Annotated in this window: 433 protein-coding genes, 2 tRNA genes, 1 other RNA gene, 13 pseudogenes and 2 riboswitches (2 of these 451 running past the window's edge); of the genes and pseudogenes, 341 read left to right on the top strand and 108 right to left on the bottom strand. The window is 37.1% G+C overall.

The window, feature by feature from the left end:
- The 3 genes in view from menH to J0J33_RS09555 are tightly spaced (at most 2 nt apart) and all read right to left on the bottom strand, a layout consistent with a single transcriptional unit that may run on beyond the window.
- Positions 1–572, bottom strand: partial view of a 2-succinyl-6-hydroxy-2,4-cyclohexadiene-1-carboxylate synthase gene (menH, locus tag J0J33_RS09565; RefSeq protein ID WP_206887629.1) — the 5' portion only. It extends 256 nt beyond the left edge of the window; 572 of the gene's 828 nt are visible here — the first part of the coding sequence; the start codon lies at positions 570–572; its stop codon lies beyond the left edge, outside the window.
- Complete coding sequence (gene menD, locus J0J33_RS09560) at positions 562–2,208, bottom strand: 2-succinyl-5-enolpyruvyl-6-hydroxy-3-cyclohexene-1-carboxylic-acid synthase (protein WP_141920861.1); 1,647 nt, start codon at positions 2,206–2,208, stop codon at positions 562–564. The genes menH and menD overlap by 11 nt, the downstream gene beginning before the upstream one ends.
- Positions 2,209–2,210: 2 nt before the next feature.
- On the bottom strand, positions 2,211–3,347 hold the full coding sequence (locus J0J33_RS09555; RefSeq protein ID WP_191672777.1) for an isochorismate synthase: 1,137 nt from the start codon (positions 3,345–3,347) through the stop codon (positions 2,211–2,213).
- Between the two features lie 80 nt (positions 3,348–3,427).
- Here J0J33_RS09555 and J0J33_RS09550 point away from each other — a divergent pair, with 80 nt between their 5' ends.
- From J0J33_RS09550 to J0J33_RS09535, 4 genes are all read left to right on the top strand, one after another.
- Complete coding sequence (locus J0J33_RS09550; RefSeq protein ID WP_206887625.1) at positions 3,428–3,997, top strand: GNAT family N-acetyltransferase; 570 nt, start codon at positions 3,428–3,430, stop codon at positions 3,995–3,997.
- Positions 3,990–5,270 (top strand): DRTGG domain-containing protein, encoded by a 1,281-nt coding sequence (locus J0J33_RS09545; protein ID WP_019293212.1) that lies wholly within the window; start codon positions 3,990–3,992, stop codon positions 5,268–5,270. The genes J0J33_RS09550 and J0J33_RS09545 overlap by 8 nt, the downstream gene beginning before the upstream one ends.
- A gap of 11 nt (positions 5,271–5,281) precedes the next feature.
- A complete protein-coding gene (locus J0J33_RS09540) occupies positions 5,282–6,211 on the top strand; it encodes a bifunctional oligoribonuclease/PAP phosphatase NrnA (protein ID WP_191672779.1) in 930 nt (309 codons plus the stop codon).
- 169 nt (positions 6,212–6,380) lie between these two features.
- A complete protein-coding gene (locus J0J33_RS09535; RefSeq protein ID WP_305067146.1) occupies positions 6,381–7,952 on the top strand; it encodes a zinc ABC transporter substrate-binding protein AdcA in 1,572 nt (523 codons plus the stop codon).
- Between the two features lie 76 nt (positions 7,953–8,028).
- On the opposite strand, the gene J0J33_RS09530 is transcribed toward J0J33_RS09535, so the two are convergent.
- On the bottom strand, positions 8,029–8,994 hold the full coding sequence (locus tag J0J33_RS09530) for an asparaginase (RefSeq protein WP_019293209.1): 966 nt from the start codon (positions 8,992–8,994) through the stop codon (positions 8,029–8,031).
- Between the two features lie 261 nt (positions 8,995–9,255).
- Here J0J33_RS09530 and J0J33_RS09525 point away from each other — a divergent pair, with 261 nt between their 5' ends.
- From J0J33_RS09525 to J0J33_RS09435, 19 genes and pseudogenes are all read left to right on the top strand, one after another.
- A complete protein-coding gene (locus tag J0J33_RS09525) occupies positions 9,256–10,662 on the top strand; it encodes a Cof-type HAD-IIB family hydrolase (protein ID WP_206889251.1) in 1,407 nt (468 codons plus the stop codon).
- Between the two features lie 117 nt (positions 10,663–10,779).
- A complete protein-coding gene (locus J0J33_RS09520) occupies positions 10,780–11,439 on the top strand; it encodes an HAD family phosphatase (protein ID WP_019293207.1) in 660 nt (219 codons plus the stop codon).
- 60 nt (positions 11,440–11,499) lie between these two features.
- Entirely contained in the window at positions 11,500–13,467 is a 1,968-nt protein-coding gene (locus J0J33_RS09515) for a DHH family phosphoesterase (protein ID WP_019293206.1), read from the top strand.
- Positions 13,464–13,916, top strand: a complete 453-nt coding sequence (gene rplI, locus J0J33_RS09510) for a 50S ribosomal protein L9 (protein WP_014024508.1) — start codon at positions 13,464–13,466, stop codon at positions 13,914–13,916. The genes J0J33_RS09515 and rplI overlap by 4 nt, the downstream gene beginning before the upstream one ends.
- Position 13,917: 1 nt before the next feature.
- Positions 13,918–15,294 (top strand): replicative DNA helicase, encoded by a 1,377-nt coding sequence (gene dnaB / locus J0J33_RS09505; protein ID WP_019293205.1) that lies wholly within the window; start codon positions 13,918–13,920, stop codon positions 15,292–15,294.
- A gap of 108 nt (positions 15,295–15,402) precedes the next feature.
- Positions 15,403–15,666 (top strand): Veg family protein, encoded by a 264-nt coding sequence (locus J0J33_RS09500; RefSeq protein ID WP_003134126.1) that lies wholly within the window; start codon positions 15,403–15,405, stop codon positions 15,664–15,666.
- A 164-nt stretch (positions 15,667–15,830) separates the two neighbouring features.
- Positions 15,831–16,604 (top strand): phosphotransferase family protein, encoded by a 774-nt coding sequence (locus J0J33_RS09495; RefSeq protein ID WP_019293204.1) that lies wholly within the window; start codon positions 15,831–15,833, stop codon positions 16,602–16,604.
- Between the two features lie 60 nt (positions 16,605–16,664).
- Positions 16,665–17,318, top strand: coding sequence for a tRNA (guanosine(46)-N7)-methyltransferase TrmB (gene trmB, locus J0J33_RS09490; protein WP_019293203.1), 654 nt, complete (start codon positions 16,665–16,667; stop codon positions 17,316–17,318).
- A gap of 3 nt (positions 17,319–17,321) precedes the next feature.
- Positions 17,322–17,771 carry a transcriptional regulator NrdR gene (gene nrdR / locus J0J33_RS09485; protein WP_003134132.1) on the top strand — a complete coding sequence of 150 codons (450 nt, stop codon included), beginning with the start codon at positions 17,322–17,324 and terminating at the stop codon, positions 17,769–17,771.
- A gap of 33 nt (positions 17,772–17,804) precedes the next feature.
- Entirely contained in the window at positions 17,805–18,968 is a 1,164-nt protein-coding gene (locus J0J33_RS09480; protein WP_019293202.1) for a DnaD domain protein, read from the top strand.
- Positions 18,969–18,970: 2 nt separating this feature from the next.
- Complete coding sequence (dnaI, locus tag J0J33_RS09475; protein WP_019293201.1) at positions 18,971–19,855, top strand: primosomal protein DnaI; 885 nt, start codon at positions 18,971–18,973, stop codon at positions 19,853–19,855.
- Positions 19,848–20,564 (top strand): nitroreductase family protein, encoded by a 717-nt coding sequence (locus J0J33_RS09470; RefSeq protein ID WP_206887621.1) that lies wholly within the window; start codon positions 19,848–19,850, stop codon positions 20,562–20,564. Before dnaI ends, J0J33_RS09470 begins: the two co-directional genes overlap by 8 nt.
- Positions 20,561–21,181 carry a pentapeptide repeat-containing protein gene (locus tag J0J33_RS09465; protein ID WP_019293199.1) on the top strand — a complete coding sequence of 207 codons (621 nt, stop codon included), beginning with the start codon at positions 20,561–20,563 and terminating at the stop codon, positions 21,179–21,181. The genes J0J33_RS09470 and J0J33_RS09465 overlap by 4 nt, the downstream gene beginning before the upstream one ends.
- Before the next feature lie 209 nt (positions 21,182–21,390).
- A complete protein-coding gene (locus J0J33_RS09460) occupies positions 21,391–23,328 on the top strand; it encodes a PTS sugar transporter subunit IIA (protein ID WP_206887618.1) in 1,938 nt (645 codons plus the stop codon).
- A 1-nt stretch (position 23,329) separates the two neighbouring features.
- A complete protein-coding gene (locus tag J0J33_RS09455; protein WP_206887615.1) occupies positions 23,330–23,629 on the top strand; it encodes a PTS sugar transporter subunit IIB in 300 nt (99 codons plus the stop codon).
- A 50-nt stretch (positions 23,630–23,679) separates the two neighbouring features.
- On the top strand, positions 23,680–25,047 hold the full coding sequence (locus J0J33_RS09450) for a PTS ascorbate transporter subunit IIC (protein WP_019293196.1): 1,368 nt from the start codon (positions 23,680–23,682) through the stop codon (positions 25,045–25,047).
- 129 nt (positions 25,048–25,176) lie between these two features.
- Positions 25,177–27,177 carry a transketolase gene (gene tkt / locus J0J33_RS09445; protein WP_206887612.1) on the top strand — a complete coding sequence of 667 codons (2,001 nt, stop codon included), beginning with the start codon at positions 25,177–25,179 and terminating at the stop codon, positions 27,175–27,177.
- Positions 27,178–27,512: 335 nt separating this feature from the next.
- Positions 27,513–27,728, top strand: a complete 216-nt coding sequence (locus tag J0J33_RS09440) for a hypothetical protein (protein WP_019293194.1) — start codon at positions 27,513–27,515, stop codon at positions 27,726–27,728.
- 230 nt (positions 27,729–27,958) lie between these two features.
- Positions 27,959–28,132, top strand: a pseudogene (locus J0J33_RS09435) (FAD-dependent oxidoreductase); the annotation flags it as partial.
- A gap of 83 nt (positions 28,133–28,215) precedes the next feature.
- Here the strand turns inward: J0J33_RS09435 and J0J33_RS09430 are convergent.
- Positions 28,216–29,520: an ISL3 family transposase gene (locus J0J33_RS09430; protein WP_089202021.1), complete on the bottom strand. Its 1,305-nt coding sequence runs from the start codon at positions 29,518–29,520 to the stop codon at positions 28,216–28,218.
- Between the two features lie 140 nt (positions 29,521–29,660).
- Between J0J33_RS09430 and nox the strand changes: the two are divergent.
- The 4 genes and pseudogenes from nox to J0J33_RS09410 all read left to right on the top strand — a co-directional run.
- Positions 29,661–30,830, top strand: a pseudogene (gene nox, locus J0J33_RS09425) (H2O-forming NADH oxidase); the annotation flags it as partial.
- 156 nt (positions 30,831–30,986) lie between these two features.
- Positions 30,987–32,438, top strand: a complete 1,452-nt coding sequence (locus tag J0J33_RS09420) for a helix-turn-helix domain-containing protein (protein ID WP_206887609.1) — start codon at positions 30,987–30,989, stop codon at positions 32,436–32,438.
- A 220-nt stretch (positions 32,439–32,658) separates the two neighbouring features.
- Positions 32,659–33,333, top strand: coding sequence for a WxL domain-containing protein (locus J0J33_RS09415; protein WP_206887607.1), 675 nt, complete (start codon positions 32,659–32,661; stop codon positions 33,331–33,333).
- 21 nt (positions 33,334–33,354) lie between these two features.
- Positions 33,355–33,780, top strand: a complete 426-nt coding sequence (locus tag J0J33_RS09410) for a hypothetical protein (RefSeq protein ID WP_191672791.1) — start codon at positions 33,355–33,357, stop codon at positions 33,778–33,780.
- A gap of 50 nt (positions 33,781–33,830) precedes the next feature.
- Here the strand turns inward: J0J33_RS09410 and J0J33_RS09405 are convergent, their stop codons facing one another.
- Positions 33,831–34,595 carry a class A sortase gene (locus J0J33_RS09405; protein WP_206889247.1) on the bottom strand — a complete coding sequence of 255 codons (765 nt, stop codon included), beginning with the start codon at positions 34,593–34,595 and terminating at the stop codon, positions 33,831–33,833.
- A 302-nt stretch (positions 34,596–34,897) separates the two neighbouring features.
- Between J0J33_RS09405 and J0J33_RS09400 the strand changes: the two genes are divergently transcribed.
- The 17 genes from J0J33_RS09400 (at position 34,898) to der (ending at position 53,449) form a co-directional block, all read left to right on the top strand.
- Positions 34,898–35,233 (top strand): hypothetical protein, encoded by a 336-nt coding sequence (locus J0J33_RS09400; protein WP_019293368.1) that lies wholly within the window; start codon positions 34,898–34,900, stop codon positions 35,231–35,233.
- 25 nt (positions 35,234–35,258) lie between these two features.
- A complete protein-coding gene (locus J0J33_RS09395) occupies positions 35,259–36,080 on the top strand; it encodes a WxL domain-containing protein (protein ID WP_019293367.1) in 822 nt (273 codons plus the stop codon).
- Positions 36,081–36,106: 26 nt separating this feature from the next.
- On the top strand, positions 36,107–36,892 hold the full coding sequence (locus tag J0J33_RS09390) for a WxL domain-containing protein (protein ID WP_206887604.1): 786 nt from the start codon (positions 36,107–36,109) through the stop codon (positions 36,890–36,892).
- Positions 36,893–36,928: 36 nt separating this feature from the next.
- Entirely contained in the window at positions 36,929–37,642 is a 714-nt protein-coding gene (locus J0J33_RS09385) for a WxL domain-containing protein (protein WP_206887602.1), read from the top strand.
- Between the two features lie 189 nt (positions 37,643–37,831).
- On the top strand, positions 37,832–38,962 hold the full coding sequence (locus J0J33_RS09380) for a DUF916 and DUF3324 domain-containing protein (protein ID WP_206921714.1): 1,131 nt from the start codon (positions 37,832–37,834) through the stop codon (positions 38,960–38,962).
- A 63-nt stretch (positions 38,963–39,025) separates the two neighbouring features.
- Complete coding sequence (locus tag J0J33_RS09375) at positions 39,026–40,054, top strand: WxL protein peptidoglycan domain-containing protein (RefSeq protein WP_165716943.1); 1,029 nt, start codon at positions 39,026–39,028, stop codon at positions 40,052–40,054.
- Complete coding sequence (locus tag J0J33_RS09370; RefSeq protein ID WP_165716942.1) at positions 40,051–40,620, top strand: hypothetical protein; 570 nt, start codon at positions 40,051–40,053, stop codon at positions 40,618–40,620. The genes J0J33_RS09375 and J0J33_RS09370 overlap by 4 nt, the downstream gene beginning before the upstream one ends.
- Positions 40,621–40,632: 12 nt before the next feature.
- A complete protein-coding gene (locus J0J33_RS09365; RefSeq protein WP_206887596.1) occupies positions 40,633–42,660 on the top strand; it encodes an RTX toxin in 2,028 nt (675 codons plus the stop codon).
- Positions 42,661–42,693: 33 nt separating this feature from the next.
- Positions 42,694–43,785, top strand: a complete 1,092-nt coding sequence (locus J0J33_RS09360; protein ID WP_019293359.1) for a WxL domain-containing protein — start codon at positions 42,694–42,696, stop codon at positions 43,783–43,785.
- Between the two features lie 87 nt (positions 43,786–43,872).
- Positions 43,873–44,775, top strand: a complete 903-nt coding sequence (locus J0J33_RS09355) for an alpha/beta hydrolase (RefSeq protein WP_240265675.1) — start codon at positions 43,873–43,875, stop codon at positions 44,773–44,775.
- A 24-nt stretch (positions 44,776–44,799) separates the two neighbouring features.
- A complete protein-coding gene (locus J0J33_RS09350; protein ID WP_206921829.1) occupies positions 44,800–45,201 on the top strand; it encodes a hypothetical protein in 402 nt (133 codons plus the stop codon).
- Positions 45,202–45,320: 119 nt separating this feature from the next.
- Positions 45,321–47,057, top strand: a complete 1,737-nt coding sequence (locus tag J0J33_RS09345) for a ribonuclease J (RefSeq protein WP_019293356.1) — start codon at positions 45,321–45,323, stop codon at positions 47,055–47,057.
- Positions 47,058–47,188: 131 nt separating this feature from the next.
- The gene (locus tag J0J33_RS09340; RefSeq protein WP_206887594.1) at positions 47,189–48,511 is read left to right on the top strand and encodes a TrkH family potassium uptake protein; all 1,323 of its coding nucleotides are present in this window, start codon (positions 47,189–47,191) and stop codon (positions 48,509–48,511) included.
- A 1-nt stretch (position 48,512) separates the two neighbouring features.
- Positions 48,513–49,166, top strand: coding sequence for a TrkA family potassium uptake protein (locus J0J33_RS09335; protein ID WP_017369238.1), 654 nt, complete (start codon positions 48,513–48,515; stop codon positions 49,164–49,166).
- Positions 49,167–49,255: 89 nt separating this feature from the next.
- A complete protein-coding gene (gene ffh / locus J0J33_RS09330; protein WP_046400953.1) occupies positions 49,256–50,812 on the top strand; it encodes a signal recognition particle protein in 1,557 nt (518 codons plus the stop codon).
- A 118-nt stretch (positions 50,813–50,930) separates the two neighbouring features.
- Positions 50,931–51,956: an AI-2E family transporter gene (locus J0J33_RS09325; protein WP_019293354.1), complete on the top strand. Its 1,026-nt coding sequence runs from the start codon at positions 50,931–50,933 to the stop codon at positions 51,954–51,956.
- A gap of 182 nt (positions 51,957–52,138) precedes the next feature.
- Positions 52,139–53,449: a ribosome biogenesis GTPase Der gene (gene der / locus J0J33_RS09320; RefSeq protein ID WP_206887592.1), complete on the top strand. Its 1,311-nt coding sequence runs from the start codon at positions 52,139–52,141 to the stop codon at positions 53,447–53,449.
- 65 nt (positions 53,450–53,514) lie between these two features.
- Here der and J0J33_RS09315 read toward each other — a convergent pair whose 3' ends face one another.
- On the bottom strand, positions 53,515–54,213 hold the full coding sequence (locus J0J33_RS09315) for an LrgB family protein (RefSeq protein WP_004256157.1): 699 nt from the start codon (positions 54,211–54,213) through the stop codon (positions 53,515–53,517).
- Positions 54,213–54,608 carry a CidA/LrgA family protein gene (locus J0J33_RS09310; RefSeq protein ID WP_019291799.1) on the bottom strand — a complete coding sequence of 132 codons (396 nt, stop codon included), beginning with the start codon at positions 54,606–54,608 and terminating at the stop codon, positions 54,213–54,215. The genes J0J33_RS09315 and J0J33_RS09310 overlap by 1 nt, the downstream gene beginning before the upstream one ends.
- 231 nt (positions 54,609–54,839) lie before the next feature.
- On the opposite strand from J0J33_RS09310, the gene rimP reads away from it, so the two are divergent.
- The 13 genes from rimP to J0J33_RS09245 all read left to right on the top strand — a co-directional run bounded on the left by rimP (position 54,840) and on the right by J0J33_RS09245 (position 65,485).
- Positions 54,840–55,316 (top strand): ribosome maturation factor RimP, encoded by a 477-nt coding sequence (rimP, locus tag J0J33_RS09305; RefSeq protein ID WP_019293047.1) that lies wholly within the window; start codon positions 54,840–54,842, stop codon positions 55,314–55,316.
- A gap of 91 nt (positions 55,317–55,407) precedes the next feature.
- On the top strand, positions 55,408–56,535 hold the full coding sequence (nusA, locus tag J0J33_RS09300; RefSeq protein WP_004256172.1) for a transcription termination factor NusA: 1,128 nt from the start codon (positions 55,408–55,410) through the stop codon (positions 56,533–56,535).
- A gap of 4 nt (positions 56,536–56,539) precedes the next feature.
- Positions 56,540–56,860, top strand: coding sequence for an RNase P modulator RnpM (rnpM, locus tag J0J33_RS09295; protein ID WP_004256176.1), 321 nt, complete (start codon positions 56,540–56,542; stop codon positions 56,858–56,860).
- 7 nt (positions 56,861–56,867) lie between these two features.
- Complete coding sequence (locus J0J33_RS09290) at positions 56,868–57,173, top strand: YlxQ-related RNA-binding protein (protein WP_004256177.1); 306 nt, start codon at positions 56,868–56,870, stop codon at positions 57,171–57,173.
- An 18-nt stretch (positions 57,174–57,191) separates the two neighbouring features.
- Positions 57,192–59,909, top strand: coding sequence for a translation initiation factor IF-2 (infB, locus tag J0J33_RS09285; RefSeq protein ID WP_019293691.1), 2,718 nt, complete (start codon positions 57,192–57,194; stop codon positions 59,907–59,909).
- A gap of 42 nt (positions 59,910–59,951) precedes the next feature.
- On the top strand, positions 59,952–60,308 hold the full coding sequence (gene rbfA / locus J0J33_RS09280; protein ID WP_003135548.1) for a 30S ribosome-binding factor RbfA: 357 nt from the start codon (positions 59,952–59,954) through the stop codon (positions 60,306–60,308).
- 171 nt (positions 60,309–60,479) lie between these two features.
- Positions 60,480–61,412, top strand: a complete 933-nt coding sequence (locus tag J0J33_RS09275) for a cation diffusion facilitator family transporter (protein WP_117517224.1) — start codon at positions 60,480–60,482, stop codon at positions 61,410–61,412.
- Positions 61,413–61,481: 69 nt separating this feature from the next.
- Entirely contained in the window at positions 61,482–61,655 is a 174-nt protein-coding gene (locus tag J0J33_RS09270; protein WP_153925191.1) for a hypothetical protein, read from the top strand.
- A 172-nt stretch (positions 61,656–61,827) separates the two neighbouring features.
- Positions 61,828–62,784, top strand: coding sequence for a mannose-6-phosphate isomerase, class I (manA, locus tag J0J33_RS09265; protein WP_019335467.1), 957 nt, complete (start codon positions 61,828–61,830; stop codon positions 62,782–62,784).
- A 52-nt stretch (positions 62,785–62,836) separates the two neighbouring features.
- Entirely contained in the window at positions 62,837–63,010 is a 174-nt protein-coding gene (locus tag J0J33_RS09260; protein WP_240265672.1) for a hypothetical protein, read from the top strand.
- Entirely contained in the window at positions 63,003–63,224 is a 222-nt protein-coding gene (locus J0J33_RS09255; protein ID WP_117517228.1) for a hypothetical protein, read from the top strand. Before J0J33_RS09260 ends, J0J33_RS09255 begins: the two co-directional genes overlap by 8 nt.
- Before the next feature lie 184 nt (positions 63,225–63,408).
- Entirely contained in the window at positions 63,409–65,172 is a 1,764-nt protein-coding gene (locus tag J0J33_RS09250; protein ID WP_191672799.1) for an oleate hydratase, read from the top strand.
- 225 nt (positions 65,173–65,397) lie between these two features.
- A tRNA-Ser gene (locus J0J33_RS09245) sits at positions 65,398–65,485 on the top strand.
- A gap of 65 nt (positions 65,486–65,550) precedes the next feature.
- On the opposite strand, the gene J0J33_RS09240 is transcribed toward J0J33_RS09245, so the two are convergent.
- A tRNA-Arg gene (locus tag J0J33_RS09240) sits at positions 65,551–65,623 on the bottom strand.
- A gap of 33 nt (positions 65,624–65,656) precedes the next feature.
- Positions 65,657–66,649, bottom strand: coding sequence for a Gfo/Idh/MocA family protein (locus J0J33_RS09235; RefSeq protein ID WP_198495185.1), 993 nt, complete (start codon positions 66,647–66,649; stop codon positions 65,657–65,659).
- A gap of 249 nt (positions 66,650–66,898) precedes the next feature.
- On the opposite strand from J0J33_RS09235, the gene udk reads away from it, so the two are divergent.
- The 11 genes from udk (at position 66,899) to J0J33_RS09180 (ending at position 81,787) form a co-directional block, all read left to right on the top strand.
- Positions 66,899–67,522: a uridine kinase gene (gene udk / locus J0J33_RS09230; protein WP_003135541.1), complete on the top strand. Its 624-nt coding sequence runs from the start codon at positions 66,899–66,901 to the stop codon at positions 67,520–67,522.
- A gap of 157 nt (positions 67,523–67,679) precedes the next feature.
- Entirely contained in the window at positions 67,680–68,660 is a 981-nt protein-coding gene (pta, locus tag J0J33_RS09225; protein WP_004256194.1) for a phosphate acetyltransferase, read from the top strand.
- 218 nt (positions 68,661–68,878) lie between these two features.
- Positions 68,879–69,268, top strand: coding sequence for a hypothetical protein (locus tag J0J33_RS09220; protein WP_206887590.1), 390 nt, complete (start codon positions 68,879–68,881; stop codon positions 69,266–69,268).
- A 103-nt stretch (positions 69,269–69,371) separates the two neighbouring features.
- Positions 69,372–70,067 (top strand): ribonuclease III, encoded by a 696-nt coding sequence (rnc, locus tag J0J33_RS09215; protein WP_004256199.1) that lies wholly within the window; start codon positions 69,372–69,374, stop codon positions 70,065–70,067.
- The gene (gene smc / locus J0J33_RS09210; RefSeq protein ID WP_206887588.1) at positions 70,057–73,575 is read left to right on the top strand and encodes a chromosome segregation protein SMC; all 3,519 of its coding nucleotides are present in this window, start codon (positions 70,057–70,059) and stop codon (positions 73,573–73,575) included. The genes rnc and smc overlap by 11 nt, the downstream gene beginning before the upstream one ends.
- Before the next feature lie 84 nt (positions 73,576–73,659).
- Entirely contained in the window at positions 73,660–75,897 is a 2,238-nt protein-coding gene (locus J0J33_RS09205; protein ID WP_019293683.1) for an LTA synthase family protein, read from the top strand.
- Between the two features lie 6 nt (positions 75,898–75,903).
- Positions 75,904–76,326 carry an EbsA family protein gene (locus J0J33_RS09200; RefSeq protein WP_004256207.1) on the top strand — a complete coding sequence of 141 codons (423 nt, stop codon included), beginning with the start codon at positions 75,904–75,906 and terminating at the stop codon, positions 76,324–76,326.
- Positions 76,280–77,854 carry a glycosyltransferase family 39 protein gene (locus J0J33_RS09195; protein WP_019293682.1) on the top strand — a complete coding sequence of 525 codons (1,575 nt, stop codon included), beginning with the start codon at positions 76,280–76,282 and terminating at the stop codon, positions 77,852–77,854. Before J0J33_RS09200 ends, J0J33_RS09195 begins: the two co-directional genes overlap by 47 nt.
- Entirely contained in the window at positions 77,838–79,931 is a 2,094-nt protein-coding gene (locus J0J33_RS09190; protein WP_206887584.1) for a hypothetical protein, read from the top strand. Before J0J33_RS09195 ends, J0J33_RS09190 begins: the two co-directional genes overlap by 17 nt.
- Positions 79,924–81,027 (top strand): YibE/F family protein, encoded by a 1,104-nt coding sequence (locus J0J33_RS09185; RefSeq protein WP_004256215.1) that lies wholly within the window; start codon positions 79,924–79,926, stop codon positions 81,025–81,027. The genes J0J33_RS09190 and J0J33_RS09185 overlap by 8 nt, the downstream gene beginning before the upstream one ends.
- A complete protein-coding gene (locus J0J33_RS09180) occupies positions 81,020–81,787 on the top strand; it encodes a YibE/F family protein (protein ID WP_206921713.1) in 768 nt (255 codons plus the stop codon). Before J0J33_RS09185 ends, J0J33_RS09180 begins: the two co-directional genes overlap by 8 nt.
- A gap of 417 nt (positions 81,788–82,204) precedes the next feature.
- On the opposite strand, the gene J0J33_RS09175 is transcribed toward J0J33_RS09180, so the two are convergent.
- Complete coding sequence (locus J0J33_RS09175) at positions 82,205–83,530, bottom strand: hypothetical protein (RefSeq protein ID WP_206921712.1); 1,326 nt, start codon at positions 83,528–83,530, stop codon at positions 82,205–82,207.
- Positions 83,531–83,852: 322 nt separating this feature from the next.
- On the opposite strand from J0J33_RS09175, the gene J0J33_RS09170 reads away from it, so the two are divergent.
- The 6 genes from J0J33_RS09170 (at position 83,853) to J0J33_RS09145 (ending at position 91,368) form a co-directional block, all read left to right on the top strand.
- Positions 83,853–84,662, top strand: a complete 810-nt coding sequence (locus J0J33_RS09170; RefSeq protein ID WP_004256220.1) for a Cof-type HAD-IIB family hydrolase — start codon at positions 83,853–83,855, stop codon at positions 84,660–84,662.
- A gap of 8 nt (positions 84,663–84,670) precedes the next feature.
- Entirely contained in the window at positions 84,671–85,972 is a 1,302-nt protein-coding gene (gene ftsY / locus J0J33_RS09165) for a signal recognition particle-docking protein FtsY (protein ID WP_165706800.1), read from the top strand.
- A gap of 162 nt (positions 85,973–86,134) precedes the next feature.
- On the top strand, positions 86,135–87,106 hold the full coding sequence (locus J0J33_RS09160; protein ID WP_004256224.1) for a ribose-phosphate diphosphokinase: 972 nt from the start codon (positions 86,135–86,137) through the stop codon (positions 87,104–87,106).
- A 34-nt stretch (positions 87,107–87,140) separates the two neighbouring features.
- Entirely contained in the window at positions 87,141–87,818 is a 678-nt protein-coding gene (locus J0J33_RS09155) for a helix-turn-helix domain-containing protein (protein ID WP_019293844.1), read from the top strand.
- 106 nt (positions 87,819–87,924) lie between these two features.
- The gene (leuS, locus tag J0J33_RS09150; RefSeq protein WP_165706802.1) at positions 87,925–90,405 is read left to right on the top strand and encodes a leucine--tRNA ligase; all 2,481 of its coding nucleotides are present in this window, start codon (positions 87,925–87,927) and stop codon (positions 90,403–90,405) included.
- Positions 90,406–90,558: 153 nt separating this feature from the next.
- Positions 90,559–91,368 carry an alpha/beta fold hydrolase gene (locus tag J0J33_RS09145; protein ID WP_206887580.1) on the top strand — a complete coding sequence of 270 codons (810 nt, stop codon included), beginning with the start codon at positions 90,559–90,561 and terminating at the stop codon, positions 91,366–91,368.
- Between the two features lie 13 nt (positions 91,369–91,381).
- Here J0J33_RS09145 and J0J33_RS09140 read toward each other — a convergent pair whose 3' ends face one another.
- Entirely contained in the window at positions 91,382–92,551 is a 1,170-nt protein-coding gene (locus J0J33_RS09140) for an AI-2E family transporter (protein ID WP_195917229.1), read from the bottom strand.
- A 134-nt stretch (positions 92,552–92,685) separates the two neighbouring features.
- Positions 92,686–93,039, bottom strand: a complete 354-nt coding sequence (locus J0J33_RS09135) for an iron-sulfur cluster biosynthesis family protein (RefSeq protein WP_004256237.1) — start codon at positions 93,037–93,039, stop codon at positions 92,686–92,688.
- A 254-nt stretch (positions 93,040–93,293) separates the two neighbouring features.
- Between J0J33_RS09135 and J0J33_RS09130 the strand changes: the two genes are divergently transcribed.
- Both J0J33_RS09130 and menA read left to right on the top strand, forming a co-directional pair.
- Entirely contained in the window at positions 93,294–95,276 is a 1,983-nt protein-coding gene (locus J0J33_RS09130; protein ID WP_206921711.1) for an FAD-dependent oxidoreductase, read from the top strand.
- 198 nt (positions 95,277–95,474) lie between these two features.
- Positions 95,475–96,434, top strand: coding sequence for a 1,4-dihydroxy-2-naphthoate polyprenyltransferase (gene menA, locus J0J33_RS09125; protein WP_206887573.1), 960 nt, complete (start codon positions 95,475–95,477; stop codon positions 96,432–96,434).
- Between the two features lie 49 nt (positions 96,435–96,483).
- On the opposite strand, the gene J0J33_RS09120 is transcribed toward menA, so the two are convergent.
- Entirely contained in the window at positions 96,484–98,016 is a 1,533-nt protein-coding gene (locus J0J33_RS09120; RefSeq protein WP_206887570.1) for a class I adenylate-forming enzyme family protein, read from the bottom strand.
- 278 nt (positions 98,017–98,294) lie between these two features.
- On the opposite strand from J0J33_RS09120, the gene sdaAB reads away from it, so the two are divergent.
- The 11 genes from sdaAB to J0J33_RS09065 all read left to right on the top strand — a co-directional run bounded on the left by sdaAB (position 98,295) and on the right by J0J33_RS09065 (position 109,753).
- A complete protein-coding gene (sdaAB, locus tag J0J33_RS09115) occupies positions 98,295–98,966 on the top strand; it encodes an L-serine ammonia-lyase, iron-sulfur-dependent subunit beta (protein WP_004256246.1) in 672 nt (223 codons plus the stop codon).
- Between the two features lie 9 nt (positions 98,967–98,975).
- Positions 98,976–99,848: an L-serine ammonia-lyase, iron-sulfur-dependent, subunit alpha gene (gene sdaAA, locus J0J33_RS09110; protein ID WP_004256247.1), complete on the top strand. Its 873-nt coding sequence runs from the start codon at positions 98,976–98,978 to the stop codon at positions 99,846–99,848.
- A gap of 143 nt (positions 99,849–99,991) precedes the next feature.
- A complete protein-coding gene (locus J0J33_RS09105) occupies positions 99,992–100,432 on the top strand; it encodes a CopY/TcrY family copper transport repressor (RefSeq protein WP_004256249.1) in 441 nt (146 codons plus the stop codon).
- 15 nt (positions 100,433–100,447) lie between these two features.
- Positions 100,448–100,657, top strand: a complete 210-nt coding sequence (locus J0J33_RS09100) for a heavy-metal-associated domain-containing protein (protein ID WP_004256251.1) — start codon at positions 100,448–100,450, stop codon at positions 100,655–100,657.
- Positions 100,658–100,730: 73 nt separating this feature from the next.
- The gene (locus J0J33_RS09095; protein ID WP_165719811.1) at positions 100,731–102,818 is read left to right on the top strand and encodes a cation-translocating P-type ATPase; all 2,088 of its coding nucleotides are present in this window, start codon (positions 100,731–100,733) and stop codon (positions 102,816–102,818) included.
- 76 nt (positions 102,819–102,894) lie between these two features.
- Positions 102,895–104,673 (top strand): DNA helicase RecQ, encoded by a 1,779-nt coding sequence (recQ, locus tag J0J33_RS09090; RefSeq protein WP_206887568.1) that lies wholly within the window; start codon positions 102,895–102,897, stop codon positions 104,671–104,673.
- 126 nt (positions 104,674–104,799) lie between these two features.
- Entirely contained in the window at positions 104,800–105,750 is a 951-nt protein-coding gene (locus J0J33_RS09085) for a N(4)-(beta-N-acetylglucosaminyl)-L-asparaginase (protein ID WP_206887566.1), read from the top strand.
- A gap of 16 nt (positions 105,751–105,766) precedes the next feature.
- A complete protein-coding gene (locus tag J0J33_RS09080; protein ID WP_061412813.1) occupies positions 105,767–107,137 on the top strand; it encodes a PTS sugar transporter subunit IIC in 1,371 nt (456 codons plus the stop codon).
- A 9-nt stretch (positions 107,138–107,146) separates the two neighbouring features.
- Complete coding sequence (locus J0J33_RS09075; protein WP_206887563.1) at positions 107,147–107,665, top strand: GrdB-related putative oxidoreductase; 519 nt, start codon at positions 107,147–107,149, stop codon at positions 107,663–107,665.
- Positions 107,666–107,693: 28 nt separating this feature from the next.
- A complete protein-coding gene (locus J0J33_RS09070; RefSeq protein ID WP_206887560.1) occupies positions 107,694–108,986 on the top strand; it encodes a Sapep family Mn(2+)-dependent dipeptidase in 1,293 nt (430 codons plus the stop codon).
- Positions 108,987–109,027: 41 nt separating this feature from the next.
- On the top strand, positions 109,028–109,753 hold the full coding sequence (locus J0J33_RS09065; protein ID WP_004256265.1) for a GntR family transcriptional regulator, LSA1692 subfamily: 726 nt from the start codon (positions 109,028–109,030) through the stop codon (positions 109,751–109,753).
- Between the two features lie 23 nt (positions 109,754–109,776).
- On the opposite strand, the gene J0J33_RS09060 is transcribed toward J0J33_RS09065, so the two are convergent.
- Positions 109,777–112,371: a YfhO family protein gene (locus J0J33_RS09060; protein WP_206887555.1), complete on the bottom strand. Its 2,595-nt coding sequence runs from the start codon at positions 112,369–112,371 to the stop codon at positions 109,777–109,779.
- A 45-nt stretch (positions 112,372–112,416) separates the two neighbouring features.
- Positions 112,417–113,196: a DUF4931 domain-containing protein gene (locus tag J0J33_RS09055; protein WP_004256267.1), complete on the bottom strand. Its 780-nt coding sequence runs from the start codon at positions 113,194–113,196 to the stop codon at positions 112,417–112,419.
- 160 nt (positions 113,197–113,356) lie between these two features.
- On the opposite strand from J0J33_RS09055, the gene mnmA reads away from it, so the two are divergent.
- The 6 genes and pseudogenes from mnmA (at position 113,357) to J0J33_RS10850 (ending at position 117,556) form a co-directional block, all read left to right on the top strand.
- Entirely contained in the window at positions 113,357–114,481 is a 1,125-nt protein-coding gene (mnmA, locus tag J0J33_RS09050) for a tRNA 2-thiouridine(34) synthase MnmA (protein ID WP_029345661.1), read from the top strand.
- Between the two features lie 98 nt (positions 114,482–114,579).
- A complete protein-coding gene (locus J0J33_RS09045; protein WP_206887551.1) occupies positions 114,580–115,107 on the top strand; it encodes a DUF6287 domain-containing protein in 528 nt (175 codons plus the stop codon).
- Positions 115,108–115,299: 192 nt separating this feature from the next.
- Positions 115,300–116,523, top strand: coding sequence for a 30S ribosomal protein S1 (gene rpsA, locus J0J33_RS09040; protein WP_004256275.1), 1,224 nt, complete (start codon positions 115,300–115,302; stop codon positions 116,521–116,523).
- Positions 116,524–116,855: 332 nt separating this feature from the next.
- Positions 116,856–117,170, top strand: a complete 315-nt coding sequence (locus J0J33_RS09035; RefSeq protein ID WP_117517275.1) for a hypothetical protein — start codon at positions 116,856–116,858, stop codon at positions 117,168–117,170.
- Positions 117,167–117,394: pseudogene (locus tag J0J33_RS10965) on the top strand (hypothetical protein); the annotation flags it as partial. The gene J0J33_RS09035 and the pseudogene J0J33_RS10965, both read left to right, overlap by 4 nt.
- 33 nt (positions 117,395–117,427) lie before the next feature.
- Positions 117,428–117,556: a cell wall hydrolase gene (locus tag J0J33_RS10850; RefSeq protein WP_242526925.1), complete on the top strand. Its 129-nt coding sequence runs from the start codon at positions 117,428–117,430 to the stop codon at positions 117,554–117,556.
- A gap of 44 nt (positions 117,557–117,600) precedes the next feature.
- Here J0J33_RS10850 and J0J33_RS09025 read toward each other — a convergent pair whose 3' ends face one another.
- On the bottom strand, positions 117,601–118,905 hold the full coding sequence (locus tag J0J33_RS09025; RefSeq protein ID WP_089202021.1) for an ISL3 family transposase: 1,305 nt from the start codon (positions 118,903–118,905) through the stop codon (positions 117,601–117,603).
- A gap of 192 nt (positions 118,906–119,097) precedes the next feature.
- Here J0J33_RS09025 and J0J33_RS09020 point away from each other — a divergent pair, with 192 nt between their 5' ends.
- The 5 genes from J0J33_RS09020 to J0J33_RS09000 all read left to right on the top strand — a co-directional run bounded on the left by J0J33_RS09020 (position 119,098) and on the right by J0J33_RS09000 (position 125,931).
- A complete protein-coding gene (locus tag J0J33_RS09020; protein WP_019335482.1) occupies positions 119,098–120,255 on the top strand; it encodes a YncE family protein in 1,158 nt (385 codons plus the stop codon).
- 112 nt (positions 120,256–120,367) lie between these two features.
- Complete coding sequence (locus J0J33_RS09015; RefSeq protein WP_206887548.1) at positions 120,368–121,996, top strand: alpha-glucosidase; 1,629 nt, start codon at positions 120,368–120,370, stop codon at positions 121,994–121,996.
- 154 nt (positions 121,997–122,150) lie between these two features.
- Positions 122,151–123,056, top strand: a complete 906-nt coding sequence (gnd, locus tag J0J33_RS09010) for a phosphogluconate dehydrogenase (NAD(+)-dependent, decarboxylating) (protein ID WP_004256279.1) — start codon at positions 122,151–122,153, stop codon at positions 123,054–123,056.
- A 9-nt stretch (positions 123,057–123,065) separates the two neighbouring features.
- A complete protein-coding gene (gene gntK / locus J0J33_RS09005; protein WP_206887545.1) occupies positions 123,066–124,562 on the top strand; it encodes a gluconokinase in 1,497 nt (498 codons plus the stop codon).
- 16 nt (positions 124,563–124,578) lie between these two features.
- A complete protein-coding gene (locus J0J33_RS09000; RefSeq protein ID WP_206921710.1) occupies positions 124,579–125,931 on the top strand; it encodes a gluconate:H+ symporter in 1,353 nt (450 codons plus the stop codon).
- 37 nt (positions 125,932–125,968) lie between these two features.
- Here the strand turns inward: J0J33_RS09000 and nhaC are convergent, their stop codons facing one another.
- Entirely contained in the window at positions 125,969–127,384 is a 1,416-nt protein-coding gene (gene nhaC, locus J0J33_RS08995; protein WP_206887540.1) for a Na+/H+ antiporter NhaC, read from the bottom strand.
- Between the two features lie 630 nt (positions 127,385–128,014).
- Between nhaC and pyrR the strand changes: the two genes are divergently transcribed.
- The 6 genes from pyrR (at position 128,015) to J0J33_RS08965 (ending at position 133,208) form a co-directional block, all read left to right on the top strand.
- Positions 128,015–128,539 carry a bifunctional pyr operon transcriptional regulator/uracil phosphoribosyltransferase PyrR gene (gene pyrR, locus J0J33_RS08990; RefSeq protein ID WP_206887520.1) on the top strand — a complete coding sequence of 175 codons (525 nt, stop codon included), beginning with the start codon at positions 128,015–128,017 and terminating at the stop codon, positions 128,537–128,539.
- Between the two features lie 2 nt (positions 128,540–128,541).
- Positions 128,542–129,828, top strand: a complete 1,287-nt coding sequence (locus J0J33_RS08985; RefSeq protein ID WP_017369180.1) for a uracil-xanthine permease family protein — start codon at positions 128,542–128,544, stop codon at positions 129,826–129,828.
- A 99-nt stretch (positions 129,829–129,927) separates the two neighbouring features.
- Complete coding sequence (locus tag J0J33_RS08980) at positions 129,928–130,851, top strand: aspartate carbamoyltransferase catalytic subunit (protein ID WP_206887519.1); 924 nt, start codon at positions 129,928–129,930, stop codon at positions 130,849–130,851.
- Positions 130,852–130,874: 23 nt separating this feature from the next.
- Entirely contained in the window at positions 130,875–131,939 is a 1,065-nt protein-coding gene (locus J0J33_RS08975; protein WP_117517287.1) for a carbamoyl phosphate synthase small subunit, read from the top strand.
- Between the two features lie 111 nt (positions 131,940–132,050).
- Positions 132,051–132,599: a biotin transporter BioY gene (locus J0J33_RS08970; protein ID WP_206887518.1), complete on the top strand. Its 549-nt coding sequence runs from the start codon at positions 132,051–132,053 to the stop codon at positions 132,597–132,599.
- 213 nt (positions 132,600–132,812) lie between these two features.
- Positions 132,813–133,208: an ArsC/Spx/MgsR family protein gene (locus tag J0J33_RS08965; RefSeq protein WP_019293126.1), complete on the top strand. Its 396-nt coding sequence runs from the start codon at positions 132,813–132,815 to the stop codon at positions 133,206–133,208.
- Between the two features lie 163 nt (positions 133,209–133,371).
- Here the strand turns inward: J0J33_RS08965 and J0J33_RS08960 are convergent, their stop codons facing one another.
- The 3 genes from J0J33_RS08960 to J0J33_RS08950 form a co-directional block, all read right to left on the bottom strand.
- Positions 133,372–133,950, bottom strand: a complete 579-nt coding sequence (locus tag J0J33_RS08960) for a hypothetical protein (RefSeq protein ID WP_206887516.1) — start codon at positions 133,948–133,950, stop codon at positions 133,372–133,374.
- Positions 133,951–134,979: a tRNA preQ1(34) S-adenosylmethionine ribosyltransferase-isomerase QueA gene (gene queA / locus J0J33_RS08955; RefSeq protein WP_206887515.1), complete on the bottom strand. Its 1,029-nt coding sequence runs from the start codon at positions 134,977–134,979 to the stop codon at positions 133,951–133,953. It abuts the gene before it with no gap.
- A gap of 285 nt (positions 134,980–135,264) precedes the next feature.
- Complete coding sequence (locus J0J33_RS08950) at positions 135,265–135,618, bottom strand: helix-turn-helix transcriptional regulator (protein WP_019293131.1); 354 nt, start codon at positions 135,616–135,618, stop codon at positions 135,265–135,267.
- 131 nt (positions 135,619–135,749) lie between these two features.
- Here J0J33_RS08950 and J0J33_RS08945 point away from each other — a divergent pair, with 131 nt between their 5' ends.
- The 3 genes and pseudogenes from J0J33_RS08945 (at position 135,750) to J0J33_RS08935 (ending at position 138,273) form a co-directional block, all read left to right on the top strand.
- On the top strand, positions 135,750–135,956 hold the full coding sequence (locus J0J33_RS08945; protein ID WP_019293132.1) for a helix-turn-helix transcriptional regulator: 207 nt from the start codon (positions 135,750–135,752) through the stop codon (positions 135,954–135,956).
- A 93-nt stretch (positions 135,957–136,049) separates the two neighbouring features.
- Positions 136,050–137,464: pseudogene (locus tag J0J33_RS08940) on the top strand (ATP-binding cassette domain-containing protein).
- A complete protein-coding gene (locus tag J0J33_RS08935; RefSeq protein WP_206921709.1) occupies positions 137,464–138,273 on the top strand; it encodes an ABC transporter permease in 810 nt (269 codons plus the stop codon). Before J0J33_RS08940 ends, J0J33_RS08935 begins: the two are co-directional and overlap by 1 nt.
- A gap of 98 nt (positions 138,274–138,371) precedes the next feature.
- On the opposite strand, the pseudogene J0J33_RS08930 reads toward J0J33_RS08935, so the two are convergent.
- Positions 138,372–139,513, bottom strand: a pseudogene (locus J0J33_RS08930) (IS3 family transposase).
- A gap of 134 nt (positions 139,514–139,647) precedes the next feature.
- Between J0J33_RS08930 and J0J33_RS08925 the strand changes: the two are divergent.
- The 10 genes and pseudogenes from J0J33_RS08925 (at position 139,648) to nagB (ending at position 148,657) form a co-directional block, all read left to right on the top strand.
- Positions 139,648–140,376 (top strand): hypothetical protein, encoded by a 729-nt coding sequence (locus tag J0J33_RS08925; RefSeq protein ID WP_206921708.1) that lies wholly within the window; start codon positions 139,648–139,650, stop codon positions 140,374–140,376.
- Between the two features lie 36 nt (positions 140,377–140,412).
- A pseudogene (locus tag J0J33_RS08920) lies at positions 140,413–141,499 on the top strand (IS3 family transposase).
- Positions 141,500–141,591: 92 nt separating this feature from the next.
- Positions 141,592–142,791 carry a CDP-glycerol glycerophosphotransferase family protein gene (locus J0J33_RS08915; RefSeq protein WP_206921707.1) on the top strand — a complete coding sequence of 400 codons (1,200 nt, stop codon included), beginning with the start codon at positions 141,592–141,594 and terminating at the stop codon, positions 142,789–142,791.
- Positions 142,792–142,815: 24 nt separating this feature from the next.
- The gene (gene tagD, locus J0J33_RS08910; RefSeq protein ID WP_019293136.1) at positions 142,816–143,241 is read left to right on the top strand and encodes a glycerol-3-phosphate cytidylyltransferase; all 426 of its coding nucleotides are present in this window, start codon (positions 142,816–142,818) and stop codon (positions 143,239–143,241) included.
- On the top strand, positions 143,242–143,676 hold the full coding sequence (locus J0J33_RS08905) for a hypothetical protein (protein WP_019293137.1): 435 nt from the start codon (positions 143,242–143,244) through the stop codon (positions 143,674–143,676).
- A 16-nt stretch (positions 143,677–143,692) separates the two neighbouring features.
- Positions 143,693–144,877 carry a CDP-glycerol glycerophosphotransferase family protein gene (locus J0J33_RS08900; RefSeq protein WP_240265679.1) on the top strand — a complete coding sequence of 395 codons (1,185 nt, stop codon included), beginning with the start codon at positions 143,693–143,695 and terminating at the stop codon, positions 144,875–144,877.
- Complete coding sequence (locus J0J33_RS08895; RefSeq protein WP_206887512.1) at positions 144,867–146,012, top strand: CDP-glycerol glycerophosphotransferase family protein; 1,146 nt, start codon at positions 144,867–144,869, stop codon at positions 146,010–146,012. Before J0J33_RS08900 ends, J0J33_RS08895 begins: the two co-directional genes overlap by 11 nt.
- Positions 146,009–146,899 carry a phosphodiester glycosidase family protein gene (locus J0J33_RS08890; protein ID WP_206887511.1) on the top strand — a complete coding sequence of 297 codons (891 nt, stop codon included), beginning with the start codon at positions 146,009–146,011 and terminating at the stop codon, positions 146,897–146,899. Before J0J33_RS08895 ends, J0J33_RS08890 begins: the two co-directional genes overlap by 4 nt.
- Positions 146,900–146,909: 10 nt before the next feature.
- Positions 146,910–147,818, top strand: a complete 909-nt coding sequence (locus J0J33_RS08885) for an LCP family protein (RefSeq protein ID WP_206887510.1) — start codon at positions 146,910–146,912, stop codon at positions 147,816–147,818.
- 131 nt (positions 147,819–147,949) lie between these two features.
- On the top strand, positions 147,950–148,657 hold the full coding sequence (gene nagB, locus J0J33_RS08880) for a glucosamine-6-phosphate deaminase (protein WP_004256319.1): 708 nt from the start codon (positions 147,950–147,952) through the stop codon (positions 148,655–148,657).
- A 42-nt stretch (positions 148,658–148,699) separates the two neighbouring features.
- On the opposite strand, the gene glpK is transcribed toward nagB, so the two are convergent.
- Together glpK and J0J33_RS08870 are read right to left on the bottom strand one after the other, a co-directional pair.
- Entirely contained in the window at positions 148,700–150,190 is a 1,491-nt protein-coding gene (gene glpK, locus J0J33_RS08875) for a glycerol kinase GlpK (protein WP_019293832.1), read from the bottom strand.
- A 103-nt stretch (positions 150,191–150,293) separates the two neighbouring features.
- The gene (locus tag J0J33_RS08870) at positions 150,294–150,902 is read right to left on the bottom strand and encodes a TetR/AcrR family transcriptional regulator (protein ID WP_019292736.1); all 609 of its coding nucleotides are present in this window, start codon (positions 150,900–150,902) and stop codon (positions 150,294–150,296) included.
- 254 nt (positions 150,903–151,156) lie between these two features.
- Between J0J33_RS08870 and J0J33_RS08865 the strand changes: the two genes are divergently transcribed.
- The 5 genes from J0J33_RS08865 to J0J33_RS08845 all read left to right on the top strand — a co-directional run bounded on the left by J0J33_RS08865 (position 151,157) and on the right by J0J33_RS08845 (position 159,217).
- Complete coding sequence (locus J0J33_RS08865; RefSeq protein ID WP_206887508.1) at positions 151,157–155,416, top strand: 2-hydroxyacyl-CoA dehydratase; 4,260 nt, start codon at positions 151,157–151,159, stop codon at positions 155,414–155,416.
- A 150-nt stretch (positions 155,417–155,566) separates the two neighbouring features.
- Positions 155,567–156,616 (top strand): oxidoreductase, encoded by a 1,050-nt coding sequence (locus tag J0J33_RS08860; protein ID WP_086582926.1) that lies wholly within the window; start codon positions 155,567–155,569, stop codon positions 156,614–156,616.
- Positions 156,617–156,629: 13 nt separating this feature from the next.
- Positions 156,630–157,484 (top strand): hypothetical protein, encoded by an 855-nt coding sequence (locus tag J0J33_RS08855; RefSeq protein ID WP_019293829.1) that lies wholly within the window; start codon positions 156,630–156,632, stop codon positions 157,482–157,484.
- A 100-nt stretch (positions 157,485–157,584) separates the two neighbouring features.
- Complete coding sequence (locus J0J33_RS08850; RefSeq protein ID WP_206887507.1) at positions 157,585–158,298, top strand: GntR family transcriptional regulator; 714 nt, start codon at positions 157,585–157,587, stop codon at positions 158,296–158,298.
- A gap of 124 nt (positions 158,299–158,422) precedes the next feature.
- Positions 158,423–159,217 carry an SDR family NAD(P)-dependent oxidoreductase gene (locus J0J33_RS08845; RefSeq protein WP_206887506.1) on the top strand — a complete coding sequence of 265 codons (795 nt, stop codon included), beginning with the start codon at positions 158,423–158,425 and terminating at the stop codon, positions 159,215–159,217.
- Between the two features lie 35 nt (positions 159,218–159,252).
- Here J0J33_RS08845 and J0J33_RS08840 read toward each other — a convergent pair whose 3' ends face one another.
- Positions 159,253–160,404, bottom strand: coding sequence for a hydroxymethylglutaryl-CoA synthase (locus J0J33_RS08840; protein WP_019292395.1), 1,152 nt, complete (start codon positions 160,402–160,404; stop codon positions 159,253–159,255).
- 122 nt (positions 160,405–160,526) lie between these two features.
- Here J0J33_RS08840 and J0J33_RS08835 point away from each other — a divergent pair, with 122 nt between their 5' ends.
- The 9 genes from J0J33_RS08835 to J0J33_RS08795 all read left to right on the top strand — a co-directional run bounded on the left by J0J33_RS08835 (position 160,527) and on the right by J0J33_RS08795 (position 168,736).
- Positions 160,527–161,669, top strand: coding sequence for a thiolase family protein (locus J0J33_RS08835; protein ID WP_029343395.1), 1,143 nt, complete (start codon positions 160,527–160,529; stop codon positions 161,667–161,669).
- Between the two features lie 9 nt (positions 161,670–161,678).
- Positions 161,679–162,920, top strand: a complete 1,242-nt coding sequence (locus J0J33_RS08830) for a hydroxymethylglutaryl-CoA reductase, degradative (protein WP_029345761.1) — start codon at positions 161,679–161,681, stop codon at positions 162,918–162,920.
- 158 nt (positions 162,921–163,078) lie between these two features.
- A complete protein-coding gene (rpsP, locus tag J0J33_RS08825) occupies positions 163,079–163,351 on the top strand; it encodes a 30S ribosomal protein S16 (RefSeq protein WP_004256337.1) in 273 nt (90 codons plus the stop codon).
- Between the two features lie 76 nt (positions 163,352–163,427).
- Positions 163,428–163,667 (top strand): KH domain-containing protein, encoded by a 240-nt coding sequence (locus J0J33_RS08820; protein WP_206887504.1) that lies wholly within the window; start codon positions 163,428–163,430, stop codon positions 163,665–163,667.
- Positions 163,668–163,864: 197 nt separating this feature from the next.
- A complete protein-coding gene (locus J0J33_RS08815) occupies positions 163,865–164,263 on the top strand; it encodes a Spx/MgsR family RNA polymerase-binding regulatory protein (protein WP_019292392.1) in 399 nt (132 codons plus the stop codon).
- 118 nt (positions 164,264–164,381) lie between these two features.
- Complete coding sequence (locus J0J33_RS08810; protein WP_117517332.1) at positions 164,382–164,915, top strand: phenolic acid decarboxylase; 534 nt, start codon at positions 164,382–164,384, stop codon at positions 164,913–164,915.
- A gap of 137 nt (positions 164,916–165,052) precedes the next feature.
- The gene (locus J0J33_RS08805; RefSeq protein WP_019293592.1) at positions 165,053–165,610 is read left to right on the top strand and encodes a PadR family transcriptional regulator; all 558 of its coding nucleotides are present in this window, start codon (positions 165,053–165,055) and stop codon (positions 165,608–165,610) included.
- A gap of 143 nt (positions 165,611–165,753) precedes the next feature.
- Positions 165,754–167,058 carry a hemolysin family protein gene (locus J0J33_RS08800; RefSeq protein WP_206921706.1) on the top strand — a complete coding sequence of 435 codons (1,305 nt, stop codon included), beginning with the start codon at positions 165,754–165,756 and terminating at the stop codon, positions 167,056–167,058.
- Between the two features lie 175 nt (positions 167,059–167,233).
- The gene (locus tag J0J33_RS08795; protein WP_086582932.1) at positions 167,234–168,736 is read left to right on the top strand and encodes a flavocytochrome c; all 1,503 of its coding nucleotides are present in this window, start codon (positions 167,234–167,236) and stop codon (positions 168,734–168,736) included.
- Positions 168,737–168,788: 52 nt separating this feature from the next.
- Here J0J33_RS08795 and J0J33_RS08790 read toward each other — a convergent pair whose 3' ends face one another.
- The 5 genes from J0J33_RS08790 to J0J33_RS08770 all read right to left on the bottom strand — a co-directional run bounded on the left by J0J33_RS08790 (position 168,789) and on the right by J0J33_RS08770 (position 171,462).
- Positions 168,789–169,736: a magnesium transporter CorA family protein gene (locus J0J33_RS08790; RefSeq protein ID WP_195917199.1), complete on the bottom strand. Its 948-nt coding sequence runs from the start codon at positions 169,734–169,736 to the stop codon at positions 168,789–168,791.
- 115 nt (positions 169,737–169,851) lie between these two features.
- Positions 169,852–170,409, bottom strand: a complete 558-nt coding sequence (locus tag J0J33_RS08785) for an Asp23/Gls24 family envelope stress response protein (protein WP_019292386.1) — start codon at positions 170,407–170,409, stop codon at positions 169,852–169,854.
- A 21-nt stretch (positions 170,410–170,430) separates the two neighbouring features.
- On the bottom strand, positions 170,431–170,619 hold the full coding sequence (locus J0J33_RS08780; protein ID WP_014024981.1) for a DUF2273 domain-containing protein: 189 nt from the start codon (positions 170,617–170,619) through the stop codon (positions 170,431–170,433).
- 9 nt (positions 170,620–170,628) lie between these two features.
- Positions 170,629–171,189 (bottom strand): alkaline shock response membrane anchor protein AmaP, encoded by a 561-nt coding sequence (amaP, locus tag J0J33_RS08775; RefSeq protein WP_019292385.1) that lies wholly within the window; start codon positions 171,187–171,189, stop codon positions 170,629–170,631.
- A 33-nt stretch (positions 171,190–171,222) separates the two neighbouring features.
- Complete coding sequence (locus J0J33_RS08770; RefSeq protein WP_004256350.1) at positions 171,223–171,462, bottom strand: GlsB/YeaQ/YmgE family stress response membrane protein; 240 nt, start codon at positions 171,460–171,462, stop codon at positions 171,223–171,225.
- A gap of 277 nt (positions 171,463–171,739) precedes the next feature.
- Here J0J33_RS08770 and J0J33_RS08765 point away from each other — a divergent pair, with 277 nt between their 5' ends.
- The 3 genes from J0J33_RS08765 to J0J33_RS08755 all read left to right on the top strand — a co-directional run bounded on the left by J0J33_RS08765 (position 171,740) and on the right by J0J33_RS08755 (position 173,940).
- Complete coding sequence (locus J0J33_RS08765) at positions 171,740–172,678, top strand: N(5)-(carboxyethyl)ornithine synthase (protein WP_206921705.1); 939 nt, start codon at positions 171,740–171,742, stop codon at positions 172,676–172,678.
- Positions 172,679–172,821: 143 nt separating this feature from the next.
- Positions 172,822–173,064: a GlsB/YeaQ/YmgE family stress response membrane protein gene (locus J0J33_RS08760; protein ID WP_014024978.1), complete on the top strand. Its 243-nt coding sequence runs from the start codon at positions 172,822–172,824 to the stop codon at positions 173,062–173,064.
- A gap of 153 nt (positions 173,065–173,217) precedes the next feature.
- A complete protein-coding gene (locus tag J0J33_RS08755) occupies positions 173,218–173,940 on the top strand; it encodes a class I SAM-dependent methyltransferase (protein WP_117517340.1) in 723 nt (240 codons plus the stop codon).
- 192 nt (positions 173,941–174,132) lie between these two features.
- Here J0J33_RS08755 and J0J33_RS08750 read toward each other — a convergent pair whose 3' ends face one another.
- Both J0J33_RS08750 and J0J33_RS08745 read right to left on the bottom strand, forming a co-directional pair.
- Complete coding sequence (locus tag J0J33_RS08750; RefSeq protein WP_019292382.1) at positions 174,133–174,768, bottom strand: DUF421 domain-containing protein; 636 nt, start codon at positions 174,766–174,768, stop codon at positions 174,133–174,135.
- 15 nt (positions 174,769–174,783) lie between these two features.
- The gene (locus tag J0J33_RS08745; RefSeq protein ID WP_019292381.1) at positions 174,784–175,230 is read right to left on the bottom strand and encodes a DUF3290 domain-containing protein; all 447 of its coding nucleotides are present in this window, start codon (positions 175,228–175,230) and stop codon (positions 174,784–174,786) included.
- A gap of 262 nt (positions 175,231–175,492) precedes the next feature.
- On the opposite strand from J0J33_RS08745, the gene J0J33_RS08740 reads away from it, so the two are divergent.
- The 24 genes from J0J33_RS08740 to J0J33_RS08625 all read left to right on the top strand — a co-directional run bounded on the left by J0J33_RS08740 (position 175,493) and on the right by J0J33_RS08625 (position 202,439).
- Positions 175,493–176,890: an APC family permease gene (locus J0J33_RS08740; protein ID WP_019292380.1), complete on the top strand. Its 1,398-nt coding sequence runs from the start codon at positions 175,493–175,495 to the stop codon at positions 176,888–176,890.
- A 145-nt stretch (positions 176,891–177,035) separates the two neighbouring features.
- The gene (rimM, locus tag J0J33_RS08735) at positions 177,036–177,551 is read left to right on the top strand and encodes a ribosome maturation factor RimM (RefSeq protein ID WP_017370130.1); all 516 of its coding nucleotides are present in this window, start codon (positions 177,036–177,038) and stop codon (positions 177,549–177,551) included.
- A gap of 1 nt (position 177,552) precedes the next feature.
- On the top strand, positions 177,553–178,281 hold the full coding sequence (gene trmD, locus J0J33_RS08730; protein WP_019292379.1) for a tRNA (guanosine(37)-N1)-methyltransferase TrmD: 729 nt from the start codon (positions 177,553–177,555) through the stop codon (positions 178,279–178,281).
- Positions 178,281–178,865, top strand: coding sequence for an HAD-IA family hydrolase (locus J0J33_RS08725; RefSeq protein WP_019292378.1), 585 nt, complete (start codon positions 178,281–178,283; stop codon positions 178,863–178,865). Before trmD ends, J0J33_RS08725 begins: the two co-directional genes overlap by 1 nt.
- Positions 178,862–179,260: a DUF1149 family protein gene (locus J0J33_RS08720; protein ID WP_206887502.1), complete on the top strand. Its 399-nt coding sequence runs from the start codon at positions 178,862–178,864 to the stop codon at positions 179,258–179,260. The genes J0J33_RS08725 and J0J33_RS08720 overlap by 4 nt, the downstream gene beginning before the upstream one ends.
- A 23-nt stretch (positions 179,261–179,283) precedes the next feature.
- Complete coding sequence (locus J0J33_RS08715; RefSeq protein ID WP_019292376.1) at positions 179,284–180,126, top strand: DegV family protein; 843 nt, start codon at positions 179,284–179,286, stop codon at positions 180,124–180,126.
- Positions 180,127–180,353: 227 nt separating this feature from the next.
- A complete protein-coding gene (locus J0J33_RS08710; RefSeq protein WP_019293582.1) occupies positions 180,354–181,880 on the top strand; it encodes a YfcC family protein in 1,527 nt (508 codons plus the stop codon).
- A 48-nt stretch (positions 181,881–181,928) separates the two neighbouring features.
- Complete coding sequence (locus J0J33_RS08705; RefSeq protein ID WP_165716897.1) at positions 181,929–183,272, top strand: M20 family metallopeptidase; 1,344 nt, start codon at positions 181,929–181,931, stop codon at positions 183,270–183,272.
- A 189-nt stretch (positions 183,273–183,461) separates the two neighbouring features.
- Positions 183,462–184,658, top strand: coding sequence for a CCA tRNA nucleotidyltransferase (locus J0J33_RS08700; protein WP_117517348.1), 1,197 nt, complete (start codon positions 183,462–183,464; stop codon positions 184,656–184,658).
- On the top strand, positions 184,655–186,049 hold the full coding sequence (locus J0J33_RS08695; RefSeq protein WP_019293579.1) for a C69 family dipeptidase: 1,395 nt from the start codon (positions 184,655–184,657) through the stop codon (positions 186,047–186,049). Before J0J33_RS08700 ends, J0J33_RS08695 begins: the two co-directional genes overlap by 4 nt.
- Before the next feature lie 172 nt (positions 186,050–186,221).
- Positions 186,222–188,066: a glycerophosphoryl diester phosphodiesterase membrane domain-containing protein gene (locus J0J33_RS08690; protein WP_165719784.1), complete on the top strand. Its 1,845-nt coding sequence runs from the start codon at positions 186,222–186,224 to the stop codon at positions 188,064–188,066.
- 102 nt (positions 188,067–188,168) lie between these two features.
- A complete protein-coding gene (locus J0J33_RS08685; protein WP_206887500.1) occupies positions 188,169–190,019 on the top strand; it encodes an ABC-F family ATP-binding cassette domain-containing protein in 1,851 nt (616 codons plus the stop codon).
- 146 nt (positions 190,020–190,165) lie between these two features.
- Positions 190,166–191,005 (top strand): thymidylate synthase, encoded by an 840-nt coding sequence (locus tag J0J33_RS08680; protein ID WP_206887498.1) that lies wholly within the window; start codon positions 190,166–190,168, stop codon positions 191,003–191,005.
- A gap of 1 nt (position 191,006) precedes the next feature.
- Positions 191,007–191,468, top strand: a complete 462-nt coding sequence (locus J0J33_RS08675) for a GNAT family N-acetyltransferase (protein ID WP_206887496.1) — start codon at positions 191,007–191,009, stop codon at positions 191,466–191,468.
- 16 nt (positions 191,469–191,484) lie between these two features.
- A complete protein-coding gene (locus J0J33_RS08670; protein ID WP_019292367.1) occupies positions 191,485–191,910 on the top strand; it encodes an ASCH domain-containing protein in 426 nt (141 codons plus the stop codon).
- 104 nt (positions 191,911–192,014) lie between these two features.
- Positions 192,015–192,731, top strand: coding sequence for a phosphoribosylaminoimidazolesuccinocarboxamide synthase (purC, locus tag J0J33_RS08665; RefSeq protein WP_206887494.1), 717 nt, complete (start codon positions 192,015–192,017; stop codon positions 192,729–192,731).
- 55 nt (positions 192,732–192,786) lie between these two features.
- The gene (purS, locus tag J0J33_RS08660) at positions 192,787–193,029 is read left to right on the top strand and encodes a phosphoribosylformylglycinamidine synthase subunit PurS (RefSeq protein WP_019292365.1); all 243 of its coding nucleotides are present in this window, start codon (positions 192,787–192,789) and stop codon (positions 193,027–193,029) included.
- Positions 193,029–193,709, top strand: coding sequence for a phosphoribosylformylglycinamidine synthase subunit PurQ (gene purQ, locus J0J33_RS08655; RefSeq protein ID WP_019293573.1), 681 nt, complete (start codon positions 193,029–193,031; stop codon positions 193,707–193,709). Before purS ends, purQ begins: the two co-directional genes overlap by 1 nt.
- Positions 193,706–195,922, top strand: a complete 2,217-nt coding sequence (gene purL, locus J0J33_RS08650; RefSeq protein WP_019293572.1) for a phosphoribosylformylglycinamidine synthase subunit PurL — start codon at positions 193,706–193,708, stop codon at positions 195,920–195,922. The genes purQ and purL overlap by 4 nt, the downstream gene beginning before the upstream one ends.
- Positions 195,907–197,322 carry an amidophosphoribosyltransferase gene (gene purF, locus J0J33_RS08645; protein WP_206921704.1) on the top strand — a complete coding sequence of 472 codons (1,416 nt, stop codon included), beginning with the start codon at positions 195,907–195,909 and terminating at the stop codon, positions 197,320–197,322. Before purL ends, purF begins: the two co-directional genes overlap by 16 nt.
- The gene (purM, locus tag J0J33_RS08640; RefSeq protein WP_206887492.1) at positions 197,315–198,328 is read left to right on the top strand and encodes a phosphoribosylformylglycinamidine cyclo-ligase; all 1,014 of its coding nucleotides are present in this window, start codon (positions 197,315–197,317) and stop codon (positions 198,326–198,328) included. Before purF ends, purM begins: the two co-directional genes overlap by 8 nt.
- On the top strand, positions 198,325–198,867 hold the full coding sequence (purN, locus tag J0J33_RS08635) for a phosphoribosylglycinamide formyltransferase (RefSeq protein WP_019293569.1): 543 nt from the start codon (positions 198,325–198,327) through the stop codon (positions 198,865–198,867). The genes purM and purN overlap by 4 nt, the downstream gene beginning before the upstream one ends.
- A 40-nt stretch (positions 198,868–198,907) precedes the next feature.
- On the top strand, positions 198,908–200,458 hold the full coding sequence (gene purH, locus J0J33_RS08630) for a bifunctional phosphoribosylaminoimidazolecarboxamide formyltransferase/IMP cyclohydrolase (RefSeq protein WP_206887491.1): 1,551 nt from the start codon (positions 198,908–198,910) through the stop codon (positions 200,456–200,458).
- Positions 200,459–200,810: 352 nt separating this feature from the next.
- Positions 200,811–202,439: a DUF6273 domain-containing protein gene (locus J0J33_RS08625; protein WP_206921703.1), complete on the top strand. Its 1,629-nt coding sequence runs from the start codon at positions 200,811–200,813 to the stop codon at positions 202,437–202,439.
- Positions 202,440–202,526: 87 nt separating this feature from the next.
- On the opposite strand, the gene treR is transcribed toward J0J33_RS08625, so the two are convergent.
- Complete coding sequence (gene treR, locus J0J33_RS08620; protein ID WP_206887490.1) at positions 202,527–203,243, bottom strand: trehalose operon repressor; 717 nt, start codon at positions 203,241–203,243, stop codon at positions 202,527–202,529.
- A gap of 129 nt (positions 203,244–203,372) precedes the next feature.
- Here treR and J0J33_RS08615 point away from each other — a divergent pair, with 129 nt between their 5' ends.
- The 12 genes from J0J33_RS08615 (at position 203,373) to J0J33_RS08560 (ending at position 214,601) form a co-directional block, all read left to right on the top strand.
- Positions 203,373–203,858 (top strand): PTS glucose transporter subunit IIA, encoded by a 486-nt coding sequence (locus J0J33_RS08615; protein WP_019292356.1) that lies wholly within the window; start codon positions 203,373–203,375, stop codon positions 203,856–203,858.
- A 12-nt stretch (positions 203,859–203,870) separates the two neighbouring features.
- A complete protein-coding gene (locus J0J33_RS08610) occupies positions 203,871–205,415 on the top strand; it encodes a PTS transporter subunit EIIC (protein ID WP_019292355.1) in 1,545 nt (514 codons plus the stop codon).
- Positions 205,416–205,434: 19 nt separating this feature from the next.
- Positions 205,435–207,045: an alpha,alpha-phosphotrehalase gene (gene treC, locus J0J33_RS08605; RefSeq protein ID WP_206887489.1), complete on the top strand. Its 1,611-nt coding sequence runs from the start codon at positions 205,435–205,437 to the stop codon at positions 207,043–207,045.
- An 86-nt stretch (positions 207,046–207,131) separates the two neighbouring features.
- Positions 207,132–207,824: a YjjG family noncanonical pyrimidine nucleotidase gene (locus J0J33_RS08600; protein ID WP_206887488.1), complete on the top strand. Its 693-nt coding sequence runs from the start codon at positions 207,132–207,134 to the stop codon at positions 207,822–207,824.
- 103 nt (positions 207,825–207,927) lie between these two features.
- Positions 207,928–209,160 carry a phosphoribosylamine--glycine ligase gene (purD, locus tag J0J33_RS08595; protein ID WP_019293381.1) on the top strand — a complete coding sequence of 411 codons (1,233 nt, stop codon included), beginning with the start codon at positions 207,928–207,930 and terminating at the stop codon, positions 209,158–209,160.
- A 2-nt stretch (positions 209,161–209,162) separates the two neighbouring features.
- Positions 209,163–209,648: a 5-(carboxyamino)imidazole ribonucleotide mutase gene (gene purE, locus J0J33_RS08590; protein WP_019293380.1), complete on the top strand. Its 486-nt coding sequence runs from the start codon at positions 209,163–209,165 to the stop codon at positions 209,646–209,648.
- Between the two features lie 122 nt (positions 209,649–209,770).
- A complete protein-coding gene (gene purK, locus J0J33_RS08585) occupies positions 209,771–210,889 on the top strand; it encodes a 5-(carboxyamino)imidazole ribonucleotide synthase (RefSeq protein ID WP_019293379.1) in 1,119 nt (372 codons plus the stop codon).
- 42 nt (positions 210,890–210,931) lie between these two features.
- The gene (locus tag J0J33_RS08580; RefSeq protein WP_242526924.1) at positions 210,932–211,714 is read left to right on the top strand and encodes a hypothetical protein; all 783 of its coding nucleotides are present in this window, start codon (positions 210,932–210,934) and stop codon (positions 211,712–211,714) included.
- A 39-nt stretch (positions 211,715–211,753) separates the two neighbouring features.
- A complete protein-coding gene (locus tag J0J33_RS08575) occupies positions 211,754–212,977 on the top strand; it encodes a VOC family protein (RefSeq protein ID WP_195917183.1) in 1,224 nt (407 codons plus the stop codon).
- Positions 212,964–213,557, top strand: a complete 594-nt coding sequence (locus tag J0J33_RS08570) for a flavin reductase family protein (RefSeq protein ID WP_061412995.1) — start codon at positions 212,964–212,966, stop codon at positions 213,555–213,557. Before J0J33_RS08575 ends, J0J33_RS08570 begins: the two co-directional genes overlap by 14 nt.
- A 133-nt stretch (positions 213,558–213,690) precedes the next feature.
- Positions 213,691–214,116 carry a universal stress protein gene (locus J0J33_RS08565; RefSeq protein ID WP_014024946.1) on the top strand — a complete coding sequence of 142 codons (426 nt, stop codon included), beginning with the start codon at positions 213,691–213,693 and terminating at the stop codon, positions 214,114–214,116.
- Between the two features lie 134 nt (positions 214,117–214,250).
- Positions 214,251–214,601, top strand: coding sequence for a YxeA family protein (locus J0J33_RS08560; protein ID WP_206921702.1), 351 nt, complete (start codon positions 214,251–214,253; stop codon positions 214,599–214,601).
- Positions 214,602–214,814: 213 nt separating this feature from the next.
- On the opposite strand, the gene guaA is transcribed toward J0J33_RS08560, so the two are convergent.
- Entirely contained in the window at positions 214,815–216,356 is a 1,542-nt protein-coding gene (gene guaA, locus J0J33_RS08555; RefSeq protein ID WP_017370164.1) for a glutamine-hydrolyzing GMP synthase, read from the bottom strand.
- A 116-nt stretch (positions 216,357–216,472) separates the two neighbouring features.
- Positions 216,473–217,393, bottom strand: a complete 921-nt coding sequence (gene coaA / locus J0J33_RS08550) for a type I pantothenate kinase (RefSeq protein WP_019292344.1) — start codon at positions 217,391–217,393, stop codon at positions 216,473–216,475.
- 233 nt (positions 217,394–217,626) lie between these two features.
- Here coaA and J0J33_RS08545 point away from each other — a divergent pair, with 233 nt between their 5' ends.
- From J0J33_RS08545 to J0J33_RS08515, 7 genes are all read left to right on the top strand, one after another.
- Entirely contained in the window at positions 217,627–218,232 is a 606-nt protein-coding gene (locus J0J33_RS08545; RefSeq protein ID WP_165719773.1) for a class I SAM-dependent methyltransferase, read from the top strand.
- Positions 218,229–219,521: a pyrimidine-nucleoside phosphorylase gene (locus J0J33_RS08540; RefSeq protein ID WP_206921701.1), complete on the top strand. Its 1,293-nt coding sequence runs from the start codon at positions 218,229–218,231 to the stop codon at positions 219,519–219,521. Before J0J33_RS08545 ends, J0J33_RS08540 begins: the two co-directional genes overlap by 4 nt.
- Entirely contained in the window at positions 219,521–219,715 is a 195-nt protein-coding gene (locus tag J0J33_RS08535) for a hypothetical protein (protein WP_019293374.1), read from the top strand. Before J0J33_RS08540 ends, J0J33_RS08535 begins: the two co-directional genes overlap by 1 nt.
- A gap of 71 nt (positions 219,716–219,786) precedes the next feature.
- Positions 219,787–220,449 carry a deoxyribose-phosphate aldolase gene (gene deoC, locus J0J33_RS08530; RefSeq protein ID WP_198494494.1) on the top strand — a complete coding sequence of 221 codons (663 nt, stop codon included), beginning with the start codon at positions 219,787–219,789 and terminating at the stop codon, positions 220,447–220,449.
- The gene (locus tag J0J33_RS08525) at positions 220,436–220,828 is read left to right on the top strand and encodes a cytidine deaminase (RefSeq protein WP_019293372.1); all 393 of its coding nucleotides are present in this window, start codon (positions 220,436–220,438) and stop codon (positions 220,826–220,828) included. Before deoC ends, J0J33_RS08525 begins: the two co-directional genes overlap by 14 nt.
- A gap of 171 nt (positions 220,829–220,999) precedes the next feature.
- Positions 221,000–222,052, top strand: a complete 1,053-nt coding sequence (locus tag J0J33_RS08520) for a BMP family protein (RefSeq protein WP_019293371.1) — start codon at positions 221,000–221,002, stop codon at positions 222,050–222,052.
- A 90-nt stretch (positions 222,053–222,142) separates the two neighbouring features.
- Positions 222,143–222,850: a GntR family transcriptional regulator gene (locus J0J33_RS08515; RefSeq protein ID WP_064305318.1), complete on the top strand. Its 708-nt coding sequence runs from the start codon at positions 222,143–222,145 to the stop codon at positions 222,848–222,850.
- Between the two features lie 38 nt (positions 222,851–222,888).
- On the opposite strand, the gene J0J33_RS08510 is transcribed toward J0J33_RS08515, so the two are convergent.
- Both J0J33_RS08510 and J0J33_RS08505 read right to left on the bottom strand, forming a co-directional pair.
- The gene (locus tag J0J33_RS08510; RefSeq protein ID WP_019294086.1) at positions 222,889–224,469 is read right to left on the bottom strand and encodes a cell wall metabolism sensor histidine kinase WalK; all 1,581 of its coding nucleotides are present in this window, start codon (positions 224,467–224,469) and stop codon (positions 222,889–222,891) included.
- Positions 224,438–225,136, bottom strand: coding sequence for a response regulator transcription factor (locus J0J33_RS08505; RefSeq protein WP_004256833.1), 699 nt, complete (start codon positions 225,134–225,136; stop codon positions 224,438–224,440). The genes J0J33_RS08510 and J0J33_RS08505 overlap by 32 nt, the downstream gene beginning before the upstream one ends.
- 307 nt (positions 225,137–225,443) lie before the next feature.
- Between J0J33_RS08505 and J0J33_RS08500 the strand changes: the two genes are divergently transcribed.
- The 5 genes from J0J33_RS08500 to ssrA all read left to right on the top strand — a co-directional run bounded on the left by J0J33_RS08500 (position 225,444) and on the right by ssrA (position 228,020).
- Complete coding sequence (locus tag J0J33_RS08500; protein ID WP_019294085.1) at positions 225,444–225,779, top strand: putative DNA-binding protein; 336 nt, start codon at positions 225,444–225,446, stop codon at positions 225,777–225,779.
- 24 nt (positions 225,780–225,803) lie between these two features.
- The gene (locus tag J0J33_RS08495; protein WP_019294084.1) at positions 225,804–225,992 is read left to right on the top strand and encodes a PLDc N-terminal domain-containing protein; all 189 of its coding nucleotides are present in this window, start codon (positions 225,804–225,806) and stop codon (positions 225,990–225,992) included.
- Entirely contained in the window at positions 225,985–226,872 is an 888-nt protein-coding gene (locus J0J33_RS08490; protein WP_206887483.1) for an ABC transporter ATP-binding protein, read from the top strand. The genes J0J33_RS08495 and J0J33_RS08490 overlap by 8 nt, the downstream gene beginning before the upstream one ends.
- Positions 226,869–227,618: a hypothetical protein gene (locus tag J0J33_RS08485; RefSeq protein ID WP_206887482.1), complete on the top strand. Its 750-nt coding sequence runs from the start codon at positions 226,869–226,871 to the stop codon at positions 227,616–227,618. The genes J0J33_RS08490 and J0J33_RS08485 overlap by 4 nt, the downstream gene beginning before the upstream one ends.
- Before the next feature lie 45 nt (positions 227,619–227,663).
- Positions 227,664–228,020: a transfer-messenger RNA gene (ssrA, locus tag J0J33_RS08480) on the top strand.
- A gap of 150 nt (positions 228,021–228,170) precedes the next feature.
- On the opposite strand, the pseudogene J0J33_RS08475 reads toward ssrA, so the two are convergent.
- The 4 genes and pseudogenes from J0J33_RS08475 to J0J33_RS08460 form a co-directional block, all read right to left on the bottom strand.
- Positions 228,171–229,227 (bottom strand): annotated as a pseudogene (locus J0J33_RS08475) (tyrosine-type recombinase/integrase).
- 123 nt (positions 229,228–229,350) lie between these two features.
- Complete coding sequence (locus tag J0J33_RS10845; RefSeq protein ID WP_230316002.1) at positions 229,351–229,542, bottom strand: DUF4177 domain-containing protein; 192 nt, start codon at positions 229,540–229,542, stop codon at positions 229,351–229,353.
- 167 nt (positions 229,543–229,709) lie between these two features.
- The gene (locus J0J33_RS08465; protein WP_206921700.1) at positions 229,710–229,910 is read right to left on the bottom strand and encodes a hypothetical protein; all 201 of its coding nucleotides are present in this window, start codon (positions 229,908–229,910) and stop codon (positions 229,710–229,712) included.
- A gap of 13 nt (positions 229,911–229,923) precedes the next feature.
- A complete protein-coding gene (locus tag J0J33_RS08460) occupies positions 229,924–230,751 on the bottom strand; it encodes an XRE family transcriptional regulator (protein ID WP_206921699.1) in 828 nt (275 codons plus the stop codon).
- Positions 230,752–230,921: 170 nt separating this feature from the next.
- Between J0J33_RS08460 and J0J33_RS08455 the strand changes: the two genes are divergently transcribed.
- The 34 genes from J0J33_RS08455 to J0J33_RS08290 all read left to right on the top strand — a co-directional run bounded on the left by J0J33_RS08455 (position 230,922) and on the right by J0J33_RS08290 (position 257,807).
- Complete coding sequence (locus J0J33_RS08455; RefSeq protein WP_206921698.1) at positions 230,922–231,161, top strand: helix-turn-helix transcriptional regulator; 240 nt, start codon at positions 230,922–230,924, stop codon at positions 231,159–231,161.
- 212 nt (positions 231,162–231,373) lie between these two features.
- Positions 231,374–231,700: a DUF771 domain-containing protein gene (locus tag J0J33_RS08450; protein ID WP_242526948.1), complete on the top strand. Its 327-nt coding sequence runs from the start codon at positions 231,374–231,376 to the stop codon at positions 231,698–231,700.
- Positions 231,701–231,717: 17 nt separating this feature from the next.
- The gene (locus J0J33_RS08445; protein WP_206921696.1) at positions 231,718–231,921 is read left to right on the top strand and encodes a hypothetical protein; all 204 of its coding nucleotides are present in this window, start codon (positions 231,718–231,720) and stop codon (positions 231,919–231,921) included.
- Between the two features lie 100 nt (positions 231,922–232,021).
- Positions 232,022–232,855 carry a hypothetical protein gene (locus J0J33_RS08440; RefSeq protein WP_206921695.1) on the top strand — a complete coding sequence of 278 codons (834 nt, stop codon included), beginning with the start codon at positions 232,022–232,024 and terminating at the stop codon, positions 232,853–232,855.
- On the top strand, positions 232,852–233,784 hold the full coding sequence (locus tag J0J33_RS08435; protein WP_206921694.1) for a recombinase RecT: 933 nt from the start codon (positions 232,852–232,854) through the stop codon (positions 233,782–233,784). The genes J0J33_RS08440 and J0J33_RS08435 overlap by 4 nt, the downstream gene beginning before the upstream one ends.
- A gap of 237 nt (positions 233,785–234,021) precedes the next feature.
- Complete coding sequence (locus J0J33_RS08430) at positions 234,022–234,909, top strand: phage replisome organizer N-terminal domain-containing protein (protein ID WP_206921693.1); 888 nt, start codon at positions 234,022–234,024, stop codon at positions 234,907–234,909.
- Positions 234,890–235,189, top strand: a complete 300-nt coding sequence (locus J0J33_RS08425) for a hypothetical protein (RefSeq protein ID WP_206921692.1) — start codon at positions 234,890–234,892, stop codon at positions 235,187–235,189. The genes J0J33_RS08430 and J0J33_RS08425 overlap by 20 nt, the downstream gene beginning before the upstream one ends.
- 19 nt (positions 235,190–235,208) lie before the next feature.
- Positions 235,209–235,508 carry a hypothetical protein gene (locus J0J33_RS08420; RefSeq protein WP_206921691.1) on the top strand — a complete coding sequence of 100 codons (300 nt, stop codon included), beginning with the start codon at positions 235,209–235,211 and terminating at the stop codon, positions 235,506–235,508.
- A 148-nt stretch (positions 235,509–235,656) separates the two neighbouring features.
- Entirely contained in the window at positions 235,657–236,079 is a 423-nt protein-coding gene (locus J0J33_RS08415; protein ID WP_206921690.1) for a hypothetical protein, read from the top strand.
- A 288-nt stretch (positions 236,080–236,367) separates the two neighbouring features.
- Positions 236,368–236,793, top strand: a complete 426-nt coding sequence (locus J0J33_RS08410; RefSeq protein WP_242526923.1) for a transcriptional regulator — start codon at positions 236,368–236,370, stop codon at positions 236,791–236,793.
- A gap of 197 nt (positions 236,794–236,990) precedes the next feature.
- Complete coding sequence (locus J0J33_RS08405) at positions 236,991–237,302, top strand: hypothetical protein (protein WP_206921689.1); 312 nt, start codon at positions 236,991–236,993, stop codon at positions 237,300–237,302.
- A gap of 71 nt (positions 237,303–237,373) precedes the next feature.
- Positions 237,374–238,534: a DNA modification methylase gene (locus J0J33_RS08400; protein ID WP_206921688.1), complete on the top strand. Its 1,161-nt coding sequence runs from the start codon at positions 237,374–237,376 to the stop codon at positions 238,532–238,534.
- Positions 238,535–238,543: 9 nt separating this feature from the next.
- Positions 238,544–239,191 (top strand): hypothetical protein, encoded by a 648-nt coding sequence (locus J0J33_RS08395; RefSeq protein ID WP_195212847.1) that lies wholly within the window; start codon positions 238,544–238,546, stop codon positions 239,189–239,191.
- Complete coding sequence (terL, locus tag J0J33_RS08390) at positions 239,172–240,623, top strand: phage terminase large subunit (RefSeq protein WP_206921687.1); 1,452 nt, start codon at positions 239,172–239,174, stop codon at positions 240,621–240,623. The genes J0J33_RS08395 and terL overlap by 20 nt, the downstream gene beginning before the upstream one ends.
- A gap of 65 nt (positions 240,624–240,688) precedes the next feature.
- On the top strand, positions 240,689–241,765 hold the full coding sequence (locus J0J33_RS08385; RefSeq protein ID WP_206921686.1) for a DUF4062 domain-containing protein: 1,077 nt from the start codon (positions 240,689–240,691) through the stop codon (positions 241,763–241,765).
- Positions 241,766–241,819: 54 nt separating this feature from the next.
- A complete protein-coding gene (locus J0J33_RS08380; protein ID WP_206921685.1) occupies positions 241,820–243,334 on the top strand; it encodes a phage portal protein in 1,515 nt (504 codons plus the stop codon).
- On the top strand, positions 243,324–244,151 hold the full coding sequence (locus J0J33_RS08375) for a phage minor head protein (protein ID WP_206921684.1): 828 nt from the start codon (positions 243,324–243,326) through the stop codon (positions 244,149–244,151). The genes J0J33_RS08380 and J0J33_RS08375 overlap by 11 nt, the downstream gene beginning before the upstream one ends.
- A 10-nt stretch (positions 244,152–244,161) precedes the next feature.
- Positions 244,162–245,241 carry an XkdF-like putative serine protease domain-containing protein gene (locus tag J0J33_RS08370; RefSeq protein ID WP_206921683.1) on the top strand — a complete coding sequence of 360 codons (1,080 nt, stop codon included), beginning with the start codon at positions 244,162–244,164 and terminating at the stop codon, positions 245,239–245,241.
- Between the two features lie 18 nt (positions 245,242–245,259).
- Entirely contained in the window at positions 245,260–246,174 is a 915-nt protein-coding gene (locus J0J33_RS08365) for a phage capsid protein (RefSeq protein ID WP_165719744.1), read from the top strand.
- 28 nt (positions 246,175–246,202) lie between these two features.
- Positions 246,203–246,439, top strand: a complete 237-nt coding sequence (locus J0J33_RS08360) for an Ig-like domain-containing protein (RefSeq protein ID WP_206921682.1) — start codon at positions 246,203–246,205, stop codon at positions 246,437–246,439.
- Between the two features lie 32 nt (positions 246,440–246,471).
- Positions 246,472–246,873, top strand: coding sequence for a hypothetical protein (locus J0J33_RS08355; RefSeq protein ID WP_206921681.1), 402 nt, complete (start codon positions 246,472–246,474; stop codon positions 246,871–246,873).
- Positions 246,860–247,207: a putative minor capsid protein gene (locus J0J33_RS08350; RefSeq protein WP_206921680.1), complete on the top strand. Its 348-nt coding sequence runs from the start codon at positions 246,860–246,862 to the stop codon at positions 247,205–247,207. Before J0J33_RS08355 ends, J0J33_RS08350 begins: the two co-directional genes overlap by 14 nt.
- A complete protein-coding gene (locus J0J33_RS08345) occupies positions 247,204–247,533 on the top strand; it encodes a hypothetical protein (RefSeq protein WP_206921679.1) in 330 nt (109 codons plus the stop codon). The genes J0J33_RS08350 and J0J33_RS08345 overlap by 4 nt, the downstream gene beginning before the upstream one ends.
- Positions 247,533–247,967 (top strand): minor capsid protein, encoded by a 435-nt coding sequence (locus tag J0J33_RS08340; RefSeq protein WP_206921678.1) that lies wholly within the window; start codon positions 247,533–247,535, stop codon positions 247,965–247,967. The genes J0J33_RS08345 and J0J33_RS08340 overlap by 1 nt, the downstream gene beginning before the upstream one ends.
- Positions 247,968–247,977: 10 nt before the next feature.
- A complete protein-coding gene (locus J0J33_RS08335; RefSeq protein ID WP_206921677.1) occupies positions 247,978–248,478 on the top strand; it encodes a phage tail tube protein in 501 nt (166 codons plus the stop codon).
- Positions 248,456–248,818 (top strand): fibronectin type III domain-containing protein, encoded by a 363-nt coding sequence (locus J0J33_RS08330; protein WP_242526922.1) that lies wholly within the window; start codon positions 248,456–248,458, stop codon positions 248,816–248,818. The genes J0J33_RS08335 and J0J33_RS08330 overlap by 23 nt, the downstream gene beginning before the upstream one ends.
- Positions 248,819–248,871: 53 nt before the next feature.
- Positions 248,872–249,279, top strand: coding sequence for a hypothetical protein (locus tag J0J33_RS08325; RefSeq protein WP_206921676.1), 408 nt, complete (start codon positions 248,872–248,874; stop codon positions 249,277–249,279).
- 15 nt (positions 249,280–249,294) lie between these two features.
- On the top strand, positions 249,295–249,939 hold the full coding sequence (locus tag J0J33_RS08320) for a Gp15 family bacteriophage protein (RefSeq protein ID WP_206921675.1): 645 nt from the start codon (positions 249,295–249,297) through the stop codon (positions 249,937–249,939).
- Positions 249,929–252,328: a phage tail tape measure protein gene (locus J0J33_RS08315; protein WP_206921674.1), complete on the top strand. Its 2,400-nt coding sequence runs from the start codon at positions 249,929–249,931 to the stop codon at positions 252,326–252,328. Before J0J33_RS08320 ends, J0J33_RS08315 begins: the two co-directional genes overlap by 11 nt.
- On the top strand, positions 252,325–253,086 hold the full coding sequence (locus J0J33_RS08310; RefSeq protein WP_206921673.1) for a distal tail protein Dit: 762 nt from the start codon (positions 252,325–252,327) through the stop codon (positions 253,084–253,086). Before J0J33_RS08315 ends, J0J33_RS08310 begins: the two co-directional genes overlap by 4 nt.
- On the top strand, positions 253,083–255,212 hold the full coding sequence (locus J0J33_RS08305; RefSeq protein ID WP_206921672.1) for a phage tail spike protein: 2,130 nt from the start codon (positions 253,083–253,085) through the stop codon (positions 255,210–255,212). The genes J0J33_RS08310 and J0J33_RS08305 overlap by 4 nt, the downstream gene beginning before the upstream one ends.
- Positions 255,194–256,375 carry a BppU family phage baseplate upper protein gene (locus J0J33_RS08300; protein ID WP_242526921.1) on the top strand — a complete coding sequence of 394 codons (1,182 nt, stop codon included), beginning with the start codon at positions 255,194–255,196 and terminating at the stop codon, positions 256,373–256,375. The genes J0J33_RS08305 and J0J33_RS08300 overlap by 19 nt, the downstream gene beginning before the upstream one ends.
- Positions 256,376–256,393: 18 nt before the next feature.
- Complete coding sequence (locus J0J33_RS08295; protein ID WP_206921671.1) at positions 256,394–256,756, top strand: holin; 363 nt, start codon at positions 256,394–256,396, stop codon at positions 256,754–256,756.
- On the top strand, positions 256,740–257,807 hold the full coding sequence (locus tag J0J33_RS08290; RefSeq protein WP_206921670.1) for a LysM peptidoglycan-binding domain-containing protein: 1,068 nt from the start codon (positions 256,740–256,742) through the stop codon (positions 257,805–257,807). The genes J0J33_RS08295 and J0J33_RS08290 overlap by 17 nt, the downstream gene beginning before the upstream one ends.
- Before the next feature lie 41 nt (positions 257,808–257,848).
- Here the strand turns inward: J0J33_RS08290 and J0J33_RS08285 are convergent, their stop codons facing one another.
- Positions 257,849–258,190 (bottom strand): MmcQ/YjbR family DNA-binding protein, encoded by a 342-nt coding sequence (locus J0J33_RS08285; protein ID WP_206921669.1) that lies wholly within the window; start codon positions 258,188–258,190, stop codon positions 257,849–257,851.
- Between the two features lie 222 nt (positions 258,191–258,412).
- On the opposite strand from J0J33_RS08285, the gene J0J33_RS08280 reads away from it, so the two are divergent.
- The 3 genes from J0J33_RS08280 to J0J33_RS08270 all read left to right on the top strand — a co-directional run bounded on the left by J0J33_RS08280 (position 258,413) and on the right by J0J33_RS08270 (position 259,730).
- The gene (locus tag J0J33_RS08280) at positions 258,413–258,967 is read left to right on the top strand and encodes a super-infection exclusion protein B (protein WP_206921668.1); all 555 of its coding nucleotides are present in this window, start codon (positions 258,413–258,415) and stop codon (positions 258,965–258,967) included.
- A 155-nt stretch (positions 258,968–259,122) separates the two neighbouring features.
- Positions 259,123–259,311 carry a type II toxin-antitoxin system HicA family toxin gene (locus J0J33_RS08275; protein ID WP_206921827.1) on the top strand — a complete coding sequence of 63 codons (189 nt, stop codon included), beginning with the start codon at positions 259,123–259,125 and terminating at the stop codon, positions 259,309–259,311.
- 38 nt (positions 259,312–259,349) lie between these two features.
- Positions 259,350–259,730 (top strand): type II toxin-antitoxin system HicB family antitoxin, encoded by a 381-nt coding sequence (locus tag J0J33_RS08270; protein WP_019335908.1) that lies wholly within the window; start codon positions 259,350–259,352, stop codon positions 259,728–259,730.
- A gap of 179 nt (positions 259,731–259,909) precedes the next feature.
- Here J0J33_RS08270 and J0J33_RS08265 read toward each other — a convergent pair whose 3' ends face one another.
- The 3 genes from J0J33_RS08265 to J0J33_RS08255 form a co-directional block, all read right to left on the bottom strand.
- Complete coding sequence (locus J0J33_RS08265) at positions 259,910–260,068, bottom strand: hypothetical protein (protein ID WP_165716880.1); 159 nt, start codon at positions 260,066–260,068, stop codon at positions 259,910–259,912.
- A gap of 105 nt (positions 260,069–260,173) precedes the next feature.
- Complete coding sequence (locus tag J0J33_RS08260; protein ID WP_206887476.1) at positions 260,174–260,713, bottom strand: DUF1440 domain-containing protein; 540 nt, start codon at positions 260,711–260,713, stop codon at positions 260,174–260,176.
- A gap of 179 nt (positions 260,714–260,892) precedes the next feature.
- The gene (locus J0J33_RS08255) at positions 260,893–262,446 is read right to left on the bottom strand and encodes a glycosyltransferase family 39 protein (protein ID WP_206887475.1); all 1,554 of its coding nucleotides are present in this window, start codon (positions 262,444–262,446) and stop codon (positions 260,893–260,895) included.
- Between the two features lie 401 nt (positions 262,447–262,847).
- Here J0J33_RS08255 and J0J33_RS08250 point away from each other — a divergent pair, with 401 nt between their 5' ends.
- Together J0J33_RS08250 and J0J33_RS08245 are read left to right on the top strand one after the other, a co-directional pair.
- Positions 262,848–263,195, top strand: coding sequence for a YxeA family protein (locus tag J0J33_RS08250; protein ID WP_165719723.1), 348 nt, complete (start codon positions 262,848–262,850; stop codon positions 263,193–263,195).
- Positions 263,196–263,311: 116 nt separating this feature from the next.
- A complete protein-coding gene (locus J0J33_RS08245; RefSeq protein ID WP_206887474.1) occupies positions 263,312–263,659 on the top strand; it encodes a YxeA family protein in 348 nt (115 codons plus the stop codon).
- Between the two features lie 78 nt (positions 263,660–263,737).
- On the opposite strand, the gene J0J33_RS08240 is transcribed toward J0J33_RS08245, so the two are convergent.
- Positions 263,738–264,481, bottom strand: a complete 744-nt coding sequence (locus J0J33_RS08240; protein WP_206887473.1) for a hypothetical protein — start codon at positions 264,479–264,481, stop codon at positions 263,738–263,740.
- 215 nt (positions 264,482–264,696) lie between these two features.
- Here J0J33_RS08240 and J0J33_RS08235 point away from each other — a divergent pair, with 215 nt between their 5' ends.
- The gene (locus J0J33_RS08235; RefSeq protein WP_086582656.1) at positions 264,697–265,572 is read left to right on the top strand and encodes a cation diffusion facilitator family transporter; all 876 of its coding nucleotides are present in this window, start codon (positions 264,697–264,699) and stop codon (positions 265,570–265,572) included.
- 548 nt (positions 265,573–266,120) lie between these two features.
- Here J0J33_RS08235 and J0J33_RS08230 read toward each other — a convergent pair.
- Both J0J33_RS08230 and J0J33_RS08225 read right to left on the bottom strand, forming a co-directional pair.
- Positions 266,121–266,441, bottom strand: coding sequence for a DUF1398 domain-containing protein (locus J0J33_RS08230; protein WP_242526920.1), 321 nt, complete (start codon positions 266,439–266,441; stop codon positions 266,121–266,123).
- A 185-nt stretch (positions 266,442–266,626) separates the two neighbouring features.
- Positions 266,627–266,782: a hypothetical protein gene (locus tag J0J33_RS08225; protein WP_225210226.1), complete on the bottom strand. Its 156-nt coding sequence runs from the start codon at positions 266,780–266,782 to the stop codon at positions 266,627–266,629.
- Between the two features lie 220 nt (positions 266,783–267,002).
- On the opposite strand from J0J33_RS08225, the gene J0J33_RS08220 reads away from it, so the two are divergent.
- From J0J33_RS08220 to J0J33_RS08210, 3 genes are all read left to right on the top strand, one after another.
- Entirely contained in the window at positions 267,003–267,428 is a 426-nt protein-coding gene (locus J0J33_RS08220; protein ID WP_086582694.1) for a universal stress protein, read from the top strand.
- 245 nt (positions 267,429–267,673) lie between these two features.
- Complete coding sequence (locus J0J33_RS08215; RefSeq protein ID WP_206887470.1) at positions 267,674–268,108, top strand: universal stress protein; 435 nt, start codon at positions 267,674–267,676, stop codon at positions 268,106–268,108.
- Positions 268,109–268,753: 645 nt separating this feature from the next.
- Positions 268,754–270,697, top strand: a complete 1,944-nt coding sequence (locus J0J33_RS08210) for a DEAD/DEAH box helicase (RefSeq protein WP_240265721.1) — start codon at positions 268,754–268,756, stop codon at positions 270,695–270,697.
- Between the two features lie 13 nt (positions 270,698–270,710).
- Here the strand turns inward: J0J33_RS08210 and J0J33_RS08205 are convergent.
- Positions 270,711–271,855 (bottom strand): IS3 family transposase gene (locus J0J33_RS08205; RefSeq protein ID WP_206889150.1). Its coding sequence is split into 2 segments (ribosomal slippage): positions 270,711–271,624 and positions 271,624–271,855, totalling 1,146 coding nucleotides; the frame shifts between segments, so codons are not numbered across the junction.
- Between the two features lie 224 nt (positions 271,856–272,079).
- Here J0J33_RS08205 and J0J33_RS08200 point away from each other — a divergent pair.
- On the top strand, positions 272,080–282,153 hold the full coding sequence (locus J0J33_RS08200; protein WP_206921667.1) for a KxYKxGKxW signal peptide domain-containing protein: 10,074 nt from the start codon (positions 272,080–272,082) through the stop codon (positions 282,151–282,153).
- Positions 282,154–282,333: 180 nt separating this feature from the next.
- The gene (locus J0J33_RS08195; RefSeq protein ID WP_206887463.1) at positions 282,334–282,813 is read left to right on the top strand and encodes a VTT domain-containing protein; all 480 of its coding nucleotides are present in this window, start codon (positions 282,334–282,336) and stop codon (positions 282,811–282,813) included.
- Between the two features lie 80 nt (positions 282,814–282,893).
- On the opposite strand, the gene J0J33_RS08190 is transcribed toward J0J33_RS08195, so the two are convergent.
- The 3 genes from J0J33_RS08190 to J0J33_RS08180 form a co-directional block, all read right to left on the bottom strand.
- A complete protein-coding gene (locus J0J33_RS08190) occupies positions 282,894–283,484 on the bottom strand; it encodes a lipoprotein BA_5634 family protein (RefSeq protein WP_206887462.1) in 591 nt (196 codons plus the stop codon).
- A 114-nt stretch (positions 283,485–283,598) separates the two neighbouring features.
- Complete coding sequence (locus J0J33_RS08185) at positions 283,599–284,402, bottom strand: pyruvate, water dikinase regulatory protein (RefSeq protein ID WP_019294044.1); 804 nt, start codon at positions 284,400–284,402, stop codon at positions 283,599–283,601.
- Positions 284,403–284,411: 9 nt separating this feature from the next.
- Positions 284,412–285,044 carry a helix-turn-helix transcriptional regulator gene (locus J0J33_RS08180; RefSeq protein WP_019294043.1) on the bottom strand — a complete coding sequence of 211 codons (633 nt, stop codon included), beginning with the start codon at positions 285,042–285,044 and terminating at the stop codon, positions 284,412–284,414.
- Positions 285,045–285,244: 200 nt separating this feature from the next.
- On the opposite strand from J0J33_RS08180, the gene ppdK reads away from it, so the two are divergent.
- The gene (gene ppdK, locus J0J33_RS08175; RefSeq protein WP_206921666.1) at positions 285,245–287,863 is read left to right on the top strand and encodes a pyruvate, phosphate dikinase; all 2,619 of its coding nucleotides are present in this window, start codon (positions 285,245–285,247) and stop codon (positions 287,861–287,863) included.
- 40 nt (positions 287,864–287,903) lie between these two features.
- On the opposite strand, the gene J0J33_RS08170 is transcribed toward ppdK, so the two are convergent.
- Complete coding sequence (locus tag J0J33_RS08170; RefSeq protein ID WP_232624577.1) at positions 287,904–288,215, bottom strand: phosphate-starvation-inducible PsiE family protein; 312 nt, start codon at positions 288,213–288,215, stop codon at positions 287,904–287,906.
- 383 nt (positions 288,216–288,598) lie between these two features.
- Here J0J33_RS08170 and J0J33_RS08165 point away from each other — a divergent pair, with 383 nt between their 5' ends.
- Positions 288,599–288,979 carry a VOC family protein gene (locus J0J33_RS08165; RefSeq protein WP_206887461.1) on the top strand — a complete coding sequence of 127 codons (381 nt, stop codon included), beginning with the start codon at positions 288,599–288,601 and terminating at the stop codon, positions 288,977–288,979.
- Between the two features lie 11 nt (positions 288,980–288,990).
- On the opposite strand, the gene J0J33_RS08160 is transcribed toward J0J33_RS08165, so the two are convergent.
- Together J0J33_RS08160 and J0J33_RS08155 are read right to left on the bottom strand one after the other, a co-directional pair.
- On the bottom strand, positions 288,991–289,173 hold the full coding sequence (locus tag J0J33_RS08160) for a hypothetical protein (protein WP_019294040.1): 183 nt from the start codon (positions 289,171–289,173) through the stop codon (positions 288,991–288,993).
- Positions 289,163–290,614, bottom strand: a complete 1,452-nt coding sequence (locus J0J33_RS08155) for a Y-family DNA polymerase (RefSeq protein ID WP_086582644.1) — start codon at positions 290,612–290,614, stop codon at positions 289,163–289,165. The genes J0J33_RS08160 and J0J33_RS08155 overlap by 11 nt, the downstream gene beginning before the upstream one ends.
- A gap of 223 nt (positions 290,615–290,837) precedes the next feature.
- On the opposite strand from J0J33_RS08155, the gene J0J33_RS08150 reads away from it, so the two are divergent.
- The 10 genes from J0J33_RS08150 (at position 290,838) to J0J33_RS08110 (ending at position 298,228) form a co-directional block, all read left to right on the top strand.
- The gene (locus J0J33_RS08150; RefSeq protein WP_019294038.1) at positions 290,838–291,329 is read left to right on the top strand and encodes a hypothetical protein; all 492 of its coding nucleotides are present in this window, start codon (positions 290,838–290,840) and stop codon (positions 291,327–291,329) included.
- Positions 291,330–291,488: 159 nt separating this feature from the next.
- On the top strand, positions 291,489–292,628 hold the full coding sequence (locus J0J33_RS08145; protein WP_086582643.1) for an ArgE/DapE family deacylase: 1,140 nt from the start codon (positions 291,489–291,491) through the stop codon (positions 292,626–292,628).
- 77 nt (positions 292,629–292,705) lie between these two features.
- The gene (locus J0J33_RS10840) at positions 292,706–293,737 is read left to right on the top strand and encodes a hypothetical protein (RefSeq protein ID WP_240265697.1); all 1,032 of its coding nucleotides are present in this window, start codon (positions 292,706–292,708) and stop codon (positions 293,735–293,737) included.
- A gap of 130 nt (positions 293,738–293,867) precedes the next feature.
- Positions 293,868–294,482, top strand: coding sequence for a hypothetical protein (locus J0J33_RS08135; protein WP_206887460.1), 615 nt, complete (start codon positions 293,868–293,870; stop codon positions 294,480–294,482).
- Between the two features lie 190 nt (positions 294,483–294,672).
- Positions 294,673–295,089, top strand: a complete 417-nt coding sequence (locus J0J33_RS08130) for a hypothetical protein (RefSeq protein WP_206921665.1) — start codon at positions 294,673–294,675, stop codon at positions 295,087–295,089.
- 49 nt (positions 295,090–295,138) lie between these two features.
- A complete protein-coding gene (locus J0J33_RS10890) occupies positions 295,139–295,273 on the top strand; it encodes a hypothetical protein (RefSeq protein ID WP_255566313.1) in 135 nt (44 codons plus the stop codon).
- The gene (locus J0J33_RS08125) at positions 295,216–295,545 is read left to right on the top strand and encodes an NUDIX domain-containing protein (protein WP_240265696.1); all 330 of its coding nucleotides are present in this window, start codon (positions 295,216–295,218) and stop codon (positions 295,543–295,545) included. Before J0J33_RS10890 ends, J0J33_RS08125 begins: the two co-directional genes overlap by 58 nt.
- A gap of 167 nt (positions 295,546–295,712) precedes the next feature.
- A complete protein-coding gene (locus J0J33_RS08120) occupies positions 295,713–296,357 on the top strand; it encodes a DNA-3-methyladenine glycosylase (RefSeq protein ID WP_029345843.1) in 645 nt (214 codons plus the stop codon).
- Between the two features lie 265 nt (positions 296,358–296,622).
- Positions 296,623–297,480, top strand: coding sequence for a ribosome biogenesis GTPase YlqF (gene ylqF, locus J0J33_RS08115; RefSeq protein WP_019294031.1), 858 nt, complete (start codon positions 296,623–296,625; stop codon positions 297,478–297,480).
- A complete protein-coding gene (locus J0J33_RS08110) occupies positions 297,467–298,228 on the top strand; it encodes a ribonuclease HII (RefSeq protein WP_206887457.1) in 762 nt (253 codons plus the stop codon). The genes ylqF and J0J33_RS08110 overlap by 14 nt, the downstream gene beginning before the upstream one ends.
- A 19-nt stretch (positions 298,229–298,247) precedes the next feature.
- Here the strand turns inward: J0J33_RS08110 and J0J33_RS08105 are convergent, their stop codons facing one another.
- Positions 298,248–298,994, bottom strand: coding sequence for a mechanosensitive ion channel family protein (locus J0J33_RS08105; RefSeq protein WP_206887455.1), 747 nt, complete (start codon positions 298,992–298,994; stop codon positions 298,248–298,250).
- 137 nt (positions 298,995–299,131) lie between these two features.
- On the opposite strand from J0J33_RS08105, the gene J0J33_RS08100 reads away from it, so the two are divergent.
- From J0J33_RS08100 to J0J33_RS08050, 11 genes are all read left to right on the top strand, one after another.
- The gene (locus J0J33_RS08100) at positions 299,132–300,154 is read left to right on the top strand and encodes a branched-chain amino acid aminotransferase (protein ID WP_019294028.1); all 1,023 of its coding nucleotides are present in this window, start codon (positions 299,132–299,134) and stop codon (positions 300,152–300,154) included.
- A gap of 120 nt (positions 300,155–300,274) precedes the next feature.
- Positions 300,275–300,514, top strand: a complete 240-nt coding sequence (locus J0J33_RS08095) for a YneF family protein (protein ID WP_004257058.1) — start codon at positions 300,275–300,277, stop codon at positions 300,512–300,514.
- Between the two features lie 27 nt (positions 300,515–300,541).
- Complete coding sequence (racE, locus tag J0J33_RS08090) at positions 300,542–301,954, top strand: glutamate racemase (protein WP_019294027.1); 1,413 nt, start codon at positions 300,542–300,544, stop codon at positions 301,952–301,954.
- Between the two features lie 35 nt (positions 301,955–301,989).
- Positions 301,990–302,499 carry a metallophosphoesterase gene (locus J0J33_RS08085; protein WP_064305315.1) on the top strand — a complete coding sequence of 170 codons (510 nt, stop codon included), beginning with the start codon at positions 301,990–301,992 and terminating at the stop codon, positions 302,497–302,499.
- Positions 302,500–302,519: 20 nt separating this feature from the next.
- On the top strand, positions 302,520–302,984 hold the full coding sequence (gene cbpB, locus J0J33_RS08080) for a cyclic-di-AMP-binding protein CbpB (RefSeq protein ID WP_019294026.1): 465 nt from the start codon (positions 302,520–302,522) through the stop codon (positions 302,982–302,984).
- Positions 302,959–303,669 carry a site-specific tyrosine recombinase XerD gene (xerD, locus tag J0J33_RS08075; RefSeq protein WP_029345841.1) on the top strand — a complete coding sequence of 237 codons (711 nt, stop codon included), beginning with the start codon at positions 302,959–302,961 and terminating at the stop codon, positions 303,667–303,669. The genes cbpB and xerD overlap by 26 nt, the downstream gene beginning before the upstream one ends.
- Positions 303,666–304,406, top strand: coding sequence for a segregation/condensation protein A (locus tag J0J33_RS08070; RefSeq protein ID WP_019294024.1), 741 nt, complete (start codon positions 303,666–303,668; stop codon positions 304,404–304,406). Before xerD ends, J0J33_RS08070 begins: the two co-directional genes overlap by 4 nt.
- A complete protein-coding gene (gene scpB, locus J0J33_RS08065) occupies positions 304,399–304,968 on the top strand; it encodes an SMC-Scp complex subunit ScpB (RefSeq protein ID WP_206889235.1) in 570 nt (189 codons plus the stop codon). The genes J0J33_RS08070 and scpB overlap by 8 nt, the downstream gene beginning before the upstream one ends.
- Positions 304,955–305,671 (top strand): pseudouridine synthase, encoded by a 717-nt coding sequence (locus J0J33_RS08060; RefSeq protein WP_206921664.1) that lies wholly within the window; start codon positions 304,955–304,957, stop codon positions 305,669–305,671. The genes scpB and J0J33_RS08060 overlap by 14 nt, the downstream gene beginning before the upstream one ends.
- Before the next feature lie 86 nt (positions 305,672–305,757).
- Positions 305,758–305,855, top strand: a riboswitch (purine riboswitch).
- A gap of 158 nt (positions 305,856–306,013) precedes the next feature.
- Entirely contained in the window at positions 306,014–306,607 is a 594-nt protein-coding gene (locus J0J33_RS08055) for a xanthine phosphoribosyltransferase (RefSeq protein WP_017369896.1), read from the top strand.
- A gap of 17 nt (positions 306,608–306,624) precedes the next feature.
- Entirely contained in the window at positions 306,625–307,935 is a 1,311-nt protein-coding gene (locus tag J0J33_RS08050) for a nucleobase:cation symporter-2 family protein (RefSeq protein ID WP_165711664.1), read from the top strand.
- A gap of 45 nt (positions 307,936–307,980) precedes the next feature.
- Here the strand turns inward: J0J33_RS08050 and J0J33_RS08045 are convergent, their stop codons facing one another.
- Positions 307,981–308,484 (bottom strand): tRNA (cytidine(34)-2'-O)-methyltransferase, encoded by a 504-nt coding sequence (locus J0J33_RS08045; protein WP_165711665.1) that lies wholly within the window; start codon positions 308,482–308,484, stop codon positions 307,981–307,983.
- A gap of 492 nt (positions 308,485–308,976) precedes the next feature.
- Between J0J33_RS08045 and J0J33_RS08040 the strand changes: the two genes are divergently transcribed.
- From J0J33_RS08040 to J0J33_RS07970, 15 genes are all read left to right on the top strand, one after another.
- Positions 308,977–309,492, top strand: coding sequence for a dihydrofolate reductase (locus tag J0J33_RS08040; RefSeq protein ID WP_096368315.1), 516 nt, complete (start codon positions 308,977–308,979; stop codon positions 309,490–309,492).
- Positions 309,489–309,662, top strand: coding sequence for a hypothetical protein (locus tag J0J33_RS08035; protein WP_014024827.1), 174 nt, complete (start codon positions 309,489–309,491; stop codon positions 309,660–309,662). The genes J0J33_RS08040 and J0J33_RS08035 overlap by 4 nt, the downstream gene beginning before the upstream one ends.
- 31 nt (positions 309,663–309,693) lie before the next feature.
- On the top strand, positions 309,694–310,932 hold the full coding sequence (gene clpX, locus J0J33_RS08030) for an ATP-dependent Clp protease ATP-binding subunit ClpX (protein WP_206887450.1): 1,239 nt from the start codon (positions 309,694–309,696) through the stop codon (positions 310,930–310,932).
- Positions 310,933–311,112: 180 nt separating this feature from the next.
- Positions 311,113–311,700, top strand: a complete 588-nt coding sequence (gene yihA / locus J0J33_RS08025; RefSeq protein ID WP_017369891.1) for a ribosome biogenesis GTP-binding protein YihA/YsxC — start codon at positions 311,113–311,115, stop codon at positions 311,698–311,700.
- Positions 311,693–312,040 (top strand): dihydroneopterin aldolase, encoded by a 348-nt coding sequence (gene folB, locus J0J33_RS08020; RefSeq protein WP_206887447.1) that lies wholly within the window; start codon positions 311,693–311,695, stop codon positions 312,038–312,040. Before yihA ends, folB begins: the two co-directional genes overlap by 8 nt.
- Positions 312,041–312,095: 55 nt before the next feature.
- A complete protein-coding gene (folE, locus tag J0J33_RS08015; protein ID WP_206887445.1) occupies positions 312,096–313,145 on the top strand; it encodes a GTP cyclohydrolase I FolE in 1,050 nt (349 codons plus the stop codon).
- A gap of 1 nt (position 313,146) precedes the next feature.
- A complete protein-coding gene (gene folP / locus J0J33_RS08010) occupies positions 313,147–314,220 on the top strand; it encodes a dihydropteroate synthase (RefSeq protein WP_206887443.1) in 1,074 nt (357 codons plus the stop codon).
- Positions 314,220–314,708: an NUDIX domain-containing protein gene (locus J0J33_RS08005; protein WP_165711668.1), complete on the top strand. Its 489-nt coding sequence runs from the start codon at positions 314,220–314,222 to the stop codon at positions 314,706–314,708. The genes folP and J0J33_RS08005 overlap by 1 nt, the downstream gene beginning before the upstream one ends.
- A gap of 2 nt (positions 314,709–314,710) precedes the next feature.
- Complete coding sequence (locus J0J33_RS08000) at positions 314,711–315,997, top strand: folylpolyglutamate synthase/dihydrofolate synthase family protein (RefSeq protein ID WP_206887441.1); 1,287 nt, start codon at positions 314,711–314,713, stop codon at positions 315,995–315,997.
- Between the two features lie 45 nt (positions 315,998–316,042).
- Positions 316,043–316,681, top strand: coding sequence for a deoxynucleoside kinase (locus J0J33_RS07995; RefSeq protein WP_206887439.1), 639 nt, complete (start codon positions 316,043–316,045; stop codon positions 316,679–316,681).
- A gap of 149 nt (positions 316,682–316,830) precedes the next feature.
- Positions 316,831–318,651, top strand: a complete 1,821-nt coding sequence (glmS, locus tag J0J33_RS07990; RefSeq protein WP_206887437.1) for a glutamine--fructose-6-phosphate transaminase (isomerizing) — start codon at positions 316,831–316,833, stop codon at positions 318,649–318,651.
- A 2,054-nt stretch (positions 318,652–320,705) separates the two neighbouring features.
- Positions 320,706–323,558 (top strand): SpaA isopeptide-forming pilin-related protein, encoded by a 2,853-nt coding sequence (locus tag J0J33_RS07985; protein ID WP_206921663.1) that lies wholly within the window; start codon positions 320,706–320,708, stop codon positions 323,556–323,558.
- Between the two features lie 79 nt (positions 323,559–323,637).
- Positions 323,638–325,161 (top strand): SpaH/EbpB family LPXTG-anchored major pilin, encoded by a 1,524-nt coding sequence (locus J0J33_RS07980; RefSeq protein WP_206887435.1) that lies wholly within the window; start codon positions 323,638–323,640, stop codon positions 325,159–325,161.
- An 80-nt stretch (positions 325,162–325,241) separates the two neighbouring features.
- Positions 325,242–326,141 carry a class C sortase gene (locus J0J33_RS07975; RefSeq protein WP_240265694.1) on the top strand — a complete coding sequence of 300 codons (900 nt, stop codon included), beginning with the start codon at positions 325,242–325,244 and terminating at the stop codon, positions 326,139–326,141.
- 491 nt (positions 326,142–326,632) lie between these two features.
- Positions 326,633–326,962, top strand: a complete 330-nt coding sequence (locus tag J0J33_RS07970; RefSeq protein ID WP_206887434.1) for an ArsC/Spx/MgsR family protein — start codon at positions 326,633–326,635, stop codon at positions 326,960–326,962.
- 432 nt (positions 326,963–327,394) lie between these two features.
- Here J0J33_RS07970 and J0J33_RS07965 read toward each other — a convergent pair whose 3' ends face one another.
- A complete protein-coding gene (locus J0J33_RS07965) occupies positions 327,395–328,048 on the bottom strand; it encodes a redox-sensing transcriptional repressor Rex (RefSeq protein ID WP_206887433.1) in 654 nt (217 codons plus the stop codon).
- A gap of 151 nt (positions 328,049–328,199) precedes the next feature.
- Positions 328,200–329,093 (bottom strand): LysR family transcriptional regulator, encoded by an 894-nt coding sequence (locus J0J33_RS07960; RefSeq protein ID WP_206887432.1) that lies wholly within the window; start codon positions 329,091–329,093, stop codon positions 328,200–328,202.
- A 163-nt stretch (positions 329,094–329,256) separates the two neighbouring features.
- On the opposite strand from J0J33_RS07960, the gene J0J33_RS07955 reads away from it, so the two are divergent.
- Complete coding sequence (locus J0J33_RS07955) at positions 329,257–330,879, top strand: malolactic enzyme (RefSeq protein WP_206887431.1); 1,623 nt, start codon at positions 329,257–329,259, stop codon at positions 330,877–330,879.
- Between the two features lie 17 nt (positions 330,880–330,896).
- Complete coding sequence (locus J0J33_RS07950; protein WP_206921662.1) at positions 330,897–332,174, top strand: 2-hydroxycarboxylate transporter family protein; 1,278 nt, start codon at positions 330,897–330,899, stop codon at positions 332,172–332,174.
- A 101-nt stretch (positions 332,175–332,275) separates the two neighbouring features.
- On the opposite strand, the gene J0J33_RS07945 is transcribed toward J0J33_RS07950, so the two are convergent.
- Positions 332,276–333,420 (bottom strand): IS3 family transposase gene (locus tag J0J33_RS07945; protein ID WP_206889150.1). Its coding sequence is split into 2 segments (ribosomal slippage): positions 332,276–333,189 and positions 333,189–333,420, totalling 1,146 coding nucleotides; the frame shifts between segments, so codons are not numbered across the junction.
- A gap of 295 nt (positions 333,421–333,715) precedes the next feature.
- Here J0J33_RS07945 and J0J33_RS10835 point away from each other — a divergent pair.
- From J0J33_RS10835 to J0J33_RS07905, 9 genes are all read left to right on the top strand, one after another.
- Entirely contained in the window at positions 333,716–334,126 is a 411-nt protein-coding gene (locus J0J33_RS10835; RefSeq protein ID WP_240265711.1) for a helix-turn-helix transcriptional regulator, read from the top strand.
- Positions 334,048–334,497 carry a hypothetical protein gene (locus J0J33_RS10830; RefSeq protein WP_240265712.1) on the top strand — a complete coding sequence of 150 codons (450 nt, stop codon included), beginning with the start codon at positions 334,048–334,050 and terminating at the stop codon, positions 334,495–334,497. Before J0J33_RS10835 ends, J0J33_RS10830 begins: the two co-directional genes overlap by 79 nt.
- A gap of 160 nt (positions 334,498–334,657) precedes the next feature.
- Positions 334,658–335,101, top strand: a complete 444-nt coding sequence (gene msrB / locus J0J33_RS07935; protein WP_206889230.1) for a peptide-methionine (R)-S-oxide reductase MsrB — start codon at positions 334,658–334,660, stop codon at positions 335,099–335,101.
- 136 nt (positions 335,102–335,237) lie between these two features.
- Positions 335,238–336,077: an aldo/keto reductase gene (locus J0J33_RS07930; protein WP_206887429.1), complete on the top strand. Its 840-nt coding sequence runs from the start codon at positions 335,238–335,240 to the stop codon at positions 336,075–336,077.
- Positions 336,078–336,259: 182 nt separating this feature from the next.
- Positions 336,260–336,427, top strand: a complete 168-nt coding sequence (locus J0J33_RS07925) for a hypothetical protein (RefSeq protein ID WP_206887427.1) — start codon at positions 336,260–336,262, stop codon at positions 336,425–336,427.
- A gap of 61 nt (positions 336,428–336,488) precedes the next feature.
- Positions 336,489–337,163 (top strand): DnaD domain-containing protein, encoded by a 675-nt coding sequence (locus tag J0J33_RS07920; protein ID WP_206887425.1) that lies wholly within the window; start codon positions 336,489–336,491, stop codon positions 337,161–337,163.
- A 1-nt stretch (position 337,164) separates the two neighbouring features.
- Positions 337,165–337,809 (top strand): endonuclease III, encoded by a 645-nt coding sequence (gene nth / locus J0J33_RS07915; RefSeq protein WP_206889219.1) that lies wholly within the window; start codon positions 337,165–337,167, stop codon positions 337,807–337,809.
- Complete coding sequence (locus J0J33_RS07910) at positions 337,802–338,479, top strand: tRNA (adenine(22)-N(1))-methyltransferase TrmK (RefSeq protein WP_206921661.1); 678 nt, start codon at positions 337,802–337,804, stop codon at positions 338,477–338,479. The genes nth and J0J33_RS07910 overlap by 8 nt, the downstream gene beginning before the upstream one ends.
- Entirely contained in the window at positions 338,476–339,246 is a 771-nt protein-coding gene (locus tag J0J33_RS07905; RefSeq protein ID WP_206921660.1) for a Nif3-like dinuclear metal center hexameric protein, read from the top strand. Before J0J33_RS07910 ends, J0J33_RS07905 begins: the two co-directional genes overlap by 4 nt.
- Before the next feature lie 94 nt (positions 339,247–339,340).
- On the opposite strand, the gene J0J33_RS07900 is transcribed toward J0J33_RS07905, so the two are convergent.
- Entirely contained in the window at positions 339,341–340,513 is a 1,173-nt protein-coding gene (locus J0J33_RS07900) for an AraC family transcriptional regulator (RefSeq protein ID WP_206921826.1), read from the bottom strand.
- Positions 340,514–340,661: 148 nt separating this feature from the next.
- On the opposite strand from J0J33_RS07900, the gene J0J33_RS07895 reads away from it, so the two are divergent.
- From J0J33_RS07895 to rlmD, 9 genes are all read left to right on the top strand, one after another.
- Positions 340,662–341,678 (top strand): alpha/beta hydrolase, encoded by a 1,017-nt coding sequence (locus J0J33_RS07895; protein ID WP_206921659.1) that lies wholly within the window; start codon positions 340,662–340,664, stop codon positions 341,676–341,678.
- A gap of 192 nt (positions 341,679–341,870) precedes the next feature.
- On the top strand, positions 341,871–344,093 hold the full coding sequence (locus tag J0J33_RS07890) for a glycoside hydrolase family 3 N-terminal domain-containing protein (RefSeq protein ID WP_206887419.1): 2,223 nt from the start codon (positions 341,871–341,873) through the stop codon (positions 344,091–344,093).
- 29 nt (positions 344,094–344,122) lie between these two features.
- The gene (locus J0J33_RS07885; protein ID WP_206887418.1) at positions 344,123–345,469 is read left to right on the top strand and encodes a PTS sugar transporter subunit IIC; all 1,347 of its coding nucleotides are present in this window, start codon (positions 344,123–344,125) and stop codon (positions 345,467–345,469) included.
- Positions 345,470–345,481: 12 nt separating this feature from the next.
- Positions 345,482–346,366: an ROK family protein gene (locus tag J0J33_RS07880; RefSeq protein ID WP_206887417.1), complete on the top strand. Its 885-nt coding sequence runs from the start codon at positions 345,482–345,484 to the stop codon at positions 346,364–346,366.
- Between the two features lie 2 nt (positions 346,367–346,368).
- A complete protein-coding gene (locus tag J0J33_RS07875) occupies positions 346,369–347,745 on the top strand; it encodes a glycoside hydrolase family 1 protein (protein ID WP_206887416.1) in 1,377 nt (458 codons plus the stop codon).
- Positions 347,735–348,703, top strand: coding sequence for an alpha/beta hydrolase (locus J0J33_RS07870; RefSeq protein ID WP_206921658.1), 969 nt, complete (start codon positions 347,735–347,737; stop codon positions 348,701–348,703). The genes J0J33_RS07875 and J0J33_RS07870 overlap by 11 nt, the downstream gene beginning before the upstream one ends.
- A gap of 12 nt (positions 348,704–348,715) precedes the next feature.
- A complete protein-coding gene (locus J0J33_RS07865; protein ID WP_206887414.1) occupies positions 348,716–350,422 on the top strand; it encodes a DUF4091 domain-containing protein in 1,707 nt (568 codons plus the stop codon).
- A 37-nt stretch (positions 350,423–350,459) separates the two neighbouring features.
- On the top strand, positions 350,460–351,320 hold the full coding sequence (locus J0J33_RS07860) for an acyltransferase domain-containing protein (protein ID WP_206887413.1): 861 nt from the start codon (positions 350,460–350,462) through the stop codon (positions 351,318–351,320).
- 131 nt (positions 351,321–351,451) lie between these two features.
- The gene (gene rlmD, locus J0J33_RS07855) at positions 351,452–352,810 is read left to right on the top strand and encodes a 23S rRNA (uracil(1939)-C(5))-methyltransferase RlmD (RefSeq protein WP_206887411.1); all 1,359 of its coding nucleotides are present in this window, start codon (positions 351,452–351,454) and stop codon (positions 352,808–352,810) included.
- Between the two features lie 200 nt (positions 352,811–353,010).
- Here the strand turns inward: rlmD and J0J33_RS07850 are convergent.
- Positions 353,011–353,897, bottom strand: a pseudogene (locus J0J33_RS07850) (GIY-YIG nuclease family protein).
- Positions 353,898–354,136: 239 nt separating this feature from the next.
- Between J0J33_RS07850 and J0J33_RS07845 the strand changes: the two are divergent.
- Genes J0J33_RS07845 through J0J33_RS07830 form a run of 4 tightly spaced genes read left to right on the top strand, consistent with a single transcriptional unit; the run spans position 354,137 to position 359,738 of the window.
- Positions 354,137–354,355, top strand: a complete 219-nt coding sequence (locus tag J0J33_RS07845; RefSeq protein ID WP_206889213.1) for a helix-turn-helix transcriptional regulator — start codon at positions 354,137–354,139, stop codon at positions 354,353–354,355.
- Complete coding sequence (gene hsdR, locus J0J33_RS07840; protein ID WP_206887409.1) at positions 354,356–356,725, top strand: EcoAI/FtnUII family type I restriction enzme subunit R; 2,370 nt, start codon at positions 354,356–354,358, stop codon at positions 356,723–356,725.
- Between the two features lie 18 nt (positions 356,726–356,743).
- Complete coding sequence (locus tag J0J33_RS07835) at positions 356,744–358,210, top strand: class I SAM-dependent DNA methyltransferase (protein WP_206887407.1); 1,467 nt, start codon at positions 356,744–356,746, stop codon at positions 358,208–358,210.
- Position 358,211: 1 nt separating this feature from the next.
- Positions 358,212–359,738: a restriction endonuclease subunit S gene (locus J0J33_RS07830; protein ID WP_206921657.1), complete on the top strand. Its 1,527-nt coding sequence runs from the start codon at positions 358,212–358,214 to the stop codon at positions 359,736–359,738.
- Here the strand turns inward: J0J33_RS07830 and J0J33_RS07825 are convergent.
- Positions 359,692–360,270: pseudogene (locus tag J0J33_RS07825) on the bottom strand (restriction endonuclease subunit S); the annotation flags it as partial. The gene J0J33_RS07830 and the pseudogene J0J33_RS07825 sit on opposite strands and share 47 nt — an antisense overlap.
- A gap of 69 nt (positions 360,271–360,339) precedes the next feature.
- A complete protein-coding gene (locus J0J33_RS07820; RefSeq protein ID WP_206887401.1) occupies positions 360,340–361,137 on the bottom strand; it encodes a tyrosine-type recombinase/integrase in 798 nt (265 codons plus the stop codon).
- Between the two features lie 18 nt (positions 361,138–361,155).
- Here J0J33_RS07820 and J0J33_RS07815 point away from each other — a divergent pair, with 18 nt between their 5' ends.
- A complete protein-coding gene (locus tag J0J33_RS07815) occupies positions 361,156–361,788 on the top strand; it encodes a restriction endonuclease subunit S (RefSeq protein WP_242526918.1) in 633 nt (210 codons plus the stop codon).
- Here J0J33_RS07815 and J0J33_RS07810 read toward each other — a convergent pair.
- From J0J33_RS07810 to J0J33_RS07790, 5 genes and pseudogenes are all read right to left on the bottom strand, one after another.
- Positions 361,730–363,055, bottom strand: a complete 1,326-nt coding sequence (locus J0J33_RS07810) for a restriction endonuclease subunit S (RefSeq protein WP_206921656.1) — start codon at positions 363,053–363,055, stop codon at positions 361,730–361,732. The genes J0J33_RS07815 and J0J33_RS07810 overlap by 59 nt on opposite strands.
- Before the next feature lie 79 nt (positions 363,056–363,134).
- Positions 363,135–363,338, bottom strand: coding sequence for a helix-turn-helix transcriptional regulator (locus J0J33_RS07805; RefSeq protein ID WP_206887399.1), 204 nt, complete (start codon positions 363,336–363,338; stop codon positions 363,135–363,137).
- 4 nt (positions 363,339–363,342) lie between these two features.
- The gene (locus J0J33_RS07800) at positions 363,343–365,172 is read right to left on the bottom strand and encodes a hypothetical protein (RefSeq protein ID WP_206921655.1); all 1,830 of its coding nucleotides are present in this window, start codon (positions 365,170–365,172) and stop codon (positions 363,343–363,345) included.
- A gap of 1 nt (position 365,173) precedes the next feature.
- Complete coding sequence (locus J0J33_RS07795; protein WP_206887395.1) at positions 365,174–365,416, bottom strand: ABC-three component system middle component 2; 243 nt, start codon at positions 365,414–365,416, stop codon at positions 365,174–365,176.
- Between the two features lie 20 nt (positions 365,417–365,436).
- Positions 365,437–366,593 (bottom strand): annotated as a pseudogene (locus tag J0J33_RS07790) (IS3 family transposase).
- A gap of 78 nt (positions 366,594–366,671) precedes the next feature.
- Between J0J33_RS07790 and J0J33_RS07785 the strand changes: the two are divergent.
- The 9 genes and pseudogenes from J0J33_RS07785 (at position 366,672) to J0J33_RS10960 (ending at position 375,267) form a co-directional block, all read left to right on the top strand.
- Positions 366,672–366,845, top strand: coding sequence for a heavy-metal-associated domain-containing protein (locus J0J33_RS07785; RefSeq protein ID WP_206889207.1), 174 nt, complete (start codon positions 366,672–366,674; stop codon positions 366,843–366,845).
- 21 nt (positions 366,846–366,866) lie between these two features.
- A complete protein-coding gene (locus J0J33_RS07780) occupies positions 366,867–367,406 on the top strand; it encodes a DNA-binding protein (RefSeq protein ID WP_206887393.1) in 540 nt (179 codons plus the stop codon).
- 393 nt (positions 367,407–367,799) lie between these two features.
- Entirely contained in the window at positions 367,800–368,501 is a 702-nt protein-coding gene (locus tag J0J33_RS07775; protein ID WP_370629135.1) for a Crp/Fnr family transcriptional regulator, read from the top strand.
- 75 nt (positions 368,502–368,576) lie between these two features.
- Positions 368,577–369,203, top strand: a complete 627-nt coding sequence (locus J0J33_RS07770; RefSeq protein ID WP_206887389.1) for a ribonuclease P — start codon at positions 368,577–368,579, stop codon at positions 369,201–369,203.
- Between the two features lie 91 nt (positions 369,204–369,294).
- On the top strand, positions 369,295–369,912 hold the full coding sequence (locus J0J33_RS07765) for a class I SAM-dependent methyltransferase (protein ID WP_206887387.1): 618 nt from the start codon (positions 369,295–369,297) through the stop codon (positions 369,910–369,912).
- Between the two features lie 116 nt (positions 369,913–370,028).
- Positions 370,029–371,210, top strand: a complete 1,182-nt coding sequence (locus J0J33_RS07760; protein WP_019293983.1) for an AI-2E family transporter — start codon at positions 370,029–370,031, stop codon at positions 371,208–371,210.
- Complete coding sequence (locus tag J0J33_RS07755; RefSeq protein ID WP_206887383.1) at positions 371,210–372,451, top strand: tetratricopeptide repeat protein; 1,242 nt, start codon at positions 371,210–371,212, stop codon at positions 372,449–372,451. Before J0J33_RS07760 ends, J0J33_RS07755 begins: the two co-directional genes overlap by 1 nt.
- 198 nt (positions 372,452–372,649) lie before the next feature.
- Entirely contained in the window at positions 372,650–374,317 is a 1,668-nt protein-coding gene (gene alsS / locus J0J33_RS07750) for an acetolactate synthase AlsS (protein WP_206887381.1), read from the top strand.
- Between the two features lie 142 nt (positions 374,318–374,459).
- Positions 374,460–375,267 (top strand): annotated as a pseudogene (locus tag J0J33_RS10960) (PhzF family phenazine biosynthesis protein).
- 59 nt (positions 375,268–375,326) lie between these two features.
- Here the strand turns inward: J0J33_RS10960 and J0J33_RS07740 are convergent.
- Positions 375,327–376,571 (bottom strand): S-layer homology domain-containing protein, encoded by a 1,245-nt coding sequence (locus tag J0J33_RS07740; RefSeq protein ID WP_206921654.1) that lies wholly within the window; start codon positions 376,569–376,571, stop codon positions 375,327–375,329.
- Between the two features lie 310 nt (positions 376,572–376,881).
- Positions 376,882–377,993, bottom strand: a protein-coding gene (locus tag J0J33_RS07735) for an IS3-like element IS981 family transposase (RefSeq protein WP_206887377.1) whose coding sequence is annotated in 2 segments (ribosomal slippage) — positions 376,882–377,777 and positions 377,777–377,993 — 1,113 coding nt in all. Because the reading frame shifts where the segments join, the coding sequence is not laid out codon by codon here.
- 185 nt (positions 377,994–378,178) lie between these two features.
- On the opposite strand from J0J33_RS07735, the gene J0J33_RS07730 reads away from it, so the two are divergent.
- The 5 genes and pseudogenes from J0J33_RS07730 to J0J33_RS10820 all read left to right on the top strand — a co-directional run bounded on the left by J0J33_RS07730 (position 378,179) and on the right by J0J33_RS10820 (position 385,613).
- Positions 378,179–381,250, top strand: coding sequence for a type I restriction endonuclease subunit R (locus J0J33_RS07730; RefSeq protein ID WP_206887376.1), 3,072 nt, complete (start codon positions 378,179–378,181; stop codon positions 381,248–381,250).
- Positions 381,250–382,452, top strand: a pseudogene (locus J0J33_RS07725) (type I restriction-modification system subunit M); the annotation flags it as partial. The gene J0J33_RS07730 and the pseudogene J0J33_RS07725, both read left to right, overlap by 1 nt.
- Before the next feature lie 140 nt (positions 382,453–382,592).
- Positions 382,593–383,897 (top strand): ISL3 family transposase, encoded by a 1,305-nt coding sequence (locus J0J33_RS07720; protein WP_089202021.1) that lies wholly within the window; start codon positions 382,593–382,595, stop codon positions 383,895–383,897.
- 107 nt (positions 383,898–384,004) lie between these two features.
- The gene (locus J0J33_RS07715; RefSeq protein WP_371815431.1) at positions 384,005–384,367 is read left to right on the top strand and encodes an N-6 DNA methylase; all 363 of its coding nucleotides are present in this window, start codon (positions 384,005–384,007) and stop codon (positions 384,365–384,367) included.
- A 4-nt stretch (positions 384,368–384,371) separates the two neighbouring features.
- Positions 384,372–385,613: a restriction endonuclease subunit S gene (locus J0J33_RS10820; protein WP_242526917.1), complete on the top strand. Its 1,242-nt coding sequence runs from the start codon at positions 384,372–384,374 to the stop codon at positions 385,611–385,613.
- A gap of 34 nt (positions 385,614–385,647) precedes the next feature.
- On the opposite strand, the gene J0J33_RS07700 is transcribed toward J0J33_RS10820, so the two are convergent.
- Together J0J33_RS07700 and J0J33_RS07695 are read right to left on the bottom strand one after the other, a co-directional pair.
- Positions 385,648–386,592, bottom strand: a complete 945-nt coding sequence (locus J0J33_RS07700; protein ID WP_370629134.1) for a tyrosine-type recombinase/integrase — start codon at positions 386,590–386,592, stop codon at positions 385,648–385,650.
- Between the two features lie 71 nt (positions 386,593–386,663).
- On the bottom strand, positions 386,664–387,776 hold the full coding sequence (locus J0J33_RS07695) for a restriction endonuclease subunit S (protein ID WP_242526916.1): 1,113 nt from the start codon (positions 387,774–387,776) through the stop codon (positions 386,664–386,666).
- A gap of 99 nt (positions 387,777–387,875) precedes the next feature.
- Here J0J33_RS07695 and J0J33_RS07690 point away from each other — a divergent pair, with 99 nt between their 5' ends.
- Both J0J33_RS07690 and J0J33_RS07685 read left to right on the top strand, forming a co-directional pair.
- Entirely contained in the window at positions 387,876–388,604 is a 729-nt protein-coding gene (locus tag J0J33_RS07690) for an alpha/beta hydrolase (RefSeq protein WP_206887373.1), read from the top strand.
- A 203-nt stretch (positions 388,605–388,807) separates the two neighbouring features.
- Entirely contained in the window at positions 388,808–389,293 is a 486-nt protein-coding gene (locus J0J33_RS07685; RefSeq protein WP_019293975.1) for a TspO/MBR family protein, read from the top strand.
- Between the two features lie 87 nt (positions 389,294–389,380).
- Here the strand turns inward: J0J33_RS07685 and J0J33_RS07680 are convergent, their stop codons facing one another.
- Positions 389,381–390,205 carry an Rgg/GadR/MutR family transcriptional regulator gene (locus J0J33_RS07680; RefSeq protein WP_046401147.1) on the bottom strand — a complete coding sequence of 275 codons (825 nt, stop codon included), beginning with the start codon at positions 390,203–390,205 and terminating at the stop codon, positions 389,381–389,383.
- A 175-nt stretch (positions 390,206–390,380) separates the two neighbouring features.
- On the opposite strand from J0J33_RS07680, the gene J0J33_RS10955 reads away from it, so the two are divergent.
- From J0J33_RS10955 to J0J33_RS07655, 5 genes are all read left to right on the top strand, one after another.
- Positions 390,381–390,773 (top strand): ArsC/Spx/MgsR family protein, encoded by a 393-nt coding sequence (locus J0J33_RS10955; protein ID WP_328288145.1) that lies wholly within the window; start codon positions 390,381–390,383, stop codon positions 390,771–390,773.
- Positions 390,774–390,839: 66 nt separating this feature from the next.
- Positions 390,840–391,547 carry an EAL domain-containing protein gene (locus tag J0J33_RS07670; RefSeq protein ID WP_206887372.1) on the top strand — a complete coding sequence of 236 codons (708 nt, stop codon included), beginning with the start codon at positions 390,840–390,842 and terminating at the stop codon, positions 391,545–391,547.
- Positions 391,548–391,559: 12 nt separating this feature from the next.
- On the top strand, positions 391,560–392,705 hold the full coding sequence (locus J0J33_RS07665; protein WP_086582610.1) for a GGDEF domain-containing protein: 1,146 nt from the start codon (positions 391,560–391,562) through the stop codon (positions 392,703–392,705).
- Between the two features lie 296 nt (positions 392,706–393,001).
- A complete protein-coding gene (gene nagE / locus J0J33_RS07660; RefSeq protein ID WP_206887371.1) occupies positions 393,002–394,969 on the top strand; it encodes an N-acetylglucosamine-specific PTS transporter subunit IIBC in 1,968 nt (655 codons plus the stop codon).
- Between the two features lie 160 nt (positions 394,970–395,129).
- Positions 395,130–397,166 carry a copper-translocating P-type ATPase gene (locus J0J33_RS07655; protein ID WP_046401177.1) on the top strand — a complete coding sequence of 679 codons (2,037 nt, stop codon included), beginning with the start codon at positions 395,130–395,132 and terminating at the stop codon, positions 397,164–397,166.
- 25 nt (positions 397,167–397,191) lie between these two features.
- Here the strand turns inward: J0J33_RS07655 and J0J33_RS07650 are convergent, their stop codons facing one another.
- Positions 397,192–397,641, bottom strand: coding sequence for a GNAT family N-acetyltransferase (locus J0J33_RS07650; RefSeq protein ID WP_206887369.1), 450 nt, complete (start codon positions 397,639–397,641; stop codon positions 397,192–397,194).
- Between the two features lie 160 nt (positions 397,642–397,801).
- Here J0J33_RS07650 and J0J33_RS07645 point away from each other — a divergent pair, with 160 nt between their 5' ends.
- From J0J33_RS07645 to J0J33_RS07630, 4 genes are read left to right on the top strand one after another with little or no spacing between them, the layout of a single operon-like run.
- Positions 397,802–398,128, top strand: coding sequence for a PadR family transcriptional regulator (locus J0J33_RS07645; protein ID WP_046401179.1), 327 nt, complete (start codon positions 397,802–397,804; stop codon positions 398,126–398,128).
- Positions 398,121–398,741 (top strand): DUF1700 domain-containing protein, encoded by a 621-nt coding sequence (locus J0J33_RS07640; RefSeq protein ID WP_086582608.1) that lies wholly within the window; start codon positions 398,121–398,123, stop codon positions 398,739–398,741. Before J0J33_RS07645 ends, J0J33_RS07640 begins: the two co-directional genes overlap by 8 nt.
- Positions 398,738–399,616, top strand: coding sequence for a DUF4097 family beta strand repeat-containing protein (locus tag J0J33_RS07635; RefSeq protein ID WP_046401181.1), 879 nt, complete (start codon positions 398,738–398,740; stop codon positions 399,614–399,616). Before J0J33_RS07640 ends, J0J33_RS07635 begins: the two co-directional genes overlap by 4 nt.
- Before the next feature lie 13 nt (positions 399,617–399,629).
- Positions 399,630–400,469 (top strand): undecaprenyl-diphosphate phosphatase, encoded by an 840-nt coding sequence (locus J0J33_RS07630; protein WP_019293965.1) that lies wholly within the window; start codon positions 399,630–399,632, stop codon positions 400,467–400,469.
- 107 nt (positions 400,470–400,576) lie between these two features.
- Here J0J33_RS07630 and J0J33_RS07625 read toward each other — a convergent pair whose 3' ends face one another.
- On the bottom strand, positions 400,577–401,218 hold the full coding sequence (locus J0J33_RS07625) for a hypothetical protein (RefSeq protein ID WP_019293964.1): 642 nt from the start codon (positions 401,216–401,218) through the stop codon (positions 400,577–400,579).
- A 186-nt stretch (positions 401,219–401,404) separates the two neighbouring features.
- Between J0J33_RS07625 and J0J33_RS07620 the strand changes: the two genes are divergently transcribed.
- The 11 genes from J0J33_RS07620 (at position 401,405) to hpf (ending at position 411,245) form a co-directional block, all read left to right on the top strand.
- Positions 401,405–401,977 (top strand): TetR/AcrR family transcriptional regulator, encoded by a 573-nt coding sequence (locus J0J33_RS07620; RefSeq protein WP_046401182.1) that lies wholly within the window; start codon positions 401,405–401,407, stop codon positions 401,975–401,977.
- Between the two features lie 19 nt (positions 401,978–401,996).
- Positions 401,997–402,356 carry an iron-sulfur cluster biosynthesis family protein gene (locus J0J33_RS07615; RefSeq protein ID WP_019293962.1) on the top strand — a complete coding sequence of 120 codons (360 nt, stop codon included), beginning with the start codon at positions 401,997–401,999 and terminating at the stop codon, positions 402,354–402,356.
- A 1-nt stretch (position 402,357) separates the two neighbouring features.
- Entirely contained in the window at positions 402,358–403,716 is a 1,359-nt protein-coding gene (locus tag J0J33_RS07610; RefSeq protein WP_046401184.1) for an FAD-dependent oxidoreductase, read from the top strand.
- Between the two features lie 127 nt (positions 403,717–403,843).
- A complete protein-coding gene (locus J0J33_RS07605) occupies positions 403,844–404,998 on the top strand; it encodes a cystathionine gamma-synthase (RefSeq protein ID WP_046401185.1) in 1,155 nt (384 codons plus the stop codon).
- Positions 404,999–405,106: 108 nt separating this feature from the next.
- A complete protein-coding gene (locus J0J33_RS07600; RefSeq protein ID WP_046401186.1) occupies positions 405,107–405,655 on the top strand; it encodes a DUF6036 family nucleotidyltransferase in 549 nt (182 codons plus the stop codon).
- Positions 405,656–405,937 carry a hypothetical protein gene (locus J0J33_RS07595; RefSeq protein WP_019293959.1) on the top strand — a complete coding sequence of 94 codons (282 nt, stop codon included), beginning with the start codon at positions 405,656–405,658 and terminating at the stop codon, positions 405,935–405,937.
- 68 nt (positions 405,938–406,005) lie between these two features.
- Positions 406,006–407,379, top strand: coding sequence for a Xaa-Pro peptidase family protein (locus J0J33_RS07590; RefSeq protein WP_206887367.1), 1,374 nt, complete (start codon positions 406,006–406,008; stop codon positions 407,377–407,379).
- Positions 407,380–407,643: 264 nt separating this feature from the next.
- Positions 407,644–408,207, top strand: a complete 564-nt coding sequence (ahpC, locus tag J0J33_RS07585; protein ID WP_017370399.1) for an alkyl hydroperoxide reductase subunit C — start codon at positions 407,644–407,646, stop codon at positions 408,205–408,207.
- A 58-nt stretch (positions 408,208–408,265) separates the two neighbouring features.
- Complete coding sequence (gene ahpF / locus J0J33_RS07580; RefSeq protein WP_206921653.1) at positions 408,266–409,795, top strand: alkyl hydroperoxide reductase subunit F; 1,530 nt, start codon at positions 408,266–408,268, stop codon at positions 409,793–409,795.
- A 164-nt stretch (positions 409,796–409,959) separates the two neighbouring features.
- Positions 409,960–410,577 carry an FMN-dependent NADH-azoreductase gene (locus J0J33_RS07575; protein WP_017370397.1) on the top strand — a complete coding sequence of 206 codons (618 nt, stop codon included), beginning with the start codon at positions 409,960–409,962 and terminating at the stop codon, positions 410,575–410,577.
- Between the two features lie 110 nt (positions 410,578–410,687).
- Positions 410,688–411,245, top strand: coding sequence for a ribosome hibernation-promoting factor, HPF/YfiA family (gene hpf / locus J0J33_RS07570; RefSeq protein WP_019291678.1), 558 nt, complete (start codon positions 410,688–410,690; stop codon positions 411,243–411,245).
- Between the two features lie 51 nt (positions 411,246–411,296).
- On the opposite strand, the gene J0J33_RS07565 is transcribed toward hpf, so the two are convergent.
- Positions 411,297–412,133 carry a DUF368 domain-containing protein gene (locus J0J33_RS07565; protein ID WP_019291677.1) on the bottom strand — a complete coding sequence of 279 codons (837 nt, stop codon included), beginning with the start codon at positions 412,131–412,133 and terminating at the stop codon, positions 411,297–411,299.
- Between the two features lie 224 nt (positions 412,134–412,357).
- On the opposite strand from J0J33_RS07565, the gene J0J33_RS07560 reads away from it, so the two are divergent.
- The 7 genes from J0J33_RS07560 (at position 412,358) to trmFO (ending at position 421,632) form a co-directional block, all read left to right on the top strand.
- A complete protein-coding gene (locus tag J0J33_RS07560; RefSeq protein WP_019291676.1) occupies positions 412,358–412,978 on the top strand; it encodes a GntR family transcriptional regulator in 621 nt (206 codons plus the stop codon).
- Positions 412,979–413,182: 204 nt separating this feature from the next.
- The gene (locus J0J33_RS07555; protein WP_014024780.1) at positions 413,183–414,385 is read left to right on the top strand and encodes a glycine betaine/L-proline ABC transporter ATP-binding protein; all 1,203 of its coding nucleotides are present in this window, start codon (positions 413,183–413,185) and stop codon (positions 414,383–414,385) included.
- Positions 414,378–416,102: an ABC transporter permease/substrate binding protein gene (locus tag J0J33_RS07550; protein ID WP_206887366.1), complete on the top strand. Its 1,725-nt coding sequence runs from the start codon at positions 414,378–414,380 to the stop codon at positions 416,100–416,102. The genes J0J33_RS07555 and J0J33_RS07550 overlap by 8 nt, the downstream gene beginning before the upstream one ends.
- A gap of 144 nt (positions 416,103–416,246) precedes the next feature.
- Positions 416,247–416,945, top strand: coding sequence for an acetolactate decarboxylase (gene budA / locus J0J33_RS07545; RefSeq protein ID WP_046401190.1), 699 nt, complete (start codon positions 416,247–416,249; stop codon positions 416,943–416,945).
- 86 nt (positions 416,946–417,031) lie between these two features.
- Positions 417,032–417,901: a DNA-processing protein DprA gene (gene dprA / locus J0J33_RS07540; protein WP_019293953.1), complete on the top strand. Its 870-nt coding sequence runs from the start codon at positions 417,032–417,034 to the stop codon at positions 417,899–417,901.
- Positions 417,902–418,089: 188 nt separating this feature from the next.
- A complete protein-coding gene (gene topA / locus J0J33_RS07535) occupies positions 418,090–420,240 on the top strand; it encodes a type I DNA topoisomerase (RefSeq protein WP_206887365.1) in 2,151 nt (716 codons plus the stop codon).
- Positions 420,241–420,288: 48 nt separating this feature from the next.
- On the top strand, positions 420,289–421,632 hold the full coding sequence (trmFO, locus tag J0J33_RS07530; RefSeq protein WP_046401193.1) for a methylenetetrahydrofolate--tRNA-(uracil(54)-C(5))-methyltransferase (FADH(2)-oxidizing) TrmFO: 1,344 nt from the start codon (positions 420,289–420,291) through the stop codon (positions 421,630–421,632).
- A 73-nt stretch (positions 421,633–421,705) separates the two neighbouring features.
- Here trmFO and J0J33_RS07525 read toward each other — a convergent pair whose 3' ends face one another.
- The 4 genes from J0J33_RS07525 to J0J33_RS10815 form a co-directional block, all read right to left on the bottom strand.
- Positions 421,706–421,927 (bottom strand): hypothetical protein, encoded by a 222-nt coding sequence (locus J0J33_RS07525; protein ID WP_019292266.1) that lies wholly within the window; start codon positions 421,925–421,927, stop codon positions 421,706–421,708.
- 65 nt (positions 421,928–421,992) lie between these two features.
- Positions 421,993–423,054, bottom strand: coding sequence for a tyrosine recombinase XerS (gene xerS, locus J0J33_RS07520; protein WP_019293950.1), 1,062 nt, complete (start codon positions 423,052–423,054; stop codon positions 421,993–421,995).
- Between the two features lie 780 nt (positions 423,055–423,834).
- Entirely contained in the window at positions 423,835–424,368 is a 534-nt protein-coding gene (locus tag J0J33_RS07515; protein ID WP_240265522.1) for a DUF1003 domain-containing protein, read from the bottom strand.
- A gap of 4 nt (positions 424,369–424,372) precedes the next feature.
- The gene (locus tag J0J33_RS10815; RefSeq protein ID WP_240265521.1) at positions 424,373–424,657 is read right to left on the bottom strand and encodes a hypothetical protein; all 285 of its coding nucleotides are present in this window, start codon (positions 424,655–424,657) and stop codon (positions 424,373–424,375) included.
- A gap of 116 nt (positions 424,658–424,773) precedes the next feature.
- Between J0J33_RS10815 and J0J33_RS07510 the strand changes: the two genes are divergently transcribed.
- Entirely contained in the window at positions 424,774–425,451 is a 678-nt protein-coding gene (locus tag J0J33_RS07510; RefSeq protein WP_019293948.1) for a response regulator transcription factor, read from the top strand.
- Positions 425,452–426,351, top strand: a complete 900-nt coding sequence (locus tag J0J33_RS07505) for a HAMP domain-containing sensor histidine kinase (RefSeq protein WP_206887309.1) — start codon at positions 425,452–425,454, stop codon at positions 426,349–426,351.
- A gap of 45 nt (positions 426,352–426,396) precedes the next feature.
- On the opposite strand, the gene J0J33_RS07500 is transcribed toward J0J33_RS07505, so the two are convergent.
- Both J0J33_RS07500 and J0J33_RS07495 read right to left on the bottom strand, forming a co-directional pair.
- Positions 426,397–427,173 (bottom strand): ABC transporter permease subunit, encoded by a 777-nt coding sequence (locus J0J33_RS07500; RefSeq protein WP_019293946.1) that lies wholly within the window; start codon positions 427,171–427,173, stop codon positions 426,397–426,399.
- Between the two features lies 1 nt (position 427,174).
- Entirely contained in the window at positions 427,175–428,098 is a 924-nt protein-coding gene (locus J0J33_RS07495) for an ABC transporter ATP-binding protein (RefSeq protein ID WP_206921652.1), read from the bottom strand.
- 467 nt (positions 428,099–428,565) lie between these two features.
- Here J0J33_RS07495 and J0J33_RS07490 point away from each other — a divergent pair, with 467 nt between their 5' ends.
- A complete protein-coding gene (locus J0J33_RS07490) occupies positions 428,566–429,585 on the top strand; it encodes an InlB B-repeat-containing protein (protein ID WP_206921651.1) in 1,020 nt (339 codons plus the stop codon).
- Positions 429,586–429,662: 77 nt separating this feature from the next.
- On the opposite strand, the pseudogene xerS (J0J33_RS10810) reads toward J0J33_RS07490, so the two are convergent.
- The 3 genes and pseudogenes from xerS (J0J33_RS10810) to J0J33_RS07475 form a co-directional block, all read right to left on the bottom strand.
- Positions 429,663–429,830 (bottom strand): annotated as a pseudogene (gene xerS, locus J0J33_RS10810) (tyrosine recombinase XerS); the annotation flags it as partial.
- Between the two features lie 315 nt (positions 429,831–430,145).
- The gene (locus J0J33_RS07480; protein ID WP_019293943.1) at positions 430,146–431,198 is read right to left on the bottom strand and encodes a zinc-binding dehydrogenase; all 1,053 of its coding nucleotides are present in this window, start codon (positions 431,196–431,198) and stop codon (positions 430,146–430,148) included.
- Positions 431,199–431,210: 12 nt separating this feature from the next.
- Positions 431,211–431,594 (bottom strand): cupin domain-containing protein, encoded by a 384-nt coding sequence (locus J0J33_RS07475; protein ID WP_019293942.1) that lies wholly within the window; start codon positions 431,592–431,594, stop codon positions 431,211–431,213.
- Between the two features lie 210 nt (positions 431,595–431,804).
- On the opposite strand from J0J33_RS07475, the gene J0J33_RS07470 reads away from it, so the two are divergent.
- Positions 431,805–432,242, top strand: a complete 438-nt coding sequence (locus tag J0J33_RS07470; protein ID WP_019293941.1) for a MerR family transcriptional regulator — start codon at positions 431,805–431,807, stop codon at positions 432,240–432,242.
- A gap of 188 nt (positions 432,243–432,430) precedes the next feature.
- Here J0J33_RS07470 and asnA read toward each other — a convergent pair whose 3' ends face one another.
- Positions 432,431–433,435, bottom strand: coding sequence for an aspartate--ammonia ligase (asnA, locus tag J0J33_RS07465; protein ID WP_019293940.1), 1,005 nt, complete (start codon positions 433,433–433,435; stop codon positions 432,431–432,433).
- Between the two features lie 191 nt (positions 433,436–433,626).
- On the opposite strand from asnA, the gene J0J33_RS07460 reads away from it, so the two are divergent.
- Entirely contained in the window at positions 433,627–434,076 is a 450-nt protein-coding gene (locus J0J33_RS07460; RefSeq protein WP_019293939.1) for a GNAT family N-acetyltransferase, read from the top strand.
- An 80-nt stretch (positions 434,077–434,156) separates the two neighbouring features.
- Here J0J33_RS07460 and J0J33_RS07455 read toward each other — a convergent pair whose 3' ends face one another.
- A complete protein-coding gene (locus J0J33_RS07455; RefSeq protein WP_206921650.1) occupies positions 434,157–436,799 on the bottom strand; it encodes an HAD-IC family P-type ATPase in 2,643 nt (880 codons plus the stop codon).
- Positions 436,800–437,064: 265 nt separating this feature from the next.
- On the opposite strand from J0J33_RS07455, the gene J0J33_RS07450 reads away from it, so the two are divergent.
- Both J0J33_RS07450 and J0J33_RS07445 read left to right on the top strand, forming a co-directional pair.
- The gene (locus tag J0J33_RS07450) at positions 437,065–437,637 is read left to right on the top strand and encodes a TetR/AcrR family transcriptional regulator (RefSeq protein WP_206887305.1); all 573 of its coding nucleotides are present in this window, start codon (positions 437,065–437,067) and stop codon (positions 437,635–437,637) included.
- Between the two features lie 81 nt (positions 437,638–437,718).
- Positions 437,719–438,384, top strand: a complete 666-nt coding sequence (locus tag J0J33_RS07445) for an NAD(P)H-dependent oxidoreductase (protein WP_206887304.1) — start codon at positions 437,719–437,721, stop codon at positions 438,382–438,384.
- Positions 438,385–438,440: 56 nt separating this feature from the next.
- Here J0J33_RS07445 and J0J33_RS07440 read toward each other — a convergent pair whose 3' ends face one another.
- The 16 genes from J0J33_RS07440 to J0J33_RS07375 all read right to left on the bottom strand — a co-directional run bounded on the left by J0J33_RS07440 (position 438,441) and on the right by J0J33_RS07375 (position 456,460).
- Positions 438,441–441,215 (bottom strand): Spy0128 family protein, encoded by a 2,775-nt coding sequence (locus J0J33_RS07440; protein ID WP_206887303.1) that lies wholly within the window; start codon positions 441,213–441,215, stop codon positions 438,441–438,443.
- Positions 441,216–441,568: 353 nt separating this feature from the next.
- Positions 441,569–442,858: a D-alanyl-lipoteichoic acid biosynthesis protein DltD gene (gene dltD / locus J0J33_RS07435; protein WP_206887302.1), complete on the bottom strand. Its 1,290-nt coding sequence runs from the start codon at positions 442,856–442,858 to the stop codon at positions 441,569–441,571.
- A complete protein-coding gene (gene dltC, locus J0J33_RS07430; protein ID WP_004257293.1) occupies positions 442,845–443,087 on the bottom strand; it encodes a D-alanine--poly(phosphoribitol) ligase subunit DltC in 243 nt (80 codons plus the stop codon). Before dltC ends, dltD begins: the two co-directional genes overlap by 14 nt.
- 27 nt (positions 443,088–443,114) lie before the next feature.
- A complete protein-coding gene (gene dltB, locus J0J33_RS07425) occupies positions 443,115–444,329 on the bottom strand; it encodes a D-alanyl-lipoteichoic acid biosynthesis protein DltB (protein ID WP_165716799.1) in 1,215 nt (404 codons plus the stop codon).
- Complete coding sequence (gene dltA, locus J0J33_RS07420; protein WP_206921649.1) at positions 444,329–445,831, bottom strand: D-alanine--poly(phosphoribitol) ligase subunit DltA; 1,503 nt, start codon at positions 445,829–445,831, stop codon at positions 444,329–444,331. The genes dltB and dltA overlap by 1 nt, the downstream gene beginning before the upstream one ends.
- Positions 445,832–445,843: 12 nt before the next feature.
- Positions 445,844–445,978: a teichoic acid D-Ala incorporation-associated protein DltX gene (locus J0J33_RS07415; protein ID WP_080567254.1), complete on the bottom strand. Its 135-nt coding sequence runs from the start codon at positions 445,976–445,978 to the stop codon at positions 445,844–445,846.
- 52 nt (positions 445,979–446,030) lie between these two features.
- Positions 446,031–446,972 (bottom strand): alpha/beta hydrolase, encoded by a 942-nt coding sequence (locus J0J33_RS07410; RefSeq protein ID WP_019293925.1) that lies wholly within the window; start codon positions 446,970–446,972, stop codon positions 446,031–446,033.
- A gap of 161 nt (positions 446,973–447,133) precedes the next feature.
- Entirely contained in the window at positions 447,134–448,390 is a 1,257-nt protein-coding gene (locus tag J0J33_RS07405) for a glutamate-5-semialdehyde dehydrogenase (RefSeq protein ID WP_206889125.1), read from the bottom strand.
- Positions 448,387–449,211 carry a glutamate 5-kinase gene (gene proB / locus J0J33_RS07400; RefSeq protein WP_019335545.1) on the bottom strand — a complete coding sequence of 275 codons (825 nt, stop codon included), beginning with the start codon at positions 449,209–449,211 and terminating at the stop codon, positions 448,387–448,389. Before proB ends, J0J33_RS07405 begins: the two co-directional genes overlap by 4 nt.
- A gap of 109 nt (positions 449,212–449,320) precedes the next feature.
- The gene (locus J0J33_RS07395; RefSeq protein WP_206921823.1) at positions 449,321–452,251 is read right to left on the bottom strand and encodes an LPXTG cell wall anchor domain-containing protein; all 2,931 of its coding nucleotides are present in this window, start codon (positions 452,249–452,251) and stop codon (positions 449,321–449,323) included.
- Positions 452,252–452,285: 34 nt separating this feature from the next.
- The gene (locus J0J33_RS07390) at positions 452,286–452,963 is read right to left on the bottom strand and encodes an LPXTG cell wall anchor domain-containing protein (protein WP_206889121.1); all 678 of its coding nucleotides are present in this window, start codon (positions 452,961–452,963) and stop codon (positions 452,286–452,288) included.
- A gap of 18 nt (positions 452,964–452,981) precedes the next feature.
- Positions 452,982–454,226 carry a class C sortase gene (locus tag J0J33_RS07385; RefSeq protein ID WP_206889117.1) on the bottom strand — a complete coding sequence of 415 codons (1,245 nt, stop codon included), beginning with the start codon at positions 454,224–454,226 and terminating at the stop codon, positions 452,982–452,984.
- A gap of 30 nt (positions 454,227–454,256) precedes the next feature.
- On the bottom strand, positions 454,257–454,625 hold the full coding sequence (locus J0J33_RS10805) for a hypothetical protein (protein ID WP_240265520.1): 369 nt from the start codon (positions 454,623–454,625) through the stop codon (positions 454,257–454,259).
- 72 nt (positions 454,626–454,697) lie between these two features.
- Positions 454,698–455,186, bottom strand: coding sequence for a hypothetical protein (locus J0J33_RS10800; RefSeq protein WP_242526915.1), 489 nt, complete (start codon positions 455,184–455,186; stop codon positions 454,698–454,700).
- A gap of 102 nt (positions 455,187–455,288) precedes the next feature.
- A complete protein-coding gene (locus J0J33_RS10795) occupies positions 455,289–455,978 on the bottom strand; it encodes a hypothetical protein (protein WP_242526914.1) in 690 nt (229 codons plus the stop codon).
- Between the two features lie 140 nt (positions 455,979–456,118).
- Positions 456,119–456,460, bottom strand: coding sequence for a YxeA family protein (locus J0J33_RS07375; RefSeq protein WP_206889114.1), 342 nt, complete (start codon positions 456,458–456,460; stop codon positions 456,119–456,121).
- A gap of 91 nt (positions 456,461–456,551) precedes the next feature.
- On the opposite strand from J0J33_RS07375, the gene J0J33_RS07370 reads away from it, so the two are divergent.
- Positions 456,552–457,696, top strand: a protein-coding gene (locus J0J33_RS07370; RefSeq protein ID WP_206889150.1) for an IS3 family transposase whose coding sequence is annotated in 2 segments (ribosomal slippage) — positions 456,552–456,783 and positions 456,783–457,696 — 1,146 coding nt in all. Because the reading frame shifts where the segments join, the coding sequence is not laid out codon by codon here.
- A 163-nt stretch (positions 457,697–457,859) separates the two neighbouring features.
- On the opposite strand, the gene thiE is transcribed toward J0J33_RS07370, so the two are convergent.
- From thiE to rsgA, 4 genes are all read right to left on the bottom strand, one after another.
- Complete coding sequence (gene thiE, locus J0J33_RS07365; protein WP_206889112.1) at positions 457,860–458,498, bottom strand: thiamine phosphate synthase; 639 nt, start codon at positions 458,496–458,498, stop codon at positions 457,860–457,862.
- Positions 458,491–459,291, bottom strand: a complete 801-nt coding sequence (gene thiD / locus J0J33_RS07360; protein ID WP_019293917.1) for a bifunctional hydroxymethylpyrimidine kinase/phosphomethylpyrimidine kinase — start codon at positions 459,289–459,291, stop codon at positions 458,491–458,493. Before thiD ends, thiE begins: the two co-directional genes overlap by 8 nt.
- Positions 459,288–460,049, bottom strand: a complete 762-nt coding sequence (thiM, locus tag J0J33_RS07355) for a hydroxyethylthiazole kinase (protein WP_019293916.1) — start codon at positions 460,047–460,049, stop codon at positions 459,288–459,290. Before thiM ends, thiD begins: the two co-directional genes overlap by 4 nt.
- A 68-nt stretch (positions 460,050–460,117) precedes the next feature.
- Positions 460,118–460,221, bottom strand: a riboswitch (TPP riboswitch).
- Positions 460,222–460,365: 144 nt separating this feature from the next.
- Positions 460,366–461,373: the 3' portion of a ribosome small subunit-dependent GTPase A gene (gene rsgA, locus J0J33_RS07350; RefSeq protein WP_206921648.1), read on the bottom strand. Its footprint extends 78 nt past the window's final position; the window shows 1,008 of its 1,086 coding nt (coding positions 79–1,086); its start codon lies beyond the right edge, outside the window; its stop codon occupies positions 460,366–460,368.

Genomic DNA, 461,373 nt, shown 5'->3' with positions numbered 1-461,373 from the left:
AGGGCATGAGGTGCATTTAGGGCGCGACTGGACCAAATTTTATATTGCTCTTCCTGAGAAAGATTTTGTTGACTTTTGAAGATGGGAAGTGCGCCCCAATAATTTGCAAACCAGACAGCACCATTTTCCTCGATTTGTTCAGCCAAGTGAAGATCAGCTTGGAGGCGTTTTTCACGTTGATTACTGTCAGCTATGCCAGGGGCAGCTGATTCAATGATAAGTTGTTCAATGGGCTGTTCAGGAGATTTCAGTGCAAATTGCAGTGCAATCCGTCCACCCATGGAATAGCCCAGTAAGCTGTAGCTTTTTTCTTGAAAAAGGTTTTGAATGATTTGTCGGAGCTGCGCACAAATGTTTACCAAACGGTAAGCATCAAGTTGTTCCGGCTTGCTGGACTTTCCATGTCCCACAAGGTCTAAAGCAAAGATTTGGTAGCCTGGTATATCTAAAGCATCCCAAGTCGAAGCAGACTGGCTAAAACCATGTAAGGCTAAAAGGGGCTTACCTTGACCATGTATCCTGACATGAAAGGTAAGGGAATCAATCTGGATATATTTATCTTCAAATAGCATAAGTCGTATATTTTTTGTGCAAGTCTAAGCTCACATCCTTGTCTGTTTTTATTTCCAGAAGATGAATACCTGTTTGAGTAAAGCTTTGACTGAATTGTCTTTCAAAGTCCTGATAATCTCCCACGAGATGATAATCTAGCCCCACCAATTGTGCTAAGCCTCCAAAATCTAAACCGTGTGGCGTTGAGAACAGATAGTCAAAATGTGGTTGCCCCTTTTGCGCCAAATGGTGGAAGATTCCGCCACCGTCATTGTTGAAAAGGACGATAGTCAAGTTGAGCTGATGGGTTTTGCCTACGATTAAGCCATTGATATCGTGAAGCATAGAGAGATCACCGGTTAAGAGGACCGTAGGTTGTCCGCTCGTAGATATACCTAAGGCGGTTGACTCTTGTCCGTCAATACCATTGGTACCTCGGTTTCCTAAAAGACGAACAGTGGCTTGACGACTGCGCCAAAAGTAATCAACATCGCGTATAGCCATCGAGTTAGAAATCAGAAGCTGTGCTTGTTCCGGAAGAAGGTCTTGCAGACTTTGAACATAACGTCCTTCAAAAGGTGCAGTTTCATCTTTAACTGTATCGAGTTTATGGCGCATGGAGTGCTGATAGTCTTGCCACTGCTTGAGTGCCCTTTTACCAGAAGTTGAAGGTTGAACTGCTTCACAAAAAAGTGCTGGTTCAGCCTGAATAATCTGTGTCGTGGTTTGACTTGGATTGCGATAATCAAGTGCCGAATCAACTTGGATATATTCTGCCTCAGGATTGCGAGCAATTAATTGTAAAACGCGTTTTGATACAGGAATTTGACCAAACTGAAGGAAACAGTCCACTTTAAGTGTGCTGAGGATCTCTGGCTGTGTGAGAAAAGCATCATAAGCATCAATAATATTGGGATGACTATAATTACGTAAATTAGACAAAGGATCTGCCAAGATAGGTGCGTGAATCTTTTCTGACAGGTCTAAAAGTGCTTTTTGATAATCCGAGTTACTATCAGGTCCTGCGAGAATAATCACATTGCCACTTAATTCCGGAACAAGCTGCGGCTGAATTTTGCCTTGACTGAGAGAGAAAGGCTTGCGACCTTTTTGGTAATGTTCCGGGTTGAGTTCTGGAATCAAAGGCTCACCGATAGGCACATTGATTTGTACGGCAGCAGCGGGAACATTAGTAGATGCCATATAGGCACGTTGTGCGACCTTACGTGGATAAGTCCAGAAATTATTAGCATTGGGATGACTTAACTCTTCATAATGGTTAACGAATTTGCCAAAGTAATCCGCCTGATTTACAGTTTGTGCAGCGCCCACAAATTGCAAGTCATTGGGCCGATCCGCGCTCAAAATAATCAGAGGTACACGACTGTGTTTCGCTTCAGTAATGGCGGGGAGATAGTGAGCAGCAGCAGAACCAGAAGTACAGATAAGAACTACCGGACGTTGTTGAGCTTTGGCTATACCAAGGGCAAAAAAAGCAGCCGAGCGCTCATCAATATTGACATAAGTGTCATATTTGCCGTACTCTTCAAAAAGCATGGCAAGAGCTGTTGAACGTGAACCCGGGCTAAATACAGCTTCACGTACGCCTAGATTGAAAAATTCATCAACAAGTGGTGCTAAATATTCATTGTTCATTTTTAAAGTGCCTCGAGTATTGTTTTTAATTTTATCTTTGTTTCATCAAATTCAGCTTGACAGTCTGAAGCGGCAACAATGCCGCAACCGGCATAGGCGTAACATGTTTTCCCATCAAATAGTGCTGAACGAATGGCGACGATGAGTGTTCCATCTCCTTGAGCATCGATTAGACCTAAAGGTGCCGCATAAAGTCCGCGTTCATGTTTTTCATTGGCACGGAGGAAGTCAAGCGCCGCTTTACTAGGTTGTCCGCCCAGTGCTGGTGTAGGATGAAGGTGCTTGGCCCAATCAATTAAGGAATTGGACGTATCAACCGTCGATAAGAGTGTTCGAAGATGAAAGACATTCTTCAAAGCCATTATCCCCGTTTTCCCTATCTGAACATGGGGTGACTTCTCTAACATCTTGTCCTTAATCTTTTGGACAACAATTTGGTGTTCATGAAGATTTTTCGGGTCTTGAAGTAAGCGAGTGTCGCCATGAGCGAGGGAACGGGGAACGGTTCCAGCTAAAGCATAGCTCAGAATATGATTACCTTCTTTCTGGACCAAAATTTCAGGTGAAGCACCAAGAAATGTTTTACCAGCTTTATGATAAGCAAAAATAAAAGCTGAAGGGTTATTTTCTATCAACCGCTCAAGAATTGGCTCAATCTTAAAAGTCTGCTCACTCGTAAATTTAATTTGACGAGAAGCTACGATTTTGATTGTTTTGCCCTGCGCAATATTTTCCTGTAACTTTTGGTAAAGACTTTGCCATTCTTGATAATCCGAAGCTTCTTCTGTATAGCTGTTGGACAGTTTACTTCCCTTTTCGTCCGTAATTTCTTGGAGAGAATCACAGGACAAAACATAAGACTCTGTAGGTGTTTGTACAAAGTAATGCTTGAAAGCGACAATCTCGTTTCCGAAATCTTGCCAAAGCTCATCATTTACTTCATCAAAAAAACTCTGGCTGTAAAAAACGTAAGGATAGTTTGCGATATCTTGTTCTTGCACAGCTTGCAAGCGTTGACTGGCAATAATCAAAGTTTGCTTTTGGCTATCGTACCAAAAAAAACGCTCACTAGGGTCAGGGAAAGCAGACCAAAAGGCAAGCGGGTGCTCTAATTTGAGATTTATCCGTCTATAGTTCATAGTAATGAAATTATATCACAGATAGCAGAAGTAACGTGATATAATAGGCTTATTAAAAATAAGAATCTGGAACAGTGAGAATGAATATCAATGTAAAACTTGCGGAACACCAAAAGATTGAAACCAACAGGCTATGGCTTCGTCCTTTTGTCATGTCTGATGCAGCCGATATGTTTGAATATAGCTCTGATGCAAGTAATCTTCAATTTGTCTTTAATCCCCATCCAAATCTTGCACATACCAGCTTTGTCATAGCCAATCATTTCATGAAAGAGCCCTTAGGTAAATGGGCAATCGAACTAAAATCAGAGCAAAAAATGATTGGTTTGATTCAGTTTTCAAAGCTGGTTGAGCAAAAGGGTACAGCAGAATTATCCTATGTACTTCACAAAAAATATTGGAATCAAGGTCTGATGACTGAAGTGCTCGCTTCTGTAACCCAAGTTTGTCTTAAAGAGATTGGACTGAAGCAACTTGTGCTTAATTGTGATCGGGAAAATCTCAGCTCGATACGGGTGGCTCAAAAAGTAGGCTATAAGCGAATTGGCCGTTTTAAAGGTAGCACACAATACAATAAAGGACGCATCTCTGAATTTGAGGAGTTTGATATTAAAAAAGGAAATCAAGTCTTAGGAGTATCTCATGTCTAAACACGAAGAAATTCTTAATTATATAGAAAAACTTGACATTGGTAAGCAAGTCAGTGTCCGTAGTATCGCTAATCGTTTAAAAGTGGCAGATGGCACAGCTTATCGGGCCATTAAAGAAGCAGAAAATCGTGGTTTAGTTGCTGTAAATGACCGCTCAGGTACTGTTCGAGTATCGGTGAAAGGACAAAAACGTAACCATAAGTTGACTTTCGGAAAAATTGCTGAAATTGCCAGTGCTGAAATCTTGGGTGGACATGCTGGACTTGAGGTTGAATTTAGTCGTTTTTCCATCGGTGCCATGCAGCCGGAAAGTGTGAAAAAGTTTTTGATGAAAAACAGTTTGATGATTGTCGGTGACCGTAAAGACATTCAGAGTATGGCTCTGCATGGTCAAAGTGCTGTGCTTGTTACAGGTGGTTTCGATGTTGATCAGGATGTTATTGATTATGCAAATGAGATGGGGATTCCGCTTATGCGCGCGACTTACGACACCTTTACAGTTGCAAATCGTATCAGTCATGCTTTAGCAAATGAATTGATAAAAAAAGATATCATCACAGTAGCTGAAATTTCCCACGATCATCGCCCTGCATTACGTGAAGAAGATACGGTAAAAGACTTTATGGAGTTGATGAAACGGACCAATTTAAGCCGTTTTGTGGTAGTTAATCCTCATCGTGTAGTTGTTGGCGTTGTCAGTATGCGTGATATCGCCCATAAAAGTCTGGACACGCAGATTAACAAACTAATGAACTACCCCGCTGTTGCCAAGCAAAAAATGACGGTGGCGAGCATTTCACAAAAGATGATTCATGAAGGTTATGACATCATGCCGATCGTGAATAAGGATTACACCTATGCTGGTGTGGTGACCAAGTCTGAAGTGCTAGAAAGTCTTCAAAGAAGCCAAGAAGAAAGCCAAGTGACACATACCTTTAGTGAAGACATGTCCAGTAAAATCAGTGAAAAAGGCTCTGCATATACTGTGATGGTTGAACCGCTCATGGTCAATAATGTCGGAAATATTTCAAGTGCTGCTCTGAGTGAGATTGTCGCAATCGTCGTTCAAAGAACGCTTGACAAAAGACGGCGTAGAAATGTTATCCTAGAGTCAATGAATCTCAACGTGATGGGCACGGTCGCGATTGATAATCTCTTGGAAATTTATCCTAAAGTCATCAACGAGACCCGTTTAGGCGCGGTTGTAGATATTGAAATTTATTATGTCAACAATATCATCGCCAAAGCAGTTGTGAATCTACAAATTACATAAGGAAAAAAATAATGAAAGAAATACTTACAAAAATCAAAGAATACGACACGATTCTCATTCATCGTCATAAAAATCCAGATCCAGATGCGCTAGGCTCTCAGTGCGGTTTGCGTGCCATTTTAAGAGCAAATTTCCCCGAAAAGAAAATTTATGCTGTGGGTTATGATGAACCAACACTTACTTATTTGGCTGAGATGGATCAGGTGGAGCTGGAGTCGGGGACAAGATACCTTAGTATCGTCTGTGATACAGCAAATACACCACGGATTGATGATGACAGATGGATGCAAGCAGACTATGTCATTAAAATAGACCACCATCCAAATGATGATGCTTACGGAGATTTACGTCTGGTTGAGCCAGATCGCAGTTCGGCTTCCGAGATTATCACAGATTTTGCATTGAACCATGGGCTAGCTTTGAATGAAGAAGCAGCGCGCCTTCTTTATGGAGGGATTGTTGGTGATACTGGACGTTTCCTATATCCAGCAACCTCAGCTCAAACCCTTTATTTAGCAAGTAAGCTTGCAGAGTTTGACTTTGACCGTCCAGCATTAGGGCGAGAAATGACCTCATTTGATATGAAAGTCGCGCGTTTGCAAGGATATGTTTACGAAAATCTTGAAATTTCCGAAAATGGTGCAGGACGTGTGCTTTTAAGTAAAGAGGTTTTGGAAAAATTCAATTTACGGGATGCCGAAACATCAAGTATCGTTGGCACTCCAGGAAGTATCCGCGATGTACAATCATGGGCGATTTTTGTGGAACAAGCAGACGGACACTATCGTGTACGGATGCGTTCAAAAACCGTACCCATCAACGAAATTGCTAAAAAGCACGATGGAGGTGGACATGCTTTAGCTTCCGGCGCTAACTCATATTCTTTGGAAGAAAATGAGCAAATTTGGCAGGAGTTGCAAGATAATTTGGAGAAGAAATAGTAGAAGTACTTTGTTAAAAAATTTTTATAAAAAAACAGCTGAAGGAAAAGGATTCTTCAGCTGTTTTTTTTAGCACAAAATTTAAAAATTAGTTAACTGGTTGACATAATGAAAAGAATAAGATATACTTAACCGGTAAACTAAAAACAAACTAAAAAGGAGATTTTAGGTGGTAATATTTTATAAGGAAAAGAAAAAAAGAGCGTTTAATCATAAGAAAAAAATAGGAGCTGCTTTATTAGGAGTCGTATCACTCAGCTTGCTCACTGCTTGTCACACAACTCAAAATAAAGCCACAACAAACACAAATGGCGAAAAACTGTCTATTGTTACGAGCTTTTATCCCGTCTATGAATTTACAAAGAATATTGTAGGAGATGAAGGTGAAGTTAAGCTGCTAGTTCCGGCAGGGGCTGAGCCACATGATTATGAACCCTCAGCAAAAGATATGACAACAATTAGCAACTCAGATGTCTTTGTGTACCATAATGAAAATATGGAAACATGGGTCAATAAATCTAAAGCATCATGGAAGAAGGATAACCCCAAAATTATTGAAGGAACTCAAGGACTTCTTTTACTTCCTGGAATGGAAGAAGAGCATGAGCATAACCATGAGGAAGAAGGGCATCATCATGATTATGACCCACATACATGGTTATCTCCTAAAATGGCAATAAAAGAAGTTGAAGTGATTGAGAAGCAGCTGAAAAAACTATACCCACAAAAAGCTAAGACATTTGGAACTAATTCTGCAAAATATCTGAGTAAGTTAAAAAAATTGGATGAAAAATTTAGTTCAGAATTAAAAAATGCAAATCAGAAAAGTTTTGTAACCCAGCACGCAGCTTTTCGTTACTTAGCTCTAGACTATGGGTTAAAACAAATTCCTATATCAGGACTTAATCCTGATCAAGAACCTTCTGCCGCACGTTTAGCAGAATTAAAAAAATATGTAGAGAATAATGGCATAGAATATATTTATTTTGAAAATAATTCAAACAATAAATTCGCAAAAACTTTAGCGAGTGAAGCCAAAGTAAAAATGGCTGTCCTAAATCCATTAGAAAGTCTTACAGCAAAACAAATTAAGGAGGGGGAAAACTATATCTCTGTAATGGAGGAGAATTTGGAATCCCTTAAGAAAACGACCTCTGTTAAAGGTAAAGAAATAAAAGCAGAACACTCTCCTGAAAGTGAAAAAAATGTAGAAAATGGATATTTTTCGGATACTGATGTCAAAGATCGTTCATTGACTGACTACGCAGGAAATTGGCAGTCAGTGTACCCTTTGCTCCAAAATGGCACTTTAGATCAGGTGTTTGATTATAAATCAAAAATTAAGGGAGATAAGTCGCCTTCTGCATATAAGAAGTACTATGCAAAGGGATATGAGAGTGATGTGAGTAATATTTTGATTGATAGCCATACAATGACCTTTACGAAAAATAATGTAAAACATAAATATCACTATGAGTACAAAGGATTTAAAATTTTAAATTACGAAAAAGGTAATCGTGGAGTGAGGTATCTTTTTGAAACCGATGATAATAATGCTGGCGAGTTCAAATATGTACAGTTTAGTGATCATGCGATTTCACCGATGAAGGCAGCACATTTCCATATTTTTTATGGTTCAGATAGTCAGGAAAAAGTACTTGAGGAGCTTGAAAATTGGCCAACATTTTATCCAAGTGATTTATCACCACAAGAAATAGCACAAGAAATGATTGCTCATTAAACTATATATTTTGGAACTTAGATTTTGGAACTTAGATTGAGAAAAAAACAGCCGAGAACTTGTCTCGGCTGTTTTTTTAATTTTCGACAAATTTCTTAAGTGCGTGCCCTTCCAAGCCACCATTCAAGCCAATCAAGAGTTTGATGCGTGCTTTTTGAGAATTTACTTCAGGTGCAAACATCACACCAGCTTCTGCCAGCTTAGAACCACCACCTTCATAGGCATAGACTGGTTCCGCTATACCATTGAAACAACGGGAAACGAGTACCACAGGAATACCAAGCTTGATAATATTCATTAATTTTTGTGCGGCTGTAGGGGGGAGATTACCTGCTCCCAACGCTTCAATAACCAGGCCATCTAAACTACTCAAATCAAATAAGTCAAAGACTTCACCGGTCATTCCGGCATAAGCTTTAACAATCGGGACTTTTCCTTTAACAGAAGAAATATCAAGATGTTGATTTTCGCCATCAGTATGGAAATAGAAGAGTTTGTGCTTTGTGGCTAAGCCAACTGGTCCGTGCGTTGGTGTCTGGAAAGTCGAAACATTGGTCGTATGTGTTTTTGTTACATATCGTGCTGAATGAATTTCATCATTCATCACTACAAGAACACCGCGATCATGAGAAGCATCATCAGCAGCAACACGGAGTGCGCTGAGGAAATTATAGATACCATCTGTTCCTAATTCGTTGCTTGAGCGCATTGCGCCTGTCAATACAATTGGCATACCACGTGGAATTGTTGAATCCAAAAAGAAGGCTGTTTCTTCAAGTGTATCCGTGCCGTGAGTGATGACAACACCGTCAAATTCTTCTTGGTCGAAAGCTCTGTTGATACGTTTTTTGATCAAGAGCATTTCTTTGGGGGTGATGTGCGGACTAGGAAGGTTAAAAATATCTTCAGCGACCATGTGAATCGAATCAAGGTGCATATCTACCGAATTCATAGGGTTAACCGCGTTTGGCGCCACGCGACCACTGGCATCTTCCGCCATAGAAATGGTCCCCCCAGTATGCAACACTAAAATCTTTTTCATTAGTCAATTTCCTTTCAAACGTCAATAAAGTAAATTTATTATAGCATATTATAGGAGGGAATAAACAGCGACGAAGCTAAGTCCTCAACCATTTAGAAAATAATTAAAAAAAGTGGCATTTTAAATTTGGGGAACAGCCATTATTCGTGGAATTTTGAAAAAAAACCTGTATAATTAATAGGATAAGAAAGCTTAACGAAGGGTTAAATTTAGCCGATAAGCAATAGACACATGAAGAATTTATGAGTATAAGGCATGGAAATGGATATAAAAGCAGTATTTTTCGATTTAGACGGCACTCTTTTTACGGGGACAAGATCAGTGGCTCCGAGTACGCGCGTTGCTATCGATGAATTAAAACGTAAAGATATATTAGTCGGGATCGCTACAGGACGAGGCCCTGCTTTTGCTTTGCCTTTGATGGAGGAACTTCATTTAGATTTTGCGGTAACTTATAATGGACAATACATTTTTACACCGAAAGCTGTTTTACATGCAGAAGAGATTGATAAGAGGACCTTACGCAAAATCGTTCGTTTTGCCAAAGATAATCATCGAGATATCTCTTTAGGAGCAGCTCATGGTGTTAACGGCTCTAAACTTTTGAAATTTGGTGAAACACGGATGGCAGGGATTATTTCAGGTATTTTACCATCAGGCACTTCGGATATTGCGCGAAACAGTTTCAAGCATGTCGTACGTCGTGTAGTTCCACAGTCCAATTTTCTGAATATCTTGCGTGAGCCTATTTATCAAGTCATGATGGTCGCAACTCAATCAGAAACGGAAATGCTTGAAAAAGAATTTCCTAATTTGATGATTACACGCAGCAATCCCTACTCTGTGGATATGATTCCATGTGATTCTGGCAAGCTTCGTGGTATCAAGATGATTGGTGAGCGTTATGGTTTCAATGAACATCAAGTCATGGCCTTTGGTGATTCGGAAAACGATTTAGAAATGTTGACACATGTCGAATATGGTATCGCGATGGGTAATGCTTCTGATCTTGTGAAGCAAAAAGCGACACATGTCACGACAAGTAACAATCATGATGGGATTGCTAAGGCACTTGCGCATTATGGTCTGATTGATTTTTCAACCAGTAATAATTTTATTTCACGTGATCAAAACTTTAATAAAGTAAAAGAATTCCATAAAATGATGGACGGTCGAAGTCAGGAAATTCCGCGTGCTTTTCCACCGCTGGAAGCGGGTTATCGTGCCGGATTTAAGGTCGAAGAAATTGTGGAATTTCTCTATGCTTCAGCAAATGGGGATGGTGATAAGTTTGACGAACTGACAGCAAATCTCCATGCAGATGTGGATAAGGCAGTCCGCAAGGTTAAACACAAAGCAAAAGAAGAAGCGCCGCTGATTGGTGAAGTCGATGCATTGATTGATTTACTTTACTTTACTTATGGAAGTTTAGTGCTTGCTGGTGTTGATCCTTATGATATTTTCAACTTTGTCCATGCAGCAAATATGGGTAAAATTTTCCCAGATGGGCAACCGCATTTTGATCCAGAAACACATAAAATTTTGAAACCTGATGATTGGGAAGAAAAATATGCCCCAGAAGGAAAAATAGAGCGTGAGCTTGAAAGACAAAAGAGAATTGCCTTGCGAAAAGCGCGTGTGCGTGAAGAAGACAACAAGAAAAAATAAAAAAGAAATCGCTGTAAGGCGGTTTTTATGCTTTTCACATCAGAGTCACAAACTCCGCCCCAAAATATGTTATAATAAAGCAGATATAAGCAGACAATTAGGGAGTTTTAGGTGAAAATGAATAAGTTTAAAGCGGTAATTTTTGACATGGACGGTGTCCTCGTTGACACGGAACAATTCTATGCTCAAAGACGTGAAGAATTCTTTAGCAATCATAATATTTCAATTCAACATATGAAATACTCTGATTTTATTGGAGGAAACATGCGAGAAATCTGGCCGCAAATCTTAGGTGTAGATTTTGACCAAGACGAAGCAGCCAAGCTACACGCAGCATATTTAAAACTAAAAGACAATAATCCACTTCCTTACAAAGAATTGCTTTTCCCAGATGTTAAGGCCGTTTTAGAAGCCTTAGAAAAAGATAACTATAAAATCGGTTTAGCTTCAAGTTCGGCCATGCAAGATATTGACGAAATGCTTAATGTACATGGTTTACGTCCCTACTTTAAGTCGATTCTTTCTGGTAATGACTTGAAAGCAACCAAACCGCATCCAGAGATTTATCAGCTGAGCATGAAGGCGCTCAATGTAAAGCCTGAGGAAACCTTAATCATTGAGGATTCCGAAAAAGGGATTGCCGCAGGTAAGGCAGCTGGAGCTACAGTCTGGGCTATTGAAGATACGCGTTTTGGAATGAATCAGGCTGCAGCAGATGCATGGTTCCCCAATCTCACGGCTGTTAAAGAAAAGCTAGAAAGTCTTTCAACAAACTAACAGCCTTGCGCATTCAAAAATATAGCCAATGTGTAAATAGACGCATAAAAGGAGAAGGAAATGAAAAGTGTACAGAGATTTTCACCAATAACAATTGTGTTAGTCATGGTTATCGTGCAAGCTCTGGAAAGTTTCTTGCTTATCTTTTCGGGCTCACGAATGATGGCTGTGTTCTATCTGTTTTTGATGAACATCCTTATCACAGTCGGCATCTTACTTCAAGCTCGAAATTATCGTTTAAGAAGAGTGGAATTCATCAGAAAAATAAATGATGAAGCAGAAAACTCACTCAATGCAACCTTGGACAATATGCCTATCGGTGTCATTCGCTACAATAAAGAGACCTATGAACCGGAATGGTTCAATCCCTTTATCGATTTGATTTACCATGGGGATGATCGTGTCCTTGATAAAGAAGAAGTTAAGGCAATTATTCAAAAGTATCATGAAGAAAGAAACCAATTTTTCACGATTGAGAAGAAAAAATATTTTATCACCTTAGATGATGAAAAAAATCTTATTTATTTAGCGGATGCAACTTCCGAGGCTAACAGTCGTGAGAGCTTGCAGGAAAGTCGTGCTGTTATTGGAAGTATTTCGGTTGATAACTATGATGATGTCACCGATTTGATTGCGGACAGTGAACGAACTAAGGTTAATAGTTTGATTGCCAGCAATTTGGAAAGTTTCGCAAGCAAGTACGGTGTTTATTTACGTCGTGTATCAAGCAGCCGTTACTATTTCTTTTGTGATTATGGCATTTTGAACCGAATGATTGAGGATAAGTTTTCTTTACTGAAAGATTTTCGGAAAAATTCAGCTGAAAGCAAGATTCCCCTTACCTTATCTGTGGGGGTATCCTATGGCTGGAATGATTTCCCAAGTATTGGTAAAACCTCCCTCAACAATCTTGAGTTAGCTTTAGTTCGCGGTGGGGACCAAGCAGTCCTTCGGGAGAACACACCGCAAGCCAAAACAATTTATTTCGGTGGTAATTCTGAAAGCCGTACTCAAAAATCAAGAACGCGTGCGCGGGCCATCTCAACAGCTTTGCAAACTATCATTAGTGAAAGTGAAGATGTCTTTATCGTTGGGCATCGCTTCCCAGATATGGATGCCTTAGGGGCGGCAATTACGATGAAAAACTTTGTCAACATGTCAGGAAAAGAAGCTTATGTGGTTTATGATCCGGAGCAATTGATGCCAGAGGTGAGCCGAGCTATTGATCTAGCAAACGAAACTGAAGAAGGCTTCGCACATATTATTAAACTTGAAACAGCTTTTGATATGAAGACTGAAAACTCCTTGCTTATCATGGTTGATCACTCGAAGACGACACAAACACTCAGTCTTGATTTCTATAAGTCCTTTAGTAAACTGGTTGTTATTGACCACCATCGTCGGGATGATGATTTCCCTGAGCATGCCTTGCTTTCTTATATTGAATCAAGTGCAAGTTCAGCCAGTGAGTTAGCAGTCGAGCTTTTACAATTTCATGAATATAACTCGAAAATGACGGTAACTGATGCTAGTATTGCACTGGCTGGGATTGAGTTGGACACGAAACATTTCACCAAAGCAACAACTTCCCGTACTTTTGAAGTGGCTGCTTATCTACGCTCGCAAGGTGCTGACAATAACCTGATTAAAGGAATTTTGGCTACTGAGTTTGAAAAATATAAAAAAATTAATGAAATTATTCTCAACTCAGAATATGTTGCCCCAGGAGTTGTGGTTGCCTTAGGTAAACCCAACCAAAAATATGACAATGTTGCGACAGCTAAAGCTGCAGACACTCTGCTAGATATGGCAGATGTTCAAGCAGCATTCTCTATTACAAATCATCAAAATGGTTATATTTCCATCTCGGCGCGTTCATTTAAAGATTATAACGTTCAAACGATCATGGAAGCCATGGGAGGTGGCGGACACTTTAATGCCGCTGCAACACAAATATACGAACGAAATATCGATGAAGTCAAAAAGGATCTCATCGCATTAATTAAGGAAAGAGAGAACGAACAATGAAAGTAGTATTTTTAGCAGATGTAAAAGGACAAGGAAAAAAAGGCGAAATCAAAGAAGTACCAACAGGTTATGCAAATAACTTCCTCCTTAAGAAAAATTTAGCAAAAGTTGCAACAAGTGCTGCTGTGGCAGAACTTCAAGGTAAAACAAAAGCTAAAGAAAAAGAAGAAGCTGAAGAGCTCGCAGCAGCTAAAGCATTGAAAGAACGTCTTGAACAAGATGATGTAATGGTTGAAATCAAGATGAAGGTTGGAACGACAGGTCACACCTTCGGTGCTGTGGATAAAGCAGATATCGCGAAAGCACTTCAAAGTCAATTGGATGTTAAAGTAGACAAACGTAAAATTCAATTGATTAATAAGATTCAAGCGCTTGGAATTAAAGATGTTCCAATCAAATTGCACCGTGATGTAACAGCTACAGTCAAGGTCAAAGTAAGCGAGAGATAACATGCCTGATATTGATATTATCAAAGCACCACCACAAGATTTAGCCGCCGAACAAGCCGTTTTGGGGGCTATTTTCCTTGATAGTGACCGCTTGATTGAAGTGAAAGAATTTCTTTCTACGGATGACTTTTACAAAAACGCACACAAGATTATTTTCCGAGCCATGGAACACTTGTCGGACAATCGTGAAGCGATTGATGTGTTAACTGTCCGCTCGCTTTTAGAAAATCAAAACGACTTAGAGACTATCGGGGGCATTGCTTACATTGCTGAGCTTGCTACTGCAACACCAACGGCTGCTAATGCCTCCTATTACGCAAAAATTGTTGCTGAAAAATCTTTACTGCGTCAGTTGATTAATAAATTAACACAAAGTGTAGAGAAAGCTTATAGTCAGGAAGATCCAGCCGAGGATGTTCTTGCGGAAGCTGAAAAGTCATTGATTGATGTGCAGCAAGGGCGTAATACATCAAGCTTTCGTCGGATTTCAGACGTCTTGTCGATGAACCTAGACGATCTGGAAGAACGGGCTAAACAAAAATCAACGATTACAGGTATCGCGACAGGTTATCCGGCCTTGGATGCCATGACGACTGGTCTCCATGAGGAGGAACTTATTATTCTTGCTGCACGTCCAGCCGTGGGTAAGACTGCTTTTGCTTTAAATATTGCACAAAATATTGGGACAAAACAAGATAAAACGGTGGCTATCTTTTCATTGGAAATGGGTGCAGAAAGCCTTGTTAACCGGATGCTTGCAGCTGAAGGAACGATTGAATCGCATAACTTACGTACCGGTCAGCTTAATGACGAAGAGTGGAACCAGTATTTTATTGCTATGGGGACACTTTCGAAAGCAAGTATTTACATTGATGATACTCCAGGGATCAAGATTACAGAAATACGGGCACGCTCTCGTAAACTCGCACAGGAAACAGGCAATCTTGGCCTAATCGTTATTGATTATTTGCAGTTGATTTCGGGGACAGGACGAGAAAACCGTCAACAAGAAGTTTCAGAAATTTCACGTCAGTTGAAGATTCTGGCTAAAGAGTTAAAAGTTCCTGTCATTGCTTTGAGTCAGCTTTCACGTGGAGTAGAGCAACGTCAGGATAAGCGTCCTGTCTTATCAGACATTCGTGAATCTGGGTCAATTGAGCAAGATGCTGATATTGTCGCCTTTCTTTATCGGGACGATTATTATGACCGTGCCGGAGCAGATGACGAGGATGATGGCTTTAACGATGTCCCAGAGGTAGACAATAAAGTCGAAGTTATTATTGAAAAAAACCGTTCAGGAAGTCGGGGAACTGTCGAGTTACTCTTCCTGAAAGAATACAACAAATTTGCTAGTATCGATAACAGATATGAAGACTAGCATTTCTAGGGGCATTCATGTTATAATGGATAAGATTTAAAATTTAAAATGGTAAGCTAGGCGGAAAACGCCTGTCTTTGCATTTCTAGAGAAAAATTGGAGAGTAAAATGGATAACCAAAATCAAAGCCAAGAAGTAGGAAAAATCGTAGATATCAGAAAACAAGTTGAAGAACATGTTGGTCAAACCATTGAAATTACATCACAATTTGGACGTAAACGTGAAAATCGTCATAAAGTCAACTTGATTGAGACTTATGCCACACACTTTGTTATTGAAAATATTCCTGCACGTGGTCCAAAAACAACAGAGTCTTATCAATATGCTGACATCTTGACTCAAACAATTTTGATTCACTATCCAAATAAATAATTTGTTTATTTGTGAAGTTTTCTAGTAGTGAGTGCTTATGTAACTAACTGCAACAATATCTAGGGTTTGCTTGGTCTTCTACGGAGCCGTTGCATTCACCAAATAGGGTTACATAAAAAGCTTCTCAAACATAAGAATATAAAAATCCAAAGAAAGGAGTAAATATGACATCTTCAAGCCTATCAATGATGCCTGTCAAAGGTGGTTCAGGAAATGCTTTTGTTGGCGAAAGCGACAATAAGCGTGTTTTTATTAAAAAAAATTGTAGCCCTTTTTTGACAAGTGTGTATCTTGAAGGTATTACGCCACAAGTCTTATGGACGAAGCGTACAGCAGAAGGTGACATGTTAGCTGCTCAACCTTGGATTAATGGCCATACGTTGAAACCATATGAAATGAATGATTCACGTATTGGTGAAATTTTGCGGCATTTGCATCAAAGCGAAAAGCTTATTGAAGCCTGTAAAAAGTTAGATAACGAAGTCATGCTTCCAGCTGATCTTTTGGAACAAGTACTGAGTAAAAGTTCAATCTTTGAAACCAATGGTTTTCTCTCAAATGTCGTTGTGGAACTCTCAGAAAATCTTCCAGAATTAAAGGAAGATGATATCACAGTTGTTCATGGTGATGTGAACCATAAAAACTGGTTAGTTGACGACGAAAGTGATAAAGTTTATCTCGTAGATTGGGATACTGTTCTTTTAAGTAGCCCTTTAGTGGATATAGCACATGTTCTAACACACTATATCAAACCAGAAAACTGGGAAGAGTGGCTCCATCAAGCAGGCTATAAAACAGCTAAAAATATAGAACATGAATTAATCTGGTATGGAAAACTTTCTTTCCTACGTCAGATTTCAGAATATATGGCAAGAGAGCAAATTAAGGAAACAGAGCAAGAAATTGCGCGTTTTCAAAATTTTTGCCGTTTATTTTAAAACTTAGAAAATAAAAATAGGAGGCTTGCCTTCTTATTTTTTCAAAAAATAGGAGAAAAAATGCGCGTAAGAAATCGTAAAGGCGCTGCGGAACACTTAGAAAGTAACGCACATGTTGTTGTAGAAAATCCAGCAGACTTTAAAGGACGTTGGGCAGAGCGTTTTGGAAATGATCATCCCATTCATATTGAAGTTGGATGTGGTAAGGGCGGTTTTATCACAGGCATGGCTGCTCAAAACCCAGAGATTAATTATATTGCGATTGATATGCAACTATCCGTCTTATCTCACGCTTTAGACAAGGCTTTGGAAGCCAACCTACCTAATGTACAAATGATGTTGGTTGATGGCGCAGCATTAACCGAATACTTCGAGGATGCTGAAGTTTCGCGTGTTTATCTGAACTTCAGTGATCCGTGGCCAAAAACACGTCATGAAAAACGCCGTTTGACTTATAAGTCATTTTTAGAAACTTATGAACAAATCCTGCCACCAGAAGGTGAAGTCCACTTTAAAACAGATAACCGTGGTCTATTTGAATATTCATTGGCAAGTATGAGTCAATATGGTATGATTTTAGAAAAAGTCTGGTTAGACTTGCACGCAGATGAAGAATTTGCCAAAGTCAATGTAATGACAGAGTATGAAGCAAAATTCTCAAGCAAGGGGCAAGTGATTTACCGTTTAGAAGCAAAATTCCCAAAGAGAGGTTAAGCTATGAGATGTCCAAAATGCCAATCTGAATCGTCACGAGTAGTAGATTCACGTCAAGCTGATAATATGATTCGTCGTCGACGTGAATGTGAAAATTGTGGAAACCGTTTCACAACTTTTGAGCGGATTGAAGAAATGCCACTTTTGGTCATAAAACGTGACGAAACCCGTGAAGTTTTTAATCGTGATAAAATTATTACTGGAATAGTGCGCAGTGCCCGTAAGCGACCAGTGACAAGTGAATCTATTGAAAAATTGGTTGATCGTGTCGAACAGAGAGTACGCCGCTTAGAGAAAAATGAAGTACGTACCGAAGTTATCGGCGAATTTGTTATGGAAGAATTAATGGATTTGGATGATATTACCTATGTTCGTTTTGCAAGTGTGTACCGTTCCTTCAAAGATGTGAGTGAAATCGAAGATTTACTTAAAAAGATTACGAAAAAAGACTAACGGTTCTATAAAAGAGAAATAAAAGGATGAACTATGAGACCAGGCGATTCATTTTCTATTCTAAATCGAGGAAAAATCAGCTTTGATGCTGATACTTTTTCGCTACTTTACTTGCCCATTATTGGGCGAGATGCTTTTGGGCTTTATCAACTCTTGCGCGTTTTTTCGACGGGCAAGATTTCTCATTTTTTAGAGTATCTTGATTTTGGTCTCAATCCTTTTATTGAAGCTTTAGATAAACTTTCAGGGATTGGGCTCGTGCGGGTATTTGACCAACAACCGGGCTATCTTATGGAGGTAAAAAGTCCTTTAACTTTTGAAGAATTTTTAGCAGACGAATTTTATAAGCAATTATTGATTTCACGTATTGGGGAAAATAAAGTTAAAGCTTTGGCAAAAAAACATGAACCGGATGCTTTGGAAATTACAAAAAAATTTCATGAAGTTTATGCTGTGAAATTTGAACCGACTCAGACAGTCGTTCAAGCAGAAAAATTTGACTTGAACTCTTTTAAGAGCATTATGGAAAACCAACATTTGACTTTTGCAAATGAAAATCAGGATATCTTGACCCTCTATGGTTTGGCGGAAAAATTTGATCTTAACTGGTATGAATTATTTAAAGCAGCTGAGCAAACTGCCAATGCTGATAAGACTTTAAATACAGCTAACTTAACAAGAATGCTTGCTGGGAAATCGGAACCTTTGCCTGCCTTATCGGAATTTCCTAAAGGTTTTCAAGATTTGATTGTTATTAGTAAAGAAGTTTCCCCGCGTGATTTTTTAAACAAGCTTAAACAACAAGCTGGTGGTTTTGCTTCGCAAGAAGAACTGAAGATTTTGAATAATTTAGACAAGCAAAATATTACTGATCAAGTACAAAATATTTTGATACACTATGTCTTGATTCAACAAGGGAATGCGAGTCTCAATGCTCGATTTGTCAATACTCTGGCAAATGATTGGCTGCGCCATAAAGTATACAATGCGGAAACCGCAGTGAAAAGAATACTGGAGCGTCAGCAGCAAGCAGAACAAAAGCAAAAAAGTAATAATAATTATAAAAACTCAGGTAAGCTGGTCAAAAAAGCGCCTCAATGGTCCAATGCCAGCTATGTAAACACGACCAGTGCAGAAGATATTGCCAAGTTCGAGCAATATAAGGCTTCCCGCCGTAAGGATAAGAAGGAGAATTGAGCATGGAATCAATTGGAGAACTTTTGAGTAAGCGCCCAGATGTACGTGGAAATTTTGACAAGCTCGTTGCTGAAGTGATGAAAAATGAACAAGTTCAAGCTTTTATTTCTGAAAATCAAATGACTGAAGATGAAGTACAGCGTAGTTATTCAAAGTTTTATGAATTTGTTAAAGAGCGAAAAAAATTTGAAGAACATGAAAAAAGGGCAGCTGATGGCTATGAACCTGTCTTGATTATGAATCATGGTTACGCAGATGTTTCCTATCAAACCACAGCAGAATTAGCTCATCGTCAAGAAATCAGCAATCAATTGCGTCGTGTTCAAATCATTGGTTTACCTAAAGAGATGAAGCAAATAGATTTTTATGCAGATGTCTTCACAGACAATCAAAATCAATTTGACTTGTTTCGGAAAGTGGAAAACTTTATCGACAACTTTCCCCAAGAAAAAGGGATTTATATTTATGGTGACTTTGGCGTAGGGAAGTCCTTTATTATGGCCGCAATGGCAAATGAGCTCTCGAAAAAAGGCATTTCCACTACTTTATTACACTATCCAACCTTTATTTCTGACCTTGATTTTGACAATGCGAAATATTGGGTCAATGAAATTAAAAAAGTTGAAGTCTTGGTTTTAGATGATATTGGTGCCGAACTCAATAATGCCTGGGTACGCGATAGTATTCTGCAAGTTATTTTACAGCATCGTATGCAAGAAAATCTTCCGACATTTTTCACATCAAATTTAAATATGACAGAGCTTGAGTTACATTTGGCTGAGACTAAAAAAGCAGATGAAATCTGGCCAGCAAAACGTGTCATGGAGCGTGTGAAGTATTTAGCGTCTGAAGTTCGTTTAGAAGGAGTAAATCGCCGACATGAATGAGACAATTGATCTGATGATGCAACATAGTTCAGTACGTAATTTTACGGATGAAAAAATTCCAGAACATGTATTAAAAACGATTGTTGATGCGGGACGTGCAGCACCAAACTGGAAAAACTTTCAATCTTATTCGGTGATTCTTGTGCAATCTCAGGAACAAAAAGATGCTATTTTTGCCCAACAGCCCCAAAAAGCAATTAAAAATTGTGCTGCTTTTTTGGTTTTTGTTGGAGATCTTAATCGAGCTAAAATAGCAGTCGAAATGAACGGTGGTGAGTTTCAACCAGAAGGTGTAGAATCGCTTCTTATTACTTCAGTCGATGCTGCAGTAGCTGGTCAAAATACATTACTTGCTGCTCAGTCTCTTGGTTATGGCGGTGTAATGGTCGGTTTAATTCGTGATCAAGCACGAGTAATTTCTGAGATATTAAACTTGCCTGATTACACTTATCCGATTTTTGCTGTGGCTCTTGGAAAACCTGCACGTGTAAATCCAGTAAAACCTAGATTACCTTATGAAGCTGTTGTATTTCCTGATAAGTATATTCCACAAGATGAAGAAGTACTGCACGCCTATGATAAAGTTCAAGATGATTATGCTGGTTCACGTCGTCTCAATTCCACATGGTCAAGTCGAATGGTTGATCAATGGGGAAAACCAGAGCTAAAAGCTTCAACAGAGAATCTTAAAGAAAAAGGACTTTTATGAAGAAAATTCTTTCACCAAAGCTTCCTACTGAGTTAGAAGTTGTCGATTTTACTGCCCTTGAAGATAATGAAGCCTACCAAGTAGAGTTGAAAAATCAAGAAATCTATTTAGAGGAACGACAACTTTTCAGTGGCTGTCGTCTACAAAATATCAATTTTGAGTTAGATGTGACTGCCGATTTAGAATTTACGGATTGTGTTTTTGAAAAGTGTGATTTTTCTAACCTTATCTTTTCTAAATTTGGCTTTTATCGTTGTATTTTTAAAGATTGTAAATTGCTAGGTACTGAATTTACTAATGCTTTTTTGCAGGATGTCCAATTTCAGGATTGTTTGCTTAATTACGTTAATTTTTCAAGTGCGCGCTTGAAGAATGTGCTCTTTGCAGACAGTATGATGAAAGAAAGTCTTTTTATTGCTAGTCAATTTAAGCAGGTACGCTTTGAAGGGAACGACTTGGAGCTTACGAATTTCTGGGAAACTACTTTATCTGGGATTGATTTTTCAAGTAACACCTTTGAGCGCCTTGACGTGAGTCCTGAACTGGCTAAAAACATTAAAGTTAATCTAAGTCAAGCAGCTTTTTTTGCTGCTTTACATGGAATTGAGATTGTCTAAGTCTTGGAAGATTCAAGACTTTTTATTTTAAAATAGCCTATCAGAATTGACCATTTAATTTAAAAACCGCTTTAGCTCAAAGCGGTTTTTAAATTAAAAAAATTTTTAAAGAAGAGTCCAATTACTAAAGAAAACGTTTTCTTATTTTGGACCCAACAGCTTAATTTCGAAGCAAAAATTAGGCTATAATTTAATTGTGAGGAAAAAAGATGCTTAGTTATAACTTAGATATCCTACTATTTTCAGAAAGACGTTTCTGGAAACTCGATAAAATACTCGAAGTTACTGGACTCAAAAGCCATGAATTTCAGAGACAACTCGTCGAATTAAATCAAATATTGCAAGATAAAAATCAAAGACCGCTAGAATTTACCAATAATGTATTAGCGATACCTGAAAAACTAGAAAGTTTCGAAGAAATCCGCTTTAATATCGAAGAATATGAACTAACATTGAGCGAAGAGAAGCGTCAACTCCTGATTTATTTACTTTGCTTTTCTAAACGTTCAGTATTAGCCATCAGTAATTTTCAGTCCCTTTTAAATGTAAGTCGAAATACTGTCTTATCTGATATTAAAAAGTTGCGTCAGCAGCTAGATAACGAAAACATACGTTTAGAATACTCACGTAAGTTAGGCTTTTACCTCCGAGGGGCATCGAAAGAATTACGTAAAACGACCTGGCGTTTCTTACAAGAACTCCATGAAGAGAGTGATTACTATGTTTTGTCGAAGCATCTCAATCTTAAAAATCCCCTCTTTATACACCAAGTAGGACAGCAGATCAGTCGCTTAATTGCTGAATTAAGTGTACAGGTTATCCATAGTCGATATCTTCCGATGCTGATATACCTTGCTTTACTTCAATCACATCTTGGAGAAACAGATCTATTTCAGGAAGATGTACTGGAAGTAGAAGCATTACTGATTGGCATGAGTGATGGCAACTTTGAAAAGTCTGGTTTTGATTTTCTTTATCGTATTGGCTTTGAGATTATGGAAAATGTAATGAAACTTGCAGCGGTTCAGTTTGAAGATTTTACAAAAACCTTCGCTGCCTTACGTGCCCATCTGGTTCCTGCCTATTTTCGACTGAAATACCACTTCGAAATAGAGAATGTTCTTTTGGACAAAATAAAAACAGATTATTCCTCTCTGTTTGAATTAATGGACCTTGCTTTATCACCATTACACGAGGCTTGTGGAGAAATTTCCGAAGCGGAACGCGCCTACTTTGTCATTCTCTTTGGTGGAGAAATTTATAAAAAAAAGTATACACAAAGTTTTCGTGCTATTGTCTTATGTGTAAACGGTATAAGCTCAAGTTTAATTATGCGTAAACGATTGGAAAATATGTTTCCCAGCATGACTTTTATCCTGAGTACAGCCGTCTCTGATTTGGACAAAATTCCTGCTTTTTCTTATGATATTATCTTTTCGACAGTACCTGTGATGACTGATAAAAAACTCTATGTTATGTCAGCTTTTCCAGACAGTGAAGAAGAGACAAGACTTTATAATCGCTTAGCACAAGATTTTAATTTACCTGGCTTTTATAAACCAAATGCTAGAGCTATCTTACGTGCTATTGAACCTTATGTCGACATTAAAAATAATGCGACCAAGAAGCAACTGGCACGGATTATTGACCGCAAGCTAAACAACAAAAAGACAGAAAGTGAGGCATTAGGTGTAATGCTTTCAGATTTATTAACTAAAGAAAAGATTCATTTTACAGATGAGAAACTTGACTGGAGGAGCGCAATTGAGCTTGCAGCTCAGCCTTTATTGAATCAAGGAGAAATCGAACCCTCTTATATTTCAGCTATTATTAATCGTGTAGAGGAATTTGGCCCTTATATTGATTTAGGTATGGGCATTGCGTTGCCGCATGCGCGTCCTGAAGATGGGGTTAAAAAGCTCGGTATGTCATTTCTTAGATGTGAACAACCAGTATATCTTCAAGATGATCCCAAACATGAAATAAAGATTTTCATTGTACTTGCAGCTATTGATAATGAAACGCATCTTCGCGCCTTATCTACTTTAACCCAAATATTATCAAATAAAGATGAACTCAACAAAATGCTAACTGTAGAAACAGTAGCAGAACTCGAACAAATTTTTGCAGAAAAAGAAGGAGAATAATATGAAAATCGCATGTGTATGTCAATCAGGATTAGGAACAAGTTTTATGGTACAAATGAATCTTCAAGCCCTTTTACAAGAAATGGGCTTAGATCTTAATGACTTTGAACTTGATCATATGGATGTGGGATCAGCTACACCAGATTCTGCGGATTATTTCTTTGTGGAGTCCACATTAACAACAGCTTTGCCTAATATTCCAACAGAAAAGATTGTACCATTGTCTTCAATTATTGATCGAGATGCTGCTCGTGAAGCACTGGTTAAAGTCTTAGATGAAAGAGGGATTGCCCACAACTAAGCAAAAAAGTAATTAAAAAGAATCGAAAATAAACTTAGGAGAACAAAAAAATGAATGGAGTTTTAAACTTTATTGTCTCTGTTGCGACGACGCCCGCCCTACTTGTTGGTTTAATTGCCATGCTTGGACTAATCTTACAAAAGAAACCAGCAACAGCAGTTATTCAAGGGTCAGTGAAGACCTTTGCTGGATTCTTGGTCTTGGTTGGAGGAGCTGGTATCTTGGTGGGTGCGCTTGCACCTTTTGCCGATATGTTCCAACATGCCTTTCATGTGAAAGGTATTGTCCCAACCAATGAAGGTGTGGTTGCCTTAGCACTCGTTGAGTACGGGACACCGACGGCCTTGATTATGCTTGTCGGGATGATTGTGAATATTCTACTTGCTCGCTTTACACGATTTAAATACATCTTCTTGACAGGTCAAGCCATGCTCTATGTTTCTTGTATGGCGGCGGTGATTCTTGTTTCTGCCGGAATGGGCGAAACTTGGATAACCATTCTTCTTGGCGGTATCTTTGAAGGAACGCTTTTAACAGTCACACCTGCTATTTGTCAGCCATTTATGCGTAAAATCACAGGAACTGATAATGTAGCGATGGGACACACAGGTAATATTGGATATGCTCTTGCAGGATGGCTCGGTAAAACTTTTGGTGATCCTGATCCTGAAAAATCAACAGAAAAGTTGAACATTCCTAAATCATTGGGCTTTTTACGAGATTCAACAGTATCCATTTCCTTACTGATGGCTGCAGTCTATATCCTTTTAGCCATAGCCGCAGGTCCATCTTATGTCGAAACAGAGCTTTCTAGCGGTACAAACTTTGTGATTTTCTCTCTTGTTCAAGCAGGAACTTTTGCAGCAGGATTTGTCGTTGTTCTACAAGGGGTGCGTATGATTTTAGCCGAAATCGTACCGGCTTTTCAAGGGATTGCCCAAAAATTGGTTCCCAACTCAAAACCGGCTTTGGATGTACCAATCGTCTTTCCTTATGCACCAAATGCGGTATTGATTGGTTTCTTCGTTTCATTTATCACAGGATGTTTATCGATGGTTGCGATGCTTGTTATGGGGACAACGGTTATCATTCCGGGTGTTGTCGGGCATTTCTTCTGCGGTGCAGCAGCAGCAATATTCGGTAATGCCAATGGCGGACGACGTGGAGCAGTGATTGGAGCAATTGCTAATGGGCTCCTCTTATCTTGGTTACCTCTTTTCATTATTCCATCTTTAGGTGCTTTCGGAGCAGATGCTTCAGCCACATTTGCGGATACAGATTACCTGATTCCAGGTATCATTGTTGGCCGAGTTGGTGAAATGGGATCTGGTGCAATTGCCACTCTGATCCTAGGATTTCTCGCTGTTGTCCTGATTCTTAGTGCAGTCTTAAATGCCAGAGATAAAGCCAAAGCTTAAGTCAATGTCAATGTTTACAAAAATCAGTTTTCGCTCAGGAAATCTGATTTTTTAGTAAGATGAAAATAAAAAACGTTTTCAATTATGTTATAATAAAATGTATTATCAAAAGATTAAATGGAGAAAAATATGTTTGACAACACCGATCAGTTAGCAGTAAATTCAATCCGTACTTTGTCAATGGATGCTATCCAAAAAGCAAATTCTGGACATCCAGGATTGCCAATGGGTGCGGCACCAATGGCTTATGTTCTTTGGAGCAAGTTTTTGAATGTGAACCCACAAACAGGGCGTAAATGGTCTAACCGCGACCGCTTTGTCCTCTCTGCAGGACATGGTTCGGCAATGCTTTACAGTCTTTTACACTTGGCAGGCTATAAAGTATCAATGGATGACTTGAAAAACTTCCGCCAATGGGGCTCAAAAACTCCAGGGCATCCTGAAGTAGACTGGACAGATGGTGTAGAAGCGACTACAGGTCCTTTAGGACAAGGTATCGCCAATGCTGTCGGTATGGCAATGGCCGAAGCTCATTTAGCTGCTACTTACAATAAACCAGATTTTGATATTGTAGATCACTATACTTATGCCTTAAATGGTGACGGTGACCTTATGGAAGGTGTTTCTCAAGAAGCAGCTTCACTCGCTGGTAAATTAAAACTCGGAAAACTTGTGCTTTTCTATGATTCAAATAATATCTCTCTTGATGGTGATTTGGATAAATCATTTATTGATGATATTAAAATGCGTTTTGAAAGCTACGGTTGGCAACATATCTTGGTTAAAGACGGCAACGATTTGACTGAAATTGCAGCAGCTGTAGAGCAAGCAAAAGCCGAAACTGAAAAACCAACAATTATTGAAGTTAAGACTGTTATTGGATTTGGTGCTGAAAAACAAGGCACTTCAGCAGTACACGGTGCTCCTCTTGGTGCAGAAGGCATAGAATTTGCGAAGAAAGCTTACGGCTGGGACTATCCAGAATTCACTGTTCCTGAAGAAGTGACTGAGCGTTTCCGTCAAACATTGAATACACGTGGCGAAGCTATGGAACAAGTATGGAATGATACTTTCAAGGCTTATGCTGAAAAATATCCAGAACTTGCTGAACAATATGTAAAAGCATTTGAAAATGAAACTCCTGAACTTGACTTAAGCAAGCATGAACTTGGTTCAAGTAAAGCTTCACGTGTAACTTCACAAGAAGCTATCCAAGAACTCTCAGCACAAATGCCAAACCTTTGGGGTGGTTCAGCTGACTTATCAGCATCAAACAATACAATGGCTAAAAATGATACAGACTTTATGCCGGATAACTATGCTGGTCGTAACATTTGGTTTGGTGTCCGTGAATTTGCGATGGGTGCAATTATGAACGGTATTGCCCTTCACGGCGGTACACGCGTTTATGGTGGTACATTCTTCGTCTTCAGTAATTACATGCTTCCAGCAGTACGTATGGCTGCACTTCAAGAATTGCCTGTTACCTATGTTTGGACCCATGATTCAATCGCGGTTGGTGAAGATGGTCCAACACACGAGCCTGTTGAACAATTGGCTTCAGTACGTTCTATGCCAAACTTAGATACTATCCGCCCTGCAGATGGTAATGAAGTAGTTGCTGCATGGCGTCGTGCAGCTTCAAGCAAAAAACGTCCAACAGCGCTTGTTTTGACACGTCAAAACTTGCCAGTTCTTGAAGGAACAGCACAATTGGCTGAAGAAGGCCTCAATCGTGGTGCCTACATTCTCTCTAAAGAAGAAGGTGAACTTGAAGGAATTATCATCGCGACAGGTTCAGAAGTAGCACTTGCGCTTGAAGCTAAAAAAGAGTTAGGAAAAGGTGTACGTGTCGTTTCTATGCCTTCAATGAATATCTTTGACGAACAATCTGCAGAGTATAAAGAAGAAATTCTTCCGAAAAATGTCTGCTGCCGTTTGGCTGTCGAAGCAGGAACAAGCTTCGGCTGGGCGAAATATATTGGTTTAGTAGGAGCTACAGTCACAGTGGATAAATGGGGCGCTTCAGCACCTGCCAATATCGTTTTACCAGAATATGGCTTTACAGTAGAAAATGTTGTTAAAACATATAAAGAAATGAAAGACAACTGCCCTAAAGATTGCTGCTAATCGAAAATCATGCGGTAAAAAAGCTTTTGTTGCACTGAGACTTGCAGATTATGCTATAATAAGTTCATGCGATGAGTCGATCTTCTACTTTAGTAGATTATTGAAGCACAGGAGTTCTGGAACATTTGGTTGTTCGTGCAGGAAGCATGAGAACTTGTTAGCGCGTGTGAACCGCTCTGACACAACGAAAGTTGCCTGAAAGATCTCTCTTTTGAGAGGTCTTTTTTTTGTGAAATAAAGCGTGGAAAGACCAGTTGTTTCCTTTGGAATTAATGATATAATAGAGGTGTGTAAATCTATCTATTATATTTTAGGAGAGACTATTGAGCGTAATGATGTACAGCCTTTTTGATGTAGAGGGTAATGCAGAAGCGATAATATCTTATACAGAAAATGCGATGAAAAAAGAAGGAAAAACTTCAGAAGAAATAGAATTGTATAAATCTGAAGTTGAAAACAGTGATTATCCCGGACTTGTCAGTGTATCTGTGAGTATGTTGGATGAGTTGAATGGGATGCACACCCGCCAAGAAGTGAAACATATAGAGTAGGTAAAAAGTAGAGTATTTCAAAAATACTCGCTTTTTTGATAGAAAAATAATAATGTCCTGAAAGAATCTAAAATGTAGGAAAAATAAGGTTTCTAAGCCACTGAATTTGTGAAGTTTGTGAATTCACAAACTTCACAAGCGCTTACAAAAGAAATGCGAAAGAAGTGTGCTAAACTTATATTGTAAAAATATTTACAAGCTTTTACAATAAAAAAAGGAGATTTTCCAACATGAAAATCGTTATTATAGGCACAAATCACGCAGGTATTGCTGCGGCAAATACATTATTAGACAACTATCCTGGTCATGAAATTACCATGATAGACCGTAATAGTAATATGAGTTACTTGGGCTGTGGTACAGCTTTATGGGTGGGTCGTCAAATTGATCAACCGAATGAACTTGGCTCTTTGTCAAATCGGACTGATGAGTCGGATATATAAGATGATAAACTTGAGATTACTCTCAGATTTATCATCTTTTTTAGTTATTTAATTTTAATAAGGCCGTTTATCAAGAAAATTCTTATACGCATATTTGTAAATGAGTTGAATCCATAGGAAACTCTTTTAAGTGTTTTTATATGAGTGTTCTTAGCTTCAATTTTTCCATTGGAAAAATTATATTTAAGAGCGTTTCTAATACCTTCTTCATAGGAAATCAGATTTTCTATTTTATCTCTAAATTGTGTATCCAAGCTATCAGGTAGATTTTTCAATAGTTCGAAAAAGGAACGGTCATCTTTGTTTCTAAAGTGATACATTAATAAATGGAAAATGTCATAAGCTTCTTTTAGTTCAGAAGAAAATGAGAGTAGTCGATCAATCACCATAGATTCCGTTAAAAGATGGTACTTTGGAGAAGGAAAACTTCTCCAAGTTTTGAACTCTGAAATGGAAATATTTGTTTGATTTTTTAGAAGTAATTTCCAGTTTGATTTTAATTTATTTGCTTTTGACTTTTTCTTATTGGTAATTAATCTCTTCATTTCTCGGACTCTAAAATCATTAAAAGCGGTGTTCAAATGCTTCACAATATGGAACCTATCAATGATTAATTTAGCAGTAGGAAAGACATTTTTAGTTAATTGAAAGTAAGCAGCATTCATATCTGTTACTAAAAATTTAACTTTTTCCCTTTCCTCCAACGGAGAGCGATTGAAGTAAGGGATTATTTTATCTAATTTCCTACTAGGTAAAATATCTACTAATTCACCTGTTTCTCCATCAGCACATATGAAGCTCATTTTATCTTCATAACTAGCGTGAGATCTAAACTCATCTACCATTAAAACTTCTGGAAAACTCCGTGGTTTAAGTTGTTGCGGGAGTTGTGATTCAACTGACTTAAGAACTCTTAAAACTGTAGTTAATGAAACGTGGCATTGTTTAGCTATAAATGTCATAGAGATTTTCTCAGTTAATAATTCTAAAATTTTCAAAGTAATAAATTTACTGATATGACAGTTTTTTTCAACAATAGAACACTGTGCCGTCCAATTGTGCGAACAGCTTTTACAATGGAATCGTTGTTTCTTCAGTTTTAAAATAGTGGGCATATTTTGATAAGAATCTAACTGAATAGTTACTTCCTTTTTTCCATTTCTAACAACTACACTTTTCCCTTCATTATCAACAATAGTTGAACCACAGTTCCTACAAGCCGAAGGCATGGGAGAATAGACTCCAAAGATAACTAAAGTGTTCTTCCCTTTAATTTTATATTCCTCCGTATTTGTTAAATCTAAATGTTCATCTGTAATTCGTAGCATTTTTTTGATATGATTATTCAAGACATGTCGTCCTTTCTATCTTAGATTTTTGGTCGTACTTAAATTTTACTAGATAGACGACATGTTTTATATTTAAATAAACTAAAAAAGGACTGATGAATCAAAATTTGATTCATCAGTCCTTTAAATTATAGAGCCATGAACTTTTCTATGCACGACCAGATGATTTTGAAGCAAAAGGTGCGAAGGTGTTGACTGAAACTGAAGTATCGTCTATTGATTTCGAGCATAAAAAAGTGTATTCTACAACAAAATCTGGAGAAGAGCGTGTGGAAGATTATGACAAACTTATTCTTGCGATGGGTTCAAGACCAATCATTCCCAAAATTACAGGTAATGAATTAGAAGGTATTCATTTTCTCAAACTCTTTCAAGAAGGACAAGCAGTAGATGAGGAATTTGCTAAGGAAGAAGTGAAACGTATTGCAGTTATTGGGGCGGGTTACATCGGTACAGAAATAGCTGAAGCAGCAAAACGCCGTGGAAAAGAAGTTTTATTGTTTGATGCGGAAAGCACATCTTTAGCTTCATATTATGACGAGGACTTTGCGAAAGGAATGGACGAGAACCTTTCAAATCATGGAATAGAGCTTCATTTTGGTGAAACTGCTGAAGCTTTTAAAGGTACAAATGGTCGGGTTTCTCAAATTGTGACTAATAAAGAGACTTACGATGTGGATATGGTAATCAACTGTATCGGTTTTACAGCAAACAGCGCTCTTGTGGGAGACAAACTCGACACACTTCGAAATGGAGCAGTGAAGGTAGATAAACATCAACAGACAAGTAATCCCGATGTCTATGCAGTTGGAGATGTAGCTACGATTTATTCAAATGCTCTACAAGATTTTACATATATTGCTCTTGCTTCTAATGCGGTACGCTCAGGGATTGTCGCTGGACACAACATTGGCGGAACAGCCCTAGAATCAGCTGGTGTTCAAGGGTCAAATGGTATCTCAATCTTCGGCTATAATATGACTTCTACAGGTTTCTCTGTTAAGGCCGCTCAAAAATTTGGTTTAGATGTTGCTTATACTGATTTTGAAGATAAGCAAAAAGCTTGGTTCCTGCATGAAAATAATGATAGCGTGAAAATTCGTATTGTTTATGAAAAATCAAGCAGACGCATCGTAGGTGCGCAAATGGCGAGCTATGGGGAGATTATCGCGGGAAATATCAATATGTTCAGCTTGGCTATCCAAGATCAAAAAACAATTGATGAACTTGCGCTTCTCGATTTGTTCTTCTTGCCTCACTTTAACAGTCCTTATAACTATATGACTGTTGCTGCTTTGAAGGCTGAATAACATCAAAATGTAACGTTGACATTAAAGGATATGAGACATAAAAATCACTAAAATATACTTTAGTGATTTTTTGTTAAATTAAGTTACATTTGTGCAATATTGTCTAATGTTATATAATAGAAAAAAATTGACGAGGTAAATGGAGGAGACGGTATTGTGTTAAAATATTTAGACGAAGATGATTTTAAAAAACTTCAAATTTTATATTATTTAGAAAATCATCATCTCTCTACGGTACTTTTTGATGACTTAATTGAAGAATTGCACCTTAATAATTATCAAGTTAAGAAGCTCTTATCTGAGATACAAGCAGAAATTAAATCTTGGAAATTAGAGAATTATTACCTCATTGATCTCCAGACGCAGAAAAGTTTCGTACGTTACGAAAGAAGAACCCAAGGAAACATTATGCTGCTCTTAAACCATTGCGTTAAGAGATCACAGATGCAAGCCTTGATTCGGGCAATCTTTACTGAAGAAGTGAACAAAATTGCTGAACTCGAAGATGTCGTCTTTTTATCAAAGTCAGCCACCTATAAACTGGTCAAAAAATTTACGGATTTAACCAAGGAATATGATGTAACTATTGATAAAAACATGCGCTTTGCTGGTGAAGAATGGAAGATTAGAGAGTTTCTCTATAATTTCTATCATACCTTGTATGGCGATCTTTATAAGAGTTTTTCGGAAGATGTAGCGACGGACCTTGAACAAATGATAAAAGCTTTAGAGGAGATAGAGGGGCTTTTTATCCGGGGCCTAAGTTTAACAGATAGAACAAAATTGTTGTATCGTCTCTTTGTTATCTATACGAGAAATTATTTAGGAAATAAGGCTTCAGCGCAAGATTTCATGAAGATTGACAGTCGGTTTATTGAGCCCATAGCCCAGATTTTACGGCATTATCTCGATGGTTCTAATGAAGACGTCTTGGAAGAGACCTATGAGCTTCTTTATTTTCTTTCAAGTGAGAGCATTACGGAACATTGTGATTTTAAAATTCCAACGAATGTAAGAGAGTTAACACTAGCTTTTACGGAGAGTTTCAATACTAAATTTAAAGAACACCAAAACGAACTAAACCAAGCAGAAGTACAAGTAGAGTTAAACAACATCCATCTTCGCTTATTGGTTTCTCTAAGAGCAAACTTTGATGTATCCAGTTTGAATGATTTTAACTTCATGGGCGAAAATTATGAAGATATTGAGCTCTTTTGTAATAACTTTGCAGACAAAATGTTATTGGATACGCGGTATGCGGCTTTATTTCAAGAAAAACACCAAGCCCTTGTTCGTGAATATATGTTTTTAATTTTGTGTCATACCACTGCTTATCGTACGAGACGTCCAGTAAAGATTTGTGTGGACTTTTCATATGGTATTTCTTATAACAGATATATTCTTGAAAATATCAAGTCACTAGGATTTTTAAATATTGAAGCCAGTGAAGGAAAAAATAAAGAAGATATTGACATCTATCTTTCTAATCTTCCTTCGCGAGAAGTTGAAGCAGAACAAATTATTTGGGCATCACCACCCACATCTTATGACTGGGAATTTTTTGGCAATACAGTAGTTAAAGTAAAAAAAGACAACTTTAATGCCTAGTTGTTTTTTTTTTTTTTTTCAAAATAAAATAAAAAATGACTTCTTTACGCTTAAATGTTAAAATTACCATAACTAAGCAAATGAGAAGAGTAAAAGGATGAAGTAAAGGATAAGAAGTATGGTAGGATTATTATTCGTGTTCCTATATTTTAAACGGCTTCACATTGAAGCACTTCAACACTAAGCAATAGATAAACTTCAAGGAAAGGAGGGAGAAGTAATGAAAACCTTTATTGTTATGCTGTTGCTCTTGTCTTCTGTGCAGTTGACAGAGCTAGGAGAGGCAGAAGAAGCTAAAGTTAACTATGGAAATGATGCAGCCATCCAGTATTCGACGGGTGAATTTTCAATTGACTTTGTCAGCAGTCTGGATTTTGGGACAAATAAAATTTCCAACCAAAATCAAGTTTATTTTGCACAAGCTCAACGTTATTATAAATCGACACTTGTTACGCCTAACTTTATTCAAATAACAGATAATCGTGGCACATTAAAAGGCTGGACACTTAAAGTTTACGAAAAGGAACAATTTAAAGCAGAAGAGTATTCTCAATATCAAGAGTTAAAAGGCGCTGCTCTCTCTTTTCACAAACCTATTTTAGTAACGAATAACAATGCTCAACAGCCTCAAGCTTATGAGGTAAGAAACTTGGTGCCGGGAGTTGAAACGCTAGTGGCTCAAGCCAAAGTTGGGGAAGGTGTGGGCACTTGGATAATTCGTTGGGGAAATAAGGAAGATCTCTTTTCAAGAAGGTTTTCTATAGGTGCTAAAGAAATCCAAAAATATTTTACTTCATCCGTTAGTCTTTATGTTCCAGGCGATACACCAAAAGAGGCTACAACTTATCGTACAAACTTAACATGGATATTAAGTGAACTACCAGATAACCAATAAAATTAAAAAGGAGTAACCCTGATGAAAAAAGCAAATAAACGAGCATCTAAGATTACTTATTTGTTTGTTTGCGGGTTTGTATTGTTATCTTTTAGTTTAGCAGGGCCAAAGGCTCAGACTGTTTCTGAAGCAGCTGAAATTATGAATCCGCTCTCACCTGACGATAAGGTTATACCTCAAGAACCAGAACCCATTACAGTACCGCCGGCTTCAGAAGAGGAAAAAGCTCAAACACCACCTAAAAAGTCTGAAGCACAAGGTGACAGAAAAGAAGAAAGACAGAAAAAGCAAGAAAAAAAGAAGAAAATCTTTTTTGCACCAGACACAACAGTTGCACTTGAACAATCACAAAAAATTAGAATCTTAGATGGAGATACATCTACATCAACGACTACGGGAAAGGTTCTGTCCATTATGTCAGGGCGTTTGCTCTTTGGAAGTAAGTAATAATAATAAATAAAAAAATCACATCAGGTGATTTTTTTATTTATTATTTGTCATAGTCTCCAGATATAAATAAGAAAGACTAGAGCAAGTATTAGAACAACCAAAAGTGGTAGGAGAAATTTCAACCAGTAAATTTTTGTTTGTTTTTTTTGAATAGCGTTTTGCTTCTCGTGGAAGGCAGATTGGGCTTTTTTTACGGGAGACTCAGTTACTTTTTTAGCAGTAACAAGTACACGATAAGGTGTTTCGGTGGAGCTGTTACAAGTGATTAAGTAGAGGTAATTCGGGCCTTTATCTTGCAGTTCTGAAAGATCAGTTTCTCTAATGATACGGTTAGACTCAACTTTATAAGCATAATAATTATCGAAGTAGCGAACATATACATCGGCACCGTTTTCTAGCTCTTGAATGCCTCCGAAAAGAAGACTGGAGTCGTACTGTACATGATGGCCAATAATCGTCAAGCTATGGGATTCAGGGTTACGATCTGGAAAGAGGCTTACAGTTCCCTGAGCCATATTTTCTTGTGTCAGTCCTACAAAGATGGGTTGACTAACGGCTACGCTTGGTGCAACAATTTGTCCGAGAGCACTTTTGTTTTGATTCACTGAAGCTTTAAGTACATCTTTTAAGCGAGGAGCCTGAATTGGCTCAGGATCAGCTACATCTTTTGGCAAATCTGTTCTTATGGTTTCTGTTTTCATAAGTTGAGAATGGGTAGCTATACTAAAATATTTTGAGAAAGGAATAGAAAGTATGCCCAGCATTAGAATTAAGAGCAGAGTAATCAATATTTTTAAATGTTTTTTCTTCATTTTTGTTCCTTTCATATTTTTTTAATCATAGCAAAATGAAAATCTTTTGTAAATATCCTCTTTTATTTTGAATTTGAATGCAGTATTTTTTCAAAAATATAGAAGTTGTAATCCTTTGATTTATAAGGGATTAGAGCATTATTTTTTATTTTTTTTTGTTGAAAAAATATAAAAGAAAAAAGACAGTAAAATAAGATTGACTTAAGAACAAGCCATGTGATTAAATAAGAGTGTGGTTTGAAGTGAGTGACGTCTAACTTCATGACCTCAAATTAAACAAAGCTAAAAGAGTTGGAGGTGAAATGTTAAAGAAAATTTTATGTGTTATTATTCTCCTGACGGTTACAGGTTCTCTGGGGGCTCAAGCTCAAGCAGAAGATGTGACATACAGCAATCGTGACAGTATCGGCTTTGTCGGGGAATATGATTTTAAGGATCAACAGAAAGATAACCAAGATAAAAATAACGGTTTAACTTCATCTGAAAATAGACAAATTGGAAATACAATTCCCAATGCTGGGGATTCAAACTCTTTGCCCTATCTCGTGTTCTCTGCTCTAGGAGGACTGCTCATCATACTTAGTACAAGAAGTATAATCAAAAATAATTACCAACATAACTTAGAAAAAAAGATCTAGAAAGATTTTAGTAGGCGTACACATTATGAACAAAATTATATTGAAATCAACAGCCACATTAGCTACTTTGATGGCTATTGCTCCAATCGCTGCCACATCAGTATTTGCGGCAGATGCAAACTATTCTACTCCAGGAGATGTAGAATTTGTCACAGGCGATACAGGCACAAAACCTGTGGACCCCGAAAATCCAGGAGCAACAGTAGATCCAGAAAACCCAGATCCAAATATTCCAGTATTGCCACCTGTAGAAGTAACAAAAGGTTTGAGCTTGGACTTTGCATCAAGTCTTTCATTTGGACAACAAAAAATTAGTTCAACAGATGAAATTTACTATGCACATGGACAGAAAGTTCTTGATGGAAGCGGTACGGTCAGTGGTATTGTTCCGAACTACGCTCAAGTAACTGATGTACGGGGGACTTTTGCAGGATGGACACTCTCTGTAGCGACAGATGGACAATTCAGAGAAAAAGGTACAGATATGACTGCAACACCTGAAGCGGGCGCTCCTCTTGGAACATACTTGACTGGTGCACAACTTAAGTTCAGTAAAGGTGTATCAAACGGAACAGTTACTGGGGCAAAGCCTTCAAATGTTAATGCTTCAACATTCGCTTTAAGTACTTCAGATCAAGTAATCATGTCAGCTAAGGCTAATGAAGGTATGGGAACTTGGACCTATGCATTAGGAGCTACAGCGGATTACGATGCATCTGCAACAGCAAAAGATGCCGTTGCTACTCAATCACCAATCACACTAACTGTTCCGGGAAGTACAGCTAAAAAAGCTTCAGGCTATACAACAAACCTTATCTGGAAACTTTCGGATACACCAGGAAACTAAAAACTGGTTGATGAAAGGCAGGTAGAATGAAAAAAGAACTCGTATATAGTACAAGCTTGATTCTGGCTGCAATAGTCTGCGCTATTTCTTCAGAAAGTATTATAGCTGAATCTGTAAATTACTCATCGTTTGGTCAAGTTGGTTTTGTTGCTGGAAACGAGATAACGCCTCCTGTCAGTCCAGGACCAGAAGAACCAGGCAAGCCCGTTTCTCCTGTATGGCCTGGAGGAGTTACGCCTCCACCCGGAACACCGGGGCCTCTATCCATAGATTATGCTTCATCGTTTGATTTTGGAATTAATAATATTTCCACTCAAGATAAAATATACTATGCAAAGTCGCAAAAGTATGCAGATTCGACATTGGAAACACCAAATTATATCCAAATTACCGATAATCGCGGAACGACAGCGGGATGGACTTTAAAAGTTCGAGAAGTAGCCCAATTTCACCAAGAAAATACAGCTGCAAAACATCCAGTTTTAGAAGGCGCAATGCTTTCTTTAGTGAATCCCAAAACAGTTTCCTTGAACGAGGATACACCGCCAACTGCACAAGAAGTGCTTGATCTTGTTCCTGAAAAAGAAACAGTAGTGGCAACAGCCGTAAAAGGTGCTGGTGCCGGTACATGGATTATACGATGGGGCAGTGAACTTGTAGTGCAAGATACACTGAACCAAGCGGAACAACGTGTAAAAGAGAACTTTAGTAAGGATGTTCAGCTTTTTGTTCCGGGAAAAACGGTTAAGGATGCGGCTTCTTACACCACACAACTGAATTGGATTCTTTCTGAACTTCCTCAGAATGGTTGAAAATCATACAAAAATAAATAATAAGGAAAAATAAAAATGAAAACTAAAAAGATTATTTCTCTCGCAGCACTTGCTCTAATTGCTTCATCTACTGGAGCATCAACAGTCTTTGCGGCTGACGGCGGAGTGTATAACTCTGACAGTACAATTACTTATACTCCGGCAAGTGGTCCAACTGATCCAGTTGATCCAGGTAACCCAGGAATTACAGTTGATCCTGAAGGACCAAAAAACCCTGGTACCGATGGTCCTCTCTCAATTGATTATGCGTCGAATTTTAATTTTGGTACGCAAGAAATCACTTCTGCTGATAAAACATATTTTGCAGCACCAACAACACTCACGGATAAAACAACACGTCCAAACTGGGTCCAAGTTACAGATAATCGTGGAACACTTGCTGGCTGGTCCCTTTCTCTTCAAGCCTCAGAATTTACAAACGGAAAAACAGGTACAGGTTCTGTATTGAGTGGTGCTACTTTGAAACTTGAAAATGGTCATATTGTTTCAGCTTCCGATGCAGCAGCAGACCAATCGGTAGCTTCTGTAACCTTAACACCTGGAACTTCATCAGGGACAATCCTTGGCGCTACTGCCGGTAAAGGGGCAGGTACAAACTTACTTGTGTGGGGAGATGATACAACTAAGGCTTCTTCTGTTTCATTAGCAGTCCCAGGTAAAACAACAAAATTAGCTGATACTTATAAATCAACCCTAACGTGGACATTGACAGATACTCCAGCAAATTAAGTTTTTTAACTATATGAGCAGCTTTTATGTGAAAGCACAAAGGGAAAATACATATCAAGTAAAAGCGAAACTCACAGCATTGTAAATTTTTCAAAGAATTATATTTCCCTCTCGCAAGAGAGGGAAATAAGGCATTATTTATACAATTATTATTTATCTTCAAAATATCATAATCGAGGTTATACAAAAATGAAAAACTTAAAAAAATGGGTCGCTCTTACAGTTGCACTAACAGGAATGGTTGCCTTTGGGAAACCAGCTTTTGCCAATCAGTTTAACTTTAGCGTAAAAGCAATTCTTCCGGAAAATCAGGCAAGCAAGGCATCGTATTTCGATATTCTTATGGCACCAGGGCAAGAACAGACACTTTCTGTAGAACTGAGCAATTCTACGGACAAAACAGTTACTGTTGAGCAAGGTTTAGCAAGTGCAACTACCAATCTAAACGGGGTCGTAGAATATTCGCCAAATAAAATCAAGCCCGATGCTTCATTAAAATATAATATGAAGGACTATGTCAAACTTGATCAAGAAATTGTCCTAGCTCCCAAAACGACAAAAACTGTAAAAATCAATGCGAAGATGCCCAATTCAGCTTTTAAAGGCTATATGGCTGGCGGATTGACTTATAAGGAAAAGTCAAGTGAGGACAAAACAACAGAGACTAAGGGAATTAGTATTCAAAATGAATATGCTTATGTAGTTGCACTTTTAATGAGTCAATCTCAAGATAAAGTAAAACCAGATTTGAAACTGACAAAAGTTTCTCCTGATCAAGTCAACTATCGTAACGTCATCAATGCTAACTTGCAAAACCCAACAATGGGCTATCTCAATCAAATGCAGTTATCCGCAACTGTTAAGGGACTGGATAATCCGAAGATTGAGTATAAATCAAGCAAAGAAATGATGCAGATGGCGCCAAATTCTAACTTTGACTATCCTATTTCTCTAAATGGTGAGAAATTACAAGCAGGAAAATATCAAATCAAAATGCTGGTACATGGTCAAAAAGACGAGAACGGCAAATATCTTGTTAAAGACGATAAAGGAAATGAAACAAGATATAGATATGAATGGACTTTCACAAAAGATTTCGAAATCGCAGCGGACAAAGCGCGTGAGCTTAATAAAAAAGATGTGACCATAAAAGAAGATAATTCTTGGATGAAATGGTTAATCCTTGCCTTGATTCTCTTACTTTTGATCTTTATTCTTTTCTTTATCCTTTGGAAACGTCGTAAGAAAGAAGAAGACGAAAAAGCGGCTCGTATTGCTGAGCTTGAGCAAAAATTAAATGAAAAAGAAAATAATAACTAAAAAATATTGGCAGTTTTTGATGCTTGATAGTCTAGCTGGGATGTAAGAAGAGAGGTGAAATAAATGCAAAAAAAAATCATCACACATTCACTTTTGTTTTTTGTAACATTTCTGTGCATGATAACAAGTGGAAAAAATGTCCTTGCTCAAGATATTGGTGGTGCAGATTTTTCTGCCCGCCCGATACTTGAAAAACACCAGACAAATGATAAGACAGGCTACTGGTGGCTTGATGTCCAACCTGGCGAAGAAATTAATTTAGAAATTCAGATAAATAATGGCAAGCAGAAAAATACTTTTGACATTACTTCAAATCAAGCTGTTACCAATCCGAACTTCGTGATAGACTATAGTTTAAAAAAAGAGGAAGCTCATAAGTATCTCTCTAGTACGAAACTGTTCGATTTTTATAATAATGTATTCATTGGTGATAGTAAGAAACCTGGCAGTAAAACCATTGTTTTACAAGCGGGAGAATCTAAGAAAATACCAATCAAAATTAAGATCCCTGATTCTTGGAAGAACAATATTTCGATAGGAGGAATCAATGTTACCCGCCGGGCCACAGAGGAAGAGAAAGGGCAAAGTTTAGTGAATATTTATAGCTCAGCTTTTGCGTTGATTCTTCAATCGGGCAGGCAAGACGATTCCTTTTCAGTTTCCTTATCTGCAGCTGATTTGAAAACGGATGAACAGTCTATTCGGCTTCAAAATTACAAAGATACTCTGCAAGAAAAAACAAAACTTCAGGCAACGATAAAAGATCAAAAAGGCATATTATACTCAAGTTTAGATTATAGCTCAGGAACAATTGTTCCCTATGCCAAAATTGACTTACCGCTAAATGTAAAAAAAGAATTAAAAAAAGGTAATGAGTATGAACTGAGTATCAAGGCGACCAAAGAAGATAAAACTTTAAAGGAGACTTACCTTCTCAAAGTTGACGATAAAGGAAAGGTCCAGGTTACATCAGAGCTTACACCGCAAAAAAATAAAAGCTTTCCATTAATAATGCTTAGTCTAGCTGCTTTAGTAATAGGTGGAGCAGGAATAATAATTTATGTAACAAAGAAAAGAAAGGTAAAAAAATGAAAGGGAAAATGAGAATCCTCATCCTAATGTCCTTGATGACTAGTGCTATTTGGCAACAACACAGTACTCAGGCAGATACAGAGATAGATAAGGATAATGGCACTGCAAATACCTATATTACTGTTACTGCACCCACAACTGATAATCTCTACCTTACACAAGCTCCAGACTTTAACTTTGCAAATACGGAAGCTTCTACAAAAGGTTCTATAACGACAGGAGGTACAGTTCCTTATAGTATAGTTAATATCACGGGGAATGCAAACGGATATAATTTGCAACAGAAAATTAGTGATTTCACAGGAACTATTGATGGTCAAGCAACAACGTTACCACTAAAATTCTTTAAAATTACTGTTGCTGACAATGCTTCAGGTACGATAAAAGGGAGTAATGCGGTCAACATTTTGGGACAAGCAGGACGTGTTTTGACGGGGCAAACAAATGCTCAAGGAAACCAAAGCAGTGGAGCTGCAACTGCTGAAATTCAGTTGGATCCAACTCAAACCATAAAACCCGGTGCTTACCAAGCTACGCTTACTAATACACTCGTACAAGGTTTATAAGGAAATAATTTTATGAAAATAAATAAAAAATATATCACTCCACTCTTGATAGCGGGTACGCTTTTGACCTTAACAGTAGTAGGAGAAAAGGCAGACGCGGCAGTATTGACGGGCAATGTGGATACTTCTGGTGCAGTTACAGGGACGGCAGGTGCAACATATTACAGTACGAATAGCTGGAAGGACATGCTGGACACCTATCAGTCTGTCACTCCAACGGCTGCTTCCAATAATACGATTTATTTTGATGTTGTTGGGGATGTAGCAGGTGATACAAGCATTGGCGGTACCGGTTATTCAAGTACAACCAATACAAATAATGGAGTTTCAATTGTTGAAGGTAAAAGTCTATCTATTAATGGTAATGGTCATATGCTCTATTTAGACACTGATACAAATTATACAACAGCGGGCTCAGGATCAGGTGCTGGTGGAGGAACTATTCGCGGCCCATTTCGTGTCCCTAATGCTGGTGTAAGTAGTTCTACAACCTTAGCAGTTAAAAATGCCAGTATAACCAACAATATTACCGGTGGTATATTTCAATCAGTCGGTACAGGAGGATCCGCTCCAACCTTTGTTTATGAAGATGTGACAGTTACAAATGGAGCACCACGCGCAGCAGCTCAACCAATCCGAAATGACAATGGAAAAATACTGTTCTATGGAACCAATACCTTTAATATTCAACAAGATAATAATATGACTTCAGTAGGACTAACGGGAGCTGATAACCAAGGTGAATGGATTCAAGGTGGAAAATGGGTTGAAGTTGTCACGGGAACGACAACCCTAAACCAAAACTGGGGATTTGATCAACCTTATTATACATATTATAATAACTCACATACCATGAAAGTGGATGATAGTGCCCAACTTGTTTGGAATTTAAACGATACTTATTGTATGTATTATGATGACGGGAACAGTGGTCCAATGGTGTGGGACATTGGTAATAATGCTGCTTTCGATATAAAAGGGACAGCTGCTACTGCTGCAAGGTATAGTGGTGGGTGGTTCTACGCTGTTGCTAATAATTCTTGGACGGTAAATATCGGCAATAACGGGAGATTGGCCGTAACAACGGGTGGTGGCCGCATTAATGTTAATGGTTTTACAGGGACCGGTGTTGTCAAATGGAATGTTGGTCAAAATGCAACTTTACTTTTGAACAATTTAAAAACTTCTGGTAGTCTAGTTTATGGAAATCCTGGAACTGGCAGTGGTATAACGTTAGATGATCCTAAAGTAGTGACCCTAAATACCCTAGGAGGATCAGTTTTTGATCCGACTGTGAATTCGAGTAACAATTTTCCTATAACGATAGCAGGAAATGGATTAAGGACTCATACATCAACTACAGCAGCTGTATTTGATGCAAGTCTCCCAGATCTGGTTACACCTAACCAAAATAACCTAAGTACGGGTGATATCTGGTACAGACAAAACACAGGAACAATTACTGGCTTAGGTGCTAATGCCAGTTCTAATTTGGTACCTAATAATTATTCTAGCGCCGATTTAACAGGGATGAAAACTGCCAAATATATATCTTGGTATCAGCCAATAGGCTTCTGGATGGTTGCAGCTAAATCATCCATGGCAAGAAGTTTTAATATCTCTTTAAATCCAAATGATAGCAATGGTACACCAGCTGATAGCTCTTGGTCAAATCTAATCAATGGAAATGAGACACAAACATTGGTAGTAGGGGACGATCGAGGACAAGCGCCAAACTTTAATCTTTCGGTAACAATGATGCAAAATAATTTTGCAGATAATATCGATTATTATTGGAGTAATCCTGCCAATCCAGCTGATAACAAAACTTTAGGTACGGGCTTGGCTGTGTCTATCGCCTCAGTAACTTCAGATACAAGTTTACCTTCTTTTATTTCAATGGCTAATGCAGGGCAAAATTACACATTGACTGCTCCACAAACTTCGGGAATAAAAATTAAAGCTAAAAATACACTACTGACACAAACAGGAACACCATCTGGTATCTTTAAATATACCATCGCAGATGGACCAGCATAGGAGGAGAGGAGAAAAATGAAACGATTTTTTATAATGGGCGCAGTTCTGTCTGTTGCTCTTCCAAGTATGCTTGCAGTTAATAGGGTATCAGCAGCAGTGCCAGTTATTGCACCTAAGGCAACAATAACGATTACTCAAAAGCTTACAGCAGGAAATATTATTCTCTCAGAAAATATGGCAAAAACGCTCACTGAAAGTCAACTTCAATCTTTGATGGAAGTAAAGGGGCAAGACTTAACAGGCCTAAAGCTTGACGGAAATACTTTAGCGACTGCCAATGGCGGGCTAAATGGTAAAGATTATATTGACATTCCAGTTACGTGGTCAACGACAAATGAAACAGCACAAGCGCATCTTGTCGTTGTTTCTGATGATGCAATCATCTCCTCTGATCGTCAGAAAGCGATCAATGCATACCCGGTAACTTTAGGGCAGGATATCGCTAATACGATTGGAGCTAACAGTGATCAGACAACACTTGATTATTATACGCAAGCAAAAGCTTATCATTCTGACGGAACAGTTAGTTCAGCAGCTTTAGAGGATTCTGCTGCATATTTTACGGCCTTGAAGAATGCTCAATCTAATGACAATATTGATGTGACTTACAATTTTTCGAGCTCAGATAAAAGCATTTCCAAAACTATTGCCATATCTATCTTTACAGGGAGTCTAAATTTTACTAGTGCACCATCTACAATGGATTTTGGACAGCTAAAAGTTAAAAATAATAATGTGGTTGATTTTCCTGCCTATGATCAGGATCTTGTAGTTACCGATACAAGACAAAGCAGCAAGAATACAGGATGGACAATGTTTGTAAAAGAAAGTCAGCCCTTAGTTGAAGTTGATGCTACGGGTACACCAATTACTGGTGGTCATTCACTAGCTGGGACTTTATTCTTTAGTGCTGATGGCAGCAACCATACCGTACTTTCATCAAGTAATGCTCAAGTACAAAGTCAGCCAAGTGGCACGAATGGTGGAACCTTTAATCTCAGCCAAAATTGGGGAAGTACAACGAAAAAAGGGCTCTATCTTGATGTACCTGTGACCCAACAATATGCAGCAAAATATCAAGGAGAACTGACATGGACATTGTCTGATGTTCCAGGTAATAAATAGAAGGAAAAAGGAGATTTTAACTCTCTTTTTTTTTTATGGAGAAGAAAACAATTAAAGTTGTTACACAAGTCGTGTTATAATAGGCTCATGTTAACTTTTTTAATACTAGTGTTGGCTCTCATTTTTTTAGTTCTTATTGTTAGCTTTGGTCTGTTTATATTTATTGAAAATAAAAATCGTAGCATTTGGATTCAACAACCCCAAAGCAATGATCCTCTTTATCCCGAATGGTACGCTTTTATGCAAGCCAAAAAAGAAGAATGGTGTTTACAGACACACGATAATTTAACGCTTAAGGCCTGGTATTTACCAGCGACAAAGCCGACAGATAAGACTATCTTGTTGGCTAACGGGTATAAATCTGTTCGAGACAGATATGGTGCTTTTGGTTGGCTCTTTCATGAACTGGGCTACAATGTCCTCATGCCGGATTATCGTGCAGGTGCAAAAAGTCCAGGAAAATTCATTGGTTTTGGTTGGTTAGACCGTAAAGATAACCTAGGCTGGATTAAACAGATTATTGAGAAAAGTCCTAAAAGTGAAATCGCAATGTTTGGTATTTCGATGGGTGCCTCTGCAACAATGATGCTTTCGGGGGAAAACTTACCTGAACATGTTAAGTGTTTTATTGAAGACTGTGGTTATGATACGGTTTGGAACGAGTTGGCTCATAAAGCAAAGCATGATTATCATTTGCCACAATTTCCGCTGATTCACCTCCTTTCTTTTTGGTCTAAACTTTTTGCGGGGTACGATTGGAAGGAAGCCTCGTCAATTACGCAATTAAATAAAAATACGAAGCCGTTCCTCTTTATCCACGGAGATCAGGATACTTTTGTTCCCATGGAAATGGTGCATCGAAACTATGAAGCAACAAAAGGGCCAAAGGAAATCTATATTGCAAAAGGAGGTCGACATGTGCGGTCTTACGAAATAGATAAAGAAAAATATCGCGAAGTAGTAGCAAACTTTTTAAAGACTTATTTTTAATTGAAAGAAAATCAAGGAGGTGCGATGTACATAAGCGCAAAGGAAATAGAGGACTACATATCACAGTCGCCTAATCCACAACTTTTAAGACAAGTTACGCAGTTGGTTAAGACAGTGTTTCCAGATGAAAACTTGCGTTATTTTGATAATGGAAGAACTTTTTCCGCTCTCGCTTTGGGAGCAAATTCTCATCCAAGTCCAGGATACGAAGAAGCTGGTATGCTTAATATTTCTGCTCAAAAAAATTATGTTGCGCTCTATTTTTATGGAAGTAATGTGACTTTACAGGAGCGATTTCCAAAGTCAGTTATAGGACGAGGTTGTTTGCGGATTAAAAATCAAAAGTTTTTCGCAAAATACGAAGAAGATATACGGGAAAGCTTAAAAATGTTAAGTAACGATAAACCGCATGATATGAGGGATTGACGAATATTTGATTGATTTTTTGCTTGCTTTGAGTTATACTTATAGTAAGTATTCTCGGTAGGGATTGGAATGCCAATCCCTTTTATTACGAAATAAGAAAGGTTTTAATTAATAAATAAATGGCAGATATAAAAATTACACCCTTAGGCGGTGTACGCGAATTTGGTAAAAATATGTACTTAGCAGAGGTGAACGAACAAATATTCGTTCTCGATGCTGGTCTGAAATATGCGGACAGTGACATGTTAGGAATTGACTTTGTTATTCCAGACATTGACTATTTAGTTGAAAATGCTGATCGTGTTGCAGGGATTTTCTTGACGCATGGTCATGCCGATTCGATTGGCGCATTACCTTATATCGTTTCTGAATTACGTGTTCCTGTATTTGGGAGTGAGTTGACGATTGAACTTGCGAAGATTAATGTGCGCAATTATGATGGCAGCAAGAAGTTTAAGGATTTCCACGTGGTCAACGAAGAAACAGAAATTGATTTTGGTCAAGCTGTAATTTCCTTCTTTTCAACAACACATACAATTCCAGAATCAATGGGGATTGTCATTGGAACTGACTCCGGAAATATTGTTTATACAGGAGATTTCCGTTTTGATCCAGCAGTTGCGCCTGGCTATCGTACAAACATGCGACGCCTTGCTGAAATTGGAAGCAGTAAAGTCCTTGCTTTACTTTCAAGCTCACCAAATGCTTTGTCAACGGCTCAATCTGCAAGTGAACATGAAATCTACGAAAAAATATTTGACACAATTGATGAAGCACAAGGTCGTGTGATCATTGCTTGTAACGCAGGGAATCTCGGGCGCATCCAACAAGTCGTTGATGCAGCAATCAAGCTCGGACGCCATATCGTCTTTACTGGTCAAGATATGGACCAAATCGTCGAAACAGCAACACGTTTGAAGAAGTTGCAAATTGAAGATAAAAAAGCAATCATTAAACCAAATGAAATCAGTAAATATGCTGATGATGAGCTTGTTATCATTGAAACAGGACGTATGGGTGAACCCTTAAAAGTTCTCGGTGACATGGCGCACAAACGTCACAAATGGGTGAAAATCAAAGAAGGCGATGTAGCATTTGCTGTAACAACCCCTTCAGTAGCTTATGAAACATTAGTGGCACGCATTGAAAATGACGTTTATCGTGCAGGTGGTGTGATGAAGATGTTGGGTGGAGATTTAAAAGTTTCAGGTCATGCCAATGCGCGTGATTTGCAATTTATGATTGATATCTTACGACCTAAAAATCTTATCCCTATTCAAGGTGAATACCGTGAGTTACGTGCACATGCTGAATTAGCCATGGAAATGGGCATGCTTCCAGAGCACATCTTTATCGCGAAAAAAGGGGAATCTGTTTCATTCAACAAAAAAGACGAAATGATTCCTGCAGGTGTTGTACCAGCAGAAAACGTAATGATTGATGGTTCAGGTATTGGGGACATTGGTTCTGTCGTTTTACGAGACCGTAAAGTTTTGTCAGAAGACGGTATTTTCATTGCTGTTATCACTATCAGTAAGAGCGACCGTAAAATTATCAGTCAAACACGTGTACATACGCGTGGCTTTGTCTATGTCAAAACATCACGTGATTTGATGAAAGATGCAGGAAATTTGGTTAATGAAACCGTTGAAAAATATCTTGCAGGAACAACTTTCGATTGGTCAGAACTTAAGGGCGCTATTCGTGATGCTCTTGGTAAATTCCTCTACAACCAAACACGTCGTAAACCAGTTGTTCTTCCTGTCGTGATGGAAGCGCGTGCCCCACAAGAATTAACACGTCGTTACAAGAGCAACAAAAAGAAAGCAAATAAACCCACTGAAAAGTCTGAATAAGACTTCTAGGACAGGGTTTGTTCAAGAACGTTGAAAAATTATCATATAGTAAAGGCCTGTCTTTTGCTATATTTTTTTGATAATGGCAAGTTCCCAGGGCACAGAACTATAGGAGAGTAAGCAAGCGACTTATGCAGAAAAATTTAAAAAAATTAACAGCTTTGCAGATTATTTTTATCGCCTTTTTGACTCTTGTCATTGTGGGCGGGACACTGTTGAGTTTACCGATTTCCTCCAAAACAGGACAATTTACTCATCCTGTCGATGCGCTCTTTACAGCTGTATCAGCAACCTGTGTTACAGGTTTAACCGTTATTGATACAAGCGCTCACTGGTCGCTTTTTGGTCAAGTTATCTTACTTTTATTGATTGAAATTGGTGGATTAGGATTTATGACTTTGGTTGTCAGTATCTTTTTATTGCTCAACCAGAAGATGTCGCTTAAGTCCCGCTTGATTATTCAAGAATCATACAGCCTATCTGATATTAGCTCGGGTGTTCGTGTTGTTATCAATGTTTTAATCATTTCTTTTCTTATTCAATTTTGCGGAGGTGTTCTCTTGTCCTTTGCTTTTGTGCCAAAGTTTGGATTGGTTAAAGGTTTATGGTACAGTGTGTTCCATGCTATTTCGGCTTATTGTAATGCCGGCTTTGATTTGTTTGGTAATTCGCTCATGCTTTATGAACATTCTCATTATGTCTTAATGGTCATCGCCTCGATGATTGTATGCGGCAGTTTAGGTTTTATCGTTATGATGGACCTGCTTAACTACAAAAAGCAAAGAAAATTGTCTTTACATACACGTTTGGCATTGACAACAACAACTTTTCTCATCTTTGGTGGCATGATACTCTTTTTAATCTCTGATTTTGAAAGTGTAAGTAATAACCCAGCAATTTTTACCATGCAGAGTTTATTCTTATCGATTTCTCAGAGAACCGCGGGCTTTTCTATTCAAGAATACACTCTGTTTAGTCAGGCCAGTATCTTTTTGACAATTATGTTGATGATTATCGGTGGTACATCTGGGTCTACAGCAGGCGGTTTGAAGACGACAACAATCGGTGTTCTAGCACTCAATGTTCGTTCAATCATTAAACGTGACAAACATACAAGTTTTAAAAATAGAACTATTCCTCAAAGTGTTGTCAAACAAGCTTATGAGTCTGTTTTTCTTTATTTCTTTATGATGGTTATTGCAACTTTTGCCTTGCTCTTAACCAATCCAAAATTCCGTGTGGATCAGCTCTTGTTCGAAGTTATTTCTGCACTATCGACCGTGGGTTTAAGTATGGGAGTAACTCCAGGACTCAATATCCCAGGTAAGATTATCGTAGGAATTCTTATGTTTATCGGACGCGTTGGTGTCTTTACGATTATTTATTCTCTGAATGCCAAAGACAGTCATGAGTCGCTTTATAAATACCCTGAAGAAAAGGTAATGGTAGGTTAATATGAAATCATTTGTTGTTATAGGTCTGGGACGTTTTGGCTCAGCGGTTGCGAAAACGATCGCCGAAACGGAAGCAGATTTGCTCGTGATTGACCAGAACGAAGATCGTGTCAATCTTTTTAAGGATATGGTTCCTAATGCCATCATTGCCGATGCAAAAGATGAACGTGTCTTGGACGAGATAGGCATTCAAGATTTTGACGTTGCTATTGTAGCAATAGGTGAAGACATCCAGTCTTCTGTGCTAGTTACTATGCTAGCAAAAGATGCTGGAGTGCCTCAAGTAATAACCAAGGCTGTAGATAAAAATCATTATCGTCTTTTGGAAAAAATTGGCGCTGATCGTGTGGTTCTTCCTGAGGTAGAAATGGGACGTAAGATTGCCGAAAGTTTAATCTTTGAGAATATCAGTAATGTCGTGGACATTGCTGAGAATATTGAGTTCGCAGAAGTAAAAGTATGTTCACGTAAAATGAATAATCGGGTTATTTCTGAAATTGATGATTTTAATCATTACGACTTAAACATCAGCTATGTTAAGCATATTAATGGAAAAGTTGAAATAGCCTCAGGAGACACTCGACTCATGATTGGGGATTCACTCTTTGTCATTGGTCGTCCTGAAGATATCCAAAAACTTTCTGAACAAAATTAGAATTTTTCCAACTTCTGGTGGATTTAAGCCTCGACAGAATATGGTATAATAAAACTATCTGAATAAAATAATAGAACTGGAATATAAATATGGCTTTTGAAAATTTAACTGAACGTTTGCAAAATGTCTTTAAAAATTTGCGTGGCAAAAAGAAAATTACAGAACAAGATGTAACAGAAATTACGAAAGAAATACGTGTGGCCCTTCTTGAAGCCGACGTTGCTCTTCCTGTAGTGAAAAAGTTTATCAAAGCAATTCGCGAACGTGCGATTGGGACGGAAGTCTCAGAAGCACTGAATCCTGCGCAACAAATTATTTCGATTGTTAACGAAGAATTAACTGCGATTTTGGGTGGCGGCGAAGCTGAGCTGCTCAAATCACCTAAAATTCCAACAATCATCATGATGGTTGGTTTGCAAGGGGCAGGTAAAACAACCTTTGCTGGTAAACTTGCTAAAAAACTTAAAGAAGAACAAAATGCACGCCCAATGATGATTGCGGCTGACGTTTATCGTCCAGCAGCCATTGATCAATTAAAAACATTAGGTGAACAGCTTGATATTCCTGTCTATGATGAGGGAACAGCCGAAAGTCCGGTAAATATTGTTAAAAATGGTCTTGCTCAAGCACGTGAGGAGCGTAAAGACTATGTCTTGATTGATACGGCAGGTCGTCTCGAAATTGACGATAAGCTCATGAACGAGTTGCAAGAGATTAAAGACCTCGCACAACCAACCGAAATTCTGTTGGTTGTTGATGCCATGACAGGTCAAGTTGCTGCTCAAGTAGCGAAAACTTTTGATGAAAAATTAGATATCAGTGGTGTTATTATTACCAAACTTGATGGTGATACCCGTGGTGGTGCGGCTTTATCTATTCGAGAAATTACAGGAAAACCCATCAAATTTACTGGTACAGGTGAGAAACTGACCGACTTGGAAACTTTCTATCCTGATCGTATGAGCTCTCGTATCCTCGGTATGGGGGACATGTTGACCTTGATTGAAAAGGCTCAAGCACAGTTTGATGAAGAACAATCGATGAAGATGGCTGAAAAGATGGCGGAAAACCGTTTTGATTACAGCGACTTTGTGGAACAGCTTGACCAAGTGACAAACATGGGACCAATGGAAGACATTATGAAGATGATTCCAGGCATGTCACAAATGCCAGGAATTGAAAATGTTAAGGTTGATCCGAAAGACATTGCACGTAAACGTGCTATTGTGCTATCTATGACACCAGCTGAGCGTCAATTGGAAGTCGAACTTTCACCCGCTCGTCGTCGACGTATTGCTGCTGGTTCAGGAAATAGTTTTATCGAGGTTAACAAGTTCATCAAGCAATTCAATCAGTCTAAAGACATGATGCAAGGTATTATGAATGGCGACATGAATTCAATGATGCAGCAAATGATGGGCGGCGCTGGCGGTAAAATGCCAAACATGAAAAATATGCCTGGAGGTATGCCAGATATGTCCTCTCTAGGAGACTTGCAAGGTCTTATGGGAGGAGGAGCATCTTCCGGAACACCTGATATGAGCTCTATGTTCGGTGGTGGGCTCAAAGGTAAAGCTACACAATTTGCCATGAAACAAGCCATGAAACGGGCGCAGAAAAAAATGAAAAAAGGCAAAAAGAAATAAAATATAAAAGATACATCTTAAGATGTATCTTTTTGCATGCTAAACATGATATAATTTAGAAGCTTGAAAATGTGAAAATACAATTTTTTAATCTATAAAAATTGAAGGATGGGAATTAATGGAATACTACCAAAATTTTATAAAAAATGAAAAACTTAGAAGATGGGTCGTTTTGGCGTTTCTCATTGCTGTACTCTATTTTGTACGAAGCATTCTCCCACTGATGCTCTTGACTTTCGTCTTCAGCTACCTCGCCTATCGTTTTGTCAGCTTTATCGAGCGAAAAATTAAACTTCCTGGTAAAATAAGTGGTTTTATCCTATATGGTGTCATTCTTTTTTTAATCTACTTAGGTATTACGGAATATATTCCCGTATTGGTCAATCAGCTCACGCACCTCATCAATGCAGTAAGTAAGTTTTACCAGAACAACAGCAATGGCGAGAGTGCGCTGATGGATTCGATATATAATCTTTTTAAAGAATACAACTTGGCAGATAAACTGCAAAGCAGTTTGGGGACTTTGGTTGATTATGTAACCAGCTTTGGGAAAGGGTTACTCATTGTCGTTTTCGCCTTCTTAATGAGTTTCTTCTTCACTATTGATCGTAAAGAAACCAATAAATTCTCAGCTCTTTTCTTGGAAAGTGACTTTGCTTGGTTCTTTGAAGACGTCTATTATCTGGCAAGCAAATTCTTTACAGGCTTTGGTGTTGTCTTGGAAACGCAATTTATTATTGCTCTCGTTAATACCGCTTTGACACTTATTGCGTTAAGCTTCATGGGCTTTCCAGAGTTATTGAGTTTGGGCGTAATGATTTTCTTACTGAGCCTTGTTCCTGTTGCTGGTGTACTTGTCTCTTGTATTCCTTTATCCATCATCGGTTATTCTATCGGCGGGATTAGGGATGTCATCTTTGTGTTACTGATGGTTGCTTTAATCCATGCTCTTGAGTCTTATGTCCTCAACCCGCATCTGATGGCCCATAAGACAAAACTGCCTATGTTTTACACTTTCGTGATTCTTTTCTTAGGAGAACATTTCTTCGGTGTTTGGGGCCTTATCGTGGGAATTCCAATCTTTAACTTTGCCCTAGATATTCTCGGTGTGAAGGAGATTCCCTTTAAAAAACTTAAAAAATAATCAAAAGTGAGCAAGAATTCCGGGCTCACTTTTAATCTGAAAAGGCAGAGCTATAAAAATAGCCAGTAAAATGTTATAATTACAATGCATACTTTTTCTCTTTTAGATGAAAAGAAGAAGATGAGGAATAAGAGAAGTAAACTTATTACTGATATTACTGATAAGAAAAGGATAAAAAATAAATGACACTACCTACAGTAGCCATTGTCGGCCGACCAAATGTCGGAAAATCGACGATTTTTAACCGTATTGCTGGAGAACGTATCTCGATTGTTGAAGATATTCCTGGAGTAACACGTGACCGTATTTATGCCACAGGCGAATGGTTGAACAAAAAATTCTCGCTTATTGATACCGGAGGGATTGAACTTTCGGATGAGCCCTTCATGACACAGATCCGTGCCCAAGCAGAGATAGCGATGGAAGAAGCGGATGTTATCGTAGCTGTTGTGGATGGAGAAACAGGAATTACTGATGCTGATGAACATGTAGCACAAATTCTCTACCGTACAGATAAACCAGTTATCCTCGTTGTCAATAAAGTAGATAACCCGGAGCGCCGAATGGAAATCTTCGACTTCTATTCACTTGGTCTGGGAGAACCTTATCCTGTATCCGCTGTACACGGCTTAGGGACAGGGGACGTTCTTGATGCAATCATTGAAAACCTGCCAACAGAAACAGAAGAAGAAAATCCAGATGTCATCAAATTTAGTTTGATTGGTCGTCCAAACGTTGGTAAATCAAGTTTGATTAACGCTATTCTCGGAGAAGATCGTGTCATTGCCAGCCCTGTCGCAGGTACGACACGTGATGCGATTGATACAAGCTTTACTGATGCAGAAGGGCAAGAATTCCTCATGATTGATACAGCAGGGATGCGTAAATCTGGGAAAATCTACGAAAATACAGAAAAATATTCTGTAATGCGTGCTATGCGTGCTATTGATCGGAGCGACATTGTGCTTATGGTCATCAATGCAGAAGAGGGAATTCGTGAATACGATATGCGGATTGCTGGCTTCGCTCATGATGCAGGTAAGGGAATTCTTCTCGTAGTAAACAAGTGGGATACACTTGAAAAAGACAATTACACTATGAAAAAATTCGAAGACGATATTCGTTGGAAATTTAAATTCCTTGATTATGCACCGATTGTTTATGTTTCAGCTAAAACAGGTCAACGTCTTCATAAGCTTCCAGATATGATTAAGGAAATTCATCTTTCACAAAACCTTCGTATTTCAAGTTCTGTCTTGAATGATGTTATTATGGATGCAGTAGCAATTAATCCAACACCGACAGATAAAGGAAAACGTTTGAAGATTTTCTATGCAACCCAAGTTGCTGTTAAACCACCAACATTTGTGGTCTTTGTTAATGAAGAGGAGCTTATGCATTTCTCTTATATGCGTTTCTTAGAAAATCAAATCCGTAAAGCCTTTGTCTTTGAAGGTACACCAATTCATTTGATTGCACGTAAACGTAAATAATAAAAAGCTTGAAGTTAATCTTCAAGCTTTTTATTATAACTGGTTAGAATTTCAGACAGTTAGGCTCAATAACCCAGAATAATATGTGCCACTAAAGGTGCAAAAATCACGTACATAATCCCGGTTACACCAATCGCTAAAGCTCCCATGGCGCCTTGAACTTTTCCTAGTTCAATAGCAGTTCCTGTACCAACGGCATGTCCAGTGCCGCCGAGCACCACACCTTGGGCCACAGGGTCTTTAATTTTAAAAAGTTTCATCAATGGCACGCCAAGGACACTGGTCAAGATTCCGGTAGCCACGACCACGACAACCGTAATCGTTGTCACACCTTGCATTTTTTCTGTGATACCAATAGCCATCGCAGTAGTTACAGATTTTGGGAAAAGGGACAATGAAGCTAATTTTGATAAACCGAAAAATTTTAACAATAAGGCCGTAATAACTGTATTAATAAGAGCAGCAGCAGCGATACTGATTAAAATTGATCTTGCATGATGCTTCATGAGCTGGAAGGTTTTATACAAAGGAATACCTAAGGCAACAGTTGAAGGACCAATCAAGTCGTTTAGTATCGCGCCTCCTTTGTAATAATTCTCATAAGGTATTTTAGCTACAACCAAAATCAAAATAATAACGAGGGTTGCAAAAAGTAAGGGATTCGTCCAAGGCTTACGTATATTTTCATTGATACGTACACCAATAATAAATATTAAAATAGTAAGTGTTAAACCAAATAACGGGCTAGAAGTAATGGCATCCATCAGTTTACCTCTCTTTTATTTTTTAACAATTCTGGTTCGAGGTAATCTCCTTCATATTTGACTTTGATAAATTGAACCAAATGACCTAAAACAAAGACATTCACAATAAGAGCAAGAAGAACAATCAAAGCTATTTGCCACCAAAAATCGGAAATCAAGGACCATTTGGCCATGATTCCCACACCAGCAGGTAAAAATAAAATCGTCATGTTATTGATTAAGAAACTCCCAACCTCATCTACATCAGTGAATTTTAAAACTTTAAATTGCAACGCAAGGAATAAAAAAATCATTCCTAAAATACTCCCGGGAACAGGAAGATGCAAACTGTTTGACAGCGTATCTCCCACGAAAGAAAAACCAAAAATAATAAGTAACTGAAAATAAATTTTCATAAACATCTCCTATAAATTACACTCTTTTTATCATAGCCCTTTAATGCTAGATTTTCAAGAATTTTCAAAGAAATTTTATGTGCGAGTTAGGAAGTTTAAACGGTACACCCTGCGTAATCATGCCACTTGACAAACCGCAAAAATGTGCTATAATAGTCTTAAATAAAAAACTACTAGAAAGGAGCGTTCGTGAGGACGCTCCTTCTGTGTTGTTTTCTGAAAGGAGAAGAGATGTCAGAAACACTTGTAAAAACAGTAGAAGATTTCATCTTGCCTCACCTACCAGAAGAGTTTGAATTGATTGATGTTGAGTGGGAAAAACTTGGCGGAGATATGGTTTTGCGACTTTTGGTGGATAAGGCAGATGGCATTACGATTCAAGACACAGCCGATTTAAGTGAAATTCTTTCACCTTTGCTAGACACAATTTCGCCAGATCCATTTCCAACGGAAGGTTATATGCTTGAAGTTGCAAGCCCTGGTGCAGAACGTCCGCTTAAAAAAGCTGAACATTTTCAAAGTGCCATTGGTGAGTACATTCTTGTAAAACTTTATCAAAAAATTGAAGGCGAAAAAGAATTTGTTGGAGATTTGGTGAAGTTTGAGGACAACACCTTAACTGTAGAATATATGGATAAAGCCCGTAAGAAAACAGTTGAAATTCCAGCAGATAAGATTTCAAAAGCAACAACTTTAGTGAAGTTGTAAGAAATTCTAAATGCTCTGAGAGTAAGTCTCTCAACCGAAATAATAAAAAGAAAATATTTTCCAAAAAACTCAAGAAAGAGGAAAAAACAAAATGAGCAAGGAAATGCTTAACGCCTTTACAATGCTAGAAGAAGAAAAAGGCATTAAACAAGAGATTGTTATCGAAGCAATTGAGCAAGCAATCACAGCTGCTTACAAGCGCCAATATGGTCAAGCACAAAATGTGAAAGTTATTTTCGATGAGAAAAAAGGAAACTTCAATGTTTACTCAACACGTGAAATTGTGGATGAAGTCTTTGATAGCCGTCTTGAAATCTCACTTGAAGATGCCCAAGAATTAAACCCGCATTATGAAATTGGCGACAAAATCATGTTTGAAGAAAAACCAAAAGATTTTGCACGTACAGCAGCGGGAGCAGCTAAACAAGTTATCATGCAAAAAATGCGTGAAGAAGAACGTACAATCATTTACAATGAATACAGCCGTTATAAAGATGAAATCATCATGGGTACCGTTGAAAAAGTTGATGCGCGTGCAGTTTACGTTAACTTGGGCCGTGTGGATGCACTTTTGACAGCCAAAGACCGTATCAGTCAAGAAAATTATCACGTTGGTGACAAAGTGAAAGTTTATGTGACTGACGTACTTTTGACACCAAAAGGGACACGTGTCTTCATCAGCCGTACAGCGCCAGATATGCTTAAACGTATGTTTGAAAAAGAAATCCCTGAAGTTTACGATGGAACAGTAGAAATCAAATCTGTTGCGCGTGATGCAGGTGATCGTGCGAAAGTCATTGTCGAAAGTCATGATGAAAACGTCGATGCTATCGGTACAATGGTTGGTGCAAAAGGTGCACGTATTCAAGGTATTATCCGTGAGCTTGCTGGTGAAAAGATGGATATCATCGAATATAATGCCGACAAAGCAACCTTGATTGCCAACGCACTTAAACCAGCTCGTATCGAGCAAGTGGCTATCCGTGAAGACGGTTCAGCAATTGCAGTTGTTGCTCAAGATCAATTATCCTTAGCAATCGGTAAACGTGGACAAAATGTACGTCTTGCTGCACACGTTACAAACTGTAAGATTGATATCAAGTCCGAAGAAGATTTCCAAAAGGAAATGGCGGAGCTTGATGCACTTGTTGAAGAAGTAGATGAAATTGTAGAAGAAGTTGCTGAAACTGTTTCAGAAGAAGCAACAACTGAAGAATAGGCCTATGAAACAAAAAAAGACTCCCATGAGAAAGTCTGTAGTTTCTGGTGAGCAAATCGCTAAACGTGATCTTTTACGTATTGCTTTTAACAAAGAGGGGCAAATCTCCATTGACCCGACAGGTAAGGCACATGGCCGTGGTGCTTATATTGCCTTATCAAATGAAGAAGCACAGCTCGCTAAGAAGAGACATGTCTTTGATCGTACTTTCAGTACAAAAATCTCAGACGAATTTTATGACGAACTGATCAGTTATGTTGAACACCAAGTTGCACGCCGTGAATTAGCAGAAGCTACTTATTCGGCAGACTTGGCACCGGACTAAGACTAATATGAATAATACAAAAAAAGTATTGAATTTACTCGGTCTTGCTAAACGTGCAGGAAAAGTCATCACAGGGGAAGAACTTGTGGTTAAAGCCATTCAAAATGGCAAAGCCAGTTTAGTTTTTGTTGCCCATGATGCGTCAGAGAATTTGATCAAAAAAATCACCGATAAATCGAGTTACTATGAGGTAAGCGTCTTACAAACGTTCTCAGTAAATGAACTTTCAGTAGCAATTGGTGCTAATCGAAAAGTGTTAGCCATTGCTGATGATGGATTTGCAAAGAAAATGGAGAGCCTTATGACTAACTAAAAAATAAGGAGGACAACATTGTCTGATAAAAAACGAATTAATCAAATCGCAAAAGAAACAGGATTGAAAAATGCTGATCTTGTGTCAGCTGCACAAGAATTGGGCTTGGCTGTTAAAGCTCACTCAAGTTCAGTCACAGATGCTGAAGCAGAAAAAATCATTGCACGTGTGAAATCAGGAACTACTGCAACAGAAAAAACAGCTACTCCAGCAAAAGATACCCAGTCAAAAGCGAAAACATCAAAGAAAAAAGATGACGCGCCACGTACCTTTGCAGGAAAAGCAGTGGTTGAAGATCCTGCCATCTTGGCACGTATTAAAGCTAAAGAAGAAGCAGAAAAAGCCGCAAAGGTTGAAGCTGAAGTAAAGGCTGAACCAAAAGTGGAAGAAGTTAAAACAGTAAAACAAGAAAAAACAGCGCCAAAAGTAGAGAAGAAATCAGAAGCTCCAGCTCCAGCAGCGAAAAAGCAAGAAGAAAAAACTACTGAGCCAGTGAAAGAAGAACCTAAAAAAGCATTGGATAAAAAACCAAGGATTCAAATCAAAGTCGTAAAACGCGCAGAAGATATCAAAAAAGAAGCAGCGAAAAAAGATGCTGCTCGTCAAGAACGTCGTCAAAATGATCGCCGTAACAATGACAATCGTCGCGGTGGACAAGGTCGCAATCAAAATGACAATCGTCGCAATAATGATAACCAAAATCGTGGCGGCAATAAATTTGAGAGTAAACCCTCAACAGAAGTATTTACAGCACCTGCTACTTCCGGTAAAAACAATAACCGCCGTGATCGTGACCGCAAGAAAAACGAACACGACAAATCTTCAGATGGTCGTCGCCCAGGCGGACCATTGCGTGTAAATGATAACCGTAATCAAGTACGTAATGCACGTAACTCAAACTGGAATCAAAAAGGTCGCCGTGGAGGTAAAAACCAACAATCTGCCGCACCAGTATCTACTCGTAAATATCATGAATTACCAGAATCAGTGGAATATGCTGAAGGAATGAACGTTCAAGATATTGCAAAAGCAATCAAACGTGAACCAGCTGAGATCATCAAAAAACTTTTCATGATGGGAACAATGGTTAATCAAAACCAATCTCTTGATGAAGATACTTTGGAATTAATCCTTATGGATTATGGTATTACTCCAGTTAAAAAAGTGGAAGAAGACCAATCTGATATTGAACGTCTTTTCGTTGAAGAAGGTTACCTTAACGAAGAAAACATGGTAGAACGTCCAGCTGTTGTTACAATCATGGGTCACGTTGACCATGGTAAAACAACCTTGCTTGACCGTTTCCGTGAATCTCGTGTCACTGAAGGTGAAGCTGGTGGTATCACACAACATATCGGTGCTTATCAAATCAAAACAGGAGATAAGAAAATCACTTTCTTGGACACACCAGGGCACGAAGCATTCACAAGCATGCGTGCACGTGGTGCCTCAGTAACCGATATTACAATCTTGGTTGTTGCTGCTGATGATGGTGTTATGCCACAAACGATTGAAGCTATCAATCACTCAAAAGCTGCTGGTGTACCAATCATCGTTGCCATTAACAAAATTGATAAACCAGGTGCAAACCCACAGCGTGTAATTCAAGAATTAGCTGAACACGGTGTTATGTCACAAGCTTGGGGCGGTGAATCTGAATTTGTTGAAATCTCAGCTAAATTCAATCAAAATCTTGATGCTCTTTTGGAAACTGTTTTGCTTGTTGCTGAAATGCAAGAACTTAAAGCAGACCCAACTGTCCGTGCTATTGGTACAGTTGTTGAAGCACGTCTTGACCAAGGACGTGGTGCTATTGCCACACTCTTGGTACAACAAGGTACACTTCACGTTCAAGACCCAATCGTTGTTGGTAACACATACGGTCGTGTACGTACGATGACAAATGACTTGGGTCGTCGTATTAAAGAAGCTTTGCCATCAACACCAGTCGAATTGACAGGTCTCTCTGATGTGCCTCAAGCTGGTGATCATTTCGCCGTCTTTGAAGATGAAAAATCTGCACGTGCAGCTGGTGAAGAACGTGCCAAACGTGCCCAATTGATTAAACGTCAAAGCACTCGCCGTGTAAGTCTTGATAACCTCTTTGATACACTTAAAGAAGGTCAAGTTAAAACAGTTAACATCATCATCAAGGCTGATGTACAAGGTACAGCTGAAGCGATGGCTGCTTCCTTACAAAAAATTGATGTTGAAGGTGTAAAAGTTGATATCGTTCACGCGGCAGTTGGTGCGATTAGTGAATCAGACGTTTCATTAGCAGCAGCTTCAAATGCGATTATCATCGGTTTCAATGTTCGTCCAACGGGACTTGCACGTGAGCAAGCGGAGCATGAAGATGTAGATATTCGTCTTCACAGCATCATCTATAAAGTTATCGAAGAAATCGAAACAGCCATGCGTGGTATGCTGGATCCAGAATACAAAGAAGAAATTATCGGTGAAGCGATTGTCCGTGAAACATTCAACGTTTCTAAAGTTGGTACAATTGCCGGATTTATGGTTATCCGTGGTAAAGTTCAACGTGATGCCAGCGTTCGAGTTATTCGTGACGGTGTAGTTATCCATGATGGAGCTATTGCTAGCTTGAAACATTACAAAGATGATGTTAAAGAAGTCGGTAATGCACAAGAAGGTGGTTTGATGGTAGAAAACTACAACGACATTCTTGTTGACGATACATTTGAAGTTTATAAAATGGTTGAAATCAAGCGTTAAAATTTAAAATGTTTGAGGAAAAAATAAAAAAGGAGAATGATTATGGGCACTTCCTTCCGCAGTGACCGTGTGGCTGTCGAAATCCAACGTGAAATCAATGATATTTTGCGTCATAAGATTCGAGATCCCCGCGTTCAAGATGTGAATATTACAGATGTTCAAGTGACAGGTGATTTGAGTCAAGCAACAGTTTATTACAGCTTGCTGTCTAACCTTGCCAGTGACAATGAAAAAGCTAAAAAAGGTCTGGAAAAAGCTACAGGTCTTGTTAAACGTGAGTTAGCACAACGTATGACCATGTATCGTATCCCGGATTTGAAGTTTGCCAAAGATGAATCTGTCGAATATGGATCAAAAATCGATGAACTTCTCCGTAATTTGGATAAACCAGAATATTAATAAAAAAAATAAGCACTCATCATTGAGGCTTATTTTTTTTTATATATAGTCTGCAAAAATGAGGGGACTGTGCTATAATACTCATGGCAAAATGCTAAAAGTCACACTTGTATGTGCAAAGCAGGTTATTGTGTTAAAATCAAATTAAAAAGTATAATGAGGAAAAATATTATGGCAGAAAAAGAACATACTGGCATGGGATCCGTGATTGCAGCCCTTGGTGCCAATGTACTAGTGGCAATAAGTAAGTTTGTAGGTTATGCCTTAAGTGGTAGTGCGGCAATGCTCAACGAAAGCATACATAGTTTAGTTGACTGTGGAAATCAAGTTTTGTTGCTTTTTGGTGATAAGCGTGCCAAAAGAGCACAAAGCCAGGTCCATCCTTTTGGAGAAGCGCGTGCAAAATACTTTTTTAGCATGTTGGTCGCTACTTTCCTGTTTTTTGGTGGTGGCGTTATTGGTGTAATGGAGGCTTATGACAAGCTAGTCCACCCTGCTCATGAGGTCAATAATCCTTTGCTTCTGATTGCTATCTTACTCTTTGGCATGATTATAGAGGGCAGTTCACTTCGCGTTGCTTTTAAAGAAATTAAAGAGCTCAATACCGAAAAATTACCCTTGTTTAGATTTTTGCATGAGAGCCGACACAGTGAGATTTTAGTTATCTTTGCGGAGGATTTCTGTGCCATTATTGGTTTAATGTTAGCACTTGGAGGAACAGTTCTCACTTTTCTTACAGGAAACCCCATGTATGATGCTCTGTCCGGAATCTTGATTGGTTTATTGCTTATGGCAGCAGCAGTTTTTTTGGTGCGAGAGTTCTATAGTTTAATTGTTGGTGAAAGTGTCACTGCTTCAGATTTAGAAAAAATAACACGTAGCTTTATTCGTGAAACAGTTAAACAGTTGATTGATATCAAGACAATCCACATCGGTCCAACCGAAATTCTAATTGCGGCAAAGATTGATATTCCAGCAGAGTATGAAGCACACAGCTATGAAATTATTAATGCAATCGAAAAAGATATTCGAAAAGCACTGCCGGACAAAAAGTCTTACATATATATCGAAGTCGATGAATTTGATAATAATTATCAGCATTAAAGCGAGTAATTATCAATAAATTGGAGACTAACGATTGCGTTTTTATAATTTATCTGATATATTATGTTTATGAAACAACACTGGATGGACAAAATTGCAGATAAATTATATATTGACGGTGTTCATCCATTGGTTATCTTGATGGTGTGGGAAATTGCCTTGATTGCAATTTTATTTGTGATTATTGCATTATTTGTTGCTGAAATACCGAATGTTTTATCTCATATAAATTTTAAATACTGACTGACACTAAAAAGCGATTTTTTGAAATGAAGATTGATACAAGATAAAAGAGCGAATCCTTAGAGGAAGCTTTTTTATTTTATAAAAATACAAAAAGATTGCTTGTACAGGAAAAATAAACCGCTTTTGTGCTATAATGAACGAAGTATTATTAAACAAATGAGGAGAAAAAATGTCAATAGAACCATTATTTTTAGATTCCGTATTGCAAGAAAAACTCTGGGGTGGTGATCACCTTAAATCTTTTGGCTATGAATTACCATCTGATAAAATCGGTGAATACTGGGCAATTTCAGCTCATCCACATGGTGTTTCAACAATTAAAAATGGAAAATTCGCTGGACAAAAATTAGACAAGGTATTTGACCAACACCGTGAGCTTTTCGGCAATACGAAAGAAGAAGTATTTCCTCTCTTAACAAAAATCTTGGACGCCAATGACTGGCTTTCAGTGCAAGTTCATCCAAATGATGAATATGGTATGAAGCATGAAGGCGAGCTTGGTAAAACAGAATGTTGGTATATCATTTCAGCAGAAGAAGGTTCTGAGATTATTTATGGACATAATGCAAAATCACGTGAAGAACTTGCAGAAATGATTAATTCGGGAGACTGGGATCACTTACTACGCAAAGTTAAAGTCAAAGCAGGTGATTTTTTCCATGTACCTGCAGGAACAATGCATGCAATTGGTGCGGGCATTGTTATTCTGGAAACGCAACAATCAAGCGACACAACTTACCGTGTATATGATTTCGATCGTAAGGATGACCAAGGCAATCTTCGTGAATTACACATACAACAATCAATTGATGTGCTTCACATTCCAGGGGATCAAACACCAGAAAACAAAGTTCAAGTCGTTAAAGAAGAAAATGCAGACTTAACAACTTTGGTAAAATCAGAGTTCTTTGACGTTTATAAATGGTCAATTCACGGTACACAAGACTTTGAAGCTACAGCAGACTATATGCTCGTGTCTATTCTTGAAGGAAAAGGACAACTTACGGTGGCTGATAAAACGTATGCATTATCGAAAGGCGACCACTTCATCCTCCCTACAGGGATTGAGCAATGGCAACTTTCAGGTAATATGGAAATTATTGCTAGCAATCCAGTAGCACATTAAGCATAAAAAAAGCACCTCCTTAGGGTGTTTTTTTGTTTTAAAATGTATTAGTTTGATCTTCAAATCAGGTTTAACTTTATTATCAGCATCAATGCCATCAGCCGTTGGTATGGTTCAAGCGAGTAATGTGAATGTAGAGCAAGAACCAGATTCAGAAGCGTTGGAGTTCACCTTCCACGAGTATCTCTTTCTCGAACAGTACCTATCCCATAGAGCTTATGAATAAAAATAAAGAGCGTGCTTATTACGTCTTTATATTTGTGGTGAATTTCTCTGTCTTGCTCTTATTTTCTGAACGGATAACACTTAGAGAGATTTTTCTTCTCTTCTTTGTCTCTATTCTCATACATGCTTTGGCAATCTATCATGCTAAAAAGAGACAAAAACTTAGAGCATTACATTGTGCAAAAAATAAAAAGAAAACACAGAAAAGCTTTTAGTAAAAAGGTAATATACAGGGTGAAATGAAGCAAGTGATATCAAGATAAGGAGCTGGTTTTTGTTTGAGCTTCTTTTTTACTCAAAAAATATAGACTTGTCCAAAAGAGCCAGAAGAAATTTGAAATCGCTCTCTTTTAAGAATATAATCAAATTATAAGAACAATTAGAAAAGAGGGATTGAATATGCGTTATACAAACGGAAATTATGAAGCTTTTGTTCGACCAAGAAAACCACAAGAGGCTGACAAGAAGTCTGCCTATATTGTCGGGGCAGGTCTTGCAGGACTGGCTGCGGCTGTCTTTCTGATCAGAGATGGTCAAGTCCCAGGGAGTCGTATTCATATTTTAGAAGAACTTTCTCTTTCAGGCGGCTCTTTAGACGGTTCGTTTATTCCACATGATGGCTTTGTGATTCGTGGAGGACGTGAAATGGAAAACCATTTTGAGTGTCTTTGGGATCTTTTTCATTCTATTCCAAGTCTGGAAGTAGAAAATGCTTCAGTTTTAGATGAATTTTACTATTTAGATAAGGATGATCCTAACTCTTCTAATTGTCGCATTATTGCGAATCGTGGTGAACGTGTTGCTGATGATGGACAATTTACCTTAAGTCGACAAGCTCAAGATGAAATCGTGAAGCTTTTCATGGCACAAGAAGAAAGTTTGGTAGGCAAAAAAATTGAAGATGTTTTCAGTGAAGAATTTTTTGAATCAAACTTTTGGCTTTACTGGTGCTCAATGTTTGCTTTTGAAAAATGGCACTCAGCGATTGAAATGCGCCGCTACATTATGCGATTTATTCATCATATCAAGGGACTACCAGACTTCACAGCACTAAAATTTACAAAGTATAATCAATACGAATCTTTAGTAAAACCCTTGCTTGCCTTTTTGAAAGACCATGGTGTAATCTTCCAATATGAAGCACAAGTTGAAAATATTGAAGTAGATTTTTCGAACAACAAAAAAGTAGCTAAGAAAATTATATTTGCAGATGGAAAAGTACAAGACTTGACGGAAGATGACCTTGTTTTTGTGACGAATGGTTCAATTACTGAAAGTTCAACACAAGGAAGTCCAACAGAAGCAGCTCCAATTACAAAAGATTTAGGTGGCTCTTGGAAACTTTGGAAAAATCTGGCTGCGCAGTCTCCAGAATTTGGGAAACCAGAAGTCTTTTATGACAACTTGCCTGATGAAAGTTGGTTTGTATCGGCGACCGTGACTTGGAAAAATCTCAAAATTCAACCTTATTTTGAAAAACTAACCCATCGTGAATTACGTTCAGGTAAAGTTGTGACAGGCGGAATTATCACTATTAAGGATTCAAACTGGCTGATGAGTTTCACTACCCATCGTCAACCTCATTTTAAGGAACAAAAAGATGGTGAAACTGTGACATGGGTTTATGGTCTCTTGTCTAATACACCAGGGAACTATATTAAAAAACCAATTGAGAAATGTACCGGTGAGGAAATAACACAAGAGCTCCTTTATCATTTGGGTATGCCTGAAGCAGAAATAGAGGAATTTGTTAAAGAAAATACTAATACGATTCCAGTTTATATGCCCTTTATTACCTCTTACTTTATGTTACGTGAGCCAGGGGATCGTCCTCAAGTGATTCCGGAAAATTCTGTGAATCTTGCCTTTATTGGGAATTTTGCTGAGACAGAGAGAGATACGGTCTTCACAACCGAGTATTCGGTACGTACCGCGATGGAAGCTGTTTATCAATTTCTAAATGTAGAGCGTGGTGTCCCTGAAGTTTTTGCTTCGGCTTACGACTTGCGCACACTAGCTCGCTCGGTTTATTATCTTTCAGACAAAAAGAAATTGATGGAAATGGATTTGCCTCTTTTGAAAAAAGAATCTTTGAAATTTGGTTTGAAGAAGATAAAAGGTACCTATCTTGAAGATATCCTTAAAGATGCAGGACTACTTTAAAAGAAGTAAAAGTATATTTCTGTTTCAGTTTATTTTGACTTGAGCTCCTTTTAAGGAGCAAACAGTATAATACATTTATTCCAATAAAATTTTTTCATAAAACTCCTGCTCTTCCATGTCATGTGGAAGAGTTTTTTAATTATTGTTATCACAAACTACACATAAATTGGCATTTATGGCAGAGGATATGGTATAATATATTTTGAAAATTGATAATTAACATTTGGAGAATTACTCAAGAGGCTGAAGAGGTACGCTTGGAAAGTGTATAGGTGGGTAAAACCGCGCATGGGTTCGAATCCCATATTCTCCTTTATAGGTTTTATGCCTCAATTGAATAAGTATAAAAAAAGCTTCCTTAAGGAAGCTTTTTTTTAATGATCCCTGCCAGGTTCGAACTGGCGATTCAGACTTAGGAGGTCCGGGTTATATCCAATTTAACTAAGGGATCAGAAGACTCCGATATGGAGTCAATGATTAAATCTTATTTTTTATCAGCTTCAAAGACGATTCCTGCACTTTGGCGCATCATATAACTTGTTTCAGAAACATCTTGTGCCAACTGGTGCAAGTCTTTGTAGAGTGAACGAGCAGCAGGAGTTGAAATAGTTTCAATGATTTCAGCAAAGTGGAGAGCTTCATCAAGGAGAGAATGTTTTGGCGGTGTAACCTTGATAACTTCCTTGCTTCCATCAAAACGAATAAATTTTGCAGAGGTTATAGCATTTACACCATCTAAAATCAGGGTACCTTGATCTGTGTAAATTTCACTTGAGAGATAGCTTGTGAGGTTTCCTGCGCATTTGATTGCAACTTTGAAATCACCATAATCCAAGCTTCCAATACCAGAAATATCCACACCACTTGGCAGAAGGACAGCATCGTAGCAAGCAGACTGTGGTTTGTCAAACCAATAAACGGCTGCATAGAGGAGATAAACACCTAAATCAGCGAGCAAGCCGCCAGAAAATTTGCTGTTGAATTTATTGGGAAGTTTTCCAGCTAATAGTGCAGGCATTTTTGAAGAGTATTTTGAATAGGTAAAATCAGCCCCAACAACTTTTTTATCTGCTAAGAATAAATTGATGGTCTCAAAGGCTTGTTCATGGATGTTTCGGGCAGCCTCGAAAAAGAGAACGTCATTTTCATCCGCTAACTTGATAATTTCAGCTAATTCTTGTGGATTTGAAAATGCTGGTTTTTCAACGATGATATTGTTACCTGCTAAAATAGCAGCCTTCGCTTGTTCAAAATGAATAGCATTTGGGCTGGCAATATAGATGATATCCAAATCATGCTTGAAAAAATCATCTAAATCATCGTAAAGTTCGATATCGTCAAAGTCTTCTGTAAAAGATACTGCACTCTCAAGATTACGTGAGAAAACAGCCTCAAGACTATATTTTTTGGTGAGATGGGCAGCTTCGACAAAAGATCCACTAATCCACCCAGTACCGATAATTCCAAGTTTAAGCATCATACACCCCTTTTCTTATCAAAAATTTATTAAAACCATTATAGCAAATTTTTTGGTAAAACTCATTTAAAACTAATGCATGAGCTATGAAAATAGTAGTCACTAAATTTTTTAAGTGTTAAAAAAGATTGGTTTGAAATAGTTTTTAGAGCTGAAGCTGGTTCAGTTTTATGATAAAATAGGGAGAATAACATAATATCCCTAAGAAATTGAAGTTATAGTGGATACATAAAATATGGAGAAGTAATTTTGAAAAAACCATTGATTATCGGTGTAACAGGTGGCTCAGCAAGTGGGAAAACCAGCGTGTCTCAAGCAATTTTATCTATGTTTAAAGATGAAAATATTGCTATGATTGAACATGACAGTTACTATAAAGATCAATCACAATTGACATTTGAAGAACGTACAAAGACAAACTACGACCATCCATTGGCTTTTGATACAGACTACCTGATTGCCCAATTAAAAGAGTTGCAAAATGGTCGTGCTGTTGATATCCCAACCTATGATTATGCCAACCATACACGAAGTGAAAAAACTTACCGACAAGAACCTGTAGATGTCTTGATTGTAGAAGGAATCTTAGTTTTAGAAAACGAAAAGCTGCGTAACTTAATGGATATTAAGGTGTTCGTGGATACAGATGATGATGTACGCATTTTACGTCGTATTCGTCGTGATATTGAAGAACGTGGGCGTACTTTAGATTCTGTTATTACACAATATATGGATGCTGTAAAACCGATGTATCATCAATTTATTGAACCAACGAAACGATATGCGGATGTCATTATTCCAGAAGGCGTTTCAAATACTGTTGGGGTAGATATCTTAACTACAAAAATCGCCAGTATTTTGCATGGAGAGTAAGAAGCAATCGCAAGATTGTTTTTTTATTCGAAAAAAGAATGTACAGAAGAAACTCTTCTATCCATAATATTAAAAAAACGTTTACATAAGTGGGCATTTTTTGTGACATTGTGATATAATCATTATTGAAATTCTAAAAATAGTAAAAGGAAGTATTATGGAACTCTTTGAATCGCTCAAACAAAAAATTTCTGGCAAAGGCCTACAAATTGTCTTTCCTGAAGGAACAGATGCGCGTGTATTAGGCGCAGCTAACCGTCTGTACGCAGATAAATTGATTACCCCAGTATTTATTGGGAATATCTCTGAAGTAACAGGTACTTTAATCTCACGTGGGATTAATCCAGATGGTTTTCAAATCTACGATCCATTGAACTGTGAACGTTTTGAGAAAATGGTCGAAATTTTTGTTGAACGTCGTAAAGGTAAAGTAACAGAAGAGCAAGCGCGTGAAATCCTTAAAGATTCAAACTATTTTGGAACAATGCTTGTACATATGGGTATCGCTGATGGTATGGTTTCAGGTGCAGTTCATTCAACTGCGGACACTGTCCGTCCTGCCCTACAAATCATTAAAACTAAACCAGGTGTGAAATCCGTATCAGGTGCATTCATTATGGTTCGTGGCCGTGACGACAATGAAAAGTATATCTTTGCCGATTGTGCGATTAACATTGATCCAGATGCAAATACCTTGGCAGATATCGCCGTGGCTTCAGCGGAAACAGCAAAACTCTTTGATATTGATCCAAAAGTTGCAATGCTATCTTTCTCAACTAAGGGTTCAGGTAAATCAGATGATGTGACTAAAGTCGTTGAAGCAACAGCATTGGTCAAAGAAGAACATCCAGAGCTTGATATCGATGGCGAACTTCAATTTGATGCAGCGTTCTCTCCAGCAGTTGCCCGTCAAAAATCACCAGATAGCCCAGTGGCAGGACGTTCAAATGTATTTATCTTCCCAGATATCCAATCTGGTAATATTGGCTACAAAATTGCTCAACGTCTAGGAAACTTTGAAGCAATTGGTCCAATCTTGCAAGGACTGAACGCACCAATCTCTGATCTTTCTCGTGGAAGTAACGAAGAAGATGTTTATAAACTTGCTATTATTACAGCTGCTCAAGCACTTAAATAATATAGGAGTTTAAAAAATCATGACAAAATGTTATGGTTTTTTATTATCTTTGATTGTTTTTAATGTGCAGCGTTCATTCTACCTACAGTCAGATTGGAATGATGGACGAAAAACTTAAAAATTTTTTTGAGAGCTTTCCTTTTTGAATATCTGCACTACTTTAGTGTTAATTTAAGCTTATAGTTATAAAATACAGTCATCAAACCAACGGAGAAAAGATGAAACGAGCGAAAATTTGTGCCTTGATTGGGAGTATTTTTACAACCCTTATTGCTGTATTAATGATGTTTGCCTTTATTCGATTCATAATTAACTGGGAAGGAAAAGATCTGGAAATGACTCTGACCATTGCAGGGCATAGTGGCCTTTTTCTATTGAAACTTTTTGCTTTAGTGTTTGTCATTGTTATGTCAATCATGATTGTAAATTGGGTCTCCTTTATTCGAATGGATCGACCAACAGGTGGAATATGGCAACTTTATCAGTTAGTTATTGGAAGTTTCTATATTTTAATTTCAATGCTAAATTTATACGTGATGGTAGTGGCTCTACCATTAGGGCTCTGTTTCGTTCTAGCCTTTATATTAGCGCGTATGGATAGTGTGTAAAAGAGTTTGCCTGTGCAAGCTCTTTTCTTTGTAGTCTACACCAAAAAGGCACAAAAATTTGATATAATAACTAAGTTAATAATAAAATTTAGGAGGAATTTTTATGTTTGAGCTTCAAAATAAGCTTAAAAATGAATTTGGTATAAAATTTGCTGATGAAGAATTGTTAAAAATAGCTTTTACTCACTCGAGCTACACGAATGAAGAACGCCTCCCAAAGGTTGCAAACAATGAACGTTTGGAGTTTTTGGGAGACGTCGCTCTGTCTTTAATCATCTCAGAATATCTTTATCGTACTTATCCAGATAAACTTGAAGGTGAATTATCGAAGATGCGTTCTAGCATTGTCCGCACAGAATCTTTGGCTAATTTTTCGCGTCAGTGTGAGTTTGGACGTTTTCTACGTTTAGGTAATGGTGAGGAAAAAACAGGCGGACGTAATCGTGATACCAACCTAGAAAATCTCTTTGAAGCTTTTCTAGGTGCTCTTTTCTTAGATGCAGGTATGGAAGAAGTTCGTCGATTTATAAATCGAGTGGTTATTCCGCATGTAAAAGCTGACGATTATTTTAAAGTCATTGATTATAAAACAAACCTGCAAGAGGTTCTGCAAGTTGATGGTGAGACGATCATCGAATATAAAATTTTAGAAGAAACAGGCCCAGCACACGCGCGTGAATTCGTCGCTGCAGTTTATAATAATGGAAAAGAGCTTGGACGTGGGCGAGGTAAATCAAAGAAAGTTGCTGAACAAAAAGCAGCGGAAAATGCAATAAAAGGTCAGATTCATGTATCTTAAAAAAATGGAAATTGTCGGCTTTAAGTCTTTTGCTGACCGCACGAAAATTGAATTTGACCAAGGCGTTACAGCTGTTGTTGGACCCAATGGTTCCGGTAAGTCAAATATAGTTGAAGCACTACGCTGGGCTTTAGGAGAGCAATCAGCTAAGTCACTTCGTGGCGGGAAAATGCCGGATGTTATTTTTTCAGGTACAGCAAAGCGTAAGGCACTAAACTATACTGAAGTTATTGTAACTTTTGATAATGCAGACCAGTATCTTACAGGTTATGAAGAAGACGTGGAAGTAACTATTACACGTCGCCTATATCGCAATGGTGATTCGGAATTTTTGATTAATGGGCGTAAGTGCCGCTTGAAAGATATTCATGAACTTTTCACAGATACAGGATTGGGGCGTGATTCTCTTTCGATTATTTCCCAAGGGCGTATCGAATCAGTCTTTAATTCGAAAGCAGAAGAACGTCGAGCAATTTTTGAAGAAGCAGCTGGTGTTTTGAAGTACAAGACGCGGCGTGCTGAAACAGAGAGCAAACTACAGACCACACAAGATAATCTCGATCGTCTCGAAGATATTATCTTTGAGCTTAATGGTCAATTAACACCATTGCGTGCCCAACGTGATGTTGCTTTGCGTTTTCAAGATTTAGAGGCACAACGCTCTGAGCTTGCTCTTTCTGTTTTGGTGGCTCAACTTCTTGAGGAGAAGGAAAAGTATGAACAAGCGAAAGATGACTTAAATGTAGTAGAAACTGAGCTTAGTACTTTAAAAAGTCAACAAGAAAGCTACGAAGAGCAGCTAACTAATCTTAAAAAAGCGCGTTTGAAAGTAGAACAAGAGCAAGAGAAAGTCCAACAAGACAGCTTGTCCTTAACAGAACTTAAGTCTGATTTACAACATAAAATAGAAGTTTTCGATCTGCAAAAGTCCTCTTCTCAAAAATCAGCTGCAGAACGTCAAGAGCGTATTGAAGAACTTGATGTTAAATTACAGGAAGTTTCGCAACAGAAAGAAACTTCAGAAAAGAAAAAAGCGGAACTCAAAGATAAAGAGAAGGCAGCCCAAGAACAACTTGAGCAGTTAGAAAAAGAATTGGAACGTTTTGCTGAAAGTCCAGAAACTTTAGCAGAGCGACTTCGCGAAGACTATTTGCAATTGGTGCAACAAGAGGCAGAGTTTTCTAATCAATTAACTAAAAATAAGGCTGAATATGAAAATATTTCACGTCGCCTAGTGGAATCTGATGAAAACGCAAAAGAAAACACAGAAAAGTTTCAAACGATTTCTGCTGATCTTACAAAAGCAAAAACTGCTTTAGGCGCGCTCACTCAAACTGCTCAAAAACTTGAAAAGGAACTACAAGAAAAGAGCGCGATAGAAGCAAAATATGTTGAAGCAGAGCGTCAAGGTCAAAATGTGATGTACGATCAGATGCAACAGCTTAGCAAGTACAAGGCCAATCTTGCAAGCATGGAAAATATTCGGGACAGTCACAGTAACCTGTATCAGGGTGTACGGGCTGTTATGACACAAAGTGCTGCACTTGGTGGTGTTATTGGCGTTGTTGCCGATCTTTTAACTTTTGATAAAAAATACACCACAGCTATTGATATTGCTTTAGGTGGTGGCAGTCAAAATATTGTGGTAGAAGATGAAAACTCAGCCAAAAAAGCTATCGCTTATTTAAGAGAAAAACGCTTGGGTCGTGCAACATTTCTCCCGCTCACAACAATAAAGCCTCGGGAGTTTCGAAATTACGAACGTCTAGTGACAATGGAGGGGTTCATTGATACTGCTTTAAATTTGGTTAATTTTGAACCACGATTGCAAAGAGCAATGTCAAGTTTGTTAGCAACTACCGCCATTGTTGATACAGCTGAACATGCAAGTCAAATAGCACGTACAATGAACTACACTATTCGTATCGTTACCTTGGATGGTACGCAGATTAATCCGGGAGGTTCTTACTCTGGTGGTGCAGCAAAACGTAACAATACAACTTTTACCAGCACAGAAATTGATCATCTGACTGAAGTTATCGCTTTAGCAGAAAGTAAGCTAAAAGCAGTCGAAGACAAATTACAAAAGCAGCAGCTTTCACGTCAAACTTTGAGTGGTCAACTTGAAGCTTTACGTTCCAATATTCAAGAAAAACGCCTTGCGGAACAAAGCTTACAGTTGCAGATTAAGCAATTATCAGAGCAAAAAGCAAATCTGCAAGATTTGGTTGCGGATACCGAAAATACGGAAGCGCACCAAGCACTGCAAGAATTATCAAAGAATAACGAAATGCTGATACAGCAGCTGTCTAAAATTGCTGAGGACAAACAATCCTTAGATAATCAACTTGAAGAAGTTAAATCTAACAGTCAAAGTTTCAATGCTCTTAAAGAACAAAAAAATAGTGCTTATCATGAAACGAAATTACTCCTGTCCAGTCTAAAAAATGAATTACGTTTTGCTCAAACCGAGCAAGAGCGCTTAAGGCAAGAATATGAAGCTTTAGGTACTGAAAAAGCTAAGTTGCAAGCAATTGGGGAAGCTCAGATCGATGAAGAAAGTCGTAATCTTTATGCTTACCAATTGAAAGAGGCTGAGGCTAAACTTCAAGAAGCTAATGTGAAGTTAGTGAGCTTACGCTTTGAGAGGGACGATCTTCAAGCTCAAGCAGAAGAATTTGAAGAGCAAAATCGGGACCTATTGGAACAAAATCAAGTACTAAATAATCAAAAAGCGCGTTTGGAAGTAAGGATTGAACAATCAGAAAAGCTCTTGAAAAATCGTCAAACCACACTCTTTACTGAGTATGAAATGAGTTTCGATGAAGCTAAAATGAAGGCTAAAACCCTTGAAAATCTTTCTGAATCAGAGCAGCAGCTCAGTCTTTTAGAACGCCAAATCCGTGCGCTCGGTCCGATTAATTTGGATGCTATCACTCAGTATGAGGAAGTATATCAACGTCACGAATTTTTGAGTGGCCAACGGGATGACCTCTTGGAAGCTAAAAATATGCTACTCGAAACGATTCAAGAGATGAATGAAGAGGTAGAAATCCGCTTTAAGACAACATTTGAACAAATTAGAGAAAGTTTCCAACTAACCTTTTCACAAATGTTTGCCGGAGGAGAAGCTAATCTTGAGTTAACCAGCACTAATCTATTGGAAGCTGGCGTCGAAATCAAAGTACAACCTCCAGGTAAAAAATTAGCCAGCTTGAATCTCATGTCTGGAGGAGAAAAAGCCTTAACTGCTCTGGCATTAATTTTTGCTATTTTACGAGTTAGAACGGTTCCATTTGTGGTCTTGGATGAGGTAGAAGCAGCATTAGATGAAGCGAATGTTAAACGTTTCGGAGATTACATGAATCACTTTGATAACTCCAACCAATTTATTGTTGTCACACATCGTCGTGGGACAATGGCAGCAGCAGGTACCATGTATGGTGTCACAATGGCTGATGCAGGGGTTTCTAAGGTCATTTCTGTACGATTAGAGGATGAAGTTTAAACAGGTCAGCCATATAAAGCTTAAGCTTAGCTCAAGGCTCATTTGTTAGAATTATTCCCAATGTAAAAAAAGGAATTTAATCTTGTGCAAATAAAAAATAAATTGAGGTTTACCTTGAAAAAATTACTTAATAGTTTTAATACACGACTAGGTTTAGTATGCTGGTCGACCTTCTTTATTTGGGTCAAAACCATGATTGCTTACTTTTCTGTCTTTAAGGGTTTGAACTCTTCTAATCTTGCAGATTATCTATTGGTTATTGTGAATCCCATAGGCTTTACAGCAATCTTCTTTAGCTTAATACTGTTTATTAAAAGAAAGCAGCTTTTCTATCTAGGTATGCTATTAATGAACTTGATTGGAAACTTGTTAGTCTACGGAAATATCCTTTACTATCGTGAGTTTTCAGACTTTCTTACGCTTAACACCTTAACGGGGGGAGCAGGGATGGTCGGAAAAGGTTTCGACTTAGGTTCAATCGCTATTTCTTGGGTGGACATCGTGTTCTGGATTGACATTATTGTTATTCTTGTGCTTTTTCTTACCAAGAAGATTAGAATGGATGAGCGTCGTCCTACGAATATTTTTGCCTTTAAGGTTTTCAGTGCCTCTGTCATGATTTTTGGCTTAAACTTTTGGATGGCGGATCTCACTGAGCATCGTTTAGTTTCACGACAAGCACAATACGATGCCACTTATGTTGTCCGTTATTTGGGCTTAGGCCCATGGTTAGCGACCAATAGCTGGTATACTCATGTGTCCAACGAAACTCGAGCTATGGCTTCTAAAACAGACTTTACAAAAGTTCAAAAATACATTCAAGAAGATCGCTATCTTGCGCCAAATGCCAAGATGTTTGGGATTGCGAAAAACCGTAACGTTATTGTGATTCACCTTGAATCACTGCAACAAGATGTCATTAATATGAAGGTAAACGGTGAAGAAGTTACTCCCTTCTTGAATTCACTTTATAACAATAATCCTTCTGTTTATTCTTTCTCAAATTTCTTTAACCAAGTTGGGCAAGGAAAAACTTCTGATGCAGAAACCATGCTTGAAACTTCAACGTTTGGTTTATCATCTGGTTCACTCTTCTCAAGTCTAGGAAGTACACAAACTTTCCAAGCTATGCCAGCCATTCTGCAACAAAAAGAAGGCTATTCAAGTGCGGTTTTTCATGGGAATGTTGGCTCATTTTATAGTCGTAATAACGTTTATCGTAATATGGGTTATCAAAACTTCTTTGACCAATCTTTCTATGATCTCACGCCAACGAACTCTACTGCTTGGGGCGTTAAAGATAAATATTTCTTTAACGATTCAATTCCATATCTTGAGCAGTTACAGCAACCTTTTTATGCGAAATATTTGACGGTTACAAATCATACGCCTTATACAGGTCTTGAAGATTATGAGATGAACCCAAAACTTTTAGAAGGTGGTTCAGGGAACTCAGTCGTTGACAATTATTTTGTTACCGCTAATTATCTGGATTCATCGGTTAAAGATTTCTTTGATTACTTGAAAAAATCTGGACTTTATGAAAAATCCGTTATTGTTCTTTACGGTGATCACTACGGAATTTCTGGTTCAGATACAAAATACTATGCCCCATTCATTGGTAAAAGTGCAGATAACTGGACAGAGTATGATAATACAATGATGCAACGTACACCGTTCATGATTGATATTCCTGGTCAAACATCTGGACACATCAGTGATGAATTTATTGGTGAAATCGATGTTATGCCAACCTTGGAGCACTTGCTTGGTATTTCAACAAAAGATTATATCCAGTTTGGACAAGATGTCTTTGCACCAAAACGTGAACAATTCGTTGCACTTCGAAATCGTGGTTTCGTCACACCAACAATCACCAAATCAAGTGCGACAAGTTCGGTTTACCATGACACAAAGACCGGAGAAGTTCTGAAGTTAACGGAAAGTCAACAGAAGTATGTGGATAGCATCCAAGAAAAAGTTAATAAAATGTTAGACATGTCAGATACCTTCAATACGGAAGATCTCCTTCGTTTCTACACTCCGCCTGGGTTTAAGCCGGTACAGCCGGGTAACTATAGTTACAATGTCACTTCAACAAGGAATCGTTTGAAAGAAGAACAAGATGTCTTGAAAGCACGTTCTACATCTCTTCTTTCCGAAAACCAAGGAGTATCTACAGTTGATCTCTTTAACGATCCGGTCTTGGCAGCGAAAAAAGCTCAAGAAGAAGCTGAAGCAGCAGCAAAAGCAAAAGATAAAGAAAAAGAAGATGCAAAAAATGCACCTTCCACCAGCAAAAAAGATGAGAAAGGAAAGTAATATTTTATGAAATCAGGATATTTTCAGCCTTTAAGTAATATTTATAAAATAGCCTGGATGTGGTGGGTTATTCTCCTTTCTTTCCAACAAGTTCTTTTCTATGAAAACAATCTTCGAATGAATTGGTTTCAAATAACTATTCTTGTTTTTCTGGTTCTCGCTTTCTATTTCTTAGTGAGACAACGTCGCTTTTTTGCAGCAGAAAATGCACTGCATTTTTCTCGTGATTTTCGTTTAGGTATGCTTGAAATTGACTTCAATTATATGAGCTCAGTAAAACTTACGCCAAGAACGCTTCGTTTTATCTATATAGGAAAAGAATATCATTTTGTTGTATTGGGAAAATCCAATCAACTACTACAAAACGTTTTAAAGGAAAATAATGTTGAATACACTACATCAACACTTAAAAGATCCGCGAAAGTGTAAGATCTTTTGGTCACTTATCTTTGGCCTCATCTGGCTTGGAACAAATATCTATGTAATCATGGAAACACCTGTTTGGAATGAAAAGTACATCACAGCTTTTATCCTCGGGAATATCTGTATGTTTATCGCAGCAGCTTACATGGTTTTCGTTTATCGATCAGTTAAGAAAATCGACACACTTACAGAAAGTAAAATCCAACATTACTATAAAATGTCAATGTGGATTTTAGGGCTTGCAGTATTGCTTGTGCCTTTTTTCTTTATTATTCATGTGCCTGACACAGCACATGACTGGGATTTCTTTGTAATATTTAGAGATACCATGCAGCTTGGTGGTCGTTCATTTACACATCTTCCAATGACTGAAGATGAACTTCTCTATTTTTTACGTTATCCCAATAATCAGTTTTTCGGTATTGTCTATAACACTCTTTTTGCTCCTTTCACAACCAACTTATCGAGAATCATTGCGACAACTGTAGTAGCAGCAATTCTGACAAGTCTTTCTGTTCTAGGTGGTTCATTAATCATTAAAAAGATTTCTAATCTTAAAATGGCTTTGATTTACAATTTAGTTGCTTTTGGTTTTATACCCTTCTATCTTTATGGAGCACAGCTCTACACAGATACAGCAACCTTACCTTTTGTCATCTTTGGCTTACTCTTTATGATTTATGCACTTCAGTCAGAGAAGACCAGCAAGATGATTATCTGGTGGATAGCAGCATGCCTTGTTGTATTCTTTGGCTATAGTATTAAACCTACTGTTTTCATCCCAATGATTGCTGTCTTTTGTTTCCTTGTACTTAACCGTAAATGGAAAAAACTGCTCATTATGGTTCCTGTAGCAGCATTACTTTTTGTGGGTGTGCATCAAGGTGTTAAGGCAGTTATCGCAAATGAACCAGCTTTCTCAGAACAAGCTAATGACCGTTACAATTTGCCGATGATTCATTGGGTAACAATGTCTTTTGATCCTATCAATAAGTATGGAGGCTTCAATCCTGATGTCTTAGCCTACTCTCAATCATTTACAGATGTAGCATCAAAGAAAGAAGGTATAAAGCATCGTTTTATTGAAAATCTCAAGGAAATGGGTGTTCCAGGTGTTCTGGTTCAATTGTGGCGTAAAATCATGTATACGTGGTTTAACGGTGATTTGAGTAATTTCTTCTATACATATCGTCATTCTAATCCCTTTATATTCCGTTATTTTGACTGGACCAGCTTTGCGCCAGAAGAAGGGAATATTACGGGCTGGTTGTTGATTAAAGCAGCACAAACACTCTATTGGTTAGCCATCGTCCCCTTGATGTGGTATGAAATCTTCCTAGGTATTTTCAAGAAGCATAAAACAGAATGGTTCATTGTCGGACTTTCAATGGCCGGTTTGACAGGCTTCTTATTACTTTGGGAAGCTAATTCACGTTACCTTTATAACTTTGCACCAATAATGCTTATTCTAGCAACCATGGGCTTGGTAGACTTTATTCAACGCAGTAGGAGGAAAAATGGAATTTCTGAATAAAAGCATGTATCGTATTCTGCTTTGGCTCTTTATTGCAGCCCTAGCTATTATGGCTGTGCAACCTTTTACGGATGCTGGTTTTGTCGAACCTATTTCGGTTGTGTTGTGTGCTGGTTTGCTCTTTTTCATCCTCCGTTTTGCCTATAGAAAATTTCAAAATATGAATAAAAAAGGCTTGAAAATATTTATTTTCGCCTTTTTTGCAGTTTTTCTTCTCTTACAGATTTTATCTGTGACTCAAATTCATACGATGGTTTTCGGAGACCCCTGGCATATTCAAGCACAGGCCACACGAATTATGCAAGGAGATATGGTTTGGGATGTTTGGATTAGGCAATATCCTAACCTCGTGCCTCTGGTAGCTTTGAATGTTGGATTTATGAAGCTTGCAGAAGTACTCCATATCTCTTACTACTTCGTCTTTTATGCTTTTAATATCCTTATCAATACAAGTATTTGGGCATTGCTGGTTCGCTTCCTATGGAAAAAAAGACCAGATTTAGCAACCTTTGTGGCCCTTCTGATGCTTATGCTTCCAATGAATTATGACTTCTTATTGAGGGTAGGATATTCAGATGGATTTGCGATTTTAGTTTTATTGATTGTTGCACTGCGTTTTGATAAGGCTCAACGTACAAGTTCATTCGGTATTTGGCAATTTGTCAGTACGGCAATCTTATTTACTCTTGGATTCCTTGCGCGCCCCAATGTGATCATCATTCTGATTGCTTTAGCAATTTTGGGCTTAGTGGCCTTTAGTCAACGAAAAAAATATAAAAAATTATGGCTTTCAATAGTTAAGCTCATTTTAGCTTCTTTTGTTGGTATTGTTTTGGCAATGGGAGTAACTCGTGGTTTAGCAAGTGCTATGCAATATGACTTAAAAGGACCAGATGTTTTTCCAACAGTAAACTGGATTTATGAGGGCCTAAATACAGAATCAATGGGCGAATGGACACCTGTTGATCGTGACTATACACTAAACCACTTTGGTTTTGAAACGGCCAAAGAAGCTAATATTGCTGGAATCAAAGAGCGTTTAGTACATTTAGGAAAAAATCCATGGATGATTCCAATACTCTTATTGGCGAAGTTTGGTCAACTTTGGTCTTGTGGGACTTTTGCAACGGCTACTGATTATCAGCTTTTTTCTGGGTATTACAATTGGACGAAAGCTCCAGGTTGGGTCATTGATAATATTGGTGCTATTAATATCTTTATCTCAACTTATGCTAAAGCGCTGATGACCGTATTTCTCTTTGCCATTGTTTACCGCCTTTGGAAGACAAAAAAAGAGGAGATATCAGTTTTTTCTCTAGCAATTTTAACAACGATGGGAATTACACTCTTTCATACTTTACTTTGGGAAGTTAAACCTCGTTACCAATTCATGACCTTTGCTTTAATCATTCTTGCGGCTGCACTTAGCTTTGATAAAATTTTTTCGGAAAAAACTGTCTTTAGACCTGAAAAAGGGCGAAGCAAGCTCTTGAAGATAGCTTATCCAATTATGGCTTTGTTGTCTTTAGGGCTGATGCTAACATTGTTGCAAAAACAACCAAAACAAGCAATTGTCGTGAACGCGCAGCAACATTCGGTCAATCACTTTGGTTATAGCAAAGGCAGTATCGACTTAGGGGCAGGGAAAAGTATTTCTCAAGCATTTGATTTAACTACATCAGCCAATCGTATTGATTTCAACTCTTATGCGAATATGGAAATGAAATTGATTCTTGAGAAAAAAGAAGCTGACCAATGGAAAGAAGTTGGTGAAACCCCAATTCTGGCAGAAGATGCGATGACTGTTTTGAAGACGGAAATGCCAGTTGGTCATTATCGTCTGCGAGTAGAAAATATTCAAAAAGTTCCTGTTACGTTGGCCTTAATGACCAATACAGAAAATCTAGACTATCCGCATCTGATTGAGCTGCCCAACAGCAAGTACGCTTCTTTTGGTTTCTCTATTTCACAAAATGAGCCAAAAACAAAATTCTCCTTAGGACTGATTCTCACCTTTGCGGTTATTTATATCTTAGGATATTTTGTAATTTTGACTGTGGTAAAAAATAATGATTAAATTCTTTCTGAAAAAAATTATTCTGCCCTGCTTGGTTGCAGTGGCAGCTTTTGTTATCGTCGATCATAATGCACGATTTTATCATGAACCTTTGGGGATTATTGAAGACGTAAAAACCGTGGAAAAGACAGCTTTAAGTGATAACTTCAATAATAAAGATACAGAAGTGCAGCAAAATCTTAAAGTTAGGCTGCTCAATACTAGGCAAAAAAATCAGGTTTTAAATCTAAAAAATATCTCTAATCAGTCCCAACTTACTGGACAGCTTTATCGTAAAAATCAAAAGATTTTATTGCGTGAAAGTGCGGGAACGATGCAGATCGTTGGCCAGAAACGAGATGCATTGATTGTGAGTTTAGCTGTTCTTTTTATCGGACTAACCTTAAGCTTTATTCGATGGCGTGCAACACTCTTCCTTACATTGTCCTTGCTACTTAACCTTTTATACTTTGTTTTAGCACTTGCTTTTGATATTCAGTTTACTTCTGTAAATGCGCTTATCACTTTTTCTTGCTTAGCATTGGTCTTTGCGATCAGCTCACTAGGTTTTGTTTTAGGATTTACACGGCAAATGTTATTTACGCTATTCACCACAGTTCTCACTAGCCTTTTGACATTTCTGCTGACCTTTTCTGTTTTAAAACTTACAGGTAATTCAGGTATTCATTTTGAAATGATGAATTATGTGACTCAAAACCCGATTTTATTCTTTTTCGTAGGTGCAATCATCAGTGTCTTAGGTGCAATTATGGATGGTACTGGAGATATCGTTGCTGGTTTATTTGGACTTTATCGTCAAAATCAGCTTAATGAAATAAACATGTCTCAAAAAGACTATATTAAGTCCGGCATGGAAATTGGAAAAGAGATTATTGGGACTTTAACAAATGTGCTCTTTATGATTTTTATGGCAGAAACGATTCCCATGACTTTGCTCTTGCTAAGAAATGGGAACACATGGAATTATATTGCAGGAACTGCCCTTAATCTTGGACTTTTACAAACCATTATCTCTGCGATCGGTATCGTACTTGCAGTTCCGATTACGGCTGTAGTGACAAGTTTTGGACTAAGAAAGGAAGCAAGAAATGAATAGTTTAATTGTTCTCTTTATTATTTTGACTGGCTTACTGATTTTAGTTTCGGGTGTTGAAGGTATAAGAAATCTCATCGGACTAGGGCTTAATTTCATTTTGATTTTTGCAATGATAACCTTGCTTTCTTTGGGAATGAACACATTTGTTCTCTTAAGTGTTGTTTCAGTACTCATTTTGGCAATTGCCATATATATGTCTTCTGATGATAATATGGTAACAAACATTTCTTTTAAAACAAGTCTCATTGTTGTATTTTCTCTTCTCATTTTGGCTGTGCTTGTACAGTATGTCGGTAACCTACAAGGTTTTGCAATCGAAGATACAGAGGAGTTAGAGGAATTATCCCTTGCAATAGGGTTAAATTTTTCTAACGTTGCAATTGTGGTCATGGTTATTTCAATGTTGGGTGCAGTTGCAGAAGCAGCTATGGCTTTGGTTGCTAGTTTATCTGAAGTTGTAGAACAAGATGAGCAGATGACATTGCTGCAGTTTAAGGAACAACGCTTTATAATTTCACAGCAAATTCTAGGAACTGCTGTAAATACACTCTTTTTTGGTTTGTTAGGATCATCTCTAAGCCTTATTCTTTGGTTTGTTCGGCTACATTATAGCTTTGCTGAGATAATAAACTCTAAATTACTTATGGCAGATATGGCATCAATGCTTTTAGGAATGCTTGGAATTCTCTTTGCTATTTGGCTCTCGGGATATTTTGTTGAAAAAGAATTTGAAAAAATGGGAAGCGAAGTAAAACAATAACTTTTTAGTTATTGTTTTTGGGGAAGTGAATTTTAAATTAATCTTTTTGTAATTTAAAAGAAAACAAAGAAATTATGTTGCAAACTATTAAACTTTTTGATATATTATACATATGAATAAAAATATATTAGATGGGATTGCGGATCGTTTACACATTAAAGGTCTGAACCCGTTACTTTCACTAATGGTTTGGGAGTTACTTTTATTATTAGTTTTGCTTCTTGTCATTCTACTCGTCATCTCAATGAATTAAAAACAATGGATCAAGCGATTGTTTGCTTTTTAATATACTTTTATTTATATAATTTTTTGAGAAAACAGGTGTCACGTCTGACCAAGGGGCTGAAATTATTATTTTTATTTTAATCACGACAGTATAAAACCATATTCATAAGTGAATATGGTTTATTTTTTATATTACTTTTCTAATGCGGCGATCTTTGCCTCAAGAGCTTTGATTTCCTTTTCTAATGCCTCTTTTTGCTGGGGATCTGAGGCAGCATGAAGCTCTTTCTTCATTTCTTCTAAAGATTGTTTATGATATGTGACGAGCTCTTTTTTCTTATCTGTTATTTTTTCTAAAAGCTTGTTTTTATCTTCTTCATTAAGTGGGGTGTAAGCTGGAAGTTTTTCATTTTGGAAATAATCAGCTAATAAACTCATTGGTGTAGTGTCTTTATCTTTCATGAGTTTCATTTTCCATGATGAATCATAATTATCCAATAATAAACCTGCGAAAGCACCAATATCATATGATTCTTCTACATTTCCAGTAGAACTGCCGTATCCTTTAGTTTGCTTCCCTAAGGTTTGGATTGCATGAGTGATATCCTTATCGGTGCTAAGTTGATCTGGGAAGTAGGTATATAAAGCCGTCATAATTTCCATATATTGTGCAGAACCTTCAGTACGATCCCAATAGTGTGCATTATCAAAGTCAGTTTTATGCTTTGTTTTATATTCATTATATGTTGCGATGGCTTGCAAAACTAAGGTCTTATCCTTTGGATGAGTAACAGCCTTCATCAAGTTTTGAATTAATTGGTAACGTAGAATACGTGCTTCGGTTTGTCCTAGATGTTGGTCTTTTTCTGAACCTATCTTAGCAATCTCTGTTTCTGATAGTTTATTCCATTTTGTTTGTTCAAATATATGGAAATTCTCATGTAAGACAAAGACCAAAGCGTCGTATGATCCTAAGTGTGGATAGCGATTCCACATCTCTTTATTTTTGAGTGCAGCGCTATCTAGTGAAAAATACATTCCACCACCTTCAAGAGTTTTTCCATCAAGGCTATATTGAGCATCTACACCAAACTTATCAAACTGCTTGCCATAATACCCCCAAGTCCCCGGTGCTTCAGAGCGTTCAACATTCAGCTCCTTAGCTTCTTTTTCGGAAAAATCACTGATTTGTCCATCTGGATTTATTTTCCACATTTTTTTACTTTCTGTATCTTCTAAAACTACAGGGATGCCCGTCACGGCATTTTTGGGCCAAATTTTTTCAGCGACTTGATTATATTTTTTTAATTGCTGAGCAAATAGCGGTAAAAAATCTTTCACTGTTTCAGGTTGATTTTTATTGGAGATAAAATTAAAAGAGGAAATGTTTTCTTTAGATCGATTTGTTTTTTCTTTTGAAGTATCTGTCGTCTTGCTATCCCCACTTGCACAGCCCACGAGAACTGTACCCATTGTGAGGGATAAAATGGAAGTAAGAACAAAGAGTTTTTTTGTCATAGTTGTTTCCTTTACTAAAACTGAGGTGGCTTTTGCCACAGTCTAATTACTTGGTTAACTCTCTTTAGAGAGTTCTTGATGGAAAATGGTTTAATGTTACTGTTTTTCTAGAGTTTTATGACTTTTCCTCCTCTCTTCTGAAGTACCTAGAGAGCTAAAATCTCAAGGAAAAGACTTCAAAAATTTTCCTGTTAAAGCTCATAAAACCTTCCTTATTTCTTATACGTAAAAAGAATATGCCTTTCACTCTTTTAATTTCTGGTCTAAAAAAATGCATCTTAGGGAGCAATTATCGTAGGGCAGAGTATGTTATAATATAAACATGACAAATGATGTAAAATTGATCGCTTTAGATCTTGATGGAACACTGCTGAACAGTGCAAAAGAGATTTCTGCTCCAAATATTGAAGCAATCCAAAAAGCACGTCAGAACGGTGTAGAAGTAGTTTTAACAACTGGCCGCCCTCTTGCAGCAATTCAACCTTTTTTGAAAACATTGAAGATGCTAGATTTCAATGACTTTAGTATTACCTTTAATGGTGGGTTAGTGCAACGTAATACAGGGGAAATTCTTTCAAAGAAAGTATTGACTTATGATGATGTTCGCCTCATCAAGCAGGAAACTCAAGCTTTGGAAATTCCATGTGATGTTTTAAGTGATGACATTGTCTATGTCACGGAGAGTGCACGACAATCTCAATATGGCTTTATCAACAGCCTTTTGGAATTTCACCCCGTAAAATTTGAAGAGCTTGCTCCTGATGCAATTTATAATAAGATTGTTTCTTGTACAGATGCGGCTTTTCTGGATGCACAGATTCCTAAATTTCCCAAAACATTATTTGACCAGTTTGAAATTTTTAAAACACGTGATATTTTGTTAGAATTCATGCCTAAAGGAATAAATAAGGCCTTTGGTTTATCAAAACTGATTGAACAATTGGATATCACACCTGAAAATGTTATGGCGATGGGTGATGAAGAAAATGATTTAAGCATGATTTCATGGGCTGGTTATGGTGTTGCAATGGGAAATGCTGTACCGACTGTGAAGAAGGAAGCCAATATTATTTCAAACTTTACGAATGACCAACATGCAGTTGCAGAAGTCATTCAAGAATATGTTTTGTAGGAGGAAATATGGGATTATTTGATCGTTTATTTGGTAAGAAAAAGGAAATCGAAGATGTTCCTGAAGAAGTTGTTGAAGTAAAAGAACAGCCAGAGGTTGAAGCAGGGGAAGTCGTAGATGAAGAAGTAGAAACTGAAGAACTCGTTCAGAGTGAGCCAGATGAAGAAGTTTTAACAGAAACGATGCCTGAAGTTGTAGCTGAATTTGCAGATGAGCCTTCAGCTGCAGAAGCCGAAGAAAAAGAAGAATTCCAAGAAGAATCTGATATTCTAGAAGATGAAATTGAAGAGCTTGAAGCAGCTGAAGTCGAAGCAATTGCCTCAAAGGAAGAAGTCTTAGAAGAGAATAAAGTTTCAGTAGATTCACCAACTCAAGAGGAAGAAACTACCAATATTGAAGAAAAATACGACAAGTCTTTAGAAAAAACACGTAAGACTTTTGGTCAACGTTTCAATGCCTTTTTAGCTAATTTCCGTTCTGTGGACGAAGAATTCTTTGAAGAGCTTGAAGAAACACTTATTATGTCAGACGTTGGTGTTGACTTAGCTTTAGAGGTTACAGAAGAGTTGCGAAACGAAGCTAAATTGGCAAATGCAAAATCACAAGAAGCATTACGGCAATTAATTGTTGAAAAAATTGTAGATAAATTTGATGATGAAAAAGTACCGTCTGAGTTAAATATCCAAGATGAACTCACTGTTTTCCTTTTTGTTGGTGTAAATGGTGTAGGTAAGACAACAACAATTGGTAAACTTGCTCATCGTTATAAAAATGAAGGTAAAAAAGTCCTTCTTGCAGCTGCTGATACTTTCCGTGCTGGTGCGATTGATCAACTTGTGGAGTGGGGCAAACGCTCAGAGGTTCCTGTTGTCACGAAACCAGCAGGTTCAGATCCAGCCAGTGTAGTATTTGATGCTGTCGTAAAAGCAAAAGAAGAAAACTATGATATTCTTTTGATTGATACAGCTGGTCGTCTTCAAAACAAAGATAACTTGATGAAAGAACTGGAAAAAATAGGAAAAATTATCAAGCGTGAGTTGCCTGCTGCACCACATGAAGTGATTCTTGCTTTGGATGCAACAACAGGTCAAAATGCTATTCAACAAGCTAAAGAATTTAGCGCAGTAACACCGATTACGGGGATTGCTTTGACCAAGTTAGATGGTTCTGCAAAAGGGGGAATTGTTTTATCTATCGTTCAGAGCTTGAAAATTCCGGTAAAACTTGTCGGACTGGGCGAAGGGATTAATGATCTTACAGACTTTGATGAAGAATTCTTTGTACGTGGTTTATTTAAGGAGCTCATCTAGTAAAAAAAATGTCTATCTGTAAAAGATAGGCATTTTTTCAATTTTAGGATGAAAATGGTAAAGCCTCGCTTTAGGATAGTTTATCGGGACTTGAAAAAAAACACAATTCACGATAAAATGGAAAGGTCTAATTAGAGAACTGTTTTATATAGAAAGGCTATCATGTCGTATTCAAATTTGAAGTTATTTGCACTTTCATCTAACCAAAAGTTGGCTCATAAAGTTGCAAAAGAAATTGGTATCCAAGTTGGAAAATCACGCGTGCTCACTTATAATGATGGTGAAGTCGAAGTCAAAATCGATGAAAGTATCCGTGGAGAACACGTCTTTATCCTCCAATCAACAAGTGCCCCTGTTAATGAAAACTTAATGGAACTGTTGATTATGATGGATGCCTTAAAACGTGCCAGTGCTGCCTCAATCAATGTGGTAATGCCTTACTATGGTTATGCCCGTCAAGACCGTAAAGCACGTGCACGCGAACCAATCACATCAAAATTGGTCGCAAACATGCTTCAAATTGCTGGTGCAGACCGCTTGATTACCTTTGATTTGCATGCTGCTCAGATTCAAGGTTTCTTCAATATTCCTGTGGATCACCTTATGGGCTCACCATTGATTGCTGATTACTTCCGTCGTCACGGCTTTGCCAATGGCGATGACTTAGTAATCGTTTCTCCTGACCACGGTGGTGTGGGCCGCGCACGCAAGTTAGCGGCTTTCTTGAAAGCACCAATCGCAATCATTGATAAACGTCGTCCACGCGCCAACGTTGCTGAAATTATGAATATTATCGGTGATGTTAAAGGGAAGAAGTGTATCTTGATTGATGATATGATTGATACAGCTGGTACAATTACTTTGGCCGCAAATGCCTTGAAAGAGCTTGGTGCTACTGAAGTTTATGCTTCATGTACACATGCTGTTTTATCAGGTCCAGCTATTGAACGTATCGAAAGTTCAGGAATTAATAAGTTGGTAGTTTTGGATACTATTGAAATACCAGATGAACGTCGCAGTGATAAGATTGTTGAGATTTCAATCGCACCATTGCTTGCCGATGCCATCATCCGTATTCACGAGAAGCGTCCCTTGTCACCACTTTTCGAATTACACATCCCTACGGAAAATTAAGAGTAGAGTGACCTTTAGGTCACTTTTTTGAAAAATGGAAATAGAAAAGATAAAAAAACTTTACCGCAACGTGGAAGAAGCAGAGCTTAATCAACGAGAGCGTACTTTAATAGCCTTACTTTCAGAGCAGACTACTGACTTTTCGTCTTTACCTCTAGGACGTTTTCGTATCTTGCAATTTGCTGTTGCGGATTTTTCAGAACTTGTAGAAAATATAAAATTTATCTTACCTGATGTAATACGAGAAAATGCTGAAAAACAATTCGTTATTGAAGAATATACTGGGAATAATCTGAGTAAATCAGAGCTTACAGATAGTCTAAAAGTCTTGTCTCAAGATATGGGTGAGAAACTTCAATATTACCTCGGAAGCTTTGTGTCCAACGAAGAGCTCGAGCAAGTCTATCAAGAAGAAACACAGTTTTTTCAGCAAAAAGCCAGCTTTAGTGAGTCTATTCTGGCTCAGGGTCTCATGCATGTCGAAAGTTTATTATTGAATGACGTCAGACAAGAGCTTCTGCAAAGTCCGGAAGATAAGGAACTAGTGCGTGCCCTTTATACTACATATGGTAATCAAGCAGCTGCAGCAAAGCTGCTCTATGTTCATCGGAACACCTTACTCAATAAAGTAAAAAAATATGAACAGAAATATGGCTTACAACTTGTAGGCAGTGATTTAGTTTTAGCATTTAGTCTAATTGGTCATGAATAATTTTCTGCTCCAGATAAAAAGCAGCGATCTGCTTTTTTGATTTTTTTGATATAATAGAATTTGAGATTTGTAAATATAATTTATAAAAAACTTTAAGGAATGAAATATGGAATACAAACACACTGACATTGAAGCCAAGTGGCAAAAATACTGGGCCGACAATAACACTTTCCGTACAGGAACAGACAAAAACAAACCGAAATTTTATGCACTAGACATGTTTCCTTATCCATCAGGAGCAGGTCTTCACGTGGGGCATCCTGAAGGTTATACAGCAACAGATATTCTGAGCCGTTATAAACGTGCCCAAGGTTATAATGTCCTTCATCCAATGGGTTGGGATGCTTTTGGTTTGCCTGCCGAGCAGTATGCGATTGATACAGGTAATGATCCTGTCGAATTTACAGCTAAAAATATCGCTACTTTTAAACGTCAAATCAATAGTCTTGGTTTCAGCTATGACTGGGAACGTGAAGTAAATACAACAGATCCAGAATTTTATAAATGGACACAGTGGATTTTTACGAAGTTGTATGAAAAAGGTTTGGCCTATGAAGCTGAAGTAGCTGTCAACTGGGTTGAAGAATTAGGAACAGCTATCGCCAATGAAGAAGTCCTCCCTGATGGCACTTCGGAGCGTGGCGGCTATCCCGTTGTTCGCAAGCCGATGCGTCAATGGATGCTTAAGATTACAGCCTATGCGGAGCGTTTGCTTAATGATTTGGAAGAGCTCGACTGGCCAGAATCTATCAAAGAAATGCAACGCAATTGGATTGGTAAATCTGTCGGTGCAGACATTAACTTTAAAGTTGAGGGCACTGATGAAGAATTTACGGTTTTCACAACGCGTCCAGAAACACTTTTTGGCTCAACATTTGCTGTTCTTGCACCAGAGCACCCATTAGTAGAAAAAATTACTACTGCTGAACAAGCTGATGCTGTAGAAGACTATAAACACCAAGCCAGCCTTAAGTCAGATTTGGCTCGTACAGACTTGGCAAAGGATAAGACTGGCGTTTGGACAGGTGCATACGCAATTAATCCAGTAAGTGGCAAAAAAATGCCTATCTGGATTGCTGATTACGTTCTTGCAAGCTACGGACATGGTGCCGTTATGGCAGTACCTGGGCATGATGAACGAGATTGGGAATTTGCTAAGGTCTATGACTTAGAAATCGTTCCTGTTTTTGATGGTGGAAATGTTCAAGAAGTCTGCCATACAGAAGGTGGAAAAATTATAAATTCTGATTTCTTGAATGGTATGGAAAAGGAAGAAGCGATTGAAAAAATGGTCGCTTATCTGGAAGAAAAAGGTATCGGCTCTCGTAAAGTGACTTATCGTCTACGTGACTGGCTCTTTAGTCGTCAACGTTATTGGGGCGAGCCAATCCCAATTATTCATTGGGAAGATGGCACAACTACTGCTGTTCCAGAAGAAGAACTGCCATTAGTTTTACCAAAAACTTCAAATATTAAACCGTCAGGTACTGGCGAATCACCTTTGGCGAATTTAACAGATTGGCTGACTGTGACACGCGAAGATGGTGTAAAAGGTCGTCGTGAAACAAATACAATGCCACAATGGGCCGGTTCGTCATGGTATTACTTGCGCTACATTGATCCTAAAAATAGCCAAGCTATTGCTGATCCAGAGCTGATTAAAGAATGGCTTCCTGTTGATATTTATGTCGGCGGAGCCGAACATGCGGTTCTTCACCTTCTCTATGCACGATTTTGGCATAAAGTTCTCTTTGACTTGGGTGTTGTTCCAACAAATGAACCCTTCCAAAAACTTTTCAATCAAGGGATGATTTTGGGAACTTCTTATCGCGATAGTCGCGGTGCTTTGGTTGCTACAGATAAGGTTGAAAAACGTGATGGCTCTTATTACAATGTTGAGACTGGCGAAGAGCTTGAGCAAGCTCCAGCTAAAATGTCTAAATCATTGAAAAATGTGGTTAATCCCGATGATGTCGTTAAACGTTACGGAGCCGATACTTTACGCGTTTATGAAATGTTCATGGGACCTTTAGATGCAAGTATTCCTTGGTCAGAAGAAGGACTGGAAGGCGCGCGTAAATTCTTGGATCGTGTGGTCCGTTTGCTCAGCAATAGTACAATCACTGAAGAAAATGATGGTAGCCTAGATAAAGTTTATAATGAAACAGTTAAAAACGTTACCGAGCGCTTGGATCACATGTTGTTTAATACAGCAATTTCTCAATTGATGATCTTTGTAAATGCAGCCAATAAGGCTAAAACATTACCGCTTGAATATGCAAAAGGCTTTGTTCAACTTTTAGCTCCGTTTGCACCTCACCTTTCAGAAGAACTTTGGGTTGAACTCGGTAATGAAGCAGGTATTTCGTATGTTGCATGGCCATCATTTGATGAAAGCAAACTTGTTGAAGATGAAATAGAAATTGTCGTTCAAATCAACGGTAAGTTAAAAGCTAAAGTCATGATTGAAAAAGATTTACCAAAAGACCAACTTGAAAAAGTAGCTTTAGAAGCAGTCGAAGTGGAAGGAAATATCGTTAAAGTTATTGCGATTCCGAATAAATTGGTAAATATTGTTGTTAAATAATCTAAAAAGAGCGAGCAAATTTCGCTCTTTTTCTATTCCTCACCAAACATTAAAGCAAAAAATCAGGATTTCCTCGTCTTTTTTGCTACAATATGAATAGTTTTTGCTGTCAGAAATGTACAGTAAAAGATTGAGCAATAGAAAGAAGAAACAATGCCTTTTTATACAACAAATGATGGAGTTCAGATCAATTATCATAGCTATGGAGCAACAGAAAATCAAGCAATCGTTTTTATTAACGGCTATTCGGCGAGCGAAGTTACTTGGGCTTTTCAAGTCGATTATTTTGTTGCTGCAGGTTATCGTGTAGTCACTTATGATCACCGGAGTCATGGACAAAGCCAAGAAGTAGATTATGGGATGACCTTACATCGTTTGGCGACTGATTTAGAAGAGTTGATGAATGCTCTGCAACTTTCTCGACCTATATTGGTTGGACACTCGATGGGAGCAGCGACCATTATGGCATATGAAGAGCTTTTTACAGACGGAAAGTTAACAGCAATCGTAACAGAGGATCAAGCACCTACATTTATGAGAGCGCCAGACTGGTTAGATGGACAAACAGGTAAAACTCTTGGTGAATTATCTGATTTTATTAAAGATTTTCCGCGCACAAAATTAACTCATCGTCAATTGACAGATCAAGTAAAACGTGTGTTAGGTAAAGGGATGTTGCCCTTTAATTTTCAAAAGCACCAAGCCTTGCTTCAAAATGTGATTACTCAAGATTGGTGTCAGAATCTTACGCGCGAAACGGTTCCCCATTTGTTCTTTGCTGGTGGGTGTTCGCCTATTTTTCCTCCAGAACATGCTCAGGCAGCACGGAACCTACAACATAACGCACAATCAGAGGTAAGTATTTTTGCAGATTGTGGTCATATTCTTCATGTGGAAAATATTGAGGCTTTTAACCAAAAACTCCTTAATTTTATTCAAAAAGTCCAAGAAAAAAAGAGTTAGAAATAACTCTTTTTTATTTTTCGTGAGGAGTGAGAGAAAGTTTACTTTCCTTAGCCTCTAAATACTCCATAAAAATAATTTTAAGTAAGGCTGCGACAGGTACAGCGACGAACATGCCTAATATACCAAAATAAGCGCCGCCAATCGAGATAGAGATAATAACGATAATGGGGTTAACATTCAAAGCACCACTCATTAGTTTTGGTCCGATGATATTTCCATCAATTTGCTGAAGGATGATGAGCATAATAATCGTAACAAGCCCTGCTTCCCAACCGCCGGTAAAAAAAGCGATAATCATTGCGACAATCGAAGCAAAGATTGAACCAAAATAAGGAATCATGTTGCAAATACCAATAAGCAAACCTAAGGCCACTGAGAAGGGATTATGAGCAACGCCCGTTATGTGGAGGATAAATAGTAAGAACGTGGATGAAATCCACATGATGCATGCATCAATGAATTGTGTGGAAATAAATTTATAGAAGATAATATCTGTTTGGCGAAGATAATATTTTATTGCTTGGAGATGCTCCTGCTTAGCAGAAATCTTCCCAAAGCGGGAGAGAATCTGTAAGATACTTTCTTTATATAACAAAAGATAAATTGAAATGATAATGCCAACAACAATACGGAAAAGCTGTGAAGCAAGTGTGAAAGTAAAGGTACTCAGAGATTCAATGCCGCTGGTAATGTAGCGTGCGGCGTCCTGTGCACTAAACGCATTGACAAAAGAGCGAATAGAGTCTTCGATTTGTAAAAAATTATCTAACTCTTGAAATTGATTACTGCTGAGCCATTGATAAATGTTTTGGTAAATCGTAGGTAATAAGCGTAGAAACTCGAGTAAGTTACGAACCACAATGGGAAAGAGATAATAAATAACAAAAAAGAGGAGAAGTAAGAAAATCATATAAGTGACAAAAATACTAAATTTTCTTGCATGATGTTGGATAAATTTTACATTCAAACGTCTAAAAAGCAAGCTAAGTTTATGAATAGGTTTATCTAAAAAGTATGCAACGATTGCTCCGAGAAACAGAGGAGAGAGAATTTGTAAAAAATTGCCAATGCTTTTTGTAATCGGGGTAATGTTTGAAATGACATTAAAAAGTAAGAAAAGCACAACGAAAAAAAGTAGTCCGTTAAGCCAAAGGTTCCAGTTGATTTTTATTTTTCCCATGGGCGAGATGTCCTTTCGGGTAACTTGATATAAAGTAGTTCCTTTTATTGTAATATCATTAGAAAACTCTGTCAATTATTTTAAGAAAAAACCACAGAAAATTTCTGTAGTTTGGACAAAAATAGGATAACTATTTATTGGTGACGATAGTCAACAATTTCAATATGTGGGGCTATCTTTTCGCCATCGCCCATAATCTCAATCAAATGATTGGCCGTAACACGGACACGCATATTTTCATCAAAATACATCATCCCCCAAGCCTTGCAGTAAAAATCACCTAAAGGTGAGCTGATTTTCCCATCAAAAACTTTAGGAACTTCTCCTTTATTAACGGCAACAATACGATAACGTGTAATGCCACAACAGCTGCTTGGGAGTGTCTCATTACTTAAAGTATGATCAAAGTCTAAGACAAAGTCAGCAGGATCATCTTCAATAAGCGCTAATAGGCGCTTGGTGATAGTATCATCAAATGTAAGCTTCATAAAATAATTGTACTACATAGCTAGGGGGATATGCAGCAATTCAGCTTGAAAAAAAGAAGCTAGGTACTCTTATAAAATTTTTAATTTTGACTTTAAAAAGAGGATAGGGTATGTATAAATTCGTCAACTAACTTTTATTTGTCCGCTTACTTAGTAGAAGCACAATGTCGGACTTTACAAAGCAGCATGAAAGCGATATAATGTTAGATGGAAATTTTTTCATTATTATATTACTAGTAGGAGACCGATTTTAAATGACTAAGAAAAAAATCGTAGTCATCGGTGGTGGTGTTGCTGGGGTTCATGCAACACGTGAGCTTTCGAAAAAGCTTAAAGCGAATGCTGACATCACTTTGATTGACAAACACAGTTATCATACATCTATGACGCAACTTCATGAAGTTGCAGCAGGACGTGTGCCATTCACAACAGTTCAATATGACTTCCAAAAACTTTTGGGAAAACGTAAAAATGTGAGCCTTGTAACTGATGCTGTTGTCAGTCTTGATAAAGATAACAAAAAGGTTATCACTGAACAAGGAAGCTACGACTATGACTATGTTGTAGTTGCTCTTGGTGGTGAACCTAACGACTTTGGGGTACCTGGTGTTAAAGAACACGGTTTTACTCTTTGGTCACTCGAAGATGCTATGCGTATCAAACGTCAACTTGAAACTGTTGTTCAATATGGTTCAACAGAAGTTGACGATGAAAAACGCCGTGCACTTTTGACTATCTCTGTTGCAGGCTCAGGTTTCACAGGGATTGAAATGGCTGGTGAATTGATTGACTGGCGTAAGAAGGTTTCAACAGATTGGAAAATTCCTGAGGAAGAAATCACAATCAACGTTGTTGAAATGATGCCAACAATCTTGAACACATTGGACCGCAAGCAAGCAGACCGTGCACACGCATATCTTGAAAAGAAAAATGTCAATGTATTGACAAATCACGGTATCGTTGAAGTTGCAGAAGATCACATCAAAGTAAATGTTGGTGGACGAGACGAAGAAAAAGTTTCAAAAGAAATCCCAACACACACATTGATTTGGACTACAGGTGTTCAAGGGAATACAGCAGCACAGACTAATCTTAACGAAACAGAACGTGGACATCGTCTCCAAGCCAATGAATTTATGGAAGCAGTTGGATTTGAAGATAAAGGTATCTATGTAGCCGGAGACGTTTCAGGTTATATCGAACCTGATACAGGTCGTCCAACACCACAAATCGTTGAAGCGGCAGAGCAAACAGCGCACACAGCAGCTTCAAATATCATCGCAGATATTAACGGTGGAAGCAAACATAAACACGAAAGCAAATACCAAGGAACAATGGTTTCTATCGGTTCAACTTGGGGTGTTGCTAAAGTCGGAAGCATGCGTTTGACAGGTTTCTGGGCAATGTTGATGAAAAACATTGTTTACTTTATCTACACATTGCAAATCCGTTCCGCTCATTATTTCTGGCGTTATGCTTTGGATGAAGTTTTCCGTACAAAAGATGATCGTAACTTCATGCGTGGTCACACTTCACGTTTAGGTAACGTACTCTGGGCTGTGCCACTTCGTATCTTCTATGGTCTTGTTTGGTTGACAGAAGCAATGAAGAAAATTGTTGGTGAAGGTCAATTCTTTAATCCTACAACTTGGTTTGGTAAAGGTTCTTGGTTCACAGACGATCTTAAATTCCCATTTGCTTGGTTGCAAGAAGTACCTAAACATGCAGATGCTGCTGCTGGCGCAACCGGTGAAGCTGCAACTAAAGCTGCAGATGCTGCTGCTGGTGCAACTGGCGCTGCTGCTAGTGGTGGAGCAGAAGCTGCACACAAAGCGACAGAATGGGGTCTCTCATATGCTTATGGTACAGAGCCAATGCCAGTACTTGAAAAAGTACCACATTGGATGGAACCTATCTTTAAGTTCATGATTCCAAATCGTGATGTTGCATTGTTCATGCAAAAATTCATGTCTATCGTTGAAGTTTTACTTGCTCTTGCTATTATCTTTGGTCTCTTTACTTGGATTGCATCAGCTGTAACTGCAGCATTGACAGTGATGTTCGCACTATCTGGTATGTTCTTCTGGGTAAACATCTGGTTTGTTCCAGTAGCAATTGCCTTAATGAACGGTTCAGGCCGCGCATTTGGTTTAGATAAATGGGTTCAACCTTGGATTCAAAAAATACTTACCCAAGTATGGTATGGTAAATCTCGTTCAATTTATAAAGGACGTTAATTAAAAAATAGCTCATTAGAGCTATTTTTTATTTCTGAGAAATTCCTTCGGAAATTGATTCTGGAGCATTTATCAGCTATAATATAGAGTGTTCATGCTGTCTGGAAAAGATGAGCATCCTAAGAAGAATTAAACATCTAGGAAGTTTGATTGTTTGAAAACCAAAGAAAATATAGTGAAGGATATCCCAAACGCTTTATGACATTTAAAACATTTTTAGAACTTGTTGAAATTAAAACCAAAATTGCCAGTATATTTCCTTATATTATTGGCTTACTTTTCAGTCTGAGTTATTTTAAAACATTTAACGCTGGCCTATCGTTTCTTTTTTTATTGGCTATGCTTATTTTTGATATGACGGTAACAGCGATTAACAATTATCAAGATTTTCAAAAAGCTAAAGATGAAATTTATCAAAAACAAGAAAATATTATTGGTAAAGCTAATCTGTCACCACATTTTGTTAGAAATTTGATAGTATTCATGGTTCTTGTCAGCCTGGGTTTGGGTTTCCTTTTGGCTTATTTTACGGGCTGGCTCTTTTTGGTGCTGGGAGGCATCGTCTTCTTTATCGGCGTTTTTTATACTTATGGTCCGATACCTCTTTCTCGTATGCCATTGGGTGAAATCTTTTCCGGTGGAACAATGGGATTTGGAATCTTTGCAATGGTGATTCTCATCAATAGTGCAGAAAATCCTATTTTTAAACTTGATCTCAACTTTGCGGCAAACTCTTTTGCGCTTTCTGGAGATATAGTTGGTGCTATAGCAATGGTAATTGCGAGTTTACCGTTAGTCTTTACGATTGCAAATATTATGCTGGCTAACAACTTGCGTGATTTGGATACAGATATTAAAAACCATCGTTATACTTTAGTTTATTATATTGGACGTAAACAAGGTATTCAGCTTTTTCAACTGCTTGTGTACAGTGCATATTTCTTCATTATTTTAGGTTTTTTCATTGGAATTTTTGAATGGCCAACATTATTGACTGTTCTTTCCTTTCCGATAATTCAGAAGAACTTGAAACACCATGCAGCAGAAGTTCCTGCGCCTCATAGCTTTGTTTATTCTTTAAAAAATATGGTTTTATTTAATAGCTCTTATGCTTTCTCTCTCCTTTTATCGCTTCTGTGGCAAGCAGTAGCAAAATAATTTAAAAAAGGTAGTTTCCTCTTGGGAACTACCTTTTTGTATATGATATTTATTTTTTAGCTGCTGCAAGTTCACGCTCAAGAGCTAATCTTTGAACTTTCATTGTGGCTGTACGAGGTATCGCATCATAGTCCATGAGAAGCGGCTCATTTAGGAATGGCATGTCAATGATAGAAGACCACCAAGCTTTCCAGTCCATTTCTTTACCTTCGGCAAGCGCCAAAATAGGTTGAGGATGTCCAGAAGCATCGCGGATAATTATTACTTCGTCAAGAAAGTCGTGTTGATCGAGGAGGAGATCTTCAATGGCTAAGTTTGACTCCACCTTGTCAATGAGATCAACTTGACGATCATAGAGGAAGAGCACACCGTCTTCATCCATAATCCCCCAGTCGCCTGTATCCCACCAGTCGCCATAAACTTCTTCAGCAAAACGACTATCCTCTTTATAATAAGTAAGAGCACGCCCTTTAGAGAGGAAATGAATATGACCAGGTGTACCAGCAGGAACAACATTTCCGTCAGCATCTGTTACGCGCGCTTGGGAAAGTCCAGGCATGCCGATGCCCATTTCACGAGCATTTGTACTTGGTAAGGTACTAAGGCGGTGTTTTTTCCAAATCATTGGACCGCATTCAGACTGACCGTAGATTTGCAAGAAAACAGGATTTTCCTCTTTAGAAGCCGCAAGGAAAGTATGCATCGTATCTTTGTTAATCGCATCAAAAGTAGAGTGGAGATAGCGAATAGAAGCAAAGGCCTCGGGTGTTTCTTTTACAACATTTGCTAGGCGAACAAAATGGTTTGGGTGTGTTTCGAAAGCTGTAGGGCGATATTTTTCAAACATGCTAAGCACAGTATTTTTTTCTAAATTAGAAAGTGGCATAAGATCAAAGCCGAAGGTCATGGCTGATGATATACCAATGTTAAAGCGGGAATGAACAGGTGAAATATGGAATGCCAACAGTGAAGATTTGTCTGGCATCCAATCCATTACTGTACGTTGCAAGACCCAACGCCAGCCCATAGATTGAGCTGAGTGTGCAATCAGTTTCGGAATTCCAGTAGTACCTGAGGTATGTGTGAGATAAGCAATCTCATCCGTAGCTAATTGTTGATTGCTTACTACAGGACTATTAGTGATTGAAGCAAAGTCAGAAACAAAGAGTTTGTGATCTTCGTTTACATTTTTTAATTCCTGAACGACAGCATCTGTATCTTCATCAAAAATGAGCCAAGGAGTTTCAAGGCGTGCAGCAAGAGTATCCATTACTGGTGTAGAAAAGTGATGGGAAATCATTGCAGGCACAGCACCCAGATAGGACACAGCAACGGCCAGAAGATAAGTGTCAAAAGCACTTGATTTAAAAATAATGACCTTGTCTTCTTTTTTTATTCCCAAGGCTGACAAATTATAAGCTTTTTGCAAGACTGCTTCGTGAACGCTTTGATAATTTGTTTCAAGATCTAATTCCGGGAAAGCGTTTAACTTTTTATCGAAAATAAAACGACTTTTGGGGAACTTTTCAGCAGATTCTTTGAAATTTACATAAAGATTCAGAGGTTTGTGATTGAATTTCATTGAAATCTCTCTTTCTATTTTTCTAAAGTTTATTATATCACAAACTATCGGCGAGAATTGAGAAAAAAATGTCCTTTTTGCATTTTTAATCATTAAAGAATAGTCTGAAAAGTCCACGTAAAATGGGAAAATTAGCAAACTTATCTTTTTGCTACAGCCCCAGTTTTATATAGATATGAAAACGTATTAGTGTTATAATGATTTTAAGAATAAATTGTTTCGTTGGAATATAAAAAATTCGAACGAAAAGCTTTGCTGAGCAAAGTTGCGGAGGAAATATGGAAAATTTACGTTACAAAAGTGTATTTGACATTATTGGTCCTGTAATGGTTGGTCCCAGTAGTTCTCACACTGCCGGTGCTGCCCGTATAGGAAAGATTATTCGTTCAATTTTTGGCGAATTGCCCGAGAAGGTTGAGATTCATTTGTATGAGAGTTTTGCCAAAACTTATCGTGGACATGGAACAGATGTTGCTTTGGTTGCTGGTGTTTTAGGTATGGATCCTGATGATCCTCGCTTACGAGATGCACCGCGCATTGCTCACGAAGAAGGGATGGAAGTGACATATGTGCCTCATCCAGAAGATAAGGCAGACCATCCTAACACAGCGCGTCTGATTTTGAAAAAAGGGGACCGTGACATGAGCGTCACAGGGATTTCTATTGGCGGGGGCTTGATTCAAGTGACCGAACTCAATGGTTTCGATATTTCTATTTCAGCAGGGATGCCAACTTTTGTTATTGTCCATCAAGATGCACCAGGTATTTTGGCGCGTCTCGGAGCTATTTTTGAAAAGCATGATATTAACGTGGCACAAATGAATTTGACACGTGAAGCTAAAGGTGAAAAAGCAATCATGATTATGGAAGTAGACAGTTTCGATGTCGAAGAAGCTTTTGAGGAAATGAAACACATTCCGAAACTTTCTGCTGTAAATTTCTTTAAATAAGGGGTAATTATGTTTTCAAATGTACAAGAACTGCTTGAAGATGCAAAAGCATATCCATCAATTGCTGAATTGATGATTGCAGAAGAAATAGAACAAACCGGTGCGAGCCGTGAACAAATCATTGAGATGATGGAACATAACTTGGCAACAATGATGTCATCAATTGAGGAAGGACTACTTGGAAATAAGTCAACAACAGGACTTACAGGTGGCGATGCCAAGAAGATGGATGAATACATTAAATCAGGAAAAGCGATATCAGGTGATGTTATTTTAGGAGCAGCGCGTGATGGCGTAGCTGTAAATGAAGTCAATGCTCAGATGGGACTCATCTGTGCGACACCGACAGCGGGGTCAGCTGGATGTCTACCTGGTGTGCTCTCTGCAGCAACGAAGAAGTTAGGGCTTACACATGAGCAGCAGGTAGAATTTATCTTTACAGCTGGTGCTTTTGGTTTAGCAATCGCAAACAATGCAACGATTGCAGGTGCTGAAGGAGGATGTCAAGCAGAAGTTGGGTCGGCATCGGCCATGTCCGCAGCCGCTTTGGTTATCATGGCTGGAGGTACGGGCGAGCAAGCCGGAATAGCCTTAGCTTTGACACTCCAAAATATGTTGGGCCTGATTTGTGACCCTGTCGCAGGTTTAGTAGAAATTCCTTGTGTCCATCGTAACGCTATGGGGGCTTCTCAGGCGATGATTTCCGCCGATATGGCTTTAGCTGGTGTTAAAACAGTTATACCTGTTGATGAAGTGATCACATGTATGTACAATGTAGGACGCTCACTGCCCTCTGCTCACCGTGAAACTGGTGAAGGTGGGCTTGCTGCAACGCCAACAGGACGTGAAATTATGGAGCGCATCTTTGGTGACGGAAAATAATAATATTGAAAATAAACGACCCTTTTTGAAAGTCTATACTTGCCTTAAAGGGTTTTTTTATTTATAATACAGAGTTGTGACTTGACATTTATAGTTTACAGTTGTAAACTGTAGTTGTAGTAAAAATAAAGTAAGGAGCGCCAATGAACGAAACAGAATTTAATATATCAAATGCAGAATTGATTGTTATGCGTGTTATATGGTCGCTCGGCGAAGCACGAGTTGATGAGATTTCTTGTCAAATTTCGCCCGATTTGGATTGGTCTCTAGCAACAGTTAAAACTTTGCTGGGGCGCCTCGTGAAAAAGGGAATGCTAAGTACTGAAAAAGAAGGTCGTAAGTTTGTTTATCGCCCTTTAATGGCAGAATGTACAGCTATTCAAATGATGGGACAGTCTTTACTTGAAAAAGTTTGTGAAACAAAACAAGTGAAGCTCTTAGCCGATATGATCGCCTTGTCAAACTTGACTTCAGAAGATGTAGCAAGTTTGCAAGAAGCGCTAAAAAATAAAGAAACAGTTCAAGAAACAACTTGTACTTGTTTAGAAAATTTTAATTCTTGCAGCTGCCAACACGTCAGCTAATATGGAGGAGAGATAATGGAAAAAGAAAAATTCGTAATCAAAGGTATGACTTGTGATCACTGTGCAATGCATGTGACTTCAGCACTCGAAGGGCTTACTGGTGTAAAATCCGCAAAAGTCTCTTTAAAAAAGAATGAAGCACTTGTGAAATTCGATGCAGCGACAACACCCGTAGAAGATTTAGCAATGGCTGTTAAAGAAGCTGGCTACGAATTAGTAAAATAAGAAGGCTGTCCTTAGGGGCAGTTTTCTCTGGAACACAATGTTTACATTTGTAAATTTAATGAAGGAGTAGAAAATGAGAAGTCAAAACTTTGTCATCACGGGTATGACCTGTGCAAACTGTGTGAATACCGTATCCAAAGCATTGAATAACTCGAATAAAATCCAAGAAGCAACAGTTAACTTGGCAACCGAAAAAGCAAAAGTCATTTTTGATGATAGCATTAGTGATCAAGATGTGATCAATATAGTTGAAAAGGTGGGCTATGGTGCTATTGTAAACGATAAAGCACATCAAGAAAAAATTGCAGCTCAAGCGCGTAGAAGGAATCGTAATTTACGATTGTCATTGATCGTGTCAGTAATTTTGACTCTGCCTTTAGTACTTGCTATGTTTGAAGGAGTATTGGGCACACACTATTTGATGTTTCTACACAATCCTGTTTTACAACTTATTCTCGCAACACCTGTTCAGTTTATTATCGGTTGGCGCTTTTACGTCGGCGCTTATCATGCATTGAAAAATGGAAATGCAAATATGGATGTTCTAGTAGCACTTGGAACTAGCGTTGCATATTTTTCGAGTTTAATTTTAGCGGTATTTTTAGGACAAGACAATGCTTTGAATTTTGAATCAGCTATGGTTATTATTACCTTGGTTGTTTTAGGAAAAGTACTTGAGCACAATGCTAAAGAAAAAACAAGTCAGGCAATCACGAGCTTGATGAGTAGTAGGGTTAAAATGGTTCACACAGAAGAAGGTGAGCGCCCGCTTGAAGAAGTCCAAATCGGGGATGTTATTCAAATTTATCCGGGAGAGAAGGTACCTTTGGATGCAATGATCCTTAAAGGTAAAGCATCTTTTGACGAAAGTCACTTGACTGGCGAATCTTTACCTGTTGTCAAAGCAGACGATGATACACTATTTGAAGGGGCTGTGAATTTAGACGGTTCCATTAAAGCTGTTGTTGTTCGAGATGTTAACGATTCGACTATTTCTCGGATGGTTGAAATGATGGAAGAAGCGCAAGCCTCAAAACCTGATATTCAAAAATTCGCGGATAAAATCTCAAATGTCTTTGTTCCAATTGTTTTGGTCATTTCACTTGTGACTTTTGTAGCAACATGGGCTATTACTGGGACATTATTGACTGCCATTATGCATGCTGTGGCAACATTGGTTATTGCTTGCCCATGTGCGCTTGGTTTAGCGACACCAACCGCAATTATTTCAGGAACAGGACTTGCTGCTAAGAATGGCTTGCTGTTGAAAAATGCCAATGCTTTAGAACTGACAAATAGCGTGACAACAGTTTTCTTTGATAAGACAGGGACGATTACGACAGGTGAATTTGAGTTGTCTCAATTTGAGGGCAACGATGAATCATTTAAAATTTTAGCAAGTTTAGAAAGTCATTCGCACCATCCGTTAGCTCAAGCCGTAAAAACTGAGGAAATCTACCCCGTAGAAAACCTTAAAGAAATTGCTGGTCGTGGACTTTCAGGAGAAATAAATGGCCGTCAATATTATGCAGGAAATGCAAAACTTATGGAAGAGCACGGGTACGATGTCACATCAAGCACAGATACTGTTATTTATCTTGCGGATGATGTAAGCCATATAGCTACAGCAACCTTTAAATCTTCAATTAAGCAAGAAAGTGTGCAGACCGTAGCTGCACTGAAAAAAGCCGGCATTAAAACTGTGATGTTGACAGGGGACAATGAAGATTCTGCTAAAAAAATCCAAGAAATTGTCAATTTGGATGAAGTAAAAAGTAATCTATCACCTGAAGACAAAGCTAAAATTGTCCAAGAAACTTCACATTCCATTATGGTAGGGGACGGAATAAACGATGCTATTGCATTAGCAAGTAGTACTGTGGGTGTTGCCATGGCAACAGGCTCAGATATTGCGATGGAAGCAGGAGATGTGACCATTATGGGTGGTAAAATCCATAAATTACTCGATCTCTTTAAGATATCTCGAAAAACCTTAAGTAAAATCAAACAAAATTATTTTTGGGCCTTCATTTACAATATTATTGGTATCCCGCTGGCAGCTTTTGGATTACTCAATCCAATGATTGCTGCAGCGGCAATGAGCTTGTCTAGCGTTTCCGTAATTTTGAATTCCTTACTTTTGACTAAAACAAAAATTTGAGGTACTCTAAAAATAAAAGAAAAAAATTCACTTTTGTTCGTGAATTTTTTTAGTATTAAACGTATAATAGGAAAAGATGAATTTAGAAGCAAAACTCAAGGAAATATTTGGCTACGAAAGTTTCCGTCAAGGTCAAAAACAAATAATAGAGCAAGTTCTACAGGGAAAAGATACTCTGGGGATATTGCCGACAGGTGCAGGGAAATCCATTTGCTATCAATTACCTGCCCTTTTACAAGAAGGTGTTACTCTTGTGGTCTCGCCTTTAATTTCCCTGATGAAGGATCAGGTGGATCAGCTAAATATTGCAAATATACCAGCAACATTTATTAATTCGACAGTAGATGAGCAAGAAGCTTATTTCCGAATGCAACAGATCGAAAATGGCGAGGTTAAAATCTTGTTTGTTGCTCCTGAACGGTTTGAATTAGAATCTTTTAACTATTTTTTGCAACACCTTCCTATTGATTTGGTTGCAATTGATGAAGCACACTGTATCTCTCAATGGGGACATGATTTTAGACCTTCTTATGTTACTTTTGCGAAACGATTGGCTGATTTGCCTACTTCACCAACAATCTTAGCACTAACAGCTACAGCCACACCTCGGGTATCTGCAGATATTCAAGACTTATTACAAATCTCTGAATACAACACTGTTAAAACAGGTTTTTTACGCGAAAACTTACGCTTTGAAGTTGTTAAAGGAAAAGATAAACGTGACTTTTTAAAGTCCTACTTAAAAGAACATACTGACGAATCAGGCATTATCTATGCCAACACACGTAAAGAAGTAGAAGAAGTTACGGAATGGTTAAACCGAAATAATTTTCCTGCTAAACGTTATCATGCCGGTTTAGCTGAGGGAGAGCGCCAAAAAAACCAAGAAGATTTCCTTTATGATGAAGTTCCTATTATGGTGGCAACCAATGCTTTTGGAATGGGGATAAATAAGAGCAATGTTCGTTTTGTAATTCATTATGGGATGCCTGCTACTATTGAAGCCTACTATCAAGAAGCAGGTCGTGCAGGACGAGATGGACTTGATTCGGATGCTATCTTATTATTTTCGCCCAATGATGTTCGTCTCAGAAACTTCTTGATCGAGCAAGGCGAAGGGAGTGAGCAACATAAGGAGCAAGAATACGAAAAACTAAGGCAGATGCAAGCTTATACAAGCTCAGAAACTTGCTTGCAGGGTTATATTTTACAGTATTTTGGTGATGCGGGAGAGGACTGTCATAAGTGCTCAAACTGTTTAGACGACCGGGAGCGTACAGATGTTACGCTTGATGCACAAAAAGTTATGTCTTGTGTTATTCGGATGGAACAACGTTTCGGAAAAACAGCAGTCGCACAAGTTTTAGTAGGCTCTAAAAATAAAAACTTAGCACGTTGGAATTTTGAAAAACTCTCAACTTTTGGCATAATGAAGGGATATTCGCAAAAAGCAGTTGGAGAACTGATTGATTTTTTAGCGGGGGAAGGTTACTTAGCTGTCTCCGCAGGCAAATTCCCCTTACTTGGGGTTTCTGATCGTGGGATAGCTGTTCTACAAGGTAGAGAGCAAGTCTGGCGACGTACAGCTTTAAGCACTACTAAGCAACAGTCTGTAGCTAATGGTACATTTAATTTGGAGTTATTTGAAGAATTACGGACGTTACGTCTCGATATTGCCAAGTCAGAAGGCGTTCCTCCTTTCATGATATTTTCCGATGCTTCATTGAAAGACATGACAAGAATTATGCCTTTAGACGAAGAGACATTTTTAGAAGTTTCCGGTGTAGGTCAAGTGAAGTTGAAAAAGTATGGTCATGTGTTCCTAGAGGCATTAAACATCTATAATCAAGAATAGTATAAAAATAGAGAAGCATGAGTCTTTCTCTATTTTTATTTGTGCCTTGACAAATGTAAGCGTTTAATTTATAATGTATACAAATAGTATATACTAGATTGTATATAAAATAAAAAAGGAGTATTTATGTGGGGAATTATTGCAACGTGGCGAATGGCTCATGATGGGGTTTGTAAAGCTGAAGAGCTTTTGAGCAAAGGAGGAGAGGCTGGAGAAGCACTAGAACAAGCTATAAAAGAGGTTGAAGATTATCCTTATTATAAGTCTGTCGGATATGGTGGACTACCAAATGAAGCAGGAATTTTAGAAATGGATGCTGCATATATGGATGGAGATAGTTTTAAAATTGGTGCAGTGGCAGGCATTACTGATATTGCTAATCCAATAGCAGTAGCAAAAGCCTTATCTGAGGAAAAATTTAATAGTATGCGAGTCGGTCCAGGCGCAAGACAATATGCTATTGAAGCAGGCTTTAAGCAGAAAAAAATGTTAACAGAGCGCGCCAAAAAAATATGGGAGAGACGTTTAGAAGAAATGAAACGTACAGGTCTTTCGGCTTATGATGGACATGATACGGTGGGTATGGTTGCCTTAGACAGTAGTAGAAAAATGGTGGCAGGAACTTCAAGTTCTGGTCTCTTCATGAAAAAATCTGGCCGGGTTGGTGATTCACCACTCTCAGGTTCCGGCTTTTATGTGGATAGTCAGGTTGGAGGGGCTACAGCAACAGGACTTGGTGAAGATTTGATGAAAGGAATTTTATCCTATGAAATCGTTCGTCTCATGTCTGAAGGCCATACGCCCCAAGAGGCTTGTGATCAGGCGGTGTATTCTTTTGAAGATAAATTGAAAGAAAGATACGGTAAAGCAGGAGCTTTTTCACTTGTCGCACTGGATAAAGCAGGAAACTGGGGTGTCGCAACAAATGTGGAATTTACCTTTAGTGTAGCCACGCAAAAGCAAGAACCAAGTATCTTTATCGCCCACCCAGAAGCAAATCACAAGACAAAAATCGAGCCCATTAGCCAAGAATGGTTAGATGCTTATGAAGCAAGAATTAAAGCACCTATCGAATAGGTAGAAGGAGAAATTGATGTTTTCAAAGCTTGAAAAAATTATGTTGCCCCTGGCTGAAAAAATAGGACGTAACAAGTATCTTATTGCAATAAGAAATGGTTTTCTCGTTTCAACACCACTATTGATTGCGGGATCTTTCTTTTTACTTTTAGCAAATTTCCCTATTCCTCAATGGATTAATTTTTTGGAAACGACGGTTATTAACAGTAAGACCGGGACGACCTTAGCTGAAATGATTACTAAGCCTGCAGATGCGACCTTTACGATCATGGCCGTGTTTGCAGTTGTGGGGATAGGTTATTCTTTTGCGAAAGAAATTAAGGCTAACCCCATTTTTGGAGCGGCAGTTACTTTAATGTCTTGGTTTCTTCTGATGCCCTACTCTGTGACTGGAGAGGTAACAGTTGAGGGGATGGCAAATCCGGTATCAGCTACCTTAACAGCTCTCCCACTTTCTTGGGTCGGAGCAAAAGGGATTTTTATCGGGATTATTTGCGCCTTTGTTTCTGTTAATCTTTATCAATTTGCTGTCAACAGAAAATGGGTAATCAAAATGCCTGAAGGTGTACCACCCATGGTTGAAGATTCCTTCGCTGCTTTGATTCCAGGTGCTTTTGTCATGCTAATATTTTTTGCACTGAACTTGGTATTGAACATTTTTGGCACAAATGCTTTTGACTTAGTTTTTAACTTTTTACAAATACCGCTGCTCCATCTCGGAGATACAGTATGGGCAATGATTATTGCTTATATCTTTCTTCATGTTTTCTGGTTTTTCGGCGTCAACGGAAGTTCAGTCGTGGGTGCGGTTTTTAATCCTATCCTGCTGACGCTCTCTCTTGAAAATGTAGAGTATTTTAAAAATGGAACCGGAGCACCTCATATTGTAAATGCTCAATTTCAAGACTTATTTGCAACCTTTGGAGGTGCTGGATCAACACTTTCTTTATTAATTGCAATGCTAATTGTTTGTCGTTCAAAACGAATTAAGGAGTTAGGTAAGCTTGCTTTGGTTCCAGGCATATTTGGGATAAATGAGCCGATTATTTTTGGTCTTCCTATTGTACTTAATCCTCTCATTTTTATTCCTTTTGTCTTAGTACCAACCTTTAATATTATTGTTTCTTATATTATGATGAACCTTCATCTTGTGCCAATCACCAACGGTGTTTTGATTCCGTGGACTACGCCCATTATTATTTCAGGTTTCTTAGCAACAAACTGGGCCGGAGCACTTTTGCAACTCGTTTTGCTTATCATTGGTGTATTTATCTACATTCCTTTTATCAAAATTATGGATGTACAATACATGAATGAAGAACGACAAGCTGCTGATGCAGAATTAGAAGCTATTACAGAGGAAATGTTGAGCTTTGATAATCTATAGGAGGATAGAATGAGACTTGTAATGATTTTAAATCAAATTCAAGCGGGAATGGGAACAAAGGATGATGTAAAAGTTCCACTTACTGCTACAAAAGAAGTGATTGGACCAGGAGTGACTTTGAAACCCTTACTTGCTGAGCATGAACAAAATTTGCTGGTTACGATTTATATGGGAGAACAAACCTACAGGGAAGCACCAGATGTTGTTCAAAGAAAGATAAAAGGGATGTTGCAACGGCTTAATATTGAGGGCGTGATTTGCGGACCTTCCTTTAACTACCCTGAGTTTTCCAAAATGTCATTGGAGCTTGCTCAAGATATACAAAAAAATACATCTCTCAAAGTAGTTTGTGCCATGTCTGAAGAAAACCAGGCTTTAATTTCTGCTTACAAAGAAGTAATTGATATTGTAAAAATGCCAAAAAAAGGTGGTGTCGGACTTAATGAATCTTATAAGGCAATTTGTAAAGTTTTACAGGCAAAGGAAAATAATAAGTCACGAGAAGCATATAAACTGTTCGTTTTTTAAACAGCAAAGCATTCTAAAGAGGTAAAAAATGTATAGGACAGAAATTGAACAAAATTGGGAGGACTATGTATCCCTTTTGGAAGGAGCAATTGCGATTCCCAGTGTCAAAGGCGAAGCCGAAGCTGGTGCCCCTTTTGGAGCAGAGCCACGTCAAGTTTTAGCTTATGTCATGGAAAAAGCACAATCTTATGGTCTGGAAATACAAATCGTCAAAGATGCAATGGGTTATGCTCAATTAGGGGAAGGTGAGGATTATATTGGAGTAGTTGGACATCTTGATGTGGTTGCTGCGGAGGGCCCAGGCTGGTTATCGCCTCCCTTTAAGCTTGAGGAGCGTGAAGGCTATTTCTATGGGCGAGGTGTGTTAGACAATAAGGGACCAATTCTGTCCTGTCTATTTGCTTTGAAGTTATTAAAGGAAAGAAAATTCAAACCTCTTCTACCAATACGCATTATTTTTGGAACTGATGAAGAAAGTGGATCAGCAGATGTGCCTCTTTATTTGTCAGAAGAAAAGGCACCGTTTTTTGGTTTTACACCAGATTGTAAATTTCCAGTAGTTTACGGGGAGCGAGGTGTTGTTGCTCTTGAGTTGACGACAAGATTTGCTCACGGTGTATTGGATTCATTGGGCGATTTTCATGGTGCAATGGCTAAAGACTTTGTTCCTGATGACATTCAACTTTCTGGTGGACGTCAAACTTATAGTGCCAAAGGATTGCGGACGCCAAGCAATGCGCCAGAATTAGGGAAAAATGCAATTACAGCCTTGGCAGCCTTACTTCAAAATAATTTAGAAAATAATGAGCTGAGGCACTATTTCTCATGGCTCACCCATAGTTTTCATGAAAAACATTTTGGTCAAGGAGTAGGTATTGCTTTTGCGGACCAAGAAAGTGGGCGTTTAATACTTACGCCATACAAAATCAAAAGAGAAAATAATCTTATTCATCTGTCACTTAGTATTCGTTATCCGGTAACTGTGACAGAGGAGCAAGTCATTAATGCTTTAAGCGAAAATCTTTACCCAGACACAAGTTTCAAAATTATTCGCAGTCTGCCCGGAACCTACGTTGACAAGATGAAGCAAGAAATACAAGATTTATCAAATATTTATGAAGAAGTGACAGGATTAAATGGTCAACCCGTCACAACTACAGGAGCGACTTATGCGCGGTCAATGCCAAATATTGTAGCTTTTGGGCCATCTTTTCCGGGGGAAAAAGGAATTGCCCATAAGGAAAATGAATATATAAAGATTGAACATTTAAAACAAATGATAGAAATTTATATGAAAAGTATTGAAAGACTTGGTCAATAAGAAACTTTTAAAAAGAAGATAAGCGTGATAAAATAAAGGTAATGAATACTGAACGAAAAGAAAGCAAAGCAAAGTTTTTAGTTGTTTCTCAAGAAATAGAAAAAAGAATTGAGCAGGGCACTTATGTATCTGCTCAAAAACTTCCATCCGAATACGATTTGGCATTGGAGTTTGGCGTGAGTCGCTTAACCGTACGTAAAGCCATGGAAGATTTGATGACAAAACAAATTGTAATCAAGAAAAAAGGAAAAGGCGCCTATGTGATTGAACAACCCAAGATTCAAAGTGGAGGTATGGGTTTGAAGTCCTTTACCGAAGCAGCAGAGGCTATGGGAAAAGTTGGGCAAACACGTTTACTAAATTTTAAAAAATTGAAGAAAGTGCCAGAGGAAGTTGTAAAAGCACTGAACACCACAGCAGAACTGGTGGAATTACAGCGATTGCGTTTACTTGATAATGAACCCATGACTTTAGAAAAACTCTATTTTGCAGAACAATTAATCACGGGAGCAACTGAGAAAGAATTGACTGGATCCTTGTTTTCCATTATTGAGGAAAAAATAGAAATTGGCTATTCGCACCAAGAAATTGAAGCGATTCTGGCTACAGAGGAACTTGCTCAGTTACTGGAAGTGAAAGTGAACAGTCCAGTTTTCCGCGTACACTCCACGGCTTTTGCTTTAGACGCTCGACCTATCTTATACGATATTTCTTATTATCGTGCGGATAAATATTCTTTCAAGAATACTTTGATTCGCCAGCATTAAAGTTAAATAGAAAAAAACAGCACTTAAAGCTGTTTTTTTCTATTTAAGAAATCATAAAGAGCAAAGAGAGCGATTCCACCTATAAAACATGCTATCCCTGCTTTTAAGCCTTGAGGGAAGAAAGTAAGTTCGACAACATGTTCACCTCTAGGGGCAGTAACTTTCATGAAACCTTCTTGTGCTTTATCTAAGGTTACGGAATGTCCATCCAGTTTGGCTGACCAACCTTTATCATAAGGTAATGTGAGGAAAAGATCACCAGAGGTATTGCTATTATAAGTCAAACGAAGTCCGTTTTTTACTTGTTCGGTTTTCACCTGTGTTTGCTTTAGAGTATCCATAGCTGCTTGGTATTTGGTGTTATCCAAAGCCCAAAATCTTGTTATGCCAAAGGAAACTTGTGAGTTTTCTGGGAAGGAAACACTCACTGTTAGTTTTGTTTCCTTTTCAGAAGTTCCTAAATTATAAAAGTTACCAACATCTTTACTATTGACATTATAAGAATGAAGAACTTTTTTTCCTGAATGAATCGTAATCGTAGTCATTTTTGAATTATCATTAATGTAGCTTACATTAGGTAACTCAAGATAGGCTTGACTATGTGCGGGTACGGTAAGCTCATAGGTCACTGAAACGCCGCCGTCTTCTTCGACTTTACGTATCAGTGTAACTTGTTCTTTACCACCGGTTATCGTACTGTTACTGTTTTCTGAGTCTGGGTAAATCTGCGTGAAATATTTTTCTTTACTGTGCGTCAATTGATGGAGAAAGGCTTCTTGATTACTGATTGTTGCTCTTTCTGAACTGCTCAGAGCTGCATCTTGGTACCCATCTTTTACAAATATTCCAACCGATTGTGCATTGTGATTCTCAAATAAAGAAGGTTTTATTTGCTTAAAACCGTATTTCTCAGGTTGAAATTGATTGATATTATAATTAATGGAAAGAAGCGAATCCATGAGTAACGTGTTTTCAGGGTAGCGGAGATTAAGGAAGGTGCTGTCTGTATGAAACCCTAAAAGTCCTAAGACCCGGCTTGAATTACTATTACGGACAGAAGAAAACTGCGATAAGGCATTATAATTATATTTCATACCATCATTTGCCGTATCGGGGACCGTGTTTTCTGTACGCACAAAGGTATCTCCAGAACGTTCGACTACATTTTGGACGAGAGGTTGAATGAGTTTTGTTTGGGTATTGTAGTAAGCTCGGCTTGCAAAATTCCATTCTTTCTTAACTCCTGCAAGCTGGTAGTATCCATTTAAACCTGCTTCTGCACACATGAACAAAGCAAGGATGGCAACTAAAACTTTCCAAGGGAGCCATTTTTTAAAGAAGGTAAGAAGAACCAAGAAATAAGCCAAGGCAAAGAGCAGAGTCAGAGCAAGCTGTAGCGTATCGAGATAAGCATAATCCCCGAGTAAAGCAGCAGCAATAAAACCAAGGGAAAGCAGCACAAAGGGTACTATAGTCATCCAGAGTTTTAAAGACTTGAAGCGCGTGAGAACTTCACAGGCCATAAGTAAAATGAGAAGAGAGAAAAGGAAAGCGTAACGATGTAAAAACATGTTTGGAGAATGCATCCCTTGCCACACCAAATCTAAAACTTGTAGATAAAAAGAGGCAGTCAGAAATGCAAGTAGGACACCAAAAGCTATTTTGGTCTGCCATTTCACTTGAGGAAGGAAGAAGAAAGTAAGTGCAAGAAGGAAGGGGATGAGCCCTAAATAAATCATTGGGACAGCATTATACTGTGTTGTATCATAGGCTCCCACAAAGTTTTTAGAAAAAAGATCAAAAACGGCAGAATTTTGTGTCCAAAAATCATTAATCTGGGAAACAGCTTGAGTATTATTTGCTTTCAAATCAAGATACATTGGAAGAAGCATAACTAAACTTGTTACAGCAGACAATATAGAAGTAATCGCAAAATCAAAAAACTTTTTCCATGACCACTTGGTAAATGTTGAACGTGCTATAAAATATAACACTAAGAAAATTGCAACCATAAAGCCAAAATAGTAATTTTGGATGAATAGAAGGCTTAAGCTGATGTAATACAGTTTACGCTTGCCGAAATCTTGAAGTCCGTGCAAGCCCCACATGATGAGAGGAAGCCAGATGAAAACATCGAGCCACATGATAATTTCAACTTGACTCGTTAAGAAGCTCATCAGGGTGAAAGATGTGGATAATGCCATCGTGATAAGAGAGGGGATGGATTTATACATGTTTTTCAATGCAACAAAACTTGAGAGACCAATCGTTCCAAACTTTAAAAGTGTAATCAGATAAAGTGCATCTGGCATAGTATGAACATTGAAAAAATAAGTAAGGGGCATGAAGAAACTTCCCATGTAGTAAGCAGAGAAAGCATAAAGGTTAAGCCCCAAACCATTCGTGAAAGTATAGAGAAAGCCTAAGTTACTATTATGAAGAATATCCCGATAAAGCGTGTGAATAGCAACATATTGATGATATGCATCACCAGCGAGGATAGAAGTGTCACTTCCCCAATAAATACCGAGGAAGGCAAAAGCTACCGCAAGTAGTCCAGCAGGGAGGATAAAACTTCCGAGCATTAGCCAAATATTTTTCTTGATAAAATCAAACATACACTTATTATAACCTAATTTCTTATTTATAAAAGAAAAACTGGACTAGTCCAGCTTTGTTTTTAACTCTTTTGCGATTTCTTCTAAGCGATTGTCTTTGTTGACCTGAGGTATTTTATAGCCGATGTAGTAAGGAGAAGTGATAAACCGTGGTACAATCTTACAAATATAACGCTGGCTGTCCGGCATTTTGTAGAAAAAAAGATTGTAAGAATCACAGCGTCCGTTCATATAGTCATTCAGTAAATACTGTGTAATAAGCTGAACCTTATCCGCCAAATGATCGATATATTCAAGTTGGGAAATGATAACATTAAATTCTACAAATCCCATAATCGGACGAGTAGAGATTGTAATATCGACACTATTTTCTTTAAGTGTTACACCTTCAAAATTTTCAGGAGAGATATGTTCATAACCATCGGCCTCTTCCAAACCAACAATCTGCATGTGTGGATGACGTAATGTTCCGCCAGAATGGGGGCCAAAGTTTTTAAACATAAGTACTGATTTATATTGGGGATTATCCAATAGCTTCTGCCAACATTCAAAAGCAAACCGAAAGACTTCTCTATTTTCTTGAACAGAGTAGGTAGAGACATCTCCGAGGTGTTTATCTGACTCAATAATCACAGTCATCAAAGAATTTTCGACAGTGGGAAATTTGTTTTTAAGCCAAATTTTGTGCCCTTGTCTGTCCAAAATATCTTTGAGATTGGGTGTATCGCAAAAAGGACAAACTCGCTTTGTTTCAGCAAGGTTTGCGTATTTATTTTTATTGATTTCCATGTTAAAAATTAAAGGATTATCTGTGTGTTCAATCATATTTCTATTATAGCATTTCACAGTCTATTTATTTCTGGAAAAAACTGGTATAATAAATCGTTACCTATTATTTACTTCAGCCTTCAACTGAATGTAAGCTTTTTTGTTTTTCTAAAGAAAAATAGGAAATCTAATAAAAATAGAAAGAGATGGTGAACAAATAATGGATAATTCAAAAACAAGAGTCGTTGTCGGTATGTCTGGTGGCGTCGATAGTTCAGTTACAGCTTTAATGCTGAAAGAACAAGGTTACGATGTCGTTGGTGTTTTCATGAAAAACTGGGATGATACTGACGAAAATGGTGTATGTACTGCTACAGAAGACTACAAAGATGTAGCAGCAGTAGCGGATCAAATCGGTATTCCTTACTATTCTGTCAACTTTGAAAAAGAATATTGGGACCGTGTATTCGAGTATTTCTTGGCGGAATATCGTGCAGGTCGGACACCTAACCCCGATGTTATGTGTAATAAAGAAATTAAGTTTAAAGCATTTCTTGATTACGCAATGGAACTCGGGGCTGATTACGTAGCAACAGGCCACTATGCGCGTGTAACAACAGACGAAGATGGCACAGTTCATATGCTTCGTGGCGTGGATAATAATAAAGACCAAACTTATTTCCTAAGCCAATTGTCACAAGACCAATTGAAGAAAACAATGTTTCCACTTGGTCATTTGGAAAAACCGGAAGTACGCGCCATTGCCGAACGTGCTGGACTTGCAACAGCGAAGAAGAAAGACTCAACAGGAATCTGTTTCATCGGTGAAAAGAATTTTAAAGAATTTTTAACAAACTATCTTCCAGCCACTTCAGGTAAAATGATGACACTAGATGGTGTAGAAATGGGTACGCATGCCGGTCTCATGTATTATACCATTGGTCAACGTGGTGGTTTGGGAATTGGTGGACAACATGGTCAAACTACAAGTGATCCGTGGTTTGTAGTAGGGAAAGATCTTAGTACAAATACACTCTATGTTGGACAAGGTTTCCATCATGAACATTTGTATTCTGATAATTTAACTGCCAGTGAATTGAGCTTTACTCGTCCAATGCCAGAAGAATTTGAAATGCATTGTACAGCCAAGTTCCGCTATCGTCAAGAAGATACAGGAGTAACAATCTCTGTTAAGGGAGATAAAGTTGCTGTCAAATTTGATGAACCTGTACGTGCTATCACTCCAGGACAAGCTGTTGTTTTTTATGACGGTGAAGAGTGTCTCGGCGGGGCCTTGATTGACTTTGCTTATAAAAACGGCCAAATTATGCAATACCAATAAAATAAGAGAAACGTGGGGAAACCCACGTTTTATTTTTTATTAAATTTTAAATTTGTTATAATTTATTTATAATCAAAAACTTATTTAATGGTGGGGATATGAAAAAAATTGGAAAAGGAAATCTTGTTTTACTTGCTTTAGTATTGTTAACGAGTCTCGCATTTATTTGGAGTACAAATTACAAAGAACAAAGCAAACTATTAGCTGACAATATCACACTTTCATGGTTGAGACCAAGTTTTGATCAAGAAGGAACCACAAATCAACTCGTTGCGCAGATAGCTCAAGGAGATTACTCAAGTATACAAGGTAAATGGGAAAGTGAGCGTGGTGTGAATTACGAAATCGATGGGTCACGATTTCTTTTTGGTAAGCGTGAATATTATATGATAAAAGGTGGTTATGATGACTACGGAATTCCTTATATTATGACGGACAATAGGCATTCTGCAAAACTATATTTTTATCCAGCAGGAAAACCGATTCCTACGCTTCAAGAAGATGGCACGGTTGTCGTTTCAGATATAGCAGATCCGAGTGATACAAGTAAAAATCGTCTCTTATTTGCGCAAACAGTACTCCCTTCAGAGCAAATAAAAGAAAACGTTTTCTATCACGAAAATTAAGCTGTAATGGCTTAATTTTTTTAGCGATAAATACTGTAAAGACAAGTCGAAATAAACTTTTAGACTATTTAAAGGTATTCTTTATAAAAAAGAAGAAAAAAAGTATTAAAAAGCTTTCATTTCTCTCATAGTTGTGATATACTAAGTCATAAGACTGTAGACAGTCAAATTGTTGGAGGAATTTTTTTACAAATGAATGAATTTGAAACATTGTTAAACAGCGTTGAGGACGTTAAAGTACGTGACGTCGTAAAGGGTGAAATCCTTACTATCGAAAACGGGCAAGCAACAGTTGCTATCGTTGGTACAGGTGTTGAAGGTGTCCTTACACTTCGCGAAATCACAAACGACCGTGATGCTGATATCAATACATTCGTAAAACCTGGTGATATTCTTGATTTGCTTGTTATTAAACAAATCGTTGGTAAAGATGCTGAAGGTGCAAATGTATACCTTCTTTCATTGAAACGTCTTGAAGCTCGTAAAGCTTGGACTGAACTTGAAGGTAAAGAAGGCGAAATCCTTACAGTTAAAGTTACTAAAGACGTTAAAGGCGGACTTTCAGTAGACTATAACGGTGTTCGTGGATTTATCCCAGCGTCTATGATTGATACATACTTCGTTAAAGATACTAAGAAATTTGTTGGTCAAGAAATTGAAGCTAAAATTATCGAAATCAACGCTTCTGAAAACCGCTTCATCCTTAGCCGTCGTGCTGTAGTTGAAGCTGAAACTATCGAAATGCGTAAAGAAGCTTTTGCTCAATTGAACGAAGGCGATATCGTTGAAGGTACTGTTTCACGTGTTACTAACTTCGGTGCATTCGTTGACCTTGGTGGTATTGACGGACTTGTTCACGTTTCAGAACTTAGCCACAACCGTGTTAAACGTCCATCAGACGTTGTAAAACCTGGTGATAAAGTTGAAGTTAAAATCTTGAAACTTGATGAAGAAGCTGGTCGTCTTTCACTTTCTCTTAAAGCTACACAAGCTGGCCCATGGGAACAAGTTGAAGAAAAAGCACCAGTTGGCTCAACTGTTGAAGGAACTGTTAAACGTCTCACTGACTTTGGTGCATTCGTTGAACTCTTCCCAGGCGTTGAAGGACTTGTTCACGTTTCACAAATCTCTTGGGAACGTGTTGAAAATCCAAAAGACGTACTTAAAGTTGGTCAAGTTGTGAACGTAAAAGTTCTCGACGTGAAACCTGAAGAAGAACGTATCTCACTTTCAATCAAAGCATTGGAAGAAGCTCCAGCTCGCCCAGCTCGTAATAACGAAGATGGCGAAAAACGTGACCGTAAACCACGTGCTCCACGTAAAGCAGCTAAACCAAGCTACGATCTTCCAGAAACTCAAGAAGGTTTCTCACTCGCAGACTTCCTTGGTGAAGACTTCGACATCAACGATTTGTAAGAAAATCTCCAGAAAAGTCGCTTAAGCGACTTTTTTTGATCTTAGATAAAAATTTCTTTTGGCAATTTGAAATTGACTTCTGAACTTAATAGTTCAGGAGTTTTTCTATTTTATTGAGATTTCTTTGTGTTGATTGCGAAAGCTTAAAGCATTTCGAGAGCTTTCTATTTATTTCTTTGATTTAATTTTTCTTTATAAAACAGAAAGATTATAGGTGTTAAATCTATGTTAAGATGAAAGAAAAAATTATTGGAAAAGAGGAAATTTATGATGAAAAATAAAAAACAAGTATCAGTCGGACTGATGAGTTTTGTTTTATTAACCTTAGGGGAGTGGGCCAAGTCCAAGCCGAATCCTTGGAAGACTTGAAAGCAAGGATGGCAGAACATGTCAAAAAATTAGAAAGGAGTAGCCGCTCATCAGATTCCGAAGAAACAAGAAAAATGGAAAAAGAACTGGAAGAAATGTATCTCAAGATGGTTGATCAAGAAATGAAGGAAAATAAGATCATGGAAAAGATCGATAACTTACCAGTAGTTCCGGATAAGACAGGGCGAACACGTGCGCGACATGGCAGATGGACCTGGCGTGATGGCGTTATCGCTGTGACAAACAATGGAATTTCTGGAGCTGGCATGCGGGAATAGTAGCGCCACAAAAATCATGGGTTACTGCAGAATCTTCCCCAAAAACAGGGGTTAAGCTTCAATATAACTTTGAGGGTCGTGGAAAAGTAGGAAAATATAATGTCTGGCAAACAGGTGTAAAGTCAACGACTGTCTCACAAGATTGGCATGCGGGTCATTGGGCGGGGAGACAGGTAGGCAAGCCTTATAATTATAACTTCTACAGAACCAATAATAGGAACAGTTTTTACTGTTCGCAGCTGGTTTGGGCAGCCTATATGGATGTTGCCAAGGTTAATCTCAATACCTCCGCTTACGATATCCCAGGTGCACGTGCTATCCATCCTTCCGAGTTGCTTTATAATAATGGCTCTTTGTCAAATCGGACTGATGAGTCGGATATATAAGATGATAAACTTGAGATTACTCTCAGATTTATCATCTTTTTTAGTTATTTAATTTTAATAAGGCCGTTTATCAAGAAAATTCTTATACGCATATTTGTAAATGAGTTGAATCCATAGGAAACTCTTTTAAGTGTTTTTATATGAGTGTTCTTAGCTTCAATTTTTCCATTGGAAAAATTATATTTAAGAGCGTTTCTAATACCTTCTTCATAGGAAATCAGATTTTCTATTTTATCTCTAAATTGTGTATCCAAGCTATCAGGTAGATTTTTCAATAGTTCGAAAAAGGAACGGTCATCTTTGTTTCTAAAGTGATACATTAATAAATGGAAAATGTCATAAGCTTCTTTTAGTTCAGAAGAAAATGAGAGTAGTCGATCAATCACCATAGATTCCGTTAAAAGATGGTACTTTGGAGAAGGAAAACTTCTCCAAGTTTTGAACTCTGAAATGGAAATATTTGTTTGATTTTTTAGAAGTAATTTCCAGTTTGATTTTAATTTATTTGCTTTTGACTTTTTCTTATTGGTAATTAATCTCTTCATTTCTCGGACTCTAAAATCATTAAAAGCGGTGTTCAAATGCTTCACAATATGGAACCTATCAATGATTAATTTAGCAGTAGGAAAGACATTTTTAGTTAATTGAAAGTAAGCAGCATTCATATCTGTTACTAAAAATTTAACTTTTTCCCTTTCCTCCAACGGAGAGCGATTGAAGTAAGGGATTATTTTATCTAATTTCCTACTAGGTAAAATATCTACTAATTCACCTGTTTCTCCATCAGCACATATGAAGCTCATTTTATCTTCATAACTAGCGTGAGATCTAAACTCATCTACCATTAAAACTTCTGGAAAACTCCGTGGTTTAAGTTGTTGCGGGAGTTGTGATTCAACTGACTTAAGAACTCTTAAAACTGTAGTTAATGAAACGTGGCATTGTTTAGCTATAAATGTCATAGAGATTTTCTCAGTTAATAATTCTAAAATTTTCAAAGTAATAAATTTACTGATATGACAGTTTTTTTCAACAATAGAACACTGTGCCGTCCAATTGTGCGAACAGCTTTTACAATGGAATCGTTGTTTCTTCAGTTTTAAAATAGTGGGCATATTTTGATAAGAATCTAACTGAATAGTTACTTCCTTTTTTCCATTTCTAACAACTACACTTTTCCCTTCATTATCAACAATAGTTGAACCACAGTTCCTACAAGCCGAAGGCATGGGAGAATAGACTCCAAAGATAACTAAAGTGTTCTTCCCTTTAATTTTATATTCCTCCGTATTTGTTAAATCTAAATGTTCATCTGTAATTCGTAGCATTTTTTTGATATGATTATTCAAGACATGTCGTCCTTTCTATCTTAGATTTTTGGTCGTACTTAAATTTTACTAGATAGACGACATGTTTTATATTTAAATAAACTAAAAAAGGACTGATGAATCAAAATTTGATTCATCAGTCCTTTAAATTATAGAGCCATAATAATAAAGTCCAGTTGATTTATCGCGCAAAATAAGGATGTCTATCGGATAATGAAAAAAATAATACTACGAGTCCTAGCTACTGTTTTACTCTCGCTCGGTGCCGTCTTTTTAGTCTATAGAAGCTTCCCTAAAGGAGAACAGACCTTTAAAACGAGTAAAAAAACTGACTTTTATATCATGTCGTATAAAAAGATTGTAGGTTTTGAGCGGACAGATAAAGGGGCAAAGAAACGCTCAGAAGACAAAGTAAAGCTAGGAGAGCAGACCGCAACCCATAATCTCCAACCAGATTCTAAAAATAATCATTTCTTTGTTTTTGAAGATTTCACACCAGGACCTTTTCCAAGAGGTCCACAAACAGTCGTTAGCTTAGATATTGAAAAAGGCAGCTTATCGAAAGCAGAATACCCAGAAGGACCAATCACGGGAGCGGGATTTGATGGCAAGTTTTACTACCCTATGACCAGTCAACCAGAGGGAGGTTCGGTTCATAAATATGATAAGTCGAAAACACTAAAAAAGCAATTTAAATTCCCAGATACGGCTGATAATGTGATGTCTGCAGCAGCAACGGATGAGAAAAATCTCTATGTTTTGAATAATGTGATGAATGTGGGCGATAAGTACACACACAATAATCTTGTGACTTTTGATAAAAAGACTTTAAAGAAGGTAGATGAAAGATTAATCACTAATGCAAGTGCTGCTGTAGCAAACTCAGAAGGTTTTTTGGATATGAAATTAATAGGAAATAAATTTTACCTGACAAATACAGGGAATCGCTTGAAAAGTAATCCTTATGAACCCACTCCACAAGATAAATTGGTTATCCTTGATAAAGACAGTTTGGCACGCAAGGAAGTTAGCTTGGGGCAAGATGAACCTCACAAAATAGCAGTATCCAATGATGAAAAAACTTTAGCCATTAGTCATGCGAATGACAGTTTTGATACCTCAATGATAATAAGTTTCTACGACATAGATAGCCAAAAAATCAGTCGTTTAGCACTTGATGAATCACTCATGGAGAACTATTCTACAGAAGATATGCTAATTAATGTCGACTTTGATAAAGGCGGCAAAGTTTGGATTTTAACTTGGAAAAATCTTCTTGTCTATGATTTAGAAAAGCAAGAAAAAATTTTCGGACTTGATTTAGTAAAATATGATTTAGAATACGCACATTTATTAGCTTTGAAGAAATGATACCTCACGTGATAAAAAATATTCTTTACCTTTTTGTTGCTCATTTTGTTTAAAAATGCTATCATATTTTTAAGCAACCGCTTGCGTAAAATGAAAAAAGGGGAAATAAATAATGAATCAACAAAATTGGTGGCAAGAAATTGTGATGTATCAGATTTATCCGAGAAGTTTTCAAGACAGTAATGGAGATGGTATAGGCGATATTAAAGGTATTATTTCGCGTTTAGATTATCTTGCTGAGCTAGGTATTGGTGGTATTTGGCTTAGTCCTGTTTATCAGTCTCCCAATGATGATAATGGTTATGATATTTCAGATTATGAGTCTATTATGGACGAATTTGGCACAATGAGAGACATGGAAATACTTATTTCTGAAGCAGATAAACGTGGTATCAAAATTATTATGGATCTAGTTGTTAATCATACCAGCGATGAGCATCCATGGTTTATTGAAGCAAGAAAATCTAAAGAAAATAACTACCACGACTATTATATCTGGAGAGATGCACCATCTGATGGCAGTTTGCCTAATGATTTGAAGTCAATCTTCGGAGGCCCTGCTTGGCGATGGGATGAAGTTGTAGAGCAATACTATTTGCATTTGTTCAGCAAGAAGCAACCGGATCTCAATTGGGAAAATGAAAAACTCCGCCAAGCCATTTATGAGATGATGAATTTTTGGATAGATAAAGGTATCGGAGGTTTCCGTATGGATGTCATCGATTTGATTGGGAAGCAACCAAATCAAGGTATTACAGGAAATGGACCAAAATTACACGATTATTTGAAGGAAATGAATCAGGCGACTTTTGGGGATAAAAATCTGCTGACTGTAGGAGAAACTTGGGGCGCAACACCTGAAATTGCGAAACAATATTCTAACCCAGCCAATAAAGAGCTCTCGATGGTATTCCAATTTGAACATATCGGTTTAGATGAAGCTGAAGGAAAAACCAAGTGGGATTTGATGCCACTAGAGATTCCAAAATTAAAGGAGGTCTTTAGTAAATGGCAAACAGAATTAGGAAATGAAGGCTGGAATTCACTCTTTTGGAATAACCATGATCTGCCAAGGATTGTCTCACGTTGGGGTAATGATAAAGAATACCGTGTAGAATCGGCTAAAATGCTAGCTATTCTCCTACATATGATGAAAGGAACTCCGTACATTTATCAAGGAGAAGAAATTGGCATGACCAATAAACCTGTAAATGATATTGAACAAATTGATGATATTGAAAGTCGAAATATGTATTTTGAGAGATTGGAGGAAGGTTACAGTAAGGAGGATATTCTTCATTCAATCAACGCAAAGGGACGTGACAATGCACGTACACCGATGCAATGGAGCAATGAAAAATCAGCTGGATTTAGTGCAGGCCATCCTTGGTTAGCCATTAACCCTAACTATGAAAAAATTAATGTAGAGGCAGCCTTAGAGGATGAAAATTCCATCTTTTACACTTATCAAAAGTTGATTGCTTTACGTAAAGAAAACCCAATCATCGTCTGGGGCAAGTTCGAGCTACTTAAAGATACAGCGGAAGAAGTTTTTGCTTATATTCGATCTTACAAAGGTGAAAACTGGTTAATTGTGGCTAATTTCAGTACTAAGAAAAATCAATTTTCTTCCTCATATGAAGTAAAAGAGGAAGTAATTCATAACTATCCTGAGGCTATCGATAATGTGGAAGAAATTGTCCTCAAACCTTATGAAGCCTTTGTTGCTAAACTTAAATAAATTACAAACCACCTTACTCAGAGTAAGGTTTTTTTGTGCATCTTTTAACAGAAAAACATTTACATTTAAATTGTTGACAAATGAAAAAGAATTACTTATAATAAAAGAAAGCGTTATCAAAATATTGACAGATAATTTAAGGAGAGTAGATATAATGAAATTTGGAATAATCGGTCTTGGAAAAATGGGCTACAACTTAGTACAAAATGCTGTGGATCATGGTATCGAAGTGGTGGCTTTTGATCAAAATGAAGCGATTGCGCATGAAGCAGAAAAATATTCTGAAAAAATAACCGCAGCTCATAGCTTGGAAAATCTTTTAAGTAAACTTCCAAGTCCTAAAATAGTATGGGTAATGTTGCCAGCCGGAGAAGCGACAAATTCAACAATTGAACAGCTTTCTGAACAACTCTCTGCGGGTGACATTCTTATTGATGGCGGAAATTCTAATTATAAAGACAACTTGAAGCAAAATGAAGAACTTAAAAAGAAAGGAATTCACTTTTTCGATGTTGGAACTTCGGGAGGGATGGCTGGTGCACGCTCTGGCGGGAACTTTATGATTGGTGGAGATGACGAAGCATCTTGGAAAGTTCTTGAACCACTATTTAAAGCCTTGGCGCAAGAGAACGGTTATCTCTATACTGGAAAATTAGGGAGCGGTCATTATCTCAAAATGATTCACAATGGGATTGAATATGGCATGATGCAGGCTATTGCTGAAGGTTTTGAAATTTTAGAAGCCTCACCTTATGATTATGATTACGAGGCGGTAGCAAAACTATGGAATCATGGATCGGTTATTCGTAGCTGGTTGATGGAGTTGGCTGAAGCACAGTTTGCTCAAGACCCAAAATTAGAAGATATTGCAGGAAAAGTTGCAGCTTCGGGTGAAGGAAAATGGACAGTGGAAGAAAGTCTAGATTTAGAAGTCCCTGCCCCAATCATTGCTCTCTCACTCATGATGCGAAATCGTAGTTTGCAAGAAGATACAATGACAGGAAAAGTTGTTGCTGCCTTGCGCAATGGTTTTGGTGGACATGCAGTAGTAGAAAAGTAAGGAGAAAAAATGGAATATTTGATTGGTCTTGACCTAGGGACGACTGCAACTAAGGCAGTTCTCTTTAAGAAAGACGGAGAAATCGTGGCTAGTAGCAGTCATGGCTATAAACTTCATCGAGATTCGACAGGAATGGCAGAAGAATCCCTGGAAGACATTTTCGAAGCTGTTTTGATTACTATTCGTGAGGTTTCAATTCATCTAGAAGAGGAAGATGAGCTCTTAGCTGTATCTTTCAGTACACAACTGCACTCGCTTATTGCTTTTGACCAAGAGTGGCAACCTTTGACAAGAGTGATTACGTGGGCAGATACACGAGCAGTTGCTTTTACAGATGAACTGAAGTCTTCAGGACAAGGTTTTGAAATTTATCAACGAACAGGAACACCGATTCATCCGATGGCGCCACTCTCAAAACTTTTATGGCTAGCAAGTGAACGCCCAGAAGTTTTTGAAAATGCAGCGCACTATCTTGATTTGAAAGGCTATATTTTCTATCGTCTCTTTAAAACGAACAAGATGGACTTGTCGGTCGCAACTGGAACAGGAATTTTTAATATTCATGAGTTGAACTGGGACAAGGAAGTTCTAAAACTAGTGAAAGTTTCCCAACAGCACCTTCCACAAGTCGTTGAACCTTATGAGATTGAAGAGGGAATGCCTTCAGAATTTGCCAAGAAGATGGGCATTCCTGAGACAACTAAGTTTGTCTGGGGCGCAGGAGATGGTCCACTTTCTAATCTTGGTGTTAATGCCATTAAACCAGGAGTAGCTGCAATTACTATTGGGACTTCAGGCGCGATTCGGGTGGTAACAGACAAGCCACGTGTCGATGCTAAAGCACGGACATTTACCTATGCTTTGGACAAAGAACATTGGGTAGTTGGAGGTCCAGTTAACTCTGGTGGCGATGTTTTCCGTTGGGTAAGGGATCAAATTTTCGATGAGGAATTAAACTTTGACGAAATTACTGAGATTGCCGCGCAGATAGAAGCGGGAGCAGAAGGACTGCTTTTCCATCCTTATTTGGGTGGTGAACGTGCCCCTCTTTGGGATGCTAATGCCAGAGGCTCCTTCTTTGGCTTAAACCATGGACATAATCGAGATCATATGGCCCGCGCAGTTTTAGAGGGTGTAATGTTCAATCTTTACATGGTGGCTCTAAGTTTGATTGAGGTGACAGGAGATTTAAAGCAAATCCAAGCAACAGGCGGATTTGTCAGTTCAGAGTTATGGACACAAATTTTAGCTGATATTTTTGAACAACCAATTAATGTGCCAGAAAGCAAGGAAGCAGGCTGTTTAGCAGCTGTGGTAATGGCAGAAAAATCCTTAGGATTGATTGATGATTTGGATGTTGTTGAGCAAATGATTGGATCTAATGCAACCTACAAGCCTAACAGCAAGAATTTTAAAGCTTATAGAGAATTATCAATTATTTTTGTACAATTGGCCCGTAGTTTTGAAGAAAGTTATAAGGCTATAGCTGACTATCAGCGTAAATAAAAGTTAGGAGATTTTTATGGATTTACTTATCGTTTTGGTCGGAGTATTGATCTTGCTTTTCTTGATTGGGAAAGCTAAGTTGAATACTTTTGTCTCTCTGGTTATCGTTTCCTTTATTGTTGCGATGCTTCTTGGGATTGATTTAGCAAAGATTCCAACTTCTATCGAAACAGGGATTGGCGGGCAGCTCGGTCATTTAGGAATTATCTTTGGGTTTGGAGCCATGCTTGGCCGCTTGGTCTCAGATGCCGGCGGTGCCTATCGTATTGCGCACACGCTGATTGACAAATTTGGGAATAAAAGGATTCAGCTTGCTGTTGTTTTAGCTTCCTTTATCATTGGAATCGCACTTTTCTTTGAAGTCGGCATGGTTCTTTTAATTCCAATTATCTTTGCGATTGCTGCAGAACTCGCTATTCCAATTCTCTATTTGGGTATTCCGATGGTTGCAGCTCTGTCTGTGGCCCATGGATTCCTCCCCCCTCACCCTGGACCTACAGCCATTGCAGGTGTTTACGGGGCAAATATGGGCTTAGTCCTTCTTTACGGTTTTATTATTGCCGTACCTACAGTTCTCATCGCAGGACCTCTCTTTACAAAATTTGCGAAAAAGATGGTGCCAGATGCCTTTTCAAGAAAAGGCAATCTGTCAACAGTTGGAGAATATAAAGAGTTCAGACTTGAAGAAACACCCTCTTTCTTGTCAGCAACGCTTACTTCACTTATGCCAGTTCTTTTAATGGCCATTTCTACTTTATACGTGATGGTGGCACATGGAGGCAAAACACCAAAAAATCCAAGTGCGCTAGATAATATAGTTGCTTTTATTGGTAGCCCAGATGTAGCAATGCTACTTTCACTACTTATCGCTATCTTTACCATGGGTATTTTCCGTAAGATTCCAATGAAGCGTTTAATGGCATCAGCAGAAGCTTCTATTAAACAGATTGCCATGATGCTCCTAATTATTGGAGGTGGTGGTGCCTTTAAACAAGTCCTTATTGATGGTGGTGTGGGTGACTCAGTTGCTCAAATCTTCCAAGGTAGTCGTCTGTCACCCTTGATTTTAGCTTGGTTAATTGCTGTTGTCCTACGTTTAGCTTTGGGTTCTGCCACAGTTGCAGCCTTAACTGCAGCTGGACTCGTTTTACCTTTAATGGCAGCCACAGGTACAAATCCGGCTTTGTTAGTTATCGCTACAGGAGCAGGCTCACTTTTCTTTAGTCATGTCAATGACGCAGGCTTCTGGATGTTTAAAGAATATTTGAATCTTACAGTCAAAGAAACGCTGTTAACATGGTCGCTTTTAGAAACTTTAATTGCCATTGTTGGGTTAGTTGGTGCACTTATCTTAAATGTGTTTGTATAAGAAAAAAAGCCATTAGAAGTTCTCTAATGGCTTTTTATTACAAACTTTGCGTTGTAGAAACAACATCTTTAGTTTTCATACTGGAAATCTTTTTAACACCAAGGCCGGTAAAAGCGCTGATAAGAGAAAAGACAGGAGAGAATAAACTAAAGAAGACGAAGGGCAAGTAAGTCATTGTTGGGACTCCAAAAGTACTAGCAACAAAGCTCCCCGCAATCCCCCAAGGGATGAGGTAGTTGATTACCGTTCCACCATCTTCCAGTGTTCGTCCTAAGACAACAGGGTCAAGATTGGCCTTTTTGTAGACCTCTTTAAAAGCATTTCCAGGAAGAATTACCGAAAGGAATTGCTCACCAATAAAGATATTTACACCGATACTAGTAAACAAGGTCGTTGTGATCAAACTCTTTGGTGAGGCAAGCTTATGTGCAACCCGGTCCATGACTGTCGAAACAAGTCCTGTTTTCATGAGGAGACCGCCAAGAGATAAGGTAAGAATGATGAGTGATACTGTTGGCATCATGCTTTCAATTCCACCACGTGAAAGTAGGAGGTCAATTTCTTGATTTCCTGTTGCTGATTTAAAACCAGAATCAATCAATAAACCGAGGTCAGTAACTTTTGTATGAGGATTCTGAATAAATATCATTACTAAAGCGATGCCAATATTCAAAAGAATAGTAAGGATAGCGGGGATTTTTTTCCAAGCACAAATAAACATGAGGAGGATAGGAATGAAGGCCCAGCCCGAAATTGAAAAATTAGCATGTAGAACTTTTGTGACTTCAGCAATCTTATCTAAACTAGTTGCTTGATTGCTGACACCTAAAATAGCAAATAAGACTAAAGAAACCACAAATGCTGGAAGTGTCGACCACATAAGATTTTTGATGTGCTTAAATAAATCCGCATCAACAACGGCAGCAGTAAGGTTTGTTGATTCTGAAAGTGGAGACATTTTATCTCCGAAAACAGCACCAGAGACAATCGCCCCTACGATGAGAGCAGGATTGAGTCCGAGCGTTGCACCGATACCAAAGAAAGCAATACCGATAGTTGACATCACGGTAAAGGCACTTCCGACGGCACTCCCTACAATCGCACAGACAATGAAGACTGAAGGTACGAACCATTTGACACTGATAATATTAAAACCAAGAACCATCAGAGTTGGTATGATTCCAGCTTGAATCCATACAGCGATTAAGGAGCCCACCAAAATAAAGATAAATATTGGAATGATGCCGGGTTTTATTCCGGAGATTATGCCATCATGAATTGCATCAAAGGGCATACGTTTCGCAGACATGTAAATCATGACAATACCGATAGCAAACAAAATGGCAATATTTGGTGCAATCTTAAAGCCAATTACGGAAATGGCAATTGTTGCGATGACTAAAGTAAGCATGAGACAGGCTTCCATCATGCTGGGTTGTTTTATTTTTTTCATATATTTTTCCTTGTAGATTAACTTGTGTTTTGTAATTGTTTATGAACTTTTGTTAAACAATATCGGATAATTCCTCCACAGGATAAATAACTTATGCTCTGTGAGCTCATATCTTTCCTCCTTTTGAAATAAAAAAATCACCCTCAGCTTAAGAAGCTAAGGGCGAATTTCTCCACGGTACCACCTTATTTTTAAAACAGCGAGTGTTTTTCTTTATAATTTCAATTATTATTTTTTCTCAGCTCATTTTAGTGTAATTCAACAAATAGTTCTGATCGGTTCGCAGCAACCACCGACTTTCTGAACAAGAAAACTATTTCCTACTGGGTTAAAATGTTTTTTAGCTTATGTACAAGAATATATTAAAGTCTTTAATTTGTCAAAAATATTTACTCTAAGTATGGAAATATTCTGTATATTGATAATAATTTTATTTTTTAAAGGGGGTACTGTCGTAAATTCTTGCAAAAAAATCAAGGATTTGCTATAATCACTATAACCTTTAAGTGTGTCCAGAGAGGCAGGCAAGGTCAGAATCTTGAATGAACTTAATTAAAGTATATTATAGAGTATTTTCTGATACCTTCCCTAGCCCTTGGACTAGGGAATTTTTCTATATTGGAGTGTTTTATGGCAAAAAAAGAAATCATTGATGAAATCACAATGAAACGTGCGATTACACGTATTACTTATGAAATTATTGAACGAAACAAAGAATTGGATAAACTTGTTCTTATCGGAATTAAGACACGCGGTGTGTACTTGGCTCAACGAATCCAAGAGCGCTTGGCCCAGTTGGAAAATATCAATATGCCTTTAGGCGAACTTGATACACGTCCATTCCGTGATGATAAGAAAGCGACAGAAGATACAACAGAAATTAACGTTGATATTACAGGGAAAGACATTGTCTTAGTAGACGACGTGCTCTATACTGGTCGTACGATTCGTGCAGCGATTGATGGGCTAGTTGACCGTGGACGCCCTGCGCGTGTACAGTTAGCAGTCTTAGTTGATCGTGGCCATCGTGAATTGCCGATTCGTGCGGACTATGTTGGAAAAAATATTCCCACGTCCCAAGGTGAAGAAATTATCGTCAACATGTCAGAAGTTGATGGTGAAGATAGCATCTTAATTAAGAAAGAAGAGGCTTAATTGTGTCCAGTAATACAGATATTCTTTTAAAAGTTGACGAAAAACCAAAAGGCGGTCAATGGTTTGGCCTTTCTTTCCAACATCTTTTTGCCATGTTTGGCTCAACGGTTTTAGTTCCAATACTCGTAGGTATCGACCCTGCAATTGCCCTGCTTAGTTCTGGTTTAGGAACTTTAGCACATATGTCGGTGACACGGTTTAAAGTCCCAGCTTACATGGGTTCAAGTTTTGCTTACATTGGGGCAATGCAACTTCTGATGAAGCAAGGTGGAATGCCAGCAATTGCTCAAGGGGCTTTAACGGGTGGTTTAGTTTACTTACTTGTTGCCATTATTGTTCGTTTTGCTGGGCAAGGCTGGATTGACCGAGTTTTACCACCTATCGTTGTGGGTCCAATCGTTATGGTCATCGGTCTTTCCTTGGCGCCTGTAGCTATCAATGACTCCATGTATACTAATCCAGGAGCGATGACAGGATATAGTTTACCTTTCTTAGCTATTTCTATGATTACTGTCATGGCAATCGTTATTTTCAGTATCTATGGTAAAGGCTTCCTATCTGTAGTTCCGATTTTGCTCGGTATTGTCACCGGATATATCGCAGCCATCATCATTGGGAAAGTAACTGGTCAAAGCATTGTGGACTTTTCAAATGTTTCCCAGGCAAGTTGGCTCTCGCTTCCTACAATGGAAATACCATTCCTAAGTTATAAATGGGCCTTTTATCCGTCTGCAATCTTGACAATGGCACCTATCGCCTTTGTCACAATGACAGAGCACTTTGGACATATTATGGTTTTGAATTCCTTGACAGGCAAGGATTATTTTAAAGAACCAGGACTTGACCGTACTTTAGCAGGTGATGGGGTAGCACAAGTTATTGCTTCATTTATTGGTGCGCCACCAGTAACTTCATATGGTGAAAACATCGGTGTTATGGCTATTACGAAGATACATTCGATTTATGTTATCGCCGGTGCCGCTGTTCTTGCGGTAGTAGTCAGCTTTATTGGGAAATTGACAGCCTTGCTAACTTCTATCCCAAGTCCAGTTATCGGTGGAGCTTCCATCGCCCTCTTCGGGGTTATCGCTGCAAGTGGTTTGAAAATTATTGTTGAAAATAAAATCAACTTTGACATCAAACGTAACTTGTTAATTTCAAGTGTCGTACTGGTTATTGGTATCGGAGGTATGGTTCTTGATATCACGCAAAATCTACAAATTTCATCTGTAGCTATTGCAACAATTATTGGTATTGTGCTTAATCTGGTTTTACCGGAGGAAGCTTAATATAGGGGTTTGTTCTTAATAGACAAATCACAGTCGTTCATCAACATTTAAAAAAATCATGCTACAGAGAGAGCATGATTAGGGTAAAGGAGACCTATAATGTCAGTAACAAATGGTTTAGTTAGCTTGCCACATTTAACAAGCATGGAAGTTTTGTCAACAGAAGAAGTTATGGCTTTGATCAAACGTGCTTCAGAGTTTAAGAAGGGAACAGCAAAATTTGAAAATAATCGTCAAATTTTCACTTCTAATCTGTTCTTTGAAAACAGCACACGAACACATAACTCTTTCCATATCGCTGAACGTAAATTAGGCTTAGATGTGCTTGAATTTGATGTTGGAACAAGTGCGTTGAGCAAAGGTGAGACACTGTACGATACAATTTTAACTTTAGACGCACTTGGCGTTGAAGTTTGTGTGATTCGCTCTTCTGAGGAACATTACTACGATCAGTTGATCAATTCAGATAATATCCATTGTGCCATTGTAAATGGTGGTGATGGAAGTGGACAACATCCAAGCCAATGTTTGCTGGATTTGATGACGATTTACGAAGAATTTGGGAAATTTGAAGGTTTAAAAATTGCCATCTCTGGTGATTTAACTCATTCTCGTGTTGCCAAATCAAATATGATGATGCTTCAGAAATTAGGGGCTCAAATCTATTTCACTGGACCTGAAAAATGGTACAAGGAAGAAGAATTCGGTGCTTATGGTAGTTATGCGCATCTAGATGATATCCTCCCAGAACTTGATGTGCATATGTTACTCCGTGTTCAATACGAACGCCATACAGCTGGAGATATTATTTCCAAAGAAGATTATCATGAACGCTATGGTTTAACCGTAGATCGTGCCGAAAAACTGCGTGATACAGCTATTATTATGCACCCTGCGCCAGTAAATCGTGATGTTGAAATTGCGGATAGCTTAGTAGAATGTGCGAAAAGCCGTATCGTCCAACAAATGACCAACGGTGTTTACACTCGTATGGCTATTTTAGAAGCAGTATTACGCGACTAAGCGAAGAATTATTGGAGGAATCTATGAAGCGACTGTTAATATTAGAAGATGGAACCATTTTTGAAGGGCAAGCAATTGGTGCCAATACAGATATCACTGGAGAACTTGTTTTTAGTACTGGAATGACCGGTTATCAAGAATCCATCACTGACCAATCTTATAATGGACAAATCTTGACCTTTACTTATCCATTGGTTGGAAATTATGGAGTTAATCGAGACGACTACGAATCAATTCATCCAAGCTGTAAAGCAGTCGTGGTGAGTGAAGCAGCACGCCGTCCATCAAACTGGCGTATGCAGATGTCACTGGATGAATTCTTAGAAGCTAAAAATATCCCAGGTATTTCAGGTATTGATACACGAGCTCTTACGAAAATTATACGTCAACATGGCACTATGAAGGCAGCTTTGGTTAATGCTAAAGATGAAATAGAGCACCAAATGAGTCAACTTAAAGCAACGGTTTTACCTAATAATCAAGTGGAAAAAAGCAGCACTTTAACAGCATACTCTTCCCCAAATACGGGAAGAAAAGTAGTCGTTGTTGACTTTGGTCTTAAACATTCAATTTTACGTGAATTATCAAAAAGACATTGCGACATTACTGTCGTACCCCATAGTACGACTGCAGAAGAAATTTTAGAGATGAATCCAGATGGCGTCATGCTCACTAATGGACCTGGGGATCCAACAGATGTACCACAAGCTGTCACAATGATTCAACAGATTCAAGGTAAAGTTCCGATTTTTGGAATTTGTTTGGGGCACCAACTCTTCAGTCTAGCAAATGGCGCAACAACTTACAAGATGAAATTTGGGCATCGTGGCTTTAACCATGCTGTCAGAGAAATTGCAACAGGTCGAATTGACTTTACTAGCCAAAACCATGGTTATGCTGTGTCCGCAGATGATCTACCAGAAGATCTTTTGGTTACACATGTAGAAATAAACGATGCATCCATTGAAGGAGTACGCCACAAACGCTATCCAGCCTTTTCGGTACAATTTCACCCAGATGCGGCGCCCGGCCCACATGATGCAAGTTATTTATTTGATGACTTTATGGATATGATGGATAAATATTAAAATTAAAAAACAGCTGAAAAGGCTGTTTTTTTAATAAATCATAAAGTTTAAGATTGTATTCTTTTATAAAAGTTGATATAATTTTATCTATAAAACAAAAAGGACATTTTTATGAAAATTTCTAAAACATATTCTATTACTCTGATCGCTTTAGGAGCCGCGATTATTGCAGTACTTTCTCCTTTGGCTATACCTGTGGGGATTGTACCCATAACACTTCAAACTTTAGCTATTGGGCTTATTGCAACGCTGCTACAGCCTCGTGAGAGCTTTTCTGCATTACTGATTTACCTCGTTTTAGGAGCAGTTGGTTTGCCCGTTTATGCAGGAGGAGCATCAGGGCTTGGCGCTTTATTTGGTCCAACAGGCGGATTTTTATTCTCCTTTGTACTCGTAGCACCTCTACTTTCGTACTTTCTACAGAAGACTGAACGCAAATTTTTCTCTATTTTATTGACAAATCTTCTAGCTCAGTTTTTGATTCTTGTACTTGGTACCGTATGGCTGAAATTCTTTATTGGTGCACCTTGGGGAACAGCCTTTGGTATTGGTTTTGCTCCTTTTATTTTAGGAGCAATTATTAAGGCGATGATTGTAGCAGCAGTTAGTGTTGCACTTCTCGATGTTCTTTTTAAAACCAATCCTTATTTTTCCAAATAATAATTTATAAAAAGCTTTCCAAATTATTGGAAAGTTTTTTTTAGATAAAGAAAGGTGCTTTGTATTTGCCAAGCTTTATCTTATTTTCTCATGGAATTAATATATAATTTTTATTATGAGAAATAAAATAACTCAAAAATATCGGAAGAGTTTCATTGTACAGAAGAATAAGTCACTTCCTATTTTCTTATTTAAAGAATACAGGAGGAAAGTATGATTAAATTTTACTATAGACAAGGCTGCGGTTCTAGCCAAAAAGCAAAGTCGTGGTTTGAAAAGTATAAAATAAATGTAGATATGAAAAGAATTGGTGAAATTTCTAAGCAAGACTTGCAAAAAATTTTGTCTTATATGGATGGAGGAATTGAGACGATTACTAAACGGTCGAGCATGAGTAATCCACAGACACAGAATAGTTTAGAAATGCTTTTAGAAATGAATCTGGACGAAGGTCTAGAATACTTATCTCGGAATGCGTACCTACTTCGTTCACCGATAGTTTTAGATGAGAATAAAGTCCAAGTTGGTTATAACATGGATGATTTACGTCAATTCTTCCCAAGAGAGTACCGACGGTTAGAACTAGCTACAGACCAGGGATTTATCTAGAAGTAAATAGAGAATTGGAACGAACAAATGAAAAAGTTTTGGAAAAAAGTAGAAGAAGGTATGGAATATTTTGTTTATATCTTGTTTATTATTATGTTCTCAATCTTATTGGGATTTATTTGGCATATTATCCCTTGGATATGGGTAAAATAAAAAAAGAGACTCAGCTATAAGTCTCTTTTTTTATTACTTCTTGGAAGACTGTTTTATTGACAGTATTTGAGTTTTCTGCAATCCGGTAAAGGGCGTTACGCTGCAACAACTGTATCTTAGGTAGGAGAGATTGCCCATCTTTTAGATAAGTGCTAACCAGCTTATTAGGGTCAAAGTCAATATCATCAGGAGGAAAGGAAATTAAACTTGAACCAAGATAGTCCTTCGTTGAAAGTATTCCTTCTTCAATATGATAGGTTCTTGCTTGTGGCTGTCCATCACTAAAGAAGGCAATTACAGCATTGTAAGCTACTTTTTTAGTTAAACCGTAGCGTTTGTCCTTATAGCGGAGCAATGCGCTGAGAAGAAATTCCTGAGCTTCTAAGGGCATGAGTTGCGGTTGATAATGGAGTTGTACCAGAATTTCTTCACTTATCTTATGAAAACCTGTAATCCCGACTAAAAAGCCATTGGGACTCACATAAAATTTTTTAAAATGCGTACGAATAGCTTGATCATTTTCGGTAATTTGCCCATCTGAAAGCACAGAAATAAAATCCTTAGTGAGTGCTAAATTAAGAAAACTCATTTATTTTACGAACATCGCATCGCCAAAGCTGAAGAAGCGATAGTGCTCATCAATTGCATGTTGGTAAGCTTCAAGGATAAAATCTTGCCCCGCAAAAGCAGCAACCAGCATAACAAGTGTTGATTTTGGCAAGTGGAAGTTAGTATTGAAAGCATCAACGACTTTCCATTGATAGCCAGGTTTGATAAAGATATCTGTCCATCCAGAATCTGCTTGAATATCTCCATCAAATTTTGTTCCAATCGTTTCTAATGTACGGATAGAGGTTGTACCACAAGCAATTACCCGATGACCAGAGGCTTTAACAGCACGAAGTGTTGCCGCAGCTTCTTCAGACAATTGATAGAACTCACTATGCATATGATGTTCTTCAATATTATCAACGCTCACTGGTCGGAAAGTACCCAAACCTACATGCAAAGTAACTTCCACAATATGAACACCTTTAGCACGAATCTTGTCTAATAGCTCAGGTGTGTAGTGTAAGCCGGCAGTTGGTGCTGCAGCTGATCCGTTTTCTTTTGCAAAGACGGTTTGATAACGTTCTTGATCTTCTAGTTTTTCATGAATATAAGGCGGAAGTGGCATTTCGCCTAAGCTTTCTAAAACTTCCAGGAAGATACCATCGTAACTAAATTCAACGATACGTCCGCCGTGTTCCAATTCTTCAACCACGGTTGCTTTTAAACGTCCATCACCAAAAGAAAGTTCTTGACCAATACGCATCCGTTTTGCTGGCTTAGCTAAAGTTTCCCACCGATCACCTTCAGTGTTCTTAAGAAGGAGAAGTTCAACATGTCCTTGAGTTTCTGGCTTAACGCCATAGAGACGTGCAGGAAGGACACGTGTATTATTGAGAACAAGAGCATCGCCAGGATTAAGCTCATCCACAATATCATAGAAGTGTTTATCTTCCATTGAATGGTTTTCTTTATCCAAGACTAAAAGGCGTGACTCAGAACGCTTTTCAAGAGGTGTTTGGGCGATAAGTTCTTCTGGTAAGTTAAAATCAAAATCATTAATATTCAAAATATATTTTCTACTACTTTCTACAATTTTTAATTTGTCTATATTGAGGGAAAATGAAAATATAAAGCTTTTCAAAGAAAAAAACTCTACTCTTAAGTACTAACCCTTAATATAAAAATTTCTACTTTCTTTCTATCGAGAAGTAGAGAACAGATAACTACAATATTATATCACAAATGGAAAGCTTAGATTAATCCTGTTTCTTTTTAGAAGAATCTATCAATTAGTACAATTATTACGCATAAAAAAACTACCTTGTTGAGATAGTTTTTGTGCTTTCCCAGCTTAATGCTTATTTTTACATTGAAAATAAGCATCAAGTGTTCGTTTTAAAAATTCACGATCTTTCTCTTCAATTACTTCTTTTTTATAGAAAAGAGCCTCATCAATTAGTCTGTCAAGATTGAGAGAGAGTTTGTTTTTATAGGTAGTATCAATATCAGACTTTTCAACTCCCAAAATATCTGCCATTTTTTGAATTACACCTTGTGAAGGTGTGATTCGCATATTAAGGTAATCTGACAAAGTAGAAGGAACAATCCCGATTTTAGAAGCAAAATCTTTCTGCTTTATACCACTCATCTGAAGATACTTTTTAATATTAGCTGCAATAATAGCACGATGTTCTTGAGTATCCATATATTTATTATAGCGTTAAACTCAAACGCAATCAAGAAAAATAGTTCGGTTTTGTCTTGATTATTCATTTATAACGTACTATAATTAAAATAATTGTGTTAATTTATGATCAAATTAAGAAAGAGGTTTTTATGCAACAGAATTCCTTAAGAGGTTGGAGAGAAAAAGAAGGATTGTCAAAGGAGTTGTTGGCAGATAAATTGAACTTGACAGTCAATGAACTAGACGGTTTAGAAGAAGATTCTTCTCAAATATCAAAAAAAACATTGGAAAGAATTCTGGCTTTATTTAACATTACTTATGATGAAATAATATTAGGTAAGGCAGAAAATCACTGAATTTATTTAACACCAAAATACGTTTAGAACGTATTTTGGTGTTAAATAATGTCTTGAAATTGTAAAGAAACGACTAAGGAGAACGGTGCACAAGTGATGGTTAGTAAAATAAATGCCAAAAATTTGTCTAAAAAGTTTGAAATGTTGCCGGTAAAAAACTCACGTAACAAGGCAAAATCTTTAATAGGAGCAAATGAAAAAGTCAGAAAGATTTTTGGGCTTTACGTAATGTAAGCTTTGAAATACATGAAGGAGAATGTGTCGGAGTCATTGGGCTGAATGGTGCAGGAAAATCAACACTTTCTAATATCATTAGCGGTCAAATTGCGCAAACTACAGGACAAGTTGAAATTAATGGTGACGTTTCGATTATTGCAGCTAATGCAGGCATGCAAAACAATCTTTCTGGACGTGAAAATATCCGTCTGAAGGGCTTGATGGTCGGTATGAAAAATAAGGAAATAAAAGCCAAAATGCAGGATATTATTGATTTTTCTGAAATTGGACCTTTTATTGACCAACCCGTTAAAATGTATTCCTCAGGTATGAAGGCAAAACTGGGTTTTTCTATCATGGTACATCAAGATCCTGACATTATGATTATTGATGAAGGACTTTCTGTTGGTGATAAAACCTTTGTGGACAAATCGAAAAAGAAAATGTTTGAATTTCGGGACCAAGGGAAAACAATCTTGATGGTTTCACATGATATGCGCACGGTTAAAGAGTGGAGTGATCGCGTTATTTGGTTGAATTACGGAGAAGTCAAGGCATATGGAACACCAGAGGAAGTTATACCAGAGTATGAAAAGTTTGTCCGTTGGTTTAAATCCTTATCAAAAAAAGAACAAGAAGCTTATAAACAAGAACAACGTCAAGCCCAATTTGATTACTCTGTTGAGGAGTTAAAAAAAGAAATTATTAGTCAAAGTTCTTCGAAAAGTCGTCGTGTTAATCGTGAAGTGACCCAAAGTTTGCAAAAGAAGAAAGACAATCACAAACTATCTTTCTTCTCAAAAATAGTAGTGGCACTTTGTATGCTGGTTTTTCTCTGGATTACTCTCGTCTCTTTGAGTAACACGACATTGAAAAAATCAGTCCAACACCCCGTAAAATTTTTCTCACAAAACATTTTTAAACCGAAGGATGTATCTAGTAAAAATAAACAAAGGAATAAAACAACAGTGAGTTCTATAGATGTTTCTTCAAGCTCAGAAAATGAAGATGCTACTTCTCAATCTACTCCGGAATTAAGCACAAGTGAAACTGTTGCAAGTACAAGCGAGGCAGACACAGCGACAAGTTCATCAGAGGAAACAACATATATGATTCAAGCGGGGGAATCGCTAGGAAGTATCGCTGAAAGTAAAGGCTTAACTGTGGATGCAATTCAAGCGCTTAATCCAGGAATTGATTTTAATATTATCCAACCAGGTCAAACTATAAATTTACCAACAACAGCAGCCGATGCAACCACAGAGCAACCAGATGAAGGGGTAATTCAATAATGAAAGATGCAATTCTTTACCTTAGAGAGCAGACTAAATATTTTCCTATAGCTATCAATTTATCAAAATACAGTACCAAAAGCACGTCGATGCAAAATAAGTTTGGACGCATATGGGAAATCTTGGATCCTCTAGTACAACTTGCTATCAACTATATTATTTTTGGTGTATTGATGAACCGCTCAGCTCCAGATGGTCTTCCCCCACTGCCTTGGATGTTTATTGGTATGGGCGTGTACTCTTTTATGCAGCATGTTATTGTAACTGGAGCAAAGAGTGTTTCTACACAATTTAAAACGACTGCGAAAATGAAATTCCCTGTAAGTATTATGCCTACAGCATCAATGTTTGGCTTTTTAACAGAATTATACATCATGGTGGGAATGGGATTAATTATTGCAATGTTTTCAGGCTACTATCCATCCATGTATTGGTTGCAATTATTATATTACTTCCCCATGTTGATTATTTTTTCCTTAGCAATGTCACTTTTATGTTCTTCAATCGAAGTTGTATTTCCTGATTTTAAATTCTTTTTGAATTATATCTTTAGATTTTTAATGTATGGATCAGGTGTCATTTTTTCATTGGATCATTTTAAAATTATTCCTCAATTTTTGATTCAATCGCAATTGATTAATCCTTTTTATTATCTAATAGAAGGGTTTAGAGATATAGCATTTGGAAGAGCATGGTTTTGGGAAAAAGGAATGTACAATGTGAGCTTTATATTGTTGCTCGTAATTTTACTTATAATAGGAGCCAATATGCATATGAAGATTCGAGATAGAATTTCAGATTATTTGTAAGATGGAATTTAATAAGAAAGAAAAGATTGTAAGAATGCAAAAAGATATTTATTTGAAAAGTATTGGACTAATGTCAAATTTGTAGACAGAAAAAAGTGTTAATTGATTGAATTAAAGTAATTTTCTTCTTTCTGATTAGGAGTGAGTCCAAGATTAGCCGAATGTGGGTTGTAATTGTTATAAAAATTCTCAATATATTCAAAGCAATCTAATTGAACCTGTTTCATATTTTGATAATTTTTCGGTTGATTTGTCTATGCTTCAAATACTTGAAAAATGCTTCAGTAACGGCATTATCATAAGGATATCCAGGCTTAGAAAAAGAATGCATGATATTATTGTCATCAATTATTTTTCTAAATTCAATGGCCTTAAATTGTGAACCTTGGTCAGAATGGAAGAGAAGTGTTCCTTCAATCTTTCTTTTATTAAGTGCTAATTCTAGAGTGTCACATGCTAACTTTGCATCGATACGATGACTGAGTTTCCAAGCAATACATTTTCTAGAGTAGAGATCAAGTATAGCGCAGAGATAGACATGTTTCTTATATCCGATAGAAATATAGGTGAAGTCTGTTGTCCATACTTGATTTGGTTGGTCAGGATTAAATTCTTGCTTGAGTAAGTTCTGAGGGTACGTTTTTGAACTTCTTTAAGTGAGCGTTTTGGCTTAACGGTTGCCATTTTAGGGAGCGCCATATTCTTCATGAGACGGTAAATTCTTCCTTCAGAGATTTTTGTATCATAGTCTCTTTGAAGAATGACCTTGATAGACTTCACACCAAGTCTTTTGTTTGCTTTGGTATAAATTTGAAGTATTTGTTTTCTATAAATTTGATTATCCAGTTCTCTTTTTGAGGGCTTATGTTTTAAAAATTTATAGTAAGTAGAACGATTGACATGTAAAACACGACACAAGGTTGTTGTGGCGTGTTCAAAGCGTAACCGATAGACAGCGAGGAGTCTTACTTTAAGTTTTGCATGAATATGGCACTTGCTTTTTTAAGATGAGGTTCTCCTCTTCAAGCTGTGCATTACGTTTTTGTAGGTCTTGTATTTGTTTGGCAGTAAGTACAGAATTATCTTCGAGTTTAACTTGAGAATACTGTTTGATCCATTTAGAAAGTGCTGTTTGAGATACACCATAGTCTTTACAGAGTTCAGACTGAGTTTTTCCAGTTTGATAAAGATTGACAAGGGATTGTTTGAATTCTTCATCGTAGCGTTTAGATTTTGACATAGGATGTCCTTTCGTTTTCATGTCTTTTAAAACAGATTATAACACATAAAGTTCTGTCTACTTTTATAGTATACATCCATATTTACTTTAGGAAAACATATTTTGAAATAGTAGTAGCTAATGACATACAACCTATGGATTTAATTATATATGATAATAAGAAAGTAATAAGGAGAATAAAAGGGTATAAAAAGTTTGAAGAAATAAGATATCGTGTCTTTTTTTCTGCATTTATGAGCGAAATTATCAAAAACACTAAAATCTTTGATTTCAGTTTAGAAAGTAAAAAGGGTATTTTTAAACTAAAATATAAGAATCAGCATCAAGAAATAAATCACTTTAGTAACAAAAAAGAATTGTATCAGTATTGGAACGTTTTTGGTATAGACTATCTTAGATTAAAAATCAAGCCGGCAAAAATTATTCGAAATATTAGTGAAGTAGACGTTGAAGGAAAAATAGTAAAATTAACATGTGATGCAGGTATAACTTATAATGAGCAAACAGATTTTTCCATCTTGCTTATAGAAAGATGTACTGGTAAAAGAATATATCTTCCAACAAAGCATACGAAAGCGAAGAGTCCGTTTACTGTTTTATATTCTAATAAAACAACAAAATACAGAAATACCGAAAGAAAAATAGAGCTAGATTTTTCAAAATATGCTTTAAAAAATGGATTATATGACTTCTTTGTAGAAGCAAAAAAAAATAAAGGATATGTTTATAGAAAATTAGGTTTTGTGGACTATATTTATAAAAAAGATAGAGTAATTGCAACTATAAATGATAAATCAAAAACTTATTACTTAACCTTAACTCCTCGAGGTAATCTCAAGATTGATGTTATCCTTAAATCTTAGAGTCACTATTGTATAATTTAGACAAAGGACAAAAACATGAAAAAACGCTACTCAAAAGAATTTAAAGAAACCCTTATCGCCTTCTATCATTCTGGTCAATCCGTCACCCAGCTGTCTAAAGAATACGACGTGGGATAGACCTCTACTCTAAATCTAATGAAAGCTCCGTCTCTAAAGCTGATTTTCTAGAATTAAAAAGACAACTGGCTAAAGTTAAGGAAGAACGAGACATCTTAAAAAAAGTATTGACCATATTCGCCGAGAAAAAGAAGTGAGTGCTGCGGATATGGCTCAAACCATACAAACTTTAGCACTCAATGTCAGACTAAGCTGTCAACTCCTTGATGTTCCTGAATCAAGTTATTATGAACGGATTAACCGATATCCATCTAAAACTCAATTAAGGAGACAATACCTGTCACTCAAAATTTCTCAACTCTTCAATGCTAACCGAGGAATCTATGGTGCTCCTAAAATTCATCATCTTCTACTTAAACAAGGGAAAAAGTCGGGTTAAAACTGGTACAGAAGCTAATGAAGCAACTTCAACTCAAGTCTGTAGTCATTAAGAAATTTAAGCCTGGATACTCACTAAGTGATCACATCAATCGAAAAATCTCATACAGACTGAACCTACAAAGAAAAATAAGGTTTGGTCAACCGACATTACTTATATTCCTACTCAACAAGGATGGGCTTATCTCTCAACCATTATGGATCGTTATACTAAAAAGTCATTGCTTGGGATTTGGGCAAGCGAATGACTGTAGAATTAGTGCAAAGAACTTTAAATAAGGCCATTAAATCACAAGACTATCCAGAAGCTGTTATTCTTCATTCTGACCAAGGAAGCCAGTATACGAGTCTAGAGTATGAAGAGTGGCTTAAGTATTATGAGATGACTCACTCTTTCAGTCGAAGGGGATACCCTTATCATAATGCCAGTCTTGAATCTTGGCATGGACATTTAAAAAGAGAGTGGGTGTATCAATTTAAATATAAGAACTTTGAAGAAGCCTATCAGAGTATTTTCTGGTACATCGAAGCCTTTTATAATTCAAAACGAATTCATCAAAGTTTAGGGTATCTTACACCTAATCAATTTGAAAAGGTAAGTGCTTAAAATAAATAGATTAAAATTCTACGTTTGTGACTCTAAAAAATTGACTTAACGTCAAGATTGAAGTAAATACTCCACTTAAAGAGAATCATAGAATGAATACTAAAGCAATGAATGCATTGCCTGTATGGCTTATTGGAGAAAGACCGGATACTGCTCAAGATACGGGGTTTGCATTTTTTGAATTTCTCATGAAAAACAAATTAGATGAGGTTAATCCTTTTTATGTGATTGAAAGAGGAGTAGAAGATGAGAAAAATTTAGCAAGTTATAATGAAAATTATGTATATAAAAATTCTGAAGAACATTATGAGTTAGCATTGAAAGCTTCTGCATTTTTAGGTAGTCACGATTTGGACTATATCTTACCTTTTAAAATTAACAAAAATTTATCTGCTGCACGTTTTTTCTTACAACACGGGGTGATGGGGCGAAAACCGGCAGAATACCATAAAAAATTCTATGATTATCCTTTTCATGGTGTTACGGTATCTTCATATGAAGAAAAAAATCTTCTCGAGAAAACTTTTGGATATGATAATAAAGAAGTATTTGTAACAGGATTATCTAGATTTGATAAGTTGCCATTGCACCAAGAAATAAAGCAAAAGAAAATTCTAGTCATGCCAACATGGAGAGAATGGATTAATCCTTTAACTAAATTTGAAAATACTGATTACTTTATAAGATGGACTTCTCTGTTAAACAACGATGATTTTATATCAAAGTGTAGAAAAAATAATGTTGAAATATTATTTTATCCTCATTACAGGATGCAGCCTTACTTAGATATATTTAAAAAGAATATTAATCCTTATATAGAAGTAGTTGAACTAGGTCAGATTAATGTCCAACAGCTACTCATTGATTCATCTTTGTGTGTGACAGATTATTCCACTGTTACACATGATATGACTTTCATGTCTAAACCGAATATTTTTTACCACTTTGATTTTGATTTGTTTTTTAAAGATGGGATTCTACGTAAAAAAGAAGATACCTTTTTAGGAGATATTGCTTATTCTGAAACTTTAATCATTAATTTAATATCAAAATATATTGAACAAGATTTTAAAGAATCAAATTTTGTAAGAGCAAATAAAAAGTTGATACTAGAATATATAGATCATGATAATTCAGAAAGAATATATAATATTGTCGCAAAATTAAATAGTAGACAGTTTAAGGATAAAAATATTCATTTGCCGAAAGAAATTAATATCAAGTTACGTCGAAAGTTGAGAAAATCGATAATATTTTCATATATTTTTAACTTAAGAAAATATATGCTGTAAGAACGGAAGATTTATAGGAAATAAATGAACAAAGAAAAAAGAATCCTTGTCGCAGGTACCTTCGACATTCTCCACGAAAGCCATGTAGATATGTTACGCAATGCCAAAAATCTTGGTGACAAGCTGATCGTCATGCTTTCCACAGATGAATTCAATGCCCAAAAAGGGAAAATAGCATATCAGGAATATATGACACGCAAGTATATATTGGAGTCTGTTCGTTATGTAGATCTTGTGGTACCAGAGCAGTCCTGGGATGATAAAACTCTTTACATTGAAATGTTTGATATTGATATTTTTGCCATGGGCGATGATTGGAAAGGAAAGTTTGACTTTTTGAAAGAACAGTTTCCTGATTTGAAAATCATGTATTTTCCGCGTGGTAAAACTTCATCGTCAAGTATCAAACAAGATTTAGGAAAAATGTATATTTCTAATATTAAAGAATAAATGAACGATATAAAAAAAATTCTAACAAAATTAGGCTTGGTCATTAATCCGCTTAAATTAATTAAACTATTGAAGCAAGTCGATTATTTATTCAAGCAAAACCAAAATAATTACCCTAATGATCGAAAGACAACCGACTTATATTTGAAAATTGATAGTAGTATGTATGTTTTTCAAGGAAATAAGTTTTCTAAAGTAGAAAAACTACCTGAGGTATGTAGTTTAATAACTTTAAGTGAAAGGTCTATAACTAAAAGCTTAGCAATTTTAGGAGAAACCGAACAAAAAGATATTTATGTTTTACTAAAAGCTTTAAGTAAAGTAAAAAATGCAGATACATATCAAAAAATATTTGATGAAATTTCAGAAGAGTTTTCTACAAATTTATCAATGAACCAGTTAATTAAAAGTATCAGTAAAGTAGTTTTAAAGTGAAAAAAAGGGAGAAATATTGATTTTACTAGCCAAAATAAGACTATTAATCATTAGAATAATAATGTATCCGTTCCTTTGTGTTTTAGGTGTTACATTAAAAACAGATTCTAAAATAATATTATTCTCGTCTTTTAAGGGAAAATCTTATTCTGGTAATCCCAGATATCTTTTTGAATATATTAAAAATTCAGGTGAATTTTCAGATTATCAATTAGTATGGGCCTTCAAGGATGTGAAATCAATCGCAGGAGCAAAGACTGTTAAGTTTAACTCATTTCAATATTTTTACTATCTTTCTAAAGCCAAATATTGGATTTTTAACTCCAAAATGGCACCTTATTATTATAAAAAATCGGACCAAGTCTACTTACAAACTTGGCATGGTGTTCCTCTGAAGCGTTTAGGCCACGATATTATTGATAATGGTTCCACTTATTATAGAAGTAAACAAAGCTACAAACAGATGGTGAAATCCTATGATAAGGACAGCAGGCATTGGGACTATCTTATTGCTTCTAGTCCTTTTTCCGCTCATGTATTTGAAACAGCATTTGCTTTTCCACAGCAAAAAATGCTCAATGTCGGCTATCCACGGGTTGATTGTTTGGTGCAGCCAGATCCTGCTCGGATTTCGGAATTAAAGAAGAAGTATCATTTGCCTATAAATAAAAAAATAATTCTTTATGCTCCAACATGGCGAGATAATTCTTATAACAATGCGGGATATACTTTTGAATTAAAGGTTAACTTCTATAGTTGGAAAAGAGTGCTTGGAGAAGAGTATATTGTTTTATTTAAACCGCATTACTTGATTTGTAGTACTTATCATATACCTCAAGATTTAAGCGATTTTGTGTTTTTAATGGACCCAAATCAGGACATTAGTGATGCTTACTTAGTGAGCGATGCTCTGATTACAGATTATTCAAGTGTATTTTTTGACTATGCGCAACTGGAAAGACCTATTTATTTTTATATGTATGATCTAGGACATTATGCTAAAGAATTACGAGGTTTTTATCTTAAAGTTCCTGATGATTTACCTAATAATTTTGTAAAAACAGAAGAAGAACTCCTAAAAATGATTAAAGATGATTATTTTGACTACCAAAGGCTGCGAGCTTTTAACGAGAGATTTAATCCGTGGAATGATGGCAGTGCTTGTGAAAAAATTGTAAGTGAGGTTTTTTATGAAACTTAAATCCATCGTGTTAACCTTCATTTTGGCACTCTTCTATCCCTTCACTTTTCTCTGTCGTGTGCATCAAAACCGTGTCACTTTCATTTCACTTGAGCATGAAAATCTGTCCAAGGATTTCAAAATTTTGCATGATAAGTTAAGCGCAAAGCAAGAGTACGAGATAAAAACTTTGCTTTTCAAGTTCCAGCCCACTTTTCTAGGACAACTCCAGTATGCACTGGCTTGTATACAGCAACTTTTCGTCCTTCAAAGTTCGAAACTGGTGATCATTGACTATAACAACTTCGTCATTTCTAAATTTCCCCATCGTAAAGAAGTCAAAGTTCTAGAGATTTGGCACGCCACAGCAGCTCTAAAAAACTTTGGCAACTGTGTACAAAGGGATTATGAAATTAAAAATTATGATTATGCTATTGCTAACTCAGATTTTTATAAAAGAGTGTATGCACAAGCTTTTCAACTCCCAGAGTCTCACGTCATAGTTACAGGCATTCCTAATAATGATAAAATTTTCGATGAACATTTTGTAAAGGCAACTAAAGAGCAGCTTCTTAAAAAGTACCCTGCTTTAGTAGGAAAAAAAGTCATAACCTATGCGCCAACATTTCGTGGGCGGATCAGTACTTACTTTAAAGAAGTTAAAATTGATTTAGCTCGTGTACATCAAGCTTTGGGTGAAGACTATATCCTCATCTACAAGGCGCACCCACTGATTTCGGGTTCGGCTTATGAGAATAATCCTCATGTGCTTTTTATTGAAGAAGAGTCCATCTCCTCGATTTTTTGTGTTACGGATGTTTTAATTACCGACTATTCGGCTATTGCAGTGGATTGGATGGTCTTTGATAAACCTATCATCGCTTATGTGCCCGACTATAAAAGTTATTCTAAAAAACCAGGTTTAACGATCGATTATCTGCAAGAATTTCCCGGAGAGGTTACTTTTAATGAAAGTGAGCTCATCCAAGCGCTCCAAGCAACAGATAGAGCTTCCTACCAAAAAGAAAAAGCCACCTTTTTTCAGAAAACCTACAACTATCGAGATGGGAAAGCAACAGAACGTGTGCTTAGGTTGATTGAAGATCTTATGGCTGAAAAAGCAGTAGAGGAGAATATGGAGAGAGTTGAAATATGAAAATTAAGAAAAAAAGAAATAAGCTAGGTTGGTTTATTGCCTTTGTCCTTTTATTGATTGTAGGATGGGTTTCATTTATGTTTATTGTTCCTAAAAAGCAAGAAAATTCACAAGATCAAGCTCAAAGTGTACAACGTACAGATCAAGAGGAAGGATACATTACATCTAATAGTTCGAAAGAAGCAGTTACGTCTTCTGAAAATATTGTCAAAGATACAGGGGAAGCTAGCGCGATAAAACTAAACTCGAAAGAGGGAGGCGACAAGTTTACTGACCTTTCATCCGGAAGATTTAAAATCTTCAAAGCCAACAATGTTGAAGTATTAAAAACAGCAACTTCGATTGATGCTCCGGCTTTTACTTTGCAAGAAGTGATGCAACAATATCCTGAGACTTTAATCATGAATGCTTCTGGTTTTAATATGAGCACTATGCACATCACAGGGTTTCAGATGAACAATGGAAAACTTTTTAAGGATTGGGGTTCAGATAAGAGAGCTAACACTGCCTTTGTTATCAATAACGACGGTAGTAGTCAAATCTATGACTCTTCTGTACCCGCCTCAACAATCATTGAAAATGGTGGGCAAATGAGTTTCAGTTTTGGTTCGGTATTAATCCGTGATGGTGAAATTCAAAAAAATGATGGTTCAGTGAATTGGATGATTCACTCTTTCATAGCCAATGATGCTCACAATAATCTTTACCTTATTATTTCGGATACAAGTACAGGATACGATCAAATTATGGATAAGTTTAAAGAATTGGATTTAAAAAACGCAGTTGTTATGGATGGCGGCGGATCAAGTCAAATGGCCTTTAAAGGTGAAGTAGTATACCCGAGTCAGGATCAACGCTCAGTTAATGATTTTATCATTCTTAAATAAGGAGAGAGTTATGGGAGAAGAAACTTATAGACGGTCAAGGGGAAAAATAACTACTAAAAAAAAGAGTAAGTTTCCTAAAGTTATCGGTATTACTTTACTTGTCTTGATATTTATTTTTACTGGTTTAGGAGTATTCTTCTATCAAAGTTCAAAAACAGCTATCAATAAGGCTAATACTTTGCATCTTGCAGAAGCGTGTCCGGTAAACTTAAAGAAAGGAGAAACATTTACGACTTTAATTCTTGGAACAGCTCATGTAGATAATGAGAAAGTGCTTATGACTTCCAGCCTTACTTCTACAAATGCGAAGCTCAAAAAAACAAGTCTGATCAATGTCCAACCTCTTTTAGTTTTTCCAGATCAAACAACGTTCTATCAAAGTTATACTCAGGGTGGAGCAGAAGCAGTCAGTAAGAAGTTTAATGAGACCTTTGGTACAGAAACTAATAAAGTAGTGGAAATCAACTTTGATAACATGGGAAAACTGGTCGAGGCTAGTGGGGGAATCGTTGTGCAGAATACAGCAGCTTTTGTATCCAAAGGCTTCAAATTTGAGCAAGGTTCTGTCCAGTTAAAAACAGCAGATGAAGTTTCAGCTTATCTCAGCTTGCTTAACTCTAACGATCAGAAGGGCTATACAGATAGACTACAAGATGTAGCTATTTCTACATTTGAGAATTTGAAAAAGCCTTCCGTCCTTGCGCGACACTCTTTAGCGATTCTGAAAAGTTTTCCTGAGGTTGTCAATACTAACATCAGCTTTCCAGATTTTATGAATATTGTTAAACACTATAAAAAGGCGCTTAAGGTAAGTAAAATAAACGTCCATGCGACTAAAATCCCAGAAAACAAGACCCAACTTGTTACCCAAGAAACGCTAGACAAGGTCAAAAATAAATTTGAAAATACTTTAAAATAAAGACGACATCAAGTCGTTTTTATTTATACTTTCATAAATAAAAAATTGGTAAAAATTGAACTTTCCTATTGACAAGGAAATAAATTAGAGTTATAATGTGTATATACCAATTTGAAAAAGGAGACTCTCTCATGAAAGTTATCACAGTAAAAAACCAACTTGAAGGCGCAAAAATCGGCTTTGACTTACTCAAAGAAGCAATGGATAATGGAGCAAAAACACTTGGACTTGCTACAGGTTCAACTCCAGTAGAATTCTATAACCAAATCGTTAAATCAGATCTTGATTTTTCAGATATGACTTCAGTAAACTTGGACGAGTATGTTGGACTTGATGGTTCAGATGAACAATCTTACCGTTACTTTATGAGCAAACACCTTTTCAATGAAAAACCGTTCAAAGAAAACTTCTTGCCAAATGGTAAAGCAGCAGATTTGGAAGCAGAAACAAAAGCTTATGACCAAATCATTGCTGAACACCCGATTGATTTCCAAATTCTTGGAATTGGTCAAAACGGACACATTGGTTTCAACGAACCTGGAACTTCATTTGAAGAAACAACACACGTTGTCGATCTCCAAGAAAGTACAATTAAAGCAAATGCACGTTTCTTTGAAAACGAAGAAGATGTGCCACGTCAAGCGATTTCTATGGGTATCGCTTCAATCATGGCAGCTAAATCAATCGTATTGATGGCTTATGGCGAATCAAAAGCAGAAGCAATTAAAGGAATGGTTGAAGGTGAAATCACTGAAGATATGCCAGCATCTATCTTGCAAAAACATGCTGATGTTGTTGTTATTGCAGATGAAGCAGCAGCGGCCTTGTTGAGCAAATAATATAATAAATAAAAAAAGGTCCAGAATTCTGGATCTTTTTTTTTATTTAAAAACACGTGTTGCTTCGACAGCTTTTTTCCAACCCTGATGAAGTGTTTGTCGTCGTTTTTCATCCATTTGAGGTTGGAAGCTTTGCCCTTCTGAATAAGAGCTTTTTATTTCCTTCATGTCTTTCCAAAAACCAACTGCTAAACCAGCCAAGAAAGCTGCACCAAGAGCTGTCGTTTCAAGATCCTTGGCTTTTTGCACGGGAATATTTAGAATATCCGCTTGGAACTGCATTAAATAGCTATTATTAGCTGCACCTCCGTCAACTTTCAGTAATGGAATATCAATTCCTGAATCTTCTTGCATCGCATCAATAATGTCCTTGACTTGATAAGCAATGCCTTGTAAGGTAGCTTTGATAATGTCGTTATTGCTGGTTCCTCGGGTAATGCCAAAGATAGCCCCACGAGCATCCTGATCCCAATACGGAGCACCTAAACCCACAAAAGCAGGTACAACATAGACTTCATCATTATTGTTAGAAGCCAAAGCCGCTGCTTCAGATTCTTTACTGTTATCAATCATTTTCAGACTATCACGGAGCCATTGGACAGAAGAGCCAGCAACAAAAACGGACCCTTCAAGAGCGTAGGTAACTTGACCATTAATACTGTAACCAATCGTGGTTAAAAGATCATTGGATAGTTGTGCCTCTTGACCTGTGTTCATGACGATGAAGGCACCAGTACCATAAGTACTTTTAATCATTCCCGGTTCAAAAGCCATTTGGCCAAATAAAGCCGCTTGTTGATCTCCAGCCATCCCTGCAATAGCTATTTCTGAGCCAAAGAAATGATAGGGCTTGGTCATACCGTAGCATTCAGAATTAGAAACGGGGCGAGGAAGCATAGCTGCCGGAATATTCAAGAGGTCGAGGATATCCTGGTCCCATTGGAGATTATGGATGTTAAAAAGCATGGTCCGGCTTGCATTAGAATAGTCTGTTACATGCGTTTCACCATCGGTTAATTTCCAGACTAACCAACTGTCAATAGTACCAAAGAGCAATTCACCACGTTCAGCACGTTCCTGCGCGCCGTCAACCTTATCTAAAATCCAACGTATTTTAGTGGCTGAAAAGTAAGAGTCAATAACAAGACCAGTTTTTTGGTGGATAAGTTCAGAATGGCCGTTTTTTTTCAAAGTATCAGCTATGGCTGCCGATTGTCTAGATTGCCAGACGATTGCATTATAAATGGGCATGCCTGTTTTTTTATCCCATACAACGGTAGTTTCACGTTGATTGGTAATACCAATCGCTCCGACTTCTGCAGGTTTGATGCCTGATTGGATAAGTGCTTCGGAGACAACAGATTGTACCGAATTCCAAATCTCATTGGCATCATGTTCAACCCATCCAGCTTGAGGAAAATGCTGCTGTAACTCTTTTTGTGAACTGCCGACGTGCTGTCCTTGCTTGTTAAAGATTATCGCGCGAGAACTTGTTGTCCCTTGGTCAATTGACATAATGTATTTTGCTTGCATGTAGAGCTCCTTGTATACTTCTCATTATCTTAATTATATCAGAAGTAGCAGAAGGGAGAAAACTATATCTGCACTATAAAACAAAAATACTTACAGCCGAATATTATGATTTTATATTTACACCTAAAACTGTCAAGTGACCATTTGAAATTAATTTAACGATAAGATGTGCAAAATCACTCGGTTTCATGGTACTTGGTGAAGAAACCCACCATTTAAGTGTGCCTGCTAAGATAGAAGTAATATAGCTGATGACAAAATCACTTGGGACTAATACATCGTGTTCTCGAATTTCCAGCTTATCAAAAAGTTCGGTATAACGTTCGGTTAATATCTCGATAAAACGATTAATAATCGTTTGGTCCTGTGATTTATCTATCACAATTTGTGCTACTTCTGGATTTTGACGTACAAAGTCGTAGAAGCGCGCCAACATCTCTTCAATATCATTGACATAGACATCAGTTCCATCTACAGGATTTTGTTCATCTAAAATTTTGATAAAATCCATGATAAAAGTATCAATTAAACTGTCATAAAGATCTTGCTTGTCGGCATAATGTGCATAAAAAGTTGCACGATTTATCATTGCAGCATCTGCAATTTCTTGAATGGAAATTTTTTCAAATTTTTTATTTCTTAACAAAGAAAAGAAAGCTTGTGTAATCATTTTTCGTGTTCTTAAGACACGTAAATCATTTATTTTAGCCATATTAATACATTTCCCCTTTACTTGTAGGTTAAACAACATAATAGTAGTATCTGTTGTTTATTATAGTCCTTTATGATAAATTCTACCGATTTAAGCTATGTAAAATATTTTTGACATAAACGACACGCAACTTTTAAATGTTGTTTAAATGACATTAACTTGTAACTTGACGGTTGAAAAATGAGGAATAAATGATAAAATAGACAATGAATAAGATAAGCAACAGCCTGTCAAATAGAGAAGGAAAAAATACTATGAAAAGTTATAAGGCTGGGATTGATGTCGGCTCTACTACAGTAAAACTCGTTGTTTTTGATGAGGAATATCAGCTCCTTTTTAGCCGATATGAACGTCATTTTTCAGATGTAAAAACGGCAACGATAAAAGTATTAAAAGAATTGTTGGAAGAGAGAGGCGAGTGTTCACTTACCTTAGCAATCACAGGCTCTGGGGGAATGGGACTTGCAGATGTAATTGATGTCCCTTTTATCCAAGAAGTTATTGCTAGCTCGATTACTATCGAGAAATTTATTCCTGAAACAGATGTCATGATTGAACTTGGGGGTGAAGATGCCAAGATGACCTTTTTTGACGCAGGTACCCAAGAACTACGTATGAATGGGACTTGTGCTGGTGGGACAGGAGCTTTTATTGACCAGATGGCGGCTTTACTCAAAGTAGATGCTGCGGGTGTCAATACATTAGCTAAAGACTATGAGAAAATATACCCCATTGCTAGCCGTTGTGGAGTTTTTGCCAAAACAGATGTTCAGCCCCTTCTCAATGAAGGAGTACGCAAAGAAGATATAGCTGCTTCAATCTTCCAAGCCGTGGTGAATCAAACGATTGCTGGGTTAGCTTCCGGTCGTAAGATTACGGGAAAAATCGCTTTTCTCGGTGGACCGCTCTATTTTATGAGCGAATTGCGCAAACGTTTTATTGAAACTTTGGACATTGCAGAAGAGGATGTTATTTTTCCGGAAAATCCTCAACTTTTTGTGGCGATGGGTGCTGCTCTTGCTGAGGAAACAAGAACAAGTACGATTCGTACTTTAATTGATAATCTAGAAAGTGACAATAGCGACAGCTTGATTCCACAGGATACGTTGGATCGTCTTTTTGAAAATGAACAAGAGTTAGCAGATTTTCGAGCACGACATGCTAAGGCAAAAGCAAGCTATAAAAAGCTCTCTGAACATCAAGGAGCAACTTTTTTAGGGATTGATGCTGGATCAACCACAACAAAAATTGTGCTCATTGATGGTGAGGGTCATATTCTTTTTGATCATTATGGTTCAAATAATGGTGAACCTTTAGAGTCAGTCATTGACGTCTTAAAAGAAGTCTATCGTTTACTGCCAAAAGATGTTTATATTGCCAAATCTACTGTGACCGGCTATGGTGAACACCTGATTAAAGCTGCACTCCGAGTCGATTACGGGGAAGTTGAAACGATGGCGCACTATAAGGCAGCGGACTATTTTAATCCCGGTGTAGACTTTATTTTAGATATTGGTGGGCAAGACATGAAAGCCATGCGGATCACCGATGGTGCTTTAAGTTCAATATCTTTAAACGAAGCTTGTTCTTCTGGTTGTGGTTCTTTCATTGAAACTTTCGCTCATTCTTTGAAATACGATGTGCGTGACTTTGCTGAAATTGCACTATTAGCAAAACATCCTGTCAATCTGGGCTCACGTTGCACAGTCTTTATGAATTCGAAAGTGAAACAAGTCCAAAAAGAAGGTGCGACTGTAGGAGATATCTCTGCTGGTTTAAGTTACTCTGTCATCAAAAATGCCCTCTATAAAGTAATTAAAGTTAAACGTCCTGAAGAATTAGGAACAAAGATTGTCGTTCAAGGTGGGACTTTCTATAATGAAGCTGTACTTCGTGCTTTCGAAAAAATCTCCGAACGTGAAGTTGTCCGTCCCTCTATAGCAGGACTTATGGGCGCTTATGGCTGTGCTTTAATTTCGCTAGAAAAGGAGGAGTATGGGCAAAAATCAAGAATTCTGAACTTGCACGATTTGGAAGCTTTCAGCACACAAAAAGAATTTATGGTTTGTGGCCTTTGCGAAAATCAGTGTAAAATGACGTTGACCGTCTTTAATGACGGCAGTAAGTTTGTTACAGGAAACCGCTGTGAGCGAGGCGCAGAAAAAGCAACACAAGTAAAAGTTGACAAACGTGATAAAAAGGTTAATCTTGTCGACTATAAATACAAGAAACTTTTCAAATACCGGAGCTTAACCAAGAAAAAACAGACCCGTGGAGAAATAGGGATTCCGCGTGTCCTAAATATGTATGAAAATTATCCGCTCTGGCATACCATGTTAACGGATTTAGGTTTCCGAGTAATATTATCCCCTAAGTCTGATAAAGAACTTTTTGAAAAAGGAATTGAAACAATTCCTTCTGATACAGTTTGTTATCCTGCCAAGCTATCACATGGACACATTATGTCCTTGATTCAAAAGGATGTTCCGGCTATCTTTTATCCTTCAGTGCTTTATGAACAAAAAGAACAGGCTCAAGCAGAAAATAATTATAACTGTCCGATTGTTCAGTCTTATCCCGAAGTGATTCGTAACAATATTGATGAAATTCGAGAAGGTAAAGTTAAATACCTTCATCCATTTATTAATCTAGCTGATCAGGAAGGTGTAGCTGTCAATGTCCATAAAGCTTTGCTTGGGCAGGGTTTCAAAGTGGATTTATCTGAAGTGAAGGCTGCAGTTTTCCACGGTTTTGAAGAGATGGAGAACTTCAAGCAAGACATTCGGGATAAGGCAGAAGAGTTGCTCATGCAGATTAACCTTAACAAGGAAAAAGCTATAGTTCTCTCAGGTCGTCCTTATCATTTGGATCCAGAGATTAATCATGGCATTGCTGACATTATTACGCAAGAAGGTTTCCACGTCCTTACAGAGGACAGCATTGCACATCTTGAAGAAGTTGCTGGGCTGCGCGTTGTTAATCAATGGGTTTACCACTCACGCCTTTATGCTGCAGCGCAAGTAGTGTGTAAAAATAAAAATTTGGAATTAGTACAATTGAATTCATTTGGTTGTGGTTTGGATGCAGTGACAACAGACCAAGTCGAAGAAATTATGCGCAACCATAATAAACTCTATACAGTCCTTAAGATTGATGAAGGCTCAAATATGGGAGCAGTGCGTATTCGTTTACGTTCTCTCAAGGCAGCAGTTTCAGAACGTAGTCGACATGGTGTTGAAGAAAATATTCAAATCAAAGAAATTGTTGAAACACATCCGGTTTTTACAAAAGAAATGGCTAAAAAACACACGCTTCTCATGCCAATGTTGTCGCCAATTCACCAAGAAGGCTTGCTTGAGAACGCTTTTGCAGCTTCAGGTTACAATGTAGTTGTTTTGCCAGAAACCCAAAGCTCGGTGAACAACGGACTAAAATTTGTGAATAATGATTCTTGCTACCCTGCAATCATAACGATTGGTCAACTCATCGAAGCTCTCCAATCTGGCGAATACGATGTAAACAATACATCCGTCATGATGACCCAAACAGGTGGTGGATGTCGCGCAACAAACTATATTCCTTTACTTCGTAAGGCACTTGTCGATGCAGGTTTCCCCCAAGTTCCAGTGGTAAGCTTATCCATGGGCAACCAAGGGACAGAAAAAGGCTTTAAGTTTACTGTGCCACTTTTGACTCGTTTTATGATTGCTGTGCTTTATGGAGATTTGTTTGAGCGCGTGGTTTATCGGACGCGGCCTTATGAAGCTGAAAAAGGTTCAGTCAATGCACTTCATGCGAAATGGTTAGAAAAAGCACAACATAATGTTAAATCTGCTTCTATTTTTGAATTCAACAAGAACATGAAACAGATAATCAAGGACTTTGATAATATCGAACTCCTTGATATTCAAAAACCTCGTGTGGGTGTTGTCGGTGAAATTCTGGTTAAATACAGCAAAACTGCCAATAATGATATTGTGAGCATTATCGAAGAAGAAGGCGCTGAAGCAGTAGTTCTCGATTTGATTGGTTTTATGAACTATTCTTTATACAACCAAATTTGGAAAACAGATGAGATTGGTTTTGCTAAGAAAAATAAATTGATGGCAAAAACACTACTCTCTATTATTAATATGTTGGAAAAACCGATGGATAAAGCTTTACGTGCTTCTGACCGTTTTGACGGTATTGAGTCTATTTATGAAATAGCGGCTAATACAGAAGGAATCGTTTCAGTAGGTAATCACACAGGTGAAGGCTGGTTCTTGACAGGAGAAATGATTGAGCTGTTGCAAAAAGGCGTTCAAAACATCGTCTGTCTCCAACCATTTGGCTGCCTTCCCAACCATATTGTCGGTAAAGGAATGCTGAAAGAGTTACGTCGGCAATATCCGGGTGCAAATATTAGCCCAATTGATTATGATCCAGGTGTTTCTGCGGTCAACCAGCTCAATCGGATTCGTTTGATGATGGCAACAGCTAAAAAAGCAATGAAGGAAGAAGTAACAGTTTAAAATAAAAAAAGCATTTTTGTAAATGCTTTTTTTTACTTAATTTTAGTTGGGAATTTATATTCTTGACAATTCTATTTTTTAAAAGTATAATTCAATTTATATAAAAGTATAGTCTTTTATAAAGAAACATATATATTTAAAGAGAATCTTATGCTTACAATGGGATTTATCGGTTTTGGGAAATCAGCAAATCGCTATCACCTTCCTTATGTTATTCTGCGTGAAAACATCAAGGTTAAAACAATTTTTGATTTACACATTAATGAAGAACTTGCAGCACCATATTTGGAAAAGGGCGTGCATTTCACAACTGATTTAGAAGAAATGCTGAAGGATGATGACATACAACTTATCACAATTTGTACACCAGCCCACACGCATTATGAGCTGGCTAAGAAAGTAATTGAGGCTGGAAAATCAGTAATCGTAGAGAAACCTTTTGTTGACACATTGGAACATGCCAAAGAGTTGCTCGCCTTAGGGAAAGAAAAAGGTGTTATGGTGGCTCCTTACCAAAACAGACGTTTTGATGGGGATTATTTGGCAGTAAAGCAGGTTATTGAGCGTGGCTTACTTGGAGACATTCTTGAAGTGGAAGCGCACATTGATTATTATCGTCCAGGATCAATAACAGAAGAAGGTCCAAAAGAAGCAGGTGCGTTTTATGGTTTAGGTATTCACTCTATTGATAGACTCGTGGCACTTTTTGGGCGTCCTGAAGCAGTAACTTATGATATTAGAAACAATGAAGTTGCAGAAGCAGTAGATAATTATTTTGACGTTGATTTGCACTATGGAAACCAATTAAAAGTTAAAGTAAAAACAAATCATCTGGTGGCACAAGATTATCCAAGATTTATTGTTCATGGAACAAAAGGATCCTTTATTAAGTACGGTGAGGATCAACAAGAAAATGATTTGAAAGCTGGAATTATGCCTGAAGTATCAGAATTTGGGGAAGATAGTCCGATGAATTATGGTCTTGTTAAATATCAAAATGCAAATGGCGACTGGATTGAAAAGCAAATAAAAACACCTGTTGGCGATTATGGTCGCTATTACGATGCTGCCTATGAAACTATTATTAATGGTGTTGAAAAATTAGTGAAAGATGAAGAAGTTATCACCAATATTGAGATTTTGGAAAATGGCTTTAACCAAGTTTCACCTTCGGTTTACCGTTTAAGCATGTTGGACTAGGAGATATAGCACTATGAAAAGAATTTTAGGATATGAAGCTTCTGATTTTACACGAGAGAGTACATCAAAAGAATTCAAAGAAGCTATTTTAAAAGCAGAAGGACGCACAATACTCGTGGATCTAGCTGCAGAAAATGCACCACTCTATCCAGAGGTTACAAATGGTGAAATGGCGGCAGCTTTTGGTGCAGATTTATTACTTTTGAAAGATATTGATGTGCAAAAGATGGTCATTCCTGGATTAGGGGAGGTTAATGACCTCTCAGAGTTACGGAAGTTAACAGGAACCGCTGTTGGTGTCAATTTAATTATCAAAGATACCGGACCTGAATATAAGAGAGTGACAGAAGCATCGATAAAGGAAGTTCTTCGCAAAGGAATAAATTTCTTATCATTAACAGCATATGTTACGCCTGAAGCAAGCCCAGAGCGTATCGTAGAGGATATTAAGCTGGTACGTCGTTTCTATAATGGCTTTTTAATGCTGAATCCCGTTGTCTCACATGGCTCAGATTTGGTTTGGGAAAACTTAAAAGCCTATATTGATGCTGGAATTGATATGCTTGACTTACCTGCTCCGGGGGCTGTACCAGGTACCACAGAAGAACAAATCGCACGATTAGCCTTTGCGACTAGAAAAACAGGTACATTGGTGGACTGTGTGGTTGGAACTTCGCAAGAAGGTGCAGATAAAAGTACGATTCAAAGTTTAGCTTTGGCGGCCAAACGTGCAGGTGCAGATGTCTTTGAGCTGGGAGATGCAGGCGTAGCTGGAATGCCAGCTCCCGAAAATATTTTTCATGCTTCAATGAGTATTCGAGGAAAACGTCACACTTATGTGAGAATGGCGCGCTCAGCCAATCGCTAATAAAGTAAAAATCATAAGTGATAGTAACTTATGATTTTTACTTTATTTTCCTACGATATTGTGTAATAATAATGAGAATGTCAGTTTATGAGGTCGGTATATGAAAAAGAAACAGCCAAAATATTTAGTAATTTATGAAGATGTTAAGGAAAAAATTTTGTCTGGTCACTATCCTATCAACTCCAGGATTGCAGATGGTAACGCCTTAGTACAAGAGTATGATGCAAGTTTAATGACCGTGAAAAAAGCATTGGATATTCTTGTGTCAGAGGGTTTTTTGATCCGGCGAAGAGGTTATGGAACGATAGTAAAAGATTGGACCAAAGGCAAAAAAGCGCATCTCTATGCTGTAGAGGGCTCTTCCAAGCGTCATTCAGGACAAATGGAATCTAAAGTTTTAACTTTTGAAGTCGAGCATCCAAATGCGGATATTGCTCATAAATTATCCATAGATGTAGGGGATTTCATATATCGTATTGAACGGGTAAGGTATGTCAAAAAGGTGCCAACGATTATTGAGTACACTTATATGCCCATTTCCATTATTCCACAATTGAAATATTCCCATCTAACGGGTTCCATTTATAAATATATCTTGGAAGAACTTGGTCTTGTTATTCAGAGTTCATTTCTTAATGTTAAAGGTGTACGTCCCAACGCATTAGAAAAACAGACTATGCATCTTACAGATACGGATTTTCTGATGCAAGTCGAGCAAGTTGCTAACCTTGATGATGGACGTATTTTTGAATATTCGATAGCCCGTCATTTACCTGAGTCATTTAACTTTGAGACAGTGATCTTTAACAACTAAACACAGGGCAAAACTTACTTTTAGGTTCCTAAGTTACTCAAAAGTAGGTACTATACAAGTAGGATAATCTGCTATATAATGATTAGAGTACAGAAGTGAAGCTAATGACGAAAGGACCAAATAAATGGATTTAAAATTAACAAATAAACTTGCTTTAGTTACCGGATCAACCAAAGGTATTGGACGTGCGATTGCTGAAAGTCTTGCGGCCGAAGGTACCGATGTTATTATTAATGGCAGAACTTCGGATGTTGTGGATAAAGTAATTGAAGAACTTAATAAAAAATATCCAAACCAAACTTTTTATCCAGCAGCCTATGATTTATCAATAGAAAATGAACGACAAGCTCTTTTTCAAGCTTTTCCAGAAGTTGATATTTTAGTCAATAATATGGCAATATTTAACGATGCAAAGTTTGAAGACATCGAATTAGATGAATGGCGCCGTTACTTTGAGGTTAATTCAATATCAGGGATTGCTTTAGCTCAATTTTATCTTTCTAAAATGAAGACAAAAAATGCTAATGGGCGTGTCATTTTTATCGCATCAGAAGCAGCAATTATGCCAAGTCCAGAAATGCCGCATTATTCTATGACCAAAACGATGAATCTGTCTTTAGCGAAATCCTTAAGCCGTGAAACAGTAGGTACTACGGTAACAATAAATACAGTAATGCCAGGATCAACATTAACTGAAGGTGTTGAGAATTTATTGGCTTCACTTTATCCAGATATAGAGTCTGTTGAAGAGAGAAGTCGCGCCTTCATGTTGAACAATCGTCCAACATCAACGATTCAACGTTTGATTCATCCTGAAGAAATTGGTAATTTTGTCGCTTATGTCGCTAGTCCTCTTGCAGGTGCTTTTTCTGGTGAAGCTCTTCGTATGGATGGCGGGCTTGTTCCGACAATTTTTTAAATAAACAAAAAAACATTGGCCGTAACCAATGTTTTTTATTTACGATAAAGTCGTGTTGAATTTTTTAATTCAGCAAGGCTATAGGGCATAGGATCAGAGAATTTTTGATCAACATGTGCATCCAGACTTTCTGAGAACATTTCTTCATATTCTGGAATAGAAAGTTTTTTACGATTGTCTAAAAGAGCTTGGTGCTCTGATTTACGGAGATGTTTCTCAAAGCCATCAACTAATTGACCAGAGAAAAATTCGGCAACTGTTCCAGAACCATAGCTGAAGAGCCCAATCTTATCATCTGCTTTTAAATTTTCAGCATTTTCTAGCAAGGAAATCAAACTGAGATAAAGCGAACCTGTATAAAGATTTCCTACACGACGATTATAGACAATTCCTTTCTCATACTGCGCCAGAAGATGTTCTTGAACTTCAGAACTTTCATTTTCAAGTTGAGGAAGAAGTGCTTTTTTTCCCATCTTAGTATAAGGAGTATGGAAAGCTAAGGCAGCAAAATCAGAGAAACTAAGGCCAGTACGACGTGCATACTCTTGCCAAACTTTAGCAAAAGCCTCGATATAAGTAGCATTTGAAAACTGACCATCAACAGTTGGATAAGTATCACCAAAAGGACGCCAGAAGTCATAAATATCTTGTGTCAAGCTGACAGAGTCATCATTGAGTGCTAAGATATTAGGGTTAGCTGCAATTAACATGGCTACAGCACCAGCGCCTTGTGTGGGTTCGCCACCTGTGTTCAAGCCATATTTGGCAATATCAGTTGCGATAACGAGAACTTTGCGCTCTGGGTGACGATAAACATGGTCTTTAGCCATTTGCAAGCCCGCAGTTGTTGCATAACAGGCTTCTTTAAGTTCAATAGAACGCGCAAAAGGTTGAATATCAAGTAAACCATGAACAACAACAGCAGAGGCTTTTGACTCATCAACAGAAGACTCGGTCCCAACAATGACCATGTCAATTGCTTGCTTATCTTCTTCAGTCAGAATTTCAGCAGCTGCGTTGGTCGCAAAGGTGATGAGATCTTGGCTGATCGGATTGACTGCCATTTGGTCTTGTCCAATACCGATATGAAATTTAGCAGGATCAATGTTACGCGCCAGCGCTAAATCAGTCATATCTACATAAGTTTCAGGAACAAAAAAGGCAAGTTTGTCAATACCAATATTCATATATATCCTCCAGTTTATATGCTTTATTAATTTGTATGTTTAAGCTCCAATTTTAACATAAAAGATTAAAAATTGGAAAAAACTTTTAACTATTTGGGGCAGAAATGTGCTATACTTGGCTTATGAAAGAAATAGTAATTATCGATGCGCTTCGTACGCCTGTCGGAAAATATGATGGTGCTCTGTCAGATAAGACAGCTGCAGAACTGGGTGTTCATGTAGTTAAAAATCTACTTGAGCGCCATGAAGATATTAAAGATGACGTCAAACAAGTGATTTTTGGCAATGTACTACAGGCTGGTACAGGGCAAAATATTGCACGTCAGATCTCAATCAATAGTGGTTTATCTCACCATGTTCCGGCTTCAACGATTAATGAAGTCTGTGGTTCAGGTATGAAGGCAGTGATTCTCGCTAAACAACTTTTACAACTTGAGGAAGCGGATGTCGTGATTGCTGGGGGAACAGAATCCATGTCTCAATCCCCAATCATTCGTCACCGTAAATCTGGCGAAGAAGTTCTTACAATGATGTCTGAGGGCTTGGTAGATGCCTTTAATGGCGAGTCTATGGGTTTGATCGGTGAAACAATCGCCGAGCAATTTGAAATTAGTCGTGAAGAACAAGATCGCTTTGCTCAACGTTCGCAAGAAAAAGCTCTAGCTGCACGTACAGCGGGTGCATTTGAAAAAGAAATTGTACCATTTTCAGATTTAGCAGAAGATGAGACAATTCGTGCAAACTCGTCATTAGAAAAGCTTTCTTCACTACGTACGGCCTTCAGTGAAAACGGAAGTGTAACGGCAGGTAACTCATCGCCAGTAAATGATGGTGCATCTGCTTTGATTTTAGCAAACGATGATTATGCCGAAGCCAAAGAGCTTCCAGTCTTGGCAAAATTATTAGCTAGTGAAGAAGTTGGAATTGATCCTGAAATTATGGGTGTTTCCCCGATTAAAGCCATTCGCCAATTGCTTGATCGTACAGATTTGGATATTGAAGATATCGACTTATTCGAAATCAATGAAGCTTTTGCGGCTTCCAGTGTTGCTGTAAATCAAGAACTCAATATTCCAGAAGAAAAAGTGAATATTTATGGTGGAGCTATTGCTTTAGGGCATGCTATTGGTTCATCAGGAGCACGTGTCTTGACTACTTTAGCTTATGCACTTCAACGCGAAAATAAGCGCTATGGTATTGCTAGCCTTTGTATTGGTGGCGGTCTCGGTTTGGCTGTCCTCTTGGAAAACCCTAATTTAGTGTAAGCAATGAATATGAAGAAAAAATTTTACCAAATGAGTCCAGCAGAGCGTCTGGATTTTCTTGACTTAAAGTCAGAAACACGACAAATTCTAGAAGAAACAGTACTTGATGCGGCTTTAGCAGATAATCTCATCGAAAACCAAATCAGTGAATTCGAGCTACCCATGGGCTTGGCGCAAAACTTTGTCATTAATGGCAAAAAATTCCTTGTTCCAATGGTAACCGAAGAACCTTCCGTGATTGCAGCTGCAAGTAATGGCGCAAAAATAGCTGGAAATTTTCAAACGGTGCTTTCGGAACGATTAATGCGAGGGCAGATTGTTTTTTATGATGTTGATCAGGCAGACCACTTAATGCAGACTATCGAAGAAAATCAAGCAGGTATTTTTCGTGCTGCCAAAGAAGCTTATCCTTCCATTATTAAACGTGGTGGTGGTTTACGACAGGTGAGCAGTAGAGCTTTCGGAGCAGAAGGCTTTGTATCCGTTGATTTTAAAGTGGACGTGAAGGACGCAATGGGAGCGAATATTGTTAATGCCATTTTGGAAGGCGTTGCTAATCTTTTTCGCACATGGTTTCCAGAGCAAAAAATATTATTCAGTATCTTGAGCAATTATGCTACGGAATCTTTGGTTAAAGTTAGTTGTGAAATTCCCGTTGAACGACTGAGTAAAGGTAATAATGGGCAAGAAGTTGCGGAAAAAATTCAGGCGGCTTCACGTTTTTCTAAAATTGATCCTTATCGTGCTGCCACACATAATAAAGGCATTATGAATGGCATCAACGCTGTTGTCCTTGCCACAGGAAATGACACGCGTGCTGTGGCTTCTGGAATTCATGCTTATGCAAGCAAGGAAGGAAGCTACCAAGGTCTAGCGAAATGGGATGTCAAGGATGGCTTACTTTTGGGAAGTCTTGAGCTACCATTACCGGTGGCGACGGTTGGCGGGGCAGTGAAAGTTTTGCCAAAAGCTCAAGCTGCTTTAGAACTCTTAGAAATTACAGAAGCCAAAGAATTAGCACAGGTCATGGCTGCAGTTGGTTTGGCACAAAATTTGGCTGCTTTGCGTGCTCTAGTTTCTGAGGGAATACAGCAAGGACATATGAGTTTACAAGTTCGGGCCTTAGCAATGACAGTTGGCGCGAAAGACGAAGAAATCACTATTTTGAGTGAAAAACTTCGCCGAGAAAAAGTAATGAATCAAGCGATAGCTGAAAAACTTTTGCTAGAGATTCGTCAGAACAACAAATAATCAAGGCTCACAACTCGCTTTGCTCCCTACGTATTGCCATTCTAATCTGCTAAAGCAGAAAGAATGGTAATAAAAATGCTGTCAAGTTTTTTTCTTGACAGGGAAAAATTTTATGCTATAATAGTTAAGTAATAAAAAATAGAAATAGGAAATATAACATGTCTGTAAAAATTCGTTTAACTCGCATGGGTTCAAAGAAAAAACCTTACTACCGTATCAACGTTGCTGATTCACGTTCACCACGTGATGGTCGTTTCATCGAAACAGTTGGAACTTACAACCCACTTGTAGCTGAAAACCAAGTAACTTTGAAAGAAGAACGCGTTATGGAATGGCTTAACAATGGTGCACAACCATCTGATACAGTTCGTAACATCCTTTCAAAAGCTGGCGTTATGAAAAAATTTCACGAACAAAAATTCAGCAAATAATATTAAAAGCGGCTTAAGCCGCTTTTTGTCAATTTCACAATAATTTGGACGATTTTAGTCAGAGTAGAGGTAAGAAATGCAAAAAGATGTGAAAGAACTTGTAATGACAATTGTAAAACCTTTGGTCACAGAACCCAATGCTGTTTCATTGGAAATTATCGAAGGTGAAGAATTTATGGAGTACCATTTGGAAGTAGCGGAAGCTGATATTGGTCGTATCATTGGCCGTCAAGGACGTATCATTCAAGCAATTCGTACAGTCGTTTACTTTGTGCCCGTTGAGGGTAAAAAAGTTCGCCTTTTGGTGGATCAATAAGATATTAAATAAAAGAGCGCAGGTCATAAATCTGTGCTTTTTTATTTAATATCTTGGATTTGTGGCAAAAAACTAGACAATTTTAAATTTGGTTTAAGGAACAGTTAACTCACAAATAAGAAAAGAATAGTATATTAAAGATACGACTTTGAAAAATTGCTAAAAGGTTCTGAAAATGGGAATAAGAGGGATAAACTATGATTAAGCTATATACGGCGGCGGCCAACTCATCATCACAAAAGGTAAGAAAATGGCTTATGGATCATCACTTAGAGTTCCAAGAAATCAATCTCACCAAAGATACACTTACAAAAGAAGAAGTTCTTGCAATCTTTTCTTTAACGGAAGAAGGGTCTGATGATATTATTACACGTAGAGGAAAAGCCATCCAAAATTTAAAAGATGATTTTTATTCTTTAACGATTCAAGAACTGATTCAAGCAATCGTTGATAACCCCCTACTACTTCGTCAGCCATTAATCATAGACAATAGCCATTTGCAAGTCGGCTACCACGAAGAAGATATCCGAAAATTTTTGCCTCGAGAAGTACGGAAAGTTATGATTGAAGACTTTGCTAAAAAAAGAAAATTATAAATAAAAATGCTGATTTAAAGATCGGCATTTTTTTATTTGACAATTTTTAAATAAAGGAGTAATCTATATATGTAAATAAAACATGTTTAATTTACATATATAGAAAGAAGGACTAAAAATGAAAAAATACTCTACATTAAAAGACTTTATCGGCTCACATATGATTTATACCTATGACAATGGTTGGGAATACGAAATTTATATTAAAAATGAGAAAACAATCGATTACCGTATTCATGGCGGAATGGTTGCTGGTCGTTGGGTAAAAGAACAAGAAGTTGACATCGTGATGCTTACAGAAGGTATTTATAAAGTTGCTTGGACCGAACCAACAGGAACAGATGTTGCTTTAGACTTCATGCCAAATGAAGAAAAAATGCACGGTATGATTTTCTTCCCAAAATGGGTACACGAACATCCAGAAATTACGGTATGTTTCCAAAATGACTTTATCGATGTGATGCATGAATCACGTGAAAAATACGAAACTTATCCAAAATACCTAGTCCCAGAATTTGCTACAATCTCGTATATTGCTAATGCTGGAACAGACAACGAAGATGTCATTGCCCAAGCACCATATGAAGGTTTACCAAATGATATTCGTGATGGTAAGTATTTTGATGAAAACTACCAAAAAGTAAACAAATAAGAAATAGAAAGATGAGTTCATTCATCTTTTTTTCATTTATAGCCTGAGAGTGTTTATTTCAATATTATTCCGTTATAATAGAGTTTACATTTACAATTTTCAAAAATTGGGTTATTATGGAATAAGGGAGAAATAAAATGGCCAGTGAAGATAAATTGTCTTATATTATTTTGGGTTTGTTGAAGCATGAACCATTAACAGGATATGATTTAAAGAAAAATTTCGAAAGCGAAGTGGGCGAATTTTGGCAAGCAAATACGGGACAAATTTATCCGACCTTAAGAAAACTTTTTGAGGCTGAAGCAGTCGATTTTGATGTCGAAATTGTTGGTGCCAAATTAAAGAAAAAAAAGTACTACATCACAGATAAGGGGCGTGAAATGTTTGACCAATGGATTCAAGCGCCTGCTGAACTCTATGCTGTTCAAAAGGACGAATTTATGTTAAGGTTGTACTTTTTGAAGAATGACGACGATGTCCGAATTATTGACTTAATTAATGAAGAAATAGAAGTACATAAGAAAAAACTGAATTATCTTCTGCAACGTCAAGCACATATCTTTGGAGGAGATGATCCTAAAGAAAAAGATGGACATTTTTTAGTTTTAGATTTTGCCATCCAAAGAGAAAACTTTCGACTTGATTGGCTACAAAAGGTGAAAAGTAGTCAAGTTAAGTCTGAGAGTCAGAGATAATACGAGCGTATAATAAAAAGCATCTAGAATTCTAGTGCTTTTTTATTAAACAAGCAGTGTCGCAATGAGGACCGGTAAAGTTTTTGCTATAATAGAGAAGAGAGAATTTTTAAGAATGATTAAAAAATAAAGGGGATAATCTATTGACGGTAAATCTTATAATAATAGTATTAATGATTGCTTTTACAGCTTTCTTTGTTGCATCTGAGTTTTCTTTGGTGAAAATACGTAAAAGTCGTTTAGAAACACTGGCAGCTGAGGGCAACAAACAAGCAAAATTAGCTATTGTTGTTGTGGAGCATTTGGATTCATACTTGAGCGCCTGTCAGCTAGGGATTACATTGACTTCTTTGGCTATTGGTTGGGTTGGAGAAAGCACAATTCACGCCTTACTTGCGCCTGTGATTCATTATTTTCCACTGCCTAATACGATTGCAGAAAGCTTTTCAATTGTTTTAGCTTTCTTGCTGATTACTTTTGTTCACGTCGTAATTGGTGAATTGATTCCGAAATCACTCAGTATTTCGAAGACAGAAGCTGTTGTTTTAGCAGTCGTAAGACCTTTGCACTATTTTTACAAGCTTACATATCCCTTTGTCTGGCTGTTGAATGTTTCCGCAAGCTCTATTGGGAAACTCTTTAATCTTAGTCTGGCATCAGAAGGAGAAGAAACACATTCGGAAGAAGAACTCCTTTTGATAGCCAACCAAAGCTTTGCTAAAGGTGAAATTAACGAAAAAGAATACGAGTATCTCAACAAAGTTTTTGAATTTGATGATTTATTAGCCAAAGAAATTATGGTCCCTCGTCTCGATGTGGAAACAATTGCTTCAGATAAAACAATTAAAGAAGCGCTAGAGTTTGCAATTGAAAAAGGACACACGCGTTTCCCAGTCATTGGCAAATCTAAGGACAATATCTTAGGATATGTGACTCTCCAAGCTCTTATTAAGGAGTATCTTGTGTCGCCAATGCAAAAAGTGCGTACGATTGCTCAGGAACCCATTGTCTTTATCGATACTATCCCAGTCAAAATCTTGCTTTCACAAATGCAAAGTGAACACAAACATTTCGCAATTTTGTCTGATGAATATGGTGGAACCAGCGGTTTAGTAACGATTGAAGATATTCTGGAAGAACTTGTGGGTGATATTCAAGACGAGCAAGATCATGAAGAAGAAAATATTGTCGAAGTTGAACCAGGAATTTATCATGTCAAAGGGAAAACTCCTTTATCTGAAATTGAAGATAAGTTTGATACTGATTTCGATAATCCTTCGGCAAGCAATACTATCAGTGGTTATATTATTAATGCTTATCTGGAAAATAGAGAAGAATTTGACGTAGGGAGTATTAAAGTTTTGAATAATTTACAGATAAGGATTCTTGAAATGGACAGGGTGACTCCAAGTGAGTTAGAGATAACTAAAGTAGAAAAAATCATCTAGATTTTGATGATTTGTAGATATTCAAAAGTTCACATAAAAATGTGAACTTTTTTTGATAAATATTTTAAAAAGACATTTCTTATATTTTGTACACTTTTTAATATAAACTTGACAAACCAGATAGGACATGGTAGAATTCTATTTGTTCATGTGAATACAAACACAAGGAGAGATTATGAAAATTTGGACAAAATTAGGATTGCTTGCCATTGTTGGCCTTTCATTAACGGCATGTGGAGGAAATGCTCAAAATAAAAGTACGTCTTCTAGTTCATCAGAAAAGACTGATGCTAAAACAGGCGCCAGCAAAACTATGACTTATGCAGAACCGTCAAGCTTGAAAAAAAGCTATGATGTCATCATCGTTGGTTCTGGTGGTGCAGGGATGACAGCAGCTATCGAGGCGAAGGATGCGGGAATGAATCCTGTTATTCTTGAGAAAATGCCGATGGCTGGCGGAAACACTTCCAAAGCATCTGCTGGATTGAACGCTTCGGAAACATCTGTCGAAAAAGCACAAGGTGTTACAGACTCAAATGATAAATTTTATGAAGAAACACTTAAAGGTGGTGGAGGAACAAATGATAAAGAACTCCTTCGTTACTTTGTCGATCATTCTGCAGCAGCAGTAGATTGGTTAGCACAGAATGATATAGTCCTTGATAATTTAACGACTACAGGTGGGATGAGTGTTTCTAGAACACACCGTCCACATGATGGTTCAGCTGTCGGAGCTTATCTTGTTAAAGGATTAGAAGAAAATATATCTAAACGTGATATTCCAGTTTTTGTTAATAGTGATGTGACAAAAATAAATGAAAAAGACGGAAAAGTCTCAGGTGTCGAAGTTAAAATCGAAGGTGAAACAAAACAAGTTGACTCAAAAGCTGTCGTTGTAACAACAGGTGGATTTGGGGCTAATCAGAAAATGATTGCTAAATATCGTCCTGACTTGAAAGACTATGTCACAACTAATGCAGCTGGTTCTACTGGGGATGGGATTGAAATGATTTCCGCTCTTGGAGGTGCTTTGGTTGATATGGATAAAATTCAAATTCACCCTACTGTTTTCCAAAAAACAGGATATCTTGTATCTGAGTCAATTCGTGGTGAGGGAGCTATTCTCGTAAACAAAGAAGGTAATCGTTTCTTTAATGAAATGGATACACGTGATAAAGTTTCCGCAGCGGAGCTCAAACAAGATGGCAAATATGCCTATGCCATTTTTGGTGAAGGAACAAAGGATAAAGTTAAAGCTGTAGATCAATATATTTCTAAAAATATGGTTGTTGAGGCAGATAATGTTGAGGAACTTGCGAAAAAACTTGATATAAAACCAGAAGAACTTAAAGCAACAGTGACTAAATGGAACAAAGCAGTGGCCGATAAAAAGGATTCAGAATTTGGACGTACAACAGGGATGACCAATGATATTTCTGGAAAGGTTTATGCTATTAAAGTTGCACCAGGAATTCATCACACTATGGCTGGTGTCAAAATTAATACACAAACACAAGTTCTAAAAGAAGATGGTCAACCAATAAAAGGTTTATATGCCGCTGGTGAAGTTACAGGTGGTTTGCACGGTGGTAATCGTATCGGAGGAAATGCAGTCGCTGATATCATTATCTTTGGACGTCAAGCTGGCCAAGAATCTGCAAAATATGCAAAAGCTTAATAAATATTTTCACTTGAAATAAAAAACATCCTAAAGTTGGATGTTTTTCTTTTTATAAAAGTTTTATTTTTCTCAACCAATACCAGACACCACCACTAAGGGCGAGCGAAATCGCCAAAACCAATAGGAAACCAAAGGAGAATTCTTCAAAGGGAAGTTTAAGATTTATGCCCCAAAAGCCATAAATCATGGTTGGTATAGTCAAAACGATAGAAATTTCGGTGAGAGTTTTCATTATGGTATTGAGACGGAAGGAACTTAGATTGTTGACCATTGTATCTAAGCTAGCAAGATATTTATTATAGGCTTGAGTAAGCTTTTTTAAACTGTCTAAATTTTCCTCAAGTTTTATAATGCCGCTATGTCCATTTTCGTCTAAATTCAAAGTATTTTTTTCACGCTTAAAAAATTCTATTATTTTGTCATCACTATCATAGGTTAGGGATAAACTGATTAAATATTTTTTGAGTTGAAGTAATTGACTGAAGAGTGAGCGTGTAGGACCATTATCATTAATCGAGGTCTCTAGTTTTATAATTTCATCCCTAATTTTTTGCGCATCTGCGGTCATTTTAGCAAGAGCTGCATTAATCAAGTCAACCAAAATTTCTTCGGTTTTTAATTCCTTCTGGCAGTCTTTAAGGAATTCTAAGATGAAGTCTTCTTTATCTTCAGTAATAATCATTACTGAATGTTCAAGCTTTAAAATAAGTAGAGAGTCAACCATATGCTCAAATTCAGCTTCCTCCCTCTCTCTTGGATAGAGAAGAAGTAAAGTGATATATCCATTTCCATTCTCTCCCTTATTAAAGAAATAGTTAGCCTCTTTTTTATCATAAAACAAAGAAGAGAGATCCTGTTGATATTGATTATTTAGATGTTTGAAAAATTGACGGTCAGGTTGATAAAAGTAAAATAAGGTATTATCCTCTTCACTTTCAAGGGGAGCTATTTTAGAAGCAGCAACTTCTAAAGCTTTAAGGATTTTATATTTAAACATTGACTTTCCTCCAAAAAGGGTCACTTCCAAAAGTAAAACAAGATATGATAGCCAAAAGGCCCCTATCATAGAGGCCAACTTAGAAGTTAGATTTTTAAGAAAGAAGCGGAAATGCTTACTCTACTCTCCCATTTTCAGGCGTCATGTCGTCAACTTTATCTTTTACTTTATCGACTTGTTTTGAGGTAAATTTTCCTGTCGTTTGCGCTGCGTCAACCACACGATCTTGGACAGTTACTTCGTCATCTTTTTGTTGTTCTTTTGTCTTAATGTCTGTAACTGTTACATTAACTTCTACAACATCTAGGTCTGTCATGTTTGCAACTTCTTTACGGATAACATCCTTGATGCGGTTATAAATTTCTGGAACATTTTTACGGTATTCTGTGATAACTTTCAAATCTACTGCAACTTGTGTTTTGCCCACTTCAACATCAACTCCAGAAGTTACGTCATCCGTATTTACAAGTTTTCCAGTTAAGTTAGAGAAGAAGCCACCTTCAACAGCCAGTAAGCCATCCACGGTTTCTAAAGCTAATCCTACAATTTTTTGGACTACTTTGTCTTCGTAAGTTAATTCTCCTTTGATATCCTGAGTATTTTCGTGATTCTTAGAAGCAGTATGCTCAGTTTCGGCCATTGTTCCAAAGGGTTTCATGTTTTCTTGTACCATTTAATTCTCCTTATTTTTAAGTTATTTCCGATTTTTTAAGTGTTCAATGATTCCAGTCTTTTGTAGAAATAAGCCCGCTATTACACCAAAGCCAATTAATATCAACAGTAGAACCATTTTCCAAAAACCAATAGTGAAGATGGCAATGGCAGCTATACCACCGATAATGCCACCAATAATTGGATATCGATATCTTTCCAGATAATCCATTGACACCTCCTATACAACGCGAGAGCGTTTATTGTTTGTTTCTTTATTTAATGCATTTACTTCAACTTTTATTTTTACAGGTTGATCTACACCAAAGAAAAGTTTTAAGCTATCAATAATCTCTTGTTCGAGCAATCGTGATTTTTCAGCAATTTCGACCCGAGGAATGATTTCCCCCTTCACATCAATGTTTATTTTCTTTTTATAGAGTGTAACATTAATGCGCGGAGATTTGAGAAAGTCATTTTCGAGAACTTTCTCACGGACAAGTCCTTCAATAGCTGAACGTTTTAAAGTGAGTTTTCCACCATGAGTAGGTAGTTCAATATCAATATAGGTACGAGGATAAAATGCAATGATGAGTAAGGCAATTATTAAAATAACAGCCAAGATAGCATTTCCCCAGAATAGATAGACAGGTATGAATTCACCGATATAGACGACTTGACTTGAAGCACTTGTCATATCGCCATACTCCACTAAATTGTAGTAATCCCAAGCTGAAGGAACTACAAGAGAAAGTAGGAGGAGATCAAATACGATGAGAATAAATTTCTTTCCAGATGACACAAGGCCTCCTTTCTAGATGCTTTAACGAAAAAATTAATGACTCATTTTTGATAAAACAAAGGATACAACGGCTACCACAATAACGGCACCAATGATTGAGGGAATCAAAGCCATACCGGCCAATGAAGGCCCCCAGCTTCCGAGGAGGGCTTGACCCACAGCAGAACCGACTAAACCGGCTAAGATGTTGGCAATCCAGCCCATGGAGCCTCCTTTAGTGATGACTCCTGCAATTAAGCCAATGATGGCTCCGACAATAAGTGACCAAATCATAAAATACCTCTTTTCTAGTATGTGCTGACATACATTTCTATTCTTAAACTAACACATCTGGAAAGCGGATTCAAATGATTGGTTTATTATTTTTTCATTATTCCAAAAAAATAAGAGCTTAGATTGCACATATATCTGACTTATGGAGTAATATTCCGAAAATTCAGAAAGATATTGATAGGATTTAAAAAATAAAGGTGATAGAATAATGAAAGGGGATACAAAATTGGTAAATAATACAATTTGTATCTCAAAAAATAGAAAGAAGGAGAAAATTATGATTTTAGGTTTTATTAAGGCAAATTTCCCAGGAGAACGTCGTGTTCCACTATTACCACAAGACATTACAGATTTTGATAATCAATTGCTGATTGAAACTGGATTTGGAGAGTTTTTAGATATTGAAGATGTTGAATATGAAAAAGCAGGGTGTAAAATCCTTTCAAGAGAAGAAGTCTTCAAACAGTCTGAAGCGATTTTTTCATTGAAACTTATCCAGCCAAGTGACTATGACTATATTAAAAAGGGACAAACCATCATCGGTTGGACCCATCCTTATGGCTCTGGTAAGTCTTTTATGAAAGAACAAGCCATTCCTAAAGAGCTTATTGTTGTTGATTTAGATAATAATTTCCCTGCTATTTATTATAAGGATAAAGTCATCGAAACACAGATACCATCAGGTATTATGGAACGTAATAGTTTTTTTGCTGGTTATGCTGGTACTTTAGATGCTCTGCTGAAGTTTGGCATTTTACCAGATGAAAGCACTAGAATAGCAGTTCTTGGCTCAGGAAATGTCTCACAAGGCGCCTTTCATGCAGTTTCAAAATTTTCTTCAAATGTAAAAATGTTCTACCGACGGACACTTCCGGTTTTTAAGGAAACTTTTTGCGCTTACGATATTATCATCAATGGTATCGAAGTTGGAGCGGGTAATGCCCCCATTTTATCCTTAGAGGATCAAAAACAACTGAAGAGAGGAAGTTTCATCATAGATACGGCAGCTGATGCGGGGAATACTATTGAAGGGAACCATTTCACAACAATGAAGGACTCAATCTATAAAGAAAAAGGCATTTATTACTATTGTGTGCCTAATACACCATCTATGGCTTATCGTAATGTTAGTCCAATGCTAAGTAAACAATTGAGTAAATACATTTTTAAAGAAAATGTTGAAATCTTTAAAGAAGCACTGAAACAGAGTAAATAATTAGTGACATAATATAACAATGTAACCTCTAGCTTAAGCTTACCTAAAAATAATAAACAAGTTGTTTGCTTGAATATTATGATTTTGTTAGAATGAAATTGTTATGAAATTATAATATTATTTTAAAGGAAAGAGGTATTTTTATGATTTGGTCACTTATTGTTGGTGCAATTATTGGGGTGATAGCAGGAGCAATCACAAGTAAAGGTAAATCTATGGGATGGATTGCTAATATCTTAGCCGGTTTAGTTGGTTCTGCTGTGGGTCAAGCCCTTCTCGGAAGCTGGGGTCCTTCATTAGCCGGTATGGCTTTGATTCCCTCAATCATCGGTGCCGTTATTGTGGTAGCCGTTGTATCATTCTTCTTGGGTAAAACAAAAGATTAATACAATTCTTATAAAAAATCACTCTTTGGGTGGTTTTTTTCTATGATTAAACAGGCAGATATAGTACAATAATTCTAAAATGTTTTAGAATTAACAAGAAAATCAAGAACAACTTGTATAAGCAAGAAATGCATATCAGGAGGAAAAAGGAAAGTGACTGAAGAAGAACAAGAGCTCGTCTATTTTTGGGATGGTTTTGCTGAAGAATATGAAGAAATACAACAGGAATCGCCTTTCCCGATTGCTCAAGAGTTAGGAAAGTTCCTTGTACAAGAGAAAATTCTACCTTGTCAAACACTTTTAGATATTGCAGGAGGAAGCGGGCGTTACTTGTCCGTATTTCAGGACCAAGTTAAGAAATATACTTTAGCAGATATTTCACCAAAGATGTTAGAACTGGCAAGAGAGAAAAGAAAATCAGGGCATGTCGATTTCCTTAGGATTAGCCAAGAGGCGATGATTAAAACAAATAAAAAATTTCAAGTTGTTTTTTCCGCAATGAATCCTGCTTTGAATCGTCCTGAAAAGCTAAAAGAATTGTGGCAACTCAGTCAAAAGTGGTGCCTTATCTTCCGATTGGTTAAGGATGAAGATAGCTTATTTTCTCCTTATAATCAGGAAGTGAACCCAGAGTTAAAATGGATGGCAGACTACAAAAACTTTCTTCAAAAAGAGAAGCAAGAATTTTTTGTGCAACAATTTACTTTTGAAAAAACAGAAATGATTTCAAAAGCCTTTTTCCACGCGTATTTTGAGGATGAATGCAGTAAACGGGAGTTGGAACGCCGTATAAACGAGCATTTTGGAGTGCAAGAATTATGCAAAAATTACCACAAAGTTGTTTACGAACTGATTTACATTCCATGTGACAAATAGTGACGATAAAGCATAATGCCTTGTACTATATTCATGATTTATGCCTAAGTCGAAAGAAAAACTAAACGCGATTCAAAAAAAGTATAAGTAAAAGCCCAAGAAAATTATTATTTTCTTGGGCTTTTGTTTTACATTACTGGAAAAGAAAAATAAATAAATTTATTCATTATCCTTTTTTAATATGAGTGGAGTTTAATCATGATAGCCGTAGAGTTTTAATTCGCCCGAAATATATTCTCCTAGATAGACTTCAGTAATTTTATGAAAGCCGTTTTCAACGATTTTAGTTTCGAGCCACTCTTCGTTTTTATTTATAATATCTAAAACATCATAGTTGGCTTGTCCGTCTACAATGATCGGGTATTTAATGTTTTCTCCTCCAAATTCGATAATTGTTAATTGACCATTTTGCTCTAAAATTGCGCGCTTTACATTTTGAACTTCATAAATTCCATTAGAGCGTAGCTTAAACATAAGTTCATTTGCAGAAATCCCATTTTTCAAACACTCCGTAACTTTTATTTTTCCATCTTGAATTAAAGTAAGTGGCTTTCCGTCTACGATGACTTTAATATAACGATTATGTTCTTTAGCAAATTTTAGGAGAAGTACAAGAAGAGTCCAGATGATTAAGACAAGGACAAATTGCAAGACGGTTATAGAATCATTATAAATGACACCTCCAATTATCCCACCTAGGACATAATTTTGAACTTGATCCATTGCTGATGAAGGTGCAAGATTACCTTTTCCCATGATGTTAATTTGGATAATTAAACAAACAATTCCGAGGGCAAATTTGATTATTATTGGACTGTATAATTGCATAGCTAACCTTTCTTATTATTTAGAAATAATATTGATTTTATTATTGAGCAGATGGGTTTCGGTGATAGTATAGGATTGCTGATCGGCATTGAGATTGACCGTGTAAAAATCATCTTTTACTTTTACAATGATTCCATCAGTAAGTTGAGTTGAACTTACCAGAATGTCTTTTTGCTCAACCTTCATATTATCTGCAAATTGCTCAACAAAATTGACCATTTGAGAGGATTGAGAATGCCGTGACTGATTAACCTGATAATTTGAATACTGTATTCCAAGAGAAAGGATGAGGAACAAGAAAAAAATGAGACTAAGATCTCGATATTTCGTCTTGATTCGATGCTTCAAATATAACGAAAAAACAACGATAAGTAGTATGAGTGAACCAAAAATGAAAATATACCATAGGTAATCTGTTAATCCCGCTTGTGTTTTCAAGAAACCAATATCATAAAAATTCATAAAACCTCCAATAAACTATCTGCAATTGTCTCTTAATAACCAATATATTATTAAAAAATTCCACAATTATATACTATCATAAACAAACTAATATATATATAAAATATTTTTCATTCATCAACTTAAAATAAAAAACACAATAATTATTTGTATAATTTTAAATAAAATGGTACAATTTTACCTAATTAAAATTTTTAATATTTTAAATTATAGCTTATATCCATGGAAAAATAAGCTATAAGAAGAAGGGAGAAAAAGAAATTTGGGATTTTCGACAAAAGCAAAATTTGAAACCTACAGTAAAAAGGACAGTAGATTAGAAAAAACATTGGGGGTTAAAGACTTCTTGGCTTTAGGAGTGGGAACGATTATTTCTACTTCAATCTTTACTTTACCAGGAATTGTTGCTGCACAATTTGCAGGACCAGCTGTTGTATTTTCATTTTTGATTGCTGCAGTTGTTGCTGGTATGGTCGCATTGGCCTATGCTGAAATGGCCAGTGTTATGCCCTTTGCTGGCTCAGCCTACTCATGGATTTCAGTGCTCTTTGGTGAGGGATTTGGCTGGATTGCGGGTTGGGCCTTACTTGCAGAATACTTTATTGCCGTAGCCTTTGTAGGCTCGGGCTTCTCGGCTACATTCCAGCATATTCTAGCAACCTCTAATATACATTTACCTGCGGCTTTAGCTAATCCACTTGGCACTAATGGTGGTATCGTTGATATTATTTCTTTAATTGTTATTTTAATTGCCGCTCTTCTTGTATGGCGGGGCTCTAATGATGCTGGAATAATTGCGCAAATCTTAGTTGTGTTAAAAATTATTGCCATTATCACATTTATTGTTGTAGGTTTAACAGTGATTAAACCCCAAAATTATACACCGTTTATACCTAAGCACAATCCTACTACAGGCTTTGGAGGTTTATCGGGAATTTTATCGGGTGTTTCAATGATTTTCCTTGCTTATATTGGCTTTGATTCGATTGCGGCTAATTCAGCTGAAGCTAAAAACCCCAAACGTACAATGCCTTTAGGTATTGTAGGCTCGCTCATCATTGCCGTGGTTCTGTTTTCAGCAGTCACGCTTGTTCTTGTCGGCATGCATCCTTATACTGAGTATGCAAATAATGCAGCTCCTGTATCTTGGGCTTTATCAGAAGCAGGTTTTCCTTTGGTTTCACAAGTGATTTCAATAGTTGCTGATGCCGGAATGTTTATTGCTTTACTGGGAATGATTTTAGCGGGGTCTCGACTGATTTATGCTTTTGGTCGTGACGGAATGCTTCCAAAAGTATTGGGAGATGTAGACAAGCGTGAGAATCCAACCAATGCTTTGGTTGTTTTAACTACGGTTGCAATAATTATTGGGGCTTTTTTCCCATTTACCTTCCTGGCACAATTGATTTCCGCAGGTACGTTGATTGCTTTTGTCTTTGTTTCGATCGGGATGTTTGCTTTACGTCCGCGTGAGGGCAAAGACTTACCACAAGCAAGTTACAAAATGCCATTTTACCCGATTTTACCAGCTCTGGGCGCAATAGGCTCGATTATTGTATTTGAAAATCTTGATTCACTTGCGAAACTATACTGTTTTATCTGGATTTTGTTAGGTATTGTGATCTATTCTTTGTATGGTGCGAAGCGTGAAAAAAATTAAAAATTTTATACCGATTTGAGGATTTATCAAATCGGTTTTTACTTTAATTAAAAGTTAATTACCTCAAAACTAACTTTTTTTAAAGGAAGAAACACTTACAGAAGCATATAGGGAAATAATACGTGAATTATGGTAAAATATCTGTATGACAAAATTTTACAATGTAGGCACAATAGTGAACACACAAGGGCTTCAAGGAGAAGTTCGTGTGATTTCAGTTACCGATTTTGCTGAAGAACGTTTTGCAAAAAACACAATTTTGGCTCTTTTTGACAAAAAAGGAAATTATGTCCAAGATTTGAAAGTTAAATCATCTAGAAAACAAAAGAATTTTTATATCGTCAAATTTGATGGCTTTTATCATATTAATGATGTTGAAGGCTTTAAGGAATTCACTTTAAAAATAGCTGAGGACAAGTTGAAGGATTTGGACGAAGGCGAATTTTATTATCATGAAATTATTGGTTTAGATGTATATGAAAATGATCAATTAATTGGACAGGTTAGCGAAATTCTTCAACCAGGTGCAAATGATGTGTGGGTCGTCAAACGTAAAGGCAAGCGTGACTTGCTTCTTCCTTATATTCCACCTGTTGTATTGAATGTTGATCTTCAAGCTAAAAGGGTGGATGTAGAAATTATGGAAGGTTTGGACGATTAGGATGAAAGTTGATATTTTAACCATTTTTCCAAATATGTTCGACTCACTCAACCAATCGATAGTTGGGAAAGCACAAGAAAAGGGACTGCTTGAACTTCATACCCACGATTTTCGCGAAAATGCGAGCAACAAGCAAAGACATGTGGATGATATGCCTTATGGCGGAGGTCAAGGCATGTTGCTGATGCCGCAACCTATCTATGATACAATGGATAAGATTCCGCATGAAAAGGCTCGTGTGATTCTCCTTGATCCTGCAGGCAAACGCTACAATCAAAAAATGGCTGAAGAGCTTGCCCAAGAAGAGCATCTAATTTTTATTTGTGGACATTATGAAGGTTATGATGAACGAATTAAAGATCTAGTGACGGATGAGATTTCGCTTGGCGACTTTGTCTTAACAGGCGGAGAAGTAGCAGCTACTGTTATTGTTGATTCTGTAGTACGCTTGCTGCCTGGAGCTTTAGGTAAAGCAGCCAGTCATGAGGATGATTCTTTTTCTTCAGGATTACTTGAGTATCCGCAATATACACGTCCAGAAGAGTTTCGTGGGAAGAAGGTCCCAAGCGTTCTGATGTCCGGTCATCACGAAAATATTCGTAAATGGCGCTTGACGGAGAGCTTGAAAAAAACTTTAGCACGACGTCCGGATTTGTTGGAGCAGTACGAGACAAATGCAGAAGAAGAGGAGATTTTGAAACAGCTAAAGATGGAAAGAGAAAAATCTTGATGGCTTGGAAAAATTATATTTGGGATTTTGATGGAACACTCTTCAATACCTATCCTGTAATGTTAGAGGCCTTGCGTGAAGCAATGAAGCAATCTTCAGTAGAATTTCCGGGCGATTTAGAAGCTTATATCAAACGCTTCTCTATTCGTAAATTCGCTTTTGAGTTTGCAGACGATGACTTTCTTGATTTGTATCATAAAATAGAAGCAGAGATGCAAGTCAATCCTCAGGTTTACCCTGAAATCCCACAAATTTTGTCAGAAATTGTAGAAAATGGCGGACAAAATTTTGTCCTCAGTCATCGTGATGATGCTACCTTTGAATATCTGGGTGAACTAAAAAAATACTTTACGGAAGTCATTACCAGTCAGCAAAATTTTGCACGGAAACCAAGTCCAGAAGCTTTGGAATATTTGATTCACAAATATAAGTTGGTGCCAGAAGAAACAGTCATGATTGGTGATCGTCCTCTTGATATTGAAGCAGGTATAAACGCAGGTGTAGCCACTTTGCTTTTAGATGAGAAAGCATATTTTGGAGATATCTCCGACAAGAAAATAAAAAATTGGAGTGAATGGAAATGACATTAACATTAGAACGTGATAAAGAATTTGTAAATCAATTTCACTATGATGCACGTAATTACGAATGGGAAAAAGAAAACGGAACACCTGAAACAAATATCAATGTACAATTTCAGTTAGTGCCTCACGATCAAGTACCTGACGGAAAAGTTGCTGCAGAAGATACAGCAATTTATACTATCTTGACATATATGATTCCTTTGGAGAATATTGTCTTATCAGGTATGCTCAGCCAACTTAACTACATTCGTGGTCGCCAAGTGAAAGAGCAATCTGAATTAGAACAAGAAGAAATGGCTCAAATTGCTGACCCACTTTTTGATCTTTTGAAGCGCTTGGTGTACGAAACAACAGAGGTTGCCCTTGACCAACCGGGCATCAACCTCCAATTTTAAGGATTTTTTCAAGATTATTTATTATGAAATTAGCTATTATTACAGATACTTCGGCAGATTTTGCCGAACAATATAAAAATCGTGACGATTTATTTGTCTTGGAAATTCCCATATCTATTGAGGGAAAAGAATATAAACCAAGTGAAATGACACACCAAGAGTGGTATAAGTTGATGGCCGCAACTTCAGAGGCGCCTAAAACATCACAACCAAGCATTCTTGAATTAGAAGAATTACTGCGAACACTAAGACAAGAGGGCTATACTCATGTTTTAGGTGCTTTTTTGAGTTCAGGAATTTCAGGTTTTTATCAAAATGCATTTTATCTACAAAGTGAATTTGAAGATATGGTAGTCAAGTTTCCTGAAACCTTTATCACCTCTAGTCCACTTGGCTATATGATTGAGACAGCACTTGATGCGGCGGATGCCGGAAAGTCATTTGACGAAATTATTGCTCAGTTTGAGTATCAAAGAGAAAATGACAATGCCTTCATGCTTGTAGATGACCTTCATTGGTTAGCTAAAGGGGGGCGCCTGTCGAGAGGTGGAGAACTTTTAGGAACACTCCTCAATATCAAACCTATTTTACAGTTTTCAGAAGATGGTAAAGTTGTTGTATATGATAAGGTGCGTACAAGCAAGAAAGCTGTGTCAGAGCTAAAGAAACTGATGCTTGCGAATAGTGATCCAAAGTCGCACAAGGTCTACGTTCTCCATGCTGATGCGGAAGATCGTGCGAAAGACCTTTATGATTTTGCCAAAGCTCATGGCTACGATGATGTCGAAATCGTAACATTTGGACCTGTTATTGCAACTCACCTAGGCTTGGGTGCGATTGCTTACGGGTTCTCACCTAAGAAATAATTTATTGTATAAAAATTAATTGTAAAAAGAGAAGGAAACATTTTAGTCATTCCTTCTCTTTTTTTTGGCGTTTTATAAAATAGTTGTTTTTAAGGAAGTGTAAACGCAATCATATAAACGTTGAGAAATAATTGTCTATTTATTTCAAGTTTTGTTTGACTTTAAGTTAAAAAAATATTAAACTAAAGTTGTTATTATACGCATAAATATACATTAGGAGGTATATAATGGAAGCAAAAACTGAAAAGAAAAAATTCCAAATGCCATCGGCATACACGATTCTTTTCATCATCATTGTCCTTATTGCAATCCTGACCTGGTTTATTCCAGCAGGACATTACAAAGTAGATGATGCTGGCAATATTATTGCTGGATCATTTACACAGGTAGCTTCAAACCCTCAAGGGATTTGGGACATGCTTATGGCTCCCGTTAATGGGATGTTAGGTATTGAAGCAAATGGAAATGTACCTGCTACGCCAGCCGCAATTCCTATCTCATTCTTTATTTTAATGGTAGGTGGCTTTTTAGGTGTAGTAAATAAAACCGGTGCACTTGAAGCAGGTATTGCCTCAATCGTTAAGCGTTTTAAAGGTAAGGAGAAGATGCTGATTCCGGTCTTAATGATTCTCTTTGCACTTGGGGGATCAACGTATGGGATGGCGGAAGAAACATTGGCTTTCTATGCTTTGATTATCCCTGTCATGATTGCGGTTGGTTTCGATACGGTCGTGGCAGTTGCCATCGTTTTAGTTGGCTCTCAAGTTGGTTGTTTGGCTTCTACAGTGAATCCATTTGCTACAGGTGTAGCTTCTCAAGCAGTTGGTATTTCCATGGGACAAGGTATGGGACTTCGCTTCTTCATGCTAGTCGTACTTACAGGGATTTCAATTCTCTATGTTTATCGTTATGCTTCAAAGATTGAAAAAGATCCTACAAAGTCTTTAGTTTATAAAAATCGCGAAGCAGATATCCAACATTTCGACATTGCTTCTATTGAAAAACAGGAAAATATTACGCAACGTCAAAAATGGGTCAATGTTGTTTTCTTCGGAAGTTTTGTCATTATGATCATGTCACTTGTACCCTGGGATATGTTGAATGAACACTTTACTTTCTTTAATGACTTTACTACTTGGCTAACATCAATTCCAGGCTTAGGTGTTGTTCTTGGTAAGAGCATGGTGCCGTTTGGTGCATGGTACTTCCCAGAAATTACAATGCTATTCATCGTCATGGCCGTTGTGGTTGCTTTCGTTTACCGTATGAAAGAATCTGAATTTATCTCTGCCTTTCTCGAAGGTGCATCAGACATGATCGGTGTTGCTATCGTCGTAGCTGTGGCACGTGGGATTCAGGTTGTGATGAACAACGGGATGATTACAGATACAATCTTGCATTGGGGTGAACAAGGACTTCAAGGACTTTCATCAAGTCTATTTATTATCTTAACGTTTATCTTCTATTTGCCAATGAGTTTCTTGATTCCATCAACGTCAGGTTTAGCAGCTGCTACCATGGGTATCATGGGTCCAATGGGCGAATTCGCCAATGTTTCAAAAGATTTGGTCATTACTGCTTATCAATCTGCATCAGGTATTTTGAACCTTATCACACCAACATCCGCTGTTGTTATGGGTGCACTTGCTATTGCCCGCTTTAATATCGGAACATGGTGGAAATTTATGGCCAAGTTGATTGTGATTCAGTTGGTTGTAATCATGATTATCCTTGGAGTTGCCGCAGTATTATAAAAAATGAATAAAAAGCTTTCCATCGGGGGAGCTTTTGTTGGAGGTCACATGAAAACTTTTATTACAGATGAATATCAAACAGCAGCTGTGCAATCACTAGGACGTTTAGTCAAACATGCCTCTGTATTAGACGAGAGTGATTCTGGCCCAGGGCATCCTTTTGGGAAAAAAGTTTTAGGTGCTTTAGAAGAAGTCTTGGAACTTTGTCAAGAATTAGGTTTTAAGACTTTTCAAGATCCTGAAGGTTATTATGGTTACGCTGAGACGGGCGAGGGCGAAAAACTTTTTGGCTTACTTTGTCATATGGATGTCGTACCTGCAGCAGACCAAGCAGGCTGGGAAACTAATCCTTTTGAAATGGTCGAGCGTGATGGTCTTTTAATTGGGCGGGGTACCCAGGACGATAAAGGACCAAGTATGGCTGCACTCTACGCAGTGAAGGCTTTAATGGATGCTGGTGTGACATTTGACGGGCGAATCCGTTTTATCTTTGGTACAGATGAAGAAACACTTTGGCGTTGTTTGGATAAATATAATGAAAAAGAAGAGGCAATCACCATGGGCTTTGCACCTGATTCTCATTTTCCGCTCAACTATGCTGAAAAAGGGTTGCTTCAAGCCTATCTTACTGGGCCTGGCACAAACGAATTCACATTACATGCGCCCGGCGCTTTAAATGTCGTCCCCGATCGTGCGGCTTACACTTCAGAAAAATTAGCAGAAGTAAAAGCAGCCTTGGCAGCGCATGGTTTTTCTTATGAAGAAACCGAAAAAGGAATTTCCGTACAGGGCAAAAGCGTACATGCTATGGCTGCACCAGAAGGGATAAATGCCACTTTACGTTTGGCTATTGCCTTAGCAGAAGTATTTGACTTCAAGCCACTTGATTTCTTGGGTAAACTTGTTCAGGAAAATGCCACAGGTGAAAATGTTGTGGGCAAAGTTATGGATGAACAATCTGGTGAATTAACCATGAATTTCACAGATGTTGAGATCACTCCTGAACATACAAAAATCGGTGTGGATATGCGTATCCCTGTAACTATTGATAAAGATGAACTGGCTGGAAAGCTTGCTGCTCAAGCAGCGGATTATCAACTTGAATATAAGCAATATGATTGGTTAAATCCTCTCTATGTGCCGGTAGAAAGTGAACTTATCCAAACGCTTCTTGCTACTTATCGTGAAATTACAGGAGATATGACGGAGCCAATGGTTTCTGGAGGGGCTACCTTTGCTCGGACGATGCAAAATTGTGTAGCCTTTGGAGCCATGTTCCCTGAAACACCCGACTATATGCACCAAGCTAATGAACAATGGGCAATTACTGACATGCGTAAAACGATGGAAATATATGCTGAAGCTATATATCGCTTATGTGCAGTGAAGTAAGCATGCCCCATAAAAAATGATTCTCCTTAGAATCATTTTTTATTATAAAATAAGAAGAAAGTTGAATAACAATAACTTTTTCTTCTAAAATATCCGTATTCTCATTACTCTTTGGCAGTAAAAGTTTTTATATTTAAAAAAGATTTGCTCAGTAACTCTTTTTCAGATGAAAAGTGCTAAAATAGTAGTATGAAACTAGAGAATTTGCCGTCAGAATTTGTACAAGCTTTGCCGGTTTTGGAAAAAATACAGGCACATGGTTTTGAGGCTTATTTTGTAGGAGGAAGCGTACGGGATGCGCTTTTGCAAAGGCCAATCCATGATGTGGATATTGCAACCAGTGCATATCCGGCTGAAACCAAAGCCATATTTCCGCATACCATTGATGTGGGAATTGATCACGGTACCGTGTTAGTCTTAGCTGGTCAATCTGAAGCTGAACACTATGAAATTACTACTTTTCGTACAGAAAGCACTTATACAGATTATCGCCGCCCAGATTCTGTAGATTTTGTCCGAGAACTTTCGGAAGATTTAAAACGCCGCGATTTCACGATTAATGCCTTTGCTATGGATACTGAGGGACAGATTATTGATTTGTTCAATGGTCTTTCTGATTTATCTGCGTCACGCTTGCGTGCTGTTGGAATTGCAACGGAGCGTTTCAATGAAGATGCGCTTCGGATTATGCGGGCAATGCGTTTTGCTGCAACTTTAAATTTCGATGTTGAAAAAGAAACCTTTAAAGCTATGCAATCGCGTGCTCATCTTTTAAGCAAAATCTCTATTGAACGTATTTTCATTGAGCTCGACAAGTTGCTTTTGGCTAAAAATTGGAAAAAAGGCTTAGAAATATTGTTAACTTCGCAAGCTTATACTTTTTTGCCGGACTTGCAAGAAAAAGCTATACAAGCTTTACTTCAAACTCTAGAGACGCACTTTACTTTTGTCAATTCAGAGCAAGCTTGGGCTGCGCTCTTAGTGCATAGTGATCAGATAAATGTTAAAGCTTTCTTGAAAAAATGGAAGGTGTCGAATGACTTTATCAAATATGTGTATGATTTGACAGAAGCCTATAAGCTTGAAAGTTGGAGTTTAGAGAGCATTTATCGCTATGGGTTAGAAAAAGCTCTGCTGGTTGATAAGCTAAAAGTTGCCGCAGGGCAAGATGTTGATTGTGATCAGGCTTATATCTATGATGCAAAGCTCCAGATACATAGCAAGTCAGAGCTTGCAGTAACTGGAAATGACATTATTCAAACATTTAATATCAAGCCAGGTCCGATTTTAGGGAAGCTGCTACATCAGATTGAAGAACAAGTCGTTAACAACCAATTAAAAAATGATAGAAACAAAATTTTAATATATATTAAGGAGATTCTATGATTACTCGTAAACAAGGTTCATGTACTACTATTTTGGTGGGGAAAAAAGCCTCAATTGATGGATCGACACTTATCGCTCGTAATGACGATGGACATGAAGCACTGGATCCACAACGCTTTGTTGTGGTTCAACCAGATCAACAACCGCGTCATTATAAAGCTGTGTTAAGTGCTTTGGAACTGGACCTTCCAGAAAACCCAATGCGTTATACTGCTACACCAAATGCTGTTTTAACAAGCGGAACTTGGGCTGCTGCAGGGATTAATGCTGCAAATGTTGCAATGTCAGCTACAGAAACAATTACAACAAACCCACGTATCTTAGGACTTGACCCTTACAATGAAGAAAGCGGCATGGGAGAAGAAGACTATGTTACTCTTGTCTTGCCTTACATCCACAGTGCGCGTGAAGGTGTTGAACGCTTAGGTGCCCTTCTTGATCAATATGGAACATATGAACCTAACGGTATTGCTTTTGCTGATAAGGAAGAGGTTTGGTGGTTGGAAACAATTGGTGGCCATCATTGGGCAGCAGTACGTATTCCAGATGATTCTTATGTGGTTGCGCCTAACCGCATGAACATTGATCATTTTGATTTTGAAAGTGAAGATACACTTTGTTCAAAAGATTTGAAAGCACTGATTGATGAAAACCATCTTAACCCAGATTTTGAAGGTTATAATTTACGTCATATCTTTGGTTCCAGCTCAGTTAAAGATAGTGTATATAACAATCCACGTACTTGGTATGGTCAAAACGCTTTGGGAACGCCAAGTGACGATCCTCAAAATCCAGAATTGCCATTCATCTGTAAAGCCACACGTAAAATTTCAGTAGAAGACATGAAATTTGTGCTCTCAAGCCACTTTGAAAATACTGAATTTGATACTTACGGTACAACAAATACGCCGGAACAAGCACAACTTTTCCGTCCAATTGGGATCAACCGTAACCACAGTGTACACATTTTACAAATCCGTAATCATGTTGATGAAAAACTTGCAGGTATTCAATGGTTGGCATTTGGGGCAAATACCTTCAACCATGTCGTACCTTTCTACACAAATGTTGATGATACACCAGCTTGCTATCGTGATGCAACAGCGACATTTGACTTGAATAATATGTACTGGCTCAGTTGTACAGCAGCACTTCTTGGTGATACAGATTACAGCAAGTACGTTGATTTACGTGATACCTATGAATTGGCAACTGTAGGTAAATTCCGTGAAATCCAAAATAAAACGGATAAAGCGGGAGCTGCAGCAGACCTACAAGCAGCAAATGAAGAATTAGCAGCGTTTGCATTAAAAGCAATGACTGAAATGCTAGGACGTATGGTAATTTCAGGTTCAAATCGCATGAAACTCCGTTATGATTTCAACGATTAATTCTGATAAAAAGCACTTATGTGCTTTTTTTTGTGCCCTATACAAAATACTAAAAACCGTCTATCCTCTAAACGAGCGTAAAGTAGGTTCTTAGTTTTCAAAACATATTGTGCTAAAATAAAAAGAAGAAATTTATCTTACATTTTAATTTATTAAAAAGAAAGCAAGGAAAATGCGTAAAACATTCCAATCAACAAAAGACTTTTTTAAAAATACGTTTCATTATTTTGGTCCCGTCATCTTTTTTCACCTCTTACTTTTACTCGTTGTAGTTCCGACATTAACAGCGACCACTAATTTTTTACTTCACCGTAAGGAGATTGATTATCTGGCTTATGATAATGTAATCTCGATTTTCAGTCAACATCCACTCACAGCGTTTGCTCTAGTAGGTATTTTGGTCCTGATTGTAGTTTCGGTATTCTTAGAATTTACTTTTCTAACGATACTGGTTCACTTTGTGAAGCAAAAAGAAAAAGTTACAATTCCTGAGTTACTTTATGCAACATTTTCACGGTTGCGACATCTCAGACCTTCTCTTATCTTATTTTTCTTGTTTTATTTTATGTTAGTTTTGCCTTTAAGTGGTTTTGCCAGCGGTATAGACATTATTTCCGCTATTCAAGTGCCTAATTTCATCTTGGAGTTTATTGCAACTAACAATTGGTGGCTTTTGACAGCCTACATTTTACTGACTTTATTATCCATGTTTATTGGATACCGTCTAATTTTTGTTCTGCCGCTCATGATTTTGCAGCAGAAAAAACTTAGGACCTCATTGAGTGTCAGCTGGCAGATGAGCAAAGGAAAATTTAAAGTTTTCTTTTTCCGCTTTATAGCAATTTTCATCAGTTTACTGGCTTCTTTCTGGGTAATCAGTCAACTCTTGATTTTGTTGCAATCCGCAATTGATCATCACATGCCTCAAATAGCGTTAGCATCTGCGACGATGATTATGTTTATTATCCAAGTTTCAGCTTTACTACACATGCTTTTGTCACTAATTTTGATTTTCTATGTGGTCATTAATTTGTTAGAGGAATTAACACCAGAAGAAATCTATGTTGAGCTAAAAGCTTTTCAACTATTGCCTAAAGGTTGGCGTTGGGTGAGCCGAAGTTTATTGGGGTTTTTTACAGTCCTGTTTATTGCGCTCATTGGTGTTTTTAACGTTTATTACCTCAGCCAGGATACCTTATCAAATCCACTTATTATTTCACATCGTGGTGTGTCCGAGAAAAATGGTGTTCAAAATACAATTCCCGCCTTGATTGAAACTAGCCAAACCTATCATCCAGATTATGTTGAGATGGATGTACGTGAAACAAAGGACAAGCAATTTGTTGTCATGCATGATGAAAATTTACGTCACTTAGCTGGAGTGAACAAGAAAGTAAATGAATTGACTTTAGCTGAACTCACCAAACTCACTGTCCGAGAAAATGGTAAATCTGCCCCTTTACCAAGCTTTGATGAATACTTGAAAGAAGCAGATAGGCTTGATCAAAAATTACTGATTGAAATTAAAATCCCGCTTAAGGAAGATGTCAATGCAGTAAGTAGAAATTTCTTGCAACGTTATAAAAAAGATATTGAAGCAAGAAAACATCAAGTACAATCTTTAAGCTTTGATTTGTCACGGAGCCTAAAAAATCATGATTCATCTACTTTTGTATCTTACATTATGACCTACAACCTTATCGGAGTACCGAAAAGTAATGTTGATGCATTTTCAGTTGAAATATCGACATTGGATTCGGAATTTGTGGAAAAAGCGCACGATTATGGTAAAAAAGTTTATGCTTGGGATGTTAATGATGCCAATACAGTACAACGTATGCGTCTATACGATGTTGATGGCTTAATCACAGATGATATACCGGTAGTCAAGAAAACTATCGAAAATACGCAAAGCGGTATGAGCTTTGCCCAGAAAATTCGCATTTACTTATTAGATTTAGGAAATGCAGATTTAACAGATCTGAGCTCAGATAGTTTTTCTAGTTTTAATGTGTAGTATTTAATGTTGAAAGGCAAAGGGTCAAGGCTCTTTGCCTTTCTTAACTTGTGCTATAATAAATAAGAGTATTCAGAGAAAAAGATAGGATTTAGATAGAACATGGCAGATTTTTTAGTATCAGATTTAACAAAAAGCGTAGGAGATAAAACACTTTTTGATAAAATTTCATTTATTATACATAACCTCGATCGCATAGGGCTATTGGGCACAAATGGTACAGGTAAAACAACCTTGCTTAATACGATTGCGGGCATTCAAGGTTTTGATGGAGATGTTTCTCCATTTACTCACCCCCAAGATTATAAAATTACCTATTTGACTCAAGAGCCAGATTTTGATGATGAAGCAAGTATCATGGATACTGTTCTGGATGATTCACTCCCCCAAATGAAGGCCATAAAAAGTTATGAAGCTGCACTTTTAAATATTGAAGATTTAAGCAAATTTGAACGTGCCCAATCTGATATGGATGCTTTAAACGCTTGGCAAGTAGAAGCAGATGTGAAAACAGTTTTAACAAAACTCAAATTGCCAGATTTTTCTTCAAAGATAGGCTCGCTTTCAGGAGGACAAAAGCGCCGTGTGCAATTAGCCCAAGCGCTCGTCAATCCGTCTGATTTACTTTTGCTTGATGAACCTACCAACCACCTTGATGTGGATACTATCGCATGGCTGCAAAACTATCTCAAAAACAGTAAGAGAACAGTGCTTTTTGTGACACATGATCGTTATTTTTTGGACAATGTGGCGACGCGTATATTTGAGCTAGACAAGTCAAAACTCAAAGAATACCAAGGGAATTATCAAGATTATTTGGCGCAACGTGCTGAAGCAGAGGAACGTGAAGCTGCAAGCTTGCATAAAAACCAACAGCTTTACAAATCAGAATTAGCTTGGATACGCAAGTCTCCGCAAGCACGAGCAACTAAACAACAGGCACGTATTGACCGTTTTGAAAGCTTAAAAGAAGATGTACGTACAGATAAAGACTTGGGTGATGTAGACATCAGCTTGGCGACGACACGTTTAGGAAAAAAAGTCATTAATTTTGAAAATGCAGCTTTTGCATTTCCTGATCGTCCAATCTTTTCTGACTTGAACTGGATTGTACAGAATAAAAGTCGTGTTGGTATCGTTGGTGATAATGGTGTAGGTAAATCAACCTTGCTCAATATTATCGCCGGAGAACTTGAGTTGACGTCAGGAACGATGGATATCGGTGAGACTGTTAAGATTGGATACTTCAGTCAAGAAATACGTGGACTTGAAGAGGATAAACGCATCATTAATTTCTTGGAAGAAGTAGCTTCCGCTAGCCAAAATACAAGCGGTGAGACAATTTCGATTGTTAATCTTTTGGAACAATTCCTCTTTCCAAGAAGCACACATGGGACTTTGATTCGTAAACTTTCTGGTGGTGAGAAGAAGCGCCTTTACCTCTTAAAAATATTATTAACACAACCTAATGTTCTGCTCTTGGACGAGCCAACCAATGATTTGGATATTGCAACTTTGACAGTTTTAGAAGATTTTCTTGCAAAATTCCCTGGCGCTGTAATTACCGTAAGTCACGACCGGTATTTCCAAGACAAGGTTTCCAATGAGCTTTTGGCTTTTGAGGATGGAAAAATTAACCATCTTTTTGGTGCTTATAGTGACTACTTGGCGACAAAAGTGGCAGCTCCTGTGGAAGTAGCTACTCCGAAAGTTGATACACGCGTACGCGAAGATGCAAAACCAAAGATGACTTGGGCCGAGAAGCAAGAATGGGCAACCATCGAAGAAGATATTGCAAAATTAGAAGAACGAATAGAAGAAATTGATTCTGAAATGAACGAAAATGGTTCAGATGCCGGTATGCTTTCTACTCTTCAAAAAGAATTAGATCAAGTAACGACAGAACTTGAGACAAAATATGAGCGCTGGGAAATGCTCAGTGAAAAAATATAAAAAGCAAGCGAGTTCTTGCTTTTTTTGTTTCTTTTTCTATTTTGATTGTCATAATTACTTTAAGAGAATGGAACTAACTTCTAAAAGTTTGTTTATTTATATGGTATAATGTTAGTCATAATAAAGCGAAAGTAAGAGAGGGAAATATGACCTACGCAGACCAAATCTTCAAAGAAAATATCAGTAATATCCTCGAAAATGGCGTGTTTTCAGAAAATGCGCGTCCAAAATATAAAAATGGCCAAACAGCCAACAGTAAATATATTACAGGATCTTTCGTCACTTATGATCTTGAAAAAGGGCAATTTCCTATCACAACTCTTCGTCGTATTCCTATCAAGACGGCAATCAAAGAACTCATGTGGATTTACCAAGATCAGACCAGCGCACTTGACGTTCTAGAAGAAAAATATGGTGTGAAATATTGGGCTGAATGGGGTATCGGTGATGGTACCATTGGACAACGTTATGGAGCAACCGTTAAAAAATATAACATTATCGGCAAGCTTCTCGAAGGTTTGGAAAAAAATCCATGGAACCGTCGGAATATCATTAATCTTTGGCAATATGAAGATTTTGAAGAAACCGAAGGACTTTTGCCTTGTGCATTTCAAACGATGTTTGACGTAAGACGTGAAGCAGATGGACAAATTTATCTGGATGCAACCTTGATTCAACGTTCAAACGACATGCTTGTGGCGCATCATATTAATGCGATGCAGTATGTAGCTTTGCAAATGATGTTGGCTAAACACTTCAGCTGGAAAGTCGGCAAGTTTTTCTACTTTGTCAACAACTTGCATATTTACGATAATCAATTTGAACAAGCGAATGAGTTACTGTCACGCATGGGTTCAGAAAAAGAGCCACGCTTGATTTTAAATGTACCAGATGGAACGAATTTCTTTGATATTAAACCAGAAGATTTTGAATTGGTGGACTATGAACCTGTGACGCCACAACTCAAATTTGATTTGGCGATTTAAGATGAACTGTCGACATTACTGCTCAAACGATTATGCTGAGATTGCTGATTTGTTTTATACAACAGTACATACAATCAATGCTGCGGATTATTCTGCAGAAGAGTTAGAAGCATGGGCGCCATCTGATAAGTCTGATTTTTTTCCGGAAAAACTGCTGGCTGAGAGCTATTGTATAATTGTAGAAGAAAGTGGAAAAATTTTAGGCTTTGCTAATGCGACAAGCGAAGACAAATTTGATTGCCTGTATGTTGATAAGGTTTCTCAGAAACGAGGTGTAGGAAATCTCCTTGCCAATCAGATTGAACAATATTGTAAGGGGCAGGGGGTAGAAAGAATAAATGTTGATGTTTCCTTAACTGCGCGGCCTTTTTTTGAAAAACGTGGCTATGAGATTTTAGAGCAACAAATCGTCCTACGACGCAACCAAAATTTAAAAAATTACAAAATGCAATTAAAGTTATAAAAGACGGGAAGGAAAAATGTACGAAAAATTTATCGCAGAGGCTAATCTAAATCCAGATAACTTCAGTGATGCTTGGGCCTTTGGTAACACTCCTCAAATGGCTGATGAGCTATTAGAACTTGTACTTGAGGGGAAAAAAAGAGCTACAGCAAGCGCATTGTCCCTGTATGGACCAGACGATTTTTTACCTGCTGTGGATGGAAGATATGAGATTTTACTCGATGGCAAAGGAAATCCACGAGCCGCGATTCAAACAAGCAAGGTCTATATTACTAAGTTTAATAAGGTAACAGAGGATCATGCCTTTAACGAAGGTGAAGGAGACAGGAGCTTGGCTTATTGGCGGCAAGTTCATGAAGCTTTTTTCCGAGATTTAGATTGTTATGCACCAGATATGGATATTGTCTGTGAAGAATTTGAAGTTTTATATAAATGTTCGTAAAAAGCGAATGATATTCAAAAAAGATATTACTTTCACAAGTAATATCTTTTTTTGTACTCTAAATAAGGTTAGAATTAAATTATAAAATAAAGAGGAGGCATATCGTGAGAAAGGGACGCTTACTTTATGAAGGTAAAGCAAAGAAGCTTTATGAAACAGAGGATGAACAGCTGGTTTGGGTGGAGTATTGTGATAACGCAACAGCTCTAAATGGTAAAAGAAAAGAAGAAATTAAAGGCAAAGGGGCATTGAACAATCAAATTACATCCCTGATTTTTCAAAAATTGAATGCCGAACAAATCAAAACATCTTTTATCACAAAACTATCTAAAACCGAACAATTAGATCGGAAAGTTGAGATTATACCTCTAGAAGTGGTCTTAAGAAATCGTGTTGCTGGCTCTTTTGCAAAGCGATTTGCTTTGGAAGAAGGTGACATTCTTCCTCGACCTATTATTGAATTTTATTACAAGTCTGATGCACTCGATGATCCTTTTATCAATGATGAACATGTCTATTTTCTTGAACTTGCTCAACCAGAAGAACTGGAATTCATCAAGTCAGAAACACTGAAAATCAATACCCTTCTCCAAAAAATATGGGGGGAAATCGGCTTGAGTCTGGTTGATTTCAAACTCGAATTTGGTCGTACAGCAGATGGCGAAATTATCTTGGCAGACGAAATTTCACCAGATACCTGTCGCCTTTGGGATGCGGAGGGGAACCATTTAGATAAAGATGTTTTCCGTCGTAATATTGGCGACTTGATTGAAGTATACAGTCGTGTACTCACAGCCCTTCAAGAAGAAAAAGAACTTTAAGACTTAATGCCGTAATGGCAGAGACAAATAAAAGAAAGTGAACGAGAAAGAGAAAATGAGCAAAGTAGAAGTTTACGTAACCTATAAAAAATCAATTTTGGATCCTCAAGGACAAGCAATCAAGGCAGCAACTCAAAAGCTAGGCTACTCTGAAATTCAAGATATTCGCGTTGGTAAATATTTTGAAATCGAAGTTGAGGGAGATTCTCAATTGGCCGTGAAGAAAGTGGAAGAGATAGCTGAAAAATTATTAGCAAATCCAAACATGGAAACTTACAAGGTTGAGGTGGTAGATTGATGAAATTTGCAGTTATTCAATTTCCAGGATCAAATTGTGATTTCGATCTCCTCTGGGCTATTCGTGATGTGATGCAAGCTGAAGCCGAATTTGTCTGGCATGAGGAAAAATCTCTTGCAGGCTTTGATGGTGTGTTGATTCCTGGGGGTTTCAGTTACGGGGATTACTTACGTTGCGGAGCCATTGCTTCTTTTTCGAATGTTATGCCTGAAATTAAACGTTTGGCTGCAGAAGGGAAACCTGTCTTTGGTACCTGCAATGGGTTTCAAATTCTTATCGAAGCAGGACTTTTACCAGGCGCTTTGATTCAAAATGACAGCTTAAAGTTTGTTTCAAAGTGGCAAAACTTAAAAGTAAATAATAATTCAAAATTTACAACTGTCTTTTCTAAAGATGAAGTGATTAGCTTGCCTATTGCTCACGGGGAAGGCAAGTATATTGCTGATGAACAAACCTTGGCAGATTTAAAAAATAACGGACAAATTGTTTTCACTTATGCAAATGGAAACCCCAATGGTTCTGCTTTAGACATTGCTGGGATTTGTAATCAAGAAGGGAATGTTTTGGGGATGATGCCCCATCCAGAACGCGCCGTAGAATCCTTACTTGGTGGAAATGATGGTAAAAAAATGTTTGCCAGTATCTTGAAAAATTTTGTAGAAGAAGGAGCGTCACAATGAGCGGTGAAATGAGTCCAGAACAAATCCAAACGTCAAAAATTTATCGTGAATGGGGCTTGACTGATGAAGAATACTCTAAAATTAAAAATGAGATTCTTGGTGGTCGCCTGCCTAACTTTACAGAAACTGGCATGTATGCCGTGATGTGGTCAGAGCATTGTTGTTATAAAAATTCAAAACCTGTCTTGAAAAAATTTCCAACAGAAGGTCCACAAGTACTTATGGGACCAGGTGAAGGTGCTGGAGTCGTTGATATTGGTGATGACTGGGCAGTTGTTTTCAAGGCAGAGTCACACAATCACCCAAGCTATGTCGAACCCTATGAAGGTGCAGCAACAGGATCGGGCGGGATTATTCGTGATATCTTTTCGATGGGAGCGCGACCAGTTGCTCTTTTGGATAGTCTTCGCTTTGGTCAGATTGACAATGCTAAAACACGTCACATTGTTGACCGTGTGACAGCTGGAATAGCAGGATATGGTAACTGTATCGGTATTCCTACAATAGGTGGAGAAGTAGCTTTTGATGAATCTTATGCGGGAAATCCTTTAGTGAACGTGATGTGTGTGGGCTTGATTGAGCATAAGCACATCCAAAAAGGACAAGCCAAAGGTGTAGGCAACACAATCATGTATGTCGGCGCGAAAACAGGACGTGACGGCATTCATGGTGCTTCGTTTGCCTCTCAGGAGTTTGGTTCAGGTTCTGAAACACAACGTTCTGCCGTTCAAGTGGGCGATCCTTTTATGGAAAAACTTTTGTTAGAGGCTTGTCTTGAAGTGATCCATAATCATTCTGATATCCTTGTTGGTATTCAAGATATGGGGGCTGCTGGATTAGTTTCTTCAACTTCGGAAATGGCTTCAAAGGCTGGCTCAGGTTTGAAACTTAATTTAGATTTAGTGCCACAACGTGAGACAAATATGACACCATACGAAATGATGCTTTCAGAGTCGCAAGAGCGGATGGTACTTTGCATTAAAAAAGGACATGAAGATGAAATCGTTGAGCTCTTCAAAAAATACGAACTTGATGCGGTAAATATTGGTGAAGTCACTGACGATGGGATGTACACATTGTTCCATCAAGGTAAAAAGGTTGCCGAAATTCCAGTAGACTCTTTAGCTGAGGATGCACCGGTTTATTATCGTGAAATGAAAGAACCTGCACGGATTGCTGAATTTGAAAAAGCTGAAAAATTTATCCCGGAAATCGTAAATGCAACAGAGGTTCTCAAAGATCTCCTTAATCAACCAACAATTGCGAGCAAGCGCAGTATTTATGAAACCTACGATAGTCGAGTAATGACAAATACAGTCGTTGCACCAGGATCTGATGCAGCAGTTATTCGCCTCCGTCATTCCAATAAAGCTTTAGCAATGACAACAGACTGTAATGCGCGCTATCTCTACCTTAATCCCGAGATTGGTGGACAAATAGCTGTCGCAGAAGCAGCACGAAATATCATTGCTTCAGGTGGGAAACCTTTAGCAATTACGGACTGCCTTAACTTTGGTAATCCAGAAAAGCCAGAACAATTTTACGAGTTAAGCAAGGCATGTGATGGTATTTCGGAATCTTGCCGTGTGTTATCTACTCCGGTCATCTCAGGTAATGTTTCCCTTTATAACGAAACGAACGGTCAAGCTATTTTACCGACACCAATGATTGGGATGGTTGGCTTGATTGAAGATGTGGCACATATTACGACACAAGATTTTAAAGAAACAGGTGACTTAATTTATATTATTGGGGATACTGCCGATGATTTCTCTGGCTCTGAAATTCAAAAAATGATGACAGGCGAGGTTTCAGGTACGCTGAACTTTGATCTGCAAGCTGAAAAAGAAAATCAGGAACGCGTACTAAAAGCAATCCAAGCCGGTCTCATTCAGTCCGCGCATGATTTATCTGAAGGTGGCTTAGCTGTTGCTCTTGTCGAGTCGGCTTTTGCTAATAATAAAGGAATTTCGGTTCATTTTGATGGCAAAGTATCACAACTTTTCTCTGAAAGTCAAGGTCGCTTTATTCTCTCAGTTCGCCCAGAAGATGAAAAGAATTTTGAAGAACTGATGGCAGGGAAAGCAAGCAAGTTAGGGCATGTTACAGACAAGTCAGAAATTAAAATTTCAGCAAAAGATGGTGAAATTTCCCTATCTACTGAAGAAGCGAAAGCGATTTATGAAGGAGCGATTCCATGCCTTATGAAGTAAAGTCCTTGAACGAAGAATGTGGCGTTTTTGGCATCTGGGGACATCCTGAAGCTGCACAACTGACTTATTTTGGACTTCATGCCTTGCAACACAGAGGACAAGAAGGTGCCGGTATTCTGTCAAATAATGATGGGCAACTTCAGCGGCATCGTGATTTAGGCTTGGTAACAGAAGTTTTTCGTCACGAAAAAGATTTACAAAAATTATCAGGGAAAGCAGCCATGGGCCATGTACGCTACGCCACAGCAGGTTCAGCAGAATTAAACAATATTCAGCCTTTTCATTTTAAATTTCAAGACACACAGCTTGGTCTAGCCCATAACGGTAACTTGACCAATGCCGTATCGCTACGACGTGAGTTAGAAGCACAAGGTGCTATCTTTTCTTCAAGTTCAGACACCGAAATTTTGGCGCATCTGATTCGCCGCAGCCATCATCCTGAATTTATGGGAAAAGTAAAGGAAGCCTTGAATACTGTTAAAGGTGGCTTTGCTTATCTCTTGATGACAGAAGATTCAATGATTGCAGCTCTTGATCCTAATGGCTTCCGTCCTTTATCTATTGGGAAAATGGCTAACGGTGCGCTCGTTGTAGCCAGTGAAACTTGTGCTTTTGATGTTATCGGTGCAGAGTTTGTTCAAGAAGTCAAACCCGGGCAGATTATCCAAATTAATGATCAAGGCTTGCATGTTGAGCAGTTTACAGATAGGACCAATACACAAATTTGTTCAATGGAGTATATTTACTTTGCACGTCCGGACAGTGTTATTGCAGGTGTCAATGTTCATACCGCACGTAAACAATCAGGGCGTATCTTAGCACGTGAGGCACAGGTAGATGCAGATATTGTTATTGGTGTGCCAAATTCGTCACTCTCAGCAGCATCCGGATATGCAGAAGAATCTGGATTACCTTACGAAATGGGCTTGATTAAAAATCAATATGTGGCGCGTACATTTATTCAGCCTACGCAAGAATTAAGAGAACAAGGTGTACGGATGAAGCTCTCGGCTGTTTCCAGTGTAGTCGAAGGTAAAAAGGTTATCATGGTGGACGATTCTATTGTACGTGGAACGACAAGCAGACGAATTGTGCGTTTACTTAAAGATGCCGGCGCTGCTGAAGTTCACGTTGTAATTGCGAGCCCACCGCTTGCTTATCCATGCTTTTACGGTATCGATATTCAAAAGCGAGAAGAGTTGATTGCAGCGAAACACTCAATCGATGAAATCTGCCAAATCATTGGAGCAGATAGTCTTACTTTTTTAAGCCAAGAAGGATTAGTTGAGGCTATCGGACATGATAATCTGTGTCTGTCTTACTTTGACGGTATATATCCGACGCCACTTTACGATTACGAAGAAAATTACCTGAAATCTTTAGGAGGAAAAAATGTCTAAAAATGCTTATGCAAAGGCAGGAGTTGATGTTGAAGCGGGTTACCAAGTGGTTGATCGCATAAAAAAACACGCCGAAAAAACGAAAAGGCTGGGAGTTCTTGGAGGGCTTGGAGGATTTGGAGCGGCATTTGATCTTTCAAAACTTGATGTTAAGGAACCAGTGCTTATTTCTGGAACAGACGGAGTGGGCACAAAGCTGATGCTGGCTATTGAAGCAGACAAACATGATACGATTGGCATTGATTGTGTGGCCATGTGTGTTAATGATATCGTTGCAGCTGGAGCAGAACCCCTCTACTTTCTTGACTATATCGCTACCGGTAAAAACCTTCCGGAAAAGCTCGAAAAAGTGGTCGCAGGTGTTGCCCAAGGATGTTTGCTATCAGGGGCAGCCTTGATTGGTGGTGAAACAGCAGAAATGCCAGATATGTATGATACAGATGACTATGACCTTGCAGGTTTTGCTGTCGGTATTGCCGAAAAGTCAGCCCTAATCGATGGCTCTAAGAATGTTGAGGCAGGTGATATCTTATTAGGGCTTCCTTCCTCTGGTATTCATTCGAACGGTTACTCGCTCGTCCGGAAAATCTTTAAAGATTTTGATAAACAAGAAATTCTTCCTGAGCTGGAACGCCCCCTTGGAGAAGAGTTACTTGAACCCACTCATATCTACGTCCAAGAGCTCTTACCGCTCATAAAGGACAATATGATTAAAGGAATATCGCACATTACAGGAGGCGGTTTTTATGAAAATCTTCCGCGAATGTTTAGTGATCAATTAGCAGCTGAAATTAAAGAAGACAGCTGGGAGATTTTGCCTATTTTCAAAGCTTTGGAGAAATACGGTCAAGTTCCTCATGACGAAATGTTCCAGATTTTCAATATGGGAATTGGTATGGTCCTTGCGGTGGCCCCAGAAAAGGCTGAGGAAGTGAAGCAAAGAGTAAAATGCTACGAAATCGGAAAAATTACTCCACGTGTGAAACAAGCGGTAATTATAAAATGAGGATTGCCGTTTTCGCCTCTGGCTCAGGATCCAACTTTGAAGCTCTTGCTCAAGCTTTTCCCGCTGAAGTTCAGCTCTTATTCTCGGATAAGATTGAGGCTTATGCTCTACAAAGAGCACAGCAGCTCAAGATAGCTGCTGTCAGCTTTACCTTAAAATCTTTTGCTGATAAGCAAAGTTATGAAGAAGCCTTAGTTGCTTTGCTCCGTGAACATCAGATTGATTTGATTTGTCTTGCAGGTTATATGAAAATTGTTGGTCCTACTCTTTTGCAAGCTTATGAAGGTCGGATCATTAATATTCATCCATCATATCTGCCAGCTTTTGCGGGTTCAGCTCATGCTTTAGAGGAATCCTGGCAAGCTCAAGAAGGCTTGGGAATCACAGTGCATTGGGTGGATTCTGGAGTCGATACAGGAGAAATTTTAGCCCAGCAGCAGCTTGATTATTACCCAGAACTCGCCGAATATGAAAAAAAGCTCCATCAAATAGAGCATGAATTGTATATAAAAGTAGTAGAAGAGCTTATCAAAAAATAGTAAAAGCTATTATAAACTTAAAAATAGAAAAGGAATAAAAATGACTAAACGTGCGCTTATCAGTGTGTCGGATAAAAATGGAATTGTTGAATTGGCTGAGTCTTTAAGTAAACTCGGTTTTGAAATTATCTCAACTGGCGGAACTAAAAAAGCTTTGGATGAAGCAGGAATTGCAACCTTAGCGATTGAAGAAGTGACGCAGTTTCCGGAAATGATGGATGGACGTGTGAAAACATTACATCCAATGATTCATGGTGGACTTTTGGCACGACGTGATTTGGACAGGCATCTAGCTGCCTTAGAAGAGCACAATATTACACCCATTGACTTGGTTGTTGTCAATCTTTATCCTTTCAAAGAGACACTCTTGTCAGGAGCTGATCATCAAACAATTGTCGAGAATATTGATATTGGTGGTCCTTCAATGTTACGTTCTGCAGCAAAAAATCATGCAGACGTTACTGTTCTTGTTGATCCCACAGACTATGCTGCAGTTCTCCAAGAATTTAAAAAAGCTGGGGAAACCAGCTTAGAGCTTCGTCAACGTTTGGCTGCCAAAGTTTTTCGACATACTGCTGCTTATGATGCACTCATTGCACAATATTTAACAGAAAAGTTTTCTGATCATGAGGAAAAACCTGAAAAGTTGACACTGACCTATGATTTAAAACAAGGGATGCGTTATGGTGAAAATCCACAACAAGATGCAGATTTTTATGAAAATGCCCTTCCAACTGCTTATTCGATTGGGCAAAGTGTGCAATTACACGGTAAAGAATTATCTTACAACAATGTGCGTGATGCAGATGCAGCCTTGCAAATTGCGCGTGATTTTACGGAGCAACCAACTGTTGTAGCGCTTAAGCACATGAATCCTTGCGGCATTGGTCAAGGGGAGACGATTGAGAAAGCTTGGGATTACGCTTATGAAGCAGACCCTGTTTCAATCTTCGGAGGTATTGTCGTTTTAAATCGTCCAGTTGACCCAAAAACAGCTGAGAAAATGAGCAAAATCTTTTTAGAAATCATTATTGCACCAGCATTTTCTGATGAAGCTCTGGCAATTTTAACGAAAAAGAAAAATATTCGTTTGCTTTCGCTTGATTTTGAACAAATTGGTGCATCAGAAAGAGAACCGATGATTACAGGCGTGCTTGGCGGTGTTTTAGTACAAGAACAAGATGTTGTTACAGAACACCCAGAAAGTTGGACAGTAGTAACGCAAGTCCAACCAGATATGGAACAATGGGAAGCGCTAAAATTTGCATGGAAAGCGGTCAAGTATGTGAAGTCTAACGGTATCATTGTTACAAATGAACATCAAACACTTGGGGTTGGACCTGGTCAAACCAACCGTGTAGCTTCAGTGAAAATAGCAATCGAAGCCGCTCAAGAAAAAGGTCTAGATAATGCTGTGCTTGCCTCTGACGCCTTCTTCCCCTTTGCAGATAATATTGATGAGATTGCCAAATCTGGCATCAAAGCAATTGTACAACCGGGTGGTTCCGTTCGTGATCAAGAAGTCATTGAAGCCTGTGACAAGTATGGCATCACGATGATCTTTACAGGTGTGAGACATTTCCGTCATTGATAAAAGAAGTTCTGCTAGTAAGTAGGACTTTTTTTGCTGAAAAGATGAAGATCTTGTACAAGAATTTTATAATAACTTATCCCTCATTTTATTTTAATATTACTGTTCGATATATTACAATATAATTATATTAGTATTACTCTAAAACAACAAAATACTTGACGAGGAATTGTGATGAACTATAATCTATCAGCACAGCACAGCACAGCACAGCACAGCACAGCACAGCACAGCACAGCACAGTAGATCTGCGAGCTCTTTTTTACTATACCATTCAAATAATGTCCGTGAAATACAGGGCGTTTTTGCCTTTCTCTAAGGCAATGGATAAAAAGCTAGGAGGAAACTAGGCATGAAACATCAACAAAACCGTAAATTCAGAAAAATAGTTTTTTTATTTTTATTGCTTTTATTAGGTGGAACCTTTGCTTGGACTGCTTTTCATCAGCAGGTCATTAATGACCATACAAATCAAATTCGAACTTATATACCTGGTCGGGTCCATGATTACTATAACCGTGACACAGGCAATAAAGATGTCTTTGTCGAAAACTATGGTCTTGACGCGAGGGCTAATGCTATCATGGTACGCATTCGACTGTCGGAGTACATGGAAATCCAAAGACTAGGTGAAGATAATCCTACATCTCTAGTTGATAGTGCTGAGCGCGGAAATACCAGTACTTGGACAACTTATCTTCCAGAAGAAAACAACATTAATCGACGTAGAGGGGAAGAATCCTCACGATTTAACCGCTATTCTAACTTGGTCTTTGGTCGAACAGGAACAGCGCCTTGGTATATGCCAACCTTTAATCATGACTTCGAAGACTTGAGGTCAGCTGCTGCAGGTCATGCCCGCGACTTTATCCAAGGCAATGGTGCAACAGATGCAGAATCAGATGGCAGAACACATCCGGGAGATGGAACAGAAAATTATTGGACTGAAAGTGGTGAAAGGAGCTATTTTGATAATGGTTCAGGCAGTTGGCCAGGCGAAACCATTCGGAAAGAAACTAAACAACACTTGCAAGAGGAGCGCCCACCAATGACGATTCTACAATGGGAGCAATTAAGCCCCAACGACAGATTTGGCTATTTTTGGGTCATTGATCCCAACACCGGTTGGGCTTACTGGGCAGAGTTATTGGAACCGTCTCAGGCCACTTCTTACCTACTTGATGCAGCGAACATGACTAATGAAGTTGTGAACTCGGTTGTCAATGGTTCATATTACTACGCTATTCATGTAGATAGCCAAGTTATCTCACCTTTGGAGATGGAAAGATTTTTAGAGCCGGAAGAGCAAGGTGAACCAATTGATACACGCTTAGAGGCTTTCCTAGAAGGGGTCAAAGGCGATGGCAATCCGCGGTGGAATAGAGATTCAGAGCCGAGCGACTTTAACTTTGATGTCATGCGGCCGGGGCGTATTTTTACTATGGCGGGGCAGCAGTTCCGTTATTTGGAAGACATGGGAAGTGGGAACCATATGATTATCCTTAACCATCCTATCGCTCGAAATATTAATTGGAATAACCAAGAAACCGAACTCACCAGATGGTACACTGAAGATTTTCTCCCAAATGATCCAGGGCTTCGCGCGCAGTGGGAAGCATATATTGCCCCAGTATCCGAAACATTTAATGTCGGAAGCTTGCCTTTTTATGATACTACCCGTGCGCCTAATGGGGTTATCACTAATCTAAATATTTTTGACGTGCCTTACGCAGATAGAACAAGGGTTGTTTCAGACGGTGTACGTCGTGCTTTTGCTCTTTCCGTAGCCGATGTAAATCATTTGACGCGTACAGGTAGCTTCTTTAGAATTTCTGACCGTGGTGCAAATATACGTTGGTGGTTGCGTACGCCTGAGAGTGACGGAAATTCTTGGCTAGTGGACTCCACTGGCATATGGCATTTCACTTATCACAGCCATAGATATAAGGGTGTTCGTCCAGCTCTCATAATCCACCAGTAATCAAGTAAATATAAAAGTCAAGAAATACATTTTCTCGACTTTTTTGTTTGTACTATAGGTACTTTAATGCAATGCAATAACTTTACCTCAATGCTTCTGTCTTCTCGAAAATTCAGTAAAGCGAAACTTATCCACTTGATGCCGGCTTTCCGTGTACTGGAAAACATTATTATTGGCGAGATAAACATGACTGCGCACACTCACGACATGGCGGTCCTTAGGGTTCAAATCCAAATAAGTTTTATCTTCATCATTGACAAAATCAATTGTGATTTCTTTTTGAGCATATGAAATATCAAGGTGAACATAATCTTCAAGGTAAGCATATAGAGAAGACTTTACTTTTTCTCTGGTCATATCAGGTGCTGCAGAAGCTAAAATATAGTCGCGGTCTAGGATAACGAACTGCTCATCAATATTTCGTCGGCGGAGGATATGAAAAGCTTGAGAGCCTTCTTCAAAAAAAGAAAGTTCTGAGAGGTCTTTATCTACAGTTATTTTTTCAAAAATTAATATTTCAGTGGTTGAGCTGAAGTTTAAAGAATCTTTGAGCTCTTTGAAAGAAGTTAACCCTGAAATGGGGAACATCAATCTCTCTCTTGGAATAACAATGGAGCCAAAGCCGTGACGGCGTTGAATAATACCGTTTTCTTCCAAGATTTTGAGCGCTTGTCGTACCGTTGCACGGCTTGTTTGATAGAGCACTGTAAGCTGGTTTTCACTGGGCAAGAGCTCATTTTCGGGATATCTTCCTTCATGAATTTTTTTCTCCAAATCCCGAAGAATAATTTCGTACTTTTTCATAACCTAAGTGTAACAAAAAAGCACTTTAAGTTAAAGTAAAAATATAACCGCTTGCAAAACCGCTTTCATTTTGCTATTATAAACTTGTACGTACAAGTTGCAGTTTATTTTTATTAAAGGAGAATAAAAATGTTTGGTTTTGGAAAGAAAAAAAGTGTAAGTGAGGACAAGAACCTTTATACACCTTTAGCGGGTACAGTTATTGATTTGGAAAAGGTTTCCGACCCTGTATTTGCCAAAAAAGTTATGGGAGATGGTTATGCTATTGAACCCACAAGTAATGACATTGTCAGTCCAGTAGCAGGAGAAGTCAGTCTAGTACAAGGACATGCTATCGGCTTCACGCGCGCAGATGGTTTAGAAGTGTTGCTTCATCTAGGAATTGATACAGTAAGTTTAAATGGACAACCTTTTCAGATTAAGGTTAAAGTGGGCGATATAGTCGACGGCGGCGATGCTCTGGGACAGGTCAATTGGAAAGAAGTGGAAGCAGCGGGTTTACCACTTACGAGTATGGTTTTAATTACAAATACAAATGAAAAGCTCGATAGTCTTACTGTTAAAAAAGGAATTGCTCAAGCAGGTGATCTGTTGGGTCAAGCAACTGCAAAATAAAAAGGAGAAATCATGGCAGATTACAAAAAATTAGCAACAGAAATTATTGCTGCTGTTGGTGGTGAGGAAAATATCACAAAGGTGATTCACTGTATCACACGCTTACGTTTCTATTTAGTCGACAAAGAAAAAGCAGACGATAAAAAACTTGAAGCAATGGATGGTGTAGCGGGGGTTGTCTACAATGCAAATTTGGGGCAGTACCAAGTCGTTATCGGTCAAGCTGTTGAGGATGTCTATGACGAAATTGTGGCCCAGCTGGGCAGTCGTGTCGTGGATGGCGAAAGTAGTGAAGAAGTCGAGGAAACAAAAGTTTCTAAAAATCCAATCATTCGTGCTTTTCAAGTTGTAGTTGGAACAATTACGGGATCAATGATGCCGATTATTGGTTTATTAGCTGCTGGTGGTATGATTAACGGGATTCTTAACATGTTTGTTAAAGGAAACCATATTTTTGAACTTATTAGTCCGACAGATCCAACCTATATTATTATTTCAACAATGGCGATGGCACCATTCTACTTCCTTCCTGTCTTGGTCGGCTATGCTGCTGCTAAACAGTTAGGTTCAGACCCATTTGTCGTGGCTGCAGTTGGTGGATTTATGATTCACCCTGCTTTACAAGGCTTAGTTGCAGCACCAAATGTTATTGAGAAAGGAGAGATTGTAGCTGGAAAAGCACCAGTCGTCATGGAATTATTTGGCGTAACTTTTAATACAAGTTATTTTAATATTCCTGTTAGCTTGCCAAATTATGCTTATACTATTTTCCCGATTATTGTAGCAGCTTGGATGGCTAAACCAATCGGTGCTTGGCTTAAGAAACACATGCCTTTAGCACTTCGTTCGATCTTTGTACCGATGATTACTTTCTTTGTTGTGGCTTCATTAGTACTCTTGTTGGTAGGACCCGTAATTAGTATTGTTTCCTCTGCGCTTGCTTCAGTCATTACAGGCTTGATTAATCTTAATCTCACTATAGCAGGAGCAATTATTGGTGGACTTTACCAAGTTCTAGTTATCTTTGGTCTCCATTGGTTGGTTATTCCTATCTTGACGCAACAAATCGTAACAACAGGAGAATCAAACATTAATATGATTGTTTCCTTTACAATGTTGGCACAAGGTGCTGGTGCTCTAGCTGTCTTTCTCAAAACACGCCAACAAAGTCTCAAAGGGTTAGCTTTACCAGCAGCGATTTCGGCTTTTTGTGGGGTAACTGAGCCAGCCATGTATGGGATTAACTTGAAATATATTCGTGTTTTCATTATGAGTTCGATTGGTGCAGCTGCAGGCGCTGCGGTTGCTGGCTTATTTGATCTGCATATGTACGGCTTCTCAGGCTCACTTATTGGTTTCCCTAACTTTGCTGCAACGACAAATCCTTTGACTCATGCTGCAGGTAACCCTAACAACTTTATCTACTTTTGGATTGCGACAGCTGTTTGTATTGTTGTATCCATGACTTTGGTTTGGTTCTTTGGCTTTAAAGATTCAGATACAATGGGAACAGGACTTGAAAAGAAAAACGTCTTTAAATCAGCCGTAAATAAATAAGAAACAAAAGGAAAAAACTATGACATTGAGTGAAAAAGTCATCTATCAAATTTACCCTAAATCATTTTTAGACACTACAGGAAATGGTATTGGTGATCTCAGAGGAGTAACGGAAAAATTACCTTATTTGGCGGAATTAGGAATCGATATGATTTGGCTTAATCCTTTTTATCCCAGCCCGCAAAGAGATAATGGTTATGATATTTCTGACTATACTAATATAGATCCAGTATTTGGTGATTTTAAAGATTTTGACCAAATGGTGGCACGTGGTAAAGAGTTAGGTATTGAATTTATGTTGGATATGGTTTTGAATCATGTTTCAACAGAACATGAATGGTTTAAAAAAGCACTTGCCGGTGATAAATATTACCAAGATTTCTTCATTCTTAGAGATGAACCTACGGATTGGGTGTCGAAATTTGGTGGCAATGCTTGGGCGCCATTTGGCGATACTGGTAAATATTATCTTCATCTTTATGATATTTCTCAAGCCGACTTAAATTGGCGTAATCCCAATGTTCGCAAAGAACTGTTTGAAGTTGTTAATTTTTGGCGTGGTAAAGGTATATCAGGCTTTCGCTTTGACGTGATTAACGTTATTGGAAAAGACGAAATACTTAAAAACAATCCAGAATTTGATGGGAAATTTGAGTATACTGATAGACCAATCACGCATGAATATTTGAAAATGCTCAATGCTGCTACTTTTGGCCAAGATGAACATGCCATAACTGTGGGAGAAATGAGCTCAACCTCAATTGAAAACAGTATTCTCTATACACAACCGGAGCGAAGAGAACTCAGTATGGTTTTTAATTTCCATCATCTAAAAACAGATTACAAAGATGGTGATAAATGGACCAAAGTTCCCTTTGATTTTCAAGCGCTCAAAGAGCTTTTCCATGAATGGGGCGAAAAAATGTCACAAGGTGGCGGCTGGAATGCTACTTTTTGGAATAATCATGATCAACCTCGAGCGCTCAATCGTTTTGTGGATGTGAAAAATTTCCGTATAAAAGGAGCAACAATGCTAGCAGCCGCGATTCACCTCAGCCGTGGCACACCTTTTATCTATATGGGTGAAGAAATTGGTATGATTGACCCTGATTATGATTCTGTTGCCGATTACCAAGACTTAGAAGCTTTGAATGCTTACGAAAGACTTTTGAAACAAGGAAATACAGAATCCGAAGCGTTTGAAATAATCAGCAGTAAATCACGTGACAATTCAAGAACACCGATGCAATGGGACGATAGCGCAAATGCGGGCTTTAGCAAAGGAGAGCCATGGCTGAAGTTGGGCAAACATACCGACATTAATCTGAAAAGAGATAAAAACGGAGAAATCTATAATTTCTATAAAGAAATGATTCGTTTACGAAAAACGGAAAAAATTATTTCTGAGGGAGATTATAAAGCTGCACTTAAAGATTCAGAGCACATTTATGCTTTTGTACGTGAATATAAAGGCCAACTTTTACTTGTACTGAATAACTTTGCCAATCACAGCGTGAACTTTACTTTGCCACAGGGTTTTGAAGATGCAGAAGTCTTCGTTAATAACTATGATTCATATAAGTCTGAAACACTGGCACCTTATCAGTCGGTTGCTTTATTAGCCAGATAGTGACCGTTATAAAAGTCTCTTTTGTTGAAAAAATACGATGAAATCGTTAAACTAGAGCTATCATAAATTTTTAGAAAGAGATGAAAATGACTGTATTACTTTTTGACATAGACAACACACTTCTTGATTTTGATAAGGCAGAGTACATGGCTTTAGGCAAAATCTTTGAGCAATACCATATTGAAGATACAAAAGAAAACAGAGCCATTTACTCACGTGAAAATAAAGCACTTTGGCGAAGTCATGAAGCAGGAGAAATCAGTCGTGAAGAGCTTCTTTCTACACGTTTTGCTAATGCTTTTAGAGCTTTGGGAGTTAAAGAAACTTACGATGCTTCGGCTGTTGATGCAGCTTACCAACTTCACTTGGCTCAAGGTCATGAATTGATGGACCACGCTATGGAACTTTTGGATTGCCTGGCGCAAGAAGCAACAGAAATGTACATTGTTAGTAATGGTACATCAAAAGTTTCTCGTCCACGAATTTTAGAGTCTGGCATTGCCGAATATTTCAAAGAAATATTTATCAGTGAAGAAATTGGAAAACACAAGCCATCAAAAGAATTCTTTGATTATGTATTTGAACATATCGATCATGCTGCGGATAAAGATTTTGCGATTGTTGGTGATACCTTAGCTACGGATATCCTAGGCGGAAAAAATGCAGGTATTAAAACAATTTGGTATAATCCTAAACACTTAGAGGCGCAAAAAGATTTAATACCAGATTGTGTTATCGAAGATTTATTAGAAATACCTTCTCTACCTGTCCTCGCTTGATAATTCCGAACAATGGAATAAGAATATATTTAGAAAAGCCCCCTGGGGCTTTTTCTTTTTCTCTAAATATCTTAAGATAGAAGTGAGAAGAAAGTGAGGAAATATGAGGGTTTTAGTTGTTGGCTCAGGTGGGCGTGAACATGCACTTGCACGAAAATTTGCAAAAAGTGAAAAAGTAGAGAAAGTTTTTATTTGCCCAGGAAATGTGGGTATGGCGGAGGAAAAGCTGGAAAATGTAGCTATTTCCGAACTTGAAAATCATCTATTGGTAGACTTTGCGAAGAAGAAAAAAGTAGACTTGACTTTTGTTGGTCCAGAAACAGCATTGATGAACGGCATTGTGGATGCTTTCTTAGACGAAGGGTTGCTTATATTTGGACCGAGAGCTGAAGCTGCTCAAATCGAAGGCAGTAAAACTTTTGCTAAGTCAATAATGAAAAAATACGGCGTACCCACAGCAGACTACGAGAGTTTTACGGATCTCGGAAAGGCTCTAAATTACGTTGAGACAAAAGGTGCACCTATTGTTATCAAGGCAGATGGCTTAGCTGCAGGAAAAGGCGTCACAGTTGCCATGGATTTAGAAGCAGCAAAAGCTGCTTTAGAAGATATTTTCCAGACAAAAGCAGCAAAAGTTGTGGTAGAAGAATATCTTGATGGCGAAGAGTTTTCACTTTTTAGCTTAGTACATGATGGAAAGATATACCCGTTACCTATTGCGCAAGATCATAAACGTGCCTTTGATGGCGATCGAGGGCCAAATACAGGGGGGATGGGTGCTTATGCACCTGTACCTCATATTCCAAAAGCTGTAGTACAAGAAGCCATAGAAAAAATTGTTCAGCCAACTGTGGCTGGGTTAGAGGCGGAGAATAAGCCTTTTACTGGTATTCTTTATGCCGGATTAATATTGACATCCGAAGGTGTCAAAACGATTGAATTTAATGCTCGCTTTGGTGACCCAGAAACGCAAGTGGTTTTAGAAACAATTACCAGTGATTTTTTTGAAAATATAATGGATATCTTACAAGGACGTGAGCCAAACTTGATCTGTAATACCGAAGAAGTTACCTTAGGAGTAGTTGTAGCAAATCAGGGCTATCCCGATGCTTCAACAAAGAGTGTTGTTCTACCAGAGCTACAGGATTTGAACTGTTATTATGCTGGTGTTATAAGAAAAGATGGTCAGCTTCTTTCAAAAGGGGGACGCATATACATGGTTACCGAAACCGGCAAAGAGATAAAAAGTATTCAAAAATCACTTTACGAGAAATTAGATAAGTTAGACAATACAGGGATGTTTTATCGTAAAGACATTGGAAATAAAGGAGTATAAAAATGGCAGATGTTGCAGTAATTATGGGATCACTTTCAGATTGGGAGACAATGAAACAAGCGACTCATATTTTGGAAGAGTTCGGTATCGATGTTGATAAAAAGGTCATTTCCGCTCACCGGACACCAGAAATTATGATGAATTTTGCGAAAAATGCGGAGCAACAAGGCTATAAGCTCATAATTGCTGGCGCAGGAGGTGCGGCACATTTACCTGGAATGGTTGCTGCAATGACACTTCTTCCTGTTATTGGTGTGCCTATTCAGTCACGTGCCTTATCTGGCTTAGATAGCCTCTACTCCATCGTCCAGATGCCAGGTGGAGTTCCTGTTGCTAGTATGGCTATAGGCACTTCAGGAGCCAAAAATGCAGCTCTCTATGCTATTCAGATTTTGGCACTTGCTGATAAAAGCTTAGTAGAAAAATTGAAAAAATATAGAAAAGAAGCAGCCGATATATCAGTCTCTTCAACTAAAGAATTGTTGTAAACTTTTAATTTAAAAACGAGCGTAATATTTGTAAAAATATTTTGATTTTAGTAAACAAAAATCCGGATAATATGCGGATTTATTTTTAAACTATCCGAAAAGAATAGGGAGAACAAAGAAAAATGGCCTATAATAAGAATATGCAACATAAGAAAAAAACAATTGGAATTATTGGTGGTGGGCAGTTGGGCCAAATGATGGCTATTTCTGCACAATATATGGGCCATAAAGTGATTACACTCGATCCAAATCCGAACTGTTCCGCAGCAAAGTGTTCGGATGAGTTGATTATTGCGGAATATGATGATGTTGATGCGCTTCTTAAGCTAGCTTATGCTTGTGATCTGATAACCTATGAGTTTGAAAATGTATCGGCTAGCGCTTTACATCAGCTTGATGCCTGTGTCGCTATTCCGCAAGGCATTCGATTATTAGAAATTACGCAAAATCGTCGGTTAGAAAAAGAGTTTTTAGAACAATGTGGCGTGAAAATAGCCCCGTGGAAACTCGTAGAAAATGCTCAAGATCTTCCAGAGCAAGTAACAAAAAAACAAGTATTAAAAACAACAATGGGCGGCTATGATGGACACGGTCAAGTTGTTTTGAAATCTGATGAGGATTTGAAAGAGGCCATGAAGTTAGCAGAGAGTGCAGAATGTGTACTGGAGGAATTTGTTGATTTTGATTGTGAGATTTCTTTAATTATTAGTGGGAATGGTAAGGATTTTGTGACCTTCCCCCTTTGTCAAAATGAACATATTAATAATATTCTACACCGTACCATTGCTCCTGCTCCCGTACCTCTTGAGGTCAGCGAAAAGGCTAAAGTTTTGGCGCTGGCGATAGCTAAAGAGCTCCAGCTTTCAGGGACACTTTGTGTAGAAATGTTTCTGACAGCAGCGGGCGAGATTTATGTAAATGAGCTTGCCCCACGTCCTCATAACTCTGGACACTATACAATAGAGGCGTGTGATTTTTCACAATTTGACTTACATATCAAGGGAATTCTCGGCGAGGAATTGCCGCAACCTCGCCTATTGAAAAAAGCCATTATGCTCAATATTCTGGGACAAGATGTTCCCCAAATGGAGCAATTGGCTCATAAAAGGCCTGAATGGCATATTCATGATTATGGAAAGCTAGAAGCGAAGATTGACAGAAAAATGGGTCATGTGACGATACTGACAGATGATTTTACAGAAAGTCTGAAAGAAATATCCCGTTTAAAAATATGGGAATGATTTACAGGAAGGAAGAAGAGGATGCACACAATCAGGCTGTCGATGGAAAGTCGAAAAACAATTTTTCGAATCGAAACGCTGAGTGAAGAAATAAATCCCGAATGGACACTTATTTTTCGCAGGACATTCAAAAATAGACTGGTAAGTTATTTAGAAGAGCAAGAGAAAATGAAGCGTGGTCTTTTGTTTCAAGGAGAGACAACTTTCTGGCTACAACATTCCGCTATGCAGGCAACTTTATTTGTACCGCTGGCTTCACATGATGAAAAAATTAGGGATATTATCGTCCACTTATTAAAGCTACATTTTGAGTTTATCAATGAAAATTATTCTTCTTTAAAAACAAAGTGCAATCCTTTAAGTTGCTCGGAAATTTATCAGTTAGCGTATACATTACAGATGGCTTATATCTTTTATTTACGGACAGAGGAAATTTGTCAGTTTAGTCTGCTCTTCACTTCAGCTGCAGCACGAGTTTTAAACGTTTGGGAACAAGGGATAATACGTTCAAACTTAAATGGAGTGATGGGAAAGAATCTATGTATCGAGGCAGCCACTCACTTAGAAGAAATCTTTAGCAATGTTACGCGACACACCGACTTAAGAAACCAGACCTCTAGGGTTGTTACTCTTTTAGAAAAAAGGAAAAGTATCCCTATATCTGAAGAGCAGGAGCTTTTTCAAAAAGGAATCGATACAATATCTTCTTATAAAAAAGAAGAAGTGCTCAACGAGCTTCTTAAAAAGATAAAGCAAGAACAAGTGGTAGGAAGATTAACAGAACTGTACTTTTGCCATCTCCTATTAAATTATTTTAAAATATAGAAAATGTGTCTCAGAAGAGAGGCATTTTTTTAATGCAAGTTGCTTGAAAATTATGTAAGACATGATATAATGAAGATAAGATTTACAAGTGTAAACACTAACTCAAGGAAAATAATTATGACAAAACTAAATTCGGAATTTGCACTGGGAGGGATACACCATGTTACGGCGATTACTTCAAGTGCCCAAAAGACCTATGATTTTTTTACAAATATTTTAGGACTGCGACTGGCAAAACTTACCGTTAATCAGGATGACTACGACACCTATCACCTTTATTTTACTGATGAAGAGGGCAATCCTGGAACGGATATGACATTTTTTGATTTCCCTGGAATAGGTGCAGGTAGCCACGGTATCAATAGCATTGACCGTATTTCTTTTCGTGTTGCTCAAGATATATCTTTAGAATACTGGCATCAAAGATTTGAAGCGGCAGCTGTGCCACATAGTTTGGTGGCAGAACGCTTTGGTAAAAAATATCTTGAGTTTGAGGATTTTGATGGTCAGCGGTACCAATTGATTTCCGACGAAAAAAATCAAGGTGTCCTTGCTCCAGGTAAACCTTGGCAACTTTCAAATGTAGAAGTTGAGCATGCTATTGTAGGCTTAGGACCTGTTTTCATTAAGCTCTCAGAAGTAAATATTATTCATCAATTGCTCGCAGAAGTTTTTGGATTTCGCAAGAGTGCGACTGAAAATAATTTCACTCTTTTTGAGGTAGCGAAGGGGGGCAATGGTGCTTCTATTATCATTGATCAGGATAAAGAATCACAGAGAGCATATCAAGGCTATGGCACGGTTCATCATGTCGCTTTTCGTACAGCTAATCCTGATACCCTTAGATATTGGATTGAGCGTGTCAAATCTTATATGATGCCTCACTCGGGATTCGTAGAACGTTTTTATTTTTCCAGTGAATATGTAAATGTTGCACCCGGTGTGCTTTTCGAAATCGCTACAGATACTCCGGGTATTGCTGCCTTAGATATGGTACGATCCGGGCAAGCCAAGGTTGATAGTTACGAAGAAGCGCTCGTAACCTCAGGCTTTTGGATAGATGAGACTTCAGACGAGGCAGGTCTCTCACTAAGTTTGCCTCCGCATCTCTTTCCAGGAGCAGAAGCTGAAAAGGCACGAACTGCAGCTGCTTTACGACGTTTGGATACGTCAGATGCATTTCGAGATAGAAAATTAGAACCACTGTGGACCATGGAAAAAATTAAAGAACGTCGTATAGGGAGAAAGAATGAAAGTATTTAAACCAGAAGATATGAGCAGTACTGATGCTTACAAATTAATTTCAGGACTCGTTATTCCAAGACCGATTGCATGGCTGACAACCCAAAATTCTACAGGGCTTGTCAACGCAGCGCCCTTTAGCTTTTTTAACGTCGTATCAAAAGATCCAGTCATTGTATCCATTGCTATGACAGAGATGAAAGATTCTGTTAGAAACCTTTTGGAAACAAAGGAAGGTGTCATCCATCTGGTCAATATGGATAATGTTGAAGCTATGAATCAAACATCAGCACCTCTCACTGCTACAGAAAGTGAAATTGAAAAATTCGACATTAAAATTACAGCATCAGAAGAAGTAAAAGTACCTGCTATAGAAAATGCTAAAGCCCGTTTAGAGGTTGTGCTCCATCAGCATATTCCAGTAGGAAAAACAAGCCAATTAATGCTCTTAGAAGTAAAAAATATTCTTATGGATGATTCTGTCATTGATGAGGAAAGACTCTATATTAAAGCAAAAGAACTGGATCCCGTTGCGCGCTTGTCAGGGAGAGCCTATACGAGCTTAGGTCATACATTTGAAATTACACGACCAACAAAGTAAGTGCTTCTAATTAAAGTAGAAACTAAATTTTTCTTTAATTTTCCAACCATATTATTATCTTTTTCTCTCTTTTTAATTTAAAATATAATTATAGAGAAATTAAATTGATAATTTTAGAAAAGGGAGGCTTTTTATGAGAGAAAAATACAAAAACATTTTGGTAGCTGTTGATGGTTCAGAACAATCTGACAAAGCAGTACGTGAAGCTGTAAAAATTGCAGCACGCAATGAAACATCGCTATTTGTTTTGAATGTCAAAGACGATGTGCGACTTTATGGTTCAGCTTATGGTGTACCACTTATCTTGGAAAATTTAGAAGAGCAATCACGGGCAATCATTGAAAGAGCTTCTGAAATTATCAAGAAACAGGTAGAGTTTAAGGCATATCGAGTGGAAGGTTCCCCCAAAAAAGAAATCGTTGATTTTGCTCAAGCAAATGATATTGATTTGATCGTTATTGGTGTTACTGGTAAAGGCGCCTTTGACCGTTTATTAGTTGGTTCTACAACAGCATATGTTATTGATCATGCGCGTTGTAACGTTATGGTTGTCAAATAAGCAAAAAAGCCCTCCTTGGGAGGGCTTTTTTGCTTATAAAATTTTTTTCTTAATTCTGAGTCGTTTTCCTTAAAAAAAAGGGCGAAGCATTATATAATAGTTTTTACAGGAAAAATAAGTAAAAGGATTTTATAATGAAAAGAGTTGTATTTGGCCTGGTTGCAATTATAGTTTTAATAGTTGGAAATTCTGTATGGCACAATTCAGAGCATGGTGGCAAGAATTTATTCGTGAAAATTCAAGAAGATGAAAAAATTGAAATGAAAAAATCGGATAATGGTCATGTTACAAAATATAAATATTCCGTCATTGGATTTGATGAAAAAGGAAAATCGCAAGAAATAAGGCTTACGGCACAATATAGTTTAAAACATTATGACTATTTGAAAGTCGTAACCAATAAGAAAAAAGGCGTTTTGAGTTGGAAAGAAGTTAAAAAGCAAGAAATTCCTAAAAACCCCCTGTTCGAACTTGAAAAAGCTTAAGTTAACTTGCATTAATTCTTTGATAAAATAAATTATTTAACACTTGCGATAACGCTTTCTTGATGTTATAATAGCAGTGTAAAAAATAATAAACTCTATCCCTCAGCAATAAGGTTGGGGGATTATTTTGTGCCAAATTTAATGATTCAGACAAAAGAAAAACCGCTCTGTTGAGCGATTTTTTATTTCTATTTTAGCTATTTTACCTAGGAATTATTCCCACTCAACAGTTGCAGGTGGTTTAGAGGTAATATCGTAGACGACGCGGTTGATATGATCCACTTCATTAACGATACGTACTGAAATTTTTTGTAAAACATCCCATGGAAGTTTGGCGAACTCTGCTGTCATACCATCGATAGAAGTGATGGCACGGATAGCGAGTGTATAGTCATAAGTACGAATATCGCCCATTACACCGACTGAACGAACGCCAGTATTAACAGTGAAATATTGCCATACATCACGGTCTAATCCAGCAGCAGCGATTTCTTCACGAAGAATAGCATCTGAATCACGGACGACCGCGATTTTCTCAGGTGTCAAGTCACCCATAACACGAATGGCAAGACCAGGTCCTGGGAATGGTTGACGCCATACAATCTCATCAGGCATACCAAGTTCTGTACCAAGGGCACGAACTTCGTCTTTGAAGAGAGTATTTAAAGGTTCAATCAATTCGAACTGCATATCTTCTGGCAAGCCACCAACATTGTGATGTGATTTGATTGTTTGAGCAGTATCTGTTCCTGACTCAATGACATCTGTATAAAGTGTACCTTGAGCGAGGAATTTAACATCTTTAAGTTTAGAAGCTTCATCATCAAAGACGTAAACAAATTCGTTACCGATGATTTTACGTTTTTTCTCTGGGTCAGACACACCAGCTAACTTATTCATGAAACGTTCTTCAGCATTAACACGGATAATATTTAAGCCGAATTTGTCTCCCAACATGTTCATCACTTGATCACCCTCGCCTTTACGAAGGAAACCATGGTCCACAAAGATTGAAGTCAATTGGTCACCGATAGCACGTTGTAAGAGCACACCAACTACAGATGAGTCTACACCACCAGAGAGACCAAGCAAGACTTTTTTGTCTCCCACTTGTTCGCGGATTTTTTCAATTTGCATGTCAATGAAGCTCTCCATTGACCAATCACCCTTAGCGCCACAAATATTTAAAGCAAAGTTGCGAAGCATATCTGTTCCGTATACAGAGTGACGTACTTCAGGGTGGAATTGAATACCGTAAATGTTACGTTCTGTATTTTCAACCGCTGCAAATGGGCTGTTTGGAGAAGTAGCAACCACATGGAAGCCTTCAGGGATTTCAACAACACGGTCACCGTGGCTCATGAGAACATCTTGTGTTTCAGGAGTATGAGCGAAAAGTTCAGATTTTGCTTTAAGTTCGATAGGTGCAACACCATATTCGCTTTCAGAAGCACTCTCAACTTTACCACCTAATTTGTGACTAATCAGTTGCATACCATAGCAGATACCTAAAATAGGTAATCCAAGTTCGAAAATTTCAGGATCAATATCAAATGAACCCTCGTCGTAAACAGAGTTAGGACCCCCAGAAAGTACAATCCCCAAAGGGTTTATTTCACGGATTTCTTGAGCTGTGACTTTGTGACTCATCAGCTCTGAGAAAACACCGATTTCACGAATGCGACGCGCAATCAATTGATTATATTGACTACCATAGTCAAGAACGATAATTTTTTCAAGTTGTTTATCAGACAAGTGGGCCTCCTAAAAATTAATATTAAAATATTTTATCATAAAAGAACGGATTATAAAAACGTTTGATACAAAAATACAGCATTTTTAATTAAAGAGTAAATTAATGTTATGTTTTTTCAAAACTTTTTCAAATAAATTTTATCAATGTAATGATTCTCTGTTTTGTGTAAGATGACTTCTGCACGATTGCGAGTGGGCTCAATGTAGTCACGCAAATTAGGCAAATTTGTATTGGCCCAAGTCTGACGCGCTAGCTGCATCACTTCATCGTAAGGCATTTTTGTAAATTGGTGATAATAATTATTTGGATCATTTTCGGCAAGTTTGAGTAGACTGTCAAAACGCTCCAAATACCATCTTTCAATCACAGCTTCATCCGCATCGACATAAATAGAAAAATCATAAAAATCACTAACATACAGATGCTCGCTCTGTGGATTTTGGAGAACATTTATCCCTTCGACAATTAAGATATCAGGTTGATCAATTGTTTGAGTTTGATCTTTGAGTATATCGTAATTTTCGTGCGAATAAATCGGAATCTCACAAGTTTCGCCGTTCTTTACGCGGTAAAGAAAGTTTAAGAGGTGCTCCATGTCATAACTTTCAGGGAATCCTTTACGGTCTAACATGTTTCGCTCTTCTAAAACGGCTGTAGGATAAAGAAAGCCATCGGTTGTCACAAGCTCTACGCTTAATTTTTTAAATTCACGGGACAAAAGAAGTTGAACAAGGCGTGCTGCAGTCGATTTTCCAACTGCAACAGAACCGGAGATTCCGATAATTAATGGCGGCGTTTTAACAATTTTTTGTAAAAATAAGCCTTTTGAAAAGCTTAAATCTTCAATATTTTTCTTATAGAGGCGGACCAGATAAATTAAAGGCAAGTATACATCGATAACGTCTTGGAGTGAAATTTCATCATTGAGTGAACGAATGGCATCGAGCTCCTTATTTGTCAAAGGCACGATTGAAGAAAGGTAGAGATTTTGCCAAGTTTCTCGCGAAATTTCATCATAATTGATGAATTTATTCATAAGGATATTTTAGCATATTTTGCTTGTAGGCTGTGTTTAGAGACTTGTTTTAACAGCAAGATTAACTTTATAAAATTATCAATAAAGCCCTAAACCTAAGCAGTATCTAAGGTAGGAAGCTCCGACTTGCTTGAAAAAACAAGATTATAATGTAAGGGTTTTCTAATCCTTCCTCTCTATCTGTAAAGGTTTTCCCAGAAAAAATGAAATATTTTGTGATAAAATAAACTGTAATGGTAAAAACAAATATGTATTATGAAGACAATCGAGATTTAGCACATGACGTGCAGGAACTATCGGTTGAACTTTTAGGGCTTCCCCTCCACTTTCTGACAGATGCAGGTGTATTTTCTAAAAACGCTATTGATTACGGTTCACGTGTTTTACTGGATAATTTTCAACCCGAAGGAGCTAAGACTCTGCTTGATGTAGGTTGTGGTTATGGCACATTGGCTTTAACTTTAGCAAAGAAATTCGACTTGAAAGTCACACTTGTAGATGTAAATAGCCGCGCCCTTGATTTAGCTAAGAAAAATGCTGATAAAAATAATATAGAAGTTAATGATATTTTTTTATCAAACATATATGATCAGGTTGAAGGAAAGTTTGATGCTATTATTTCTAATCCCCCGATTCGTGCGGGGAAAGAAGTGGTACACACTATTTTATCCGACGCCTATGAGCATTTAAATGACGGTGGGCATTTAACAATCGTCATTCAGAAAAAACAGGGAGCGCCCAGTGCGCAAAAGAAAATGAAGGATGTCTTTGACAATTGTGAGATTGTCGCCAAAGATAAAGGATATTACATTTTAAAAAGTTATAAGGAGAAACTATGACCTACAGAATGGTAGACCTGATTCAAAAAAAACGTGATGGCGGCCACTTTGAGAAAGCAGAAATCAATTGGCTTATCTCTGGTTATGCAACGGGTGAAGTTCCGGATTACCAAATGGCAGCACTTGCTATGGCGATTTATTTTGAAGGTATGACGACAGAAGAAACAGCCAACTTAACCATGGCTATGGTTGCTTCAGGTAAGGAATTTGACTTATCAGCTATTCCTGGGGTTAAGGTAGACAAACATTCGACGGGGGGTGTAGGTGATAAAGTAACAATTATTTTAGCACCTTTAGTGGCAAGTTTTGATGTCCCTGTCGCTAAAATGTCAGGCCGTGGTTTAGGACATACTGGTGGAACATTAGATAAGTTAGAATCCATTCCCGGATTTGAAATTGAAAAAACAGAAGAAGACTTTATCACCCAAGTGAAGAATTCCGGAATCGCGGTGATTGGTCAGTCTGATGAGTTGGTTAAAGCAGACAAGCTTCTCTATGCCCTTCGGGATGTGACAGCCACAGTCGATATTATTCCATTGATTGCAAGCTCGATCATGTCTAAGAAAATTGCTTCGGGGTCAAATGCCATTTTGCTTGATGTGACTGTCGGCGATGGTGCTTTCATGAAGAATATCGAAGATGCGCGCATCTTGGCTCGCACGATGGTAGACTTAGGAAAAGCTGTTGGCCGTGAAACGGTAGCAGTTTTGACCAATATGAACCAGCCTTTAGGCTATGCTATTGGTAATCGTAATGAAATTACGGAAGCCGTAAATACGCTAAATGGCAAAGGTACACCAGAATTCCGTCACTTTATTGCGGAACTGGCTCAAATTATGCTTGGACTAGCAGGTGTAGAAAAAACCATTCCAGAAATCATCGAAAATCTTGATAATGGTAAAGCTTATGGTAAATTCCTTGCTATGTGTGAAGCGCAACACGGGGATGCAACAGCATTTAACCATTTGACTGCAGAGTTAAATGTGGCACATACTGTTGAGATTTATGCTGAGCGTGATGGTTTTATCTCACAAGAAAAAGCAATGGGAGTCGGTATTGTTGCGATGAAGCTAGGAGCTGGAAGAGCAACCAAGACAGATACAATCGATTTTGAAGTAGGTATTAATCTTGTGAAAAAAGTAGGCGATTCAGTCCAAAAAGGCGATCTTATTGCTACACTTTATAGCAATCGTGCAATTTCTTCCGATTTGATTGCGGAGTTTAAAGACAATATCGAAATTTCTGACCAGCAAATCCATGCACCTGAAATTTTGGAAGTTATTCGCTGATGAAAAATGAACTTCCCCCTATTCCTAACGGAATAAAAGCTCTCCAAAGTGTAACAGCTGCTGTACTTGGCGCAATTGGAATGAATCTTTGGGCACATAATACGCTGCTTAAAGTTACACTTTTTATCCTCATCTTTATCTCGGTTTATACGATTATTGGTATGCTTTACCTTAAAAATCGCAAGCCCAAATAAATTTTAATGTTCACAACTAAAGCGTACTTGAAAGTCCGCATAATAAATAATAACTAGGAGAAGACCTAAAAATGAAAATCAATCAATACATTGACCACACAATCCTCAAAGCAGATGCAACACAAGAAAAAGTCCAAGCTATCATTGATGAAGCAAAAAAATACGAGTTTGCAAGTGTTTGTATCAATCCAACATGGGTAGCATTTGCTGCTGAACAACTTAAAGATGAAGTTTCAAAAGTATGTACAGTTATCGGTTTCCCTCTCGGGGCAAACACTTCAGAAGTCAAAGCCTTTGAAGCTGTAGATGCAATCAAAAAAGGTGCAGACGAAGTGGATATGGTGATTAATATTGGTGCAGCTAAAGACGGTAAATGGGACTTAGTGGAAAGTGATATTGCAGCAGTTAATGCTGTTAAAGATGGCCGTATCCTTAAAGTTATTATCGAAACAAGTCTTTTGACAGATGAAGAAAAAGTCAAAGCTTGTCAAGCAGCACAACGTGCAGGCGCAGATTTTGTTAAAACATCAACAGGATTTTCAACATCTGGTGCCAAAGTTGAAGATGTAAAATTGATGCGTGAAACTGTTGGACCTGACATGGGAGTCAAAGCTTCAGGTGGTATCCGCAATCTTGAAGATGCTAAAGCTATGATTGCAGCTGGCGCAAACCGTCTGGGCTGTTCATCAGGTGTCGCAATCATGGAAGGTGAAACTGCCAATGCCAGCTACTAAAGAACTTATTGAAGCAGCACGTGAAGCGAGCAGTCATGCTTATGTCCCTTATTCCAACTTTCCTGTAGGTGCAGCGCTTGTAACTACGGACGGTAAAGTATACCAAGGGTGTAATATTGAGAATGCGAGCTTTGGCTTGAGCAATTGCGCGGAGAGAACAGCTATTTTTAAGGCTGTATCCGAAGATCATTTGGAATTTTCAAGTCTGTATATTTATGGAGAAACTGCCGCTCCAATCAGTCCTTGTGGTGCATGTCGCCAAGTCGTTTCTGAATTTTGTGAAGCTGATATGCCAGTGTACCTTCTCTCAAAAACGGGAGAAGTCAAAGAGACATCAGTGGGTCAATTGTTGCCTTATTCCTTTAAAGAACTGGAATAAAATTCTAAAATTGACAGAAAAAAAGCTATTTCCGAACAAAGATGTGGATAAATCCCACATCTTTCTTTTTGGCTTGAATTAATATACAAAATATCTTAAAATAAACTTATACATAAAAACTCTTACTTGCGAGAGTTTTAAAAATTTTTAAATTTGGAGGAAAACGTTTCCATGAATAAACGTATTTTCGCAGTTGGTGCTCTTGCACTTGCATCAGTAGCAGTTCTGGCAGGTTGCCGTGGACGTGACGCAGCTTCAGGTGGTGAAGCCAAAACAGATCTCAATGTAGCGATGATTACCGATACTGGTGGTGTTGATGACCGTTCATTCAACCAATCAGCTTGGGAAGGTTTGCAAGCATGGGGTAAAGAGAACAACCTTTCAAGAGGTAAAGGTATCAACTATTTCCAATCTAATTCAGCTTCTGACTACACAGCTAACTTCAACTCAGCTGTATCTGGTGGATATGACTTAGTCTTTGGTATTGGATTCGGCCTCCAAGAAGCAACTTCACAAGCTGCTAAAAACAATCCAGATACTAAATTTGCAATTATTGACTCTGTGATTGAAAATCAAGAAAACGTTGTTTCAGCAACATTTGCTGACCAAGAATCAGCTTATCTTGCCGGTGTTGCAGCAGCAAAAACAACCAAAACTGACCATGTTGGCTTCATCGGAGGGATTGCGTCAGATATCATCACAGCCTTCCAAGTTGGTTTCCAAGAAGGTGTTAAATCTGTCAATCCAAACATCAAAGTAGATGTTCAATATGCAGGTTCATTTAGCGATGCAGGTAAAGGTAAAACTATCGCTTCAGCAATGTATTCTGGTGGCGCAGATATTATCTATCAAGCAGCCGGCGGTGTAGGTACAGGTGTGTTCACAGAAGCACGTGTTCTTAACGAAACAAAGAACGAAGCAGATAAAGTTTGGGTTATCGGTGTTGACCGTGACCAAGAAGACGAAGGTAAATTTAAATCTAAAGATGGTAAAGAATCTAACTTCGTATTAGCTTCTACACTTAAAGAAGTAGGTAATGTTGTCAAAGACGTTTCAAACAAAACTAAAGACGACAAATTCCCTGGTGGTGAAATTCTTAAGTACGACTTGAAAAACTCAGGAGTAGCTCTCGCTCGTAACAATACTTCAGATGAAGCATGGAAAGCTGTTGAAACTGCTAAAGAAAAAATCATCAATGGTGAAATCACAGTCCCTGCAAAATAATTATACCAATTATGTAAATCAGCTATTATAGCTGGTTTTTTATTTGAAATTGGTATATAATAATAAAAAAACAAGGCAGAGGGAGACACCATGCAAAGAAGCAATGTTCCAAATTATATAAGAATTCATGACGCGATAAAAGAAGAAGTTGAAAAAACAGTTTGGAAGATTGGTGAGCGGCTGCCGAGTGAACGAGATTTGGCTGAGCGCTTTGGTGTAAGTCGAATGACTGCGCGACAAGCAGTAACGTCACTTGTAGAGGAAGGGATCCTAGAGCGCCGTGTGGGGAGTGGGACGTATGTTGCCAGCCGCCGAGTGCGCGAAAAGATGCGGGGCACAACATCCTTCACAGAAATTATTACTGCTCAGGGAAAAACACCGTCAACTGAAGTTTTAAGTTACCTCAAAACTTTGCCTAACGAAGTCGAGTGCGAGAAGCTGGAAATTTCGAAAGAACAAATGATTATCCGGATGGAACGTGTGCGTTATGCAGATCAAGTACCCATCTGTTATGAAGTTGCAAGCATTCCGTATGATTTGGTAAAATCTTTCGAGAAGAAAAATATTACCTCTAACTTTTTTAATACACTGACACAAGCAGGTTATGAAATTGATCGCAGTCAACAGATTATTTCTGCCAAAAAAGTCAGCACCGAAGTTGCTGAATACCTTAAGATTAAGTCGGGCGATGCTATTTTAGGATTGACGCAAATTTCTTATTTGTCCGATGGTCGCGCATTTGAGTATGTCCTCTCTCAGTATGTTGGGGAGCGTTTTGAGTTTTATTTGGAACGCTAAAAGAAAAAAGACTCTCTTTAGAGAAGTCTTTTTTCTTTTCATAAAGTAACAGTAAATGTCGTTCCTTTACCAGGCACGCTGATTACCTCAATATGTCCTTGAAGTTCTCTGACGTTTTTATCCACGATAGACAATCCTAGACCAGTTCCTGTGACTTGGGCACGGCTTTCATCTACGCGGTAGAAGCGTTCAAAGATACGTGATTTTTCAATTTCTGTTAAACCAGGACCGTTATCTGTGACTGTGAAAACAACTTTTTTCTTGTTTTGATGGAGACCAACGTAGATTTTTCCATGGTCATCTGTATATTTGATGGCGTTTTCAATCAAATTTTCAAAAATACTATGCACCATCTGACGGTTGGTAACTTGAGAGATAGGAGCAATGTCTGTCTGAAGTGACAGGTGCTTTTCATCAAGCAAGGGTTGTGAAGTGTTTAAGATCTCTTCGACAAGGGCGGAGAGATTGATTTTTTTCTTGTCAATATGAATGTTTTGCTTGGTTAGGAGTAACGTGTCTTGAACCAAAGCAATCAAGCGTGAACTTTCTTTGCTGATAATATGAGAAAACTCGTGACGGTCTGCTTCCGAAAGTGTGTCGTCTTTTAGTAACTCAGCGAATCCTTTAATTGAAGTTAGAGGTGTCTTCAGTTCGTGACTAACATTAGCAATCAGTTCGTTGTGGGCATTTAGTGTTCGTTTAAACGCAGTTATATCAAGTAAAGTGACTAAAAAACGATTGTCCAAGTCTGGCAGAGGAGAAATACGTACCTGATAATAAGCGTTGATGTTTTCAAAGTAAAAGTTCTTTTCTTGTGTTGTCGGATTGAGCATCTTATCCACTAAGAAACTTAAAAAGTCAGCATAAGGACTGAAAATATCAAGGTTATGTGTATCCGCAAATTCATTTTTGAAAGCAGCATTTGTTTTACGAATTTTTCCTTTAGCATTGTAAATGAAAATAGGAAATTGAAACAGTTCAATGAATTCGTAAATGTTCTCTTTCTTTTCACTGTGCGATAAAATCTGATTTTGGATGTATTCGCCTAGAGAGTTTAGCGCCAGAGTTACTTTATCATCGTTTTCGCTCATCAAGTAACTCTGCGTGAGCGGGCTACGTTCGATATTTTTAATTTTAGCAACAATATCTTGAGTGAAAAGATAATTACGTCTGGCATGAACAAAGACGTAAGAAGCACAAGCAAGATAAACAATTAAAGCAAAACCACCGACCATTAAGTTGGTAAACCAAGGCGAAGTTCGACTGTCTTCAGCATGAAGATAACCTGTTATCACACCGTCAACACGGATAGGGCTTGTAATTTCAATAGTATGACGGCTGACAGACTGTGCATAGTCTGCACCCTCTTCAATTTTTGCGGTCTCCTGGTTGTGTGTACCTGCTGGAAGATACTGAAACTTGTTAGGAAGCGCAGAATTTGGATTTTCTGCGAGGAGTGTTTTTGTAGTGTCGATAGTGTGCAAGACACGATTGGTGTCGGTTTTTAGAATCTGTATGTTGAGAAAAACAAGCAGAATCACAGTCGCAACAAGATAAATGATTGTCGAGATGACAATATTTTTTAGCTTAATCTTTTTCATCAGAGAAGTAGTACCCAAATCCTCGTTTTGTTTTTATAAATTGATTGTCTAACTTTTTACGAATTTTGCTGATTAAAACGTCAATGGTTCGCGTTTCGGCAGCGGAAGAAATGCCCCAAAAGTGCTGCAACAATTCTTCACGCGAAATCACATCGCCTGAGCGTTCAATTAAAAGCTCTAAAATTTCAAATTCACGTTTCGTTAGCTCTAAAGGTTGTCCATCAAAGATACAAACTTTTTTAGTGAAATCAAGCTCCAATCGGTCAAATTTAATACCAGATTTTTCCGCGGATTTTTCGTTTTCAATCGTTTTATTATAGTGCTGGTGGCGTCGAATGAGTGCATTTACTCGGACAATAATCTCCTTCATAGGAGTTGCTTTATCCAAGTATTCATCAGAACCTGAATTAAGACCAGTCAGTTTCATCTCTTCGTCATCACGCGCTGTAAGTATCAAAATTGGCGTGAAGTTTTGCTTTTTTCGCAAAATTTCTGTCACTTCAATACCAGAGAGTTCGGGCATCATTAAATCCAGCAAAATTAAATCGTAATGATTTCTCTTAGCTTTATCCAGAGCTTGTTTGCCATCACTGACTGTGGTCACTTCAAAATCACTCTGCCTAAAATTATAAGAAAGTAAGGTTAAAATCGAACGATCATCATCCGCAATTAAAATCTTTTTCATTCCTCCATTATAACATATTGATAACAAGACAAAGAGAGTTTTCGACTGAGGGAAGCAAAACTATTTTTGAGAGAGGATGAAGTTGCGTGACTTGCATAAATTTATGTTGAGATTTTCTGATCTATTAGGGACATTGAGGTTCATGACAAGTTTCTATCTCAAAACAAAGCTACAAATCTGGGAAGATGTCCTTATGATTACGGCGATAATTATGATAAAATTATAAAAGATAACGGACAATTAAGTTATAAATAAGGATGAAAACAGCGATTAAAAATCAGGTGTTTTCTTAGAATATTAGGAAATTATGGAAATCGAAAAAACAAATCGTATGAACACGCTATTTGAGTTCTACGCGACTCTTTTGACGGACAAGCAGATGAATTATATTGAACTTTATTATGCAGATAATTATAGCTTAGCTGAGATTGCTGAGGAATTCAATGTCAGTCGTCAAGCTGTATATGATAATATTAAGCGAACAGAAAAAGTATTGGAAGGTTATGAGGAGAAGTTGCATCTTTTTTCTAATTATGTGGTGCGCAATCAGTTGATTGATGAGCTTTTAGCAGAGTACGCATCGGATCAACACCTAACAACAATATTGCGTGAAATTCAAAAAATCGATGAAGATGAGTTTTAAAAGACAAAGAATGGAGTGTACAAAATGGATACACGTATAATTGTTCCTTTAATTTTGCTAGTTTGTCTCTACTTAGGGGCTTGTTTTTACAATATTTTTAAAAGTGCACATGTTAAGTACCTGCCAAGATGGGCTTGGGCACTTGTCTGTATCATTTCGATTCCTTTAGGCGGAATTCTTTATTTTATTGTAGGAAGGGACACATATGAATAAAATCATTGAAATAGAAGATTTAACGGTTTCTTTCGGTAATTTTGACGCTTTAAAAAACGTGACATGCTCAATTAGTGCAGAACCAGGAATTATTGGGTTAATTGGTCCTAATGGTGCCGGAAAAACAACTTTAATTCATGCGATTTTAGGTCAACATAAAGCTATTCAGGGAGAAATTAAACTTGCGAATCAAGCTTTGGCTTATTGTCCGGACACACCTGAATTTCCTGCCCACCTTACCGCAACAGAGGTGTTGCAACAAAGTTGCGCCTTGAACGAAAAAGCAGAAGACCTTCAACAAATTGAGTCGACACTCGAAAAAGTCGGTTTATCAGAGTATCCCAATAAGAAAGTGGGTGGCTATTCGCGGGGGATGAAGCAACGTCTGGGAATAGCTGTGGCACTCTTACTTGATCCCGTTTTGATATTTCTAGACGAACCAACAAGTGCTCTAGATCCTATTGGACGAATTGAGATTTTGCAACTGATTACTAAAGTATCACAGGAAAAAACAGTGGTTGTTTCCAGTCACCTTCTTGCAGATATTGAAAATATTGCTGATCGTCTCCTTGTTTTAAATCATGGGGAACTTATTTTTCAAGGCACACTTTATCAGTTCATTGAAAATAGTCAGATGGACGAGTTTGCAGAACTAGAGATTAAAAGTGAGCAAGTCAAACAAGAAGTCATGGATATTCTTCAGGTAAATGATATTGAATTCTATCCTGAAATTACGGGAAAATTGATGATTAAAAGTGAGTACACAGAGAAACTGCTACAAATTTTCCCGGATATTGGGCAAAAAATAAGTACTTATCGTGCTACGAGCAACAGTCTTGAGATGGCTTTTGAGCGTGCGATTACAGGAGGAGAAAAGTGAGAAGATTAATTCTTTTGGAAACGAAAATGTGGTGGCGCAATAGCCGGCTCCTCATTCTTTTCTTTTTATTTGCTTTTTTTGGTATTACCTCACCTGTCTTGATTTATTATATGAAGGAATTTCTGGCGACTTTTGGTGGGACAGAAGGGACGATTATTCTCATGCCCGATCCCAACTGGAAAGCTTTGATGGAGTCGTATTTTAGTAATATTTCTCAGATCGGCCTTTTTGTTTTGGTTTACTTTACTGCTGATACTTTTAAGCTGAAAAAGGAGAGCTCTCTCGGACTCTACTACTCAACAGTAGCTCGTAATTCGTTTATTCTATGGATGCCTAAGCTTATCCTCGCCTTTTTAGTAACCCTAGTGAGCAATTTGGTAGGTGTGTTAAGTGCCACATATGTAACTTGGGTTTTCTTTCCTGAAATTGAGTTGGGCAGAGTGCTCTCAGCGAGTTTGCTCCAAAGTCTAGCTCTACTTACCTTGGTCATATTTGGCAGTGCTGTTGCTGTCTGGACACGGAAGGCATTTCTAGCAGTTGTTTCCGCAATAGTACTGATGGTAGTGAGTTCGATTATTCAGACACTGAGTGATATTTCCGACTGGTTGCCTCTAAGTTTGCTTTCTCCAATTAATGTGTTAAATGCGCCAGGGCAAGTTAATTTTGGTACTGTCAGCATTTGCGTTGGCATTATAGTACTCTCAATTATTGCTATCTTGGTTCGACCATTGCGCGTGAAATATTAAATGACTTGTGCTATAATTAATGTCTGGAAGTTATTCCACCGTAACGGGGGCGTTACGGATTCGACAGGCATTGTCGCGCATGAACTGCAACTGGTGGTGATGTCACCTAAATCCATCGCAGATAAATATAACTGCTAAAAATAACACTTCTTACGCATTCGCTGCCTAAACACCAGCTTGCGTAGCTGATGATCGTTCGCCGATGGCGGCCTGAAGCTCTAAACCTCAGTCGGATACGTTTTTATGGTGGCTTTACATAAAAAAAGAGATTTTAAAGCACCGCAAATTTCTGCTGTTTGAGACTGGCTTTGGAAATTTGTTAAACTAGAGAAAGTCCTATGGTTGTAGACGTTGATGTAGCAAGGTGTCTGGACAGGGGTTCAACTCCCCTCGCCTCCATTGTATATATAACTACTTTATTGTAGTTTAAGAAAACCGCTCTATTAAGCGGTTTTTATTTTTTATTTTAATTTGTTTTTATATACTTTACCAAATAGTGATAACTAAATTGATAACTAAAAAAACAAAAAAACTAGCTGAAGAAGAGCTAGTTTAAAAATCAATATACTCGGAAAATTTATCCCCGATATTATCTTTGGCATATTCAGTTATATGAGTATAGACATTCATATCGATACTGAACTTGTTTTAAACTCATACCTGAATCAAATAGTAGACTTGCATGAGTATGTCTAAAACCGTGGATTCTAATCGGTTCAAGTTTTTTATTTTTAAGAATATCATGAAGCCATTTTCGAGGTTTTGAAGGTGATAATATCCCTCCGTTTTCGGATTCAAATATACGTATTGTTTTTGGATAAGTTTTATGAAGTTGATCTAAGATATTACAGGTTTTATCATCAAGGCTTATAAGACGTACGCTTGCTTTAGTTTTAGTAGCAGCAACCTCTAATCCAAGAGGAGAGTTAGAAACAGCTTTATTTATATCTAAAGTCTTTTTACGGTAATCGGTCCATTCAAGAGCGAGTAATTCTCCTTTGCGGATTCCAGTAAAAGCTAATAATCTAAAAAGTGCTATTTTTTTGATGTTTTCTGTTTGCTCAACAAACTTCATGAACTTTTTCAATTCATCTGGATTGTAGAAATCTTTTTTACTTTCTTGTACTCGTTTAACTTTAGGAGAGGTTACAGGGAGCGCAGGATTTGCTAGTATGTATCCATGCAGCGCAGCATGATTAAATACTTTGCGAACCATACCAAAGAGCTTACGAGCGAATTTGAGCTTATCTGAGAGGTCATTATGGAACTCTTGTAATTTCATTGGAGTAAAATCTTTAAGACGTATTTCCCCTAATTCTGGAATGACGTGTTTCTCAAAGGCTCTTGTAGTTTTATAATAAGTACTATTTTGAACTTCTTTTTCATAGATTGGAAGCCACTCATCGTACAGTTCTTTAAAAGACATTTCGTTTTTTTCTTTTGGATTGTCTTTTTCATACTGGAGTTGCATATATGCTGCGCGAGCATCAGCTTTTGTTTTGAATCCACTGCGTCGAGCGTACTTTCTTTTCCCGTTTTCAAAGCCAAGATATGCAACGAATTTATAAGCTTTTTGTCCGTTCTTTTTGGTATATGATTTTATTTCCATGTTTGATTTTAACCTTGATTTACTCTATAATGAGTTACAGAATTATACTCTAATAGTGTTTTTCTATACTTATTGTTTAAAACCGTCCTAAACTTTGGAGAGTCACAGGACGGTTTTTTGTTTTTAACAGTTTCGTTCAAAAGTCAGAGTGGCTTGGATACGGTCTCCTCCACCAAGTCCTTTTGTTCCAGAACTTGTTGTTGAAATAGTATGTAATCTCCAACCAGATGCTGCTTGTTTGTTCAAGACATTTTCTAGTTCAGAAAGATTTTTTGAACCTGAACCAAACAAAGCTTCTTTGAGTACTATTTGCATTACTTTGTATTCCAAATGTTGAGTAGGCTGTTTTACATAAGTATCTGATGCATCAACTACTGAAGGATCAATCCGCTCATTAAGAGCTGCAGCACGCTTTGAAACATTATCCAATAATCCCATATTTTTCTCCTTACCCTTTTAACGTGGTTAGCGCACGTAATTTTTTATTTAAACAAATCCCAGAAAGAGAATGTTGTTTTCCGATAAACTTTATTATACGTTGACCTTTTTGGATTTTTTATAAATCCCATGCCCTTTTTCCCATATCCTGGAATTAGGGCTTTTTTTATTTTTCTTTTAGCTTTTCCAGTTGTACGAGCTTTAAAACTCCTTTTTATACTGGGTTTCCTCATTCCAAATTTCATATATGCTCCGCAATTAATAATCTTGTTCCACTTTAACTAGTCGACCTGCAATTTCAGCTGGATTAGATTCATCTGCATATTGGATTGGATATTTTGGATTTAACGGTTCAAGTCTAATGCGTTTAACGTACCCTGCATCATCATATTCGTAATGAACACATTTTAGAGTAGCTGAATTATCATCTGTAAATCTTACAGCGCCTATTGCTCCATCATCAATATCAGGGGATAATAATATTAAAGCAAAAGAACCGTCGTGTATTTCACTTTCCATACTATCACCTTTTACATGAAGCCAAAATACGTCGTCCCGTCCAGCGTACTTACCATAAACAGGTCTCATACCTTCAAAGTTTTGTTCAGAAAATATAGGAGTGCCTGCAGCAATTTCTCCTATAACAGGAGCGAAACCTTCTTGGTCATGATCATAAGGCACAAGATTGTTTATCTTATCTAATTGCATTTTCTTAAAAGGTAGCATTTGCTTCTCGCGTTTAATTGCTTTTTGTTCCTTCAGTTGAGAAGTAGCAGTTTCAAGAACTACTTGTTGACGTGGTTCATCAAGCTTTTTCATCGTTTCAACAGTTTTTTCTATCGCAGGAGAAACATTTTCTAATTTATTGCTATCGTCTTCAGATATTCCAAGAAGGTAGTCTGTTGATATTCCAAGAACCCTTGCGAAATCGTCTGCTCTGTTTAACGGAAATTCTCGTGTATAGTTGAAATATCTAGAAATAGCAGATTTAGCCATATCAACTCTTCTAGCTAATTCAGAAATAGACAAACCTTGTCTATCCTTTTCTTCTATAAGTATTCTTACTATCTCTTCGTTAGTTCTCATGTTTTTCCTCTATCCTGTTTATAAGAAACATTATAACATTGTTCCCAAAGAAGTACAAGAAGTATTTAAAAAAATAAAAAATGAATTTAATTTATGTTTTTGTGTTGACATACGAGAACGGTTGTGTTATTATTTAAGTGTTCCCGAAAAAGAACGAAAGGAGAAAAACAATGACAATCAATTTGAATCGAATCAAAGCAGAACGTATTGCCAGTGATTTAACGCAAGATGAAGTTGCAAAAAAGATGGGATGGAAGACAAGAACCCCCTATGCCAAGAGAGAAAATGGTATTGTTGCGATAGGGGCAAATGAACTAATCAAACTAGCTTCTATTTTTGGATATGGTAAAGATGATTTAGGGATTTTTTTTAAATCGGATGTTCCCGAAAAAGAACAGAAAGCAAGCTAATAGAAAAAAGCCCACTGCGGACACAGTGAGCTAGATAAATTTAGATAAGGATATTATAACATGCAAATAATCGCATACCAAATAGTAGTCATAGAGACAGGCGAGATAGTATATGAATTCTTTGCAGGAAGATTTGCTAATATCTGTCCCCTAAATATAATTGCTGATCGTTTAGATGCAATTATTCATAGAAAGGAGAGGAATTGGAACTAATGGTTGAAGGAGTTCCATTAGATGTTTACATTAGACAACTTGTTGCTGAAGAAGTAGCAAAAAAATCTATTGAACCACAAATATCTGATGGCTTTGTAAAAGGAAAGGAAGCTTGGAACTGGCTAGCAGAATATACAGGAATGGGAAGAGATTCATTGATGAGGAAAATAATCAAAAATTCATCTTTCCGGACCAGCATTGATATTTCAAAAAGTCCAGAGACTGGATGGGTAGTTTTCCCAAAAAGTCATACTGGAGGAAGTTCTGGATATAAATTTAATAGGAAAAAGGCTGTTGAATGGCTGAATAGAAAAGGATTTGCTTAATTCTTTAGGAGGAAAATATGACATATATTAATGACCAATCTGCATGGATAAAAAAACAACGAATGGAAATCCAAACGTTGATTATGGAAAATCGGAAGTTACGAGATGAAAATCGTTATCTCAAATCAAAACTGTCTTCACAGGAGGTATTAGCTGAAGAAGGACGACTAAGCTCTCGATTTCATGGTTTCACGTCAATCGTTCAAGAAACGAGAGCATGATGGCAAAAGAAAATAAAAAAGTCCCTGGTTGCAGCCAAGGACGAGTAGAAACTTTGGAAAGATTCTACTCTGATTATAACAAAATTCGGAGGAATAAAAAATGGGAATGCCAGTAGAATTTGAAGATGGACTTCTTCAAAATGATGATGTCTTTGATTATTTACAGAAAGTCAAAGCAAAAGTGCCAGAAATGGTACAAGATAAGGCGACAAAAACAGCTCTTATTGAATTAAAAAAAGAACTGAATGCCAAAGTTAATGAAATTGATTTGGCCGAGAAAAAGCAAATTAATGAGTTGATTGATGTATTTCGAACTAAGAATTTTAAAGTTTGGGAAGTTCGAAGTGAATTAGCAGGACTTGTTAAAAAAATTGGAGAGGTCAATACAGCATTTGATGATCGCCGCAGACGTGAATCATTTGAGGCGATAGAACTATTTGTCAATCAGACAAATAATATTTATCAATTAACAGGCACTCGTTGGGTGCTCACCCCTGGAAGGTTTTCAAGTGTTGATGCATTAACAGTCCAAGGGGATCTAAAGAAAACTATCAAAGATAAAATCACTAATGCAGCTTTACAAGCTCAGGCAGATTTGGAGCAAGAAGAATTACTTGAAGCAGCTCGAAAAGATAAGCTTGAAAAAGAAAAACAACTTGAAGAAAAAGAAAAAGAGCTGAAGCAGCGAGAATCCGACATAGCTAGACGTGAAACATCAGATGTTCAAGGAATGCAGAAGCAAATTGAACAGGAACGGGCGAGAGCCCAAGCAAAAGCTCAATCTCTTAAAAATGTTCAAGCTAGTTATGAAAATAAAGAAGCGGAACTAATAGGTAGATTGACTGCACTTGAAAATACTATTGATATTGAAAAAACATATTCAGGTCTTTCAGTTTTGAATATGGTTAAAAAAATTAAGGAGTTCTTAAAATGACACAACAACACGAAGTAGCATTAACAAAAAGTGAAACATTCTTGAAATCAGCAATGAATGCTCTTGAACGTCAAGTTTCTCTCGGAATTTCACCGGCAAAGAATTTTGATGCCAAAGGTGCATTAGGATATACAGCTCTTAAAATAATGGAAAGTCCTCACCAAATTGGTAAAGAAGTAATTATTGACACAATGATTCGAATAGCCCAAAAAGGTTTGGATCCTCGAAAAGACCAGATTTATATTTTGCCTAATAAAAAGGGACAAATTATGCTTATGGAGTCCTATTTCGGATATGAGAAATTAGCATATGATATTGAAGGAGTAAAAAAAGGAAGTATTCACTCAGATGTTGTTCGCAAGGGAGAGACAGTAATTTTTGAGGGACGAACCTTGAAACATGAAAAAACACTGGATACCCTTGATAACGATATTATCGGAGCCTATTCAAAAGTAACCATAGACGGGGAGGAAATTGCCCAATATATGACCGCTTATCAAATTAGTCTTTCTTGGTCCAAGACAAACAGTGTAGAGTTTAACGCAGTAGAAGAGACACGCAAAGGTCAATACGGGAACTACACAGTAAAAACAGCAGATGTAAGTAAAATTGAAAAAGGTAAATTGACAGCATTTAATAAAAATCAACGAGATTTTCCAATTGATATGTGCAAACGTACGGTGATTAAAAACTTACTGAAACCATTTATTAAATCACATGCGGAGCCAACTCTTGCTGGTGCTTATAGCATGGAAGAAAATGATGCTGAAGTAATCAAAGAAGCAGAGGTTATTGAGGATTGGTCACTTGAAGAAGTATCAGGAACTAAAGAGATTCCAGAAACAGTAAAAGAAACCGATGTACCTCAGGAAGAAGAGGACCAAGCACAGCAAACCGAAGAAGTAGAAGATCTTAAATTCGATATTTAGAAATAATGTGCTCGGAACCACACTAAAAGCAACGTGGATTCATTTGTTCAGTAATAGACGGTAATAACAGAAAATCGTATTTTGTCATTGAAACACGTTAGAAAGTCATAATTTTATCTGAATATTAAATGGATCAGCATCACACAATAGGCTTTGTGCAGGAAGGACATGTAAGTACCTAACGCTATGTGCTAACGGAGACCCAGCGTTAACCTATTTTATTAAAGGAAATAATAAATGGCAGAGAAACGATATTATTGGTTCAAACTTGAAGAAAAATGGTTTGATCGTAAAGAAATTAAAAAGCTTCGTAGGAATGCCGGAGGAGATACTTATACAATTATCTATCTCAAGATGTTATTAAAAAGTCTCCAAGACGGCGGAAAGTTATATTTTGAAGATTTTGGGGAATCATTTGCTGAAGAAATTGCTCTTGAAATTGACGAAGAAACTGAAAATGTAAAAATGACTCTTATCTATCTTGAATCACATGGATTGATTGTTTGCAACACCCCAGAAGAATATGAACTTACTAGTGTAAAACAACTAGTTGGGGCTGAAACAGCAAGTGCAGAGCGTCAAAGACGTAGGCGTGAAGCGTTGAAACGTGACAATGTCACGCTGAACCGTGACCAAGTCACAACGATGTCACGGTTAGGTCACACAGATAAAGATATAGAGATAGATAAAGAATTAGATAAAGATGTAGACGTAGTAAATACGAAAAACCACAACGGCGACAATTCATCTTTTTTTGATAATCTTCAAAAATATTTGGGGCGAGGTTTAACTTTTCCAGAATCTGAACAAGCTAGAGCTTGGAGAGAAGAACAAAGTGAACAAATGATTCTCAAAGCAGTTAGCATAGCTGCTTTGAATAGAACCACAAGCTTTGCGTATATCGACAAGATAATTAGGAATTGGAACAATAAAGGGATTACAACTTTAGCAGAACTTGAGAAACACGAAGAAAACAGGGAGCGATCAAAGGGGAAACAGCCTGCATATTCAAAAAAAGTTGTTAAACCAGCTCCTGAATGGTCTGATCCTAATCCAAAAGTTGAAATGGCAAATCCTGATGAAGTGAAGGAGATATTTGATAAATATGGAATTGGAAATACCTAAATTTGCTTTATCTGAGGAAAATGCAGATTACTGCGTTACTTTAGCAAGCAGAGTCTGTTCAGGAGTTACAAAAGCACATTACTATGAGTATATAAATTGGGCCTATAAGTCCAATGATGGAAAATGGAGTTCAGCAAATTTTGTAAAAAGATTATGTCGAAGAACATCGGAGAGCACATCTAGGCGAATGTTTGCATGGCACATGGAAATTAAAAATGGAAAAAAGGTGCGAGTTGACGATCACTTTGATCTGATTCCAGCAGCACCACTTAAAAATTAAAAAAGAAAAGGTAAACAAAATGAAAGCAAATAAAAAAATCACAGGCGAATTTACATTATCTGAACTTGGAGCAGTTCAACCTTTCCAAGGTTGGCTAAATGAAATGAATTTTGATTATGCCAAAAAAGGTATGACATACAAAATCGCAAATCTTACAGATGAACTTTTTGACAACATCTTGATTCAAGCTTCCGAATTTGATGCACAAGCAAATGATCAGATGGATTTGTTTGAGCAGGCAGAGCGAAAGGATGTAACAGAAGAAAAAGAAGAGTTACCAGTCCCAAATACAATTGATGGAGATTTTGAGGAAGTATAATCATGAAATTTATCTTTAATTTATATCGAGCAACCAGCAAATCTAAAGTTGTTTCCAAACAAGATAAACTAATTTTGAATTCAAATGATCGCATGCATTTTCATCAGAAAGCAAAAATAGTTGAACAATTGAAGTTGAGAGCACAAAATTGGTTGAAGTCTTATATAAATCAACACTAAAACATTTTCCAGGTATTCCTATTCCTGATGAAGAATTGGCGAAAGAACTTTTGAGAGTTGGAGTCAAAGCTAGATTCGGTGCAGAAGAACTAACAACTTTAAAGGAGCACCTTGAACCCTATAGTGATAAAGACATAGTAAAAATTCATGAAGAAAAAATGCAGCTTGTCACTGCTACAGAGTTCAAAGCTGTGCATAGACAAATGTTAGAGCAGACTAGCGACCTTGAAAAGAAACTTGCCACTGCTGTTAAAGCTTTGGAAGATATAAATGATTGTACTTGGCACTCAAAAAATAGAGGCTTAGTAGTTGATACATCAGACAATGGAACAGTAAATTTATTCGATTTTACTGAAAAAGCACTCGCAGAAATTGGAGGTAAAGATGATTAGCTGCTGTTTATGCGGTAGAGAAATAAAGGAAGCTGAAGTAATACCAGGACAAGAAAAACAAGTCTGTGATATATGCGAGGCTAGATTGGAGTTTGAATGAAGAAGTTTATTGAAAATACAGTCACAGTCATTCTACTAAGTGGATTTATTGTTCTATTCATTGCAGTGATATATCGTACTGTTAGATGGATTCTGGGATTTTAGAAAACAAAAAAGGCGCCATGGCGGGCGCTCTTTACAAATAGAACATTTCTAACTCTATTATATCAAATGAAAAGGAGTTAGGACGTGAGTAGAAGATACACATTATCACAGAATGATTTAAAGATGATTGAAAACAAATTGTTCATGTATAAAAGAATTGATAATGCTATTGCTGTGAGAAAACAAGAACTAAAAATTAAAGAAAACCGAGATGAGAATTTTGGCGGTGGGCGTTCTAACAAAATTTCAAAGCCAGTTGAAGAGTTGGTTATGAAATGGGATGCTGATCCACAAATACAAAATTTTAACAATTTCAGAAATTTAGTTGATGAGATGTTGACTGAACTTGATGATTTGAATCGTCTTATTTTCCATTATCGATGGATTGACTCCAATAGATACACGTGGGAAGAGATTGCCGATAAATGTAAGTTGACCGAGAGACAAATTTATCGCAAAAGAAGGGCCATTTTGGAACTTTACGACGATAAAACGGGAGGTTTTTGGTAAAAAATGCTCAAATGTCATGTTTAGGGTATAGAACCTGACATCAAAAAAGTGTTTTAATAGTATCATCAAGAAATTGAGAAAAATAAAAAGCTGATGAAAATAGTCGGCTTTTTTATTGTTAAAATAAAGAGGTGAATCGTTGCTTTAATGCTGTTTAAGAGGTATCATGTACACACGATAAAAAACGGAGAAAAGACATGATTACGCAAGAGAATAGAGCAAAAAAATTAAAAGTATGTAGAAATTCTAAAGTATTACTTGTTAAGGATAAAAAACAACTTCCAACAAAAAATAAAATAAATAAGTTGGAAAAGTTATTTACAGCTGAATATGAAGAAATTATTGCGAAAAGAAATGAAAGAAAAAACCAGATATTTAAGAATACAAAAGGCGGACTAAACTTAGTGCTTAAAAATATTGAAGATGATAACTTAATCAATGCTTTGAACGAACAAGAAGCACAACTTGAAAATAAGTATTCATTGCTTAAGATATATTACACTATTTAAAAATGTTCAAAAAAGAATAAAAGGACTTGTACATCATGTACAAGTTTTTTTGAGTGAAAAAAGAGGTAGATATGCAAATTGAAAATAAAAATATCGAAGATCTTATTCCGTATATAAATAATCCACGAAACAATGATGAAGCAGTTGATGCGGTCGCAAGCTCAATAAAAAACTTTGGGTTTAAAGTCCCAATTGTTATTGATTCGAACGGAGAGATTATTAATGGCCATACACGACTAAAAGCAGCTAAAAAATTAGGTCTTGAAAAAGTCCCTGTTATTATAGCTGATGATTTAACACCAGAACAAGTAAAAGCATTCCGGATTGCAGATAATAAGGTTGCTGAAATTGCAACGTGGAACGAAGAACTTTTAAATATTGAGCTAGGAGAGTTAGCTGAACTTGATTTCAACATGGAAGAGTTTGGATTTGGAGACCTGAACGAAATAAAAGAGGTTGAAGAAGATATTGATTTTGATACAACTCCTCCCGAGGATCCGACTTCACAGGAAGGTGAGATTTACCAACTGGGCCGTCATAGATTGATGGTTGGCGATTCTACAAGTATTGAACATGTCGCAGCCCTTATGGACGGACAACAGGCAGATTTACTATTGACTGACCCGCCCTATAATGTGGCATACCAAGGTGCGACAAAGGATGCACTAACAATAAAAAATGATGATAAAACAAATACGGAATTCCACCTGTTTTTAGTAAAGGCATTTGAAGCAGCGAGAAGCGCAATGAAAAAAGGTGCAGCTTTTTATTGTTGGTATGCATCATCAGAAGTTGTAAATTTCCATACCTCAATTGAGGAAGCGGGTTTCATGGTAAAACAAGAGCTTATTTGGAATAAAAACCAAATGGTTCTTGGCAGACAAGATTATCAGTGGAAGCATGAACCATGTTTGTATGGTTGGCTAGAAGGGGCTTCTCATTCCTGGTATTCTGGTCGGAATCAGACAACGATTCTTAATTTTGATAAACCGCAAAGAAATGGTGATCATCCAACCATGAAACCTGTTGCACTATTTGATTATCAAATGAAAAATTCAACTAAAGAAGGCGACATAGTACTAGACCTTTTTGGAGGTTCGGGTACAACTTTAATTGCTGCAGAACAAAACGGAAGAAATGCTTATCTCATGGAATTAGACCCACGCTATGCCGACGTAATTATTAGGCGCTGGGAGGAACTCACAGGAGAAAACGCAGTAAAAGTTAAATAGGAGGGTATTATGACTGCAAAAGGTAAATTAACCGAAAAGCAAGAAGGTTTTGCGTTTGCGGTCGGTTATGAAAGTAAGAGCTATTCACAGGCCTACAGAGAAAACTATAAGGTAAAGCCTGAAACCCTTGATACGACTATCTGGTCGAAGGCTTCTAAAATTGCAAATGAGTACAAGGTTAGTACAAGGATAGATTACTGGAAATCAAAGAAAATTGAAGAATCAAAACGCGCCTTTTCTTGGGATTTAAAAGAGGCAGAAAAAGAGCTACGTGCGATTATCAAGAAAAATAAAAACGACTTGCTTCGAGCAGAACAGCTTGGAGAAAATGCCAACCCAGCAATTATCAATACTTCGATTAGTGCTATTAAGGTACTAAATGAAACGTTCGATAAGATTACAAAAGAATACAATGACCTGCAGAAAAGAAGAGAGGTTTCTGACATGACAAGGGAAGAAAGAATAATTCTTTTATCTGAAATTGCGACAAAATCTGGGAAGGAATCCGATATGATTAAGGCGATTGATACACTTAACAAGATGGAAGGTGATTATACAAGCAAAGTAGAACTATCAGGAGAAGTGAAGACAAATCCTTATGCTGATTTAACAACCGAGGAATTAAGGAGGCTTGCAAATGTCCCAGAAGATGGTTGACAAAGCGAATCTTCGTGAAGAAGCCTTAAAAGAATTAGCACGTCGAAATTACCTCGATTATTTCTATTACGCTAATAACTGTACTTTTCTACCCTTGCGACATCAAAAGTATATTGCTCCTTATCTGCAAAGAATCTCGGAAGGCGAGCGGCTTTTTATGATTGTAGAATTGCCTCCACAGCATGGTAAATCAACATTTATCACAGAAGCTTTCCCTTCTTATTACTTGATGAAAAACCCCGATAAGTTGGCAATGGTTGTTTCATATTCCGAAGAGCTTTATAAAAAGTTTGGTAGGAAGAATCGGGAAAAGTTTAGAAGTTTTAGCAAGGAACTGTTCAACTTAGAAATAAGTCCCGACACTGCGAGTGTATCTGAATGGGGAGTGGATAAACATCTTGGTCAACTTTACAGTACTTCTATTTTAGGGGGAGCTACTGGTCGAGGATCTAACCTACTTATTATTGACGACCCGATAAAAAACCGCGCAGAAGCTGAATCTAAAACGATAAGAGACAAAATCTATAATGAGTGGCAAGACACTTTTTATTCTCGTTTATCTGCAGATGGTTCAGTAATTGTCATAATGACCAGATGGCATGAGGATGATTTGGCCGGAAGGCTCTTGAAAGAAAAGAAGCTTCCATGGATTGAAATAAAAATACCTGCCATTGCTGAAGAAGGCGATTTACTTGGTCGCAAGATTGGTGAATCTTTGGCACCAGAAATCGGAAAAGACGAAGCTTGGGCTGAACAGACAAAAGAAGTTACCGGCTCACGTGGTTGGGCTGCTCTTTACCAACAAAGGCCGACACCAGCAGGAGGGGATATATTTAAACGTTCCTGGGCTAGGTTTTATGTCCCAACTATTGAATTGAAACTCAAGCTAGGACTAGGGGATGATGTGAAAGTTTTACCCACGCGCTTTGATATACAGGTCCAGTCATGGGACTGTACGTTCAAAGATAAAAATACATCTGACTTTGTATCAGGGCAGGTCTGGGCGCGTGAAGGTGTCGACAGATATCTTTTAGACCGACATCACGAGCGTATGGGAATAGTTGATACTATGAAAGCTATTGAAGTTATGACAGCAAAACATCCTGCAGCAATCGGTAAGCTAATAGAGGATAAAGCGAATGGATCTGCAGTAATTGAAATGCTGCAGAAGAAAATCCAAGGAATTATTCCAGTTAATCCTCAAGGAGGTAAGGAAGTACGTGCTCAAGCAGTGGCACCTCTTTGGGAAGCTGGTAATGTATATTTACCTCATCCGCTTTGGAAGTCTTGGTCAGATGAAATATTAGACGAAATGACGGCTTTTCCAAATGGTGCTCATGATGATGATGTGGATAGTATGACACAGGCTTTAGTGAAGATGGATGCCAAACCAAGACGAACACGTCGAGAAAATAGAAAGACAGCTTTTTAGTGAACGGTTATTACTTACATATTTTGATATAATGTTTTCAAAAGAAAAATTTAAGGATTTGAAAAATGGAAAATTTAGAAAAAAAGTATCAAGTATTCATCTCATCAACATACAAAGATTTAATTGAAGAAAGACAAATTGTTGTTGAAGGTATCTTGAATGCGGGTCATATTCCAGCAGGAATGGAATTATTTCATGCAGGAGATGAAACTCAAAAGGAATTAATAAGTGAGTGGATTGAGGACTCAGATATTTATGTTCTTATTTTAGGAGGCCGATATGGTTCCTTAGATGATAATGGCATGGGTTATACGCATTGGGAATATGAAAAAGCAAAAGAACTTGGTAAACCTATTTTTTCATTAGTTCTAACTGAAAATTATCTGAATACTAAAGTGATAGCTGGAAAAATAAAAGCTACCGATCTGACTTATCATGATGACAAGCTTGTTAACTTTAGAAATGAGGTTATGTCTAAAATTGTTTCTAATATTGATAACATTGCACAAATCGAAGCAGAAGTTATAAAATCTATTAATAGAATCATAAAAAAACGTGGAAATGATTTAGAGGGGTGGATTAAAGGGAGCAGCTTAAAAGAATTAGAAGCATTGCGCAAAGAAAATAAAAAATTATCTTCAGACTTGGTAAGTCGGCAAGGCGAAGTAATTGTAATGCAAGAAAAGCTTAATGAAGTTAAGGATGATTTTATTGGTTCATTTAGATTTTCGGCAGTAAAAGAAATTCTTAGTAAAGATTTCCCTGCAACCGAGGCAAGTAATAAGATTAAAAGAGCGAAAGAAGAAATCCAAAGACAAATAAAACTGCGTAGTCGCACTTCAACATATAATACACGTGACTATGAATCTGAATTAGATTTTGTAGAAAAAATAGAAGAACTGAAAGCATCTTCTTTAGAAGTGTTAATGAACACAAAGTCCCAACTCACCATTTCAGGCTTGAGTGAAACAACTTTGCCGGGACAGAGTTTATTTTTCGAACTCTATGTATCAAAATGGATGGAATTATCCTTGGTTGAGTTGAAAAAAGGAACAAGTAAAAGAAGAGATGTATATGTTTTAAGTGCTAATGGTAAAAAGTTTGTTTCAATGATTGAGATAGAAAAGTTGAAATCAAAATAGAAATTAAAAGTCTAGAGTTCCTGGGCTTTTTTATTATGAAAAGGTGGTGATAAATTGACCTCAAAAATTATTAGCGGAAAAGCTGAAGAAATAAAAGAAGGCTTGAAAAAAAGCGAAGTAAAAATTACCAAAGAAAAAGAATTGATAATCAAAGAAGATGGAAAAGCAGACCAAGCGCGTGACTTAACGCAATTATCACCGCCATATAACCTTGCAGAATTAAGGGCCATTACTGATATTTCAGATATTCTAAACCAGTGTATTGAAGCTTATGCGACAAACGTTGCTGGATTTGGCTTTGGTGTTCGTTATCTTATTGATGATGTCGAAGAAACAGAAGAAATGAAAGCGGAGTGGAGTACTCTTGACTCTCTTTTGAAGGACTTGTCTTATGAGCGCCCAGCAAAGGAAGTGATTCAGGAAGCTATCCGGCACGTCGAAGAATGTGGCAATGGTTTTATTGAGGTAATTAGAAACTTACGAGGTGAGGTCGTTGGTATTGATTCTATTAAGCCAGAGTATATGACAGTAACAAAACTCAATAAGGTTATTAATAATCAAGGACAAGAAATCAAAGTCCGATATTTTGTTTTCTCTGACTCCACTAATGATTCCGAAGTAGAAAACGGAACGTGGTATAAGAGTTTTGGAGATCCAACTTTATTGGATACTAATGGCACAATTGGTGCAGGAACTGCAACGGAAGTTATTCATTTAAAAAATGGAGATTTTCAAGACCCTTATGGTATTCCTCGTTGGATTGGTCCTCTGATTAAGATAATTGGTAATCGTAAAGCTGATGAGCTGAATTATCGTTACTTCACACAAGGACGTCACGTTCCACTTGCAATAGTTTTGGAAAATGCTGAATTAACTCCTGAATCAGAAGCATCACTACAAAATTATGCGAACTCAGTCGGTGGAGAAGCTAATCAGCATAAGTTTTTACTGTTAGAAGCTGAAAAAGTTAGTCCAGTAGATCAAATGATAGATGACGACAAAACTAAAGCATCTGTACGGATTGAAAAGCTTACAGATATCTTGCAGCAAGATGCTCTTTTCCTTGAGTATGATGAGAATGTGTCTCAGGCAGTGCTTGGAGCTTTCAGGCTTCCACCAATCTATGTGGCCAAAACCACGGAATATAATCGGGCGACTGCTGAAACAGCAAAGGAACTGACAGAAGAACAAGTCTTTCAACCATTGCGCGAGTCTTATGCATGGCGACTCAATGATTTATTCAAAGAGTATGGGTTCAAATATGTTGAAGCTTACTTTAAATCTCCTAACCTTTCTAATATGGATGATATTAAAGCTATCTTATCTCCAGCTATCCAAGCGCGTGCTGTAGCTCCTAACGATTTACGTGACCTACTTTCTAAGGTTCTCAATAAGCCGTTAGAGGACTTTGAGGGAGAGGAGTATAATTTACCCAACAGTACTCAAACAGTACGACAGGGACAAGATTTGGGGGTGCTGGATATATCCAAAGCTTATGGAGATTCAGAAAGTAGCGAAATCGCTGCGAGCATTCGAAGATTAATTAAGGAGGCTAAAAATGACGGATGAAGAATTAATTCAAAAGGCACTAGCACTAAAAAAAGAAGAAGATAAAGAGCTTGCTAAGTTATTGAAATTAGCGGGTTTTTTATTTGTTGATGAATTAGTCAAACAGATTTTAGAAATCGAGGACTCTTTGGATGAAATCTTACAGAATGACTATGAACAATCAGCCGAGCTTGCTGAAGAACTCGCTAGTAAAGATAAAAAACCTCTAAAAACTGTAATCATTTTGGCCTTAAGCGCTCGAATTTTCAAAAGTGAAATGGCAAAGAAAGTTAATCCTAAACTAAAACTATCTTTCTTAACGCTTTATGAAAAATTTAACGGTAAATACAAAGGGGATGAGCCTCATAATCCCAAGTCAAGACACTTTAAAGAAATTGAAAGATGGCTTAAGAATTTACCTAAGCTTATGGATCTAACAACCAAAAATAATCTTGTTAATTTAATTCAAAAATCCTATGAAGATGGGAAAGGAGTTAAATGGTTGGAGCGAGAACTCGTTAAACTATCGGAATTTAGCCGAAGTCGTGCCAGGACAACTTCAATTACTGAAGTGTTGCGTATGTATTCAGGGTCACAATATGAGTCCATGATGAACAATCCCAACATAGTAGGTAAGGAGTGGAGACATACCAGCGGAATAAAAGAACCACGTGAAGCGCATGGAAAAGCGGACGGGGAAATTATTTCTAAAGATGATTATTTCATTATTGATGGCGAAAGATGTAGATATCCAAGAGACCCTAAACTGTCTCCAGGTAACTCTATTCAGTGCCATTGTTTTATGAATCCTGTCTTGGCTGACAAATATACAAAATGAAGGAGGAAAAATGCGAAAGCTAGAAAATGTAAAAGTTACTCATGTTTCATACGTCGATAAAGCAGCAAATAAAAAGAAATTTTTTCTGACAAAATCTGCTGCAGAACCAACATTTGAAACGGAAGTTAAACTTTTGACAAAAGCGGAAGATCCGCAGAAGTTGGTTTATGGTGTTGTATATGAACCAGATGCTGAAGATGCTCATGGAGATTTTATGGATGCTGAAACAATCGAAAAAGCAGCTCATGACTTTATGGAAAACTATCAGCAAATTGACAAGCAGCATGATTTTACTACTCAAGCTGGAAAAGTTGTTGAGAGCTATATTGCTCCAACAGAGATGAAGATTGGAAAGTCTATAATTTCTCAAGGTACTTGGGTACTCGTTACCAAAGCCACTGACGAAATGTGGGAAGACATCCAGAAAGGAGAATTTACAGGATATTCATTAGCTGGAAGTGCTGAGGTTGAAGAAATTGAAAAAGCTACAAAAGAGCGCTATATCGAGAAAGAACCAAAGCGAAATTTAGTCGCTGCTGTGGATGCCTTTTGGCAGACTGCAGGAAGTATAATTTGGGACAGCAACCAAGGCTATCCTGAAATATACGATAATGTGATAGCCGAGGCAGAAGAATTAATTGATGTGATTAATCAATTAAAAAATGCTAATGGCATTGTTAAATCTAAAACTGTTACAAAACAAGGCTTTGTCAATATGGTAAAGTCTATTTTTAATACAAAGAAAGAAGAGGAAATTGATATGACCCCTACAGAATTGAAAAAAGCTCTTGAAGACGCATTGCAACCAGTGAATGACCGATTGGATGCAATTGAAAAAGGCGAAAATCCTGCCAAAGATGATGAAAAGGATCCTGAAAAGAAAAAAGACCCTAAAAAAGAAGATGAAAAAGCAATTGATGCTAAAGAAGTAGCTAAAGCCGTTGCTGAAGCAGTCGCTCCACTCAATGAAAAAATTGAACAGCTGGAAAAAGCGCGTGTAAGTAACAACCGTGAAACTTCATACCAAGCAAATGTTGCTAAATCAGAAGCAGTTCCAAGCTACGTTGATGCTGCTTTCCCATTGGACTAATAGAAAGAGGACTAAAATATGAAAAACGAAGATTTACTCAAACAAATGGCTGCAATTACTAAAGCAGGAAACAATGTAACGTTACGTGACGATAATGCACGCGCTTTTGTGATGGACATGACAGGCGGACAAGCAACGCTTAAAAAACTTCCTGTATATTTCGCTAAATCAGGCACAGGTTCAATCGACAAACTCGGTGTAAAACGTCGTAATTTGAAAAAACATCAAGGTGTAAATACTAAACCTGATGGCACAGACATCAAAGAAGAAGCATCAGTCAACTTCTCTCTTACTGCTCTTTATCTTGATACTTGGATTGAAAATTCAAATACATTCTACACTGCGCGTACTCGTGGCCAAGATGTTCGTCAAGCTTTGCTTTCTCTTATGCAAGGACAATTCGGTGCAGATTTACAAGATCTTGCATTTAATGGTGATGAAGAAAGTACTGATGAATTCCTTAAATTGAATAATGGATTCATTAAGATGGCTAAAGCTAATGCGGCTGTTAAATTGGATGGAGCTAAACTTCCAACTATTCAAGAACTTACAACTGGTGTTGTAGGTAAAGTTGAATCTAAATATTTGAACAGCACATTCAAATGGTTCATGTCTCCAGCAACAGCCTCACACTATGTGGCAGAAATCCAAAATCGTGAAACTGTTTTGGGTGACTCAGCAATTGTGAATGGTGCTCTTACTAATATTGCTGGTTACGGTGTCGAAATTGTTGACTCAATGGAAAATGATATTGTAATCTTTACGCCATACGAAAATTTGACACCAGTTATTGGATTGGATGTAACTTTAACAACTGCTGCGCAGGACTCAACTGCGGTTGCCAAACAAGCTACATATCATTTCATGTTGACAGATATCGACTTTGTTATCCGTGAAGATAAGATGGTTGGTATCGTTACAGTTACACCCTGATGCCCCCCAAGAACCAACTGGGGTCACGTTGGATAATGAAACACTTAATTTAGTTGTTGGTGGAACTCAAAAATTAACAGCAACTGTAGCACCTGATGATGCTGATGATAAATCAGTTCAGTTTTCATCAAGTGACGCTGCTATTGCAACAGTAACTCCTGTTCAAGGAACAGTTACAGCAGTTGCTGCAGGCACTGCTACAATTACCGCCACAACTGTAAATGGAAAAACGGCTACTTGTGTGGTGACAGTAACAGCTGAGTAGTTTGCAAAGAATATTCTTAGAAAGGAGAAGCAATGAAACCGTATGTTGATGAAGAATTTTACAATGATGAGTTCATGGGAGTACACGTGGAAAGCAAAGATTTCTCTCGGTTTTCTAAGCGTGCATCTGATGTAATTGATGTCTTAACAGGATGGCAAATTCTAAAAATCGGTTTAGATAAATTTACAGAAGATGTTCAGATTTTGATAAAAAAAGCTTGCTGCGCTCAGATTGAGTATTATCAACTTGAAGGCATTGAACTAGATGCAACAGGAAATACAGAATCCTCGGGTAGTGTTTCTATCTCTGGTTTTAGCTATTCAGGACGGAGTTCTGAAGGCAAACAAAGCAGTCGAGCAGCGCCAAGCTGTTTGACTTATCTAGAAGGTACGGGCCTACTTCGTAAAAAGGGGGTGCGAATTGGTATCATTTAAACCTATACCGAAAAAACTTTTGATTCATGAAGTTAGCTATATCCCACCTGAAAAAGAAAGGGATGGCTCTATTGGCGGTAATACTGATCAAGAACCAAAAATTATTAAGCGCGTGAGGTTTAATCCAAATCACAAGCTTATTAAAAAACCGGGTAACGTTGAAAGCTTTACTACTGGTGTACTTTTTATTGATGCAGTAAACTCAACTCCGTTCATAAGCCCTGCAGAAGGCGGGACGATTTTATTTAAAGGGCGTAAGCTTAAGGTACTTGAGTGTAAAGAAACCTATACTGATCAAGCAGAAGTTCATCATTTGGAGGTGATGTTGCAATGAGTATCAAGTTTAGTGGTAATTTTAATCGTACTAATCGTGCTATTAAAAAGGCTTTGAATCCTATAAGTGTTGAGGTTGCGAAACAATCAAATAAGTATGTCAAAAAAGATACGGGGGCAACAGAAGCTAGCGTATGGTCGGACAGTAATTTTGATATAGGGCAATTAATCTGGGGAACTGATTATGCAGCACATGCTTATTACACGGGGACTCCTTCAAAAGAGCATAATTCGGAAGCTCAAATGAGATGGGCAGAAGTTGCAAAAGCTAGGGATATGGAAGCAATTCTAAAAGTTGCTCAAAACGCGGTAAAGGAGAATCTCTGATGGATTTATATGCAAGAGTTGCGGATCACTTGAGAACGTTAGGGCTATCTACTCCCAGATTAACTAGTGAAAGCCGTCAAATTATTCAAGAGGACAATCCTCCACAGGATAATGAACGAGATATTGCAATACAAGGTATTGCGACTGGTCAAGCACAACAGGATTTGGCGCGTAATAGATCAATGTCCCCGTTAATTCAGGTTACAGTAAAAAATACTAACCAAGCTCAAGCTATGGATGATGCCTGGAGGATTGCGGATAGCTTTGATAAATTACCAAGAAAAGAAAAGGATGATTGGGTCACACTTAAATCAAGTGATGGCTCTTTTGTTTTTGAAAATAGTGAGGTCTATACACAACCTCGAAATTTAGGAAAACAAGAGCATGATGCATACTTGTATGTCCTAACAATTAGATTAAATATTACAAAATAAGGAGAAAAGCATGGGTATTTTAAAACTCAATTTACAACATTTTGCCGTAACTGGATTCGCTCCTAACTGGATGAATAAATACGAAATTGGTGAAGCTGGCGTCAAGGGATCAGATGGAAAGACTACGCCACCTACCGAACTTTTTGAGCTTGCTGCTGGTATTCAAACTGTGGATCCATCTAATGATGAGGATACAGAAGATTATAGCTACTACGGTGATCGAGGGGGGAAACAAACAGAAGTAACTGGCCTATCGTCTGCGTATGCTTTTACAGGCCACCGTCTTTATGCAGATGATCCCGCTCAAGAATTTGTTCGAGACCGTCTGACTAAAACTGGCCAAGATCGTGTTATTTATTTCAAACATACGGAGCCAGATGGGCGCGTGCGTGCGGGTAATGCCACATTATCAGGTATTGTACACACTGGGGGAGATGCTAATACTCGTGGGAACTTTGAAGCGACAGTAACATTTATTGGGCTTCCAAGTGACGAAAAGCCTGCACCCTAATGCGCCCCAGAATGTAACTGGGGCAATTAATAGTGATGGATCAATCAAGTTAGATTGGGATAGTGTAGATGAAGCACAATCGTATCTTACACACTACAGTGAAGCGAATCATGCTGATCCAAAAGATGCGAAGTTCATGGGTTACTCAGAAACGAATTCTTGGACACTACAAGCTGCAAATGTTCCTGTACTTGAAACTGGAGATGAAATATATCTTTATGTTCAAGCTTACAAAGAAAAAGGAGTGGGAGCTGATGATGTAGAAAAAGCGGCTTATCTTCATGATGGAGAATTTATAGGATCTGCTTGGAGTGCAGTGGTCACTCTAACTAAGGAATAAATACAATAAAAGGCTAGGTCTAATCCTAGCCTTTATTTTTTAAGGAGAAAATCATGGCAAAAAAACAAAATATTATAGACATTAAACTCACAAAGAATGTTCAACCTGTTCGAATTTTTGGATTTGACTTTGAAATTAGTCTGAACTTAAAGAAGCGCACGAAGCAAGCTGAAAATCTAAAGAAAACATTGGCTGAAATTGAATCAGAACAGAAAAAAATTGATGTTCTAGTTAAAAATAATGACTTGGCTGGTCTCTACCAAATTACTGAAGTCTTTGAAAGTAAAATTAAAGATATTACAGATGAGATATTTGGATCAGGGGCATTCGACAAACTTTATGAAGCAGCTGATGAAGATGTCTCAGTTGTTACAGCCGCTATGACTTCTTTTAGCGAGCAATTCGCACAAATTAATACCAAACAAAAGATGCAGTCATATATCGACGGTAAGAAACGATAGAAAGGAGGTGCTAATATGGCACTTTCTCTTTCGTGGGGGATTAATAATTCAATAGATGTGGAAGGAGTAGAGTATAAACTTGATTTAGAATTCTCTAAGGTATTGCGATTCTTTGAATTATGGAAAGATGATGACCTATCAAATATTGATAAGGCGTATATATCTATTAATATGCTCTTAGTTGATGACGATGTAAAAATTGATATGGAGTTACTGCCCGCCTTACTCGCTGCTATTACGAAACGCATAGTAGGGGATAAGCTACAACATAATTCCACAAAGCGTGACCTTAAAGGGAATGTGTTAGAAGAAGAGAAAAAATATTATGATCTCGAAGAAGATGCGGATTATATTTATTCTTCATTCATTATGGATTATGGCATAGATCTTATCGACCAAAAAGAAAAAGGCACTCTTCACTGGGATAAATTCAATGCATTGATTATTGGATTATCAGATAATACTAAGTTTAAGCGCGTGATTGAAATACGGCAAATGGAAATTCCAGAAAAAGCTACACCCGAAGAGAAGGAAAAAATTCAGAAAGCTAAACAGGAAGTTGCCCTTAAGTCGAATCGTGAAATGATCGAGTTTGAAATGATGGACTTGAAACAAAAAAGAGAATACATGATGAGAAAGGAGGAAACAAATGGCGAGTGATGGTTCAGTAATAATTGATGTCACCTTAGATGGTGCCAAAGCACTAGCTCAATATAATCAGTTAGGAAGTAAATTTTCTAGTGCAACAGGAGCTGTTGGAAGTGCTGCAAGTAAAATGGGTAGCATTATTAAGGGGGCTGGTATTGCAGCTGCTGCTGGTGCCGCTGCTGCAGGAGCTGGAGCATTAGCTCTTGGGAAGTCAGTTGTTTCTTCTTATGCTGATTATGAACAATTAGTCGGTGGTGTAGATACTCTTTTTAAAGATGCAAGTGGAACAGTACAAAAATTTGCGGATAATGCTTTCAAGACTGCAGGAATGTCCGCGAATGAATATATGGAAACTGTAACAGGTTTCTCTGCCAGCTTGATTCAGTCGCTCGGTGGAGACACCAAAAAAGCTGCTCAAGTTGGTAACATGGCAGTTACTGATATGTCTGATAACGCGAATAAAATGGGAACATCTATGGGGATGATTCAAAATGCTTATCAAGGATTTGCCAAGGGTAACTATACAATGCTCGATAACCTTAAGCTTGGTTATGGAGGCACACAAGAAGAAATGAAGAGACTTCTTGCTGATGCTGAAAAATTATCTGGTGTTAAATATGATATCTCAAAATTTTCTGATGTTGCAGAAGCGATTCACGTTATCCAGACTGAAATGGATATAACAGGTACAACAGCAAAAGAAGCAGCAAAAACAATTGAGGGATCTATTAACTCCACTAAAGCTGCTTATCAAAACTTACTGACAGGGCTAGGTAATCCTAATGCAAATATTGACAAACTTGTAAATGACCTTGTCGAATCATTTGGTAATGTGATAACCAATATTACTCCAGTAGTTCAAAATTTAGTTAAGGTACTTCCCGATGCATTAGGCAAAATGTTTGGAGAGGTAGGGAAATTACTTCCACAAGTTTTACAGCTGATTTCAGGGCTATTTAGTCAAATACTAGCATTGATAATTCAATTAGCACCGACGTTAGGACCAGCTTTAATAAATGCATTCACCTCGATGGTTAGATCGTTGCTGTCAATGCTTCCTCAGCTTATTAGTACTGGTTTTCAATTAATTACTAATCTTGTCAATGGAATACAAGAGGCATTGCCTCTGCTTATACCTATGGCAAATACGGCTATTTCTATGTTAGTTACTGGTTTAATAACAAATGCTCCTATGATTATTCAATCAGCTGTCCAGATAATATCTACGTTGGTAACTGGAATCGGTCAGCAACTACCATTGATAATTTCTGCAGCTTTACTGATTATTGTTTCACTGCTTAACTCGATTGTCGCTGCGTTGCCTCAATTGATTCCAGCTGCTATTGGGATCATAAACCAAGTGATACAAACAATAATACAATATCTTCCATTACTAATTACAGCAGCAATTCAAATAATCGTTGCAATTGTAACGGGACTAGCTCAAGCAATTCCACAATTGATACCAGCAATAGTGCAAGCTGTGATGGTAATGGTACAAACGATAATTCAGAACTTACCTTTACTGCTGAATGCAGCAATCCAGATAATTTTAGCGATTATCAAGGGTCTTGTTAATGCACTCCCACAATTGATTGGACAAATGGATGAAATTATTACAATGGTTGTTAACGTTATACTTGATAATTTACCAATGTTAATAAGAGCAGCAATTCAAATTGTTGCAGCATTAATTTCTGGATTACTTCAAGCACTCCCTCAGCTCCTAACAACAATGGGGCTTTTAATTTATAGACTGATTGGCAGTATTGCAAGCCGAATAGGTGAGTTTGCTACTAAAGGTATAGAAATTATTGGTAATTTCATTAAAGGGATACTAAGCGGGGAAAAACCAGCAGATGCTTTTAGGAACTTGATAAATGATGTTATTAATTTGTTTGGCTTGGATACACTGTTTGATGCTGGTAGAGCTATCATAGACGGTTTCTTGAATGGATTAAAATCATCATTTGAGAATGTAAAAGACTTTGTGGGTGGAATTGGTGATTGGATTAAAGACCATAAAGGACCACTGCCTTACGACCGTAAGTTACTCATTCCTGCTGGTAATTATATTATGGATGGCTTGGATGAAGGACTTCAAGAAAACTTCAAAAATGTACAAAAAAATGTATCAAGTATGGCTGATAAATTATTGAATAACTTCAATCCTGAACTTCCTGATTTTAGTAGAAAAATCGGAATAGGGAATGACTTATCAGGACTCGGAGAAGCTTCAATGCAAGGAAAAGCAAAAGATACACAATCTACACAGGGAGATTTTAACGTATCAATTGTGATGGAGAATGTTCATCTTGCAAATGATGCGGATATTGAGGAAACAAGCACTAAGCTTGCAAAGGATACTGAAAGAAAGATAAGAGGAAGGTTAGAAGGATGAATTTTTTAAATGATCCATACTTTATGTTTATGGGAAGAAAGTCTAACGAATTTAACATGCGCGTGTTGAATGATGTAGAATTTGTTCTTCCAGAAGCAACTTTTGATTTTCAGTCTGTTGATGGGAGAAGTTCGGACATTATTTTTGATTTAAATAAATTCGAAGATATTGAAAAAACATTCCCAATGAGAGTTTTTAGAAAAGAAAATACGAATTTGCCTACTCAACTAAGAAATATTGCTACATGGCTTCACTCTTCAAAAAAATATTCATCTCTTGTCTTTAGTGAATATCCTGATTATTACTACAAAGCTATATATCATACGGGAGTGAATGCCCCTGATAAATACAAAAATAGTCTAATAATAGACATTACTTTCAAATGTCAACCATTTATGTTTCGTTTAGACGGTGAGGATATAAGAGAAATTGAAAACGGTGCGGCTCTTACCAATCCGGAAGAATTTCTAAGTCTCCCCTTGGTAAGTTTTAATAAGACAACTGCTACGGCAGACAGCACGCTTTATATTAATGGAGAACAGTACACCATTGCTAAAGAAGCGGGTACTGGGATGATTACGATTGATAGCGAAACAGGAATTGCTTATAAAGAGGGTGGTGTAAATGTTTCAAAATATTGTCTCATTAACGGTGCTGGCTATCATCCTATTACGCTCCAACCTGGGCGAAATGAAATATCTTACAACAATATGAGTCAAGTTAAAATTAAACCAAGGTGGAGGAATTTAGCAATATGAGCATTATGATTTTACATGATAAGACAAATAATAACTGGAACTCACAAGGTCTAGGTCCACTTCACGAAGCTATGAATCCTAAAGTTACACGGGAAAGGAATGGTATCTATGATCTTACGTTTTCTTATCCTGTTAAAGGAATATTATTCAAAGAACTTGTAGTCGGACGATGGATTGTGGCGGATGCAGGACCTAGTCAAACTGCAAAAGCCCAAAGATTTGAGATTGCAGAAATTACGAAGCCTAAGAATGGTATTGTGACAGTTTATTGTGAACACTACCGGTATCAATTTCTAAGAGCAATTGTAAAATTGGGTTCAAAATTTGAAAATGTCACAGCCCAAACAGCATTAAATCAGTTGCGAAATCAAATGGAGCCAAAAGGCGACTTTACTTTTTATAGTGATATTGCAACGACTTCTTCCATCGACTTTACAGATCCTTCAAGATTTAAAAATGTTCAAGAAGCTCTCGGAGGAGTGCAAGGATCGATGCTTGATAACTTTGGGGGCGAGTATCTTTTCAATAATAATCAAGTACGATTGTTGGCCAAAGCTGGTATTGAAAGAAATGTAATCATTGCTTATGGTAAAAACTTAACGGATATATCCCAAGAAGAGAGTATTGAAAATACGTTTACTTCGGTATATGGTTGGGCAAAATTAGACGGTGAAGATGGGCAAATTATTACATTGCCCGAAACCTATCTTGATAGCGAGTATGTCAATAACTACACACAACGTCGCATTCAAATGGTCGACTTTTCGGATAAAAAGCCTGAAAATGTGAGTGCTTTAAGAGAAATGGTTAAAAGTTACATCAAAACTAATAAAGTTGGAGTTCCTAAAGTCAACATAAAAACAAGTTATGTCGATTTAGCCAGCTCTGTTATGGATGAACAACTTAAAAATTTAGAAGAACTGGATTTGTGCGATTGGGTAACGGTCCTCTTTAATGAGCTTGGTATCAATACAAGCGCTCAGATTATTAAAACGGTTTGGAATGTTACCCTTGATAAGTTTGACAGTTTGGAGCTTGGAGAAGCAGCAACCAACATGTCAAAAGTCCTTAATGATAACCAACCAGACACTGATAAGATTATTGACAAAATAGGTTGGTTAGAAGATGCTCAGAAAGAAGCATCGGACATTCTTAATAATCCAGGAAAAGGCCATGTAGTTATTTATCCGAGTCTATCTGATCCACAACAAATTCTTATTATGGATACTGAAGATATTAACACAGCTAAAAATGTGTGGAAATGGAATTCCGGAGGGCTTGGTTTTAGTTCTACCGGTTACTATGGTGCATATGGTCTTGCTATGACTAATAATGGAGCTATTGTTGCAGATAGAATGACAACAGGTACGCTCCGAGCTATTGATATTATAGGTGTGTCAATATCTGCAAGTGACATAACAGGCGCAAATATCTTTGGTGGGTTAATCAAAGGTGCTCAATTTGTTCAATCAGATAACGGTGGATCCGCAGTCTTAGGCATGAGATATGGAGCTTTGGGTTTCTTCAGTTCGGAGAGTGCAGCGATTGAAGGTAACAACAAATTTGCTAGTGTATATGGAGATTCTAGTAGTGGAGGAACCATGATTATGCATGCTGGTGGGACAATATTTAGAATATATGGTAACTCCACTTCTAACTTTGGAGGTCCACTCGAGATATTCGGAAAAATTACTGGTAATAAAGGTGCTGATCTTTATGGCACTTTAAACATGAATGGTCACTCCATTATTAATCAGTCAGATATTCGACTTAAAGAAAATATTACTGTTCCTACAATAAGTGGTATTACTGAAACGAAACGTATCCAAATGGCAGAATTTGAATATAGACAATTCTACGATAAGCAGGACCCAGAAAAGCAACGTCCAAAAGAAAGACAGTTTGGTGTTATTGCTCAGAGTACACCATTCTTAAGTAAGATACAAAATGAAAAAGAGAATCATTATTTAAGTGTTGATTTAAATAAACAAATTAATCTGAATACCTTAACCAATCAAGAACTGATTGAAAAAGTTGAATGTTTGGAAAATCGTTTAATTATCAAGCAAAAAGGAAGCCGAAAAACTCATACTAGAAAGGGGAGAAGATGGCGTACAAAACATTAAATCTTGACTTAGCGAAGTCGCCTATACTGAAATCTATTGTTTATGGTCGTATTGGTGATAGTGATATGCAGACTGTGACAGTCAATGTCACAAGCCGTGATGTACCAGTTGACTTAACAGGCTTTATAATCACCTTTGAAGGAATAACTAATGGTGAAAAGACGAAGGTATTCGATGTTGACGGAATCAGTAGCACAGACGAAGGGTTGAAAAAAGGAACGTTTGATTATACGTTTCCGAACATGGCATTTGCGGTTGGTGGTAGTTATGAGATTGCTTATTTCTCTATTGTAAAAGGGGACAAGCGAGATACGACAGGCGAGTTTGACATTATTGTTGGCAGTAATGCGGATATTGATGCAGCAGAAGCAGAAACCATCATCACGGAGTATAACAAACTTGTAAAAGAACTCCATGCGATTACTGATAAGTACATTTCAGATTCTGATGCTAAGTTTTCGGATATTAATGCAAAAATTGTAGATTTGCAAGCTAAGATAACTCAGTATCAAACTACAGTTAAAAATACTGCAGATAGCGCAGTTTCAACTATCAACACAACAAAGGACAGTGCAATTAATGCAGTGAATACAAGCTCTAATGCTGCAATTAAATCCGTGGAGGATGCACTGAAACAATTTGAAGCAGGGGATTTCTATACTAAATCAGAATCCGATGCTCAATTTGCACCAATAAAAACAGCTCAGGATTTAGCCAAACTGTCTCAAACAGTAGTTACTAAAGCTAATGATTCAGAAGTAGTGCACCTTACAGGGGATGAAACTATTGCCGGTAAGAAGACTTTTTCGGACGATACCATTTTTAAAGGAGATGTGGCTTGGACTGATATTGACTTATCGAGTCAATTTACAGGTGGGCAACCACAAGTTATGATTGATAGGGGAAAGTGGCTAGTTGTTTATTTAAATAATATAAAAACTGCAACAAACTTAGCTGCAAACACTCCTGTAAATATCATTCAACTACCAGTGAATATGCGAACGGACAGGCAACAAGAAAAAACAGTAAATATCCGCATTGCGAGCGAGTTCGTATCTTGCCGTTTATTGCTAATGAGTACAGGATATATTGCTGTTGTTCCACCTAAGTCAATTCCCTCAGGTTCGGGATTCGGAATTACAGAGACATTTATATTAATTTAAAAAAGGAGGAAGAAAAAATTGGAATATAACTTGCTGGGAATCTCAGCATTAATCTTAATCATTCTGGGTCTTACATGGCTTAAGGATGGAGAAAAAATGGACCCCCCATTGAAAAAAAGGATTGTCATTGATTTAGTGACAATTGTATTATTCTGGGGAGTATTTGAGTTTTATAACTTTTCTGGAGTAAAAGAATACAACAATGAAATAGCATTAGTGATCAATGGGTCGCTAATGTTTTTCTTTGCACGGATGATTCAGCTAATTTGTCAAATTAATCCATTGTTTCAAGAACTCTTTGCCTATTTAAAGTCTAAAGGGGTAAAGATTGAAAACATTGATGAGAAGAAAGTAGGAGATGAAAATGAAAAAAATTATTAAAGCCACGACAATTGCAATTCTAGCTCTGACGAGTTTTGGAGCAACAAGCCAAGCCTTTGCGGCAGTAGGCGACCAAGGTGTGGACTGGTCAAAATATAACGGCTACCAAGGAAACTTTGGTTATGCCAGTGATGAATTCTCTATTGCACAAATTGGGGGAACCTATGGCGGGTATTACGTGGACCAGTTGACTTATAATAGTCAAGTTCAAAATACTCTGGCACAAGGGAAACGTGCGCACACTTATATTTGGTATCAAGTGGGTGGCTCCATTGAACTTTCAAAAGGCGTGCTTGATCGATATTTGCCACAAATTGCTACACCTAAAGGCTCTATTGTCGCTCTTGATTATGAGAGCGGGGCGAGTGGAAATAAGCAGGCGAACACAGATGCTATTCTTTACGGAATGCGACGTGTGAAAGAAGCAGGATACACACCAATGTATTACAGCTACAAGCCTTACACAATTGCAAATGTGGACTACAAACGCATTATTAAAGAGTTTCCTGGATCACTTTGGATTGCGGAATATCCAAACTATGAAGTAACTCCAACACCAAACTGGAATTTCTTCCCAAGCATGGATGATATTGGTATTTTCCAATTTACCTCAACTTATGTTGCCGGGGGATTAGATGGTAATATCGATCTTACAGGTATCACGGATAATGGATATGATGGAAAAATACCAGATCCAGCACCAACACCAAATCCAACTCCAGACCCTACTCCAACACCAAGTCCAAGCAATAAAACTCACATTGTACAATATGGCGACACATTGAGCAGCATTGCTTACAATTGGGGTACAAGCTGGCAAGAATTGGCACGTCAGAACGCTTTGAGTAATCCTAACCTTATTTATGCAGGTCAAGCAATCAGCTACTCAGGTGGCTCAAATTCGGCAACAGGCGGAACTTATACTGTACTATACGGAGACAATCTCTCAGTTATTGCACAACGTTTAGGCACAACTGTGCAGCATCTTGTTTCAAGTAATGGCATTCAAAACCCTAACTTGATTTATACAGGTCAAACTTTAAATTATTAATACAAAATTACCCCTAGCCATAACGGTTAGGGGTGTTTTTGTTATTTTTGAGTAAGAGTGTCACTTTCTTTAATCATCTGAATAAGTCCCTCTGGTGTAAGGTCGGTATTGTTTATACTTACAGTATTCCAGTGTGTTTTGTTCATATGATAACCTGGGAATACACCACGGATTTGTCGAGCTTCTTCACCATGCTCTGGAGTAAGTTTTAAATCAATTAATAGTTCATTGTCTTTTTCAAAAATTAAGGCAATAATTTTTTTATTCGATTTTTGTCTGATTGTTGTCCATAGGATTTTTTCTCGGCTATTATTGTTAAATGGGTAATCCTCAAATGAAGTTGTTTGTTTTAAAACTAAATTAATTAATTCTTCTCGTGTCATCTGATTTCCTTTCTATTAAAGGTTATTGTATCACAAAGTTAAGTGAGAGGATTAAGTCCATTGACCGGGCTTTTTGCTTTGTCTAGAGATTGAATAGTGATATAATACAAGTACCAAAAGAAGAAGCTTGCTTCTAATTTTGTTTTTCTTAGCTCCCGGTCTTATGGCTGGGAGTTTTTTGTTATAATAAAAATATAAAATTTATTTTTATAAGGAGTATTGATGAAAGAAACTATTATTGGCATTATTGACAAGCTGAATATCCAGATAATACTTTTAGCAATTTGGTTTGTTTCAATATTGGGCGTATTTATTCCTAAGGAATTTATTGAATACTTGGGGCTATTGCGGATAAAAAATCAATATCAGTGGATAACTTCACTAACTTTTTTAATTTTATGTGCTTACTACCTTGCCTTACTGTTATGGATGGCAAAAGCGAAGTTATTTACTAGGATGGAAAATAGAAGGTTAAAAAAATATTTTCCTAAAGTATTAAAAGAGTTAAGTGTTGCTGAGCAGAGGGTATTACTTTATTTTTATGAAAAAAACGAACAAAAGTTTGGATTAGAAGCAAAACTTAATATTCAAAGTGCTGCAGTCAATGTTCTCTCTTCTAAGATGATTATCAGCAGAGGTGCATCTATGGGGAGCTTATATGAAGGAGTCAGCTATTATATACAACCTGGTGCACTTGATGAACTGAATAGAATGTTAGTTAACGGAGAAATAAAAATAGACGGCGAAAGCTACGAATGGGTTACATACGAGAAATAAGTTAAAACTGTGTATAATATATGCTATAATTAATATCTGTTCTTAATAGGTAAGCCCCCATTTATTGGGGGGTTTTTATTTTTCTACACTTAATACTTGATATATACACACTTTTTGTGTATAATGTAAATATAGTTAAGAAAGGAGATGAAGTATTGCCAATGACACCTAGAGAAATGGTTAAATTTCTCAAAAAGAATGGCTTTATTGAAAAAGGTCAACGTGGAAGTCACAAAAAAATGTTTAATCCAAATACTAAGAAAATAACAATTGTGCCAATGCATAATAAAGACTTAGGAAATGGTTTAGAGGCAAGTATTAAAAAGCAAGCTGGTCTGAAATGACCAGTAGGGCTTTTGCTTTATCTCAGAAAGGAGAAAAAATGTTACTATATCCAGCAGTATTTAAAACAGATGGAGATTATATCTCAGTACACTTCCCAGATGTACCAGAAGCAATGACTCAAGGGAAAGACCTTGATGAAGCTTATAAAATGGCTGAAGAAGTGCTAGGGTTTGCTTTAGAAGATTATACAGAAATGCCTAAAGCAAGCTCGATTGAAGAAGTAAAAAAAGCGGAACCAGATGCAACTATCGCACTGATTGCAATTGATATGGTTGCTTATATGCGTAAGTATCATTCTAAAGTAGTTCGAAAAAATGTCAGCATTCCTGAGTATCTTGCAATCTTAGCAAAAGAACAAGGTATAAATGCGAGTCAAGTTTTAACGGAAGCATTGGAAGAAAAAGTGAATTTTGGTTAAAAATAGAAATTGATTATAAAAATGATAATCAAAACCTGTAAACACCTTATATATCTATATTTATAATACTCCCCTCGCCTCCATTGACCAGTTTATATAGATTCTTATAGACTAGAAAATCGCTCTATTGAGCGGTTTTTTTCATACAAAACAGCGCCTAATCAAATAGGCGCTGTTAGTTATGCTATCGCTTCTAAATTATACACGGCTTCTTCAATGGTGTTGCCGAGACTACTTAATGAAGTAGTCGCATCTACCATAGAAGCTTTAAATAAATTCGTTGAAGTATCTAGAGATACTGTGTATTTGAAGTTTTTAGTGTTATTAGTGAATGTCATATGCATTCCCCTTTCTTGTTTCTCTTCGAAAGGACACTATAACGAATATAACGAAATTCTATCCTTATTGTAGCACAATAAACTTAAAACACAAACTTCATTTACTTAAATGTTTGTTAAAATTCCACTGCTATCCTTTGATATTAAATAATATAGACAGGCAGCGATGGACCATGCCCAAACGATATGTCCAAAAAACTCTGAGAAATGTTCTGCGAAAGGTTGTTTCCAAGGAGCAGGGATGGTTTTCATCACAGGCAATAAAACGATATGCCAAACGAACCAGATGATGATTCCATAAGCAGCACCTTGCCAAAGGGCAATGCAAGGCCAATATTGTGCAATGAAAATAAATAATGTAGCAAAGACTATGGAAAAACTAAAATGCAAAATTAAAGAAAACCAATACACTTTTTGATCACGCGAATACAAAACATAAGCATGAGTAAGTGAAGAAGGCACTCCAAATTGCTCCAGCATACGTTGGGGTGGATTAGTGGCATTCCTTTCAGAGGTTCTAGGTGGAAGGATTGCTTCCCAACCAATCTTAACCATTCCAGAAATCATACCTGAAATAAAGCCATACCAGATACTTTGAAAAATTATTTCCTGAAGAGAAGCGCTAGGGATAGTAAATGAAAACATAGAATGACTCCTTTTAATATAATTTATATTTTAACAAAAAAACTTTGTAAAATTGTGTACTAAAGCTTCATAAATAAAACCCCTATACAGTAGGAGTTTATCTATTTATGAAGTTGTGAGTTGTATAAGGAGTAAGCAGAGTCAGAATAGTTTTTGAATGTTAGATTTTTATTTCCTTATTAATCCTTTTTTAAATCTTGAGTGCTAAATTTTGAATGATATCCATAAGCTGCTAAGATAACAAATACAGGCAAGGCTTGAATAAGATAGCGACTTCTCCCACCTTCAAAGAGAAGCAAGAAGAGCATAAGTCCAATCATAGATAAAAGTAACCACATAACTTTAAAATCATATCTTGATTTTAGAGTTGAAAGTAAAATCCCAAAAATCATAACGATATAGATAATTTGTGCAAAGAACCTGTAGAAAAAAGTATTTTTTCCATTGGCATAACCTCTACCATTGCTATCAGTATAAATAAAGCTTCTTAAAAACTTTCCGAAATTTGAATGAATAAAAGGTGAGAGTTTTTTGCTTGGATTGAGATTCTGTGTGACAAGGAAACCAGTTTTACCTCCACCGTCTGCGCCCCAAGCATAGGCACCATCACGGACAGTTTTACAATACTTTCCATATAGGAATTTGACATATCCTAGAGTTCCTAATTGTTTCAGTCTTTGCTTGAAGACGTCAATATTCACCTCTTTCTTTTCCTTAGCAGTTTTGGCTGATCTGGTAAGTCTCACGTCAGGTACATTATACATACCATTTTTAGAGATGCCTAACATCAAAAAATGAGTCATAGGAAACGCTTTATTTTTATCAAATTGAACATAGTTTTGATTGTTTTTATAAAGTGTAAAAGGCATTGCAAACACTAAAGCACCAATAATAAAGACTAAGAAGGAGATAAAGAAAGGTTTGAGTTTTCTTAGCTTAAGTATTGAAATTAAAAAGTATGCTATCACAAAAATAATTGCAGAGGGCTTTAGATAGTAAGCTATGGAGCTGAAAAAACCAGCAGAGAGTAAAGATATAAGTCTATAGTGAGCCGAAATATTGTCTTGGTTCCATCGAGTCAAAAAGAACATCCCTAAGCTCACAAAAGGCAACACAAAGGTGTCACTGTATGTGTTTAAAAACCAAGGACTAAAACCGAGGGTTGCTATAAAAATTAAGATACTGTATCGAGCGGTTTGTTTATCGAAAAGATGCTTTGCTGTAAAATATGACATTGCTATAGAAAAATCTATTGCTATGATATTTAAAAGTTGTAAAAGAGTTAGACTATGAACGACTCTCATGAATAAGAAAAGTAAAAAATTATTAGGATAGTTCTGGAGATAGGTCCATTTTTGAGAATTTATATCGCCCATAGCAGCATGATATACTCCATAAACATCATATCCTGAGAGGCCTGAAGCAAATAAAAGAGTAACTATTTGAAAGAGAACCATAATCCCAAATACTGCGACAATATTATTACCTAAAAATCTTATAACAGAGGATACCCAATGTTTTAAATTATTGCGATTCAGATAAGATACGATCAATGCTATTAAGCTAAGTATGAAGATATAAGCTCCATTTTTTGAGTAAATTTGCTCTAAAGAAAAATTTTCTGAACGAATAGCACTGAAAAGCCAAAAAGAACTCAAGAGAAAAGCTGCTACAAATAGTGCCTCATATAGAAAAAATTTTTTAGTGATTATTTTTTTTGAATTCTTTATCAAGAATGATTACTCCCATAAGTATAGTGGTCCCATATTTAAACTGAACAGAAAATTCCCTTGGAGATAAAATGAGTTATATTTTCTGTCTATTTAATATTGGGCTTTTATACCTGTATTATAGATAAAAAATACCGATTATGCAATTTTTTATACGACTAAAGTTGCATATTTTTGATAATTTTTTTAAAAATATTTTCTAAAATAAAGACACAAAAAAGAGACATTTATATAGAAGAAATAATTATAGAATCATAAATAAAATCAAGAGTTTGTGTGGGCGAATTCGCCCAGAGTTAAGGGGTCTCAAATTTGATTATTACAATAATGTAAGTCTATTTTAGACAAATTTGGAGTAAAATAATGCTAGCAACTTAATGTTGTGAGTTGAATGGAAAAATAAAATGAAAAAAATATTGTTTGGTTTTTTAGGTGTACTCTTAATTTTAGACATTGGCTTTTTTTGGGAAAATATTAGCTATACACAAACGATTTACTTTGCACATGTTCAAGGGAAGGTAAGTGCGAAAACACTTAAAAATTCGGATGGTACCTTAGGTCACTATAATTATACGGTAAAGGGAGTGAGCTCTAGAGGAGCTCTTAGGGAGATTCATCTTGAAACGGATCATCAAATCCACGCTGGGGCTTATCTAGAAATTCACGCGGACAACAAAAAGGACGCAACCAGCTGGAAAATCAGGAAAGAGTATGAAATCCCTAGAACGGCATTAGATAAACTTGATGAATAGTGGGTTCTTCAAATTTAATAAAAAATGAATATTACTTTCTTAAGAAAATGTAAGTTGTAACTGCAAAAATAAAGGTAAAATAATTTTATAGAAGAAAAATAAATGAGGTATGAAATATGAAAAAAGTATTAGTAGGAATCATGGCACTTGTATTAATTGTTGTCGGCGGAGGTTATGCTTGGTATCACACAGCATATGGTGGCGACAGTTACTACGTTCATATTCAAAAAGATGGTATTGCTAAAAAAGAAAAAGATGATTCGGGGCAAGAATTTACGAGGTACTATTATACGTTGACCGGTTATAATGAAAAGGGTGAAGCCAAAGAAATGGAATTCACTGGAAGTCATAATCTCAGACATGATGCTTATTTAAGACTAGTATATAACGATAAGAAAGGCGTAACCAGCTGGGAGGAAGTTCAGAAGCAAGATATTCCTCAAAAAGTACGGAATAAAATTTAGAAAAATTTACTTATAAAAAAATCTACGGTCTAAGACCGTAGATTTTTTATTTATTATTTATAATTTAGGAATAATTGGTTATTCGGCTTTGGGGTATGTATTTGTTGCTACATCATAAGTTACAAGATAAATAGTGCCATCAGGTAAAATCTTGTATAAACCAACGGTTCCGCTCCCACCATTTGCTCGCATTTCTTTTGAAAAAACTTGAATTACAAAAGAATCTTGCGTATTCACAGTATCAAAATAATAATCATCTGGATTAGAAAGATAGCTCTTAAAATAATTAAGTACAGTATCCTTAGTAAAATTATTGCTGTCAAGTTGGGCAGCTAAAGTAAAATCAGCAGTAGTACCAGCATTATCTGTAATCTGAATTGTTTCAATCTTATCTGCTGTTGCATTAAAGTTGATCTCTATCTGGCCTTGATTAAAAAGATAAACTTGGTTAAAGGGTTGATTTTCGGTCTTAGATTTAAAAGTACTTTCGTTGATAATGACAGAGCCAATATCTTTTCCGGTATGAGAATAATATTCAATGTGGTCTTTGGTGATGATTAGAAAGTCATTGTTGCTGTTTTTATAGAGCCCATGAAAGTTTGAATAGTCTCCTTTAGCAAACTGTTCTAAAGCTTCAGGATAATTATTTTGCTGCTCACTTGATGCGACAGTATCCTGAGAAGAATTAGGAGCAGATGTAGAGGAGGAACTGTGAGCACTTGACTGTTTATCTTGAGCAAAATTGGCAGTATCCTCTTTTTTATCCGCTCCACAACCAACAAGTAAAAGTAGTGGAATAAGTACTAATATAATTTTTTTCATAAATTAATCTCCTGGTTACAGTATATCATAGATAGAAAGAGTACGCTTTCTTTTACTGTAAAAGAGTAATTTTATAGAATAAAAGGAAAAAAGATGTGAGAAACCTAAAAATAATGCTCTAAACTTTCTTGATTAAATTAAAACAACATTTCATTTTGTTTTTACAATAGTCGATGATACAATAGAAAGGTTACTTTTTTCAGAAGGAGAAGGATATGGAAAACAAGAGATATAAAGAACTGAAAATCGCTGAGAAGGGCGCGTGGATTAGTATTTCAGCATATATCATTTTAGCTTTTACAAAGATATTTATGGGGATATTTGCAAATTCGGAAGCGTTGCGTGCGGATGGTTTGAATAATTTTACAGATGTGATTGCTTCAGTTTCCGTACTCATAGGCTTGAAACTTGCCCGCAAACCAAAGGATAATGATCATCGTTATGGACATTGGAAATTTGAGAATATTGCGAGTATGATTACTTCCTTTATCATGCTGATGGTTGGACTTGAAGTTTTATATTCTTCTTTTGAAAAGATTGTCAATAATTCTTTCACACCACCAAATCCTTTATCTGCATTAGTCGGTATTGGTTCTGCTTTAATCATGGTGGCTGTGTACATTTATAATAGTAGATTAGCAAAAAAAGTTAATTCGCAAGCCTTGATGGCAGCAGCAAAGGATAACTTAAGTGATGCTTATACATCAATTGGTGCGGCTGTAGCAATTGCGGCTTCTTATCTTCACTTTTATATTTTAGATACAGTAGCGGCTTTTATTATTGGTATTATCATTATCAAAACGGCCGTTGAAATTTTCAGAGAGAGTAGTTTTACTTTATCTGATGGTTTTCCTGAGGAAGATTTGGAAAAATATAAGAAGGATATTTTAAAAATTCCTGGTGTGAAAGGAGTACCTTTTCTTAGAGGAAGAACTTATGGTGCCAATATTTTTCTAGATATCGTTATCTATGTGGATGCTCAACTTTCAGTTGCGGAAAGCCACATGATTACCGAGGAAATTGAAAAACAACTGTCCGAAAAGTTTGAAGTTTTTGATATTGATGTACACGTAGAACCTTTTCCTGAATAAAAAAGTACCGGTAATTTACCGGTACTTTTTTGCTTACATGATAGGTAAGAATGAAGGTAACATCATCATTCCAAAAGAAATAATGATGAAAAGAGCAATCGCTACTTTAATAATTGAGGTAAATAAAATTTTAACCATTCCTTAATTCTATCAAAAGAAAGAAGATAAGCAAAAGAAGCTTAAAATTTTTTAAGCAATGAAGGCCAGCATTTTTGTGCCTACATAAATAAGAAGAAAGAGGCAAACTGCTAAAATAAGCAGTGCTTGAATTAATGCCTTAAAATAAATTTTTATCATAGATGAATTTTAACAAAAATGGCAACGAGAAGCAAAACTTCTGTGATAATGGTTTATCTTATGAAGATGAAAAAACATCACACTCTGCATAGTCGGTAATAAAAAAAGACCTTGACATTTCAAGAGCTTTTTAATTAGGGGAGAAAAGATTCGGTAGATGAAGTCTCGATTTCAACAGTGGGATAGTTTTCTTGATAGACTTGGTCAAATGCGCCAAAATAACTCATCTGTCGTGTAGTGAAATCAATCTCTTATCGGATTACGCCCGCTTTCCAAAGTGAAACCAAGAATTCAGGGAAGGAAATTTTACCAGCTTGGTTTGCACGAATATTTTTGATAAGAGCAATTTGATCAAAATCTGGGCAAGGCCCAACACGTCCAATTAAAGGGTTCCCCGGATTTACAAGTGAGCCAGCTTGCGAAAAGTAGAAGCTGTCTCCAGAAGGGAGGTGCCATATATTTTTTACAATTCCTTCCTGTCTTAAACATTCGGCTAGATAGGGAAATCCCTTAGATTCAGCGCCGATATGGTTTGCTTTGAGCATTGCTCTTTGAATATTTTTTGAAATCATGTGTACAATCTCTTTTCTATTCAGATGTCTATGATGCCATTAAACCATAATTTAGGTAAGAAGTAAATTTTTGAGGATATATTTAGGGGAAGAGAATTAGATTTTTGAGTACAAAAAAAGGCATCTACTTAAACGTGTGAAGTAGATACCATCACGAGGAATATTCATCCATTGCTATGAGCTCCTTATGCTAATTCTTCCAAGTTTTGCATTGCTTCTTCGATGGTACGACCAAGCCCAAAAACAGCTGGATCATTAGCCAAAAATACTTTAAAAATATCTTTTGAAGTATCCAAAGATACAGTATACTTGAAATTTTTGTTTTTGTTAGTGAATGTCATAATGCATTCTCCTTTCTCTATATTATATCGACGAAAGGACACTATAACGTACATAACGAAATTCCATAATTATTGTAACACATTCTTTTAAAAAGTACAAAAAAGCTACTTTTAAAAGTAAACCGGAACATTTGCTCTAATTTTTCACTGAAATATTTGAATTGTTACGAGGAAAGAGCGATAATAGACTTAAGGAAAGAATGAAGCGGAGGTACTAATGATGGAAAAACAATATCACAATATTTTAGTTGCACTAGATGGTTCAGATCAATCTTATAATGCAGTGCACGAAGCAATTACTTTAGCAAAGAGAAACAACGCAAAACTTCATGTTTTGACTGTTAAGGATATGGAGCATCATTATGGCATGACAGGCTTTGGTGTCGTCGAAAATCCTGAAATTGATATGATGGCGCAAGATATCCTGAAGAAAGCAGCAGAGATTATTGGCGAAGAAGTACCTTATGAGAGTTATGAGATTGTTGGTGCACCTAAGCATATGATTGTCCAATTTTCCGAAGATAAGAAGATGGATTTGATTGTTATTGGCGCAACTGGAGCAGGTATGATTAATAAACTTATGTTAGGTTCAACCACCCAGTTTGTTGTAAATCATGCACCATGTAATGTCTTGGTCGTTAAATAGATCCAAAAAGTAGCTTGTCATCGACTTATTTAAAAGCATTAATTTTTAGTGTTACTTAAGAAAGTGGCGATATAATACAAGTATTCCAGTAAGATGTTTATCTTATCACTTCAATGCGCTCACTTTGTGGGCGTATTTCTTTTATGCCTTTTTCGGTCGAGCATTGCTTTCAAGGAAATGATTTCGTTTTTAGGGGAAGAAAATGTACAATAGAAGTAGAGAAAGATATAAAAGGAGGAATGTTTATGAATGACTATTATAAAAATATTTTGGTTCCTGTGGACGGATCTGAACAATCTTACAAAGCAGTAGATGAAGCGATTCGCATTGCCCGTCTCAATCATGCAAAACTACATGTTCTGACTGTAAAAGATATCAATAAATATTATGGTGCTGTGCATAAAGGTATTGTAGAAACACCAGGATTGGATCAACTTGCGCAAGATATTTTGGCAAACTGTAAAGATATTATCCGCGAACAAGTTGAATATGAAACTTACGAAATTGCAGGTAAGCCAAAACTAAGAATTGTTAATTTTGCAGAAGAAGAAGATAAAAATATTGACTTAATCGTCATTGGTGCAACCGGAACAGATATGTTTGACCGCCTTTTAGTAGGCTCAACAACAAATTACGTCATTAATCACGCACCTTGCAATGTTATTGTGGTTAAAAAATAGTATCCTTTGTTTGATTTAAGAAAGAAAGGTTATACTTTACTTGTTCCAAAATTTTTCATAAAACTCCCAAGTCCTCGTATTGCGAGGGCTTTTTTAATTTTTAAATAACAGTCTCGAAGAACCTTCCTTCCATTTGACATACAACCTATAAGCCAGGAACGTAAAAGCAAATTTTGTTGTATTTTTGATCCTGTTAAAGTGCAAAAAATATTTGGATAAGAAAAGGACTTTCGTATTTTTGTTTTTTGGAAAGATTTGCTTATTGTGTTCATTTTAAATATATGATATTATGTAAGTGTGAGATAAATGAGAAGTTTTTTGTGAAATAATATTTCGCTACAAAATTTTCTTATGAACATCTGTAAAAAAACCTTAATTTTATTGAAAGAAGCTCCTGTTTTCAGGGGCTTTTTTCAATATTTTTTTATTTTTTAGCCCATTTTTTATTGAATTATATGATTTTCTCTTTCAAAATAACTTTTCTATTATTATTTGAGAAAAATATCGTGAATAGATATACAAAAAAGTGAATTTTATTTCATTTTTTCTGTATATTTTTTTGTTTATACAGGTTAATTGGCAATAAAATTAAGGTTTGTCTAAAAAATGCGAGTGAATAAATAGTTAAAGAAGGAAGAGTAGAGAGTGTACAAGAAACTGCTAAAAAAAATAAATAATTTATCAGAAATTGTAATGAAATTTAGTGACAAAGAACTCAGGAATAAAACCGGTGAATTAAAAAAACGTATTTTAAATAATGAGAAAGAAATTGATATTATTGCCGAGGCTTTTGCAGTAGTTCGCGAAGCAGATCGAAGGGTGCTAGGTTTATATCCTACAGATGAACAAGTGCTCGGTGCTTTAGCCCTTTATGAGGGGCAAATTGCTGAGATGAAGACTGGTGAAGGAAAGAGTTTAGTGGCTACCTTACCCCTTTATTTAAAAGCTTTGTATCTGGATACAGTCTTTCTAGTGACAACGAATGATTACTTGGCCAGTAGGGACTTTGAACGTATAGGTACTGTTTATCAATGGTTAGGGTTAGAAGTCGCAAATGGTACGAGTGATCCTGAGGAAGAAGAATTTGATGTAAAAAAAAGACAAGCAGTTTATGCTGCAAATATTATTTATATTTCAAATGGAACTTTGGCTTTTGATTTTTTAATCGATGGTTTGGCTGAAAAAAGAGAAGAGAAGTTTATGTCGACATTGACTTATGCTCTTTTAGATGAGGTAGATGAGATCCTTCTAGATAGTGCGCAGATGCCCTTGATTATTTCAGGTGCGCCAAAAGTTCAATCCAATTATTTTGAGAACACGAATGCCTTCATTACGATACTCCAAAAAGAAGCTGATTTTAAATTGGATGAAGAACAGAAAAATGTTTGGTTGACAGAAAAAGGCATTACAAAAGCGAAGAAATATTTTTCGATTTCAAATCTTCTTGATCAACAGTTCTTTACACTCTACCAACATATAATATTGGCCTTAAAAGCACATCATACATTAAAACGAGATCGAGATTATCTTGTGGAAGAGGGTGAAGTTAAACTGCTTGACCGCAAAGATGGGCGAATTTTAGAAGGCTCGAATCTACAAAATGGCTTACATCAAGCTATTGAAGCAAAAGAATTTGTTGAATTAAGTAATGAAACACAAACGATTTCATCTATAACTTATCAAAATTTATTCCGTCAGTTTCGACAGTTGGCTGGTATGTCAGGCACAGCAAAAGTTGCGGAAAATGAATTTATCAATACCTATAATCTCCCAGTAAAAATGATAAAAACTCATAAAAAAAGTATCCGAGTTGATCACAAACCGAAAAGTTACACAAATTTTGCGGCTAAATTAGAAGCAAGCCTTGAAAAAATAACTTCTTTACATGCTGAAGGACGTCCTGTTCTCGTCATTACAGGGTCTGTTGATGCTTCAGAACTTTATTCTTTGAATTTACTTAATATAGGAATTCCTCATAATATTCTTAATGCAAAGAGCAGCTCTAAAGAAGCGCAAATTATCTCTGAAGCAGGACAGGTCGGAGCGGTGACTATTTCTACCTCTATGGCTGGTCGAGGTACGGATATTAAAATCTCGGAAGAAGCTAGTGAAAAAGGAGGGCTTGCAGTTGTTATAACTGAGCGGATGTTAAATAGACGTATTGAATTACAAGCCAAAGGTCGAGCAGGTAGACAGGGAGAACCTGGGGATACTTATACCTTTGAATCTTTAGAAGATGATGTTATTAAAAATTTCGTCCAAGAAAGCATACAAACTTATTATGAAAAATATAAAGAAGTTACAAAACCGATTCGTAATTATAAGGTAAAGCGTGCTTTTAGGAAAGCTCAAAAAATTTCAGAACAAAATGGTTATGATGAGCGAATAAAGGCTCTCCAATTTGATGAAGTTTTACGCCTGCAGAAAGAGCAAGTAAATAAGAAGCGTCAAGAAATTATGGAACTTAGAAGTGTGTCTGAAGCTTTATTAATCGTAAATCAGAGTGCAGAAATTGTCGTTAATGATTATTTTTCAACTAAAGAGAGACAGACATCACATACTATACATGGACTAATGTCAAATTTGTAGACAGAAAAAAGTGTTAATTGATTGAATTAAAGTAATTTTCTTCTTTCTGATTAGGAGTGAGTCCAAGATTAGCCGAATGTGGGTTGTAATTGTTATAAAAATTCTCAATATATTCAAAGCAATCTAATTGAACCTGTTTCATATTTTGATAATTTTTTCGGTTGATTTGTCTATGCTTCAAATACTTGAAAAATGCTTCAGTAACGGCATTATCATAAGGATATCCAGGCTTAGAAAAAGAATGCATGATATTATTGTCATCAATTATTTTTCTAAATTCAATGGCCTTAAATTGTGAACCTTGGTCAGAATGGAAGAGAAGTGTTCCTTCAATCTTTCTTTTATTAAGTGCTAATTCTAGAGTGTCACATGCTAACTTTGCATCGATACGATGACTGAGTTTCCAAGCAATACATTTTCTAGAGTAGAGATCAAGTATAGCGCAGAGATAGACATGTTTCTTATATCCGATAGAAATATAGGTGAAGTCTGTTGTCCATACTTGATTTGGTTGGTCAGGATTAAATTCTTGCTTGAGTAAGTTCTGAGGGTACGTTTTTTGAACTTCTTTAAGTGAGCGTTTTGGCTTAACGGTTGCCATTTTAGGGAGCGCCATATTCTTCATGAGACGGTAAATTCTTCCTTCAGAGATTTTTGTATCATAGTCTCTTTGAAGAATGACCTTGATAGACTTCACACCAAGTCTTTTGTTTGCTTTGGTATAAATTTGAAGTATTTGTTTTCTATAAATTTGATTATCCAGTTCTCTTTTTGAGGGCTTATGTTTTAAAAATTTATAGTAAGTAGAACGATTGACATGTAAAACACGACACAAGGTTGTTGTGGCGTGTTCAAAGCGTAACCGATAGACAGCGAGGAGTCTTACTTTAAGTTTTGCATGAATATGGCACTTGCTTTTTTTAAGATGAGGTTCTCCTCTTCAAGCTGTGCATTACGTTTTTGTAGGTCTTGTATTTGTTTGGCAGTAAGTACAGAATTATCTTCGAGTTTAACTTGAGAATACTGTTTGATCCATTTAGAAAGTGCTGTTTGAGATACACCATAGTCTTTACAGAGTTCAGACTGAGTTTTTCCAGTTTGATAAAGATTGACAAGGGATTGTTTGAATTCTTCATCGTAGCGTTTAGATTTTGACATAGGATGTCCTTTCGTTTTCATGTCTTTTAAAACAGATTATAACACATAAAGTTCTGTCTACTTTTATAGTATACATCCACCAATGGGTGCATATTTTTACTCTATTTCTCTTATTAATATGGGGATGCGTGAGCTTTTATTTAAAAAAATAAAGATAATTCATGCAAGTAAAGGTACAGAAACAGTATAAAAGTATTGACAAATTAAAAGAAAGAAAAAGGTTAATGAATAAGAAAAAGGGACTTATAAAACAAGTAACACGTTTTAAAATGCATAAGTCGGGAAAATTTTGGGTAATCTCCAGTTTAACGCACTTTAGCTGGTTAAATTTATCCAAAAAATCCGCACAGCAAGTTAAAGCAGAAATTAAAGAAACTTCTTACCAACTATTATACGGTGAAGAAGATGAATCAACATATAAAACAAGATTTGGTTCGGGACTAAAAGCTTTAACTGGACTTGTAGCAGGTCTTGGATTAGGTGCCGGGATTTCACAAGGGCAAACCTATGCTGAAACGACACAACCATCAGTGGAGAAGCAGAGCGGAAAAGAAACATTAGCTCAAAAAGATAGTGTCGCAATTAAGTTAGAAACGAGTGAATCTGAAACGAATACTAACTCTGTATCAGAGTCACAATCACAATCACTTTCTACATCTGAATCAAATTCTGAACTTGCATCAGAAGCTCAAGTACTGCAAGGTCCAGTTCGAAGAGCTGCTTATGATGACGGACAAGTCACTGAAAACCAGATCTATGACGTTAATTATAAAGGTTATTACTATCAGTCCAGTAAAGGGACGGATCCTTCAAAATATGACGGTTTGATGAAGGTTCAGATGAATAAAGATAATGTAACCGTTCAATTTGATCCAAGCAAACCGCTCCCAAGAAGTGTTGCGGTTAAATTAAAATCTGAAGCTGATCCTTCTGTTCCACAACAAAATGTATTGAATTTAACTCTCGGAAAAACGGTGACAGATTATACAACCCAAATTTCTTATGATGGAGATTTGAGCACTTATTGGACGAACTATATTAAGAAACATCCAGAATGGGCGGATACAAATCCAGCCATTCAAATTGTGGTAAATGATGGACACTGGATTGCGAATGAAAATGGATGGACAACAGTTAGCCGTTATGAAATTCCTGTAATTAGTGATTCATCCTCTACATCAGAAAGTGTGAGTGGGTCTGAATCTATTTCACAATCAGAAATTGTAAGTGACTCAGACTCGAAAAGTGATTCAAAAAGCTTATCCGATTCTAGCTTTGAATCACAATCTGATTCGGATTCAATTTCAAAGTCGGAATCTGTATCTGAATCATTGTCAGAGACCCTTTCTGAGTCAAGCTCAGAATCAATATCTGACTCCCAGTCGATTTCTAGCTCCGAATCTACTTCAGAAACCCTTTCTGAATCAAGCTCAGAATCAATATCTGACTCCCAGTCGATTTCTAGTTCTGAATCTTTATCAGAAACCCTTTCTGAGTCAAGCTCAGAATCAATATCTGATTCACAATCAATTTCTGGTTCTGAATCTACTTCTGAATCAGAAGTTATAAGTGAATCTGAGAGTGTTTCAAACTCTGTGAGTGATTCTCTTTCAGTATCTATGAGTGAGTCAGAAAGTGTCTCAAATTCATTAAGCGGCTCTCAATCTGTATCCATAAGTGAGTCTAATCGAAATTCAAATAGCGAATCTGTTTCGGTATCTTTAAGTGGCTCAGTGGAAGATTCAGAGAGTGATTCTGCCAGTCATTCACTATCAGTAAGTGAATCTAATCGAAATTCCAGCAGTGATTCTGCAAGTGTTTCGAATTCTACAAGCGACTCAAACCGCGCTTCTAATTCGGAATCTTCTTCACTTTCAACTTCCATGAGTGATTCACAATCAGAATCAACATCAATTTCCGATTCTCAAAGTGTTTCGCTATCTGATTCAATCCGCGATTCAAATTCAAATTCAAGCAGTAGTTCAGAATCTCTCTCAGACTCGATTCGAGATTCTTTATCAGAGTCTGTCTCAACTTCAGGATCAATAAGTGACTCAGCTTCAGTCTCAACTTCTATATCTACATCGCAAAGCACGTCACTTTCAGACTCAAAACGTGAGTCAGTTTCGGAATCTGCATCAGAGTCATTGGCATCAAATTCAGAGACGAATTCAGCCAGTGAGTCAGCATCAGAGTCTGGTTCAACTTCAGTTTCTCAGTCGATTTCCGATTCTATTTCTTCATCAGAGTCGGGCAAAGGCTCAATTTCTGATTCGATTTCAGAGAGTCTTTCTGTAAGCGGATCTATTTCAACATCAGATTCAGATCATGCTTCTGTAAGTGAGTCAGTATCAGATTCTCACTCACTTTCAGTTTCAGAATCGATATCTGATTCTGTATCTTCCTCGGAATCAGGACAAGGTTCAATATCTGATTCAGCTTCAGAAAGTACATCGGTGAGTGAATCACTCTCAAATTCTGAGTCAGAACGTCAGTCTTCATCAGATTCAAGTTCTGAATCAAACTCGACATCCGTGTCCAACTCAGTAAGTGATTCAGAATCGATTTCAAGCTCTCTTTCACATTCAGAACCTATTGTGTCTGGATCAGAATCTGATTCTTCAAGCCAGTCAACTTCAAGCTCAGAATCGACTCGCGATTCACAGAGCGAATCTTCAAGTCTTTCTGACTCAATCAGTGCATCGTTATCAGACTCAATTAGTGATTCTGCTTCGAATTCATCCTCACATTCAGAATCAACGCAAGACTCAAACTCCGATTCAGTGAGCGGATCTGTCTCTACGTCTGATTCGAATCGTGAGTCAGCAAGTGAGTCAAGCTCAGAATCAGGCTCTATTAGCCTATCAATTTCAGAATCAATTTCAGAGTCTACTTCAATAAGTAGCTCAACTTCCGAATCAACGCGTGAGTCTGAATCCGATTCCTCAAGCACGTCACATTCACTTTCAGTTTCAGAGCAGGAATCAAGTTCAGATTCAGCAAGTGAATCAAGTAAAAATTCAAGTAGCGATTCATCTTCTGATAGTAGCTCGCTCTCAGAGTCAAGTCGTGAGTCAAGTTCAGAATCCAGCAGTCTCTCAACTTCGCTTTCAGATTCAAATCGGGAGTCACTCTCCGATTCAGTATCTGATTCTCGTTCGCTTAGTGAGTCGACTTCCGTCTCAGACTCAGCATCTAATTCTCATAAAGATTCGCAATCAGATTCGAATCGTGAATCAACATCTGACTCAAACAGTCATTCGGCCTCAGTTTCAGATTCAAATCGAGAATCAAGCTCAGAGTCAAGCTCAGACTCACAGTCACAAAGTGAAGAAGTATCACAGTCAGAATCATTGTCAGCTTCAGTTAGCGAATCACTTTCTGACTCAAACCGTAATTCTATATCGGACTCAATAAGCGAATCGACTTCAATTTCGACTTCGGAACGTCCATCAATTTCTGAGTCTGTATCAGAATCGCTTTCGACAAGTACCTCAACAAGTGATTCAATTTCAACTTCGGTATCAGTATCAAGCTCAGAAAGTACATCACTTTCCGAGTCAAGTCGTGATTCCTCTTCAGATTCAGCCTCAGAATCACTTAATTCTAATTCGAATACAAATTCGGCATCAGAATCAAGCTCAGAATCAGCTTCAATTTCGACTTCGAACTCAGTCTCTGATTCTGTTTCGTCTTCAGAATCTGGACGAAATTCAAGTTCCGACTCAAGCTCAGAGAGCAGCTCAGTTTCAGATTCTGCCTCAATATCTGATTCAGAGAGAAATTCACAAAGTGATTCTGAGTCAGTTTCAAGTTCTACCTCTGACTCTGTTTCAGCTTCAATTTCTGACTCAAGCTCAGATTCTGGACGAAATTCAAACTCCGAGTCAAGCTCCGAAAGCAGTTCAGTCTCAGAATCAATTTCTCAATCTGATTCAGAACGTGTTTCGACAAGCGATTCTAGCTCTGACTCAAGCTCCAACTCGACTTCAGTTTCAGCTTCTGAGTCACTCTCGGCTTCTGAATCGGGACGTGAGTCAAGCTCGACTTCAGCTTCAGAAAGCACTTCATCAAGCGACTCATCATCACTTTCAGAATCAGGCAACAATTCATCTTCTGAATCTAACTCTGTATCTGGATCAACTTCAACGTCACAATCAGTAAGTGAATCTGCATCTGCCTCAAGTTCAAACTCTCATTCTGACTCTTTAGAATCAGGTTCTGAGTCGGACTCTCTAAGCGTTTCAAGTTCATTGTCTGATTCAAACCGTGAGTCTAATAGTGAATCTGCATCACATTCGTCCTCAATAAGCGAATCTAATTCGGTCTCAGTCAGTGAGTCGCTAAGTGATTCCATTTCTAATTCAGGATCAATAGAAGAATCAGTTTCTGACTCTACATCAGATTCTCTTTCCCTTTCAGGTTCGGAAAGAGAATCAACAAGTGATTCAGCAAGTCTTTCAACATCTACAAGCGAGTCTATATCACAATCAATAAGTGAATCAAGTTCGATTTCATCTTCATTATCAGAGTCGAGTCGTGATTCTCGTTCAGAAAGCCAATCTGCCTCTGATTCACAATCAGTATCAAGTCGTGAATCAACAAGCGATTCAAGCAGTGACTCTCTTTTAACAAGTGATTCCCTTTCAACCTCAGTAAGCACATCTGTTTCGGAATCAATTTCGCATTCAACTTCAAGTCGAGAATCAAGTTCAGAATCAGCAAGTCTTTCAACTTCACTGTCAGCTTCGGAACGTGACTCTTCAAGTGATTCAGCGAGTGAGTCAAGCAAAGCCTCAAGTTCAGAATCAGCTTCAGAAAGTCTTTCACTGTCAGAATCTGGACGTCAGTCAAACTCAGAATCAGCTTCAGTTTCTAGTTCTATGAGTGACTCTGCTTCACTGTCTGGTTCAGTTTCCGTTTCAATCAGTGCTTCAACGTCAAACTCAAGTAGAGAATCAAATAGTGACTCCGCCTCAGCTTCCGTTTCATCATCAGAGTCAAGTCGTGAATCACTTTCAGATTCGAACTCGTCTTCAACATCTGTAAGCAATTCTCTCTCTGATTCATTGTCAGTTTCTGGTTCAGCTTCAGATTCTCTTTCAACTTCTGAGTGGGCTTCTATGAGTGATTCAAACTCCGTTTCTGGATCTTTGTCGGAATCAAGTCGTGAATCACTTTCAGAATCAAGTTCTCTCTCAACTTCAATAAGTGACTCTATATCTGAGTCAAGTAAAAACTCAGCTTCAGAAAGTACTTCACGTTCAGAATCAACAAGAGATTCATTATCAGATTCTGCATCAAACTCACTTGAGTCTAATTCTGATCAAAACTCAGCGAGCGAGTCAAGTTCCGCTTCAGGTTCTCTTTCAGCTTCCGTTTCAAGCTCAGAGTCAAGCTCAAGTTCAGAATCAAGTAAAGCTTCAAATTCAGACTCCGCTTCAGAAAGTCTTTCAAATAGTGTTTCAGAATCACTTTCAAACTCAGCACAAGAGTCAAGCAGCGAATCAGTGTCAGGGTCACTTTCGGTTTCTGAATCAATTTCAGGTTCTATTTCTAACTCTGTTTCAAATTCAAACCTTAATTCTGATTCAGAGTCGGTTTCAAACAGTACTTCATTGAGTGAATCAGGCTCAAGCTCAGAGTCAGAGCTGGTTTCTACCAGTGATTCAGCTTCAGCATCAACTTCTGTATCAGAATCGCAGTCTGTTTCAAACTCAAGCTCAAGTTCAGAATCAAGTAAAGCTTCAAGTTCAGACTCCGCTTCAGAAAGTAACTCTGTCAGCAACTCACTTTCTGTTTCAGATTCAGAACGTAATTCTGACTCAGAGTCAATTTCCGCTTCCGTTTCAAACTCTATATCTCAATCTGAGAGCCAATCTGTTTCTGTTTCAACTTCAGATTCAAACTCTGAGCCTGTCGAATCTGGTTCAGACTCCGATTCGCTTAGCGCTTCAAGCTCGCTTTCAGAATCAAGTCGCGTTTCATCAAGTGAATCTTCAAGTCTTTCAGCATCGTTGAGTACATCACTTTCGACATCAGGAAGTCTTTCAGATTCAAACTCTGCCTCAAGCTCAGATTCGAGTCGTGAGTCATTGTCAGATTCTTCAAGTCTTTCTGCCTCGACTTCAGAATCAAGTCGTAATTCAGAAAGTAACTCAGCATCGCTATCTACTTCAACAAGTAGTTCACTTTCGACATCAATGAGTGATTCAAGCTCGCTCTCCGATTCGTTGTCAGCTTCGATAAGTCTATCTCTATCAGTATCTGACTCTTCAAGTCACTCAATCTCAGACTCTCTGTCAGATTCTGCACGTGATTCAATAAGCGAGTCGGTGAGTGATTCAAGCTCAGCAAGTGATTCAACTTCGAATTCTCTTAGTGAATCGATTTCGGACTCTGTTTCAGTTTCTAACTCAAGTCGTGATTCTATCTCAGATTCTGCCAGTCTTTCGACATCTGTTTCAGACTCTGCTCGTACCTCTCTGAGTGAGTCGGCAAGTGATTCAAGCAAGCATTCAAGTAGCGAATCAGCTTCTGAGAGTACTTCGCTTTCTGTTTCAGGCCGTGATTCGATGTCAGAATCTATTTCTGAAAGTAGCTCTCTTTCAGAATCAAGTCGTGATTCTCAATCTCTATCAAATTCAACATCAAGCTCGATGAGTGTTTCACAATCCGAGTCAAGAAGTAGTTCTAGCTCTGAGAGCAGTTCTCTTTCAGAATCAAGTCGTGATTCGCTCAGTGATTCTGTATCAGCTTCACAATCGGTGTCTGACTCAGCACGTGAATCTCATTCTGAAAGCATTTCAGTATCAAGCTCAATTAGTGAATCGCTTTCTGATTCGCGTAATGATTCAAGCTCAGAAAGCACTTCAAACTCTGACTCAACACGTGATTCAATTTCTGACTCAAGTTCAGATTCTCTGACTTCTAATTCTGATACAAACTCTATGAGTGAATCCAGCTCAACATCGGGGTCTCACTCAACTTCAATTTCAAGCTCAGAGTCTAGCTCAAGCTCAGAGTCTGGAAAAGCTTCAAGTTCAGAATCTGTATCTGAAAGCAGTTCAAATAGTCACTCAGACTCCCAGTCTGTATCTAGTCGTGATTCAGAAAGTGAGTCAAGCTCGGTTTCTGCATCTAACTCAGATTCCCAGTCTGTTTCTGAGTCAATCTCAATTTCGGACTCAGGACGCATTTCAAGTTCAGAATCTGTGTCTGAAAGTGTTTCAAATAGTTTATCTGGATCACAGTCAGATTCATCACGTCAATCCGATTCCGACTCATCATCTGAATCCAGCTCAACCTCACTTTCTCAGTTTGTGAGTGAGTCAACTTCGGTATCACAATCATTGTCTCATTCTGAACCTCTTGAGTCAGGATCAGAATCTGATTCGTTGAGCATTTCAACGTCTATGTCAGATTCGAACCGAACTTCAAATAGTGAATCAAGTAGTACGTCAGCCTCAGTAAGTCATTCACAATCACAGTCTAATAGCATTTCAGCCTCAGAGTCTGTTTCGACATCAAACTCTTCTCGTGAATCTGTTTCTGACTCAGTGAGTGCTTCAAGCTCGTTGTCAGCCTCAGAACGAGATTCAAATAGTGCTTCAACGAGTGCATCTGTTTCTGTAAGTGAATCTGTGTCAGAATCAATAAGTGATTCGACATCAGTTTCAACATCAGTTTCAGCTTCGAGTCGCGACTCTCTCTCTGATTCAGCAAGTGCTTCAACATCAACGTCAGCCTCAGAACGTGATTCAGGTAGCCTTTCCGCAAGTGAATCAAGCAAACTTTCAAGCAGCGAATCAGCTTCTGAAAGTACTTCACTTTCTATTTCCAGTCGTGAATCAGCTTCAGATTCAAGTTCAGAGAGTAGCTCAAGCTCAGATTCTAGCCGTCAATCAGCTTCCGAGTCTGCTTCGCTTTCCACATCAATGAGTCTATCGACATCAAGTTCAGTCTCTGAGTCAAGTTCAGAAAGTCGTTCACTTTCAGATTCAGCGCGTGAGTCTGTGAGTGCATCAGAATCAATTTCTGAATCGCTCTCTTATTCAAGTCGTGAATCAACTTCTGAAAGTCTCTCAACATCAAGTTCCGTAAGTGAATCTCTTTCAGGCTCTAGTAATGCTTCCAGCTCAGAAAGTACTTCAGCTTCAACTTCAACACTTGAATCAAGCAGTGAGTCAGTATCACATTCAACCTCTGGTTCACAGTCAGATTCAGTATCTACCTCACTTTCAGCTTCAGAATCTATAAGTGGTTCACAATCACTTTCAGGTTCACAAAGTGAATCTAGCAGTCAATCAGGCTCTGTATCTGAGTCCGTAAATAATTCTCAAAGTGATTCAATATCTGTTTCCTTATCAACATCGAGCTCAGAGCAAGAATCTCTTTCTGATTCGGTATCAACATCAGTATCAATCAGTGATTCACTTTCGACATCTTTATCCTTGTCAAGTTCAGAGAGCCTATCTGCATCAAATTCGAACCGTAACTCTACTTCGGAGTCAGCTTCAGAATCATTAGCTTCAAATTCTAATACTAACTCTGCAAGTAATTCGGCTTCAGGTTCTGCCTCACACTCAGTATCTACATCAGCCTCAGAATCACTATCTATTTCGGGTTCAGAGCAAGCTTCAAGCTCGGACTCAGTATCTGAAAGTGTATCTGTGAGTGGATCTGTATCCTCCTCAGCATCGGAAAGAGACTCTTTAAGTGAATCTGTCTCAGAATCCCTATCAGGCTCAAGTTCAGCTTCAATATCAGAATCAGTATCCTCGTCGGATTCAAGTAGAACTTCAAGTTCAGAATCAGCTTCAGATAGTTTGTCAATAAGTGAATCAATCGTTCACTCAACTTCAGAACGGGATTCGTTGAGTGAGTCAATCTCAACTTCAGTGTCAACCTCAGCTTCCTTATCTGTCTCAGATTCGGCATCAGCTTCAGAATCAGGGAAGGTATCAAGTTCAGAGTCTTCATCTGAAAGTAGCTCAAATAGTATGTCGGGCTCAATTTCTGATTCACAACGTGAATCACAGAGTGATTCAATTTCAGATTCTATCTCTATGTCTGGTTCGACATCAGTTTCAGAATCAATCTCAGCATCTCTTTCAGGAGAGCTCTCAAGTTCAGAGTCTTCATCTGAAAGCAGTTCAAATAGTCTATCTGTATCTCAGTCAGATTCTGACCGTGGATCAGAGTCAACATCGAGCTCAACTTCAACATCAAGTTCAGCTTCTCAATCCGTGAGCGAGTCAACTTCAGTATCACATTCACTTTCGCAGTCTGAACCAGTAGAGTCAGGTTCAGCTTCAGATTCGTTAAGTGATTCGACATCAGTCTCTGATTCAAACCGAAGCTCGCTCAGTGAGTCTGTGAGTCATTCCGTTTCAGCAAGTGATTCCGCATCATCTTCATTGAGTGATTCAGTCTCTGTTTCAGATTCACTCTCTGCTTCAGGACGTGAGTCAATGTCTGAGTCTGCCAGCCTTTCGACATCTATTTCAGCATCAGAGCGAGATTCTCTCAGCGATTCAGTGAGTGAGTCTGGTTCAACAAGTGCTTCGCTGTCGGTATCCACAAGTGATTCAGTCTCTGTTTCAGATTCCATCTCTGCTTCAGTACGTGATTCAGTGTCTGAGTCTGCCAGCCTTTCGACATCTATTTCAGCATCAGAGCGAGATTCTCTCAGCGATTCAGTGAGTGAGTCTGGTTCAACAAGTGCTTCGTTGTCGGTATCTACAAGTGATTCAGTCTCACTTTCATCATCAAGCTCTGAATCAAGTCGCGATTCCGTCAGTGAGTCTGCCAGTCTTTCAACATCTGTTTCAGCATCAGAGCGAGATTCTCTCAGCGATTCAGTGAGTGAGTCCGGTTCAGCAAGTGCTTCGTTGTCGGTATCCACAAGTGATTCAGTCTCACTTTCATCATCAAGTTCGGAGTCAAGTCGTGATTCCATAAGTGATTCAGCAAGTGATTCAACTTCGATATCAACTTCAAATAGAGAGTCTGTTTCAGAATCAGCATCAGAAAGTGGCTCAACATCGCTATCACTAAGTGATTCAGTCTCACTTTCAACCTCATCATCAATGTCTGAATCAGCATCTGTATCAACAAGTGAATCAATTTCCGCATCACTAAGTGCTTCTGAATCAACATCATTAGCATCTAGAAATTCAGAACACATGAGCACTTTGCCACATACTGGTGATAAGGACTCTATTGGCTTAGGTGTTTTAGGCTTAGGATTAATAGGTGCCGCAGCTCTAGGTAAGAAGAAAAAGAAAAAAGCTTAAGAACAAATAACAAAAATATTTAGAAAGGAATAAAATAAAGTAAAAAAGCAAGTACTAAGGTATTTGCTTTTTAGTTTATATTTGATGTAAAACAAAAGAATTTGACTTTTTAATATATTATGTTTCAATAGTAGAGAGCTTTATAATTTAGCTTATGTAAAATAAGAGGAGTAAAAACAGATGGTTGAAAAGATGCTAAATTGGGTGGCAAGTTTGCCACTCTGGCAAGCCACCTTGTTCTTGTTTATTGTTGTTTTCTTTAGGGCACAGATGACATTTGGTCTAGGAAAACTCATTCATATGGGACTATTGAAGACAAAATGGGGGAAAAAGGCAAAGAAATCCGAAGAAAATCGAGCAGGAATGCTTGCTCTTCAAAAATATGGATGGCCCGTTATACCTTTGAGTTTCTTGACAGTTGGTTTTCAAACTGTGGTGCAGCTTGCTGCTGGTATGTTAGATTGGAAATGGAGCAAGTACACACTGGTCGCTCTTCCAGGCTATTTAGCGTGGGGCTTTGTCTACGCTGCAGGAGGACTAACCTTATTCCGCTCGATTGCTAATGGCTCAATTGGCTTATTGATTCTTTTTGTTATTATCGTATTGTTACTTTGGAGTGTTGGGACATTTTTAGTGAAAAAACTTAAGCCTAATACATAACACAAGGGACTTGTTCATATTTCATTTTTTCTTTAAATATGGATTCAATATAAAAAACACAACCTTAGTTGTGTTTATTTTTATTTAAAATTAAAAATTTGTGCTTTATCGGCTTTATATTCTGTTAAAGCATGTGCAGCATCTCGTTTTTCTTCAATCATGCTGACATATTTGGCAGGAGCTTGAAACTTGCTGAAGTCTTCTTTGTCAAGAACGAGTGTTTTTTTCGTCATACTTGATTCACCTAAGACAACATATTCCGTTGTAGCAGCAGTAAAACTTTGTCCTTTTTCATCTTCGATATTTTTTACTTGTGTATCAGCGGTCCATAAAGCAGGAGTTTTCGAAAGCGAGGTAATATGTTTGAATTTGAATTCGTCCCCTTTTTTGCTGACTGCGTTGACAGCTTTTGCCTGAATCAATTTTTCAGCAGATGTCGCATCTAATACCAAAGTATCTGTTTCAGCGACATATTTTCCTTCAACAGTGATGTTATTTTTTATGTAAGATTGGTTGTCTTTTAAGCTTTGATCAAGTTCTTTTTTGTCTGAACTATAAAGAATGATGCCATGAACAGGCTGGTGGAATAAAGAGATAACTTTACTAACGGCAAAGTAGCCTCCTGCGATAAACAAGATGAGTGCTGGAATAATCCAAAGTTTCTTTGTCAATGTAGTGTTGTCCTTTTCTAAAGTTTTTTTATTTCTTTATTTATTTTATCAAGGAATTATGACTCAAAAACTTACTCTTCTGTAAGATAAAAAATAAAAGCACTTGTGTGCTTTTTATTTTTGGATAAGATTCTCAATAAGCATTGAGCTTTCTTCAATCGAACGTTTACTGACATCAATTGTCTCTATGCCTAACTGCTCAAAGAGTGTATCGGCATATGCCAACTCTTCAAGAATACGTTTTTCATCAGAATACATGGATTTTGTTTTAAGTCCGAGCGTTTGCTCCCGGTAGCTTCGTATATTACTTAAGCTTTCAGAAGTACTGGTTAAGCCAATAATCTTATGCGGATTCACTTTATAAAGTTCTTTAGCCACTTCGACCTCCGGAATAATCGGGAGATTTGCTACCTTGTAACCTTTGTTGGCCAAGTACATACTCAGTGGGGTTTTCGAAGTTCGAGAGACACCAAGAAGCACAATATCAGCATTTAAAAAACCTTTAGGATCTTTCCCATCGTCATATTTCACCGCAAATTCGATAGCAGCGACCCGATTAAAATAGGCTTGATTTAACCGATGCACACTGCCGGACTCTTGTGTAGGTTGCTCACCTGAACGTTTTTCAATAAGTTGCATGAGCGGCGACATAAAGTCCACATAGGCCAAATCATGTGTATCTGAAAATTTTTGGACACACTCCACTAAAGACTTATCAACGAGAGTGATAGCGACAAGGGCATTTTCTTTTTTGGCATCATTCAAAATTTCTAATAGTGAATCTTTATCATTGGTAAAAGGATAAAGCTGAACATCTGATAAATCAACAGTTGGAAATTGTGCCACAACAGCAGAAATAATTTTTTTTGCTGTTTCACCGACAGAGTCAGTAATGAGATAAATTTTTATATTTTGCATTTTGTCCCCTTAATCTTCGCTTTGCATTTCGTTTCCTGTTTGGATGAAAGCTTTCATGATGTGTTTAATGGATATTTTACCGATTATTTTTTTCGAGTCTGCTTTTTCAAGCACAGGTAAACTATCTACTTCGTATCGAGAAAGAATATTCCCAGCTTCTAGTAAAGTCTTATCGGCGGTTATAGTATGGATATTAGGCATACGTGTCATTATTACAGCAACAGGAGTTTTTTCTAGATTATTGCCACTTATAGCGAACCGAAGAAGGTCTTTACGAGAAAGAAGTCCAGCTAAATCGCCATTTTCATTTTTGACATAGATACTGCCAATATCATAGAGAAAAAGACTTGTCGCAGCATCGTAAACAGACATATCTTGTGCAACAATCAGGGGTGAAGTCATAAAGTCAGACACTTTTTTTGAGTAGCAACTTTCAATATAAAGAGGCTGCATTTTTTGCCCAGTATAGAAATAGCCAACCTTTGGCTTTGCATCAAGTAACCCTGTCATGGTAAGAATAGACAGATCGTTCCTTAAAGTTGCACGGCTTAAACCTAAAGTTTGTGCAATTTTTTCACCACTGATGGGCTGTTCCGCTTTTACGATATTAATTATTTCAGTTTGTCGAGTTGTTAATTTCAAGTGTCACTCCTTAATAAATAGGACATACTATATATTATATGTGTTTTATCTTTTTAAATCAACTAATAAAAGGGATGGTTGCCACATGTAATGTTAACAAGCTAAAAAGAATGCGATTACAAAAAACTTGACAACGAATATGACATACTATATAATGTGTTTATTCACTAAATAGTATGTCACATATAAAGGAGACGCGAATGTCACAAGCAAAAAAACGTGTTTATAACTTTACAGAAGGTTCAAAAGAACAAAAGGATCTCTTAGGAGGAAAAGGAGCAAATCTTGCAGAGATGACTGGGATTGGTTTACCAGTACCCAAAGGATTTACCATTACTACAGAAGCTTGCTTAGAGTATCTGGACTCGAAAAAATTATTGCCTGAGTTGGTTAAGGAAATAGAAGAACATATTGCTAGGCTAGAAAACGAAACTGGAAAGAAATTTGCAGATGAGGAAAATCCGCTATTAGTTTCGGTCAGAAGTGGCTCAAAATTTTCAATGCCGGGTATGATGGATACTATTTTGAATTTAGGCTTGAATCATCAAAGCGTTGAAATCTTTGCCCACAAGACTGAAAATCCTGTGTTTGCTTATGATTGCTATCGTCGTTTAATCCAAATGTTTGGCGATGTGGTTAAAGGGGTTGATAAAAATATTTTTGAAGAAGCACTAACGCTATATAAAGCGACCCAAGGTTACAGTTCTGATATTGAGATGAAAGCGGAAGATTGGAAGGAGATTATTCAACAATTTACCACAATCTATCTGAAAGAAGTTGGTGAAAACTTCCCTCAAGATCCCTCCAAACAACTTTATGCGGCTGTAGAAGCGGTGTTTACTTCTTGGAATAATCCGCGTGCTGTAACTTACCGTCGGATCCATGAAATCTCTGATAAACTTGTAACAGCCGTTAATATCCAAGAAATGGTTTTTGGAAATACTGGAGGGAATAGCGGTACAGGTGTTGCCTTTACACGCAATCCTGCAACAGGGGAAGCTGGTGTTTTTGGCGAATTTTTGTTGAATGCGCAAGGAGAAGATGTTGTTGCAGGGATTCGGACACCACGTCCAATACAAGAGTTGAAACAAGAACAGCCCACGATTTATATGCAATTTGAGAAAATATGCCATCAGTTGGAAGCTCATTATCAAGATATGCAAGATATCGAGTTCACCATAGAAGAGGGAAAACTTTTCATTCTTCAAACACGTAATGGCAAACGAACAGCAAAGGCTGCCTTTAAAATTGCAACGCAAATGGCAGAAGATGGCGTAATAAGTAAGGAGGAGAGTCTGAAACGCTTAACACCTTCAATGATTACCCAGCTGCTTCATCCTGTGTTTGATGAACAAATGTTGGCGGAGAGTAAATCTGTGGCAAAGGGTTTACCTGCAAGTCCTGGTGCAGCATCTGGCAGAGTCTATTTCCATGCGCAAGATGCGCAAAAAGCGCATGTAGCTGGGCAAAAAGTTATCCTTCTTAGAACAGAAACTTCACCAGAAGATATTGAAGGTATGGTTGTGAGTGAGGCTATTGTCACTTCTCGTGGAGGAATGACCTCTCATGCTGCTGTCGTAGCACGAGGAATGGGGGTGTGCTGCGTGGTTGGATGCGAACAATTAACGATTAATGAAAAGCTCAAACAAGCATACGACGGTACACACACTATAAACGAAGGTGATTTACTCTCAGTAGATGGAACAACAGGAAAAATCTACCGCGGGGAAATTAAACTCGATAAGGTACAAGATCTAGATCTTTTAGTAAAAGTACTTCAGTGGGCCTCTCACATCGGAAATATGCAAGTCAGAGCAAATGCTGAGACAGTTGAAGATATTAGAGCTGCACTGGATTTTGGTGCAAGCGGCATTGGGTTGGCACGTACAGAACATATGTTCTTTGGGAAAGAACGAATTTTGGAAATGCGTAAAATGTTTCTCTCAGAAGATCAACTGCAGCGTAAGCAATCCCTTGAAACACTCAAAGAATTCCAGAAAAAGGATTTTGCTGAAATTTTGAGTCTGACGGAAGGAATGCCATGTACGATTCGCCTTTTAGATCCGCCACTTCACGAATTTATGCCCAAAACTAAGGAAGAATATGAGCAAGTGGCTGAAGCGTGTGGACAAACGGTTGACTTTATTATGCACAGAGGTAAAGATCTTGAAGAGTTCAATCCGATGCTGGGGCATCGTGGTTGTCGTTTAGCCATCACCTATCCCGAAATATATGAAATGCAGGTTGAAGCAATAATGGAAGCTGCTTTGGAACTCGCTAAAACAGGAAAGCAAGTCAAACCAGAGATTATGATTCCTTTAGTTGCTGAAGAAAAAGAATTGTCTTATCTTAAAAAGATGTTAGAAGACAAAATCCAAGATGTCTTTGAAAAACACCAGCTGAAAATTGCCTATAAAATCGGCGCAATGCTTGAAATTCCAAGAGCTTGTTTGACGGCAGATCAGCTTGCGACATCAGCACAGTTCTTTAGCTTTGGTACCAATGACCTGACACAGCTGACCTATGGCTTTTCTCGGGATGATTCGGTCAAATTTTTGCCCGATTATGTTGAAAAAGGTATTTTAGAAGATGATCCCTTTCAACATTTGGATCAGAAAGGAGTGGGCAGTTTGATGAAAACGGCAATAGAGCTTGTCAAACCACAACATAAAGATATCAGTTTTGGGGTATGTGGCGAAGTAGGAGGTGATCCAGACTCTGTTGCTTTCCTTCAAAAAATCGGTTTGGATTATGTATCATGTTCGCCATATCGAGTTCCAGCAGTTCTTCTTACTGTTGCACAGATGAGTATTAAGTAAGAGAATGTAAAAAACCTTCGACGATAAGCGAAGGTTTTTATTATTTTAAATCTCCCCAAAGGTTGAGCATCACGGTTCCAATGATAAGGACTAAAATGGCTGAACATTGGAGGAACAGGCTGAGTTGAGAAGTTTCGTGATTTGAAATTAAAAGCCGAACGATAGAAGCAACCGCGATATAGATATATTTCTTGATTGTTGGGTGATCATTATCGGAGAGATAGTGAATAATGAGTTCTAAGAATTCCAAAAAGAGGAAAAAGGTTAAGATACGGTCAATAATATCGTAGAAACTGTAATCAATAAATCCTGTAGTAAATGAGGAGAGAAGAACCCAAATCTCTTTAAACATAAGAAAGGCAATGACCAGCCCGAGTAAACTTAAACAGACTTTTATAATGACATTAAAAGTTTTTGATAAAAAATTAAATTGAATCAAATGAGAACCTCCCTGATTAGTCGTGTAATTTTATAATTCTAGTATAGCACAGAAACATCAGCTTTGAGGAGAGATTAGACTTGAAAAAATGAATTGAATATTTGAAAATAAGAAAAGTCTTATTAAAAAGATACGTTTTCTTATCACATTATCTCAATGTATAAATTATCCCTATCGGAATTCCAGCGTTTCTAAATTGTTTTTTACCTTAGACTGTGGGATAATCAATATAAAAGAAGAAGGTGCGTTTTAGAGCAAGTCACCATCTGTTTACTTTATAGAAAAGAGAAAATACTATGATTAATCTTTGTAATATGCTTTATGTTTCGGATGTCCCAACGCACGCAGAATTTTGGGCGAAAGTTGGCTTGAAAGAACTTCGTCGCCAAGGTTCAGGCTCGCAAGAAACGGTGATTTTCGCAGTGGATGCGGATGCTCCAAGCGCACGTATTCAATTATGGAATCTTGACTTTATTCGTCAAAATTCACCAGAAGTAGCAGATATGAAAGGCTCAATGCTTTTTACTGTGGATGACTTAGAGGAATGGCGTACGCGTGTCTCTAAAGCAACGAACACAGCAAGCGCAATCAATGATTTCCAAGGTATGGTGAACTTTAATTTCCAAGATCCTGATGGAAATTATTATGCATTTGCGCAGACTGAATTACCAGAATGATGTGCAAAATCTTAATCGTCTGATTTTGAAGTTGCTTTCTTTGATGATATTTCACTTTCTAATTCCTCTTTCTCTCGCAGTTTTCGTTGTGCCTCAGAGAGCTCTCCTGTGGCGAAAGCGCCCCATTTCATCATGCCTCTGTCATGATAGTTACGGATAGATTCATAAGGGCTATATGAGCGATCAACTGTCATTTTTTTCTCCTCCTGCGGCTGCATGGCCGCCAATCATTTTGCTTCTTTCTAAAACTCTAGAGCCAGTTGTCAAAACGCTAGCTTTTTGAATGGCTGTAAAATCAAATTTATCACGTATTTCATCAATGGCATTTTGTAGAGCTTCCTGTTTTTGATGAGTGATGACCTTAGATTCATTAGGGAGCATTGTTTCAAAAAGATTAAGTTGCTTGATATTTTCGCTAGATAAATCAAAACCGCCGATACCGATTTCTCTTACAATTTCACCATGATATTTTTCTCTAAAGAGGCGCAAAAACTCGCTTTGAATATCCGTTGTACTTTGAGTGGGCTCAATTTTACTGGCTATTTTTATCGAAGAAGAGTGTTCTTTGTAGGAAGGTTTGACATAAAGTGAGAGACCACCCGCGAGCTTTTTACCTTTTCGAAGTCGGATAGCAAGATGCTCAGCCATTTCCTTAATCACTAGCTCAATTTCATCTTGCTTTACGTAGTCGCGTGGCAAAATCTGACTGTTGCTGTAGCTTTCTGATTTTTTGTGGTGCTTCTCGCGGACATTGGTTTCATCAATACCATGTACATGAAAAAATTGTTGTAGACCAACGATTCCCATTTTTCGTTTAATTCTATCAGGGTTCGCATGAGCCAGATCCTTGATAGAATAAATTCCTAACTTATTGAATCTTTTCTCTGTCCGTCTCCCAATCCCCCAAAAATCAGTCATCTTTGGAAGTGTCCAAATCTTCTCGGGGACGTCCTCATAACGAATGAGCGCCCGCATAGTTGCGCTGTGCTTGGCATAATTATCCATCGCTAACTTGGCCAGTAAAGGGTTATCCCCCATTCCAACAGTCACAAATAGGCCCATTTGCTTAAGGACTTTTTGCTGTAAATCCTGAGCTAACAAATCCATTTGTTCATATTTATTTTTGATTTCAGGGTAGAAAAGGTTCAGAGATTCTGTAACATCAAGGAAGGACTCATCAATAGAATACGAGTGAATTTCTTCAGAAGAAGTATAGTTGGTCAAAAGTTGCTGCATCTCGATATTCTTATCGATATAAAGAGCCATCTGTGGAGGGACGATATGTGTACGTTTAGCCCAGCTTTCAATAAAAGCGACATGTTGCATAGAGGGTTCTGTGCGTTGCCCGTAAATGTCAGTATGTTTGGCATACCAACGCCGATAGTTAAATTTCCTATTTTCCAGTAAAAAAGGTAAATCTGCCGCACGACTGACGTTAGATTTTCCAAAAACCTCTTTAAATTTCGGACTTGAAGCTAAAATAAGGCCATAGGAGTGATCTGAGCGACTCATGACACATAGAGAAGTATCTAAAGGATGAAGCCCTCTCTCTACACACTCGATTGAGGCATAGTTCGATTTTACATCCTCAAAAAAAATTGCGCGCCGTGGTTCATACGTATAGTCAATAAACATATTATACCTCTTAACAAATATTGATTTATTCAATATTATATACCTAAAAAAGAAAGAAAACAAAGAAAAATAATTATAAACTCAATATTTATTCTTTGCGTAACCTAAATGATGTTTTATAAAAAAATGTAACACAAAAAACATGGCTCTCTCAAATTATTAGTAAAAACAGAAAAGGGAATGCTATAATATAAGTAACGAAATTGTAATATAAGGAGGAGCTATGAAAATTTTAATCAATCAAAAAAAGCCCTTATACTGGAGTAAGGTAAAGAAAGCTTCAGTGGTTGGTTTGACCACTTTACTGGTCGTCGCCAAAGGAACAGCGCCTGCCGTTGCAAATACTGTGCGCACTCGTTTCTGTGGTACAGATTTTACTATTGGGCAAATACATGAAGTACCAGAACAAGGTGTATTGATGGATCACTTTGTCGGGCAGGAAGACGGAACGCAAACTCCAATGACTTCTGAGGATAAACAAAATAAGATTGTAACAGAAGCAGGTTATGTTCCGATTATGCCATTAGCTGAAACTCAGGAAGAAGCACCGGCACGCCTCAAAGGTCCGCGACAAAATCCTGCTTACTATATGAAAGAAACAGTTGAACATCTTACAGAAAGACCTTGGAATATTGTGACAAAGACAACACTTGCTACAGGTGTATTGTTGGCAGTAACCAGTGGAATTGTCTTGAAAAACATTTTGAAGAAATAATAAAGAAGAATTACTTCTAAAGTGGTTCTTTTTTTGTATGAATAAAGTTTTCCCAAAAATAAAAAGTATAATTATTGGCAAGACGAAATGACATAGAGTACAATTATTAGTAGAGGTTAAATTAATAATGCAAATGAATTAAAAATTAGGAGGGATTTCATGGAAAAAGAAGAAAAAGTTAAAATTTTACAAGATTTGATAAAAATTAAATCAATTAACGGAAATGAAGAAGAAGTCGCTGTTTATTTACAAAACTTATTGAAAAATCATGGAATTGACTCCAAATTAATTCAATATGCCGAAGGGCGCAGCAGTTTAGTAGCTGAAATTAAGAGTGGCTCAAGCAGCCGAGTTTTGGGGCTGACAGGTCATATGGACGTTGTTGATATTGGTAACGAATCCCTTTGGACTTACCCGCCATTTTCTGCAACTATTGACGGTGATAAATTATATGGGCGTGGTTCAACGGACATGAAATCTGGGCTTGCAGCCATCACGATTGCAATGATTGAATTAAAAGAAGCTGAGACAAAATTTGATGGAATCATCCGTTTATTGGCTACGGTAGGTGAGGAAGTTGGCGAACTTGGTGGACGTCAGCTTACAGAACTCGGTTACGCGGATGATTTATCCGGCTTAATTATTGCTGAGCCGACCAATTATAACTTGGTCTACACGCATATGGGATCGATTAACTACTCTGTATTTTCAGCAGGTAAAGCAGCACATAGCTCACAACCTCAGGAAGGCTTTAATGCCATCAATCACTTGAACGAATTTATTACTGCTGTTAATGTTGAAATGGATAAAATTGCTGAAGAATACCCTGATGCAGAACTGGGAACGACTATACATAATGTGACTGTTATCCGAGGGGGTGACCAGGTGAATGCAATTCCGGGAGAAGCCAGTCTTGAAGGAAATATCCGAAGTGTACCAACCTATGGTAACGATAAGATTAAGGCCAAACTTCAAGAAGTAGTTGATAAAGTGAATGAAAATCATGATTATAAGTTGACATTAACGATTGACGAGGATAAAGTGGCAGTGCAGTCGGATAAAAACTCAATCTTAATCCAAACTATTCAAAGTGAGTTTGATACGCCTTTACCAGTTATTGGCATCGCAGGAACTACTGATGCTGCCGAATTTGTGAAATCCAAAAATAAATTTGACTTTGTCGTCTTTGGCCCAGGAGTAAGTAATCTCCCTCACCAAGTTAATGAGTATGTTGAAATTTCAAATTACTTAGATATGATTGATACATACCAGAATATTGCGAAAAAATATTTAGATTAGAATATAAAAAACCAAGTTTTTGCTTGTTTTTTTATATTCTAATCTGCGTTTATATTACTTTATGTTACAATTTAAATATGAAAAAAATATTTATTGGTGGTCTATTGGGAGTAGTTCTTGTCAGCGCAGCTCTCCTTACTTATCTCTTTTTAGGCCCAGCCACAACAGATGTTCGGGGGAAGTGGGTCAGCTTTGGGGAAAATAAACTCCGTGTTTCTGCCGGCTCATTACGAGGAGATTTGGTGCAAGCCAGTCCTTTTACCAAACAGGAAATGGTGATTCGTTCAGATAAAAATGTGAAGATTAATCCTATTACGCACACGATTACAGAAAAAGCGGGTGATTTCTCAGTCACACGCAAGTTTCGTATGGAAAATAATAACGAGGTCTTAAAAATCCGTACCAAACTTGGTGAGAAGGAAATCTGGAAAACGTATTACTGGCCAGGAAGCAAAGCTTACCAACAAAAAGAAGAATCTTTGGTTAAAGAAAGAGCAGAAAACGTCAAAAACAGTACAAAAATTAACGAAGCATGGAAGAAGCGGGTAGAGGTGCTAAATAATGAATTATTTTCGGCTCTTGATGATACAACATGGCAAGGCTATGATATGACCAATGCCATTCATATGAAGCTTAATGCAGAAGTCACTGTTCATATTCAGACCGAACCTTCGAAAGAGACAGAACATGGGCATTTTGAAGCTCAGGCTACGGTGGATTTTCAAATGATTGGTTTTGAAACTGAGGAAATCTATGAACCTGTCGTGAAGGGTCAAGGTTTTGGGGCTTACGATATGCTAAGTGAAGGGGCATTGAAGACACTTTTTACAGATAACCCTTTAAAAAATATTAATACAGAAAAAGTCTTAAAGCGTATTCCTCAAATTACTTGGAAGGATATTTTTGCAAAACAAAACGCGATTAAGTTCCGCTATGGTATTTCCAACACGCTCACTACCCAACAGCTGGTCATTAAGAAAGAGAATATTGATTTTAGTCAAGATAAGCTGCAGATTAATGCCATACGTATGGAAACATATCTGAATGATGTAGATGGAGACGCATCAAGTAAACAGGATATGATTGCGGATCCTTTGGATAGAATATAAAAAAGGCATGAATGCATGTCTTTTTAAAAATGATACAATATACTTAAATAGTGATATCATCAAGGAGAAAATAATTGATTAAGGCATATCAATTTTTTCTCTTTACGTAAAAATTAAAGGTCAGGTTAAAATGATAGAGGCAATTATCTGTAAAAATTGTGGAGGATCAAGTTTTATAAGAAAGCAAGGGAGACTTATTTGTTCCTATTGCGCTACGCAGTACAAGGAGGAGGATGCTCCCAGAAGAAGTCGGAAAAATATTTGGCTTGCTATCGGAGCATTAGTTTTTACAACTTTTGTGATTGTCTGGTTTTTAGTTTCTTATGGAATAAACAATTCGGGAAGGAAATCAACAACTTCTCAAAATCAAAAACTATTCCAAAGTGACTCCTCTTTAAAGAAAAACAGGAACCAATACGCGCGTGAAAATATTGATAAAATAAAGGGCTGGTCTTTAGAAAAATACAACAATATCCAACGAGCCGAACAGATTGTCTCAGCGGAAAGTAAATATCCAATTTACCAAAATGGTATGCACTTTTCGGACCTTGAGCGAAGTATTGGTTATTCTCCAGATAGCTTAAAAGAAAGTCGCGTTCCGGGAAACAAAATTGAAGGTATAGCAACTTGGTCCACAGGGTCTTCTTTAAAAGACGGAGAAGTAACAATCTCAATCAGTTATGATAAAGAAACAGGACAAATTTTAAGAAAAGACTTGATGGGCAACATTTATGACAAAGAATGAAACAGTGAAATGTAAAAATTGTGGCGCTAATGAATTTGTTCAAGAAGCAGGAACAACAAGATGTCTTTACTGCCAGACTGAGTATATAAGCTATCCCATACACAAAAGTAGAAAAATGATTTGGCTGTCTCTTTTCATTTTGACCCTCAGTCTACTGATAATAATGGTTTTTATCTTAAAAAACACGAATTTGAAAACATATAAAGTTGAAGAAAAAGCCACGGCTGTAAATATGTCAACGAAAGAAGTTAAGCTTTCAAAGGAAAAAGAATATGCTGAGAAAAATGCATCAACAATTGAAGGTCTGAGCTTAGAAAAGTACGATAATATACAAATTGCTGCGCTGCATCGTTCCCCAGATAAGAAAGAGCAGTACTACGCACATGGTACACTCATGAAAGAACTAATAAAAGAACTTGGCCCCCCTGAGGAGCTAGTTGAATATACGCAATACTATCCGGGAGGGGCCGCAGTTGAGGGTAAAGCAAACTGGTCCAGTGGAGAAACACTCTCTGATGGATTAGTTGGTCTGTATGTTATCTATGATAAGGATTCAGATCAAATTCTACATAAAAATCTATCTGCTTCTATGTATGGGTTAGAGTAACAAAGAAGTTAAAATGGAATAGGATATTCGGAAGGAAGGAGACTAGGTAATGAAAAAAGAATTTTCTAGAGTTTTTTTGAAAGATGCAAGTGGAGATGTTTTAGTTATAAGAGATCGAAAGGCAGTTTGGAACATTCCAGGAGGAAAAAAGAACAAGGAGAATCCTCAATTGCTTGTGCAATAAGGGAAGTTGAAGAAGAAATTTCTTTAACTATTTCTGATTTGGAAGAAGTGTATTCTGATGATTTTGTTTTTGGAGATATAGAGTGGAGAGGACATTTCTATTTTGCAAATACTGCCAAAGGACTTCCCACACTAAATGAACCTAATAAAATAAAAGGAATACAATTTATTGAAACACTGGACATGGTAAACTTTTCTTACGTTTTAAATCCATTACTGTCTTATTTAGATAAACATAATATTCTTGATGCTAAAACAACGAAGTGGGTTTGAACTTTTTGTTGGGACTTAGTAAATATATGATGGTAATTATTTTTTCTAAGCCACCCTCCTCCAATGTTAAAGATATATTAGCAATCATGGATTGTCTAGATTCCAATTAAGTAAAGGTAAAACCGGCACCCAAAAAGTACTTTGCTATGTGAAAGATCAGGTAATTTATGAAAGATAAAAATTTTTTAGATATTATAAATAAGAGCACAATTGAGACGGCCAAAAGCCTTCTTGGTATGAAACTTGTCATGGAAACAGACGGAGAGTCGCAAATACTTGGTAATATTGTAGAAACTGAAGCTTATCTTGGTACACTGGATAGTGCGTGCCATAGCTTCATGGGAAAACGTACACCTCGTAATGAATCCATGTATCTCTCCGCTGGTCACTGGTATGTATATCAAATTCATGGTCATTTTATGTTAAATCTAGTAACTATGGACGAAGATATCCCAGAGGCTGTTTTAATTCGTGCCGTTCAAGCAGATGCTCCAGAACATGATGGCAGTGGTCCTGGAAAGCTCACGAAATCCTTTGGTATAACGAAAGAGATAGACGGAGAGTATTTTCCTGACTCACGTTTGACATTAGAAGTAGACAAAACACCCAAAGAGATTGCTAGCCGAAAAAGAATTGGAATAACATGTATGGATGAATGGCGAGATGAACCTTTAGGATTTTATGTAAAAGGAAATTCGCAAGTTTCCCGTATTCGGAAAAAAGAAATATTAGATGATGATGAGTTGACTTGGGAAAAACCACCTTTTCAGAAAAATAAAAACTATCTAAAAGAAACGATACCAAAGGCATGACTTGCTGTTTTTATATGAGAAAGAACTCCAGAACAATAAAATAGACCACAAACTCAAACAGCTACATATTAGCGCAGAATCCCAAAAAATGATAGAATAGCCTAGTATGATATGCTCTACAAGGCTTTTTTATGTAAGAAAAAACACACAGAGCAGATTCAAGTAAAATAGAGATACGGACATCTCTAGATGTATTTAATACTTATTTTCATCACTAAAAAATAAAAATGAAAGGCTATGACATCAGTCATAGCAGGGTTTAAAAATGGGTGTAGCAATTCAGTGGTTCCCAGGACACATGTCCAAAGCGCGTCGTCAAGTGCAAGAAAATTTAAAATATGTTGATTTTGTGATTGAGTTGGTAGATGCACGTTTACCAATCAGTTCACGTAACCCAATGTTGGATAAAATTATTGGGGATAAACCACGTCTTATCGCTTTAAACAAGGCTGATTTAGCTGACAGAAACGCTGTGAAATCGTGGGTGGAGTTTTTCGAAAAGCAAGGCATAATCGCTCTAGCCATCAATTCGAAAGAAGCACATACTGCCAAACGTTTGACTGTTGCAGCGAAAACTTTGATGGCTGATAAGCTTGCGCGTAATGCTGAACGAGGCATCCAAAATAGTTCTTTACGTACGATGATTGTAGGTATTCCTAATGCGGGTAAGTCAACACTGATGAACCGTCTTGCAGGAAAAAAAGTAGCTGTTACAGGAAATAAGCCTGGTGTAACTAAGGGGCAGCAATGGTTGCGTACCAATAAAGAGTTGGAAATTCTTGACACACCAGGGATACTTTGGCCAAAATTCGAAGATGACCAAGTTGGTCTAAAACTTGCTTTAACAGGCGCTATTAAGGATCAGCTTTTGCCGATGGATGATGTGACTATTTTTGGTTTGCAGTATTTCCTTGAAAATTACCAAGAAGCTACTATGAAACGTTTGCGCATGAAAGAAGCAGATCTGGAGTTAGAAATTCCCGATCTCATCATGGAATTGACCAAACGTTTTGGCTTCCGTGATGATTATGACCGTTTTTATCAAATGTTTGTTAAGGATGTACGTGATGGCAGAATGGGCGAATATTGCTTGGATAAAGTGAGTGACTATGTCAACGATTAAAGAAATAAAAGAGCAACTGAACGGCTTAAATACACTACTCGAAGTGGACGCTTTTTTGGAAGATACTCGTGCAGGAGTTCAAACAGCGATTAAACGTCGTAAAAAAGAGATTTTAGCAGAACAAGCAGAAGACGAACGTTTAGAAATGATGCTGAACTTTGAGCGACAAGCATATGCGCAAGGGATGGACTTGATTGCGGGTATAGATGAGGTTGGACGTGGCCCCTTAGCTGGTCCTGTTGTGACTGCAGCCGTGATTTTACCAAAAAATTGTAAGATTAAAGGTCTCAACGACAGTAAGAAGATTCCAAAATCTAAACATGAAGCTATTTTTGAAGAAGTCCAAGAAAAAGCACTTGCTGTCAGTGTTGGTTTAGTTGATAACGAAACGATTGACCAAGTAAACATATATCAGGCGACTAAAATCGCAATGCTACAAGCTGTAGAAAAATTAGAAATACAGCCAGAATGCCTCTTAATCGATGCGATGAAGTTAGACATTAATATTCCTCAAGTCAGTATTATCAAAGGTGATGCCAAGTCGTCAAGCATTGCGGCAGCAAGTATTGTTGCGAAGGTGACACGAGATCGAATGATGGCGGAGTATGCACAAAAATACCCACATTACGACTTTGAACATAATGCAGGTTATGGCACGGCCAAGCATTTGGAAGGCCTAAAGAACTACGGTGTTACAGCGATTCACCGTAAATCTTATGAACCCATCAAATCAATGGTAGAAAAATAAGCAGATCATCATGATCTGCTTATTTTGTATAATATTTGTTCATAATTTCCATCCGTAAGCCATTTATTTCGCTGAGATTCGCCGTGAGTAAACTCCGTATAAAAATGCTTTCGTCTCGTGTAATAATACCGTTGTAAACGACTTGAGGATATTCAGCGTTCACACGGAGAACTTGGTCTTTCATCGCTTCTAAATTTTCGGCTGTAACTGGGATGTCTAAGTTCATCGTCCGATCTTTGTAAGAGAAATTTTTCAAGGATTCAATATTACGGTTAGGAATGAAAGCTGTGGCACCATCGTCTGAAATCAAAGTGATTGAGCGGATACCTACAGCAGTGACCTCCCCTTCGATACCGAGATTTTCAAAACGAATCCAATCGCCCACGTTAATCTGATGTTCGACAATAATAAAGAAACCATTGATGATATCTGCGACAAGGTCACGGCCTGCGAAACCAAGAGCAACACCAAGAATACCAGCACCTGCAAGTACACTTCCTACAGGAACACCAAGAATAGAGAGAACGGTATAAATCCAGAGAAAGGCTGTCAGATAAGTTAAACCACTTTTTGTTAGGCGGGCTAAGGTCATTATCCGAGAAGCATCTGCCCAAGAACGATTGCTGTAGTTTTTGAAAAGAGTTTCTACGATGCGTGCACTGATCCGGTATAAAATAAAAAACAAAAAACTGACTAAAAAGACGTAGATTAATTTATCCAACAAGAGTTGGCCGAGTTCTTGAAAATTTATTCTAAGAATATTCATTTTATTTCCATTTCTATAATTTTCTGAATTTATGTTGAAATCACATTCAAAATAGCTTATAATAATTAATTATAACAAATACCATGAAGTTTGGCTTTATGGAAAAAGAATGTCAATAAAATGGGGGATGAAAAAGAATGACAGTTGAATTAGATTGGGAAAATTTAGGTTTTGAATACAGAGAGTTGCCTTATCGCTATATTTCACATTTTAAAGATGGGAAATGGGATGATGGAAAACTTACAGGCGATGCGACCTTGCACCTTTCGGAAGGCTCGCCAGCGCTTCATTATGGACAACAAGGATTTGAAGGACTCAAAGCCTACCGTACAAAATCTGGAAAAATAAATCTTTTTCGTCCTGACCGTAACGCTGAGCGTTTACAAGCTACAGCGCGCCGCTTGCGTATGGCAGAAGTACCAACAGACAAGTTTATCGATGCCGTAAAACAAGTCGTTAAAGCAAATGAAGACTTTGTCCCTCCTTACGGAACTGGAGCTACGCTTTACCTCCGTCCATTATTAATAGGTGTTGGCGGCCTTGTTGGGGTAAAACCAGCTGATGAATACATCTTTACAATTTTTGCGGTCCCAGTAGGTTCTTATTTTAAAGGTGGTTTAGCACCAACAAACTTCCTCGTATCCCGTGATTATGACCGTGCGGCGCCACATGGTACAGGTGCGGCAAAAGTTGGAGGGAATTATGCCGCTTCGATTGAGCCAGGACAAAAAGCACATGAAGCTGGCTATTCTGATGTGATTTATCTTGATCCTGCAACACACACTAAGATTGAAGAAGTGGGTGCAGCAAACTTCTTTGGGATTACCAAGAATAATGAGTTCATCACGCCTTTAAGTCCTTCAATTTTACCTTCTATCACAAAATATTCTTTATTGCAATTGGCGGAAGAACGTTTAGGAATGAAAGCTATTGAAGGAGATGTTTTTGTTGATCAACTAGATGATTTTGTCGAAGCAGGCGCTTGTGGAACTGCTGCAGTCATTTCACCAATTGGTGCTATTGATGATCAGGATAAACACCATGTTTTTTATTCAGAAACAGAAGTTGGCCCAGTGACTCAACGCTTATACAATGAACTTGTTGGTATTCAATTTGGCGATAAGGAAGCCCCAGAAGGTTGGATTTATACTGTTGAATAATAAATAAAAGTCTCAAAAAATAAAGAGAAAATCTGCAGCTGACAAATGTGTCTAAATTTGATATAATAAGGAGTAAAAATTACGAAAGCGATTTTATAGCTTTCTTGTAGGAGAGTATTAATGAATTTATTTGTTGCAATTTTACTTATGATTGTCTTTGCCATTGCTGGCTTTGCTGGGGGCGCTTGGTTTACACAAAAACAAACTAAAAAGCTCTTGATGGATAACCCACCATTGAATGAAGATGCAGTACGTATGATGATGGGTTCAATGGGACGCAAACCATCTGAAGCACAAGTACAACAAGTACTTCGTCAAATTCGTAGTGCAGCTAAACAAGCAGACACTAAGAAAAAATAAGATAAAAAGTAAATTTTGGAGGTATTTATGGACAACAGACCTATTGGCTTACTAGATTCAGGAGTTGGAGGCTTGACCGTTGTTCGCGAGATTCTCCGTCAATTACCAAACGAAGAAATTGTCTATATCGGTGATACGCAACGTGCGCCTTACGGGCCACGCTCAAATGAGCAGATTACTGCTTTCACTTGGGATATGGTCAATTTTTTGCTTTCTAAAAATGTAAAAATGATTGTTTTCGCTTGCAATACAGCAACAGCAGTTGCAATTGAAGAAGTAAGAGCAGCTCTTGATATTCCTGTCATAGGTGTGATTTTACCAGGTGCTTCAAGTGCGATTCAAAAAACAATTAACAAGAAAGTCGGCGTAATTGCGACACAAGCAACGGTTAATTCTGATCAATATCGTAAAGTTATTCAACTCAAATCATCAAGTGTTGATGTACGTAGTTTGGCTTGCCCAGAGTTTGTACCATTGGTTGAATCCAACGGTGCAGATTCGGAAGAGGCTCAAGAAATAGTAGCGAAGGCTTTAAAACCAATGGTTGGCAAAGTTGACACCTTGATTTTAGGCTGCACACATTATCCTCTTTTGCGCAAACTCATCCAAAAAGAAATGGGACCGGATGTTCAGCTTATTGACAGTGGTTCTGAAACTGTACGTGATATTACCGTTTTGCTAAATTATTTTGATCTCAACGGTGAAGAGCGTCAAAATCTCCATCACCGTTTTTATACAACAGGTAAGGCAGAAGATTTTCAAGCTATTGCGGACAGATGGCTTGGTTCGGCAAAAATCACTGCACAGCACACAGAATTATCTGCTAAAAAAACGATACTCATCGCCACACGTAACGATGGGAAAACAGCAGAATTCAAACGTCTATTTGAAGAATTTGGCTACAAAATTAAAAATCTTAAAGATTATCCTGAGTTACCAGATATTGCTGAAACTGGCATGACTTTTGAAGAAAATGCACGTCTCAAAGCAGAACAAATTGCCGAAATTACTGGTGAAGTTGTCATCGGTGATGATTCTGGCTTATGTGTGGATGTTTTAGGGGGTTTGCCTGGTGTTTGGAGCCATCGTTTTGCTGGGCCTGATCCAACAGATGAGGAAAATATTGCAAAACTTCTCCATGAGTTAGCTTCAACAGCAATAACACCTGAGCGTCGGACGGCGCATTTCCATACGACATTAGTTGCTGCTTATCCAGGCCATGACAGTTTGGTTGTTGAAGCAGACTGGCAAGGACGTATTGGCCTTACGCCGCAAGGCGAAAATGGTTTTGGCTATGATCCTATCTTTTTAGTGGGAACGTCAGACCGAACTGCTGCTCAGCTTAGTGCTGAAGAAAAAAATACAGCTTCACATCGTGGTCAAGCTTTACAAAAATTAATGACAGAACTCCCAGAATGGCTGGAGCACATTAAAAAATAAAAAGCGGCATGAGTGTTAGCTAAAAGGAGTCTTCAATGTTTATTGTAATGAGTGATTCACATACTGATCGTGACGTAATTAAAAAAATCAAAAAAAAATATGAAGGCACAGCATCAGCTTTGTTTCATTGTGGCGATTCTGAATTGCCAAGTAATGATGATATATGGCAAGGTATCACCGTAGTTGCGGGAAATTGCGACTACGATGAAGGCTATTCTGAGATAAAAATGGTGGATGTCGAAGGGAAGAAAGTTCTTATTGCTCATGGCCACCAGTTTTACGTTGGCTTAGGTCTTGATCGTTATTCTTACTTTGCAGAAGAAAAAGAAGCGGACATTGCACTTTTTGGTCATATCCATCAGCCTGTCGCACAGATGATAGGAAATACCTTGTATATTAATCCGGGTTCAGTAAGTCAGCCTAGAGGAAGTATCAATATCAAAATGTATGCTGTCGTCACAATTTTAGAAGATGGCTATAAGGTTTCTTATCATGATTTAGAGCACCAGGAAATTCCAGGTCTACAGTTTACTTTTGAGCTTTAGAAAAAAGAGGTAGAGTAAAAATGATTGATAAAGCTATTGAAAAATATTTCTTAGAACAAAGCGAAACTTTTATAAAAGATGCTGACGACGTAGCTATTTTATGTGACGAACATAATATTTCTCATGCAAAATTATTGCTCAGTCAGTATAAATATTCTAGAGTTCCTGTTCTCACTAAAGATAAAGAGTTTGTCGGCGTTTTAGGGCTTGCAGATATTGTCGAATTTGAGATGGGTGAAGATTTCTTTTATGAAAAATCGATGAATACACCTATATCAGAGATTGTGGACACTGAGATAGAAACAGTCTCCCCCTCAGCACCCTTGGAAGAAATCTTACATAAGTTGGTTAAAGAGCCTTTCTTGCCGGTAGTAAAAAGAACCGAGTTTGTGGGGATTATTGCACGTCAAGAAATTCTTAAAGCCATTAACGCTTTTGCCCATGAATTTAGTAAAAAATATGATATTATCGAACGAAATTCCTAATTTTTTAGAGAGTAAAAATTTCTCAGAAAATACCAAATCAAATTATCTTTATGATTTACGAAATTTTGCCGAGTTTTTTGAGAAAAGAACAATTTCTCGTGAGTCGCTCATGCTTTATCGTCAGTCTTTGAAAAAATTGGCTGTGGCAGCACAACGCCGCAAGATATCAAGTGCAAATCAGTTTCTTCTCTATCTTTACGATAAAAATTTATTGAAAGAATACCATAAAATTCAGCAAGTAAATGCACCAAAGAAAGAACTAAAGAAAAAGTTAGAAATCAAGAACATGTCATCCGTTTACAAACCGGTGACTTCTCCTGGTCATTTTTTAGCATTTTTAATTCTTGAGTTTGGATTAACTTTTTCAGAAATACAGCACTTAAGGTGGGAAAATTTCAACTGGAAATTCCGAATTCTTACTGTTGAGAAGTCCGGCTTAAAGCGTGTTTTACCAATACGTGATAAGTTTGCACTTTATACCCAAAGAATAAACAATGCTGATGAATTGTTTACCAAATCACGTCAATTTCTTTATTTAGAACTAAAAAAATATACGGATTTAACAGCAAAAGAATTACGCGAACAATATATCTTACAACAAGTGCGGCTGGGTAAAACCGTATACGAATTAGCAGAAGCTCTAGGGCTATCTACAACAACTACTTTAGAGAAATACTATAAATGAGTGAAGAAATAAAGATAAAAATCAATGATTTTGAAGGTCCTTTAGATTTACTTTTGCACTTGGTTGGGCAATATAAAGTTGATATTTTTGAGGTGCCTTTGGTTCCGATTATTGAACAATATTTGAACTTTTTGAAGGCCATGAAAACATTAGAGTTGGAAATTGCCAGTGAATATATGGTCATGGCGAGTCAGTTAATGCTGATAAAGTCCCGTCGCCTTTTGCCTACAGTGGCCGAGGAATTCATCGAAGATACTGAACAGTTGGAACAAGATTTGCTGGCACAAATCGATGAGTATCGAAAATATAAAGCACTATCCGAAGATATTGCCCAGATGCATGAAGCTCGTAGTCAGTATTATTCCAAAGCCAAAACGGAAATTATTGGAGAAGATGCAGTACTTTTACAAGATCATAACAGTCTGGATTTATTTTTGGCTTTCAGTAATGTTTTAGCCTTACAAAAACAGTCTTTCACAGATGAGAATACAACAATAGAGGCAGAGAAATTCTCAATTTCCGATAAAATAGTGGAGTTATCCCGTTACTTTTTAAAGAAAAAGACGTGTAAGTTTAGTTCTCTGTTTTCGAAGAAGACATCGAAAGAAGAACTTTTGACCACTTTCATGGCTTTACTAGAGCTCATAAAAACACAACAAGTAACGTTTAAGCAGGAAGAAGTTTTTGGTGAAATTCTATTAGAAAGAGGACAAACGAAAGATGAACAATCTGAATAAAACAGCTACTTTGGAGCTGTTACTCTTTGTTACGGGTGAAGAAGGACTGGAGTTAAATCAATTATCGGAACTCTCTGGCATGAGTAAGTTTGCTTGTGAGCAACAAATTGAGCGACTTATCGAAAAATATCAAACAGATGAAGAATCTGCCCTTACAATTATTGAAACTGCTGGAAAGTATAAATTAGCAACAAAAGAAAGTTTTGCAGAACTTCTCAAAAATTATGCGAAGACGCCGCTAAATCAGAGTCTCTCACGTTCTGCCTTAGAAGTACTTTCAATCGTTGCTTACAAACAGCCGATTACGCGCTTGGAAATTGATCAATTGCGTGGGGTCAATTCCAGTGGTACGTTGTCAACACTACGTGCTTATGATTTGGTAGAAAAGACTGGCACACTCGAAGTTGTTGGCCGTCCAGGACTTTATGGAACGACAGAATTCTTTTTAGATTATATTGGTATCAATGACTTGTCAGAGTTACCTGAAATAGATGAAAGCCAATTTATTGGCGAAAAACAAGTATTATTTAACGAAAATGAGGAAATAAATGAGAATCAATAAATTTTTGGCGCATGCAGGTGTAGCCAGTCGACGTAAGGCAGAAGAGCTTATTCTATCAGGAAAAGTTTCTGTCAACAACGTTACAATGACAAATCTGGGCTATCAGGTAGAGTCAGGAGATATTGTCGAGGTCAACGGTGTAGCTGTTTATAACGAAGAACCTGTTTATTATATGCTGAATAAGCCACGTGGATATATCTCAAGCTCAAGCGATGATAAGGGCCGTCAAACCGTTATGGACTTACTTCCTACAGGAAAAGAGCGTATTTATCCTGTCGGACGTTTGGACTGGGATACAAGTGGTCTTTTGTTGCTTACTAATGATGGAGAGTTTACAAACTTAATGACACACCCACGACATGGTGTTGAAAAAGTTTATATCGCTAAGGTTGATGGGCAAGCCAATAAGGAAAACTTGCGTCCTTTGACTTTAGGTATGACCATTGATGGAAAAAAAGTGAGCCCAGCACGTTATGAGATTATGAAACAGGACAAAGCGAAAAACAGCTCGCTTGTTAGCTTGACAATCCATGAAGGACAAAATCATCAAGTTAAGAAAATGTTTGCTGCAGTTGGTTTGCCTGTCCAAAAACTTAGCCGTGTTCAATATGGACCATTAAGTTTAGATGGTTTAGTCCCTGGTCGCTACCGTCGCCTGACCAAAAAAGAAGTTTCACAATTGGTAAATGAAGCAAAAAAATAAGTAAATTCCGAACAATTCTGATGAATATTTGAAAAAATTTTATTTATTACGATATTTTCTTGCTAAAAATAATAAAATGCGATATACTGTATCAATATTAAAAATCTTATTTATGCTTAGGATATGGCTAAGTGTTTCTACCCTGCACCGTAAAGGCAGGACAATAAGAGGATTCTATTTGTACAGTCCTATCTTTAAATCGAAATTTTCATCGTTTACATTTAAAGGTCGTAAATAATATCTTCTTTTTGTCGTCTAGAAATACTCTACCTTATCGGGTAGAGTTTTTGTGCGTATTAGAGCCAAAGCCAGTCTTGAGTGATAAATGTTATAGGAGAAGTTATGAAGTTATTGGAAAATCGTATCGCAACTGATGGACAAGTTTTGGGAGACCAAGTATTAAAAGTGGACAGCTTCCTTACGCATCAGGTCGATTATGAGTTGATGAAAGCGATTGGTGCGCGCTTTGCTGAAGTTTACAAAGATAAAAATATTACTAAAGTTGTAACGATTGAAGCAAGCGGTATTGCACCAGCACTTTATGCAGCAGAAGCACTCGATGTACCAATGGTTTTTGCTAAAAAATCTAAGAATATCACAATGAACGAAGAATTATTGACAACAGAAGTTTTTTCTTTTACAAAGCAAATTACTTCAACAGTCTCAATTTCTCGTAAATTCATCTCTTCTGAAGACACTGTTTTGCTGGTCGATGACTTTTTAGCAAATGGTCAAGCTGCGCTTGGACTCGAAGAACTGATTAAACAAGCTGGTGCACAAGTTGCTGGTATTGGTATCGTCATTGAAAAGAGCTTCCAAACAGGCCGTGAATTACTGATGGATAAGGGTCTTACTGTGACCTCTCTAGCCCGTATCGAGAAGTTTGATTCAGGTCAAGTTGTCTTTGCACCAGCAGACGATGCTGCTTGGGATTAAGAAGGAGAAGGGAAGAAATGTTTAATACAAAAAGACAAGCCAACGGTCAAGCTGCAGTTTTAGGTTTGCAGCATTTACTTGCCATGTATTCAGGGTCGATCTTAGTGCCCATCATGATTGCATCAGCTTTAAATTACAGTGCTTTGCAATTAACCTACTTAATTTCAGCCGATATTTTTATGTGCGGTTTGGCGACCCTGCTGCAATTAAAGATGACTAAAAACTTTGGTATTGGTCTTCCAGTGGTTTTAGGTGTTGCTTTTCAATCTGTCGCCCCACTTATTATTATTGGACAAAAGCACGGTGATGGTGCGATGTTTGGTGCTTTGATTGCCTCAGGTGTCTTCGTTATCGCTTTTGCAGGTGTCTTCTCTAAAATTCGCAAGTTCTTCCCTCCGCTAGTGACTGGTTCAGTCATTACAACTATTGGTTTAACATTGATTCCTGTTGCCGTAGGAAATATGGGAAATAACGAAGCAACACCTACAGCTAACAGTCTCTTGCTTGCTGGGTTTACTATTTTAGTCATCATTTTAGTGAATATTTTTGCCACAGGCTTCATTCGTTCCATTGCCATCTTGATTGGCTTAGTTGCTGGAACAATCCTAGCAGCTAGCTTACATATGGTCGATTTTTCAGCTATTAACCAAGCACCATGGGCTCACTTACCGATTCCTTTCCGTATGGCAATGCCGCGTTTTTATCTGGTAGACTGCTTAATGATGATTATTATCGCGATTGTTTCAATGGTTGAATCGACAGGAGTTTACTTGGCCTTGTCTGATTTGACTGGTGAGGAATTATCTGAAAAACGTTTGCGTAATGGCTATCGTTCAGAAGGACTCGCTGTATTGCTTGGAGGGATTTTCAATACTTTCCCTTATACAGGTTTCTCACAAAACGTTGGTTTAGTACAGTTGTCAGGTATTAAATCACGCAAGCCTATTTATTTCACAGCAGGTTTCTTGATTGTTTTGGGTTTGATTCCTAAATTTGCGGCAATTGCTCAGCTTATTCCTGTTCCCGTACTTGGTGGAGCAATGATCATCATGTTTGGGATGGTGGCAATGCAAGGTGTGAACATGCTGGGAACAGTAGATTATAAGGATAATCAAAACTTACTTATCGTAGCTGTTTCAGTTGGGATGGGTGTTGGATTTAATTCAAGCAACCTTTTTGTTAGTCTACCAAGCTGGGCGCAAATCTTCCTCTCTAATGGAATTGTTGTAAGTACTGTTTCGGCTATTTTACTTAACTTGCTTTTAAATACGAAAAGTAAAACTACAACAGTTGTAAACGCTCAAGAAGCAGAAACACAAATGAATTAAAAAAGTCACGCGATTTTTATCGTGTGACTTTTTACGTTCTTACTTTTATTTTAATTTATCTTTTTCATAGGTGTGTGTTAATTCTAAGCCAGAAAAGTTCTGTTGACGAAGTGCTTCGTAGACAATCATACAGGCAGTATTAGAAAGGTTAAGACTGCGTACATGTTCGTCATTCATGGGGATGCGAATACACTTTTCAGCATTTTCTCGCATAAAATCTTCAGGTAAACCAGTGTCTTCTCGGCCAAAAAGGAAGTAATAATCCTCTGTAGTTTCAGTATAATCAACATCGGAATAAACCTGATCCGCAAATTTACTGACTAAGAAAAGTTTGCCATCTACGTGATCGATAAAATCATCTAGATTTTTGTGATAAACAATGTTGACCTGATCCCAATAGTCCAAACCTGCTCTTTTGAGATTTTTATCGGTAATTTCAAAGCCGAAAGGTTCAATTAAATGTAAAGTAGTATTTGTAGCTGCGCAAGTCCGTGCAATATTTCCAGTGTTAAAATGGATACGTGGTTCGAAAAGTGCAATATGATTCATAATTTTCTCCATTCCGTTTTTGTAAGGGTTTTACATTTTTACAAAAATAAAAACTAGGTAGCTCGGAGTATGGTCTCAGCGAGCAGCCTAGTTGGGGGACTAATTTGCTTTAATCATAACAGGGTTGATTGAAACAAATTAATTGATAGGAATATCTTAACACATCTTTAAGAAAAAGTAAAGGAAATAATGCAAAATTTTTACATTTTTTTCTGAATAAGAAAAATTAAAGTAAAAAAAGGTGTTTTTTGATATAATAGGAAAGGTAATTCTATCCCTCAAGGCACACAAACTGCTTTTGAGAGAACAACGAGAGATTAACTGTTGAAGCAGTTAATAAATAAGGTCTTAAGTGAATTCTTTTTCCATTTTATAACCTATTTGTGTATCAAATAGTTGACCTTAAAATCCCAAAAGAAAGGAACATCTTTGTTTTAAAAGGATGATTGTCTTTTCAAAGTAAACAAAGAAAAGCAACGTAGGTGAAATAAAATGATTTACGCAATTTGGGCAGAAGACGAAAAGAAGGTGATTGGCATTGAAGGTCATTTACCTTGGCGCTTACCTGCTGAACTGGAACATTTTAAAAAGACAACTTACCATCAAGTAATTTTGATGGGGCGTAAAACCTTTGAAGGTATGAATAAACGTGTTCTCCCTGGACGTATCACCATCGTTCTTACACGGGATGAAACTTATCCCAAGGAAGATAATGAACGTGTTCTAATCATGCATAGTGTATCCGAAGTTGTAGAATGGTATAATAATCAAGAGCGTGATTTATATATCATTGGCGGATCAGAGATGTTCCTTCTTTTCGAAAAGGAGTTGTCAGCACTTTATAAGACGGTTGTTCATGGAGAGTTTGCAGGGGATACATATTTCCCTGATACGTTTGATTTTTCGAAGTATGTGAGAGTTTCAGCGGATTATCATAAAAAAGACGAACAAAATCCTTATGACTTTACTGTAGAAAAATATGAGCGGAAGGAGAAACAAAAGCCGTGACAAAATCTATTTTTGGCTTATTTACAGCTGTTTTATGTGCAATTTGTGTAATACTTGCACTGCAATGCTTCCGCAAGAAGCGCTGGGGCTTAGGAACTATTTTTCTTCTTAATGCCTTTACGAATATTGTCAATTCCATTCATGCTTTTTTTGGAACTTTATTTTCCTAAAAATGTTTAAAATCTAGAAAAAGAGAAACAAATGTCTAACGATACAAAAGAAAACGAAAATATATATTGTTCATTCTGTGGCAAGAGCCAACCAGAAGTAAAGAAACTTATCGCCGGTGTCGGTGTTTATATTTGTGACGAATGTGTTGAACTGTCGAGTCATCTGATTGAAGAAGAGATGCGTGAGGAAATGGCTCAAGAATTTGAAACCACTCCCGTAATGACACCAAGAGAGATGTTAGATCATCTAAATGGTTACGTTATTGGACAAGAGCGAGCAAAACGTGCGCTTGCTGTTGCTGTTTATAATCACTACAAGCGTATCAATTTTACGGGCAATGATGATGAAGAAGTTGAACTCCAAAAATCTAATATTTTATTGATTGGTCCAACAGGTTCGGGGAAAACATTTTTGGCGCAGACTTTAGCTAAATCGCTTAATGTTCCTTTTGCTATTGCTGATGCCACGAGCTTGACGGAAGCTGGTTATGTGGGTGAAGATGTTGAAAATATCTTACTAAAATTGCTTCAAGCTAGTGATTTCAATATTGAACGTGCTGAACGTGGTATCATCTATATTGACGAGATTGATAAAATTGCTAAAAAATCAGAAAATGTTTCTATTACCCGTGATGTTTCTGGTGAAGGTGTACAACAAGCTCTCCTAAAAATTATCGAAGGAACAGTTGCGAGTGTGCCGCCGCAAGGTGGACGTAAACATCCTAACCAAGAGATGATTCAAATTGATACAAAAAATATTCTTTTCATTGTGGGTGGTGCCTTTGATGGTATTGAAGAAATTGTCAAACAACGCTTGGGTGAGAAGATCATCGGTTTCGGAACCAACAACAAAGCCTTAGCTGACAATGAATCTTACATGCAGGAAATCATTGCTGAAGATATCCAAACTTTCGGATTGATTCCTGAATTTATTGGACGTTTACCTGTTGTGGCTGCGCTTGAACGTTTGACAGAAACCGATCTTATCAGTATCTTGACAGAGCCTAAAAATGCCCTTATCAAGCAATACAAACAGTTATTAAGCTATGACAACGTAGAACTGGAGTTTGAAGATGCAGCTTTGCATGCCATTGCTGAAAAAGCTATCGAGCGTAAAACAGGTGCACGTGGTTTACGTTCAATTATTGAAGAAGTGATGATGGATATCATGTTTGAAATACCAAGTCATGATAATATTGAAAAAGTGATTATTACGGAAGCAGCTGTACGTGATAAAGCAGAGGCAGAAATCATTTATATTCAAGAATAAAAAACAGAAAATCATGAGTGGTCATGGTTTTCTTGTTATTATCATTGATTTGCTTTAGCAGATTAGAGTGATTATACGGAGGGAAGGGAACGATTTATGACCCTTCTCTCAAAAAAAACTTTAAATAAACCTTGCGCAATTATCTAAGGATAAGATGACAAACAAGGAAAGAGAGAAAAAATGAAAATAAACCCTAATAATTTACAACTGACCATTTCAGCTGCCTCTGCCAAGCAGTATCCAGATACAGATATGCCAGAAATTGCTCTTGCTGGCCGTTCGAACGTTGGAAAATCAAGTTTTATCAATACCTTATTAAACCGTAAGAACTTTGCGCGAACTTCAAGTTCGCCAGGTAAAACACAACTTCTTAATTTTTACAATGTAGATGATACGGTTCATTTAGTTGACGTTCCAGGATACGGCTATGCACGTGTTTCGAAAAAAGAGCGCGAAAAGTTCGGTAAAATGATTGAAGAATATCTCACTACAGCGCCAAATCTTAAAGCGGTTGTCGCTCTCGTTGATTTACGCCATGAACCATCTGAAGACGATAAATTGATGTACACTTTTTTGAAGTTCTATGATATTCCTGTAATTTTAGTTGCAACTAAGGCTGACAAAATCCCACGTGGTAAATGGAATAAACACGTATCCGTGATCAAAAAAGCATTGCAGTTTGACAGCACAGATGATTTTGTTATTTTTTCAAGCTTTGATAAAACAGGAATTAATGAGGCATGGGAAGCCATTGAACAATATGTATAAGATTAAGATTAACAATATGAAGTTCTTTTCGCATATCGGAGTTTTACCTGAGGAAAAGATTCTAGGGCAAAATTTAGAAATTGACTTGATTGTTACCACGAATTTTTCCTATTCTGGTTTAGATGAGCTTGATGAAACCTTGAGCTATGTTGCTTTTTATGAAAAAATCTCAGAAATAATTGAAGTTTCACGAGCGGATTTGATTGAAAAGCTGGCTTTTGATATTATTCAAGCCATTAAAGAAAACAGTAAAGTAAAATCAGTAGAGGTACATATCCGAAAACTAGCGGTTCCTATTGTAGGAATCTTTGACAATGTCGAAATTGAAATGGTTGGTTAAAATATTTAACTTTTAAAGAATATTTACGGCTTTCTAAGGGGGGAGCAAGAAAGTGATGCATACGGTTTATTTGAGTTTAGGGAGTAATATTGGAGACAAGCAAGCTTACTTGCAAGACGCAGTAAGTTTATTGGGGCAAAATCCGGCAATTTTGATAGATAAAAAATCAAAGTTTTATCAAACTTCACCTGTTGGTGGAGTGGAACAAGATGATTTTGTCAATATGGCTTTGAAGATTTCAACGACACTTGAACCGACTAACTTGCTCGAGTTTATTCATGAAATTGAAGCTCAATTAAACCGTGTACGCAAGATTCATTGGGGCCCACGTACAATAGACATTGATATTTTATTTTACGGAAACGAACAGATTTTTGAGAATGATTTGATTGTTCCACATAAAGAAGTCTTTAATCGTCTTTTTGTTCTCGTGCCGCTTTTGGAAGTTTTAGAGCAGGATTTCCCATATGAGCAGCAAGTTAAGCAAGCGATTGAAAAGCTTAAAGACACAGAGCAAGAAGTAGTGGAGATTCCTGCGCAAAAACCTGCGAGAAAGCGTATTGAGCATGCCGTACGAGAAATTCTCTCAGCTGTGGGTGAAAATCCTGAGCGAGAAGGCCTCTTAGAAACACCTGAACGTGTGGCAAAGATGTATGAGGAAATACTCTCTTCACAAAAATTAACGCAATTTGAGGAATATAAACTCTTTAAGATTGAAAAAACAGCACAGGATCAAACAATCTTAATCAAGGATATCCCATTTTACTCGATGTGTGAACATCATATGTTGCCTTTCTTTGGCAAGGCAAACGTAGCCTATATCCCTAAAGATGGTAATATTATTGGCTTAAGCAAGATTCCGCGCTTAGTCAACTATGTTTCGCATAAACTATCCGTGCAAGAAAATATTACGCGAGATATTGCAGAAATTTTAAATGATATTTTAGAACCAAAAGGTGTTGCAGTAGTTGTTGAAGCGCGTCATATGTGTGTGGAAATGCGCGGTGTTAAAAAAGGAAATTCTCAAACAAAGACCTCTTTCTTCATGGGAGAATTTGAAGAAAGTAGAGAAACACGTCTTGAACTTTTAGAAAGCTTGAACTAAAATGAAAATCATTGAAAAAAATACAGAGATTTTTTCTCTGAAACAAATCTCTATCTGTTTTACTGAAATGAGCAGTCAAGAACAAGCTAAACTAGACAATCTTTTATACCGTGTAAGATCAAAAACTATCCTAGATAACCATGATGTACTGGCTTTTTTAACGATTTATGAATTGGAAGATTTGATTAAGGCTTGGCCGACTTCTCAGGAAAAATTGGATTTGGAGCGTATTTTTAAACGTCATCAGATCATTTGGTCAGGTCAGAATTTTTCTTTTGATTTGACTTTGGATCCGATTGTTTATTCTATTGTCAATGTTACACCAGATTCATTTTACGATGGTGCAAAACAAAATCTTAACTTGGATTTTATCCTGCAGCGTGTAGAACAGGATTTACAAGAGGGAGCACAAGTCATTGAGCTTGGTGGAAAGTCATCTCGTCCAGGATACGCAGATATTTCGCCAGAAGAAGAATGGCAACGTCTCGCTCAGCCCTTACAGAGTATCCGTAAGGCGTTTCCAGAAGCAGTTATCGCTATAGATACTGATGAAGCCTATGTTATGCGGCGTGTATTGGATGCAGGTGCAGATATTATTAATGACATTGATGGTTTCGATACACCTGAAAAACTACATCTGATGCAAGAATACCAGCCGGCTTTGGTTGCCATGAATAATGGTCGTGCAGGGATGAATTACGCAGATAACGTTTATCAAGAGATACCAGCATACTTTGCAGAGAAACAAAAAGAATTAAACCAATTTGATATTGCTGATGCACAAATCTGTGTAGATCCAGGAGTCGGTTTTTCAGGGGGGCCAACAGGGGTCGACTCTTTACAGCGTGTAAAAACGACTGAACTATTGACCAGCCTAGGTTTGCCTGTGATGATTGCAATCTCTCGTAAATCTTTCATGACCAATCTTCTAAATATGGAAGTAGATGAACGTCTGTTATCCACATTAATTCTTGAAAATCAAATGATGATGGATGGAGGACGTGTCCTCCGTGTACATGATGTCGCAGCAACGCACCGTTTAATTGAGAATTTTAAAATATACCAAAAATATTAATGTATAATGATTTGATACGTGAACTTTCAGTTTTAGAAAGTTCTAAAAAAAAAGAACAGGCAATTGATTTTTTAAGCAGCAGAAGAGGACTTAAAGGAAAGCAAAATCCTGATTTGCAATTATCAGCATCTGCTGTCGTTTTTAAAGGGAAGAAGATGTACTTTATCGAACATCCTTATCAAAAAGAACTTTTGCTTCCTGCTGGGCATGTTGAAGTGGGAGAAAAACCAAGTATGACAGCCGAGCGTGAGTTTCATGAAGAGACAGGCCTGACAGCTGTTGCACCGCGTCTTATAGACGTGAATCTTATTGATATTCCTTATAATGTGGTTAAAGATGAAAAAGCGCATCAGCATATCGATTTTCGTTATCTTCTTAAGCTTAAGGATGAGCCATCTGAGCTGGCAGAGTTGCCTGTTTTTTTGCTTTCAAAATCTGAGGCACCAGAGGAATTTAAAAAGTATTTTTTAGAAGGGAAGCAATCCTAAATATGACTATTGAAACAGCACTAGAGTGGATTCATTCTCGCCTTAAATTTAATATCCGCCCAGGATTGACTCGGATTGAAGCCTTACTTGAATTGCTTGGAAATCCTGAAAAAGAGTTGTCGATGCTCCACATTGCTGGGACAAATGGCAAGGGTTCAACAGTTGCTTTTACCAGAGGTATTCTGGAACAGTTAGGTTTGAATGTGGCTACCTTTACTAGTCCATTTATTTCATCTTTTGGTGAACGGATGTCGATTAATGGTCATCCAATACCAGATGAAAAACTCATCATGTATGTCGAGCAACTGAAACCGTTGGTAGAAGCAATGGATAAGAAAGAAAAGCTTGCTGGTATTACGGAATTTGAAATTATTACCGCGCTTGCTTTTCGTTACTTTGCAGATGAAAAAGTTGATGTTGCTTTGATTGAGGTTGGTTTAGGTGGACTTTTAGATAGTACAAATGTCATTCAACCTGTAGCTACAGCAATTACAACGATTGGCATGGATCATATGGATATCTTAGGGGATACCCTAGAGAAGATAGCTGCCCAAAAGGCAGGAATCATTAAGCCGAATACACCCTTGGTGACAGGGAAAATAGCAGACGAAGCTCTAGCTGTTATTGCGCAAACAGCTCAAAAAAATCAAGCACAGCATTACCAATATAGTATCGATTATCAGGTAGATATCCTTGAAAATGAGAGATTTAATTACAAGGATGATGAAATTCACTTGCTCAACTTAGAAAAATCCTTGCTTGGTCTTCATCAAATAGACAACGCAGCGCTTGCTGTTAAACTTACTATGATTTATGCGCATGAAGTAGGACTATCACTTTCAGAAGCAGCAATCAGAGAGGGCTTAAGAAAAACTTTCTGGCCAGCGCGCATGGAAGAAATCAGTCAGGAACCTCTAACAATACTTGATGGGGCTCATAATGTACATGCCATACAACGGCTCTTGGAAAACTTAAAAAATGAATTTTCAGGGCGTAAAATAACGATTCTTTTTTCAGCACTTATTACAAAAGATATTACCGAGATGATTAAAATGCTACAGACCGTTGATAACTCCAAGCTTATCTTAACAACTTTTGATTATCCCAAAGCTTTAAAATTAGAAGATTTTGCGCACTTAGAGAAAGAAAATGTGATGCTAGCAGAGGACTGGAAAAGTACGTATACAGCATTAAAAGAAAACTTAAAAGAAGAGGATGTGCTTTTAATGACAGGATCTTTATATTTCATGTCTCAAATTAGAGCATACATCTTAGAATTAGAGCAATAAGAATAAAAAATAAAGTCCATGATGGACTTCAGGAGGAAGAAAACTGTGATTGTTTTAGCAGGAACAATAGGAGCTGGGAAATCAAGCTTAGCCAAGGCTTTAGGTGAGCATCTTGGCACGGAAGTATTTTATGAGGCGGTAGATAATAATCCTGTGCTTGATTTGTATTATCAAGACCCTAAAAAATATGCTTTCTTGTTACAAATCTATTTTTTAAACAAGCGTTTTGAATCGATTAAAATGGCCTATGCTCAAGAAAATAATGTCCTTGACCGCTCTATTTTTGAAGACGAGCTTTTCTTAACTCTAAACTATAAAAATGGTAATGTCACTAAAACAGAATTAGAAATCTATCAGAGCCTACTCAGTAATATGCTTGAAGAGATGGAAGGAATGCCTAAAAAACGGCCTGATTTACTTGTCTATATTGACGTAAGTTTTGAAACAATGCTTTCCCGAATTGCTCAACGTGGTCGTAGTTTCGAACAGATTGACGATCAGCCTGAATTAAAAGCATATTACCATCAAGTCCATGAAGAATACCCAACTTGGTATGAAAATTATGAGGTGTCGCCTAAAATACGTATTAACGGAGATACGCTTGACTTCGTTAATAATGCAGAAGACCTTGAAAAGGTACTTACTGAGATCGATAAAGCACTCTTCAAACTACAAAAAAAGTAAATCGTAAGATTTACTTTTTTTGAGCATTCAACTATACCAATTAAAGATTTATTATTCTTGACAAATACAAAACATTGTATTATCATATTCTTATTGACGAAAAATAAAGAAAAAGCTAACTATACCAATTAGCTTATGGAGAATTTAATATGTGTGGTATCGTAGGAGTTGTCGGAAATCGTAATGCAACAGACATTCTAATGCAAGGTCTTGAAAAACTTGAATACCGTGGTTATGATTCAGCAGGAATCTTCGTTGCTGATGATAGTGCCGGACAAGCGAATCTTGTAAAATCTGTAGGTCGCATTGCAGATTTAGAGGCAAAAACAGGTGATAACGTCACAGGATCAACAGGGATTGGTCATACACGTTGGGCGACCCATGGTAAACCAACTGAAGATAACGCGCATCCTCATACTTCTACTTCAGGACGTTTCGTTTTAGTACATAATGGTGTAATTGAAAACTTCTCAGAAATCAGAGAAGAATATCTCGCTAAAGATACATTTAAAGGGCAAACAGATACAGAAGTTGCTGTACATCTCATCGCTAAGTTTGCAGAAGAAGAAGGACTTTCTGTACTTGAAGCATTTAAAAAAGCACTCTCTATTATTGAAGGTTCTTATGCGTTTGCTCTTATGGATGCTGAAGCTGCTGATGTAGTCTATGTTGCGAAAAACAAATCTCCTTTACTTATCGGCTTGGGAGATGGATACAATATGGTGTGTTCTGATGCCATGGCGATGATTCGTGAAACATCTGAATTTATGGAAATTCATGACAAAGAACTGGTTGTCTTAACTAAAGATAAGGCAGAAGTCATGGATTATGAAGGAAATAAGATTGAGCGCCAAAGCTACACAGCAGAACTTGATCTTTCTGACATTGGTAAAGGAACATATCCTTACTACATGCTCAAAGAAATTGATGAACAACCAACTGTAATGCGTAAATTGGTTTCAACTTATACGGACCAAGATGGTCAATTAACTGTTGATGCGGATATTGTTAAAGCAGTCCAAGCAGCAGATCGTATTTACATCATCGCGGCGGGGACATCACTTCATGCAGGTTATGCTTCAAAACAAATCCTTGAAGAGCTAACAAATACACCAGTTGAGCTTGGCGTGGCTTCTGAGTGGGGCTATGGTATGCCATTATTGAGTAAAAACCCTTTGTTTATCTTCCTTTCACAATCTGGGGAAACAGCAGACAGCCGTCAGGTATTGGTAAAAGTAAATGAACTTGATCATCCAAGTTTAACGGTTACAAATGTTCCTGGCTCTACATTGTCACGTGAAGCAACATACACAATGTTAATCGGTGCTGGACCTGAAATTTCGGTTGCTTCTACAAAAGCTTACACTGGACAAATCGCAACGCTCGCCTTCTTAGCAAAAGCTGTAGGTGATGCAGACCAAAATCCTAAGTCACTTGCTTTTGACTTGGTTAAAGAAATTTCACTCGTAGCTCAATCTATCGAATCTACATTATCAGAAAAAGACGTGATTTCAGATGTTGTAGCCAAGCTTTTACCAGAAGCACGAAATGCCTTCTATATCGGTCGTAAACAAGATTATTTTGTTTCTATGGAAGCCAGCTTGAAATTAAAAGAGATTTCATATATCCAATGTGAAGGCTTTGCTGCTGGAGAACTCAAACACGGAACAATTTCCTTGATTGAAAATGGTACCCCTGTTATTGCCCTGATTTCAAATAACGAAGAAGTCGCAGCACATACACGTGGGAACGTTATGGAAACAGTGGCACGAGGGGCATCAGCAATTACAATTGTTGAAGAAGCTGTAGCGCGTGAAGATGATGACATCGTTATTAATAACGTTCACCCATATCTCTCAGCAATCTCAATGGTGGTACCAACACAGCTTATCGCTTACTACGCAACTGTTCAGCGTGGGTTGGATGTCGATAAACCACGTAATCTTGCTAAAGCCGTAACTGTTGAATGAAAATACATTAGATTATAGTTGAGTATTACTGGTGGACACATTTTGAAAGTAACTAGTGAGATATAATATTCATCTTAGTCTAATTAAGGAATAGTGTAGTAATATATTTCTTTTTATAGACATTACTATTAGGATAATTAAAAGATACTAAAAAAATGATCTACTTCTTTCTAATGCGACCTCAAAAGTTAGATGGTAAATTTAAAACTCCTTATGATTTGGAATTATAATCCAAATCATAAGGAGTTTTCTTATGTTGAATGTTTTTTTACTATGACAATGCTGGACTAGTGTAAAATTAACTATGTCACACTGTAAGTGAAAAGCCACTGAATATATAGGATATATATCTAAATAATGTATTCTATAATTTTTACGGCCATTATAATCATTCGTTTATTCGTTAATTTAACATCTTGTAAGTAATCAACCTGTTGAGGATGAGGATATCCATTGTAATCCGGATTGGTTTCTTTTTATGACGCATATTAATCAGTTAGAAAATCAGACTTTTCTATACCACTGTTTGCTATAAAGAATAAATTATTATTAAAACGTAAGGCATGTACTCCAAAACATTGTCTTTATTCATTTTTAGATAAAATTGAAAATACAAATCATTTACTCGCTTAATATAGGGCAGATAAGCATGTTTTAAATGCTTCGCCTGAAGACCTGACTCGTCTTCAAGTTTACTCTGAGTATAAATTATAAAGCAAGTCAATTAAGAAAATAGTTGTATGCTCGTCTAAGTATGCAGGAAGGATATTTTGGGATTTAAGAGTTTAAAATCTTCTAGATGAATTAAGACTTAGTAGTAAGGTGTCCTAACTTATGACTTCTTATAATAAGTCATAAGTTAGAAAATTTTCAACCACATAATCTTCTAGCTCGGTCTCATCAGCATGACTAAGAAGAGCCGATTTTAAAATTTTTCTATAAGTTCTAATGACGATGGTTATAAGGATTGTCTTTGAGTAAATGATTGGAGAGGAGTGTTCATCTTTCTTATAAATTTTTGGAGTAAGAAGGAAGTACAACGTAATCAAAAGATTTGATACTTGCTTACTCCTCATTACAAGCTGCAAGATGGGGAGAGCCACGGCACGAGAATTTTCATTATGGTGAGACTTTTATTAAGAGTTGAACGAGACATTCAATTTTTCCAAAATTATCAAACTCTTAATCGTTCCGTTTCTCGTACTAAAGGCTTCCGCGCGACCTTTAATTTGCGCGGGCCTAAATGGATAATAATTGGTATAAAAGTTACCATACTTTAGTATGTTACCTGAAACTTCCACTAAATACATCTTTCCTAAACCGACTTTTTGAGTGATTTATGACAATTTTATATGTCAATCTAAATTTCATTAAGTACTCCTCAAGTTCAAAAAAAGTATTATTTAAACATTGAAAAGGGTGGGATACATCCTGTCTATTGTAAGATGAATATATTTCATGCGTGAGTATCTCTGAATATATAAGGAAATACTTACTTTCTTTGAAAATGTCACCAATTCGAGTGATTAGCTTAAGATTTTCTTTCTAATCGATTTGGTAGGATAAAGAAGAAAAAGTTTCTATTCGAACTGCTGTTTTCTTTAGGTGATTGTTTCGCCGTTGTTTAACGAAACGATTAACGGTATCATAGCAGCATTAATAGTTCTTTTAAATACAAATTTATACACTTGAAGTTTATGATTTAATTTCGATTATTAAATATAAGAGATTGATTTTTTCCATTTTATGAAGAGTATATATGAAGTTTAACAAAAACGAGAGACTAGTATACAATAAAAATTGTTATTGTATACTAAAGCATGTGCTATTAAAAAGATAAATACGCTTTTTATGATATTCTTCAATTGTGTGTTACAAAAACAGTACACTTAGGTTGTTGTTAAATGACTAAAAATGTGAATGCCTTTTTCTGCTTTAATAATTGTTATATTATGATATAATATAATTAGAAAAAGTAACAAAAATGACTCGCATCAATAGGTATCATCATGTATTTCTTCTATGATGGTGCTACTAATTAGAAGGAGAATATTATGAGAAGAAAACTGTCAATTTATTTAAGTATACTTGTTCTGCTTATAAACTTTGTTCCAAATATAATTCAGGGCTTTAAAGTATTTGCAGATAGCTCCCCCACTACTTCAATAATTAATACAGATAATTTAGATATTTCCTATAATGTAAAAGAAGCGCAGAAAAACTATTATTGGGAAATAAATTATCAAATTAAAGAAAATCAAAAAGATGAAGAGCTCAAGTTAAAATTTCAATTTAATCATGACAAAGAAATTAATATTACTCCAGAAGAAGGATGGGCTAATATTAGTGATGACTATATCACCTCAGATTTTAAGAAAAGTGGTAAGGGAATCATTAGAGTTTCTTCAACCAAAGATATTACAAAGTTATCTATAAAAATACAAGCTGACTCTAGAAGTTTAATAGATAAAAAAATTACAGAAAATATACTTACTGAAGATGATAGTATCTCTCATGATCTCATCATTCCAAGTACAGAAGAAAGTTCAACAGAGTCAAGTACAGAAGAAAGTTCAACAGAGCCAAGTACAGAAGAAAGTTCAACAGAGTCAAGTACAGAAGAAAGTTCAACAGAGCCAAGTACAGAAGAAAGTTCAACAGAGTCAAGTACAGAAGAAAGTTCAACTGCATCGACTATTTATCCTTCAAATTTTGGATCAAAAGCAACGTTAGCTTCCAATTTAAGAAACTATTCTAACATTGTTCCTGATTATACTACTGATGATAAGGGAACGTTTCCGACATACTCTTGGATTCCTACTGACAATACCACAGTAATTAATCATCAAGGGAAGGGTGCCAGTTCAAATCAATGGGATGGAGTTAAAAGTTGGAATGGCGATCCTGATAACAATACAGATTCATATATTGAATATGCTGGCGAAAAGAATCTTGTAGACTTTGCAATAAGAAAATATGCAAAAGAAACAACCACCCCCGGATTATATGACGTTTATCTGAATGTCAAAGGCAATGAACAAAACCCAATAAAACCAATTGATATTGTTTTAGTGATAGATATGTCAGGCTCTATGAAAGGGGAAAAGGCATTAGCTGTTCAAAAAGGTGTTAGCGATTTTTTAACTAACATACAGAAAACGGCCTACTCTAAATATGTCAATGTTGGAGTTGTAGGTTATTCAAGCCCGGCTAATTCAGGATATGAGACTACCAATTTTACTATTAATATTGATAACCTATCATCTTCTAACCATGTAAATTCTATCAACGAAGCCTTATCTCAACCTTATCAGGGAGGAACCTTTACACAACTTGGTATTCGTAAAGGCACTGATATGTTGGAAGAAGATACTAATGATCATCAAAAAATGATGATTGTACTGACTGATGGGGTTCCAACATTTAGTTATAAGGTAAATTCAGCTTCTAAAATCAATAATGTAATATATGGGGAAACATTTGCAAGTTCTCGAAACGAACCAGGTAACACTTCAAAGATTCTGCCGTCGTATTCTGTTACTGATATTAATGGGGGAGAGCTTCAAATTAAAGATACTTGGGCAGCTACCTTGGGAGAAGCAAAAAAATCTAAGAGTAAGGGTAATGAAATTCATACGCTCGGTATACAATTAGATAAAGATAATGAGTATCTTACTAAAGAAGAGGTAAGAAGTAGAACAAGTTTAATAGCTTCAGATGGATTATATCAAGATGCAGACAATGCTTCAGAGATTACAGAATATTTAGTTAGTCAAGCGGATGATATATTGAACAGATTTAATACTATTAACAATGGATCTATTGAAGATCCTCTTGGCTCTCAATTTACATACCAAGGAACGACTGCTGATGTAAGAAGTGTCGGATCCAGCCAGATTTCTGAAGATTATTTGCCAAAAGTAGAGATAGGAAATAGAGAATTAAATGCTTCAAATCTCAATATTGGTAAAAATCAAGAAATTCAAATACATTATCAAGTTCATTTGAATACCGAAAAAAATGATTTTGTACCTAACAGATGGTACCCTCTTAATGGGAAGACAACGTTAACTCCAAATGAAAATATTCCTGATAATAAAGTAGAATTTGGTGTACCATCGGCTAAAGGAGAAGGAATAAATTTAACCTTCAATAAAGAATGGGAAGAGTATAATGGAGATACATCTAGTCGCCCATCAAGTGTTACCTACGAAGTGACTAGGAGTCAACTAACTAGTCCAGATGCCTGGAAAACAGGATATATTAATGTTGAAGGAACAAAAGAGCAAGACACGTGGTCAAAAGATACTAATCAGTTAGCAATTCAAAAAGATGGTCAGCCTGAGTTATGGCTTCCAAAATATAATGCACAGGGTGAAAAATTTAAATATACAATTTCAAATGAAATTTCTGTTCCAGGATACAATAGCGAAAAAGTTGATGATACTACGTATAAAAATGTTAAACAATTTCAACCCCTTTCTCTTGAAGTAACTAAAGAAGATGGAAATGGGAAAAAGTTATCAGGTGCAGAATTTGAACTTAAAGATATTAATGACAACATCATTCCCGTTTTAAAAAATCCTAATGGTAGTATATTTACTTTTGATAATTTAAGTATCGGGAAATATACTCTTGAAGAAATTAAAGCTCCCGAAGGCTATGTTGTGCTTAAGCAAAAAATAGTAGTTGAAATTAAAGATGATGGTTCCGTATTTGTGGATAATCGTCAAGTTAGTGTAGAGGGTAATTTAATTAAACTGATTGTAAATAACCAACAAAAAGGAATGCTACCATCCACTGGTGGGAAAGGTCCGATAATGTATTGGATAGTAAGTGGTATCTTATTTATTCTATTACTCATTATAGGAAGTATCTATTTGTTAAAAAGGAGGGCTAATCGATAAAAGAATTTTATAGAAAAGATGAACGATTTGGATTTGTGACTAAATACGGTATTACACGTAATTTAATGAGGAGAAAATTATGAAAAAAAATACGAACATGCTGGTACAACTATTTATTACATTTTTAGCTGTATTATCCATAATAGCTATACCTACTATTAAATCAGTATTTGCTGAAGATATGACTAACTTTGACAAGAAAGAAAAAGTTAGCGTGACTATAAATAAAAGAATTTGGACTGATGAAACTCCTGATGAAGTCCAGAATACTGGTGAAGAAATGCCAGACTTTGGTGGAGAGCCATTAAATGGAGCTGAATTTACAGTTTATGATGTGACAGATAAATATTACGAATTATCTGAAGAAGAGGGGAGTGATCAAAAAAAGGTAGTAGAAGCAATTCAAGCTGATGCAGCTCAAAGCGCACCTTCTTATGCAACAAAAATTGATTCCAAAGTAACAACTGGTCAAGGACAAGCAACTTTTACTAATTTAGATATTAAAAATGCGTCGAATAGATACCATGTCTACTTATTCTTAGAAACTAAAACACCTAATAATGTAACTGTTACAAAGAAATCAACACCGATTGTTTTGGCCATGCCTATTTACAAAGTGGATGCAAAACAAGAATTTACAGACGAACTCAATACAAATATTCAACTTTATCCTAAAAATGAAACAGCTACAGATACAAAAGAATTTACCAATGTTGATTCATTCGAAGAAGTTACAGTAGGAGATCAAACTTTTGCAAATGTAACGATTGGAGATATTCTAAGCTATAAACTAACAATCAATATTCCTGCTAATATAGGGGACAGTAATGCAGTTACAAGCTTCAAAATTCATGATAAACCGTCTGTCGGTTTAGCTCTTAAGGACGAAACAGTCGAAGTCGGAGATCTTCAAAAAGATGATGATTATACGATTGACTTTGCAGATGGTGGCTTTACAATTGCCTTGAATTTGGAAAGTGATAAGGTAAAAGCACTAGCAGGTCAAAAATTGGAACTCAATTATGATATGCAATTGACTGCAGAAGTAAATCCTGATGAGCTTCAAAACAATAAAGCAAGTGTTCAAATTAATGATGAACCTGAACAAGAAATTACTCCTCCAATGCCAGTCGGTACAGGTGGCTATAAATTTGTTAAAAAGGATTCTCGAACAGGGAAAGAGCTATCAGGAGCTGAATTTGTGGTAGCTAATGCAGATCAAACAAAATTTGCTAAATTCGCAGCTCAAAAGAACTTAAAAGGTGAGTACGTGTTTGAAAGCTGGGTAGATAGCAAAGCTGCTGCAAGTCGAGTAATTTCAGACGATAAAGGCTCTTTGAAGGTTATTGGATTGGTCAATGGCGAATATATTTTAAATGAAGTTAAAGCTCCATCTTCAGATTATGTGTTACTGAAAGATGGTACAATTACTTTCACAGTTGAACATGGACAATATGGCACTTCTGAATTAGAAGTAATGAACACTCCTAAAGGCTTACTTCCTTCTACGGGTGGTGTCGGAACATATACATTCTTAATTGTTGGAGTAATCATGATGGCCACAGCAGCCTTGCTAGTTAAGAAAAATAAAAAACAATTATAATTATATAATATTGAATAAGGTTGGGACTCCAGCCTTATTTAACTTTAAAGATTTATGTACTATAAAAATAGGAAATTTAAATGAAAAAAAGAAATTTAACAAAGGAGAAAAAAGAAAAAAATAATCTTTTTTTTAAGCTTGTTATGCTAATCCTTTTCATATCAGGACTGATAACTTTCTTATACCCATTTTTATCAGATGCCATGAATAACTTTCACGATCAGAGTATTATTGAAAGGTATCAGAAGGAGTATTCTTCCTTAAATAAGCAGCAACAAAAAGCTCGTCAAAAAGAATTACAATTAAAAAATGAGCAACTTTTAAAAAATAATAAATTGACAAATATTCCCGGTATGGGACTAGTTAAAGATCCTTTTGAGGAGGCGACAAAGGATGCTCGTGATCCAGGACAAGAATATTTTAAGAACCATATGCTTGGTGCAATATTTATTCCAAAAATTAAAGTAAGCTTACCAATATTTGACGAGACTAATGATCTATTACTTGATAAAGGCGCTACAGTACTTCAGGGAACATCTTTTCCTATAGGTGGTAAAGGAACTCATTCTGTAATCACAGGTCATAGCGGGTTACCAGAGAAAAAATTATTTACTGATTTAGAAAAATTGAAAAAAGGAGATGTATTTTATATTACAGTTGCTGGTAGTAAGCTTGCCTATCGTATTAGTAATTTTAAAAAAGTTCTACCAACCGATTTAGACAGTTTAAAAATAACAGAAAATATGGATCAAGTCACTTTAGTAACGTGTACTCCGTATATGGTTAATACTCATCGTCTGCTGGTGACAGGGCTCCGTATTCCTTATAATGAAGAAGATTTAGAAAAGCAAATAAATTCAACAAAAAAATATAATATATTAAAATTGGTAATAATTTTAATTTTAATTTTAATTTTTTTGTTAATAGTTATTTATAAAATATGGAAAATGGTAAAATCGTATTTAAACAATAAGGATTAAATTATTGAAAACAAATAATAAGTTATCTTGAAAAATTGGACCTTTGTTAGAAAGTACAAAAATTAGGGAGAGGTAATTGCATACTATTAACCTATATTGTTTATAATATCAATATAAACAAAAATTTCGTCACTATTTTTAGTCAAACCAGCAACCTTGCTAAGAGTGATAAAATTTATGTGACTGTGTTTCATAATTTCTATGAGTATCAAATGGTCAAAAATAAAGCTGTTAAGGGTGCATAGGTAGAAGTAGCTAATAGTGAAGTTAAGGGAGCACTAAGGCGTATGAGGGAAGTGTGAGCACAGTATATCGCCGTTTGATCAAAACAAGTCTTTTAAATGATAGTAGTAAGACAATGAATTTAAGTATGACCTAGAATGTACGCATAGATAATTTGATATCCAATTGGTAAATGTAATGGTAAAGAGGTGTAACACATATTAAAAATTTATTATAGAAAAAAGTGTAAATCCAGTCAAAAAGCTTTCATGTGGTTTGAACGTTATGGCATAGACTTTGAGAAGCGAGATATAAGTCAAATAACTGTGGATGATTTGCTAAAATTATTAACGCTAACGACAGAAGGGGTAAATGAATTAGTAAAAAATCCAGAAAGAATCAATCATAAAAATGAAGAAGAATTAGTAAAAGCATCAGATATGAATTTAAAAAATGCGCTGTACTACCTAAAAATGAATTCATTACTTTTTAAGACGCCAATTATTCTGGATGAAAATAACTACATAATTGGCTATAATTCTGATGAAATACGACGTTTTTTTCCGAGAGAGTATCGTAAATTTTTATCTGATTTATGATATTATGAAAAGATTGAGCAACTAATTAAAAAAAGCATGATTCAAAATCATGCTTTTTTCTGCACCTTGTCAAATATGATGTGTATGTAGATTTAATTTATTAAGAAACAGATAAACAGATGACTTTTTCGAATTCATAGAAAGCGTGCCTGAAAGTTTATCTGAGGATTTCAAAAGGAGCTGTTGTTATCTATTTAAATACAAGTAGTGTAGTCTTGTTTCGCTATATTGGCCCCTCTCTAGGATAAGAAAAACCTTTGCAAACTCATCAAGTGTGTTCCTTCTGGCTTTGGTTGTTTTTACCACCTCAGAAAAAGATTTTACTCCAACAGATACTTGTTAAACGCAACTAAAAAACCGTCTTAGGACAATTTTTTACACACTAATGTAACTCTTTTTTTACAATTACCACTACATAGTTGGTAGAACTCTTTATTTTACGTCATTATTTGACATAAAGAATAATAAGGTTTGAAGTTCTTTCGTTAAGTCAATTGACTGAACAACGATATCTTCTGGAACTTGTAAGCGCAAAGGTGAAAAATTAAGGATACCCCGGATACCTGACTTAACTAGTATATCTGCAACTTCTTGAGCGTTCTCTTTATTTACAGAAATAATTGCTGTTTTAATTTTTGAATCTTTAATATTTTTAGAGAAGTCAGCGATGTCGTAGATAGGAACACCTGTAGAAGTCGTTGTACCAACGAGTGGATTTTCTGGAACATCGTAAGCTTGGGTAACGCGCATTTTATTACGGTTTTGGAATTCATAATTGATAAGAGCACGTCCAAGGTTACCGACTCCTACGAGTGCGATATGTGTTTCCTGATCTTGTCCGAGCAATTCTCCAAAGAAATCACGCAAAACACGGGTTTCATAACCATAACCTCGACGTCCTAGCTCACCAAAGAGTGAAAAATCGCGACGAATCGTCGCCGCATCCACACCAATTTTTTCCGAAATAAGTTGTGAGTTGGTGCGTGTTACTTGTTCATCAACTAAAAGTTTGAACAAGCGATAATATTGAGGCAAACGTTTTGCAGTTGCCTTGGGCAGTTGTTTATTAACTTGGGAGCCAGCCATGTTATCTCCTTTACATAGTCTTTGTGAATATTTTACCTTTTTTAAGGGGAGGTTGTCAAACAATTCTTTCTGGAATTATGCGGTTGAAGAAAGTTTGTGAAAAAATCGAATAAAATTTAACAAAGAAAAAGAGAGCAGCTCTCTTTTCACTTCAATTTATTTTTTCATTTAGTCCATCGAGTAAGCGAATCAATTCTTTCAAATCTGAATTGAGCAGTGTACTTCTTAAATAGGCATATTGAACATGAAAAATTTGCTTATCTTCAGGTATTAGTGGTATCTTTATAAGACTATTCATATCAGCAAATGGAAGAAAATCAGTCATTAAAGTTATACCAACATTTGAGTTGACAAGTTGCCCAATAGTATGGATATCCGAAAAATTAAAGAGAACGTTTGCTTTTTTCTTGTATTTTTCATTCAAATTTTGGAAAGCTTCCATATGGACAAAACTTTCATCAAGCAGGATAAACGGATAATCCAAAGCTTCTTTAAATGAAATTTCTGGCCGTGAGGCAAGCGGGCTATCTTTAGAGACAAAGATATAAAATTCACGTTTATAAAGTAGTTTCACAAAAAGGTTGGAATGCATCAGAGGAGCAATGCTGCCTATAAGGCTAAAATCGATTGTACCAGAGATGAGTTTGGCTAGAAGTTCTTCCGAACCGCCAGATACTAAGTCAAACTTAGATAAGAAACTAATTGCATCCTTATCATTTAAAAGCTGGGCTAGGATTTTTGCTCGAATTATAGGAGGGAAACCAATATGATTTTGATGATTTTTAGAATGCTCGATGGCTCTTTGCGTTAGTGCCAACTCTTCTAAAATACTTTCGATATGAATCTTCAATATTTTTCCTTCATCTGTCAGGATAACTGTCCGGTGGGAAGGATCTTTATATATTAAGTTACAGTTATAATATTGTTCCAATCTCTTTACGGCATAGGTAATTGTCGGCTGACTTACCCCAAATTGATTGGAAACAGCGGTAAAAGACAATAAGTATCCTAAGGCATTAAAATACTCGAAATCATGCAAGTTCATTAGTCTAAACGCTCCTTTGACCCTTATATTCTATCACAAGTTTAGTAATTTGTTATAAATAATATTTATCGTAACCCAAAGGTTTGACTATAATTTTTTATAAGTATTAAAATACATCTTGTAAGAATTTCTTATAGGAATAATAAATTTGGAGGACGTACGAATGCGTGCACATGAAATCTTAAACAACCCTTTTTTAAATAAAGGAACAGCATTTACTATGGAAGAACGTAAGGAACTTGGCTTAATCGGTCTTTTGCCACCTTATATTCAAACACTTGAAGAACAAGCAGAACAAACTTACCAACATTACTTGGAAAAACCATCTGATTTGGAAAAACGTCATTTCTTGATGGAAATCTTCAATACAAACCGTACTTTGTTCTACTATTTGTTTAACCAACATATCGTAGAGTTTAACCCTATCGTATATGATCCAGTTATTGCTGAAACTATCGAAAACTACAGCCGTCTATTTGTAGATCCCCAATATGCTGCATATCTTGATATTAATCATCCAGAAAATATTCAAGAAACATTGAAAAACGCAGCGGGTAATCGCAATATCCGTCTGATTGTTGTGACAGATGCTGAAGGTATTCTCGGTATTGGCGACTGGGGTACACAAGGCGTGGATATTTCTGTAGGTAAATTAATGGTTTATACTGCAGCAGCAGGTATTGATCCAGCATCAGTTCTGCCAATCGTTATTGATGCAGGTACTAACCGTAAAGAACTCTTGGAAGACTCAATGTACCTTGGAAATCGTCACGCACGTGTTTATGGTGACCAATATTACGACTTTGTTGACCAGTTTGTGGAAACTGCTGAAGCAATGTTCCCTAAACTCTACTTACACTGGGAAGACTTTGGACGTTCAAATGCTGCAAATATCTTGAACAAATACAAAAAAGAAATTCCAACTTTCAATGATGATATTCAAGGAACTGGTATTGTTGTTTTAGGTGGTATCTTTGGTTCACTTGATATCACAGGTGAAAAATTAACGGATCAAGTTTACCTCTGCTACGGTGGTGGCTCTGCTGGTGCAGGAATTGCTGCCCGTGTTCATGCGGAGATGGTAAGCGAAGGACTTTCAGAAGAAGAAGCTTACAACCATTTCTTCATAATGGACAAACAAGGTTTGCTCTTTGATGATATGGAAGACTTGACCCCAGCACAAAAACCATTTGCTAAAAAACGTGCAGATTTTACAAATGCTGGTGATATGACTGACTTAGCTAGTGCTATCAAAACAGTTAAAGCTACTATCTTGGTTGGTACTTCAACTGATGCTGGTGCGTTTACCAAAGAAGTTGTTGAAGCAATGTGTGCCAACACTGAACGTCCAGTAATTTTCCCAATCTCAAACCCTACTAAAAAATTGGAAGCAACTGCTGAGCAAGTAATTACATGGTCTGAAGGTAAAGCCTTTGTTGCAACAGGTATACCTTCAGGAACTGTGTCTTATAAAGGCGTTGACTACCAAATCGGTCAAGCAAATAATGCTTTGATTTATCCTGGTTTGGGTCTTGGTATGTTGGCTTCAGAAGCATCACTTCTTACTGACGAAATGATTGGTGCTGCTGCGCACTCATTGAGCGGACTTGTTGATCCAGGTGCTGCTGGTGCTCCTGTACTTCCTCCATTTGAATATGTCGCTGATGTTTCAATCAAAGTTGCAGAAGCAGTAGCCAAAAAAGCTCAAGAGCAAGGCTTAGCACAAGCTCAAGAAAAAGATATGGTGAAAGCCGTTCGCGAGATGAAATGGTATCCTAAATACTAAGAGGTTAATGGATTAAAATGAAAAAATTAAAAGAAATAAAAATTTCAGGAATAAGTCTTCCTCTCTATGCCTTTTTTATGATTGTACTGGCAGTGACGATAGGTTTAGGGAAATTGCCACTTAACATGGTGGGTATTACTCTCCTATTAGTACTATTAGGGCACTTACTTTACTTTATCGGTGAAAAATTACCCATTATGAATTCATATTTGGGTGGTGGATCAGTTTTTACTTTGTTAGGTGCAACTCTCTTATCCTATTTCCATATTATTCCCGCAAATGTGATTGATGCAGTAGGTAAATTTATGGGTAGTCAGTTTGGTTTCCTTGATTTCTATATTGCGGCCTTGATTTGTGGGTCGATCTTGGGAATGAACAGAAGTTTGCTTGTCAAAGCTTCAGCTAAATTTATCCCTGTTGCTTTGGTGACAATGGTTGTTGGTTTCTTCGCTGTTGGAGGTATGGGTGTCTTGCTTGGCAAAGGTTTTGCAGACTCTGTCATGTATATTTCAATGCCTATGATGTCTGGTGGTATGGGAGCCGGAATTACACCATTATCACAAATTTATGCTGATGGTTTAGCCAATGGGAACCAAACCGCAATTTTCTCTCAACTTGCTCCCGCAGTAACCTTTGGGAATATTATCGCCATCATTGGGGCACTTTCTATTTCTAAAATCTTTGCGAAATCAAAATACAATGGTCACGGAACCTTAGTTTCTGCGACAAAAGAAGAACTCGCAAAACCTAAAATTGAAATTGATGCAACCAAGATTGGTGTCGGTATGCTTTATGCCTTTACTCTACTCATGGTGGGTGTGATTTTAAACAAATTCTTCCCAAATATCCATGAATACGCCTTTATGATTATCATCGTCTTTGTTCTCAAAGCCTTTGATGCTGTACCAAAAGAGTTGGAAAAATCAGTGGTGATGTTTAACCAAATCATCATGACCAATCTTACACATGCGGTATTGGCAGGTATTGGTTTGGCATTGATTGATTTGACCACATTAGGTTCTGCTTTGACATGGCAATTTATTGTGCTTTGTCTGACAAGTGTTATCGCTATGGGCTTAACAAGCTGGTTCTTAGGCCTTGCCTTAGGTATGTACCCTGTCGAAACAGCTATCGGTGCTGGTATGATTAACAACTCTATGGGTGGAACAGGTAATATCGCTGTTCTCTCTGCCTCTGATCGTATGGAAATGATTGCCTTTGCACAAATGGCCAACCGTTTGTGTGGTGCCATTGTCCTCATCATGGGTGGTATACTCATACGCTTCTTTTACTAATTGATCCTCCAATCAAAGTAATATAATAACAAAATAATAATGAACTAAAACGAGGATCTGTAAAACTGGACTAATGTCAAATTTGTAGACAGAAAAAAGTGTTAATTGATTGAATTAAAGTAATTTTCTTCTTTCTGATTAGGAGTGAGTCCAAGATTAGCCGAATGTGGGTTGTAATTGTTATAAAAATTCTCAATATATTCAAAGCAATCTAATTGAACCTGTTTCATATTTTGATAATTTTTTCGGTTGATTTGTCTATGCTTCAAATACTTGAAAAATGCTTCAGTAACGGCATTATCATAAGGATATCCAGGCTTAGAAAAAGAATGCATGATATTATTGTCATCAATTATTTTTCTAAATTCAATGGCCTTAAATTGTGAACCTTGGTCAGAATGGAAGAGAAGTGTTCCTTCAATCTTTCTTTTATTAAGTGCTAATTCTAGAGTGTCACATGCTAACTTTGCATCGATACGATGACTGAGTTTCCAAGCAATACATTTTCTAGAGTAGAGATCAAGTATAGCGCAGAGATAGACATGTTTCTTATATCCGATAGAAATATAGGTGAAGTCTGTTGTCCATACTTGATTTGGTTGGTCAGGATTAAATTCTTGCTTGAGTAAGTTCTGAGGGTACGTTTTTTGAACTTCTTTAAGTGAGCGTTTTGGCTTAACGGTTGCCATTTTAGGGAGCGCCATATTCTTCATGAGACGGTAAATTCTTCCTTCAGAGATTTTTGTATCATAGTCTCTTTGAAGAATGACCTTGATAGACTTCACACCAAGTCTTTTGTTTGCTTTGGTATAAATTTGAAGTATTTGTTTTCTATAAATTTGATTATCCAGTTCTCTTTTTGAGGGCTTATGTTTTAAAAATTTATAGTAAGTAGAACGATTGACATGTAAAACACGACACAAGGTTGTTGTGGCGTGTTCAAAGCGTAACCGATAGACAGCGAGGAGTCTTACTTTAAGTTTTGCATGAATATGGCACTTGCTTTTTTTAAGATGAGGTTCTCCTCTTCAAGCTGTGCATTACGTTTTTGTAGGTCTTGTATTTGTTTGGCAGTAAGTACAGAATTATCTTCGAGTTTAACTTGAGAATACTGTTTGATCCATTTAGAAAGTGCTGTTTGAGATACACCATAGTCTTTACAGAGTTCAGACTGAGTTTTTCCAGTTTGATAAAGATTGACAAGGGATTGTTTGAATTCTTCATCGTAGCGTTTAGATTTTGACATAGGATGTCCTTTCGTTTTCATGTCTTTTAAAACAGATTATAACACATAAAGTTCTGTCTACTTTTATAGTATACATCCAAGATAAGCATATGATGTTTAGCATTCTAAACATATCTCGTTTGGTATATACTCTTACTCACAAAAAAGATATAATTTTATCTTGGAAAGTGAGAGCTGGCAAAGTATATAACAAAAGAGGTTTGTGTGTATTTTAATTGCTCGAAAATAGGGTTGGTGTAAAATGATTTATAGTAAGTATGGAAAAATATTTCGCAACTTAAGGTTACAAAAAAATATGAGCCTATCAGAGTTGAATACACTAAGCGGGGTTTCTAAAGCAACGATTTCACAGTTTGAAAACGGCAAATCTTTAGTGTCCTTTGACAAGCTCGAATCTCTTCTAGAGTGTATGAATCCCACTATTTTAGATTATTCTTTGCTTGTAAATAACGGCTTGCCAGAATATTTTATTACACAGTTTCAAAATATTGAGGATGCATACTATAATCAAGACGAGGCAGAACTCCACCATCTGTATGAAAAAAAACTAGAGTATGAGAATGATTCGACCTACATGATTGCGTTGAGTGCCAAAGCAACTTATATACTCAGCTATCAGGAAAAGAAATTCAAGATGTTGAATCTCTTTTATCGGAGGGACCGCTTTGGGGGCTTTACGAATTGTACATCCTTATTCACACTTTAGAGCAACTCAATCTGAACTTGGTCTGGAATATTATCGAAACATTTTTTAAAAATAAAAATGTTTTTAAATATTTAAAAGTACTTCATGAATACCGTGCATTACTTATCAATATTTTGATTAAGGCTGAATTGGTATTTATTGAAGCAGATTGTGATGCAAAGGCGGGAATTATATTGTCAAGGTTAAATAGTCTCGCTGTGGAATCAGACTTGACAAGTAAAGCAATTGCTCGTGTTTTAAAAGGATGTTATACTTACGCTTTCGAGAGTCGAAATAATGGTGAAAAAATGATAGCAAATTGCCTCGAGAATATGGAGAATATGGGTGCGGTAAAATTAAAAAATGTCATCGTGCGACTATTGCATTGCTAAAAACTAGAGTTCAAAGATGAAGAAATACCACTTTAGATAAGTGGTTTTTTTATGGTGGTAGAACAAGGAGCTTCATGTAGAAATTACAGACAGAAGCAAATACTTTTTATTGAGAGAGTGCTATAATAAAGGGAGAAAATTAGATAAGGTGGTGATTATGATGGAAAAACCCTCAAAAGAAGAACTCAAGCAAAAATTGTCTGATATAGAGTATGCAGTGACACAAGAAAATGCAACTGAACGTCCTTTTACAGGAAAATACGATGACTTTTATCAAGATGGGATTTATGTTGATGTTGTCAGTGGTGAACCACTCTTCAGCTCAACGGATAAATATGATGCAGGTTGTGGTTGGCCGTCGTTTACCCATCCTATAGAAAAACGTGGTGTCAAAGAAAAAGCTGATTTTTCATTAGGCATGCATCGTGTGGAAGTGCGAAGTAAGGAGGCTGATTCCCATTTAGGACATGTTTTTACCGATGGGCCACAAGACCAAGGAGGATTGCGTTACTGTATAAATGCTGCGGCTTTAAGATTTATCCCGGTTGAAAAGTTAGAAGAAGATGGCTACGGCGAATACAAATCCTTGTTTGGCAAAGAGTAGTTGGAAAAATAAAACCTTGTCGTTCCAAAATTAATAAACAGGTATTTTTTCTTCAACTCTGTCCTATGTTAGAATGAAAATATAGAGAATATGTGTTTATTTTCTGTGGAAATTCAACTATAAGGAGGATTTACTAATGAAAACACCTTTAATAACGATGAATGATGGTCATTTGATACCGTCTGTAGGTTTAGGAACATACCAGATAAGGGGCGGGGAAGGTCTTGATCAGGTTTTGACAGCTATCCAGAGTGGTTACCGTCTTTTGGATACATCAACCAACTATGACAGTGAGGGGATAGTTGGTGAAGCCATTCGTCGCTCAGGTCTTCCGCGGTCAGAATTTTTCGTGACGACGAAGTTACCGGGAAAATATCATCATTATGAAGATGCTTTGGCCATGATTCAAGAATCACTCTATCGGATGGGCTTGGAGTATTTTGATTTATATCTGATTCACTGGCCTTTGCCAAAACGTGGACTATATGTGGAAGCCTGGAAGGCTTTAATTCAAGCTCAAAAAATGGGCTTAATACGCTCTATCGGTGTTTCAAATTTTGAACCCGAGCATTTAGACAAAATTATTACTGAAACAGGCGTTACTCCAGCCGTTAACCAAATCGAAATTCACTCCTATTGGGTGCAAGAGCGTATGGTGAAAGCCAACGCTGAGCGTGGTATCATCACGGAAGCCTGGAGTCCATTAGGGCGAGGAAATGATGCCCTTGAAGAGCCCATTATCACAAGTATGGCTGAAAAGTATGGGAAGACAGCAGGTCAAGTTGTATTGCGTTGGCATGTAGAACGTGGCATTGTTCCCATTCCAAAATCGAGAAATTTAATCCATCAACGAAAAAATCTAGCAATTTTTGATTTTGAATTAACAGAAGAGGAAGTTGCACAGATTAATACACTGGAAAAATCAGACGGACGTATTGATGGACAAGATCCGAATGAATATGAAGAATTTGATTGAAATTGGCATCAAATAAACAAAGAAACTCTTCGTAATGAGGGTTTCTTTTTTTTATTCCATATCATATTTTGTAAATAGGCTAACCTTCAATAAATAGGTCTCGAGATGTAGTATTTTATAGGATTGTTTGTGCTAAAATAACATGTGTAATTATTAAAAATAAAGAATTATAAGAGGTTTTTATGAAAAACATTGTAGCTATCGCCATATTAATCGCACTTGAAATTGTTGTTATTGCACTTCTAAAAGTATTAGGAATCGTCGATTCTCATAGTACGCTGGCAGTAATTATCGTTATTGTTTTTGCATTTGTTGAGCGCCTTGTTTATGTCAAAAAATTTAAAAATTAAAAGTGTATCATAATAAAGATGTATCTATGGTTGATTGAAGCATTTATGATAAAATAGAATTATGACCTACTATGAAAATTACATGACTGGACACATCGTACTTCCTCATGCTATGCTGGAGCATTTTGCTCAAGTGTTTCCTTCGGCAGAGGATTTTTTGGTTTGGCTCTATTTATATGAAAATCGTGATGTAGCGCCAAGTGAAATTGCAACTAAAACAGGAAAAACACTTGCAGATGTGAACCGTAGTATTGATAAGCTTCAAGATTTTGGTTCTTTAAAAGTAACTTTACTCGGAATTGCTGGAGATATGGAAACTATTTTTGATGTCACACCAGCTTTAAAAAAATTAGACCAATTGGATGGCTTAGCTAAAGAAGAACAAATAGAAACAACTGCTCCAACACAACAAAACAAGAACCAGCTGCAAGAGTTGGTCAATATTTTCGAAGCGGAAATGGGAATGATTACTCCGATGCAAAGCGAAGAACTTCGTATTCTCTTATTTGAAGAGAAGTACGACTTTGAGCTCATTAAACTTGCCCTACGTGAGGCAGTAGTGAATCGCAAGGTTTCACTCAACTACATTAAAGCCATTTTACGCAATTGGCGCAATGATGGCTTGATGAGCACGCAAGCTGTGGAACAGCGTAAGGAAGAGCGTACCGAAGCAATGCAAAACCATAAAACTACTGATTTCTATATCCCGATGGATGGGCCCTGGAACGGAAAATAATATGCTGAGTAAGAAACGATTTTTAGAAGCTTTAGATATCATTGTCGCTATGTTTCCCGAAGCACATGGTGAACTAGAATGGGAAACACCTTTTCAACTTTTAATTGCCACGATTTTATCCGCACAAGCTACAGATAAGGGTGTGAACAAGGCAACACCAGGACTTTTTGCTAAATACCCTAATCCGGAAAGCTTGGCACAGGCAGATATCGCAGATGTTGAACAATGTATCCGAACGATTGGACTGTACAAAACAAAAGCGAAAAATATTGTCAAAACTTCGCAAATGTTGGTAGAAAATTTTAATAGTGAACTGCCAAGAGATAAGAAGTTATTGCAAACCTTACCGGGTGTAGGACGGAAAACAGCAAATGTTGTTCTGGGAGAAACCTACGGTATTCCCGGAATTGCTGTTGATACGCATGTTGAACGGATTTCAAAACGTTTGGATATTGTGCCACAAAAAGCCTCCGTCTTGGAGGTTGAAGAGAAGTTGATGAGGCTGATTCCTGAAGAACGTTGGGTGGAAAGTCATCATCATCTCATCTTTTTTGGCCGTTATCATTGTACAGCGCGTGCACCAAAGTGTGAGGAATGTCCTGTGCTCGAATACTGTAAATTTGGAAAGAAAAACTTAAATGAATGAAATAAAACTCTCGAAACGCCTACAAGCTGTCGCAGATCTCGTGAAGCCAAACAGCCGTCTTCTGGACGTGGGCAGTGATCATGCTTATTTACCTACCTATTTGGTTCAGCAAGAAAAGATTGACTTTGCCATCGCAGGCGAAGTGGTCAATGGGCCTTATCAAATTGCCCGAAATCACGTGGCTGAGCAGAACTTGCAAGAGAAGATTGAAGTCAGATTAGCCGATGGTTTGGCTGCCTTTGAAGAAAATGATGCCATCACAAGCGTCGTGATTGCTGGTATGGGCGGTATTTTAATCTCCGAAATCCTCGAAGCAGGAAAAGATAAATTGAGCCAAGTGGAGCAGCTTATCTTACAACCCAATAATCATGAAGAAAGCCTTCGTTCTTGGCTTATGGACCATGATTTTGTAATTACTTCCGAAAAGATACTTCTTGAAGCAGGGAAAATCTACGAAATTATTGTGGCAGAACACGGCACAGCCGAGCTGAATGAAACAGAACTTGAATTTGGACCATATTTGTCCCAAGAAAAATCAGAGGTCTTCCGTCAAAAGTGGAATAAAGAGCTCAATACTTTAAATAAAATACTTGAGCGACTTCCTGAAAACCATGAAAAACGTACCACAGTTCAAGCAGAAAAAGAAAAAATAGAAGGAGTTCTCCTATGAAAATCAGAGATTTCATGGCCTTGTACGAAGAATTTTGTCCCAAAGATTTAGCAGTAGAAGGCGATCCTGTTGGCTTACAGATAGGCTCGCTTGATGCTCCAGTAAAAAAGGTCTTGGTTACTTTAGATATTCGTGAGCAAACAGTTTCAGAAGCTATTGAAAAAGATGTGGATTTGATTTTAGCGAAACATCCAGTTATTTTTCGGCCTTTAGCAAACCTGACAGATGCGGACAGTCAGGAAAAAATCATCCTTGATTTGATAAAAGCGGGTATCGCAGTTTATACAAGCCATACCAATATTGATGTTGTGGATGGTGGGCTTAACGATTGGTTCTGTGATCTTTTAGAAATTAAAGATACGGAAATCTTATCAGCAGAAGGTTTAGGTCGTATCGGAAATATTATGCCGATGAGCTTGGCTGATTTTTCGGAAAAAATGAAACAAACTTTTGCTTTAGATCATCTGCGTTTGGTAACCTATGATCGCTCTTTGAGCCAGACTATTCAACGTGTGGCAATCTGTGGTGGTAGCGGCGGAAAATTTTGGCCAGAAGCTCACGCCAAAGGTGCAGATCTCTATATTACGGGTGATATATATTATCACGTCGGTCATGACCAGCTTTCGCAGGGGCTTATCGGACTTGATCCTGGTCATTACTTGGAACATCTCTTTATCCCAAAAGTCGCTGAAAAACTAGCTAGCTTTGGTACAGGTATTGAAATTATTGAAAGTAAAGAAAATACTAATCCTTTCTTTGATATTTAGCTGGTAGTTTTCTTTCTGTATTTTCACAATAAAAAACCTTGATGCTGAATCAAGGTTTTTTATAATAATTGTGACTGTTTTGAATGATGCACATTCATATAATTGATGAAAAATACTTATTTCTAAACTCTAAAGGTGTCATGTCTTCGAGACGCTTAAAGCTTTGAATGAAATGACTTTGACTGGAAAAGCTGAGCAGCATAGCAATTTCCTTATAGCTTTGGGATGTAAACAACAAGAGATGTTTTGCCTCAGCAATTTTTTTCTGAATAATGTATTTATGTATCGTATGTCCCACGGCTTTTTTGAATTCCGTAGATAAATGTGTCACATTTTTTTGAGTATAATCAGATAAATGTTTCAGGGTAATTTGCTCGTAGAGATGATCATCGATATAGTATAAGACTTGTTTGACAAGATGGCTTTTCTCGGAGTAGGGGAAAGCATGTATGAGTTCCATAAAGAGGAAAGAACCTTCTTTTATATGGGTCAGGCATTCATGAGTAAAGTTAATACGTTGTAGTTTTTGAATCAGCGAGTCAGAAAGGCTATAAGCTTGAAGTATTGGCACACCATTACTAATACTCACTCGAGTGAGAATAGCAATTAATGAGGCACATTTATACTTTAATGTTTCTAGTTTACTTGTTGAAAGTTCAGCATCATAGGTACTGCTCATTTTCTTGAAAATCCACTCTAATTTTTCAGGTTCATTTCGTTTAATGGCCTCGATATATCTTTTTTCAAACTCATAGGAGTCAAATGAGGAACCGTCGTAACGTCGGAGGGACAAGTTTTTTTCTAAAATAACATCGGTATGTGTCTCACTGAGGTGTTGACGTACAATCCATTTATAATTAGTGCTGTCAGCTAGTTTTCCATTGAGCAAAGCATAAAAGAGCTCTACAAAATCAATAAAGGTCTTTCGACTCTCTTTGGAATAATGCACACCTGCTAAATAATTGTGATTATTAAACTTATAAGAATCTGTTGCTGTACCGAGTATGCCACAGGGACCAATTAAGACTCTACAATTTTTATATTCCATTAAGTCGCAGTAGAAACTGCTGAAAAAATAGTCCTTGTTTTCAAAAAATAAAATCTGTCCTTTCTCTGCCTGTTTGAGATAAGGACTTTTGAGGTAGCTTTCTAAATAATCAACTTTTTTAGGAATAATTATTTCATCTGTATTATTAATAATCACGAAAGGAACCAAGTATTTATAATAGAGTTGTTTTGTAACTAATTGTAGAGCCTCATAATCCATCAATGTTACTTCTTTCCAAAACTTTTTTCATGATATATTTTAACATAAAATAAATCTTAATCAAAAAAATTTTCTAATTTATAGTTGTATTTAATATGTTTTTCATGTATACTTAATCCACAAAAAAGAGAGGATTTATTAAAAAATTATGTATAAAAATGTACTGTTAAAAGGCCTGTTATGGTTTTTGGGTATTGTAGTAGGATTGTTTTTATTAGTGGTGCTTGCGTTCAATATTTCACCTAAACCAGGTGTTTGGATTATTCGTCATATGTTTAACTCTGAAGTGCAAATTACTGCATCGGAACCTTACCGGAAAGCTCAGGAAAAAATTACGACAGTGCAAGATGAACGCTATGCGTCACACTTTAAAGGTAATTCCTACGATATATATTATCCTAAGCAGAGTCAAAAAGCGCTTCCTGTTTTGATTTGGGTGCACGGAGGAGGTTTTGTTGGTGGCGATAAAAAAGGAACTCAGGAATTTGCTACTCGATTAGCTGCGGATGCACATATTGCCGTTTTATCTATGAATTATGAGACGGCACCAGAGTCTGCCTATCCCAATCAAGTCATGCAGCTCAGTGAGCTAATTCAGAGCTTGAAAAAAGAGAAATTCAAATTTTTAGATTTGTCTAAAATTATGCTTGGTGGCGACAGTGCCGGCTCACAGATTGCTCTTCAGTATGCTGCAACACAGACAAATGCAAGCTATGGAAAAAGTGTAGGCGTTCCACAAGATTTAGATAAAAATGTACTTAAGGGTGCAATATCTTACTGTGGACCTGTGAATCTCACGCAAATGACCAATGTTCGCTCAAGTAGTCAATTCATGAAATTTTTTGTAACCACTGTCGCTTGGGCTGAAATTGGAACTAAAAACTGGCAGGACAGCCCAAAACTGGATGAGATAAGTATTGTAAATCACTTAACCTCAGATTTTCCAGCAACTTATATTACGGATGGGAATGCCTACTCTTTTCAAGATCAAGGTATCGCCTTTGAGAAGAAGTTGAGGGAATTAAACGTTCCTGTACGTGGCTTGTTTTATAAAGATTTAGAAAAAGAAATCACGCACGAGTATCAGTTTGACTACTCACTCAAAGAATCCCAAGAATGTTACCGACAAACCTTGGAGTTTGTGAAAGAGTATAAAGATAAATAGAATAACTTATAAAAGAGAGGGAATCAACTCATCGCTCTCTTTTTGTATTGCATAACTGTAAAAAAAATAATTTATGTAACCCTCTACATGTTTTTTGATATAAATACGAAAAATATTATATAAAAATAAATCAAAAGAAACTATAATTAATTTAAAGAAAGCGCTTTTTTAAATAAAAAAGGAGAAATATAAATGGAAAAAAATAAGCTAAAAGAAATATTAAACACTTTGAGCTTAAAGGAAAAAATTGCACAGACTGTTCAGTTAAATGGAGATTTGTTCACCGATAGTGGTGTTATGCCTACCGGTCCCCTCAAGGATTTAGGTCTTCCTGACAATTTTGATATTCACCAAGTAGGATCGATTTATAATGTGAACGATCCTGAAAAGTTAAGGATGATTCAAGAACAGGCAATTAACAAGAGTTCCCATGGTATTCCTCTGCTCTTCATGTCCGATATTATTTATGGCTTTCGCACGATATTTCCCTTACCCCTTGCTCAAGCAGGGTCTTATGATTTTGACCTTATTCAAAAAGCAGCTGAAATCACGGCTAAAGAGAGTTATTTGAGTGGAATTCATTGTGTATTTTCTCCTATGTTGGATGTAGTCAGAGATCCGAGATGGGGGCGCGTGATGGAATCACCAGGTGAGGATGTTTATACTGGAAAAGAATTTGCGAAAAGCGTTGTGGCAGGCTATCAAGGTCAGGTCAAAGATTATGTCTCGGAGAACCATGTTGCAGCTTGTATAAAGCACTTTGCGGCATATGGCGCACCTGAAGCTGGGCGTGAGTACAGCACAGTAGATATGTCCAATCAACGTCTCTTTAATGAATATCTTCCAACCTACCAAGCAGCAATTGAAGCACATGCGTTGCTTGTGATGACTGCATTTAATGTGTTAAATGGAATACCTTCTACAGGGAATAAGTGGCTAAATCGAGATATTCTAAGAGAAAAATTTAACTTCTCAGGACTTTTGGTTTCAGATCATTCAGCTACCGAGGAATTACAAGCACATGGCTTCACAGCAAATCAAGAAGAATCTGCCAAAGCATCAATTGAGGCGGGTGTAGATTTTGATATGATGACTTCGGTTTATGCAAATGGTTTAGAGCCTCTTATTTTATCAGGAAAAGTAGATGAAGCCCTTCTAGATGAAGCGGTATGGCGTATTCTAAAACTCAAAAACAAGCTTGGACTCTTTGAAAATCCTTTTCGAGGACTCGATCAAGAAAATACAGGTGAGTTTCTTACAGCGGAAGCTAAAGAAACAGCTGTTGAGCTCGTTGAAAAAAGTTGTGTCTTGTTGAAAAATAAGGAGAACGCTCTTCCTTTGAGTGCTCAGCAAAAAATAGCTGTCATTGGGCCATATGGAAAAAGCAAGTTTACTCTCGGTTTCTGGGCCTCGGTCAGTGGGAAAGCGCAAGATACTGTTACATTAAAAGAGGGCCTCGAAAATAACTTTGCGAAGAAAAATCTTACATTTGCTACAGGTTATAACTTGTTTGATTCCTATGAGAGTTTTGGCCCGCTCAAGACGGGGATTGAGCATTTAAACGGCCCGATTGGAGACGAGAAAGAGCTGATTGAAGAGGCAGTAGAAGTTGCTGAAAATTCCGATGTTATTCTTCTGACGATTGGGGAGCAATTTTTAGAGAGTGGCGAAGGTGCATCTAAGGCAAAGCTTTCCTTGCCAGATAAGCAAATTCGTCTCATTAAGGCACTCGCACAATTAGATAAACCAATCATCGGACTCCTCTATACAGGACGCCCACTGGTATTGACAGAAATAGAACCTTATTTCTCAAGTTTACTTTTAGTATGGTATCCAGGGACAATGGGTGGTGCTGGTATCGCAAACTTACTTAGTGGACAAGCAAGTCCAAGCGCTAAACTTACGATGACATTTCCAAGAAGTGAAGGTCAAATTCCTATTTATTATGCGCAAAATACTACAGGACGACCTTTGAATGAAGAAAACAAAAATACACGTTTTGTTTCCAAGTACAGTGATGAGTCTAATGAACCCCTGTATGCATTTGGAACAGGTCTTACTTACAATCAAGTTGATGTAAAATGGCTGGAAAATATGGAAAACCTCACCTTTACAGAGAGTAACCAGATAAAGTTAGCTTATCAACTCGAAAATCTGTCGAATGAGACAAGCCATGCAGTGGTTCATCTTTATATGAGAGATATGGCTGCATCGATCGTTCAACCTTTCCGAAAATTAGTTGCGAGTCAATTTATAAAAATAGAGCCAAGTACAAAAGAAGAATTGGCTGTTACTCTTACAAAGGAAGATCTTTCATTTTCTGATAATCAAGGCGAATGGCACTTTGAGTCAGGGAAATTTGGTTTCTATCTTGTTGCATATGGGCAGAAAGAAGAATTAATTATATCGTTATAACTATTAGAAATAAATATTAGGAGTATAAAATGAGCAAATTAGAAGTTTTTCTAAATGACAAATTGATGCCGGTAGCTTCACGCTTACAGCAAAATAAAGTTTTAGCCGCACTTATGGAAGGCTTTATTCGTACCAGTCCAATTACATTGGGTATAGCCTTTATTACAATCATCGGTAATTTCCCGATTCCTGCATGGATTGAATTTTTAACTAAGATAGGAATTTATCCCCATGTAGAGGCAATCACAAATGGTGCTACTGGAGTGTTCTCACTCTATGTGGTCTATAGTTTAGCTTACTCTTATGCGAAACAACTGGGAGCAAATGAACGAAATTCTGCCCTTATTTCTTTAGCAAGTTTCATTATGCTAATGCCTCAAACAATCTCAACTACTGTGATACAAGATGGTCAGGAAGTAACTCAAGCTATCGGAGCTTTGAAACTTGACTTCTTGGGTGGTCAAGGTCTCTTTATTGGGATGTTAACAGCACTTTTAGTGACACGTCTCTACGCCTTTCTTTCTAAGAAGAAAATAATGCTTAAGCTTCCTGAAAGTGTTCCTCCGATGGTTACACAATCTTTAGCACCAGTCTTTGTAGTTACACTTATCTTTACTTTGGTCTTTGCTTTACGTGTGGCCTTTGGATTTACAGCTTCAGGTTCAATCTTCCAATTCTTCATCGATGTCGTCAGTGCACCACTAAACTCATTGGCAGCAAGTCCTTTGTCAATTATCCTTATTATGGAAATATTAGCTATCCTTTGGTTCTTTGGTATCCATAATGCCGTTTTACAAGGTCCTTTAGGCATGATTACAATGACAATGATTGTCACAAATATTGGCGCCTTTCAAAAAGGTGAAGACCTTCCTTTCCTTATCCCATCAGTTATCTACATGGGTATGTACGCAGCTGGATTTATGGGCTTTGTCACTTTCTTCATGATTCGTAGCAAATCAGCCAAAATGAAACAGTTGGGTAAACTCTCTTTCATTCCTTCTTTGTTTAATATTACAGAACCGATTATGTTTGGTATGCCAATCATTTTGAATCCTATTTTCTTTATTCCGCAAGTGTTCACACAGTTAATTGCTGGTTTTGTGACTTGGGGGTTAACAACTACCATTTTACCAATCAATCTTAATCCCACAATGAGTCTGTTGCCATGGACTACTCCTGTCTTTGTCAAAATGCCTCTCTCAGGTGGATTAAATTATACAATCTTGATGGTTATTAGTATGTTGATTGGTATTGTTATGTGGTATCCATTTATTAAAATTGCGGATAAAAAAGAATATGAACTTGAAATGGCAGCAGAACAACTAAGCCGTCATGAAACCAAAGAACAAAGCTTACAAGAAAGTATGCAAGCATAAAAAGGGGAATTGATGATTTTAGGAATTGATATTGGTGGAACACACATCAAAGTAGGATTTGTTGAGAATGAAAAAGTTACCACTAAAGATAAACTGCCTACTGCAAAAAATTTAGAGGAATTTTGTCAACAAATAAAAAAAATAATTAATGACTATATAAAAATCAATTCTTTCACAAAAATAGCTTTTTCAGTCCCTGGTTCAGTTGATGAATCGGGTACTGTTTTCTATGGAGGAGCAGTTTCATACCTGAATGGTATAAATTTGAAAACATTAATTGCTGAGAATGAAGGAATGGAAAATTTTGAAGTCGTTGTTGAAAATGACGCCAAGGCTGCAACCCTAGGAGAAATGAGCTTTGGAAGTCTTAGAGGCATCAAAAATGGTGCAGCCATTATTTTAGGTACAGGTGTCGGAACAGGAATTTGTATCAATGAGCAACTCTATAAAGGCAGCCATGATCAGGCGGGAGAAGTAAGCTTTTGGATCCGAGAAAGAGCGGTTCACGGAGCAGACTCCTTTGTAGGTATGGGACTTTCTGCTGTAAAGCTCATAAGTTCATTAGCAAACCAGCTTCAAGTAGAGAATGATGGGCCACTCGTTTTTAGCGCTTTAAAAAGTTCAAAAGATAAAGAAGCAGTACAACTTTTTTCAAGTTACTGTGAAGGAGTCGCAATACTGTGCTTCAATCTTCAACTTATTTTAGACCTTGAAAAGATTGTGATTGGCGGAGGCATTAGTCAACAACCTCTTCTTATCGAGAAGGTCGAAGAAGCTTATCAAAAACTGTTTACAACAGCTCCAATTATTAAGAAAACACTACAACCAATAGTGGTAGAAGCAGCTAAATTTAAAGCTGATGCTAATCTTATTGGAGCAGCAAGAAAGGGAATTTGAGAATGATGAAATTTAAACAAGATTTTTTATGGGGGGCATCAACAAGTGCTTATCAAGTGGAGGGAGCTTGGAATGAAGAGGGAAAAGGTCCTTCTGTTCAAGACGTAAAAAAGATACCTGAAGGTACGACAGATTTTAAAGTAGCCTCTGACCACTATCATCACTATAAAGCAGATGTAGAGCTCTTTAAGGAACTTGGACTCAAAGCTTATAGATTTTCTATTTCTTGGAGTCGTGTCATGCCAGACGGGAAAGTTAATCCAGAGGGCATCCAATTTTATAAGAACCTCATAAATCTGCTCAATGAAAATGAAATACAACCGGTTGTTACTGTTTTCCATTTTGATTTACCCCTTTATATTGCAGAAAAAGGGGGCTGGGAAAATCGTGAGACCATCGAAGAATTCACACGCTACTGCCAAGTTCTCTTTGATTATTTTGCAGATGATGTCCCTTTATGGCAAACTATTAACGAGCAAAATGTGATGGCTCTCGCAGGTTCAGTGATAGGCACGAGTCAAAAAAGTATGAAGGAAAAATTTCAAGAAAATCATCATATGTTAGTGGCTCAAGCGAAAGTCACAAAAATGTTCCATGAAGGAAATTATCAAGGAAAAATAGGGCCTGCGCCAAATATTGCAAGTGTTTATCCAGCTTCTGACCGGCCAGAAGATCAGTTGGCTGCATTAAATATGAGTGCTTTAAGAAACTGGCTTTTCTTAGATGTTGCTGTTTTTGGTAGATATAATCACAATGCTTGGCATATCTTAGAGAGCATCGGAGCGGCTCCAATCGTGACGAAAGAAGATCAAGAAATTTTATCTCAAGGAACTTGTGACTATATTGCCTTTAACTACTATAATACAATGACAGTTGCAAGCTATTTTGAAAAAGACAATAACATTGATCAGCAGTCTGGATTTGGAATCCCTGGTTTTTTCCAATCCGTTGAAAATACACATCTCCAGATGACTGAGTTCGGCTGGCCCATTGATCCAAAAGGTTTCCGATTTACTCTGAATGAAATTTATTCAAGATACCATTTGCCACTTTTAATTACGGAGAATGGTATTGGGGTAAATGATATCTTGACAGATGATGGCGCTGTACATGATCAATATCGAATTGATTACTTGAAGGAGCATATTGAGCAAATGGCTCTAGCGATGGCTGATGGTGTTGAGGTGATTGGATATTGCCCATGGAGTGCGATTGATTTGGTAAGCACTCATGAAGGAATGAGAAAACGCTATGGCTTTATCTATGTTAACCGGACGGATGAAGACCTCCTAGATTTAGCGAGATACAAAAAAGATAGCTTTTACTGGTATCAAGAGCTTATTTCTAAAAATGAAATAGAGGAAAGTGATGATAACTAAAACTTTTAACTTTGATGATGAAGCAAGTTTAACAGTTTATCTACATGAAGATAAAGAAGAGTTTTCACGTGTAGGAAATCGACCTTTTGTTTTAGTAATTCCAGGGGGCGGCTATTCTTTTTGTAGTGAACGAGAAGGAGAACCAATCGCCTTGAATTTTCTTGCTCAGGGTTATCATACAGGTGTACTTCGCTATCACGTCGGAGATAAAAGAAGTTTTGAGAAGTCCCTCGAAGATGCACAAAAAGCCTTACTAAAAATTCAAGATTTAGCGACAATATGGAAGATTGATGAAAATAAAATCGCAGTCATCGGTTTTTCGGCAGGAGGACATTTAGCTGCTGCTCTTTCTAATCTGTCACCAGTTAAGCCAAACCTCTGTATTTTAGGCTACCCAGCTATTTTGAAATCTTTTGCCCAAGTGATGCAGATTGAAGCACCTTCCTTAGAAACTTGTGTAACGAGAGAAACACCTCCCACTTTCCTCTTTTCAACATTTGAGGACAATGTGGTACCTATAGAGAATTCCTTATTATATCTTCGCGCTCTGGAAGAAAATGATATTCCTTTTGAGGCACATATCTTCCAAAAAGGCCTTCACGGTTTATCGTTAGCTACGAAAATGTTTGGTGCTCAAGAAAAAATGATAGATAAGCGATTCACCCGTTGGTTTTCGGAAGTTGTCGAATGGATGGAAATAAACTTGGAAACCACAAGGGGTAAGCGTGTGCCAGAGTGCTTAGCAGATTATTCTATTGGGGATTTACTTGAAGACAGCAATAATAAAGACGTTCTATTGCAAGCTTTCCCCTACTGGAAAGAAGATAGAAGCAAGTTAAAGATAGTAAAGAAGTTGACACTCTCCCAGCTCTCAGAGTTAATTCCTGAAAAATTTGGTGAGATACAGTGCAAGAAAATTTTAGAAAGACTAACCAAACCAAGTCAATATATTACTTAGAAAGAGGAAAAAATGAAGGCTTATATAGTTCATGAAAGTTATAAGGCATCGACGAGCATGTTCTCTGGGACACCTGATGAGCTTGAGTCATTACCCATTTATAAAAATAGTTTTGGGGCATGCCATTTATTATTACACGATGGCTGTGAAAATCATTTTGTGTTGGGAAAAGAATTTTCCATTCCTGATCAAATTGAAATTCCAATCTATCGCATAGAGGTCAAATCCGAGCTGCCCGTGACGCTACAATTTGAAGAATATTACATGGGAAATGAAAATATTGAATACACGGACAAACTATTAGAACAGACAGCCAAAACTTATTCTGGTGATCGTTTTGTTCCTATCTATCTAGAATTTTCGACGTCTTCCGAGATACAGGCAGGTACCTATTCAGTCGAAATTACACTTTATCGTTCAAACTTAACATCTCAGGATGAGAAAATACTTTCTAAGACTCTAAAAGTAAAGGTAGGAGACTATAGTTTTCCTGAAGATACAGGACACAACTTTAATCTTGATATCTGGCAACAACCTTCGAACCTTGCACGAACTTACCAAGTACCTTTGTGGAGCGATGAACATTTTCGCTTGATTGGTGAAATGGCGGAGAGCTTGGCAACCCTTAATCAAAAAGTTATCACAGTAATTGCGGGGGAAATTCCGTGGAAAGGCTGGTTTAATTATATCGTCAAAGACTATCCAGCCAATCTTTATGAATACTCAATGATTAGCGTTAAGAAAAATGAAGCAGGGGAAATCCAGTGTGATTTTTCGGTACTAGACCGTTATTTAGAATGTATGTTCGCCGCAGGCATAGATCAAGAAATCAATGTTTTTGGTTTATTAGGTGTTTGGCAACCACCATTTTTCCCCTTGATAAAAGAAGTTGACCATCCAGAAAAGCTGGTCATCCGCTACTATGACGAAGTCACAGAAACCATTGACTTTATCCAAGATAAAAAAGACCTAGAGCACTATATCAAACAGCTTTTTGAACATTTTAAGGCATTAGGAGTTTGGGAGAAAGTGCGCATCGTCTCTGATGAGCCCAAAGTACATGAAATTGATACATTCAGACGTTCTTTAGATATTCTTAAGTCAATAGAGCCTACATTGAAAGTAAAAGGGGTTTTTGATAAAGAAGCAGTACTTGAAGCCTTGCTGCCGGTTATCGACTATCCAGTGACTTCCTACTATTGTACATGTAATAACTACAAAGAACTTAGCCAAAGTCATTCAGGAAAAACTCAGTACTATATCTGTAATTATCCAGACAAGCCAAACACTTTTCTTCACAGTCCCTTATTAGAAACACGTGTACAAGGACTCTTAGCACATTACTTTAAAACAGATGGTCTTCTTCGCTGGGCTTACAACTGTTGGCCAGATAACGTACGTCAAGATATCCGATATAATACAGCAGCTTTACCTATCGGTGATCTCTGTTTAATCTATCCTTCATATTCGGGACATATCCTCTTATCTTTACGTTATAAAGAGTTACAAAGGGGCATAGAAGACTTTAGTCTCATTAAAAATGCAGAGAAGGTAAATGAAGAAGCCGTTTCAAAAATTATAAAGGATTTTCTTAAAATAGAAGAACCAGCTGAATGGATGCTTGATAGTCATAATAGTAACCCTCTTGTGTTTAAACAGGATTATAAAGCTTATGACAAATTGCGAGAAGATTTAATACAAGTTATCAACTCAAAATAAAAGCAGCTTTTATCTTAGTCGATTTTGGGAGGAAGAGATGGAAGCAATACTAATACCGATGAAAAAATTTATGGCTGATATTGAGATTCCTGATTTGGTACAGAGCGCTGTATTAAAAAATTTCTCCATAATTAGTGACAAAATTTTGAGGATGAGCGCACAAAAGTTACTCGATGTTAGAGTTGCTGGCCAAGAGGCAGAGCGACTAGGAGAGCTGTACAGTAATGATACGCTGATGGAGCTGACTTATCACTTATATGCTGCCTTTTTATGCTGGGGCAAAATATACGTACCACAAGGTATATCTTATGAAATTTATATCAACACAATGAAGTGCTTCACGAGATTTTTAGAAGAAACCAGAAAGATAATCTCAACTTATAAATTTAATAGAGGATTTTGGACTTGGTGTTATACGAGTGGCTTGATATACAGGATTAAAGAATTAGAGTTTGAAAGGGTTGCTCTGCCACATAAAGATAAAGCGGCACGATTGGTAGGGAAGAAATATATTTCTGTTCATATTCCATCTGATGCTAACTTGTCTCACGAGATTATTTCAAAAAATTATCTTGAAGCGAAGTGTTTTTTGAAGAAATATTTCCCAAGCTATGACCAAACACCATTTGCGAGCAGCACATGGCTACTTTCCCCTAAGTTAAAAGATTGGTTGAAAGAGAAATCAAATCTGAGATTATTTGCAGATGATTATGATGTGGTAAATACAAATCCTAATAGTGATGAGGGAGTGCCTTGGGTTTTTAATAGTATTTCTGCTGATATCTTGAATTACCCTGAAGAAACAAGTCTGCAAAAAGCGGCCAAAAAGTGGATGGTGGCAGGGGGGCATATTGGCTCGGCCTTGGGAATTTTAAAAAAAGACATAGAACTAACATAAGCAAATACAAAAAAATACAGATAAGTGGTGAATTATCTGTATTTTTTGAGACGTAAAAAGGTTGTGTGTGATTTTCCGAGTAGAACATAAAGTAATTAGACTTTCTCTCTCGAGTATGCTATCATAAAAACATGAAAAAATTCCAGAAAAATGAAGTGATTCAAGGAACAGTCCTTGACTTAACACATGAAGGGCAAGGAGTTATCAAAGTAGATAACTTCCCTTTTTTTGTTGAAAATGCCTTACCCGGTGAAGAAATCAAAATGAAAGTTCTAAAAGTCGGAAAGAATTTCGGCTTCGGCAAGGTTGAAGAATGGCTCAGCCAATCACCAGATCGTGTGCAAGATGTCAATATGACCTATCTCCGCACAGGAATTGCTGACTTTGGGCACATGACTTATCCAGCCCAGCTTCACTTTAAACATCAACAAGTGGTTGATGTGCTGCGTAAAAACGCACATAAGCCAGACTTTCCGGTTCTTGACACTTTAGGTGCAGAGCAAGAAAGCCAATATCGTAATAAAGCACAAGTACCTGTCCGTAGTGTGAAAGGACAGACAGAAACGGGCTTCTTCCGAAAAAACTCACACGATTTAGTGCCAATCCGTGATTTTTATATCCAAAATACTGTAATTGATGACTTGGTTAATCAGGTGCGTGAGAGTTTAATTAAGCTCAATATTCCGCCTTATGATGAGCAAACGAAACGAGGTATTGTACGCAATATCGTGATTCGTCGCGGTCATCATAGCGGACAAATGATGCTGATTTTGGTTGTGACTAAAGAGAAATTCGCAGGTCTTTCAGAACTTGTCGCTGAATACAGCAATAAAGTGGACTCTTTCCAAATCAGCATTAATACATCAACAGGAAATGCAATCTTTGGCTCTAAGTTCAAACTGCTCTCAGGTAAAGATTATATTACGGACAGCATGTTAGGTAAAGATTTCCAAATCTCTGCTCGTGCTTTCTATCAAGTCAACACAGCACAGGCTGAAAAGCTTTATCAATTAGCTTATGATTTTGCAGATTTGAAAGCCAAAGATGTCGTGATTGATGCTTATTCTGGTATCGGTACTATTGGACTTGGAATGGCAGATAAGGTCGCACAGGTGTATGGTATGGAAATCATACCAGAAGCGGTTGAAAACGCTAAGACAAATGCAGCGCTGAATGATATTAAAAATGCGCAGTACGAAGTTGGACCAGCAGAAGAAGTAATGCCACAATGGGTACAAGACGGTATCCAACCTGATGTTATATTCGTTGATCCACCACGTAAGGGTCTAGACGAAAGCTTTATCAAAGCCGCCACAGCAACCCAAGCACGTGCCGTGGTCTATATCTCATGCAATCCGGCAACATTTGCGCGGGATGTCCTCCGCTTTGAAGAAGAAGGCTATCTTTTGGAAAAAGTACAACCTGTTGATCTTTTCCCGCAGACGAAGCACATCGAGCTTGTAGCCTTGATAACAAAAGTTGATAAATAAAGGCTAGAAATGCCGTTAACTAGCGGTCTTTGACATATTTTAGAGAGTTGGAACTTTCGAGTTTTGGCTCTCTTTTTTGGTCTTGGGGAAGAGGTCAACTGGGGATTTAGGGTACGTTTAGTAGGTAATTCGGATAACTGTAGGGTTGGGTAGGTGATTAGGATGTAGAAAAAGCAGAAGCGAATGCCTCTGCTTGATGCTTATTCAGATTTTTCGATTTCGTTGAGGGTGCGTCCTTTTTCATCTTTCCAAGCGTCCTTGCCGTTGATAGAATAGCCCGTGACGAAAGAGGCGGCTGATGAAGGACTGTTAAAGAGGGTGTCCTCTAGTAAAACGAAGTTATCATCCAGATTTGCTCGCTCACGGTCTTTCAGAGTTTTTGCCGGAACAGACTTAACAGTGACTGGTTTAATGTTGCTCCCTTTGAAGATGACAAAGCCTTCACTGGTCTGTTTTCCATGAGCAATGATGGTTTCTTTTTTGCCTTGGTTCAAAGCAAGGTAAGGGTAAGTTCAGTTGGCAGCGGGGGGGCAGGTGTTGTTTCCTCTGCCGTCTCGATTATTGGCTCAAAAATGCGATACCCTAAAGCACCAATGACGATTTTTGCATAATCGATAAATTCCTCTAATTCAGCTTCCTTCTCTTCGGTGACATGACCTTGGCTTGGCTCGTTACCGTTTTTTACGATATAGCGCTTGCTTTCAATGGCCAGCTTGGTGAACTGATTTTCAAGATAGCTGATTTCAGTTGGCCCGAAAGTGTTGTTCGTTGTGGTAAAAGCGACTGCCTCAGTCCAATAGTCTTTATCAGGATTTCGCTTATGCTCTTGTAGTCGATTTAGGATGCCTTCGCCATTCTTACGAGTGCCAGCCTGTCCAATGTAGACGATATTTTCTTGCGTTTCATCGGACGTACTAAACAAAAAGTAAACGCCACTCTGTTTCAAATAGTCAATTGATTTAGCCTTCTCAAGTTCAGTACGTGGGATTTTGTAAGCAATCCCGGTCCAGTTAGCAAGCGTGCATTTGATGCGGCCCTTTGGCACGCCATCCATCAGATATAGTTGTATTGTCTTTCCTCTTGCCATCGCAAAACCCTCCCAAACAATGTTCTTAATCCCATTATATCAGTGATGGATACTTGGAGAACAGTGGGGACAGTAAAGTTCTATGATTGTTTGGTGAAAAGTACAATTATGGTCACAATCCTATCACATATCAAGCTGTTCTTGAAGAAGGCGAGATTATCTTGACAAATCGTGATATAATAGATACAACTGATTATCTTCCAGGTAATAAAAACTATCAGAAGTTGCGAGGTGATAACATGCCTATTACATACAACAAATTATGGAAATTACTCATTGATTTGAATATGACTAAGACGGAGCTGAAAGATGCGGCGAAAGTTAGTAGCAACGTCATAGCTAAGATGGGGAAGAATGAGCCTGTTTCCATTGATTCACTGGTGAAAATTTGTCTCACCTTAAATGTTGACATAGGAGATGTGATTTCGATTGATTATGAGGGAAGGAGAGCAAGCTAAATGAGTGGACACTTGATACCAAAGCACCAAATGTCAGAAGAGGACATAAAAGCAAACTTCATAACTCCAGCACTTGAAGCTAGTGGCTGGAAAAATGGTAAGGATATTCTTTATGAATATTCTTTTACCGACGGCCGAATTGAAGTTCATGGAGAACGGGCTACTCGAAACAAAAAGAAATTCACGGACTACCTTTTGTACTATAAACAGGATTTTCCTATTGCCGTTGTTGAAGCAAAGGATAATAAACATTCAGTTGGTGCTGGGATGCAACAGGCGATCAACTATGCAGAAATCTTAGACGTCCCTTTTGCATATGCTTCAAATGGGGATGGCTTTGTTGAGCATGATAGAATCACAGGAAAAGAGAAAAATATTTCCATTGATGAGTTTCCGACCAAAGAAGAACTTTGGGAAAAACTAACAAAACAAGAAAATCTTTCAGAGGAGCAACAGCTCATCATCAATGAACCATATTATTATGAGATGGGTGCGAAACAACCGCGTTATTATCAGCGTATCGCCATAAATCGGACGGTTGATGCTGTAGCAAAAGGGAATAACCGCATCATGTTTGTTATGGCGACAGGAACTGGGAAAACCTTTACTGCTTTTCAAATTATCCATCGCCTGATGAAGTCTGGCCTAAAGAAACGGGTGCTTTTCCTTGCTGACCGCAATATCTTGGTAGACCAAACCCTAATTAATGATTTTAGACCCTTTGGTAACAAGATGACCAAAGTGGACCAAAAATTACTGAACTCTCCCGAGGCACTGAATTCTTATGAAATTTATCTCGGACTTTACCAACAATTAGCAGGTGAAGATGGAACAGAAACTCATTATGAGAAGTTTGGAAAAGACTTCTTTGACTTAATTGTGATTGATGAAGCACACCGAGGTTCAGCTAAAGAAGAAAGCAACTGGCGAAAAATTTTAGAATTCTTTGGTTCAGCTACTCAGATTGGTATGACTGCGACACCAAAAGAGGACGGTGTAACATCTAATGCGAAATATTTTGGGACCCCTGTCTATACCTATTCTTTAAAGCAAGGGATTGAAGACGGCTTCTTGGCTCCTTATCGAGTGATTCGAGTAAACTTGGACGTGGACATTGATGGTTACCGCCCAGAACGAGGGAAGGTTGATTCTAAGGGGGAATTAATCATTGATCGTATCTATAACCGCAAGGACTTCGATAAGAATATGGTTATTGAAGATAGAACGTTGAAAGTGGCAAAATATGTTTCGGACTACCTCAAAGAGCGGAATTCAAGATTTGAGAAATCCATTTTCTTCTGTATTGATATTGACCATGCCGAAAGGATGCGACAAGCCCTAGTTAATGAGAACTCCGATTTGACTAGTGTTGATTCTCGTTATGTGATGCGTATCACAGGCGATAATGCGGAAGGGAAGGCTCAGCTTGATAATTTTATTGACCCAGAATCAAAATACCCAACGCTAGTCACGACATCCAAATTGCTTACCACTGGTGTCGATGCAAAAACTTGTAAAGTGATTGTGCTAGATGCCAATATTGGATCAATGACAGAGTTTAAGCAAATCATAGGTCGTGGAACTCGATTGGATCCGGCTCTTGGCAAAGAATTCTTTACAATTATTGATTTCCGCGGGGTAACAAACCTCTTTGCGGATCCTGACTTTGACGGTGAACCGGTGGATGTGATTGATGGAAATGGCGATGAAGATAAACCTGATAATGGCGGAGGAATTGATTATCCACAACCAGGTGACGATGAATCCGGCGATGATGGTGATGTAGTTCGCGAACCAGTTGTAAAATACTACGTTAACGATAAGGAAGTTAAGATTGTCAATGACCAAGTTCAAGTGATAGATGCTGACGGTAAACTTGTGACTGAGAGCCTGACCGATTATACGAAGAAGAATATTCTGGGACAATATGGCACTTTGGATGAGTTCATCCAAGCTTGGTCCACCTCAGAGAGGAAACAGGCAATTCTTGATGAGCTTGAGAAGAAAGGTGTCTTTCTTGATGAAATCCGAAAGAAAGAACATATTTCGACTTCAGAAATAGATGACTTTGATTTACTATTGCAACTGGCTTATGGCCAAAAGCCACTGACTAAGGCTGAGCGCGTGAACAATGTCAAGAAACGCGGATATCTTTACAAGTATTCTGATGAAGCTAGAGAGGTGTTGGAAGTGCTTCTTGACAAGTACATGAACTCCGGGATAAAAGATGTTGAGGACGTGTCAGTTCTCAAATTGCCAGAGTTTGAAAAGTTTGGTGGCATGTTTTATATCATCAAAAAATTTGGTAACAAGAAAAAATACACAGAGGCAGTACGTGAATTAGAAAATGAATTATTTACTGCTGCTTAATAGGGAGAAAAGAGACTAATGGCGACAAATTCATTCGTTAAACGAATCCAAGATATTACACGAAAAGATGCGGGAGTGAATGGTGATGCTCAGCGTATCGAACAGATGTCTTGGCTGTTATTTTTGAAAATTTATGATAGCCGAGAAGAAGTATGGGAAATTGAGGATGATGACTATGAGTCAATCATCCCGAAAGAACTGAAGTGGAGAAACTGGGCTCATGCCGATAAAGGCGAGCAAGTTATGACCGGAGACGACCTTCTCGACTTTGTAAATAATGAGTTGTTTAAGGAACTGAAAGAAATCGAAATTTCACCAGATATGCCAATCCGAAAACAAATTGTAAAAGCGGCGTTTGAAGATGCCAATAACTACATGAAGGATGGAGTATTATTACGTCAGGTCATCAATGTTGTAGACGAAGTTGACTTCAATAGCCCTGAAGATCGTCATCTTTTCAATGACATTTATGAATCTATTTTGAAGGATATTCAGTCGGCTGGTAACGCTGGTGAGTTTTATACGCCTCGTGCAGCAACGGATTTCATTGCCGAGATTCTTCAACCAAAACTCGGTGAAAGAATGGCAGACTTTGCTTGTGGTACTGGGGGATTCTTGACGTCAACGTTAAATATTCTTGCCAAGCAACGTGAAACGGTAGAAGATACCGAGAAATATAATCATGCAGTGTTCGGTATTGAAAAGAAAGCATTCCCTCACTTGCTCGCTGTTACTAACCTTTTCTTGCATGAAATTGATGACCCTGAAATCATTCACGGTAATACACTTGAAAAGAATGTCCGTGATTATACCGAGGCGGACAAGTTCGATATCATCATGATGAACCCTCCATTTGGCGGAAGTGAACTTGATGCAATTAAAAACAACTTCCCAACTGACCTAAGATCGTCAGAAACTGCAGACTTGTTTATGGCGGTCATCATGTATCGTTTGAAACAAGACGGTCGTGTGGGTGTAATCTTACCAGATGGTTTCCTCTTTGGTAATGGTGTGAAAAATACGCTGAAGAAAAAACTTCTTGAAGAGTTCAATCTTCACACTATTATTCGCTTGCCGCATAGCGTATTTGCTCCTTATACGAGCATCCATACAAATATTCTGTTCTTCGATAAGACAAAGAAAACGGATGATACATGGTTTTACCGCTTAGATATGCCAGATGGGTATAAGAACTTCTCGAAAACGAAGCCGATGAAATCTGAACATTTTAATCCTGTTAGTGAGTGGTGGATTAATCGCGAAGAAATTATGGAGGGGAATTTCCCTAAAGCTAAAAAATTCACTCCTACTGAGTTAGCTGAGTTGGATTACAACTTTGACCAGTGTGGTTTCCCACAAGAGGAAGAAGAAATCCTTGAACCTATGGAACTAATCACCAAATACAATACAGAGCGTAAGGAGCTGAACGACAAGATTGATTCAGTGTTAGCAGAAATTATGCAGATGTTGGAAGGCGGTGAGTAGTATGACCCCAGAACAACTAAAAGCTTCCATCCTTCAACGGGCAATGGAAGGGAAACTTGTACCACAAGACCCTCACGATGAGCCAGCAAGTGAGCTACTGAAGCGAATCAAATCTGAAAAAGAGAAACTCATTAAAGAGGGTAAAATCAAGCGCGATAAGAACGAAACCGAGATTTTCCGAGGTGATGATGGTTTACATTATGAGAAGTTCGCCGATGGGACGGTTAAAGAGGTTGAGGTGCCGTTTGATATTCCTGATAGTTGGTCTTGGACAAGATTTAATTCTGCGGTAATTAATCGTGATGGAGAGCGGAAACCAATTTCTAAAGCATTACGAGAACATCGACAGGGCCAGTATGATTACTATGGTGCTTCAGGGGTGATTGATTCTATTGATGATTATCTATTTGATAAACCATTAATGTTAGTTGGAGAAGATGGGGCAAACCTATTAACCCGAAGAACACCGATTGCTTTCATAGCTCGAGGAAAATATTGGGTAAATAATCACGCTCATGTTCTTGATGGAATTTCGGAATCGTTCCTAGAATTTATTTCACAATTCATTAATAGTATTTCGCTAGCTCCCTACGTCACTGGAACAGCGCAACCCAAAATGAATCAAGCAAAAATGAATTCAATAATGGTTGCCATTGCACCAGAGAATGAGCAGATTAGAATTCTAGAAAAGATTAACCATCTTTTTAGCAAAGTTGACACATACAAGTCACATTATCAGAACCTTGATAAGCTCAACAAAGAGTTCCCTGAAAAACTTCGAAAGTCCATCCTTCAGTACGCCATGCAAGGGAAGCTAGTGCCACAAGATCCGAATGATGAACCAGTTGAAGTTTTACTAGAAAAAATCAGGCAAGAAAAGCAGAAATTGTTCGAAGAAGGCAAGCTCAGAAAGAAGGATTTACAGGAATCTATCATCTACAAAGGTGACGATAACTCATATTATGAGAAGTCTGGGAAATCTGAGGTGAAACTTGAAGATGTTCCAGATTTGCCAGAAACCTGGAGGTACGCGAGGTTCAAAGATATTGTACATTATTACATGGGGAAAACCCCACCACGCTCTGCTACTGAATATTGGGGAGCCGATATTCCATGGGTATCAATCGCTGATATGCCAGCAAATGGAGTAATTACAGATACGAAGGAGAAACTATCACCTCAGGCTACAAAACTGTTCAAAGATAAAATTTCTCCAATCGGGACATTGTTGATGAGTTTCAAACTTACAGTAGGTAGGGTATCTCTGCTAGGTATTGAGGCTGCTCATAATGAGGCAATTATTTCGATATTCCCATATGCAGATTCAGATAAATCTATAAAAATGTACTTGTTCAAATTCTTACCTCAGATTGCGAATAACGGAGATTCAAAAGACGCTATCAAAGGGACTACTTTAAATTCGCAAAGTATTAATGAACTGTTAATTCCACTGCCCCCGCTTCAAGAACAACTTCGGATTATTCATGCAGTTGAGAAATTTGATAATTTAATTCCTCGACTTGGTTAACAATTCTTGTTTGTTCCATCAATGGCGGGACAGGGACGAGTAACGAAGCGACTTTATCACTATTTAAATTTTTGACTACTGCACCCGAAATTAATCCTAAGAATTGGCTATAAGCAAGATTTGATGAAAGTACCAAATACAAAAAATCCCTTGAGAAGACTTTTTCATAGTTTGAGATTGCTAACCATCCATCGTGTATAGCTCCATCTACATTGAGTATATAAGGTCTTCCGAAGCTCATAGAATTTGTCAATAAAAATGTACCTTGAGTAACAAATCTTGTCTTGTTAAGACCACTTGGTTTGATTTTTTCTTTTGTGGAATTGATAAATTTACCACCTTTATCAGTATCGCCAATTTTAATCCAATTAATCCCGTCATTCGCTTCGGTGATAAATTCTTTAATTGGTCTTGGAGAACCGCCTCTGACAATACTAGAGACTGCTGAAAATCGAACCCACTTCCAAGAAGTAGGAACATTAAAAGGAACTTCTATTTCCTTTACTGTTCCATCATCAACCTTCTCATAATATGAGATTACAGAACAAATTCAGCCAAAAAGGCGAGAGCAAAATCAAATTGCTCCCGCCTTTTTGACGCTTTACCAAGTCACAACCTTGTCGACAATACTTTTCTGTTCACTCGCAGATCGCCGGAGATAAATCCGTGTTGTTTCAATACTTTCGTGCCCCATCAAATCAGCCAGTAACGCGATATCGTTATATTTGTTCAAGAAATTTTTTGCAAACAAATGTCGAAATGAGTGGGGGTAGACCACGTTGGTATCAAGTCCATACTTATCAGCATAATTCTTCAGTTGCTGCGCGATTCCTCTTGTCGTTATGGCTGAGTCAAATTTATTAAGGAATAAGTATCCAGTGCAACGGTTTTCAGACTGTAGCCATTTTAATGACTCGTCTCGAAGTTTCTTTGGAATATACAATCGTCGAATTTTGCCACCCTTGGAATAGATGTCAAAATATCCAACTTCAACGTGCTCAACTTTTAACTTCACTAGCTCACTCACACGAGCCCCAGTTGCCCCAAGGAACCATACCACAAAATACCATTTTAGATTGTCGTCTTTTTTTAGGCTCCTCTTTAAGAATAAATAGTCAGCATGACTGATTACGTCCTCGAGAAATGATTTCTGCTGAATCTTAACAAAACTCAATTTCAAATTTGATTGCCCTTGAAAATCAAGATATTTGTTTACGCCTTGGATTCGAAGATTTACCGTTTTCGGCTTATACTTTTCGAGAAGGTACCCCTTATATTCCAATAGCCCTTCGAGGTTCATGTCATAATTCTTCAAAAAGAATTCTGTCCCAAATAAATAGGACCTTACTGTGTTCTCCGATAACCCTTGTTGTCGAAGATGCATTTCAAAATTGTTCATCGATGTTCTCCTATCAAGTTGATAGAAACTCCACCGCACGATTACTATATTTTACAACGGATAGGCAATCAAAATAAGCACAAGAGATGCCATTCTAAAGACATTTCTTGTGCTCATTGCTCATATTATGAGAATATCCCGGATGCATGGATTTCAACAACTTTAGGAAATATCGGAGTATGGGGTGCTGGAGCGACCCCCTCACGTAGCAACCCTAAATATTATGGTGGTGATATTCCCTGGTTAAAGACCGGAGATTTAACCGATGGATTAGTAACTGATATCCCTGAACATATAACAGAATTGGCCCTTGAAAAGACTTCAGTAAAATTGAATCCAACCAACTCCGTTCTTATTGCCATGTATGGAGCAACTATTGGTAAGCTTGGTATATTGACGTTCCCTGCAACTACTAATCAGGCTTGCTGTGCTTGCCAGCCTATTCCGGCAGTAAATAATTGGTTTTTGTTTTATTACCTAATGTCGATTAGAAAGCAATTTATTGATAGTGCTGAAGGTGGGGCGCAACCAAATATTTCAAGAATTAAGATTGTTAATACTCCGTTTCCTATGCCAAGTTATGCTGAACAAGTTAGGATAGTCGGTCGAATTGAGAAATCATTTGATTTAGTGAGTCAACTTTTACAGTAATACGCTGTTGTTCTTCTAGTGGTGGCAAAGAAACGTAAGTTTCCGAGAATTTTGTAGCCGATACCTCAAGAAATGTGGTTCCGCTTGCTTCCTTTATAATATTCGGTGTTTCGTTTTTGATAGTATGATACAGCCACTCCACATTCACCTGATAAGGTGTTACCGACTTACATCCTTGATTAGTGGTGTATGGAGATTTTACAATATTGATGTGACCTATAGGAGCACGAGAAGAATAAACAATCGAGTTTCCTTCTATGCGTTGGGCTGACGAGCTATTCAATCCAAGTATTGAAATATGTTTAACTGAATCGCCAAAACAAATTGAATCTTGTTGTTTCCCCATATCAGCAGGGGTTATCCATATTATGTCACCGTCATAAAATTTAGGTTCAGTGCTCCTTGGCGTTCCGCCTGAAGTTATTTTCCCAATTGTACCTAGAGAGACAATTTTCCAGCTTTCAGGGATCTTCTCATAATATGAGTTATCATCACCTTTGTAGATGGTAGATTCCTGCAAATCTTTCTTCTTAAGCTTGCCTTCTTCAAACAATTTCTGCTTTTCTTGTCTGATTTTTTCTAGTAATACTTCAACTGGTTCGTCATTCGGATCTTGTGGCACAAGTTTTCCTTGCATAGCATATTGAAGGATGGACTTCCTCAATTTTTCTGGGAATTCTTTATTCAGTTTCGCAAGCTCAGCATATGAAATCTCATATTTAGGAAGCACCTCAAATACACCTTCAAGTCTCTCAAGTATTCTTTTTTGCTCAGTACTTGGCGGCAATGGTATCAATGTCGAGTTTGTACTCCTAATTGATAATTTTGGTTGTGCAACCTGGTTAAATAATTCTAGAAATTGGTTTTGAATTGCTGGGGAATTAATCGCCCTCAGGAGAAACATCTTATTAACTAAAGGGTAGATTATGAGCTTAAGAGCATTCTCTGTTAACAAGGCACCGTCAAATTGGGTGGGGATTGTTCCTGCGTTACCGATTGTGCCAGCAATTGTGATGTATAAATCGTCTGAAGAAATTGTGTAATTCTTTATTACCTCTCTGACCTGGGGCGGAGCATACTGAATTTTAGTATCGAGAATGGTCTCGTTCTTCATATCTGTTACTCGTAGATAAGGGTAGTCGTTTTCTTCCTCTTGCAGCTTCATTCCTTTTGGTACACGTTTTCCTCCTTTAGCAAGTGCTAGCTGGTCGATTCTACACCATTGCCAAGAATCAGGAATGTCAAACGGAACTTCAATTTCTTTCACAGTCCCATCAGCGAACTTCTCATAATGTAAACTATCGACAGAAAATCCCCGCCACAACAAGTGACAGGGAGCCTATTTTCTATTTTTCCACTAATTCCATAATTTCAGTGATATCACAGTGTAAGGCGATGCAAATTCTCAGCAAAATATCAGTTGTGATATTTTCACCTTTACCCATTTTAGCAATAGAGGCGGAACTAATTCCAGTCATTTTGCGAAGGTCAGAACGTGTCAAATTCCTGTCGATAAGAAGTTTCCACAGGGGGTTATAACTAAATTTCATCGAATCACCTACTTTCAATATCTAGCAAGAATCCATAGCGCCCCTTGTTTTCATCGTGGGTAAATATTATTTCATTTACGCCACGATCAGCATAGTCAAGCTTAGGTAATTCATTGGTGTTTTCTACAATAATTAACTGCCCCTCGCTTTGGTTTTCCATGAAATATTGGAAAAGTGACTGCTGCATACTATCAAAGTTTCCAGCATTTTCCCCTTCATCTAATCCGAGGAGAGGGGTATCAATGACAAAAACTCCGGGATTAAATTTCGCATAGTCAGCCAGCACCTTTCTGTATGCCAATACAACCAGAGTGCTTAAGAAGGAACGGTATCCCTTACCGTGATTAACTTCCTTAGGGTCGCCATTAATGTTCAAATCAAATGTTTTCTTGGAGAAATATGCGTCATGCAATGGGCGATAGTTGCACCTCTCAAGTAATTCTTTGAGTATTTCAGACATTTCACGCCAGAAGATAGCATCAAAATGGTCCAGAGGTTTATACGGGTTGCTTGCTGGTGGCGCCTCCACCTCGAGTTTCTTTAAGTCTAGTGAAAACTTATGTTGCATTGATTCCATTGCGATGAGCTCATGCTTTAGATTTGAGTATCTATGATACTCATCAATTGTTTTTTCTAACTCTGTTGCACGTGGTTGTAGTTCAGTGTCCAGAAGTGAATCGATATTTTGTTTCTGAGAGGACAGTGAATTAATTTTGGATACTAACGCATCAATATCTTCTTCGGTTTCTTGGCTAGCTTCTGAAAGGTCGTCTAATTGAGACATAATGGTGTTGAATTCTGCACGAGCGGCTTCAATATAAGATTCACGTTCTTGCTCAGGCAATTCACCATTGCAGAAAGGGCAGGTGCTTTCAGTCAAATGCTCTAAATGTTCATCAATTAGACGTTCACCATCAACAATCAATGTTAAACGCTCTAAATCGGATTTGTACTGGGTACGAAGCCTTGAGTAGCGATTAACCAATAGATAATCTTCATCGAGTTTTTCTTGATATTGACTAATCTCTTGAGTGATTTTGCGGTTTTCGTTTGCCGCCTCCACAATGCGGGCTTCCACATGTATCAAATCATTTATTAGCTTATCAACCTCAACTTCAATATCGGTAACACCAAGCTCATCAAATCTTTTCTTAGCCGAATCATATTCTTGGTACATGGACATTAAATTGTCATTGATGTATCGAGCTATAGATGCTTTACGCACTTTTCTATGATCGGCAGATTCAATCTCCTCATAGCTAGTTGAATCATTCCCACTAATCAAGAAAATCAGTGCAGATAGATAGGCTGTTTTAAGTGTAGTAACCTCTGGAATAAGAATCGGTTTAGTAGTTCCAATTAATCGTTCACTAACGAGTAGGCTGTGTGAGAAGGTTCGCCAAGTAAGGGTTTGAGCCTTGTAATTTGAGTTTTTTATGATTTGATGTTCTTCATCAATCCCAATTAATTCTAGCCAAAACTTGCTTATGGAATCACTTGGATTTTTCCCTGGCTTGGCTTTGAGCGATTTGCTACCAATGATAGTACCCTCTGAATTGACTTCGCTAACAATAATCTCTTTATCGTCAAAACCGCGGGAAAGTAGGAAGTCTCCTCTCTTTGAAGCGACTCTCAGCAATACCGTGTCATATCCAGTCTGCTTTGAAAACGGTGGAGTGTCATCACCGTACATAAAGTCTATTGCTTGAACAATGCTTGTCTTACCCGTATTTGAAGGCCCAGAAACGATGTTTAGACCTTCAGTGAAAGATACGGAAGAGTCTCGTTTGCCAAGGCCGGTTATTATGATTTCTTTGATATAAAATTTTGGCATGTTATTCTCCCTTCTGTGAGTAGTCTTGCTCAGTTATGAGCAGCAAAGTTTCTTTGTCGGTCTTATCTTGTAGGAATTGCTTCGTTATTTTTGCTACTTCAAGATATTTCTCTGCATAGATTGAAACGAACTTGGGAATCAGTAGCTTTCCCTCATCTGATAATGAATACCCAAAACCTTGCTCGTTTTGTGATGGCTGCACTAGCCGTTGCAGAACGAGCTTTTTGATTGCTGTGTTAACCAAGGTGGACTAATGTCAAATATTTAGACACAAAATGAGCTATGTTTTTTTAAAATAGTTTTCTTCTTTCTGATTTGGAGTTAATCCATTGTTAGCAGAATGAGGGTTATAGTTGTTATAGAATTGTTCAATGTATTCGAAGCAAGAGAGTTGTACTTCTTGAATGGAGTGATAAGTTCTTCGATTAATTTCCCGCTGTTTCAGGTACTTGAAAAAGACCTCAGTCACGGCATTATCATAAGGATATCCAGGTTTGGAGTAAGAAGCCAGCAACTGATGTTCATCTAATATTTTTCTAAAGGAAGCTGATTTAAATTGGCTGCCTTGATCAGAATGGAAAATGATTGGTTCTTTAGGTTTTTTTTCTTTAGAGCGATCTCTAAGGTATCACATGCGAGCTTAGAATCAATTCTATCACTTACTTTCCAAGCGATGCATTTCCTAGAGTAGAGGTCAAGAATAGCGCAGAGATAAACGTGTCGTTTAGATCCTATAGAAATATAAGTGAAGTCGGTTGTCCACACTTGATTCGGGGACTTCGGGTTAAATTCTTGTTTGAGTAGATTATCAGATGAAAATGCAGGAGAGTGGTTTGATTTAAAGCGAGGTTTAATCGTTGACATTTTAGGGAGTGTCATAGACTTGAGAAGTCGTAAGATACGTCCTTCAGAAATATTAACGCCATAATCACGCAGAAGAATGATTTTAAAAGCTCTGGTTCCAATTCTTTTCTTGGCTTTCATATAAATCTCAAGGAGTAATTTTCTCAAGCATTGATTTTCTATTTCACGCTTTGAGGGCTTCTTGTTAATGAAATTATAGTAAGTGGAACGATTGACATGCAAAACACGACAGAGCATGACTGTCGTGTGTTCAAATCGGAGTCTATAGACTGCTTTTAATCTCACTTGGAGTTTTGCATGAATATGGCACTCGCTTTTTTTAAGATCAGATTTTCCTCTTCTAATTGAGCATTACGCTTTTGTAATTCTTGAATTTGTTTGGCAGTCAATACTGTATTATCTTCAAGACGAACTTGAGAATACTGCTTGATCCATTTTGCAAGTGCAGAAGGGGAGACTCCATAGTCTTTACAGAGTTCGGATTGAGTTTTACCTGTTTGATAGAGGTTGACTAAGGATTGTTTGAAATCTTCGTCGTAACGTTTAAAGCCTGACATAAAAGTCCTTTCATTTTGTGTCTTATGAGACAGATTATAACACACATATTTGTGTCTACTTTTATAGTATAGCTCCAAATTGAAGGTGCAATGATGAAGACTGTTGGAGTAAAATCAGCTAAAGTTCTTTTTAACGCTTCAAAAGTAAAAGCAGAGTTCGATGAGAATGTTGTAAATGCCAATCAGTTGCTATCTAAAATTGAAAAATTAGGCTATCCTGTTCAAAGTTCAAAAATTATTGCTTCAAAATAAAATTACAGGAGGAGCACAGAAATGGAAAAATTAACAATTGAGGAAAAATATGATATAGAACTTAAAAAAGCAGAAATAGATCACCGAAAGCCCACAGCAGGTGCAATGCTTGGGCATGTCTTAGCCAACTTATTTATAGAGAAGGTACGTTTGACGCAAGCAGGGATTTATGCTAAAAATCCTAATAATCGTAATTTATTTCGAGGCATTGCTGTACAAGAAGATGGATGGTTCTATAAAATAGCAGATTTATTGTTAGATGAAGGAGAGTTAGTTCCATCAACCATTAAGGAATTTTTGCACTATCATAAATTTATTACGGATGATCCCAAGGCAAAATACTGGATTGATACCGATCTGGTTCAAAGTTTCATCATGGATTTTAATAATCAAAATATATTTATCACAAGAGCCATCAAGCTTGCGCAAAAGGAAGAGAAGTACGCCTTAGAAGAAAGTGTTAAGATGCTTTATGGGTATAATTTAAAAATTATAAGGGATTTAGCTGGTATTGTGGGCAAAGTTCCAAAAGATTTTATATCTGAAGATGATGAGGAATAAAATAGTAGCATTATCTGGAACATGCACAGGTGATGCTTTTTTATTAAAGAAAGATTTACTGTTATAAAATATTACGCATATAAAACTCAACATTCAACAATATACGACTCCTAACAGAGTAATATAATTAGAATCCATTATTTATATAGAATTTAGGTTTATTTCCTTGTAATATGATAAAATCAGAGCAAAGTGTTTTGTAAATTCTATTACAATTAATTGAAGTGATGACTTAAGTTAAAGGATTATCTGAAAAATGATGAAATTAAAATTAGTGCTGTTTAATACTTCTTTATCATTTAGAAAAACACGGAAATCAAGCATTTTTTACTCTTTGCCAAAATTTTTTTAATAGGCAAGCAATCCTAAAAAGTTAACAACATAATAAAAAGGATGAAAATGAATAAATCAGAATACTCAGAAGAACAATTAAGCAATCACCACTGTGTAAAATCAGTTCCCCTGTTTGCCTCTCTTAGCTCAAGTGACCTTGCTCAGGTTGAAAAAATAGTACATCATAAAGTTTTTAAAAAGGGAGAAGTGGTGATTAACCCGATGAGTCGAGATCCTAAATTGGTAATTATTGCTAAAGGAGAAATAAAAATGTATCAACTTTCTTCGACGGGCAAGGAGCAACTTTTACGGGTAGTCGAACCAGGAGGATATGAAGGAGAAAAAGAGATTTTTGGTGTGGTAAACGATAGTCTTTATGGCGAGGCATTGAGGGACTCAACAATCTGTTTTTTGAACAAATCAGAGTTCACGATCCTCTTACTCACTCATCCTCAACTTTCTTTGAGCTTATTGCAGATTAATGCTGAAAAAGAGAGAAAAATAGAATACCAAACTAGATTTTTGATGATGGAAGATGTAAGTAGACGCTTAGTAAACTACTTAATGGATTTGTCGAAGTCATATAAAAGTAATTTAATTAAACTTCCTATGAAGTCTAAAGATTTAGCAACATTTATTGGAACAACTCCTGAGACACTTAGCCGGAAGATGAAACTACTGGAAAGTAAAGGTCTTATCGAGCGTGAGAATAAAAAAATTAAAATATTAGACTACGAACGTTTGGAAGATGAGTATTCTTAATCTCATAATCCTAAAATAAGCAATACCAAATATACATGGTCAAAATAATAATCATAAAAGAAAGAGAGAGTAAAAATGCTTGAAAATGTAAATCAATATTTTTTGTATCAGGAAAAGAAATATATCAAACCTGAAAAGGCAGGTGTTTTGTCTCAATCTATGCTTGATTTAAGAGAACTAGCACAGTCTGCGAGAAAAGAATTTATAGTAATAAGTCAGCTTCTAGCTGAGAAGGTAAAACCATTTGAAGCAGAGCGAGTTAGTCAATGGATGAATCAGGCACAAATATGTCGGCCACATTTTTGGTGCTACTATCGTTTTCCATCTGATGATATCGATGAAGTTACTCTGGCAATTCGCCTATATGGTAATTACAATGACTTTGGTGTCTCTGTAGAAGTTAGCTTTATTGAAAGAAAAAAATCAGAAAAAAGTTTAATTCAGCAAAGGAAGGTCCTAAACTGTCCCATAACCGCACCTTCTTATTACCTTGCCCAGAATAGTGGCATAAGCTATAAAATTGAAGGAAATGAAGAAAATAGAATGATGCTGATGAAAAAGGTAGAACAAGGTGAGTTTCGGAAGGTCTTGATCAAACAAGATGTTCCATATGTTAAAAATCAAACGGTTGAAGAATTAATTGATAGAATAGCGAAAGTGTTTGATGGACTCATGCCTTATTATGAAGAAACTAAAAAATAAATACAGAAATGAAGCATATTGTAGAAGTCTCATACCCCAGCTAATTCTAAATATTAATCATAGTTTTATTCTAGATAAGAAGGACCCAAAAATGCCACACAAAAACCATAACTACGAAAAAGAATCCGAAAAATTCTATGACAATATCGCCCAGCGCTTTGACCGTTCTTTTGACGGCTTGCTTGCTTCATTTTTCAAAATGTTTATTGTCAAACATTTGGAAGTGCCCAAAGATGCCAGTATCCTTGATATTGGTTGTGCCAATGGTACACTTCTGTCCATGCTTAGCAAGCAGACCAAGATTTTCGGGGCAGGTTTAGACATTTCTTCTGAAATGATTAAGATTGCCAGCCAACGTTATCCGCAGTTTGAGTTTAATCAAGGCAGCGCGGAAGCTGTTCCGTTTCCGAAGGATAATTTCGATATTATCACTTGTTCGGCTAGTTTTCATCACTTTCCTCATCCCGATCGATTTTTAGAAGAAGCCGCTCGTTTGTTAAAACAGGACGGTAGACTGGTGATTGCAGAAATCCATATCCCTGTAGTGACAAAGCTTTACAATTGGCGTCTGAATCGCTTTTCAATTGAAGGGGATGTCAAAGTTTATCAACCTCAAGAGCTGGTAAATCTCTTTCAAGAAAAGGGCTGGAAAATTGTGAAACGTAAAATTTTTCTGCAAATTCAATATTATGAACTGCAAAAGCTGTGAATACAGTTTTTTTATATAAATAAAATTATGTAAACGAAAACCCGTCAATGTCAATATTACAGGGATTATGTTATAATTTAAACAGTATTTTACACATTAGAAGGGGGAAAAATCCTATGGAAAAACAAAATTTTAGAGCCTCTGTTTTTTTCAAATGGTTTGTAAATAATAAAGTCGTGACGGCACTCTTGGTTGTCTTGCTTTTATTACTTAATATTCTATTACTCAGCAAAGTCAACTTTATCTTTGCACCAATTGCAGATTTTCTGACCATTGTTTCATTACCTGTCGTTTTAGCAGCTGTGTTTTATTACCTGCTTAATCCGATTGTTGATTATCTCGAAAAGAAACGTGTGCCGCGTATTGCCAGTATTATTGTGCTTTTTATTCTAATTGCTGGATTGTTGGTTTGGGGCTTGGCTTACGCCATTCCTTCTATCTCCAATAGTGTGGCGAGTTTCTCTAAGCACGTGCCTAACTATGTCGAACAAGCACAAGAAGAAGTAAATAAACTCTTGACCAATCGTCACTTTGAGCAATTCCGCCCACAAATGGATGATTTCATGGATTCCCTTGGGAATAATATCGTGGACTGGTCGAAAAACTTTTCAACTGCTGCCTTTAGCTCAATCACTGATGTGATTACGCGTACAGCAAGTGTCTTTATTTCACTGGTTATCTTCCCGTTCGTGCTTTTCTATCTTTTACGTGACGGAAAAAATTTGAACGGCTATATCACACATCTTTTACCAGTCAACTGGCGCAAAGATACTTCAAAAATCTTGACTGAGATGAATTCACAACTTGCAAACTACGTACGTGGTCAAGTTATTGTTGCGATTGCGGTTGCTTTGATGCTTGCGATTGGTTTACCAATCATTGGTTTGCGTTACGGGATTACCCTTGCTATCTTATCTGGACTCTTTAACTTGATTCCATTCCTTGGATTCTACTTAGCCATCATTCCCGCTATGATTATCGGTTTAGCAACAGGTGGGCCAATCATGTTGCTGAAAGTCTTGATTGTCTATATCATTGAACAAACACTTGAAGGACGTTTTGTTTCGCCTTTAGTTTTAGGTAAACAGTTGAGCATTCACCCGATCACAGTTCTCTTTGTGCTCTTAACGGCCGGCAAAGTCTTTGGCTTATGGGGCGTTCTACTGGGAATTCCGTTCTATGCTGCAGCCAAAGTAATTATCACACATATCTATGATTGGTACCGTGAAATTTCAGAACTTTATCAACCTGTTGATTTAGGCAATACAAGTGAACTTGAAAAAATAGAGGAGAGCTAATGTCTTATTCAGAAGATACCATTGATTTTCTACATAAAGGTGATTTGATTGGGATGCATAATGCTTTGAGCAATGCGCTCAAGCATGATAATGAAGAAATGCTTGCGGATTTGGCAGAATATTTACAAATGATGGGTTTTATCGATGAGAGCCATCAAGTCTATGATAAGATTCTGGGTGACAATCCTGAAAGTACCGACTACTTGATTAATCTGGCAGAGATTGCAGAGGATGATGGACAGATTGATGATGCTTTAAACTATCTCTATCAAATTCCTGCTGGAGACGAAAACTATGTTGCTGCTTTGATTCAAATTGCGGATTTATACCAGTTTGAAGGCGACTTTGAGACGGCCATTAGCAAGCTTGAAGAAGCACGTGAACTTTCCGACTCTCCCCTGATTACGTTTGCACTTGCGGAAAGTTATTACGAGCAGGGCGCCTATCAGGAAGCTATTCAAAACTACGCCAAGCTTTCTGTACGTGAAATTCTACAGCAAACTAAAATATCTACATATCAGCGTATCGGTGAATCCTACGCACATCTAGGGAATTTTGAAAATGCGATTTCCTTTTTAGAAAAGTCTTTAGAGTTCGATAAAACTGCTGATACGATTTACAAAATTGCTTTGCTTTATAGCGAGTTGGACAATCAAGCACGGGCGATTAGCTATTTCAAACAGCTAGAAGATTATAATACAGATTTACTGAATTATGAATTAGCTTATGCTCAAACTCTGGAAGCAGACCGTCAGTTTGATGAAGCTGCCCGTGTGGCTCAAGAAGGCTTACTGAAAAACCCTAATTCGGCTTTACTATTGCATTTTCTCTCGAAGCTGGCTTATAGTCAGAAAGATCAAGCAGCTGCAGAACGTTACTTGATGGATGCGCTAAATGTTGCTGAGCTCCATGACGAAACACTATTCCTTCTGGCAAACCTTTATTTCAACGAGTCAGACTTTGAAGCTGTGATTCGCTTGGAAGATTTGTTAGAAGAAGAACATCTCTTGGCGCAGTGGTTATTTGCCCAAGCCCATAAAGAGCTGGAAAATGATGCACAAGCAGAAGCGCTCTATACAGAGCTCTTGTCGACTGCCTTGACTGATAATCCAGATTTCTTGAAGGATTATGCTGACTTCCTTTTGCAAATCGGACAAAATGAGAAGGCACAAACTTATATAAAACAATATCTGGAACTCGTGCCAGAAGATGAAGAAATGAGAGGACTGTTGTTCGAGTAATCGGGCAATGGTTTTTTTATTGAACTAAGATGACAAAGTCTGTAATATTTCATAGAAAGATATGTAAGCGTTTTAAACAGGATGATCTTGTGAAAGCAGACTATATATACATTCTTCAAGCTCGATTTTTGTAAATTAAAATGTTTTCTGCTAAAATTGATTGTGAAGATTGTGAATCTTAATTGAAATGGAGAAGAAATGACTGATAAAAAATTCGGCTCAGACTTAGTTGTAGATAGTTTAATTAACCATAATGTAAAATATGTTTTTGGTATTCCCGGTGCCAAAATTGACCGCGTATTCGACCGCCTGGAGCATGATCCAAAAGCGCCAGAATTAATCATTACTCACCATGAGCAGGGTGCTGCTTTTATGGCCCAAGCTGTGGGACGTATCACTGGTGAACCCGGTGTTGTTTTGGTTACTTCTGGACCTGGTGTTTCAAACTTGGCAACGCCACTTTTGACAGCAACATCTGAAGGAGATGCGATCCTTGCTATTGGTGGACAAGTAAAACGTGCTGATCGTTTGAAACGTGCACACCAATCTATGGATAATGCTCAAATGATGGCGCCAGCTTCAAAATATTCGCAAGAAATCTTGGATCCATCAACAATTTCTGAAACAGTAGCCAATGCTTACCGTATCGCTAAAGGTGGTCGTGCAGGTTCAAGTTTCTTATCTATCCCACAAGACGTGACGGATTCAGAAGTTTCAGTGAATGCCATCAAACCTTTGTCAGATCCTAAGATGGGTAATGCCTCAATTGATGACATCAACTATTTAGCGCAAGCGATTAAAAATGCTGTATTGCCTGTTATCCTTGTTGGTGCAGGTGGTTCAGATGAAAAAGTGGCCAAGGCTTTGCGTAACTTACTTTCACACGTCTCTATTCCGGTCGTTGAAACTTTCCAAGGTGCAGGTGTGATTTCGCGTGACCTTGAACATACATTCTTCGGTCGTATCGGTCTTTTCCGTAACCAACCGGGAGATATGTTGCTCAAACGTTCAGACTTAGTTATCGCTGTTGGTTATGACCCAATCGAGTATGAAGCACGCAACTGGAATGCTGAAATTGACAGCCGCATCGTTGTTATTGACAACGCCATTGCTGAAATTGATACTTATTACCAACCAGAACGTGAATTGATTGGTGATATCGCTCAAACATTGGAAAATCTTTTGCCAGCAGTCCGTGGTTACAATTTGCCAGAAGGTTCAGTTGAATACCTTAAAGGTCTGCGTGACGTGATTAATCAACACGAATTTGATGTTGAAGCAGCTGAAGAAGGACGTTTGCACCCACTCGACTTGGTAAGTACTTTCCAAGAAGTCGTTAAGGATGATGAAACTGTGAGTGTTGACGTTGGCTCACTCTATATCTGGATGGCACGCTACTTCCGTTCTTATGAACCACGTCACTTGCTCTTCTCAAATGGTATGCAAACACTCGGTGTAGCTTTGCCTTGGGGAATTACAGCCAGCTTGCTCCGCCCAGGACACAAGGTTTATTCTCACTCTGGTGATGGTGGTTTCCTCTTCACAGGCCAAGAACTTGAAGTTGCTGTTCGTCTTAACTTGCCATTGATTCACATCATATGGAATGATGGACACTATGATATGGTTAAATTCCAAGAAGAGAAAAAATACGGCCGTGCGTCAGGTGTAAACTTCGGCAGTGTTGACTATGTGAAATATGCAGATGCTATGGGTGCTAAAGGCTATCGTGTCCACAGCGCAGAAGAACTCAAAGAACTCTTGGAATCAATCCCTGACAGCACAGGACCAGTCGTTATTGATGTTCCTATCGATTACTCAGACAATATTAAATTAGCGGATACGCTTTTGCCTGAGGAATTTTATTGATAACTTCAAATAAAGAATAAAATAAGTAAAAAACTTGATAATGACGTCATTATCAAGTTTTTTACTTTCAAATAGCTTCCTATTGTAATTTATAGTATATAATAAATGTACATATTAAAACGAGTGCGATAAGGAGTAATTCATGCACTACGACATCCTCAACGCTTTCACCGGCAAGGAGAGTTTAGGAATTTAGGAAATCCTGCGGCAGTCTGTATCTTAACTAAACGACTCCCAAAAGAGCAGCTCCAACAGATTGCTTCTGAAATTGCCTTGTCTGAAACCTCCTTTATCTATAAAAATGTAGAAAATCAATGGGAAATCCAGTGGTTTAGCCCTAAAAGGGAAGTTTTATTGTGCGGACATGGTATAATTGCGGCGGCTTCTTTCATCAAGCAGAAGTTAGAAAACGACTGTGAATTTTTAAGCTTTAAATCAAAATCTGGAAAATTAACTGTCGCCATGTATAATGATCAATTTATCTTAAACTTTCCACGTCAACATCTTTTCCAAAGGAAATCACTGAAAAAATGAAAACAGCTTTCCCAAGAGCAATCATTCAAGAAGTTTATACTACTCAGGAAAATGATCACCTTGTACTTGTGTTAGATTCAGAAACAGCAGTAAAGGATGCAAAACCACAGATTGCTATCATTAAATCATTAGCCCCTCATGCAGTTACCATTACAGCAAAGAGTACGGATGTTGGTTTTGTATTGAGGTACTTTGCGCCTAATGGAGGTGTAGATGAGGCCCCGGTGACAGGTTCGTCACATACACGCTTGACACCATTATGGGGAGAAAAGTTAGAGAAAACAAAACTCATCGCCAAACAACTCTCTAATCGTGGTGGCTTGATTGCTTGCGGAATTGAGGGGGAAAGAGTTAAAATCTCTGGTCAGACCGTTCTCGAAAAAGAAAATATCGTCATTCACAACTATGATATATAAGAATAGAAAAAGTGCTTGGAACACTTGTCCAGCACTTTTTAGTATAGTTTTCTTGAATTTTAAGGACGAATAAATTTAACACCGGCTGTTGAACAGTCACGTTCAGTGCCCCAGCCTCCGTTATAGTTTCCTTCACTTACTCTCATTTTAGAGCCAGAAACCGAAATAACAACTGCGACGTGGCCAAAATCTCCTGCGCCTTGATTTCCTGGAGGAAAGACAGCAATTGTCCCGACAGTAGGCTTGCTGTTAGCGTATTTGTCCCAGTCTTTTGCATTGCCGACATAGAGAGGAATATTTCCGTTGAAATAGTCCCAAACATAAGCTGTACATTGGCCTGCAGGATAGGGATTTTGTTTATTTGTCTGGGAAGTGACATTATAGAAGCGTTGGAGGAAAGCTGCCATCTCACCACGTGTCACATATGCATCAGGTCTAAAAGTTGTTGGTGTATAACCCGTAGTGATACCTTTGGAACTCAACCAGCCAATGTCATTGGCAAACATATGATTTTTAGCATCTACGAACTTCGTGTTATATTTTCCTGAGGTAGGAGCATTTCCTGAAACTTTTGCCATTCTATGGAGAAAGGCAGCCATTTGCCCTCGCGTCACGTTACCGTTTGGATTGTAGTGGGGTGCAGTGCCGTTGGATACAGTTGTCGCTGTCAGCCAGAGAATCTGGTTTTTATACTGATTGACATCTGTATAGACATTGAAGGGTGCTTTATAACTTGGAGCTCCTGCGAGACGATGAAGAAAGACAGCCATTTCACCACGCGTCACGTAACCATCTGGATTATAAGTCGTTGGTGTATAACCTGTGGTAATTCCTCGACTATAGATCCAGCTAATGTAATTTTTGTATAAAGATTGTGAAACGTCTTTAAAAGGATTGCCTGAATGCTTGATAGGTAATTTTTCTAAGCTTACCGGCACCTTTGGTAGTGTACCACTATTAAGAGGTTGCTGATAAGTTACAGCACTTCGAGCTTGTACTACAGGACGCTCGGTCGTACTTGCTACTTTCGCCGTTTCAGCACTTGTATCTTGTTCCTTTATCGTTACTTCAGTACTTGAGCTTGAGCTGCTTTTATCTACTACACTATTTTCAGTGCTTTTGTTTTCAGTTGAAGTTTCAGAAGTACTTGCAGAAGTTGAAGTGCTACTTTCCTCGATGCTTGAAGCTATTGGCTCATTTTCTTCCTTGTTTACGGCTGTGAGTTCACTCGCACTTACCATTATTCCTTGCGTCGACGACAGAAAAACTGCGCTCAGCATTAAAACCCTTTGATATTTTTTCACTATAAAATATCTCCTCCTTATTTACCATGTCTCTTATAATCATTATTTGTTTGCTTTTTTAGCATATTATAATCATAACATATGATTTAGTTTTTTTTAAGGAATTTTGAATTAAAATAAATATTGTAAGCAGAATTAAAGCATTCTCTTCATAAGAATGATAGAATAAGAATGGAATTGATAGTAAAGTAAATAAACAGAAATCGAGAGTCATGAGGCATCTGCCTTCACTTACAATAATGGCTTTTGATAAACTTGACGTTAAGTCAATTTTTTAGAGTCACAAACGTAGAATTTTAATCTATTTATTTTAAGCACTTACCTTTTCAAATTGATTAGGTGTAAGATACCCTAAACTTTGATGAATTCGTTTTGAATTATAAAAGGCTTCGATGTACCAGAAAATACTCTGATAGGCTTCTTCAAAGTTCTTATATTTAAATTGATACACCCACTCTCTTTTTAAATGTCCATGCCAAGATTCAAGACTGGCATTATGATAAGGGTATCCCCTTCGACTGAAAGAGTGAGTCATCTCATAATACTTAAGCCACTCTTCATACTCTAGACTCGTATACTGGCTTCCTTGGTCAGAATGAAGAATAACAGCTTCTGGATAGTCTTGTGATTTAATGGCCTTATTTAAAGTTCTTTGCACTAATTCTACAGTCATTCGCTTGCCCAAATCCCAAGCAATGACTTTTTTAGTATAACGATCCATAATGGTTGAGAGATAAGCCCATCCTTGTTGAGTAGGAATATAAGTAATGTCGGTTGACCAAACCTTATTTTTCTTTGTAGGTTCAGTCTGTATGAGATTTTTTCGATTGATGTGATCACTTAGTGAGTATCCAGGCTTAAATTTCTTAATGACTACAGACTTGAGTTGAAGTTGCTTCATTAGCTTCTGTACCAGTTTTAACCCGACTTTTTCCCCTTGTTTAAGTAGAAGATGATGAATTTTAGGAGCACCATAGATTCCTCGGTTAGCATTGAAGAGTTGAGAAATTTTGAGTGACAGGTATTGTCTCCTTAATTGAGTTTTAGATGGATATCGGTTAATCCGTTCATAATAACTTGATTCAGGAACATCAAGGAGTTGACAGCTTAGTCTGACATTGAGTGCTAAAGTTTGTATGGTTTGAGCCATATCCGCAGCACTCACTTCTTTTTCTCGGCGAATATGGTCAATACTTTTTTTAAGATGTCTCGTTCTTCCTTAACTTTAGCCAGTTGTCTTTTTAATTCTAGAAAATCAGCTTTAGAGACGGAGCTTTCATTAGATTTAGAGTAGAGGTCTATCCATTTATAAATTGTTGCAGGGGCCACGTCGTATTCTTTAGACAGCTGGGTGACGGATTGACCAGAATGATAGAAGGCGATAAGGGTTTCTTTAAATTCTTTTGAGTAGCGTTTTTTCATGTTTTTGTCCTTTGTCTAAATTATACAATAGTGACTCTAAGATTTAAGGATAACATCAACTATATATTTTAATTTATTTTTTCCTCAATGCAATTTTAAATAATGTTTAGAAGTCCTTTCTTTGAGGGCTTTTATTTGTGCTTTTTGTTATAATTAAGGAAGTGATAAACAAGTAGGAGTAACTTATGACTGCAGAAAAAGAAATTGAAAATCAGTTTATACATATTTTGAGTGAGGCAGAAAATCAGTGGCGATATCGTGAAGATATTCGTACAGAATCTGCATTATGGCAAAATCTTAGAAAGCATCTCAATCGTATAAATCAGGCACAACTTGCTGGTACTCCATTAACGGATGTGGAGTTTGAACGGATAAAAGTAGAATTTGGCCGTTTAACTGCAACACCTTTTCAAGCTTCACAATGGTTACGAGGAGAAAATGGTGTTGCTCAAATTTCTTTAGAGCGTGAAGATACCTCTAAAATTGTTATAGAATTTTTTAGAAATAAAGATGTAGCTGGAGGTATTTCTTCTTACGAGGTTGTAAATCAAATTGTCCCAGCGACAGATAAAGTAACTCGAGGAGATGTTACTTTGTTAATCAATGGCTTGCCAATTATTCATGTTGAGCTAAAAAATGAGTCTGCAAAAGATGGCTATATGCAAGCTTATCGTCAAATAGAACGCTATGCCTTAGATGGCTTTTTTGATGGTATCTATGCGACAACACAGATTTTTATTGTTTCAAATAAGGTACAAACAAAGTATTTTGCTCGACCAAGTGAAAATACAGTCCAAGCATACAGACGTATGGAAAAATTTCTGTTTAACTGGAGGACGGCAGAGAATGTGGCAGTAGATAATCTTTTTGATTTTACGCGTCAAGTACTAAGAATACCTGCTGCCCATGAACTTATTAGCCAGTATACTGTTTTGGTTGATGACCAAAAGAGTCAGAAATTTTTGATGGTTTTACGACCTTACCAAATTCATGCGATAAAAGAAATCCGAAAAAAAGCAGCTGAACATAAAGGAGGCTTTATTTGGCATGCGACTGGTTCGGGGAAAACCATAACAAGTTTTGTAGCAACTAAACTATTGGCACAGAATGCAACAGGTGTAGATCGTACGATTATGGTGGTTGACCGGACAGATCTGGATGCACAGACACAAGATGAATTCACAAAATTTGCTTCTGAATTCCATACAGGGCAGACAAGTGGAACAGCAAAGTCTAATACTTTAATTGTCGGGATTAAAAATCAGCATCAGCTTACCAGAAGTCTGTTATCGAAGAAAAATAACAATACCATTCTTGTTACGACCATACAAAAACTCTCTGCAGCTATGCGTGCAGCAAAATATGAAACAGAAAAGAAAGGTACAGAGCGTTTTGCTAAATTAAGAAGTGAACACATAGTCTTCATTGTTGACGAAGCACATCGAGCAGTCAGTGATGAAGAAATGAAAAAGATAAAAAAACTTTTTCCAAATTCTACTTGGTTTGGGCTTACAGGTACGCCAATTTTTGAAGATAACAAGAAACAGGAAAATGGGACCTTTGCTCGAACCACAGCACAGCAATATGGTGATCTATTGCATGCTTATACAACAAAAAATGCAATGGACGATCGGGCTGTACTGAATTTTCAAGTTGAATATCATTCCTTGTTAAACCAGGATGAACAAGAAGCTCTTCTCGCAAAAATGACAGAGGAAGTCCCTTGCGAGCGTATTGATCAAGAAAAACTTATTAAAAGCGATATCTATGAAGGCCCAAAACACATAGAAGCCATGCTTCATAAGATTTTCACTCGCCGCAGCTTGGTAAAAAAGTTTAACGTCCAAAATGGCTATCCTACAATGTCCGCAATTCTAACAACTCACTCAATAGCGCAAGCTAAGAGAATATATCATAAATTGCAGGAGATGAAACGAGAAGGGACATTATTTTATGGTAAAGATTTTGATGATAAGCGAAGACTTATCGATCAGGATTTTCCACGTGTAGCTATTACTTTCTCTACAAACCCTGATCAACTTGAGAAAAATCAACAGGACGACGAGTTGCTTGAGATCATGAAAGAGTACAGTAAAATGTATGATCAAGCAGCTTATACAGATGAAAAGCTTTACAACCAAAATATTAATAAACGTTTAGCCAGAAAAGAAGCACAATATCAAAAAGATGGGCAATGGCTTGACTTAGTTATTGTGGTAGACCGTCTATTAACCGGTTTTGATGCGCCAACTATCCAAACACTTTACGTTGATAGGGAAATGAACTATCAAAAGCTGCTACAGGCCTTTTCTCGAACAAATAGACTTTATCCAGGTAAAGATAATGGGATGATTGTTACTTTTAGAAAGCCTGCTACCATGAAAAAAAATGTAGAAGAAACATTTAGACTCTTTTCAAATGAAAAACAAAATTGGCAAGAACTCATTCCACCAGAATATCAAACAGTAAAAGCTAATTTTGAAGAAGTACGTAAAGCTTATCAAACTACAAAAAATCAATTGGAAGAAAATCCAAATGATTTGAAGAGGAAAATCGCTAAACTTAAAGCTTTTCAAAAAATGGAAAAAGTTTATAAGGCATTAAAGAGTTATGACGAATATGAAGATGAAATAGAACAATTTACAAGTTTTGATAAAAAAATGGACGATTATCGTGGTAATGCAGAAAATTTACGTGGAGAGATCAAGCATGAATTAGAAGATTCGGATGGAGATAAACCAGATATTGATGAATTACTACAAGATATCGAATTTTCTTCACAATTAAATGCTACACACGAAGACAAAGTTGACAGCTTCTATATCAACCAATTGTTAAAAAACCTTCAAGAAGATATGGAAGGTGCCGAGGAAAAATTTGATGAAGAAATTAAATTAAAAGATCCTATGGTACAGCCTATCTACCATAAAATCAAACATCAGATAAAAAGCTCTCCTGAAGAAGTAGATATTAAAGAAATTAAGTATAAGATGTTTAATGAAGAAATAAACAATCAGCTTCAGGAGGAATCAATTAACTATGCTCTTCCGGAAGAATCTGTGAAATCAGCTTTTAATGAATTTCAACCTGAAAAAACAGAAATTCCATATCTTGCAAGTATTGTTGATAATATGACATTATCAAAAGGTATATTTGAAGAAAAAACAGGAAAAAAATACCGTAGTCGGACAAAAGTTATGGAGAACGTTCTTAAAGACGTATTTACACGTTTACAAAAATTGAAAGAAGAAATTTAATGTCAACAACACTAAATAACCAACTTTGGGCATCAGCGGATATCCTTCGAGGAAAAATGGATGCCAGCGAATACAAAAACTATCTCTTAGGATTAATTTTTTATAAATACCTATCAGATGTAGAATTACGTGAAGTTTATGAGCAGGAAAATGGTCAAACAACTAACTTTCCACCACGTAGTGAACAATATAAAATTTTAGAAGAATGGTATAAGGAAGATAAAGAAGATCTTGAAGAAATTATGCGTCTACAACGTGGCTATTTCATAGCACCAGATCAACTATTTTATCATTTTCGTCAAACAGCGGATGCCTATGATTTTCGCTTAACAGATTTGCAAGCCGGGTTTAATGACTTAGAACGTCAAGGAGAGCAATTTAGTGGACTTTTTGCAGATATTGATTTAAGTTCTACTAAGCTAGGTTCTAATGATCAGCAACGCAATGTGACAATAACAGAAGTGATTCGTGCACTCGACGAAATCGATCTTTTTGAACACAATGGCGATGTGATTGGAGACGCCTATGAATATTTAATTGGGCAATTTGCTGCTGGAGCAGGAAAAAAAGCCGGAGAATTTTACACCCCTCAGTCTGTATCACGTATTATTTCAGAAATTACTTCCATTGGTCAAGAAATTCGAGCGCCATTTCATATCTATGACCCGACTATGGGATCAGGATCATTGATGCTCAACATACGTAACTTTGTGCACGATAAAGAAAAGATACATTATCACGGTCAAGAGTTGAATACAACAACATTCAACTTAGCACGAATGAATCTTATTTTGCATGGTATCGACAAAGGAAGAATGCGCCTTAAAAATGGAGATACTCTAGATAGTGACTGGCCAACAGAAGAGCCACACCAGTTCGATGCAGTTGTCATGAACCCGCCTTATTCTGCAAAATGGTCAGCTGCTGAAAAATTTTTATCTGATGCACGTTTCGAGCGTTACGGGAAGTTAGCTCCAAAATCAAAAGCAGACTTTGCTTTCCTTCTCCATGGGTTTTACCATTTGAAAGATACCGGAACAATGGGAATTGTTCTACCACATGGTGTATTATTCCGCGGAGCAGCGGAAGGAGTCATTCGTAAAGCTCTTCTTGAGATGGGGGCAATTGATGCTGTTATTGGCTTGCCTGCTAATATTTTTTATGGTACAAGTATTCCAACCACGGTGATTATCCTCAAGAAAAAGGCTCTATAATTTAAAGGACTGATGAATCAAATTTTGATTCATCAGTCCTTTTTTAGTTTATTTAAATATAAAACATGTCGTCTATCTAGTAAAATTTAAGTACGACCAAAAATCTAAGATAGAAAGGACGACATGTCTTGAATAATCATATCAAAAAAATGCTACGAATTACAGATGAACATTTAGATTTAACAAATACGGAGGAATATAAAATTAAAGGGAAGAACACTTTAGTTATCTTTGGAGTCTATTCTCCCATGCCTTCGGCTTGTAGGAACTGTGGTTCAACTATTGTTGATAATGAAGGGAAAAGTGTAGTTGTTAGAAATGGAAAAAAGGAAGTAACTATTCAGTTAGATTCTTATCAAAATATGCCCACTATTTTAAAACTGAAGAAACAACGATTCCATTGTAAAAGCTGTTCGCACAATTGGACGGCACAGTGTTCTATTGTTGAAAAAAACTGTCATATCAGTAAATTTATTACTTTGAAAATTTTAGAATTATTAACTGAGAAAATCTCTATGACATTTATAGCTAAACAATGCCACGTTTCATTAACTACAGTTTTAAGAGTTCTTAAGTCAGTTGAATCACAACTCCCGCAACAACTTAAACCACGGAGTTTTCCAGAAGTTTTAATGGTAGATGAGTTTAGATCTCACGCTAGTTATGAAGATAAAATGAGCTTCATATGTGCTGATGGAGAAACAGGTGAATTAGTAGATATTTTACCTAGTAGGAAATTAGATAAAATAATCCCTTACTTCAATCGCTCTCCGTTGGAGGAAAGGGAAAAAGTTAAATTTTTAGTAACAGATATGAATGCTGCTTACTTTCAATTAACTAAAAATGTCTTTCCTACTGCTAAATTAATCATTGATAGGTTCCATATTGTGAAGCATTTGAACACCGCTTTTAATGATTTTAGAGTCCGAGAAATGAAGAGATTAATTACCAATAAGAAAAAGTCAAAAGCAAATAAATTAAAATCAAACTGGAAATTACTTCTAAAAAATCAAACAAATATTTCCATTTCAGAGTTCAAAACTTGGAGAAGTTTTCCTTCTCCAAAGTACCATCTTTTAACGGAATCTATGGTGATTGATCGACTACTCTCATTTTCTTCTGAACTAAAAGAAGCTTATGACATTTTCCATTTATTAATGTATCACTTTAGAAACAAAGATGACCGTTCCTTTTTCGAACTATTGAAAAATCTACCTGATAGCTTGGATACACAATTTAGAGATAAAATAGAAAATCTGATTTCCTATGAAGAAGGTATTAGAAACGCTCTTAAATATAATTTTTCCAATGGAAAAATTGAAGCTAAGAACACTCATATAAAAACACTTAAAAGAGTTTCCTATGGATTCAACTCATTTACAAATATGCGTATAAGAATTTTCTTGATAAACGGCCTTATTAAAATTAAATAACTAAAAAAGATGATAAATCTGAGAGTAATCTCAAGTTTATCATCTTATATATCCGACTCATCAGTCCGATTTGACAAAGAGCCAAGAAAAACCGTCAAAATCGAGATGTGTTTTTCATTGATGCTTCCAATGATTTTGAAAAGCAGAAGAATCAAAATATGCTTCGTGAAAGTGATATTGAAAAAATTATTGAAACATATAAAGCGCGTGAAGATGTTGAAAAATATGCACATTTAGCAAGTTTTGAAGAAATTGAATCAAATGATTTTAACCTTAATATTCCACGCTATGTTGATACTTTTGAAGAGGAAGAGCCTATCGACATTATTGAGTTAAGTAGAGAAATCGTAGAGATCAACCAAGAAATTAGTAAAACCGAACAAGAATTTCTTGCCATGCTGGATCAACTCGCGGTGACAGATGATAGCCGTGATATTATTGAAGCTACAAAGCGTATTTTTGGAGAGTGATATAATGAATGATAAAAATTTAGACTCACAAAAAAGCAAGCTGAAAGAAATGAAAAAGGCTCCAGAACTTCGGTTTAAAGGTTTTTCTGACGATTGGGAACAGCGTAAGTTTAAAGATTTTAGTAAGAAGACTGGAAAAAAGAACTCGAAAGATCTAGACCTCCCTGCTTATTCGGTAAGTAATAAATCAGGTTTAATTTCTCAAACAGAACAGTTTGATGGGAGTAGGTTGGATAGTTTAGAAAAAACGTCTTATAAATTTGTTGAACCAAATGAATTCGCCTATAATCCAGCAAGAATAAACGTAGGATCAATTGCATTTAACAATCTTGGTATGGCGGTCATTGTTAGTTCTCTTTATGTAGTTGTGAAAATGAGCGAGGACTTAGATAATGGGTTCATACTTCAGTTTATCAAGTCACCAACATTTATTAAAGAGGTCAAACGTAACACGGAAGGAAGCGTACGAGAATACTTATTCTATGAGAATTTTGCTAATATCAAGTTCCCTTTTGCTAAGAATAAAGAGGAACAACAAAAAATCGGCATCTTCTTCCAACAACTAGACGAGACTATCGTTCTTCATCAACGTAAGTTAGAGAAGCTTAAACAGTTGAAACTGGCCTATTTGCAGCAGTTATTTCCGAAAAATGGTGAGAATACACCTAGAATCAGATTTGCTTATTTTGAGGAGAATTGGGAGCAGCGTAAAGCCAAAGAAATATTTATTGCGAAAGTAAAGAAGGGGAAACCAAATCTTCCAGTTCTTTCAGTTACGCAGGATTTTGGTGTTGTTTACCGAAATGAAGTTGGAATAGATATTAAGTACGATAATTCAACATTGTCAAATTATAAAATCATTGAACCAGGAGATTTTGTAATTAGTCTTCGTTCATTTCAAGGAGGTTTTGAATTATCGGACAAGCTTGGAATTACAAGTCCTGCTTATACTATTTTTATTCCTAAAAATCTGGATCATCATAATCAGCTGTATTGGAAAGCTCAATTTAAAACAAAAAAATTTATTGATTCACTAAAAATAGTTACTTTTGGGATTCGTGATGGTAAATCTATCAGCTTCTCAGAATTTGGTGATTTGAAAATTATGTATCCAATAGATGTGGATGAGCAAAGACATATAGGGATATTATTACAAAAACTTAATCAAACTCTCGCTCTTCATCAGTCTAAAATTGATAAGTTAAAATCTATAAAACAATCTCTTTTACAAAAAATGTTTATTTAATTATAAAAAGGCGCATTATATCGCCTTTTTATAATTAACCTATAGTTGACAAATGCCTCATAATCTTATCATTATCTTGATTTTCAAGTTCTTGGATAATATGAAGATAAGTTTCTTGTGTTGTTGACATGCTTGAGTGCCCTAATCTCCTTGCTACAGTAGCAATCGATACATCAGCAAAAAGTAAGAGAGAGGCATGTGTATGTCTTAGACCGTGGATAGAAATACTTGGTATTTCTGCTTTCTTACATAAAAATTGAAGTCTATTATTTACTGTTGAATTAAAGATACGACCTTTAACAAAAATAGGTTGATTTTCAGGATAGACTTTTACTAATTGTGAAAATTGCATAGCTGTTTGCCAGTCGAGCTGTACCTTTCTTTTAGAAGACTTATTTTTTGTCGGCTGAAACGTGCCCTTTGAAGATTTGTAGTCCCAGGTTTTATCAATCGTTAATTTTTGCGAAGAAAAATCAAAATCATTTGGAGTAACAGCTAGAGCTTCAGAAAAACGAAGACCTGTTTTTAATATTAAGAGAATAAACCAATCCCAATTAATCTCAGTTGTCAAATTCATCTGCTTAATTAGTGCTTGTACTTCATGTTGATTTAAAAATTTTGGTCTTTTTTTGCGAGGATTTTTACCTTTTATTATAATTTTTCGAGTGGGATTTTGAGCAATTAGTCCGTCGTCAACTGCGTCTAAAATTGCTCCTTTTAAATGATGGTGAAAGTCCATCGTCGTCTGTTTTTCATGAGATATTGCATAATCGTTCAGTAATTTTTGATAATTTCGACGTGTAATATCGCATACTTTCAAATCTGGAACAAGCTTTTCAATATGTTGTTGGCTAATATAGTATTTTTTCAATGTTATTGGCCGTACCGCTCCAACCTTATACAGTTCAACCCACTCTTCAAAGTACTCAGAAAACAATTGTTTTGTTCTTCTATTTTTTGACAAAATAAAAACCTCCATGATTAATATTAGTTTCGAAATTAAAATTTCTGTATTTATTTTAGCAGGGAGGTGTATGTTAAATAAAGTGTTTAGTTAAATATTTTTTGAAGTAGAGCTTTTTTGCAGGTTTTGAGTTGATTTAATTTTTCTTGATGAAGAGCGATAGTCTTATCTAAATTACTAAATAACTCTACAATTTTTTCTTGTTCTTTCACGCTTGGAAAAAAAATATTCATATCAGCAATCATTTCCATTCGAACAGAGTCTACAGAAGTTTTAGCAGTCATAGACATTACTCTTTTATAGAAATTTTTTGAGAAATAGTAATAAAAATATTTAGCAGAAACTTCTTTAAAATTATACATTCTATAGACTCTTTGGTGCAAATTGTATTTCCCATTTACATAATGGAAGACTTTTCCTGTCCCTACACCATCTCCAACAGTCAAAACAGCTTCTTGATCATATAAATATTCATCACTTTTTTCAATTGTTGCCGAACGAACATAAAAAGGATAAGTTCCATCATCAACTCTGTCTTGAGTATTTCCTTTCCCAGTTGAAATTGTACATAGTTCTTTTGACTTACGCTGTTCCCATACATCCTCAAAATAAGCAAACCTAATTTTTGAAATATTCCCCCCGGACTTAGGAAATAACTGCTGCAAATAGGCCAGTTTCAACTGTTTAAGCTTCTCTAACTTACGTTGATGAAGGGTAATGGTTTCATCAAGCTGTTTGAAGAAAGAACCGATTCTTTGTTGCTCTTCTATCCTTTTCGGTATTACTAATTCAGTTTTAAAAAAATCAGTCGCTGCAATATTTAATAGTCCATGATTTCTTGCACCTTCAGCAGCATGTTTTGAGACCTCCTTATGCCAATAAGCGGTATCATAATATTTCTCTAAAAAATCAGAATCTATATTCGTAGGTTTAAATACAATATACAAAGTAGATAGTACTCCCATGTTATAACGATTCAACCGTTTCACAGCTCCCCATGGGAAGCCTTTTGAATAAGATTTGTTATAAGCAAATTCCCCATTTCTAACAAGATAATATCCGCTAACATCACGACTAGCAACTGTTTTATTAAAAAATTCATTTTGATCTATCAAACCCTCTTGAGCAGAAATAGTTAGAGGCAATGTGGTATCTAAGTCTTTATTTTTACGTATAACTCTTTTTGTTATATCCCCCAACTTACGCTGTTGCCAATCATAAAAAATAAAAGTTATTTGAACAAAACACTATAATTCATTAAAATAAAAAAGAAAAACATTTTAAAAAGGAAAAACTCAATGAAAAAATTCAAAAAAATAGTTCTATGGGTTGTAAGTATTTTACTCGCCCTTCTGGCCGCAGGATTTATCTACATCAAGTCCAGCACTTATCATCCAACTCCTCAAGCATCAAACATTGGAAGACAAGCCGAAAAGGCAGATAATGCTTTGGTCTTTAAAGGCTATCCAGATAAACCCAGTGTTGTCTTTTATCAAGGTGCTTTGGTGGACAATGCAAGCTATAGTATTTGGGCCAGTAAAGTGGCAGAAGCTGGATATTCTGTTTATCTTCTTAAAGAACCATTGAATCTTGCCATTTTTAATCCTAACCTAGCTGAGAAAGTGATCAATTCTGAACATCTCTCACAATATATCGTTGGGGGGCATTCTTTAGGCGGAGTTATGGCAAGTCGCTTTGCAGCAGTTCATCAAGATAATTCAGCCTTAGAAGGTGTCTTTTTCCTTGCAAGTTATCCTGATCAAAAAGGGAGCTTGAAAGATTTTAATGGAAAAGTTTTATCTATCGTAGGCTCGAAAGATGGTGTACTTAACCAGTCTGCATATGAAAAGTCAAAAACCTATCTGCCACAACAAACCTTAAGTGTAACATTGGAGGGCGGTAATCATGCCGGATTTGGTAGCTATGGTGCCCAACAAGGCGACAACCAAGCCGGCATCTCAAATGAAAAACAACAAGAAGAAATCGCCACAGAACTCATCAAGTGGCTCAAAACTTCTGAAAAATAAAAGAGGGCTCTTATTTAAAGAGTTCTTTTTATTTGATTATTAAGGATAAAGTCAAAAAATGATGTAATAGCTAACTATACTCACACTTACAAGATAAGTAATAGAAAAAGACTGGATCAATAAGGCGATTTAAAACAGGTGTTATGTTAAAATTAAGAAAATACTAAAGAAAACGGATAACTTAGAAAAAGAGGAGGAGCATTATGAAACATTCTAGTAAACTAAAACCGATATTACTTGTTGGGTTGTTTATCATTGTGGTAGAAGCAATTGGGAGTTTATCAGGAATATTAGCTGGTGATATCAAATCGATTTATAACAACTTACAACTTCCGCCATTGGCGCCACCAGATTATCTGTTTGGTATTGTTTGGCCTATTCTCTATGCCTTGATTGCTGTAGCAGGTTTTATAGTTTTTCAAAATTTAAAATTAAGAAAGAGTGAAGCCCAGCCCGCTCTCTTGCTTTATGTCATCCAGTTATTCCTCAACTTTATCTGGAGCATTATCTTTTTCAAGGGTTATTTCTGGTTTGGAGTACTTGTTATCCTTGTTCTTGATATTGTGGTCTATCTTTGTATTAAGAAATTTTTCAAAATCAACCAATGGTCAGCAATCCTACTCTTGCCATACTTTGTCTGGATACTCTTTGCGACTTATTTGAGCTTGGCTGTCGCTGTTTTGAATTAGATAGCGATAAAATAAAAAAAAGAAACGGGATTTGATACTCGTTTCTTTTTATTTGAAATTCATATACAGAGTAGAAAATTCTATTCTTCATAGGTCAACTAACATTTTAAATTTTTCTTGGTGAAATTGAGCGACCTCAGGCTGAGCAGCAAGCAACAGTATTTCCATCGCTTTTTTTATCTGTTCTTTTCCTTTAAGTTTGTTTTCAAAATTATATACCCACAACCCTTTTACCGCCTTAAATAAATTTCTTAAGAGCATAGATTGAGCTAGATTGAGTTCTTCAACTCTTTTTATAAAATAGTGAGCTTCGTCTTTAAGTCCGTAATTTGAAAGGACAGTGATAACTTCTAGTATCACGTGAGACAGATGACGGTGATAAATTTCAGAATTAGACATCCCTTTTCCATATTGTTTTAACCTCTTCATAATGTTTAAAATATCTTGAGGGGCCAGTTGGTGCATGATGATGTAAAAAATAGAAAGTTCTTTTATACCAAATGCCTTGGTTTCGTATAAGAAATTGACGATTTCATTTTTTTCTTCTAAAGTTCCCTTTTTCAGTAGGAATTTTATGGTTAGGCAAAGATTTCTTTGCTTTGTTTGTTTACAAGTCATGTAAAGGTCTTTCAATTTTGGGGAATCATTGAATAGGATTGCTCTTTCTAATTCTTGCAATATATATATGGGATCAGTAGGAGAGTAGAAATTTAAATGGCTATCAAAATCAGATAAACTACAGCCCATGAGTTGTAAGGCTAAATCAATTTTTTCCAAACTAATCATGGTCAAACCACGTTCGAAATCAGACAAGGTCGAACTTGCTAAACCTACTTCGGAAAAATCAGATAAAGTAAATTTATTTTGTTTTCTCATATTTTTAAAAGTTATCCCATATTTTTGATAGACCAAATAAATTACTCCTACTAAAATTTAATATCAAACTTTATTATAATATAAAATTAGAAAATATGTATTTATTAATCCGAAATACCGGATATAAAAAATTTGAACGTCATTTATCGTTATAATCTATTAGTGATTTAAATCACTTCTAACAAAACAAATAGAATAAAAATTCTTAAAGATAAAATTAGAGGATAAAGACATCATACAAGTATATTATAAAAGGGGCTGTAATTCTTCGCGTCAAACACTTAAGTGGTTTAAAGATCACAGCATAACAATAAGCAAAGCTCCTATTGCCAAAATTTCAAAAGAAGATATAGTAAAGACATTATCAATGACAGATAAAGGTTTAGAAGATATTGTTAAACACCCAACGCGAAGTAAATCTGAGACAAGAAAAGGTATACTTCATTTATATGAATTGTCATTTAATGAAGGACTTGAGTATTTAAAACATAATACAAACCTCCTTCAAACACCGATTGTTTTAGATGATAATAAGCTTTTAGTTGGATATAACAGTGAAGAAATCAGGAAATATCTTCCGCAAAAGTACAGAAGGTATCATTAAGAAAAGTGTCAGTAAACCTGAGAATGTATCAGCCACTTTAAGATAAAATTGGAATAATAAAAGAAAATGACAAATAATAAGGCAAGAAAAAGTATCAATAACTTATGCTTTTTTAGACAAAAAATATGTAATATGAATGATTCGATCCAAGAAGAATACGAGCTGCTATTGAGGGAAGAAGTTTCAGGGAAATATGTGTTTCCAGAACAACTCTTTGATGAATTAATGTCAGATCGAGAATTACATAAGCTCTATATAGAAAAAATCAGTAAAATTTTGAATGATTTATTGAAAAAAGAGAAGACTATCTACTCTTTAAATATTGACTATCAAGAATTGTATTATTCTGAAACGATTGCATTTCTTGAAAGTTTCAATTATAAAGAAAAGCTGAAAATAGAGCTGACAGAACGGATTCCTCTTTATAGAAATAACCACTATTCAGAAATTGTTCCACGTGAGATAATAAAATCAATCAAGCAGATGGGCTATGATATTGCCTTAGATGACTTTTTATTGGGTGTTAATTCATTTAGGAGCTTAATTGACTTGCATCCCTACATATCACGAATAAAATTATCAACCTTGGAGTTTAAAAATATTCTTGAATCAGAACAACTCTCCAACTATTTATTAGCAATAGAGTCGATTATCACATCATTTGATAAAGAAATAGTTATTGAAGGCGTGGAAGAAGAAGCGCTTCTGAAAACTTTTCCTCAAGAGTGGAAACAGCAAAGTTACTATTACAGTATTCCACATCAGTTTTATTGAGAGGACTAGTTTATGATTTATGTCAATGATATTCAAGATATATTTGGAAGTAATTTTATTGTAAAAATGTTTTTAATTCCTGGCATTTTAGGAATGATTTATATTTTTAAATATTTAATTCGCCACTATAAATTAAATAAGAATAGTTTTTTTACCTATATTTTATATTCCACGAATTTCACATTTCTAATCATTGTTTTAAAATTATTATTTACCCAAATTGATAAAAACTCACCAGAAGGCGGACTATTAAGTGATACTTCATTAATTTTTGTTGTTGTGGCTATCGATTACTTTGTTGTATCCTACTATAAATACGTAGAATATGCAGTCATACCGTTATTTTTACTCTTTTATGCCTTGTATACTTACACTTATGGATTTGACATACGCTCAACTATGCTTGTCTTATTGGCACTCTTTTTATTTTGGACGAGTTTATACATCATTTCCAAGTACCGATTGCTTGTAACAAAAAAACGTTACTTCTATTTATTCGCGAGCTTTCCTATCACTCTATCTGTCATGCTCATATCTAGTTCCAGATTTCAATTTAGTTTAGGTTATTCTGTAGGTATATTTTTAAAAATATGCATTATGCTATTTATTGCTGAAAAAGTATTAGCGATTTTAAAGTTGATCGTTCAAGAATATTCTGAATTGAGGAAGTACTCCTACATGGATCCTCTTACGAATACTTATAATAGGAGAAAATTTGAGGAAACTTTACAAGAAATCATTGAAAGTCAGTATATGTCAGTTTTTACTGTCGTCCTTTTTGATGTGGATGCCTTTAAGCATATAAATGATACTTATGGTCATGCTGCTGGTGATTATGCATTAAAAGAGGTTTGTGAGCTTGTTAGGATTAAGTTAAAAAAAGAAAATACATCTGGTCAGTTATTTCGTTATGGAGGAGATGAGTTTTTCATCATATTTAGAAATAATCTAGAAGAAGAAGTCAAGGAGATTATGGAAGACATTGTTAATATGGTCTCAACTTATGATTTCGAGTATGAAAAAAGTAGCTTCAAGGCTTCGATATCGGTAGGAGCAGTTGAAGTAGTTGGCGCACAAGAGCAGCAAGAAATTATCAATGATGTTGATAAGAAACTTTATATTGCAAAGTCTAAAGGTAAAAATCAGGTCGTATATTGACAAGTAATACATCCTCTACACCTATACTCACCAAAATCACCAAGAAGATGTTAAAATAATATTGTACAAATAAATTTAATCATATTAAGTGAAAAATATCATAAATTTTAACTGGTCGAAGATTTAACGAAACAAGGCGATTGTGTAAGCATTGGCAATGGCCTTTTTATATGTCAACCAAAGTTAAATCTTACTTTTTGTGAAATAAGAAGTATTGATATTGGTGCTTAAAAGTAGAGGTTTGTGTACGTGCCATTTTTGGTAAATTATTTAATTTTTCTATTCTTGGAGGATTTATGAAAGAATACATGCAGAAGATGGGCCGATCGCTCATGCTTCCGGTTGCAACTTTACCTGTTGCAGCTTTATTTACGGGGATTGGATATTGGATTGATCCTACAGGCTGGGGCGCCAATAATGTATTGGCAGCCTTTATGATTCAAGCCGGGCAAACAATTCTGAATAACTTAGGATTACTCTTTGCTGTTGGACTGGCCTTTGGAATGTCCAAGGACAAAGATGGCTCCGCAGCACTGGCTGGCGTAGTATCTTTCCTTGTGCCAATGACTTTACTCAATCCTGATTCTGTGGCACTCTTGCAAAGAATTGATGTTGAAAGAGTAAATACTGCATTCACTAAGATTAACAATGGGAATGTTTTTATAGGGATTTTAGCTGGTCTAATCGCAGCAGCAGTCTATAATAAGTTCAGCAACACAAAACTGCCAATGGCCTTGTCTTTCTTTAGTGGCCGGCGTTTAGTGCCAATACTTACTGCAGTTATTATGGCTGCGATTTCAGCTGTTTTACTTTTCCTTTGGCCAGCCGTTTTCGGAGGTCTAACAACTTTTGGTAAAGCTATCGTTAACCTTGGTCCTTTAGGTGCTGGAATTTATGGATTCTCGAACCGCTTGTTAATCCCAACAGGAATGCATCACGCACTCAATAACGTTTTCTGGTTTGATGCTGCGGGTATTAATGATATTGGGAATTTCTGGAAAAACATCGGAACTCAAGGGATTACGGGCCGTTATCAAGCAGGCTTCTTCCCTATCATGATGTTTGGCTTGCCTGCAGGTGCATATGCTATTTATCGCAATGCACGTCCCGAAAAGAAAAAAGCAACAGCTTCACTTATGCTTGCTGCTGGTTTTGCTTCATTTTTCACTGGTGTAACCGAACCTTTGGAATTCTCATTCATGTTTGTTGCTTGGCCACTTTATGTGGTGCATGCGGCATTAACAGGAATTTCGATGTTTATTGCTGCGCTATTCCATTGGACCGCAGGTTTTAATTTCTCTGCAGGTCTCATCGACTTTATGTTGAGCTTACGCGTACCTATTGCGAACCAACCTTATATGCTTCTTGTGCTTGGTTTGGTTATGGCGGTCGTTTATTACTTTACTTTTGACTTTGTCATTAGGAAATTTAACATGATGACTCCTGGCCGTGAAGAAGGTGGCGAAGGTGAGGAAGATCCGGATTTATCTTCTGCAGATGAAAAATTTGCTTATCTTGCTGGCCGTATTTATCAAGGTCTTGGCAATGATAATCTTAAAACGGTTGATAATTGTACGACACGATTACGTTTGACTGTCGAAAATTCTGACTTAGTGGATCAAGCTGCAATCAAAGCAATTGGTGTACCTGGAGTGCGTGTTTTGGATAAAAAGAATGTCCAAGTCATCGTAGGTACAGAAGTGCAATTTGTAGCGGATGAATTGAAAAAAATTCAACAAACTGGAGAAGTTCCGAACCATATTGTAGCAACAACAGAAGAAGTTGTTCAACCAGATACTGAAGCAATCACGCAAGAAGTATTTGCTGTTGCTACAGGTAAAGTTATGCCAATCACGGAAGTTCCGGATCAAGTTTTCTCAGCTCAAATGATGGGAGATGGCTTTGCGATATTACCGACAAAAGAAGAAGTATTTGCACCAATTTCAGGTAAAATAACAAATATTTTCCCAACCAAACATGCAATGGGCATCCAAACAGAATCAGGCTTAGAAGTTCTTTTACATATGGGCTTAGATACGGTTGAGCTTAAAGGTGAGCCGTTTAAGTTAACTGTTTCTGAAGGCCAAGTTCTTAAAAAAGGCGATAAGATTGCTGATATGGATCTGCAAAAAATTAAAGCTGCAGGAAAAGGAACAGAAATTATTGTGGCTTTTACAAATACGGAGCGTGTAGAAAGTATCAATCTTACAAAAACGGGTAATGTCATTGCCAACCTCGTGATTGGCCAAGTTATAAGTAAATAAAGATAGAAGTGGAGTTAACTCCACTTTTTATTTGGCGCAAAACAGCATAAGGGAGTTTTCTCTTTCTAATTTTTTAAGTTTTTACTTGACTTTATAAGTTTACAAATGTAAACTATAGATATAGAGTTATTAAAAGAATAGAAAATTTAAGGAGGTTGAGATGGAAGAAGAACATAAAGAGCACATGCATCACGAGATGAACGATATGGCAGAAATGGACCATCATGATGGACATGATATGATGAACCATGGAGGGCATATGATGCACATGGGTAATATGGGTAAGAAGCTGAAAGTCAGCATTGCGCTCATGGTTCCTTTGCTTGCTATTTCAAGTATTGCTGGTTTTCAGCTGATAAGCTTTCAAGGCGATTCGATTGTCAGACTTATTTTAGGGTCCATTATTTTCTTCTATGGTGGCACACCTTTCTTTAGTGGCGCGCGTGGAGAATTTCAATCTCGAAAACCGGCGATGATGATGCTCATTACGATGGGAATTGTCGTGGCTTATGCTTACTCGGTTTATGCTACGGTTTTATTATGGACAGGTGGCGAGGCAATGGACTTTTGGTTTGAGCTCTCGACCTTGATTGTTATCATGCTGGCAGGTCACATTATCGAGATGCGCGCAGTTAGTCGTGCAGGTGATGCACTAAAAGACCTCGCATCCCTCATTCCTAAAAAAGCACATCTGAAAGACGGAAAAGATGTGGCCATTTCTGAGCTCCAAGTGGACGATATTCTTCTCGTAAAAGAAAACGAACGTATTCCAGCTGATGGTATTGTGACAACAGAAACGGCTCATTTGTCTATCGATGAATCGATGATTACAGGTGAAGCGCGTTTGGTCTCAAAAGAAGCAGGAGATACAGTTTACGGCGGTTCTCTAAACCAGAACCTCCCTTTTGAAATGAAAGTAACTTCTCTAGGAAAAGATTCTCTTCTGGCGCAAATTGCGCAATTAGTAGAGAAGGCGCAAAAGCAAAAGTCTGCCAGTGAAAACTTAGCAGATCGTGTAGCAGGTTGGCTTTTCTGGGCGGCATTGATTGTGGGGGTTGGTTCCTTTATTATTTGGATGATGACTTCTTCATTGAGCTTTGCACTTATGACTGCTGTTTCTGTCTTTGTCATCGCATGTCCTCACGCCTTAGGATTGGCTGTACCTTTAGTCGTGGCACGCCTAACTAATCTTTCGGCTAAAAATGGTTTGCTGATTCAAAACCGTACATCTCTTGAATCTATTAGTAAAATAAAATATGCCCTTATGGATAAAACCGGGACACTCACAGACGGAAAATTTAGTGTACGTCAAGTAGTCGATTTGGCTAAGGATGATAAGGTAGATATTCTACAAGTTATGGCCGCATTAGAAAGTGGTTCAACACACCCTATTGCGCTGTCAATTGTCAATGCTGTTGACGATTTGAAATTAGAAGCAGAAAATCTGGAAAATATTCCTGGTGTAGGCTTGAAAGGTACTGTTCAAGGAAAAAATTACAGTATCGTCTCTTACGCTTACCTCAAAGAAAATGGAATTACGGTTGATGAGGCAGAAGTTCAAAAGGTCTTTGACCAAGGTCTGACTGTTTCCTTCCTCATTTCGGATAAAACACTTTACGGTTTTGTCGCTTTAGGTGATTCCCCAAAAGAAGATGCGAAATTCTTTATCGAAGAATTGAAAAAACGTGATATCATACCTGTAATGTTGACTGGAGATAATGAAGCTACCGCAGAAAAAATTGCAAAAAATCTTGGTATTGCGGAATATCGTGCTGAATTAAAACCAGAAGATAAAGCAAAGATTGTCCAAGATTACCAAGAAAAAGGTGGTGTTCTCTTTATTGGTGACGGTGTCAATGACTCACCTGCGCTTGCTACAAGTGATCTCGGCATTGCGATTGGAGGCGGAACATCTGTCGCTATCAATACAGCAGATGTTGTCCTGGTCAACTCACATCCGAGTGATGTTTTAGCACTGATTGAGATAGCTAAACGCTCTAATCGTAAGATGAAACAAAACCTTTGGTTTGGAGCGGGTTATAATATCATTGCTATTCCTGTTGCTGCCGGCATTCTTTACCCAACCTTTGGTATCTCTATTGATCCATTGGCTGCTGCAGTATTGATGAGTATCTCAACAGTAATTGTCTCAATCAATGCGATGGGACTAAAATATGAAAGACCACAAGAAAAATAAAAAAAACTCCTATTTAGGAGTTTTTTTAGATTTGGTAAGAATACATCCGTAACATCTCGTCTTCATCTTCCGCTTGAACAAAGCCAATAAATTCCCAACCGTAGCGTTCATAAAGATGAGTATGGTCAGTGACAAGATAGAGCCTATGAACCCCTTGCATCTTCATATCATCGCAAGCTTCTTGGAGTAACTTTTCCGCAATCCCTTGACTACGGAATTCTTTTTCCACATACAAAGCACAAATATTAGGCGATAAATCTTTACGATTATGAAAATCATTTTCAATAATTCCAAGGCCACCAATAATTTCTGATTCATGGATCATCATATACCATTGCGGAATGGTTTCTGAACCTTGGAGGCAAGCCTCCATGCTTTCTTGATAGGCAGAAAGTGGAATTTCCCATTTCTGGTGAAACCAGTTTGCAGCTTGTTCAAGCTTTTTCTTATGTTCCCGGAGTTTTATGATTTGCATGCAGTTCTTTACCCTTCAGTTTAACTTTAACTTATTTTATCATATCTTTTGAAATTATTGCCTCATACTTGTCAGCAGATGTTTTATATGTTATTATATGTCGTATAGTATCATATTATACAACATATAATATGCTATGAAGGAAAAGGAAAGGACAATTATGGATATTCAAATTCCAACCTTACTTCTAGACGGGACAGTGCTTTCTTTGTTGAATAAGAAAGATATGTATGGCTATGCGTTGACAAAAACAGTACAAGCCCAACTTCCGATTAGTGAATCAACCATGTATCCTGTCTTACGTCGTTTAAAAAAGCATGAGCTTTTAGAAAATTATGACGAGCCTTATGAAGGTCGCATGAGACGTTATTATCGGATAACAGAGAATGGACGCCAAGAGCTTCAAAAAATAACTGCTGACTGGCAGCAATTCCGTAATGCCATGGATAAACTTTTAGTAGAAGGAGAACTCGAAAACGATGAATAGTTATTTAGAGGCTGTGCAGGCCCATCTGACAGATCTACCTCAAGAAGAAAGTAGAGACTTAATCGCTTATTATCAAGAATACTTTATTGAGTCAGGAATGACACTTGAGGATATAACAGCACAGTATGGAACACCAAAACAATTTGCTACCAAGCTCAAACTCAGTTATTTCTTAGACCAAGATGATCACGCGCAAGAAGAAGAAAAAAGTATACCCGCTAAATCACGCTTTCAGCTGGTCTGGCTCATTATACTTGGTCTTTTTGCTTCACCGCTTTTGGTACCCTTGGCACTTGCCATTCTTTTACTTATTCTAGCCTTGTTAATGATGCTATTAGCTCTCCTCTTTAGCCTGTACATGCTTGATGTTTCACTCGTGTTTGGTGGATTATTCTCCTTCATTTCTGGACTTGGTGTCATCTTCAGTAGTCCAATGACAACACTTGTCTTTAGTGGACTTGGTCTTTTGCTTTTTGGGTTGGGAATCCTTATCAGTCCTTTTATTCTTTTCCTCACAAAATGGCTGTGCCTTCGTTTTCTTGGAATGATTAAATGGTTGGGGCGTAAATTAACTCAAAGAACCAAACGCGATCAGAAAGGAGGAGTCTTGTGAAAAATAAAAGAACAATAGTTGCCGCACTGACTATGATTATTTCTGGCATTATTCTTTTAGGTATTGGCTTAGCTGCTGGAGGTAAAACGAGTCTTGTCTGGAAAGAAGGCCGTCCTCAAATTTCTCATCTTATTTCTACAGAACAGACTTTTGCTACAGATAAAGTAAAAAATCTGATTATCAACAGTAAAGATGCGGATTTAGAAATTATCTCTGGCTCAAGTCTGAAAGTTGAGAGCCACTTGCTTGATCAGAAGCCTGAGATTAACCTTCAAGGTAAAACTTTGAGTTTTGAGGCGAGAAAAAGCACCTTTGACTTCAATTTAGGGCTTAATTTTGGTAAAATGGGTCAGGAAAAAATAATTGTCACTGTACCAGAAAATATGAATTTTGAGAAAATCATTATCGACGGTACATCCGGACAAAAAACCTTGCGAGATTTGAAAGCAGATAGTCTCAAAATTAATCTTCGAGATGGTGGCCTTTCCTTAGAAAGGATTAAAGGAAACCAACTCACGTTGAATATTAGTGATGCTGCGTGGCAATTGCGTGATTTGACTTTGTCGGGACATTTTAAAGTAACTTCTAATGATGGGGCATCTGTTTTAGAACGTGTGACAGCAGAAAGTATGGATTTTGCTTCAAATGATGGTGCAACTATTTTTGAAAATCTTCATCTGAAAGAACGTAGCAAAATTGTTAAAAAAGACGGCCAATTGAAAATAATAAACAGTCAATTGCCGGGGATAAATGTAGAGGCAGAAGAACTTTATGTAAATCATGTCAAAAAAGAATTTCCTTATCAAACGGGAAATCAAGAGACAGCTTTGACAGTCAAAGTTACAGATGGCAGTTTCTACCTCATTAATGAATAGGACATAAGGAAAAATGGATTTAAATTTTATTGAACTTTTGAAAATTATTTTTCTCGGCATCGTCGAGGGAATTACAGAATGGCTTCCCGTATCAAGCACAGGGCATATGCTTTTAGTGGATGCCTTCATTCACACCAACATGACACAAGCTTTCAAAGATATGTTCTTTGTAGTCATCCAATTAGGTGCAATTATTGCAGTTATTGTGGAATTCTGGTCACAGATGAATCCTTTTGTTAATGTTGAAGGAAAAGGTGTACGGATCAAACGCTCTGTCTTTAACATGTGGGTTAAGGTTGTAGTGGCTTTCCTTCCGTCAGCTGTATTTGGCTTATTCTTAAATGATTTCTTAGAAGAAAATTTTGGGACACCATTGACAATTGCCATTATGCTGATTGTTTATGGTATCGCCTTTATCGTGATTGAACGTTGGAATAAAACACGTGTACCAAAAATCAATACAATGAAAGAAATTACCTATCAAACTGCACTAATCATCGGGATGTTCCAAGTCCTCTCAATGATTCCAGGGACATCACGATCAGGCGCAACAATTGTGGGTGCTTTGCTTATTGGAGTTTCACGTGTCGTTGCTGCCGAGTTTACTTTCTTCCTCGCAGTACCCACTATGCTTGGCGCCTCTGCCTTTAAACTCTTGAAATTCGGCCTTCACTTTAGTCTCTCAGAAGTGATTGCCCTTATCGTTGGAATGGTTGTCGCTTATGTTGTATCTATCTTCGTTATTAAATTCTTGATGAGCTACATCAAACGCCGTGACTTCCAAATCTTTGGTTGGTACCGTATTGCGCTGGGGATTATCGTTATCCTCTTCATCCTTGTGGGTGTAATTTAAAACACAGATCAGAAAAACCTACCCTGCTTAAGGCCATGTAACTTAAGTAGGGTAGGTTTTTATTTTGGATTTTTTTAAAGCCTAAATACAAACAAAAAGATCAATTTTTACTTCACTTGTATTTTGGAAATGATTTGAGCAGCTTCGTAATCAAATGAAATAGGTATTTCTATTGTCTGCATGCTGTCTAGTAATTTTTGCGATTCCTCCTTAACCCATGAAGGATTTTTAAGGTATCTTTCATCTTGATAATGATTTGGATCTTTATAAAAATTTATTGAACCGTCATGATTAGAACTATAGGTAATAATAGTTGTTCCGGCCATCGTATTATCTTTGCTAAAGGATAAAGTAACAGTTTCTTGAGGAAGAACTACAGAGCCTTCAAAAGGAAAAATCTGATGATTTTGTCCATTTTTAGTAACATCGATAGATACAGGTTGATAATCCCCTTTATAATAATGAATTATTGCTTCTGTTACGCGCGCATATTCAATTTGTTCAGCGCTATAACCTTCAAATAAAGATGAAGAAGTTTGTTCAGTTTCCTTTTCTTCAGATGTAGGAGTTGATGTAGGGATACTTTCCAAAGCACTTGATGCTTGGGTTTCTGTTGTCTTTACGGTGCTCTTATTAGTACTTGAAACTGGAACATTTTTTGTTTCAGTATTTTCTTTTTTGACATCTTTACATCCACTAAGTACAAAAACTCCTATTAATGCTATCGATAATAGTATGGTCTTCTTCATAATTCCTCCAATATAGTTTTTACATCCGTTATATTTTAGTGTAACAAAATATTATAATTTTTAATATCATAAACCTTTCAAAAAATTAAGAAAAGAAAATCTCAGTTCAATTATTTGGTCAAGGCATCATAATTTGGTATATTAGTATTGTACCAAGCGGTAGGTAAAATGATTGGAGCGTGTAAAGTGTCAGAAGCAAAAGAAAAAATCATTGACAGCAGTAAAAAGCTTTTTTGTCAAAAAGGTTATGCCTCAACTTCTATCCGAGATATTCTCGAGGACTCGGGTACTGGAAAAGGACAACTCTATCATTATTTTTTATCAAAAAAAGAAATCTGTTTAGAAGTGATTCGTTCTCATAGTAATGACTGGGAAACACAATGTTTTGATCCCTTATTGCGCCAGATGGAGGACCCCAAGCAAGCCTTGCTAGCAATGCTAAACTGGGAAATTCAGGTGCATGTGGATGAAACACAACATTATGGTTGTGCTGTAGGAAACCTAGTCGTTGAACTTGGTGCGAGTGAAGATAAAGATTTTCGTGAGTTGTTAGGACAGCTTATGGAGACTTGGACAGCATTGATTCAAGCTAGGATTGTGGAAATCACAGGTTGGACTCAAGCGCGTTCTAAAACGCAAGCTCAGCATATCATCTCAACGATACAAGGAAGTCTCCTGCTACTGAAGCTTACACAAGACTGGTCAGTTTTTGAAAACGGCTTGGATCAATTAGGAAAAGAAATTAAGGCACTTGCTTAAACAATAGGAGGAAAAAAGCATGAAAATTATATTTGACAAAACAGTAAGCGAAAAATTAGCGAAATTTGATAATGCAGATTTTGTATTGGATTTTGACCACGAGTTGAGTGAAAAGAACGAGGCTATTGACGCATGTGCGGGCGGTATCTCACGTTACCGTATCCTTGCTATTGACAAAGGCAAGTTGCCAGAGGCTTTTGATGCACATATGGATTCAGAATTTGGCCCTGTTTACTTCAAAAAATGGGGGGAAATGTTCTGGAGCGCCCAAGATTTACAAGCTAAAGTGGAAGGCAGTTACAACCTCATTGCTTTGAAGACAGACGGAGAATATTTGAGCCATAATCTTCTCATCGTTGACTATAGAGGCAAGCTTTAATATGGAGAGAAGGACATTTAAGAATTTAATTATTGGTTTTGGGAAGGCAGGGAAAACCCTTGCTAAATCATTGGCCAATAAAGGGGAAACAGTAGCAATCGTAGAACAATCTACGCGGATGTATGGGGGAACTTGTATTAATATTGGCTGTATTCCGTCTAAGTCGTTAATTGTAAATGGCCAAAAAGGTGAAGCTTTCACCGAGGCAGTCCTTCAAAAATTCAGCCTGGTCGAAAAGCTGAATAAAAAGAATTACCATATGATTGTGGATGAACAAAATGCAACTGTTATTGATGGGAAGGCAAGATTTCTTTCAGACCATGAGGTCGAAATTTCCGAAGAAGGAAAGCCGATAATGCTTGTTCAAGCTGAACGTATTTTTATCAATACGGGTGCGCGTGCTATCCTTCCTTCGATCCTTGGCATGTCGGAGAGTAAAAATCTTGTGACATCGACAGGATTGATGGACTTACAAGAAAAGCCTGAGCATCTTCTGATTGTGGGGTCTGGCTATATCGGACTCGAATTTGCAGCCATGTTTCTGTCTTATGGATCAAAGGTAACGATTATTGACTCACACGATATATTTTTGCCGCGTCAAGATAGAGATGTTGCGAAGCGCGTGAAGCAAGATTTAGAAGACGCTGGTGCTGTCTTCAAGCTCGGCTATGAAATAAATGGTGTTTTTGATCGTGATGAAGCAAGTATCCTCAATATTACAAAAGATGGTCAAGCAGAAGAAGTACAGGGAAACAAGATTCTTCTTGCTACAGGTCGTAAGCCCAATACTTCTGGATTAGGTTTAGAAAATACTTCAATCAAAGTTGGCGAGGCAGGACATATCTTAGTGAATGAAAAGCTTGAAACCTCTGCTCCAAATATTTGGGCTTTGGGTGATGTACATGGTGGACCACAATTTACTTATACGTCATTGGATGATTTTCGTATCATTGAAAGTCAACTTTATGGCGACAAATCTCGGACATTAAGTAATCGAGGTGAGTTAGCAAGTAGTGTTTTTATCACACCAACTCTGTCTAATATAGGCTTAACAGAAACAATAGCTCAAGCTCAAGGTACCAAATATCGATTGTTCCGTTTAGAAGCTACATCTATTCCAAAATCTGCAGTACTTGGACAAAGTAAAGGGCTACTTAAAGCATTAGTAGACCCAGAAACACAAGAAATATTAGGTGCAACTCTTTATGCTGAAGAATCACATGAAGTGATAAATATTTTATCGCTTGCGATGAAAGCAAAAATACCTTACACCATGTTACGAGATCATATCTACACTCATCCAACCATGAGTGAAGCTTTAAATGATCTTTTTGCTCCGGCAAATGAAGTGAAACTATAAGAAAAAAGCCCTTGTTTAAGGGTTTTTCTCTTAACATAAAAAAAATAAAAGTCGGATATAGGATTACCCAAAGTCAACAAAAGATAATCTGCATTATAATAAATAAACAATTAAAAAGAGGTGAAGTATGAGTGAGATGAAATTAAAAACAAAGATGATTCACGGAGGTATCAGTGAAGATGCTACCACAGGGGCTGTTTCTGTTCCGATCTATCAAGTGTCGACCTATAAGCAAGATGGTCTCGGGCAGCCCAAAGCTTATGAATACTCGAGATCGGGGAACCCAACACGTCATGCCTTAGAGACACTTATTGCCGACTTAGAGGGTGGTGTCCAAGGCTTTGCTTTTGGTTCAGGTTTGGCTGGCATTCATGCCGTTCTTTCTATTTTTAAATCAGGGGACCACTTGATTCTAGGTAATGATGTTTATGGGGGAACTTTCCGCCTCATGGATAAAGTCATGTCTAATTTTGGTTTGGAATATGACTTGGTAGATTTAACAGATATTGATGCTTTAAAAGATAAGATTAAAGCATCAACTAAGGCAATTTATTTTGAAACACCTTCTAACCCCTTGATGACTGTCTTAGATATCCAAAAACTTGCAGATATTGCTAAGGAAAATAATCTACTGACCATCGTTGATAATACTTTTGCGACACCTTACTTCCAACGTCCTTTAAGTTTAGGTGCGGATATTGTTTTGCATTCCGGTACGAAGTACCTGGGTGGACATTCCGATGTTGTTTCCGGTCTTGTCACCACAGATAAAGAAGAATTAGCTGAGCGTATCGCCTTCATGCAAAATTCAATTGGTGGTGTTTTAGGTCCTCAAGACAGTTGGCTAGTTCAAAGAGGGATCAAAACTTTAGCACTTCGTATGGAAGCTCATGCCAAAAATGCTCAAAAAATTGCAGAGTTCCTTGATGCATCAGAGGAAGTAAGCAAAGTATATTACCCAGGTCTCCCGCAAGATCCAGGACATGAGATTGCTTCTCAACAAATGTCTGGCTTTGGAGGAATGCTTTCTTTCGAACTTAAGGATGAACATAAAGTAAAAGACTTTGTCGAAGCTCTAGAATACTTTACTTTAGCTGAATCACTCGGAGGTGTGGAAAGTCTGATTGAGGTACCTGCAGTGATGACACATGCTTCAATACCGAAAAAGATTCGTGAAGAAGCTGGCATTAAGGATGGACTGATTCGCCTATCTGCCGGTATCGAAGATATCCAAGATTTATTGGAAGACTTGAATCAAGCCTTTGCGAAAATTAACTCTTAAAGCACCACTAGGTGTTTTTTATTATGTAAAAAGAGGAAAAACTCTTTTTTTATAAGACACGGTATGCTATAATCAAGAAGAGAGTTTTCAAGAGAAAGTATATAATTTATGAATTATAATAAGTTGTTTACGCGTTTGAATGAAAAATTAGCAGAAAATGATATCCACCTAAGCTTACAATGCGTAGGCGGTTTTGTCTTGGAGTATCATGGTCTAAAAGCTACAGAGGATATCGATGCCTTTTATGAATCAACTGCGAAAGTTGAGGAAATTATTGCTGAGATTGGGCAAGAATTTCATGTCGGAACGGCTAATGAACCTTGGTTAAGCCATTCTATCGGTCGCATCATGTCACTTTCTGATGAAGATAAAGTTTTAATCTTCAAGGCAAGTCATCTCGAAGTCTATTTGTCTTCCTTGCAGTCAGTTTTGATTGACAAAATTCAAGTGGGCAGAGCCAAGGATATTCCTGATATTGCCCAGATTATGAAGAAGTTAAACATTGAGCGTCCAGATACGCTCCTTGATTTACTCAACAATTATTCAGAAGGAACTTCAGATCCTGCGGTTGTTTTAGAAGCTTACGGTCTCGCTTATGGCCAAGAAGCGTTAAAAAATTATTTAAAAGAAAATCCCGAACTTTTGAGGCTATTATAAATGAATTGGAAAGAATATTTTGAAGCTGCGGCTCAAAAATCAAGAGGAAATGCGCGGCTCTGGCTCCGCTATTTGAATAAAGCAATCCAGCGTGAACAAACTTTTTTGACACAAGACGATATTGATTATCTTCGGCAGTCAGAGCACTTGTCGTATTTTCAGCGCTTTTTCTTGACTTTAGCAGTTGAGGAAGGGAGCAAAGCTTGGGAAATGACGGTTTCTTTATCCGAACCTGCTCAATTTTCACGCTTGAAAGCCGTCGCCCAAGAGTTAAAAAATTAAAAGAATATAAAGTAAGAAATAAGAATTGCTGAAGCGGCAGTTCTTATTTTGACAAAAAGGAGCAAGAGATGATTCAACTCACGAAATTTACCCCCCCAACGCTTGAAGAAAACTTAAGACCAGTTGGACTGACAGATGATACAATGGCGCAGAGAAGGCAGGAATTACTTGATAAAATGACCCAAGATAATTTTGATTGCTTAATTATCTATGCGGACCTAGAACATGGAAGTAACTTTGAGTATCTTACAGGTTTTCTCCCGCGTTTTGAAGAAGCCCTGCTTGTCCTTCATAAGGATGGTAAAGCTTATCTTGTTTTAGGTAATGAAAACCTAAATAAAGCAGATAAGGCAAGGTTAAAAGCAGAAGCTGTACATATGCCACATCTTTCTCTACCTAATCAGCCTATGAATACTCAAGAAACAGTTGAAGAAATCTTAAGTCAATGTGACCTAGAGCATACTCAAAAGATTGGTTTAGTGGGGTGGAAAAACTTTACCAGCACAAAAGAGGATAATTATCAGCTTTTCGATTTACCTCATTTCTTAGTTCACGCTGTCCAAAGTTTATGTCCAAAAGCCATACTAGAAAATGCTACACGTCTTTTTATCGGGGAAAATGGTGTTCGCACAACAAATAATGCAAACGAATTTGCCCATTATGAATTTGGTGCTGCTTTGGCAGGACGATGCATGTTAAACGCGATGAATCAGATAGAGCTTGGAAAAAGTGAAATGGAAGTTGCAAGAGAATTATCAGACCTTGGACAAGCACATAATGTCGTTACAATAATGGCAACAGGCGAACGTTTTGTAAAGGCCAATATCTATCCAAACGATAAAGTCATTAAAAAGGGAGACAAACTTTCCCTAACGACAGGGTATAAAGGAGGCCTCCAAAGCCGAGGAGGCTATGCAGTAAGTCAAGTTTCTGATCTTCCAGATGAAGAGAAAGATTATCTTTCGGCTGTTGCAAAACCTTATTTTAATGCCGTTAAAACGTGGTTGGAAGCAATCAAGATAGGTATGCAAGGCCAAGAGCTGTATAACAAAATAGAAGAAGTTTTGCCACAAGAAAAATACGGTTGGACTTTAAATCCTGGTCATCTCTCCGCTGATGAAGAATGGATGAGCTCACCAGTCTACCCGCAGTCAACAGAAAGTATCGAGAGTGGCATGCTGTTCCAGATTGATATTATTCCATCTGTTTCTGGATACGGTGGTGTAAGTTGTGAAAGTGGCATTTTCTTGGCGGATGCACAGTTAAGACAGGAGATAAAAGAAGCGTATCCTGACATTTGGGGGCGCGTGCAAGAGAGAAGAGCTTATATTCAAAATGAATTAGGCATCACACTTCGCGACGAGATACTTCCAACAAGTAGTGCAACAGCTTATTTACGTCCTTTTATGTTGGATAAGACGTTAGCTTTTACTGTAAAATAAAGAAGCCCACCTGGGCTTTTTTTGTTTTTAATAGATAATTTTTAAAAGCGAGTGATTTGTTATTTGATAAACATTTTCGTGATGGGTGTTTCGTATATCTAAACAATAGTATATAGAATCATCACTCAAAATGTAATAATTCAGAAGTGTTAAGCGCTTTATTTTCTCTAAAAACTTGAACATATCTTTTGACTAACCTTATTCATTTTGTGATAATTATTTAAGAAGTACAAAAAAATATTAGAAAAATTGGAGATAATAATCATGTCATTAATCGGAAAAGAAGTTGCACCTTTCGTCACTGAAGCTTATCAAAATGGCAAGTTCTTGACAGTAAACTCAGATGATCTTAAAGGAAAATGGAATGTCATCGTATTTTACCCTGCAGACTTCTCTTTTGTTTGTCCAACAGAATTGGAAGATTTACAAGAACAATATAGTATTCTTAAAGATTTGGGCGTAGAAGTTTATTCATGTTCTACAGATACACATTTTGTTCATGCAGCTTGGCACGAGCACAGTGAAGCTATTGGTAAAGTAGAATATCCAATGCTTGCTGATCCATCACAAAAGATTTCTCGTATTTTTGATGTATTGGATGAAGAATCTGGTTTATCACAACGTGGTTCATTTATCATCGACCCAGATGGTGTTGTGCAAGCTGTCGAAATCACTGCAGACGGTATCGGCCGTGATGCAAGCCAATTAGTAGATAAAGTGCGCGCAGCACAATACATTCGTAAGAATCCAGGTGAAGTCTGCCCTGCCAAATGGAAAGAAGATGCAGAAACTTTGACACCAGGTTTGGACTTAGTCGGTAAAATTTAATTTAATAAGGCGAAGTAGATTACTCGCCTTTTTAAGCTAAAAAGAATGGAAAGATAAAATGTTAGAAGAGAATCTTAAAGCGCAACTCAAACAATATTTAGAACTTTTAGAAAATGATATCGCATTACGTGTCAAAGCAGATCCTGAAGATGTCAATGGTAAAAAAGTTCGCAAATTTGTCAATGAAATTGCTGAAATGTCACCACGTATAAGTGTTGAAGAAGCTAAGTTAGTCAAAGCTCCTGGCTTTTCTGTCGTTCGCAAGGGAGAAATGAGGGGTATTGCTTTTGCTGGTATTCCTTTAGGTCATGAATTTAACTCGCTTGTTTTGGCTCTTTTACAAGTAAGTGGTCGCGCACCAAAGATTGAAGATGACCTCAAAAAACGTATTCAAGCCATTGATAAACCTTATCATTTTGAAACTTATGTAAGTTTGACTTGTCATAACTGTCCAGATGTTGTCCAAGCCTTGAATATCATGAGTGTTCTTAACGAAAATATTACGCATACGATGATTGAAGGCGGCATGTTCCAAGACGAAGTCAAATCTCGTGGTGTGATGGCTGTGCCAACAGTTTTTGTTAACGGTGAGGAATTTTCAAGTGGGCGCATGAGTCTTGAAGAAATATTAAATAAACTCGTTGGTCAAGCTGGAAGTGAAGAATTTGATGATAAAGATCCTTATGATGTTCTTGTTGTTGGCGGTGGTCCAGCAGGTGCAAGTGCGGCTATTTATGCAGCACGCAAAGGGATACGCACAGGTATTTTAGCAGAAAAATTCGGTGGTCAGCCATTAGAAACTCTAGGCATTGAAAACTTGATTGGGACGACTTATACTGAAGGACCAAAGTTAGCTGCTCAACTGGAAGAACATGTCAAAGCCTATCCAGCTGATATTATGAAAACACAAAAAGCAGTGAAATTAGAGAAAAACGACCTGCTTGAAGTGACTCTGGAAAATGGAGCTGTCCTACAGTCTAAAACGGTTGTATTATCAACAGGAGCACGTTGGCGTTCACTTGGTATTCCAGGTGAGGAAGAATTCAAAAATAAAGGAATTGCTTATTGTCCGCATTGTGATGGACCGATCTTTGCAGGTCAAAAAATTGCCGTAGTTGGGGGAGGAAACTCGGGGATTGAAGCAGCCATCGATTTAGCTGGTGTAGTTGAACATGTGACTGTTTTAGAATTTTTACCAGAGCTTAAAGCAGATAAAGTTTTACAAGAAAAACTCTATTCACTGGATAATGTTACGGTTCTGACCAATGTAGAAACGAAGGCTATTCATGGTACAGATAAAGTTGAAAGTCTAGATTATGTCGAGCGTGATACTCAAAAAGAAGTAAACCTCGAATTATCAGGTGTCTTTATTCTTATCGGTCTTGTGCCTAACACAGAGTGGCTTGAGGGAGTAGTAGAGCGTAACTCACGAGGCGAAATTATCGTTGACAAGCAAGGGGCTACTAATGTACCTGGTGTATTTGCTGCAGGGGATTGTACAGATTCAGCTTATAAACAAATTGTGATTGCTATGGGAAGTGGTGCAACAGCTTCTCTGGGTGCTTTTGACTATCTCATTCGTCATTAAAAATAAAACCATCTTGAAACATTTCGAGGTGGTTTTATTATCTTTTAAGTTTGTGCTAAGTTTCACGTACTAAAATTGTAGCATTCGTAAAATGTTTTTGCTATAATATTAAAGTAAAAATTGTTTACAAATGTAAATTAAACAAAATCTTGGAGGATTTATTAATGACTAAATTACTTGTTGTAAAAGGACATCCTTTGACAGCTGAAGACAGCTTCTCAATTAAAGGCTTGGATACTTTCGTATCAGCCTATAAGACTGCAAATGCAGATGATGAAGTAGAAGTACTCGATGTTTTCTCTGCCGACATTCCTGAAATTGATCAAGACATGGCTTCTGCTTTTATTGCAATGCAAAATGGTGTAGACTTCACTGCCTTGTCTGAATCACAACAAGATAAAGTTGCACGTTTTGGTGCCTTTACAGAACAGTTCCTTTCAGCAGATAAGGTAGTCATTGCGAGTCCATTGTGGAACCTTATGATTCCTGCTAGCCTTAAAAAATGGATTGATACAGTCAATGTTGCTGGTAAAACTTTCCGTTACACAGCAGAAGGACCAAAAGGTTTGGCAACAGATAAGAAAGTTATGCACTTGCAAGCAAGCGGTGGTATGTACAATGGTCAAGATACAGGTAGCCAATACATGAAGACTATCTTTGAATTTATTGGTACAGACTTCTCTTCACTTAGTGTTGAAGGTCATGCTTACCAACCTGAAAAAGCTGAAGAATTTTTGGCTGAATTCCTTGGTAAAGTAGAAACTGCAGCACAAGAGTTTTAATTCTGGTAAATCTCGGATATTAGTTGACCCATATTTGTTTTTATATTAAAATTAAATAAGAAATAAATAAAAGAAAGAGCATTTTTTTGAAATGCCATGGGAACAACCTTATGATTAAATTTAGTATTCGTGCAGAAAATGTGGAAATTACAGATGCAATTCGTTCATATATCGAAGATAAAATCGGTAAATTAAATAAATACTTTAATGATGGACATGAAGTCACAGCCTACGTGAATATTAAGTCTTATTCCGATAAGCGTAATAAGGTTGAAGTAACTGTGCCAGCTAAAAATGTAACTTTAAGAGCAGAAAATACTGCTCTAGATGTACTTGCAGCTATTGATTTAGTGGAAGAAAAGTTAGAACGACAAATTCGCAAATATAAAACGCGTGTAAACCGCAAATCAAAAATAAATGTCCCAACTGGCTTAGCCTTTGGTGACGAATTTGCTCCTTTAGATGCCATTGATGAGATTGAAGAAGATACTGTGAAAATCGTCCGCACGAAACGTGTTGATCTTAAACCGATGGATGCGGAAGAGGCAGTGCTTCAGATGGATATGCTTGGCCATGATTTTTATGTTTTCTTGGATGCCTATACTAATCGTACGAGTGTTGTTTACCGACGTGCCGATAAAAATATTGGTTTAATTGAAACAGACTAAGATAAAAAAGACTGGATTGATATCCAGTCTTTTTTATTATGATATTAATCTTTATTTATATTTTTCTTCTAACTTACTCATCCAGAGACCTAATACAAGTCCAATTACAAAGAGTAGAGCACTCATAAAGAAGGTTGAGAGAGTTGCACCTGCATAATTGATGGCTTCGGCACTTTGTGTAGGTACTACAATCAGCAATGTACTTGAGAGTACTAAACCAATGATAAAGTTGTAAACTTTAGAATGGAAATTAATAAGAAGTTTCTCCATTAATTTTGAAAAACTTACTAGAGCAAATAATCCACCAATGGCAATAGGAAGAAACACACCGAAAATATCACGGTTTTTAAAACCTTCGAGCATCGGAGAGAAAAGTCCAAGAATCAAAAGAAGATTTGATGGACTAAGTCCAGGTACCAAAACACCTAAGGCAATTAAAATACCTGCAAGGAAGAAACCAAAGAAGTTTGCCGGAACCGTCCCTGCAATGGCAGGTAACATATATAAAATAAGTGTTGACAAAACAAATGTGAGGATTAAAGTAAAGGTATCACTTTTATCACGAGCCTTCTGACGTGTGCTTTCTTTAAAGAGAGAAGGGAGTGTTCCTAAAATTGCACCTGCAAACCCCCATAATACAATTATCTGATAATGCGCTAACACCCACTCAAGAGGTCGACTAAGGAGAACTAAGCCTAAAATCCCACCAATACCAACAGGAAGGAAGAAAAGAAAATTCTTCTTGAAATCCTGACGAATATGAGCCAAGAAATGGAGCATACGTTCATAAATCCCTAAAATGGCTGCAAGAACCCCGCCAGAAACACCAGGAAGAATGAAGCCAAGAGCAATAATCATTCCTTTAATCAATCGAAAAATCCAGTTCATATTATCACTTTCTATTTTTAAACTTTTGCGACTATTATATCATAGATTACTTATACGAAACATATTTATCATACAAGTCGATAAAATACAAACTAGGATATATTCGAAATTTTACACTTTAAAAATAATTTTACTATCTTTTTTTGTATTTTTACATTAAAATAGAAGGCATAATGCATTTTTATATGATGATAGTATACGAATAAATAAAAAAGGAGGAAAAAGTGAAAGAGGTTAGACAACCGAAATATCAGCAAATTGCTATATTAATTGCGGAAAATATTGTACGCAACGAATTAAAAATCGGTCAAAAAATTTATGCAAGATCGACCTTAGCAACAACTTTTGGTGTTTCTCCCGAAACAGCACGAAAAGCAGTAAGCATTCTTAGTGATTTAGGGATTGTGGATTCGATTCATGGAAGTGGCGTTGTTATTGCTTCACGTCAAAAAGCTCAAGAGTTTTTGACTCAACATCAAGAAGTTAAGTCAATTCAGGATTTACAAGCTGATATTTTGAAAAGTGTCGCTCGCCAACAAAAGGAACTTGCCAATTTTTCATCGACTTTAGATAAACTCGTTGGACAAACAGCACACTTTCAAAAATCCAATCCAATGACTCCGATTGAACTTGAGCTTAATGAACCTTCCGAAAACTTAGGTAAAACTATCGGAGAAATGAACTTATGGCAAAATACAGGTGCAACCGTTATTGCCATCTTACAGAATGACGAATTAATTATTTCGCCAGGCCCATATGCGACATTGAACCAATATGATACCTTGTATTTTGTTGGTGGAGCAGATTCTTTACAAATTATTCAAAATTTCTTTTATAAAAATTAGTTTTGACATTGAGAAATATCTTTCTATAGAGACAGGCAATAGGAACTGTCACTATAGAAAGATTTTTTCATATTTAGGCAATTTAAGATATTTGTAAGTTTACTTATTTGACAAAGTGACAATACCTTGTTATTATGGAATGGTCACTTTGATGAACATTAAATAATGAAATGTATTTAATTATTAAGAGTAAAGGAGAATATTTTGCCAGTAAAAATTAAAATTGAGCACTTAACCAAAATATTTGGTAAACGTGTAAAAACTGCTTTGGCAATGGTCGAGCAGGGTGATTCGAAAAACGAAATTTTAAGAAAAACAGGTGCGAGTGTCGGTGTTTATGATGCCAACTTTGAAGTAAATGAAGGCGAAATTTTCGTTATTATGGGACTTTCTGGTTCAGGGAAGTCCACACTATTACGTTTACTTAATCGTTTGATTGAGCCAACAAGCGGTAAGATTTTCATTGACGGTGAAGATGTTGCTACGTTAAATAAAGAAGATTTGCTGAAAGTGCGTCGCAAAACGATGAGTATGGTTTTCCAAAATTTTGGTCTCTTCCCTCATAGAACGATTCTTGAGAATACAGAATATGGTTTGGAAGTACAAAACGTACCAAAAGAAGAGCGGCGCAAGCGTGCTGAAAAAGCTTTAGACAATGCTAACCTGCTTGATTTTAAAAATCAATATCCAAATCAACTTTCAGGAGGGATGCAACAACGTGTCGGCTTAGCGCGTGCTTTAGCCAATGATCCAGAAATTCTTCTGATGGATGAAGCTTTCTCAGCTTTGGACCCATTGATTCGTCGTGAAATGCAAGATGAACTTTTGGAACTTCAAGCAAAATTCCAAAAAACAATTATTTTCATTTCGCATGACTTGAATGAAGCATTACGTATCGGTGACCGTATTGCCATTATGAAGGATGGTAAAATCATGCAGATTGGTACAGGTGAAGAAATTCTTACTAATCCTGCTAATGATTACGTTAAAACCTTCGTGGAGGATGTCGATCGTGCAAAAGTTATCACAGCGGAGAACATTATGATTCCTGCCTTAACAACTAACATTGACATTGATGGTCCAAGTGTAGCGCTTAAAAAGATGAAGACAGAAGAAGTAAGTTCTTTAATGGCTGTCGATAAAAAACGTCAATTTTATGGTGTTATTACCAGTGAAGCAGCTGTTCAAGCAAAACAAGCGAATAAATCTCTTCGCGAAGTTCTCATGACAGATGTTGGACAAGTTGGTAAAGAAACATTAGTAAGTGATATCTTACCTATCATATATGACTCTCCAACGCCTGTTGCCGTGGTAGATGACGAAGGATTCCTCAAAGGTATTCTTATTCGCGGACGAGTACTTGAAGCTTTAGCAGATGTAGACGATGAGGAGGTAAATAATGATTGAGTTAGCAATAGGTAAGATACCCTTAGCAGATTGGGTTTCGACTGCAACAGATTGGATTACAAGCAATCTAAGTGCTGGTTTTGATATTATTCAAAAAGCTGGTACAGCAATTATGGATACAGTAACTGCGGGACTTACAGCTGTACCATTTTGGTTAATGATTATTGTTGTTACTTTCTTGGCAGTTTTAGTTTCTGGACGTAAAATTGCCTTCCCTATCTTTACATTCTTAGGTTTAGTTCTTATTGCCAATCAAGGTTTATGGACAGACTTGATGAATACAGTAACATTGGTCTTGCTTTCTAGTTTAGTTTCTATTATTATCGGTATTCCTTTAGGTATATGGATGGCTAAGTCCGAACTTGTTGCTAAGATTGTGCAGCCCATTTTGGACTTCATGCAAACCATGCCCGGTTTCGTTTACTTGATTCCGGCCGTTGCTTTCTTTGGTATCGGTGTGGTCCCTGGTGTATTTGCCTCAGTTATCTTTGCTTTGCCACCAACAGTTCGTATGACAAACTTGGGTATTCGTCAAGTTTCTACTGAATTGGTCGAAGCAGCAGATTCTTTTGGGTCAACACCAAGACAAAAGCTCTTTAAGTTAGAGTTTCCGTTAGCAAAAGGAACAATTTTAGCAGGTGTTAACCAAACTATTATGTTGGCACTTTCAATGGTCGTTATTGCTTCAATGATCGGTGCACCTGGTCTTGGACGTGGCGTCTTAGCGGCTGTTCAATCTGCGGATATCGGTAAAGGTTTTGTAAACGGTATTGCTTTAGTTATTTTAGCTATTATCATTGACCGTTTCACTCAAAAACTTAATGTTGCCCCAACTGAAAAACAAGGCAATCTGCAACTTAAGAAATGGAAAAAAAGAGGAGCGTTAGTAGCCCTTATCGTTCTTATCATTGGTGGTATTTCTGGTGTTACACTTACGAAAACAGCAGCAGATAAAAATGTTGAGCTTGTATATATGAACTGGGACTCAGAAGTTGCATCTATTAACGTATTAAGTCAAGCTATGGAGCAACATGGATTTGACGTTAAGAAGACAGCTTTAGATAATACAGTTGCTTGGCAAACTGTAGCAAATGGTCAAGCTGACGGTATGGTTTCTGCTTGGCTCCCAAACACTCATGAAACACAATGGAAAAAGTTCAGCAAGTCCGTTGAATTACTTGGCCCTAACCTTAAAGGAGCTAAAGTTGGTCTTGTCGTACCAAGCTACATGAAAGCAAATTCTATCGAAGACCTGAAGGATCAAACAGATAAATCAATTATCGGTATTGAACCTGGTGCTGGTGTTATGGCCGCAACAGAGAAGGCTCTGAAAGATTATGATAACTTGAAAGATTGGAACTTAGTACCATCGTCTTCAGGTGCGATGACTGTTGCCCTTGGTGAAGCTATCAAGCAACATAAAGATATCGTAATCACTGGCTGGTCACCTCACTGGATGTTTAATAAGTATGATTTGAAATATTTAGAAGATCCTAAAAACTCAATGGGTAAAGCTGAAGACATCAATACTATTGTACGTAAAGGACTTAAAGAAGATAATCCTGAAGCTTATAAAGTATTAGACAAGTTTAACTGGTCTCAAAAAGATATGGAATCTGTAATGCTTGATGTTCAAAATGGTAAAACACCAGAACAAGCAGCAGCAACATGGATTAAATCTCATAAAGAACAAGTTGATAAATGGTTTGAAGACTAATACATAATTAATCAAAAACTAAGCAATATTGCTTAGTTTTTTTTTAGAAAATGCCTTAAAAAAACAATCCGTATTTTTATCATGACAGTAATAATATGGTAAAATTAGAGTATTGAAAATTACAAAATTTGAAAGGAAAGAAAAATGAAATTATTTCAACACAACACCCTTGCAGCTTTGATGTCAGGACTTTATGAAGGAACCTTAACGATTGGAGAGCTTTTGAAAAAAGGCAACTTTGGTATTGGAACCTTGTCAGGTATCAATGGTGAGTTGATTGTCTTGGATGGCAAAGCTTATATTGCAACAGGAGACAAAAAAGTACGTCAAGTAGAAGACAATGAAACTGTCCCATACGCTGCAGTATCTCATCATGAAGCAACACTTTCTTTCCAACAAGAAGAAAAAATCGCCAGCGAAGAACTCTTCAAAAAAATTGAAAATGAGTTTAATAGCGAAAATACCTTTTATACAATTAAAATGACTGGTGATTTTGATATGATGCATGTGCGCATGGCTCCAGGCGCAGCAGAAGGCGAACCTTTTGCTAAAGTAGCAGAAAATCAACCCGAATATAAAGAGGAGAACGTCAAGGGAACTATCGTCGGTTTTTGGACTCCAGAAATGTTTCATGGTGTAAGTGTCGCTGGATACCATCTGCATTTTCTTGCTGATTCATGCAATTTTGGTGGCCATATTTTAGGATTTACTGGCTTTTCCGGTAAAGTAGAAATAGGCCAAGTGGATGCCTTAGAGCAAAACTTCCCAACAAAATCTCAAAACTTCCTCCAAGCCAAATTTAATCTTGATCAACTCAAAAAAGATATTGAACAAGCGGAATAAAAAAACTGCAGAAATGCAGTTTTTTATGTGAACAGCTTCTATTTTTTGCGTATTAATTAATGAATAACACCAAAAATGGAGGCTGCATGATTAAAAACTTTGAAATATTACGTTTAAAAAAAGCAGGAATGTCTAATTTAGGGATTTTGAAACTGATTGATTATCAGAGGAGGCATGAAGCAAAACTCACTCTACGCCAGTTAGCGCGGATTGCAGAGGTCAAAACTGTCCCTAATTTTATTGAGAGTTATAAGAGTCAAGATGTGAAACGACTTCGTGAGCAATACAAAATTTTCCCCTCCTTTTCCATTTTAGATGACATTTATCCCGAATGGCTGAGAGAAACATATAATCCGCCTGCCCTCCTTTTTTACCGAGGAGATCTTAAATTGCTTAGTCTTCCTAAACTTGGGTTTGTAGGTAGTCGTGAAATGTCTAAGGAAGCACCAAGAATAATCCATAAGCTTATTGAGGAATTAAAGCAAAACTTTGTTATTGTGAGCGGATTAGCACGCGGTGTTGACACCTCAAGCCATGTAGCAGCTGTAAAACAAAAAACTCCAACCATTGCTGTCATTGGTAATGGGTTAGATATTAGTTATCCAAAAGAAAATCGTAAATTACAAGAATACTTAGCAGCACATGAATTAGTTTTATCAGAATACCTTGTAGGAGAGCAACCCCTCAAGTTTCATTTCCCAGAGAGAAATAGAATCATTGCTGGTCTTTCCCGTGGTGTTGTTGTTGTGGAAGCAAAACAACGTAGTGGTAGCCTTATCACAAGTCGTTATGCTTTAGAGGGTAATAGAGAAGTTTTTGCTGTACCTGGAGATATTTTGAATAGAAATGCTTCTGGCTGTAATCAATTAATCCAACAAGGTGCAGCCAAGCTTGTCACTCATGGACAAGATATTTTAGATGAATTTTATTTATATGAAGGGAATTTCTTTCCTTAATTTTTTATAAAAATTGAAAATTTATAAATCTATGTAAAATTAGTAAAACCAAGGACTGACAGAACTTTTTTCCTTTTAATAAATGTTTAATTCTCCTATAAGAAAAACACTTTTGGTTTTATTACTTGACATCTGACCTAAAAGCCTATATTATTAGACTATTGAAATTTGAAAAAATAGGTAAATATATGGCGAAAGCAAGTGAAAAACAAACAACTACAAAAAAGAAAACGAGCAGTAAGAAAACTGCGAGTAAAAAGAAAACAAAAATTGTTAAAGGCAAAAATCTCGTAATTGTTGAGTCACCTGCTAAAGCAAAAACAATTGAAAAATATTTAGGGCGAAACTACAAAGTTGTGGCATCTGTTGGGCATATACGTGATTTGAAAAAATCAACAATGTCCGTAGACATTGACAATGATTATGAACCACAATATATTAATATACGTGGAAAAGCACCGCTGATCAATTCTCTTAAAAAAGAGGCTAAAGCAGCAAAAGCTGTTTACTTAGCAAGTGACCCGGACCGAGAAGGAGAAGCCATTGCTTGGCACTTGGCACATATTTTAGGTCTTCCTTTGGAAGATAAAAATCGGGTTGTTTTTAACGAAATTACTAAAGATGCTGTTAAAAATGCATTTAAAGAACCACGTAGTATTGATGTTGATTTGGTAGATGCACAACAAGCACGTCGTATTTTAGACCGTTTAGTTGGGTATTCAATCAGTCCAATTCTTTGGAAAAAAGTTAAAAAAGGATTATCAGCTGGTCGTGTCCAGTCTATCGCCCTCAAACTCATTGTTGATCGAGAAAACGAAATTAATGCTTTTATCCCTCAAGAATATTGGTCAATTGATGGCGAATTTAAAAAAGGAGCTAAAAAGTTTAAAGCTGCTTTCTGGGGTATTGATGGTAAGAAACGTGCACTAAATAACAATGATGATGTGATGGAAGTTATGTCTCGGTTGTCTGGTCCAGATTTCGATGTCGATAAAGTAGAGAAAAAAGAACGTCGTAGAAATTCACCACTTCCATATACAACAAGCTCAATGCAACAAGATGCGGCCAATAAAATTAATTTCCGTACACGGAAAACCATGATGGTTGCCCAACAACTATATGAGGGGCTCACATTGGGTGCACAAGGCCACCAAGGGCTGATTACCTATATGCGTACCGATTCAACACGTATCTCTCCAGTGGCGCAAGGCGTAGCTGCAGACTTCATTACAGAGCGTTTTGGTGCTAAGTATAGCAAGCATTCGTCAAAAGTTTCTAATAAAGCCGGAGCTCAAGATGCCCATGAAGCAATCCGTCCCACTAATGTCCTTAATACCCCTGAAGCAATTGCAAAATATTTAGACAAAGATCAGTTAAAACTTTACACTTTAATTTGGAATCGCTTTGTGGCAAGCCAAATGACAGCTGCTATTTTTGATACGATGAAAGTAAACCTTTCACAAAATGGTGTAATTTTCATTGCCAATGGCTCACAAGTTAAATTTGATGGTTATTTAGCTATCTATAACGACTCTGAGAAAAACAACATGCTTCCTGATATGGCAGCTGGAGATATTGTTAAGAAAGCAAATCTCAAACCTGAACAGCACTTTACTCAGCCGCCTGCCCGTTACAGTGAAGCAACTTTGATTAAAGTCCTGGAAGAAAATGGAGTTGGCCGTCCATCAACATATGCACCAACTCTTGAAACAATCCAAAAACGTTATTATGCCCGTTTAGTGGCCAAACGTTTTGAACCAACTGAACTAGGCGAAATTGTAAATAAACTTGTGGTTGAATTTTTCCCGAACATTGTAAATACTGAATTTACAGCCGAAATGGAAAAAGATCTGGATAAGGTAGAAGAAGGACAGCGTCGCTGGGTTGATGTCGTTGATCAATTTTATAAACCTTTTGCCGTCGAACTTGAAAAAGCCGAAGTTGAAATGGAAAAAATCGTCATTAAAGACGAACCAGCTGGTTTTGACTGTGACGTTTGTGGACATCCAATGGTAATTAAGTTGGGACGATATGGCAAATTCTATGCATGTAGTAATTTCCCTGAATGTCACAATACCAAAGCCATTGTAAAAGAAATTGGCGTAACATGTCCAAGTTGCCACAAAGGGCAAATCATTGAACGTAAGACAAAGAAAAATCGTCTTTTCTATGGTTGTGATAGATACCCTGAATGCGAATTTACAAGCTGGGATAAACCTGTTGGCCGTTCTTGTCCAAAATGTGAACACTATTTGGTAGAAAAGAAAGTCCGTGGCGGTGGCAAACAAGTAGTATGTAGTAATGAAACTTGTGACTACAAAGAGGAAAAACAAAAATAAAGTCATTTTACATAATTAATTTTATGTTTAATAATATAGAAAGTTAAAATGAATAAAACACATATAAACGTTATTGGCGCAGGTCTTGCGGGTTCTGAAGCTGCTTACCAAATTGCAAAACGTGGCATTCCTGTAAAACTTTACGAAATGCGTGGCGTTAAAGCTACGCCTCAGCATAAAACAGACAAATTTGCCGAGTTGGTTTGTTCAAATTCTTTCCGTGGAGCAGCAATCACAAATGCTGTGGGACTACTGAAAGAGGAGATGCGTCGTTTGGATTCTGTCATGATGCAAGCTGCCGAAAAAACACAAGTGCCAGCTGGCGGAGCTTTAGCAGTTGACCGTGAAGAGTTTTCAGCTTTTATTACTCAAGCTGTTTCAGAAAACCCTTTGATTGAGGTAATCCGCGGTGAAATTACAGATTTACCTAACTTAGACGAAGAAATTACAATTATTGCAACGGGTCCCTTAACAAGTGATGCTTTAGCTGCAAAAATTCATGAATTTAATGGTGGAGATGGATTTTATTTTTATGATGCTGCAGCTCCGATTATTGATGCGAATACAATAGATTACGATAAAGTCTATAAAAAATCTCGTTACGATAAAGGAGAAGCGGACTATATCAATTGTCCAATGACAAAGGAAGAATTCAATAATTTCCAACAAGCTTTAATTACTGCTGAAGAGGCTCCGCTCAATTCATTTGAAGATCTAAAAGTTTTCGAAGGCTGCATGCCAATCGAGGAAATGGCTAAACGTGGTTATAAAACAATGTTATTTGGTCCAATGAAACCTGTTGGATTAGAATATCCTGATACATATACAGGTCCACGTGATGGTGATTTTAAAACGCCTTATGCCGTTGTACAGTTGCGCCAGGATAATGCTTCGGCATCTTTGTATAATATCGTAGGTTTCCAAACTCACCTTAAGTGGGGGGAGCAAAAACGTGTTTTCCAAATGATACCTGGATTAGAAAATGCTGAGTTTGTACGTTATGGTGTAATGCATCGAAATTCATACATGGATTCTCCCAACCTACTCAAGCAAACTTTCCAATCAAGAAAACAAGAAAATCTTTTCTTTGCCGGTCAAATGACTGGTGTAGAAGGTTACGTTGAATCAGCAGCAAGTGGTTTGGTTGCCGGAATAAACGCTGCTCATCTTTTTAAGGGTGAAGAAGAAATCATATTCCCGCAAACAACAGCTATTGGTGCTCTCCCATATTACATCACACATACAGACAGTAAACATTTCCAACCTATGAATGTGACCTTTGGTATTGTCAAAGAACTTGAAGGTCCGCGTATCCGTGATAAAAAGGAACGTTATACGAAGGTTGCTGAGCGAGCATTAGAAGACTTAAGCCAAATCATTGAAAAAATGTAATAATAAAAACCTCTAAATTAATAGAGGTTTTTATTATTAAGTGTATTTTACATAAAATTAATTATGTAAAACGCTATATATTTATGCTTAAAATATCATCTAAGGCGATTCTCCGCACCAAGTTCTCTTCTTTAATATAAAGTAAATCATAGTCAATACCAAAAATTTTACCTTGAGAAGTAGTTTCTTGCGAATTTTGCAAAAAGCGTATGCTAACGGATTTTTGTCTGCTCCAAGCATATTTCAATTCATAAATAATTTCTTGTTGTGACATTTTTAGAGTAGTATTATTCATTCGATTCTTTCCACTTATAGTTTTTATCTTAAATTAATAGTCTACTTAAATTTTACCAGTCTTGCTTATAGTTCGTCAAGTGCATTTTTCTGTTCTTGACTAATAATATGGGTGTAGAGGTCAGTAACCTGTGTTGAAGAATGTCCGAGCTGATGACTTACCAGAACTTGAGAATTGGTTTGTGCGTAAAGGCGAGTCGCTAAGGTGTGACGAAGTTTATGTGGTGTTATTCTTACTTTAAAAGCTTGCGAGTACTTAGAGACTAACTTTTCAATGCTTGATCCATCAATCCGAGAAGCTTGCCCTCGGTAAATAGACAAGAAGAAGGCTTTATTACTTTTTTCTGGTTTATAACGCTGTTCACGAATCTCTAAGTAGTTGAGTAGATAAAGCTCAGCAAATTTTGCGATATTAACGGCATCCCTTTTGCCCCCTTTACGTGTAACTTCCACAACTAGAGTCTTCATATTCAAATCAGCTATATTGATATTAACAGCTTCAGACAGACGTACGCCAGAAGCCAACATCAGCGCAATAATCGCTAAATCACGTTCTTTATTTTTATTAAAAGAAGAGAGGGCTCGATTAGACAAACTTTTTTCGTATTCATTATCAATAAAATCCAGAAAACCTTGTGTTTCATCGCCTAAAAACAGTTTTCCTTTAATATTCTCAGCCCTGGAAGCCAAAGTTTCTCTATTTTTTTGAATCTGCACTTTTTTCATAACATTACGGTAAAAGTATGGCTCGCCATTTACGCCTTCAGCTTGCTCCGTAAGATATTTAAAAAGGCTGGAAAGTGCAGCTAAAGTACGTTTTACTGAGTTTTGTGTTAGTCCAGACTTATTATTTTGACGTGGTTTTTCACGTAAGTAGAGGATATAACCTTCAATGTCAGAACGTGCTAGATTTTCTAATGTATCTAAATCTATACCAGAAATATTTTTTGCTTTGCTGACATCACTATCAATAAGCCAATTAAAAAATCTCTCGTATTCTAAAAGATATTGATAGAGCGTAGTCAAGCTATAAGGAATACTAAGCTTTGATTGATAATATTCCAAAACGAAGTCGGGCATACGTTTTTTTATGCGGTCAATATTTGCAAGTAGAAGTTCACGTTTCATAGTTTTTTAAGTATACCATAAATTTATAAAACTTTCAAGAATATTATAGTTTTTCGGAAAGATGTCATAGGATATTCCAAAATCTCTCTAAACTATATACTCAGCAAGTTTAATAAATTCTTTCTATTTATTTATTTTTTCGAATATAATTATATCATAACTTCTATAAATAAATAGGTTTGAACTTGACTGTTGAGCCATTTAAAGTAATTTTCTATTGAAGTTTACTAGGCTACATTAAAAGATAAAAATGATCTGTACCGTTGACATGTACAGCTTGGATTATCTTCACTTTATTTATCCTTCCTGGAGGTTATTGCTGATAGATTATATTATAACATAACCTTTTATTAGACATCTTTCCGAAAAACTTGTGTTATAACTCTCTTTTACTTAAATTGAATTCATATTATCTCCAATAATGTTATAATGGTCTTTACAATTTTCTATAGAGAAAGGACTTAATCCCATGGATTATTATTTTAGAAAAGCTACTATAAACGAAGTTAAACATATTTTTGACCTCATTCAAAAAGGAACAAAATAATTTCTGTTCTTTTTTGATATATGAGTTACCCACGGTGCTAGCTAATCAACTAATGTCTATTTAAAACGCTAACTCCGCTTGAGAATTTCAAAGTTCGATCTGGTATAAATTCATCACATTTAATTTCCTATAATGTAATGAAAATGTATATTTTTTTTATTAAATTTTTTCATTTTTAACTCAATATTTTTTATCTTTACTCAATTTTAAAATCCACCTCGAGTATAAGTGTTTTATTTTAATTGTTGTTCTATTTTTTCCAATCTAACATCCATGTCTATAAGAAGATCTGTTTGAATTTTTTGTATTTCCATATTAATAGGCTGGTCTTTTTGAATCAAATGATCCAATTTAGAATGCAAAAGTCGGATTTCTAATTCTGATTTTTTATTTATATTATAATCATTTTTTGAACTCAGACGATCATATGTTGCAGAGCGATTTTGACTCATCATAATTATTGGAGCTTGTATTGCCGCAATCATAGACAATGCTAGATTAAGTAGAATGAAAGGGTAGGGGTCAAAATGAAGTCCAAAAAGGTGTATTGTATTTACTATAATCCACAAGATTAGAATCGAAAGGAAAATAAGAATAAAAGTCCATGATCCTCCGAAATTGGAAACGACATCTGCTAACCTTGTTCCTATTGTTTTAGTTTTGTCCAAAGATGCCTGTACGTCTACTTCTTGATAATCACCACTGTTGTGAAACTTTTTAAAACGCCTGTCCATCTTCGCATTTACCTTATTATCTTGAGTGATCATTTGATTAATTCTTTTTTTTTCTATAATTGACTAAGCTTTTTTGACTAATAAAATTATCTCCTGATAAATAGGGGAAATCATCTTTTATCAAAGCTTTTAAACTCTCATCCAGTTCATTAACCAATAACCCTTCGTCTAGACTATGCACTTTTTTTGTGACTAAGTCAATATATGTGTTATTCATCTCTCTATGCCTCCGCTCTACATTTTGCTCAGATTTCATTAAACTTTCATTATAAATCTTGAAGGAAAGTACTATGGCAAAACTATACCATAAAATTAAATTCATAAGCAAAAAATATATTTACTAAATTTTTTACGTGTTATTCCTACTATTCTTTATGGATTTTTTAAGTTATAATAAACAAAGTATACAAAACGGTAATTATCCCCTATGGAGAAAATATGAAAAAAACATTATTAATTATCGAAGATAATGATGAAATTCAATCAATATTAACGAACCAATTCAAAAATGAATATGTAGTTATTTCTGCCTTTTCTGGTACAGAAGGACTACTTCTTTTTGAAAATAATAATATCAATCTTGTTATTTTAGACGTTATGCTTCCAGGAAAACAAGGAGATCAAGTTCTCAAAGAATTACGTTTAAAAAATAATGTACCCATTATTATTATGAGTGCCCTAGGAGATAAAAAGAAAATTAGTGAATTTCTTTTAAACGGTGCCAATGATTACGTAACAAAACCTTTTGATTTAGATGAATTATCTGCTCGAATAGCTGTGCAACTCAGGAATTCAAATACAACTGAATCCAAATATTCTCAATTAAGCTTTAAACAAATAACTCTGAATTCTTCAGATTTTTCATTAAATAATAAGGAAGAAAAAATCATACTTGGACGTATAGAATTTGAGATTATTTATCTTTTGATGAGTCATCCAGAAAAAATTTTTACTAAAGAACATCTCTATGAAGTTGTTTGGAAAGAAAGTTACTTAGCTGGCGACAATACAATCAATACTCACTTAAGTAATCTTCGAAAAAAAATAGCTCAACTTGACCCTAAAAATAATTATATAGAAACCTTATGGGGGTTAGGTGTAAGAATGGACAAATAGATGTATAGTATAGGAATAATTATTTTTGCTTTAATTATATTTGTTATTCTGCTTTTAAAATATTATTTTCTTAACAAAGCATTGAATAAGCTTAGTCACGATATTAGATACAAGATAAATAATAAATCTAATTTATTAATTACTCATGCAACAAATAATGCTACAATCGAAAAATTGAGCAAAGAAATCAATTTTATGTTTGATGCTTTATCTGAAAGTCAAAAGTTAGAAAAATATGAAAGAGAGTCTTTTAATCTTGCCTTACATAATATTGCTCATGATATTCGTACTCCTTTAACTATTGCCAACGGTTATCTTCAGCAAACTATTAAAAATTCACCCGCTGAAGATATGGCTCTAATAAAAATAAAAAATAACTTAGAAATTGTCTCCAAAAGGTTGACAGTTTTGCTAGAGTATCAAGCATTACTCGAAAATAAAAAAATTGAAATTGAAGTAATCAACTTAAATACTCTACTTAAGAATATATTTCTACAGTACTATGATCGTTTAACTGATAAAAAATTTAACGTCAGTTTTGATTTTCCAAATGAAGAATATTATATATATAATAACTCAGATGTATTTGAACGCATTATGCAAAACATTTTAGGGAATGTATTAAAACATGGTAAAAATAATCTTTCGGTAAAACTTACTTCTAACAAAAATAGAGCTTCAATTATTATTAAAAATGAAACTCAGCAGCAAATTGTTGCAATAGAAAAATTAACCAATCGTTTTTACTCTGAGAATTTATCTTCGTTTGAAGTTTCTTCAGGTTTAGGACTTTATATTGTCAAAGAATTAGTTGAACAGACAAATGGTGAATTTGATATTTTTTATAATTCCCCCGTATTTATTACTATATTGAATTGGGAAATAATCAAAAAGGCATGAACCTAATATTTAGGGACTCATGCCTTTTTGATTTACTTTTATACTTTATAATTCTTGCCGTTTGAACCAAATATAACTAATTGAACTCCAAATAATAATAAAGACAATTGAAAAAAGCGAAACATTCAACCAGTAGTCTTTTGGCATCGAAAGGAATGTATTATTGATATTGCCTTGAAAGTCAAAATATTGAATGATTTTACTTTTGGGGAATAAAAGGACGGAGACTGTAGACAGTAAAACAGGAAACGAAACCGTAGCTATAACCGCTGCTACATTTGAACGAGACACATATAGAATTAATATTGTCAAAGCAAATATCGCCTGAAGTGAAAGAAATTGTATTCCCATTGATTGAAAAAAACTGTATAAGAAATTTTCTTTAAAAACACCAATACCAGAAGAAATACTTGCAATAGAAAAAGCAAGTACATAGTAAAAGAGATATTCAGCTGCTGACAGAATAAGAAAGGTAACATATTTTGAAACAAAAATTATTTGACGTGAAAATCCAGAACTAATTAAATTCTTAATGGTTCCATGAGTTAAATCATAACCAATACTAAGAATGAAAAGCGGAAGGTAAAAATATATTAACGCCCCTGCCATCAAACTTGTACCCACAAGTGCCGTAGCTCCTGTCCAACTACTTCTTTCAATATTATGTACTACATTCATAAAATCATCTGATTGAATCCCTGCAAGAAAAGTCGTATGGCTAGAGACATTCACTAATACCATTACAAACAAAGCAATCTGGGTAAGATAAAATATCTTTGAATGTAAAATCCTATAAAAATCAGCTCGAATAATATTAAACATGTTATCGTTCCTCCTCAGTAGTTGTGATAAGATTGGTAAAATAATTTTCTAGATTTTGTTTGAAGTAATGTATTTCTTCAATCTCTATTTGACTCATGAGTAACGTTTTATTTACTTCATTAATATGGTGATTTTTTCCAAAAATATTAATCTGATTTTCTGAAATAACTTTAAAAGGATAATTCAATTTTTCTTCCAATACTTGACTTGCTTGGGATACTTGTGGCGTTTTTAAAATAATGTATTCTTCACTCATCTCATCAAATTCTTGTTTAGAGATTTCTCGAACTAACTTTCCTTGATTGACTATCCCAAATCGAGTTGCAACTTGATATAGTTCACTTAATATATGACTTGAAATAATAATTGTCATATTTTCTGTTCTATTAAGATTAAGAATCATTCTTCTGAATTCAGTTATTGCTATAGGATCTAATCCATTTATAGGTTCATCCAATATCAGTAAATCTGGTCGAGCAAGGATCGCAATGGCAATACCTAACTTTTGTTTCATTCCCAAAGAAAAATTTTTAAACTTTTTTGTTCCGGTATTTTCTAAATGCACTAATTCTAATGTTTCTTTTATTATTTGTTTGGAATTAGAGATTCCACGTAGTTTGCAGTAAAACTCAAGATTTTGTTTTGCAGATAGGATATCATAAGCTACCGGATTTTCTATAACTGCACCTATTCGCTTAAGATTTCTTTCCCATTCATTTCTGCTATTTGAACCAAACAAAATGACTTTACCATCGGTAGGAGAAATTAATTGTGTAATTAATTTCAATAAAGTAGTTTTCCCTGCTCCGTTTCTCCCAATCAAGCCATAAATATCACCTTTATAAATTGATATAGAAACATCTTTTAATGCGTATTGCGATTTATACTTTTTTGATAATTTTTGGGTTTGTAATATTTTTTCCATTGTTGCTCCTTTTATTTATTAATCTACTTTACCTCAAAAAATTCAATTATTTCTCAAGAAAATCATAAATATTTCTAAAACTATTATTCTAACTAAAAAAATAGATTCAACTGTGAATATTTTTTTCTAGGGGGCTAATTGATATAAACTTCAAACTCATAATTTATCTCAATAACAGAAAATGATTTATTGAAACATGGATTTAGCGTATATTTTTAATCTATATTATCTTGAATTTTTTTCTCACAATAATATTTTTTAATTTTATCTTAACATACTATCCAGTTTATTATACATATGCCACTTTAGTTCAAATTGCAATTTTACAATTTTATTAAGATTTAATATTTTTATTGTTTTTAGGTAGATTTAAGAAAAGCATTGTGATATATTACACTTATAAAAATAAAACTTAGGAGAGTACAACTATTTTCAAAAAAGTGTTCCTTTTGGTAATCATTCTTATTATGAGTGTCATTATATTCCCAAAACAGATAAAAGCTTCAACTAAAGTTACTATTCAAGAAACGCAGATCCATTCTACAACGTATAATCCTCAAACGGGTGAAGATCTCATCGTTACAGTGTACATACCTTCAAGATTTCCCGATATGACTCTTGTAAAACCGTATATTATAGGAACCTATAAAGGTAACTATAGTAGTAGCCCTAGCCATCAACTGAACTTTAGTCCAAGTGAAATAAAAATGGACATTGTTGCGCAAACTCTTACTCTAACTTATAAAAATGCTGATTTTAGTCCCTTTGATAGCACTTGGATGAATGATGGTATATCCACAGATATAGAGTTCACAGATGGGAATACCTCTTGGGGGGTACATAATTATGAAGAATTCGCACAATATACAATTGAATTTTTTGATAACTATCCTGGGAATAATAATAGTACAATAATGTATGTACCTAAAGCTGGGGCGAATTTAATACAGCCCCCTGTTCCTGCTACTCGAGATGGATATACGTTTTCTGGATGGTATCTAGAGCCAGAAGCAATAACTAAATATGTGTTTCTCCCAGCTCCGCTTACTCAAAATATTCAACTTTATGCTGGATGGACTGCAAATCCTGTGATTCCAAGTGACCCAGCAACCAATATGCCTACAGTTGATCCTGTGATTCCAAGTAACCCAGCAACCAATATGCCTACAGTTGATCCTGTGATTCCAAGTAACCCAGCAACCAATATGCCTACAGTTGATCCTGTGATTCCAAGTGACCCAGCAACCAATATGCCTACAGTTGATTCTGTAATTCCAAGTAATCCAGTAACCAATACGGCCAAAAGTACACCAATTATCTCCACACTGAGTAAGTTACAAAAACAAGATTCATTTAACTCTGCTGAAAGTACAAAACTACTACCTAAAACGGGGGAAAATAATACGGAAATTATTTTAGAAATCGGAACTATTTTAATTATTTTAGGTTCAATCAGCTTATATTATAAAAAACACTTTAACGTGTAGTATAAAAAGTATCCAGATGTTTTTTATACTGAGTCCAGAAATTAATAAATTTCTGGACTCTTTTTTTATAAGTTATTTTATAAATCATTTGATTTACTTGTTGAATGTCCGAGTTGTTGACTCACTAAAACTTGGGACTTTATTTTTGAATACAACCTTGTAGCCAATATATGTCGTAGTGTATGAGGCGATACTTTAACCTTAAAGGATTCAGAGTACTTTGTTACTAAGTAATAGACCGCTGCTTCTGTTTTTCGAGTTTTTTATTCGCCTACTTTGGTAGATTTTCCAACTCATGAAGTTCTATATCTGTGATTTTAATGGCTTTATTTTTTCTTTGTGTTTATTGATTTTTCATTTCTCCTTTAATTTATATGTTAAGTTATTCACTAAGACTTTTCAATTTCCAGTGGAATATATTTTTTACATGTACATAAAAATACAAAAAAGGCCATCTGTGGATAGTCTTTTTTGTTTAATTTTTTTAATATTATTGAGTATACAGCTAAGGAAGATTTATTTTAAGTACCTACACAAGGCTTTTTCTCATTGCTTGTAATTTAATAACTTTTGGACGTAACAATCATAGATTTGATTGTTTTACGATCTTGCATGTCTTGATAAGCTTGATTGACATTCTCAAAATCATAAGTTTGAGTAAATACGCGACCAGGATTAATATTTCCATCCAGAACTTCTTTTAGCAAGAATTGTTTATCATATGTCGTTACAGATGCTGAACCTCCGGCAATTGAAATATTTTGTGCAAATGTCGAACCAAGCGGACGGTTATTATAGTGAGGAACACCAACAAAACCAACGTGTCCCCCATTGTGAAGAACTCCAAGTGCTTGGTCTATTGCTGATTCAGTTCCAACACATTCAAGAGCAGCATCCGCACCGCCACCTAAAATTTCACGAACCTTTGCAATTCCTTCTTCTCCACGTTCAGCAATAACATCTGTTGCACCTAACTCCAAGGCTAATTTTTGACGATCTGCATGACGACTCATCAAAATAATTTGAGAAGCGCCCCGCATTTTAGCGGCTATAACTGCACACTGACCAACAGCACCATCCCCAATAACTACGACTTTGTCTCCTCTTTTTACATTGGCGCATCTCGCAGCATGGTAACCTGTAGGCATAACATCTGCCAGAGTGAGTAAGGACTTTAACATACCTTCAGTATAATCGGAGGGTTGTCCTGGAATTTTTATTAATGCCCAATTTGCATAGTGGAAACGAATATATTCTGATTGAAAACCATTTGACCAGTTTGAACCTCCGAGGTGTCGATCACATGTCCCATCGAATCCTGAACGACATGCATCACATTCACCACATCCATGTGTAAAGGGAGCAATTACAAAGTCACCAGGTTTCACTGTGGTAATAGCAGATCCGATTTCGTGGACAATCCCAATAGCCTCGTGTCCTGTATTTTCAGAGTGGGCTTCTTTGTTGTCTCCATGAGCATACGACCATAAATCTGATCCACAAACACAGGCACGGACAACTTTGATAATAACATCATCCTCTGCTTGTAATTTTGGTTTTTCCACTTCTTGAACTGTTACCAAACCTGCTTTTTCAAAAATTGTTGTTTTCATTTTCTATTCTCCTTACAAATTTTCATACTCATCTGTTACTTTTCCTAACCAAGTAGTAGTCCCCTTGCTAATTGCAATATGACTAAACCAAGAGGTTTTTGTTGCACCGTGCCAGTGTTTGACACCGTCTGAAATGCTTACGACATCCCCTTTAGTAAGTTTTCGAGCAGGCTTTTCATCTTCTTGGTACCAGCCCTCTCCATCTGTGACAAGAAGGATTTGGAAACCATTGCTATGCGTGTGCCAATCATTTCTAGTTCCTGGCTCAAACGTAACATTATTAACTGAAATATCTCCTTGACTTGCTAAAAATTTTAAATGAGAATCTCCAATAAAAAATTTTGCATAGTCAATGTTTAATTCACCTTTACCAAATAATGGATTATAATCTGTCATTATTCTATCTCCTCTCTTATTGTAAGATTTATTATATACCCTAGAGTGCACTTTAGGTCAAATAATAAGTAAAATTATTTTATTTCAAACTTCTTTTATAAAAATAATTAGAAAATTGTTATGATATAATTTAGTATGTAAAGAAAGTTAACGTATGATATTTACGATATTATTGTACAAAACACTTTCTCACTAAAAGAGGTAGAAAACATGTATACAATTGGTGAAGTTTCAAAAATGTTTGATATTCCTATATCAACGTTACGGTATTATGATAAAGAAGGATTATTTCCAAAGATTGAGCGAAAATCGGGTATTCGTCAATTTTCTGAAGACGAAATTGAAGCTCTCCGGGTTTTTGAATGCCTGAAAAAATCTGGTCTAAAAATTAGAGATATTAAAAAATTCATTGACTGGACGGAGCTTGGTAACGAAACTCTCGAGGAAAGAAAAAAACTCTTTAATGACCAAAAACAACAGATTGAGGAAGAAATTAATCATCTGAATAAGACACTTGATATGTTAAAGTTCAAATGTTGGTATTACGATGAAGCTTTGAGTACTGGCGATGAACAAGCTGTAAAAAGAAAAATTCCTGAGGACTTACCTCAAGAAATAAAGGACAGCTATATAAATTCACATTCTTAACTTGAGATAAAACCCATAGAGAAGAGTAGTCTCTATGGGTTTTATAAATTTTCTTTTATCATTTATGCCTTGGAGGATAATAATCTAACCAAAAAAGTTTTTTTATTTATTATTTTTTATTATTAAGCAATAACTTCAAACACACTTTATATTTTTTAACTCTAATTACTTTCCTTCATCCCTAGTTTTTATAGTAAAAAGACCTTATCTTTACAAGCATTAAGTGTTTCTTCATCCCATAAAGAAACTTGTACTTCACCGATATGTACTTTGCTCAGTAATAACATACACATACGGCTTTGTCCAATACCCCCACCAATGGTTAATGGTAATTCATTATTGAGTATTTGCTGATGAAAAGGATATGCTAAACGATCGTTGGCATTGGCCTTTTCTAATTGTGTAAGTAAAGCTTTATCATCTACACGAATGCCCATACTCGATAATTCCATTGCGCATCCTAAAGGTTCATGCCAGAAAAGTAAGTCACCATTTAAAGACCAATCATCATAGTCTGGTGCCCGCTGATCATGTGGTTCACCGTGGCTTAAGATATCACCAATTTGTAAGATAAAGGTAGTCGGATGTTCTTTAACGTAAACATTTTCTCTTTCTTTTGCTGTTAAGTTGGGATAAAGATCTATTAATTCTTGACTTGTAATGAAGGAAACATTTGTATCTATGACTGTTTCTACTTTTGGATATTTGGTATGTAAACGACTTGATGTTTCTGCGATAGCATTCACTAAATTTTGAACGGTTTCTTTTAGGTAATCAAGGCTTCGTTGTTCTCTTGAAATCACTCGCTCCCAGTCCCATTGGTCTACATAAATTGAATGAAGATTATCTAACTCTTCGTCACGTCTAATGGCATTCATATCTGCGTAAAGGCCGTTGCCTACATGAAAATCATATTGTTTTAAAGCGGCTCTTTTCCATTTAGCTAAGGAATGTACAATTTCTCCATTATAATTTAAAACTGGTACATCAAATTTTACAGGTCGTTCGTTTCCGCTTAAGTTATCATTTAAACCCGAATGATCGTCAACAAAAAGTGGGGCTGATACTCTTTTTAGTTTTAAACTTCCTGTTAGCGCTTCTTCAAAACAACGTTTAATAAATCCAATAGCTGTTTGAGTATCATAAACATCCAGTATTGATTTGTATTCTTTTGGGATAAAGGTTTTTTCCATAATTTTAAGAACTCCTATTTTTTAATTTTATTGAATATTATACCATAATATAAAAATTAGTATAAATATATATAATATAATTAAACACAAAAAATATCTCCTAAAAAAAGACTCTAGTCATGCCATAAATTGAAATAAGGAACTTCATGTGTTAGGATTAGCTTAGTAAAGTATTAAGGAGCATAGTTAAATTGAAAGTTATAGATATTGATTTAAAAGATAGATCTGAAGATTTAGTAGAAAAGTTATTGGTGATTTGGGAAAGTTCTGTAAAAGAAACACACCTCTTCCTTTCAGATAATGAAATAAATGATATTAAAAAGTATGTGCCTCAAGCACTAAAGGAAATCCCTCGTTTAATTCTCTTAAAAAATGATAAAGATATGCCAGTTGGTTTTATGGGTATTGTTGATCATCATCTAGAGATGCTTTTTATTGCATCTGGTGAAAGAGGTAAAGGCTTTGGCAAGAAACTCCTCGAATATGGAATCACTGAATACTCCATTAATGATCTTGCTGTGAATGAACAAAATCCACGCGCAAGAGGGTTTTATGAATATATGGGCTTTGAAGTCTATAAGAGAACGGAGTTCGATGAGCAAGGAAATCCCTATCCACTGTTATACATGAAGCGAGATTAGTCTAAAAAAGCTAATGAATTGAGTTATTCACTAGCTTTTTTATTTTGATATTCATCGAAAGTGATAGATCTTTTTCTATGCTAAATTTCTAAAGAAAAGAGACGATGTGAAATAAATTTTTCTAGCTCTACTACGACGAAAACTGTTAATCCAGCTAAGGATGCATAAAGAAGATTATGAAACCCGATGTTTGTCGTACCTAAAGCACTACTAATTGTTGGGATATAGACAATAGCAAGTTGCAGCACCAATAAAATAAACAATGATAGCCACAACACACGATTTTTAAACATGTTTTGGTCGATAGAGAACTTAGATATACTTCGACAATTTATCATGTAAAACACTTGTCCGAAAACGAGGGTCATTAAAAGAGTAGTTTGGGCTACAGGTGTTGCTGCTCCCATAGATATAACAATATTATTGACTAAAAAGCCTAAAGCAGCTAAGAGTATAGAAACATAGAACATTCTAAAGATAGCATAACGGCTTAATATATTTTCGTGTGGATCTCGAGGGGGTCTATCCATGACATTAGGTGCTTCTTTTTCAAAACCTAATGCAAAAGAAAGTGTAATTGTTGTGACCATATTTAACCACAAGATTTGGATTGACGTCAATGGTAATGGGCGATCAATTAATATAGATACAACAACTAACAAACCTTGAGCAAATGCTGTTGGTAAAGAAAAATAAATTGTATTTTTTAAATTATCATAGACACGTCTTCCTTCGCGTACTGCATCTGAAATAGTAGCAAAATTATCATCTGCCAAAACCATATCTGCAGCATCTTTTGTAACTTGTGTTCCTTTTTGCCCCATTGCGATACCAATGTCTGCTTTTTTAAGAGCTGGAGCATCATTCACACCATCTCCTGTCATTCCAACAATTTTGCCATGCGCTTTTATAGCACTCACTAATCGCAATTTATGTTCTGGCGTAGTTCTCGCAAAAACATCATTTTTAAGTACAACTTCGGATAGCTCTTGGTCTGTCATCGTTTCGATGTCTTTACCAGTAATGGCTCTGTCCGTATTTTTCAGACCAATTTCTTTCGCTATTGCGACAGCTGTATCTTTATGGTCTCCGGTAATCATCTTAACGGAAATACCAGCACGGTGGCTCTTTTTAATTGCTTCTATTGCAGATGGTTTTGGTGGGTCAATGATACCATACATTCCAACAAGAACCATATTCTCTTTCAAATCTTCATGTGTAATTGTTTTTTGATTCGAAGAAACTTCTTTCAGAGCCGTAGCGAGTATACGTTGGCCTTTTTTGGCTTGATTCGATATCATTTTATCCCATAGTTCGGGGTCAATTTTTTCTGTTGTGTTATCGCCAAATTGATAATCTACCATTCCAAGTAAAACATCTGGTGCTCCTTTTAAGTAAATAAAGCGTTGATTATCTACATCAACTAGAGTCGCCATATATTTGTATGAGGAATCAAACGGAATTTTATACAGCACCTTTTCATCTTGGGTAGTTTCCATATGAGAAGCCCACTCTAGTAAGGCTGCTTCAGTCGGATTACCAATCACAGTCCTTTGCCCATTATGGTAATCGATTTTTGTATCATTACAATAAATAGCAGTTTCAACCAACTTCTTGAGTTGGTAATCTTCATTAAAGATATTAAGGTCATCTTTCCATTGTTCAGTTTGATTTTTTTCAAATATCTTTTTCTTAGTCAAGACTGTCAAAACTGACATTTCATTTTTAGTCAGGGTACCAGTTTTATCGGAACAGATAATTTCCATACTTCCCAATGTCTCAACTGCTGGCATTTTTTTAATGATGGCTTTCTTTGCAGACATGCGCGTGACACCCAGAGATAAAATAATTGAAAGGACTGCTGGCAATCCTTCAGGAACTGAGGACACTGCCAGTGAAATAATCCAGGAAGTTGCTTCTTCAAACGTGAAATCCCGGTGAAAGAAACTGAAAGCAACTAATGAAACGATGAGTATCAAAAGAATAAAAAATATTTGTTTATTCAAATATTTCATCTTTTTAATCAAAGGCGTTTCTGTCACACCAACCTCTTTCAGGTGGACACTAATTTTCCCTATCTCTGTGTTGTCACCTGTTTCAACAACAATCGCTTTACCACTTCCGCTGTTCACTAAAGAACCTGAATAGCCCATATTGACACGGTCTGCTAAGTCTACTTCCGTTGATATGGAATCAGCATTTTTCTGTACAGGGGTTGATTCCCCTGTTAGCATCGCTTCATCTACAACTAAATTATACGCTTCTAAAATTCTTACGTCAGCAGGAATAATATCTCCTGAGTTTAGTAAAACAATGTCACCTTTTACTAAAGAATCAGTCGAAACAACTTTTTTCTCACCGCTAATGACGATTGTCGCCTCTGTTCCCATTAAACTCGTTAGGCCGTCTAAGGAGTTGCTTGCTTTTGACTCTTGGATATAACCAATCAATGCATTTATAACCACAACGATTAAAATGATAAACATATCGATATAGTCTTGACTAACTCCTTTAAGTAGTGCAGCTACGAGCAATACATAAATCAATAAATCATTGAAGTGTTTGAAAAACTTTTTTAATTTTCCCTCAGTTTTTTCTCCAGATAATAAGTTAAAACCATTTTCTGATAATCTTTTTTTGCGCTCCTCTTCTGCTAATCCAACATCCTCTTCTACTTGGAGCTTCTTTAATATATCTACTTTTGATAATTGAAACCAGTTCATTATAATTCCCCCATAATTCTTTTAGTTTTTATTAAAATACTTATCTTTTTTAAGAGTACCTATTACTAGTTTATCATGCAAACTATTTAAAACATAATAAAATAATATTCTCTGTATTATTTTATTAAAAAACCTATCATTTTGACTTTTATTTTTAGTCTTAAATTTTTTATCTTTTATGCAAAAATTCCTCAAACTTGCATCAGATATATCTTTCTGTTATTATTAGAATGAGCGTTCTACTATTTATAGAAAGGAGAATATTTTGCCTAGAGCCAAAGAGTTTGACTACGATGTGATTTTAGATAGAGCAACAGATATTTTCTTGGAAAAAGGCTATGAACATACTTCTGTTCAAGATTTAGTTGACCATCTAGGTATCCATCGAAGAAGTATTTATGATACTTACGGTGATAAACGCCAACTTTATCTCAAAATCTTAAACAAGTATGATCAAGATATGAGTCAAAATTATGTTTTGATTACTGCTAAAAGTATGAGTATTCGAGAAAAGTTTGAAGCAATTTTTAATGACTCAGCATTTCCAAAAGAAGAATGTCGTAAAGGTTGTCTTTTTGTAAATTCGGCAATTGAGCTCGCCTTACGTGATGGTGATATTGCTGATCAAGTTCAACATTTTTTCAAAAAGACAAAAAGTTTTTTTGTGCTTTTGCTAAATCAAGCGAAGGAAAAAGGTGAATTAGCTGCTGATACTGATACACGTATTTTAGCAAGCTATTTAAACAATGCTTTAATTGGCATTCGGGTACTTGTACGCTCAGCGACGAGCCGGACAGAGCTTGAAAATATTATTAAAACAACACTATCAATTCTATAAAATATAAAAATATTCTGAGTGATTCGGAGTATTAATATTTTTAGTTTTATGAGAACAAGCGTTCTAAAAAAGGAGACAAAAATGAATCAAGAACAATTAAGAAATATGATATTAAAGGCACACACTAATCGTTTTGCAACAAAAAAATTCGATAGAAGTAAAAAAATTGCTGTGCAAGATTGGGCAACAATCCTTGAGGCTGCGCATCTATCTCCAAGTTCATTTGGCTATGAACCTTGGAAATTTCTCGTCATCGAGAACAAAGAAATACGGGAAGACCTGAAAAGCCGGGCTTGGGGAGCAGTAAATAGCCTAGATGGAGCAGATAAATTTATTATCGCTCTAGCTAAGAAAGGGGTTTCTTATGACAGTAGCCATGTCAAACATATTGTTGAAGATGTTTTAGAGCTCCCTTATTCTGAAAACTCACCCCAAAGCCAATTTTTCAAAAAATTTCAGGCAGAAGATTTTAAACTATCTGATGACAAGGCAAAATATGATTGGGCGGTAAAACAAACATATATCCCATTAGCAAATATGATGACTACTGCTTCTTTTCTAGGCATTGATAGTTGTCCTATCGAAGGTTTTAATATCGATGCTGTTGAAAATTATTTATCTGAAAAAGGACTAATTGATTTAGAAGAATTTGGTGTCGCATATATGGCAGGTTTTGGTTATCGAGCAACGGAAATTCCTAATAAAAAGCGTCAAAGTTTGAGTGAGATTGTAGAAACTGTAGAATAATCTTTATCATAATAAATATAAAAAAGACTAGTTAATACTAGTCTTTTTACACATTTCTATTTTCTATTCTTTCTAAATTTTCTTGCCCAGAAGATTGCCAATACCACTAAAATTAAACCAAGACCAGTGACAATAGCAGCTGTCTTGTTAAACTCTCCTGCTTTTGGTAAGACTTTTTTCTGTGGTTCCACCTTTTCAATCAAGTTCTTGTTTCCATCATCTTTAGAAGATGATTTTTTTTCTTCAAGATAGATATTTTTAAACTGTGGTTTTTGTTTGTAACTTATAGATGCAACAAGTTTTCCTTTTTGGTCTACAACTTCAACATGAATCTTATAGGATTTAGTATCGTAGGTAATTTGAGGATCTACTCCAGCCTTTTCACGAATCGTGTAATCGTAGTTTCCTGTTTTTGTATAAGCAAGCTTATCAAAGCGAATCTGTCCTGAAGCATCATTTTTTGCCGTTTGAATAATTTGATTTGAAGCATTAACTAATTCAAACGTGAACTCCTGATCTGTCAGTTTCTTACCGACAAGTTCTTTGGTTGCTTGCAAATGAATTTCTGTACCAAGTGGTTGATAACTGTTCTTAAATTGTATCGCTGCATCTCCTGTAGCTGTAGCAACAAGGTTCCCTTCTGCTTCCTTGATGCTAACAGTAACTTTGTAATTGGCAGCATCATAGTCAATGGTCTTATCCAAACCACCTTTCTCTCTCACTGCATAATCATAATCTCCCGTACTTGTGTAAGTGATTGGTGAAAATACTATTTTGCCTGAAGCATCATTGTGTACGGTTTGAATAACTTTTCCTGCACTATCTAGCAACTCGAAAGTAAACTCTTTCGCTAAAAGAGAACGTCCGCTCAATAGTTTTTCAGCTTGGATTTGGTAACGAGTACTTTTTAGTGTATCCGGCTTAACAGCAAGCTTTGGTGTGCCAATAGTATCGTAACGTTTTTGATTATGAGGGTCTGTATAATAGAGCTTTGCGCCTGTATCTTCATCGTCAATTCCTCGTTCAGGATTTAAAATATCCCTAGCTTTATTGCTTGTATCTGCATTTGTTGGGTAGTAAGTATCCTGTGAAACCTGACGATATTCTTCTTTTAATACCAGCGGAATATTTACAGATGGGTAGCCATCTGGACTATAATCATAAAGATCGCCTAATTCCCAGACAATCGTCTGTTCTTCGCCTTTGTCCTCATAGTTTCCTTCAATCGTGACACCTTGAGGCAGAGTGGCGTTTTCTGGGACATAATAATATTGACTCACTTTATCTCTAAGAACAGAATCACGCCCACCTGGGAAGAGCGTAGAATTAAGCAGCAAATCAGTCAAGTACGTTTTTCCTGCACCAACATTATCAGCTGGAACCTCAAAATAATTTTGTGGGTCGTTTGCCATTGTTTTTAAGATAGCACTATTAGCCATATAATCTACTGTCAGCATTTCTGCACCCATTCCAGCAACTTCATAGGTTGTTCCCTCAATGAGTTTTAGATAATTGGGGTCGATATCGTGACGTTGATATGTCCCTGTTGGTGCGCCTTCTACTTCTACAGGTTCATTACTCGTAATAGCTGTGGACATTGCTAGAATTCTACCATCTGTTTGCCCAAAAGATACAATGGGACCGCCACCTGACCAGCCAGCTCGCATTGTTGCTGTACTTTGTGGAACGCCATCTGATAAGAAAACGACCATCGCACCTTTTGTTGCCTTAGCTTCATCACTGCGTGATTGAAGGAGGTTATATGCCATACTCAATCCGTATTGATAGTCTGTTTGTGGCGTTGTAAACAGACGAGGAAGCATATCATCAATAGCTGCTCTATTTTCAGCAATATTATCCTTCCAACCTACAGTAGAAATATAGTTGCCACCGATTGAGCCGTCTGCTTCAATGGTGGTTCCCGTACTTGGGCCAAAGTAGCCATGTTCATTATTTTTTAAAACAAGATTATCTCTAAAATTTTTCATTCGTTGTGAATTATAATTTAAATGGGTAACCATTGATGAATCTCGAATTGAAAATGGTGCCAGAGCCACTCTATTTTCAGGATGTTCTTGGAGTAACTTATCGGTCACTTCTGAAATAGCTTCTTTCGATAGCATCCATCGGTCATAGCAACCTTCATCTTCATCGCCATGTACCCAAACACCAGGCAGTGCTTTCCCAGCTACTTTAGCTGCAGCATCCCAATGACTGATACGTACAAATTTTTCACCTTCCTTCTTGAAATGGTAAGGAATATACTTGGCTGTACTTTGAGTAAATTGCTCAAAAAGATGAACCGGTGTAGTCCCAATCACTTCCCATTTATCAACATCCGCGTTATAAACTGTGAGGGTGTTATCACTATTCTCATAAACTTTTGATTTATCTGCGCTTGCTTCGGGTTCCTGTCCTTCATGAAGTGGTTCAAGGTAGAAATGTTCCTGGTTTAAGCAAGAGCTGGAGAATAAAGGATATCCTTCATAACCTGTCGCATTAGCATTATCGGTATAAGTCATGTCCATGCTACCTGAGCGGTCTAAAACAAAAACGACATCCATCGGCCCAGAGAGACTTGAACCGTTCACTTTTAAAAGTAAGTTAGCTTCATAAGCTTCTTGATCTGTCCACCATGCCTCTTTTTCTAAAATTTGAGCTGTGTTGTTATTCTTATCTCGTATGGGTGCCACTTTTTGATCTGTTTTCTTATCAACTCTATCCGCACTTACTCGACTCAAGGTATTTTTTAATCGCATCCCGGAGATAATTAATACCGAAAGTACTATCGCCAACACAAGCCCTTTCAATACTTGTCTTAAAGTTTTCATGTTTCTACTCCTTTTTATTTTGAATTAATGAACTTTTTTAGAAAAAATCAAAAATAGATGTCACTTTGTTTGCAACATTTCGTTTCCCTCCTTTTTATTTAGTTTAAAAAAGATTAAACATTAAAGTAAAATGATAATTACTTTAAATTTTTTCTCTTTCTCCTAATTTAATAATACAAAGATAGAGGGATAAGTCCAAATGTTTTTAATATTAGATTGAGTAGACGATTTTTAACTCCATAGAATAAAATAGAGTAAATTAAGCATTTTCTGTCATAAATAATGAGAACATGTCCAAGAAATCGGACAAACAAAAAACGACAATTGAATATTGTCGTTTTTTAATTTATTTTTTATCTATTAAGAGAAACTTCCTTATCTCCATTGGCCCATTCTGTGCTAATAAATTGAGCATTGTCGATCTTATATTCTGTTTTAGTCGGATGTTTCATAAATTCTTCGATTTTTTTATCTAAAGCCACCCAACCACGATTATTCAAGTGGATAGTGTCCCCAATATAGTACTTTTCGTTGAATTTATTTGTCATGTCATAAATGTGATGGAAACCTTGGCTGTTAAGTTGATATTTAATTTTTGCGCTAAACTCCTGTAACATGTCATAAGAGAGCCCTGTATACTGGTACCATGCTCCATTTACAGGTGGAATAACGAACTGCACATCATTATTATTTTTTGCAAATTGATTTAAAAGCTGTTGAAAATCAAGATATTCCGGACTTCTCAGGTAACTCACTTCCTTCATCACACCTTTACGTTCTTTAAAGACCTTTTGAAGATTTCTTGACCACACATGGTCAACAATTTGAAATTCATTATTTGCTGAATTTGCAGCTCCTCGTTCGTATGCTGCTTGATCCAGTTTTTCGAAATCTTTTGTGTTTGGTAATTGTTTACTGATTCGCTCTATCTTTTCGTATGAATTTTCTTGCCTACCGCTGAGCTTTGATAAGCCCGTAAAAAGAGAATCTTGTTTCGTCCAGAACTGATTTGCAAGTTTAATTGAAATCTGGTTTATACTGTCGATTTTTTTACCATTTGCTAGAGCTTTTAGTGCATGAGTAACAACAATATCCTCAGGAAAATCTTTAAAATTCAAGAGGCGTTGAGCGAGTTTTTGTGTCGCGACATCTTTTGGTGAGGCAGATTGTAACCACGCATATATTTCACCTTTAGAAACAAATTGACTTAACTCAGGTGTACCAATACCTTTACGTGTAAACCATTGTGGACTGACGATAAAAACAATCTTACGGTTATGCAATTGCTTTTCAACAGAATTTAGATAGAAAAAGTGTGTTAAGGATTGGGTTCCGGGTTGACCTGCTAGAAAAGGCGTAAAACCTTTATTATTTTTCATAAAGAAACTACTTGGATGAAAAGGATCAATATGTTCCAGCTCAGAAGAGCCTAAAATTGGCAGATAATGCAGATTAGAGAATGCTTGTGAATTAATCGCATAGCTTACAAAGCCTGTCCGATTCTTAGGATCAGTCGCAAACTCATCAAGTTCATGCTTATTAAACTTAGGGAAAACAGTGAGAGGAGAAAAGATGAGTATCGCTAGCAAAGTAAGGGCCGCAACCAAAGGTGCGAGTTCTTGAAGTACCTTATCTTTCTTCATCCATCTTTTCCTTGATACGATCGGCAATTTTATTTGCTGTATTCCAGTCGTCACGATCCATTTCAGAAGGTGGTAAACTTAAACTAAAGGCATTTTCAAGCTCAACAATAAGCATAATGGCTCTCATAGAGTCAAGAATGCCTTCTTCAAAAAGATCCATATCTAAATCTTCACGAAACTCATCTGTGCCAGCAACTTCTTCAATGATATTTAATACTTCATTTTTCATATTTATTCTTCTTTCTTCTATTATTGTCTAAAAATTAGGTAAAGGACTACCAAGTCCATTGATTGCATGCATTATAGCATAATTAGGGATTCCTGAAAAGATAAGGAAACTGACCATAACGGCATTAAAAGTGATAAATATTGCAGCTCCACGTGTCCACATATTATCAGGAATATTCCATTTGTGCTTCTTCTTCATTCGCTTCCAGGCATCATAAATGATCATCAGGCAGGCATGATAAACACCATATAAGATATAGTACCACGTTAAACCATGCCAGCATCCCATAATAAACATGTTTACTAAGTAACCCACGTTTGAGATGGTCACCATATTTTTGGACCACTTTTTAACCATAATCCACTTTACTAAACGCATAAAAACAAAGTCTCTGAACCAGAATGATAAAGAGATATGCCAGCGTTGCCAAAAGTCGTTAATATTTTTGGCGAGAAAGGGTTTATTGAAGTTAATAGGAATTTTATATCCCATAATCAAAGAAACGCCCATCGCAAAAAGAGAATAACCTGCAAAGTTGAAAAAGAGATAAAAACCGTAAGCGTACATGCTCCCCATCATATTCCACAAATTGGGATGCAATGTTGCTTTTATCGCTAAATCATGCAGAAAATAATGTGAGATCAGATAAGAAATGATGAAATTATATAGGAATCCTTGGAAAATATAGAAAATTCCTTTTCCTAAATACTCTGAATACTTATCTGTCAGTGGCGCTTCTAGCTCTTTTTGGAAACGTCGGAAACGATCAATTGGCCCTGACGAAATGGTGGGAAAGAAATAAAGAAAATAGAGATATTCCTTTAAGGGAACTTCTTTAATCAGGCCATCGCGTAACTCAAGAATTACACTTACAGTTTTAAAGGTCACATAAGATATTCCTAAAAAACCAAGGATAGATTGTGGGTGCATCGGGTCCAATAAGGGTGTCACCTTAACGATTATTAAAGGTAGTAACGATGCAATCACTGCTAAAACGAACACCCAGGTTTTGTTTTGGAGTTTTCGATAGTGCTCGTAAAGCTTGATTAAAGTTGTTTCAAAAATCCCAAAACCCAGAAGGGACCAAAGACTGACTTTACCGCCGAAACTGATCCAGAGAAAGGCAATGGTCAAGATGACTTGATAGCCCATCCATTTTTTTCCGTAGGCGTGTGCCATGACAAGTGGAAGCAGTGCTAACCCTAAAATCACAAAATAAAAAGGTGTTGCATATGGTTCCACTAGTTCTTACCTCCAAGGACTTGTTTGGTTAAGGCCTTTCGGTCAATTTTTCCATTGGGAGTAAGTGGGAAATCATCAAGATAAATGAATTTAGTCGGCATCATATAATCCATAATCGTATTTGAAAGTTGTGCCTTGATTTTTTTATTAAATGCGCGTTCTTCAGCCTTAGTTTCAAAACTTAGAGAAGAATGGATGGCTGCTATTAATCCTGTTACTTTATGTGCGGCATTTTCTTGAGGCACCACTAATGCTTTTTCAATCTCAGCAATTTCATATAAATGAGCTTCGATATCCTGCAACTCAATCCTAAAACCATTGAATTTTATTTGAAAGTCGATACGACCATTATAGTTAAGGACCGAATTTTCATCAAAATAGCCTGAATCTCCTGTATGATACGCCTTCTTGCCTTCATACTCAAAGAAGACTTCTGCTGTCTTCTCCGAATTTTCAAAATATCCCTGTGCTACAGAATCCCCAATAATAATAATTTCATCATCAATGATTTGAATTTCAACTCCTGGCTTTGCAGTGCCAATAGGCAAGCGCTTATAGTCATGAAGGATTGTTTTATCAACTTGAATACTTGTAATAGCACCTGTAGCTTCGGTTGGTCCATAAGTGTTCCAAACTTTTGCATGTGGGAACTTTTCGAGCAACTTTGATGCTGTTTTGTGCGTTAATTCCTCGCCACAAAAAATAAATTGCTGTAAATCTGGATGATTTTCTTCAACAAATGATGGATCAAGCAGGCATATTTCGATAAAGGATGGAGTAGAAACCCAGGTATTGATTGTACTTGAATTAAGTCGTTCAAAAAGTTTTTTGAAATTCGTTGTATCCTCTTGACTAAGTGAAATCAAGGTCCCACCTGTTGTCAAGCTAGGATATAAACTGAAAATTGATAGATCAAAGCTATATAGTGCTTGAGACAGAAAGTGATTATTTTCGATTATAGAAAAATCCTTATTCATCCATTTAGTGAAGCTAAGTAAGTTATTATGTGTTACTGCGACACCTTTTGGAAGTCCCGTTGTGCCCGAAGTATAGATAATGTAGTTAATATCCTCTCCGTTCACAGCTTGACGACTGTCAATCTGTGAAAAATCGAAATCGATATTTTCTTGGTATTCAGTATAAGATATTCTTGATGTAAAAAGTTGGGAAAACTTCTCTTCAAGTTCCACTGTATGTATGACTAAAGAGGGGTTTGCGGCTTGTTTAATCAGCTGCGTTCTCTCAAAAGGTGTATGGTCATCTACAGGAATATAGGCCCTCCCTGTAAGCGAAACACCGAGTAGTGTAGCTAATGATAAAAATCCGTTTTTACCAAATACAATAATTGGACGTTGGGAGATGGGCATTGCAGATATTTTTTGAGCTACCTGTGATGCTGCATCAAGCAATTGACGATAAGTATAATCTTGGTCGTGTTCGACTATCGCTAAACGCTCCGGATATTTTGTTGCTCCGGATAAAATTTCGTGAAAAATGTTCATGACATCTCCTTTCTAAAATTCGTTGTAGATAAAGTGTGCGCCTCCTGTTTTACTATAAGAATAAAGATAAAGTAGAATTAAAATAACTACGAAGTAAAACAGTGTCTTTCCCAAAAAGATGAATAATTTTTTATATTTTCTATTCATAATATATGATTGTACTATAATTAAATTGTCTGTAAACTTACATTTTGGTAAGTTAAGTTGAATGGTAGAAAACCTTCTCGATATAGTCTTGTGCTGCAGGCATTTTACAAATCGAACCATGAGAATAGCGTTCTCCTGGGCTATTTGTATAGGTGAATTTTTCCGTTATATTGCCATTTTTTTCAAAGAGGTTATAAACAGAAAAGAGATCCGACCACGGGAGAACGCCATCAAAGTCAGATCCGACAGGCGTATCTAAAGCCATGAGATAGACATGGATGCCCTTATCCATTTTTGAATAATTTTTCTCAAAATAGTTATAATCAGCGCTTTTGTTTTCGGGACCATTTTGATACAGGCTTTCCATGGTCTCGTTGGTTCTTAATTTTTCTTTGCGATTAAATTCACCATCTAAGGCAACAAACTTTTTAGCGGGAGGTAAATTTTTATCTTGCGAGTAATTGATCAAAAACCGCATAGCTCCACCTGCTCCCGAAGAATAGCCTAAAATATTATACCAAGGGACATTATAGTGTGCCGCTAGATATTCTATTGTAGCTTTTATCGCATACTGATAGATTTCGTGATTATTTGTTCCATGATCTGTCCCAACAGCAATAGCTGGATATTTATTACTAGCATCAATTTTTCCAGTAATTCTTAATTTATATTTGTTTCCTGTTTCTGCAATTACAGTGAGGCCTGGTTTTGCGGCATTATTTTTATTGGTTACTGCTTGAACTAAATGACTGATGTTGTTTTTAGGACTGCCACTTGAGCCAGTAACATACAATGTTGGGTAAATGGTAAGCTCTGACTTTAGTTGCTCTTCCGTTTTTTTAATCACGCGCGTACTTGGCTCGCCAGGGCTTGCCTTGGTCTGTTGATAATATAAAGCAACACATAAAACTCCAATTACCGCAGCAATAAAAACAAAAAATGTCACACCTAACATATCGATTCCTTTCTTTCTCTTCTGCGCTCTTTTTTTCATATGTACTCCTTATATTTAAGCAAGCTTCAATCTCTCGAGCTAAGAAATATCAAACTCTTATACTCATTTTTCTTTCTATTTTATCTTTTTTTGCTTAACTGATTCCTTACTTTTTTGTAATAAAAGAACGGCCCTAGAAGACCGTTCTTTATTTAAAAATATTAGCGGATTTGACCATTTCCGTCAATTAGATATTTACTTGAAGTCAAAGCTTCTAGTCCCATTGGCCCGCGTGCATGGAGTTTTTGAGTAGATATCCCAATTTCAGCACCAAGTCCGAAGACAAAGCCGTCTGTAAATCGTGTCGATGCATTTACATAGACTGCTGCTGCATCAATCTCCTCTTGAAATTTTTGAGCATTAAAGTAATCTTTAGTTACGATACTTTCTGAATGGCGACTCGAATATTGATTAATATGTTCAATTGCTTCATCTAAATTGTCAACCGTTTTAACTGACATAATATAGTCTAAGTACTCTGCACCAAAATCTTCTTCTTGAACGGCAATTGCTAAGCTTTCCGCACAAGCTTGGAGAATTTTCAAGGAACGTTCATCTGCTCTAAACTCAACCTCATGTGCTTTTTTCAAAGCTTCCTGCAATTTAGGTAAAAATTCAGCAGCGATTTGTTCATGTACTACGAGACTTTCAGCAGCATTACAAACACTTGGGCGCTGTGTTTTAGCATTGACGACTATTTTTGTAGCCATGTCTAAATCAGCAGTTTCATCAACATAAATGGTACAGTTTCCAACTCCCGTTTCAATAACAGGAACTGTTGCTTTTTCTTTTACACGGTTAATCAATCGAGCAGAACCTCGAGGAATAAGTACGTCTAAAAATTGATCAGCCTGCATCATCTTTTCTGCTTCTGCATGACTGGTATCCGTGAGAAGCTCTACGATACTTGAGTTAATTCCTTGCTTATGTAAGCTTTCTTTAATAATTTCAACTAAGACTGTATTAGAATGTATGGCGTCTGAACCACCGCGTAAGAGAACACTATTTCCTGTTTTAAAACAAAGTGAAAAGGCGTCAATCGTCACATTTGGGCGACTCTCAAAAATCATCCCAACCGTACCGAGTGGCACACGTTTTTGGACAATCTTTAGCCCATCAAGATTTGTGAAACCTTGTAAAACTTGGCCGATAGGATCAGGTAATTCCGCCACTTGACGTAACCCAAGTGCCATATCCGAAATTCTTTCTGGCGTCAATCGTAAACGATCTACCATAATATCCGAAATGCCATGTTCTTTTGCATTAAGTAAGTCCCTCTCATTCTCAAAAATAATCCGGCTTGTGTTTTGAATGAGAGTATCTGCTAGGAAAAGCAGAAAGTTGTTTTTTGTTGCAGCAGATAGTTTTGCTGCTTCTTTGCTTGCCGCTTTGACTTTTACTCCTAAATCTTCAATCATCTTGCTTCTTCTTTCTCAATTTTTGGGTGAAAATAAGTCCCGATTTCCTGTCCAGCAATAATATCCTTTATTTCACGGATGCGTTCACCATTGGTCAGAACCATCTCCTGCTTGTTCTCAAATAAAATTTCTGCAGCGGCAAGTTTAGAGGTCATCCCGCCTGTACCAAAACGACTCCCGGCTCCGCCCGCCATTTGTCGTAATTCATCCGTTATGTCATGGATTTCTTTAAATATTTTAGCATCATCATAAATATTGGGGTTTTTATTATAAAGTCCATCGATATCAGAAAGCATAATGAGTAAATCAGCATCCACAAGCTTTGAAACAATCGCTCCCAGCTTGTCATTGTCGCCAAATTTTGTTTGGTGATCCATTTCATCGACAGCTATAGCATCATTTTCATTGATAATAGGGATGATTCCCAGAGAGAGCAGCGCATTCAAGGCATTTTCAGCATTATTTGAGCTCAGTGGAAAATCGGTAACATCCCGTGTTAATAAAAGCTGTGACACTTTTTGAGAATAACGACGAAACATTTGCGTGTAAAGACTCATCAACTCTACTTGACCAATACTTGCTAAGGCTTGTTGCTGTGCAATATCTTTTGGACGTTCATTCATCCCAAGAACGTTTAACCCTGCTCCGATAGCTCCTGAAGTTACTAAGATAACTTCATACCCCTTATTATTTATATCGGATAACACAAAAGCCAGTTCATCTATATTTGATAAATTTATCTTCCCATTCGGTAAAATCAACGAGCTTGTACCAATTTTTACTACGATTCGTTGTGCTTTTAGTATATTTTTTCTTGTCATAATGCTTAATTATACCAATATCTGAGCACAAATACACTTATATACCTCAATTATTGCAAAAAATTAGAAAAAACCACACGATCGAGACCCTGTGGTTAAAAGAAATACTTTAATCTTTCCTTTTAAAGATGTAAAAAGCTAAAGCAAGAAAGGCAAGTGTAGCTGATGCTAAGATTATCCCAAACTGTCCTGAGCCTCCTGTATAAGGTAAGACAAAATTTTTAGCTAAAAGGACATTAATCGTTATGTCACTAGTGCCAGAGAAATGCGCAGTCTGTAGCTCCGCAATTGTGGAATAAATCTTGGTATCTCCAGGATACTGATACCCTTCAATAAAGTATCCATTTGGCGCTGTCGCTTTTGGATCTGTAAGTGGCGCGCCTGTTAACACACCTGTTTGGACAATGTCAGCAGGGGCAGCCGGTGGATTAGATATACTTGGATCGTATGTGTAGTGCCAACTTATCTTATTTGCAATAGGTGTATAAGTAATCACGAAATTATTTGCTGCTGCTCCTTCTTTAAAAGTATTGGCTTGAGTCGCAGTTGTTAATGGCGTAGTTGTTTTAATTACTGTAGAGCTCGCAACAGCATTGGAATCCGATGTGTATGTTATTCCATTTGGTGCACGCACAGCCACAGAATAGCCACTAAGAGCCTTATCATTTGGAGGAGCTACAAAGGTCTGGTAATTGTTTCCCGGAGAATTTATGCCCGATGTGTCTCGCGCAATGGTGTCACCGAAGCCACCATTAGAAGTTGCTTGACTTGGAAGATTCCCATAAATCTGTCCGGCATTTCCATTATAACCTGGTGTAATATTGGCCCAACCATAAGTATAGTTTGCAATTTCCGCATTTGCTGTAAGCATAGCCATTACGTTATTATCAAATGCCCCTTGATTATTAATTATGGGAGCTGCACTTAAAGATGAGGTTCCAAAATACATTCCCCCATTTTGCTGAGTTATCGCTGCTGTGAGCGCCAAACTAATCGATACATAATAAGGTATAGGTGTATTAGCTGCTCCCGTTTCCGGATTTGTCTGATCAATCCAAGATGCCCCCTTGTTATTCATCACAGCAGAATAATGATATCCTGTCGGGGCAGCTCCTAATCCACTTATTGCGAGTGGTGCGCCAGTCAAGCCTTTTTGGCTATAAGCATTGGGTGGGAAAGGTGGTACATTTCCAAAATTTGTAAACGCATAGCCATAATTAATATAAAATGTTTGCTCCTCTGCACTCAAAATGACTTGAAAATCATTTGTGGAAGGCATGTAAACATCAGGTGTCGTTGTGTTCGAAGTCGTACCAAATACATTATTAACCGCTGCTAAAGCTGCAGCCAGTGTGCTGTAGATTGTGCCGTTGGGTGCCTTATAACCTGAGATATAATAGCCTTTGGGTGCTGCAGATAATGTTGGCGCTGTTAGAGCTCCTCCAACGGTTCCTTGCTCTGATACACGAGCCGGAAGTTGCCCAAGTAAAGTACCAGCTATCCCGTTTTGTCCAGGAACATTCGCCGCCCATACATAACTAAAATTGGCTTGCGCAGGAGATACTAGGTTAAATTCAAGCTGTGCGGAATTTTGATAGCTGGTAATTTCTGTTGCTGTAGGAATTTTTTGACCAGTAAGCTTGTTTAAGTCTGCTAAATTACTATGAAAGGTTCCAGTTACTCCAAATGCACCACTTGTAGGACTTGCCAGCAGACTAGCAGCTCCGGTACTATTGTAACCGTTAATGGCGTAAGCTGAAGGTGAACTTGCATTTAGCACAAATGGCATTGCACTTGCGTCCGTTCCTAGGATGCTACTTCCAGATGTTTTACTTGTATTAAGCCGAACATGTTTCGCAGAATTTAGCGTAAAACTGTCAGTAGCAGCCAATGTTCCTAAGAAAGCATTTGAAGTATTCCCTGTACTATAGTCAAAACTCGCCCCCTGCCCAATCGTTGTTTTAAAAGCGCCACCAGTAGCATTATAATCAAAGAATCCGGGTGCAGTTATCGTTGTACTAGAATTAACACCATAATTCATTGTAATCGATGACATGCCGGTATTGCTATAAAAATTATTACTACTTGGGCCAGCCATGTTGAGCTTTAGAGTGCCATTATTATTTATCGTAAAAGTGGGTGTATTATCAAGATAAATAAAACCACGTCCAGTTGAACTTCCCGTAAAATCTAAAGTCGCTCCTGCCGCAACATTTATTGAATCCGCGGATTGAGCCCACAATGGGGCATTTCCACCGGAGCTGTGTTTAATTGTTGTAGTTCCATCAAGGACATTAATCCCTGTACCTTCCATGAATTCCTGCCCCGAATTATAGTTAAAGTAATTGGTTCCAGAGAAATTAACAGAACTTCCAATATTATAAAAAGGTTGTCCACCAGCTCCCCAAGTTGTTATAGTCCCTAAATCTTGGACAACATTTTTGTAAGTTATACTTACTCCCGAGATATTTGTTGCACTAAAGAGACCATAATAGTAGTTGTATACTCCTGTTACCGTACCTACTCCTAAGGGACTTGGTACAGTAGTGCTATTAGTCGTCCCTGTTGATACGATACGTTCATTTTGAAAAGTTATGGTGTTCCCTACAGAAGGTGTAATAACGGCAGCTCCTGTATTGTATAGAGCATGGCCGCCCATATCAAAAACTAAAGTTAAGTTTAAAGGCAATACTGCAGTAACGCCTAAGGTCAAATCGTTTGCTGCTTTTATATAAAGTGTAGAACCGGGAAGTGCTGTGGTAGCTAACGTATTGATATCATTACCTGCTGTGATAAGATTCCAAGTTATACCAGTACCATCCGTTTGTTGAGAAATGGAAGCCTCAGCAGAAAGAGTCCCCAAAGAAGGCATCCAATTCACAACAGGTGACAATGGACTAAGTATAAAGAAGGTGAGAGCATATAAAACCAGTTTAAAATATTTGTGTAATGCTTTGCTTTTCCTTCTATTATCCTTTCTTCTTATTTCCTTATAATATTTGTAGCCCAAACTTAAGTCACCACAATCACTTTTGCTCATTTTCTTCAAATAAATTCACCTCCTTCCCCTAAATTCACTTCGTTTGTGTACTTTTTTCTTTACGATTAAGAACAAAAGCAACAATAATCAAAAGAAATGCCCCACCAAGTGCGATAAACCATGAGATTTTTTCACCCGTATGTGGTAAATCATGTCTGTACTGAATTTGTTTTGGCTTGGGAAAATTTTGTGTAGGTTGCTTTTCAGTCTTAATAAGACTAGATTTGGGATATATATAAATCTCTTCTAGGCTATCTGCTGTTGGGAAATCAAGCAAAACAGGTGCTTGCGGATTAATAAGCCCTGCAGCACTATTGGATTGCTCAGTTAGGATGTATTTGCCGTCACCTAAACGTGTATTTGCGATACCTTCGTTATTTGTCACGAGTTTTATCGGATTGCCCACTTTTGTGTAGCTTGAGGGGTCCATTACTGCTAAATCATCCTTCTCCGTAATTTGCTGTACTGTATAGCTTATATCAGCTATGGGTTGAAGTTCCTTACCTTCATTATCAATAATGATATTGTTAATTTTTAAGCCGGTATTAAAGCTTTGATCAGTAGAAAATCCATGAGACGCCGCTGTGAGTCCATATTTTACAATGATTATATTTTGAGAATGTCTTTCCGCTGCTTGAATTGGCGCATTATTCCATCTCAATAAAATAATTGAAAAAAAGAATATAAGAGCCAATAGTCGTCTTTTTTTCATGTGGATCCTCTCTAGAATTTATTCTTTTACCATCACCTTAATTAAAATACAGTTTTCAGGAAGCTGTTTTGTATTTAACCGCTCTTGTAACAGGTGCTCCGCTGTCTTTTTAAACTCAAGATATGTTGTGTTTTCTAAGTGTTCATCTGTTTTATTAAATTCATCTGCATTTATAATTTGAGTAATTTTTATCTTTTGTTTTTCAGCTTTCTTACTCTTATTAACACTCTCCCACTGTTGGTCATCTACTTTTGCAAAATATTGACGTTTATCAGACTCAAGAGCCTCTGCCGCAATGAGTGTAATTTTATCTTTTAAGCGGTACTTTCTACTTCCCGGAGGAAGTGGCGCAATAATAATTTCTTGTTTGCCTTTTTGAATCGCATCGAACTGTGCTCTATCGATTCGCATATTATAGTTTTTAGCACTCAAGACATTGCGTAAAACAAGCCCCAATGCACACAGCGCTAACAGACTTGCAAGAAGCATCACCCAGAAATTGTAGCCATATTTATTACGTTGAATGTGCTCTTGTGGATTCAATGTATTTGTAGTAACTCTTCTTCCTGTAACAAGTAGGCGTTTATTGTTAATACCTGTTGGCCAGCATGTAACCAGTGTGACCAAATCCTTTCCCGGAATGACATTAATAGCATCCGTATCTTCAGGATTTACAATTTTTCGCTCAAAAATCTCGTATTTTAATGTTTGATCTAAGACATGAATGTAGAAAACATCCTTCATTTTCAAGTCTTCCAAATCAGAAAATAAGGTATTATTAATATGCCCAGAATGTGCTGATAATACAGCATGTGTATTTTCCCCACCAATGGGTAAACTTGTCTGTGGGATATGACCTACACCTGCTGCTAATGTTTCTTCACTATCGCCACTATAAACAGGGATGTTCGTAACCTTAATTTGTGGAATGGAGAGATAAGCAATAACTTTATCATTGTTAGTCACCAACTGCTGCTTATAATCTGGTACTGCTTTATTCCAGCTTTGGTATTGACTTTTGGCGTAAATATACTGATTATAAATAGTTGCTTCATCTTTGAGATGTTTTGCTTGGGCTGGATCTATTGTTTCAACGCTATTGGTATATTTTTGGATTGTCGTTTTATTTTGTTGCGCGACCATATAGTTCACAAAGATAGGATAAAATAAAAGACCCAAAGCAAGAATCAACAGAACAGTGGAAATAATATTGCGCAGTGAAAATCGGCGTTCGCTTTTTCTATCTGGACTTTTATCACGCATGTGCTCCTCCTGCATGGTATCCATATTTTACTATTTTGAATCTACCTCTACTTCTTGTTTCTTTTTACGAATAACCATTGCTGCAAAACCCGCTGCTCCTGCTACTAATACCACGGCGACAATTCCTGCTCCACCTGTAAATGGAAGTGGGAATGGTTTATTATTCACAATATCATTATTATGCGCAGCAGGTGTTGTTGAAGCATTGACCTTTGTTACATTGGCAGCTGTCGTTGCTGTTGGTAATTGGAAACCATCAGGAGCAATCACTTCGACCGCAAAATAGTTGCTTGTGTTTTCTGTGTCTGTGTTGGTGTCAACAAGGTTAAGACCAGAAAAAGTAGCGACTCCTGAAGCTCCTGTTGTTTTGACAGCAATTGTTCCGTCAGCTTGTGTCACGAAAGATGCTTTGTCTGTTGATGAGTAGGCTGTCGGTAAACTGGAAAGATCTGAAGAAGAGCCATTAAAGCTTTAGGCATGTTTTTTAACCAAGGCCTCAGCCGCGGCTGCATCTTTTGCTCTTACCAGCACAAATGTAGCTGGAGATGAAGTAATTGCTGAAGTCCCATCCGTTTTCGTCAGTTGGACACCACCAATATTTACAGTAGAATTTTTAGGTGTTGAACTGAGATCGACACCGTAAGCATTGATGATTGTTGTTTTGGCATTATCTTTATATGACCCCGCTGTAACACTACCTGATACTGTCGTAGGAATGTAGAGGTTCATATTTATTCTACCTGTTGCTGCATCTAGTAGACCAGCTACTTTTTTCATGCCATCATTTGTTAAAGAAACTGAAACCACTTGATTCGTAATGGTCATTGTATAATCTACTTCAGGTGTTAAAGCTGTTGTACCCGCCTTAAGCGTTGGAATACCGATTGTGAATCCTGCTGGAATCGTATCTTCAATCGTAAATTTTGCTTTAACATTATCTGCGATATCAGGCGAAGTCACTGTATCAGAAGTATTGACCCATTGTGATTTATCAAAGCTTGTATTGACGTTCCAACCGACCTTGTTTCCAGCTGCTGCTGTCGTTGTATTCGCAGCGTCACTCTAATTTGTATCAATTAAAGTTGTCGTATCTGCATTGGGTGATACAAGTTCATTAGGCGTTTTTCCGTTGTAGTTATCATCAGCGTTTGTAGCAGCAATATCAAATAAGTTTTTATATTTCGTCATATCCTGCTTCGGATAGACATTCAGTGGACCTTTATTGGTTGTATCGGAAGTATTAACCGTCACAATAAAATCCTTAACGGTCTGGACACCACCAACTAAAGTCATTTGATGAAAAAGCCAATAACCATCAGTAAGTCCCGTAAAGTCCGTCATACCATTTGTATCGGTTTTCTGAATTTTTCTTGTTGAAACATCGGCTGTAAAGGCTGAAGATACAACATCACCTGTACTGTTAACCATTGCAGAAGCAGCACCAGTCGGTGTAATTTTAGTTGCAGAAAACTGAACGTTCGACATTGTTAAGTTATTTGTCGCCGTAGATGTTGAAGATTCACCTGCAGCTTGTTGTGTACCGTCATTATTCCCGATAGCATTTCCCGTAGCGGCAGCACTTGAAGGTCCAGCCTGTTGTGCATAAATAACAACCTCACCATTAGAGACCTGATTTTTAATGGTGGTCGTTACGGCCTCCACAGCTGATTGAGAAACAATCATGTTTGAAACTGCAGCAAGTAACACCACAGAAGCTAAGGTGAACTTTCTTTTCCTTGTATTAATTTTCATATCCTTCTCCAATCTTTCGGTGTGATAGCGCTTTATATTTTAATTGTACAGAATTGTCAGAACAAAAGTGAATTAATTGCTTAAACATTTATTAATATTAAAGAAAATAAAAAAATAATGCAGTAGGCATTATTTTTGTTCTATAACTTTATCTTCTCTAGCGCTTTTGGTGGAACACTTCTTTCTTCTACAATATTCCAACGTACAATCTTATCGTAATTTATGTGAGCCATGATGTATACACCTTCACGTAATGAATCTGCACGTAAACGTAGATCTTTGATTTCCCCTTTACTATTAGAGGATTTGAAGAAATAGACGTATTCACTTTCTGAATCAGAAGTGCTTCTGGTCACAGAACTCGTCTTGTTTTCCAAAGTAACTTTCGCGTAATAGTCAGTCGTGTTTAAAATATGTTTTAAAGCAAAATATCCTCCACAAAAAATAATTGATACAACAGTTAACCCAATAAATCTTTTCATATTTTCTCCAATTGGATGTATACTATAAAAGTAGACAGAACTTTATGTGTTATAATCTGTTTTAAAAGACATGAAAACGAAAGGACATCCTATGTCAAAATCTAAACGCTACGATGAAGAATTCAAACAATCCCTTGTCAATCTTTATCAAACTGGAAAAACTCAGTCTGAACTCTGTAAAGACTATGGTGTATCTCAAACAGCACTTTCTAAATGGATCAAACAGTATTCTCAAGTTAAACTCGAAGATAATTCTGTACTTACTGCCAAACAAATACAAGACCTACAAAAACGTAATGCACAGCTTGAAGAGGAGAACCTCATCTTAAAAAAAGCAAGTGCCATATTCATGCAAAACTTAAAGTAAGACTCCTCGCTGTCTATCGGTTACGCTTTGAACACGCCACAACAACCTTGTGTCGTGTTTTACATGTCAATCGTTCTACTTACTATAAATTTTTAAAACATAAGCCCTCAAAAAGAGAACTGGATAATCAAATTTATAGAAAACAAATACTTCAAATTTATACCAAAGCAAACAAAAGACTTGGTGTGAAGTCTATCAAGGTCATTCTTCAAAGAGACTATGATACAAAAATCTCTGAAGGAAGAATTTACCGTCTCATGAAGAATATGGCGCTCCCTAAAATGGCAACCGTTAAGCCAAAACGCTCACTTAAAGAAGTTCAAAAAACGTACCCTCAGAACTTACTCAAGCAAGAATTTAATCCTGACCAACCAAATCAAGTATGGACAACAGACTTCACCTATATTTCTATCGGATATAAGAAACATGTCTATCTCTGCGCTATACTTGATCTCTACTCTAGAAAATGTATTGCTTGGAAACTCAGTCATCGTATCGATGCAAAGTTAGCATGTGACACTCTAGAATTAGCACTTAATAAAAGAAAGATTGAAGGAACACTTCTCTTCCATTCTGACCAAGGTTCACAATTTAAGGCCATTGAATTTAGAAAAATAATTGATGACAATAATATCATGCATTCTTTTTCTAAGCCTGGATATCCTTATGATAATGCCGTTACTGAAGCATTTTTCAAGTATTTGAAGCATAGACAAATCAACCGAAAAAATTATCAAAATATGAAACAGGTTCAATTAGATTGCTTTGAATATATTGAGAATTTTTATAACAATTACAACCCACATTCGGCTAATCTTGGACTCACTCCTAATCAGAAAGAAGAAAATTACTTTAATTCAATCAATTAACACTTTTTTCTGTCTACAAATTTGACATTAGTCCAAATAGTCTTATTTATTTATAGTATACTAAAACATAAATACATTTTTAAGAGCAATTTGAACATTCATGTTTTTGTGTTTATTATAAGTAATAAAAGGAGACTTTTTAATGATAAATACTATTTTTTGTCTAAAATAGTGCGTGTATTTTTCTTACGATATTTTGTGGATTTGTTGCTCTTGTTAAAAGTGAAATAACTGCTACTCCATCCAAAGGCATTTGGCTCAGTTTATTTAGCGAATCAAGAGTAATGCCACCAATTCCAACGATTGATTTTTGATTTACAAGAAGCAACTCTCTCAGTTGTTTTTCTCCAAATGGCTCGGCAGCATCTGATTTACTGCTTGTAGGATAAATGGGGCCAATGCCAAGATAATCTGCGTCACTTTTTTGTGCTGCTAAGAGTTCTTGTTTATTTCTAACCGATAGCCCAATATATTTTTTCGGGCCTAGCTTTTCTCTGGCTTCTGCAATTGCTCTATCTTGTTGTCCAAGATGAACCCCATCTGCTTGGATCATGCAAGCCAGTTCTAAATCATCATTGACAATAAAAGGGATATGTAAGTCCTTTGCTGCTTCTTGGAGCTTCAATACAGTGGTCATTCTTTGATTTTGATTCCTATAAATTGTTCCTTTATCGCGAAATTGATAGGAAGATACTCCTGACTGTAGAATCACAATAATTTTTTTGACTGCTTTTTCTATGGATAATTCAGCAAAATTTTGTGGACCTGCAATAAAATAACACTTTAAATATTCTTTATTCATCACATCTTACCCAATGATTAAGAGGACCGTGTCCGTGACCAACATTAATACTTTCTTTTATTGCGTTTGTGATAAAGGATTTTGCATGAGGTAAAATATCAAGCAGTTCTTCTCCCCGTGCAAGATGAGCTGTAATATATGAGGAAAGTGTATCCCCTGTACCATGTGTTCGATTTGTATGAATTCTTGAAGCAGAATAACACATAATTTCACCAGATTCTGTCAATAATAAATCTGTCACAGTTTCTCGCGCTGAATGCCCTCCTTTAATCAGAACATTTTTCGCCCCCAAACTTTGCAGATCATAAAGCGCTTGTCGTATCTCTTCCTCATTAGAAATCGGGTAATCCAGAAGTACTTCTGCTTCTTGCAGATTCGGCGTAATGAGTTCTGCTAAGGGAAAAAGGTCTTTTTTTATGCACCTGATAGCTTCATCTGAAAGAAGAACGGTACCTCCTTTCGCAACCATCACCGGATCAACTACCAAATGTTGGGGTTGATAGCGTTTAATTCCTGTGATAACAGCTTTAACTTGAGCTACATCGAAAAGTGCCCCTGTTTTTGCAGCAGAAATATCTAAGTCAGAAAACACTGAGTCAAATTGCGATAATATAAAATGAGGCGCTACACTTGAAATCTCTTGCACCCCAAGTGTATTTTGAGCAGTCAGACCTACAACAATCGTAGCCGAATAAACTTTTTGACTGTGAAAAGTTTTAAGATCCGCATTAATTCCTGCTCCTCCACTTGAATCAATACCTGCAATTGTGACAACTTGTGGTACCTCAATCATTTTCTTAGCCCCGCTTTCTTTGAACTGCAATAGATATTATTTAATAAGGCAGTGATAAAATCTCCAGGAAGCCCTTTGACTTGTCGTTCTGCCTGGATTCCAGATTCACTAAAAAATTTAGTAGCTTCATATGAAGCTTCAAGTAGGTGAGAATTTGTGGCTGAAAAAGTAGCGATCGCCGCAGTTAACATATCACCACATCCAACATTTATTTCAAAAAGTTTGCTGCTTGTCTTCACATAATGCAGATGATTTCCATCTGTGATGACATCTGTTTGTCCCGTCTGAACAATAACAGCATTTGTTTTTTTTGCTGCACTTTTTGCATTATTACTGCTGATAGTCGTAGCAAGTGAGTCGATACCTTTACTCTTTTCTTCCTCTTCAGCAAACCAAGCAATTTCCGAAGCATTCCCTCGGATAATATCGAAGTGAATTTCAGATAAGAGTTGTTTCATGATTTTGGCCCTATAAGGAACGTGTACGGCTACTGGATCTAAAACAACCGGGATTCCTTTTTCGTTTGCTAAACGTCCCGCTACAATGAAAAGTGGTACATCTTCTTGGCTCAAAGTACCTGTATTTAAAACAAGTACACTTGCAAGTGTAAGGAGATCTTTAATTTCATCCTTTTCGGACGACATTAAAGGTGAAGCACCTAGAAAACTTACAAGATCAGCAACTCTTTGGATGGTAACACTATTCGTAAGACTTAAGATTAAAGGCTTTTGATGACGAATTTCTGTTAAAGTTGACATAAAAAAACTCCTTTGTAAACACAAGGAGGGGAAAGCAAAAAACATACCACATCAAGTTAGATAAACTAAAAGTAGTAATGACACATCCCTTCGCAGGTCTTAACCCGAGCAGGTTTGATGGTTTTTCTCAACTGATAAAATGATCATTTTATCGGTACCCATTGTGTTATGATATTTATTTTTTCTATAGGATTATATTTCATATAGAAATTAATTTTAGTATAACATACTGTGTCATAAAGATAAAGCAAGCGCTCAAATTTTTATTGGTTCTATCATAAAAAGCACTGATGAGTAAAGATCAGTGCTTTGTCTTCTAGTAGTAACGTTTATTTTTTTGTTTTAGTGCTTTACGAACATTTTTCATGCCGCCAACTTCTTTAAACATTGTGTCGAGTTTTTTTCTTTCAATTTCTCTGTTATTTAGACCTGCATAAGCTATTTCTTTTAGTAGCTTTTGGTAGTTTGAAAAACGTTCAAATGAAAGTTCACCTTGTGCAAGAGCGCCTTGAATAGCACATGCGGGTTCATTGCCATGCTTACAATCAGAAAACTTGCATTGCGATTCTAAAGCTTCAATATCTGAGAAGCTTTCACTAAAATTTGCCCGATCTAAGCCAACTTCACGTATCCCCGGCGTATCAATAATCATAGCTCCTGAAGGTAATTTAAATAGCCTACGTTGTGTTGTGGTGTGCTTTCCTTTTCCATCACTGCGTAGATTATTTGTTTTTAACGCTTTTTGTCCCAATAATGCGTTAACCAATGTTGATTTACCCACACCAGATGAACCAATCAAAACATAGGTTTCTCCGGCCGTGATGTAGGATTGTAAAGGAAAATATCCATTTTCAGTTTGTGAGGATGTCAGAATAATATCAACACCTAAACTAATCACTTGGAGAGCTGCTTGTTTTTGTTCCATATTCTGTGCTACATCTGTTTTAGTTAATACAAATACAGGAAGAGCACCTGATTCCCATACTAGGGTAAGATAACGCTCTGCTCGTCGTAGATTAAAGTCTTCATTAAGCGACATACAAATCAAGACTTTATCTATATTAGTCGCCATAAGTTGGCGTTCATGCGTCTCTCCAGCTGCTTTACGAATAAGAGCTGAGTGGCGTGGCAAACAGCGCTGAATTTGTGCCCGTCCAGTAGAATCTGTTTCTCGATCTAAGAGAACGAAATCGCCGACTACTGGAAAGTCAAGTGATTCTAATGCTTCAAAACGATATTTCCCCGATACTTCTGCTTTGACTTCACCTGATTGAGTTGCGACGATGTATTGATTGCGATTCTGCTCAATCACTCGTCCGGGATA

This window comes from Lactococcus sp. LG1267 (assembly GCF_017309545.1).
Taxonomy (GTDB): domain Bacteria; phylum Bacillota; class Bacilli; order Lactobacillales; family Streptococcaceae; genus Lactococcus; species Lactococcus petauri.
Note: the sequence above shows the minus strand (reverse complement) of the source record. Positions and strands in the feature narration are given on the sequence as shown.

Excerpts from the sequence above, each read along its gene's own strand:
- J0J33_RS08795 (WP_086582932.1), top strand. The coding sequence starts at position 167,234 with ATGAAAATTTGGACAAAATTAGGATTGCTTGCCATTGTTGGCCTTTCA.
- J0J33_RS07500 (WP_019293946.1), bottom strand. The coding sequence starts at position 427,173 with ATGTTTAATATTATTCGAGCTGATTTTTATAGGATTTTACATTCAAAG.
- J0J33_RS07780 (WP_206887393.1), top strand. The coding sequence starts at position 366,867 with ATGGAAAAATTAACAATTGAGGAAAAATATGATATAGAACTTAAAAAA.
- nusA (WP_004256172.1), top strand. The coding sequence starts at position 55,408 with ATGAGCAAGGAAATGCTTAACGCCTTTACAATGCTAGAAGAAGAAAAA.
- J0J33_RS08215 (WP_206887470.1), top strand. The coding sequence starts at position 267,674 with ATGAATGACTATTATAAAAATATTTTGGTTCCTGTGGACGGATCTGAA.
- J0J33_RS08315 (WP_206921674.1), top strand. The coding sequence starts at position 249,929 with ATGGCGAGTGATGGTTCAGTAATAATTGATGTCACCTTAGATGGTGCC.
- ahpC (WP_017370399.1), top strand. The coding sequence starts at position 407,644 with ATGTCATTAATCGGAAAAGAAGTTGCACCTTTCGTCACTGAAGCTTAT.
- glpK (WP_019293832.1), bottom strand. The coding sequence starts at position 150,190 with ATGCAAGCAAAATACATTATGTCAATTGACCAAGGGACAACAAGTTCT.
- trmB (WP_019293203.1), top strand. The coding sequence starts at position 16,665 with ATGCGCGTAAGAAATCGTAAAGGCGCTGCGGAACACTTAGAAAGTAAC.
- J0J33_RS08095 (WP_004257058.1), top strand. The coding sequence starts at position 300,275 with ATGAATTTATTTGTTGCAATTTTACTTATGATTGTCTTTGCCATTGCT.
- J0J33_RS09235 (WP_198495185.1), bottom strand. The coding sequence starts at position 66,649 with ATGCTTAAACTTGGAATTATCGGTACTGGGTGGATTAGTGGATCTTTT.
- J0J33_RS09310 (WP_019291799.1), bottom strand. The coding sequence starts at position 54,608 with ATGAAAATTTATTTTCAGTTACTTATTATTTTTGGTTTTTCTTTCGTG.
- J0J33_RS08560 (WP_206921702.1), top strand. The coding sequence starts at position 214,251 with ATGAAAAGAGTTGTATTTGGCCTGGTTGCAATTATAGTTTTAATAGTT.
- J0J33_RS07595 (WP_019293959.1), top strand. The coding sequence starts at position 405,656 with ATGAATTGGAAAGAATATTTTGAAGCTGCGGCTCAAAAATCAAGAGGA.
- J0J33_RS08675 (WP_206887496.1), top strand. The coding sequence starts at position 191,007 with ATGAACTGTCGACATTACTGCTCAAACGATTATGCTGAGATTGCTGAT.
- xerS (WP_019293950.1), bottom strand. The coding sequence starts at position 423,054 with ATGAAACGTGAACTTCTACTTGCAAATATTGACCGCATAAAAAAACGT.
- J0J33_RS08565 (WP_014024946.1), top strand. The coding sequence starts at position 213,691 with ATGAGAGAAAAATACAAAAACATTTTGGTAGCTGTTGATGGTTCAGAA.
- J0J33_RS09075 (WP_206887563.1), top strand. The coding sequence starts at position 107,147 with ATGAGACTTGTAATGATTTTAAATCAAATTCAAGCGGGAATGGGAACA.
- J0J33_RS08160 (WP_019294040.1), bottom strand. The coding sequence starts at position 289,173 with ATGACAGTTGATCGCTCATATAGCCCTTATGAATCTATCCGTAACTAT.
- hsdR (WP_206887409.1), top strand. The coding sequence starts at position 354,356 with ATGAGTGGACACTTGATACCAAAGCACCAAATGTCAGAAGAGGACATA.
- J0J33_RS09085 (WP_206887566.1), top strand. The coding sequence starts at position 104,800 with ATGTGGGGAATTATTGCAACGTGGCGAATGGCTCATGATGGGGTTTGT.
- J0J33_RS09060 (WP_206887555.1), bottom strand. The coding sequence starts at position 112,371 with ATGTTTGATTTTATCAAGAAAAATATTTGGCTAATGCTCGGAAGTTTT.
- thiD (WP_019293917.1), bottom strand. The coding sequence starts at position 459,291 with ATGATTGAGGTACCACAAGTTGTCACAATTGCAGGTATTGATTCAAGT.
- recQ (WP_206887568.1), top strand. The coding sequence starts at position 102,895 with ATGAATTTAGAAGCAAAACTCAAGGAAATATTTGGCTACGAAAGTTTC.
- J0J33_RS09460 (WP_206887618.1), top strand. The coding sequence starts at position 21,391 with ATGCTTAGTTATAACTTAGATATCCTACTATTTTCAGAAAGACGTTTC.
- J0J33_RS09405 (WP_206889247.1), bottom strand. The coding sequence starts at position 34,595 with ATGAAGAAAAAACATTTAAAAATATTGATTACTCTGCTCTTAATTCTA.
- ftsY (WP_165706800.1), top strand. The coding sequence starts at position 84,671 with ATGGGATTATTTGATCGTTTATTTGGTAAGAAAAAGGAAATCGAAGAT.
- purQ (WP_019293573.1), top strand. The coding sequence starts at position 193,029 with ATGAAATTTGCAGTTATTCAATTTCCAGGATCAAATTGTGATTTCGAT.
- J0J33_RS08925 (WP_206921708.1), top strand. The coding sequence starts at position 139,648 with ATGGATTTAATTATATATGATAATAAGAAAGTAATAAGGAGAATAAAA.
- J0J33_RS07655 (WP_046401177.1), top strand. The coding sequence starts at position 395,130 with ATGGAAGAAGAACATAAAGAGCACATGCATCACGAGATGAACGATATG.
- J0J33_RS08085 (WP_064305315.1), top strand. The coding sequence starts at position 301,990 with ATGTTTATTGTAATGAGTGATTCACATACTGATCGTGACGTAATTAAA.
- J0J33_RS07965 (WP_206887433.1), bottom strand. The coding sequence starts at position 328,048 with ATGGCTGGCTCCCAAGTTAATAAACAACTGCCCAAGGCAACTGCAAAA.
- J0J33_RS08145 (WP_086582643.1), top strand. The coding sequence starts at position 291,489 with ATGGAAAAAGAAGAAAAAGTTAAAATTTTACAAGATTTGATAAAAATT.
- J0J33_RS08120 (WP_029345843.1), top strand. The coding sequence starts at position 295,713 with ATGAAAGATAAAAATTTTTTAGATATTATAAATAAGAGCACAATTGAG.
- J0J33_RS08975 (WP_117517287.1), top strand. The coding sequence starts at position 130,875 with ATGAAGCGACTGTTAATATTAGAAGATGGAACCATTTTTGAAGGGCAA.
- manA (WP_019335467.1), top strand. The coding sequence starts at position 61,828 with ATGTCAATAGAACCATTATTTTTAGATTCCGTATTGCAAGAAAAACTC.
- J0J33_RS07925 (WP_206887427.1), top strand. The coding sequence starts at position 336,260 with ATGAAAAACATTGTAGCTATCGCCATATTAATCGCACTTGAAATTGTT.
- J0J33_RS09160 (WP_004256224.1), top strand. The coding sequence starts at position 86,135 with ATGTCGTATTCAAATTTGAAGTTATTTGCACTTTCATCTAACCAAAAG.
- J0J33_RS09390 (WP_206887604.1), top strand. The coding sequence starts at position 36,107 with ATGAAAAAAGAACTCGTATATAGTACAAGCTTGATTCTGGCTGCAATA.
- J0J33_RS09515 (WP_019293206.1), top strand. The coding sequence starts at position 11,500 with ATGAAAAGTGTACAGAGATTTTCACCAATAACAATTGTGTTAGTCATG.
- J0J33_RS08815 (WP_019292392.1), top strand. The coding sequence starts at position 163,865 with ATGATTAAGCTATATACGGCGGCGGCCAACTCATCATCACAAAAGGTA.
- J0J33_RS08670 (WP_019292367.1), top strand. The coding sequence starts at position 191,485 with ATGTACGAAAAATTTATCGCAGAGGCTAATCTAAATCCAGATAACTTC.
- J0J33_RS07495 (WP_206921652.1), bottom strand. The coding sequence starts at position 428,098 with ATGGAAAAAATATTACAAACCCAAAAATTATCAAAAAAGTATAAATCG.
- J0J33_RS09275 (WP_117517224.1), top strand. The coding sequence starts at position 60,480 with ATGGCAGAAAAAGAACATACTGGCATGGGATCCGTGATTGCAGCCCTT.
- J0J33_RS10850 (WP_242526925.1), top strand. The coding sequence starts at position 117,428 with ATGGATGTTGCCAAGGTTAATCTCAATACCTCCGCTTACGATATCCCA.
- J0J33_RS07865 (WP_206887414.1), top strand. The coding sequence starts at position 348,716 with ATGAAGGCTTATATAGTTCATGAAAGTTATAAGGCATCGACGAGCATG.
- J0J33_RS08320 (WP_206921675.1), top strand. The coding sequence starts at position 249,295 with ATGGCACTTTCTCTTTCGTGGGGGATTAATAATTCAATAGATGTGGAA.
- menA (WP_206887573.1), top strand. The coding sequence starts at position 95,475 with ATGACATTTAAAACATTTTTAGAACTTGTTGAAATTAAAACCAAAATT.
- sdaAA (WP_004256247.1), top strand. The coding sequence starts at position 98,976 with ATGTTTTCAAATGTACAAGAACTGCTTGAAGATGCAAAAGCATATCCA.
- J0J33_RS08700 (WP_117517348.1), top strand. The coding sequence starts at position 183,462 with ATGAAACTAGAGAATTTGCCGTCAGAATTTGTACAAGCTTTGCCGGTT.
- J0J33_RS09555 (WP_191672777.1), bottom strand. The coding sequence starts at position 3,347 with ATGAACTATAGACGGATAAATCTCAAATTAGAGCACCCGCTTGCCTTT.
- purH (WP_206887491.1), top strand. The coding sequence starts at position 198,908 with ATGACTAAACGTGCGCTTATCAGTGTGTCGGATAAAAATGGAATTGTT.
- sdaAB (WP_004256246.1), top strand. The coding sequence starts at position 98,295 with ATGGAAAATTTACGTTACAAAAGTGTATTTGACATTATTGGTCCTGTA.
- J0J33_RS08885 (WP_206887510.1), top strand. The coding sequence starts at position 146,910 with ATGGGAGAAGAAACTTATAGACGGTCAAGGGGAAAAATAACTACTAAA.
- J0J33_RS09170 (WP_004256220.1), top strand. The coding sequence starts at position 83,853 with ATGACAAATGATGTAAAATTGATCGCTTTAGATCTTGATGGAACACTG.
- J0J33_RS09350 (WP_206921829.1), top strand. The coding sequence starts at position 44,800 with ATGTACATAAGCGCAAAGGAAATAGAGGACTACATATCACAGTCGCCT.
- J0J33_RS09455 (WP_206887615.1), top strand. The coding sequence starts at position 23,330 with ATGAAAATCGCATGTGTATGTCAATCAGGATTAGGAACAAGTTTTATG.
- J0J33_RS09365 (WP_206887596.1), top strand. The coding sequence starts at position 40,633 with ATGAAAATAAATAAAAAATATATCACTCCACTCTTGATAGCGGGTACG.
- J0J33_RS07525 (WP_019292266.1), bottom strand. The coding sequence starts at position 421,927 with ATGAATAATACTACTCTAAAAATGTCACAACAAGAAATTATTTATGAA.
- J0J33_RS08300 (WP_242526921.1), top strand. The coding sequence starts at position 255,194 with ATGGCGTACAAAACATTAAATCTTGACTTAGCGAAGTCGCCTATACTG.
- J0J33_RS09550 (WP_206887625.1), top strand. The coding sequence starts at position 3,428 with ATGAATATCAATGTAAAACTTGCGGAACACCAAAAGATTGAAACCAAC.
- J0J33_RS07455 (WP_206921650.1), bottom strand. The coding sequence starts at position 436,799 with ATGAACTGGTTTCAATTATCAAAAGTAGATATATTAAAGAAGCTCCAA.
- smc (WP_206887588.1), top strand. The coding sequence starts at position 70,057 with ATGTATCTTAAAAAAATGGAAATTGTCGGCTTTAAGTCTTTTGCTGAC.
- J0J33_RS09065 (WP_004256265.1), top strand. The coding sequence starts at position 109,028 with ATGAATACTGAACGAAAAGAAAGCAAAGCAAAGTTTTTAGTTGTTTCT.
- J0J33_RS07910 (WP_206921661.1), top strand. The coding sequence starts at position 337,802 with ATGAATGAAATAAAACTCTCGAAACGCCTACAAGCTGTCGCAGATCTC.
- J0J33_RS07625 (WP_019293964.1), bottom strand. The coding sequence starts at position 401,218 with ATGAAGAAGACCATACTATTATCGATAGCATTAATAGGAGTTTTTGTA.
- J0J33_RS08260 (WP_206887476.1), bottom strand. The coding sequence starts at position 260,713 with ATGTTTTCATTTACTATCCCTAGCGCTTCTCTTCAGGAAATAATTTTT.
- J0J33_RS07895 (WP_206921659.1), top strand. The coding sequence starts at position 340,662 with ATGTATAAAAATGTACTGTTAAAAGGCCTGTTATGGTTTTTGGGTATT.
- J0J33_RS07800 (WP_206921655.1), bottom strand. The coding sequence starts at position 365,172 with ATGCCAAAATTTTATATCAAAGAAATCATAATAACCGGCCTTGGCAAA.
- J0J33_RS09120 (WP_206887570.1), bottom strand. The coding sequence starts at position 98,016 with ATGAAATTCAATCACAAACCTCTGAATCTTTATGTAAATTTCAAAGAA.
- J0J33_RS08765 (WP_206921705.1), top strand. The coding sequence starts at position 171,740 with ATGATTTTAGGTTTTATTAAGGCAAATTTCCCAGGAGAACGTCGTGTT.
- J0J33_RS07600 (WP_046401186.1), top strand. The coding sequence starts at position 405,107 with ATGAATTATAATAAGTTGTTTACGCGTTTGAATGAAAAATTAGCAGAA.
- J0J33_RS07480 (WP_019293943.1), bottom strand. The coding sequence starts at position 431,198 with ATGAAAACAACAATTTTTGAAAAAGCAGGTTTGGTAACAGTTCAAGAA.
- J0J33_RS09340 (WP_206887594.1), top strand. The coding sequence starts at position 47,189 with ATGCAGAAAAATTTAAAAAAATTAACAGCTTTGCAGATTATTTTTATC.
- J0J33_RS07730 (WP_206887376.1), top strand. The coding sequence starts at position 378,179 with ATGACTGCAGAAAAAGAAATTGAAAATCAGTTTATACATATTTTGAGT.
- J0J33_RS07375 (WP_206889114.1), bottom strand. The coding sequence starts at position 456,460 with ATGAAAAGATTTATTGGGTTAACTGTTGTATCAATTATTTTTTGTGGA.
- J0J33_RS08305 (WP_206921672.1), top strand. The coding sequence starts at position 253,083 with ATGAGCATTATGATTTTACATGATAAGACAAATAATAACTGGAACTCA.
- J0J33_RS08395 (WP_195212847.1), top strand. The coding sequence starts at position 238,544 with ATGACTGCAAAAGGTAAATTAACCGAAAAGCAAGAAGGTTTTGCGTTT.
- J0J33_RS10840 (WP_240265697.1), top strand. The coding sequence starts at position 292,706 with ATGAAAAAAATATTTATTGGTGGTCTATTGGGAGTAGTTCTTGTCAGC.
- J0J33_RS08615 (WP_019292356.1), top strand. The coding sequence starts at position 203,373 with ATGTTTGGTTTTGGAAAGAAAAAAAGTGTAAGTGAGGACAAGAACCTT.
- J0J33_RS07980 (WP_206887435.1), top strand. The coding sequence starts at position 323,638 with ATGAAAAAAAATACGAACATGCTGGTACAACTATTTATTACATTTTTA.
- J0J33_RS08220 (WP_086582694.1), top strand. The coding sequence starts at position 267,003 with ATGGAAAAACAATATCACAATATTTTAGTTGCACTAGATGGTTCAGAT.
- J0J33_RS08465 (WP_206921700.1), bottom strand. The coding sequence starts at position 229,910 with ATGAAATTTGGAATGAGGAAACCCAGTATAAAAAGGAGTTTTAAAGCT.
- J0J33_RS07820 (WP_206887401.1), bottom strand. The coding sequence starts at position 361,137 with ATGAACAATTTTGAAATGCATCTTCGACAACAAGGGTTATCGGAGAAC.
- J0J33_RS09545 (WP_019293212.1), top strand. The coding sequence starts at position 3,990 with ATGTCTAAACACGAAGAAATTCTTAATTATATAGAAAAACTTGACATT.
- J0J33_RS08870 (WP_019292736.1), bottom strand. The coding sequence starts at position 150,902 with ATGGCTAAAATAAATGATTTACGTGTCTTAAGAACACGAAAAATGATT.
- der (WP_206887592.1), top strand. The coding sequence starts at position 52,139 with ATGACACTACCTACAGTAGCCATTGTCGGCCGACCAAATGTCGGAAAA.
- J0J33_RS08245 (WP_206887474.1), top strand. The coding sequence starts at position 263,312 with ATGAAAAAAGTATTAGTAGGAATCATGGCACTTGTATTAATTGTTGTC.
- J0J33_RS08355 (WP_206921681.1), top strand. The coding sequence starts at position 246,472 with ATGAAACCGTATGTTGATGAAGAATTTTACAATGATGAGTTCATGGGA.
- J0J33_RS08690 (WP_165719784.1), top strand. The coding sequence starts at position 186,222 with ATGCGTAAAACATTCCAATCAACAAAAGACTTTTTTAAAAATACGTTT.
- J0J33_RS08425 (WP_206921692.1), top strand. The coding sequence starts at position 234,890 with ATGGAATTGGAAATACCTAAATTTGCTTTATCTGAGGAAAATGCAGAT.
- J0J33_RS08230 (WP_242526920.1), bottom strand. The coding sequence starts at position 266,441 with ATGATTTCAAAAAATATTCAAAGAGCAATGCTCAAAGCAAACCATATC.
- J0J33_RS07765 (WP_206887387.1), top strand. The coding sequence starts at position 369,295 with ATGCCACACAAAAACCATAACTACGAAAAAGAATCCGAAAAATTCTAT.
- J0J33_RS07645 (WP_046401179.1), top strand. The coding sequence starts at position 397,802 with ATGGATATTCAAATTCCAACCTTACTTCTAGACGGGACAGTGCTTTCT.
- J0J33_RS09190 (WP_206887584.1), top strand. The coding sequence starts at position 77,838 with ATGGAATTTCTGAATAAAAGCATGTATCGTATTCTGCTTTGGCTCTTT.
- J0J33_RS09345 (WP_019293356.1), top strand. The coding sequence starts at position 45,321 with ATGGCAGATATAAAAATTACACCCTTAGGCGGTGTACGCGAATTTGGT.
- J0J33_RS08340 (WP_206921678.1), top strand. The coding sequence starts at position 247,533 with ATGGATTTATATGCAAGAGTTGCGGATCACTTGAGAACGTTAGGGCTA.
- J0J33_RS08150 (WP_019294038.1), top strand. The coding sequence starts at position 290,838 with ATGAAAATTTTAATCAATCAAAAAAAGCCCTTATACTGGAGTAAGGTA.
- J0J33_RS08495 (WP_019294084.1), top strand. The coding sequence starts at position 225,804 with ATGGATACACGTATAATTGTTCCTTTAATTTTGCTAGTTTGTCTCTAC.
- tagD (WP_019293136.1), top strand. The coding sequence starts at position 142,816 with ATGAACAAAGAAAAAAGAATCCTTGTCGCAGGTACCTTCGACATTCTC.
- J0J33_RS08770 (WP_004256350.1), bottom strand. The coding sequence starts at position 171,462 with ATGATTTGGTCACTTATTGTCGGAGCCATCATTGGCTTAATTGCAGGA.
- J0J33_RS07575 (WP_017370397.1), top strand. The coding sequence starts at position 409,960 with ATGACTAAATTACTTGTTGTAAAAGGACATCCTTTGACAGCTGAAGAC.
- J0J33_RS07955 (WP_206887431.1), top strand. The coding sequence starts at position 329,257 with ATGCGTGCACATGAAATCTTAAACAACCCTTTTTTAAATAAAGGAACA.
- J0J33_RS08455 (WP_206921698.1), top strand. The coding sequence starts at position 230,922 with ATGACAATCAATTTGAATCGAATCAAAGCAGAACGTATTGCCAGTGAT.
- J0J33_RS08715 (WP_019292376.1), top strand. The coding sequence starts at position 179,284 with ATGAAATTAGCTATTATTACAGATACTTCGGCAGATTTTGCCGAACAA.
- J0J33_RS08365 (WP_165719744.1), top strand. The coding sequence starts at position 245,260 with ATGAAAAACGAAGATTTACTCAAACAAATGGCTGCAATTACTAAAGCA.
- trmD (WP_019292379.1), top strand. The coding sequence starts at position 177,553 with ATGAAAGTTGATATTTTAACCATTTTTCCAAATATGTTCGACTCACTC.
- J0J33_RS08070 (WP_019294024.1), top strand. The coding sequence starts at position 303,666 with ATGAGTGAAGAAATAAAGATAAAAATCAATGATTTTGAAGGTCCTTTA.
- J0J33_RS08005 (WP_165711668.1), top strand. The coding sequence starts at position 314,220 with ATGTATAATGATTTGATACGTGAACTTTCAGTTTTAGAAAGTTCTAAA.
- topA (WP_206887365.1), top strand. The coding sequence starts at position 418,090 with ATGGCGAAAGCAAGTGAAAAACAAACAACTACAAAAAAGAAAACGAGC.
- J0J33_RS07760 (WP_019293983.1), top strand. The coding sequence starts at position 370,029 with ATGGAAAAACAAAATTTTAGAGCCTCTGTTTTTTTCAAATGGTTTGTA.
- nhaC (WP_206887540.1), bottom strand. The coding sequence starts at position 127,384 with ATGAAAAAAATAAAACAACCCAGCATGATGGAAGCCTGTCTCATGCTT.
- clpX (WP_206887450.1), top strand. The coding sequence starts at position 309,694 with ATGTCTAACGATACAAAAGAAAACGAAAATATATATTGTTCATTCTGT.
- J0J33_RS08385 (WP_206921686.1), top strand. The coding sequence starts at position 240,689 with ATGGAAAATTTAGAAAAAAAGTATCAAGTATTCATCTCATCAACATAC.
- J0J33_RS09520 (WP_019293207.1), top strand. The coding sequence starts at position 10,780 with ATGAATAAGTTTAAAGCGGTAATTTTTGACATGGACGGTGTCCTCGTT.
- folP (WP_206887443.1), top strand. The coding sequence starts at position 313,147 with ATGAAAATCATTGAAAAAAATACAGAGATTTTTTCTCTGAAACAAATC.
- J0J33_RS09530 (WP_019293209.1), bottom strand. The coding sequence starts at position 8,994 with ATGAAAAAGATTTTAGTGTTGCATACTGGGGGGACCATTTCTATGGCG.
- ffh (WP_046400953.1), top strand. The coding sequence starts at position 49,256 with ATGGCTTTTGAAAATTTAACTGAACGTTTGCAAAATGTCTTTAAAAAT.
- J0J33_RS07755 (WP_206887383.1), top strand. The coding sequence starts at position 371,210 with ATGTCTTATTCAGAAGATACCATTGATTTTCTACATAAAGGTGATTTG.
- J0J33_RS09400 (WP_019293368.1), top strand. The coding sequence starts at position 34,898 with ATGTTAAAGAAAATTTTATGTGTTATTATTCTCCTGACGGTTACAGGT.
- purN (WP_019293569.1), top strand. The coding sequence starts at position 198,325 with ATGAGGATTGCCGTTTTCGCCTCTGGCTCAGGATCCAACTTTGAAGCT.
- purF (WP_206921704.1), top strand. The coding sequence starts at position 195,907 with ATGCCTTATGAAGTAAAGTCCTTGAACGAAGAATGTGGCGTTTTTGGC.
- J0J33_RS08545 (WP_165719773.1), top strand. The coding sequence starts at position 217,627 with ATGGTAAAAACAAATATGTATTATGAAGACAATCGAGATTTAGCACAT.
- J0J33_RS09270 (WP_153925191.1), top strand. The coding sequence starts at position 61,482 with ATGAAACAACACTGGATGGACAAAATTGCAGATAAATTATATATTGAC.
- rpsP (WP_004256337.1), top strand. The coding sequence starts at position 163,079 with ATGTCTGTAAAAATTCGTTTAACTCGCATGGGTTCAAAGAAAAAACCT.
- J0J33_RS08170 (WP_232624577.1), bottom strand. The coding sequence starts at position 288,215 with ATGTTTAAAGAGATTTGGGTTCTTCTCTCCTCATTTACTACAGGATTT.
- coaA (WP_019292344.1), bottom strand. The coding sequence starts at position 217,393 with ATGAATAAATTCATCAATTATGATGAAATTTCGCGAGAAACTTGGCAA.
- rplI (WP_014024508.1), top strand. The coding sequence starts at position 13,464 with ATGAAAGTAGTATTTTTAGCAGATGTAAAAGGACAAGGAAAAAAAGGC.
- J0J33_RS08520 (WP_019293371.1), top strand. The coding sequence starts at position 221,000 with ATGAATAAACGTATTTTCGCAGTTGGTGCTCTTGCACTTGCATCAGTA.
- nrdR (WP_003134132.1), top strand. The coding sequence starts at position 17,322 with ATGAGATGTCCAAAATGCCAATCTGAATCGTCACGAGTAGTAGATTCA.
- J0J33_RS08845 (WP_206887506.1), top strand. The coding sequence starts at position 158,423 with ATGGATTTAAAATTAACAAATAAACTTGCTTTAGTTACCGGATCAACC.
- J0J33_RS09145 (WP_206887580.1), top strand. The coding sequence starts at position 90,559 with ATGCCTTTTTATACAACAAATGATGGAGTTCAGATCAATTATCATAGC.
- J0J33_RS07775 (WP_370629135.1), top strand. The coding sequence starts at position 367,800 with ATGAAAATGAATAAATCAGAATACTCAGAAGAACAATTAAGCAATCAC.
- J0J33_RS08820 (WP_206887504.1), top strand. The coding sequence starts at position 163,428 with ATGCAAAAAGATGTGAAAGAACTTGTAATGACAATTGTAAAACCTTTG.
- J0J33_RS07905 (WP_206921660.1), top strand. The coding sequence starts at position 338,476 with ATGAAAATCAGAGATTTCATGGCCTTGTACGAAGAATTTTGTCCCAAA.
- ylqF (WP_019294031.1), top strand. The coding sequence starts at position 296,623 with ATGGGTGTAGCAATTCAGTGGTTCCCAGGACACATGTCCAAAGCGCGT.
- J0J33_RS08970 (WP_206887518.1), top strand. The coding sequence starts at position 132,051 with ATGAAAATTTCTAAAACATATTCTATTACTCTGATCGCTTTAGGAGCC.
- J0J33_RS09410 (WP_191672791.1), top strand. The coding sequence starts at position 33,355 with ATGAAAAAAGCAAATAAACGAGCATCTAAGATTACTTATTTGTTTGTT.
- J0J33_RS07875 (WP_206887416.1), top strand. The coding sequence starts at position 346,369 with ATGATGAAATTTAAACAAGATTTTTTATGGGGGGCATCAACAAGTGCT.
- J0J33_RS08610 (WP_019292355.1), top strand. The coding sequence starts at position 203,871 with ATGGCAGATTACAAAAAATTAGCAACAGAAATTATTGCTGCTGTTGGT.
- J0J33_RS10890 (WP_255566313.1), top strand. The coding sequence starts at position 295,139 with ATGAAAAAAGAATTTTCTAGAGTTTTTTTGAAAGATGCAAGTGGAGAT.
- tkt (WP_206887612.1), top strand. The coding sequence starts at position 25,177 with ATGTTTGACAACACCGATCAGTTAGCAGTAAATTCAATCCGTACTTTG.
- J0J33_RS08165 (WP_206887461.1), top strand. The coding sequence starts at position 288,599 with ATGATTAATCTTTGTAATATGCTTTATGTTTCGGATGTCCCAACGCAC.
- pyrR (WP_206887520.1), top strand. The coding sequence starts at position 128,015 with ATGGCAAAAAAAGAAATCATTGATGAAATCACAATGAAACGTGCGATT.
- J0J33_RS08000 (WP_206887441.1), top strand. The coding sequence starts at position 314,711 with ATGACTATTGAAACAGCACTAGAGTGGATTCATTCTCGCCTTAAATTT.
- dltD (WP_206887302.1), bottom strand. The coding sequence starts at position 442,858 with ATGAAGAAAGATAAGGTACTTCAAGAACTCGCACCTTTGGTTGCGGCC.
- J0J33_RS08535 (WP_019293374.1), top strand. The coding sequence starts at position 219,521 with ATGAAAAATGAACTTCCCCCTATTCCTAACGGAATAAAAGCTCTCCAA.
- J0J33_RS09155 (WP_019293844.1), top strand. The coding sequence starts at position 87,141 with ATGGAAATAGAAAAGATAAAAAAACTTTACCGCAACGTGGAAGAAGCA.
- J0J33_RS07410 (WP_019293925.1), bottom strand. The coding sequence starts at position 446,972 with ATGAAAAAAAGAGCGCAGAAGAGAAAGAAAGGAATCGATATGTTAGGT.
- J0J33_RS08625 (WP_206921703.1), top strand. The coding sequence starts at position 200,811 with ATGAAACATCAACAAAACCGTAAATTCAGAAAAATAGTTTTTTTATTT.
- J0J33_RS07845 (WP_206889213.1), top strand. The coding sequence starts at position 354,137 with ATGCCTATTACATACAACAAATTATGGAAATTACTCATTGATTTGAAT.
- J0J33_RS09380 (WP_206921714.1), top strand. The coding sequence starts at position 37,832 with ATGAAAAACTTAAAAAAATGGGTCGCTCTTACAGTTGCACTAACAGGA.
- dprA (WP_019293953.1), top strand. The coding sequence starts at position 417,032 with ATGATTAAAAACTTTGAAATATTACGTTTAAAAAAAGCAGGAATGTCT.
- folE (WP_206887445.1), top strand. The coding sequence starts at position 312,096 with ATGCATACGGTTTATTTGAGTTTAGGGAGTAATATTGGAGACAAGCAA.
- J0J33_RS08855 (WP_019293829.1), top strand. The coding sequence starts at position 156,630 with ATGAAAAGAATTTTAGGATATGAAGCTTCTGATTTTACACGAGAGAGT.
- J0J33_RS08500 (WP_019294085.1), top strand. The coding sequence starts at position 225,444 with ATGGAAATCGAAAAAACAAATCGTATGAACACGCTATTTGAGTTCTAC.
- J0J33_RS08405 (WP_206921689.1), top strand. The coding sequence starts at position 236,991 with ATGATTACGCAAGAGAATAGAGCAAAAAAATTAAAAGTATGTAGAAAT.
- J0J33_RS07440 (WP_206887303.1), bottom strand. The coding sequence starts at position 441,215 with ATGAAAACTTTAAGACAAGTATTGAAAGGGCTTGTGTTGGCGATAGTA.
- J0J33_RS08515 (WP_064305318.1), top strand. The coding sequence starts at position 222,143 with ATGCAAAGAAGCAATGTTCCAAATTATATAAGAATTCATGACGCGATA.
- J0J33_RS07920 (WP_206887425.1), top strand. The coding sequence starts at position 336,489 with ATGACCTACTATGAAAATTACATGACTGGACACATCGTACTTCCTCAT.
- J0J33_RS07490 (WP_206921651.1), top strand. The coding sequence starts at position 428,566 with ATGAGTGTCATTATATTCCCAAAACAGATAAAAGCTTCAACTAAAGTT.
- J0J33_RS10795 (WP_242526914.1), bottom strand. The coding sequence starts at position 455,978 with ATGAAAATTAATACAAGGAAAAGAAAGTTCACCTTAGCTTCTGTGGTG.
- J0J33_RS09055 (WP_004256267.1), bottom strand. The coding sequence starts at position 113,196 with ATGATTGAACACACAGATAATCCTTTAATTTTTAACATGGAAATCAAT.
- J0J33_RS09315 (WP_004256157.1), bottom strand. The coding sequence starts at position 54,213 with ATGGATGCCATTACTTCTAGCCCGTTATTTGGTTTAACACTTACTATT.
- nagE (WP_206887371.1), top strand. The coding sequence starts at position 393,002 with ATGAAAGAATACATGCAGAAGATGGGCCGATCGCTCATGCTTCCGGTT.
- J0J33_RS08745 (WP_019292381.1), bottom strand. The coding sequence starts at position 175,230 with ATGAATTTTTATGATATTGGTTTCTTGAAAACACAAGCGGGATTAACA.
- J0J33_RS07880 (WP_206887417.1), top strand. The coding sequence starts at position 345,482 with ATGATTTTAGGAATTGATATTGGTGGAACACACATCAAAGTAGGATTT.
- J0J33_RS07860 (WP_206887413.1), top strand. The coding sequence starts at position 350,460 with ATGGAAGCAATACTAATACCGATGAAAAAATTTATGGCTGATATTGAG.
- asnA (WP_019293940.1), bottom strand. The coding sequence starts at position 433,435 with ATGGAAAAAACCTTTATCCCAAAAGAATACAAATCAATACTGGATGTT.
- glmS (WP_206887437.1), top strand. The coding sequence starts at position 316,831 with ATGTGTGGTATCGTAGGAGTTGTCGGAAATCGTAATGCAACAGACATT.
- J0J33_RS07415 (WP_080567254.1), bottom strand. The coding sequence starts at position 445,978 with ATGAATAGAAAATATAAAAAATTATTCATCTTTTTGGGAAAGACACTG.
- J0J33_RS09360 (WP_019293359.1), top strand. The coding sequence starts at position 42,694 with ATGGGCGCAGTTCTGTCTGTTGCTCTTCCAAGTATGCTTGCAGTTAAT.
- J0J33_RS08705 (WP_165716897.1), top strand. The coding sequence starts at position 181,929 with ATGAAAACTTTTATTACAGATGAATATCAAACAGCAGCTGTGCAATCA.
- J0J33_RS07690 (WP_206887373.1), top strand. The coding sequence starts at position 387,876 with ATGAAAAAATTCAAAAAAATAGTTCTATGGGTTGTAAGTATTTTACTC.
- J0J33_RS08100 (WP_019294028.1), top strand. The coding sequence starts at position 299,132 with ATGACAGTTGAATTAGATTGGGAAAATTTAGGTTTTGAATACAGAGAG.
- J0J33_RS08460 (WP_206921699.1), bottom strand. The coding sequence starts at position 230,751 with ATGAGAACTAACGAAGAGATAGTAAGAATACTTATAGAAGAAAAGGAT.
- J0J33_RS08290 (WP_206921670.1), top strand. The coding sequence starts at position 256,740 with ATGAAAAAAATTATTAAAGCCACGACAATTGCAATTCTAGCTCTGACG.
- J0J33_RS08345 (WP_206921679.1), top strand. The coding sequence starts at position 247,204 with ATGAGTATCAAGTTTAGTGGTAATTTTAATCGTACTAATCGTGCTATT.
- J0J33_RS07385 (WP_206889117.1), bottom strand. The coding sequence starts at position 454,226 with ATGCGTGATAAAAGTCCAGATAGAAAAAGCGAACGCCGATTTTCACTG.
- J0J33_RS09135 (WP_004256237.1), bottom strand. The coding sequence starts at position 93,039 with ATGAAGCTTACATTTGATGATACTATCACCAAGCGCCTATTAGCGCTT.
- J0J33_RS08235 (WP_086582656.1), top strand. The coding sequence starts at position 264,697 with ATGGAAAACAAGAGATATAAAGAACTGAAAATCGCTGAGAAGGGCGCG.
- J0J33_RS09255 (WP_117517228.1), top strand. The coding sequence starts at position 63,003 with ATGAATAAAAATAAAGAGCGTGCTTATTACGTCTTTATATTTGTGGTG.
- J0J33_RS08810 (WP_117517332.1), top strand. The coding sequence starts at position 164,382 with ATGAAAAAATACTCTACATTAAAAGACTTTATCGGCTCACATATGATT.
- J0J33_RS08060 (WP_206921664.1), top strand. The coding sequence starts at position 304,955 with ATGAGAATCAATAAATTTTTGGCGCATGCAGGTGTAGCCAGTCGACGT.
- ahpF (WP_206921653.1), top strand. The coding sequence starts at position 408,266 with ATGTTAGAAGAGAATCTTAAAGCGCAACTCAAACAATATTTAGAACTT.
- nth (WP_206889219.1), top strand. The coding sequence starts at position 337,165 with ATGCTGAGTAAGAAACGATTTTTAGAAGCTTTAGATATCATTGTCGCT.
- J0J33_RS07510 (WP_019293948.1), top strand. The coding sequence starts at position 424,774 with ATGAAAAAAACATTATTAATTATCGAAGATAATGATGAAATTCAATCA.
- gntK (WP_206887545.1), top strand. The coding sequence starts at position 123,066 with ATGGAATATTTGATTGGTCTTGACCTAGGGACGACTGCAACTAAGGCA.
- rnc (WP_004256199.1), top strand. The coding sequence starts at position 69,372 with ATGTTTGAGCTTCAAAATAAGCTTAAAAATGAATTTGGTATAAAATTT.
- J0J33_RS07395 (WP_206921823.1), bottom strand. The coding sequence starts at position 452,251 with ATGAGCAAAAGTGATTGTGGTGACTTAAGTTTGGGCTACAAATATTAT.
- J0J33_RS07605 (WP_046401185.1), top strand. The coding sequence starts at position 403,844 with ATGAGTGAGATGAAATTAAAAACAAAGATGATTCACGGAGGTATCAGT.
- J0J33_RS08860 (WP_086582926.1), top strand. The coding sequence starts at position 155,567 with ATGCTTACAATGGGATTTATCGGTTTTGGGAAATCAGCAAATCGCTAT.
- J0J33_RS09180 (WP_206921713.1), top strand. The coding sequence starts at position 81,020 with ATGAATAGTTTAATTGTTCTCTTTATTATTTTGACTGGCTTACTGATT.
- J0J33_RS09000 (WP_206921710.1), top strand. The coding sequence starts at position 124,579 with ATGGATTTACTTATCGTTTTGGTCGGAGTATTGATCTTGCTTTTCTTG.
- dltC (WP_004257293.1), bottom strand. The coding sequence starts at position 443,087 with ATGAAAAATGAAGTATTAAATATCATTGAAGAAGTTGCTGGCACAGAT.
- J0J33_RS08225 (WP_225210226.1), bottom strand. The coding sequence starts at position 266,782 with ATGACATTCACTAACAAAAACAAAAATTTCAAGTATACTGTATCTTTG.
- J0J33_RS07970 (WP_206887434.1), top strand. The coding sequence starts at position 326,633 with ATGTGGTTTGAACGTTATGGCATAGACTTTGAGAAGCGAGATATAAGT.
- J0J33_RS08155 (WP_086582644.1), bottom strand. The coding sequence starts at position 290,614 with ATGTTTATTGACTATACGTATGAACCACGGCGCGCAATTTTTTTTGAG.
- purK (WP_019293379.1), top strand. The coding sequence starts at position 209,771 with ATGGCCTATAATAAGAATATGCAACATAAGAAAAAAACAATTGGAATT.
- J0J33_RS08250 (WP_165719723.1), top strand. The coding sequence starts at position 262,848 with ATGAAAAAAATATTGTTTGGTTTTTTAGGTGTACTCTTAATTTTAGAC.
- J0J33_RS07885 (WP_206887418.1), top strand. The coding sequence starts at position 344,123 with ATGAGCAAATTAGAAGTTTTTCTAAATGACAAATTGATGCCGGTAGCT.
- J0J33_RS07700 (WP_370629134.1), bottom strand. The coding sequence starts at position 386,592 with ATGGAGGTTTTTATTTTGTCAAAAAATAGAAGAACAAAACAATTGTTT.
- J0J33_RS09200 (WP_004256207.1), top strand. The coding sequence starts at position 75,904 with ATGAAATCAGGATATTTTCAGCCTTTAAGTAATATTTATAAAATAGCC.
- J0J33_RS08490 (WP_206887483.1), top strand. The coding sequence starts at position 225,985 with ATGAATAAAATCATTGAAATAGAAGATTTAACGGTTTCTTTCGGTAAT.
- J0J33_RS09045 (WP_206887551.1), top strand. The coding sequence starts at position 114,580 with ATGAAAAAAATTGGAAAAGGAAATCTTGTTTTACTTGCTTTAGTATTG.
- J0J33_RS10815 (WP_240265521.1), bottom strand. The coding sequence starts at position 424,657 with ATGAATTTAATTTTATGGTATAGTTTTGCCATAGTACTTTCCTTCAAG.
- J0J33_RS09130 (WP_206921711.1), top strand. The coding sequence starts at position 93,294 with ATGACTAAGAAAAAAATCGTAGTCATCGGTGGTGGTGTTGCTGGGGTT.
- J0J33_RS08790 (WP_195917199.1), bottom strand. The coding sequence starts at position 169,736 with ATGTTTAAATATAAAATCCTTAAAGCTTTAGAAGTTGCTGCTTCTAAA.
- J0J33_RS07805 (WP_206887399.1), bottom strand. The coding sequence starts at position 363,338 with ATGAAATTTAGTTATAACCCCCTGTGGAAACTTCTTATCGACAGGAAT.
- purL (WP_019293572.1), top strand. The coding sequence starts at position 193,706 with ATGAGCGGTGAAATGAGTCCAGAACAAATCCAAACGTCAAAAATTTAT.
- J0J33_RS09335 (WP_017369238.1), top strand. The coding sequence starts at position 48,513 with ATGAAATCATTTGTTGTTATAGGTCTGGGACGTTTTGGCTCAGCGGTT.
- J0J33_RS09470 (WP_206887621.1), top strand. The coding sequence starts at position 19,848 with ATGAATGAGACAATTGATCTGATGATGCAACATAGTTCAGTACGTAAT.
- leuS (WP_165706802.1), top strand. The coding sequence starts at position 87,925 with ATGGAATACAAACACACTGACATTGAAGCCAAGTGGCAAAAATACTGG.
- J0J33_RS07390 (WP_206889121.1), bottom strand. The coding sequence starts at position 452,963 with ATGAAAAAAAGACGACTATTGGCTCTTATATTCTTTTTTTCAATTATT.
- J0J33_RS09415 (WP_206887607.1), top strand. The coding sequence starts at position 32,659 with ATGAAAACCTTTATTGTTATGCTGTTGCTCTTGTCTTCTGTGCAGTTG.
- J0J33_RS09105 (WP_004256249.1), top strand. The coding sequence starts at position 99,992 with ATGAACGAAACAGAATTTAATATATCAAATGCAGAATTGATTGTTATG.
- terL (WP_206921687.1), top strand. The coding sequence starts at position 239,172 with ATGTCCCAGAAGATGGTTGACAAAGCGAATCTTCGTGAAGAAGCCTTA.
- J0J33_RS09250 (WP_191672799.1), top strand. The coding sequence starts at position 63,409 with ATGCGTTATACAAACGGAAATTATGAAGCTTTTGTTCGACCAAGAAAA.
- J0J33_RS07975 (WP_240265694.1), top strand. The coding sequence starts at position 325,242 with ATGAAAAAAAGAAATTTAACAAAGGAGAAAAAAGAAAAAAATAATCTT.
- J0J33_RS08375 (WP_206921684.1), top strand. The coding sequence starts at position 243,324 with ATGACGGATGAAGAATTAATTCAAAAGGCACTAGCACTAAAAAAAGAA.
- ppdK (WP_206921666.1), top strand. The coding sequence starts at position 285,245 with ATGTCACAAGCAAAAAAACGTGTTTATAACTTTACAGAAGGTTCAAAA.
- J0J33_RS08895 (WP_206887512.1), top strand. The coding sequence starts at position 144,867 with ATGAAACTTAAATCCATCGTGTTAACCTTCATTTTGGCACTCTTCTAT.
- J0J33_RS08980 (WP_206887519.1), top strand. The coding sequence starts at position 129,928 with ATGTCAGTAACAAATGGTTTAGTTAGCTTGCCACATTTAACAAGCATG.
- J0J33_RS08335 (WP_206921677.1), top strand. The coding sequence starts at position 247,978 with ATGGGTATTTTAAAACTCAATTTACAACATTTTGCCGTAACTGGATTC.
- purE (WP_019293380.1), top strand. The coding sequence starts at position 209,163 with ATGGCAGATGTTGCAGTAATTATGGGATCACTTTCAGATTGGGAGACA.
- J0J33_RS07405 (WP_206889125.1), bottom strand. The coding sequence starts at position 448,390 with ATGATTGAAGATTTAGGAGTAAAAGTCAAAGCGGCAAGCAAAGAAGCA.
- thiE (WP_206889112.1), bottom strand. The coding sequence starts at position 458,498 with ATGAATAAAGAATATTTAAAGTGTTATTTTATTGCAGGTCCACAAAAT.
- J0J33_RS08680 (WP_206887498.1), top strand. The coding sequence starts at position 190,166 with ATGACCTACGCAGACCAAATCTTCAAAGAAAATATCAGTAATATCCTC.
- J0J33_RS09195 (WP_019293682.1), top strand. The coding sequence starts at position 76,280 with ATGTTGAATACACTACATCAACACTTAAAAGATCCGCGAAAGTGTAAG.
- J0J33_RS07475 (WP_019293942.1), bottom strand. The coding sequence starts at position 431,594 with ATGACAGATTATAATCCATTATTTGGTAAAGGTGAATTAAACATTGAC.
- J0J33_RS07985 (WP_206921663.1), top strand. The coding sequence starts at position 320,706 with ATGAGAAGAAAACTGTCAATTTATTTAAGTATACTTGTTCTGCTTATA.
- J0J33_RS07960 (WP_206887432.1), bottom strand. The coding sequence starts at position 329,093 with ATGAACTTGCATGATTTCGAGTATTTTAATGCCTTAGGATACTTATTG.
- J0J33_RS08135 (WP_206887460.1), top strand. The coding sequence starts at position 293,868 with ATGATAGAGGCAATTATCTGTAAAAATTGTGGAGGATCAAGTTTTATA.
- J0J33_RS09495 (WP_019293204.1), top strand. The coding sequence starts at position 15,831 with ATGACATCTTCAAGCCTATCAATGATGCCTGTCAAAGGTGGTTCAGGA.
- J0J33_RS07685 (WP_019293975.1), top strand. The coding sequence starts at position 388,808 with ATGAAACATTCTAGTAAACTAAAACCGATATTACTTGTTGGGTTGTTT.
- proB (WP_019335545.1), bottom strand. The coding sequence starts at position 449,211 with ATGACAAGAAAAAATATACTAAAAGCACAACGAATCGTAGTAAAAATT.
- yihA (WP_017369891.1), top strand. The coding sequence starts at position 311,113 with ATGAAAATAAACCCTAATAATTTACAACTGACCATTTCAGCTGCCTCT.
- hpf (WP_019291678.1), top strand. The coding sequence starts at position 410,688 with ATGATTAAATTTAGTATTCGTGCAGAAAATGTGGAAATTACAGATGCA.
- J0J33_RS08805 (WP_019293592.1), top strand. The coding sequence starts at position 165,053 with ATGGCCAGTGAAGATAAATTGTCTTATATTATTTTGGGTTTGTTGAAG.
- J0J33_RS09540 (WP_191672779.1), top strand. The coding sequence starts at position 5,282 with ATGAAAGAAATACTTACAAAAATCAAAGAATACGACACGATTCTCATT.
- deoC (WP_198494494.1), top strand. The coding sequence starts at position 219,787 with ATGAAAATCAATCAATACATTGACCACACAATCCTCAAAGCAGATGCA.
- treR (WP_206887490.1), bottom strand. The coding sequence starts at position 203,243 with ATGAAAAAGTACGAAATTATTCTTCGGGATTTGGAGAAAAAAATTCAT.
- J0J33_RS08240 (WP_206887473.1), bottom strand. The coding sequence starts at position 264,481 with ATGAAAAAAATTATATTAGTACTTATTCCACTACTTTTACTTGTTGGT.
- J0J33_RS09500 (WP_003134126.1), top strand. The coding sequence starts at position 15,403 with ATGGATAACCAAAATCAAAGCCAAGAAGTAGGAAAAATCGTAGATATC.
- J0J33_RS09465 (WP_019293199.1), top strand. The coding sequence starts at position 20,561 with ATGAAGAAAATTCTTTCACCAAAGCTTCCTACTGAGTTAGAAGTTGTC.
- J0J33_RS08110 (WP_206887457.1), top strand. The coding sequence starts at position 297,467 with ATGTCAACGATTAAAGAAATAAAAGAGCAACTGAACGGCTTAAATACA.
- J0J33_RS08780 (WP_014024981.1), bottom strand. The coding sequence starts at position 170,619 with ATGGATTATCTGGAAAGATATCGATATCCAATTATTGGTGGCATTATC.
- J0J33_RS08725 (WP_019292378.1), top strand. The coding sequence starts at position 178,281 with ATGGCTTGGAAAAATTATATTTGGGATTTTGATGGAACACTCTTCAAT.
- J0J33_RS09290 (WP_004256177.1), top strand. The coding sequence starts at position 56,868 with ATGAATAATACAAAAAAAGTATTGAATTTACTCGGTCTTGCTAAACGT.
- J0J33_RS07830 (WP_206921657.1), top strand. The coding sequence starts at position 358,212 with ATGACCCCAGAACAACTAAAAGCTTCCATCCTTCAACGGGCAATGGAA.
- J0J33_RS09070 (WP_206887560.1), top strand. The coding sequence starts at position 107,694 with ATGTATAGGACAGAAATTGAACAAAATTGGGAGGACTATGTATCCCTT.
- J0J33_RS08445 (WP_206921696.1), top strand. The coding sequence starts at position 231,718 with ATGACATATATTAATGACCAATCTGCATGGATAAAAAAACAACGAATG.
- J0J33_RS09175 (WP_206921712.1), bottom strand. The coding sequence starts at position 83,530 with ATGACAAAAAAACTCTTTGTTCTTACTTCCATTTTATCCCTCACAATG.
- J0J33_RS08785 (WP_019292386.1), bottom strand. The coding sequence starts at position 170,409 with ATGGTACAAGAAAACATGAAACCCTTTGGAACAATGGCCGAAACTGAG.
- J0J33_RS09395 (WP_019293367.1), top strand. The coding sequence starts at position 35,259 with ATGAACAAAATTATATTGAAATCAACAGCCACATTAGCTACTTTGATG.
- gnd (WP_004256279.1), top strand. The coding sequence starts at position 122,151 with ATGAAATTTGGAATAATCGGTCTTGGAAAAATGGGCTACAACTTAGTA.
- treC (WP_206887489.1), top strand. The coding sequence starts at position 205,435 with ATGACATTGAGTGAAAAAGTCATCTATCAAATTTACCCTAAATCATTT.
- J0J33_RS08600 (WP_206887488.1), top strand. The coding sequence starts at position 207,132 with ATGACTGTATTACTTTTTGACATAGACAACACACTTCTTGATTTTGAT.
- J0J33_RS09185 (WP_004256215.1), top strand. The coding sequence starts at position 79,924 with ATGATTAAATTCTTTCTGAAAAAAATTATTCTGCCCTGCTTGGTTGCA.
- J0J33_RS07470 (WP_019293941.1), top strand. The coding sequence starts at position 431,805 with ATGTATACAATTGGTGAAGTTTCAAAAATGTTTGATATTCCTATATCA.
- J0J33_RS08045 (WP_165711665.1), bottom strand. The coding sequence starts at position 308,484 with ATGAATCATATTGCACTTTTCGAACCACGTATCCATTTTAACACTGGA.
- J0J33_RS09375 (WP_165716943.1), top strand. The coding sequence starts at position 39,026 with ATGCAAAAAAAAATCATCACACATTCACTTTTGTTTTTTGTAACATTT.
- J0J33_RS09480 (WP_019293202.1), top strand. The coding sequence starts at position 17,805 with ATGAGACCAGGCGATTCATTTTCTATTCTAAATCGAGGAAAAATCAGC.
- J0J33_RS08310 (WP_206921673.1), top strand. The coding sequence starts at position 252,325 with ATGAATTTTTTAAATGATCCATACTTTATGTTTATGGGAAGAAAGTCT.
- J0J33_RS09100 (WP_004256251.1), top strand. The coding sequence starts at position 100,448 with ATGGAAAAAGAAAAATTCGTAATCAAAGGTATGACTTGTGATCACTGT.
- thiM (WP_019293916.1), bottom strand. The coding sequence starts at position 460,049 with ATGTCAACTTTAACAGAAATTCGTCATCAAAAGCCTTTAATCTTAAGT.
- J0J33_RS08105 (WP_206887455.1), bottom strand. The coding sequence starts at position 298,994 with ATGAATATTCTTAGAATAAATTTTCAAGAACTCGGCCAACTCTTGTTG.
- J0J33_RS09140 (WP_195917229.1), bottom strand. The coding sequence starts at position 92,551 with ATGGGAAAAATAAAAATCAACTGGAACCTTTGGCTTAACGGACTACTT.
- J0J33_RS08935 (WP_206921709.1), top strand. The coding sequence starts at position 137,464 with ATGAAAGATGCAATTCTTTACCTTAGAGAGCAGACTAAATATTTTCCT.
- msrB (WP_206889230.1), top strand. The coding sequence starts at position 334,658 with ATGGAAAAACCCTCAAAAGAAGAACTCAAGCAAAAATTGTCTGATATA.
- budA (WP_046401190.1), top strand. The coding sequence starts at position 416,247 with ATGAAATTATTTCAACACAACACCCTTGCAGCTTTGATGTCAGGACTT.
- J0J33_RS09095 (WP_165719811.1), top strand. The coding sequence starts at position 100,731 with ATGAGAAGTCAAAACTTTGTCATCACGGGTATGACCTGTGCAAACTGT.
- J0J33_RS09220 (WP_206887590.1), top strand. The coding sequence starts at position 68,879 with ATGAAACGAGCGAAAATTTGTGCCTTGATTGGGAGTATTTTTACAACC.
- J0J33_RS08835 (WP_029343395.1), top strand. The coding sequence starts at position 160,527 with ATGAAAGAAATAGTAATTATCGATGCGCTTCGTACGCCTGTCGGAAAA.
- J0J33_RS08055 (WP_017369896.1), top strand. The coding sequence starts at position 306,014 with ATGAAGTTATTGGAAAATCGTATCGCAACTGATGGACAAGTTTTGGGA.
- J0J33_RS09525 (WP_206889251.1), top strand. The coding sequence starts at position 9,256 with ATGGATATAAAAGCAGTATTTTTCGATTTAGACGGCACTCTTTTTACG.
- J0J33_RS08440 (WP_206921695.1), top strand. The coding sequence starts at position 232,022 with ATGGGAATGCCAGTAGAATTTGAAGATGGACTTCTTCAAAATGATGAT.
- J0J33_RS09015 (WP_206887548.1), top strand. The coding sequence starts at position 120,368 with ATGAATCAACAAAATTGGTGGCAAGAAATTGTGATGTATCAGATTTAT.
- menD (WP_141920861.1), bottom strand. The coding sequence starts at position 2,208 with ATGAACAATGAATATTTAGCACCACTTGTTGATGAATTTTTCAATCTA.
- J0J33_RS08430 (WP_206921693.1), top strand. The coding sequence starts at position 234,022 with ATGGCAGAGAAACGATATTATTGGTTCAAACTTGAAGAAAAATGGTTT.
- J0J33_RS08830 (WP_029345761.1), top strand. The coding sequence starts at position 161,679 with ATGAAGAAAAAATTTTACCAAATGAGTCCAGCAGAGCGTCTGGATTTT.
- J0J33_RS08865 (WP_206887508.1), top strand. The coding sequence starts at position 151,157 with ATGAAAAGTTATAAGGCTGGGATTGATGTCGGCTCTACTACAGTAAAA.
- J0J33_RS09450 (WP_019293196.1), top strand. The coding sequence starts at position 23,680 with ATGAATGGAGTTTTAAACTTTATTGTCTCTGTTGCGACGACGCCCGCC.
- J0J33_RS08540 (WP_206921701.1), top strand. The coding sequence starts at position 218,229 with ATGACCTACAGAATGGTAGACCTGATTCAAAAAAAACGTGATGGCGGC.
- J0J33_RS08720 (WP_206887502.1), top strand. The coding sequence starts at position 178,862 with ATGACATTAACATTAGAACGTGATAAAGAATTTGTAAATCAATTTCAC.
- J0J33_RS07550 (WP_206887366.1), top strand. The coding sequence starts at position 414,378 with ATGATTGAGTTAGCAATAGGTAAGATACCCTTAGCAGATTGGGTTTCG.
- J0J33_RS08370 (WP_206921683.1), top strand. The coding sequence starts at position 244,162 with ATGCGAAAGCTAGAAAATGTAAAAGTTACTCATGTTTCATACGTCGAT.
- J0J33_RS07610 (WP_046401184.1), top strand. The coding sequence starts at position 402,358 with ATGGAGAGAAGGACATTTAAGAATTTAATTATTGGTTTTGGGAAGGCA.
- J0J33_RS07650 (WP_206887369.1), bottom strand. The coding sequence starts at position 397,641 with ATGCAAATCATAAAACTCCGGGAACATAAGAAAAAGCTTGAACAAGCT.
- J0J33_RS08695 (WP_019293579.1), top strand. The coding sequence starts at position 184,655 with ATGATTACTCGTAAACAAGGTTCATGTACTACTATTTTGGTGGGGAAA.
- J0J33_RS08270 (WP_019335908.1), top strand. The coding sequence starts at position 259,350 with ATGTTACTATATCCAGCAGTATTTAAAACAGATGGAGATTATATCTCA.
- rnpM (WP_004256176.1), top strand. The coding sequence starts at position 56,540 with ATGAAACAAAAAAAGACTCCCATGAGAAAGTCTGTAGTTTCTGGTGAG.
- J0J33_RS07665 (WP_086582610.1), top strand. The coding sequence starts at position 391,560 with ATGATTTATGTCAATGATATTCAAGATATATTTGGAAGTAATTTTATT.
- J0J33_RS07505 (WP_206887309.1), top strand. The coding sequence starts at position 425,452 with ATGTATAGTATAGGAATAATTATTTTTGCTTTAATTATATTTGTTATT.
- J0J33_RS08265 (WP_165716880.1), bottom strand. The coding sequence starts at position 260,068 with ATGACATTCACTAATAACACTAAAAACTTCAAATACACAGTATCTCTA.
- J0J33_RS07890 (WP_206887419.1), top strand. The coding sequence starts at position 341,871 with ATGGAAAAAAATAAGCTAAAAGAAATATTAAACACTTTGAGCTTAAAG.
- J0J33_RS07615 (WP_019293962.1), top strand. The coding sequence starts at position 401,997 with ATGAAAATTATATTTGACAAAACAGTAAGCGAAAAATTAGCGAAATTT.
- J0J33_RS08890 (WP_206887511.1), top strand. The coding sequence starts at position 146,009 with ATGAAAATTAAGAAAAAAAGAAATAAGCTAGGTTGGTTTATTGCCTTT.
- J0J33_RS10820 (WP_242526917.1), top strand. The coding sequence starts at position 384,372 with ATGAATGATAAAAATTTAGACTCACAAAAAAGCAAGCTGAAAGAAATG.
- J0J33_RS08505 (WP_004256833.1), bottom strand. The coding sequence starts at position 225,136 with ATGAAAAAGATTTTAATTGCGGATGATGATCGTTCGATTTTAACCTTA.
- nagB (WP_004256319.1), top strand. The coding sequence starts at position 147,950 with ATGAAAGTTATCACAGTAAAAAACCAACTTGAAGGCGCAAAAATCGGC.
- J0J33_RS08950 (WP_019293131.1), bottom strand. The coding sequence starts at position 135,618 with ATGGATACTCAAGAACATCGTGCTATTATTGCAGCTAATATTAAAAAG.
- J0J33_RS07590 (WP_206887367.1), top strand. The coding sequence starts at position 406,006 with ATGATTCAACTCACGAAATTTACCCCCCCAACGCTTGAAGAAAACTTA.
- J0J33_RS07515 (WP_240265522.1), bottom strand. The coding sequence starts at position 424,368 with ATGATCACTCAAGATAATAAGGTAAATGCGAAGATGGACAGGCGTTTT.
- dltA (WP_206921649.1), bottom strand. The coding sequence starts at position 445,831 with ATGAACATTTTTCACGAAATTTTATCCGGAGCAACAAAATATCCGGAG.
- trmFO (WP_046401193.1), top strand. The coding sequence starts at position 420,289 with ATGAATAAAACACATATAAACGTTATTGGCGCAGGTCTTGCGGGTTCT.
- J0J33_RS08185 (WP_019294044.1), bottom strand. The coding sequence starts at position 284,402 with ATGCAAAATATAAAAATTTATCTCATTACTGACTCTGTCGGTGAAACA.
- purM (WP_206887492.1), top strand. The coding sequence starts at position 197,315 with ATGTCTAAAAATGCTTATGCAAAGGCAGGAGTTGATGTTGAAGCGGGT.
- J0J33_RS08050 (WP_165711664.1), top strand. The coding sequence starts at position 306,625 with ATGTTTAATACAAAAAGACAAGCCAACGGTCAAGCTGCAGTTTTAGGT.
- cbpB (WP_019294026.1), top strand. The coding sequence starts at position 302,520 with ATGATTGATAAAGCTATTGAAAAATATTTCTTAGAACAAAGCGAAACT.
- J0J33_RS09370 (WP_165716942.1), top strand. The coding sequence starts at position 40,051 with ATGAAAGGGAAAATGAGAATCCTCATCCTAATGTCCTTGATGACTAGT.
- J0J33_RS08840 (WP_019292395.1), bottom strand. The coding sequence starts at position 160,404 with ATGAATATTGGTATTGACAAACTTGCCTTTTTTGTTCCTGAAACTTAT.
- J0J33_RS07565 (WP_019291677.1), bottom strand. The coding sequence starts at position 412,133 with ATGAACTGGATTTTTCGATTGATTAAAGGAATGATTATTGCTCTTGGC.
- J0J33_RS08200 (WP_206921667.1), top strand. The coding sequence starts at position 272,080 with ATGAATAAGAAAAAGGGACTTATAAAACAAGTAACACGTTTTAAAATG.
- J0J33_RS10835 (WP_240265711.1), top strand. The coding sequence starts at position 333,716 with ATGAGCCTATCAGAGTTGAATACACTAAGCGGGGTTTCTAAAGCAACG.
- rimM (WP_017370130.1), top strand. The coding sequence starts at position 177,036 with ATGACAAAATTTTACAATGTAGGCACAATAGTGAACACACAAGGGCTT.
- J0J33_RS08285 (WP_206921669.1), bottom strand. The coding sequence starts at position 258,190 with ATGACACGAGAAGAATTAATTAATTTAGTTTTAAAACAAACAACTTCA.
- J0J33_RS08400 (WP_206921688.1), top strand. The coding sequence starts at position 237,374 with ATGCAAATTGAAAATAAAAATATCGAAGATCTTATTCCGTATATAAAT.
- J0J33_RS09080 (WP_061412813.1), top strand. The coding sequence starts at position 105,767 with ATGTTTTCAAAGCTTGAAAAAATTATGTTGCCCCTGGCTGAAAAAATA.
- J0J33_RS07445 (WP_206887304.1), top strand. The coding sequence starts at position 437,719 with ATGAATCAAGAACAATTAAGAAATATGATATTAAAGGCACACACTAAT.
- J0J33_RS07770 (WP_206887389.1), top strand. The coding sequence starts at position 368,577 with ATGCTTGAAAATGTAAATCAATATTTTTTGTATCAGGAAAAGAAATAT.
- J0J33_RS09440 (WP_019293194.1), top strand. The coding sequence starts at position 27,513 with ATGTACAGCCTTTTTGATGTAGAGGGTAATGCAGAAGCGATAATATCT.
- J0J33_RS08850 (WP_206887507.1), top strand. The coding sequence starts at position 157,585 with ATGAAAAAGAAACAGCCAAAATATTTAGTAATTTATGAAGATGTTAAG.
- J0J33_RS09385 (WP_206887602.1), top strand. The coding sequence starts at position 36,929 with ATGAAAACTAAAAAGATTATTTCTCTCGCAGCACTTGCTCTAATTGCT.
- J0J33_RS08960 (WP_206887516.1), bottom strand. The coding sequence starts at position 133,950 with ATGAGTTTTCTTAATTTAGCACTCACTAAGGATTTTATTTCTGTGCTT.
- J0J33_RS10845 (WP_230316002.1), bottom strand. The coding sequence starts at position 229,542 with ATGCAAATAGTACTCAAAGAAGCTTTGTTTGGTTCAGGTTCAAAAAAT.
- J0J33_RS08750 (WP_019292382.1), bottom strand. The coding sequence starts at position 174,768 with ATGCAATTATACAGTCCAATAATAATCAAATTTGCCCTCGGAATTGTT.
- J0J33_RS08945 (WP_019293132.1), top strand. The coding sequence starts at position 135,750 with ATGCAACAGAATTCCTTAAGAGGTTGGAGAGAAAAAGAAGGATTGTCA.
- J0J33_RS08570 (WP_061412995.1), top strand. The coding sequence starts at position 212,964 with ATGAAAGTATTTAAACCAGAAGATATGAGCAGTACTGATGCTTACAAA.
- xerD (WP_029345841.1), top strand. The coding sequence starts at position 302,959 with ATGATATTATCGAACGAAATTCCTAATTTTTTAGAGAGTAAAAATTTC.
- J0J33_RS08450 (WP_242526948.1), top strand. The coding sequence starts at position 231,374 with ATGGTTGAAGGAGTTCCATTAGATGTTTACATTAGACAACTTGTTGCT.
- J0J33_RS08915 (WP_206921707.1), top strand. The coding sequence starts at position 141,592 with ATGAATACTAAAGCAATGAATGCATTGCCTGTATGGCTTATTGGAGAA.
- J0J33_RS07930 (WP_206887429.1), top strand. The coding sequence starts at position 335,238 with ATGAAAACACCTTTAATAACGATGAATGATGGTCATTTGATACCGTCT.
- dnaI (WP_019293201.1), top strand. The coding sequence starts at position 18,971 with ATGGAATCAATTGGAGAACTTTTGAGTAAGCGCCCAGATGTACGTGGA.
- J0J33_RS08195 (WP_206887463.1), top strand. The coding sequence starts at position 282,334 with ATGGTTGAAAAGATGCTAAATTGGGTGGCAAGTTTGCCACTCTGGCAA.
- J0J33_RS07630 (WP_019293965.1), top strand. The coding sequence starts at position 399,630 with ATGGATTTAAATTTTATTGAACTTTTGAAAATTATTTTTCTCGGCATC.
- J0J33_RS07640 (WP_086582608.1), top strand. The coding sequence starts at position 398,121 with ATGAATAGTTATTTAGAGGCTGTGCAGGCCCATCTGACAGATCTACCT.
- J0J33_RS08710 (WP_019293582.1), top strand. The coding sequence starts at position 180,354 with ATGGAAGCAAAAACTGAAAAGAAAAAATTCCAAATGCCATCGGCATAC.
- rbfA (WP_003135548.1), top strand. The coding sequence starts at position 59,952 with ATGGGCACTTCCTTCCGCAGTGACCGTGTGGCTGTCGAAATCCAACGT.
- J0J33_RS08685 (WP_206887500.1), top strand. The coding sequence starts at position 188,169 with ATGGCAGATTTTTTAGTATCAGATTTAACAAAAAGCGTAGGAGATAAA.
- racE (WP_019294027.1), top strand. The coding sequence starts at position 300,542 with ATGGACAACAGACCTATTGGCTTACTAGATTCAGGAGTTGGAGGCTTG.
- J0J33_RS08580 (WP_242526924.1), top strand. The coding sequence starts at position 210,932 with ATGGAAAGTCGAAAAACAATTTTTCGAATCGAAACGCTGAGTGAAGAA.
- J0J33_RS08905 (WP_019293137.1), top strand. The coding sequence starts at position 143,242 with ATGAACGATATAAAAAAAATTCTAACAAAATTAGGCTTGGTCATTAAT.
- J0J33_RS08325 (WP_206921676.1), top strand. The coding sequence starts at position 248,872 with ATGGCAAAAAAACAAAATATTATAGACATTAAACTCACAAAGAATGTT.
- J0J33_RS08435 (WP_206921694.1), top strand. The coding sequence starts at position 232,852 with ATGACACAACAACACGAAGTAGCATTAACAAAAAGTGAAACATTCTTG.
- folB (WP_206887447.1), top strand. The coding sequence starts at position 311,693 with ATGTATAAGATTAAGATTAACAATATGAAGTTCTTTTCGCATATCGGA.
- J0J33_RS07870 (WP_206921658.1), top strand. The coding sequence starts at position 347,735 with ATGATAACTAAAACTTTTAACTTTGATGATGAAGCAAGTTTAACAGTT.
- J0J33_RS07900 (WP_206921826.1), bottom strand. The coding sequence starts at position 340,513 with ATGGATTATGAGGCTCTACAATTAGTTACAAAACAACTCTATTATAAA.
- J0J33_RS07835 (WP_206887407.1), top strand. The coding sequence starts at position 356,744 with ATGGCGACAAATTCATTCGTTAAACGAATCCAAGATATTACACGAAAA.
- rimP (WP_019293047.1), top strand. The coding sequence starts at position 54,840 with ATGTCAGAAACACTTGTAAAAACAGTAGAAGATTTCATCTTGCCTCAC.
- rlmD (WP_206887411.1), top strand. The coding sequence starts at position 351,452 with ATGAAAAAATTCCAGAAAAATGAAGTGATTCAAGGAACAGTCCTTGAC.
- J0J33_RS08280 (WP_206921668.1), top strand. The coding sequence starts at position 258,413 with ATGAAAGAAACTATTATTGGCATTATTGACAAGCTGAATATCCAGATA.
- pta (WP_004256194.1), top strand. The coding sequence starts at position 67,680 with ATGGAACTCTTTGAATCGCTCAAACAAAAAATTTCTGGCAAAGGCCTA.
- J0J33_RS09355 (WP_240265675.1), top strand. The coding sequence starts at position 43,873 with ATGTTAACTTTTTTAATACTAGTGTTGGCTCTCATTTTTTTAGTTCTT.
- rpsA (WP_004256275.1), top strand. The coding sequence starts at position 115,300 with ATGAATGAATTTGAAACATTGTTAAACAGCGTTGAGGACGTTAAAGTA.
- dnaB (WP_019293205.1), top strand. The coding sequence starts at position 13,918 with ATGCCTGATATTGATATTATCAAAGCACCACCACAAGATTTAGCCGCC.
- J0J33_RS08525 (WP_019293372.1), top strand. The coding sequence starts at position 220,436 with ATGCCAGCTACTAAAGAACTTATTGAAGCAGCACGTGAAGCGAGCAGT.
- J0J33_RS08040 (WP_096368315.1), top strand. The coding sequence starts at position 308,977 with ATGATTTACGCAATTTGGGCAGAAGACGAAAAGAAGGTGATTGGCATT.
- J0J33_RS08420 (WP_206921691.1), top strand. The coding sequence starts at position 235,209 with ATGAAAGCAAATAAAAAAATCACAGGCGAATTTACATTATCTGAACTT.
- purD (WP_019293381.1), top strand. The coding sequence starts at position 207,928 with ATGAGGGTTTTAGTTGTTGGCTCAGGTGGGCGTGAACATGCACTTGCA.
- alsS (WP_206887381.1), top strand. The coding sequence starts at position 372,650 with ATGACTGATAAAAAATTCGGCTCAGACTTAGTTGTAGATAGTTTAATT.
- J0J33_RS07670 (WP_206887372.1), top strand. The coding sequence starts at position 390,840 with ATGACAAATAATAAGGCAAGAAAAAGTATCAATAACTTATGCTTTTTT.
- J0J33_RS08760 (WP_014024978.1), top strand. The coding sequence starts at position 172,822 with ATGATTTGGTCACTTATTGTTGGTGCAATTATTGGGGTGATAGCAGGA.
- J0J33_RS09020 (WP_019335482.1), top strand. The coding sequence starts at position 119,098 with ATGAAAAAAATAATACTACGAGTCCTAGCTACTGTTTTACTCTCGCTC.
- purS (WP_019292365.1), top strand. The coding sequence starts at position 192,787 with ATGAGCAAAGTAGAAGTTTACGTAACCTATAAAAAATCAATTTTGGAT.
- J0J33_RS09325 (WP_019293354.1), top strand. The coding sequence starts at position 50,931 with ATGGAATACTACCAAAATTTTATAAAAAATGAAAAACTTAGAAGATGG.
- J0J33_RS08965 (WP_019293126.1), top strand. The coding sequence starts at position 132,813 with ATGATTAAATTTTACTATAGACAAGGCTGCGGTTCTAGCCAAAAAGCA.
- J0J33_RS07950 (WP_206921662.1), top strand. The coding sequence starts at position 330,897 with ATGAAAAAATTAAAAGAAATAAAAATTTCAGGAATAAGTCTTCCTCTC.